The following is a 413,930-nucleotide window of genomic DNA, read 5'->3' as shown; positions in this document are numbered from 1 at the left end:
CCGACCGTGCCCAAGGGCACCGAACGCCTGCGCTTCACCCCGTCGCCCAACCACGACGACGCCATGATGGACGACCTCGTCCGCGCCATGGACAAGCTCTGGACCCGCTGCAACGTGGCGCGACGCCCGGTCGCCGCCTGACGGGCATGGGCGAGAGGCCGGCACGCCTGCCGCTCGAGGCCTACCCGGCCCACCGCGCCTTTGTCGGTCAGCCGCAACGCTACGACGTCGCCGGCGCCTCGCAGTTCGCCTTGCTGTTCCTGCTGGGACTGCGCGAGCACCATCGCCTGCTCGACTTCGGCTGCGGCTCGCTGCGTCTCGGTCGCCTCGCCATCCCCTATCTGCAGCCTGACCGATACTTCGGAATCGAGCCCGAGCCGGGTCTGGTCGAGGCGGGCTTCGCTCACGAGCTCGGCGAGGACGCCCGGGCGCTGAAGCGGCCGCGTTTCGACGCCAACCGCGACTGGCGGCTCGACGTGTTCGGCGAGCAGTTCGACTTCATCGTGGCCCAGTCGATCTTCTCGCACACCGGGGAGCAGCCAGCGGCGCGGGCGCTGGCCGCCTTCGCCGGGAGCCTGGCGCCGGGCGGGCTGATCGTCTCGAACTGGCTGCTGGGCCCGGAATCGGCGGGACCGCCGGCGGCGACCACCGACTGGGTCTATCCCGGCTTCGTGGAGTTCACCCCCGCCCGGGTCGCGGCGCTCGCCGTGCAGGCCGGGCTCCAGATCCGCGCCTGTCCGTGGCCGCATCCGGCACTCCACTGGTTCGTGATGGCCCGCAAGGAGTCCGACCTGCCGTCGCGCAGCCAGATGGCCGCGCTGCAGGTCGGCATGCCGCGATGGGATTGATTCGCGGGCCGGGAGACGGCGACGAGATCATCGTCGAGTTCACCCGCACCGGCGCGTGGCTCAAGTGCGCGGCCGTTCACGTGGCGACGGGCCTCGAGGTGTCGGCGGTGGGGCCGGCCGCGGAGCCGCGCGCGCTGGAACGCGTGGCGATCGCGAAGCTGAAACGGGCGCTTCTGTCGCGGTGACCCACAAGATGTTGTGGCCGAAGGTGGCGCGGCGTAAATGAACGGGCCGCAACGCCGGGGATTCCAGTGACCGCCTTCACCCACGACGCCTTCTTCTCGAAATCGCTCGCCGAGGCCGATCCGGACGTCTTCGGCGGCATCCAGGGCGAACTGACGCGCCAGCAGGAGCAGATCGAACTGATCGCCTCCGAGAACATCGTCTCGAAGGCGGTGCTGGAGGCGCAAGGGTCCGTCCTGACCAACAAATACGCCGAGGGCTATCCCGGCCGCCGCTACTACGGCGGCTGCGAATACGTCGACGTCACCGAGAACCTGGCCCGGGAGCGGGCGAAGCAGCTGTTCGGCTGCGCCTTCGCCAACGTCCAGCCGCACTCCGGCGCCCAGGCCAACCAGGCGGTGTTCATGAGCCTGCTTCAGCCCGGGGACACCTTCCTCGGCATGGACCTGGCCTGTGGCGGCCACCTGACCCACGGCTCGCCGGCCAACCAGTCCGGCAAATGGTTCCGCCCCGTCACCTACAAGGTCCGCGAGGACGACCATCTGATCGACTACGACCACGTGGCGCAGATGGCCGAGCAGGAGAAGCCGAAGCTGATCCTCGCCGGCGCCTCGGCCTACAGCCGGCACATCGACTTCGCCCGCTTCCGCGAGATCGCCGACAGCGTCGGGGCGTATCTGATGGTCGACATGGCCCACTACGCCGGCCTCGTGGCCGGCGGCGTCTATCCCGACCCGCTGCCCCACGCCCACGTCGTCACCACCACGACCCACAAGACCCTGCGCGGCCCGCGCGGCGGCATGGTGCTGTCGAACGACGTCGAGCTGGGCAAGAAGATCAACTCCGCCGTGTTCCCCGGCCTGCAGGGCGGGCCGCTGGAGCATGTCATCGCCGCCAAGGCCGTAGCCTTCGGCGAGGCGCTGAAGCCCGAATTCAGGGCCTATGCGCAGCAGGTGGTCGACAACGCCCGGGCGCTAGCCGCGGTGCTGGTCGAGCGCGGCGCGGCGATCGTCTCGGGCGGCACCGACAGTCATCTGATGCTGGTCGATCTGCGGCCCAAGGGCGTCACGGGCAAGGCCACCGAGGCGGCGTTGGAGCACGCCCTGATGACCTGCAACAAGAACGGTGTGCCCTTCGACACCGCCCCCTTCACCGTCACCTCGGGCGTCCGACTGGGCACGCCGGCCGGCACCACGCGCGGCTTCGGCGTCGCCGAGTTCCAGCAGGTCGGCCACTGGATCGCCGACGTGATCGACTCGATGAAGGGCGGCGACGAGGCCGACGCGGCCGTGTCGCAACGGGTGGCGGATGAGGTGCGGGCGCTAACCGCTCGCTTCCCGATCTACGGATGAGCCGCCGATGAAGTGCCCCTTCTGCGGAAACCCGGACACCCAGGTGAAGGACAGCCGCCCGTCCGACGACGGCGCCGCCATCCGTCGCCGGCGGTCCTGTCCGCAGTGCAGCGGGCGCTTCACCACCTTCGAGCGGGTGCAACTGCGCGAGCTGGTGATCCTCAAGCGCAACGGCCGCCGCACGCCCTTCGACCGGGACAAGCTGGAGCGGTCGCTCGGCATCGCGTTGCGCAAACGGCCGGTCCAGCCGGAACAGATCGAACAACTGGTCAGCCGCATCGTCCGCCAGCTGGAGAGCCTGGGCGAGACCGAGATCCCGTCCTCGACCGTCGGTGACTTCATCATGAAGGCGCTGAAGTCGGTCGATGAGGTCGCCTATGTCCGGTACGCCTCGGTCTACAAGGACTTCCGCCACACCGGCGACTTCGCCCGCTTCCTCGGCGCCGAAGGTCTCAACGAGGGGGGCCTGGACGACGAGTCCGGCCGGCGCTGATGCGCCCGTCCGTCACCCTGAAGCTGGCGACCTCCCTCGACGGGCGGATCGCCACGGCGACGGGCGAGTCGAAGTGGATCACGGGGGAGGCCGCTCGGCTGGAAGGTCATCGCCTGCGCGCCGCGCATGACGCCATTCTGGTCGGCGTCGAGACGGTGCTGGCGGACGATCCCGAGCTGACTGCCCGCCTGCCGGGTCGTCCCGTCGATCAGCCCCTGCGCGTCGTGCTGGACAGCCGGCTACGGACGCCGCCGACGGCGATGGTCGCCCGGGGGGACGCCTTGATCCTCACCGCGATGGAGCCTGCCGCGATCGGCGCAGCCAGGGTCGAGAGGATCGACGCGCCGGACGGCCGGCCGTCGCCGGCGGCGGCGCTTCGGGCGATCCAGCGGGCCGGCGCGCATTTGGTGCTGATCGAGGGGGGCGGCCAGGTGGCGGCCTCCTTCCTGCGCGCCGGACTTGTCGACCGGCTGGAGTGGTTCCGGGCCCCCATTCTGTTGGGCGGGGAGGGGCGGCCGTGCGTCGCGGCGCTGGCGCTTGCAAAGCTGGCCGACGCCCCCAAGTTCCGGCGTCTGTCGGCCGAACCGCTGGGCGACGACCTGTGGGAACGCTACGAGCGCATCTGAATGTTCACCGGCATCGTCACCGATATCGGCCGCGTCCGGAAGGTCGAACAGACCGCCCGCGACCGACGCTACGAGATCGAAACCGGGTGGGACACCGCCGGCATCGACCTCGGGGCTTCGATCAGCCACGCCGGTTGCTGCCTGACGGTGACGGAGAAGGGGCCGGGTTGGTTCGCCGTGGAGGTCTCGGCCGAGACGCTGTCGAAGACCACTCTCGGCGACTGGAAGGCGGGCGACCGGGTCAATCTCGAGCGCGCGGCGAAACTGGGCGACGAGCTGGGCGGCCACATCGTCTCGGGCCACATCGACGGCCTCGGCAAGGTGATCTCGGTGACGCCGCAGGGCGGTTCGCACCGGATCGACGTCGAGGCGCCTGAGCCGCTGCACCGCTTCATCGCACCCAAGGGGTCGATCACCGTCGACGGGGTCTCCCTGACCGTGAATGCGGTGGAAGGCCGGACGTTCGGCGTCAACATCATCCCGCACACCTGGGAGGCCACCACCCTCGGGCGGCTGAAAGCTGGCGACGCGGTCAACCTCGAGATCGACATGCTGGCGCGATACCTCGCGCGGTGGCAGGAGACGGCGTGATGCAATTGGCCGCGAACATGAACGACAGCCCGATCAGCCCCATCGAGGACATCCTCGAGGACGCCCGCAACGGCAAGCCCTACATCCTCGTCGACGCCGAGGACCGTGAGAACGAGGGCGATGTCATCATCCCGGCCCAGTTCGCCACGCCGGACCAGATCAACTTCATGGCCCGCCACGCCCGCGGCCTGATCTGCCTCGCCATCACCGCCGACCGCGCCCGTCAGCTGCGGCTGCCGCCGATGTCGGCCGAGAACCGCGAGAGTATGGGCACGGCCTTCACCGTCTCGATCGAGGCGAAGGAAGGGGTCACCACCGGCATCTCCGCCGCCGACCGCGCCCGCACCGTGCAGGTCGCCGCCGACCCGACCCGGGGCGCCGACGACATCGTCTCGCCGGGCCATGTCTTCCCGCTGGTGGCCCGCGACGGCGGGGTGCTGGTCCGCACCGGCCACACCGAGGCGGCGGTCGATATCAGCCGCATGGCCGGCCTGACCCCGGCCGGGGTGATCTGCGAGATCATGAATGAAGACGGCACCATGGCCCGGATGCCGGACCTCGTCGCCTTCGCCCAGCTGCACGGGCTGAAGATCGGCACCATCGCCGACCTTATCGCCTACCGCCGCCGCACCGAGCGCCTGGTCGAACGGGTCATGGACACGCCGTTCGAGAGCGTCCACGGCGGCCCCTTCCGCCTGATGCTGTACCGCAACGCCATCGAGGGCGTGGAGCATGTCGCCCTCGTTCACGGCAAGATCGAACCGGGCAAGCCGACCCTCGTGCGCATGCATCAGGTCGACTTCGCCGCCGACCTGCTGGGTCACGTCGAGGCGCGGCAGGACTATGTGCCCCGCGCCCTGAAGGCGATCAGCGCCCACGCCGGTCCCGGCGTCACCGTCTTCCTGCGGGACCCGGAACTGCACGGCCTCGCCGAAAGGCTCGCGGGCGTGGCGAAACCCGCCGCCGTCGACCGGGCCCTGCGCAACTACGGCGTCGGGGCGCAGATCCTGCTCGACCTTGGCGTCCGCGACATGATCGTGATGAGCTCGACCCGACCCAATCCGGCTGCGCTGGAGGGCTATGGCCTGCGCATCGTCGGCTGGCGCGACATGGACGGGGAGGATCAGGCGTGAGCGACTCCCTCCGCGTGCTGGTCGTCGAGGCCCGCTTCTACGACGACCTCGCCGACGCCCTCCTGGAGGGAGCGACGGACGCCCTGCGCGCCCAAGGGGTGCAGTACGACGTGGTCTCGGTGCCGGGCGCGCTCGAGGTTCCGCCCGCGATCGCGCTCGCCGAGGAGGCCGGGCGCTATCCCACGGCGCCCCGCTACGACGGCTATGTCGCTCTCGGCTGCGTAATCCGGGGCGAGACCTACCATTTCGAGATCGTCTCGGATCAGTCGGCCGCCGGCCTGATGCAGCTCGGCCTGAAGGGCCTCGCGATCGGCAACGGCATCCTGACCACCGAGGACGAGGACCAGGCCTGGGCGCGGGCGCGCCGCAGCGAGGGCGACAAGGGCGGCGGGGCCGCGCGCGCCTGCCTCGACCTCATTGCGCTGCGCAAGCGGCTGCGGGTAGGACTGGCCTCGTGACCGAACCCAACAGCCTCCAGTCCGTCCTCGAGCAACTCGCCGAGGCGGAGAAGTCCCGCGCCGAGCCTGAGCTCACCTCCCGTCAGCGCCGCGCGCGCACCGTGGCGCGCCTCGCCGCCGTCCAGGCGCTCTACCAGATGGAGCTGGCCGGTGAGGGGGTGGAGACGGTGATCAGCGAGTTCGCCAACCACCGCTTCGACGCCGACATCGAAGGCCAGCCGCTGGCCGAGGCCGATGAGTCCTGGTTCGGCGACGTGGTGCGCGGCGTGGTCGCCCTGCAGCGCGAGATCGACGCCTCGATCAAGGCGCGGCTGGCGTCCAACTGGCGGTTGGAGAGGCTCGACTCGACCCTGCGCGCGCTTCTGCGGGCCGGGGCCTGGGAGCTGCGTCAGCGCCAGGAGGTCCCGAAGGAGATCGTCATCGACGAGTACGTCGAACTGGCCAAGGCCTTCTTCGATGACGCCGAGGCGAGGTTCGTCAATGCCGCGCTGGACGGCGTCGCCCGGGACGTGCGCGGCCAGGCCGGGTAGCCCGGATGTCGGCCCTCGACGTCGCCGGCGAGTTCGAGACCATCCGGCGCCTGCTCGCCCCGCTGGCCCATCCGGAGTGGGGCCGGGGCCTGGTCGACGACGTCGCTGTGCTGCCGGCGCGCCCGGGATACGACCTCGTCCTGACCAAGGACGCCATCGTCGAGGGCGTGCACTTCCTTCCCGCCGACCCGCTGGACACGGTCGCCCGGAAACTGCTGCGCGTGAACCTGTCGGATCTGGCGAGCAAGGGCGCGGAGCCATTCGGCTATCTGCTCGCCTGCTGCTGGTCGGAACGTTGCGGCTGGCCCGAGCGGATGAGCTTCGTCGACGGTCTGCGGGCCGACCAGAAGGCCTACGGGGTCTGGCTGCTTGGGGGCGACACCGTCGTCACCCCGGGACCGGCCAGCTTTTCGCTCACCGCCCTCGGCTGGTCGCCCAAGGGGCGGACGGTCTCCCGCGCCGGCGCCCAGCCGGGCGATCCTGTTTTCGTCACCGGATCGATCGGCGACGGCTGGCTTGGACTGCAGGCCCTCCAGGACCGGATATCGTTGGACCCGGAGCGGCTCGGCGCCCTTGCCGACCACTTCCGGACGCCGGTCCCGCCAGTGGGGTTCGCCCCCGTTGTGCGCGACCTCGCAACGGCGGCGCTGGATGTTTCCGACGGGCTGATCGCTGATCTCGGGCATCTTGCGGCGGCGAGCGGCGTCGGGATCGAAATCGACCTCGAACGCGTCCCTCTTTCGGCGGCCGGCGCGGCCTGGTTCGAAGGACGGGTCGACCCCCAGGCGGCGCTGGAACAACTGGTCACGGGCGGCGACGACTACGAGATCGCCTTCACCGTCGCCGCCCGCGACGAGGCGGCTCTACGGCGCGAGGCGGAGCGGCGCCATGTTCGCGTGACGCGACTCGGGCGGGCGGTCGCGGGCGCGGGGGTGACCGCGCGCTTCGCCGGCAAGGCGGTCAGCTTCGTCCGAACCGGCTTCACCCACGGCTGACAACGAAATCTCAACGGGCCGGTCGCAGCATCGGATCATGCGCCGCCGAGACCTCATCGCCGCCCCCGTGGCGCTCGCCGCCGGTCCCGTCGCGGCCGGCGACACCGACCGGCCAGCCGGGGCAAGTCTGAACATGTCGGGCGTCGGGCTGCCGGTGATCGCCGGTGGACGCCTGCGCAACTACGTCTTCGTTTCCCTGCGCCTGCACCTCGGCGGATCGGCCACCCCGGAATCGATGAGGCTGAAGGAGCCGTTCCTGCGCGACGCCCTGGTGCGCGCCGGCCATCGCACGCCCTTCCTGGTGGCCGACGACTGGACGCGTCTCGACGCGGCAGCCCTCTCGTCCAGCCTGATGCGGTCCGCGGCCAGGCTCGCCGGGCCCGGCGCCGTCGTGCGCGTCGAAGTCGTCAGCCAGGCTCCGCGGCGTCGGACCGGGGTCCGCGCCGGCTGATCGTTGTTCACCAAGCCTGTTGCGTCACACCGACGCATTTGGCACGTTTCCGCCGCAATTCCCCAAGGACGCAAGCTGCGTCCGCCGCGCACGGGGGGACCGGAAGGCGGAGAGAGGCGAAAACGCCCCCCGCGCCAAGGGTCCGGGCGCCTCAAAAGACAGGGTTTGGAAACACCATGAGTATGTATCTGTGGCTGGTCATAGCCGCAGGCGGACTGGGGGTGCTTTACGGAGCCGTCCAGACCGCCGCCTTGATGAAGGCGTCCACCGGCAACGACCGGATGCGCGAGATCGCCGCCGCCATCCAGGAAGGCGCCTCGGCCTACCTCCGTCGTCAGTACACCACCATCGGCATCGTCGGCGTGGTCATCCTGATCGCCGCCTGGCTGCTGATCGGGCCGTGGGCCGCCGTCGGCTTCCTGATCGGGGCCGTGCTGTCGGGAGCCGCCGGCTTCGCGGGCATGCTGATTTCGGTTCGCGCCAACGTCCGCACCGCCCAGGCCGCCTCGGAAAGCCTGTCGAAAGGTCTGGATCTGGCGTTCCGCTCCGGAGCCATCACCGGAATGTTCGTGGCGGGCGGCGCCTTGCTCGGCGTGGCCGGCTACTTCGCCTTCCTCACCTTGGGGGCGGGCTTCGAACCGACCAGCCGCGAGGTCATCGACGGCCTTGTCGCCCTGGGCTTCGGCGCCTCGCTGATCTCCATCTTCGCCCGTCTGGGCGGCGGCATCTTCACCAAGGGGGCCGACGTGGGCGGCGACATGGTGGGCAAGGTCGAGGCCGGCATTCCCGAGGACGATCCCCGCAACGCCGCGACCATCGCCGACAATGTCGGCGACAACGTCGGCGACTGCGCCGGCATGGCGGCGGACCTGTTCGAGACCTACGCGGTCACCACGGTGGCCACCATGGTGCTGGCGGCGATCTTCTTCCGGGGACAGCCCTACGTCGAAGCGATGATGCTGCTGCCGCTGCTGATCTGCGCGGTCTGCATCGTCACCTCGATCATCGGCTCGTTCTTCGTCCGCCTGGGCAAGTCGCAGAACATCATGGGCGCCCTCTACCAGGGCCTGATCGTGACCGGCGTGCTGTCGATCGCCGCCATCTTCGGCCTGTTCCAGTTCCTGCGCGGCGAGGACATCCTCGGCCCGGTCGTGACCTCGGGCGGTCTGACCATCGAGCCGATGAGCCTGTTCTGGTCCGGCATGGTCGGCCTGGCGGTCACCGCCGCCATCGTGGTGATCACCGAATACTACACCGGCACAAACTATCGTCCGGTGAAGTCCGTGGCCAACGCCTCGGTTTCCGGTCACGGCACCAACGTCATCCAGGGCCTTGCGATGTCGCTGGAGTCCACGGCGCTGCCGGCGCTGACCATCATCATCGGCATCGTGGCGACATATCAGCTGGCCGGCCTCTTCGGCATCGCCATCGCCACCACCACCATGCTGGGCGTGGCGGGGATGATCGTGGCGCTGGACGCCTTCGGCCCGGTCACCGACAACGCCGGCGGCATCGCCGAAATGGCCGGCCTGCCGCCGGACGTGCGCACGTCCACAGATGCGCTGGACGCGGTTGGCAACACGACTAAGGCGGTCACCAAGGGTTACGCCATCGGCTCTGCCGGTCTCGGAGCCCTCGTGCTTTTCGCCGCCTATACGGAGGACCTGAAGCATTTCGCGGCCGAGGCGGCGCCGGGCAGCTTCTTCGACGGTCTCGGCGCGGTCGCCTTCGATCTCGCCAACCCGTACGTCGTGGTCGGACTGCTGTTCGGGGGGCTGCTGCCCTTCCTGTTCGGCGGTCTGTCGATGACCGCCGTCGGACGCGCGGCCGAGTCGGTCGTCGCCGAGGTTCGTCGCCAGTTCCGCGAGAACCCGGGGATCATGACCGGCGAGGTCAAGCCGGAATACGGCAAGGCCGTCGATATCCTCACCTCGGCGGCGATCCGCGAAATGATCGTGCCGTCGCTCCTGCCGGTGCTGTCGCCGATCGTGCTGTTCGTGGTGGTGCTGATGATCCAGCCGGACAAGGCGAACGCCTTCGCCGCGCTCGGCGCCATGCTGATGGGCGTCATCGTCACAGGACTGTTCGTGGCCATCTCGATGACCTCGGGCGGCGGCGCCTGGGACAACGCCAAGAAGGTGATCGAGGAAGGCTTCACCGACCGCAACGGCGTCGTCCACGGCAAGGGGTCCGAAGCCCACAAGGCTGCGGTGACCGGCGACACGGTCGGCGATCCCTACAAGGACACCTCCGGTCCGGCGGTGAACCCGATGATCAAGATCACCAACATCGTCGCGCTTCTGCTGCTGGCGGTGCTGGCGAGCGGCAAGATCGTCTGAGTGCGGGCCGCCGGCGCCTTCGGGCGGCGGCGGCCACCTCGACCGGACAGAAAACAAGCGCCCCGGAGAGCGATCTCCGGGGCGTCGTTGTCTTCAGGGGGACCGGACCGTCAGTCCGGACGGCGTTGCCCGGGGATGTCCTCTTCGGTACGCGGAAGCTGACCGCGGGCGACGTTGCCCAGCAGCTGCTCGAGGATGGTCAGCTGGCGACCGCGGGTGGGGGTCTCGCGGTCGTTCATGGCGATACGCTGACCGTCCTCCAGACCGAGGGTCCGCACGGCGGCGACCTGTCCAGCGTCGTTGAAGGTAATCTCGGTGATCGTCCGCTGCGTCACCTGCGGGCGGTTGTAGGTGTATTTCTCGGTCACCTGGCTCATGTAGTACCAGATGCTGTCGCTCTCGAAGGTCGAGGTGGTCGAGGGCGTCCCCAGCTTGGTCAGGACGGTTTCGCGTGTGTCAGTCCCGGCGACGATGTCGGCCGGCTTGGCGTCCACCGCCTGGAAGCCGTTCTGGCCGATGACCGGGGCGCACGCCGCCGTCAGGGCCGCGGCCGCGAGGGCGGCGATGAGGAGCTTGGAACGGGGCATGAGAGACGCCTGCGAGAGAACAAGGTCTTTGACCTAACCGGACCGGAGCCTTAGTTCAACGGCGCGGCGGAAAAGGGGCCGCGTATCATGCTGCAGAACCTGTTCCGAACCCGCCGCGGCCGGCTTGGCGAGAGCCTGTACGATCATGCGGTGCGTCAGGCCCGTCGGCCGGACTTCTACACGCGGCTCGGTGTCGCCGACCGCATCGACGCGCGCTTCGAACTCTACACCCTGCACGTCCTGCTGCTGACCATGCGGCTGCGCGACGAAGGCGAGCGGGGAGCTGAAGCGGGGCAGGAGTTGTTCGACACCTATGTGTCCGCCCTCGACCACGCGCTGCGCGAGCTCGGCGTCGGCGACATTTCGGTGGGCAAGAAGATGCGCAAGCTTGGCGAGGCGCTCTACGGCCGGATGAGGGCCTGGGAAGCGGCGCTGCGGGCCGAGGACGCGACGGCGTTGTCGGATTCGCTGGCGCGCAACGTCTATGAGGACGCGGCGGCGACGAATGCGCCGCTCCTGGCCGGGTACGCGCTGGCCAGTCAGCGCGCCCTCGCCGGCCAGGACTTCGACGCGGTTCTGGCCGCGCCCTGCTGGGCGGAGCTGGAGGCATGACCGTGGCCGACCTTCCCTACAGCGAGCCGGTGCGCTTGCATCAGGTCGGGGCCGGGATGTCCCGCACCCTGATCCCCGACGCCGCCGCCCGGGCCCGTATCGCCAGGGCGCTGGACCTCGCGTCGCTCGACTTTCTCGAGGTCGAGATGAAGCTGGCGCCGAGCCCCGGCGGCTGGGCGTTGACCGGCCGGATCCGGGCCCGACTGGCGCAGACTTGCGGGGTCACGCTCGAGCCCCTGCCGCTGGAAATCGACGACGCCTTTTCGGTTTCGCTCGCCGAGGCCAGCGATCCGGATGCAGACGAAATCATCATCACGCTCGATGACGAATCGCCCGACCTGATCGAGGAGGGCCGAATCGACTTGGGCCAGTACGCCGTCGAGCAGCTGGCGCTCAGACTCGACCCGTTCCCGCGCAAACCCGGCGCCGAGTTCATCCAGCCTCCGGAGCCTGCCGAAATTTCGCCCTTCGCCGTGCTCAGGAAACTGCGGCCCGGCGACGAAGGTTGACGCAGGGTCCGCCCGGTTGCATCCCCCCGACGCGACGCTATCGTCGCGCCTGACCAGCGCCCCGCGTGGCGGCGCGACGGAGTCGAAACGGCTTGCCTTCCCCTGTACTGATATCGCTCGACGCCATGGGCGGGGATCACGGCCCGCCCGTCGTGGTGGGCGGCGTCCGCGATTATCGCAAGCGCGATGGCGGAGAAGGCGTCCGTTTCCTGCTGCATGGCGACGAGACGGCGCTGCGCGTGGAGCTGACGAAGGCGGGCCTCGGCGACGACGTCTGCCAGATCCGCCACACCGACAAGGTCGTGGCCATGACCGAGAAACCGGCCGCCGCGATGCGTCGCGGCAAGGGCTCCAGCCTGTGGAATGCGATCGAGGCGGTGAAGACCGGCGAAGCCGCGGCCGTTGTCTCCGCCGGCAATACCGGCGCCCTGATGGCGATCTCCAAGCTGATCCTGCGCATGTCGGCGCACGGACTGGAGCGCCCGGCGATCGTGGCCAGCTGGCCGACGTTGCGTGGCGTCACGGCGGTGCTGGACGTCGGCGCCAATATCGAAAGCGATGCCGAGCAACTGGTCGAGTTCGCCATCATGGGCGAGGCCTTCCACCAGGCGGTGCACGGCGTCGAAAGGCCGACGATCGGCCTGCTCAACGTCGGCTCCGAGGACATGAAGGGCCACGAGGAGGTCCGTGAGGCCGCCCGCATCCTGCGCGAGGGCGGCTTCGGGCTGGACTATCGCGGATTCGTCGAAGGCACCGATATCGCCAAGGGCACTGTCGATGTGGTGGTCACCGACGGCTTCACCGGCAACATCGCCCTGAAGACGGCGGAGGGCGTGGCCCGTTTCATCTCCGCCCTGCTGAAGGAAGCGCTGACCTCGGGTCCGCTGGCCAAGGCTGGAGCGCTGTTGGCTCTGCCGGCCCTGCGGCGGATGCAGCAGCGCATCGATCCCAGCGCGATCAACGGCGGCCCGTTGCTCGGCCTGAACGGAATCGTCGTGAAGAGCCACGGCGGCGCCGACGCGCGCGGCTTCGGCAACGCCATCCGCATCGCGGTGGAGCTGGCGCGAAGCGACTATCTGGCGAAGGTGGGACACAGTCTGAACCGCCTCACCGCCGTGCTCGAACAGCCGTCGGCCTCTCCGCCGGATCCGGCCAAGGAGACTTCCCAGTGAGCGTCATCCGCAGCGTCGTCACCGGCGTCGGCTCCTACCTGCCGGAACAGGTGGTCACCAACGCCGACCTGGCGAAGATCGTCGACACCTCGGACGAATGGATCGTCGAGCGCACCGGAATCCGTCAGCGGCACAAGGCCCGCGAGGACGAACCGACCAGCGATCTCGCCGTGGCCGCGGCCCGCCGGGCGCTGGCCGACGCCGGCCGGTCGCCGGAGGATGTCGACCTGATCGTGGTGGCCACCACCACGCCCGACATGACGTTTCCGGCCACAGCCTCGATCGTGCAGCGCAAGCTCGGCGTGCCGGTCTGTCCCGCCTTCGACGTCCAGGCGGTGTGCTCGGGCTTCGTCTACGCTCTCAGCGTCGCAGACGGCTTCGTGGCGCGGGGCATCTCGAAATGCGCCCTGGTCATCGGCGCCGAGGAGATGACGCGGCTGATGGACTGGTCGGACCGGTCCACCTGCGTGCTGTTCGGAGATGGGGCCGGGGCCGTGCTGCTCGAGCCGCGACAGGGGGAGGGGACCAAGGCCGACCAGGGCCTGCTCGGCTTCGCCCTCCGGTGCGACGGGAACAAGACCGATCTGCTCTATGTCGACGGCGGCCCGGCGACGACCGGTTCGGTAGGCCACCTGCGCATGGCCGGCAACCAGGTCTTCCGTCACGCCGTGGTCAATATCGCCGAGGCCATCACGGCGGCGTGCGCCGCCTCGGGCATCGAGATCGCCGACGTCGACTGGTTCGTGCCCCACCAGGCCAACCAGCGCATCATCCGCGGCGTGGGCGAACGGCTCGGGCTGGACGAGAACAAGGTCGTCTCGACCGTGGCCGAGCACGCCAACACCTCGGCGGCCTCCATCCCGCTGGCCCTCGACGCCGCCATCCAGGACGGCCGCATCAAGCGCGGCGACATGGTGCTGATCGAGGCCATGGGCGGCGGACTGACCTGGGGGGCGTGCGCGTTTCGCCTGTAGGACGCAATTCGCCTTTCCATTTCGCGACGTCTGGCCTTTTATGGCCGCCGTCGAGCATGAGGGGAGACAAGCTTTGGCGCAGACCCTGACCCGCGCGGACCTGTGCGAAGCCGTCCACGAGGAAGTCGGCCTGTCCCGGCAGGAATGTTCGCTGCTGGTCGAGCGCACGCTCGAACTGATCGTCGAATCCCTCGAGCGCGGCGAGACGGTGAAGCTGTCCGGCTTTGGCGTCTTCCAGGTCCGCGAGAAGCGGGCCCGGATGGGACGCAACCCGAAGACCGGCGAACCGGCCGCCATTCACCCGCGCCGGGTGATCAGCTTCCGGGCTTCGCAGATCATGAAGGGCCGGGTGCACGACGCCATCGTGCCGGCCTGACCGTGGCCAAGAGCCCCAACGCCTTCCGGACCATCTCCGAGGCCGCCGACGAGGTCGGCGCCCCGCAGCATGTGCTGCGCTTCTGGGAGACCAAATTCAGTTTCATCGCCCCGCTCAAGCGGGCCGGCGGACGGCGCTTCTACCGGCCGCAGGACATCGTGCTGCTGAAGGCCGTGCGGCGGCTGCTGCACGACGACGGCCTGACCATCAAGGGCGTCCAGCGGCTGCACCGCGAACAGGGCCTGAAGCGGATCGCGGGCTACGGCGATCCGGAGGGACAGGTGACGTTCGAGCCGGACGGCGAGGCGGCCGCAGGCCGGTCCGCGGGCGATTCCACGGTTCGCCTGCGGCAGGTGCTGGCCGAACTCGACGGCGCGCGGGCGCGGCTGGAGGCGGTGCTGACGCGAAGCGGCTGACGACCGTTTTTTGGGGTTTGCGCTCCGGCCGGGGCCGTCTATAGGGAGCGCCTCTCGGAGCGTGGCGCAGCCTGGTAGCGCACTTGACTGGGGGTCAAGGGGTCGCAGGTTCGAATCCTGTCGCTCCGACCATTCCTCCCTTGGACCCCGCCTACTTCCCTCCCGACTCGGCCCAGCGGAACAGCGGGTAGAGGGGCACGCCCCAGCCGATGCCGGCGACGGCGAAGACGATCAGATCGATCAGCTGGCCCGGCGGCAGCAGGCCGCGCAGGGCGATGGCGCCCCAGATCCAGAAGACGAGGAAGGCCAGCACCCCGAGCATGGCCACGAAGCGGCGGGCGCGGGGGCCCATCAGCGCTTGCTCCGGAACAGGAAGAAGGCGCCGAGGGCGAGGACCGAGGCGGCCATGGACCAGAGCAGCCAGTTCCACTGGTCCATGGTCGAGACGGCGAAGACGCGCACGGCGAGGAACCAGCCGGCGACGGCCCCGACGCCCGAGACCAGCGAGGTGGCGAACAGGCCGCGACGGCCGGTGAGGGCGTCGGCCAGCCAGGCGAGGACAAAGGCGCCGAGGGCGGCGATGACGATGTCGGCGTACTGCAACCCGGCTCTCCTGACTTGCGGCGAACGGACGCCGAAAAGCGACTCGATCTCGCCGTCGTCGGCGGGCATACCGCTCGGGCCGGGGCGCGACCAGTGGCGCGGCGGCACTGTAGCGAGCGGATCAGCGAGCGTCGAATGAAGCGTTTGTTCGGGGGCGACGAAAGCCGGGCCACGGCGATCTGGCTGTGGGCGGTGGCGGCGCTCGTGTTCGCCATGGTCGTGGTCGGCGGAGTCACGCGGCTGACCGGCTCGGGACTGTCGATCACGGAATGGAAGCCGATCATGGGCGCCCTGCCGCCGATGAACGCGGCCGACTGGGCCGAGGCCTTCGAGAAGTACAAGGCCATTCCGCAGTACGAGCAGGTCAACGCCGGCATGACGCTGGGCGAGTTCAAGGGCATCTTCTGGTGGGAGTGGGCGCACCGCTTCCTCGGCCGGCTGATCGGGCTCGCCTTCGCCCTGCCGTTCGCCATCCTGCTGCTGATGCGGCGCATCCCGCGACGGCTGATCGGGCGCTGCGTCGCCTTGCTGGCGCTGGGCGGGCTGCAGGGGCTGATCGGCTGGTGGATGGTGTCGAGCGGCCTGAGCGAGCGCGTCGACGTGGCGCCGGAGCGCCTGACCGTGCACCTGGGCCTCGCCCTGCTGATCTTCGGCGGCCTGATCTGGACGGGGCTGGAGGCGTGGAACGGCGAGGAGACGTCGCGGTCGCCTTCGGGCTGGAGCTGGGGCGCCGGCCTGCTGCTGGCGGCGGTGTTCGCCCAGTGCCTGCTGGGCGGGCTGGTGGGCGGCGCCAAGGCGGGTTTCGTCTACACCGACTGGCCGCTGATGAACGGGGCTTTCTTCCCGCCGGCGGAGTGGGGGGCGGGGGCGCTGGCCTTCCTGCACGACCAGGCGTTGGTGCAGTTCAACCACCGGATCGGGGCCTACGTCCTGCTGCTCGCCGGGACGGCGTACGCGGTGCAGGCGTGGCGCTGGCGGCTGGCCGAGGGGCTGGGCGCCTCGGCCTTCATCTTGGCCGCGGCCCTGTGGCTGCAGGCGATCCTTGGCGTCGTCACCCTGATGCACGCCGTGCCGCTCTGGCTGGGGGCGCTGCACCAGGCCGGCGCCGCCCTGGTGCTGGCGGCGGCGACCGTGAACCTGTGGCTGGTCCGCCGGTCGCAGCCGCGGCTCTTCATCTCCGGACCGAGGTCCAGGGGCCTCTGATCGCCAGGGTGATCCCCGGGTACATGATGTTGACGAACAGCACCTCGCCGTCCGGCGAGAACACGGCGCCGGCGAACTCCGAGTTGCCGGCGAAGACGTTGCGGCCGATTGCATAGACCTCGCCCTCGGGGGTCACGCCCTTGAGGTGGTTGCGGGTGTCGGTGGAGTAGTTGTCCTCGCAGACGACGAGGTGGCCCCACGGGGCGATGGTGATGTTGTCGCCCATGTTGAGGGTCTTCTCGTCGGCGCTTTCGAGGAACAGCTGCAGCCGGCCGGGGCGGCGGGCCTCGCCTCTCTGCCCTTCGACGGGGGAGGGGACGTAGCGCAGGATCTGCCCGCGCCGCAGCGGACCGCCCGAGGTGGCGGTCATGTAGAGCTCGCCGTCGCCCCAGAAGACGCCTTCGCCGCGGGCGACGAGGGCGGCGCCGTCGGCGTGGCCGCGCATGCGCAGGTCGGCGTTCGGGGATTCGACGTCCTCGAGATCGATCCAGACCACCTCGCGCCAGTCTCCAACGGCCCATTCGCGAGCCTCCTGGTTGCGGGTGTCGGCGCCCGGCTGGCCCTTGAAGGCCATGGCCTGCAGTCGGCCGCCGTCGGCCAGCCTGCCGGGGGTGGCGGGCAGGAAGCGGTAGAACAGCCCGTCGTTCTTGTCCTCGGTGAGGTAGGCGACGCCGGTCCGGGGGTCGATGCAGACGGCCTCGTGATCGAAGCGGCCCATGGCCGTCAGGGGCACGGGATCGACGAGGCCGGAGGCGCGGGCGGGGACCTCGAAGATGAAGCCGTGGGGCCGGGTCACGTCGCTGTCGGCCGGGGTCTGTTCGGTCTCCTCGCAGGTGAGCCAGCTGCCCCAGGGCGTGTGGCCACCGGAGCAGTTGGTCGAGGTGCCGGCCAGCGACAGATGCTGGCTGACGGTGCGCCGGGCCTCGAGATCGTAGACCAGGGTGGTCGTTCCGCCGGGAAGGGGACGGCCGTCCTTGTAGGTGTCGTAGGCCCTCGCCGGATCGAGCAGCCCGATTCGCTCCTGGTGGAAGCCGCCGGGGCCGAGATTGCGGTGCAGGGCGCTGGAGCCCTTGAGTTCGTGGTTGCGGACCAGGGCGACCTTGCCGCCGCCGAGATCGAAACAGCCCATGCCGTCCGGCTGACCGGGGACGAACAGGCCGTCGTCCATGGTGTCGCCGCTCTGGGAGACGACCTGGTAGGTGAAGCCCTCTGGCAGGTCGAGCAGCCGGTTCGGATCGCGGACCAGCGGGCCGTAGCCGTGGACCTGGTTGACGTAGGTCTCCTCGCCCGCAGCCTGGGCGGCCGCGTGGCGCGCCAGGCCCGAGAAGGCGAGGGCGGCGGGAGCCGTGGCGAGCAGGCGGCGGCGGTCGAACAGCATGGGAGACTCCAGAACTCGGGCGCGGTTATGGACCGGCCGACGCGGGCGGGTCATCAGGGATTTGTGACGGCGGGCGCGTCTGTTCGCCGCTTCCGGGGGAAGCGGTGAGGGTGGGAAGGGAGCGGGGCGCCGGGCCTCGCCCGGTCTGTGAGATGATTACCGTTTCGACGAGACTGACGCCCCGCGCGGTCGTTGGATCGCGCGCTCTCCGGTTGGCGGCCCTGATATTCGAGCCTGGCCGGATCTCCGCCGAAGACATTGCTGCCTTCGACGCGGGGCGGACATGACGGCGCTCTTGAGACGCCGACAGCAGCCCGCATTCCATTGGCGCGCGGCGAGCAAGGGACGCCATCCACTCGACGTCCACGAGGACCCCGGGACTGCCCTTCGCCCCGGCTTCATCGCTCGACCACAGCCCGCCGTCGTCGAGGTCGTGGATCCGACGCCCTCCCCATCGACGGGATGGGAGGAGCGTAGGGGCGGTTCTTCCCATGGCGGGGAAATGACGCTGCCTGCCGTGGTTTGTTCAATGAAAGCAGCGGGCGATGTGCGTGCGATAGGGGATTTAAACATTAACTCCCGGCGCCCGGGAGCGGCTGAGAGGGTTGGTTCATCACGAAGGACACGAAAGATCCACAAAGGACACGAAGGGGCCGGCGGCCACTGCGGCGCCCGCAGGGCGACGCCTTCCAATCCTGATTGCGGGCCTGCGGCCCGCGGGCGGTGGGGACAGGCGTGCTCTCTTCGTGTCCTTCGTGCCCCCTTGGTGTCCTTGGTGTCCTTGGTGATGAACCAGCGATGGCGGCCGCGCTCCGCGAGACATGGGGTATTTTAATACCGCACACAAAATATCGGGAAAATACAACATACTATCGCTTGGAAGCCGCGACGGGCGCCATTGACCGGCGCTCGTCCATCCTCTATCAGCGCGCCTTCCGCTCGTCCCGGCTTCGGGAGGGGCAGCCCGTTTCGTCCCCGAGGAACCCTCGCAATGCTGAAGAGCACCACGGCTTCGCTGAAGCCGGCCGAGGTCGAGAAGAAGTGGATCCACATCGACGCCGAAGGCGTCGTCGTGGGCCGTCTCGCGACCTTCATCGCCAACCGTCTGCGCGGCAAGCACCGCCCGGACTACACCCCGCACGTCGACTGCGGCGACTACGTCGTCGTCACCAACGTGGACAAGGTGGTGTTCACCGGCGCCAAGAACACCGACAAGGTCTACTATCGCCACACCGGTCACCCGGGCGGCGTCAAGTCGACCACGCCCGAGAAGGTGCTGGGCGGCCGCTTCCCCGAGCGCGTGCTCGAGAAGGCCGTCGAGCGCATGCTGCCCAAGGAAAGCCCGCTGGCCCGCAAGCAGATGACGCACCTGCGCCTGTTCGCCGGCGCGACGCACACCCACGAAGCCCAGTCGCCGGAAACCATCGACTTCAAGTCGATGTCGGCCAAGAACACCCGGAGCGTCTGAGCATGACCGACGTCGCCAACACCGAAACCGCCACCGGCTTCGACGCCCTGAAGGGCATGGGCACGGCCGCCGAGGAGGCTCCCGTCCACGTCCAGAAGCTGGACGCCCAGGGCCGCGCCTACTCGACCGGCAAGCGCAAGAACGCCATCGCCCGTGTGTGGGTGAAGCCGGGCACCGGCAAGTTCACCATCAACGGCAAGGACCAGGAGCAGTATTTCGCTCGTCCCGTGCTGCGCATGATGATCGCCCAGCCGCTGGTCGTCACCGGCCGCGAGACCCAGTTCGACGTGGTCTGCACGGTCGAGGGCTCGGGCCTGTCGGGCCAGGCCGGCGCCATCCGCCACGGCCTGTCGCACGCCCTGACGCACTACGAGCCGGAGCTGCGCAAGGTCCTGAAGCCCCACGGCTTCCTGACCCGTGACGCCCGCGTCGTTGAGCGCAAGAAGTACGGCCGCGCCAAGGCCCGCCGTTCGTTCCAGTTCTCGAAGCGCTAAGGCGTATCGCGAAAGCGGATATGGAGGGGCGCTTCGGGAGACCGGAGCGCCCTTCTTCTTTTCCGGGCTCCTTCTCCCCTTGCGGGAGAAGGTGTCAGGCGAAGCCTGACGGATGAGGGGTCGCGCCGACATGTCCGGTGCACGCCCCACATTCGCTGGATTCCGGGGGGTTCGTGCGACCCCTCATCCGACCCCGCTCCGCGGGGCCACCTTCTCCCGCAAGGGGAGAAGGGAAGGAGATGCGTTGATGCCACATTCCATCTTCATCGACGGCGAGGCCGGGACCACCGGGCTGGAGATCCGCGAGCGGCTCGAGCGCCGCTCCGACCTCGAACTAATCCTGCTCGGAGATCGCCGCCGGGACGTCGAGGCGCGGCGCGAGGCCTTGAACAGCGCCGACGCGGTGGTCCTGTGCCTGCCTGACGACGCGGCGCGTGAGGCGGTGGCGATGATCGACAGCCCGGCGGTGCGCGTGATCGACGCCTCGACGGCGTTCCGGGTCGATCCGGCGTGGACCTACGGCTTTCCGGAGATGGCGCCGGGGCAGCGGGAGAGGATCGCGACGGCGACGCGGGTGTCGAACCCGGGCTGCTATCCGACCGGCTTCATCGGGCTGGTCCGGCCGCTGGTCTCGGCGGGAATCATCCCGGCGGGGTGGCCGGTCACGGTCGATGCGGTGTCGGGTTACTCCGGCGGCGGCAAGACGATGATCGCCGAGTTCGAGAGCGGGGAGGGGGCGCCGCCGTATCGCGCCTATGGCCTGTCGCTGAAGCACAAGCACGTGCCGGAGATGACGCGGCACACGGGGCTGGAGCGGCCGGTGCTGTTCGCGCCGGCGGTGGGGGCGTACCGGCAGGGCATGCTGGTCGAGGTTCCGCTGCATCTCGCCGCTCTGCCGGCGTCGCCCTCGGTGGAGGTGGTCCACGGGGCGCTGGTCGAGGCCTATGCGGACGCGCGCTTCGTCGAGGTGGCCGCGCTGGAGGAGACCGAGGCGATGAGCGGGATCGATCCGGAAGGGCTGAACAGCACCAACCGGATGCGGCTCCACGTGTTCGGCGATCGCGACGGCGAACAGGCGCGGCTGGTCGCCCTGCTCGACAACCTCGGCAAGGGGGCGTCCGGGGCGGCGGTGCAGAACCTCAACCTGATGCTGGGCCTCGACGAGGGGGCGGGGCTGGCCTGAGCCCCGTCCCGCTTGCGATCCGCGGGGCGCATCCCGACGTATCCGCATCATGACGATCGATCGCCGCTCGATGCTGCTGACCGCCGGCGCCGCGGCCCTGACGGGGTGTGCCCCTGACAGGGCCGACGCGCAGACGGCGCGGTTCGCCAACTCGCCGTTCCGGCGGTTGAGCGACGCCCAGTGGCGGGCGCGTCTGCCGGACCTCAGCTACCGCGTGCTCCGCCACGAGGCGACCGAGCGGCCGGGAAGCAGTCCGCTGGACCGCGAACACCGGCGCGGAACCTTCGTCTGCCGCGGCTGCGAGCTGCCGCTGTTCCGCTCGGAATGGAAGTACGACTCCGGCACCGGCTGGCCCAGCTTCTTTCGGGTGATGGCCGCCAACGTCGGCACGAAGACCGATTTCGCGATCGGCTTCCCGCGTACAGAGTATCACTGCGCCCGCTGCCTCGGGCACCAGGGGCATGTGTTCGACGACGGGCCGGCGCCGACCGACAAGCGCTACTGCAACAACGGCGCGGCCCTGGTCTTCAGGCCGGCGGCCTGAGGGCGGCGCGGGCCGACTGCAGGGTGAGCCCGGTCCAGATGCCCGCCATGATCAGCATCAGGCCGTAATCGCCCGTCGGCGCGATCAGCGGCAGAACCGCCGACAGGATGATGGCCAGCGGGAAGACCATGGCCATGATCACCGTGACGGGGGCGTGGCGGTCAATCAGCGGCTTCGGCTTGCGCTTGCGGCTGTGCATCCACAGACCGTTCAGCAGCATGAATCCGAGGGCGCTGAACAGCGAGGCGCCGAGGTAGATCGGCGCCTGCTCCGGCCGGGCGCTGACGATGGCGCTGGCGGTGACCAGGGTCAGGGCGAGGACGCTGGTGACCGCCAGCAGGACGTTGACGTTGCGGTTCAAGACTTGACCTTCACATAGGAGCCGGGCGCGGGCTCGATGGGCTTGAGTGGACCCTTGGACGGATTCCGCGCCGGAACCCAGTCGCCCGAGCGGGCGTGGAGCCAGTCGGCCCAGTGGTTCCACCAGCTGCCGGGGTGCTGTTCGGCGCCGGCCAGCCAGGCGTCGAGGGTCTCCGGCAGCTGTGGATTGGTCCAGTGCTGGTACTTGTTGGCCGAGGGTGGATTGACCACCCCGGCGATGTGGCCCGAGCCGGCCAGCGTCAGGGTCACGTCGGCGTTGCGGAACGCCTTGGCCGAACGCCAGACCGACTTCATCGGCGCGATGTGGTCCTCGCGGCTGGCCTGGAAGTAGAGCGGGATCTTCACCTTCGACAGGTCCGCCCTGACGCCGCCGATCTCGAATTCGCCCTGGCTGAGGGCGTTGCGGCCGTACATGGAGCGCAGATAGTCCATGTGCAGCTTCTTCGGCATGCGGGTCTGGTCGGCGTTCCAGAACAGCAGGTCGAAGGCCGGCGGATCCTTGCCCATCAGGTAGTTGGAGACGAAGAACGACCAGATCAGGTCGTTGGCGCGGAGCGCATTGAAGGTGTCGGCCATGGCCGCGCCGGGCAGGACGCCGCCGGCGGCGTCCATCTGCTGCTCGATCTCCTTCAGCCAGTGGTCGTCGGTGAACAGCAGCAGGTCGCCGGCCTCGGCGAAGTCGTGCTGGGCGGCGAAGAAGGTGTTGGCGGCGACGCGGTCGTCGTTGTGTTCGGCCATGTGGGCGAGGGCGGCGCCCATGAGGGTGCCGCCGATGCAGTAGCCGACGGTGTTGATGCGCCCGGCCTGCGACTGCTCCAGCGCCTTCTCGATGGCGCGGTAGATGCCCTTCTGAAGGTAGTCGTCGAAGCCGTAGTTCGCCTTGTCGACGTCGGGATTGACCCACGAGCAGACGAAGACGGTGAAGCCCTGGGCCGACAGCCAGCGGATCATCGAGTTCTCGGGCTGCAGGTCGAGGATGTAGAACTTGTTGATCCACGGCGGGAAGATCAGCAGCGGGATGGCGCGCTGCCTGTCCGTGGCGGGATCGTACTGGATCAGTTCGAACAGCTCGTCGCGCCAGACCACCTGGCCGGGGGCGGTGGCGACGTTCCGGCCGACCTCGAAGCGGCCGTAGTCGGCCTGGCTGATGGCCAGCTTGCCCCGTCCGCGCTCGAGGTCGGCGGCGAAGTTCTGCATCCCCTTCACCAGCGATTCGCCGCTGGTCTCAGCCAGCGCCTTGAGGGCGGCCGGATTGGAGGCGAGGAAGTTGGCGGGGGAGAAGGCGTCGGTGAGGAGCTTGGTGAAGAACTCGGCGCGGCGCTTGGTGCGGGGGTCGACGTCCTCGACCGAGGCGACGAGGCCGTTCATCCACTCGGCCGTGGTCAGGTAGGAGCGGCGCATGACGTCGAACAGCGGGTTCTCGGTCCAGGCGGGATCCTTGAAGCGCTTGTCCTTCGACGTCTCCGGCGGCGCCTCCTCGCCGGCCGCGCGGCGGGCGGTGGAGGCCCACAGGTCCATATAGCGGCCGAACAGGTCGGCCTGGGCGGCGAACAGCTTGTCGGGCCGGGCGGCGAGGCTGGACATGACGCTGGTCATGGCCGGGCCGACGTTGAACGGGTCGGGCGACAGGGCCGCCGGGCGGTCGGCCTGGGCCAGGGCGGCTTCGGCGATGGCGGACTGGGCCGTCATGGCGGCCCGGGCCAGGTTCAGCGACAGGGTCTCGAGCATTTCGCGCTGGCCGGCGAAGGGGTCGGCGGGGACGGCCGGCGGCGGCCCGGGGGGCGGCGGCGGCTCGACCCGCGGAGGCTCGGGCGCGGACGCTGCCTCCGGGGCCGGAGCCGGGGCGGCCTTCTTCGCCCGCGGGCGCGGCGGCTTGGCCGAGGTCGGACGGCCGGGCTTGCGCGCCGGGCGCGGGGCGGCGTCTGGCGCGGGCGGCTCGGTCGGGCGTCGGGCCATGGGTGAAGCTCCGGGACACGTCAGGTTCGGACGCAAGGGTCGGCGCGCGCCCTTCCGCCGGTCCCGATCATGGCATATGACCGGCCGGGAAATGAACGCGTCGATCCGGAAATTCGCAGCCGTCGCGGTCGCCCTGGGCGGCGGCGCGGCGCTGGCCGGCTGCATCGGAGCCTTCGATCCCGCCGTGGACCCTGGCTCGCCGGCGGCGGCGCGGGTCGAGTCGCTGGTCGCGGCCAACCGCGAATACCCGCGCTGGGCGGACTTTCCGCGCCAGACCGAGCTCCCCCCCGCCCCGGCGGAGATCGCCGCCCGGGTGGACGCGCTGGAGGGCTCCTCGGGCGAACTGGCGGCGGCGGCGGCGCGCATCGACTGGCAGACCACGGGCGACGCCGCGGCCTACGCGGAAGCGGCGCGGGCGCGGGTCGGGGCCGTCGAGGTCGACCCGGTGACGGCGGAGACCGCGGCCGAGATCGAGGCGTTCGCCCGCCGGGCCCGCGAGCGCGGCCGGGCGCCGCCGCCGATCCCGCGCCGCTGATCCCATCCTTTCCATCGCCCGGACGACAGAATCCGGGGATCTTCCCCCTCAGGAGAACGCCCATGGCCGACACGGCCCCCTACGCTTCCACGCTCGCCGCCGACGCCGCCCGGGTCACCGAACTGGCCGCCATCGCCGCCTTCGCCCAGGTCGGCCGCGGCGACGAGAAGCACGCCGACCAGGTGGCGGTGGACGCCATGCGCACGGCGCTGAACGCGCTCGACATCGACGGCCGCATCGTCATCGGCGAGGGCGAGCGCGACGAGGCGCCGATGCTGTACATCGGCGAGAAGGTGGGCACGGGGCGGGGCCCGGCGATCGACATCGCGCTGGATCCGCTGGAAGGCACCACCCTGACCGCCAAGGCCATGGCCAATGCGCTGGCGGTGCTGGCCATGGCCCCCAAGGGCGGCCTGCTGCACGCGCCTGACACCTACATGGACAAGATCGCCTGCGGGCCGGGCTATGCGCCCGGCACGGTCGACCTGGACATGAGCCCGCAGGACAATGTCCGGTCGCTGGCCTCGGCCAAGGGCGTGCGTCCCGACCAGATCACCGTCTGCGTCATGGACCGGCCGCGCCACGCCGAACTGATCGCCGCCCTGCGCGAGGTCGGGGCCAAGGTGTTGCTGATCACCGACGGCGACGTGGCGGGGGTGATCCACACCGCCGAGCCGGAGACCGGCATCGACCTGTACCTCGGCTCGGGCGGGGCGCCGGAAGGCGTGCTGGCGGCGGCGGCGCTGAAGTGCGTCGGCGGCCACTTCCAGGGCCGGCTGATTTTCCGCAACGACGACGAGCGGGCCCGGGCGGAGAAGACCGGGGTCACCGACTTCGACCGCAAGTACGACCTGCACGAGCTGGTCTCGACCGACGCCGTCTTCGCCGCCACTGGCGTCACCAAGGGCGCCATGCTGGACGGCGTGGCCATGCGCGGCGGCTTCGTGAGCACGCATACGCTGGTGATGGACTCCTCCACCCGCACGGTTCGTCGCATCCGCATGACGCGCCCGGTCTGATGGCGGACGGGGGGACGCCGCCAGCGTTTCTGGGCGTCTCCCGCTCGCTGTCCGGCCGCGCGTGGCGACAGAGGCCCGCCGATGCGGGAGTGGTGCGCGCCCACATGCAGGCGCTGGGCCTGGACGAGCCGCTGGCGCGGGCGCTGGCGGCCCGGGGCGTGCGCGCCGACCAGGGCGCGGATTTCCTGGCGCCGACGCTGAAGGCCCTGTTCCCCGATCCGTCCAGCTTCATGGACATGGACGCCGCAGCCGGCGCCATCGTCGACGCGGTGCAGGCCGGGGCGTCGGTGCACGTCTTCGCCGACTACGACGTCGACGGCGCCTCGAGCGCGGCGCTGCTGGTGCGCTGGTTCCGGGCCATGGGGGCGGAGTTGCCCATCTATGTCCCCGACCGGCTGACCGAGGGATACGGACCCAGCGCGAAGGCCTTCGACACGCTGAAGGCGCGCGGGGCCGATCTGGTCATCACCGTCGACTGCGGGGCGGCCGCCAACGAGGCGGTGGCGCACGCCTGCGCCATCGGGCTGAAGGTGGTGGTGATCGACCACCACCTGATGCGCGAGCAGCCGCCCGAGTGCCTCGCCGTGGTCAATCCCAACCGGCCGGGCTGCAACTCGGGGCAGGGCAACCTGGCTGCGGCCGGGGTGGTGTTCGTGCTGCTGGCGGCGCTGAACCGCGAGGCGCGGGCCCGCGGCATGTTCGACGGGCGCGAGCAGCCGGACATCCGCCGCTGGCTGGATCTGGCGGCGATGGGGGCGATTTGCGACGTCACCGGCCTGACCGGCTTCAACCGGGCCCTCACCAGCCTGGGGCTGCGGGTCATGTCGGACTGGGCCAATCCCGGCCTGCGGGCCCTGCTGGCGGCGGCCGGGGCCGAGCCGGGGCCGGCCAAGTGCAACCACGCCGGCTTCATCCTCGGGCCGCGGATAAACGCCGGGGGGCGAATCGGCCGGTCCGATCTCGGGGCCAGGCTGCTGTCGACCGATGACCCGGAGGAGGCGCGGGCGCTGGCCGAGGAGCTGGATGCCCTGAACCTGGCCCGGCGCGAGGTCGAGCGGCAGGTCACCGATCAGGCGGTGCGGCGGGTCGAGGCCGCCGGCGCCCATGCGGACGGCAGCCCGGTGGTGGTGGTCGAGGGGAATGACTGGCATCCGGGCGTGGTCGGCATCGTGGCCGGGCGGCTGCGCGAGCGCTGGCGCAAGCCGGTGGTGGTGATCGGCGTCGACGCCGTCAACGGCGTCGGCAAGGGGTCGGGCCGCTCCCAGCCGGGCATGAACCTGGGCCGGGCGGTGCAGGCGGCGTGGGAGGCCGGCGTGCTGCTGGCCGGGGGCGGCCACGCCATGGCGGCCGGGCTGACGGTGAAGAGCGATTCGATCGCCCGCCTGCGCGATTTCCTCAATGAGCGGATGGCGGGCGAGCAGCCGGCGGCCGAGGCGCTGGACGCGGTGGAGGTCGACGCCCTCGTCGATCCGCGCGCGGCGACGCGCGCCCTGTTCGAGCAGTTCGAGCAGTTGGCCCCGTTCGGGCCGGCGAATCCTGAGCCGATGTTCGCGCTGGAGCACGTGTCGGTGCGCGAGGCGACAGCCATGAACGGCGGCCATGTGCGGTGCCGGCTGGCCGGACCCGACGGTTCGGCGGTCAAGGCCATCGCCTGGCGCTGCGCCGATCTCCCGGGCGGACAGGCCCTGCTGGCGGGCGGCGGCGGGCTGAGCGTGGCGGGCCGGCTCAAGGCCGACGACTGGAACGGCCGCCGCGGCGTCCAGCTGGAGATCGAGGACGTCGCCGACCCGCGTTTGGCCGGCTGAGCGCGCTGGCGAAGGGCCGCCGAACGGACGTCGCCGTTCGTTCAAAAAGTGCGCGGCCCCCGCTTGCACCCTTCGGAATCGGCGGCTATATCGCCGGCTCCCCGCGCAGCGGTCCCTTCGTCTATCGGTTAGGACGTCAGGTTTTCAACCTGAAAAGAGGGGTTCGATTCCCCTAGGGACTGCCACGCGGGGCTTTCTCCTCCATTGCAGACACATCCTCGCCGCCCGCCGCCATGGCCGTCGCGCCGCCGTACGGCTTTGCCGTTGCGTCGGTTGTGAGAAATCCTTAACACAACCCGGCCCGACCTGAATTTCGCTTTTCAGGTGTTCGCAGAACCGTGTTAAATAAGGCGCGGCCCGCACCGAGCGTGGGCAGGGGGAAAGTCGTGTCCGACTACGAGGATATGGAGACCATGACGGCGATCCGGATCGCCGGGCGGGTCAAGTGGTTCGATCCGGGCAAGGGTTACGGCTTCATCGTTCCCGACGACCCCGGCATGACCGATCTCAAGGACGTGCTGCTGCACATCTCGAGCCTGCGCGACAGCGGGCGCGAGTCCGCGGCCGAAGGGGCGACCATATCCTGCGATTGCGTGCGCCGCCCCAAGGGATGGCAGGTGGTGACGATCCACGAACTGGGCGAAGGCGACCCCGCCCTGGCGGCGCCGCGTCGGGCGGCCCCCGACGGCGTGCGGCCGGCGGTGTTCGCCGTCGCCGCCGGCGACGCGCCGCTGGAGCCGGCGGTGGTGAAATGGTTCAACCGCACAAAAGGCTACGGATTCGTGGTGCGCGACGGGCAGGCGGGCGATATCTTCGTGCACGTGGAGACGCTGCGTCGCTGCGGGCTGGACGACCTCCTGCCCGGCGAGGCGGTTTCGGTGCGGTTCGCCGAGGGCCCCAAGGGTCTGGTGGTCGCGGAAATCAGGCCGGGCGGCTGATCGGCCGCCCCAGTCAGGGCGGAGAGAGCATGTCGAATCGTCGCGGAATTCTGGCGGGCGTGGTCGGACTGGCGCTGGTGGCGGGCTGCGCGGGCGCGCCCCAGGACGCGAACGGCAATCCGCTGGAGCCCCTGACCGTGGTCACCGACACGGGCGAACACCGCTTCATGGTCGAGATCGCCGACGACAACGCCGAACGGGCCCGGGGCCTGATGGAGCGGCCGCCGCTGGCCGACGACCGCGGCATGCTGTTCCAGTTCCCCGACGTGGCCGAGCGCGGCTTCTGGATGCGCAACACGCCCAGCCCGCTGGACATCATCTACATCGACCCGCGCGGCCGCATCGTCTCGATCGCCCGCAACGCCACGCCGAATTCGGACGCCGTGATCCCCTCGAACGGTCCGGCCAGCGGCGTGCTGGAGATCCGCGGCGGCCGGGCGGCCGAGATCGGCGCCGAGCCGGGCGACGTGGTCCGGCACCCGTTCTTCGCCTCGGAATAGGCGCCGTGCGTTGCGGCGGCCGGCCCGGCGTGGCATGAGGCCGCCTCCCTGGATCGGGGCGTAGCGCAGCCTGGTAGCGCATCTGCTTTGGGAGCAGAGGGTCGCAGGTTCGAATCCTGCCGCCCCGACCATGGGTTATAGGTGGGCTCTTCATGCGAAAGGTGAAGAGTGTCCTCCGGGCGCGACGTTCGGCCGGCTCAAGGCCATGCCCGACCTAAGCACGTTTCCGAATGCCCGCTAAGGGTCGGGTGCGGACGCTCGAAGGCTCTATAGGCGTGGTCGCCACTGCTGTTGCAGGCGAGAGTGATAAGCCTGAAGCTGATCTTCGGTGGATGGCGGCAGCGGAGCGAAGCGTGTCAGGACACGAGCCAGTTATGGTGAGCGGCCAACACCAGGGCCGTCTTACTTTCTCCGCCATCTCCCACGGTGTTGACTCATCAGTGATCACCGCGGGTCAGATCGGACTCGCAGTCGCGTTTATCGTCTTGGTCGTCGTTTTGGTCGATCTGGTGTCCAGAGGCCGATTGCGCCGGACAAGCATGGCTGCCGCCTGCTTTCTCGCGTGCATCTCTCCGGTGATCGCGATCGGTGCAGCGTCATTTGGCACAGTGAACTCGTGGTTATTGCTCAATGACCAGCCAGTCACTTTCTCGGAGTTGTGGGCGATGCATCTTGCTTACGCAGTCCCACCCGCGAGCGTTTTCACGGGGCTCGGAGTGGTCCTTGTATTCATCCTACGTCTCGACGACGCCTGGCTTGCCAGGAAAAGTGCAAAGCCTCTCTGACGAAACGTCTGCGATGGGTCGGGAGCGGGCTTTCGCTCCGTCCGCAGTCAGGCGCGGGTTTCAGCCGGCCTCAGCCCGCCGCCGGCCTCACCAGCAGGGCGTCGACGGGCTGGAGCACGCCGTTGCGGACCACCGCCTCCTCGCCGGCGAGGCGGCCGCGGGCGCCGTCGCCGGCCACGACCACGATGGCGTCGCCCTCGCGGGTGAAGGTGAGCAGCCCGTCGGCCATGGTGCGCATGGCGACGCCGTCGCCGCCGGAACGGTCGATGGCGGCCATGATATCCTGCCGCGTCAGCGCCCCCGGGACCACGTGGGCCCGCACCAGGGCGGCGCCCTCGGTGCGGTGGTCGTCGGCCGTGAAGTCCGTCGCGCCCTCGACCTGGAAGGCCGCGTCCGCCGGCGCGAACACCGTGTAGGGGCCGACGCCGGCGAAGACATCGGCCAGGCCGGCGTTGTCGGCGATGTCGCCGAGCACGTCGTGGCCGTCGTCGCCGTCCAGCGCCGCGGCAAGGGTCCGGTCGGTGTCGATCGCCGCTGCGGACGACGCGTCATCGGCTTCCTTGGCCCCGCAGCCGGCGAGGACGAGGACGGACAGGGCCGCGAGCGCGGCGGTACGGGTGGGGCGCATCCGGGATCTCCTGGGATGGATCAGGCGAGCAACTGGATCGCAGCCATCACCAGCTGCGTGGTGGGGTCGACCTGGTACACGTAGCCGTCGCTGTAACGGTACAGGCTGTCAGGCGTGTCGGCGTAGCGCGACCGGTACTGGTAGGGCACGTTGTAGATGTCGTACCCGGCCGGCATGGGCTGGCCGACAGTCCACGGCTGACCGGTCAGCAGGGCGGCGACCTGGCCGATGGCTTGGGTCGTGGGGTCCACGCCGTAGAGCGCGCCGTCGGCGTAGCGGTACTGGTACCGGTCCTCCAGACCATAGTACCGGGTGTAGTAGTCCGGCGCCGGACGCCAGTCCGTGTACTGGCTCGGCCAGGGCTGTCCCACCGCCAGCGCGCCGCCGAGCGCTGGAAGCCAGCCCAGGAGGTCGCCGCGCGGGTTCAGGCGGTACATGTACCCTTCGTCGAAGCGATAGCGGTAGTCGTCGCCCCGGTCCCACAGCCAGTAGGAGCTGGCCCTGGCGATCTTGCGCTCCTGTCCCGGCGGCAGGCAGCCATTGTTCCGCTTCGCCAGCCCGGGCGGGCAGCCGGCGATGAGGCCACGGTCGAGATCGCGGACGATCGGAAAGAGCCGGTCGTCGTCCCGCTCGGGCCGACGATCGAGCCGCTGTGCTTCGTCGCGGCCCCGGTCGCGCACCGCGTCCAGGTCGCGTTCGAGCCGCCGCTCCACGTTCCGGGCCTCGTCGCGCCGGACCTCGCGCGCGCGGTCCAGACGGCGTTCGAGGTCGCGGGCCTCGTTCTGGCGGACGTTCCGGACGCGCTCGGCCTCGCGTTCGACCCGGCGCTCCATCTGCCGCTCCGCGTTGCGTTCGGGACCGCGACCACGGTCGCCGCCCCGGTTGCCGTTGTCGTTGTCCTGACGCCCGGCCGCCCGCTCCGGCCCGCGGCCGTTCTCGCCGCCACGTCCGGGGTTCTGGGCGTCCGCCGCTGGCGCGGCGAGCCCAAGGGCGAGCGTGGCGCCGAGGGTGATGCTGAGGGTTGCAAGGTGCTTCATGGCGGCCTCCATCGTGGGCATCGGAACGTGGACCGCCGAGCGACGGTTCCGGCGCCGGCACCCGCACGGAGTGGGAACAGCGGCGCGCCGCGACCGTTTCAGCTCCCGGCAGGGGGCTGTAACAAGGACGCTTTCCATGACCAGATTTCTGACCTGCACCGCCGCCGCGGCCGCGCTGATCGCGGCCGGGCCGGCGGCGGCCCAGATCGCCGGCGGCCTCGGCGGCCAGGTGACCGGCGGCGTCTCCGGCCGCATCGACCGTCCGGCCGTCGGCCCGGCGGCCGGCCACCTCGGCGACACCCTTCGCGGCGCCCGGGACCGGACCCGCGACACCGTCTCGAACAGCCGGCGGATGGCGCGGGACGCGGCGCCGGATGTCGACGCGCGCGCTGACACCAACGCCCGCGCCGGCCTGCGCGCCGACCGTGACGGCGCCGCTGTCGACGCCGCCCTGCAAACCGGCGTCACCGTTCGCAGCTCGGACGGGGCGAATCTGGGCGAGATCGTCGAAGTGACGCGCAACGAGGCCGGCCGCACGGTGCATTTCCTCGTCCGTTCGGCCGACGGGACCGTGCGCATGGTGCCCGCCGGCGCCGTCTCCCTGGACGGCGAGGCGGTGGTCACGACCTGGAGCGAAGGCCAGTTCCGTCAACACTCGGACCGGAACAACGGCGCGCGGCGCAGCGACGCCGACGACCGGCGCTGATCGCGGCGGCCGGGGCCGTGTCGAAGTCGCCGCGACCGCGGCCGCGCATCTATCTGGACTGCGACGGCGTGCTCGCGGACTTCGAGCGCGGGGCTGCGGAGGTCCTCGGCATGCCGCCGAGGGCCTTCGAGGCGCGCTTCGGCCTTCGCGCCTTCTGGGCGCGGCTCGGGTCGGCCGAGGATTTCTTCGGCCGGCTTGAGCTGTTGCCGGATGCCATGGATCTGTATGCGGCCGTGCGGCATCGGGAGCCGGTGATCCTGACCGGGCTGCCCCGCGGCGGCTGGGCCGAGGCGCAGAAGCGGCGCTGGGCGGGGCGGCATTTCCCGGGCGTCGAGGTGATCACCACCCGCGCGGCGCTGAAGCGCGAGCACTGCCATCCCGGCGACGCCCTGGTCGACGACACGGTGAAGTTCCGCCACCTCTGGGAGCAGGAAGGCGGGGTGTTTATCACCCACACCAGCGCCGCGGGGTCGATCGCGGAACTGCGCCGGCTGGGCTTTCTGGAACCGGCCGCGGAGGCGGAGCCGGCTTGATCGGCGCGGCCGGGCGTCCTAGAGCCGGACCACCGGCTGCGGCCGGACGAAGAGGTTCATCCATGCTCGCCCGCATCTACCGCCCCGCCAAGACCGCCATGCAGTCCGGCAAGGCCAAGTCCAGGGACTGGCGGCTGGAGTTCGAGCCGGCCTCGGCGCGGACCATCGACCCGCTGATGGGCTGGACCTCGTCGTCGGACATGAACGGCCAGGTGCGGCTGACCTTCGATTCGAAGGAGGAGGCGATCGCCTACGCCGAGCGCTACGGCATCCCGTTCCGCCTGCACGAGCCGCAGGAGCCGCCGGTGATCCTCAAGGCCTACGCCGATAACTTCGCCCCCTTCCGCAAGGTCCCGTGGACGCATTGAATTCTGGTGCGCCTACCGCGCTTCGCGCTACTTGAGGCGCAAGCGATGGCCTCCGGGCGCCCTTAGCTCAGCTGGATAGAGCACCCGCCTTCTAAGCGGACGGTCGCAGGTTCGAATCCTGCAGGGCGCGCCAAGGGGGCAGGAGGACGCGGGCCGGCTATGGCGCGTGCGCCGAATCCGCCTCCCGCGCCGCTTCGATCCCCGCCAGCGCGCCCTCAAGGGCGGCGAAGGTCAGGCGGTCGGCGCGGTCGTTGTCGGTGAAGTGGGGCAGGGCCATGCGGTAGAGGGCGCGGGCCACGTAGAGGGTCGATCCGCAGACGGCCTCGAACTCGACCCCCTCGGCGGAGGCGCTGAAGCCGCTTTCGTCGGTCATGCGGATGCGGCAAGGCCGATGCGGAGGATGGCCGGCGTAGCCGTAGAGGGCCTCGAAGCGGAGGCGGGTCAGGCCCGGCTCGGCGTTGAACAGGACCTCGGCGTGCGGGGCCCCGGCGGCGAGCTGCAGGGCGGCGCGGAGCAGTTCGTCGAGGCCGTCGCCGATGTCGCTACCGCCCATCTCGCCGAGCTGGTCGCCGAGGCGGACGGTCAGACCGTGCCAGCCGTGGCTCTCGAAGGTGAACTCGAACTCGGGCGCCGGGCCCTGCGGCGGCTCGGGCGCTGGGGCCGGCGGCGGCCGCGTGGGGCGGTCGGGGGCCGGCTTGCTTCCGATCGGGCCGACCAGCCGCGCCAGCCGTTCGCGCACCTGGGGCGGGCCGCCGAGCAGGGCCGGCAGCCATTGCGCAGCGCGCCGGCGGGCCAGCCGGTCGAGCGCGATCTGCAGCCCGTCCGCAGCCGGCCCGAGCTCGGTCCGCTGGCAGCGAACGCTCAGTCGGAGGTCGGCCGAATAGAAGCGATAGGCGACCTCGCAATAGGCGCCGCCCATCACGCCCTCGTAGCGCGTGAGGCGGAGCCCGAGCGAGCCGCCGTCGGAAGGCAGGAACACCTCGCCGGCCTCCTTGGCCGCCAGCTCGCGCAGGTCCTCGGCGAAGGCCGCGAGGGCGGACCTCTGGATTAGCGGCCCGCGCGTATGCATCAGGGTCTCGAAGTGGTCGCCGACGTAGACAACGGTATCGAGCCAACCCGCCGACCCCTGCGGACCCTCGATCCACAGGCTGAGGGCCCCGAGGACGAGGTCGGGCGGGCGCGGCGGCATCAGGTCGGGCCCGGTGGGGTCCGAATAGATCGGGTGCGGCTCGGTCATGCGCCCTCGGCGGCTGGGGAGTCGGGGCAGCCTAGCATTTGAACCGCAGGGGCGAACTGACGGAAACCGACGCCGCGGCGGCGCCGTTGAGCGGGGGTGAAGCTCGCCACCTTCAACATCAACGGGATCAACACGCGGCTGGCCAACCTGCTGGCGTGGCTGAAAACCACCCAGCCAGATGTGGTCTGCCTGCAGGAGCTGAAGGCCACGGACATCCAGTTCCCGGCGAAGGCGCTGCGCGAGGTCGGCTACGACGCCGTCTGGAAGGGCGAGCATCGCTGGAACGGCGTGGCCATCCTGTCACGGATCGGCGAACCGGTCCTGACCCGGCGCGAGCTTCCGGGCGATCCGGCCGATGCGCAGAGTCGCTACATCGAGGCGGCGGTCGGCGGCGTGCTGGTCGGCTGCCTGTACCTGCCCAACGGCAATCCGCAGCCGGGGCCGAAGTTCGACTACAAACTGGCGTGGATGGCGCGCCTGAACGCCCATGCGGCGACGCTGCTGGCGACCGGGGCGCCGGTGGTGCTGGCCGGCGATTACAACGTCGTGCCGACGGAGGCGGACATCTACAACAGCCGCTCATGGAAGAGGGACGCCCTGCTGCAGCCGGAGGGTCGGGCGGCGTTCGCGGAACTGCTGGAGCAGGGCTGGACGGACGGGATCCGCGAGCGCTTCCCGCACGACCCGCCGCCGTGGACCTTCTGGCAGTATTTCCGTCAGGCGTGGGAGCGCGACGCCGGCCTCAGGATCGACCACCTGCTGCTCAGCCCGGCGGCGGCGGCGCGGCTGACCGACGCCGGGGTCGACCGCGAGGTGCGCGGCGGGGAGAAGGCGAGCGATCACGCGCCGGTCTGGATCACCCTGGACTGAGGGCGGCGTTCCAGGCTGCGAGGCCTACCTCCAGGTCGGCGATCAGGTCGGCGGGATCCTCAAGGCCGACGTGGAGGCGGAGCAGTTCGCCGGCCAGCCGGGGCGGCCGCTCGCGGAGGGCCAGCTGGCCGGTCTCGTGGGTGATCAGGCTCTCGAAGCCGCCCCAGGAGTAGCCCAAGCCGAAGAGCTCGAGGGCCGACATCAGGGCGTGGGCGGCGGCCTCATCGCCGCCCTTCATGACCACCCCGAACAGCGATGCGGCGCCCCCGTAGTCGCGACGCCACAGCGCGTGGGCGGGCGCGCCGGGCAGGGCGGGGTAGAGAACCTCGGCCACCTCCGGCCGGCCGCGCAGCCACCCGGCGACCTGCAGGGCCGAGCGCGCCTGTTCGGCGTAGCGCAGCGGCAGGGTGCGCAGGCCGCGCAGGGCCAGCCAGGCGTCGTCGGGCGAGACCCGCCAGCCGAGGTCCTCGATCGTGCCGGCGATCTGCCGCCCGGCGGCGGCGTCGGCGACGGCGATGGAGCCCATCAGCAGGTCGGAGTGGCCGCCGGCGTATTTGGTCAGGGCCTGGACGCTGACGTCGACGCCATGGGCCAGCGGACGGAAGGCGAGACCGGCGGCCCAGGTGTTGTCCATCACCGTCATCACGCCGCGGGCGCGGCAGGCGGCGGCCAGGGCCGGGACGTCGGCCAGTTCGAAGGTCAGGGAGGCGGGCGATTCGATCAGCAGGACCCGGGTGCGGTCCGTCACGGCGGCGAGAATCCCGTCGATCGACGCCTCGGCCCGGTGGAAACGCGTCGACACGCCGCGCGGCGCGAGCCAGCGGTTCAGGAAACGGCGACTGGGGCCGTAGAGGGCGTCGGTGGCGAGGACCTCGTCGCCGGGCCGCAGCAGGGCCAGCAGCGGGACCGTCACTGCGGCGAGCCCGGACGGAACCAGCCAGGCGTCGACGGCGCCCTCGAGCCCGGCCACGGCGGCGCGCAGCTCCCGGGCGGCGGTCAGGTCCTCGATGCCGTAGACCGGGCCGGCGGTCTCGTCACGCATGGCGGCGGGGTCGTCGTTAAGGAGGGTCGAGGCGCGCTCGACCGGCGGGGAGACCGGGCGCCGGCCGGCGCCCCGGCGGGTGGCGCCGGCGATCAGGCGGGTCCGGTCGGATCGTGCGGTCATCACGCCTGCCCAAGGGTTGCGGTGAAGCCTCCAAAGGCCTCTAAACGGGCGGGGGCGCAAGAGCGGCGGCGAGGCGCGGGATGCGGATACGGACGGCAGGTTGGTGGAAGGCGACGAGCGCGGCGCTCGTCCTCGGGCTTTCGGTCGCCGCCTGCGGCCGTGGCGAGCCGGCCGAGGAGGTCGTGGAGCCGCAGCCGGTCCGCACTGACGCCGCCGCGCCCCAGTTCGACAGTCCGACGCTGGCGGCCGTGAAGCGGCGCGGCCGGCTGAACTGCGGGGTCCATGAGGGCCTGGTGGGCTTCGCCTACACCGACAACCGGGGCCAGTGGCGCGGCTTCGACGCCGACTTCTGCCGCGCCCTCGCCGCGGCGGTGCTGGGCAACCCGAACGCGGTCCGCTTCGTGCCCCTGACCACCAGCCAGCGCTTCGAGGCGCTGCGCAGCGGCCGTATCGACGTGCTGTGGCGCAGCACCTCCTGGACGCTGGCGCGCGAGGCGGAGGAGGGCGTGCGCTTCGCCGGGATCAACTACTACGACGGCCAGGGCTTCCTGGTGCGACGCGCCCTCGACCTGGCCAGCGCCGTCGAGCTGAACGGCGCGCGGATTTGCGTTCAGAGGGATTCGACCTCTGAGCTCAACGTGGCCGACTGGTTCCGGGCGCGGGGCATCGCCTATCGCCCGGTGGTGACCGCCAGCCAGGATGCGGCGCGAGAAGCCTATGCACGGGAGGACTGCGACGCCTTCAGCGCCGACGTCTCCGCCTTGGCGGCGGCCCGCACCCTGCTGGGCAATCCGGAACAGCACGCCATCCTGCCCGAGGTGATCTCCAAGGAGCCGCTGGGGCCGGCGGTGCGCGCAGGCGACGAGGCGTGGACCTCGATCGTGCGCTGGACCCTCAACGGACTGATCCTCGCCGAGGAGCTGGGCGTCACCCGGGAAAACGCCGGCCAGCTGGCCGAGGCATCGCGCGACCCGACGATGCGTCGCCTGCTGGGCGTCGAGGGCGACGTCGGGCCGATGATCGGCCTGTCGAAGGATTGGATTAAGAGAGCCATCGAAGCTGAGGGCAACTATGGGGAAATCTTCGCCCGAAACATCGGGGCGGATTCTTCTCTCGACCTGGCGCGCGGCCTCAACGCACAATGGAACGCGCGGCCCGGCGGGTTGATCTACGCCCTGCCCATCCGATAACCACGCCGCCACAGGGCCCGGGGGAGCTTCATGGAAACCACGAAACGCGGCGGGATTCCGCTCTACGTCTGGATGCTGGTCGGCTTTCTGGCCGGTCTGGGCGGCGGCCTCTTCGTCAATCTGAACGGCCTCGAGGTCGTGCCCTGGGTGATGGAGATCATCCAGGCCGTGGGCCAGATCTTCCTGCGCCTGCTGTTCATGCTGGTGCTGCCGCTGCTGTTCTCGGCCCTGGCCGTGGGCGTGGCCGAGATGGGCGACCTCAAGTCGCTGGGCCGGGTGGGGCTGAAGACCCTGCTGTTCACCATCCTGGTCTCGGCCATCGCCGTCGCGGTCGGATTGGTCATGGTCAACTGGTTCCAGCCGGGCGCGGGCGTTGATCCGGCGCTGGCGCGGCAACTGCTGGCCGACGGGGCCGAGGGCGCCTCGGCCATCGTCGGCAATGCGCCGCAGAGCATCGAGGCGGGCCAGTTCTTCCTCGACATGATCCCCTCGAACGTCGTCACCGCGGCCTCGGAGAACCAGATCCTGCCGGTGATGGTGTTCGCCCTGATCTTCGGCATCGGCATGGTCATGGCCAAGTCGCCCTCGACCGACCGGCTGCAGGAGACGCTGCAGGGGCTGTTCGAGGTGATGATGAAACTCATCAACCTCGTCATCAAACTGGCCCCGGTCGCCATCGCCGCCCTGATGTTCAACCTGGCGGCGGTGTTCGGCTGGGATCTGCTGGTCCGGCTGGGCGCCTACGCCGCGGTCGCGCTGGGGGCCATGGCGATCCACATGTTCGTGGTCTATCCGCTGCTGGTCTGGATCTTCGGCGGCATGAATCCGCTGCGCTTCGCCAGCGGCGTGCGCGAGCCCTTCGTGGTCGCCTTCTCGACCGCCTCGTCAAACGCCACCCTGCCGATCGCGCTGAAGGCGGCGGAAGAGAAGCTGAAGCTGCCGCGTCGCATCTCGCGCTTCGTGCTGACCGTGGGGGCGACGGCGAACCAGAACGGCACCGCCCTGTTCGAGGGCGTGACGGTGCTGTTCCTGGCGCAGTTCTTCGGCGTCGATCTGAGCCTGACGCAACAGCTGATCGTCATGCTGGTCTGCATCCTCGGCGGCATCGGCACGGCGGGGGTGCCGGCCGGATCGCTGCCGGTCATCGCCCTGATCCTGACCATGGTCGGCGTGCCCGCCGAAGGCATCGGCCTGGTGCTGGGCGTCGACCGCTTCCTCGACATGTGCCGGACCACGCTGAACGTCACCGGCGACCTGGTGGCGGCGACCGTGGTCTCGCGCGGCGAGAGCGACGAGATCGTGCCGCCGGATCTTCCGGAGCCGGTGGCGCCTCCGGCCGACTAGGCGCCGATCGCGACGGGGCCGCCGTCGGGCGCGCCCCATTCGGCCCAGCTGCCGTCATAGAGGCGGAACGACCGGCCCAGCGCGGCCAGGCCGAGGCCGAGGATGGCGGCGGTGACGCCCGAGCCGCAGGTGGTGATGACAGGCCGGTCGGGATCGATCCCGGCCGAGGCGAAGGCCGCGCGGAGCTCGCCGGGAGCCTTTAGCCGGCCGGCGGCGTCCACCACCTCAGGGAAGGGCAGGTTGCGCGCGCCGGGCATGTGGCCGCAGCGGAGCCCCGGACGCGGTTCGGTCGCCTCACCGCGGAAGCGGGCGGCCGGGCGGGCGTCGAGCACCTGTTCGCCGGCCTCGAGGGCGTGGCGCACGTCGTCCATCGAGGCGACCCTGTCGGCGTCGAACCCGGCGTGGAACACCGCCGGGCGCGGCTCGGGCGCCGGGCCGCTGTCGAGCGGAAGGCCGGCCTCGCGCCAGGCCGGGAGGCCGCCGTCCAGCACCTGCGCCCGGCGCGCGCCCATGACCTTCAGCATCCACCAGACCCGCGGCGCCGAGCGAAGGCCAAGCGTGTCGTAGACCACGATGTGGTCCGCCTCGGACAGCCCGAGGGCGCCCATGCGAGCGGCGAACGCTTCGGGCGAAGGCAGCATGTGCGGCAGATCGCCGGAGCTGTCCGAACTGGCCTCGAGGTCGAAGAAGACGGCGCCGGGCAGGCGCGCCGCCACGAAGTCCGGGCGTCCGTCGCGCCCGTCCAGATGCCAGCTGGCGTCGACGATCCGCAGATCCTGGGCCCCGAGGCGGGCGGCGAGGTCGTGGGTGGAGATCAGGGGGCTGGGGTCGGGCATGGGTGCACGGCTACGCCGGCGGTCAGCTCTTCGCCAGCGCCAGCTGGATCACGTCGGTGCGACCGAAGCGGAAGCCGGCCTCACAGTAGGCCAGGTAGAAGCGCCACAGGCGGCGGAAACGCTCGTCGAACCCGGCCATGCGGCTGATCTCCGGCCAGGCCGACTGGAAACGCTGGTCCCACAGCTTCAGCGTTTCGGCGTAGTCGCGGCCGAATCGCTCGACCGTCCCCCAGGCCAGCCCGGCCCGGTCGACCACCGGCTTCAGCGCCGCCTCGGACGGCAGCATGCCGCCGGGGAAGATATATTTCTGTATGAAGTCGGCCCGCTTGCGGTAGCCGCCGAAGTGGGCGTCGTCGATGGTGATGATCTGCAGGCCGGCCCTGCCGCCGGGAGCCAGCACCTCGTGGATCTTGCCGAAATAGGCGGGCCAGTACTCCTGGCCCACCGCCTCGAACATCTCGATCGAGGCGATCCGGTCGAACCGCCCCTCGACGTCGCGGTAGTCGACCAGTCGGATGTCGGCGCGATCGGACAGGCCCGCATTGAACATGCGCTGCCGGGCGAAGTCGTACTGCTGCCGCGAGATGGTGATGCCGGTGACCCGGGCTCCGACCTCCGTCGCCGCGAACTCGGCGAAGCCGCCCCAGCCGCAGCCGATCTCCAGCACCGAGTGGCCGGCCTGCAGGTCCATCATTCGGGCAAGGGAGGCGTACTTCTCGCGCTGCGCCGCCTCCAGCGCCATGCCGGCGCGGCTGAACCGCGCCGAGGAATAGGTCATCGTCGGGTCGAGCCAGGTCGCGTAGAAGGTGTTGCCGAGGTCGTAGTGGGCGTGGATGTTCTTGCGCGAGCCGGCGCGGCTGTTGCGGTTCATCCGGTGGGCCAGCCAGTTCAGCGCCCGGATCATCGCATTGCCCCGGAACAGGCGGCTGATGTGTTGCTGGTTGCGCACCAGCACCTCGAGAAGCGCGGCGAGATGCGGCGTCTCCCACTCCCGGGCCATGTAGCCTTCAGCGAAGCCGATGTCGCCGGCGGCCAGCACCCGCCGGGCGAAGCCGTAGTCGCGCACCTCCAGCACCGCGGACGGGCCCGGCGCGTCGCCTTCAAGCTGGTGGATCGCGCCGTTGGGGAGTCGGACGGTCAGACGGCCGACGCGCCAGTTGGCGGTGAGGAGGCGCAACAGGAGGGCGAACCCGCGCGGGGTGCGGGCCCCAGGCTCCAGACGGTCGGCGGTCACCGAGGTCATGGCGGCGATGTTGGGTAGCCGCGGGGCGGTCGTCAATCCCCGTTCCGCGAGAGTCCGGGCGGGCAGGCGCCGGCGGGCGCGGCGCGACGGGGATCCTGGCATCGGTCGGCTTACTCCACACAGCGAGGGCGTCGGCGGGATACGGCGCAGCTCGCCGGCCGGATGCCCTCGCCGAACGGGCGCGGCGCATGCCACCTTGCGTCGCCCGCCGGTCGGCGCCACCTGATCGCCGCAGAAGCGCGTCACAGGCTCTCGCCGCCGAGTTCAGAAGAAGGTCGTCCCGTGCCCCAGCCCAACGCCGTCATCGACATCACCGAAGGCCTGAAGCGGCCCGTCAGCATCGGCGGCGGCCAGCGCATCGTGTTCATCGCCGGGCCCTGCCAGCTCGAAAGCCGCCAGCATGCGCTGGAGATGGCCAACGCCCTGAAGGAGATCGGCGAGCGGCTGAACGTCGGCATCATCTACAAGACCAGCTTCGACAAGGCCAACCGCACCAGCGTCAACGCCGCGCGCGGCCTGGGCCTGGCGGGTTCGCTGCCGATCTTCGCCGAGATCCGCGAGACCGTCGGCCTGCCGGTGCTTACCGACGTGCACAACGAGGCCCAGTGCGCCGAGGCGGCGCAGGCGGTCGATGTTCTGCAGATCCCGGCCTTCCTGAGCCGCCAGACTGACCTGCTGCTGGCCGCCGCGGCCACCGGCAAGGCGATCAACATCAAAAAGGGCCAGTTCCTCGCCCCGTGGGACATGAAGCACGTCATCGCCAAGGTGGTCGGCGCCGGGAATCCCAACGTCATGGCGTGCGAGCGCGGAGCCAGCTTCGGCTACAACACCCTGGTGAGCGACATGCGGGCCCTGCCGATCCTGCGCGAGATCGGCTGCCCCGTGGTCTTCGACGCGACGCACAGCGTGCAGCAGCCGGGCGGGCAGGGGACCTCCTCGGGCGGCCAGCGCGAGTTCGTGCCGGTGCTGGCCCGCGCCGCCGTCGCGGTGGGCGTCGACGCCGTGTTCATGGAGACCCACCAGGATCCCGACCGCGCTCCGTCGGACGGGCCCAACATGGTGCCGCTGAACGAGTTCGAGGCGCTGGCCGCTGACCTGATCGCCTACGACGACCTGACCAAGGCGCGGATGGCGAAGGCGGCCTGAATCCGTTAGTCCCGGCAGGATGACGGTCCGGACCCTCGATCTCGGCGAACTGCAGGCCCTGCTGGAGCGCGTGCGCGGCCTGAAGGTCGCCTGCGTCGGCGACCTGATGCTGGACCGCTATGTCTATGGCGAGGTCAGCCGCATCTCGCCGGAGGCGCCCATCCCGGTGCTGCACACGCGGCGGACCACGGCCATGCCGGGCGGAGTGGGCAACGTCGCCCGCAACGTCGCGGCGCTGGGCGGCGTCGCCCGGCTGGGGGCGGTCGCGGGCACGGACGCCGCCGGCGACGAGCTGGCCGCCCTGATCGCGGCGGAGCCGGGCGTGGAAGATGTAGTCGAACGGCGCGACGGCGTGACCACCATCGTCAAGACCCGTTTCGTCGCCGCCGGTCAGCAATTGCTGCGCCTCGACGAGGAAGCGCCGGCGGTGATGGGCGAGGAAAGTGAGGCATTCACAGGTGTTTCCGTCATTCTCCTGTCGGATTACGCCAAGGGCGTGGTCAGCGATCTGCTGATCGGCGAGGCGCTGGCGGCGGCCGAGGCGAGCGGGGCGCCGGTGATCGTCGATCCCAAGGGGCGCGACTTCGCCCGCTACGGGCCCGTCGACCTGATCAAGCCCAACGCCAGCGAACTGGCGGCGGCCACGGGCCTGCCGGTGGACAGCGACGCCGAGGTCGAGGCGGCGCTGAAGGCCCTGCTGGCGGCGACGACGGCCAAGGCCATCGTCGTCACCCGGGCTGGCAAGGGCATGAGCCTGATGCGCCGCGGCGGACCGGTGAAGCATTTCCCGGGCCGGGCGCGCGAGGTGTTCGACGTCTCGGGCGCCGGCGACACCGGGCTGGCGGCGCTGGGGCTGGCGCTGGGGGCGGGCGCGTCGCTGGAGACGGCGGTGCAGTTCGCCATCCTCGCCTCGGGCGTGGTGGTCGGCAAGGCCGGCACGGCCGTGGTCACGCCCGCCGAGCTGATCGACGCGGAGATGAGCCAGCATGCCGCCGGGGCCCACGCCAAGGTCATGCCGCTGGAGGAGCTGGCCCATGTCGTCGAGGGCTGGAAACGGCAGGGGCTGAAGGTCGGCTTCACCAACGGCTGCTTCGACATCCTGCACCGCGGCCACGTGGCCTACCTTGCGCAGGCGCGCAGCTGGTGCGACCGGCTGGTCGTGGCGCTCAACACCGACGCATCCGTGCGCCGGCTGAAGGGCGAAGGGCGGCCGATCAACGACCTCGACAGCCGCGCCGTGGTCATCGGCGGGCTGCAGAGCGTTGACCGGGTGACCAGTTTCGATGATCCGACGCCCCTGGCCCTGATCGAGCGACTGCGACCCGACGTGCTGATCAAGGGGGCCGACTACACCCGCGAGGGAGTGGTCGGCGGCGACCTGGTGGAGAGCTGGGGCGGGGAGGTGAGGCTGGCCACTTTCGAGGACGGCTTCTCGACCACACGCACGATCGAGAGGATGAAGGACAGCTGATGGCGCGCCGGATGATCTTGGTGACCGGCGGGGCCGGCTTCATCGGCTCCAACATCGTGGCGCGGCTGTGCGCCGCCGACACGGCCGACGTGGTGGTCTGCGACCGGCTGGAGGACGCGGCCTCGGGCAAGTGGCGCAACCTGGCCAAGCACCCGATCGCCGACTTCTGGCAGCCGGAAGAGATGTTCGAGCGCCTGGAGCGGCACGCCGACCGAGTCGAGGCCGTGGTCCATATGGGCGCCATCTCATCGACCACCGAGCCGGACGCCGACCTGATCCTGCGCACCAATTTCAGCCTGTCGCGCGACCTGTGGGACTGGTGCGCGCTGCGCGACGCACGGATGGTCTACGCCTCGTCGGCGGCCACCTACGGCGACGGCGAACAGGGGTTCGAGGACGCTGATGATCTTGAGAGGCTGTCGCGCCTGAAGCCGCTAAACGCTTACGGCTATTCGAAATATCTGTTCGACCAGTATGCGGCGAAACAGGCCGACGAAGGGCATGCGCCGAGCCAGTGGGCGGGCCTGAAGTTCTTCAACGTCTACGGCCCGAACGAGTACCACAAGGGCGGCATGAAGTCGGTCGTGGCCCAGATCTGGCCCAAGGTGGCGGCGGACGAGGCGGTGACCCTGTTCCGCTCGCACAACCCGGCCTACGCCGACGGCGGGCAGATGCGCGACTTCGTCTTCGTCGAGGATGTGGTCGACATCGTCGACTGGCTGCTGGAGACGCCGGGCGTGTCGGGCGTATTCAACGCGGGCTCGGGACAGGCGCGGTCCTTCCTCGACCTGGCCAACGCCACCTTCGCCGCGGCCGGCAAGTCGCCGCGGGTCGAGTACGTCGACACGCCGCTGTCGATCCGCGACAAGTACCAGTACTTCACCGAGGCGCGCATGGAGCGGGTGCGGGCGGCCGGATACGCCGGCCAGTCGACGCCTCTGGAGGAGGGGGTCCGCCGCTATGTGCAGGACTTCCTGATGCAGGCGGATCCCTACCGGTGAGGCTCCCCCGGCTGACCCCGCGGCAGTGGATCGGCTGGTTCGGCTTCGCCATGGTGTTCCTGCTGACCGCCGCCACGGCGGTGTGGCGCGGCGACATCCTGAGGGCGGGACTGGACCCGCAGGTGCCGTTCCAGACCTACGCGCCGCCGCCCGCGCCCGACTACGGCGCGCCGGCGGCCTGGGTGCTGCGCGACGCCCGCGCGCCCGGCGCCGGAAACGCGGCCGTGTTCTTCGTCCATTCGACCACCTACGAAGGCGGCCGGCACTGGAACGGGCCGGTCGGCACGGCCAAGGGCGAACGCTGGCTGCGCGAGGTGGTGATCCCGAACTACGCGGGGCCGTTCGCGCGGGCCGGAGCCGTCAGCGCGCCCCGCTACCGGCAGGCCAGCCTCTACACGCGGCTGACCCTGCGCGAGGACGCCCGGGACGCCCGGGCCTTCGCCTATCAGGACATCGTCGCCGCCTTCGAGGCCTGGCTGGAGCGGCATCCCGAGGGGCCGATCGTCCTCGCCGGGGTGGAGCAGGGCGGGGAACTGGTCGAGCGGCTGGCTCGGGAACGGGTGGCGACCGATCCTTCGCTGCGCGAGCGCCTCGCGGCCGTCTATCTGATCGACGTCGTGGTCGCGGCGAGCGGACTGTCGCCGGCGCTTCCCGCCTGCGGACGGCGCGACCAGGCCGGTTGCGTCGTCGCCTTCTCCCCGGTCGGCGACGGCAACGACGGCGCGGCGCGGCGGCGCTTGCGGCGGGCGCTGGTCTGGGACGCGCGGGGCCGGCTGGTCGAGTTGGAGGACCGACGGCCGGTCTGCGTGAACCCGCTCACCGGCTCGACCGATACGTCGCCGGCGCCGGCGCGGGCGCATCGCGGCGCGACCAACGCCACCGGGCTGGAGTGGGGCGCTCATCCGGCCCTCATGACGCGCGAGGTGGCCGCGCAGTGCCGCGACGGCCTGCTGCGGCACACCGAGCCGGATCTGGAGTCGTTCCGCGAGACCGGCAGCTGGGCGGACCGCCGAAAATCACGGCCTTACAATCTCTTCTACGGCGACCTTGAAGCGGATGTGCAGACGCGACTGGCGGCCTGGCGCGCAACGGCCCCGGCCTAGTCCACGCCCGGCCGGTCGTTGCGCCAGTCGAACAGGGCTTCAAGCACCTTCACCGCCTCGCCGCGCGGCGAGGCCAGGTCCGGATCGCGGGCCAGCACCAGACGGGCGTCGTCGGCGGCGGCGAGCAGCAAATCCCGGTGCCGGATCGGATCGGCGAAACGGTAGGCGGGGAAACCGCTCTGTCTCAGCCCCAGCGGGTCGCCGCCGCCCCGCAGCCGGAAGTCCTCCTCGGCGATCTCGAAGCCGTTCTCGGTGCGGCGCAGGGTCTCCAGCCGCACCCGGGCCGTCTCGCCCAGCCCTTCGTCGCCGCCGCCGTAGAGCAGCAGGCAGGTGCTGGCGGCGGAGCCCCGGCCGACGCGGCCGCGCAACTGGTGCAACTGGGCCAGGCCGAAGCGGTCCGCGTGCTCGATGACCATGATCGAGGCGTTGGGCACGTCGACGCCGACCTCGACCACCGTGGTGGCGACCAGCAGCGGGGTGCGGCCGTCGGCGAAGTCGGCCATCACCGCCTCGCGCTCCGGGCCCGGCATCTGGCCGTGGGCGAGCCCGACCTCGACGCCCAATATGCGGCGCAGGTCAGCCGCCCGCGCCTCGGCGGCGGCGAGGTCGGAGGCTTCGCTTTCGGCCACCAGCGGGCAGATCCAGTAGGCCTGGGCGCCGCCGTCGAGCGCCGCCTTGAGCCGCTTCGCCACCTCGCCGATGCGCGTCAGCGGCAGGACGGCCGTGGTCACGGGGGTGCGGCCCGGCGGCTTCTCCGTCAGCCGCGAGACGTCCAGCTCGCCGTACTGGGTCAACTCCAGCGTTCGCGGGATCGGGGTGGCGGACATGGTCAGCAGGTGCACCCCGCCGGTCCGCGGGTCGCCCTTGGCCTGCAGCCGCTGGCGCTCATTGACCCCGAAGCGGTGCTGTTCGTCGATCACCGCGAGGCCGAGGCGGTCGAAGCGGACCGTGTCCTGGAACAGGGCGTGGGTGCCGATGGCGACCCTGGCCTCGCCCGAGGCCAGGGCGGCCAGCCGGGGCCGGCGTTCGGCCGGGGTGTCGCGGCCGGTGAGCAGGACCGTCGTCACGCCGGCGGCCTCGAGCATCGGCGCCAGCCGCTGGAAATGCTGGCGGGCGAGGATCTCGGTGGGCGCCATCAGGGCCGCCTGGAAGCCCGAGGCGGCGGCGTCGGCCAGCGCCAGCGCCGCGACCGCGGTCTTGCCCGAGCCGACATCGCCCTGCAGCAGCCGCCCCATCTGTTCGCCCGAGGCGAGGTCGCGCCGGATCTCGGCGATCGCCTGCGTCTGCGCGCCGGTGAGGGCGAAAGGCAGGGCGGCGAGCAGGCGCTCCGAGGCTTCGCCGGGCAGGATCACCGGCGCGGGCGTGATCTGGCGCGCGCGTCGCCGGCGGGCGAGGGCCAGCTGGTGGGCGAAAAGTTCGTCCCAGGCCAGCCGCTGCCGGGCCGGCGCGTCCGGTTCGAGGTCCGGCTCCCCGGCCGGGGCGTGCAACTGGCCCAGCGCCGCGCGCCAGCCGGGCCAACGCCGCTTCGCCAGCCACGCCGGGTCCTGCCACTCCGGCAGCTCGGGCGCGTGGGGCAGGGCGGCCTGCACCAGCTTGCGCACCTGGCGCGAGGACAGGCCCTGGGTGGCCGGATAGACCGCCTCCACGGCGGCGATGTCGCCGGCCTCCTCGGGCCGGAACACGTCCGGATGGATGATCTGCACCTCGTTGTTGAAGCGCTCGACCTTGCCCGACACGATGCGCTTCTGTCCTTTCGGCACCAGGCGTTCGATGTGCTGGGCCGAGCCCCCGAACCAGATCAGGTGGACGAAGCCGGTCTCGTCCGAGGCCCGCACCTTGATCGGCGCGCCGGGCTTGTGCGGCACGATCAGCCGGTCGACCAGCACCTCGAACTGGCCGGTCAGGCCCTCGACCGCGTCGGCGGCGGTCATCGGCCGCCGCACGACCACGCCGGAGGGGGCGAGGAACAGCAGGTCGCGCACCAGCGGGCCGGCCAGTTTCTGCACGAGCGGCAGCACGCGCGGCCCGACGCCCTTCAGCGTCTCGACCCCGGCGAACAGCGGAAAGAGAATCTGCGGCCGCATACCGCGCAGCATAGCTGGCGGCGGGGCGTCTGGAACGCTATCTGGACGGCCCTGTTAGAAGATGTGGACCGGGCAAGGATTCTTGTGGCCGATACGAACGCGCGTGCGAACGAGACCCGACAGGCCCGGCTGGGCCGCATCGCCTTCCGGGCGTGGCGGCGCGGCTTCCGCGAGGCCGACCTGGTGCTGGGGCCGTTCGCGGAGGAGGTCGGACCGACGCTGGATGACGCGGAGCTCGACGCCTTCGAGGCCCTGCTGATGCAGGACGACGATCACGCCCTCTACGCCTGGATCATCCAGACCGCCCCCACTCCGCCAGAGCACGACGGACCTGTAATGCAGAAGATCCGCGCCTTCATGGCCGAACACGTCGCCGCCGAAGTGGCGAAGGGGGTCGCCTGATGGACGGCGCCGTGCCGAAGCGCGCCGATCGCACCCTGGGCGGCGCGCCGGAGGGGCTGGACGCCCTGACCGTGGCCGAACGGCTGAAGGCCGCGGGCGGCGTCGGCCTGTTCGTGGCCCGCGACTTCGCCCGCATGGGCGAGTTCACCCAGGCGTTCCGGTTCTTCGCCGGCGACATGGAGGTGCTCGAGTTTCCGGCGTGGGACTGTCTGCCCTACGACCGGCTGAGCCCGACGTCCGGCGTGTCGGCCCAGCGCATGGCGGCCCTGACGGCGCTGGCGCGTCGCGAGGCGGGGGACAGCCGGCCGTTGCTGGTGGTCACGACGGTCAGCGCCGCGATGCAGCGGACGCCGCCGCGGGACGCGACCTGCGGAGCCGGGTTCGAGACCACGGTCGGTCTGGACCTCGATACCGCGGCGCTGGAGCGCTATTTCGCCGCCAACGGCTACGTGCGCGCCTCGACCGTGTCGGAGCGCGGCGAGTTCGCGGTGCGCGGCGGGGTGATCGACGTCTTCCCGCCGGGCTTCGAGGAGCCGGTGCGGCTGGACATGTTCGGCTCGGAGCTGGAGTCGATCCGCACCTTCGATCCCGACACCCAGCGTTCGACCGGCCAGATGACCAGCGTATCGCTGGCGCCGGTGTCCGAGGCCTTGCTGGATCCGGACAGCATCTCGCGGTTCCGCACCGGCTACCTGAACCTGTTCGGCGCGCCGGGCGAGGACCCGATGTACGCGGCGGTCAGCGAGGGCGCGCGGCGGCAGGGCATGGAGCACTGGCTGCCGCTGCTCTACGAGCGGCTGGAGACCCTGTTCGACTACCTGCCGGAGGACGGCCGCATCTTCCTCGACAACCAGGTGGAGGCGGCGCGGGCGGAGCGCTGGAGCCTGACCCAGGACGCCTGGGAGGCGCGGCGCGAGGCGGCGAAGGGCAAAGGCGGCACGGCGTACCGCGCCCTGCCGCCGGACCGGCTCTACCTCCCGGAGGCGGACTGGAACTCGGCCCTGGCCGGGCGCGACGTTCGCCGCTTCTCGCCCTTCCAGGGCGAGGGCGAGGACGCCGGCGGGCGGCTGGGGCGCACCTTCGCGGCCGAGCGCGCCCAGGACAGCGTCAACCTGTTCGAGGCGGTCGCCCGCCATGCCGAGGCGGTCAAGGCGGCCGGCAGGCGCGTGCTGTTCGCCTCGTGGACCGAGGGATCCTCGGAGCGGCTGGCCTCGATGCTGGCCGATCACGGGCTGGAGCACGTCGTGGCGGTGCGCGACTGGGCCGACGTGCAGGCGGCGCCGGAGGGGCTGTTCCTGCGCGGCGTGCTGCCGGTGGAGCACGGCTTCGAGACCGACGAGGTCGCCGTTATCTCCGAGACCGACATCCTCGGCGACCGGCTGGCGCGGCCGCGCAAGAAGCGGCGCGCCTCGAACTTCCTCGCCGAGGCCTCGGCCCTGACCACCGGCGACCTGGTGGTCCACCTCGACCACGGCATCGGCCGCTACGAAGGCCTGAAGACGCTGGAGATCCAGGAGGCGCCGCACGACTGCCTGGAGCTGCTCTACGCCGGCGAGTCCAAGCTGTATCTGCCGGTCGAGAACATCGACCTGCTGACCCGCTACGGGACCGACGCCGACGGGGTGCAGCTGGACCGGCTGGGCGGTGCCGGCTGGCAGGCGAGGAAGGCGAAGGCCAAGGAGCGGCTGCGCGCCATGGCCGAGGGGCTGATCGCGCTGGCCGCCAAGCGGGCGCTGCGCCGGACCGACGCGGTGGAGCCGCCGCACGGCCTGTTCGACGAGTTCTGCGCCCGCTTCCCCTACGAGGAGACCGAGGACCAGCTCAACGCCATCGCCGACGTGCTGGAGGACCTCGGCAAGGGCACGCCAATGGACCGGCTGATCTGCGGCGACGTCGGCTTCGGCAAGACCGAGGTGGCGCTGCGCGCCGCGTTCGTGGTGGCCATGAGCGGCCAGCAGGTCGCCGTGGTGTGCCCCACGACCCTGCTGGCGCGGCAGCACTTCAAGACCTTCAGCGAGCGCTTCTCCGGCTGGCCGGTCAAGGTCCGCCACCTGTCGCGCATGGTCACGGCGAAGGACGCGGCCGAGACCCGCGCCGGGCTGAAGGACGGCAGCTTCGAGATCGTCGTCGGCACCCATGCGGTGCTGAGCGAGCAGGTCGGCTTCAAGGACCTCGGCCTCGTCATCGTCGACGAGGAGCAGCACTTCGGGGTCAAGCACAAGGAGAAGCTGAAGACCCTGCGCGCCGACGTACACCTGCTGACCCTGACGGCGACGCCCATCCCCCGCACCCTGCAGATGGCGCTGTCGGGCATCCGCGAGATGTCGATCATCGCCACGCCTCCTGTGGATCGCCTGGCGGTGCGGACCTATGTCACGCCGTGGGACCCGGTGCTGGTGCGCGAGGCCCTGCTGCGCGAGAAGTATCGCGGCGGCCAGGCCTACTATGTCGCGCCGCGGCTGAAAGACCTGCCAGAGATAGAGCGCTTCCTGCGCGAACAGGTCCCCGAGGTGAAGTTCGTGGTCGGCCACGGCCAGATGTCGGCGACCCAGCTGGAAGACGTGATGAGCGCCTTCTACGACGGCCAGTACGACGTGCTGGTCTCGACGACGATCGTCGAAAGCGGTCTCGACATCCCGACCGCCAACACCCTGATCGTGCACCGCGCCGACATGTTCGGCCTGGCCCAGCTGTACCAGATCCGCGGCCGGGTCGGCCGGTCCAAGGCCCGCGCCTTTGCCTATCTGACCACGCCCAACGAGAAGCCGATGAGCCTGTCCGCCGAGCGGCGGCTGCAGGTGCTGCAGTCGCTGGACAACCTCGGCGCCGGCTTCCAGCTCGCCAGCCACGACCTCGATCAGCGCGGCGGCGGCAACCTGCTCGGCGACGAGCAGTCGGGCCACATCCGCGAGGTGGGCGTCGAGCTGTACCAGCAGATGCTCGAGGACGCCGTCGCCAGCCTCAAGGCGGAAGGCGATGGCGAGGAGATCGACCGCGGCTGGTCGCCGGCCATCAATGTTGGCGCCGCGGTCCTGATTCCAGAGGATTACGTCCCGGACCTGAATGTCCGTCTGAGCCTGTACCGCCGCCTGTCGGACGCCGAGAACAGCGAGAGCCGGGAAGCGCTGGCCGCCGAGCTGATCGATCGCTTCGGCCCGCTGCCGGACGAGGCGAAACAGCTGCTGCGCATCGTGGGCATCAAGGCCAACTGCAAGACGGCCTGCATCGAGCGCATCGACGTGGGCCCCAAGGGCGCCGTCCTGACCCTGCGCGGCAACGCCTTCCCCAACCCGGCCGGCCTGGTCGGGCTGATCCAGAAGAACCACGCCTTCTGGAAGATCCGCCCGGACCAGAAGATCGTGGTCAAGGGCGACTGGGACACGCCCGAGGACCGTCTGAAGGTGGCCGAGCGGATCACGGCCGACCTCGCGCGGGTTGCGGGGGCGGCCTGAGGCGCCTCCCCCGGCCCCTCAGTCGGACGGGGCCCGTTCGCTGACCCGGCCCAGATCAGTCTGCAGCCGCGCCGCGCGCTCGGTCGTCAACCCGAGCTGGCAGCTGTCGATGATCAGCGGCCCCATGGTTCCCGTCTCGCCCGACGCCCGCCAGGCGCACTCGGCGTCGCGGAAGGCGATCCAGGTTCGCTGGGCGTTTCGCAGGTCGCTCCGAGCTTCGGAGTCCAGTCGCCCGATCAGTTCGCGGTAAGCCTCGTTCAGCAGGGCGTCCTGCTGCGCGTGCTCCTCCGAGATGCACTCCCGGACCAGGGCCGTGACGCCGCCCGCGCCTTCCATGCAAGCGGCATAGGCAGGTGTGTTCGGCGCATCATCCTGCGCCCCGGCCGCGCTGGCCCATGAGGCGACCAGTACGGCGGACAAGATCGTGATCGCGAGTTTCATGAGCCCTCCAGCTGGCCAGCAGCCATGATTCGAACGGCGTTCCCCCTAGCAGCCCGGCGCGGCGCTCTCGAAGCGTTTCTCCCACCACGCCTGCCAGCGGGTGCGCAGCTCGGCGAGCGCCGCTTCTGACAGGCCGTAAGTGGTCAGGGTCAGCATGACGAAACCGCGTGGGTGTTTCTCCGACGGCGGCTGGTCGACGACGACCAGCAGGCCGTCGCCCCAGGCGTCGACGGTGACGCCGGTCTGGTGGCGGGCGGTGAACCAGACCTCGCCGGCGGCGTCCGCTTCCGGGCCGAGCGGACCGGCCCACGCTTCTCCGGCGGCGGGCGCGGCGTCGAGGCCGAGCAGGCCGCGACCCAGCCTGTCCTCGCGCGGCGGGCCGGAGAAGAACAGGGTGCGACGCCGCTTCAGGCCATGGCGGGCGAGGGCGAAGGCCAACTGCCAGGTGAAGGAGATCCAGCCCTCGATCATGCCGTCGAAGACGTCGGTCCAGCTGCCTGCCGGGGCGGAGCGCACAACACGCACCACGCTGGAGTCGCCGCGCGCCTCCACCTCATAGCGGTCGTTGACGCCCTCGAAGACGACGGTCCTCGTCGCCTCGTCGGCGCGGGCATGGGTGACGAAGATGAAGTCGATCTCGTCCTTCAGGCTGTCGGCCTCCCAGCCGAACCAGTCCCTGATCTTCGCCGGATCGCGCAGGGCGTCCCAGACCACGTCTGCCGGTGCGGGGACCGTGACCTCGACGAGGACATGGTCCTCCATGGGAGCGGGGGCGTCTGTCATGGCGATCATCAGTTCTTCACGGGCGTGGGCCGTTTGACGGCGGGATGGCCGGCGGCGATGAGGCGAAAACGCCGGCCCGACGGGGCCGCGTACCTGCGGGCGAGGGTCGCGACGGCTTCGGCCAGCTCATCGGAGAAGGCGTCGAAGTCCGCAGGTTCGGCGAAGCTCACGTCGGCTTCGACCGTGAGGGTGAGCAGGCGCGAGCCCTCGGCCGCGGCGACGTCGCGCATGCGGGCGACGTCGCGGACCATGGCCGAGGCGGCGGCGATCAGGTGACCGCTGGCGTGGCGGTCCTGGGCGTCGACGGCGTCGGGGTCGGGCGGCGCCTGGAGCAGCGCAGGATCCAGCACAAAGGCGCCGGCGGCGACAAACAGCTTCTCGGTGAAGCCTCGTTTGCGCCGTTCGCCGGCCGGCCGCACCAGTCCCGCCGTCTCGAGAGCCCGAAGATGATAGCCGATCTTCTGCCGCGGCATGCCGAGCCGTTCGGCCAGGCCGGCCGCCGATGCAGGCTCCGCCAGGGCGGCGAGAATGCGCCGGCGGATCGGGGCCAGCGCGAGATGCGCGGCGTCCTGGTCGTCGAGCAGGGCGGAAGGGCGGGGCGTCATGGCCCCACTTTTCATTAGACAGAAGAAATTGTCAAATCAGCGACGGCCGATGCCGGCGCGGGCACGCTCCAGCGCGGCCGCGGGCGACTCCTCGGGCCCGATCTCGCTCACGCCCACTTCGAACTCGACCACGAACGGCGGGTGCTCGGGTCCTGCATCGAAGGCCGTGCAGCCAATCACGGCAGCGATCCGGTCCGCGGCGATACGGGCGGCCGGGCCCCGCGTGGCCGGCAGGGCGAGGGCGAAGACGTCCGGGGCCAGGCGGGCGGCCGTGTCTTCCGTCCGGATCAGGCGCGAGACCATGGCGCCGACCTGGGGAAGCGCCCGGTCCAGCCAGCCGCCCTCCCGGGCGGCGGCGATCGCCTCGGTGGCGGCTATCCGCAGGACCGCCACAGACAGCGGCCGACGCCGAAGGCGGGCGCCGTCGACCACGCGGGCCAGATGGGCGGCGAACAGCTCGGGGGTGAACAGGCCCGTCGCCGGGTCCGTCAGACCGGAGGCGCGGGCGCCCTCGAGGGTGCGGCGGATCGCGACGTGCCGACGATGGGCCCGGGCGAGGGCGACGATGCGCCCGGCGGTTTCCTCTTCCGGCGTGTCGGCGGCCGCGACGTCGGCGAAGCCGCGGTTGTACAGCTCGGCCAGATTGATCTCGGCAGAGCCGCGCAGATAGAGCACCGCCGGCACGTGATAGAGGCGGGTGTTGCGCTTCATCCCCGAAGCGATGGAAAGGGCCGGGGCGTGGTCCTCGCCCCCCCACAGCACGGCGGCATCGAACGGCCGCTCGTGGAGGTAGTCGAAGGCGGTATAGGGCGTCGGCGCCGCGATGACGTCGCAGCCGAGGGCGGTCAGGGAGTTGGAGAGGGCGAGAAAGCGCCGGTCCGGCTTTCCGGCGGCGAGCACCCGCAGCGGGGAGGGGTCGGGCTCTGCCGCCGGCAGCGGCTCGCCGCGCGCGGCGAAGGTCGCCTCGCGCAGGCTGACCTCCTCCTCGGCGATGGCGGCGCGGACCAGATGTTCGAGTCGGAGAGCGGCCTGGGCCGCGTGCGGCGGCGCGGACATGGCGATCTCGACCCGTCCTGCCTCCCAACTGGCCGCTTCCGACCCGATTGCGAGCACCGGCAACCGGCGCGGCGACACCGTCTGGCGCATCGCCTCGACGCCCGCCTTCGCCTCGGCCAGCCGGCTGTCGAGGATGACCGCCTCGAGCGGCCAGTCGATCAGGACCTGCACCGCCCCGACCAACGACCGGGCCGTGACCGTTCGCCAGCCGAGGGCGTCGAGTCCCTGACACAGGGGGCCGACAAGGCCATCGTCCGGCGCGACGACCAGAATGCGCGGATCGGAAGCCAAGGTGGAGTTCTCCAGACGCCCCCAGCCCCGGAGCGGTCTTCAGGGGCGGGACCATAGCGAGGAGCGCCGTGGCGAGGCAACGGTTCACGCAGGTTTGTGCCGGGACGACGGGCTCCGCATGTTTCCTCCCGGGAGAATTGCGTTAAGGAGGGCGCCTGTCGGGACGGTTGGGGAACCGGGTGAACGCAACTTCCGAACGGGGCGCCGGGACGCAGATGACGACGCCCGGCCACTGGGGTCGGCTGGCGGCGAAGGCCTTCGCGCGAAGCTGGGGCCGCGACGTCATGCTCTACACGGGCGGCGTGTCCTTCTTCGCGCTGCTGGCTGTGTTCCCGGCCATCGCGATCCTCATCGGCTTCTACAAGGCGGTGCTCAGCATCGGTCAGGTCAGCGAGCAGGCCGCGGCGCTCGCGGACGTGATGCCCTACGCCGCCCGGGCCATCTTCCTTCAGGAGATCGAGCGCCTGGCCAACGCCTCGGCCAGCACGGTGTCGACGCAGAGCTTCCTCGCCCTGGTCATCGGCGGTTACGCCGCGCACCGGGGCTTCAAGGCGCTGCTCGCGGGCCTGAACCTGATCCACGACGAGACCGAGCCGCACGGCTTCTTCCGCTTCAACCTGCTGGCCTTCTTCGTGGCCCTGTTCGCCTTCGCCCTGTTCACCGTGGTGTCGGGGGCCGTGGTCACCTCGCGCCTGCTCGAACACACCGGACCGGGAGAGGGCGGCGGCGGTCTGCCGGCGAACGGACTGTGGCCGGCGCTCGGCCTCGCCGTCGGCCTGACCCTGCTCTACCGCTACGCCATGTCCCACCGCACTCCGGTGGCCTGGGGACCGTCGATCACCGGAGGGGTGATCGCGACGGTGTTCTCGACCATTTCGTCCTGGCTGTGCGCCATCTACGTCGAGCAGATCGCCCCGCTGGGCGCGACCTACGGCTCGGTCGGCGCCGTGGTGGTCCTGCTGATCTGGCTGTCCTGGAACGTCAACGCCATCTTCTACGGCGGCGCCTTCGCCACCGAGATGGAGATCGCCGCCCGCTCCAGACAGGCCCCGGAACTGCCCGAGACTCCCGAAGAGACCTCGTCGGAGCGGGTGGTCAGCCTGTCTGCGCGGCGGGCGTCTCGACCACGATAGTCAGCACACCGCCGCTCTCCTCCACCGAGACGACGCGGCCGCCGAGACCCGACATCAGGAAGGGCACGTCGATGCGCGCCATCGGATCGGTGGCGAGCAGGGTCGCCCGCGATCCCGGCGGTGCGCCGCGGAGCGCCTTCTGAAGCTTCAGGCTCGGCGTCGGGCAGCGATGGCCGCGGGCGTCGACGATCACGCGCCGATCCGGTCGAGCAGCAGGCCCAGCGCCGTCCGCACGCTCTCGAGTCGCACCGCCTCGCGGCCGATGTCGCCGAAGCGATGCTCGACATGCACCGCGCCCGCCGGTCCGATCGCCGCGAAATGCACCAGCCCGACGGGTTTGGCCTCCGAACCGCCGCCGGGTCCGGCGACCCCGGTGACGGCGACCGAGACGTCGGCCCCGGCGTTCCGCAGCGCGCCTTCGGCCATGGCCCGCGCCACGGCCTCCGACACCGCGCCGGACACCTCGATCAGCTCGGCCGGAACGTCCAGCATCTGCGTCTTGGCGGCGTTGCTGTAGGTCACGAAGCCGCGGTCCAGCACCGCCGAGGATCCCGGGACGGCGGTGATTGCGGCCGCGACCAACCCGCCGGTGCAGCTCTCCGCGCAGGCGATCGTCAGCCCCCGCGCCGCCCCTTCCTCGACCACGCGTCGCGCCAGCGCCTGGATATCGTAGGAGAACATCTGGTCCTTTCCGAACCGGGCGCGAGTCACGCTAGGGTCGCGTCGCGCCGGGTCGGCGGCATCATACGGGGCGGGCATGAGCGAGACCACCATCGACACGGCGTCCGCAGCGCCCGGCGACCGACTGACCCCGGCTCTTTTCGCGATCGCCATCTTCACCTCGGCCTCGCTGGTCTTCGTGGTCCAGCCGATGGTCACCAAGCTGATCCTGCCCATGCTGGGCGGTTCGCCCGCAGTGTGGAACACGGCCATGGTGTTCTTCCAGGCGGCGCTGCTGGCCGGCTATGGCTACGCCCACCTGCTGCAGCGGATCAGATCGATCAAGGCGCAAGTCGGGGTGCATCTGGGCCTGCTGGTGCTGGCCGCCCTGTTCCTGCCGCTGCAGGTCAACGAGATCCTTGGAGCCCCCGATCCGGCGGCCCCGATCCTGTGGCTGCTGTCGACGCTGGCCCTGTCGGTGGGCGCGCCCTTCGCGGTGCTGTCGGCCACCGCGCCGCTGCTGCAGGCCTGGTATGCGCGGGTCCGCGCCGCCCATGCCGACGGCCGGAATCCCTACGTCCTCTACGCCGCCTCCAACCTCGGCAGCTTCCTGGCCCTGCTGTCCTATCCGTCCCTGATCGAGCCGCTGGCGACCCTGTCCGGCCAGCGCTGGGGCTGGACCCTCGGCTATGCGGCTTTCGGCCTGATGGTCGTGGGGCTGGCGCTGGTCGTCTGGCGTCGCCGCATCGACCGAAGCGCGGAGCCGGCGCCGCTGGCCCGCTCCGCCCCGATGTCCTGGCGCGAGAAGGGAATCCTGATCCTGCTCGCGGCCGCCCCGTCCAGCCTGATGCTGGGCGTCACCGCCCACCTGTCGACCGACGTCGCCTCCGCTCCCTTCCTGTGGGTCATCCCTCTGGCCCTCTACCTGCTGACCTTCGTCATCGCCTTCCAGAACCGTCCGTGGATCCCGTTGCCGGTCACCCTGGCCGTGCAGGGCGCGGTCGGGGCCGTGGTGGTGCTGATCGTCGCCTTCCGCTCCGCCAACTGGGCCATGGCCTTCGGGATTCACCTCGTCGCCTTCTTCTTCGCCGCCCTGATGTGCCACCAGCTGCTGGCGGCGCGACGCCCGGCGCCGGACCGGCTGACCGAATTCTACCTGCTGCTTTCGGTCGGCGGGGTGGTCGGCGGCGCCTTCACGGCCCTGCTGGCCCCGGCGATCTTCAACATGGTCTGGGAGTACCCGCTGGTGCTGGTGCTCGTCGGCCTGGCGCGGCCCTGGGGGAAGGGACCGCTCACCCGGGCGCAGGTCGCCCTGCTGCTCACCGGTGCGGTGGTGGCGCTGTCGCCGGTGCTGCTGTCGCTGTGGCTGAACGCCAACGACGAGGCGCGCGGCGCCTTCTACCGCATCTTCCCGGCCGGCATGGGCCAACTGGCCATGATCATGCTGATCCCCGCGGCGATATGCGCCTTCCTGCTGCGCAACCGCGCGCTGGCCTTCACCGCCGTGCTGGTGATGATCACCCTGTCGGCCCAGTGGATCGCCCGCGGCTATGACTGGAGCTACTCCGAGCGGAGCTTCTTCGGCGTCATGCGGGTGGCCAACGCCCCGGATCCGCGGATGGGCGGCGACGTCCATGTGCTGATGCACGGCACTACCCTGCACGGGGCGCAGGCGCGCAACGACCTCAACGAGTGCGCGCCGACCCTCTACTACAACACCGCCACGCCGATCGGTCAGTCCGCCTTGATGGTGCAGCGGCGCGGCCCGGCGCGGATCGGCGTGGTCGGTCAAGGGTCCGGGGCCATGGCGGCCTACAAGCGTCCGGTGGACCGCCTGACCTTTTTCGAGATCGACCCCATGGTCGACCAGCTGTCGCGCGATCCGCAGTGGTTCAGCTACATCTCGGACTGCGCGGAGGGGCCGGTCGACACCGTTCTGGGCGACGCCCGCCTGACCCTCGCCGACCAGCCGGCCGGCAGCTACGACCTGCTGATCATCGACGCCTTCTCCTCGGACGCGGTGCCGACGCACCTGCTGACCGCGGAAGCCATCGCCGGCTACCTGCGGCTGCTGAAGCCCGAAGGCGTGGTGCTCCTGCACCTGTCGAACCGCAACCTCGAGATCACCCTGCCGGCGATCGCCGCCGGCCAGGCCCTGGGCGTGCCGACCCTGCACCAGATCTACTACGAGAGCGGCACGGCGGCCGAGATGGCCGAGGCCTCGACCGAGGCCGTCATCCTTGGACGCAGCGAGGCGGCCTTGGCCGATTTCCGCGCCGATCCCCGCTGGAAGGCGACGCGGGCCACCACGGTGCGGCCGTGGACCGACGACTACGTCAACCTGATCGGGGCCCTGTGGCGCAGCTGGTTCCCGCCGCCGGAGCGGCCGTTCTAGGCGTCGGGCAGTTCGACGGTCGCGATCGCCTGCGCCGCGAGGCCCTCGCCGCGGCCGGTGAATCCAAGCCCCTCGGTCGTGGTCGCCTTGACGCTGACGGCCTCGGGCGGGAGCCCCAGCAGTCCGGCCAGCCGCTCGCGCATCGCCTGCCGGTGCGGCTTCACCTTCGGTCGTTCGCAGATCAGGGTCACGTCGACGTTGACCAGCCGACCGCCGCGGGCGTGCAGCCGCTCGACGGCGTGGAGCAGGAAGCGGTCCGAGGACGCCCCCTTCCACTGCGGGTCGGTGGGCGGGAAGTGGTCGCCGATGTCGCCGTCGCCCATGGCGCCGAGAATGGCGTCGGTCAGGGCGTGGAGGCCGGCGTCGGCGTCGGAATGGCCGATCAGGGTCTGGTCGTGGGGGATCTCGATCCCGCACAGCCACACGGCGTCGCCCGGACCCCAGCGGTGGACGTCGAAGCCCGAGCCGGTGCGGGTCCGGCGGGGGATCAGGGCCTCGGCCATGGCGAAATCCTCGGGGAAGGTGAGCTTCATCAGGCGCGGATCGCCCTCGACGATCCGGACGCGGCCGCCGGCGCGCTGAACGACCGCCGCCTCGTCCGTCGCCGGCTCCCCCGCGGGCCAGCCGGCCCAGGCGTCGATCAGGGTCTCCAATCGGAAGGCCTGCGGGGTCTGGGCGCGCCACAGGCCGTCGCGATCCACCGCTCCGGCCACCAGCCCAGCGGACTCTCGCCGCAGGCTGTCGGCCACCGGCAGCGCCGGCAGGGCGCCGTCGGCCTCGTCCAAGGCCCGCACGCACCGGTCGATGACGGCGCCCGAAAGGAGCGGACGGGCGGCGTCGTGGACCAGCACCGGCCGGTCGCCGGGGCCGCCGAGGACGGCCAGTCCGTTGCGCACCGAGGCGGCGCGGCTCGCGCCTCCGGCCACGGTGCGCCAGCCGGACAGCCCCTCCAGCGCGGCGGCGGCTTCCGGTTCGGCGCCGGACGGGACCACCACCACGACCTCCGCGGCTCCCGCCCGGAGCAGCGCCTCGACCGACCAGCGGATCACCGGACGACCGGCCAGCAGGCGCCACTGCTTGGGGCCGCCGGCGCGCGATCCGGAACCGGCCGCGACCACGACGGCGGCGAAGACGGGGAGGGGGGATGACATCGTCGGCCTTCTAATCGCCGCGGTTGCGCTTGACGAGAGGGGCGTCCGGCAGGCGGTAAGGACGGATGAACCCAGGAATCCAGATCGGCGACGTGCAGGTGCCCGGCCGGGTGCTGACCGCCCCCATGACCGGCATCACCGACCTGCCGTTTCGCCGGCTCGCCAGCCGGCTGGGCGCAGCCTACGTCGCCACCGAGATGGTCGCCGCCGCCGAGCTCGCCCGCGCGCGGCCGGACGTGGTGCGTCGCGCCGCCGTCGGAGAGGGGCTGCCGCTGACGGTGATCCAGCTGGTCGGGGGCGATCCCGCCGCCATCGCCGAGGGCGCGCGCATGGCCGAGCGGGCCGGCGCCGACATCGTCGACCTGAATTTCGGCTGCCCCGCCAAGGAGGTCACCGGCGCCGCCTGCGGCTCGGCCCTCATGCGCACGCCGGACCTGGCCTGCCGGATCATGGAGGCGGCGGTGGGCGCCACCTCCCGGCCGGTGACAGTGAAGATGCGCCTCGGCTGGGACGACGCCAGCCGCAACGCGCCGGAGCTGGCGCAGCGGGCGGAGGAGATCGGCGTCCGGGCGGTGACGGTGCATGGCCGCACACGCCAGCAGTTCTACACCGGCAAGGCCGACTGGGCGGCGGTGGCCGAGGTCAAGGCGGCGGTGGGCGTGCCGGTGATCGTCAACGGCGACATCGCCACCGCCGAGGACGCGCGGACGGCGCTGGCGCAGTCGGGCGCGGACGCCCTGATGCTGGGTCGGGGAGTCTACGGCCGGCCCTGGCTGGCGGCCCATCTGGAGCGGGCGCTGGCGGACGGAACGGTGCTTCGGGAGCCGGACCGCGAGGAACGCCTCGCCATCGTGGTCGAGCACCTGCGCGCCTCGGTCGCCTTCTACGGTCTGCCGTTGGGGCTGAAGATGTTCCGCAAGCATCTCGGCTGGTACGTCGAGCAGGCGCCGTGGCCGGCAGATCCGGCCGCGCGACGGACGGCCAAGGCGCGACTGTGCCGGCTGGACACGGCGGGGGACGTCGAGGCCGCGCTCGCGGAGTTGTGGCGGCCGGTGACGTATTCCGGCAACTCTGCTGTTGATATCCGGCAACAGTTGGCAGAAGCTGACGCGGCATGACGGACACCCCCCCCGCCGACGCCGCGCAGGACCCCGCCGCCCGCGGCGCGGCGCGCTGGTTCGCCGGCTGGTCGGAGGATCGCCGTCGCCACATCTTCCTTGCCGCCTACGTCGTCGCATTCCTGGTCAGCGGGGCCGCGATCTGGTTGCTGGCCACCGCCCCGGGCGCCACGGGGGAGGGCGCCCGCGATCGGGCCAGCCAAGCCGTCCTTACGGTGCTGGCGCTCAACCTTCTGCTGATCGGGGCGTTGGCGATCGTCATCGGGCGACGGGTGCTGGTCCTGGTGCGGCGGCGGACTCATGCTGGGGCGCGACTGCACCTGCGCTTCGTCACCCTGTTCTCACTGGTGGCGCTGGTGCCCGCCGTCAGCATCGCCCTGGTCTTCGGCGTGCTGGTTAATCGGGGGGTCGACCAGTGGTTCAGCGAGAACGTGCGCGCCGCCGTCGACAACGGGGCCCGCATCGGCCGGGCCTACACGGCCGACGTCTCGGCGCAGATGGACGGGGACCTGGCGGTGATCGCCGAACAGCTGGAAGGCGTGCGTCCGCTGTTCGACAGCCGCATCCAGTTCTCGGACGCCCTGACCCAGGTCGGGGAGCTGTTCGGCTATCCGGCCATCTATATCCTCGGCGCGGAGGGGGAGGTGTTGGCCAGCGGCGAAGGTCCGGGCGCGCCCCCCTACATCGCCCCTCCGATCGCCGCCCTGGAGGAGGCCGCGGGCGGGGAGGAGCCCTCGGTCCAGCAGGTCACCCAGAATCCCGACGCCGTCAGGGGCCTGATGGCTTTTCCCGCTTACGGCGACGCCTACCTATACGTCGCGCGCCCGCTGCGGCCGGGTCTGATCGCCCAGCTGGCCGAAGCCGAGCAGTCGATCGTCGCCTATCGCGAGGCGATGGTGAGTCGCGAACGCATTCAGGCCGCCTTCGCGCTGAGCTACCTCGAAACGGCCCTTCTGGTGCTCGTCGGCGCCGTGTGGCTGGGCATGTCGGCGGCCAGCGCCATCTCGGCCCCGATCGGGCGACTGGTCGAGGCTGCCGATCGCGTGGCCGGCGGCGACCTGTCGGCGCGGGTGGACGACAGCGAGGGACCGGGCGAGATCCAGACCCTGTCGACGGCCTTCAACCGCATGACAGGCGATCTCGAGGCGCAGCAGGCGGCCCTGCGCGCGGCGAGTGAGGAAGCGCGGGCGCGTACGGTGTTCATCGAGACAGTGCTGTCGGGCGTTTCCGCCGGCGTGATCGGCGTCGACCGCCAGCGCCGGGTTTCGGCGATCAACGACAGCGCCGTCGACCTGCTGGGCATCGCTGATGCCGAGATCATCGGCCGGCCGCTGGGCGAGGTGTCGCCGGAACTCAGCGAGCTGGCGGGACGGGCCGAGGCGCATATCGAGGAGGAGATCGACGTCGCGCACGCCGGCGAGACGCGCCGGCTGCGGGTGCGCATCGAGGGCGGGCTGGGCGGCGAGATGGTGCTGACCTTCGACGACATCACCCGGCTGGTCACCGCCCAGCGGAACGCTGCGTGGCGGGACGTCGCCCGACGCATCGCCCACGAGATCAAGAACCCGCTGACGCCGATCCAGCTGTCGGCCGAGCGCTTGCGTCGCCGTTACCGCAAGCAGGTCGGCGAGGACGTCGAGGTGTTCGACCGCTGCACCGAGACCATCATCCGGCAGGTCGGCGATATCGGTCGGATGGTCGATGAATTCTCGTCCTTCGCCCGGATGCCGGCTCCGCGCTTCACCGCCGAGAATCCCGCCGAGCTGCTGCGCGAGGCGGTGTTCGCCCAGCGGGTGGCGGCCCCGTCGATCGGCGTCGAGCTGGTCGAACCCCTGCCGAAGGTCGTCCTGCACGCCGACGGCCGCATGGTGGGCCAGGCCCTGACCAATATCCTGAAGAACGCCGGCGAGGCGGTGGCGGCCCGCCGCGACGCCGCCCCGCGAAGCGACGACGAGACGCGGCCCGGCATCCTGGCCCGCCTGCACGTCGAGGAGGGTCTGGCGACCTTCATCGTCGAGGACGACGGTCCCGGACTGCCGGCGCGGGACCGCGAGCGACTGACCGAACCCTATGTGACCACGCGCGAGAAGGGCACGGGCCTCGGCCTCGCCATCGTCAAGCGCATCTGCGAAGAACACGGCGGCGAGCTCAGGCTGGCCGACGCCGAGACCCTGTCCGGCGCGCGCGTGTGTCTGATTTTCCCCCTGAAGGCGGCTGCTGCAGCCGGGAGCAAGGGCGCTTCGGCGTCTCCATCCCCGGCGCGTGCGGTGGCGGAATAGCGAGGCGCGTCATGCGATCCACGGGAGCCGACATTCTGGTCGTCGACGACGAGGCCGACATCCGCGAACTGGTCTCCGGCCTGCTCGAGGACGAAGGCCATGCGGTGCGGGTCGCCGCCAACTCCGACGAGGCGCTGGCGGCCATCCGGGCGCGCAAGCCGTCGCTGGCCCTGCTCGACATCTGGATGCAGGGCGGCGGCCTCGACGGGCTGGAGCTGCTGGACATGATCAAGGAGCTGGACCCGGACCTGCCCGTGGTCATGATCTCGGGCCACGGCAACATCGAGACGGCGGTCAGCGCCCTGCAGCGCGGGGCCTACGACTTCATTGAGAAGCCCTTCAAGTCCGACCGGTTGGTGGTGGTTGTTCAGCGGGCGCTTGAAGCGTCCCAGCTGAAGCGCGAGAATCGCCGGCTGCGCGCCCAGGTGGCGGCTCCGACCGGCCTGATCGGCAAGTCGGCGGCGGCCCAGACCCTGCGCAGCACCATCGCCAAGGTCGCGCCCGCCAACAGCCGCGTGCTGATCTCCGGCCCGCCGGGGTCGGGCAAGGAACTGGTCGCCCGCCAGATCCACGAGGCCAGCGCCCGCGCCCGCGGCGAGTTCGTGGCCATCGCCGCCGCCGGAATGACGCCGGAGCGTCTGGATGTCGAGCTGTTCGGCGAGGAGGGCATGGACGGCCGGCCGCGCAAGATCGGGGTGTTCGAACGGGCCCACGGCGGCACCCTCTATCTCGACGACGTCGGCGACATGCCGCGGGAGAGCCAGAGCCGGGTGCTCCGCGTGCTGGTCGAACAGCGCTTCCGCCGCGTCGGCGGCGAGCAGGACGTGCAGGTCGACGTGCGCGTCATCACCTCGACCTCGCGCGACCTCAAGGAAGAGATCTCGGCCGGCCGCTTCCGCGAGGACCTTTTCCACCGCCTGAACGTGGTGCCGATCCGGGTGCCGCCGCTGGCCGAGCGGCGCGAGGACATCGCCGAGCTGGTCGAATACTTCATCGAGAGCCTTGCCGCCTCGCAGGGCCTGCCGCGCCGCCGGCTGGGCGACGACGCCATCGCCGTGCTGCAGGTCCATCCGTGGCCGGGCAACGTCCGCCAGCTGCGCAACAACGTCGAGCGGCTGCTGATCCTCGCCACCGGGGACCCGGCGGAGCCGATCGGGGCCGAGGCCCTGCCGCAGGAGGCCACCAACGCCGGCTCGAGCGGCTCGCTGGGGGCCGAGCGCATCATCGCCCTGCCGCTGCGCGAGGCGCGCGAGGTGTTCGAACGCGAGTACCTGGCGGCCCAGATCATGCGCTTCGGGGGCAACATCAGCCGCACCGCCGCCTTCATCGGCATGGAACGCTCGGCCCTCCACCGCAAGCTCAAGTCGCTCGGCGTCTCGCCGGCCCGGGGCGGCGAGGACATCGAAGAGGGAGCTGCCGAGGCATGAGCCGGTTCGCCTACGTCAACGGAACCTATCGGCCGCTGCGCGACGCCGTCGTGCATGTCGAAGACCGCGGCTTCCAGTTCGCCGACGGGGTCTACGAGGTCTGGTCGGTGTTCGACGGCCGGCTGGCCGACTTCGAGGGTCACCTGACCCGCCTCTGGCGCAGCCTCGACGAACTGCGCATCGACCGGCCGATGAGCCCCGAGGCGCTGGCGCGGGTGCTGAAGGAGACGGTGCGCCGCAACCGGGTGCGCGAGGGGCTGGTCTACATCCAGATCACCCGCGGCACGGCCCGGCGCGACCATCCGTTCCCGGCCGAGGGCACCCCGCCGAGCGTGGTCGTCACCGCCCGCACCCTGCCGCTGGCCAAGGGGAACGCCGCCGCCGTCAAGGGCGTGGCGGTGATCACCCAGCCCGACATCCGCTGGGGCCGCTGCGACATCAAGACCGTCGGTCTGCTGCCCAATGTGCTGGCCAAGCAGGCGGCGAAGGAGCGCGGCGCCGCCGAGGCGTGGATGGTCGACGAGATGGGCCTGGTCACCGAGGGGTCGTCGACCAACGCTTGGATCGTCGACGAGCACGGCAAGCTGCGCACCCGCGACACCCAGTCCAACATCCTGCGCGGCATCACCCGCGCCGCCGTACTGGAGATGGCGGCGAAGGAGGGCATCGAGCTGGAGGAGCGGGCCTTCTCGGTCGACGAGGCCAGGCGGGCGAGGGAGGCCTTCTACACCTCGGCCAGCGGCTTCGTGATGCCGGCGGTCTCGATCGACGGGGTGAAGATCGGCGACGGGAAGCCGGGCCCTGTAGCGACCAGGCTGCGCACCCTGTACCTTGAACGGGCGCGGCGCGAGGCCATCTAGGCGTTGCGACGGACGCAGGCGCCGTTAAGGTGAGCCCCCGGGTCTCCCGCCCGCCAAGCAACAAGAACAGGACAAACCTGCCATGTCGCAAGACAAGCGTCAGAACCTCCAGGACACCTTCCTCAACTCGGTCCGCAAGACCAAGACGCCGCTGACCATCTTCCTCGTGAACGGGGTCAAGCTGCAGGGGATCGTCACCTGGTTCGACAACTTCTGTGTGCTGCTGCGTCGCGATGGCCAGTCGCAGCTCGTCTACAAGCACGCCATTTCGACCATCATGCCGTCGCAGCCCGTGCAGCTGTACGAGCCCGACGCCGAAGAAGACTGATTGACCTCGAAGCATATCGACCACGCCGTCCCGCTGATCCGGGCGGTCGTCATTCACCCCGACGGACGGAGCGACAGCCCGCGCCTCGCCGAGGAGCGGCTGGAGGAAGCCGTGGGTCTGGCCCGCGCGCTGGACCTCGACGTGCGCGCCGAGGAGATCGTGCGCGTGCGCAAGGTCGCGCCGGCCACCCTGTTCGGCTCCGGCAAGGTCGACGAGCTGGCCGCCCTGGTGCGGGCGGCCGAGGCCGAGGCCGTGGTCGTCGACGACCAGCTCACCCCGGTGCAGCAGCGCAATCTGGAGAAGGCCTGGGACGCCAAGGTCATCGACCGCACCGGCCTGATCCTCGAGATCTTCGGCCGCCGGGCGCGGACTAAGGAAGGCCGGCTGCAGGTCGAACTCGCCCGCCTCGACTACGAGCGCTCGCGGCTGGTGCGCACCTGGACCCACCTCGAGCGCCAGCGCGGCGGCACCGGCTCGACCGGCGGCCCCGGCGAGACCCAGATTGAACTCGACCGGCGCCTGATCGCCGACCGCATCGTCAAGCTGAAGGCCGAGCTGGAGGAGGTGCGCCGCACCCGCGGCCTGCATCGCAAGGCGCGCCAGAAGGTGCCGTTCCCGACTGTCGCCCTGGTCGGTTACACCAACGCCGGCAAGTCGACGCTGTTCAACCGGCTCACGGGCTCCGAGGTGTTCGCCAAGGACCTGCTGTTCGCCACCCTCGACACCACCCAGCGCACCATCCGCCTGCCGCAGGGCCGGCCGGCGATCGTCGCCGACACCGTCGGCTTCATCTCCGACCTGCCGCACGAGCTGGTCGAGAGCTTCCGGGCCACGCTGGAGGAGGTGGGCGAGGCCGACCTGATCCTGCACGTGCGCGACATCGCCAGCCCCGACAGCGACGCCCAGGCGAGGGACGTCGAGGCGGTGCTGGAGCAGATCCCCGCCGTCGAGGGCAGGACCCGGCGGGTGCTCGAGGTGTGGAACAAGATCGACCTGCTGGAAGGCGAGGCGCGCGAGGCGGTGCTCGGCCAGGCCGAACGGCTGCGGGTTCAGGGCAAGGCGGTCGCCGTCTCGGCCTGGACCGGGGAGGGGGTCGAGACGCTGCGCGAGACCATCGCCGCGCTGATCGATGACGATCCGGAAACGGAGCTGACGCTGGACCCCTCCCAGGGCGAGGCGCTGGCCTGGCTGTACGAGAACGGGCGCGTCACCGCGCGGGAGACGGACGAGGCGGGTCGGACGCATGTGAAGGTCCGGCTCCATCCGGCCGCGCTGGGACGCTTCGAGCGAATGTTCGGTCAGGGTTCGTCCCGGGTCAGGTAAGTCATGGTGATGTGGCTGACGGGCCTCGGCTCCCGGTTCGTATAGCGCAGCTCCGTCACCAGATAGCTGTTCTCACGGTAGAAGCTTGCGTCAGTGACGACGACGAAGCCGCTGGTGTCGCGGTGGCCCGGTGCGAAGGCGCTCCATCTCGATTGGCGGCGCTGCGGGATCGCGGTCCAGGCCAGTTGCGTCCAGCCTTGCCAGGTCGGATACAGGGTCTCGTAGTTGAGGTGGGTCCTCGTGCCTCCGGCGCGCAGCGCCGCGCTCATGCCGCGCTCCAGGGACTGCTGATCGTGCGGCCCGACAAGGGTCAGGCTGCAGACATTGCGCTTGACCCGGGCGGTGACCTCGTCAGGACCCTCGTCGATCCTGAGCACCATCTCCAGGTCGCCCTCGCGCCGGATGAAGGTCTCTCCTCCGGCGGCGCCGTCGCCGAACGGGGACGCGCCTGCCATGGGACGCCACTGCGTGACCATGGTCGGACGGAAGGCCCGCCCGTCGAGACGATTGGCGTCGAAACACAGGGCGCGGAAAATCTCGAAGGGATCCGGCCGCGGCGGCGCGCGGCCCACCACGACCACGTCCCCGATGGCGGTCGCGTCCTGCGGAGGCGGCGCAGGGTCCTGCGCGATCAGGAGGCCGATGAGCATGGACAGGGGCATGACGCTCGCTCCGGAGACCGGGCGGAGGCTCGCTCCGCGCACGGATCAGGTCAAGCGGGGACCCGCCCGGTGCGCTATGGGTCGAGGAGGGCGGCGAGATCGGCCGGCTCACGTCGCGGGAGACCGACGCCGCAGGGCGGGAGAGAAATCGCCGTCGCCGCCGTCTCCTCCCCGTCGCACAGCGATGGGGAGGGGGACCATCCGGAGCCGCAGGCGCAGGATGGGGGAGGGGTCAGCCGCTGCGCCGCTCCGCCGTCTTCGCCGCGTCCCACAGCGCATCCATCTCGGCCAGGTCGCTCTGCTCCGGCGTCCGCCCGTCCTTCGCCAGCGCCGCCTCGATGAAGGCGAAGCGGCGGACGAATTTGGCGTTGGTCCCGCGCAGGGCGTCCTCCGGCTCGACGCCCAGCTTGCGGGCCAGATTGGCCATGACGAACAGCAGGTCGCCCAGTTCGCCGCGCGCCTTGTCGAGGTCGCCGGCGGCGATCTCGGCCTTCAGCTCGGCGACCTCCTCGTCCAGCTTGTCGAACACCTCCGCGGTTGATGGCCAGTCGAAGCCGACGCGGGCGGCGCGTTTCGTCAGCTTGGCGGCGCGGGCGAGGGCGGGGAGGCCGACGGGGACGTCGTCCAGCACGCCGTGCTGCGCCTTCGCCTTGCGTTCGGCGGCCTTGATGTCCTCCCAGCGCGCCTTCTGGGCGGCCCCGTCAGCCTTGGCGGCCTCGTCGCCGAACACGTGCGGGTGGCGGCGTTCCAGCTTGTCGGCGATGGCCTCAGCCACGTCGTCGAAGGCGAACAGACCCTGCTCCTCAGCCATGCGGGCATGGAAAACGACCTGGAACAGGAGGTCTCCAAGTTCACCCTTCAGATCGTCCCAGTCGCCGCGTTCGATCGCATCGGCGACCTCGTAGGCCTCCTCCAGGGTGTAGGGGGCGATGGTCTGGAAGGTCTGCTCCACGTCCCACGGGCAGCCGCCGTCGGGGTCGCGAAGCCGCTCCATGATGCGGCGGAGGCGGTCGATCGGGGTCACGCCGCCTCTCCGTCGCGAGCCGCCAGCTGGGCGCGGATCTCGGCATGACGTTCGGGCGTCAGCGGGTAGATCCGCAGCACCAGGGCCGAGGCCAGCAGCAGCACGACCGGAGCGGCGATGAACAGCCACTGCAGGCCGAGGATCACGCCCGGCTCGTTGACCGCCCCGGGCGCGGCGTCGAAGCCGATCCACTCCAGCACGGCGAAGGCCCCGACGGAGACGGCGTAACCCAGCTTGGAGGTGGCGTTGAGGATCGAGAACAGCAGGCCGGTGCGGTCCGCCCCGACGTCGAGCCGGATGGCGTCGGAGGCGTCGGCCATCATGGCGCGCAGCAGCAGGTCGGCGGCCCCGAAGGCCAGGCCGGCCCCGAACATGGCGGCGACGGCGGCGGGGAAGTTGCCGGCGGGGACCAGCAGGGTGGCGGCGGCGAAGCTGACCGCGAAATAGACGCTGCCGACGGCCAGGGCGCGGTGCTTGCCGATGCGGGTGGCCAGCACGGCCCAGATCGGCGCGCCGACGAGGCCGGCGACGAAGTAGATCAGCAGCAGCAGCGAGGTCTGCTCTCGCTCGAAGCCGCGGGCCTGCTCGAAGAAGTAGAAGAACAGCACCCCGATCAGGCCGCGCGCGGCCCCGAGCATCAGATCCGACAGCAGCAGGCGGCGCAGGACCGGTTTGGCGATGAGCGCGAGGGTGGCGCCCAGACCCCCGTGCGGGGGTGGGGTGACGTTCTTCGGCTCAGGCGTGAAGGCGAAGGTGATCAGCAGGGCGATCGGCAGCAGCACGACGATGAAGCCGCCCTGCATCCGCACCGCCTCGACGTAGCTGTGGCCCATCGCCTGGGCGCCCACTGGAATCAGCAGCACCGCCAGCACGCCGATGATGTTGGCGACCTGCCAGAAGCCGTAGATGCGCGAGCGCTGGTCGTAGTCCGGCGACAGCACCGAGGCCCAGCTCATCTGGCTGAGCAGGCTGATGGAATAGCCGAGGTACATGATCACCAGCCACACGGCGAGGTGGGTGGGGCCCGCCCCGCGGCCGACGAAGAAGAGCATGGCCACCGACCCCATCAGGATCGGCGCGCCGATGGCCATCCACACCCGGTAGCGGCCCCATTTCGTCGACGTCCGGTCGATGACCATGCCGAGGAAGGGATCGACCACGATGTCTGCCAGGCGCACGATCAGGAAGATCAGGCTGACTGCCGCCAGCGGCACCCCGACGTGGCTGGCGTAGAACTCCGGCAGGGTGACGTAGACCGGCAGCCCCAGCGCCGCATACGGCAGACAGCTGGCGGCGAAGGCCGACAGCACGGCGTTGGAGCGGCGAACGACGGGTGCGGCGGGCGCAGGGGAGTCAGCGGTCATGGACGGGTCCGCGGAACGGCGCTGAGTCGGCCGCGGCGCCACCATGCCAGCTTTCGCCGTCGCTGCTCCATCCCCGCGCGAAGGCCCTTGCCTGAGCGGGCCGGGCGGAGGCACCCTGCGGACATGTGGACCGGCCGCCGCCTGCTGTCGCTGATCGGGGCCGCCCTCCTGCTGGCGGGGGCGTCGGCGGCGCATGCGGAGACGACCGGCGCCTGTGATGCTGGCGGGATCGAATGGGCCGCCCCGGCGATGGCCAACGCCATTTCGGTGCACTCGCTGGAGTGGAGGCCCTTCGGCCCGACCGAGTGGGGCTGGGAGACCTACGTCCCGTTGATCCAGCAGGAGCTGGGCACGGACTGCGCCCCGGGCTCTCCGGCCTTCGCCCGCGCGCTGGCGGCCTTCCAGACGCGCTACGGCCTGCCGGCGACCGGCTGGTTCGACCCCGCCACCTTCCAGGTGTTCCGGGGCGTCTGGCAGGAGCGTCGGCCCTTCATCATGGCCCGGGTGCGGGAGGAGCCGTGCCCGGAGCCCCCGCCGCTCAACCAGCTGGGCTATCTTGTCGCCGAGGAGGAGCACGCCGACCGGCTGACCCGGCTGCTGCGGCGCGACGTGCTGGACGCCTACCGCCGCATGGTCGCCGCCGCCCGCGCCGAGGTTCCGGAGATCGCTGCCGATCCCGAACTGCTGCAGATCTTCTCAGGTTTCCGCGATCCGGAGGCCGACGCCGCCCGCTGCACCCTGCAGGGCAACTGCGACGGTCTCCGCCGCGCCGTGTGCTCGCCGCACCGTACGGGCGCCGCGGTCGATCTCTATGTCGGGCACATCGCCGGGCTCGGCGTCGACGACACCTCTCCGGCCAGCCGTCTGCACATGGCGCGCGGGCCGGTCTATCGCTGGCTGGTCAGAAACGCGGGCCGCTTCGGCTTCACGCCCTACGTCTACGAGCCGTGGCACTGGGAGTGGACGGGCCTGACCGGCGACTATCACGTCGCCGCAACCGCCCCGTGATCCGCCGCCTGACGTCCGCCGAGATGGTTCTGGCGCGCGAGGCTTTCGGCGACGCGCTGGACTACGCCGCGATCCGCATCCTCGCCGCGCCGTGGCCTCTGACGCGCGCCTTCGTGCCGGGGCGCTGGTTCGGGCGGGACTGGATCGTCTGGCCGGCGCGAACCCTTCCGGGCGACATCGCCGCCGCGGCGCTCGGTATGCAGGCGACCCTCATCCATGAGCTCACCCACGTCTGGCAGTCGGCCAACGGGATCAACCTGTTGACCGGCAAGCTCAGGGCCGGCGACCGGCCCGAGGCCTACCGTTACCCGCTCGGCATGGACTGCGCCTGGGAGGGGCTGAACATCGAGCAGCAGGCCATGGTGGTCGAACACCGCTTCCGGCTTTCTCGCGGCCAGAAGGTTCCCGCGGACCGGGCCTTCTACGACCGGGTCTGCCCGATCAACCGGGCCTGAGGCCGGAACCGTCCCGCGCCCGACCGATTGTCCCTGCGGACCCCTTGCATTCGGCGAGCGGCATCCAAAATAGACACTGACGCTGTTACAATAGGCGTCCAGCATCGGAGCAGGACATGACCCGCGTACTCGTTCTCTATCACTCGACCTACGGCCACGTGGAGCGGATGGCGCAAGCCGTCGCCGACGGCGCGCGCTCGGTGGAGGGCGTCGAGGTCGACATCAAGCGGGTCCCCGAGCTGGTCCCCGAGGAACTGGCGCGCAAGAGCGGCTACAAGCTGGACCAGGCCGCGCCGATCGCGACCGTCGACCAGCTCGCGGACTACGACGGCATCATCGTGGGGGCCGGCACCCGCTACGGCACCGCGGCCTCGCAGATGCGCAACTTCCTCGACCAGACCGGCGGCCTGTGGGCGAAGGGGGCGCTGGTCGGCAAGGTCGGCTCGGCCTTCACCTCGACCGCGACCCAACACGGCGGGCAGGAGGTCACCCTGATCGGCCTGATCCAGACCCTGCTGCATCACGGCATGGTCGTCGCCGGACTGCCTTACGCCTGGGCCGGGCAGTCGCGGATGGACGAGATCACCGGCGGCAGCCCCTATGGCGCCACCACCATCACCGGCGGCGACGGCTCGCGCATGCCAAGCGAGAACGAGCTGGACGGCGCGCGCTGGCAGGGCCGCTGGGTGGCCGAACACGCGAAGAAGCTGAGGCCGTGACCCGCCAGCCGGCGATCTTCTTCGGCCACGGCTCGCCCATGAACGCCTTGGGCGGGCCCTTCGCCGATGGCTGGCGCGCCTTGGGCGCGGCCGTCGGCAAGCCGGAGGGTGTGGTCATGGTTTCGGCCCACTGGGAGACGGTCGGCCTCGCCGTCACGGCCCATGAGAAACCGGAGACCATCCATGATATCGGCGGCTTTCCAGCCGAACTGCATGCGATGCAGTACCCCGCGCCGGGTTCTCCGGAACTCGCCGCCCGCGTCGCCGCCCTGACCGGCGCGGCCCCCACGGAGCAGTGGGGCTTGGATCACGGGACCTGGTCGGTGCTGGTCCACGTCTGGCCCGAGGCGGACGTGCCGGTCGTCCAGCTGTCGCTGGACCGGCGTCTGACCCCGCCCCAGCATTTCGACCTCGCCCGGCGCCTGCGGCCGCTGCGGGAGGAGGGGGTGATCGTCGCCGGCTCGGGGGACTTTGTGCACAACCTCGGCGCCTGGAAACGGGACGGGGGCGAGCCCTACGGCTGGGCGACCGGCTTCAACGAAGCTGTGAAGTCTGCGCTGGTCCGAGGCGACGACGCCGCCCTCGTCGACTGGGTCGGATTGGCCGAGGACGCCCAGCTCAGCGTGCCCACCGACGAGCACTTCCTGCCGTTGCTCTACGTCGCCGCCCAGCGCGGGCCGGATGACGAGGTCGCCTTCTTCAACGACGTCATCGAGGGCGGCTCGATCTCGATGACCGGGGTCCGGATCGGCTGAGGCCGCTCAGGCGGCCTTGTCCATCTCCACCATTTGCTGGATGGCGACGTAGTCGGTCTTGCCCGTGCCGAGCACCGGCACCTCGCCGACGCGGACGATCTTCTTCGGCACCGCCAGCTCCGGCGCGCCGTGCTCGCGGGCCCATTCCGCCAGCCTCGCCACCTCGGCGTCGCTGCGGTCGGTGACCAGCACCAGCTTCTCGCCCTTGCGGCTGTCGGCGACGGCGACCACGGCGTGGCGCGCCTCGGGCCAGACGGCGCTGGCCAGCCCCTCGACCGCGGTCAGCGACACCATCTCGCCGCCGATCTTGGCGAAGCGCTTGGCGCGGCCGAGGATGCAGACATAGCCCTCCTCGTCGACCGAGACGATGTCGCCGGTGTCGTGCCACCCATCCTTGAGCTGTTCGATTTCATCGGGATCGTCGGGCGACAGATAGCCCTTCATCACATTGGGCCCACGCAGGTAGAGCCGGCCGCCCTCGTCGATGCCGTCGACGGGATCGAGCCGCCATTCCATGCCCGGCAGCATCTGGCCGACGGTGCCCGGGCGATTGCGGTCGGGATGGTTGACCGCCACCACCGGCGCGGCCTCGGTGGCGCCGTAGCCCTCCAGCAGCTTGAGGCCGTGGAAGCGGGTGTTGAACAGGTGGTGGGTCTCGTCGCGCACCCGCTCGGCGCCAGCGACCACGAATTCCAGCGTTGAGAAGTCGTCAGGCCCGGCCACCCGGGCGTACTGGTTCAGGAAGGTGTCGGTGGCGAACAGGATCGAGGCCTTCACCTGCGGCAGCAGTTCGACGATCTGCCTGGCGTGCAGCGGGGAAGGGTACTGGAACGCCTTCATCCCCTGCAGCAGGGGCAGCAGCACCCCGCCGGTCAGGCCGAAGCAGTGGAAGGTCGGCAGCGGGTTGAACATCACCCATTCGGGCTTGAGGTCGATGTGCTGGGCCACCTGCCGGCAGTTGGCGACCAGGTTCGACTGGCTGAGCACCACGCCCTTGGGCGCGCCGAAGCTGCCGGAGGTGAAGAGGATGACCCCCGGCGACGACGGCTCGGTCTTCACCCGGAAGCGCTTCGGCATCAGCCCCGCCATCAGACCGTAGAGCTTGTCCGGCAGGCCGATCGAGGCGCGCACGTCGTCCAGCCAGACGATCTCGGCCACGCCCCCGATCTGTTCCACCAGCTCTTCCAGCTTCGCCTGCTGGATGAAGCGTCGGGCCGTCAGGATCTTCTTCACGCCGGCCGCGGCGATCGCCGCCTTGATGTTCCGCTCGCCGGCCGTGAAATTGATCATCACCGGCACGCGGCCGTGGGCGTGCAGGCCATAGTAGGTGACCACCACCCCCATGCTGGACGGCAGCAGGATGCCGATGCGCTCGGTCGGCGCGGTCATGGCCGCGACCTTGCGTCCCAGCACGAAGGCGGCCCGGATCAAGCCCGTGTAGGTGAGGGGCTTGCGGTCCTGGTCCTCCAGGATCTCCTTGTCGCCATAGGTGTCGCGCGCGGCGATCAGGGCGTCGAAGATGGTCTCCTCGCCGGCCTTGGGGTCCAGGGGTACGCGCAAACCGTCATCCTCCGTGCCGGCGCGTTGGCCGCACCTGTGCTTGGGCGGGGCAAACTAGTGCGCGGGCGGTTCGTTGAAAAGATACGTTACCTTGCGTGAGGCGCCTCGCCGCCTTGCCTTGGCCGCGCGGAAGGACGACATAGCCGGTTCCCGCCCCCGGAGCGCGAGTTCGCCTTGGTCACCCTGATCGACGCCCTGAAGAAGTCCCCCGCCGAGCTGCGTCACCCGGAGAAGCAGAACCGGCCGGAGAGCGCGGTGCTCAAGAAGCCGGACTGGCTGCGCGTCAAGGCGCCGGGAACGGGCCAGTACAACGCCACCCGCGCCATCGTGAAGGAGAAGGGTCTCCACACGGTCTGCGAGGAGGCCGCCTGCCCGAACATCGGGGAGTGCTGGAGCCAGAAGCACGCCACCCTGATGATCATGGGCGACACCTGCACGCGGGCCTGCGCCTTCTGCAACGTCAAGACCGGCCTGCCCGACGCGCTCGATCCGGAGGAGCCGATCAAGGTCGGCCTGGCGGTGCAGCAGATGGGCCTCAACCACGTGGTCATCACCAGCGTGGACCGGGACGACCTGTCCGACGGCGGCGCCGCCCACTTCGCCGAGGTGGTCCGCCAGATCCGCCTGCAGGCCCCGAACACAACCGTCGAGATCCTGACGCCCGACTTCCTGCGCAAGGACGGCGCGGCCGAGGTGATGATCGACGCCCGTCCGGACGTCTTCAACCACAACCTCGAGACGGTCCCGCGGCTCTATCTGAAGATCCGGCCCGGCGCCCGATACTTCCACAGCCTGCGCCTGCTGCAGATGGTCAAGGAGCGCGACCCCAACCAGTTCACCAAGTCCGGCATCATGGTCGGCCTCGGCGAGACCAAGGAGGAGGTCATGCAGGTGATGGACGACATGCGCTCCGCCGGCGTCGACTTCATCACCATCGGCCAGTACCTGCAGCCGACCCGCAAGCACGCCGCCATCGAGCGCTTCGTGACGCCCGAGGAGTTCAAGTCCTACGAGGCGATCGCGCGCGCCAAGGGGTTCCTGATGGTGTCGGCCTCGCCACTGACCCGCAGTTCGCACCACGCCGGCGAGGACTTCGCCCGGCTGAAGGCGGCGCGGCTGGCGCAGAGCGGCCGCTGAACCCGCCTTGGCCGTCCACCGCGTCACGAAGATCCTGCCATACCAGCCCGACCAGCTCGCCGATCTGGTCGCGGACGTGCGCGCCTATCCGGAGTTTGTGCCCTGGGTCACTTCGATGCGCACGTGGAACCGGCGCGAGGAGCGGCCCGGCGTGTGCGTGGAGGACGCGGAGGCTGGCGTGGGTTTCTCGTTCCTGAAGGAGCGCTTCTCGACCTGGGTGCGGCATGACCGGAACCGGCCGCTGGTCGAGGTCGGTCTGCTACGTGGACCCTTCCACCACCTCAAGAACCGCTGGGAGTTCTTCCCGCACCCGGAAGGCACGCGGGTCGAGTTCTTCATCGACTTCGCCTTCAAGGCGCGGCTGCTGGATGTGATGCTACAGACCAATTTCGACCGCGCGGTGGGCAAGCTGATGCACTGTTTCGAAGCCCGAGCGGCGCACCTCTACGGTCTGAAGGCGTGAGCTTCGACTTCGACGCCGTGGTCGTGGGTGCCGGGGCCGTAGGGCTCGCCTGCGGACAAGCGCTTTCGCGCCGCGGCCTGTCGGTGCTGGTGCTGGAGAAGGAGCCGGCCATCGGCCAGGGCGTCTCCTCGCGCAACAGCGAGGTCATTCACGGCGGCCTCTACTATCCGACGGGCTCGCTGAAGGCGCGGTTCTGCGTCGAGGGCCGGCGAGCGCTCTACCCCTTTCTCGACAGCCGCAAGGTCGACCACCGCCGCTGCGGCAAGCTGGTCGTCGCGACGGAGGAAGCGGAGGTGGCCCGCCTTCAGGTTATCCTCGAACAGGCGAGGACGAACGACGTCGAAGGTCTGGAACTCCTGACCGATGTTCAGGTGCGAGCGCTGGAGCCGGCGCTCACGGCCCGTGCCGCTATCCTGTCCCCCGAGAGCGGTGTTTTCGATAGCCACGGCTACATGCTGGCCCTGCAGGGCGAGATCGAGGACGCCGGCGGTTCGGTCGTCGCGTCGACACCGTTCGAGCGGGCCGAGCCGCTGCGGGGCGGCGGCTTCCGCATCACGGCGGGCGGAGAGGGTGGCGCGGTCCTGACCGGCCGGCTGCTGGTCACCGCGCCGGGCCTGCAGGCGCAGGACGTCGCCGCCCGCGTTGACGGCTACCCGGACGACCGCATCCCGGCCGGCCATTTCGGCAAGGGAGTCTACTTCCGGCTGGCCGGCAAGGCGCCGTTCGAGCGTCTGGTCTATCCGCCGCCGATCCCCGGAGCGCTCGGCACCCACTATCGCAAGGACCTCGGCGGCCAGGCCGTGTTCGGGCCGGACCTCGAGTACGTCGACGCCGAGGACTATTCGGTCGATCCGTCGCGGGTGGCGGCGTTCGAGCGCACCATCCGCCGCTTCTGGCCGGCCCTGCCGGAGGGCGCGCTGACGCCCGACTACGCCGGCATCCGCCCCAAGCTGCACGGACCCGGCGAGCCGCAACCGGACTTTCAGCTGCGGGGCCGGGAGGATCATGGAATCGACGGGCTGGTCGCCCTGTTCGGCATCGAGAGCCCGGGCCTGACCAGCTCGCTGGCCATAGGCGAGGCGGTGGCCGAGATGCTGGCCAATGACTGAGCCGACCTTCCGCCGCGCGACCGCGGACGACGTCCCGGCGCTGCATGGGCTGGTGCACGGCGCCTATCGCGGCGAATCCGCCCGGCGCGGCTGGACGCATGAGGCCGACCTGCTGGACGGAAACCGGATCGATCTCCCGACCCTAAAGGCCATCGTCGCCGACCCGACGCAGGCGGTGCTGCTGGCGGAGCGCGACGGCCGCCTGCTCGGCTGCGTCCAGGTGACCGACAAGGGCCGGGGGCTGGCCTACCTGGGCATGCTGACCGTGGCTCCGGCCCTGCAGGGCGAGGGACTGGGGCGCTCCCTGATCTCCGCCGCCGAGGCCGAGGCCCGGGGCCGTTTTGGGGCCGGCAAGATGGAGATGACGGTCATCGTCCAGCGCACGGAGCTGATCGACTGGTACGTCCGGCGCGGATACCGTCCGACCGGCGAGACGCGGCCCTTCCCGGCCGCTGATCCGCGATTCGGCACGCCGCGGCGTAACGACCTCGCCTTCATGGTGCTGGAGCGGGCCCTGGCTTGACCGCGGCCCTGTCCGGCGGCACTCGCCGGGGATGGAGATCGTCACTGCCCGCCTGCGTCTGCGCTCCGCTCGCCCGGACGACCTGGCGGCCCTGCATACAGTGCTCTCCGACCCCCGAGCGACGCGCTGGTGGTCGACCCCGCCCCACGCTTCTCTCGACGAGACCGCCGCCTGGCTCGACAGCATGATCGCCAATGGCCCCGACCAGCCCGACTTCGTGATCGAGCGCGACGGGGTGGTGGTCGGCAAGGCCGGCTTCTGGAAACTGCCCGAGGTCGGCTACATCCTGCATCCCGACCACTGGGGACAGGGGCTGGCGAGCGAGGCTGTGGCCGCGTCGATCGATCACGTCTTCGCCAGCCGCGATCTCGATCAGCTGACCGCCGACGTCGATCCGGACAACCTCGCATCGATTCGCCTGCTGGAGCGGCTGGGCTTCATGGGCGTCGGGTCGGCGGCGCGGACCTGGAATATCGGTGGCGAGTGGAAGGACAGCCTGTACTACGGGCTTTCGCGGCAGGATTGGCGGGATCGTCGGCCGGCGGGTTGATACCCCGCGGCCGCCCTTGAAAAGCCGCCCGGCTTCATGCATAAGCCCGCGCTCGCGTGGCGGCTCTTCCGGGGGCCGCCGCTGTTGTTTTCGCGCCTTTGCCGGCGCCCGACCAGAAGATTGAGACGGACATGGCCGTTCCGAAGCGGAAAGTATCGCCCTCGCGTCGCAACATGCGCCGCGCCCACGACGCCCTGGGCACGAACGCCTACGTCGAGGACAAGGACACCGGCGAGCTGAAGCGCCCGCACCACATCGACCTGAAGACCGGCACCTATCGCGGCCGCCAGGTCCTGACGCCGAAGGAAGACTAGGCCTTTCCGGCGCCGGTCCGCGGGACCGGATGAAGCGTTCGACGGCGCGCGGTTCTCCGCGCGCCGTTTTCGTGCGTTGATGCGCCCCCCGACTCACCGGAGGCCTCCCCATGATCCGTCGTCTGCTGCTGTCGTCCGCTGTTCTCGCGCTCGCCGCCTGCGGGGCCGAGAACGCCGCCGCCCCGGAGGCCGCGCCCGAGCCGACGCCGCCGCCCGTGGCCAGCTCCACCACGCCGCAGCTGACCGCCGAGGGCTGGGGCCCGCTGCGCATCGGCATGACCCGCGCGGAAGTGGTCGCCGCCCTCGGGGAGGACGCAAATCCGGAGGCGGTCGGCGGGCCGGATCCCGCCAGCTGCGACGAGTTCCGCCCCGAGCGGGCGCCGGAGGCCATGCTGGTGATGATCGAGCGCGACCGGTTGACCCGCATCTCGCTGATCCGACCTTCGGATGTGACCACGGACCGCGGCTACGGCGTCGGCGACCCCGGCGACGGCATCGCGGCGGCCTACGGCGCCGGCGCTGTGCGCGAACCGCACAAGTACGAACCCGCGCCGGCCGGCTACATAACCGCATGGAGCCGCGGCGGCGGAACGGGCTATGTCGAGGATCCCGACGCCCGCGGCCTGGTCTTCGAGGTCGGCCAGGACGGGGCGGTCAAGGCCATCCGGGCCGGCGGGCCCTCCATCCAGTACGTCGAAGGCTGCGCCTGAACCTGCGTCCTGTTCCGAGTGTCCGAAAGCGTCCCACGAATCCGGCGGACACCCGGACGCTTCCCCCCCCCGCGCCGGCTTCCTTGCCCGACCCGGGCGCGGCGGCTAAACGCGAGCCATCTCTCGCTTCCCGCAGACAGAGCGCCCCATGACCGACATCGCTGAAATCGTCGCCCGCCAGATCCTCGATAGCCGGGGCAACCCCACGGTCGAGGTCGACGTGGTGCTGGACGACGGCAGCTTCGGCCGCGCCGCCGTGCCTTCGGGGGCCTCGACCGGCGCCCACGAGGCGGTGGAGCTGCGCGACGGGGACAAGGACCTGTGGGGCGGCAAGGGCGTCCAGAAGGCGGTCGACGCCGTGAACGGCGAGATCTTCGACGCCTTGTCCGGCATGGACGCCGAGGACCAGCGGCGCATCGACGAGGCGCTGATCTCACTGGACGGCACGCCGAACAAGGGCCGGCTGGGCGCCAACGCCATCCTCGGCGTCAGCCTCGCCTGCGCCAAGGCCAGCGCCATCAGCTCGAACCTGCCGCTTTACCGCTATCTGGGCGGGGTTTCGGCCCGGGTGCTGCCGACGCCGATGATGAACATCATCAACGGCGGCGCCCACGCCGACAATCCGATCGACATCCAGGAGTTCATGATCCTGCCGACCGGCGCCGAGAGCTTCTCCGAGGCCTTGCGCATGGGCGCCGAGATCTTCCACGCCCTGAGGAAGGCGCTCAAGGACGCCGGCCACAACACCAACGTCGGCGACGAGGGCGGTTTCGCCCCGAACCTGCAGTCGGCCGAGGCGGCGCTGGAGTTCATCACCCAGGCGGGTCAGTCGGCGGGCTACCTGGCCGGCGAGGACTTCCAGCTGGGCCTCGACGTCGCCTCGACCGAATTCTTCAAGGACGGCAAATACGTCTTGGCCGGGGAGGGCAAGACCTTCGATCAGGAGGCCATGGTCGGCTACCTCGCCGACCTTTGCGAGCGCTTCCCGATCGTCTCGATCGAGGACGGCTGCGCCGAGGACGACTTCGACGGCTGGAAGCTGCTGACCGAACGGCTCGGCGACCGCGTCCAGCTGGTCGGCGACGACCTGTTCGTGACCAATCCCGCCCGTCTGGCCGCCGGCATCGGCGAGGGCCTCGCCAACTCGATCCTCATCAAGGTCAACCAGATCGGCACGCTTTCCGAGACCCTCGATGCGGTCGATATCGCCCACCGCGCTGGCTACACGGCGGTGATGAGCCACCGTTCGGGCGAGACCGAGGACTCGACCATCGCCGACCTCGCCGTGGCCACCAACTGCGGGCAGATCAAGACCGGCTCGCTGGCCCGCTCGGACCGCACCGCCAAGTACAACCAGCTGCTCCGCATCGAGGAGATGCTGGGCGACCAGGGCGCCTACTACGGCGACGGCATGCTGCTGAAGTAGGCCACGGGAGCGGACGCAGATCCTGCGGCCAAGCTACGGTTCGTTAGGCATTTTCGGTCAGGACTCATTGATCACGAGTCCGCGCTCAGAAGGAGCGTCCGAGTGCCCGAGCGGATGAAGCCCTACGTCCCGTCCTGCGTCCTGTTGCTGCTGATCGCCTATCTCGGCGTGCAGGCCTTGACCGGCGAGCGCGGCCTGCTGGGCGGCGGCGAGCGCGAGGCCATGCTGCTGCGCCGCGAGGCCCAGCTGGCGCGAATCCTCGAGGAGCGGCGGGATCTGGAGGTGCGCGTCCGTTACCTGCGCACCGACAGTCTGTCGCGCGACCTGCTCGAGGAGCGGGCCCGGGCCGTGCTGGGCTTCGCCGACCCTCGTGACTATGTGATCCGCGTCTCCCATCCGGCCTCTGATCGGGCCCGCGCCGCCAATTCGTGAACTTTCGTTACAGCTTGACCGGGCCGCTTTGCGTTTCGGGAACGAAGGCTGCTAAAGCCCCTTTCCGTAACGACAGAGGCCCGTGCCGCGGGCCCAGCCGGGAGTGAAGACGGATGGCGAAAGCCCCCGCCGCCAAAGCTGATTCCAGCAAGGCCAGGAGTATCCCCAACACGCCGCAGGCCTCGAAGGAGGACCTGCTGCGCTACTATCGCGAGATGGTCCTCATCCGCCGCTTCGAGGAGCGTGCGGGCCAGCTCTACGGCATGGGGCTGATCGGCGGCTTCTGCCGCCTCTACATCGGCCAGGAGGCCGTCGCGGTGGGCGTTCAGGAGAGCATCAAGCAGGGTCACGACAAGATCATCACCGGCTACCGCGACCACGGCCACATGCTGGCCGCCGGCATGGATCCGAAGGAGGTCATGGCCGAGCTGACGGGGCGCATCGGCGGCTCGTCCAAGGGCAAGGGCGGCTCGATGCACATGTTCGACGTGCCCACCGGCTTCTACGGCGGCCACGGCATCGTCGGCGCCCAGGTGGCGCTGGGCACCGGCTTGGCCTTCGCCGGCAAGTATCGGGGGGATGACAGCGTCAGCTTCGTCTACTTCGGCGACGGCGCCGCCAACCAGGGGCAGGTCTACGAGAGCTTCAACATGGCGCAGCTGTGGAAGCTGCCGGCGATCTACATCATCGAGAACAACCAGTACGCCATGGGCACCTCGATCGAGCGCTCGTCGGCGACGACCGAGCTCTACCAGCGCGGCGCCAGCTTCGGCATTCCGGGCGAGCAGGTCGACGGCATGGACGTGCTGGCCGTGCGCGACGCCACGGCGCGGGCCGTAAAGCGGGCCCGCGAAGGCGGCGGACCCTACATCCTCGAGGTGAAGACCTACCGCTACCGCGGCCACTCGATGTCGGACCCGGCCAAGTACCGCACCAAGGAGGAGGTCGACGAGGTCAAGAAGACCCGCGACCCCATCGAGCACGTCAAGATGCTGCTCGAGCAGGCCAAGGCCACCGAGGACGAGCTGAAGGCCATCGACAACGAAATCAAGGCGATCGTCGCCGAAGCCGTGCAGTTCGCTCAAGAGAGCCCGGAGCCGGACCCGTCCGAGCTCTACACCGACGTCTACGTGGAGGCCTGATCCGTGACCGACATCCTGATGCCGGCGCTGTCTCCGACGATGGAAGAGGGCACCCTGACCAAGTGGCACATCAAGGCGGGCGACACCGTGTCGGCCGGCCAGGTGATCGCCGAGATCGAGACGGACAAGGCGACCATGGAGGTCGAGGCCGTCGACGAGGGCGAGGTGCTGGAGATCCTCGTGGCCGAAGGCTCCGAGAACGTGAAGGTCAACACGCCGATCGCGCGTCTTGCGGGCGATGAAGCCGCGGCCAGACCGTCTACAAGCACGTCGACCATATCGGCGACTTCCGAGGCTACACCCTCGACAACCGCCACTTCTGCGGCCCGGTCCGACGCTTCGGGCGATCCCGAAAAGAAGGACGACACGGCGAAGGGGCCGAAGGTCGAACTGAAGGATCCGGAGCTCCCGGCCGACGCCAAGCTGGTCAAGACGACGATCCGCGACGCGCTGCGCGACGCCATGGCCGAGGAGATGCGCCGCGACGAGGCGGTCTTCCTGATCGGCGAGGAAGTCGCCCAGTACCAGGGCGCCTACAAGGTCAGCCGCGAGCTGCTGCAGGAGTTCGGCCCCCAGCGGGTCGTCGACACGCCGATCACCGAGCACGGCTTCGCCGGCCTCGGCGTCGGCGCGGCCATGGCCGGGCTGAAGCCGATCGTCGAGTTCATGACCTTCAACTTCGCCATGCAGGCGATCGACCACATCATCAACTCGGCGGCCAAGACGCTGTACATGTCGGGCGGCCAGATCCGGGCGCCGATCGTGTTCCGCGGTCCCAACGGCGCGGCCAGCCGCGTGGCGGCGCAGCACAGCCAGGACTATTCGGCCTGGTACGCCCAGGTGCCGGGCCTGAAGGTCATCGCGCCCTATGACGCGGCCGACGCCAAGGGCCTGCTGAAGGCGGCCATCCGCGACCCCAACCCCGTCGTCTTCCTCGAGCACGAGATGATGTACGGGCTGGAGTTCGACGTGCCCGAGGTCGAGGACTGGGTGCTGCCGATCGGCAAGGCCAAGGTCCGCCGCGAGGGGACCGACGTCACCATCACCGCCCACAGCCGCATGGTCGGCTTCGCCCTGCAGGCCGCCGAGAAGCTGGCGGAGGAGGGGATCTCGTGCGAGGTGGTCGACCTGCGCACCCTGCGTCCGCTGGACCACGAGACCATCGTCGAAAGCGTGAAGAAGACCAGCCGCCTGGTCTCGGCCGAGGAAGGCTGGGGGCCGATGGGGGTCGGGGCCGAGGTGGTGGCGCGGGTGATCGAGCACGCCTTCGATTACCTGGACGCGCCCCCGCTGCGGGTCCACCAGGAAGACGTGCCGTTGCCCTACGCCGCCAATCTCGAAGCCCTGTCGCTGCCTGGCGCCGACAAGATCATCAAGGCCGTCAAGGCGGTGATGGCATGAGCGAACCTGACGCCCACCAGCTGAAGACGCCGGAGAGCGTCGCCGCCGATCCGGAGGCCATCGAGATCATCCGGATGTGGTGGTCGAAGAGCGAGCCGGTGATGTCCGTGAAGCCCGCCTTCAACGATCCGGCGAAGTTCGGCGAGCTGCTCGCCATCGCCGCGCGGCATATGGCGTACGGCTACGCCGTGCGGCACGGGCACGACGAGAAGCAGGCCTACAATCGAATTCTCCAGGGGCTGAGCGACGTCATCAAGGCGGACAACGTCCAGACGCTCGCCGAGCCGACCACGCCGTCGGGGAGCGTACAATGACCGACATCCTGATGCCCGCCCTGTCCCCGACCATGGAGGAGGGCGTCCTCGCCAAGTGGCACATCAAGGCTGGCGACACGGTCAAGGCGGGCGACGTCATCGCCGAGATCGAGACCGACAAGGCGACCATGGAGGTCGAGGCGGTCGACGAGGGCGAGGTGGCCGAGATCCTCGTTCCCGAGGGAACCGAGGCGGTGAAGGTCAACACGCCGATCGCCCGACTGAAGGGGGAGGACGGCGCGCCCGCGCCGGCGCCGAAGCCTGCCGAGGCCGCTCCGCAGAAGGCCGCCGCGCAGAAGGCCGAACCGGCCCCGGCCGGCCATGAGAGCGGCGAGGCTGTCGCGACGCCGCAAGGCGTGAAGCCCGCCTCGGCGAGCGCTTCCGCCAGGGCTGACGGCGGTCGCATCTTCGCTTCACCGCTGGCGCGCCGCCTGGCGGCCCAGGGAGGTCTGGATCTCACGTCGATCAAGGGCACCGGTCCGCGCGGCCGAATCGTGCGCCGCGACGTCGAGGCCGCCGGCAAGGGCGGCGCTGCGGCTCCCGCGGCCGGCCAGGCCGGCGCCGAGCCGCGCAAGGTCCAGTCTCTCGCCCAGATGGGCATCCCGGACGGCAGCTACGACCTCGTGCCGCTGGACGGCATGCGCAAGGCCATCGCCCGGCGCCTGACCGACAGCTTCCGCGACGTGCCGCACTTCCCGCTCGAAATCGACTGCGAGATCGACGGCCTGCTGGCCGCCCGCGCCAGGGTCAACGCCCTGCTGGAAAAGGACGGGATCAAGGTCTCGGTCAACGACTTCGTCCTGAAGGCCTCCGCCATGGCGCTGAAGGCGGTGCCGGAAGCGAACGCCAGCTATTCGCCCGAAGGCATCGCCATGCACCACCACGCCGACGTGGCCATGGCCGTGGCCATCGACGGCGGGCTGATCACCCCGATCATCCGCAAGGCGGAGACCAAGTCGCTGCGCGAGATCGCGATGGAGTCGAAGGACCTTGCGAAGCGGGCCCGCGACCGCAAGCTGAAGCCCGAGGAGTTCCAGGGCGGCACCTTCTCGGTCTCCAATCTCGGCATGTTCGGCATCAAGGCCTTCGCCTCGATCATCAACGAGCCGCAGGGCGCGATCATGAGCGTCGGGGCCGGCGAACAGCGTCCTGTCGTCGAGAACGGCCAGCTGGCGGTGGCGACGGTCATGACAGTCACCCTGACCTGCGATCATCGCGTGGTGGACGGAGCCGTCGGCGCCCGCTTCCTGCAGATGTTCAAGGCGATGATCGAGGACCCGGTGACCATGCTGGCCTGACGGCCGGGAGCGGGGCGGGGGCCCCGGGGGGAGGGGAAGGATGTCCGAGACGACAGCAGGCCCGGCGGGCCTGGAGCGACGAAGCTGCGTGGACTGCGGCGCGTCCCTGGTGGGGCCGTTCTGCCACGCCTGCGGTCACGACAGCCGCACCCGCGTGCTTCCGCTCAGCGACCTGCTCGGCAATGTCCTCGCGGAGAGCTTCAACCTCGAGGGCAAGACCTTCCTGACCGCCGACGCCATGCTGCGCCGGCCCGGCGACCTGCTGGTCGCCTTCCGCGAGGGCCGCAGCCTCTACACCACGCCGTTCAAGCTGTTCCTGATCGTCTCGGCGGCCTTCTTCGTCTTCCTCGTGTGGAGCGACGTCGCCATCTACCAGTTCCTGCCGGTGCGGACCGGCGCCACGCCCGTCACGGCCGAGCTGGTCCCGAACGGGGTGCGGCTGATCGGCGGCGAGTTGCGGGATGTCTTCCTCATGCCGCGCGCCGACGGCTCGGTGGCGCGCGAGAGAATTGCCGCGCTGGAGGCGGTGCGCCCGGCCGCGGACGCGGTCCAGGCCCGCGCCATCGCCGACTTCATCCAGTACCAGACCGCCTGGACCGGGCTGAACGCGACGCTCGAGACCTGGCTCCCGCGCCTGCTGTGGCTGCTGATCCCGATCTACGCCCTGATGCTGTGGCCGCTGTTCGGCCGCCGTCGGCTGCTGGTCGAGCACCTCGTTTTCGCCCTCTGGGCGCACTGCCTGATCTTCATCCTGCTGGTGCTGTTCGCCACCCTGAACTGGCTCGGTCTCCAGCTCAGCTTCTGGCTGCTGGCCATCCCCTACCTGGCCTATTTCACATTGGCGGCGCGCCGCTATTACGACCTCTCCACCCTGGGCTCGGTGTGGCGCGGGGCGGTCCACCTGGCCGCCTTCTTCCTGCTCGCCTGGCTGCCGGTGGCGCTCGGCGTGGCGTGGACGAGCGCCTGGGACCGGCTGCCGGAGTCGTTCTGGTCGGCCGCGACCAGCCAGGGGATGGACGACATCGACCGCTGGGTGCTGCCGCTTTCAGACGAGTGAACCCCGGCGGGCCTTGCCCGGGAGACGACCCCGGCCCCATGATGCGGGCAGGGAAGGGCGGAGGCGGGGCGATCGCGTGACGGCTGAAGGAGCGCAGCCCTGTCTGGCCTGCGGAGCGGTGCTGGGCGGCCGGTACTGTCACGCGTGCGGCCAGGATTCGCAGGCGCGGCCGCGGCCGCTGCGCGATTGGGCGGCGGAAGCCTTCTCGGAGGCCAACCTGGTGGACGGCCGCACCGCGCGGACGCTGATCGCGCTGGCGCTCCGGCCCGGCCGCCTGCTCGAGGCCTGTCGCGACGGCTCCGGCTCGCTGTACCAGACCCCGACGAAGTCGTTCGTCGTGGCGACGGCCCTGTTCCTGCTGGCCCTGAACTTCTCCGACGTGGCGCTCTACCAGTACGTGGCCCGCGTGACGGACCCGACCCGCCCCGTGACGGCCGTGGCCGACCCCGACGGCGCCACCGTCCATCTCGGCAACGTCACCCAGGCGGAGCTGTGGATGCAGCGGCGGGTGGAGCCCGCGATCGACACGGCGGTCACCGCCGCGGTGCAGGCCGCCGCGGACCGGGCCACGACCGAGCTCGACCGCCAGAACCTGCTCTACGAGAACCAGAACAACAGCGAGCAGGCGATCATCAGCGAGCGTCTCGCGGCCTGGCTCCCCAACGCCCTCTGGCTGCTGATGCCGGCCTACGCCCTGATGCTCGCGCCCTTCTTCGGGCGGCGGCTGTTCATGGAGCATCTGATCTTCGCCCTGTGGGCGCATGTCGCGGGCTTCAGCCTGCTGATCCTCCTGGCTCTCGCCAACAAGTTCGGCGCAGCGGCCCCCGCCTGGCCGCTGGTGTTTCCGTACCTCGCCTTCTTCACGCTGGCCGCCAGCCGGTACTACGGCGTCGGGCGGCTGCAGGCGCTGTGGCGGGGCGGCGTTCACCTTGCGCTCTACACGGGCCTGGCCCTGTTCCCGGCCGGACTGGCCGTGGCGATCTCGGCGATGGATTTCGAAGCCTTCATGGCCTTCGTCCGCGCCTGACATTTCGTTTCCCGATGAGCCGGGGAGGGTGCCTTTCGCGTTCCCTGCAGGCTAAGAGGCCGGGGACAAGGAGATATGCGCATGGCTCAGTTCGATCTGGTCGTCATCGGTTCCGGCCCCGGGGGCTATGTGGCCGCAATCCGCGCCTCGCAGCTGGGCCAGAAGGTCGCCATCATCGAGCGCGAGAACCTCGGCGGCATCTGCCTGAACTGGGGCTGCATCCCGACCAAGGCGCTGCTGAAATCGGGCGAGAAGTTCGAGAGTCTGTCGCACCTGAAGGACTACGGCCTCTCGGCGGAGAAGGTCGGCTTCGACTTCGACGCCATCATCCAGCGCTCGCGAGGCGTGGCCGCCCAGATGAACAAGGGCGTCGCCTTCCTGATGAAGAAGCACAAGATCGAGGTGATCGAGGGCTCGGCGAAGCTGGAGAAGGGCGCCGCGGCCCCGAAGGTGGTGGTGAAGCTGAACGCCGGCGGCGAGCGCACGGTCGAGGCGAAGGCGGTGATGCTGGCGGTCGGCGCGCGGGCGAGGGCGCTGCCGCAGATCGGTCTGGAGGCCGACGGCGAGCGGATCTGGGCCTATCGTGAAGCGCTGGCGCCGAAGCGGCTGCCGAAGTCCTTCGTGGTCATCGGATCGGGGGCCATCGGTCTGGAATTCGCCAGCTTCTATCGTGCCTTGGGGGCGGAAGTTACGGTCGTGGAAGCGGTCGAGCGGATCATGCCGGTCGAGGACGAGGAAGTCTCCAAGGCGGCGCAGAAGGCCTTCGAGAAGCGCGGCATCAAGTTCCGCACCGGCGCCAAGGTGACCAAGGTCTCGAAGACGGGGCAGGGGGTGCAGGTCGCCGTCGAGGTCGGCGGCAAGGCCGAGACCCTCGAGGCCGAGATCTGCATCTCCGCCGTCGGCATCACCGCCAACACCGACGGCATCGGGCTGGAAGCGCTCGGCGTCGAGATGGACCGCGGGCATATCAAGACCGGTCCGCACGGCGAGACCAATGTGAAGGGACTGTACGCCATCGGCGACTGCGCCGGCGCGCCCTGGCTGGCGCACAAGGCGTCGCACGAGGGCATTCACGCCGCCGAGCACATCGCCGGGTTCCGCAGCCCGAACATCCATTCGCCGATCGCCGGCTGCACCTACACCCAGCCGCAGGTGGCCTCGGTCGGCCTGACCGAGCAGGCGGCGAAGGCGGCCGGTCGCGAAGTCAAGGTGGGGCGCTTCCCGTTCCGCGTGAACGGCAAGGCGGTGGCGGCCGGCGAGATCGAGGGCTTCGTCAAGACCATCTTCGACAGCAAGACCGGCGCGCTCGTCGGCGCTCACATGATCGGGGCGGAAGTCACGGAAATGGTGCAGGGTTTCGTCACCGCGATCACCCTTGAGGCGACCGAGGAAGACATGCACGGCATTGTCTATCCGCACCCGACCATGAGCGAGGCCATGCACGAGGCGTCGCTCGACGCCTGGCAGCGCGTCCTGCACATCTGAACCGCCTCAGTCGGGGGCGGCGTCGGTCACCGGGCGGGCGCTCTGGGTGTATTCACGGGCCGAGGGAATGGAGCGCTCGCTGGCTTCGTAGCGGGTGCAGAGACCGCGGTAGTTCGGCCGGGCGCAAAGCTCCCAGACGCCGCGCTGGACCCGAATGGACCGGACCGGCCACTGCAGATCGAGGTCCGGACTGGGGCCGGTCAGGGTGCGGGCGGGCCCGCGGTACCCGATATCGCGGTAGATGATGGCCAACGGCTCGGCGGGCGACGGCGCCGCCGCTGTGATGAAGCCGGCGGCGGCGGCCAGCAAGGCCGTCAGGAGGAGGCGGTGCGGCGTCATGCGAAATCTCCCGCGACAGGCGTCCGGAGGCGCAGACGCACCATACTCCGGACCCATCCCGCTCGCCAGACCTGTGACACGCCTAAGACATATTATGCGAAATAAGCGATCGCCTTACCTGGTGCCGCCGCGGTCCTGGAGCCGCGCCGCGAGGCTCGACGTGTCCCAGCGGGAGCCGCCCAGGGCCTGGACCTCGGAATAGAACTGATCGACCAGCGCCGTCAGGGCCAGATGGCTGCCGTTGGCGCGGGCCTCCTCGAGCACCAGCCCGAGATCCTTGCGCATCCAGTCGACGGCGAAGCCGAAGTCGAACTCGCCGCGGGCCATGGTCTTCCAGCGATTGTCCATCTGCCAGGACTGCGCCGCGCCCTGGGAGATCGCATCGTAGACCGCGTCGGCGTCGAGGCCGGCCGACTGCGCGAAATGCACGGCCTCGGCGAGGCCCTGGACGACGCCGGCGATGCAGATCTGGTTGACCATCTTCGTCAGCTGGCCCGCGCCCGCGGGCCCCATGTACTTCACGGCCTTGGCGTAGGCGGCGAGCACCGGCTCGACGCGGGCCAGCGCGGCCGCGTCCCCGCCGGCCATGACGCTGAGCTTGCCGGCTTCGGCGCCGGCCTGGCCGCCCGAAACCGGCGCGTCGATGAACGCGACGCCGGATGTCTCCGCCCGGACCGCCATCTCCCGGGCCACACGCGCCGAGGTCGTGGTGTGGTCGACGATCACGGCCCCGCGCCCGAGGTGCGGAAGCGCCTCGAGGACGACCTGGCGAACATCGTCATCGTTTCCGACGCAGAGGACGAGCATCTCGGCGCCCCGGGCCGCTTCGGCCACGGTGGAGGCGAAGCGGCCGCCCGTGACCGCGGCCCAGGCCTGCGCCTTGGCCGATGAGCGGTTGAAGCCCGTCACCTCGTGTCCGGCGGCGACCAGATGGCGGGCCATCGGCCCGCCCATGACGCCCAGTCCCGCGAAACCGATCTTCATTCGCCCTCTCCCATGGCTCCGTAGCGACCTCGCCAGTAGGTCAGCGCGGGTCCCTCCCCGACCGCGAAGTCCTCGACGCGGCCGACGATGATCATGTGGTCGCCCATTCGGATGCGGTCGTGGGCGGCGCAGTCGAAGCGCGCCAGGGCGTCGGGGAGACAGGGGGCACCGTCGGCCTGACGTTCGAACTCGCCTTCGGACAGGAGTGCGACGCCGCGGGCGAAGCGCGCCGCGCGGGGGCGGTCCGCCGCCGAGAGGACATGGACAGCGAAGCGGTCGGCGGCGGCGAAGGCCGGCCAGCGCTCCGACCGCTCGTCCAGGCACCAGAGGATGAGTCGCGGCTTCAGGGAGACGGAGGTGAAGGAGTTGATGGTCAGACCGAGCGGCCCCTGGGCGCTGTCCGCCGTCACCACGCACACGCCGGTGGCGAAGGCCCCGAGCGCGCGGCGGTAGGCAGTGGTTTCGGCGGTCGGGTGGTCGGGCGGCGGTTCGAGGGTCACGGGTTCGACCTAGGCGGCCCGGACGCGGGGGGCAAGGCATGGATGGGAAACGTCGCCTTAACGCCTCGCCGTCCAGGATCGGGACAGTCCCGTCGGAGCCCCTCCCCCATGTCCATGAGCGATCGGCCGATCCTCATCAAGAAGGTCAAGAAGGTCGCGGGGCACGGCCATCACGGCGGCGCCTGGAAGGTGGCCTACGCCGACTTCGTGACCGCGATGATGGCCTTCTTCCTGCTGATGTGGCTGATCAACACGACGGATCCGGAGCAGAAGCGCGGCATCGCCGAGTACTTCGCCCCGGCGAGCGTTTCCGAATCGACGTCCGGCTCGGGCGGCATCCTGGGCGGGACCTCGCTGGGCGAGGACGGCTCCAAGGGCTCCGGCTCGATGTCGGTGATCACGCAACTGGCCCCGGAAGCCCCCGAGGACGCCCCGCCGGAGGCCGGACAGAGCTCGAACCTCGCCGCGGCGAGCGAGGCCGAGCTGCGCGAGGAGATCGCCCGGCGCGAGGCCGCGGACTTCGCCTCGGCGGCGGAATCGCTGCGTCAGGCGATGCAGTCGATGCCGGAGCTGGCCGAGCTGTCGAAACAGCTGATCATCGACCAGACGCCGGAGGGCCTGCGCATCCAGCTGGTCGACCAGGAAGGCCGATCGATGTTCGAGACCAACTCGGCCCGGCCGAACCCCCGCGCCCAGCTGCTTTTGCGCGCCATCTCGCGGGTGATCAACCAGCTGCCGAACCGCATCTCGATCACCGGCCACACCTCGGCGGCGCCCGGATCGAACCGGGCCAGCGGCCCGAACGACTGGCCCCTGTCCTCCAACCGCGCCAACGCCTCGCGCCTGATCCTTCAGGCGGCCGGTGTCGACCCCGACCGGGTCTACCAGGTCTCGGGCAAGGCGGGGTCGGACCCGCTGTATCCGGACGATCCGACGCTGGCCGGCAACCGCCGCATCGCCATCGTGCTGCTGCGCGAGGCGCCGGTGCTGCCCACGGACACCAGCCTGTGACCCGCCGCCCGGCCAGCGAGGGTCGGGCTTGCGCCGGGGCGCGGAGCGGTCCCACATACGCACATGTGCAAGGCGCCGGATTTCGGGCGGAATTGGATGGCGTGGTGAGCTCGTGACCCGCTTCGTTCCGCAACGCCAGCTGCGCTTCTACATGACCTCGGTCGCTCCCTGCCCCTACCTGCCGGGGCAGACCGAGCGGAAGGTGTTCGCCAACCTGCCCTTCTCGGACGGGGTGCACGTCAACGACGAGCTGACCCAGGCCGGGTTCCGGCGCAGCCAGAACATCGCCTACCGGCCGGCGTGCGAGAGCTGCGACGCCTGCGTTTCGGTCCGCATTCCCACCGGGCAGTTCGCCTTCTCCCGGTCGCAGCGACGGGTGCTGGCGAGGAACGGGGATCTGAGCCGCGATCTGGTCGAGGCGGAGGCGACGACCGAGCAGTTCGACCTGCTGCGGCGCTATCTGGCGGCGCGGCATCCCGGCGGCGGAATGACCGGCATGGGCTGGCTCGACTATGTGGCCATGGTCGAGGACACGGCGGTGCGGACCCACCTGATCGAATACCGGCTGCCCTCCCCCGACGGCGGTCCCGGGGACCTGGTGGGGGTGTGCCTGACCGACCTGCTCTCGGACGGGCTGTCGATGGTCTACAGCTTCTTCGATCCGGATCAGGAGGCGCGGAGCCCGGGGCGGTTCGCCATCCTCGACCACGTGCGGCAGGCGCAGGCGGTGGGGCTGCCATACGTCTACCTGGGCTACTGGGTGCGGGGCTCGGAGAAGATGGACTACAAGGCCGGCTTCCGGCCGCTGGAGCAGTTGACCCGGCTGGGCTGGCGGGCCCTGCCCTAGCCGGTCGCCGGGACCGAGGTCTCCTGCCCCGCCGACTGCGGTCCGACCCACGGGCCCGGGTCCCGCCCGCCGCCGAATTTCACCAGTGCGTCAATGCGCTTCCCGATCGGCGGGTGAGTGGCGAACAGGCCCTCCAGGCCGCGGCCGTCCGGCTGGTTGTCGAGGAACATCTGCTGCACCTCGTCCGGCCCCTTCAGTGAGGAGCGGCCCTCGATCTTGCGCAGGGCCGAGATCATCGCGTCGGGGTTCTTGGTCAGCTCTACGGAGCCGGCGTCGGCGACGAATTCGCGGGTGCGCGACAGCATCATGCGGATGACCACGGCGAGAGCGACGCCGACGGCGGCGAAGGCCAGGCCGATGAGGATCAGCGGCCCGGCGTTGGAGTTCTTCGAGCGGCCGCGCCCTCCCCCGGTATGGATGAGGGCGCGGAAGACCAGTTCGGCCAGCACGCTGATGATGCCGGCGAAGATGGAGGCGATGACCATGGTCCGCACGTCCCTGTTGATGACGTGGGTGAGCTCGTGGGCCAGCACCGCCTCGACCTCGTCGCGGCTCAGGGCGTTCACCAGGCCGCGGGTGACGGTGACGCTGTAGCGGCCCTCGTGCAGGCCGGTGGCGAAGGCGTTGAGGCTGTCACTCTCGATCATGCGCAGGGTCGGGGTGCGCAGGCCACGGGAGATGGCGAGGTTTTCCAGCAGGTTATAAAGCTCGGGTTCAGACCGTCTCTCAACCTTCCGGGCGCCGGTGATCGAGTCGATGATGGCCTGGTTGCCGAAGTAGGCGATGGCGAACCAGATCGCCGCCACGACGAGGGCGGTCGGCACGGTCCAGCCCAGCCAGGAGGCGGCCAAGGCCATGTCGTCGCCCAGCCCCCGCCCCGTGCCGGGCAGCAGGCCGAAGCCCATCATCACCAGCTGCGCGCCGTAGAGGATGAAGACCAGCAGCACCGGGAAGCCCGCCAGCAGCAGGATCGACCGGGTGTTGTTCGCCCAGATGTGGGTCTGGAGCCCGACGGCGCCCATGGGTCGATCAGGCCTGGAAATTCACCGTCGGCGGGGCGGCGGTCATGGCGGCGCGGTCGGCCTCGCCCACGTCGAAGAAGGGCTTGTCCGAGCCGAAGCCGACGAGCCCGGCGAACAGGACCACGGGGAACTGGCGGCGGGCGGCGTTGAACTCGGAGACGGCGTTGTTGAAGAACCGGCGGGCGGCGGCCAGCTTGTTCTCGATGTCCGACAGCTCGGTCTGCAACTGCTGGAAGTTGGTGTTGGCCTTGAGGTCCGGATAGGCCTCGGCGACGGCGAACAGACGGCCGAGCGCGCCGGTCAACATGTTCTCGGCCTGCACCCGCTCGTTGATGTTGTGCGCCCCGGCGGCGGCGGCCCGCGCCTGGGTGACGGCGTCGAGGGTGCCGCGCTCGTGGGTGGCGTAGCCCTTCACCGTCTCGACCAGATTGGGGATCAGGTCCTGGCGCTGCTTGAGCTGGACGTCGATGTCCGCGAACGACTGGTCGGCGCGCTGATCCAGCGCCACGAGGCGATTGTAGCCGCCGATGACGATGAAGGCGACGATCGCCCCGACGACAAGGCCGATGATGATGAAGGTCATGTCGGTCTCCAAAGCGGGGCGGCAGGCCCCTCGCCCCGACTATCGCCGCTCACGCTCACGCCGCGAAGTGAAATCGTGGTCACCTCCTGCGGGTCACCGGAACTTCCGCAGCCCGCGCGGGCCCTGGCGCCCGGCCTGGGCGCGCTTGCCGAGCCAGTCCTTCCAGTCCGGCCACTGGCGGCGACGGCCGCCGCCGTCGACCCATTCGGGACCGGACTCGGCGTTGAAGGTGGTGAGATCAGCGAGGCCGCCCTGCTTGAACGACTGGAGCTTGACGCCCTTGCCGCGCCCCATCTCGGGCAACTCGTCGACGCGGAAGACCAGCGCCTTGATGTTCTCGCCGATGGTGGCGACATGATCGCCGGCGACGCGCAGGGCGGCCAGCATCTCGCCGTTGAGCACCTGTTTGCCGCCGCGCTTCTGGGCGAGCAGGTCGTCCTCGGGAGCGACGAAGCCGTAGCCGGCCTTCGAGGCGACCAGCAGCTTCGCCCCCGGCTGGTGCGCCACCAGATTGACGACGCCCACTCCCTCGTCGAGGTCGATCATCAGCCGCACCGGCTCGCCGTGGCCGCGGCCGGAGGCCAGCTTGTCGGCGCCGATGGTGAAGATGCGGCCGTCCGAAGCCGCCAGCAGCAGCTTGTCGGTCGTGTACGCCGGGACGAGGAAGGCGAGACTGTCGCCCTCCTTGAACTTCAGCTCGGACGGGTCGTCGACCTTGCCCTTCTGGGCGCGGATCCAGCCGCGCTCGGAGAGGACGACGGTGATCGCCTCGCGCGGGATGAAGGCCTCGATGGGCGCGAAGGCGGAGGTGTCCACCGCCTCCGAGATGGTCGTACGGCGCGGCGAGATCATCGCCTTGCGCACGTCCTGCAGCCCTAGGGCGATGAGCTTCGACTGCTTCGCCGGCGAGGCGATCATCGCACGCAGGCCGGCAAGTTCCTCGGACAGTGCCTTGTATTCGTTCTCGATCGCCATCTCCTCGATGCGCGCCAGCTGGCGCAGCCGGGTGTCGAGGACATAGTCGGCCTGGAGTTCGGACAGGCCGAAGCGGGCGATCAGGACAGCCTTCGGCTGCTCCTCCTCGCGAACGATACGGATCACCTCATCGAGGTTGAGGAAGACGATGCGCAGGCCTTCCAGCAGGTGGAGGCGCTTCTCGATCTTCTGGATGCGCCAGTTCCCGCGCCGGACCAGCACTTCGCGGCGGTGATCGAGGAAGGCCTGCAGACAGGCCTTGAGGCCCATAACCCGCGGCGTGCCGGTCGCGTCCAGCACGTTCATGTTGATCGGAAAGCGGATCTCGAGGTCGGAGAGCTTGAACAGGCTCTCCATCAGCACCTCGGGCTCGACCGTGCGGGACTTCGGCTCGAGGATGAGGCGGATATCCTCGGCCGACTCGTCGCGCACGTCGGCGAGCAGCGGCGCCTTCTTGTTCTCGATCAGCTCGGCGAGATCGGCGATCAGCTTGGACTTCTGGACCTGGTACGGCACCTCGGTGACGACGATGCGCCAGACGCCGCGGCCGAGGTCCTCGGTCTCCCAGCGGGCGCGCAGGCGTACGCCGCCGCGGCCGGTCTCGTAGGCGTCGAGGATGGAGGCGTGGCCCTCGACGGCGACGCCGCCGGTCGGGAAGTCGGGCCCGGGGACGATCGCCGCCAGTTCTTCGGTCGTCGCTTCCGGCCTGTCGAGCAGCAGCTGGCAGGCCTCGATCAGCTCGCCGACGTTGTGCGGCGGGATCGAGGTGGCCATGCCGACGGCGATGCCGGAGGAGCCGTTGGCCAGCAGGTTGGGGAAACCGGCGGGCAGGACGACCGGCTCCTCGTCCTGGTCGTCGTAGGTGGGGCGGAAATCGACGGCGTCCTGGTCGATGCCGTCCATCAGCAGCATGGCGGCCGGCGTGAGCTTGCACTCGGTGTAGCGCATGGCCGCGGCGCTATCGCCGTCGATGTTGCCGAAATTGCCCTGACCGTCGACCAGCGGGTAGCGCTGCGAGAAGTCCTGGGCGAGGCGCACGAGGGCGTCGTAGATCGAGGCGTCGCCGTGCGGGTGGAAGCCACCCATCACCTCGCCGACGACCTTGGCGCACTTGCGCGCCGCCGCCTGCGGGTTCAGCCGCATCTCGTGCATGGCGTACATGATGCGCCGGTGCACCGGCTTGAAGCCGTCGCGCACATCCGGGAGGGCGCGGTTGGTGATGGTCGAGAGCGCATAGGCGAGATAGCGGCGCGACAGCGCCTCGCTCATGGGCTCGTCGATGATGCGACCGCCTTCCGGCGGCGGGGTATGAACGGTCATGGGAAACTGATTCGAGCCTGGAAGCCGTCAGTCTAGCGCAGGATCGCCGTCCATGCCGGAAAGCGCCTGTGGGCGATCAGCCGACCGCCTGCTCGATGCCCGCCAGAAGGCTCGCGGCCGTGATCGGCTTGGCGACGTGCAGGTCGGCGCCGGCGGCGCGGGCCTCCTCGCGATGCTCCGGCATGGCGTTGGCGCTGAGCATGACGATCGGGGTCGGGCTGACGCCGCGCCGCGTCTCGAGGTCGCGGATGGCGCGTGTGGCGGTCAGGCCGTCCATCGTCGGCATCTGCATGTCCATCAGCACGACGTCGTATGTCCCGGCTGTGAAGGCCTCCAACGCCCGATGACCGTCCTCGACGATGGTCAGTTCCGCTCCGGTCGAGGCCAGGATCAGCTGGACGACGCGCTGATTGGTCGGGTGGTCCTCCGCCAGGAGCACGCGCAGGGGCCTGTCGCGACGGGCGCCGACGGCCGGAGCCGCGTCGTTCGCGGCGCTGTCCGGGTCGGCCGCGGCGCGCGCCAGCGGCAGGCGGACCGTGAACCGGCTGCCGACGCCGGGGGTCGAATCGACGGCGATGTCGCCTCCCATCATCCCGGCCAGCGAACGGCAGATCGACAGTCCCAGCCCGGTGCCGCCGAAGCGGCGAGTGATGCTGGTGTCCGCCTGGGTGAAGCGACCGAACAGGCGTGCGCCGGTCTCGGCGTCGAAACCCACGCCGGTGTCCTGCACCTCGATCCGGACGAGCCCGGCGTCGTCCACCTCGATGCGGATGGAGATCGTGCCGGCGGCCGTGAACTTGATGGCGTTCGACATCAGGTTGTCGACGATCTGGCGGACGCGGGTGCTGTCGCCGATGAAACGACCCTGGGCGGCTGGATCGTGCGCGACGACGACGTCCAGGCCCTTGTCCATGGCGCGGGAGCGAGCGCCCTCGATGCACGGCGCGAGGGCCCGGACCAGGTCGAAGGGCCGGCTCTCGAGGGTCATATGGCCAGCCTCGATCTTGGACACGTCGAGGATGTCTGAAACGAGCCTTTCCAGCACGACGCCCGACTCGCGCACGAGACCGACCATCTCGGCCTGCTCCGGCTTCAGGGCGGTCCGCGACAGGGCGTCGACAATGCCGATGACGCCGTTAAGCGGGGTGCGGATTTCATGGCTCATGTTGGCCAGAAAGTCGGACTTCGCGCGGTTGGCGGCCTCGGCCGCAGCCCGGGCTTCGGCCATGGCGCGCTCGGCGGCGATGCGATCCGTCACGTCGCGGGCCACGCCGTAGATCAGGTCGCCGTAGCGCTGGGCGCGCCATTCAAGGGTGCGATACGACCCGTCCGCGTGGGCGTAGCGGTTGATGAAGCCAAGCACCGGATCGCCCCGCCTGCGGTTCTCGACCTCGTGGACGCTGAGACGCGTCGCGGCGACGTCTTCCGGGTGCAGCAGACGCAGGAGGGGCCGACCCTCCATGTCGGCGGGACGGTGTCCCAGCACCTTCTCCCAGGACCGGCTGGCCTTGACCACGTGTCCCTGCAGATCGCGGATGACCAGGAGATCGAGGGAGACGTCGAAGAAGGTGGCGAGGTGGGCGTCCCCGGCATCGCCGGGCGCCGAGACCGGCTCGTCCGCCACGAGAGAGGTTTCGACGAGGGACGCCAGACTCATATCGATTGCCTCGGCGAGGGACCCGTCATCGTGCGCCAGCGTACCAACCGCAGGTTAAGGCCGCTTGAAGCGGGCCGCTACAGCCGTCCCGCCTCGCGCAGGCGGTCGATCATCCACGTGCGCGCCGGCGGCAGGGGCCGGTCCAGCGGGTGGAAGACGAACTGTTCGAGGAAATGGCCGGTGAGGTCGAGCCCGGCGCCGACGTCGCCCTCGCCGAGACCGGCCTGGGCGCCCAGCAGGAAGGGGGGCAGCTTCAGCAGCTTGTCGGCGTAGGGCTCGCCCGCGACGCGGCTGACGGCGCGGCCCGTGCGCGGGCTGACCCAGACGAGGTCGTCGGTCGAGCCGGTGGCGGCGCAGCGGCTGAGGTCGAGGCCGAACCCGAGATCCTCCAGCAGGCCGGCCTCGAAGCGGACGAAGATGGCGGGCCAGACCTCGGGCACGGCGAAGGCCGACATCAGGGCCTCGAAGGCGAGGAAAGCGCCCGGGTGCGGCTCGCGCTCGGGCAGCGCGCCCTGGGCCACGGCGGCGGCGGCGGCCAGGCCGGTCAGGGCCAGCGGGTCGTCGAACAGGGCCGCCGGCCCCTCCCCCACCGGCTCGAGCCGGGCCGAGCCGAGGTGCTCGGAGGTGCGGGCGCGCAGGTCGGCGACGACCCGGGCCCCGGGCTGCAGGAAGGGCTTCATCCGCCGCGAGGCGCCGCCCGCGACATAGGCCGCCCGGCGGCCGTGGCTTTCGGTGAGCAGCTCCACCACGGCGCCGGTGTCGCCGTGGGCGCGGGCGGCGAGGACGTAGGCGTCGTCGGTGAAGTCCATGCCTACTGCGCGGCTGCGCGGATGCGGGCGGTCATGTCGCGCGCGAGGGCGTTGGGGATGGGGAAGGTCAGGGCGTAGAGGGCGACCCGCCAGCGGCCGTCGTCGCCGCGCACCAGCACGCCCGTGCCGCGGCTCGTTCCGTAGGACTCGCTGTCCAGGACCTCGTCGAACCAGACCACGCAGCGGCAGTCGAGCGGGGCCAAGGTCAGGGCCCGGGAGCGCGGCGTGTAGGTCCAGCCGCGGCCGCGGGCGAAGTAGGGCTCGGCGTAGGCGCGGAACTGGTCGATGGTCCAGCGCTCGGTCACGTCGGTGCCGATATAGACGGCGTCGGGGGCGAAGAGGTCGAAATAGACGGCGCTGTCGGCCGCGGCGGCGGCGGCGTGCAGGGCATCGAGGGTGACGGCGGCGGCCTCTTCCTCCGGCGTGTCGGCGGCCTCGCCGGGGGCGTCGACGACCGGGGCGGCTGCCTCGAAGGCCCGGATTTCGGCGGTCATGTCGCGCGCCAGGTCGTTCGGGATCGGATAGCTGAGGGCGTAGCGCAGCACGCGCCACCGCCCGCCGTCGCGGACCAGCAGGCCCTCCCCGCGCGCCGTGCCGTAGGTGGCGCTGTCCAGCACCTCGTCGAACCAGGCCACGCAGGCGCAGGGGTCGGGGGCCAAGGTCACGTGGCGCTCGCGGGCGACATAGGTCCAGCCCTCGTCGCGGGCGAAGACGGGCGCGGCGAAGTCGAGGAAGGCGTCGCGGTTCCAGCGCTCGGAGGTCTCGTTGCCGACCCAGACCAGACCCGGCGCGAGACGATCCGCCCAGGCCGTGACGTCGGCGCGGGCCGCGGCGGCATGGAGTTCGTCGAGCACGGCGGCGGCCTCGGCGACGGCGGGGTCCGGGGCCTGGACCGACAGGGCGAGGGCGAGCAGGGGCGCGAGCATGGACGGCAGCCTAGACCGGCCCCGGCCGTCGGCCTAGTCGCCGCTTTCCGGGACGGGAAAGGTGTCGGGCTTCAGCGCTCGCGCGAGGGCCAGCAGGTTGCGGGCGGCGATGCGGCCGGTGCGGTCGGACCACTCGTGGGCCTGGTCGGTGTCGGTGTAGTCCGGCCCGGGGCCGGGCCCGAGGTGCCAGTAGGTCCAGCTCTGGCCGGGAATGGTGAAGCCGATGTCGATCAGGGCCTGACAGATGCTGGCCACGATGTGATGGGCGCCGTCCTCGTTGCCCGTGATCACCACCCCGGCGACCTTGCCGTAGGCGACCGGGCGGCCGTCGTCGCGGGTCTCGGACAGCATGGCGTCCATCCGCTCCAGCGCGCGCATGCAGACGCTGGAGTGCTGGCCGAGCCAGGTCGGCGTGGCCATGACCAGGATGTCGGCGGCGAGGATGCGGGTGCGCACGGACGGCCAGTCGTCGCCCCCGCCCTCGTCGCTCTTCACGCCGGGCTTGATGTCGAGGTCGACGAGGCGAACCAGTTCGGTCTCAGCCCCGCCCTTCTCGAGTTCGGCCATGACCACCCGGGCGAGCGCCTCGGTGTTCGAGGTCTGCGGCGACGGCTTGAGCGTGCAGTTCAGGACCAGGGCCTTCATGGGGTCGTCTCCTCGGCTGGAGCCCGGCCAATGCGCGCGCCCGTCGGCGCGTTCCGGATCTTTATTTAACCGCACGGTTGACAACGCGACGGACCCGCTGCATTTAACCTGTCAGTTACATACGAAGCCGCCATGCAGACCGACCTTCTCTCCGCCCAATTCGCCGCCCTGGCCGACCCGACCCGTCGGGCCATCCTGGCGCGGCTGAGCGAGGGGGAAGCCAGCGTCAACGAACTGGCCGAGCCGTTCGACATCAGCCTGCCGGCGGTGTCGAAGCACCTGAAGGTGCTGGAGAAGGCCGGGCTGATCAGCCGCGGGCGGGAGGCGCAGTGGCGGCCGGCGCGGCTGGAGCCGATGGCGCTGAAGGGCATCGCCGAGTGGATGGAGCACTACCGCCGCTTCTGGGACGCCAGCTTCGACCGACTGGACGCGTACCTGAAGAAGATTCAGCAAGGAGACGACCGTGGCCCAAGAAACTGACGCCAACCCCTGCCACACCGACGGCGTGGCGCACGCCTTCGAACTAGAGCTGCGCCGGACTATCGACGCCTCGCCCGAGCGGATCTGGAAGGCGTGGATGACGCCTGAGCTGCTGGAGCAGTGGTTCGCGCCGAAGCCGTGGCGCATCTCGGACGTGCGGGTCGATCCGCGGCCGGGCGGGGTGTTCAACTTCATCATGCACGGACCGGACGGCGAGCGCTTTCCGAACCACGGCGTCTTTCTGGAGGCCGAGCCGCACCGGCGCTGGACCACGACCGACGCCTTCACTCCGGACTGGAAGCCCGCCGGCCAGCCGTTCATGGTCGCGACGGTCGAACTAACGCCGCTGGCCGACGGCCGCGCGGAGTACGTGGCCACGGCCCGGCACTGGAACGCCGAGACGATGAAGCAGCATGAGGCCATGGGCTTCCACGAGGGCTGGGGCCAGTGCGCCGACCAGCTGGAGCAGCTGCTGAAGAACAACTGATCCCCTTCCCCGACCGTCGACCGGAGCTGGCCACATGAGCCACGTCGAAGCCATCGCCACCCGTCCCTCCCTGCACCTGCAGCGCGTCTTCGACGCCCCTCGGGCGCTAGTGTGGAAGGCGTGGACGACGCCCGAGACCGTGGTGCTGTGGCTGGGTCCGGTCGAATGGCCGGCGGTGAGCGTGTCGCAGGACCTGCGCGTCGGCGGCGCCTGGCGGGCCTGCCTGCGTTCGCCGGAGACCGGACAGGACCTTTGGCAGGGCGGAGTCTATCGCGAGATCGTCCCCCCCGAGCGCCTGGTGTTCACCTTCAAGTGGGACGAGTCCCACGAGGACGGGCCGCCGGTCGACACCCTGGTCACGGTGGAGTTCGCCGAACTTCCCGACGGCCGCACCCGCATGGACTTCACCCACGAGGGCCTGAAGTCGGAGCAGAGCCTGGCCGGGCACCGGCACGGCTGGACCTCGACCTTCGAGCGCCTCGTCGCCTTTCTCGCCGACGACGGAGACAGATGATGAAGATCGTGACCAGCCTGAGCTTCCGCGGCCAGTGCCGCGAGGCCTTCGAGTTCTACGCCCGGGTTCTCGGCGGCAAGATCACCGCGGCCATGCCTTATTCCGACGCCCCGCCGGAGATGCCCGTGGGCGACACCTACCGCGACTGGCTGATGCATTGCTGGCTGGAGGTCGGCGACCAGGCGATCATGGGCGCCGACATGGACGTCGACTGGGCCCCGAACGTCGACAAGCCCAAGAACGGCTTCGACGTCACCCTGCACACCGAGGACCGGTCGGAGGCGCAGCGCTGGTTCGAGGCGCTGTCCGAGGGCGGCCAGGTGGTCATGGGCTTCCAGGAGACCTTCTGGTCGCCCGGCTACGGCAGCCTGATCGACCGCTTCGGCGTGCCGTGGATGGTCAACACCGTGCCGGCCGGCGAGTGGCGCGGGCCGAAGAGCTGACGATCCCGGGGGGGCGGCCGTGCCGCCCCTCCCCTGTCCTTCCCGAGGAGAGAACCCATGAAGGCCTCGCCCATGGTCTGGACCGGCCGCGTCCTGACCGTCCTGTTCGCCCTGTTCATGCTCGGCGCCTCGATCGCGCCGAAGCTGGCCGGCATGCCCGTCGCCGCCGAAACCCTGGAGGCGCTGGGCTGGTCGGCGGACTACGTCCTCGCGATCGGCCTGATCGAGCTGGGCTGCCTGCTGCTGTATCTCTTCCCGCGCACCAATGTGCTGGGTGCGGTGCTGATGACGGGTCTGCTGGGCGGCGCCATGGCCACCCAGGTGCGGGTCGGCAACCCCCTGCTCAGTCACCAGCTGTTCTCGCTCTACCTTGGCCTGTTCATGTGGGGCGGGCTCTGGCTGCGCGACCCCGCCGTGCGTGGGTTGTTCCCATGGCGGCGTCAGCCGGCGGCGTCCGCCTGACGGCCACCCGATTTGCGGAGAAGACCCATGAGACCGATCCTGCTGACCGCCGTCGCCGCCGCCGCCTTGGCGGCCGCCCTCCCGGTCTGGGCGCAGCCCGCCGCACCGCCGGCGGAAGCCGCCGTCCAGGCCGCCGCGCTGCGGACCGATTCCGCGACGGTCAATGGCGGCGAGGTGCGCTACTTCGTGCACGGCGACCTCGGCTCCGGAGCCACGCCCGTGCTGGTGCTGCACGGGGCCTTCATGTCGTCGGATGCGATGAAACCGCTGACCGACCTGATGCCGGGCCGGCCGCTGATCGTGCTCGACCAGCGCGGGCACGGGCGCACCGGCGACCTGCCGGGCCCTATCGCCTACGAGTCCCTCGCCGACGACGCCGCCGCGGTGCTGGCCGACGCCGGCGTCGGCAAGGCCGACGTGGTGGGCTATTCGATGGGGGCCGGTGCGGCGCTGCAGCTGGCGCTGCGGCATCCGGAGCGGGTCGACCACCTGGTGGTGATTTCGGTCAGCTTCAACGAGGCCGGCAACCTGCCGGGCTTCACCGAAATGATGGCGCAGATCACGCCGCAGATGTTCGCCGGCTCGGCCATGGAGCGCGAGTTCCGCCGGCTGGCGCCGGATCCGGAGGCCTTCGCCTCGGTCGTCGACAAGATCAAGGTTATGGACCACGGCCAGGACTGGCCGGCGGAGGACATTCGCGCCCTGCCCCATCCGACCCTCGTCATCGTCGGCGACCACGACATCGTTCGGCCCGAGCACGCCGTGGAGCTGTACCGGCTGCGCGGCGGCGGGGACGCGGCGCGGGCGTCGCAGCCCTTTCTGACCGAACCGCCGCCCGCGAGGCTGGCCATCCTGCCGGGCGCCTCGCACATCGGTGTGTTCGGCGAACCGCAGCGGCTGGCGGACGCCATCCTGCCGTTCCTCGACGACGCGGTTCCGCCGCCCCCGCCCGGATTCTTCTAAGGCCGACTGACAGGAGGCGCCGCCATGCGCACGATCCGAACCGCCACCTTTGTTTCGTTGGACCGGGTGATGCAGGCGCCCGGCGGGCCGGAGGAGGATCCGGCCGGCGGCTTCCGCTTCGGAGGCTGGGTGTTTCCGCACTGGGACGAGGACCTCGGCCGTCTGATGGACCGCGCCATGGGCCGGGACTACGACCTGCTGCTCGGTCGCCGGACCTATGAGATCTTCGCCGCCTACTGGCCGCACGAGAACGACGAGATCGCCCGGGTCTTCAACGCCGTGAACAAGTACGTCGTCGCCAGCCCGGGCACGCCGACGCCGTGGGCGAACAGTCACCTGCTGGAGGGCGAAGTCGTGGAGGCGGTCCGGGTGCTGAAACAGACCGAAGGTCGCGACCTGCTCATTCAGGGATCGAGTCAGGTGATCCACGCCCTGCTCGCGGCCGACCTGATTGACCAGATGACGCTGCTGACCTTCCCCGTGGTGCTGGGCGAGGGCAAGCGCCTGTTCGACGCCGGCTCGCGCCCGCGCGGCTGGACGCCGCTGGGGACCGAGGTCACAGGCAAGGGCGTGGTGGTGGGCGCATACCGTCTGGCCGGCGACGTGCCGACCGGTTCCTTCGCCGGTGACGGGGTCAGCGAAGCCCGCCAGGCGCGACGGAACGGATCGCGAGCCGAAGGCTAGCGCGCGACCGCGCTCGGGAACGGCCGGCCGAGAGCCTCGGCCATCCCCTGTTGGGACAGCAGCAGCACGGCCTCGCGCTGGTGAAAGTTGTTGGACAGGACGATGACCGTGACGTCCTCGTCCGGCTGGTAAGTCACCAGGTTGCGGAACCCGGACCAGCTGCCGGTGTGATAGATCTGGCGATCCAGAAAGTCGGGTCGCACCTGACGGCCCAGCGCCTTCTCGTAGAGACCGAAGCCCCACATGCGGCGAGGCTGGCCACGTTCGTCGGGCGTATCCGCGGGCGCATGGTCGGCGATCATCTGTCGATAGCTCTCGGGCGAGAGGAGGTGGCCGCCGTGCAGCGCGCGGCTCCACACCAGCAGGTCGTCGAGCGTCGAATAGAGCCCGCCGGCGGCGAAGATGATGCTGAGGTTGGCGTTGGGCTGCGGGCTGGGCGGCCCGCCCAGGTTGGCGTAGCCCATGACCACGTCCGAGAGGCCGTCGTCGTAGCCCGTGTCGGCCATGCCGAGCGGCTCGAAGAAGGCGGCGCGGAGGTAGTCGTGCAGCGGCTGGTCGCTAGCCCTTTCAACCACCACGCCCAGCAGATTGTAGCCGGCATTGCTGTAGCGGACCTTCGTCCCCGGTGGGAAGGACGGGCTATAGCGTGTTGAGTCTTCAGTAAGTTCCTCCGGCGTCGCGGGCGTCACCCGGCGCAGGCCCCAGCCGGGACGGGCCATCAGATCTGGGATGCCGGAGGTGTGGGCCAGCAGGTGGCGAAGCCGGACCGGCGCCCATGAGGCGGGGCAGTCATCGATCCAGCGGCACAGCGGATCGTCGATCGAGAGCACGCCCTCGTCGTGAAGCCGCAGGACGGCGGCGGCGGTGAACTGCTTGCTGACCGAGGCCAGGCGGAAGCGGGAGTCCAGCTCCAGCGGCGCCCCGGCCTCCCGGTCAGCCATGCCGTAGACCTGGCGGAACAGGACCTCGTCGCCGCGGGCGACCAGCACGCCGCCGGTGAAGCGGCCGGCGCCGCCCCAGCGATCCAGCTGCTCCTTGAGCTGCGGCAGGCCCTCGACCTCGACCAGCGGCGGGCGCGGCGGCAGGGTCGCCGCCGCGGCTTCGCCCTCGGGCGGAGGCCGGTTCAGCGTGGCCCACCCCGCGCCGCCGGCGACGATCACGGCCAGCACGGCCAGGAGACCGAAGGTCAGCCGGGGGTGGTTGCCGGCGCGGCGGGGCACGTGGAACAAGGGCTCAGACGTCGTAGTCGAGGCCGAACTGGGCGTAGAGGGCCCGCGAGTCCTGCCACTTCGGGTCGACCTTCACGGTCAGGAAGAGGTGCACCGGACGGTCGAGCAGCTCGGTCAGCTCCTCGCGCGCCTTCTGACCGATCCACTTCAGCGTCTGGCCGCCCTTGCCCAGCACGATGGGGCGCTGGCTGTCGCGCTCGACATAGATGGTCTGCTCGATGCGGGCCGAGCCGTCGGGGCGCTCCTCGAACGAGGTCGTCTCGACCGCCGCCGAATAGGGCAGCTCCTCGTGGACCCGCAGGTAGACCTTCTCGCGGGTGATCTCGGCGGCGAGCACGCGCATCGGCACATCGGCGGACTGATCCTCGGGATAGAGCCACGGCCCCGCCGGCATCATCCCGGCGAGCCGCCGGCCGAGGTCGTCGACCCCGTCGCCGGACAGGGCCGAGATCATGAAGACCTCGCTGTAAACGCCGGTCTCGAACAGCTGCTGCGACAGGGCCAGCAGGGTGTCCCGACGCATGCCGTCGATCTTGTTGAGGGCGAGGATGACCTTCTTGCCGGACTCCTTGAGCGCCGAGATGATGGTCTCGGTGTCCTCGGCCGAGCGGCGGTCGGCAGGGGTCCCCTCCTTGCCCTGGGCGGCGATGTGCGAGGCCGCGTCGACGAGGTGGACGACGGCGTCGGCCTCTTCGGCCCCGCCCCAGGCGGAGGCGACCATGGCGCGGTCCAGCCGGCGGCGCGGGCTGAAGATGCCGGGAGTGTCGACCAGCACGATCTGGGCGTCGCCGTACATAGCGATGCCGCGCACCGGGAAGCGGGTGGTCTGGACCTTCTGGGTGACGATCGAGACCTTGGTCCCCGTCAGTCGGTTGACCAGCGTCGACTTGCCCGCGTTGGGGGCGCCGATGATGGCGGCGAAGCCGGCCCGCTGGTTCTGGATATCGGTCAAATCACGCCTTCACGCTGGAGAAGGGCGGTCGCGGCCGCCTTCTCCGCCTCCTGACGCGAACGGCCCTTCGCGGTCAAGGGCTCGTATCCGGCCACGCTGGCCTCGACCGTGAAGGTCGGGGCGTGGTCGGAGCCGGTGCGGTCGACGATCCGGTAGGTCGGCAGCGGCCTGCCCTGGCCGAGGGCCCATTCCTGCAGCGCGGACTTGGGGTTGGCCAGCGACGGCTTCGCCGAGGCCGCGAACTCGGGGGCCCAGACCCGCTCGAACACCGCGCGGGCGGCATCCATGCCGCCGTCCAGCCAGACGGCGGCGAGGATGGCCTCCATGGCGTCGCCCAGCACGCCCCCGCGACGACGACCGCCCTGTTTCGCCTCGCCGGGCGACAGTCGCATGGCCGGACCGACGCCAAGGCGTTCGGCGACCCGGGCGCAGGCGGACTTGTCGACAAGGACATGCAGGCGGGAGGACATTTCGCCTTCGGCCGCCTCGGGGTAGTCGCGGAGAAGGCGGTCGGCGACCAGCAGGCCGAGCACGCGGTCGCCGAGGAACTCCAGCCGCTGGTTGTCGACGAAGGGCCGGCCGCGGGCGTCGCGGGCCGCGCCCTCGCCCACGCTGGGGTGGGTCAGGGCGCGCTCCAGCAGACCCGGGTCGCGAAAGTCGTGGCCCAGCCCGCGCACCAGCGCGGCGACGGCCTCGGCCCGTCGATCGGCCATCAGTCGAGGTCGGTGAAGAACCGGCTCGGGCGAACCTTCGAGAACCAGCTGATCGGGTTCCACAGCGAGGCGCCGGGCTGCCACGAAAACAGGATGATCTCCGCCTTGCCGATCAGGTTCTCGGCCGGAACGAGGCCGACGCCCATCGACTCGTCGACACGGCTGTCGACCGAGTTGTCGCGGTTGTCGCCCATCATGAAGTAATGGCCGGCCGGCACCTCGAAGACCGGGGTGTCGTCGAGATCGCGGCCGGGGCCGTAGTCCTGGATCCGGAAGGTCCGGCCGCCGGGCAGGGTCTCGTCGGCGGTGACGACCAGTTCGCCGTACATGTTGGTGACGTCCCGGCCGGTGACGATCACGTCGCGGACCGGTGCGCCGTTGATGTGCAGAACGTTGGCGATCATCTGGATGCGATCGCCCGGAAGGCCGACGACGCGCTTGATGTAGTCGGTTCGGTCGTCGCGCGGCAGCTTGAAGACGACGATGTCGCCGCGCGCCGGCTCGCTGGCGAAGATGCGGCCCTCGAACACGGGCGGGCTGAACGGGATCGAGTGCTTCGAATAGCCGTAGCTCCACTTGGAGACGACGATGTAGTCGCCCTCGTGGAGGTTGGGCTCCATCGAGGCGGAGGGAATGGTGAAGGGCTGGAACAGCAGGACGCGCAGGACCAGGGCGATCAGCAGGGCGAAGACGACGGTCTTGATGATCTCCCAGCTCTCGCTGCCGCCGCTCTTCTTCGCCTTGCGCTTCGCGCCCTTGCCGCTGCGGGCGTAGACCGGCGTCGATTCGACATCCTCGAACGGGGCGTCGCCGGAGTCGCTCCACACCGGCCGGCGCCCGGCCGCCGTCGCCGCGGGTTCGGCGTCGAGGTTCGCGTGGGATTGGGGTTCATCCGGAGCGGCGTCGGAGGCGGTCGCCTCGGCGGTCGGCGCCTCCGCCGGCTCCCGGACCGGCGCGGGTTCATGGATGCGCGCCTCGGGCTCGCCGGACGGCGCAGGGGCGTCGTGCGTCGCCGGCTCCGCATCGGCGGGCCCAGGCCGGGGATCGGCCGCCGGAGCGGCGCCGTGATCGTCCTCGTGCGGCTTGTGCTCGTCGCTCATATCAACCCTGTCCCCCAGCCGCTGACCGCGGTCTTTCAGCCGCGAAACGGGTATAGCCTGATTACGCCATCGGCAAGGCTTCGATCACCACGAAGGCGAGTGCGTACGGGTGCTCGTCGCTGAGGGTCAGGTGGATGTGCGGGCGGTGGCCGGGCGGCATCATCTGCTCCAGATGGGCCGCCGCATTGCCGGTCAGCGCCAGGGTCGGCTGTCCCGAAGGCAGGTTCACCACGCCCATGTCGCGCCAGTAGACGTCCGAACGCATGCCGGTGCCCAGCGCCTTGGCGCAGGCCTCCTTGGCCGAGAAGCGCTTGGCGTAGCTCCACGCCGGATCGGGCTTGCGTTCCGAGCGGACGCGCTCGAGCTCGGTGAAGCAGCGATGGCGGAAACGGTCGCCGAAGCGGTCCAGCGACCGCTGGATGCGGCGAATGTCGGTCAGGTCCGCGCCGACGCCGACGATCATGCGACTTCCGCCGCGGCCGCGTCCATGGCGGCGCGCATGCGGTGGATGGCCGGCGCCAGCCCGACGAACACCGCCTCGCCGATCAGGAAATGGCCGATGTTCAGCTCCCGCACCTCGGGGATGGCCATCATGTCGGCGGCGGTGGCGTAGTCGAGGCCGTGGCCGGCGTGCACCTCGAGGCCGAGGTCGGCGGCGCGGGCGGCGGCGGCCTGCAGGCGCTCGAACTCGACCAGACGGTCGTCGCCGGACAGGTGGCAGTAGCGCCCGGTGTGGAACTCGACCACCTGCGCGCCGACGCCGGAGGCGGCCGCGACCTGCTCCAGCGAGGGTTCAATGAACAGGGAGACGCGGACGCCGGCGTCGGACAGCGCCTTCACGACCGGCGCGATGCGGGGCTCGGCCCCGGCGACGGCGAGCCCGCCCTCGGTCGTGACCTCTTCGCGCCGCTCGGGCACCAGGCAGGCGGCGTGCGGGCGGTGGCGCAGGGCGATGGCCAGCATCTCGTCGGTGACCGCCATCTCGAGGTTGAGCGGTTTTCCGGCCTCCAGGCACAGGTCGCTGAGCGCGGCGATGTCCGGATCGGTGATGTGGCGGCGATCCTCGCGCAGGTGGGCGGTGATCCCGTCCGCGCCGGCGGCCAGCGCCTCGCGGGCGGCGCGGACGGGATCGGGATGGCCGCCCCCGCGGGCGTTCCTCACGGTGGCGACGTGGTCGATGTTGATTCCGAGGCGAACCCGATCGCGCATGGCGGTCCTTCCTATTTCGCCAGGCGGCGGCTGCCGGGGTCCTCGACCGGCAGCGCGGCCAGTTCCGGCGGCAGGGCGTCGGCGGGCCAGGCGGGAACGTCGAGGGTCGCCAGGGCCACGAGGGGGACGCCGACGTCGGCGCGGCCGCCCGAGCGGTCGACGACGCAGGCGGCCGCGACCACGTCCCCGCCCGCGTCGCGGATGGCCTGGATGCATTCACGGCTCGACAGGCCCGTGGTGACGATGTCCTCGACCATGACCACCTTCTGGCCCGGTTCGACGTGGAAGCCGCGGCGGAGGCGGAAGGCGCCGCCCTCGCGCTCGACGTACATCGACGGGACGCCCAGCCAGCGGGCGGTCTCGTAGCCGGGGATGATGCCGCCGACGGCCGGCGAGATGGCGACGTCCACGGGGCCGACAGCGGCCGTGATCTTCTCCGCCAGCGCCTTGCACAGGCGGGCGCAGCGGTGGGCGTGCATGAAGACGAGGTTCTTCTGCAGGAAGACCGGGCTGTGCAGGCCGGAAGAGAGCACGAAGTGGCCTTCGCGCAGGGCGCCGGCGGCGCGGAATTCGTCGAGGACGTCGTCCGAGGTCATGGGAGCGGTCATAGCGACCTCCCCTACCCCGTCACGCCCTCGCTTTGAAGCGCCGGTTGATGCGGATCCTCGGCGCTCTCGTGGCCGGGTCTCAGGCCGCGGGCGAGCAGCTCCGTCCAGATCCCCTCGGCGTCCTCGGCGAAACTGACCAGTTCGAGGTCGACCGGGGCGATCATGCCGAACTCGACCAGCTTCTCGAAGCCGACGACCGAACGCCAGTATGCCTCGTCGAACAGGACGATCGGCACGTTCCGCTTCTTGCCGGTCTGGCGCAGGGTGAGGATCTCGAACAGCTCGTCGAAGGTTCCGAAGCCGCCGGGGAAGACCACCAGGGCGTTGGCGCGCATGGCGAAATGCATCTTGCGCATGGCGAAGTAGTGGAAGCGGAAGGTCAGCTCCGGCGTCGACCAGGGGTTCGGCTCCTGCTCGTGCGGCAGGGTGATGTTGTAGCCGATCGAGGGCGCGCCGACGTCGTGCGCCCCGCGATTGGCCGCGCCCATGATCCCCGGGCCGCCGCCGGTGGCGATGACGTTGTCGCGCGGCTCGCCGGGGCGGGCGCGAAGGGCCCCGCCGCGCTCGGAGGCCAGGCGGCCGAAGGCGCGGGCCTCATTGTACCAGCGGGCGTGGACCGGATCGCCGTTTTCGCCGATGCGGGCGCTCCCGAAGACGACCAGGGTCGAGCGCACGCCCCAGTCGCGCAGCGCCTCCTCGGCCTTGCCGTACTCGAGCATGAAGCGCACGCCGCGCATCGAATCGCCGAGCAGGAAGTCCTGGTCGAGGGCGGCCAGCCGATAGGAGGGCGAGGCCATCTGGGCCGCGTTCAGCTCGGCGGCGTCGAACTCGTCTCTCACCCGCGGGCCCGCTCGACGGTGTCGACCGAGGGATTGGCGCGCAGGGCGGCCATGATGGTGGTGGCGTGGCGGGCGTCCTCGACCTCGACGTCGATGTCGACGTCGAAGAAGTCCTGCTGACGATGGGTCATGACCAGGTTGAGGATGTTGCCGCCGGCCTCGCCGATGATGGTGGCGACCTGCCCGAGCACCCCGGGCGCGTTCTTGATGGTGGCCCGCAGCCGGGCGGCGGCGACCGTTCCCTGTTCCGCCTGCGGCGTCCACTGCAGGTCCTGCCAGACCGAATCGTCGTCGGCGAAGTCGGCGAGGCGCTGGCAGTCGATGGTGTGCACCGTCAGGCCCACGTCGGGTTCGAGGATGCCGACGATGCGATCGCCGGGGACCGGCGAGCAGCAGTGGCCGAAGTGGACGCTGACGCCGGGCGTCAGGCCGCCGCCGCGCACGAACAACCGGGCCTGGTCGTCGCCGATGCGCTTGCGGTCAGGACCGGCCTTGAGGCGACCCTTGAGGCTCGGGAACAGGGTCTCACCGACCTTGGCGGCGGAAAGCCGCCCGCGGCCGATGGCCTCGAAGAGGTCGTCCTCGGACCCCGCCGCGAGGGTTTCCAGCGCCGGCTTGAGCGACACCTCGGCGAGGGCCTTGCCGGCTCTCGACAGGGTCTGGTCGAGCGTGGCGCGACCAAGCTTCTGGAACTCCTCGCGCTCGGAGCTGCGGATGTGACGACGGATGGCCGAGCGGGCGCGGCCGGTGATGGTCAGGGAGCGCCAGTCCGACGGGATCTCGCGCTTGGCCCCGCGGATGATCTCGACCACGTCGCCGTTCTGCAGCTGGGTGCGCATCGGCTTCAGTTCGCCATTGATCTTCACGCCCACCGCAGAGTCGCCCACCTCGGTGTGTACGGCGTAGGCGAAGTCCAGCGGCATGCCGCCGCGCGGCAGGGTGATCAGCGCGCCCTTGGGCGTGAACACGAACACCTGGTCGAGGTACATTTCGAGCTTGGCGTGTTCGACCCAGTCCTCCCCGCCCTCGCCGTGCTCGATGACCTGCACGAGGTGGCGCAGGTTCTGCAGCGGATCGCGCCCGCCCTGGGCGGCCATCGCCTCGCGGTCGAAGCCGTAGGAGTGGTTCTTGTAGGCCCAGTGCGCCGCCACCCCGTCCTCGGCCACCCGGTCCATGGCCTCGGTGCGGATCTGCATCTCGATGCGCAGCCCCGACGGGCCCACGACCGTGGTGTGCAGCGAGCGGTAGTTGTTCGACTTGGGCGTGGAGATGAAGTCCTTGAACCGCTCGGGCACCACGGGCCAGGCGCGGTGGATGACGCCGAGGGCGCGATAGCAGTCGTCCTCGGCCTCGACGATGACGCGGAAGCCGTAGATGTCGGACAGGGACGAGAAGCCCACCGACTTACGCTGCAGCTTGCGCCAGATCGAATAGGGCGTCTTCTCGCGGCCCAGGACCCGGGCCTTGACGCCCGCCTCCTCCAGCACCCGCTCGATCTCGCGGGACACCCCGCCGATGGCGCGGCCGTGCTCGAGCTTGAGCGCCTCCAGCCGGCGTTCGATGGCCGTGCGGGCCGTCGGGTTGAGGTGCTCGAAGGCGAGCTCCTCGAGCTCGGAGGCGATCGAGTGGATGCCGATCGAGCGGCCCAGCGGCGCATACACCTCCAGGGTCTCACGGGAGATTCGCTCGCGCTTCTCCGGCTTGACGTAGCGCAGGGTGCGCATGTTGTGCAGGCGATCCGCCAGCTTGACCAGCAGGACGCGCACGTCCTTCGAGATGGCGAGGATGAACTTGCGCAGGTTCTCGGCTTGGCGCGTGTGCTCGGCCTGCAGTTCCAGCCGCGACAGCTTGGTGACGCCCTCCACCAGGGAGGCGATCTCCTCGCCGAACATGCCGGCGATGTCGTCGCGCGTGGCCGAAGTGTCCTCGACCACGTCGTGCAGCAGGGCGGTGACGATGGTCGCCGTATCCAGCCGGTAGTCGGTCAGGATGCCGGCGACCTGGATCGGATGGGCGAAATACGGATCGCCCGAGGCCCGCAGCTGCGAGCCGTGCATCTTCATCGCATAGACGTAGGCGCGGTTGAGCAGGGCCTCGTCTGCGGTCGGGTCGTACGCCTTGACCGCCTCGACCAGTTCGAACTGGCGCAGCACCTTGCTGCGCGCGGCGTAGTCGGGGACGCCCGCCGCCGGCGCTTCGCCGGCCGGTTCGTTCAGATTGGCAGCTTTGGGGGTCGGCGCGGTCTGTCGCGCCGGCAGGATAGTGACACCGCTGGCGGGATCCGCCGTCAGTACCGCTCCTCCTGCCCGCCGTCGCGGTCGCTCTGCAGCGCGCGGATCAGCTCGGCCTCGGCCATGTTCATGTGCTGCGGCTCGGCCAGCAGGGCGACGGTCTCGGCCTCGTCCTCGGCCTCGGTGCGCTCGTCGACCCGCTGCAGGGTGGTGATGATGTTCTCCCGCAACTCGTCGGGACGCACGGCGTCCTCGGCCAGTTCGCGCAGGGCCACGACCGGGTTCTTGTCGTTGTCGCGGTCGAGGGTCAGCGGCGCGCCGTTGGCGATATTGCGGGCGCGGTGACCGGCCAGCAGGACCAGACCAAAGCGGTTCGGCACCTTCTCGATGCAGTCTTCGACAGTGACGCGAGCCATGAAAATCCTCGGGCGGCGGGGGAGAACCGCGGAAAATAGAGATACGGAGCTGATTGTGCAACGCCGCATGGGCGGGAATGAGGCGTCAGCGAAATCGTTGTTCCTGGGTCACGACGATCTCCAGGGTGACCCGGTCCCCCGGTTGAGGTCCCGCCTCCGTCATCTGCAGGCGGGCGTCCGCGAACGCGCGCCGGGCGTCGGAGTGCGAGATCCGTCCGCGGGGCGTTTCGGCGACCACCTCGCATCCTTCGAGGCGTCCGTTCGACACGACCGTGCAGCGGATGTGGACGCTGGCCCGGCCTGACCATCGCCCGCGCGGGGGAATCCCCCTCCATCGACTGCCTTCGACGAACCGCACCCGAGGGTCCCCGGGATCCCACTCTTGCGGGGCCGGCGCCGTCGGGTCCTGGGCGCCGAGCGCGGCCGCGAACAGTGTCACGACCAGTAAGTTCATGTCCCCTCCTTCATGGGCGACGCGTCCCGACCGACGGCAGCGTCGCGGGCAAGCGCGTGCGCCGTTCTGCCGCGCGGGTGCGTCCACTCCGGCGCGATCTCGGCCAGGGGCCCCATGACGAACACGCGGTCGGCGGCGCGCGGGTGCGGCAGGATCAGGCCGTCGAGGTCGCCGCTGAGCCGCCCGTAGGAGATCAGGTCGAGATCGAGCGTGCGGGGGGCGTTTGGGCGGCCGCGCTGCCGGCCGAAAGCCTCCTCGATGCGGCCCAGCGCCGCCATCAGCTCGTGCGGCCCCAGTTCGGTGCGGACGATGACGACGCCGTTGAGGAAGGGCGGATCGTCCGGATCGGGCCAGGCGGCCGAACGCCACCACGAGGAACGGGCGACGACATCCACACCTTCGCTGCGGAACCGGGCGAGCGCGGCCTCCAGCGCCTCCCGGCAGTCGGCCCACGCCCCCTTGTCATTGCAGCCCAGCGCGACGATGACAGCGGAGTCCAGATCGAGGCCGCCGTCTATTTCGACGGAGGGCCGGACGTCGTCGGATTTTCCGGAGCCCGTATTCATGACGCCCAATCCCGGTGAACGCACCGCCCTCTTCATCGACGGAGCCAACCTATATTCGGCGGCCCGCGCCCTGAACGCCGACCTCGACTTCCGCAAGCTGCTCGAGCTGTACCGCGGGGACGGCGTCCTGGTCCGCGCCTATTACTACACCGCCGTGGTCGAGGGCGAGGAGTTCTCGCCGCTGAAGCCGCTGGTCGACTGGCTGGACTACAACGGCTTCTCGGTCGTGACCAAGCCGGTGAAGCGGTTCACCGACGCCGAGGGACGGTCGCGGACCAAGGGCAATATGGACATTGAAATCGCCGTGGACATGCTGGAGCTGGCGCCACGGCTGGATCATGCGGTGCTGTTCTCCGGCGACGGCGACTTCCGCCGATTGGTGGAGGCGGTGCAGGCGAAGGGGGTGCGGGTGACCGTCGTCTCCACCCTGAAGAGCCAGCCGCCGCAGATCGCCGACGAGTTGCGTCGGCAGGCCGATGCGTTCGTCGAGCTGGCGGACCTGCTGCCGGACATCGGGCGGCCGCGGACGTCGGGCGGCGTCGGCCTGCCCCGGGATGACCGGTCGTGACCGCCGCTCCGCCGGAAGCGCCGCGCGACTGCCCCCTGTGCCCGCGGCTGGTCGAGTACCGGAAGGACAACGAGCGACGCACCCCCGGCTGGTTCAACGGCGCGGTGCCCTCGTTCGGCGATCCGCAGGCCGGGCTGCTGGTGGCGGGGCTGGCGCCGGGCCGGACCGGCGCGAACCGCACGGGCCGGCCGTTCACCGGCGATCACGCCGGCTGGCTGCTCTACGAGACCCTGCAGCGCACCGGCTTCGCGCGCGGCGGCTACGATCCGGACGGAAACGACGCGCTGGAGCTGGTCGACTGCATGATCACCAACGCGGTCCGCTGTGCGCCGCCCGGCAACAAGCCTCTGCCCGTCGAGGAGGCGACCTGCCGGCCGTTCCTGCAGGCCCGGCTGGCGGCCCTGCCCCGGCTGAAGGTGATCGTGACGTTGGGCGACGTTTCGCGGCGGAACGTTCTGCGGGCCTTGGGGCGGCCGGGCTCCGCCATGCCGGCTGGCCACGGAGCGGAGGGCCGGATCGGGCCCTACGTGTTGCTCAACAGCTACCACTGCTCCCGGCTGAACACGAACACCGGACGCCTGACCGCGGGCATGTTCGAGGCGATTTTCCAGCGCGCGCGCAGCCTCCTGGACGGTTGAGAACGGCGTTCGGTTTTCCTGCGGTGTGTCTCCCGCATCACGGGAATCGGCCTGCAACGGGTGTACCGTCCATCCTCAGGAACGACGCCCGGGGGCGGGCGTTGACCAGACAGCTTTGGAGGCTGTCATGCGTAGCAGAGGCGGGGTGTTCACGCCCCGGGAAAGAAGGGCTGCCCTGTGGGCGCTGGTCGGGGCGACCCTGATCGCGGCCGGCGGCATCGTGATCCAGCAACATACGCAACCGTCGCTGGGCGGCATGGACGCCTATGAGTCCGCGCCGCCCCCGGGGGTGCTGGAAGCGCAGCCGCTGCAGGGCTGAGCGGGGTCAGCCGCGCTCCTTGAGCAGGCGCGCCTTGTCGCGCTGCCAGTCGCGCTCGGCCGAGGCTTCGCGCTTGTCGTGGATCTTCTTGCCCTTGGCGAGGGCGATCTCGATCTTCGCCTTGCCCGCCTCGTTCAGGTAGAGCTTCACCGGCACGATGGTGCGGCCTTCGCGCTGGACCGCGCCGATCATGCGGTCGATCTGGCGGCGGTGGAGCAGCAGCTTCCGGTGCCGGCGGGGCTCGTGGTTAAACCGGTTGGCCTGCTTGTACGGCGGGATGTCGGCGTTGATCAGCACCAGCTCGCGGCCCTCGGGCGCGACGTAGGACTCGGCGATGTTGGCGCGCCCGTCGCGCAGCGCCTTGATCTCGGTGCCGAGCAGTTGGATGCCGGCCTCGGTGAAGTCCTCGAGGAAGTAGTCAAAGCGCGCGCGCCGGTTCTCGGCGATCACCTTCATCTTCGGCTTGTCCGACGCCATCAGCCGAGGCCCGCGTCGGCCATGGCCCGGTCGATGGCCGGCTTGACGGCGTCCGAGGTCGGGACCAGCGGCAGGCGGACCTCCTCCGTGCACAGGCCCAGCCGCGCGAGCGCGTATTTGGCCGGCGAAGGCGAGCTGTCGAGGAACAGGCCCTTGTGCAGGCCGATCAGCCGGTCCTGCCAGTCGCGGGCCACGGCGTAGTCGCCGGCGGCGGCGGCCTCGTGCAGGGCGACCATGGCCTCGGGGGCGACGTTGGAGGTGACCGAGATGACGCCGACGCCGCCCTGGGCGTGGTAGCCGAGGTAGCTGGGATCGTCCCCCGAGATCAGGTCGAACTGCTGGCCGACGATGTTGGCGCGCATCCAGCTGACGCGCGCCAGGTCGCCGGTGGCGTCCTTGATCCCGACGATGTTGGGATGGACGGCGAGTCGGGCGACCGTCTCGTTGGCCATGTCCACGCCAGTGCGGCCAGGCACGTTGTAGAGCAGGATCGGCAGCTGCACCGCCTCGGCGACAGCTTCGAAGTGGGCGGACAGGCCCGCCTGCGACGGCCGGTTGTAGTAGGGTGTGACCACCAGCGCCCCGTCGGCCCCGACGGTCTTGGCGTGGCGCACGAAATCGATCGCCTTGTCGGTGGCCGAGGCGCCCGCGCCGGCGATGACGCGCACCCGGCCGGCGGCGACCTCGACGCATAGTTCGACGACGCGGCGGTGCTCCTCCGGATGCAGGGTGGCGCTCTCGCCGGTCGTGCCCATGGGCACCAGGCCGTGAACCCCGGCCGCGATCTGGCGTTCGACCAGGGCGCGGAAGGCGGCCTCGTCCACCTTTCCGTCACGAAGTGGTGTGATCAGGGCGGTGATCACGCCCTTGAACAAGGGGGCGGTCATGGGAACGATGATCCTGGACGGAAGGTTGGGCGGCGGGCGCCGGACAGGCCGCAAAGGGTAGGTCGCCGACCGGCTGACCGCAACAGGACGCAATGGGGATCGCACACGGCATGATCGGAACCAGTCTCGCGGCCGCGCTGGCCCTCCTCGCGCCCGCGCCGGAAACCCTGATGCCGCCCCAGGTCCCCTACGCCTCGGTCGCCCAGGGGCCGGTCGGCGATCAGCCGCGGGTCCTGGGGGACCAGGACGCGGCGCTGTTCCGCGAGGGGCTGGCGCTGGCGCGGGCGCGCGACATTCCCGGCACGCGGGCGGTGATCGGCCGGATCGCCGATCCGGCGGCGCGCAAGCTGGTCGAATGGGCACTGCTCGACACCTCGGCGGACCGGATGTCGTGGTCGGAGCTGGCCGATGTCGACGCCCGCTTCGCCGGCTGGCCGCGCTCCGACAGCCGCCGCGCGGCGGTGGAGAAGGCGCTGGAGCGCGGCTACGCCGGGCCGGACGCGACGCTCGCCCTGTTCCAGCGGATTGAGCCGACCACGGTCGAGGGGGCCATCGCCCTGGCCGACGCGCTGGAGCACCGCGGTCGCGGCGACGAGGCGCGGCGGCTGATCCGCGACTGGTGGACGAGCCGCTCCTTCGACGACGCCAGCCAGGCCCGCATCCTCGCCCGCTGGGGCTCCGCCCTCACCCAGGTCGACCATGAGGCGCGCCTGAACCTGCTTCTGGCGGGCCCGCACGGGCCGGCGACCCGCGCCATGACCCAGCTGGTCTCGCCCGGTCGGCGGGCGGTGGCCGAGGCGGCCATGGCGCTGCGCACGGCCTACAGTCCCGATGCGATCGTCGCCAATCTGACGCCGGCGCAGGCGCGCGAGCCGGCGGTGGCGCTGGAGCGGGCCCGCATCCTGCGGGCGGCCAACCGGCAGTCAGAGGGCTTCGCCCTGCTTTCCGCCCTTCCCCCCGCCGGGACGTCCTCGACGGACGCGCAGAACACCCTGTGGTCGGAGCGGCGCAACTACTTCCTCGACGCGCTGGAGCGCCGCAACTGGCAGGCGGCCTACGACGCCATGGCCGGACACGGCTTCCTCTCGGGCGAACGCAAGGTCGACGCCGAATTCTTCGCCGGCTGGGTGGCGCTGGTGAAGCTGAACGATCCGGCCCGGGCGGCGGCGCATTTCGAAACGCTACGGCAGGCCTCGTCTACGCCGATCACCCAGGGACGGGCGCTGTACTGGCTCGGCCGGGCGGCCGAGGCGCAGGGCAATACGCCGGCGGCGGTGGCCCATTACCGGGCCGGCGCCGAGCACATCCAGAGCTTCTACGGTCAGCTGGCCGCCGAGAAGGCGGGGATGACGACGATCTCCCTGCCCGCCGATCCCGTTCCGTCGGCCGCCGACCGCGCCGCCTTCGAAGCGGACGAGCGGGTGCGCGCCCTGCGCATCCTCGGGGAAACCGGCGAGGCCAGCCTGTTCCGGGTGTTCGCCTACCAGCTGGACGACGACCTGCCGGGGCCGGCGCAGCTCGCCCTGCTGATGGATGCGGCGCGCGGCTATGGCGAGGGCTTCACGGCCATGATGGTCGGCCGCGCCGCCAGCCAGCGCGGGTTCCTGATGCCGGAGCGGCAGTATCCGGTCCGCATCCCGCCGGAGGTGGCCGGGGCGGCTCCCCTGCCCTTCACGCTCGCCATCACCCGCCAGGAGTCGAGCTTCGATCCGCGAGCGCGCTCCAGCGCCGATGCGCGTGGCATGATGCAGTTCCTGCCGTCGACCGCGGCCGGCGTGGCCCGCCGCCTCGGCATGCCCTGGTCCGCCGAGCGGCTGTGGGAGCCCGACTACAACATGACGCTGGGCAGCTACCACCTCGGCGAGCTGATGACCCGCTTCGGCGGATCGATGCTGCTGACCACAGTGGGCTACAACGCCGGCCCGGCGCGCCCGCCGCAGTGGATCGCGCGCTGCGGCGACCCGCGGGGCGGCCAGACCGATCCGGTCGACTTCATCGAATGCGCCCCGTTCACCGAGACGCGCAACTACATGATGCGGGTCATGGAGAACATGAGCATCTACAAGGCCCGGCTGGACGGCGGCTCGGCCCGGCTGACCCTGTCCGAGGACCTGCGCCGCGGCGCTGCCGAGGGGCCGCGACCCTATCCCGGATTTGAGGGCGAGCCGGACCTGCGGACGCCGCCGTCAGATCCTTCGGAATAGCGGACGCCGGACAGCAGCGGACCTTCCGGGGTTTCCATCCAGCGCCCTGAAAGACCGAAGACCCGGGCCAGCACCCCGGGGCCGAGCGCCTCCAGCGGCGGCCCCTCGGCGACCACGCGTCCGGCGTCCAGCACGACGACCCGGTCCGCGTGACGGGCGGCGAGGGTCAGGTCGTGAAGGCTGGCCAGCACCGCCTGCCCGGCGCGGGCGCGGCCCCGCAGCAGCTCCAGCACCATCAGCTGGGCGTCGGGATCAAGGCCGGCGATGGGCTCGTCGGCCATCAGGGCGGCGGCGTCGGCGGCCAGCGCCCGGGCGAGCAGCACCCGGGCCCGCTCGCCCCCCGACATCTCGGCCACGCCGCGGTCGACGAGATGGCCCGCCTCCACCTGCGCCAGCGCACCACGGGCGGCGGCGATGGCCTGCGATCCGGCGAGGAAGGGCGCGCCAAGGGCGGCGACCTCGAGCGCGGGCAGGTTCCAGGCGATGCGCCGCTCCTGCGGCAGGTAGGCGACGCGAGCGGCGCGCTCCCGCCCGGACAGGGCGTGGACGGCGTCCCCGCCCAGCCGCGCCTCGCCAGACGTCAGCGGCAGCAGGCCGGCGAGCGCCCGGATGGCGCTGGACTTGCCGGCGCCGTTGGGACCGACCAGCGCCACCAGCTCGCCCGGGGCGACGGCGACGTCCACCGCCTCCAGCACGGCCCGGCCGCCCAGCCGCGCGGTCGCGCCGGCGAGCTCGAGGGCGCTCATAGCCGCCACTCCCGCGCCGCGCGCCAGGCGATGAGGGCGAACAGGGGCGCGCCGACGAGGGCGGTGAAGACGCCGAGCTTGAGCTCCTGATCGGTCGGCACGATGCGCGCCAGCAGGTCGGCGACCACCAGCATCAGGCCGCCGGCGAGGGCCGAAGGCCGCAGAAGCCGACCGGGATCGCCCCGCACCGCGGCGCGGACGAGGTGCGGGGCCGCCAGGCCGACGAAGCCGATCACCCCGGCCACGGCGACGGCCGCGCCCGCCGCCAGGGAGGTCGCCAGCAGGGCCAGCACCCGGAGGCGCGCCATCGGCAGGCCCGAGGTGCGGGCCGTCTCCTCGCCGAGGCTGAGCATGCGCAGGCCGGGCGCGGCGAGTCGGGCGAGACCGGCGGCGAGAAGGGCGGCCGGCGCGACCCATGCAACGTCGATCCAGCTGCGGTTCTGCACCGAGCCGAGCAGCCAGCCCATCACCTCGGCGCTGGCGATCGGCGACGGCGACAGGTTGAAGATCAGGGCCGTGGCGGCCCCGGCGAAGCTGGACAGGGCGACGCCGAACAGGATCAGCGCCTCGGGCGAACGCACCCGCGCCGAGAACAGCACCAGCAGGCCGCCGGCCGCGCCGGCGCCGGCCAGGGCCGAAGCCTCCACCGCTCCGGGGACGGCGGCGAGCCCCAGCACGATGGCGACGGCGGCGGCGAAGGCGGCGCTGGCCGAGACGCCGAGCACGCCGGGATCCGCCAGGGGATTGCGCAGCAGCCCCTGCATGACGGCGCCCGCCAGGCCCAGTGCGCCGCCGACCAGCACGGCAGTGGCCGCACGGGGCGCCCGCACCTGCCATAGCACCAGGCCGGGCCCCGAGGACGGGTCGCGGAAGGCCTCGGCGAGCTGCGCGGCGGACAGCGGGCTTTCTCCCAGGAGCACGGCGAGCACGAGAGCGAAGAGGATGGCGATCGTCAGCGCCGCCGTGAGCGACGCCCGCGGGGCGGGCGTCACGGGCGGCGCTCCGCCAGCAGGGCGGCGGCGTCGGCGGCGAACCACGCCGGGCAGGTCAGGCTCGCCGCCGGCAGGCTGGCCGCGACCCGCCCGCGGGCCGACCGACGCACCACGGGATGCCGTCCCGGACCGCGCCAGTCGCCCCGGATCTGGTCGAAGAAGCCGAGCACGAAGCGGGCCGGCGGCTGCAGCGCGATGCGCTCGACGCTGACGGGGCCGAAGAACGGCGCCGGTGCGAGATTGGCGAAGCCGGCCGCGGCCAGGATGGCATCGACGAGAGTGCCGGAACCGGCGGTGAAGCCGCCGGCGGTGAGATACAGGGCCCCGGGGCGTGGCGCGCCGGGCGTCGCCGCCGCCGCGGCGAGGCGCGCGTCCATGCGGGCGATCAGCGCCTCGCCGCGCTCCGGCGCCGCGAGCGCCTCCGCGACGATGCGAATATTCCGGCGCACCCCTTTGAAGTCGCTGGCGTCCTCGATCACGGCGACGCGCGCGCCTGCATCCGAGAGCCGTCGCAGCAGCCGCGGCTCGCCGCCCCAGTAGCGGACCACCACGTCGGGTTCGAAAGCGACGGCGGCCTCAAGAGTCGGCCGGACGCGCCGCCGCCCCTCCGCGGCCGAGCGAAGCCAGGCGTCCGGATCGTCGGCGCGCGGCGACAACGCCAGGTCGGCGTCGGGGCGGAGCGCGAGCAGATACTGGTCCGCGCACTGGTCCAGCGCCATGGCGCGCAGCGGCCGGGCTTCGGCGGCGCTCGCCAGAAACAGCGCGGACAGGCCCGCCGCGACGGCCGCTGCGGGCCTCAAGGCCGCAGGAAGCCCGCGAGCAGCCCCTCCATCATCGCCGTGGTCAGCGCCTCGCGGTCGACCCAGTCGAAGTACGGCTTGCTGATCATCAGCGAGACGACGCCATGCCCGCCCGCCCACAGGGCCTGGGCGGCGGTGCGGGCGTCGACGCGGAGACGGCCGGCCGCCTCCAGCTCCTCGACCACCCGCTCGAACGACCGGAACAGTTCCGTGCCCAGTTCGCGCGCCGAAGATTGCGGCCCCTCCTGCAGTTCCGCCGGGCGGGTCATGTAGACGAGACGATAGGCGTTGGGATTGCCGAAACCGAACTCGACGTAGGCGCGCATCATCCGGCGCAGACGATCCTCGGCAGGCCCCGACTGCGCCATGGCGCGCTCGTTCCCGGCGCGCAGGGCCTCGAAGGCCTGGCGGGAGATCTCCTGCAGGATCGCGCCCTTGTCGGGAAAGTGCATGTAGAGGGCGGTGGAGGACAGGCCGACCTCGTCGGCGATCTTTCGGATCGTGGCCCCCTCGTAGCCGTGCTCCACGAAGATCCGCTCCGCCGCGGCGAGGATCTCCGCGCGGCGTTCATGGCCTTCGCCCTTCGGCTTGCGCTGCGAGCGGGCGCTGGCTGGGGCTTCGGTGGACACGGTGAACTCCCGGCGGCGTCTGTCCTGAATAGCGGCATTCGACCGTCCTCGCCAACCGGTTGCCGTGCGCGCCCGGCGGCGTTAACCATTGCGTGTGGGCAGGGCTGAGACCAGCGTGGCGGGCGAACCGCAGCGCGGTGAGGCGCGCTACGGACCGGCGTCGGAAGAGAGCGCCGGCCGCCGGGGCCTTGCGCCCTTCCAGTGGCTGATCCTGACGACGCTGGCGGGGTGCGGCGGGGCCGGGTTCTGGCTGCAGGCTGAGCGGACCGGCGCCGTGATCGTGGTCGCACTCGGAGCCGGCTTCCTGCTGGTCGCCGTCTGGCGGATCCTGCTGGTCATGCTCAGCGCCGCCCCGGCGCCACCGGCGCCGGACCCGACCGTCTGGCCGCGCTACACGGTGCTGGCGGCGCTGTATGACGAGGCCGAGGTGGTTCCGCTGCTCGTCTCGCGGCTGGCGCGGATCGACTATCCGGCCGACCGGCTGCAGGGCCTGCTGCTCCTCGAGGCCCACGACCACGACACCATCCGGGCCGCCCTCGCCGCGCCGCGCCCGCCGTGGCTGGAGCTGTTCATCATTCCGCCGGGCGCGCCGCAGACCAAGCCCCGCGCGCTGAACCACGCCCTGGAGCGGGCCACGGGCGAACTCCTGACCGTCTACGACGCCGAGGACGAGCCCGACCCGGGCCAGTTGCGGGCCGCGGCGGCGCGTTTCGCCGCCGACGACAGCGGCCGCCTCGCCTGTCTTCAGGCGCCGCTGCGCATCCGGCGTCTGGGGACCGACGGCGCCGATCCCTTCCTCGATCGCCAGTTCGCCGCCGAGTACGCCGCCCTGTTCGAAACCGCCCTCCCCGGCCTCGCGCGCCTCGGCCTTCCCTTCCCGCTCGGCGGCACCAGCAATCACTTCCGGACGGCGGCCCTGAAGGCGGTGGGCGGCTGGGACTCCTGGAATGTCACGGAGGATGCGGACCTCGGCTTCCGGCTGTGGAGCCGCGGCTGGCGGCTGGGGATGATCGATCGGCCGACCCGGGAGACGCCGCCCGGCCGTCTGGAGCACTGGCTGCCGCAGCGCGTGCGGTGGCAGAAGGGCTACATGCAGACGTGGGGCGTGCACACGCGGCGGCCGTGGCGGCTGGGCCTGCGCGGGGCGGCGGCGCTGCTCCTGACGGTCGGCGCCGGCCTGGCCTCGGCGGCGTTGCACGGTCCGTCGCTGGCCTGGATCGCCGCCGCGACCCTGGTGGCGGCAACGGCCGGTCTGTCGCCGGCCACGCCCTTCCTGTCGCTGAGCGTGCTCGTCATGGGGGCGGCGGCGGCCTGGCTGGCCTGCGCCATCGGCGCGCGCCGGGCCGGCGTGCCCTACGGGGTCAGGGACATGCTCGCCGCGCCGGCCTACTGGAGCCTGCTCAGCCTCGCCTTCGCCCACGCCGTGTGGCGGCTGGTGCGCGAGCCCTTCGCCTGGGACAAGACGCGGCACCGCCCCGACGCCCCCGCCCCGGCCGCGGCGGTTGACGGGGCGCTGGACGAGGCGGCCCCGCAGCGCCTATCAGCGGCCCATGTCGCCGCGCCTGAACCCGTCGCCTGAGACCCTCGTCACCCGCGGCTGGGCCGACTACGCCCTGCTGGACAGCGGCCACGGCCGCAAGCTGGAGCGCTACGGCCGCTTCACCGTGGTGCGGCCCGAGCCGCAGTGCTTCTGGAGCCCGCGCGACCCCGGGGCCTTCGACCGCGCCGATGCGGTGTTCGATCCGACCGACGAGGACGAGGCGGGCCGCTGGCGCTTCGCCGCCCGGCCGCTCGACACCTTTCCGCTGGCGTGGCGCGACGTCCGGTTCACCGGGCGGTTCACGCCCTTCCGGCACCTGGCTTTCTTTCCCGAGCAGGCGGCGAACTGGGAGTGGCTGGACGCGCGGGTGCGCACGCTCTCGCGCTCAGGCAGCCCGAAGGGCGTTAGCGCCCCGGAAGGCCGGCCCAGGGTGCTGAACCTGTTCGGCTACACAGGGGTGGCCAGCCTGGCCTGCGCCGCGGCGGGGGCGGAGGTCACCCACGTCGACGCGTCCAAGAAGTCGGTCGGCTATGCGCGGGAGAACGCCGACGTCTCGGGGATGGCGGACCGGCCGATCCGCTGGATCGTCGAGGACGCGCGCAAGTACGTGGCGCGCGAGGTGCGGCGGGGATCGAAGTACCACGGCATCATCCTCGACCCGCCCAAGTACGGACGCGGCCCGACGGGCGAGGTGTGGCGGCTGTTCGAGGACCTGCCGCTCCTGCTGAAGGACTGCGCCGCCCTGCTCGCGGACGACGCCTCCTTCCTGCTGCTAAACGCCTATGCGGCGCGGATTTCGGGCCTGTCGCTGGCCCACCTGATGGCGGAGGCGACGGCGGATCGCGGCGGAATCATCGACTGGGGTGAACTGGCGCTGGCCGAGGACCGGCCCGACGGGCGGGCCATCGGGCTGAGCTTCTTCGCGCGGTGGAGCGCCTGAGCATGGCCGCCCCGGAACAGGACAGGCTGATCACCTCGCTGACCAACGACACGGTCAAGGCCGTGCGGGCCCTGCACATGCGCAAGGAGCGCGAGGCCACGGGGCGGTTCCTGGCCGAGGGTCTGAAGTTCATCGGCGAGGCGCTGGACCAGGGCCGGGCGCCGAAGCTGCTGCTGGTCGGCGAGGAGGCGCGGCCGCATCCGCTGCTGGAGCGGGCGAAGGCGGAGACCCGGGCGGCGGGCGGCGAGGTGGTCGTCGTCACCCGCGCCATCCTCGAGAAGATCAGCCGGCGCGATAATCCGCAGACGGTGCTGGGCGTGTTCGACCAGGTCTACACGCCGCTGTCGGCCGTCGTTCCGGAGTCGGCCCCGTGCTGGGTGGCGCTGGAACAGGTGCGCGATCCGGGCAACCTCGGCACCATCGTCCGCACCGCCGACGCGGCCGGCTGCGGCGGGGTGATCCTCGTCGGCGACTGCGTCGATCCCTATTCGGTGGAGGCGGTGCGGGCGACGATGGGCTCGGTCTTCGCCGTGGCCATCGCGCGGGCGAGCCAGGCCGAGTTCCTCGCCTGGCGGCAGGGCTGGCCGGGCAGCGTCATCGGCACCCGGCTGGACGCGGTCCACGGCTACCGCGACGCGGCCATCCAGCGGCCGGCGCTGATCGTCATGGGCAATGAGCAGGCGGGGCTGACGGACGAGTTGGCGGCGGCCTGCGACGTCAACGTCAAGATCCCCATGCGCGGCCGGGCGGACAGCCTGAACCTGGCCATCGCCACCGGCATCATGGTCTATGCGGTGACGGACGAGGATTGAGCCTTAAGAGGCCCGGCGAGCCCCACCGCGGCCTGAATGGATCGGATCACCTCGTCCGGACTCCCGCTGGAGTAGAAGGTCTCCATCAGAACAGCGCCGCTCCGACACCGGATGCGAATGAGTCGCCCCCAACGGAGGGCCGGTCCCGCCTCCTCCACGGAGGTGATCTCCCGCACCGGAACGGCGACGTATCCCCTCTTCCAGATCAGGACGACGTCGCCTCGGTAGAAGGTCAGGACCTCGTCGGCCACGCGAGCGGCATACCCACGGCGCCACAGGACAAACCAGTCGAAGAACGTCGCCGGCAGCAGCCCCCCGATCAATCCCACAGTGATCACGGCGACCAGCACCGGCCCGAAGCCGTGCGCGTAACGCCCGCTGTAGGCGTCGAGGTCGATGAAACTCAGCAGCAACAAAACCGAGAGGGTGCTCGTGAGCAGCGCCCCGCCGAGGACGCGCACGCGCGAATATGGGATCGTCAGCTCGGACCGATCATGCACCTTCATCCGCTTGAGCCTTAGAAGCTCCGCCCGTCCACCCGCGTCGCGGTCCAGCTGAACGGCTCGATGTCGGTCAGGGTGCGGACGTTGACGGCGACCATCGGCCGGCCGTCGGGGCCTTCGCCGCGGGCGTGGGTCTGGACGCCGCAGGTCTGGCAGAAGCGATGACCGATCTTGTGGCTGCCGAAGCGGTATTCGGTCTCGGCTCCCTCGGCCGTCAGGCGGAAGGCGTCGGGCTGGACGAAGCCGAGCACGAAGCCCTTGCGATAGCAGTGCGAGCAGTTGCACTCGATGAGGCCGTCGAGGCTCATGTCGACCTCGTAGGCCACGGCGCCACAATGGCAGGAGCCGGTGTGGGTTTGAACGTCGGTCATCAGGCATCCTCCAGCATGACCACCCCGGGGGCGGACTTGAGCGCGCCGCGCAGGGCGCCGTCGAGACGGTAGCGGCCGGGCAGCTTCATCTCCACCTCGCGCCGGCCGTCGAGGGCCGCGACGAGCAGGATTTCACCGCCCTTGCCGTTGCTTGCCGACGCGCGTTCAAGTCGTGCGCGAAGCGCCTGGGCGTCGGCGGCGCGGGCGGAGACGTGCACGCGCAGGGCCAGCTGGGTGTCGTCCATCACGGCGTCGAGGCGGCTGGCGTCGTCGCCGAAGAAGCGCACCTCGCCGTCGGCGGCCTTGGCGCGGACGCGGACCATGACCGACGCCCCCGCCTCCAGCACCTCGCGGCACTTGCGCAGCTGTTCCGGCGGGAACAGGCATTCGAACTCGCCGGTCGGGTCGGAGAAGGTGACGAAGGCGAACTTCTCGCCGGTTTTCGCGCTGGCCCGCTCCTGGCGGCGGCGGACCACGCCGGCCATCATGAAGGCCTCGTGGCCGCTCTCGGCCAGCTGGGTCGCCTCGGCGACGAAGGTGACGCGCTTGCGCTTCAGGGCCGGGGCCATGTCCTCCAGCGGGTGGCCGGAGAGGTAGAAGCCGACCGCGGCCAGTTCCTGGTCCAGCTTCTCGGGGCCGACCCAGGGTTCGACCGGCTTCAGGCGCGGGCGGGCGGCGGCGGCCTGGTCACCGCCGAACAGGCTGACCTGGGCCGAGGCGCGCTCGGCGGCCACGCTCTGGCAATAGGCCATCAGGGTGTCGGCCTGTTCGACCAGCTGGCGGCGGTTGGAGTGGAAGCTGTCGAAGGCGCCGGCGCGGGCGAGGTTCTCCAGCGCGCGCTTGTTGACGTACTTGGGGTCGACCCGTTCGAGGAAGTCGAAGATGTCGGTGAAGCGGCCGCCGGTCTCGCGCACCTCGACGAGGTGCTTCATCGCCTCAAGGCCGACGTTGCGGATGGCCCCCAGGGCGTAGAGCACGCTGCCCTGCCCGTCCTCCCGGGCGACGTCGAAGTCGGCCGAGGAGCGGTTTACGTCCGGGGCCTTCACCGGCACCTCGAAGCGACGGCAATCCTGATAGAAAACAGCCAGCTTGTCGGTGTTGCTGAGATCGAGGCTCATGGACGCAGCCATGAACTCGACCGGGTGGTTGGCCTTCAGCCAGCCGGTCTGGAAGGAGATCAGGGCGTAGGCGGCGGCGTGCGACTTGTTGAAGCCGTAGCCGGCGAACTTGGCCACCAGGTCGAAGATGCCGCCCGACTGCTCCTCGGGGACTCCCTTCTCGGACGCGCCCTTGATGAAGCGGGCGCGCTGGAAGTCCATCTCCTCCTTCTTCTTCTTGCCCATCGCCCGGCGCAGCAGGTCGGCCTCGCCGAGGCTGTAGCCGGCCAGGATCTGGGCGATCTTCATCACCTGCTCCTGGTAGATGATGACGCCGTAGGTCTCGGTCAGCACCTCCTTGAGCGAGGGGTGCAGGTAGTCGACCTCGGCCCGGCCGAACTTGCGGTCGATGTAGGTGTCGATCATCTCCATCGGCCCCGGCCGGTAGAGGGAGATGAGGGCGGTGATCTCCTCGATGGAGCCGCAGCGCATCTTGCGCAGGGTGTCGCGCATGCCCTGGGATTCGAGCTGGAACACCCCGACGGTCTGGCCCGAGGCCATCAGCTCGTAGGTCTTCGGGTCGTCCAGCGGCAGCTGGTTCCACACCGGCGCGGCGCCGCGGCGCGACAGGTAGCCGTGGGCGCGGTCCAGCACGGTCAGGGTCTTGAGGCCGAGGAAGTCGAACTTTACCAGGCCGGCCGGCTCGACCCACTTCATGTTGAACTGAGTGGCCGGGATGTCCGAACGGGGGTCCTGGTAGAGCGGCACCAGCTCGGTCAGGGGGCGGTCGCCGATGACCACGCCGGCGGCGTGGGTCGAGGCGTTGCGGTACAGGCCCTCCAGCTCCAGCGCCGTGTCAAGGAGGGAGCGCACCGCCGCCTCGCTGTCGCGGGCCTCCTTCAGGCGAGGCTCCAGTTCGATGGCCTGGGCGAGGGTGACGGGGTTGGCCGGGTTGGCCGGCACCATCTTGGCGAGGCGGTCGACCTGGCCGAGCGGCATCTGCAGCACCCGGCCGACGTCGCGCAGCACGGCGCGGGCCTGCAGGGTGCCGAAGGTGATGATCTGGGCGACGCGGTCCTTGCCGTACTTGTCCTGGACGTAGGCGATGACCTCCTCGCGCCGCTCCTGGCAGAAGTCGATGTCGAAGTCCGGCATCGACACCCGCTCGGGGTTGAGGAAGCGCTCGAACAGCAGGCCGAAGCGCAGGGGATCGAGGTCGGTGATGGTCAGGGCCCAGGCGACCAGCGAACCGGCCCCGGAGCCGCGCCCCGGCCCGACCGGAATGCCGTGCGCCTTGGCCCATTTGATGAAGTCCGACACGATCAGGAAGTAGCCGGGGAAGCCCATCTGGACGATGATCCCGACCTCCCATTCGAGGCGCTTCCAGTACTCCTCTTCCGGCGCGGCGGGGGTCACCTCGCGCAGGCGCTGTTTCAGGCCCTCGCGCGCCTGGTGCTCCAGCTCGGCCGGCTCGTCGCGGCCGGCGCCGGTGTCGAAGCGCGGCAGGATCGGCGCCCGGGTGGTGACGAGGAAGGCGCAGCGGCGGGCGATGTCGATGGTGCTGTCGCAGGCCTCGGGCAGGTCGGCGAACAGCTCGCGCATGGCGGCGGCCGGCTTGAACCAGTGCTCGCCGGTGATGCGGCGGCGGTCTTCCTGGCCGGTGAAGGCGCCGTCGGCGATGCACAGCAGGGCGTCGTGGCTCTTGGCCTGGGCGGCCCTGGCGTAGTGGACGTCGTTGGTGGCGACCAGCGGGACGTCGTTCGCGTAGGCCCACTCGACCAGACCCCGCTCGGCCTGGGCCTCCTGCGGCAGGCCGTGGCGCTGCAGCTCGACATAGAGGCGGTCGCCGAAGGCCTCGCGCATGGCCGACAACGCGGTCGCGGCCTCGTCCGGCTTGCCCTGGACGAACAGGGGGTCGACGGGACCATCGGGACCGCCGGAGAGCAGGATCAGGCCCTCGGCGTGCTCAACCACCCGCCGCCAGTCGACGCCCGGCTCGTCCATCGGCCCGGCCTCGAGGAAGGCGGCCGACGACAGGGCGCAGAGGTTCAGCCAGCCGGCCTCGTTCTGGACGATCAGGACCACGGTCGGGCATTTGGCCCAGCGCTCCGCCGGGCGGCCGCCCACGCCGGTGACCGGCAGGGCGCAGGCGATGATCGGCTGGACGCCGGCGTCCTTCGCCGCCTGGCTGAACTCCAGCGCCCCGAACAGGTTGGCCCGGTCGGCCACGGCCACGGCGGGCATGCCGGCGTCGGCGGCCAGGCGCGGGACCTTGCCGGCCTTGATCGCGCCCTCCAGCAGCGAATAGGCCGAACGGACCCGGAGGTGGATGAAGCCCTGCGGCACACGCGTCTCCCACAGCCGGCTCACGCCCCGGCCTCCCCCACCCTATCGCCCGGCGACGATTCGCTGGACAGGCGGAAGGGCGGGTTCAGCCGGGGAAGACCGCGATCGGGCGTGGACAAGTTTTCATCCGGGTGAAAGTCTGCGCCCTGGCACGGTTTCGGGGCGCCAAACCTGCCAAACCTGCCAGCGCCCTCAGGCCGCCGGCAGCATCAGCGCCGCCTGCCACATCACCCAGACCACCCCGCCGCACGAGGCCAGCGACAGCAGATCCCTCATCCAACGCGCCATGTCGGTCCTCCCGGTTGCGTGTTCCTCGTATGTTCTATGTTCGCGTTGTGTTCCTGTCAAGCCGGCCGTGGAGGGCCGCGGAGGCTACGGGGCTTCGAACCCGAATATTTGGCGGAAGTCTTCGCCAAGGCGGGGCGCTGCGACCCGCGTCGCCTCTGGCCCCACCCTGCCCAATGCCGGCTGTCCGTCGGCGCTGAAGGCCCGGCATTCAGCGGCCGAGTAGTAGGGACTCGCGATCATCGCCTGATTGAAGGCGGCCGCGAAGGCGAACTCCCGGCGGGCGATGGCCGGATCGCGATCAGGCTCCAGAACCTGGATCGGGAATTCGCCGATCTCGCAGGATACGCCGATCACGCCGTAGGCAGGCGTATCCATCGCCGTCGCCGGCCAGGCGAGCAGCCTCTGGTCGCCGACCTCGAGCCGCTGCCCCGCGAGCGTCTCCGGCGCCTTCGGGTCCATGCAGCCCGCCACGAGGAGAGCGACCAACCCGGAGAACGCCGCCGCTCGCATCAGTAGGCGTGGCTCTCCGCCGGCCGCTCCTCAAGGTGGCCGTCCTTCAGGGCGAAGACCCGGTCCATGTGGCCGGCCAGCTCCATGTTGTGGGTGGCGATGAGGGCGGCGACGCCGGTGGATTTGACCAGGTCGTGCAGGGCTTCGAACACCGTCTGGCTGGTGGCCGGGTCGAGGTTGCCGGTGGGCTCGTCGGCGAGCAGCAGGCGCGGGCGGTTGGCCAGGGCGCGGGCCACGGCGACGCGCTGGCGCTCGCCGCCGGACAGCTGGGCCGGCTGGTGGGTCAGGCGGTCGGCGAGGCCGAGCTTCGTCAGCAGCTCCTCGGCGCGGGCGCGGGCCGCCTCGCGGCCGACGCCGGCGATGCGCAGCGGCAGGGCCACGTTGTCGCGGGCGTCGAACTCCGGCAGCAGGTGGTGGAACTGGTAGACGAAGCCGATGGCCCCGAGCCGCACGCGGGTGCGGGCGTTGTCGGGCAGATGGCCCATCTCATGGCCGTCGATGCGCACCTCGCCCGAGGTCGGATGCTCCAGCAGGCCGGCGGCGTGCAGCAGCGACGACTTGCCCGAGCCGGACGGGCCGATCAGGCCGACGACCTCGCCCGGCCGCACGTCGAGGTCGACGCCCCTGAGCACGGTCAGGCCGCCGCCGGCGGTGTCGTAGGTGCGGGTCAGGCCGCGGACCGAAAGGACGGGGGCCGAAGGGACGGGGGCCGAAAGGATGGGGGCGGTCTCACTCATAGCGGAGCGCCTCCACGGGATCGAGCCGGGCGGCCTGCCACGACGGGATCAGACCGGCCACGCAGCTCATAAAGAAGGACCAGACGGTGACCCAGAAGACGTCGAGCGGGTCGACCTCGGCCGGGATGGCGTCGAGCATGTAGACATCGGCGTTGAACAGCTGCACGCCCAGCAGACCCTCGAGGAAGTGCTGGATGGCCCCGATGTTGAGGCAGAACAGCAGGCCGAGCAGCAGGCCGGTCAGGGTGCCGAGCACGCCGATAGTCGCGCCGGCGATGAAGAAGATGCGCAGCATGGAGCCCTGGCTGGCCCCGACGGTGCGCAGGATGGCGATGTCGCGGGTCTTGTTCTTCACCAGCATGACGATGCCGGAGATGATGTTGAGCGCGGCGATGGCCACGACGAGGCCGAGGATGATGCTCATCGCCACCCGCTCGACCTTGAGCGCGCCCCAGAAGGCGGCGAGGCGGTCGCGCCAGTCGCTGACCAGGGCGGTGGGGCCGGCCGCGTCGCGCAGGGGCTGAAGCAGGTCGCCGACCCGGTCGGGCTCCTGCACCTTGATCTCGATGACGTCCCAGACGCCCTCCTTGGCGAAGAACAGCTGGGCCTGCTCCAGCGGCATGAAGACGAACAGCTGGTCGAAGTCGGCGGTGCCCGAGCTGAACACGCCGCCGACGCGGTAGGTCTTCTCCAGCCCGCCCAGATTGCCGAAGGCGCTGTCCGCGCCAGTGGGAGAAAAGAGGGTGATGGGGTCGCCCACGCGCAGGCCGAGGCCTTCGGCCAGGGCCTTGCCGATGATGACGTTGTCGCCGCCGTACGGCCCCTGCCCGAAGGTCTGTTTGGTGCGCTCGTCGAGGCTGGCGTAGACGAAGGACATGGAGTCGAGGTCGTCGGGGGCGACGCCGCGCACCATGGCCCCCGTGGTGCGGCCGGCGGCGCGCAGCAGGCTCTGGTTCTCGACCAGCGGCGTCACCGATACCACGCCGGGGACCGCGCGCAGGCGGGCGACGGCGGCGTCGCGCTCGGGCGAGGTCAGCACCTGCCCCTGCACATAGACGTGCCCGTTGAACGACAGCATGCGGCTGAGCAGCTCGCTGCGGAAGCCGGCCATGATGCTCATCACGGTGATCAGGGCCATCACCGCCAGGGCGATGGCGACGTAGGAGATGATCGCGATCAGGGCGATGCCGCCCTCCTTGCGCCGGGCGCGGAGGTAGCGGAACGCCAGCCCGAACTCCCAGGCGGCGAAGGGGCCGGCGGGTTTCACGGGCTTCATGGCCGCTGCGGTGTCCGTCATGCGGTCAGCCTCGCGATCGCCTCGTCCAGCGGCAGGGACAGCTTCTCGCCGGTGGCCCGGCGCTTGAGCTCGACGACGCCCTCGGCCAGCCCCTTGGGACCGATGGTCAGCTGCCACGGCACGCCGATCAGGTCGGCGGTGGCGAACTTGCCGCCGGGGCGTTCGTCGGTGTCGTCGTAGAGCACCTCCTTGCCGAGGCCCTCCAGCTTCGCGACCGCCTGCTCGCAGGCGGCCGAGACGGCGGCGTCGTTGGCGCGCAGGTTGATGACCACCACGTCGAACGGAGCCACGGCGTCCGGCCAGATGATGCCGCCCTCGTCGTGGCTGGCCTCGATGATGGCGCCGAGCAGGCGCGACACGCCGACGCCGTAGCTGCCCATGTGCACGGGGGCGTCCTTGCCATCGGGGCCCTGGACGTGGGCCTTCATCGGGGCCGAGTATTTGGTCCCGAAGTAGAAGATGTGGCCGACCTCGATGCCGCGGGCCGACAGGCGGTCGCCCTCGGCGGTCTCCGCCTCGAAGCGCCCGGCGTCGTGCATCTCCTCGGTGGCGGCGTAGAGCGCGGTTCGCTGATCAACGATTGACTGAAGGTCGTCCCAGTCCACGTCGCCGCCGGGCGCCGGCATCTCGACCAGCTTGCGGTCGCAGAACACGGCGCTCTCGCCGGTGTCGGCCAGAACGATGAACTCGTGGCTCAGGTCGCCGCCGATCGGGCCGGTGTCGGCGCGCATCGGCACCGCCTTCAGCCCCATGCGGGCGAAGGTGTTCAGATAGGCCACGAACATGCGGTTGTAGGCCCGGCGCGCCGAGGCCTCGTCGATGTCGAAGGAATAGGCGTCCTTCATCAGGAACTCGCGGCCGCGCATGACGCCGAAGCGCGGGCGGCGCTCGTCGCGGAACTTCCACTGGATGTGGAAGAGGTTCAGCGGCAGCGCCTTGTAGGACTTCACGTAGGCCCGGAAGATGTCGGTGATCATCTCCTCGTTGGTGGGGCCGTAGAGCAGCTCGCGCTCGTGCCGGTCGGTGATGCGCAGCATCTCGGGCCCGTAGGCGTCGTAGCGGCCGGACTCGCGCCACAGGTCGGCGAGCTGCAGGGTCGGCATGAGCAGCTCGACGCCCCCCGCCCTCACCTGCTCCTCGCGCACGATCTGCTCGATGCGGCGCAGCACGCGCAGGCCCAGCGGCAACCAGGCGTAGATGCCGGCGGCCTCCTGGCGGATCAGGCCGGCGCGCAGCATCAGCTGGTGCGAGACGATCTGGGCGTCGGCGGGCGCCTCTTTCAGCGTGGGCAGAAAATAGCGCGACAGGCGCATGGGGAGAATCCGGCGTGGGAGGCGTGGGAGGACCGGTTTAGCGGGTCGGGCGGGGCGAAAGCTAGGCCGGGGGAAGGGATTAGGGATTGGGGATTGGGGATCAGGGATTAGGGATCAAGCGCGTGGCGCGGAACCGGTGCACCGCCAGCAGTCCTGACTCAGCCCGGCCTTCCTGCTCCCTAATCCCTATCCCTAGTCCCTACGGATGCGGGCGGGCGATGCCGTAGCGCGCGGCCAGATACGGAATGATCGCCTCGTCCTGCAGGAAGCGGCGGCCGGTGGCGGCGCTGGTCTGCGCCCCGGGCCAGTCGAAGTCGCCGTCCAGCACCAGCAGCGGGCACGACTGATGGTCCTCGCCGACCTGCTCGATCACCGCCGGCCGCGGGCGGGGCCAGTCGAGACGGACGATCTCGAGCCGGTCCTTCAGCTGCGGATGGAAGGCCAGCACGCCCTCGATCACCGCGCCGGCGGGGCAGTACCACGGGCCGCCGTGGTCGTCGGTCCAGCCCGGATTGATCAGGAACAGGCGATCGGTCACGGCGGCGCTCCTCAGGCGGCGGGCGGGGCGAGGTCGGGGATGGGCATCCAGCCGAGCCAGACCAGCACCATGATCAGCGCCCAGAGGATGGCGGAGATCCACGTGGTGGTGAGGAATTTCTTCTTGAGGTTCGGCTGCACCGGGGCGCCCCACTGGGCGCCGTCGGTGGGCTGCTCCTGGTCGCGCTGGTTCATGCCCAGCGGCAGGACGGTGAACAGCACCACCCACCAGCAGACGAGATAGATGGCGACCATGGTGAAGAGGCCCACCGGCATGTCAGTGCGCCTCCTTCGGCGTTTCCATGAGCTCCACCAGCACCCCGCCCATGTCCTTCGGGTGCAGGAAGATGATCGGCGTGCCGTGGGCCCCGATGCGCGGTTCGCCCGTGCCGAGGATGGTCGCGCCTTTCGCCCGCAGGGCGTCGCGGGCGGCGAGGATGTCCTCGACCTCGAAGCAGACGTGGTGCTGGCCGCCCTTCGGGTTCTTCGCCAGGAAGCCGTGGATCGGGCTGTCCTCGCCCAGCGGCTCGATCAGTTCGATCTGGCTATTGGGCAGGTCGACGAAGCAGACGCGGACGCCCTGCGCCGGCAGATCAAAGGGCGCGTGCGCCTGCGTCGCGCCGAGCATGTCGCGATACATCGCGACGCTGGCCTCGATCGAGGGGGTGGCGACGCCGACGTGGTTCAGTCTTCCGATCATGGCGAGGACTTAGCGGTTCCGCACGCGCGGGAGAAGGCGCGCGATGACGCGCCCCTCCCCCGTCGCCGCCGCCGGGTCATTGCGTGAACGGATCGGTCGGCGTCGGACGGGTCGGCAGCGGCATGCGCGGCAGGGGCTCGTCCGAGTTGGCCGCGGCCAGCAGCAGGCCGGCCAGCACCACGGCGGCCTGGCGCAGATCCTCGGGCTTCAGGTGGTCGTAGCTGTCGATCGAGGTGTGGTGCAGGCGGCTGCCGTAATCCAGCGGGTCCTGGATGAACTGGAAGCCCGGGATGCCGACGGTCTGCATGTAGACGTGATCGGTGCCCCCGGCCGGGCGCAGCGACACGGTCGTGGCGCCGAGGCTGTGGAACGGCTCCAGCCACTCCTCGAACACGGCGGCGGCGGCGACGTTGCCCTCGGCGTTGACGCCGCGGATGCGGCCGGAGCCGTTGTCGATGTTGAAGTAGGCGACGAGGTCGTCATGGCCGTCGCGCGGCTGGACCGGCCAGCGGGCGCGCCAGGTCTGGCCGTTCGGCAGGGCGTCCAGCTCCGCATCGCCCAGCGGAGCCCGCGTGGCGAGGTGGCGGTCGACATAGGCCAGCGAGCCGTGCAGCCCCTGCTCCTCGCCGTTCCACAGGGCGAAGCGGATGGTGCGCTTCGGGCGCACGTTCAGGGCCTTGAGAATGCGCGCGGCCTCCATGACCACGGCGGTGCCGGCGGCGTTGTCCACGGCCCCGTCGGCGGCCACCCAGCTGTCGAAGTGGGCCCCGGCCATGACGTACTCGCCCGAGCGGCTGGTTCCGGGAATGTCGGCCAGCACGTTGTAGGCGTTGACGTCCTCGTCGTGGAAGCGGACCTCGCTGAGCAGCTCCAGCTTCGGCGCCGCGCCGGCGCGGGACAGGCGGGCCAGGCGGCGGTAGTCCTCGGCGGCCAGCTCCATGCCCGGCAGGCGCGGCGTGGCGCCGACGCGATGGGTGTAGCCGGCCCCATGCAGCAGGCCGCCGTCGCGATAGGACATGCGCACCCAGCCGAGCGCGCCCTCCGAGGCGAGGAACTCGTCCATGCGCAGGGCGAAGTTGTCCCGGCCGCCGTCGCGGCTCACCGTCACCGGCGCGTGGTTCGGCTGCACATAGGCGGTGCGGCCGGCCAGCTCCTCGTCGGTCCAGCGGCGGAACTGCGGCGTGGTCGGGTCCTCGGCGTCGGTCGGCTCGGAGATCATCACGATCTTGCCGGCCAGCTTGCCGCGGTGCTTGTCGAAGTCGGCCACGCGGCTCATCGGGGCCAGCACCACCTCGCCGCTGATCGTCCCGTCCGTGCCGGGCGTCCACGCCACCGGAATGGCGCGCAGCTCCAGCGGCCGGGGCTCGACCATGCGGGCGTCGGAGCGGACGATCGACCAGCCGCGGCCGAACTCGAAGCCCTCGGCGCGCACGTTCGACAGGCCCCACTCGCGGAACCGCTCCTGGGTCCAGCGCTCGGTCTCGCGCATCTGCGGCGAGTTGGTCATCCGCCCGCCGATGCGGTCGGTCAGGTGGGCGGCGGTGCGCATCACCTCGGAGTGGTTGAAGCCCTGGTCGAAGATGCCGTTGACGGCGACCAGGTCGGGCGCCTGGGCCATGGCGGGCGCGGCGGCGAGGACGGCGGCGACGGAGACGGCGGCGAACAGGCGCTTCATGTGGGACCCCCCGGGAATCGAGACCGGGGCATTTGACGCGAGCCGGACGGATGCGCAAACGGCGAATGTGACCGGAGGGAGATGCTGAAGACTCTTCCCGCGTCAGTCCTCGACGTGCGGCGGACAGACAGGCAGGGCGTCGTCCGAAGGGGAAAGGGCCCCGACCACCACCTGGAGCACCGGCTCGGGCCAACGCTCGAACGTCGCCATGGCGGCCGGGACCGTGCAGACGGAGGTGGCGTCAGGGCCGCGGGCCTGGCCGCCGACGTAACGGACGACGTAGCCGGCGTATTTCAGCCCCTGATCCTGGCCGTTCTCGACCTTCAGAAGCGAGCCGACGTCCTGCCGGGCGTGCAGGCCGAACCGCAGGGTTCCAGGCGCCGCGCCGTTCGGGCCCCCGCGCGAGCCGTCGGCCGGAGGCAGCACGTCGGCCAGCTGGATCCGATCCACGGCGATCAGGTCGTAGGTCCCGTCCGCGTTCCGGCGCAGCGTGGCGCGCTCGCCGATCGCGACGTTCAGCGTGCCCTGCACATAGCTGGAACGCCGTCCCTCGAATGTCTGGGGCGTGGCCGGATGGGGGACCTGAGGGCTGGCGGCGACGGCCGCGATGATCAGGGGCGCGAGCAGCATGGGAACTCCGGGGAGATCGGAGCCTGCACCTCTGGCCCCCGCCATGCAAGTCAGGGCGCGGGGGCTGGCGCAACGGGCCAGAGACGTTTCCCGAGGGATCGCCGCCTCCATGGCGGAACGCCCCGCGACACGTCAGGCCCGGAAGAGGCCGGCCGCGGGTCGTCCGCCCTCTTCCGGTCCGACTGATCCCTGACGACTTCACCCCGCGATGCGGAACCGAACGGTGAAGACGACCGGCGTCGGTTCACGAACCTCCGCGAGTTGATGCGCGGCCAGTCGGGCGTTGCCGGCCGCCTGGACGGCGGCGGCGCCGAACCCGAGGCCTCCGGGCGTTTCGCTGAGCACCGAACAGCTCGACAGGCGACCGTCGGGCTGAGCCATGCAGCGCACCTGCCCCGAGCCGGCATTGACGCCTGCATCCAGCGCCGCGGCGGGGTAGGCGGGCATCGGATGCCGGGCCCAGTCGGGATTGCGGATCGTCCGATCGGCCTCCGCGGCCGCAGCCTCCTGCGCGGTCGTCACGACCGGTTCCCGCTGGGCGGCGACGGCGATCGATGCGGAGGCCGCGGCCGCCGTGGCGAAGCCTGCCGCGATGAGGGCGGTCCGGCGAAGGCGGGGCTCCGCGGGCGGGGCGGGCTCGAGGATGGCTTTCAGGCGCAGCATGGCGAAGCTCCTTTTCGCACTGGTGAAGGTCAGGGCCGGGACCGGCGAGCTCGGGGTTTTCCGGATCGCCTCGACGAGCGCCCGGGCGTAGAGGCGCCGCGCGGTGTCCGAGGCACCCGACAGGGCGAGCGCATCGCAGGCTTCCTCCCGCGCCGCGGCCCGGCGGGCGCGGATCCATGGCAACAGCGGGTTGGCCGCGCACAGGATGAGAAGCGCTTCCTCGATCCACACCGTCCGGTGGTCCCCGCGCCGAAGGTGCGCCAGCTCATGGGCGCAGATCGCCTCGGCCGCGGGGCCGGCGACGGTTTCCGGCAGAAGCAGGAGGGGCCGGAAGAAGCCGGTCAACAAGGGGGTCGGGATTGCATCGCTGCAGCAGACGCTTGGCACGCGAGCGCCAAGGCGGCCCGCGGCCACGGAGATCTTTCGCACGACGTCCGGGCCGGCGTCGCGGGCGCCGGTGGCGAGGCGATGCAGCGCGATTGCGCGTCGGCCCAGGTCGGTGGCTCGCAGGAAGCTGAGCGCCGCAGCCAGGACGAGACCGCCCAGCACGGCTGTATCGGGGGAAAGGCCGGGCCCGGCGCCGGCCGCCGGAACGGCGTCCACGGAAAGCGCGGCCCCGCCCGCGAGCCCGGGGACGACCACGACGGGCGCGGGCAGCAGCAGACTGAGGGGCACCAGAAGCGCCGGGAGGACGGAGACGTAGAGCAGCGCGCCCCAAAGCCGCTCGCGGAGAGCGGGGTCGCCCAGCCGTCGCTCCCATCTCCCGAGGAGGGCCAGACCGGCCGCCGCCAGTCCGACGGACAGCCCGAGCGAGAGAAGGATCAGCTGGGCCCCGCTCATTTCGCCGCTCCATCCCCCTCAGGGATTTCGGCGAGCAGGGCCTCCAGCTCGGCGATGTCGTCGGCGTCGAGAATCTGGCTGCCCACGAAGGCGGCCGCCGGCAGACCCTTGTCCAGCTCGAGCAGGTCGGAGAGCCGCCGCATCAACCGGCCCAGCACCTGCACCTTGGGCTGCACGGCGGCGTAGACGACCACGCCATGTACCTGGCGGCGCGACAGCAGGCGCTTGGCCCGCATACGCTCCAGCACGGTACGGGTGGTGGACGGGGTCCAGTCGAACTCCGCGGCGATGCGCTCGTGCACCTCGCGCGCTGAAAGGTCTCCGTCGCGCCAGAAGCGCTTCAGAACCTCGAGCTCCGTATCGTTCGGATCGACTGCAGCCAACGACGCATCTCCTGCCTGTCGCTGACACGCTACAATTGTCGCGCCTTCACGTCAACTGTCCCATCAGGGCCGACGCAGGCGCGAAAAAGGGGCCGGCGAGCGAACTCGCCGACCCCTGATTTCAGCGCATCCCGAAGGATGGAGCGATCAGCTGCTGCTGGTCATCGAGGCGACTTCCGAGGCGAAGTCGGGGCCCTCGACCTTCTCGACGCCTTCGCCGAGGGCGAGGCGGACGAAGCCGGCGACGTGCAGGCCGGGCGCGCCCAGCTCCTTGCCGGCGTCGGCGACGAGCTGCTCGATGGTCTTGTCCGGGTCCATGACGAACGGCTGCTTGGTCAGCACCACGTCCTTCTGGAACTTGGCGATCTGGCCCGAGACGATCTTCTCGATCATGTTCTCCGGACGGCCTTCCTCCTTGGCCTTCTCGATCAGGACGGCGCGTTCCTTTTCCACCGCGGCCGGGTCGAGGTCGTCGGTGTTCAGGGCCAGCGGGGCGGTGGCCGCGACGTGCATGGCGATCTTGCGGCCCAGCTCGCGCAGGGCGGTCTTGTCGCCGCCGCCGTGCAGGGCGACCAGCACGCCGATGCGGCCGACGCCCGGCGAGACGGCGTTGTGGACGTAGCTGGCGACCACGCCCTCGTCGACCGCGAGGCGGGCGGCGCGGCGCAGCTGCATGTTCTCGCCGATGGTGGCGATCATCTGGGTCACTTCGTCCTGGACCGTCTTGCCGGCTTCCAGCTCGGCGCCGTGCAGGGCCTCGACGGTGTGGTGCTCGAGGCCGAGCTGGGCGAAGCGCTTGGCGGCGTTCTGGAACAGCTCGTTGCGGGCCACGAAGTCGGTCTCGGCGTTGAACTCGATCGCCGCGGCGACCTCGCCCTTGCCCTCTTCCTTCGAGGCGACGGCGACGAGGCCCTCGGCGGCGACGCGGTCGGCCTTCTTGGCGGCCTTGGACAGGCCCTTGGCGCGCAGCCAGTCGATGGCCGCGTCCATGTCGCCGTTGGTTTCCTGCAGCGCCTTCTTGCAGTCCATCATGCCGACGCCCGAACGCTCGCGAAGCTCCTTCACGAGGGCGGCAGTGATCTCGGCCATGTTCTTCTCCTTGGGGTATTTCGTATGCGGGAACGGCCGGGTGATTAGCCCGGCCGTGTGTCGTTTGAACGCACGGCCCTCATCCAGAAGGCCGTCGGGCGATCAGCCCGTGGCCTTCTCGGTCTCGACCGCGTCATTGGCCTCGGTGGTGGCCTCCTGGGCGGCCTCGTCGGCGACGGCCGGCTCGGCGGCCGCTTCCATCTCGGCGGCGACGCCTTCCGTGCCGGCCGGAGCGGCTTCGGCTTCAGCCTTGGGGGCTTCGGCCTCGCGCAGCATCGGCTCGACCGGGGCTTCCGAGGCGCCCAGATCGATGCCCGAGGCCGCGGCGCCCGAGGCCAGGCCGTCGAGGACGGCGTCGGCGATCAGGTCGCAGTAGGTCTGGATGGCGCGGGCGGCGTCGTCGTTGCCCGGGATCGGATAGGTGATACCGTCCGGATCGCAGTTGGTGTCGAGGATGGCGATGATCGGGATGTTCAGCTTGCGGGCTTCCTGGATCGCGATCGCTTCCTTGTTGGTGTCGATCACGAACATGATGTCGGGGATGCCGCCCATGTCCTTGATGCCGCCCAGCGAGGCTTCCAGCTTGTCGCGCTCGCGCTGCAGGCTGAGCAGCTCGCGCTTGACGCGGCCCTCGCCGCCCGACTCCAGCAGGGAGTCCAGCTCGCGCAGGCGGGCGATCGAGCCCGACACCGTCTTCCAGTTGGTCAGGGTGCCGCCGAGCCAGCGGTTGTTCATGTAGTACTGGGCGCAGCGCTTGGCGGCCTCGGCGACCGGATCGGCGGCCTGGCGCTTGGTGCCGACGAACAGCACGCGGCCGCCCTTGGCGGCGACGTCGCGCACGGCGACCAGCGCCTGGTGCATCAGCGGGATCGACTGCGACAGGTCGATGATGTGGATGTTCGAGCGGGCGCCGAAGATGTAGCGCTCCATCTTCGGGTTCCAGCGGTGGGTCTGGTGGCCGAAGTGCGCGCCGGCTTCCAGCAGGGTGCGCATGGAGAATTCAGGCAGAGCCATGATCGTCTTGTCCTTTTTCCGATAGACGTTGCGCGGACGGTTAAAGGACCGGATGGCCCCTCGGAACGGAGCCGCCGGGGATGTCTCCCCCGGAAGCGCCACGCCCGCGTGCGAAGTGCGCGGGGTCTCTAGGCGAGTTGCGGGCTGAAAGCAAGGTCGCCTTGCATGCGCGCCGGTTCGGTCGGATACAACCGGTATGAGGCAATCGGTACTGCTGCTCGCCGTCGCGTTGAGCGTTGGAGCGCCCGTTTCTGCTGTCGCGCAATCAGCGTCCGACGAACTTGATATTCGACACCAGCCATGGCCGCGCCGGGAAGCGTTCGCGGGTGTGACCACGTCCGGCGCGCGGTCGGGATCCTGGTCCGCCAATCGCTTCTATGTCGTCCACCTCGGGGCGTGGCCGAACACCACTCACTACTGGGTCGCTCGTCGGGCATCAGGCGAGAGCTTTGGCCCGACGGCCGGTCAGACGGACATCGCCTGGGCGGACTCGCGATCCTGCCCGGCGTTGGAGCGGGTGCTTCTTCAGTTGGAGAACCTGCCTGCGGCGTGGATCGACGTGCCCCGGCTGGGTCGGGAAGACGAACGGTGGAGCTGGACCCTGGACGGTGTTCATCACCGGCTTTGGACCACCGCCCGGGATGCACGGACCGGCCTTGCGATGTCCATGATCCTGGAGGGCAACGTCAACACACCCGTCGAGCGATGGTGGACAGAAGCCCTTCGTCGTCTGGAAGGCTGCTGGACGACTGCGCCTCCCTCTGAAAGCTGAGGCCTTCGACGACCCTGCTGATCGGGCTCCGCGCCGCAGCGCCGCCCGCCGGTCGCCAGAGACCTCGAACTCACCCGAGCCACAACTGGCCGGCCGCGGCGGCGACGGCGAGGATCAGGGGCGCGGCGAAACGGCCCTTCAGCGTCCAGGCGGCGACGAGGGCGAGGCCGCCGATGACCAGCAGCGGCCAGCCCGGCCCCTGCCCGGCCAGGCCCGCGGCGAGCTGGAATACGGTGGCGGCGATCACCCCGACCACGGCGCCGGCGATCCCGTCCAGCACGGCGTGCACGGCCGGAGCCTCGACCACCTGCTCCAGCCGGTCGTGCAGGATCATGGAGAAGGCGAAGGCGGGCAGGAAGACGCCGGCGGTGACCGCCAGCGCGCCAGGAAAGCCGCCGGCGGCGTAGCCGACGAAGGTCCCGAAGATGACCAGCGGCGCCGGCATGACATTGGCCAGCACCACGCCGTCGAGGAAGGTTGCGTCGCTTATCCAGCCGCGCGGGACCACGTCGGCGCGGACGAAGGGGATGGCGGTGTAGGCGCCGCCGAAGGTCAGCAGTCCCGCCTTCAGGCCGGTCAGGAACAGGGCGAGGGCCGAAGCGAGAACCGGCGCGGCGACGCCCACGTCGGCGGCCTGCGGCGCGGCCGGCCGCAGAAGCCACAGCACAGAGACGGTCGCGGCGGCGGCCAGCGCTGCAAGCGCCCCGCCCCGCCGCCGGGTCGCCGCGAGGCCGTGGATCACGGCCCCCGCCGGCAGCACGATCCAGAACGGGACGCCGGCCAGGGTCGCCGGCAGGGCCAGGGCCGCGACCAGCCACAGGCTGCGGGCGACGAGGATGTGGCGGCCGATGCGCTCGACGGCGCGGGCGATCAGACCGATCACCGCCGCCTGCGCTACCAGCAGCGCCGCGGCGAGGGCCCCCTGCCCTACGTCGAAGCGGAACCAGGCCCAGGCGGCGGCGAGCATGAGCAGGAAGCCCGGCAGCATGAAGCCCAGACCGGCGAGCAGGCCGCCGATCCGTCCGCGGGCCCGCACGCCCATGTGCACGCACAGCTCGTGCGCCTCTGGCCCCGGTAGGGCCTGCATCACCGCCAGCAGCCGGTTGAAGCGTTCCGACGACATCCAGCGGTCGCGCTCGACCAGCTCGTGGCGGACCATGGCGATCTGCGCCACCGGCCCGCCGAAGGCCAGCGCCCCGAAGCGCAGGAAGCGCAGGAACAGCGGCCACAGGCCGATCGGGGGCGGGCGCGGGTCGTCGTCGGCCATGCGCGTCATATGCCTGTCCGTGGGCCCGGCGTCACCGGTGGCGGGACGCGGCTCGTCAGGGTGACGTAACGGCGCTATATTGTCGGGCGGGAGGGCGAGACACATGGACCGGATCCGATCCGTTCTGGCGGGCGTCGTGGTGGCCACGGCCGCGGCGGCGGGAGCCGCCACCTCACAGCAACAGCCGCCATCGCCGGTCGCCGCCGTGCAGGTCGACCTGCCGCGCTCCCGCGCCGACGCCGCGGCGCTGGCGCAGGCCCGCCAGGATCCGCTGGCGGCGCGCATCCGGGGCGCCATGGCGCAGGATCCGCGCACGGCGGCCATGCTGCAGCTGGCGGCGGAGTCGCCGGTTCCGGTGCTGGCCGCGGCCGATCCCGCCTTGCTGCCCGGAGCCCGGCTGTTCACCGGCGACCGCCACTACATGATGAGCCTCGAGCGGGGCGCGCAGGTGATCGAGATCTATGGGAGCACCAAGGCCTTCCGCTCTCCGGTGGCGCAGACCCCGGCCCGGGGCGGACAGGCCGCAGCCCCGGCGCGGTTGGCGGTCGCCCGGGCCCTGGTGCGGTCGGCTGCGGCGGCGCGACGGGCGCAGGCGGCGGGCCTGACCAACCTGCGCACCGAGCAGACCGAGTACGGCCACGACGTCTCGTTCAGCCGCTTCGGGGCCGCCTACTGCGTCAGCTTCATCTGCGAGGGCCAGGGCGCGCCCGGCTGCGGCGAGGCCGAGGCCGTGGCCTTCGCCGCCGGCCTGGTGCTGATCGGGGGCGGGGCGTGAGGCGGGCGGCTTCGCTGGCGGTCCTGTTGCTGCTGACCGCCTGTTCGCCGACCGGTTGCGACGGAACCCCGCCCGCCCCGGACAAGGGCCCGCCGCCGGCCCCCGGCGACACGGTCGGTCCCGCCGAGCCGCCGGCCGAACCGCCGGCGCCGGAGACGCCGCCGGAACCCGAACCGGTCGACTGGCCTCACGACCCGCCCGGAGGCCTCGCCCCCGGCTCGGGCAGCGGCGCGACCGACCCGACGGTCTGGGCGGCCGGGATGCGCTTTCCGATGAAGGCCGGCCCCGCCTACGCCAACTCCCAGGTCTACGGCTACGGCGGCTTTGCGGCGCCCGGGCCCGGCGGCCAGTGCGACCCGCGCAACTACAGCTATCCGTGGCGCGACAATTTCTGCGAGACGCGCTCGTGGACCAACGGCCTCTGCCCCGCCGGGCGCGGCCACCAGGGGCAGGACATCCGCCCCGCCACCTGCGTCAAGAAGGTGCACGAGGTGGTCGCCGCCGAGAGCGGGCGGATCACCTCGATCGGCAGCTACACCGTCACCCTGCTGGGAGATTCCGGCCGCATCTACCGCTACCTGCACATGGACATGCCGGGGGTGCACGCCCTGTTCCCGGACGCGGCCTCGCGCACGGTGGCGCGCGGACAGACCCTCGGCAAGGTGTCGGCCGACTTCGGCGGCTCGGCCACCACCATCCACCTGCATTTCGAGATCAAGGCGCCGGTGGACACGGGGAGCGGGGCGACGGTGATGTTCGTGCCGACCTATCCCAGTCTGGTCGACAGCTACGGCAGGTTGCTGAACGGGGCCGCCTGACGGTCAGGTTCCGCGCGGCTTCGCCCGGCTGGTCGCCTCGGCGACGGCCGGGTCCTCCGGCCAGGGATGCCTCGGATAGCGGCCGCGCATCTCGGCGCGGACGTCCTTCCACGAGCCCGCCCAGAAGCGGGGCAGGTCCTTCGTCATCTGGATCGGTCGGCGCGCGGGCGACAGCAGGGCCAGGGTCAGGGGCACGCGACCGCCGCCGACGGTCGGGTGGCTGGTGACGCCGAACAGTTCCTGCACCCGGATGTCGACGCGCGGCCCGCCCTCGGCGGCGTAGTCGATGGCGGCCGAGCCGAGCGGCGTCTGCAGATGGGCGGGCGCCAGCTCGTCCAGGGCGCGCTGCCGGTCCCAGGGAACGAGGGCGCGCAGCCCCTGCTCAAGGGCGGCGTCGGGAATGCCGTCGAGCGACTGCGCCTCGGCGAGCAGCGGCCTGAGCCAGAGCTCGCGGGCTGCGAGCAGGCCCTCGTCGCCGACGTCGGGCCAGCCGTCGTCGAGCGTGCGAAGGAAGGCCAGACGGGCGCGCAGGGCGCCGGCCCGTTCGCCCCAGCGCAGGCTCTTCAGGCCGTCGCGCTCGACCTCGGCCTCGATCGCGGCGGTGATCGCGGCGCGGTCGGGGCGGCCCATCTCCTTCTCGTCGACGACGATGGCGCCGATCCGGCGGCGGCGCTTCAGGGTCATGCGGCCGGAGGGCTCGCGCGACAGGCGGTCCTCGACCTCGATGCGATGTTCGAGGTCCGCCGGATCGACCGGCGCGGCAAGCCGGATTCGGTCCCGCGCGTCGCCGCCGCCCAGCTCGGCCACCGCCAGCCAAGGCTCGCGCGCCAGCGGCTCGTGCGGGTCCATGAAGGCGCCGCGACCGGAGGCCAGCAGCACCTCGCCCGGCTTGCCGCGCGCCTTCGCCACCCGCTCCGGGAAGGCCTCGGCCAGCAGGGCGCCGGGATCCACCTCGCCGCCCTGCCCGCCTCCCGCGCTGCGCCCCCAGCGCTCGGCCAGCTTCGTCGCGTCCCGGGCGCGGGGCGAGCGGTCGCGGTCCAGCGCCCGCAGCCGCTCGCGCAGATCGGGATCGCTTCCGCCGAGACCGGGCTCCGCCAGGACGGCGGCGATGCGCGCGCCCAGAAGGGCGTCGCCCTTGTCCGAGGCCGCCGCCACCATGTGCGCCAGCCGGGGCGGCAGGGCGATGCGGGTCAGGCGGCGGCCGTGGTGGGTCAGCGCGCCCGCCCCGTCCAGCGCCTCCAGTCGGGCCAGCACCTTGCGCGCCTCGGCGAAGGCGCCGGCGGGCGGCGGGTCGAGGAGGGCGAGCCCGTCGGGCGAGCGCGCGCCCCAGCGGGCCAGGTCGAGGGCGAAGGCGGTCAGGTCGGCCTCGAGGATCTCCGGCCGCTGGTGCGGGACCAGGCCGCGCGTCTGCTCCGCATCCCACAGGCGGTAGCAGACGCCCGGCTCCGTACGGCCGGCGCGGCCGCGGCGCTGCTCGGCCGAGGAGCGGCTGACCCGCACCGTGGCCAGCCGGGTCAGGCCGCTGGCCGGCTCGAAGCGGGGCACGCGCGACAGGCCGCCGTCGATCACCACCCGCACGCCCTCGATGGTCAGGCTGGTCTCGGCCACGGAGGTGGCCAGCACCACCTTGCGGCGACCGGACGGCGCCGGTTCGACGGCCCGGTCCTGCTCGGCCTTGTCCAGCGCGCCGTAGAGGGGGGCGAGGTCGACGTCGCCCGGCAGGCGGTCGCCCAGCAGCCGCGCCGTGCGGTGGATCTCACCCTGTCCCGGGAAGAAGGCGAGGATGGAGCCGCCCTCCTCCGCCAGCGCCTGGCGGATCGCCCGGGCCATCGCCGCCTCGAACCGCTCGGCCGGATTGCGGCCGAGGTAGCGGGTCTCGACCGGGAACATCCGCCCCTCGGCCTCGATGACCGGCGCGGCGTCCAGAAGGCGCGAGACGCCGGCGATGTCGAGGGTGGCCGACATGACCAGCAGGCGCAGGTCGTCGCGGAGCAGCGACTGCGACTCCCGCGCCAGCGCGAGACCGAGATCGGCGTCGAGGCTGCGCTCGTGGAACTCGTCGAACAGCACGGCGCCGACGTCTTCCAGTCCGGGGTCGTCGAGAATCATCCGGGTGAAGACGCCCTCGGTGATCACCTCGATGCGGGTCTTCGGGCCGACGCGGGTCTGCAGGCGGGTGCGGTAGCCGACGGTCTCGCCGGTGCGTTCGCCGAGCGTCGCGGCCATGCGCTCGGCGGCGGCCCGGGCGGCCAGCCGCCGCGGCTCCAGCACCAGCACCTTGGCAACGCCCAGCCACGGCTGGTCCAGCAGCGCCAGCGGTACGACCGTGGTCTTTCCGGCCCCGGGCGGGGCGGCGAGGACGACCGCACGAGTCTCCGCGAGGGCGGATTTCAGCGGCTCGAGAACAGCGTGGATGGGCAGCATCGATCTGCGCTGTAGCCGCAACGCGCCGCTTCACGAAAGCGTCGTCGGAGGTTCACCCTTCGGAAACCGCGTTGCCAGCGCGGAAATGCGCCGCTAGCGTCCGCGCCGAAAAGCAGCATCAGGCTGTAAGTCGGAGGGGACATTCATGTGGCGCGTTAAGTCGCTCGACGCCATCCTGGCCACGGCCGAGAAGAAATCACTGCATCGCTCGCTGGGCCCGGTCCAGCTGACCCTGCTGGGCGTCGGCGCCATCATCGGCACCGGCATCTTCGTGCTGACCGCCGCGGCGGCGCAGAAGGCCGGGCCGGGGATGATGTGGTCGTTCGTGATCGCCGGCGCCGTCTGCGCCGTCGCCGCGCTCTGCTACTCGGAACTGGCCTCGATGGCCCCGGTGTCGGGCTCGGCCTACACCTACACCTACGCCGTCATGGGCGAGCTGCTGGCCTGGATGGTCGGCTGGGCGCTGATTCTCGAATACGCCGTGGCGGCCTCGGCCGTGTCGGTGGGCTGGTCCGGCTATGTGCTGGGCCTGATCGAGAACGCGCTCGGATTCGACTGGCCAGACCTGCTGCAGGCCGGGCCGGCGTGGAGCATGAACGGCTTCATTCCGACCCCGGACTTCTCGGTCGGCATCGTCAACGTCCCCGCCATCGTGGTGGCCCTGGCCGTGACCCTGCTGCTGATGATCGGCACGACGGAATCGGCCCGCGTCAACGCGGCGCTGGTGGCCATCAAGGTCGCCGCCCTGACCGCCTTCATCGTGCTGACCCTGCCGATCCTGAAGACCGGCAACTTCACCCCCTTCGCCCCGAACGGCCTGTTCGGCGAATCCTCGGGCATGGGCATCATCGGCGCCGCGGCGTCGATCTTCTTCGCCTACGTCGGCTTCGACGCGGTCTCCACCGCGGCGGAAGAGACCAAGAACCCGCAGCGCAACGTGCCCATCGGCCTGATCGGCTCGCTGGCCATCTGCACCGTTTTCTACCTGCTGGTCGCCGCCGGCGCGGTCGGAGCCATCGGCGCCCAGCCGGTGCTGGGCTCGGCCGGCGAGGCGGTCCAGCCCGGCTCGCCGGGCTTCATCGCCGCCTGCCAGCTGGCCGAGAACGCCAACCGTCTGGTCTGCTCGAACGAGGCCCTCGCCCACGTGCTGCGCGAGATCGACTACCCGGCCGTCGGCAACGCCCTCGGCACCGCCGCCATGCTGGCCCTGCCCTCGGTCATCCTGATGATGATCTACGGCCAGACCCGCATCTTCTTCGTGATGGCGCGCGACGGCCTGCTGCCGGAAGGCCTGGCCAAGGTCCACCCGAAGTGGAAGACGCCCTATGTGGTGACCATCTTCACCGGCATCGCCGTGGCCATCGCCGGGGCCCTGTTCCCCGTCGGCCAGCTGGCCGACATCTCGAACTCGGGCACGCTGTTCGCCTTCTTCATGGTGTCGATCGCGGTGCTGATGCTGCGGGTGAAGGATCCGAACCGCCGCCGTCCCTTCCGGACGCCGTTCGTCTGGATCATCGCCCCGCTGTCGGCCTTCGGCTGCGCCGCCCTGTTCTGGAACCTGCCGCACGACGCCAAGATGGTGCTGCCGATCTGGGGCGGCATCGGCCTGGTGATCTATCTGCTCTACGGCATCCGCAAGAGCCACGTCGGCCGCGGCCTCGTCGAGGTGCCGGAACTTGATCCGGACGCGCCGCACGGACCGGTGCCGCCGATGCCCGGCGCGCCGTCGCCGACGGATGATCGCCGCGACTGATCCGCGGTGAGACGAATGCGGAGGCCCGGGAGCGATCCCGGGCCTTTCGCTTTTCCGCGCCCTGCCCTACAGCCGGAGGCGGACCTGCGGATGTGGCGGAACTGGTAGACGCACTGGATTTAGGTTCCAGCGCCGCGAGGCGTGGAGGTTCGAGTCCTCTCATCCGCACCATTCTGCTTCGCCGTGGCAGCCCGCGCCGGACATCCCCGGGGCCCGAGGCGGCGAGGCGGGACGCCCCGTGAGCCTTGGAGAGGCGGCCTGCTCGCTAGCAGGCTTGTGTTGAGCGCTCCCGGCATGCCGCGCAGCAGGTTCTTGCTTTGTTCTCCGCGTCTGCTATCGTTCCGCCATGGCCGAGGCAGCGAAGGGACGTGGCGCGCGATCGAATGCGACGGGGCGCTACGAGCCGGAGACGCTCGAGGCCTTCGACGACGGCTGGACCGGCGAGGACGCCGAGGTCGCGCCCCTGCGCACGACCCTGACGCCTGAGCGGGCGCGGACGATCATCACGCGCAACAGCAGCCCGGACGTTGGCTTCGACCGCTCGATCAACCCGTACAGGGGGTGTGAACATGGCTGCATCTACTGCTATGCCCGTCCGGCCCATGCCTTCATGGGCCTATCCCCGGGCCTGGATTTCGAGAGCCGGCTGTTCTGGAAGCCCGGCGCCGCGGGTCTGCTGGAGCAGGAACTCGCTCGGCCCCGCTACGTCGGCCGCCACATCCACATAGGCGGCAACACCGACCCCTATCAGCCGGTCGAGCGCGAGCTGAAGGCGACGCGGTCGGTGCTGGAGGTGCTGCAGCGCTTCAACCACCCGCTCAGCATCATCACCAAGTCGGTGCTGATCGCCCGCGACGCCGACATTCTCGGGGCCATGGGCCGCGAGGGGCTGGCTTCGGCCCTGGTGTCGATCACCACCCTGGACCGCAAGCTGGCGCGAGCCATGGAGCCGCGCGCCTCGACGCCGGCGAAGCGACTGGAGGCGATCTCGCGTCTGGCCGACGCCGGCTGTCCGGTCGGGGTGGGCTTCGCCCCGGTGATCCCGGGGCTGAACGACCACGAGCTGGAGGCGGTGCTGGAGGCGGCGGCGAAGGCCGGGGCGACCTCGGCCATGTACGTGACCCTGCGCCTGCCGCTGGAGATCAAGGACCTTTTCCGCGAATGGCTGGAGGACGCCCGCCCGGACCGGGCGGCGCGGGTCATGTCGCTGGTGCGACAGACGCGCGGGGGCCGCGACTACGATCCCGAATGGTCGCACCGGATGAAGGGCGAGGGGCCGGTGGCCGAGCTGATCGGCACGCGCTTCCGGGCCGCCCTGAAGCGCTACGGCCTGGACGGGCCGCGCCCGGCGCTGGACACCAGCCGCTTCCGCGTCCCGGCGGACATGAAGAAGCAACTGGACCTGTTCGACGCGGCGTGAGGCCGTGGGAGGAGGATGCGATGCAGCAGGAAGGAACGGTTCGCCGGGCCCGACGCCTGCGCAAGGCGCCGACCAAGGTCGAGGCCATTCTGTGGCGTCACCTCCGTCAGCGACAGGTCGCCGGCCTGAGGTTCAGGCGCCAGGTTCCGATCGGTCCCTATGTGATGGACTTCGCCTGCTTCTCGCAGCGGCTGGTGGTCGAGGTCGATGGCGGCGTTCATGATCTGCGCACCTTCGATGACAGCCAGCGGGACGACTGGCTGGCGGGGCAAGGCTTCAGGGTGCTTCGGTTCACGAACGGCCAGGTCGAGAAGCGTCCGCACGAGGTCATCGCCGCCATCGCGGCACACACCCCTTCCCCCATCTCGGGGGAAGGTGTCAGGCGGAGCCTGACGGATGGGGGCTCTGTCCACATTCGGATTGGCGAGGGCGGCGCGCCAGCTGAGAGCCCCCATCCGAGCCGCTCCGCGGCCCACCTTCCCCCGAAAAGGGGAAGGAAGACGGTCGGTAGCGCCTAGGGAAGATACTCCGCCGGGAGCGGCGCGTCCGGGGTCTCGGCCTGCCAGTAGACCGACAGGATCCACCAGCGCGCGCCGTCGTGGAACAGCTGGATGCTGTTGATCCCCCGCGCGAAAGGCGCGGCGTCGGAGAGGTTGTGCAGGGTCTCGTAGGTCGACCAGACGTGCATGATGCGGCCGAAGCGTTCGCTGCGGCGGGCGATCTCGCGCTCATGGAAGCCCTCGCGGAGCAGGAAGGGCTCGCTGCGGGCGATGTACTCGTCCGGCGTGACCGAGCGGACCACGCCCCTGCCCTCCCGGTCCGCGCCGGACGGCATCAGCCGCGCGGTCGGATGGAACAGGCTGCGGAAGCGATCCCAGTCGCGCGCCTGGCCGGCGTCTCCGGAGATAACGTCGTACAGGGCCGCGACGACGGCCTCCGGCGAGGCTGCGTCGGCGGAAGCCGCTGCGGCGGCAGGGGCCTCCACGGTCGATGCGGGCGGCTGCTGCGCCGCGGCGGGAGCGGCGCAGGCCAGAACGAGGACGGCGGCGAGGATGGACGGGCGCATCGAGGCTGCTCCGGATCCCGTCAGGCCGCCCGCCGGCCGAACAGCGCGGACAGCTCGGTCAGCCGCGTCTTGTCCCGCCCCGTCGCGCGGCTGGCGGCGGCGGCCAGCGCCTCCGACACCCCCGAGGCGTCGCCGCCCTGCCCGGCGCGCCAGCTCTCGATGGCCGACTGCGCCCGGCTCGCAAGCTCGCCCTCGATCGCCCGGTTTCGCATCAGCTGATCCAGCCAGGCCTGGGCCACATCGGGGCTGTCCGCCCACACGATGCGCGTCTGGGTCTGCGGGTTGATCGTGTCGAGGCGGACGCTCTCGGCGGCGGCGATCTCGGCCGCCGACAGGTGCTCGCCCGGGACCAGCTTGAGCACGTCGAGCCCGCGGGCGATCTCGCTGGCGTAGATGCGGCCGTTGAACCAGTAGGCCGACCAGGCACCGCCGACCATCAGCCGCTCCGCGTCGAGCGGTCCTCGGTCGAAATACGCGATCTCCATCGGCCGGGCCGGATCGGTGAAGTCCATTACCGACACGCCGCCCTGGTACCAGGCCTGGACCATGAGGTCCCGCCCGGGCACGGGGATGAGGTTTCCGTTGTGAGCGACGCAGTTCTCCGAGGCCGCCTGCGAGGCCGGCAGCTTGAAGAAGCTCTGCCCCTTCAGCTGGCGGTCCTCGACGGTGGCGATCAGGTTGGCGCCCCAGGTCGCCGGGTCCTCGGCCCGGCAGCGGGCGCTGGTGCCGCCGCCCCACTCGTCGGTGAAGACGATGCGGTCGCCGGCATCGTTGAAGGTGGCCGAGTGCCAGTAGGCCATGTCGGCGTCGAACAGCTCGGAGATGCGGCTCGGCTGCTCCGGGTTCGAAATGTCCAGCAGGATGCCGTTGCCGCTGCAGGCCCCAGCCGCGAGGTTGAGCTCGGGATAGACGGTGATGTCGTGGCAGTGGTTGGTCTGGGCGGTGCGCTGGCTGGCGATCCCCGCCGCGCCGCCGCGCCACAGGCCGGCGATCGCCCCCGTCTCGCGGTCGGCGAAGATGCGGGGGCGGCTGACGATGGCGGCCTGTTCGGGCGCATCCAGCGGCACCTTGATGACGTCGATGGAATAGAGGGCGGTCTCCGGGTTCTCGCCGGGCTGGCCGTCGGAGCAGATGCCCAGCTCCTCGGACTTGCGCACGCCGGAGGTCGCCGAGTTGTAGAGGTAGAGGACGTTCGGATCGGTCGGGTGCGGGACCTGGGTGTGGGTGTGCGAGCCGCGGCAGGTCTGCACGGCGGCGATCTGGCGCGGCGCGTTCAGGTCGGAGATGTCGAAGATGCGGATGCCGCGAAAGCGGTCGGCGTTGACCTCGCCCTCGGCCTCGGCTGTGCCGCAGTCGAGCCGGGCCCTGTTCTGCTCGACCGACATGAACAGCAGGTCGCCGTGGACCGACACGTCGCCCTGCCCGCCCGGGCAGACGACCGACATGACCAGTTCGGGAGCCGCGCCCGCCTTCAGGTCGTAGGCGTTGAAGCCGTGGAAGCTGCCCACGAACAGGCGACCGTCGGATACGGCCATGTCGCTGTTGGCCAGGGCCAGCGGGCTGTAGCGCGGCCGGGCGGGCGGCTCGGCGGTCGCCGCGGCCGGCGTGGCCGCCTCCCCCTGCGGCCGGCGGGGCTGCGGCGCGAAGATGGCCTCGGGGTCGAAGAAGCCCGGCGCCGGCTCCAGCGAATGCTCGAGCTCCAGCCCCGAGGCGACCTGACCCGCGTCGCGCAGGCCGGGCGACAGGCTGCTGCGCGGATCGGCGGTCTGGGCGGCGGCGGCCGATGCCAGCAGGACGCCGGCGACGGAGGAAAGCAGAAGGCTGCGAACGATCATGGCCGGTCCTCGGCGGTGGGGTTCAGGTCGGAAAGCAGGGATTGCATGCGCAGGATTTCGGCCGACTGGTCGGCCACGACGGAGCTCAGGAAGTCGGACAGCAGCGGATCCTCGCCCGCGTCGGGCAGGGCCATGAGGGCGTCGACCATGTCGAGGGCCCCCTGGTGGTGATCGATCATGCCCTCCAGGAAAAGGCGGTCGAAGGCCGGTCCGCGGGCGGCGGCCAGCGCCTGCATCCGGGCCGGCGACAGCATGCCGGGCATCAGCGGCGTGTCGGACGGGGCGCCGTGTCCGGTGTGCCCGCCGTGGCCCGTGTGGGGGTCGGCGGCCGCTTCCGGCTGCTCGCGCGCCGCCAGCCAGTCGCGCATCTGCTCCATCTCGGCGGCCTGTCCGAGAGCGATGCGCTCGCCGAGCTGGCGGACGGTCGCATCGGCGCCATGCGCGCGCAGCAGCTCGACCATCGCCACGGCCTGGGCGTGATGCACCAGCATGTGCTGCATGAAGCGGACGTCCTCGGCGGTGAAGCCGGTGCGGCTCAGGCCGACCGACTCGCCGGCGGAGATCACACGCGGAGGCTGCCCCGGCGCGCCGGGCTGGAAGATCGGCGGCGTCTGCGGCGGCGCGGCCGCGCAGAGGACGGTCGCGATCAGGCCGAGGGTCAGGGACAAGGCGGCTTCCGGGCTTCGGCGCAGGCGGCGCAGACGGCCGCCAGACTAGGTCGCGAAACTTCCCGCCGCCAAGCTGAAAATCGCCCTAGCGGCGGAACACGCCCACCAGCTCGACGTGGGCCGACCACAGGAACTGGTCGATCGGCGTGACCCGCTCCAGCCCAAAGCCGGCGTCGATCAGCACCCGGGCGTCGCGGGCGAAGCTGCCCGGGCTGCAGGACACGTAGACGACGGTGGACGCCTTCGTCCCCGGCAGCTGGCGGCTCTGTTCCAGCGCCCCGGCCCGCGGCGGGTCCAGCACGATGGCGTCGCAGCCGCGCAGGTCGTAGGGCGCCAGCGGACGGCGGAACAGGTCGCGCGCCTGGGCCTCGATCGGCTTCAGCCCGCGCGCCGAGCCCACGCCGGCCTTCAGCGCCGCGATGGCCGGCGCCGCGCCGTCGGCCGCGAGCACCGGCGCGACCGTCGCCAGCGGGAAGGTGAAGGTGCCGGCGCCGCAGAACAGGTCGGCGATCTTCCTGGCCCCCTTCACCGCCGCCACGGCGCGCTCGACCATGGCCGCCTCCGCGGGGGGCGAGGCCTGCAGGAAGCCGCCGGCCGGCAGGGGCACGGTCGCCGGGCCGAAGGCCACGGTCGGCTGGCGGGCCATGACCAGGGTGTCGCCGGCCAGGCTCAGGCGGGCGAGATCGGCTTCGGCGGCGGCCGCGATGGCCCGCATCTGCGCGTCCCGCGACAGGCCGCCGGTGCGGCGTTCGACGCCGGTGACGTCGACGTCCAGCCCGGTCAGGGTGGCGGTGACGTGCAGGGTCGGGGCGGACTTCGGATGTTCGAGGAAGGGCGCGGCGACCCGGGCCAGGGCGGGAAAGGCGGCGACCAGCCGGGGATCGGCGATCGGGCATTCCGTCACCTCGACCAGCCGCCAGCTGCGCCGCGCCTTGAAGCCGAGGATGGCCCGGCCGTCCGCCCCGCGGCGCGCGTGCAGGGCCAGCCGGCGCCGGCTGGCCGGCGGGGTGGCGACCGTCGGTTCGATCTCCGCCTCGATCCCCTCGCGCGCCAGCGCCAGCCGGACCTGCTCGCGCTTCCATTCGAGGTAGGGCGTGGCGGCCCAGTGTTGCAGCGAGCAGCCGCCGCAGTCGCCGTAGTGGGGCGAGAGCGGCGCCACCCGCTCCGGGCTGGGCGTGACGATCTCCACCCCCTCCAGCCGTCCGTCGCGCACCTCGCCGCGCACCGTCTCGCCCGGGAGGGTCAGGGGCGCGAACACCGGGCCGGCCGGGGTGTCGGCGACGCCGTCGCCCTGGGCGCCCACGCGCGAGATGATCAGCGTCTCCGTCATCGGCCGCTCTTAGCCGCCGCCGTCGTCGCGCGAAACCTGAACGAAGATGAACGCATCGCTCAAAGGCCGTTCAGCTTGCGGGCCCTACAAGCGATGCAACAGACAGGGGGCCGGAACCGTTCGGCCATCGGATTAACCTTTTCGAGGACCAGGTCGATGAACATTTCCCGGACCCGCAAGGCCGTCTTCGGCGCCGCCGCCCTCGCGGCCGCGGGCCTGATGGCCGCCCCCGCAACGGCTTCGGCCCAGGCCTACGGCTATCAGGGCGACCGCTATTACGGCCAGGACCGCTACGGCTACGACCGGTACGACAGCTACGACTACTGCCGCAGCGACCGCAACCAGCGCCGCGCGGCGGGCGCCACCATCGGGGCCGGCGTGGGCGCCGTGGCCGGCTCCCAGCTGGCGGCCCGCGGCCGTCGCACCGAGGGTTCGATCCTCGGCGGCGTGCTCGGCGCGGTGATCGGCGGCAGCGTCGGCAACGACTCCGGCCGCGACTGCGACCGGTATTACGACCGCTCCGGCTACCGGGGCTACGACGACCGCGGCTACTACGGCTCCGACCGCTACGACGACCGGTATCGCGACGATCGCTATCGCTACGACGACCGCTACCGGTACGACAGCCGTTACAGCTCCGGCCGCTACGAGAGCCGCTACGGCTGCCGGTCGGTCCGCTACGAGACCCGCGACTGGAACGGCCGGATCGTGACCCGGTACGAGGACGTCTGCGACGGCTACTGACGAGATCGCGGCGCCGATTACTTTTCAGCCCCCCTGTCGATCGGCGACGTGACGGAGGCCCCCGGTGGAGAGATCCGCCGGGGGCTTTTCCATTGGGCAGGGCTTACGCAGTAGGCAGCAGGGGAAGCTGGCGGCGGCGGCAGGATGCGGCGGGGATCGCGTCCACAAGTCCTACTGTCCTACTGCCCACTGCCTCCCCGCCTACCGCCGCACCGCCCACAGCAGCCACTCCACATTCCCGTCCCCGCCGGCGATGGGGCTCTCCGCCGTCGCCTGCACGCGCCAGCCCTGCCCTTCCAGCCAGGCGGCGACACGGTCGAGCGCGGCCTGCCGGGCCTCCGGATCGCGAACGAGGCCGCCGCGGCCCACGTCGGCGCGGCGCTCCATCTCGAACTGCGGTTTCACGAGCGTGACGAGGTCCGCGCCCGGAGCGGCGAGCGCCAGCGCCGCCGGCAGGACCTTGGCGAGGCCGATGAAGCTGGCGTCGCAGACCAACAGCTGCGGCGGCTTCGGGATCAGGTCCGGCGTCAGGTCGCGGGCGTCGGTCTTCTCGAGGTTGATCACCCGCGGATCGGCGGCGATCCGCGGATGCAGCTGCCCCTGACCCACGTCGACGGCCCAGACCCCGGCGGCGCCGCGGCGCAGGCAGACCTCGGTGAAGCCGCCGGTGGAGGCGCCGATGTCGAGCACGACCCGCCCCTCGACCGGCACGGGCCACAGGTCCAGCGCATGATCCAGCTTCAGCGCCGCGCGGCCGACGAAGTCGTGGGCCGCCGCGAAGCCGATCTCGGCGTCCGCCGCCACCATCTGCGACGCCGCCTTCGCCGGCTGGCCGTCGACGGTCACCCCGCCGGCCTCGATGGCCGCCTTCGCCCGGGCCCGGCTTTCGGCCAGACCGCGAGCGACCAGCAACTGGTCGAGCCTCATCATTCCTCCCCCGCAGGGGGAGGGGGACCATGCGCAGCATGGTGGAGGGGGGGCGCCACCTTCATCGGCGCGAGGGTCGTCCCCCTCCACCGCTTCGCGGTCCCCCTCCCCCAATGGGGGAGGATTGTCATCGCCTCACAGCCCTTCCAGCCGGGCCAGCGCCGCCTGCAGCCTGGCCTTGCCGGCCTCGGCGGCGGCCAGCTTCTCGCGCTGCTCCTCGACCACCTCGGGGGCGGCGCGGGCGACGAAATTGGGGTTGCCCAGCTTCTTGCCGAAATGGCCGATGTCGCTGTCCAAGGCCGCGATCTCCTTCTCCAGCCGGGCGCGTTCGGCGGCGAGGTCGATGATCCCGGCCAGCGACAGGGCGGCGGTAGCCCCGCCCGAGACGAAGGTGACCGCGCCCTCCGGGGCGGCTTCGGCGCTCGTCAGCTCGGACACCCGGCCCAGGGTCCGGATCAGGTCGCGGTGGCGGCTCATCCGCTCCGCGGTCGCCGCGTCCGGCGCGACGAAGGCCAGCGGCGGCTTGGCCGAGGGCGGCACGTTCATCTCGGCGCGCAGCTGGCGGATATCGGTGACCAGATCGACCAGCCAGCCGATCTCTGTCTCGGCCGAGGCGTCGACGAAAGCGTCGGGCAGGTGCGGCCATGCGGCGCCGATCAGCAGATCCTCGTCGCGGGGCGCGCCGTCGCCGGCGGTCTGGGCCCACAGCTCCTCGGTGATGAACGGCATCACCGGGTGCATCAGCTTCAGGGTTTGGTCCAGCGTCCAGGCGGTCATGGCCCGGGTCTCGGCCTTGGCCAACTCGTCCGCGCCCTGGAACACCGGCTTGGCGAGTTCGAGGTACCAGTCGCAGAACACGTTCCAGACGAAGCGGTACAGCGCCGCGGCGGCGTCGTCGAAACGGCCGCCCTCGAGCGCTGTCGAGACCTGGCGCTCCGCCTTCGTCAGCTCGCCGAGGATCCAGCGGTTGATGGTCTGCTGCGCGCCGGCCGCATCGAAGCCCTCGACCCGGACCGCCTCGTTCATCTGGGCGAAGCGCGCGGCGTTCCACAGCTTGGTGCCGAAGTTGCGATAGCCTTCAATGCGTTGCTTGGACAACTTGATGTCGCGCGTGCCCGACAGGATGGCCATGGTGAAGCGCAGCGGGTCGGCGCCCAGCTCGTCGATGATGCCGAGCGGGTCGATGACGTTGCCCTTCGACTTCGACATCTTCTGGCCCTTCTCGTCGCGGACCAGGCCATTGATGATCACGCGCCGGAACGGAACTTCATCCATGAAGTGAAGTCCCATCATCATCATCCGGGCGACCCAGAAGAAGATGATGTCCGCGGCCGTCACCAGATCGGACGTCGGATAGAAGCGTTCGAGGTCCTCCGTCTTCTCCGGCCAGCCCATGGTCGAGAACGGCCACAGGGCCGAGCTGAACCAGGTGTCGAGCACGTCCTCGTCCTGGCGCAGCTCGCGGTCGCCGGCCTGCGCCCGGACCTCTTCCTCGGTCTCGCCGACGTAAATGTTCCCCGCGTCGTCGTACCAGGCGGGGATGCGGTGGCCCCACCACAGCTGGCGCGAGATGCACCATGGCTCGATGTTGCGAAGCCACTCGAAGTAGATCTTCTCGTAGCTCTTCGGCTCGAAGACGGTGTCGCCCTGCTCCACCGCCCGGATCGCCGGCTGGGCGAGGGTGTGGGCGTCGACGTACCACTGGTCGGTCAGCCACGGCTCGATGACCACGCCGGAGCGGTCGCCGTGCGGGACGACGTGGCGGGTCTTCTCGATCTCCTTCAGCCAGCCTTCGGCCTCGGCGCGGGCGACGATCGCCTTGCGCGCCTCGAAGCGGTCCATGCCGCAGTATTCCGCCGGCACGTCGGGCGTATCGGCGTTGGTGATCCGGGCGAAGGCGTCGAGCACATTCAGCGCCTCGAGCCCCGTGCGTTTTCCGACGCCGAAGTCGTTGAAATCATGAGCCGGAGTAATCTTCACCGCCCCCGAGCCCTTGGTGGGATCGGCGTAGTCGTCGGCCACGATGCGGATGCGACGGCCGGTGATCGGGTGGTCGATCTCCTTGCCAACGAGAGCGGCGTAGCGGGCGTCGTCCGGGTGCACCGCCACGCCGGTGTCGCCCAGCATGGTCTCGGGCCGCGTGGTCGCCACGACGATGTAGTCGCGCGTCTCCCATTCGATCGCGCTTCCGTCGTCGTCGAAGGCCACCGGGTGTTCGTAGGTCACGCCGTTGGCCAGCGGATAGGCGAAGTGCCAGTAGTGGCCGTCGACCTCGCGCTGTTCGACCTCGAGATCCGAGATGGCCGTCTGGAAGTGCGGGTCCCAGTTCACCAGCCGCTTGTCGCGGTAGATCAGCCCCTCGCGGAACAGCTGGACGAAGACCTTGCGGACGGCGGCGTTCAGCCCCTCGTCGAGGGTGAAGCGTTCGCGGCTCCAGTCGCAGGAGGCGCCCAGCCGACGCAGCTGACGCACGATGGTCCCGCCGCTCTCGACCTTCCATTCCCAGACCTTCTGCACGAAGGCCTCGCGGCCCATGTCGCGGCGGCCGACGTTGCCCTGCGCCGCCAGCTGGCGCTCGACCACCATCTGGGTGGCGATGCCGGCGTGGTCGGTGCCGGGCAGCCACAGCACCGCCTTGCCCTTCATCCGGTGATAGCGGGCGAGGATGTCCTGCAGGGTGTTGTTCAGCGCGTGGCCGATGTGCAGCGAGCCGGTCACGTTCGGCGGCGGAATAACGATCGAATAGGCCTCGGCCGCGGTGTCCTGACGCGGGGCGAACAGGCCGCTGGCTTCCCACTGCGCATAGAGGCGCGGTTCGGCGGCTTTCGGATCGAAGGTCTTGTCGAGCATGGGGAGGATCAATCGGACAAAGAGAAAGGGCGGCCCCGCCGGAGCCGCCCTGGGACGATCTAGAGAAGATCGGTGCGCAGGTGAAGGTCAGCCGGCCGAGCGGGCGATGCGTTCCACTTCCTTGCGTACCTCGCGCTCGACGATGCCGGGCAGATTGGCGTCCAGCCAGTCCTTCAGCATCGGGCGCAGCATCTCGGCGACCATGGCCTCGATGGTCGAACCGCTGGCGAAGCTGAGGTCTGGGCCCCGCGGCGCGCTGGCCGGCTCCGGCTTGCGCAGGGAGGACGCCAGGCCGGCGAAGGCCGAGGCGGCGCTGGCCGCGGCGCTGTCGCCGACCAGCGAATCATAGCCGCCGCCCGTCGACTCCCCACCCGGGGCGTCGAAAAAGGATTCCGTCGGCGCCGCCTCCGCCGCCGGGAAGGGCTCCGGCTCGGCCTCGGCGGGCGAGACGTCCAGATCGCCGATGGTTTCCCCGGCCGGCGCTTCGTAGGTGTCGGTCAGCTCGAGCACGTCCTCCTCGGAGGCGGCGGGCTCCTGCATCGACGGCGTCTCGTCCATCAGCGCGGGCGAGACGTCCTCGGGCTCCGCCTCAGGTTCCGGCTCAGGCTGCGCGGCGGGCGCCGGCGCAATCTCCGCGGGCGCGTCGTCTTCGGAGATGATCCGGCGGATCGACGCCAGGATTTCCTCCATCGTCGGTTCCTGGGCGGTCTGGTCGGTCATGGCGAATCCCCGGGAGCACGCATCCGCGCACGGACAAGTCGATCTGGCTGACGCGGAGGGGCGGCCCCTCCCCGCAGCCTGTCGTCGCATCTACGCCCCTTGGAATCAACGGGCGTTTTCGCCCGGCGGGCGAGCGGCGCCTCAGTCCTGCGGCGCGGTCTGGACGACCTCGGACTTCAGCTGGGCGTCGATCGGAGCGTCCGCCTGGTCCGCGGCCGGAGTCACCGGCGGGGCGGCGACCCGGTCGAGGGTCTCGAGCACCCCGTCCCACGGCAGGGCGCCGCGGTTGCGCACCCGCTGGTAGTTGGCGGCCGGATCGTAGCGCTCGAGGGTCGGGTCCAGATCCGGCCCTTCCAGCCGGCCCATGGCCGCGAGCAGGTTGGCCTGCGCCACATATTCGTTGCGCCGCGCGCTGGCGAGGGTGACCTCGGCGTTGCGCAGCTCCAGTTCCTGGTTGAGCACGTCCAGCGTGGTGCGCAGGCCGACCTGGGCCTCCTGGCGCACGCCCTCGGCGGCGACGCTGGCGGCCCGCACCGCCTCTTCGCCGGCCTGCAGCGAGGCCCGCGCCGAGATGGCCTGGGCGTAGGACGAACTGACGTCCTGCAGCGCCGTGCGACGCTCGCCCTCGACGTTGATCTGGGCGGCGTTGGCGCGCTCCAGCGCCGCGGCGACGCGCGACGCGTTCAGGCCGCCGGTGAACAGGGGAATGGACAGGGTGGCCCCGGCCGTCAGCCGCGTGTTGTCGGCGATTTCGCCGAAGCGGTCGAAATCGTTGCTGGAGCCGCCGTAGCTGGCCGTGGCCCGCACCGACGGCATGTACTCGGCCCGCGCCGCGGCCACGTTGGCCTCCGCTGCAGCTAGGTTGTAGGCCGCCGCGCGGATGGCGGGGTTGTCGACCAGGGCGACGTCGAGGGCGCTGTCAAAATCGGCCGGGACCCCCGGCAGCGCAGGCATCGGCGCGAGATCGCCCGGCGCCTGGCCGACCACGGCGGCGTAGACGGCGCGAGAGGTCGACAGCTGGGCCTGGGCGTTGGCCAGTTCGGCCTCCGATTGCGCCAGCCGGGCCTCGGACTGAGCCACGTCGGTGCGGGTGATCTCGCCGACCTCGAATCGCGCCGACGACTCCTCCAGCTGCCGCTGCAGCACGGACAGATTGGCCTGGCGGATGCGCAGGATCTCCATGTCGCGGATCACATCCGCATAGGCCTGGATCACCGAGGCGAGGACCGACTGTTCGATGCCGCGCAGGTTCTCGCGGCCGGCCAGGATGTCGGCCTCGGCGGCGGTGATGCCGTGGCCGATGCGTCCGCCGGACCACAGCGTCTGCGACAGGCCGATGCTGGCCGAGGCGCCGTCGCTGTCCGGATCGAAAGCCGTGTCGCTGTAGTCGCGGGCGTAATCGCCGCTGATCGTCACGTCGAGCGTCGGCCGCAGACCGGCGCGGGCCTGGACGATCGATTCATCCAGCGCCCGCTGGTTGGCCCGCTGGGCGAGCAGCGACGGGTTGGTGCGGTAGGCCAGGGCGATCGCTTCCTGGAGCGTCTCCGCCCAGGCGGGGGCGCCCATGCCGCCGATCATGGCGATGACGGCGACCGAGGCGAGCGCACGCGAACGTTTCAGCATATCGATTCCTGCCCGGCGCGAGGATGCGCGCCCCTTCGTATCCCATACGCCTGATGCGGGAGGCTTTGCGCTTCCGCCAGTTAAGTTTTTTTCACGCCGGGCCGAAGAAGCCGCCCTACAGGGCGAAGGTGGGTTCCGGAGCCAGTTCCACAAGCACCGGCGGCGCGGCGTCGAACAGTTCCCGCCGCGACACGCCCCGCTCTCCGCGGACGTAGAGCACGGCCTTGCCCGTCGGCCCCGCGCGCTCGACTACGGCCAGCCGGCCGCCGACCTTCAGCTTCGCGATCCACGCCTCGGGACGCGCCGGGACCGCCGCCTCCGACACGATGACGTCCCAGTCCTCCCCGGCGGGCTCCGCCAGCGGCGCGACGACGGTGGCGACGCCCTCATCGGCAAGACCGGCGCCGGCCACATCGAACACGGCCCCGTCGGCTTCCTGGGCGGTCGCCTGCAGGCCCATGCGCGCCAGAACGACGGCGGCGTAGGGTCCGGCTATGGCCAGCGCCCGCTCGCCGGGCTGGGCCGCCACGGCCATCAGCAGCTTGGAGAGATCGCGCGGCAGCATCAGCCGGCGGCCGGCCGCGACCTCCGGCTCGATCTCGGCGTAGGCGGCGAAGGCGCGGTCGGCCGGCAGCAGCCGCTCGCGCGGGGCCTCGAGCATCGCCGCCTGCAGGGCGCGGTCGGTGACGTCGTTCACCCGCACCTGGCTGTCGACCATGAGTTTGCGGGCCGCGGCGTAATCCATGGGAACTGTCCTGCTGAAATCTCGCGCGCTTATAGGTCTGCGCGTTGCGGCGGACAATCCGATCTGATAGCGAACGCGCCTCGCGATGGCGCGGCCGTTTCACGCGGCCCACGGCCTGATGGCGGAGTGGTTACGCAGCGGACTGCAAATCCGTGCACCCGAGTTCGATTCTCGGTCAGGCCTCCATCGCGAGATTCTCCCGCTTCAGACCTTCCACCCGCCCGGTCAGGAGACCGGGGCGGTGATCCAGCCGACGGCGCCGGCCACCCCGACCGCCGCCGTGACCACGGCGACCGCCAGCGCCATGCGCGCATTGCGATGAATGAAATCGAAGATTCCGCCGAACATGGCCTGCACTCCCCCCGGACGCCGGCCACGACGCCACAAGCGGAGCCGTTCATCAAGGTATACGAAGGGTTAATCGCGAACTGGTGATCGATTACGCCCGTCGGGCGAAATGGTGCAGGGCGATCGCCCCCGCCGTTCCCACATTGAGCGAATCGAAGCCGCCGGACATGCGGATGCCGACCGGCGTGCAGCGGGCGATCAGGTCCGCGGGCAGTCCCGGACCTTCGGCCCCGAGCACCACGGCGATTCGAGCCGCAGGCGGAACCGCGTCCAGGGTCAGCTCCGCCGACGGTGTCATCGCCAGCACCGCGAAGCCCGCCGCCTTCAGCGCCTCCACGGCCGCCGTCGCATCCAGTCCGACCACCATCGGGGTGCGCAACACCGCGCCGACGGAGACGCGGATGGCCTTGCGGTAGAAGGGGTCGCAGCACTGCCGGTCCAGCAGCACGGCGTCCGCACCGAAGGCGGCCGCGTTGCGGAAGATGCCGCCGATGTTGTCGTGATTGCCGATGCCGCACGCGAGCACGACCAGCGCCGTTCGAGGCAGGCCCGCGAGGACGTCGGGCAAGGCGGCGACGTCCGGCTTCCGGCCGAGCGCCAGTATGCCGCGGTGCAAGTGGAATCCCGCAATCCCGTCGAGCACCGCCTGCGGGGCCACGTAGACCGGCATGGCGGGCGGCGACAGGGCCAGCACGTCAGCCAGTCCGCCGAGCCGGTTCTCCGCCAGCAGGACGGCCGCCGGGCGACAGCGCGACGCCGCCGAGACCAGCTGGCGCAACACCACCTCGCCTTCGGCGATGAACTGACCTTCCCGGCCGGTGAGGTCGCGCTCGCGTATGTCGCGGAAGGCGGCTGTGCGCGGGTCGTCGGGAGCCTCGATGCGGATGATGTTCACGTTCGGATATTTCCCGTTGCGCGACGCTGACTCGCGCTGCTATAGCGCCCGCCTTCCCGAGCGAAACCTGTTCCGCGGTAGCTCAGTGGTAGAGCAGCCGACTGTTAATCGGCTGGTCGTAGGTTCGAATCCTACCCGCGGAGCCACTCGGTCCCCCCTCATCGTCCGCACCCGGGCGGCGCAAGCCGTCGACCTGGCGCGCGCGCGGCTCCCCCTGCCCCGGACAAGAAAAAAGCCCGACGCGAACGTCGGGCTGGAAAGTTCGGTGATGGTGGGTGTCCCCGAAGAAGGAAGACGATCCGTGGTTGGGCCGAATTGGTTAACAGCCCGTAAATCATGATCCGGAGTCGACGGGCAGCCAGGTCCACTGCCGCGCGGCGCCCGGCCCGGTCCAGCCCACCCGCCAGCCGCCGGCGATCCGCTCCACCTGCAGGTCGCCGGGCGCCTCGTCGCCCGGTCCGGGCCAGGCGAAGTCGCGGCCATTCACCTGGATCGTCTCTCCGGCGCCCGCGGGAGCCAGCAGGCTCCAGCGCCCGCCCGGCCCCGGCTGCACCCGCCTCGCCGCTCCGCCCGCCACGACGGTGACGGGCTGTTCCCCGGTCATCCGCCCAGAAACCAACGCCGACTGGCCGTCGCTGTCGACCGCCCCCAGCGCGGGCGCCGCATCCAGGCGGATCGCCGGCCGTCCCACCGCAAGCACCGCGACCGGCCCCCGGCCTCCATCGAGGATCAGCAGCCGGTCCGGCGATTCCGCCGCATCCTGGCCGACCTGGATTTCCGGCCGGAGCAGCAGCGCCGCCTCGGGGGCGGCGATGCGGATCTCGAAAGCCCCCGCGGCGTCCGCCGCCGCGGCGTAGGCCGCCCCGGCGGAGTTGCGCAGCACCACCCGCCCGCCCGGCTCGGCGCGGCCGGTCACCACCAGTCCCCCTTCGGCCCGGCGGATGGCCAGAATCGCAGGCGTGCGGGTCCAGCCGCCGTCTTCCGGGGGCGCGCCTTCAGTCGTCGGGCGGCCGGGAGGCCCCGAACACGCGACCGCTTCCAGAAGCAGCCCGCCCGCAAAGGCGATCTTCGCCAACCTGGCCCGTTTCATCCCGTCTCTCAGACCGCTAGGAGTGTCGCCCCGGATAGCGCGCGCGACCGCGTCCTGTCTCCCACACCCTAGCCGAGGCCCCATGCCGCCCGCCATCCAGCCGTTCGACGGAAAGTCCGTCTGCCTCTTCTGCGGCTCGTCCGACCGGTCGGACCCGATCTACACGGCCGCCGCGCGCCGGTTCGGCGAGCAGACCGCGCAAGCCGGCTGGCGGCTGGTGTACGGCGGCGGCGGGGTGGGGCTCATGGGGGCGTCGGCCCGGGCCGCTCATGAGGCGGGCGGCCGGGTGCTGGGCGTGATGCCCGGCTTCCTGCGCAGCCGCGAACGCCTCTACGACGAGGTCGAGACCCTGGTCGTGACCTCGATGCACGAGCGCAAGACCATCATGTACGACCAGTCTGACGCCTTCGTGGTCGCCCCCGGCGGCGTCGGCACGCTGGAAGAAGTCATCGAGGTGCTGTCGTGGAAGCGGCTGGACCTCCACGGGAAGCCGGTGATCTTCCTCAACATCAACGGCTTCTGGGATTCGCTTCTCGCTGTGCTCGAACATAGCATCGCCGAGGGCATGACGCCGGAGAGCTTCCGTCAGGCGTGGAGCGTGGTCGCCACCGTCGAGGAAGCCGTCGCCCTGATGCAACGGGCGGACGACATGCCTCACTTGAAACATGATCAGCGATAAGTAATCGTTGTTCAGTCGCATCGTCGCCCACCCGGGCGGCGGGCGGATTCGAGTTCGAAGCAACGTCCACAGCCGCCAAGGGCTCACGCCCGAGGCACGGAGACCTCCCCATGCGCGCCCTCATCGTCGCCGCGGCCCTGTTCGCCGCCGCCCCTGCTCTCGCCCAGTCGAACGTGTCGAGCGCCACGCTCGCCGACGCCTCCAAGGCTCCGGCCGGCCGCACCATCATCGACGGCGCCGCCTGGCGCTGCGAGGGCGCGACCTGCACCGCCACCGGCGGCGCCAGCCAGACCGCCGTGCGCGCCTGCCGCCGCGTCGTCGCGCGCTTCGGCCAGGTGTCCGCCTTCACCTACAAGGGGGTCGCCCTCACCGCCGAGGAAGTGGCCGCCTGCAACGCCTGATCGGCCGCGTCGCAACATAAGGGGCCGCTCCAGCCGGGGCGGCCCCTTTTTTTGCGCCCGAAGGTCCCGTCGCCTCAGGCCGATTCGCCCCTGAGCCGCCTCACGATCCGCTCGCGACCGATCATCGGGGCGACAGCGGCCATGTCGGGGCCATGCGACTGGCCGGTCAGGATCAGGCGCAGCGGCATGAACAGGGCCTTGCCCTTGGCCCCGGTGGCCTCCTTCACCGCCGCCGTCCAGGTCGGCCACAGGTTCTCGTCAACCGTCTCCGGCAACACCTTCAGCGCCGCCTCCGCGAACGCCGCATCCTCGATGACAGGCGCCACCGGCCCGCGCACGATCCGCGCCATGTCGACGACGTCGGCGAACTTCTGCAGATTCGGCCGCACCGCGTTCCAGAAAGCCTCGCCCAGATCGGCGTCGTATTTCTCAAGCCGCGGCTTCGCGACGGCGTAGTCCATGGCGTGCAGCGCCTGGGCGTTCAGCCGGTCAAGGTCGGCGGTGTCGTAGCGGGCCGGAGACCGCCCCATCTTCGAGAAGGCGAAGCTCTGCCCCAGCGCCTGCACCGACTCCGCCACCTCCAGCGGGTCGGAGGTGCCGATGCGGCCGAGATGGCTGGTGATGGCGATCGGTTCATAGCCCTGGTCGCGCATTTCGGAGATCGACAGCGATCCCAGCCGTTTCGACAGGGCCTGGCCGTCGGCGCCGACCAGCAGCGGCATGTGGGCGAAGGCCGGAACCGGCCCGCCCAGCGCCTCGAAAATCTCGATCTGGGCGCCGGTGTTGGTGACGTGGTCCTCGCCTCGGATCACGTGGGTGATGTCCATCTCGATGTCGTCGACGACGGACGGCAGGGTGTAGAGGAACAGGCCGTCCTCGCGGATCAGCACCGGATCCGACATCGAGGCCGTGTCGACCTCGGCGTGGCCGCGCGCCAGGTCTTCCCAGGCGACGCGTTTGCCGTCCAGCCTGAAGCGCCAGTGCGGCCGCCGCCCCTCCGCTTCGTAGGCCGCCTTTTCAGCGTCGGTCAGGTTCAGCGCCGCGCGGTCGTAGATCGGCGGCAGACCCCGCGACAGCTGCACCTTGCGGCGGCGGTCCAGCTCCTCGGCGGTTTCGTAGCAGGCGTACAGCCGACCCATGGCCTTGAGGCGCTCGGCCGCGGCCTCGTAGCGGTCGAACCGCTTGGACTGGTTGTGCCGCTCGTCCCAATCCAGCCCCAGCCAGCGCAGGTCCAGCTCGATGCCCTGCTCGAACTCGACGGTGGAGCGGGCCAGGTCGGTGTCGTCGATGCGCAGCACGAACTGTCCGCCCTGCCCCTTGGCGAACAGCCAGTTCACCAGCGCGGTGCGGACGTTGCCGACGTGCAGCTTCCCCGTCGGCGACGGGGCGAAACGAACCTTGACGGACATGCAGGGACCTTCAGACGCGAGGGCGCGACAGGTCGCGCCCCGGGACCGGCAAGTCAAGGCGCGGCTTGGGCTGGAGCGGTCGTCATGATAGATTGTCGGCCGTCATGAACGCTCCCGTGCAAATCCGGAAGGCCGACACGGTCGAGAGGCTTCGTCGGTTGGCGGCCCTTGAGGGGAAGTCGATCACCGAACTAGTCGATGAGATGGTGCGGGAGCGTGACGAGCGGCTGACCGCGGCCCGAGAAGCGGACATCGCGCGTCGTAGACGGGCGGTCGAGGAAATCGTCCGCGAGTTCAACAGCCTCCCGGTCGTCGGTCCGCTGCTTACAGATGACGACCTCTACGACGAAGATGGCCTGCCCAGATGATCGCCGTGGACGCTTCCGCGCTCCTGGCCATCCTGCTGGATGAGCCGGAGGGACCGCCGATGCGTGACCTGCTGCTTCGAGCGGATGAAGCGTTCTTGTCCCCGGTCGGCTATTGGGAGGCGGCGACCAAGCTCCGCAGCCACCACGGCGATGCAGGTGTGGTCCGCCTCGACCGCCTCCTGACGGAACTGCACATCACAATCTTTCCGGCCTCCGAGACCAGCGCGAGACTGGCCAGCGGCGCTGAGGCGCGATTCGGGAAGCGGACGCCTGCAAGGCTGAACCTTGGCGACTGTTTCGCCTATGCCTTGGCCAGGCAGGTGGATGCCCCCCCCTGCTCTTCAAGGGCGCCGACTTTCCCCTCACGGACGTCAGATCCGCCTTCCAGGCTTGATCAGTCGTCCCGGTGCACCCGCTCGCGGCGTTCGTGGCGTTCCTGGGCCTCGACCGACAGGGTGGCGGTCGGGCGGGCCTCGAGGCGGCCGAGGCTGATCGGCTCGCCGGTTTCCTCGCAGTAGCCGTAGGATCCGTCCTCGATGCGGCGCAGCGCCTCGTCGATCTTGGCGATCAGCTTGCGCTGGCGGTCCCGGGTGCGGAGCTCCAGGGCCCGGTCCGATTCCGAAGAGGCGCGGTCGACGAGGTCCGGATGGTTCTCGGTCTCGGCCTTGAGGTTGATCACCGTGCCCTTGGACTCGCGAAGGATGTCCTCCTTCCACTCCAGGAGCTTGGCCTTGAAATAGGCCAGCTGCCGCTCGTTCATGAACGGCTCGTCGTCGCTGGGACGGTAGGTGTTCGGTTCCACAACTGACGCCAATGCGTTCATCGCACTCACGCTCTCAATCACGCCCCCTCTGGCGCACGATGCGTATAGGCAGGTCGGGGAGTCGCGGCAACAACGCTCGCGCGAGCGTTACCGGCCGCGGGCGTCCGTTAACGTCGACCGTGACATTTCTTCATCACCCGCAGCGGCAGCCGCACGGATTTTTGAACGATTTCGCCGATTTATGCTGCGTTGCGGCGAAGATCGGCCTTGGCGAGCTCAACCGCAGCGCGCAGGTCGATCTGTTCGAGCAGACCGTTCAGGCCGGGATCGGCGTCCACCGGCCGCTCCTCGCGCAACGCCCGCGACAGCCGCTCGAGCGCGCCGTCGCCCGCCGCGCCCGAGAGCAGCGCCAGTTTCAGCTCATCCAGCCGGTCCAGCAGGCTGCCGCCCCGGCGGATCGCCCGCCGTCGCCGCTCGGTCGCGTCCTCGACGCCCTGCAGCGCCATCAAGGCCGAAACGCCCGCCACGCCCGCGAGCGGAGCGGCGGCCGCCGCCGCCCCCGTCGCCGCCGCAGGGGCCGCGCCGCCCAGCGAGAACCCGCCCGGCGCCTTGCCGGCGCGGGAGGGCTGGCTCGCGGAGGAGCCGGTGGGACCGGTGACCTTCATGCGCGGCGACTCCAGAACATGCCGGACCTTCGCGCCGTCCCGGTCACCGTTTGGTTAACACCCCGGCAAAACTTGCCCCCGGAGCCTGGCCTCCACGCCGCCCTTTTGCTGTTTTCCTTAGACTTTTTCTCTGGCACGAGGCTGGCATCGGAGCGTCCGTCAACAGTTCGCGGACGTCCGACCGATGCAGAAACTGCTCGCCTCCCTCCTGACCGCCGCCGCCCTGGCGGGATTCGCCGGCCCCGCGGCGGCCCAGTCGCGGATCAAGGACATCGCCGCCGTCGAGGGGGTGCGCTCCAACCAGCTGGTCGGCTACGGCCTGGTCGTGGGCCTGAACGGCACGGGCGACAGCCTGCGCAACTGTCCCTTCACCCGCCAGTCGCTCGAGGGCATGACCGAACGGCTGGGCGTCAATATCCGCGGGACCAACGCCAACTCCAAGAACATGGCGGCGATCATGGTGACGGCCGAGTTGCCGCCCTTCGCCACGCCGGGCTCGCGGATCGACGTCTCGGTCTCCTCCATGTGCGACGCCAAGAGCCTGCTGGGCGGCACCCTTCTGGTCACCAGCCTGCAGGGCGCCGACGGTCAGGTCTACGCCGTGGCCCAGGGCTCCATCCAGACCGGCGCCGTCTCCGCCTCCGGCGCCTCGGGTTCGTCGGTGACCCGCGGCGTGCCCACCGCCGGCCGCATCGCCTCGGGCGCCACGGTCGAGCGCGAGACCGGCTTCCAGCTGGCCAACATGAACGAGGTGCGCCTGACCCTGCGCAACCCGGACTTCACCACGGCCCAGCGCGTCGCCGCCGCCATCAACCAGGTCTATCCGGGCACGGCCCTGGCCGAGAACGGCACCGTCGTGGCCCTGCGCGCGCCCGGCCAGATGGGCATGGCCGGCTTCATCAGCCAGGTGGAGAACCTGCCGGTGTCGGTCGACGCGCCGGCCCGCGTGATCATCGACGAGGTCAACGGCGTCATCGTCATGGGCGAGGCCGTGCGGGTCTCCACCGTGGCCATCGCCCAGGGCAACCTGACCGTCTCGGTGCAGGAGAGCCCCTACGTCAGTCAGCCCGAGCCGTTCAGCCGCGGCGGCGAGACGGTCGTGGTGCCCGACTCCCAGGTGCAGGTCGAGGAGGAGCGCGGCGTCCAGATGCGCATGGTCGGCGGCGGGGCCTCCCTGTCGTCGCTCGTCAACGGCCTCAACGCCCTCGGCGTCAGCCCGCGCGACATGATCTCCATCCTGCAGGCCATCAAGGCCGCCGGCGCCCTGCAGGCCGACATCGAGGTGATGTGAGCATGATCGACGCCCTTTCCCCCGCGCCCCCGCCGGCCGCCCCGACCGCCCGGATGCGCGAGACCGCCGAGGCCTTCGAGGCCTCCTTCCTCGCCCAGATGCTCAAGCCGATGTTCGAGGGGCTGAAGACCGACGGCATGTTCGGCGGCGGCCAGGGCGAGGCGACCTGGCGCGGCTTCATGATCGAGGCGATGGCCAAGCAGACGGTGCAGGCCGGCGGCATCGGCCTCGCCGACCAGGTGGTCGCCCAGATGCTGAAGATGCAGGAGCAGTCGCAATGACCGGAGCCGCCCTCAACGCCACCGCCCGCCTGCGCCAGCTGATCGACCTGACCGAGCGGCTGACCGCGTCTCTGGCCGAGGAGGCCCAGGCTTTCGAGGCCCGTCGGCCGCAGGACGCCGCGGCCATCGTCGCCGGCACCGCCGAGCTGGCCAACGCCTACCGTCGCGAGTCGGCCCAGTTGAAGGCCAATCCGTCCATGGTCGCGGCCGCCCCGGCGGCGGAGCGCACCGCGCTGATCCGCGCCACTGAAGCCTTCGAGGCCATCCTGACGCGCCACGCCCTCGCCGTGGAAGCCGCCCGCACCGTCTCCGAGGGACTGGTTCGGACGATCGCGGCCGAGGTCGCCGGCCAGCGTGGCGCGCCGACCGCCTACGGCGCCACCGGTCGGGCCAACGCCGGCGACGGCCGCGCCGTCGCCTTCAACCGCACGGCCTGAGTTCGATCCGGCGATCCGCGCCGATCGCCTCGAGGAAATCCGCGTCGTGGCTGACCACGACCAGCGCGCCGTCCCAGGCCCGCAACGCCGCCTCCACCGCCGCCACCGAGTCGAGGTCGAGGTGGTTGCTCGGCTCGTCGAGGATCAGCAGCTGCGGCGGCCGCCTCCCGGTCATGACGCAGGCCAGCGCCGCGCGCAGCCGTTCGCCGCCCGACAGCGTTCCGACCATCCTCTGCGCCGCCGCGTTGCGGAACAGGAAGCGTGCGAGGGCGGCGTGGGCCTCGTTCGGCGTCGCCTCCGGGTTCAGCCGCCGGTAGCCGTCCATCAGGGTCTCGCCGGGCCGCAGCAGCGCCGCCTCCTGGTCCAGCAGGGCGGAGGCCGCGGGCCGCTCCACCCGCCCCTGCGTGGGGTGCAGCGCGCCGGCCATCAGCTTCAGCAGGGTCGACTTGCCCGCGCCGTTGGGCCCCACGAGCGCGACACGTTCAGGCCCGGTGAGCCGTAAGGAGAGCGGCCCGAGGATGCGCCGGCCTTGCGGCGTCGTCCACACCGCCTCCTCCACCGCCAGAACCGTCCGCCCGGCCGCCAGCCCCGTTGGCGGAAGGGGAATGTCCAGCGTCCGCGCCTGCTCGACCCGGTCGCGCGCCTCCGCCAGCTCCAGCGCGACGGCCTCGGCCCGGCGCTGCGCCAGCCGATCCTCGCGCGCCCCGGAGTTCTCCGCCCGCTCCTTCATCGCCCCCAGCAGGATCTTCGGCTCCGAGCGCTTCGTGGCGAAGGCTCGCCCGGCGCGATCTCGCCGCGCCTTGCGCTCGACGGCCCGCTGCGCCTCGCGTCCCGCCCGCTCGACCTCCCGCTCCGCCGTCTCCAGGCTCCGTTCAGCCGCCGCCCGCTCGGCCGCCTTGCGCTGGGCGTAGAGGTCGTAACCGCCGCCGTAGGTCGCCGCCCCGAGGCCCGACAGCTCGACGATGCGGTCCATACGGCGCAGCAGGGCCCGGTCGTGACTGGCGACCACCACCCCGCCGGGCCAGCGGCCCAGCACTTCGGCCACACGGGCGCGGCCGTCGCCGTCCATGTGGTTGGTCGGTTCGTCGAGCAGGAGCAAATCGGGCGGGTCCAGCAGCAACGCCGCCAGCCGCAGCCGTGTCTGTTCCCCGCCGCTGAGGGTGGCGACGTGGCGACCGGGCTGCAGCTCCTCGAGGCCGACATCGGCCAGCGCCGTCTGGATGCGTGTCTCCAGCGTCCAGTCGGCCTCCGCGAGGTCCTGTTCGCTCCCCTGCCCCGCCAGCACGCGCTCAATGGCGGCCAGCGGGCCGGCGACGCCGAGGGCCGCCGCGACCGTCTCGCCGGAGCCTGGCTCGCGCCGCTGCTCAAGCCACGCCACGGTCCCGGCGCGCGCGACCACGCCCTCGGCCGGATGGCCCGGACCGGCGATCAGGCGCAACAGGGTGGTCTTGCCGGTCCCGTTGCGGCCGACAAGACCGGTGCGCTCCCGCCCGAAGGCGAGGCTCAGATCAGCGAAGAGAGTGCGGCCGTCAGGCGTGCGGGCGGCGACGCGATCGAGCGTCGCGAGCGCGGATGCGCACGGGTTTCGGCCGGGGTTGGAGAGCGACATAGGCGAGCACGAGCAGCGGGGCGGAAAGGGCGACTGCGATTTCCAGCGTGCTGATCATGGTCGTCGGGCCTCCGGGCCGGTTCACTCGTACGATGTGAAGATGCGGGCCGCGTCCGCCGCCTGCAAGCCTTTTCGCCGGGAACGGACGATCACGAGATCGTGCCGCGTCGTCGCAGGCGTACGCCCGCGCTGGCCCAGGGCGGCGCGCGGCCCTACATCCGGGCCATGGAACCCCGCGTCACCTCCGAGGGCCTCGGCAGCCGCCGCGAGGCCCTGATCGAGCAGATCCGCGCCGAGACCGGCATCGACGAGCCGATGATCGCGCGCCTGGTCGACGCCTTCTATGGCAAGGTGCGCGCCGATCCCCTGCTCGGGCCGGTGTTCGACGCCCGCATCTCCGACTGGGAACCCCACCTCGCGCAGATGCGGCTGTTCTGGTCGTCGGTGGCCCTGATGAGCGGCGTCTATCATGGCCGCCCGATGCCGAAGCACCTGCCCCTGCCGGTCGACGCGACGCATTTCGACCGGTGGCTCGAACTGTTCGAACAGACGGCCCGCGAAGTCTGCCCGCCCGCGGCCGCCGATCACTTCATCGAACGCGCCCGCCGCATCGCCGAGAGCCTCGAACTCGGGATCGCCGGCGCCCACGGCGTGCTGCTGGGCAAGGGGGAGCGGTATGTGCGGCAGCCAGAGGCTCGCAGGTCTCCGGGCTGAGTGGGGTCAGCGATCCTCGCGCGTATGGAAGATGCGCGTGACCAGCACTGCATCCGGAACGATCCGGTAGCGGACCTCATATCCGCCCTGCCCAAACCGGACCACCAGGCGGCGGTACCCGGGCGGGCCTGGACGGCCAAGACGCGGGAACTTTCCGATGTCGCCGAGAGCGTCCTGCAAGACAGCCATCGCCCGATCGGCCACCTGCGGGCTCATCTCGACGAGGAAGGCGAAGAGGCGATCCCGATCCGCAAGCGTGCGCGGGGAAAGCCGAACCGGAAGCAAGGCTCAGCTCTTGTACCTGGCGCGAATCGACTCCTGCAGCCCCTGCATCCATTGGTCGGCCTCAAGGAACTCGCCGGTCTTCTCGTACTCGGCGGCCCGGCTGAAGTCCTCCGCCCAGTCGTCCTCAAGCGCAAGGTCAAGAACCTGCACTGCGAAAGATCGAACGTCCACTCCGGCCGCCTCTGCGGCCTGCCGCAAGCGGCGGGCCCGATCCTCATCGAGATGGATGTCGAAGCCGTCGGCCATTTCGAAAGATTACGCCGGGTCTCCTGATCGCGCAACGCGCCGGCTTCCCCTCCACGCGGCGACAAGGCTTTCGGTCCCTGCTGCCATCTTCTGTCAGCAGCGCATGCCGCCAGCCACAATGTTCCCGCATTGTTCTTGCTGAATCCGGCGAATTGCTCCCCATATAGCGACGTCGCGCCGGAGCCTGCTCCGGCTCCCCCGCGTTTCCGGATTCCATGACCGAAAAGCACAACTTCATCCGCGTGCGCGGCGCGCGCGAGCACAATCTCAAGGGCGTCGATCTCGACATCCCGCGCGAGAAGCTGGTGGTCATGACCGGCCTGTCGGGGTCGGGCAAATCCTCGCTCGCCTTCGACACCATCTACGCCGAGGGCCAGCGCCGCTACGTGGAGTCGCTGAGCGCCTACGCCCGCCAGTTCCTCGAACTTATGGGCAAGCCCGACGTCGACCTGATCGAAGGCCTGTCGCCGGCCATCTCCATCGAGCAGAAGACCACCTCGAAGAACCCGCGCTCGACGGTGGGCACGGTGACCGAGATCCACGACTACATGCGCCTGCTGTGGGCGCGCGTGGGCGTGCCCTATTCGCCGGCGACCGGCCTGCCGATCGAGAGCCAGACCATCAGCCAGATGGTCGACAAGCTGACCGCCCTCCCCGACGGCGAGCGCCTGCTGCTGCTCGCCCCCGTCGTGCGCGGCCGCAAGGGCGAGTACCGCAAGGAGATCGCCGAGTGGCAGCGCTCGGGCTTCCAGCGCCTGAAGATCGACGGCGAGTTCTACGCCATCGAGGATGCGCCGGCGCTCGACAAGAAGTTCAAGCACGACATCGACATCGTCGTGGACCGCATCGTCACCAAGCCGGGACTGGAAGGCCGTTACGCCGACAGCCTGCAGACCGCGCTGGGCCTCGCGGACGGCATCGCCACAGCCGAATGGGCCAGTGTCGCCGAGGGCGAGAGCCAGCCGCGACGGATCGTCTTCTCCGAGAAGTTCGCCTGCCCGGTCTCCGGCTTCACCATCAGCGAGATCGAGCCGCGGCTGTTCTCGTTCAACAATCCCTTCGGCGCCTGCCCGGTGTGCGACGGCCTCGGCGTCAAGCTGGCCTTCGACGCCGACCTGGTGGTGCCTGACCGCGACAAGAGCCTGCACAAGGGCGCGGTGGCCCCTTGGTCGCGCGGCCCCTCGCCGCTCTACACCCAGACACTGCAGTCGCTCAGCCGCCACTACGGTTTCTCCATGGACAAGCCGTGGCGCGACCTGCCGGAAGCGGCGCAGCAGGTGATCCTGCACGGCTCCTCCGGCGAGAAGGTGAAGTTCACCTACGACGACAACGCCCGCACCTACGAGACCACCAAGGCCTTCGAGGGCGTGCTGCCGAACCTCGAGCGGCGCTGGCGCGAGACCGATTCCGCCTGGGTGCGCGAGGAGCTGGGCCGCTTCCAGTCCGAGACTCCCTGCGAGGCCTGCGGCGGCAAGCGCCTCAAGCCCGAGGCCCTGGCGGTCAAGGTCGCCGGTCAGGACATCGCCGAGATCAGCTGGCTTTCCATCAAGGCGGCGCACGAGTGGTTCACCGCCCTGGACGGCCAACTCACCGACAAGCAGATGGAGATCGCGCGGCGGATCCTGAAGGAGATCAACGACCGTCTGCGCTTCCTCAACAACGTCGGCCTCGACTACCTCAACCTGTCGCGCAGCTCCGGCACTCTGTCGGGCGGCGAGAGCCAGCGGATCCGCCTGGCCAGCCAGATCGGCTCGGGCCTGACCGGCGTGCTCTATGTGCTCGACGAGCCGTCGATCGGCCTGCACCAGCGCGACAACACCCGTCTGCTCGACAGCCTGAAGGGCCTGCGCGACCTCGGAAATTCGGTGCTGGTGGTCGAGCACGACGAAGAGGCCATCCTGACGGCCGACTACGTCATCGACATGGGTCCAGCCGCCGGCGTGCACGGCGGCGAGGTCTGCGCCCAAGGCACGCCCGAAGAGGTGATGGCCAACCCGAACTCGCTGACCGGCAAGTACCTGACCGGCGAGCGCGAGATCGAGCTGCCGGCCGACGGGCGGCGCCCCGTCGACCGCAAGAAGATGCTGAAGATCAGCGGGGCCCGTGGCAACAACCTGAAGAACGTCACCGGCGAGATCCCCGGCGGCCTGTTCACCTGCGTCACCGGCGTGTCCGGCGGCGGCAAGTCGACCTTCACCATCGAGACCCTGTACAAGGCGGCCGCCCGCCGGCTGCACAACGCCTCCGACGCCCCCGCCCCCTTCGACCGCATCGAGGGGCTGGAGCTGTTCGACAAGGTGATCGACATCGACCAGAGCCCGATCGGCCGTACGCCGCGCTCCAACCCGGCCACCTACACCGGGGCCTTCGGCCCGATCCGCGACTGGTACGCCGGCCTGCCGGAGTCAAAGGCCCGCGGCTACGGGCCCGGCCGCTTCTCCTTCAACGTCAAGGGCGGCCGCTGCGAGGCCTGCCAGGGCGACGGCGTCATCAAGATCGAGATGCACTTCCTGCCCGACGTCTACGTCACCTGCGACGTCTGCAAGGGCAAGCGCTACAACCGCGAGACGCTGGAGATCGTCTTCAAGGGCAAGAGCATCTCGGACGTGCTCGACATGACCGTCGAGGAGGCCGCCAGCTTCTTCACGGCGGTGCCGTCGATCCGCGACAAGATGCTGACCCTGGAGCGGGTCGGCCTGGGCTACGTCAAGGTCGGGCAGCCCGCCACCACCCTGTCCGGCGGCGAGGCCCAGCGGGTCAAGCTGTCCAAGGAGCTGTCGCGCCGCGCCACCGGCCGCACCCTCTACATCCTCGACGAGCCGACCACGGGCCTGCATTTCGAGGACACCCGCAAGCTGCTGGAGGTGCTGCAGGAACTGGTCGACGCCGGCAACACCATCGTCGTCATCGAGCACAACCTCGACGTCATCAAGGTGGCCGACTGGCTGCTCGACTTCGGCCCCGAGGGCGGCGACGGCGGCGGCGAGATCGTGGCCGTGGGCACGCCCGAACAGGTGGCGCAGAACCCCGCCAGTTGGACCGGCAAATACCTCAAGGAGGTGCTGGACCGCCACGAGGTCCGGCGCAAGGCGCGGGTGGCCGCGCTGAAGAAGCGGGCCTGAGGGCCCGTCGTCAGGCCGCGCGGGGACCGTCGGCCGTGATGCTTCGGTAGGCCGCCGAGAACGGCGCATAGACCACGGCCACCTGCAGGGCCGAAACGATGGCGTTGGTCACGATCCACACGAGGATCATCGGCCAGGCCGTCTGCAGGATCTCGGCCAGGGCGGCGCCCTCGAGGTCCTGCAGCCCGGTCATGCCGCCGGTCAGGAACTGGAGCGGCGTGAGCACCAGGGAGCCAAGCAGACCGACCACCAGGCTCAGCACTCCGGCAAGGATCGCCATGCCCAGCAGCGGCCAGAAGCGGCCGCGGGTCAGACGGAAGGAGTCCAGAATCGCGATCCGGCGCTCGCCGACGGTGATCGGCACCGCGAGACACAGGCGCACTCCCAGCCAGATGAGGCCCCCCAGAGCCGCCAGCCCGAGCAGGACGGCGACCAGCCACAACCACGGCGCCTCAAGGGAGGCGGCCAGACCGCCGACGATGCCCACAAGGGTGAAGGTCACCCCGCCCAGGGCCATGAACATCAGCCCCAGGGCGACGGTCACGACGAGCACCCGCACCTCGTCCATGCCGAAGCGCAGGTAGCCGAAGCGGCTCTCCTCGGGCCGCAGCACGGCCCGGGACACCGCTGCATAGACCACGGCGCCGGCGGCGAGGCTGATCGGCAGCACCACGGCGAAGACGCTCATGTAGAGCTGAAAGATCGGCATGAAGTCCTCGGGCGACGGGGTCCCCGCGGCCTCCAGCGCCTCGGCGGCGTTGACGAGGCGGATCAGGCTGCCGCCGATCGCGGCCATCACCAGCGCCATCACCACCATGTAGAACAGGGACCACCAGACCAGCGTCATCGGCCGACGCCGCACCACCCGGAATCCCTCGAACACCGCATCGGTCGCCGAGAAAGCCATGTCTTGCCCCTTCTGAGTCCGCCGCGAGTCTAGAGAGGCTCCAGCCCGGTGTCAGCGGAAATCGGCTCCGCCGGGGCCGGTTCACGGGCGAGGACCTCGACCACCCGGGCGTAGGGCGCGGTCATCAGCACCTGGGAGAAGCCCTGCAGCCAGGCCATGGGCAGGAGCAGGATCAGCCCGGCGGCGATCAGCCAGCCGGGCTGCTCGCCGAGGCCCTCGAACCAGGCCTCCCACGCCTCCGGATTGTCCACGGCCAGCGCGCCCGCGCCCAGTCCGAACACCATCGCGACGAGCACGACCAGCGCGATCAAGGCCACCGCCATTCCGAAGGCGATGAGGACCATGAGCAGAAGCAGGCCGAACAGGCGCCACGTCTGGCCGCGCCCCAGCTTCCAGCCCTGCTCGAAGCCGAAGGTCCGGTAGCGCAGGCTGGCCGGGGCCATCAACGCCAGACGTCCCCAGAGCAGCAGGATACCAAACCCGACGACCGCCCCCATGCCGATGTAGCTGAGCGTCCGCCACGGCTCCGCCACCTGCCACAGGGCGAACCCCACGCCCACCGCCAGCATGGCCGCGACGACGAGGACGAGAATGGCCCCGACGCCGACCGCGAGCCCCACGACCGCCACGTGCAGTTCGTCCGCGCCGACGCGGAGAAACATCGCCGGGTCGCCGCGCCGCCGTCCGGACAGCACGGCCCGTCCGACCGCCGTGGTCACCAGCAGCACCGACAGCAGCTGGACGAGGTTGGCGAGCTGCGACCACACCTGGAACCGCCAGATCGAGCCGAGCTCCGCCTCCAGGGTCTTCGGATCGGCTCCGGCGGCGAAGGTCCCCGCCGCGCTCAGTTCGCCGAACATCGGCACGGCCGCGCCGAGCACGATCAGGACGGGCGCGAGCAGGACCAGCCCCCACGCCGTGGTCGCCAGCGGCCGGCCGAAGCCGGTCCGGAACGCCTCGCCGGCCGCGTCCGAGATCGAGAATGTCTTCATTGTCAGTCCCCCGGGGCCAACCTTAACCATTGAACGGCGGTTCGTCAGCCCTTTCGACGTACGGGCTGACGTCGCGGCCCGGGGCGGCTAGAAGCCCGCCATGAGCAACACCCCCTCCCCCGTCCATGTCATCGGCGGCGGCCTCGCCGGCTCCGAGGCGGCCTGGCAGATCGCCTCCGCCGGCGTGCCCGTCGTCCTGCACGAGATGCGCGGCGTGCCCGGCGTCAGGACCGATGCGCACCACACCGACGGCCTGGCCGAGCTGGTCTGCTCCAACTCCTTCCGCTCGGACGACTGGGAGTACAACGCCGTCGGCCTGCTGCACGCCGAGATGCGCGCGCTGGACTCGATCATCATGGCCTGCGGCGACGCCCACCAGGTGCCGGCCGGCGGGGCGCTGGCAGTGGACCGCGAGGGCTTCTCGCAGGCGGTCACCGCCAGGCTCACGGCCCACCCGCTGGTGACGGTCGTGCGCGAGGAGATCGCCGGCCTGCCGCCGGAAGAGTGGGACAACGTCATCGTCGCCACCGGCCCGCTGACCTCCCCCGCCCTGGCCGAGGCCATCCTGAAGACCACGGGCGAGGAGAGCCTCAGCTTCTTCGACGCCATCGCCCCCATCGTCCACGCCGACTCCATCGACTTCGACATCGCCTGGCGCCAGTCGCGCTACGACAAGGCCGGCCCGGGCGGCGACGCCGCCGCCTATGTCAACTGCCCGATGGACAAGGCCCGGTACGACGCCTTCATCGACGCCCTGCTGGCCGGCCCCAAGGCCGAGTTCAAGGAGTGGGAGGACGTCCCCTATTTCGACGGCTGCCTGCCCATCGAGGTGATGGCCGAGCGCGGCCGCGAGACGCTGCGCCACGGTCCGATGAAACCGGTCGGCCTGACCAATCCGCGTGACCCGACGGTCAAGGCCCACGCCATCGTCCAGCTGCGCCAGGACAATGCGCTGGGCACCCTGTTCAACATGGTCGGCTTCCAGACCAAGCTGAAATACGGAGCCCAGACCGAGATCTTCCGCATGATCCCGGGCCTGCAGCACGCCCAGTTCGCCCGCCTCGGCGGCTTGCACCGCAACACCTTCCTCAACTCGCCGAAGCTGCTCGACCGCCAGCTGCGCCTCAAGGCCCTGCCGCGCCTGCGCTTCGCCGGTCAGGTCACCGGCGTCGAAGGCTATGTCGAGAGCGCCGCCATGGGGCTGTTGACCGGCCGCCTCGCCGCCGCCCAGGCGCTGGGCCGGAGCCTCGCTCCGCCACCGCCCGAGACCGCCATCGGGGCGCTGGTCGAGCACATCACCGGCGGCCACCTCGAAGGCGCCAAGTTCCAGCCGATGAACATCAACTACGGCCTGCTTCCGCCGCTCGAGGCGCCGAAGGTGGACGCCGAGGGGCGGAAGATTCCGCCGAAGGACCGCGGCCGGGCCAAGAAGCGGCTGATGAGCGTGCGGGCGCTGGAGGCGCTGAAGACCTGGCGGGACTCGGTCTAGCCTGCCCCGGATGGAGCGGGCGAGGGACATGTTCTGGATCACCGGCGGCCTTATCCTGCTCGCGGCTCTGCCGGCGCTCCTGAACGTGCGGGCGGCGCCGCTTGAACTGCTGGCCAATCTCAGGCCCCAGATCGCCGTCCTGGTCCTCGCCTTCGGGGTCGCCGCCATCACCGTCGGTCGATACGGGACTGCGGGCCTCGCCGCCGGCGTCCTCGCCCTGCTCCTGCTGACGACGCCGGAACTCTTCTCGCGAGTCCCCCGACCCGTGGACCGGCCCGATCTGACCCTTGTCTGGGGCAACGTTTTCAAATCGGACGCGGCGACCGAGCGCCTCGCGCAGCTGGCGCGCCGTCGGGGGGCCGAGCTTGTCATCCTTGGCGAACCCCCGGCCCCGGAGACGACCCGCCGCCTGCTGGCGGACTATCCGTTTCATTACGGCGTCCACGATCCGGACCGCCACGGCGCCGCGATCTTCAGCAGGCGTCCCCTGACCGAGCGCGGCGGCCCCGACCTCCCGCCGGCAAGCTATCCGGTTTCGGTCGTGGAGGTGGACGGGCTGACGGTCGCCGCTCTCCATCCGCCGGTCGCGGTGAGCCGCCGCCGGCTCGCGGAGAGCGAGATGATGCTGGCGGGCGCGGCCGCCCAGCTGGACGGAGACGCGGGCGTCATCGTGGGGGACATGAACGCAACCCCCTGGTCGGCCCGTCTGCGCCAGCTCTCAAGGCGGCTGATCCGGATATCCCCTGCCCGCGCATCCACCTGGTTCTCGAGCCTGCCGGTTCTGGGCCTGCCGATCGACCACGTATTCGTCACGCCCGGTCTCGACGCTTCGGCGGAGATCGGTCCGGGCATCGGTTCCGATCACCTGCCGCTGATCGTATCCATCAAGCGGCCGGTCGTGTTCCGGGACAGCCTCCCACCCGCCGCCTGATCACCAGGCGGTCATCCGCCGCAGCGTTCCGTCCCGCATGACGTAGTGGTGAGCCAGGGCCGCGACGGCGTGCAGGCCGACCAGCCAGTAGCCGACGGTCCCCAGCGTCTCGTGGATCTCCTCGGTGCGTTCGGCCAGCCCGTCGTTCGGGCCGGTCAACGGCGGCAGGGACACGCCGAACAGGCGCACCGGGTCGCCCTCGGCGCTCAGCGTCAGCCAGCCCAGCAGGGGCATGGCGATCATGAAGGCGTAGAGCGCCAGGTGCAGCACGGCGGCGCCCCGGTCGGCGAGACTGCGGCCCGCACGATGTCCGCCGCCGAACCAGCGGGCGATGACCCGGACCCAGACGAGGCCGAACACGGTCAGGCCAAGGCTGAAATGCCAGGCCTTCAACGCCTCGCGGATCTCGCTGCCCCGGGGATAGCCCTCGCGCAGCAGGATGGTGGCGTAAACGGCGACCAGCAGCGCGAGCATGAGCCAGTGCAGGCCGATGGACAGGCGGCTGTACGCACGAGGCGATACGGACGCGGCGACGAAGCTCATGGGGCGGCTCCTGGATGACATGACCAAGCTTGCGCCGGCGGCCGGCCGACTTCGTTGATCCAGCGCAACCGCCCTAGCCGACGACCGTCCCGAACAGCCGCCCGATCGCCGCCGTCACCGCCATGGCCAGGGCGCCCCAGAACAGCACCCGAGCGGCCGAACGGACCAGGGGTGCGCCGCCCGCCTGCGCCCCCAGCAGGCCGAGTGCGACCAGTCCGAGGAGGGTCGCCGTCACGACCCAGGCCAGAACCGCGGCCTCCGGGGCGAGCGCGGCGATGAGCAGCGGCAAGGCCGCGCCGGCGGCGAAGGTCACGGCCGAGGTCAGGGCCGCCTGGATCGGCCGGGCGGTGGAAATCTCGGAAATGCCCAGTTCGTCCCGGGCGTGCGCCCCCAGGGCGTCCTTCTCCATCAACTGCAGGGCCACCTTGCGCGCCAGCTCCGGCTCAACGCCGCGCGCCGCGTAGATGCCCGCCAATTCCTCCACCTCGGCCTCCCGGTCGGTGGCCAGCTCCGCCGTCTCGCGCGCCAGATCGGCCCTCTCGGTGTCGGATTGGGAGCTGACCGAGACGTATTCGCCGGCCGCCATCGACATGGCCCCGGCCGCCAGCCCCGCCACCCCGGCGATCAGCACCGCGGCCCGCGACCCTTCCGCCGCCGCAACGCCGGCGACCAGGCTGGCGGTGGAGACCAGCCCGTCGTTGGCCCCCAGCACCGCCGCGCGCAGCCAGCCGATGCGCGCCACCCGATGCCATTCGGGGTGAGACTTCATGCGGGTCATGGGCGGCGCTCCGGAGGTTCCCGGAAAAGGAAGCCCGCTTCTCGCTCCCCGGCAAGCGAAGGATCGTCAGATCCGCCCCCTCGCCGTGGCCCACACCAGCCTGAGGCGCTTCAATGGCTCCGGTGCATCCGGATCCCGCAGGGCGGCATGGGCCACCGCCGGAAAGGCCGCCGCCGGCAGCGCCCTCAGCGCGGCGTTGGCCGCCGGGCGCAGGGCGGCCGCCTCTTCCGCCCGGCCCGTCAGCGTCAACCCGCGCACCCGCGCCGCCCCGGCCACGGCGGCCTCATGCCCCGGTCCCGCCAGCACCCGCGCCGCCGCCTGCGTCGGACCGACGAAAAGGGCCTCCAGATCGTGCGGCCGTCGGTGCGCGCGATCGACATGCGCCTCGATCAGGGCGTCGGCCCACGGCCGCTCCAGCCCGCGCCGCTCCACGGCCGCGGCCAGCGCCTCCAGCACCGGATGGCCCTTGCGCGGCGCGCCGGCGAACACCCCGTCCATCTGCTCGGCCCACCAGGTCAGCCGCATCTCGGCCAGCAGCGGCTGGCCGACCTTGGCCGGAATGGACGCCAGCTCGGCCTCGAAGGCGTAGAGCGCCATCAGGTCGGCGCGCACGGCCTCGTCGGCGACGAAGCGGCTGGACAGCCAGCGGTCAGGGTCGGCGGCGCGGACCTGGGCGTCGAGATCGGTCATCCGCGCCCCATAACGCGAAAGGCCGGGAAGGTCGCCCTCCCCGGCCGCTCGATCCGTCGTCCTTATGCGGTCAGCCAAACAGCGTCTGGTACATGGCCATGGAGGTCAGCATCGGCAGCGACAGCAGGAGGTTGGTGCGGCTCGCCAGCATGGCCAGCCGCGCCGCCTTCGCCTTCTTCTCGTCGTCGGCCGGGACGATGCCCAGGGCCCGCTTCTGGTTCGGCCAGATGATCCCCCACACGTTGAGGAACATGACGATGGCCAGCCAGACGCCGATGCCCATCAGGGCGAACTGCTGGTCGCCCTCGACCATGCCGCCGGCGAAGCCGAAGCTCAGCACCTCCATGGCGTAGGCGTGGCCGCGGGCGAACATCACCGCCAGACCGGCCAGCACCGTGGCCAGCGCCGACCAGCGGAACCAGAAAAGCGCCTCGGGCGCGATATGCTTGCCGATGGCCGGCTTCAGCTCGGCCGGGATGGCGGGCATGACCCGGATCTGGACGAAGTTGAAATAGTACAGCAGCCCGATCCACAGGATGCCGGCGAGGACGTGCAGCCAGCGGAACGCCGCCTGCCAGAAACCGAGGTCATAACCGCCCGGAGCCAGCTGGCCGAAGGCGTAGATCATCACCCCGGCCATCACCAGGCCGAGCAGGATGGTGGTGCGGAAGTTGGAAAGCAGTCTGGCGAACATGGCGGCCGCCCCTCCCCGGGCGTCGTGAATCAATGAAGCGCGACCTTACAGCCGCGCTTCACAGACAAACACCGAAAGAATGTGGGGGCTTTCGCCGCCCTACGGCTGCGAGGCCATGCCCAGCTTGACCGGCTTGACGTCGTCAGGTCCGCCCCGCTTCACGCCCCACAGCAGCAGCACCGGCGCGGCCACATAGACCGAGGAGTAGGTGCCGACCACGATGCCGAAGATCAGGGCGATGGCGAAGGGCTGCAGCGGACCGCCGCCCAGCACCGCCAGCACGCCGAGGGCAAACAGGGCGGTGACGCCGGTCATGATGGTCCGCGACAGGGTCTCGTTGATCGACAGATCGATCAGCTCGCCCAGCGGCATCTTCTTGTACTTGCGCAGGTTCTCGCGGATGCGGTCGTACACCACGACGGTGTCGTTCATCGAATAGCCGATCACGGTCAGGATCGAGGCGACCGCGGTCAGGCTGAACTCCATGCCCGTCAGGGCGAACAGGCCGAAGGTCAGGATGACGTCGTGGAACAGGCCGATCACGGCCCCGAGGCCGAACTGCCATTCGAAGCGGAACCAGATGTAGACCAGCATCAGCACGATGGCGACGAGCAGGGCCATGACGCCGTTCTGCAGCAGCTCGCCCGACACCGCGGCGCCGACCGCCTCGGTGCGGGTGAACTGCACCGCGCCGAGGTCCTCGGTCAGACCGGCCTTGACGCGGTTGATGGTCTCGCCGGCGGTGACGCCCTCAAGGTTGCCGAACTTGGCCATGGCGTGGAAGCGGCCGCTCGGGTCCGAGCCGGGAACGGAATAGCTCTGCACCTGGGCGTCGGGCACGCCCTGGTCGTTGAGGCTGGCGCGGATCTCGGCGAGATCGACCGGCTCGGGGGCCGTCGACATCTCGATCAGGTTGCCGCCGAGGAAGTCGACGCCGCAGGTCAGGCCGCCGCACTTGTTGTCGGCCGGCCAGATGGTGAAGAACACCGACGCCACCACCAGCAGCACGGACAGGGATCCGAACAGCTTGGCGTAGCGGACGAACCGGAAGTTCGTCTTGATCGGCAGCAGCTTGATGAGGGGCCAGAAGCGGGACATGGGCGACCTCACGACGCGATCGGAAGCTTCTTCGGCCGCGCGACGCGGAACCAGAAGGCGAGAAGGACCTGGGTGACCAGGACGGCGGTGAACACCGAGGTGACGACACCGATCGACAGCGTCCAGGCGAAGCCGCGCACCGGCCCGGCGCCGAACCAGAACATGATCAGCGCCGCCAGGATGGTGGTCAGGTTGGCGTCGACGATGGTCACCATGGCGCGGTTGAAGCCGGCGTCCATGGCGGCGATCGGCGAGCGCCCGGCGTTGGCCTCGTCGCGCATGCGCTCGAAGATCAGCACGTTGGCGTCGACGGCCATGGCCAGGGTCAGGATCAGGCCGGCGATGCCCGGCAGGGTCAGGGTGGCGCCGGTCAGCGACATGGCGGCGATGATCAGCAGGCCGTTCATCAGCAGGGCGACGACCGAGATGCCGCCGAAGAGCAGCCCGTAGGACAGCACCATGAACACCAGCACGCCGATGAAGGCGATCAGGGTGGCCAGCTGGCCGGCGCGCACGGCGTCGGCGCCCAGCGAGGCGGTGACGCTGCGGCGCTCCTCCACGGTCAGCGGGGCCGGCAGCGAACCGCCGTTCAGCAGGTTCACCAGCTCGGAAGCCGAGGCGATGGTGAAGCTGCCCTCGATGATGCCCTGGCCGCCGGTGATGGCCGAGTTGATGCGCGGCGCCGAGATGACCTTGCCGTCGAGGATGATCGCGAAGGGCTTGCCGATGTTGGCGGCGGTGGTCTCGCCGAAGCGGCGCGCGCCCTGGCCGTCGAAGCGGAAGCCGATGGCGGGGCGGTTGTTCTGGTCGGTGGTGACGCTGGCGTCGACGAGGTTCTCGCCCGAGACGATCACCCGGCGCTTGACCAGATAGGGGGTGCCGTCCTCGCCGAACAGCACCTCCGCGTCGGGCGGCACGGCGCCGGCCAGCGCCTCCTGCAGGGAGTTCTCGACGTCGACCATCTGGAAGGTCAGCTGGGCCGTCTGGCCGATGACCCGCTCCAGCTGGGTGGGATCGCTCTCGCCCGGCGCCTGGACCACGATCCGGTCGGCGCCCTGGCGGGTGATCGAGGGCTCGCGGGTGCCGAGGCTGTCGATACGGCGGCGCACCACCTCGATCGACTGCTCGACCGCCGTGGGGCCCATCTGCGACAGCGCCTGGTCGGTGTAGGCGTAGCGGACGCGGTTGTCGCCGACGCGGTTGACGGTCCGGTCGGAGACCAGGCCCACGCCGGTCGAGAGCAGCCGGCGCAGGGCGTCGACCGCCGCGTTGGTCTGGTCCGGGCTGGACACGGTGACCACCACGCCGTTGCCGTCGCGGGCGATGCCGGCCACGCCGATCTGCGCCTCGGACAGCACCTGACGGGCGTCCTCGCTGAGGTTCTGCAGGCGCTTCTCCCGCATCGCCTCCACGTCCACCTGCAGCAGCAGGTAGGAGCCGCCCTGCAGGTCGAGGCCGAGGTTCAGCGTCGGCTTGGGCAGCCAGCCCGGCAGGGCCTCGCGCTGCGCAGGGCTCAGCGCGTTGGCGTAGGAGAACAGCAGCCCGAGAACGAGCGTGACTGCGAGAAGGATGACCTTCCAGCGCGACAGATGGACCATGCGGGCTGTCCCGAACCTTTCAGGCGGCCGCTCAGGCCTTGGAGTCGTTGGCGGCGATCGCCGTGCGGTTGCGCACCTCGGTGACCATCGACTTGACCACGCGGACGTTCACGCCCTGGGCGATCTCGACCATGGCCTCCTCGTTCTCGACGCGGGTGACCTTGCCGATCATGCCGTTGGACATCACCACGGTGTCGCCGCGCTTGATCGCCTCGATCATCGCCCGGTGCTCCTTCATCCGCTTCTGCTGCGGGCGGATCATCAGGAAGTAGAACAGGACGAAGATCGCCACGAAGGGCAGGAAATTCACGATAATGGCCATCAGGCCGCCGTCGGCAGCAGTCATCGATACGTCCTTGATCGGGCCGGCCGGCTCGCGGCGGCGCCCCCGGAAAATGAGGCGCGGAACCTAGGGCGCGCCGCCGGACTTTGCAACGCGACGCGCCGCGCGCGTCGACGGCTGCGCTATCGCGGCAACACGCCCAGCGGGTCGACGGCGTTCGGCTCGTCGCCGCGCATGCGCCAGGTCTCGAAGTGCATCGAGGGCCGTCCGTCGCCGGCGCTGGTCCCGACCGTGCCGATGACCTGCCCGGCCGCGACGTCCTGGCCGTCCTGCACCGTCTCCGAGCCCAGATGGCCGTACACGGTGCGCCAGCCGTCGCGGTGGACGATCAGCACCGTCAGCCCCTGTCCCGCCAGGTCGTCGCCGACGTAGCCGACCCGCCCGGCCGCGGCGGCCCGCACCTCCGCCCCTTCCGGCGCGGCGATGTTGACGCCGTTGTTGCGCTCGCCCAGGCCAACCGGGCCGAAGCGGCGCACGATCTCGCCGCGCACCGGCCAGTCCAGGGCCACGGTCGAGGCCGCCGGCGGCGCCGTGGGCGCGGCGGTCGCGGCCGGCTCGCGCGACGGCGGCAACGGCGTCGGGGCGGCGGTGGGAAGCGGCGGAGGAGGCGGCGGCGGCGGCGGGACGCTCTCGGGCGTGCTCATCCCCTCCGGCGACGGCCCGGTGGCGTAGGGGTCGCCGCCGACGTCGACGGCCCCTTGGGGCAGGATCAGCCGTTGTCCCGGCGAGATGTCGGCCCGCGGCCCCAGCGCGTTGAGATCGATCAGCACCTGCACCGGCGTCTGGAAGCGTCGGCCGATGCCGGAAATGGTGTCGCCCGGCTGGATCACATAGCTGGCCCCGGCCACCGCGGCGACCGAACCGGCCGGCGGCGGCGGGGCGGCGAAGCCTTCGGACGCCGGGCCGGCGGCGGGGGTGCGGCCCGAAGCGGTCGAAGCCGGCGCATCCAGGGCCCCGCCCTCGATGTCTGCGACCGGAGCGGTGGACGGCGGCGGCGCGTCGGCGGCCGGATTGGTCGCCCCGCGGACGCCCTCGCCCGAGACCGCCGGGGCCGCCGGCGTGGTCGGATAGGCGGGTGCGCAGCTCACGGGCGGCGCGGCGCCGGCGTAGATCGGATAGCGCGGCGCGTCCGGATAACTCGAACAGGCCGCCAGCGTCATCAGCGCGCCCAGCGCCAGCGCCGCCCGTCGTCCCGCCGTCATCCAGTCCATTCGCCCGCTCCCGAATCCACGTCCCGCCTGCCGGACCATCCCTGGCCCGCGAACCGCGCCAAAGTTGGGCGGGAAGGTTAATGAGAAGGGATTGGGTATTAGGGACCAGGGATTAGGGAAAGGTGACCGGCCGGCTTCACGGCGGAGGCGAACGGCGCTGTCTGCCGCCCGCCTCGCAGGCTCCCCCTGATCCCTGATCCCTGATCCCTGATCCCTAACCCCTAATCCCTAATCCCTAATCCCTCCCCTACCCTTCCTTCGCCGTCCCCTCGACCAGCGGCACGAACCGCACCTCGGCCAGGCTCTCGCGGCGGAAGCTGCCGTCCTCCTGGCCGACGTAGCGGTGCAGCATCTGCACCGAGGTGCGGCCGACCGGCACGACCAGTACGCCGCCCGGCTTCAGCTGGTGCAGCAGCTCGGTCGGCTCCCCGGGCGCGGCCGCGGTGACCATGATCCGGTCGAACGGGGCCTGCTCGGGCCAGCCGAGACCGCCGTCGCCGTGGCGGGTGATGACGTTGTCGATGCCCAGCTGGCGCAGCCGCCCCTCGGCCTCGGTCAGCAGGCTGCGGTAGCGCTCGACAGAGTAGACGTAGCGCGCCAGCCGGCTCAGCACCGCCGCCTGGTAGCCCGAGCCGGTGCCGATCTCCAGCACCCGGTGGCGCGGCTGCACGTCCAACGCCTGGGTCATCAGGCCGACGATGTACGGCTGGCTGATGGTCTGGGCGCAATCGATCGGCAGCGGCTTGTCGTCCCACGCCTGGTCGAGGAATTTCTCGTGCACGAACACCGAGCGGTCGATCGATTCCATCGCCGCCAGCACGCGCGGGTCGGTCACCCCCTGCTGCCGCAGCCCGAGGATCAGCCGTCCGGCGCGGTCGTCGTTCAGCTTCATCGCGAAATCCTCCCCCACAGGGGGAGGGGGACCATGCGAAGCATGGTGGAGGGGGCCTGCAGAGACGCCGGCGCGAAGGGTCGCCCCCTCCACCGCGCTGAGCGCGGTCCCCCTCCCCCTCTCGCTTCGCTCGGGGGGAGGAATGTCCTGTCGGCGCCCGGTCCCCTCACGCCGCCGCCCTCGCCTTCGGCGGCGCGCCGCCCAGCATGCCCTTCAGGTCGTTGACGCTCGGCATGTGGGTCAGGTCGATGTGCAGCGGCGTCACAGAGATGCGGCCCTCGTCCATGGCCCGCAGGTCGGTGCCGTCGGCGTGCTCCTGCTTGGTCCCGCGGAAGCTCATCCAGTAGTAGTCCCGCCCGCGCAGGTCGGTGCGCTTGACCGCGTGCATCTCGCCGATGTCGCGGAAGCCCTGGCGGGTCACCTCGACCTCCTTGACCAGGGTCGGCGGCAGGGCCGGGAAGTTGAGGTTCATCACCACCCCTGCCTGCCACGGCTGCTCCAGCAGCCGCTCGATGATGCCCGGCGCGAAGGCCTCGGCGGTCTCCCAGTGGGCCCGCACCTCGTCGTGGAAGCGCTCGAGACTCTGGCTCAGGGCGATCGAGCGGATGCCGAAGGCCATGCCCTGCAGCGCCCCCGCCACCGTGCCGGAATAGGAGCAGTCCTCGCCGACGTTGTGGCCGCGGTTGACCCCGGACAGCACCAGGTCCGGCTTCTCCGGCATCAGGTCGTTGACCGCCAGCACCACGCAGTCGGTCGGCGTGCCGGTCACCGCGAAGCGCTTTTCGCCCAGCCGGTTGACGCGCAGCGGTTCGGTCAGGGTGATGCCCCGCCCCTTGCCCGACTGCTCCACCTGGGGCGCGCAGATCCACACGTCGTCCGACAGGGTGCGCGCGATCCGCTCGAGACACTCCAGCCCCTCGGCCTCGATCCCGTCGTCGTTGGTCAGCAGGATTCGCATGGCGGTCTGACTAGTCCGAAGACCGGCGAGGCGCGACCGAAAAATCCAGCCGGCGAGAGGCGGCGACGGGGCCGGCGCTGCTGGTTCATCACAAAGGACACGAAGGAGGCGCGAAGAACACGAAGGGAGCGAGGCTGTCTCCGCTGCCCGTGGGCCGCAGGCGCACAATCGATCCCAAGGCGTCGCCCTGCGGGCGCCGCAGAAGGAACCGGCCCCTTCGTGCCCTTTGTGGTCCTTTGTGTCCTTTGTGATGAACCAGCGACGCCAGCCGCACGCGCCGACCTGAGGACAGACCCTACCGCACCACCTCGACCCGGTCGGCGAGGATGACCACGTCCTTGCGGCAGGCGTTGGTGATGCTCGAGCCCTGCCAGTCGTGGGTCTGCGGCTGGTTGCGCGCGCTCCACGCCAGCGTCCGGCCGAAGAAGCGCACCTGGGAGCCCGAGATGTCGCCCGACGCCCGCTGCAGGTTCCGCGGCAGCGCCCCCGACACGCAAGCTCGCGACCCCGGATTGCGCAGGTCGCGCTGCTCGGCGAACAGCTGGAACTCCTCGCCGGTCACGCGCACCCAGCCCTCGAACCGGCTCGCCGAGGCGTCGAAGCCCGCCGGCGCCGGGCCGGCGTTCCCGACCATGGTCCCGCATCCCGCGAGGACCGCGGCCCCCGCCAAAGCCAGCAACATCCGCATGCGTATTCCTCCGCTCAGTCGGCGACGATCCGCTCGACGCCGCCCATGTAGGGGATCAGCGCCGCAGGCACGCGGATCGATCCATCGTCCTGCTGATAGTTCTCCAGGATCGCGACAAGCGTGCGACCGACCGCCAGCCCCGAGCCGTTCAGGGTGTGCACGAACTCGGTCTTCGCCCCGTAGGTGCCGGAACCGTAGGTGCCGCTTCCATAGGGACGACCTTGGTCGCGCTTGAACTTCGCGTTCATCCGGCGGGCCTGGAAGTCGCCGCAGTTCGAGCAGGAGCTGATCTCGCGATAGGTCCCCTGCGACGGCAGCCAGACCTCAAGGTCGTAGGTCTTCTTCGCCGAGAAGCCCATGTCGCCCTTGCACAGCAGCACCTTGCGATAGGGCAACTCCAGCCGCCGCAGGATGGCCTCGGCGCAGCCGACCATGCGTTCGTGCTCGGCCTCGGAATCCTCCGGCCGCGCGATCGAGACCAGCTCGACCTTGTGGAACTGGTGCTGCCGGATCAGCCCCCGCGTATCTCGCCCGGCCGACCCCGCCTCGGCCCGGAAGCAGGGCGTCAGGGCGGTATAGCGGATCGGCTCGGCCAGCTCGCTCTCCAGCAGGATTTGTTCACGGACGAGGTTGGTCAGGGAGACTTCGGCGGTGGGGATGAGGTAGTAGCGTTCAGAGAACTCCCCCGACTGGACACGTTGCATGATCTTCGGAAGGTGCCGGTCTTTGGCTTGCTGAGTCATCTCAGCCCGAGCAGCTTTCCATGCGTGTTCGAAAACGTCAGGATCGAGACTACCCTGCAGGTCCTTCACAAGCTCATTGAGGCGTTGCTCGTCTTCCTTAAAGGCGAGATCAGCGCTCGCATGAGTCTCTGCTTGGAGACGATCCCAGTCGAACGCCTCAGTCTTGAACAGATCCTCCTCGAACTTCGGCAACTGCCCGGTCCCGAACATCGCCTCGTCGCGCACCAGATACGGCGGATTGACCTCCAGATAGCCGTGCTCGCCGGTCTGCACGTCCAGCATGAACTGGCCGATCGCCCGCTCCAGCCGCGCCAGCCCGCCCTTCAGCACCGCGAAGCGCGCGCCCGACATGCGCGCCGCGGCCTCGAAGTCCAGCAGGCCCAGCGCCTCGCCGAGATCGGCGTGATCCTTGGCCGGCCCGCCTTCGCGGGGCGTCCCCCAGCGGCTCACCTCGACATTGGCGTCCTCGTCCGCGCCGTCCGGCACGTCGTCCGCCGCCAGGTTCTTCTGCGCCGCCAGCAGGTCGCGCAGCCTGCCGCCGACCTCCCGCTCCGTCTCCTCGGCGGCGGCGATTTCGCTCTTCAGGCTCTCGACCTCGGCTTTCAGCCGCTCGGCCTCGGCCATGTCCTTCTTCGCCATGGCCGCGCCGATGGCCTTGGACGCCGCATTGCGCTTCGCCAGCCCGTCCTGCCCCGCCGTCTGCGCCGCGCGCAGCTCGCGATCCAGCTCCAGCAGCTCGTCGACGATCGCCCGCGCGTCCTCCACCCCGCGCGACGACCACCCCGCGACGAAGGCGTCGGGATTGTCACGGATGGCGCGGATGTCGTGCATGGCAGGTCTCTCGGGAAGGAGCCGCTGTCCTAGCCCCGACGGCGGATTCCGCCAAGCGGGCGGGGGCTTTCCGCATCGACCGCCGGCGCCGCCCCCTCCACCGCCGTTCCGGCGGTCCCCCTCCCCACTACGTGGGGAGGTGACGCACGGCTCACCTCCCCATGAGCGCAGGCGAATGGGGAGGACCGATCGGCGCGTAGCGACGATCAGGAGGGGGGCGGCGCGGGCGCCCGGAGCAGAGCACCCTCACGCGCCCTACGTCCGTTTCCGACGCATCGCCGTGCTTTCCTGCCCCCGGTCTTTGACAACCTGCTCCCGCCGCGCCGCGCAGGCGCGCCGCTTCGGCCGGGTCAGATCGCGAAAAGTGCACGATGTGCACTCAATTTTTTACGGAGTGCACTTTTCCGCCGGCGGCTATCAGATCAGCCCAGCCATCGGCGAGCTGGGGCTGGCGTACATCCGCTTCGGCATCCGCCCGGCCAGATAGCCCTCCCGCCCGGCGATGACCGCGTGCTTCATCGCCCGCGCCATGCGGATCGGGTCCTTGGCCCCGGCGATGGCCGTGTTCATCAACACCGCGTCGCAGCCCAGCTCCATGGCCAGGGTGGCGTCCGACGGCGTGCCCACCCCGGCGTCGACCAGCACGGGCACTTTCGCCTGTTCGACGATCAGCCGGATGTTGACCCGGTTCTGGATGCCCAGGCCCGAGCCGATCGGCGCCGCCGCCGGCATGATCGCCGCCGCCCCCGCCTCCTCCAGCCGCTTCGCCATGACCACGTCGTCGGTGCAGTAGACCATGACGTCGAAGCCGTCCTTCACCAGCAGGTCCAGCGCCCGCAGGGTCTCGACCATGTCCGGATACAGGTGCGCCGTGTCCGACAGCACCTCCAGCTTGACCAGGTCCCAGCCGCCGGCCTCGCGCGCCAGCCGCAGGGTCCGCACCGCGTCCTCGCCGGTGAAGCAGCCGGCGGTGTTGGGCAGGAAGGTGAAGCGGTCCGGCTTCACGTAATCCACCAGCATCGGCTGCGACGGGTCGGACAGGTTCACCCGCCGCAGGGCCACGGTGACGATCTCGGCCCCCGCGGCCTCCGCCGCGTCGGCATTCTGCTGGTAGTCGGCGTACTTGCCGGTGCCGACGATCAGCCGGCTGGAGAAGGTCCGTCCGGCGACGGTCCACGAGTCGGGGGGCGTGCTCATGGGCCGCTGGATAGACCTTCTCTCCCGCCCGGTGAAGGCGGATCAGGGTGCGACGACCAGTCGCCCGGTCATCGCCGGATGCAGCCGGCAGATGTAGGGGATCGTCCCCGCCTTGCGTATCACCGTGCGACCGCTGGCCCGCGGCGCGAGGTCGACGTCGAACGCGCCGTCCCGCGCCGTGGCCGTGTGGCGGACCGGATCACGGTTGACCCAGACGATGGTGTCTCCGATCCGCAGTCCCTCCGGCGAGGGCCCGAAGCGCATCCGCTCCATCACGATGGTGTGGGTCCGCGCCGGCGTGGCGGCCGGCGGCGCCGGGGCGACGGCCAGGGCCGCCGCCCCGGCCAGCACACTCCGACGGGACAGCCCCGGCCTCATTGCGCGCCCAGTTGCTCGGCGTGGGCCTGGTGCGCCCGGAAGAGCTCCAGACCTGTCTCCAGCAGCGCCTTCAGCTCGGCGTTCTGCGCCGACGGGATCAGGGTCCCGCTGAGCGCCTCGTTCACGGTCCGGTGGAAGGCCACCTCGTTCTGGACGTAGGCGCGGTCGAACGCTTCCCCCTCGAGGCCGGCGAGGCGGGCGTGGGTCGCCGCCGCCTGCTCGGTCAGCGCCGCGCTCACCGGATTGGCCTCAGGCGTCACGTTCAGGCGCCCGACCAGCGCCAGCGCCTGTTCGTTCACCGCCGCATGGTCGCGCACCATGGTCTCGGCGAAGGCGCGCACCTCCGGATCGGTCGTCTTCGCCAATGCCTGCCGGCCGGCTTCCACGTCCAGCTGCCCGGCGGTGTAGGCGATGTGGGCGATCTGGGCGTCGGTGACCGGCGCCTCCTGGGCGGCCGCGGCCGGGCCCATGGCCAGCGCGCCGGCGAGAACGATAATTCTGAACATCGGAGATTCCTTCGAAACGGCGGCTGGAGATGCACCCGCCTGTCCCTTGGATGTCCGACCGCCGCCGGGGTTCCCGGCCGCTGACATTTCATTGCAGCGCTTGTAAGCGGTTACATCTCCTGCATGCTGGACCGGAAGAGAGCGGCGCCGGCCGCCGGGAGGAAACGTCCATGACCACGCCCCACCGCCGCCGCCTGCTTCAGGGCATGACCGGCATGGCGGCCCTCGCCGCCGCCGGCTGCGCCACGGCCCCCGCGGCCCGCGGCGCCGGACGTGACCGCCCCAACATCATCTTCATCATGACCGACGACCACGCCCAGTCGGCCATGTCCGCCTACGGCAACCGCATTCTCCGGACGCCGAACCTCGACCGGCTGGGCGCCGACGGCGTCCGCTTCGAGAACGCCTTCGTCACCAACTCCCTGTGCCTGCCCAGTCGCGCCACCTACCTGACCGGCCTCTACTCCCACGCCCACGGCATGGTCACCAACGGCGCCGAATCGAACTTCAACAACGAGCCGCTGCTCAACCACGACGCCACCTGGCCGGTGATGCTGCGCAAGGCCGGCTATCACACCGGCGTGGTCGGCAAGTGGCATGTCAACACCCCGCCGCGGGGCTATGACTATTCGGCGGTCCTTCCCGGCCAGGGCCAGTATTTCGACCCGCCGATGGACGTCAACGGCGTCCGCACCCGCGGCCGCGGCCACACCGACGACGTCATCGGCGAGACCGCCATGTCGTTCGTCCGCGACCGCCCCCGCGACCGTCCCTTCGCCCTGCTGTTCCAGTTCAAGGCCCCGCACCGCGGCTGGGAGCCGGCCGAGCGCTTCAGGACCGCCTTCGCCGACGTCGACATCCCCCCGCCGCCCACCTTCATGGAGGACATCGCCGACCGCCCCCGCGCCATTCGCGCCGCCGACCTGCTGATCGCCGACATGCCCGACTACCGGAGCCGGGGCGTCCGCGCCGACATGCCGGTCGAGGAGCGGGCCCGGCTCAACTACCAGCACTTCATCAAGGACTATTATCGCGTCCTGCTGGGCGTCGACGAGAACGTCGGCAGGATGCTCGACCTGCTCGACGCCGAGGGCCTGAGCGAGAACACCGTGGTGGTCTACACCACGGACAACGGCATGTTCCTCGGCGACCATGGCATGTTCGACAAGCGGCTGATGTACGAACAGTCGATCAAGGTGCCCTTCCTCGTCCGCCACCCCGCCTCGATCGCGTCGGGCCAGGTCAACACCGACCAGATGGTGCTCAACGTCGACGTGGCCCCGACCTTCCTCGACTACGCCGGTCTGGACCGCGACCCGCACATGCACGGCCGCAGCTGGAAGGACGTCGTCGCCGGCCAGGTCCCGGCCGACTGGCGCCAGGACTTCCTGTACCAGTACTTCGAATTCCCCGCCGCCCACTGCGTCCGCCCCCACCGCGGGGTGCGCGACCGCCGCTGGAAGCTGATCCACTGGGAGCTGGCGGACGAGTGGGAGCTGTACGATCTGCAGTCCGACCCGAACGAGCAGACCAACCTCGCCGGCCGTCCCGGATACGCCGCCGAGGAGGCCCGACTGAAGGAGCGGCTGGAGAAGCTGCGTCAGGAGGTCGGCGACGGCGACCTGCCCGGCTACGCTCCGGCCGATCCCGAGGACATGCGCTTCGGCGGCTACGGCCTGCCCAACGAGGAAGCTCCCACCTGCCGGCCCCTGCCGCCGGCCTAGGAGCCGGTCGCGATCCGTCCCGCCGCCGCCAGCCGGGCCAGCACGGCCGCCGTAATCCGCTCGCAGCGCGGGCCGAGGAAGGGGAAGGCGTCGGCCATGGCCGAAGCGAGGCGCGCGTCCAGCGCCTCGCGCAACAGCCGGCGCGCCCGATGCAGGCGGGTCTTCACCGTCTCCGGCCTGACGCCCAGGGTGGCGGCCGTCTCCTCGATGCTGCACTCCTCGATATCGCGCAGGATGAAGACCATCCGGAACGGTTCGGGCAGGTCGTCGACGGCATGCTCGATGATGCCGCGCATCTGGGCCCGCGCGGCGTCCGCCTCGGGGCTGGCGCTCCCGAACGCCCCGGGGAAGCGGACCACCTGGCCGGCTTCCATCTGGGCCGCCTCGACCGCCTCCAGCTCTACGGTCGGCCGCCGTCGCCGCAGGCGCCCCCGCGCCTCGTTGAGCACAATACGGGTCAGCCAGGTCATGTTTCCCGCTTCGGCCCGGAAGCCGCCGATGGCTGCGAAGGCCCGCACCCACGCTTCCTGCAGCACGTCTTCCGCCTCGGCGTCGTCGCGGACGACGCCGCGCGCCACCCGGAAGAGGCGCTGATTGCCGCGCTGCATGATGACGCAGAAGGCTTCGCCGTCGCCGGCCTGCGCCAGCCGGACCAGCCCCGCCTCGTCCATGGCGTCCAGCGCCTGTCGTTTCAGCCCGGCCATGCCTGTACCTCGTAGTGCATCATCAGTTGGATGCCGGCGGTTCGACAAGGTTCCCGTTCATCCAGCCAGCGCCGCCAGCACCTCCCGTCGCCGCTCCGGCTCCTCGAACACGCCGGTAAAGCGCCGGGTGACCAGCGAGGCCCCGTGCTTGCGCACCCCGCGCGACGCCATGCATTCGTGGGCGGCCTCGATCACCACAGCCACGCCGCGAGGCCTAAGGGTTTGCTCCAGCGCCTCCGCGACCTCGGCGGTCAGCCGCTCCTGGATTTGCAGTCGCCGCGCGAAAGCGTCGACCAGGCGGGCCAGCTTGGAAATGCCGACCACCCGCTCCGACGGCAGGTAGGCCACGTGCGCCACGCCGCGGATCACGGCCATGTGGTGCTCGCAAACCGACTCGATCGGGATGTCGCGCAGCAGCACCAGTTCGTCGTAGCCGGCGACCTCGCCGAACGTCCGCTCGAGGATCTCCGCCGGCTCCTGCGCATAGCCGGCGAACCATTCCTCATAGGCCCGCGCCACCCGCGCCGGCGTGTCGAGCAGCCCCTCCCGCCGCGGGTCGTCCCCGGCCCAGCCGATCAGCGTGCGGACCGCCGCCTCGGCCTCGGCGCGCGTCGGCCGCCGCCATGGAAGCTGCGCTGTCGCGTCGCATGCGGCGTGCGAGGCTGGCTCGAAGGCGAGGGCGGAGACGGAAGCGGCGGCCATGGGGACATCCTCGTGTGGGGGTTCGTCCCCATTCGATGTCGCCCGCGCCGCGAGGTTCCCGGCGCCCCGGGTCAGCCGCCGCCGACGAACTGGACCACCTCGATTCGGTCCCCCTCCGCGATCTCCGTCGCGGCATGCAGCGACTTCGGCACGATCTCCAGATTGCGCTCCACCGCCACCTTGCGCACGTCCAGCCCCAGCTCCTCGACCAGCGCCAGCACGGTGGCGGCGGACGTTTCCAGAGTTTCGCCGTTGACCTGGATGCGCAGCAAGATAGCCCCAATGATGTAATTCAGACAGAGACGCCGGGAGCGACTGACGGCCTCATAGCCCATTTGTCGGGACGCGCACATTCGGCGCGGAAGGTAGACTCCGCTTTCGACCCATTGCGGAAGTAGCGAGCGGTCAGCATGCTGGGGCATGGGCGATGTTCCTGCCAACTCGGATCACATCGCGGCGCGCTTCTTCGCTGCGCTGTTCGCGGTCGGTGCAGCCGTCATTCTCACGAGTATCGCTTGGGAGATTTGGACCGGGGTTAGTTACGCGAAGATTGGCGGACCTATCTCAAGAGCCAGTGATCCCCAAGGCTACTGGACCAACGTAGCCTTTCATGGTGCGGGCGTTCTTGTTTTTGTCTGGGCCGCCCGTCTCATGAGCCGATCCGTCCGGTCCGCTTCTCGCTCATAGAGAATGGTCGGCTTCCGACCCAAAGCGGACGTTCCCTGTGAGGAAATCAGACCCCCTCTGCCAGCCATTCTAAGCGAATGAACATGGGGCCTAGGCCGATGTCCAAAAGCTGATGGCCACCAGTGACCGTCTGGCCAGTTAGAACCAGATCGCCCTCAATCCGGTGATCGGCTTCCAGCACGGTTCCGTTGGGCAGGTGAGAGCCGCATTTGAGGTCGTAGATCATGTGTAGTTCGATGCCGCCGTCTGGACGGTCTTGATACGTCCCGCTCACCCGGCAACCGCCCTGATCAACTCCAACGACGCGCCCGTCCTTGAAGTGTGAGAGCATTGCCAGCCCCCACGCTTCGTCGTCCATGGGGTCTTGGTCCGATCCAGATTGGCGAACGCTGTAGAAACCGGGCCTGATGCTCATGGTCTTATTTCATCCCCTGTGGCCGACCACTCTCAGTCAAGCCAGCTAGCCTTCCGTTCGATCCCAACTCTTGGATGACGGGACAACGAACTTCGGTGCCCTCTCCACAGTCGACTACGGCCTGCTGCAGGACCCTCCTGAGCCGTGTCAAATCGCTGATCTTAGCATCGATGCTGGCGATCTGATCCTTGGCCATATCCCGCACCTCACAGCACGCTTGCGTCTCGGCCTCGCCCAAAGAGATCAAACGTCGGATGGTTTCGATGCCAAACCCCAACTCCCGAGACCTGCGAATGAACTTCAGACGCTCAGCGTGTTCAGGAGCGTAACTACGGTGTCCGCCCTCGGTTCGGTCAGGCACGGGCATGACGCCGATACGCTCATAGTAGCGCACGGTTTCGAGGTTCACCCCAGCTTCGCGGGCCAACCTTCCAATCGTCATCGTTTGACGCTTCACGCACTTGATCCCGTAGTGGCTACGGGTTGTAGCCTCTATCACACTGGACGGAGTTTCCCATGATGACCCACAAGCCTCCCCCTAATCCCGATGTTGTCGTCAGCACGTCGGCTGCTGTCGGAGGGTTTGCCTCGGTCTTCGCTTGGGCGGCTTGCTGCGTGTTGCCTCTCGCTCTCTCCCTTGCCGGAGTTTCCTTCGCAGGAGCCGCCGTAATCGCAGGAGCGCGAACATGGCTGACGGCCATTGCGGCGCTCGTGTTGGTGGTGGGCTGGCTCTTGCATTGGCGGCGGGTTCGGAAGTGCCGAACTGACGTGAGTTGCGCTCGACCGTCGCGGACGGCTTTTTGGCTGCTTGTTCTGGCTTCCGTGCTGGTTGGCCTCGCTCTGGTTTGGGGGCCTTTCATTGAGCCTTGGGCGATGAGCGTCTTGATGGCAGCGCGATGAGCGACGGCATCCTGCTACAATCCACCCTCACCTGCCCTGACTGCGGGCATGTGGCTACCGAAACCATGCCGACAGACGCTTGCATCTGGTTCTACGATTGCGCTGGCTGTGGGACCAAGTTGCGACCGCTGCCCGGCGATTGCTGTGTGTTCTGTTCTTACGCGGACACTCCATGCCCACCGATCCAGCAGGGCACCTCGTGCTGTGGCTAGTGACGCGGCCTGAGCATAAGGTCCGCTCCCCACCCCTCGCAGACATTCTGAAGGTCCGCTGTAGGGCCGCTGTCATTGACCTAACGAGCACTCGCCTCGCAAAGCCAGTGACGGCGTTGTCCATGACGCTACGTCAATCTCCATCGCGTCCGGCTTGCTTGCCGCGACGCCTCAGCTAAAAGGCCGGACCGATTCCGGTCGGACGCCAACTTCCGCGAGCGAATGCCCGACAGCCCCGTCCTCTACGTCCTCAACGGTCCCAACCTCAACCTGCTTGGGGTGCGCGAGCCGGAGGTCTATGGCCGCGAAACCCTCGCGGACGTGCAGGCGCGCTGCGAACGGGCCGCCGGCGACGCGACCGTTGTGTTCCGCCAGACCAACCACGAGGGTGAACTGATCGACCAGGTGCAGGAGGCGCGGGACAAGGCCGACGCCCTGGTGATCAACCCCGCCGGCTACGGCCACACCTCGGTGGCCCTGCTCGACGCGTTGAAAACGCTGACGATCCCGATCGTCGAGTGCCACCTTTCGAACCCGGCGGCGCGCGAGCGCTTCCGGCATCGCTCCTATGTGTCGGCGGTCGCCGCCGGCGTGGTTTCGGGCTTCGGCCCGGTGAGTTACGAACTGGCCGTCCAGGCCGCCCTCGGTCTGGCGCAGGAACGCAGCCGGTCCGCGGACCGTTCGATCTAGACAGGGACGAGAGGCTCCGATGTCCGACAAGACCCCCCGGCTGAAGAACGACGACAGCGGCATCGACGCCGCCCTGGTGCGTCAACTCGCCGATATCCTCAACGACACCGATCTGACCGAGATCGAGGTCGAGAAGGACGACCTGAAGATCAAGGTGAAGCGCGACGTCACCGTCGCAGCGGCGCCTGTGCATTATGCCGCCGCGCCCGCGCCTGTCGCCCACGCCGTCCCCGCGATGGCGGCTGCGCCTTCCGGCGCCGCCATGCCGTCGGATCCGGCGACCATCGTCGCCCGCGCCGGCGAGGAGGTGAAGTCGCCGATGGTCGGCACCGCCTATCTGCAGCCTTCTCCGGAAGCCCCGCCCTTCGTCCAGCCGGGCGACAAGGTGAAGAAGGGCCAGACCCTGCTCATCGTCGAGGCGATGAAGACCATGAACCCGATCCAGGCCCCCCGCGACGGCGTGGTGTCCGAGGTGCTGGTCGGCGACGCGCAGCCGGTCGAGTTCGGCGAACCGCTCGTCCTGCTCGAGGCGTAGGCCATGTTCACCAAGGTCCTCATCGCCAACCGCGGCGAGATCGCCCTGCGGATTCACCGGGCGTGCAAGGAAATGGGCATCTCCACCGTGGCGGTGCACTCCGAGGCTGACCGGGGCGCCATGTGGGTCCGCCTGGCTGACGAAAGCGTCTGTATCGGTCCGGCGCCGGCGGCCAAGAGCTACCTGAATATCCCGTCGATCATCGCCGCCGCTGAAATCACCGGCGCCCAGGCCATCCATCCGGGGTACGGCTTCCTGTCCGAGAACGCCCGCTTCGCCGAGATCGTCGAAGCCCACGGCATGACCTTCATCGGCCCCAAGCCCGAGCACATCCGGGTCATGGGCGACAAGATCACCGCCAAGCAGACGGTGAAGGACGCGGGCATCCCGGTGGTGCCCGGCTCCGACGGCGAGGTCGAGACGGTCGAGGCGGCGATCAAGGCGTCGAAGTCGATCGGCTTCCCCCTTATCGTCAAGGCGGCCGCCGGCGGCGGCGGACGCGGCATGAAGGTCGCCCTGACTCCGGACGACCTCGTGGAGGCGGTCCAGACCGCCCAGTCCGAGGCCCAGGCGGCCTTCGGCAACGGCGCGGTTTACATGGAGCGCTACCTGCAGAAGCCGCGCCACATCGAACTGCAGGTGATCGCCGACAGCCACGGCAACGTCGTCCACCTCGGCGAGCGCGACTGTTCTCTGCAGCGCCGCCACCAGAAGATCCTCGAGGAAGCGCCCTCCCCGGCGTTGTCTGCGGTCGAACGGGCCCAGATCGGCCGCACCGTCAACGAGGCGATCGGCAAGATCGGCTACCTTGGCGTCGGCACCATCGAGTTCCTGTGGGAAGACGGCGAGTTCTTCTTCATCGAGATGAACACCCGCCTGCAGGTCGAGCATCCGGTGACGGAGATGATCACCGGCGTCGACCTGGTGCGCGAACAGATTCGCATCGCCGCGGGCCTGCCGCTCAGCTTCCGGCAGGAGGACATTCACTTCGAAGGGCACGCCATCGAGGTCAGGATCAACGCCGAGAACGCGGAGACCTTCACGCCCTCGCCGGGCACGGTGAACGATTTCCACGCCCCGGGCGGCCTCGGTGTCCGGCTGGATAGCGCCATCTACGCCGGCTATTCGATCCCGCCCTATTACGACAGCCTGATCGGCAAGCTCATTGTCCACGGACGCGACCGCGAGGAATGCATCGCGCGCCTCAAGCGCAGCCTGAACGAGATGGTCGTCGGCGGCATCGACACCACGATTCCCCTGTTCCAGAAGCTGCTGCAGGAGCCCGACATTCTGTCCGGCGACTATGACATCCACTGGCTGGAGAATTGGGCGAAACGCCAGAAGGGCGCAGCCTGACGACGGTGGAGGATCCCGGCTTCAGCGCCAGCCTCCCCTTCGGCCGGTTCGGTCCGGACGAGTTGCTCCACTGCTACGCGACGGGCGTCTTCCCCATGGGCGAGGCGCGCGATGACCCGCGGGTCTTCCTGGTGGAGCCGGACATGCGCGGCCTCATCCCGCTTGAGGCGTTCCACATCCCGACGCGGCTACGCCGAACCGTGCGCGCGGGACGGTTCGACGTCCGCGTGAACACCGCCTTCGCCGCTGTGGTCGAAGCCTGCGCTTCGGCGGCGCCCGGGCGCGAGGACAGCTGGATCAACGATCCGATCCGCCGCCTCTACGGCGAGCTCAACGCCCGCGGCCATGCCCATTCCATAGAATGCTGGAAAGACGAGCGCCTGGTCGGCGGCCTCTACGGCGTGACCCTCGGCGGCGCCTTCTTCGGCGAGAGCATGTTCAGCCGCGAGCGGGACGCCTCAAAGGTGGCGCTGGTGCACCTGGTGGCGCGGCTCAAGCGCGGCGGATGGCGGCTGCTCGACGCCCAGTTCATGACCGAACACCTCGGGCAGTTCGGCGCCGTGGAGGTCCCCCAATCGGCCTATCTGCGCCAGCTCCGGACGGCGCGGACAGCCCGGGCCGACGCCGCCGCCCTGGCGCTCCCGATGACCGGCGCCGAGGCCGTGGCCTACGCCCTGCAGCCCACCACCCAGGCGTCGTAGATCGGGTGCTGGAGTCCGTTGACCCCGGGCGACGAGGCGAACATCCAGCCCCGGAAGATCTCCCGGGGCTCCGTCGCCTGCAGCAAGCCGCGGGGCTGAATCCGGAACTCCAGGTAGGCGACGGAGTCCGGGACCAGTTCTTCAGGGGTCGACACCTCGCAGGCGCGGGCGGTGACGATTAGGGAGTCGGCGAAGCGCACGGGGCGCCCGCCGACCTCGACCGCGAAACGCATGGTCTCGGCGGTGATCTTGTCGACGGCCTCGACAATGGCGACGCGGCGACGCTGACGGCGCGCCGCCTCGGCCGGCTCTTCGGCGGTCTGGACAGGCGCGGGGGCGGCTTCCGCCTCCTCAGCCCCTGCCTCCTCCTCGTCGGCGGCGGCGATCTCGTCGGCCTCCGGGACAACCACGACGGGCGGATTGGCCGGCGTGATCGGGATCGGCACGACCGGAGCCGGCGCGGCTTCAGGCGCGGGCTCGCGGGGGGGCACGACGACCGGCGGGGTCTGCGGCTGCGCCGGCTGGCTATTCAGTTCGGCGGTCGGATCCTGCACCGGGCGGGCGTCCTGCGGCAGGTCGCTGAGCGCAGAGGCGATCACACCGCCCGCAGCCAGCGCCGCAGCGGACGTGATCCCGACCAGCAGCGCCCGCCGGAATCTCATTCGGGCTTCCACGCCTCGTAGTCGCCAGTCGCCGCGGGGCGCACGCCCTCCGCGGCGAGCGAACCCTTGGGCCGCCAGGCCATCGGCGTTCCCGTGAGATTCGGGAGGTAGTCCTTCTCCCAGGCCTTCCGCGGAAGCGGACGCTCCGTCGGCGGCTCGTCGATCGTGTAATGCAGCCAGCCATGCCATTCCGGCGGCACCTTCGACCCGTCGGCGTAGCCGTTGTAGACGACCCAGCGGCGGCGACGCCCGTCATAGCTCGTGTTATCCCGGGAGAGATAATACCGGTTGCCGAACTCGTCGGTTCCAACGAGCTGGCCGCGCTTGGCGATGGTGAACAGGGTGCCGATGGTGGCGCCGTCCCACCAACCGAAAATCTTGCCTAGCACGTCGGGAAATCCACTCGGTTCGGATCGGCCGGAACGCCCGGCGTCAGCTGCGCTGATCATAGAAACCCGGAGCGCTTGCGTCCAGCGCGCCGGCGATGCCGAATCTCTCAACATCTTGGGGGTAAGCGGCAAGATCCACGCCACATTTATTGCAGGACCAGCCAAGTGACGGCTAGGCTCGCAGAACCGCCGCATCGAGACGCCGTCATGCGCCAGTCCACATCGCTCGCCGCCGTGTTCAGCGACCTTCCCCGGCCGCCGCGCGAGCTTGAGCGCGGCGCACAGGTGATTGCGGCGAGCGCCCCGGAAGCCTGGACGGACGCCCAGATCGAAGCCTGGCTCGACTGGGCCGCCGACGCCGGACTGCCGATGGACGGCGCCGACCCGCTCGCCGCCGCCGTGCATGCCTGGGTGAACGGCCTGGGCCGTCCGCCGACGGAGACGGCAGAGCTGGCCGCCGCCCTCCTGCTGGGCGTTGTCAGCCCCGCCCGGGCGCCCGCCATCGATCCCGCCCAGCCGCTGCAGCTGGATGATCCCGCCACGGCTCGGCTGCTGGCGGCGGAAGGCGCGCGCAGGCGTGCGCTCCGGCTCGCCGCCGGCGCCACGCGCGCCGCCGTCGCGGCGCTGGAGACAGTGTCCGAGGCGGTCGAGCGCTGCAGCGGCTCCCCCGCAGATTGCGCCGACCCGTCGCGCAATCCCGCCCTCGCCCGCGCCGCCCGCGCCGCCCGGGCGGCGGGCGTGGCGGACGTCGACATTCTCCGCGCCGCGGCCGGCGACCGCATCGAGGCGGCCGAGCTGCAGCTGGCCAAACCGTCGCCCCTGATCGCGATCGCCGACAGGGGCGTGGCGGCCTCGGGCGGGCCCGAAGCGCAGCTCGCCGCAGGCGCGACCCTGGACGGGGATCTGGTCGTGACCTTCGATCCCGGCTCCGCCGAGGCGCTCCTCGAGGCCAGCCGCGGGCCGGCGATCCTGCTGTCGACTCCCCGGCTCGCAGAGCTGCTCGGGGAGGCTTTTGAGCTCGGACTGCAGCGGCAGGTGGAGCTCTGGAGCGCCGCGCTCGCCCCCGAAGACGGCGCCTGGACGTTCGGGGTCGGCGGCCTCGCTGACCACCTGCTGGCTGCCGGCGCGGCCGACCCTGAAGCGGCCGCCGAAAGGCTCGCAGAACTGATCCGCAAGGCCGCGGGATCGGACGGCGAAGCCCTGAGCCTGTTCATCGACGATCCCGAGGCCGCCCTGCGGGTCGGCCTGTCCGGCCTCGGGGCGCTCGACGTCTTCCAGACCGCTGACGGGGAGACAGGGCGCCGACTCAGACCCTCGCTGGCGACGGCGATCGCGCGCGGCGGCGGCGATGTGGAGGCGGCGGAACGTCAGCTTCTGGGGCGACGCACACTCGTCGGCGCGCCCGGGCTCGACCATGCCGCGCTGCGGGGCGCCGGCTTCACAGACGTGGAGCTGGAAGCCGTCGAACAGGCGCTCGCCTGTGTCGATCGACTGGAGGACGCCTTCCATCCGGCCGTGCTGGACAGCGGCTTTGTGCGCGACGTGCTCGGTCTTGAGGTCGAGCCGGGCGAACAGGTCCTGCCGCGTCTCGGCTTCTCGCAGCAACAGATCGAGGCGGCCGGCGCGTGGGTGTTCGGACATGGCGATCTGCGCGACTGGCCGGCGGCGCCGTCGGCCCTGACGTCTGTCCTCGCGGATCCGGCCGGGTTCGAGCGCCGTCTGCGCCGCGCCCTGGAGCCGTTCAGCGCCGCGCCGGACGTGACGCCGATCCCCCTGCCGTGGGACGCCGGCGCGGGTCAGGCGGCGCGAGCCCTCGCCGACGCAGCGCGCGAAGGGCTGCGCGGCGTGCGGCTGATGCGCGGAACGGCGCCCGCCGGTCCGCTTTTCCAGCTTGCGGACGGGGCCGCGACGGAACGGGACCGGAGACCCGACCCGGAGCCGCGAATGGTGGAGCGCGTCATCGAAAAGGTGGTCGAACGCGAGCGCAGCCGCCGGAAGCTTCCGGACCGCCGCAAGGGATACATCCAGAAGGCGGCGGTAGGCGGACACAAGGTCTACGTCCACACCGGCGAATACGAGGACGGCGAGCTCGGCGAGATCTTCATCGACATGCACAAGGAAGGCGCCGCCTTCCGTTCGCTGATGAACAACTTCGCCATCGCGATCTCGATCGGCCTCCAGTACGGGGTGCCGCTGGAGGAGTTCGTCGACGCCTTCGTCTTCACGCGCTTCGAGCCGGCCGGGAAGGTGACCGGCAACGACTCGATCAGGTCGGCCACCTCCATTCTCGACTACATCTTCCGCGAACTGGGCGTGTCCTACCTGGGCCGGCATGAGCTGGCCAACGCCCATCCTGAAGCGGGGGACGGTCTGGGCGCCACCGACGCCGGCGGCCACGAACCGGAGACCGTTCCGGCGGCGCGGTTCATCTCGAAAGGCTTCGCGCGCGGCGCGGCTCCCGACAACCTTGTCGTCCTGCCGTTCGGCCAGAAGCGTGATGCGCCCCGGTCGAACGCCGGCGCCGGGCCGCCGGCGACCGCGTGCCCGGACTGCGGCGACCTGTCGCTTCGGCAGCAGGGCGGCGGCTGGATCTGCGAAACCTGCGGGGCCGCGCCGTCGATGCAGGGTTAAGTCAACGAATTGATGCGAAGCTTGCGCTGACTGGTCCCTGCCGACCTGGAGTCCGCCATGAAGCGCCTTTTGATCTCTCTCGCCGTCCTGATGGCCGCCGCGCCGGCGCAGGCGCAGAACGCCGGCCAGATCGCGCGGGTGCGCGGCGGGGCCAGCTGCAGCGGCTGCAATCTGTTCCAGGCCGAGCTGAGCGGTCTGCAGGCGCGAGGACTGAACCTCTCGCGCGCCCGCCTCCGCCAGGCCGATCTCAGTCTCGTGGTGATGAACCGGACCCGTTTCGACAACGCCGATCTTCGCGACGTCGAGGCCTACGGGGGCGTGTTCTCCGGGTCGAACTTCTCCGGGGCCAACCTGACCAACGCCAGTTTCGTCGGGACCTATCTGGATGGCGCCAACTTCAGTGGTGCGACGCTTTCCGGCGCCAACTTCGCCGGCGCGTCCCTGAGAGGTGCGCGTGGCCTCACCCAGTCGCGCCTGAACCAGGCCTGCGGAGACGAGGCCACCCAGCTGCCGTCGGGTCTGACCATTCCCCGCTGCTGATCCGCCACCGACCTTACAGCGAATTAAGTAGGGTCTGTCGGACGTTGGCGTCATGAAGGTCGCGTGACCCAGTTCGCCCGAATCCAAGTCCGTCGCCTCCTCGCCGCCAGCGCCGCCGCAGCGGCCATGGTGGTCGCCGCGCCGGCCGTGGCCGAGATCCAGCTGCAGTGGCAGGATCGCGACGTGGCGCGCATGGTTTCGCTGGGCGGCTCCTGCCACGCGTGCGAGCTCTCGGGACGCGACCTCGCCGGAGCCGCCTTCACCGGCGCGATGTTCACCGACGCCACCCTCGTGGGCGCCAATCTGCGCGGCGCCGAACTGGTCGGTTCGAACTTCGCGGGCAGCGATTTCAGCCGGGCGGATCTGACCGGCGCCGGCATGGTGGGCGCCAACTTCACGGGAGCGCGGTTCTCCCGCGCCGACATGACCGGCGTCATGGCGATGGGAGCGACCCTCGTCCGCGCCCGGCTGGACAGCGTCAATCTCAACGGGGCCGAGCTCAACGGCGCGAACCTGAACACCGCGGTGCTCAGCGGCGCGAGCCTCCGGGCGGCGGAACTGAATGCCAGCACGCTCGCCAACGTCGACGCCCGGCAGGCCGACTTCTCGAACGCCGAGATCAGCATGTCGAACCTGTCGAACGGGGACTTTCGAGGCGCCTCGTTCGTGAACGCCGAACTGAACGGCGCCCGACTGACCGGAGGCAATTTCGCCGGAGCCGACTTCCGCGGCGCCGAACTCAACCGCACGGACATCCGGGGAGCCAATCTGAGTCGCACCCGCGGCCTGACCCAGGAGAAGGTGGGGCAGGCCTGCGGAGACGGCTCGACCCTCCTGCCCGCCGGACTGAGCGCCCGGTCCTGCCGCGGCATCCTTCGCATCTCGCCGCCCCGCCCACCGACCCCTCCGGCGCCGCCGCGGGTGCGCAATCTGGTGGTCGCCGGCGGCCAGTAACGAGAAAAGGCCCCGGTCGACGACCGGGGCCTTCCTCGTTGCGGCGCTGATCGGCGCCATCACACCTTCAGCGGCAGGGCCGGCCTGATGTGCAGTTCCTTGAGCTGCTTCTCCTGGACCTGGGCCGGAGCGCCCATCAGCAGGTCCTGGCCCTGCTGGTTCAGCGGGAAGGCGATGACCTCGCGGATGGCGGTCTGGTTGGCCAGCAGCATGACGATGCGATCGATGCCGGGAGCCAGGCCGCCGTGGGGCGGTGCGCCGTAGCGGAAGGCGTTGAGCATGCCGCCGAACTGCTCCTCGACCACAGAGGCGTCGTAGCCGGCGATCTCGAAGGCCTTGAGCATGATCTCGGCCTTGTGGTTCCGGATCGCGCCCGAGCACAGCTCGTAGCCGTTGCAGACGATGTCGTACTGGTAGGCCAGCACGTCGAGCGGATCCTTCGTCGTCAGCGCCTCCATCTCGCCCTGCGGCATGGAGAAGGGGTTGTGCGAGAAGTCGACCTTCTTCTCCTCCTCGCTCCACTCGAACATCGGGAAGTCGACGATCCAGCAGAATTTGAACTCGTCATCCGAGATCAGGTTGAGGTCCTGGCCCAGCTTGGTGCGTGCGTTTCCGGCGAACTTGTGGAAGACCTTGGGATCTCCCGCGGCGAAGAAGGCGGCGTCGCCCTTGCCGAGGCCCAGGGACTTCATCAGGGCGTCGGTCGCCTCGGCGCCGAGGTTCTTGGCGATCGGGCCGCCCCATGCGCCCTGGTCCTCGGACCAGAAGATGTAGCCGAGGCCCGGCTGGCCCTCGCCCTGGGCCCAGGAGTTCATGCGGTCGCAGAAGGCGCGCGAGCCGCCGGTCGGCGCCGGGATCGCCCAGACGGCGTTCTTCGCGTCGGCCGCGAGGATCTTGTTGAACAGGCCGAAGCCGCCGTCGCGGAAATGATCGCTGACGTCCGACATCTCGATCGGGTTGCGCAGGTCCGGCTTGTCGGTGCCGAACATCGCGATGGCCTCGCGGTAGGGAATGCGGACGAAGGGATAGGGATCGACCTTCTTGCCGTCGGCGAACTCCTCGAACACGCCGTGCATGACGGGCTCGATGGCAGCAAAAACATCCTCTTGCGTGACGAAGCTCATCTCGACGTCGAGCTGGTAGAACTCCAGCGAACGGTCGGCGCGCAGGTCCTCGTCGCGGAAACAGGGCGCGATCTGGAAATAGCGGTCGAAGCCCGAGACCATGAGCAGTTGCTTGAACTGCTGCGGGGCCTGCGGGAGGGCGTAGAACTGGCCGGGATGCAGGCGCGACGGCACCAGGAAGTCGCGGGCGCCCTCGGGGCTCGAGGCGGTCAGGATGGGGGTCTGGTACTCAAGGAAGCCCTGCTCGACCATGCGGCGCCGGATCGAGGAGATCACCTTCGAGCGCAGCACGATGTTCCTGTGCAGGGTCTCGCGGCGCAGGTCGAGGTAGCGGTGCTTGAGGCGGATCTCCTCCGGATACTCCGGCTCCCCGAAGACCGGCAGCGGCAGCTCGGCGGCTTCGGACAGGACCTCGACGGCCTTCACCCGGACCTCGATCTCGCCGGTCGGCAGGTTCGGGTTCACCGTACCCGCCTCGCGCAGCACCACCTCGCCGTCAACCCGGATGACGCTCTCGGCGCGCAGGCGCTCGACCACGTCGAAGCCGGGGGTTTCGGGGTGCAGCACCAGCTGGGTCAGGCCGTAGTGGTCGCGCAGGTCGATGAACAGCAGGCCGCCGTGGTCGCGCTTGCGATGCACCCAGCCGGACAGACGCACGCTGGAGCCGGCGTCGGTCGAGCGGAGGGCGCCGCAGGTATGGGAGCGGTAGGCGTGCATGGCGTCTTCGTCTTGGATTCAGGGCCCGGACGGGCGCAATTCGGGAGCGCGGAAGGGCGCATCATCGCCCCGGAAAGTCAAGGCTGGCCGGGTCGCGCTGACCGAGCCCCCTCCCCCTGCGTTCCCCGAATCCACAGGTGCGTGCGCTTGTCCACGGCCGGGCGGGAACCCGCTCTTTCGCGACCGCGGCGTCTGCTATGGTGAAGACGCATGACCGCCCGCTCCGCCCCGCCCGACCAGATGCGCCTGCCGTTGCAGAGCGATCTGCCCGACGGCGCGACGGGCTTCGTCGTCTCGGACAGCAATCGCGTCGCCTTCGAGGCTGTGCAGGACTGGCCGAACCTGATCGGCGGGACCATGGCGATCTGCGGTCCTGAAGGCTCGGGCAAGAGCCGCCTGGGGCAGATCTGGGCCGAACGGGTGGGCGCGACGGCCGTGCACGGCGCCGAAGCGGCGCTGGTCGATCCGCTGGAGATCGAGGGACGGCCGGTGCTGCTGGACGACGCCATGCAGGCCGACGACGAAACCCTGTTCCACCTCATCAACCTCGCCCAGGCGCCGGGTGGGGCCCTGCTGCTGGTCGACCGGCCGCCGCCGTCGGCGTGGGAGGTGCGGCTGCCGGACCTGCGCTCGCGGCTGAACGCCGTCCGCACGGCGCCCGTCGAGGCGCCCGACGACGCCGTGCTGGCGGCCATGCTGGAGAGCCGGTTCGCCGAACGGGGCATCCGGCCGGCGAAGGACGTCATCCCCTATCTGCTGCGCCGCATCGACCGCTCTTCGGCGGCGGCGGCGGCGGTGGTCGAGCGGCTGGACGCCCTGCACCGACCGGTGACCCGGACGCTGGCCCGCGAGGCCCTCGAGGGCGGCGCGGAGAGCGGGGAGCTGTTTGAATGACGACGTCCCTTCTCCCTTTGCGGGAGAAGGTGGCCGAGCGGAGCGAGGTCGGATGAGGGGGCGCGCGGGAGGGGCCGGAGCAACCCCTCATCCGCCCCTCCGGGGCGCCTTCTCCCGCAAGGGGAGAAGGACGCTGACCTACAGCCCCAGCTTCGCCTTCAGGATCTCGTTGACCACGGCCGGGTTGGCCTTGCCGCCCGTCGCCTTCATGACCTGGCCGACGAACCAGCCGACCGCCTGGGGCTTTTCGGCGACGGCGGCGGCCTTGTCCGGGTTGGCGGCGATGATGTCGTCGACCGCCTTCTCGATGGCGCCGGTGTCGGTGACCTGTTTGAGGCCGTGCTTCTCCACGACCTGCGCCGGCGAGCCTTCGCCGTTCCAGACGTGGTCGAACACCTCCTTGGCGATCTTCGACGAGATGACGTTGGTCTCGATCAGTTCGACCAGTTCGGCGACATAGGCCGGCGGCAGCTTGCAGTCAGCGAAGTCGGACCCGTCAGCGGCGAGGCGCGCCGACAGTTCGTTGGTGACCCAGTTGGAGACCAGCTTGGCGTCCCGGCCCTTCGCCGCCGCCTCGAACCAGTCGGCCTTGGCCTGCTCCGAGATCAGCACCCCGGCGTCGTACTGCGACAGGCCGTACTGGCTCATGAAGCGGCGGCGCTTCTCGTCGGGCAGTTCCGGCAGCGAGGCCCTGATCTCGTCGATCCACGCCTGCTCCAGTTCGAGCGGCAGGAGATCAGGGTCGGGGAAGTAGCGATAGTCCATCGCCTCTTCCTTGGAGCGCATCGAGCGGGTCTCGCCGGCGGTCGGGTCGTAGAGACGGGTCTCCTGATCGACCGTGCCGCCGTCCTCGAGGATTTCGATCTGGCGCCGCGCCTCGTAGTTGATGGCCTGGTTGATGAAGCGGAACGAGTTGACGTTCTTGATCTCGCAGCGCGTGCCGAGATGGCTGAAGTCGCCGGTGTCCTTGAACTTCTCGTACTGGCCCGGGCGGCAGACCGAGACGTTGACGTCGGCCCGCAAGTTGCCCTTCTCCATGTCGCCGTCGCAGGTGCCGAGGTAGATCAGGATGGTGCGGATCTTCTTGACGTAGGCGACCGCCTCGTCCGGCGAACGGATGTCGGGCCGGGAGACGATCTCCATCAGGGCCGTGCCGGCGCGGTTGAGGTCGACGTAGGACTCGGTCGGCGACAGGTCATGGATCAGCTTGCCGGCGTCCTGCTCCAGATGCAGGCGCTCGATGCCGACGTTGAAGAAGGAGCCGTCCTCCGCCTCGACCTCGACCACGCCCTCGCCGACGATCGGATAGAACAGCTGGCTGATCTGATAGCCGGTCGGCAGATCGGGGTAGAAGTAGTTCTTTCGGTCGAACTGGCTGCGTCTGTTGATCTGCGCATTGAGGCCGAGGCCGGTGCGGACGGCCTGTTCGACGCAGAATTTGTTGAGCACCGGCAGCATGCCGGGGAAGCCGGCGTCGACCAGCGACACCTGCTCGTTGGGGCCGGCGCCGAAGCCGACGGCGGCGCCGGAGAACAGCTTGGCGCGCGAGGCCACCTGGGCGTGGATCTCCAGCCCCATGACGAGTTCCCAGGGGCCGGTGCGGCCCTGGATGGTGAAGGTCTTGTCGGTCATGCTCACCACCACTTCTCCGGCCGGGCGACGAATCCCGCCGCGTCTTCGAGCGCGCCGGCCACCTGGAACACCGTCGCCTCGTCCAGCGCCTTGCCGATGACCTGGAGGCCGAGCGGCAGGCCGGCCTTGTCGAGGCCGGCAGGGACCGAGATGCCGGGCAGGCCGGCGAGGTTGGCGGTGACCGTGAAGACGTCGTTCAGGTACATGGTCACCGGGTCGATCTGCCGGTCGCCGATGGCGAAGGCGGCCGACGGGGTCGAGGGCGTCAGGATGGCGTCGACGCGGTCCCAGACCTTGTCGAAGTCCTCGGCGATGCGGCGGCGAACCTTCAGCGCCCGGACATAATAGGCGTCATAGAACCCGGCCGAGAGGACGTAGGCCCCGATGGTCAGACGGCGCTGGACTTCCTTCCCGAAGCCCTCGGCGCGGCTGGTCTCGTAGAGGTCGGTCAGCGACTTCGCCTCCGCCGCGCGGTGGCCGAAGCGCATGCCGTCGTAACGGGCCAGGTTGGACGAGGCCTCGGCCGGGGCGATGATGTAGTAGGCCGGCAGGGCGTACTTCGTGTGCGGCAGGCTGATCTCGACGATCTCGGCGCCGGCCTCGCGCAGCCAGGCCTGGCCCTTCTCCCAAAGCTCCATCTGCTCGGCGGGCATGCCGTCGACGACATATTCGTTCGGGATGCCGATGCGCAGGCCCTTCACCGACTTGCCGAGCGACTGGCTCCAGTCCGGCGTCTCGACGTCGAGGCTGGTCGAGTCCTTCGGATCGAAGGAGCACATCGAGCGCAGCAGGATGGCCGCGTCCTCGACCGTCTTCGTGATCGGCCCGGCCTGGTCGAGCGAGGAGGCGAAGGCGACCATGCCGAAGCGGCTGGCGCGGCCGTAGGTCGGCTTGACGCCCACGGTGCCGGTGAAGGCCGCCGGCTGGCGGATCGAGCCGCCGGTGTCGGAGGCGGTGGCGGCCAGGCAGAGATCGCCGGCGACGGCCGAGGCCGAACCGCCGGAAGAACCGCCCGGGGTCAGGTCGGCGTTGGAGACGCCGGACTTCCACGGATTGACCACGGGCCCGAAGGCCGAGGTCTCGTTGGACGAGCCCATGGCGAACTCGTCCATGTTCAGCTTGCCGAGCATGACCGCGCCGTCGCGCCACAGGTTGGCGGTGACGGTGGACTCATAGGGCGGGACAAAGCCCTTGAGCATGTTGGAGCCGGCCGTGGTCTGGACCCCGTCGGTGCAGAACAGGTCCTTGACGCCGAGGGGCGCGCCCTCGAGCGGGCCGCCCTCCCCCTTCGCCAGCCGGGCGTCGGCGGCGCGGGCCATGTCCAGCGCCTTGTCGGCGGTGGGCAGGACGTAGGCGTTCAGCCGCGGGTTGGCGGTCTCGATGTTGGCGAGGAAGGCGCGGGTGATCTCCTCCGAGGAGAAGTCGCGGGCCTTGAGGCCGTCGACGGCGGCCTTGAGGGTCAGCTTCGTCAGGTCGGACATTCTATTCGACCACCTTCGGGACCACGAAGAAGCCGTCGGCCGACTTCGGAGCGTTGGAGAGGACGTCCGCGACCTTGTTCCCGTCGGTGACCACGTCGTCGCGCAGGCGCAGCGGCTGGTGGACGTTGGAGGTCATCGGCTCGACGCCCTCGACGTCGACCTCGTTGAGCTGCTCGATCCACGCCAGGATGCCGTTCAGCTCCTGGGCCAGCGGCTCCAGCCGCTCCTCGGGGGTCTTGATGCGGGCGAGGTGCGCCACCCGGCGCACGGTCGCGACGTCGACGGCCATGCGGCCCTCCAATGCGAAACCTGAGCCGGCGGGATTAGCCGCCCGGCCCCGGATTCACAAGGATTCAGACGCCGCGCGACGTCAGCGCGCGGGGGTGACGGTGATGGACGCCGGCGGGCTGCCGCCGGGGCCCGGGGTCCAGGCCACGATCATGCCTCGCCTGCGTGAGCCGATGCGTCCGGTCGCCGGGTCCATCAGGCTTTCCTCGACCTCGAGATCGACGCGGCCGGGTGTTTCGCTGCGCACGCGGTAATCGAGCACATCGCCGATGCGGAACACGCGCCAGCCCTCGGCCGGAGAGTGGAAGAAGGCGATGTGGGTGTAGAGGCCGTTCATCGCCGGGTCGCCGCCCGCGGTTCCGAACAGCTTCACCGTGGCGTCGCCCTGGCGGGTAAGCGGATCGAGGCGGGCGACGCCGGCGGACCATTGCAGCGCCGGTTCGGCGTTCGGCTCGACAGAGGCGGCGGGGCCGTCGGGGACCAGCGGCGCAACCGCCTGCGCAGGGAGCGGCCGGGTCTCGGCCGGCAGGGCGTGGCGGCGACTCTCGACGCCCGTGTCGCACGCGGCCAGCAGAATGAATGCGGCGAGGAACAGGAGCGGATGCTTCATCGGACCCCTCATCGTCGATCGACCGGGGCAGCTTGCACCTTGCCAGCGTCGCCCGCCAGTCCTAGGGCCCGCGGGTGACCGTCATGACCCTCGAAGAACTGGCCGCCTCGACCCCGCCCGGGACGCCGTGGCTGGGGCTGGATCTGGGCGAGAAGACCATCGGGGTCGCCGCATCGGACGCCACGCGGATGATCGCCAGTCCGCTGGAGCTGGTCCGCAAGACGAAATTCACCCAGGACGCCGAGCACGTCCTGAAGCTGATGGACGCGCGGCGCGCCAGCGGTCTGGTCATCGGCCTGCCGCTCAACATGGACGGATCAGAAGGGCCCCGGGCGCAGTCGTGCCGGGCCTTCGCCCGCAACCTGCAACGGCTGCGAGAGGTGCCGGTCGCCTTCCAGGACGAGCGGCTGTCGACCACCGCCGTTGAGCGCTTCCTGATCGACGAGCTGGACCTGACCCGCAAGCGCCGCGCCGGTGTGGTCGACCGCACGGCGGCCGCCTGGATCCTGCAGGGGGCGCTGGACCGCCTGCGCGACGCGGGCGTCCGGTGAACGGGCTGCTGGCCGGCATCGTGCCGGTGTTCGCCATGATCGCCCTGGGCTGGGGCCTGAAGCAGGTGCGCTTCCTCGCCGACGACGGCTGGCGCGCGGTCGAGCGGCTGACCTATTTCGTCTTCTACCCGGCCTTCCTCGTCCCGGCGGTGTGGGGCGCGGACTTCAGCGCCGGCACGGCCGGGCCGGTGGCGCTGAGCACCATCGGCGTGTCGTTGCTGGTCGTCGCGCTGACCATTCTCGCCAAGCCGGCCCTGCGCCTGCCCGACCCCTCGTTCACCAGCGTTTTCCAGGGTGTGGTGCGGTGGAACGGGTTCGTCTTCCTGCCGGTGGCGACGGCGGTGTTCGGCCCGGCCGGCCTGGGGACGGCGGCAGTGGCCTTCGGCGTGCTGGCCCCGGCGTTGAACGTGATGTGCGTGCTGGCGCTGGCGCGCTGGGGCGCCGGACAGGGCGGCGGCTGGCGGCTGGCCCTGCACTCCCTCGGCCGCAACCCGATCATCTGGGCCTGCGCCATCGGGGCGGTGTTGAATCTCGCCGGCCTTCCGACCCATCCGATGCTGGACGGCGTGTTTGAACTGATGGGGCCGGGGGCCATTGCGCTGGGACTGATCACGGCGGGAGCGGGGCTGAGCTTCCGCTATGCGGCGGCGCGGCCGGTCACCATCGCCACGGTCGCGGCGATCAAGCTGCTGGTCCTGCCGGTGGCGATGTTCTGGCTGTGCGGCTGGCTGGGCGGCGACCGGACGGCCCAGGGCGTGGCCCTGCTGGCCGGCGCGGCCCCGGGCGCGGCGGCAAGCTATGTGCTGGCGCGGCAGATGGGCGGCGACGCGCCGCTGGTCGCCGGGGTGGTGGCCTTCACCACGGTGGCGAGCGCCGCGACCATCCCGCTGCTGCTCGGCCTGTTCGGCTACATCTGAGGCGACGGCTTCCGTTCCGGCGCGGCTGGCCCTATAGCCGGGCTTCGATGAGCCAGTCCGACCTCGCCGAGATCATCCGGGAACGGCTGGCGCCGTTTCCCCGTGACCACTTCCTGTCCGCCGGCGACCTGAACGCCGCCACGGTCCCGCCGCTGCTGGACCTCGCCGACGCCTTCGTCGACTTCAACCGACAGGGGGCCAAGGCGCTGGACCTGATGCGCGGCCGGACGGTGGTGAATCTGTTCTTCGAGAACTCGACCCGCACCTCGGCCTCGTTCGAGATCGCGGCCCGGCGTCTCGGCGCGGATGTGACGGCGCTGTCGCCGCGCACGTCATCGGTGGCCAAGGGCGAGACCCTGATCGACACGGCGGCGACCCTGAACGCCATGAAACCGGACGTGCTGGTGGTGCGGCACGGGGCTTCGGGCGCGGCGGCCCTGCTGTCGCAGAAGGTCGGCTGCGCCGTGGTCAACGCGGGCGACGGGCGGCACGAGCATCCGACCCAGGCGCTGCTGGACCTGCTCAGTCTGCGCCGCGCCTTCGGCGACGTGGGCGGACTGACGGTGGCCATCTGCGGCGACATCGCCCACAGCCGCGTGGCGCGGTCGAACGTGGCCCTGCTGTCGATGATGGGCGCCCGCGTGCGGCTGATCGGGCCGCCGACGCTGGTGCCCGGCGACGCCGACCGCTGGGGCTGCGAGGTGTTCCACGACATGCGCAAGGGCCTGCGGGGCTGCGACGTGGTGATGATGCTGCGCCTGCAGCTGGAGCGGATGGAGGGGGCGCTGGTGCCCTCGACCCGCGAGTTCTTCCGCTTCTGGGGCCTCGATCGCGAGAAGCTGGCCTGGGCGAACCCGGGCGCGAAGGTGATGCATCCGGGGCCGATGAACCGGGGCGTCGAGATCGACTCCGACGTGGCCGACGATCTGTCGGTGTCGCTGATCCAGGACCAGGTCGAGATGGGCGTGGCGGCGCGGATGGCGGTGCTGGCCACCCTGTCGGTGCGCCGCGAGGAGGCATCGGCATGAGCGCGTCCGCTGCCAAGGCTCTGGCGATCCTGAACGCGCGCCTGCTCGACCCGGCGACGGACTACGACGGCGCCGGCGCCGTGCTGGTCGAGAACGGCCGCATCCTCGAGGTGGTCCATGGCGCGGGCGCCGCGGCGCCTAAGGGCGTGGAGGTCGTCGACGCCGGCGGCCTCTGCCTGTCGCCTGGCCTGATCGACATCCGGGTCAAGACCGGTGAACCGGGGGCCGAGCCGAAGGAGACGCTGAAGTCCGCGGCCCTGTCGGCGGCGGCGGGCGGAGTCACCACCATCGTGGTGCAGCCGGACACCGACCCGGCCATCGACGACCCGGCCATGGTCGACTTCATCCAGCGACGCGGCGCGGCGCTGGGGCTGGTCAATGTGCGCGTGGCCGGGGCGGCGACGCGGGCACTGGACGGCCAGCGGATGGCCGAGATCGGCCTGATGGACGAGGCCGGCGCCCTGTACTTCACCGACGGCGACAAGGTGATCGCCAACAGCCGCACCCTGCAGCGGGTGATGAGCTACGCCGCCGCCTTCAACGCCCTGATCGCCTGCCGGCCGGCGGATCCGTGGTTGAGCGAGGGGGCCGTGGCGACCTCGGGCGAGCTGGCGACCCGGCTGGGGCTGGCCTCGGCGCCGGCCATCGCCGAACGCATCCAGCTGGAACGCGACCTGGCGCTGGTCGAGCAGACCGGCGCGCGCTTCCTGGTCGACCAGATCTCCACCGAGGGCGCGCTGGAGACCCTGGCGCGGGCGCGGGCGAAGGGGCTGGAGGTCGCCGCCTCGGTGTCGGTCAACCACCTGTGCTTCAACGAGGTCGACATCGGCGACTACCGGACCTTCTACCGGCTGGATCCGCCGCTGCGCACCGAGAGCGACCGGCAGGCGCTGGTCGAGGCGGTGCGCGAAGGGCTGATCGACGTCATCACCTCGGCCCACGCCCCGGCCCCGGCCGAAGACAAGCGGCGGCCCTTCGCCGAGGCCGCGCCGGGCGCCGTCGGGCTGGAGACCCTGCTGCCGGCGGCGCTGACGCTGCATCACGCCGAAGGCCTGGACCTGCTGGACCTGCTGCGGCCGCTGACGGCGGGGCCCGCCGACCTGCTCGGCCTCGAGGCCGGACGGCTGGCGGCGGGCGCGCCGGCCGACCTCGTGCTGTTCGACCCGGGCGCGCCGGTGGTCATAGCCGCCGACGCGTTGCGCTCCAAGTCCAAGAACTCGCCCTTCGACGGCCGACGGCTGCAGGGCAAGGTGCGGCTGACGGTGGCCGGCGGGCGCGTCGTGCACGACGGCCGGTGACGCGTCCGGGCGGCGGACACGAGCTTCACCGAATCACACCATCTTCCGCCGGCTGGCGAAGCCGCGCGCCCGCATGATATACACGCGTCGGCTGTATGGGGGTTGAGGTGCAGGATCTGGTCGGGCCCGCTCTGGGAACGCTGGCGCTGGTGGCGGCCGGGGGATACCTCCTGGGCTCGATCCCGTTCGGCGTCATTCTGACCCGGGCCGCGACCGGCCAGGACGTCCGCGGCATCGGCTCGGGCAACATCGGCGCCACCAATGTGCTGCGCACGGGGCGCAAGGATCTGGCGCTGGCCACCCTGCTGCTCGACGCCGGCAAGGGCGCCGCGGCCCTGCTGGTCGCCCGGCAGCTGTTCGACAGCGAGGTCGCCGGGGCGATCGCCGGCGGGGCGGCCTTCCTCGGCCACCTGTTCCCCGTCTGGCTCGGCTTCAAGGGCGGCAAGGGGGTGGCGACCTTCTTCGGCCTGCTGATCGCGGCCGCCTGGCCGCTGGGCCTGCTGGCCGGCGCCACCTGGATCCTGATGGCGGCGCTGTTCCGCATCTCGTCGCTCTCCGCCCTCGTCGCCTCGGCGGCCGCGCCGCTCTACGCCCTGCTCCCGCTGGCCGCTCTCGGACTGCCGGCCCCGGCCCCCATCCTCTCGCTGGCCGCCTTCACCGCGGTGCTGATCTGGATTCGCCACAGCGAGAACATCGGCCGCCTGCTGAAGGGGACGGAGCCGCGCATCGGGGCGAAGAAGGGGTGACCCTCGAGGCGGCCGAGCGGTTCGCCCGGCTGCGGCTGGCCCGCACCGACCGCGTCGGTCCCGTCAGCTTCCGCCAGTTGCTGGACCGCTTCGGAACGGCCGCGCGGGCCCTCGACGCCTTGCCCGACCTCGTCCGCCGTGGCGGCGGTCATGGCTTCACCCTGCCGTCTCCCGGAGAGATAGACGCCGAGCTCGCCGCGGGCGAGCGGCTGAAAGCGCAGCTGATCGTGTTCGGCGACGCCGACTATCCCGTCCTGCTGGCGGCCATCGACCCGCCGCCGCCGCTGCTGTGGACCCTGGGCGATCCCGCGCTGATGGCGCGGCCGTCCATGGCGATCGTCGGGGCGCGCATCGCTTCGGCCGGCGGCCAGCGGATTGCGCGGGGACTGGCGCAACAGCTGGGAGAGGCGGGCCACATCGTGGTCTCGGGCATGGCGCGGGGAATCGACGGCGCGGCCCACGCCGGCGCGCTGCCGACCGGAACGGTGGCGGTGCTGGGCGGCGGGATCGACGACGTCTATCCGCCGGACAACGCCGACCTGTACCGGCAGATCGTCGAGCAGGGCTGCGTGGTCTCGGAGAGCCCCGTCGGGGCGCGGGCGCAGGCCAAGGACTTCCCCCGCCGCAATCGCATCATCTCGGGCCTGTCGCGCGGGGTGGTGGTGGTCGAGGCGGAACTGCGGTCGGGTTCGCTGATCACCGCCCGGCTGGCTGCGGAGCAGGGCCGCGACGTCTTCGCCGTGCCGGGCTCGCCGCTCGATCCGCGCTCGAAGGGACCGAACGAACTGCTGCGCCAGGGCGCAATCCTGTGCGAGGGGCTGGCCGACATCGAGCGCGAGTTCGAGCGGCCACGGGCCATCCGCGAGCCGGCCGGAGACACGCCATTCGCGGGCGCGCCCGACGAGATCGAGGCGGAACTGGTCGAGCGGGTGGCCGCCCTGCTCTCCCCCACCCCGACGCCGCGCGACGAGCTGGCCCGGGCCGCCGGCGCGCCGGTCGGGGCCGTGGCCGCGGCCCTGCTCGAGCTCAGCCTGGCCGGCCGGGCGACCCTGCTGCCGGGCGGTCTGGCCTCGCTGTGAGAGCCGTCGCGACAACGGCCGATTGACACGCGGGCCTGAGCCAACCACGTTCCCGCGCCTCTGAAAGGCCCCTCCCCGCATGAACCTCGTCGTCGTCGAGAGCCCCGCAAAGGCCAAGACCATCAACAAGTATCTGGGTCCGGACTTCACCGTCCTGGCCTCCTACGGACACGTCCGCGACCTGCCGTCGAAGGACGGCTCGGTCGCGCCCGACGACGACTTCGCCATGAGCTGGGAGGTCGACGCCAAGGCCTCCAAGCGGCTGTCCGAGATCGCCGAGGCGGCGAAGAAGTCGGACCGCGTCATCCTCGCCACCGACCCGGATCGCGAGGGCGAGGCGATCAGCTGGCACGTGCTGGAGGTGTTGCAGAAGAAGAAGGCGCTGAAGGACAAGCAGGTCCAGCGGGTCACCTTCAACGCCATCACCAAGGGGGCGGTGCTGGAGGCCATGGCGGCGCCGCGCGAACTCGACATGGAGCTGGTCGAGGCCTACCTGGCCCGCCGCGCGCTGGACTATCTGGTCGGCTTCACCCTCTCGCCGGTGCTGTGGCGCAAGCTGCCGGGCGCGCGCTCGGCCGGCCGGGTGCAGTCGGTGGCCCTGCGCATCGTGGTCGACCGCGAGCTCGAGATCGAGCGTTTCCGGCCGCAGGAGTACTGGTCGGTCGAGGCCGATCTGGCGGCCGACAGCCCGCCGTTCACGGCGCGACTGGTCAAGCACGCCGGCAAGCGGGTGCAGAGGCTCGACATCGTTTCCGAGGCGATGGCCAGCGCGGCGCGCGAGGCCATCAACGGCGGCGCCTTCACCATCCGCTCGATCGAGAAGAAGCCGGTCAAGCGTTCACCCGCCCCGCCCTTCACCACCTCCACCTTGCAGCAGGAGGCCAGCCGCAAGCTGGGCTTCACCGCCCAGCGCACCATGCAGGCGGCGCAGAAGCTGTACGAGGGCGTCGACGACCAGGGCGGCCTGATCACCTACATGCGAACCGACGGCGTGTCGGTGAGCCCGGAGGGGATCGCCCAAGCCCGCGACGTGATCGCCGAACGCTTCGGTCCCGCCTATGTCCCGGCGGAGCCGCGCTACTACAAGACCAAGGCCAAGAACGCCCAGGAGGCGCACGAGGCGATCCGGCCGACCAACATCGGCCGCACGCCCGACTCCCTGCGCCTGGAGCCGGATCTGCAGCGCCTCTACGAGCTGATCTGGAAGCGCATGGTCGCCAGCCAGATGGAGAGCGCGCGACTGGACCGGACCACGGTCGAGATCGACAGCGCCGACGGCCAGACCGGACTGCGCGCCACCGGACAGGTGGTGGCTTTCGACGGCTTCATCGCCGTGTACGAGGAGGGTCGGGACGACAGGCCGAAGTCCGACGACGACGAGGACGACGCCACCCGCCTGCCGGCGCTGAAGGAAGGCGCCGCGGCGAAGGTCGAGGCGATCCGCACCGAACAGCACTTCACCGAACCGCCGCCGCGCTTCTCGGAAGCGACCCTGGTGAAGAAGCTGGAGGAACTGGGCATCGGCCGGCCCTCGACCTACGCCTCGATCCTGACCACCCTGCGCGACCGCGGCTATGTCCGCATGGACAAGAACCGCTTCATCCCCGAGGACACCGGGCGGCTGGTGACGGCCTTCCTTGAGCAGTTCTTCGGAAAGTGGGTGGAGTACGACTTCACCGCCGACCTTGAGACCCGGCTCGACGAGGTTTCCGCCGGCGACCTCGACTGGAAGGTGCTGCTGCGCGATTTCTGGGGCCAGCTGAAGCCGGCCACGGACCAGGTCACCGCCCTTCAGGGGGTGATCGACAAGCTGGACGAGGCCATCGGGCCCTTCCTGTTCCCGCCCAAGGCGGACGGGTCGGACGCACGCGCCTGCCCGGTCTGCGGCACGGGGCGGCTGCACCTGAAGGCCAGCTTCAAGATGAAGTCGACCTTCATCGGCTGCTCGAACTACCCCGAGTGCAAATACACCCGCGGCTTCGGCGCGGGCGCCGGCGCCGAGGAAGCCGCCAGCGATCGCGAGCTGGGCGTCGACCCCGCCACCGGTCAGCCGGTGCTGCTGAAGATCGGCCGCTTCGGCCCCTACGTCGAAACCGCCGGCGACGCCGACAAGCCGAAGCGTTCGTCCCTGCCCAAGGGTTGGTCGGCGGCGTCGCTGGAGCTGGAACAGGCCCTGCGCCTGCTGCGCCTGCCGCGCGAGGTCGGGCTGCACCCGGAGGACGGCAAGCCGATCACCGCCGGCCTCGGCCGCTACGGCCCCTTCGTGCAGCATGCCGGGACCTACGCCAATGTCTCTGACATCGATGAGGTTTTCGACATCGGCCTGAACCGGGCGGTGGCCCTGCTGGCGGAGAAGCGGGCCGGACGGGCCGGGCGCGGCTCGGCGGTCGCGCCACTGAAGGAGCTGGGGGCGCACCCGGAGACCGGCGATCCGGTGCAGGTCATGGCGGGCCGCTTCGGCCCCTATGTGAAGTCCGGCAAGGTCAACGCCACCCTGCCGAAGGGCACGGCCCCCGAGGACATGACGCTGGAGGCCGCCCTGCCGCTGCTGGCCGCCAAGGCGGGCGCGCCGGCCAAGGGCAAGAAGACTTCGGCGAAAAAGGCCGCGCCCAAGGCGGCGGCGAAGAAGCCGGCCGCGAAGAAGGCGCCGGCGAAGAAGGCCAAGGCCTAGCGCTTCAGGAGATGGTCGCGCGCGGCGTTGAGGCGCGCGGCCAGTCCGTCCGTGCCGCCCTGGTCCGGATGGGCGCGGGCCATCAACCGCTTCCAGGCGGCGTTGATCTCGGCGTGCGAGGCGTCGGGGGCGACGCCCAGCAGGGACCGCGCCTCGGCGTCGGTCATGGACTCCGTCCGAGGGGCGACGGTGCGCTGTCGCGAAGCGATCAGGAACCAGAGACCGGCGCCGGCCAGCGCCGCCGTGGCGATCCAGGCCCCTCGCGACCCGGCCAGCACCGCGCCAGCCAGCAGCACCGCTCCCAGCAGAGTGGCGGCGACCCGCCAGTGACCGCGCCCCGGACGCTCGCCCTGCCGCCCCAGCCGGACGAGCGCCCACACGGCGATCGCCGCCAGCGCCAGCCAGACGAGGCTCACCCGCTCAGGCCGCCGCGTCGAGCGGCGCGTCCAGCTGGCCGCCGTCGAGGCCCAGCGCCAGCATCAGGCTGCGCAGCTCCTGGCGGGCGGCGACGTGCGCCAGCGACACGGCCACCGGCCGGACCTCGTTGGACAGGTCGGCGACGGTCAGGCCGAAGGGGAACAGTTCGCGATAGATGACCCGATCACGCAGGCCGGGGCCGATGCGGAAGCCGACGCGGCGGGCCAGCTTCTCCATCCGCTCCTCGAGGCGCTGGCGGTTGCGGGCGGCGGCGACGGCCATGCGGTTGACGACCACGATCCAGTCGATGGCGGCGTTCCGGCCCTGGGTGATGGCCCGGTGTTTGCGCGCCTCCCAGACGCTCTCGGAATAGATCGACGGCTTCTGCAGCTCGAGGGTGACGGGATCGACCTGGCCCAGCAGGTCGAAGTCGACGAAGCTGTCGTTCATCGGGGTGACGATCTGGTCGGCGAGACCGTGGGCGGCGCGGGACAGCACGGTGTCGCCTCCCGGGGTGTCGATGAGGATGAAGTCGGCGATGGCCCTCGCCTCGGCGAAGGCGACCTCGAAGCGCGCGAGCTGCTCCGCCTCGGCGGCCCGGGCCAGTTCCTTGCCGTCGCCCATGTCCGGCTCCACCGGCATCGGCAGGGTCTGCCCGTTGGCCGACGTCCACGCGGCCCGGTTGGCGAAGAAGCGGGACATCGAGCGCTGGCGCAGGTCCAGATCGATGATGGCCACCCGCTTGCCGGCGTGCAGCAGGCCGGTGACGATATGGATGGCGAGCGTCGACTTGCCCGCCCCGCCTTTCTCGTTGCCGACGACGATGACCACAGGGTCAGCCATGGAATTCGAATCCTGAAGCGACCGCCGACTCGAACCCGCGGTCATGGGGCGACAGGGTCGCCGCCGGCGGGAGCGGCGTCAACGCGGAGCGCCCGGCGAAGCTGTGAATTGGCGTCAGGCGGCGCGCCGGCACCACGGATCGTCGACGCCCGCGGCGGCGCAGAGGGCGGCGGCCCCGGCGGCGGGGGCCGGCGTCTTCAGACGGACCAGGCGGCGACCGCCGACCTCGACCGGCTCCAGAACCGGCGACAGCCCCTGCAGCGCCTCGGCGGCGGGACCGGCATGCAGGCGGCCCCACGCGGCCCGGGCGGCCGCCTCGGTCGAATAGGCGCCGAGCTGGACCAGGGGCCGATCCGCCTCGACCATGCGAAGCGCCGGTCGGAGCGGGACCCGCCGGGCGACGCCGTCCACGCGCTGCCGAACCTCGGTCACCACGCCGTCGACCACGGCCGGCGCAGCCGCAGCGGCCACGCGCGTGCTCGCCGTCTGGATCACGCCGTCGAGGCCGCCGTCGCGGGCGTCCCACAGGGCGTGCGGATCCAGGACCTCTACGCGCAGCGCCGGCCGAAGGCCGCGATCGGCGGCGGGGCGGGCCGTCGGTGCGTCCGCCGGCGTCGCCCGGGCCGACCCTTCCAGCGGGATGGCGGCCACGCGCTCGGCCATGTTCTCGAACCGTTTCGGGTCGCTCTCGACCGCGCCGCAGGCGGTCAGGCCCATGGCGAGGAGCAAGGCGAGCACTGGACGGAACGGGACACGCGGCGTCATAAGCCGGACCCTGGCACGCGGAGCTTTGCAACGCGGTTCACGATCACGCCTAACGCGAAGGGTTAATCCGTTCACCATGGCCGACCTCGAAACCCCCGCCCTGCCCGTGGCGCGCACCATCGCCGAACTGCGCGAGACGGTAAGCGGCTGGCGGCGGCAAGGGTTCAGCGTCGGCTTCGTTCCGACCATGGGCGCCTTGCACGACGGCCACCTGTCGCTGGTGCGGGCCGCGATCGAGCGGACCGACAAGGTGGTGGCGAGCGTGTTCGTCAACCCGACCCAGTTCGCCGCGCACGAGGATCTCGGGACCTATCCCCGCCAGGAAGCGCGCGACGCGGAGTTGCTGGCGGGGGCGGGCTGCGAGCTGATGTACGCGCCGGCGGTCGAGGAGATGTATCCCGCCGGCGCCACCACCCGGATCGACGTCGGCGGCCCGGCCGCGGGGCTGGAGGGGGCCTTCCGGCCGCAGATGTTCGGCGGCGTGGCCCTGGTGGTGGCCAAGCTGTTCAACCAGGTGCAGCCGGACGTCGCCGTGTTCGGCGAGAAGGACTGGCAACAGCTGATGGTGGTCCGGCGGCTGGTGCGCGATCTGGACATCCCGGTGGAGATCGTCGGCATGCCCACCGCCCGCGACGGCCACGGCCTCGCGCTGTCGAGCCGCAACGCCTACCTGTCGGCCGCCGAGCTGGAGACGGCGCGGCGGCTGAACGGGGTGCTGGCCGAGGCCGGCGCGCGGGCCGCGGCCGGGGAGGCCGTGCAGGCGGTCGAGGCGGACGCCGCCGACGCCCTGCTCGGCGCCGGCTTCGACGTCGTCGACTACGTCGCCATCCGCCGGGCGGAGGACCTGGCGCCGTTCGAACGCATCATCGACGGCCCGGCGCGCATCCTCGCCGCCGCGCGCGTCGGCCGCACCCGGCTGATCGACAACCTGGCGGTCTAGGCGATCGCGCCGACGCAGCCCTCCGGCCCGCCGACGGGCAGCGGCGCGTCGGTGAGACACAAGGTCCAGCCGTGGTGGGTGGCGAGGCCGATGCGGCGGCCGGCCCCGTCGCCGGCGTCGCCGCCGGCGCCGACGAGGACGCGCGGACCGGTCGGAAGCGCGGCGGGATCGATCTTGCCGACGGCCAGAGCCGTGGGCGCCGCGCCGCCGAACCCTTCGAAGACGCTGAGCGACGTCCACTGGCGACGGAGGCCGATCCACCACGGTTCGCCGGCGTTGATGGCGAGCACCGCCACCCCCTGCCCCTCGGCCGCCCACCTCAGCGCGGCCTGGGGATCCTCAGCCATGCGCATCTCGGCCGCCGCGCCGAAGCGCCGGCGGGCGGCGTCCCAGGCGCGGGTCGGCTCCAGCGGAGCCCAGACCTGCACCCGGATCGGGCCCTGGCGGGCGAGGCCATGGCCGACCACCTCGCGCCACAGCGCCTGCACCGTCGCGCGGTTCGCAGGACGGGCGCGGTCGGAGACGCGCCGCAGCACCGTCTGCTCGCGATCCGGACGCAGCTTGAGATGCGGCCCTGCCGGCGCGTCCTTGGCGCGGCCGACGCGGGCGGCGATGGTCAGCCGACGCTCGAACAGGGCGAGGATCTCGTCGTCCAGCTGGTCGATCTCGTGGCGCAGCGCCGCCAGCGCCATGTGCTCAGGGCTGATGTCGTCGGGCCGGCGGTCGGCGGGGGGCCAGACCTGTTGCAGGGCGGGATTCAGGGCGTGGGGCACGGAATGAGGCTTTCGGTTCGATAAGGTCCGGAGGGTTTGCGAGCCGCCGCTCCCCTGTGGAGCGGTCGCCGGCGAGGCCGCCGGGACGGAGCGCCCGACGCCTCAGCCGGCGTATCGAAAGCCGGAATACAGGTCCGCGCCCGCGGCGAAGCGCGGGGCGAAAGCCGCAGCGAGGGCGTGCGAACGGACCATGCGCTTCAGCATCCCGATCGGCCGCCGTCCGTCAAGCGCTGTCGCGGCTGAGGAGGACGAAGCGCGTCCGGTTGTCGGACGAATCCTGAACATCGTGGCGCAGGATCGACAGGTCGTAGACCTCGGCGGCCCGGGCGGGGGCCACGGCGGCGCGGGTCAGGTCGCCGGCTTCGGACACCGAACGGGCGGCGCCGGCCGTATCGAATGCCTCCACCGCGTCTATCCCGAGGCTCGACAGGACGCCGACACACTGGTCGAGGGCCGCCGGATGGCTCTCGGCGGTGCGGATGTCGGCGAGGCGCGCGCCGGGCGGCGCCATGAGCGCCAGCCTGATCGGCCGCCATACCTCCGAGACCACCTTCAGCCCGGACCGCTCGACGAGGGTCGCGGCCGGCTCGACCCGGCCGATGCTGGAGTTTTCCACCGGCAGGAGCGCGCAGCCCACCTCGCCCCGACGGAGGGCGGCCAGCGCCGCCTCGAAGGTTTCGTAGGGCGCCGGCTCGTCCCAGGGACGGAGATCGAGGCAGGCCTCATGGCTGAAGGCGCCGGGCGCGCCCTGGTAGGCGCAGCGGCCCGGCGGGGCGCCGCCCTCCGGACGACCGACGCCCGGCATGTCAGGCCGCCTCGGAACGGGCGCTGCGGCCGGCCTTGAGCCGCTCGGCCACGAGGAAGGCCAGCTCCAGCGCCTGGTCGGCGTTCAGCCGCGGATCGCAATGGGTGTGGTAGCGGCTGGACAGGTCGTCCTCGGTCAGCATCTGGGCCCCGCCGAGACACTCGGTCACGTTCTGGCCGGTCATCTCCAGATGCACGCCGCCGGGGTGCACGCCCTCGGCCTCGGCCACGTCGACGAAGGTCCGCACCTCGGTGAGGATGCGCTCGAACGGCCGCGTCTTGTAGCCGTTGCCGGCCTTGAGCGTGTTGCCGTGCATCGGGTCGATCGACCAGACCACCCGCCGGCCGGCCGCCTTCACCGCGCGCATCAGGCGCGGCAGACGCTCGCCGACCCTGTCCGCCCCGAAACGGCCGATCAGCGTCAGCCGGCCCGGGATGTTGTCAGGGTTGAGCACGTCGATCAGGGCCAGCAGATCGTCCGGCTCCATCGTCGGTCCGCACTTCACCCCGACCGGATTGCGGATGCCGCGCGCGAACTCGACGTGGGCGCCGTCCAGCTGACGCGTGCGCTCGCCGATCCAGACCATGTGGGCCGAGGTGTCGAACCACTCGCCGGTGGCGCCGTCGAGCCGCGTCAGGGCGCTTTCCAGATTGAGCAGCAGGGCCTCGTGGCTGGTGAAGACCTCGACCCGGCTCAGGTCGGGATGGGTCTCGGGCGTGACCCCGACCGCCTGCATGAAATCGAGCGCCTCGCCGATCTTGTCGGCCAGCTCGCGGTACCTGGCGCCGTACGCGTTCTCGGCGGCGAAGCCGAGGGTCCAGCGATGGATGTTGTGCAGGTCGGCGTAGCCGCCGCCGGCGAAGGCGCGCAGCAGGTTCAGCGTGGCGGCCGACTGGTTGTAGGCGCGCAGCAGCCGCTGCGGATCCGGAACCCGCTCCTCGGGGGTGAAGCCCATGCCGTTGATGATGTCGCCGCGATAGCTGGGCAGGGTCTCGTCGCCGATCGTCTCCAGCGAGGACGAACGCGGCTTGGCGAACTGGCCGGCGATGCGGCCGACCTTCACCACCGGCTTGCGCCCTGCGAAGGTCAGGACCACGGCCATCTGCAGGATCAGGCGGAAGGTGTCGCGGATGTTGTCGGTCGAGAACTCCTTGAAGCTCTCGGCGCAGTCGCCGCCCTGCAGCAGGAAGGCCTCGCCCGCCTCGACCTGGGCGAGCTTGCCGGTCAGACGACGCGCCTCGCCGGCGAACACCAGCGGCGGCATGGCGCGAAGCTCGTCCTCGACGCGCGCGAGGGCCTCCGTGTCCGGGTAGTCCGTCGGCATCTGCACGACGGGCTTGCTTCTCCAGCTGTCGGGGGTCCAGCGCATACTCATCGCGGCAAGATAGGCCGCCGCCCCTTCCTCGACAATGAACGGCTTGCCGCATGGCGTGGCCGTTCGAACGCCTACCCCGCGGCGACGCTGCCCGGCCGCTGCTTGTCCTTCAGGGTGACCAGTTCCTCGGCCATGGTGGGATGGACAGCGCAGGTGGCGTCCCACTGGGCCTTGGTCAGGCCGGCCTTCACCGCGATGGCGGCCAGCTGGATCATCTCCGGCGCTTCCGGACCGACGATATGGACGCCCACCACCTTCTCCGAGGTGGCGTCGACCACAAGCTTCATCAGCACCCGCTCGTCCGAGCCGGTGAAGGCGTACTTCATCGGTCGGAAACGGGTGACGTAGACATCGACCTCGCCGGGGCAGCTGTGCCGCGCCTCGCTCTCGGTCAGTCCCACCACGCCGACCGGCGGCTGGCTGAACACGGCCGTGGCCACGGCCTCGTAGTCGAAGGCCTGGGGGTTGTCGCGATAGACCGTCTCATGGAAGGCCGCGGCCTCCCGGATGGCCACGGGCGTCAGGTTCATCCGGTCGGTGACGTCGCCGATGGCCCAGATGTTGTCGGCCGTCGTCCTCGAGAAGCCGTCGACCTTGACGGCGCCCTGTTCGTTCAGCTCGACCCCGGCGGTCTCGAGGCCAAGATCTTTCACGTGCGGCACACGGCCGGTGGCGAACATGACCACATCGGTCTCCAGCGCCATGCCGTTCTCGAGGTGGTTGACGATGCCGGTGGCGGTCTTCTCCAGCGAGCTATGCTGGCAGCCGAGGATCACCTTGATCCCGCGCTTCTCGATCTCGCCGGCGAGGTGTGCGCGGACATCGTCGTCGAAGCCGCGCAGGATGTTGGGGCCGCGGTAGATCAGGGTGGTCTCGACGCCGAGGCCGGCGAAGATGCCGGCGAACTCCACGGCGATATAGCCGCCCCCGGCGATCAGGATGCGCTTCGGCAGTTCCGGCAGGTGGAAGGCCTCTTCCGAGGTGATGGCGTGTTCGATGCCGGGCAGGTTCTCCGGCTTCCACGGGCGGCCGCCGGTGGCGATGAGGATCTTCTCCGCCGTGATGGTCTGGTCCTTGCCGACGATCTCGACCGTGTGGGCGTCCCTGAGCACCGCCCGACCATGGATCAGGTCGACGCCCGCCTTGCCGAGGTTGGCGGCGTAGATGCCCGACAGCCGGGCGATCTCGACGTCCTTCGCCTCGAGGAAGGTCGGCCAGTCGAACTTCGCGTTGTCGAACGACCAGCCGTAGCCCTCGGCGATCTCCAGGGCATGGCTGACCTCGGAAGCCATGACCATGAACTTCTTGGGCACGCAGCCGCGGATGACGCAGGTGCCGCCGACCCGGAACTCCTCGGCGATGGCCACGCGCTTGCCGCCGAGGGCGGTCAGGCGGGCGGCGCGGACGCCGCCGGAGCCGGCGCCGATGACGAAGAGGTCGTAGTCGTAGTCGGTCACAGCTGCGTTCCATCGGTCACGGCGGTCGCGCCTCGCGGGCCCGCTATGTGGTTGCTGCGAACTCCCGCGTCCAGACCAAACCGTTGCCGGTTCACACGAGCGGGTGTAGCTGGATCAACCAAGGGTTTATGGAGAGGATCGATGATCGCGCTGCTTCTTGCGGGGGCCCTGCTCTCTGCGGCCGACCCCTACACCGCTTCGGTCCCTTTCGCCGCCGCCCCCAACCAAGACGCGGCGGCGGCCACCGCACCCCAGGACGCCCCGCTGAGACTTGAGGATGTGACCGTCACCGGCCGGCCTCTCGACAGCCTCATCCGCGACTTCGTCAGCGAGGTGGCGGAGCCGAACCCCCGTCGCGGGCTTGCGCGCTGGAGCGGCGACATCTGCGTGGGCGTCGCCAATCTGCGGGCGGAGGCCGCCCAGTACCTGGCCGACCGGGTCTCCACGGTGGCGGAGGACCTGGGACTGGATCCCGGCCAGCCCGGATGCACCCCGACCATCATGATCGTCGCGACTGGCGATGGCGGGGAACTGGCGAGGACACTCGTGGAGGAACGGCGGCGGGCGTTCCGTATGGGCGGCTCCGGCATGGACCGCGGTGGCGTCGCCCTGGCGGACTTCCGGGACGCCGATCGTCCGGTCCGGTGGTGGCAGGTGAGCATGCCCGTGGACTCGGAGACGGGGTTGCGGGCCACGCGTATTCCCGGGGAGTGTCGCGACGCCTGCCTGGACCCCGTGGACTATGCTCCGCAAATCAACGTCTTCGCCGCCTCGCGTCTGAGAACCCAGATCGTCGACAACATCTTCAGGACCATCGTGATCGTCGACGTCGACGACGTCGCCCAGCTCTCCATCCAGCAGCTGGCGGACTACATCGCGATGGTGACGCTGGCCCAGATCAATCCTGACGCCGACACGAGCGCCTATTCCTCGATCCTCAACGTGTTCGACGATCCGGAGTCCAGCCCTCACCTGACGGACTGGGATCTGGCCTATCTTGGCGGGCTGTACGCGGCGGAACGGAATCACCTCAACCGCAGGGCCAACCGGACCGAGGTCGCCGCCTCCATCCGTCGCGCCCACGAGCGCGTCCGGGAAGACGAGGACGCGGCCACCGACGACTAGCCGCCCCCGCCGCGCCGGCCTCAGGGCGTCAGCACCTCGATACCGTCGTCTGTCCCGACGATCGCTTCGTCCGCGAGGTCGAGGAACAGCCCATGCTCGACGACGCCGGTGATCAGCTTGAGGTCGTCGGCCAGACGGGCGGGGTCGTGGATGGCGCCGCAGGCCGCGTCGTAGATCAGGTTGCCCCCGTCGGTGCGGACAAGGCCGCGCTCCGCCTGCCGCACCCGGGCCGGCATGGCGATGTCGTGGTCGGCCAGCACGTCGGCGATGCGGTTGGCGGTGGTCTTGTGGCCGAAGGCGACCACCTCGATCGGCAGGGCGAAGCGGCCCAGGGTCTTCACCACCTTGGCGGCGTCGGCGATGACGATGCACCGCGCCGAGGCTTCCCACACCAGCTTCTCGCGCAGCAGGGCCGCGCCGCCGCCCTTGATCAGCGCAAGGCCGGGCCCGACTTCGTCGGCTCCGTCGACGGTCAGGTCGATGCGGGGCGTATCCTCCAGCGTGGACAGCGGCAGGCCGAGCTCTCGCGCCAGTTCGGCGGTGGCCTCCGAGGTCGGCACGCAGCGGAGGTCCGGCAGCTTGCGGGCCGCCAGCGCCTTGACGAACCAGGCGGCGGTCGAGCCGGTGCCGAGACCGACGATCATGCCGGCCGCCACGCGTTCCGCCGCCGCCTCTCCGGCGCGGCGCTTCTGGTCGTCGGCGCTCATCCGGCCTTCCCTTTCTGCCCGGCCTTCTTCGCCCGCATGGTCTCCATGAACCGCGCCGCCCAGCCGGCCTTGGCGGTCTGCTGACCGCGCGCCAGCGCCAGGTCGCCGGGCTCCACGTCCCGCGTGACCACCGAGCCGGATCCGACCATGGCCCCGGCGCCGATGCTCACGGGCGCCACCAGCGAGCTGTTGGAGCCGACAAAGGCGCCCTCGCCCACCGTCGTACGATGTTTGAAGAAGCCGTCGTAATTGCAGAAGATCGTGCCGGCGCCGATGTTGGCCTTCGCGCCCACCTCGCCGTCGCCGAGATAGGCGAGGTGGTTGGCCTTGGCCCCCTTGCCCATGGCCACGTTCTTGACCTCGACGAAGTTGCCGACCTTGGCGCCCTCGCCCAGATCGGCGCCCGGCCGCAGGCGCGCATACGGGCCGACCTCGGCCCCGCCGGCGACCCTGGCCCCTTCGATGTGGCTGAAGCTGCGGATGCGGGCGCCGGGCGCAATCCGCGCCCCGGGGCCGAAGACGACATAGGGCTCGACCGTCGTCCCCGCGCCGACCTCGGTGTCCCACGAGAAGTGCACGGTCTCCGGCGCCGGCATGGTGACGCCGGTGGCGAGGAAGTCCTCGCGGCGGACCTTCTGGAACAGCGCTTCGGCCTGGGCCAGTTCGGCCTGGGCGTTGACGCCCATGACCGCATCCTCTCCGGCGAAGACGGCGCGGGTCGGTTCGCCCCGGCGGCGGGCCAGCTCGACCACGTCGGTCAGGTAGTATTCGCCCTTGGCGTTGTCGTTGCGGACCTCGGCCAGAAGCTCGAACAGCAGGCCGACCGGCGCGGCCATGACGCCCGAGTTGCAGGCGCTGATCGCCAGAATCTCGGGCGAAGCCTCCTTCGCCTCGGTGATCGCCTCCAGGTCGTCCCCCTTCAGGATCAGCCGCCCGTAGGCCCCCGGATCGCGGGCCTCGAAGCCGATGACCCGAACGCCCTCGCTGGCGGCGAAGACCGGCTCGATGTCGGCGGCGCGCAGCAGCGGCACGTCGCCGTAGGTGATCACCACCTGGCCGCGGAAGTCAGCCAGTGCGCTTTCGGCGGCGCGGACGGCGTGGCCGGTGCCCAGCGGCGGGTCCTGCACCGCGATGCAGTCCTCGCCCAGCCGCCTGGCGACGTGGGCCCGGACCTCGGGCGAGTGCGCCCCGACCACCACGACCACCCGCTCGCAGCCCAGCGCCTCGGCGGCGTCGATGGCGTGGTCCAGCATGGCCCGGCCGCCGACCGGGTGGAGCACCTTGGGCAGCGGAGACTTCATCCGTGTGCCCTGCCCCGCGGCGAGGATGATGGCGGCCCTGGGTTCGGCTGTGCTGGTCATGAATCGGTCCGGCGGCTAGTCGTCCGGGGCGGTCTAGCCCATCGGGGCGGCCGGCGGGAGATGCGGATGACGGTGCGGGACCTCGACGGCTGGACCATCGCCTTCGATCTGGACGGCACGCTGGTCGATTCGGCGCCCGACCTGATCGGGACGCTCAACCATCTGCTGAACGCGCACGGCCACCCGCCTGTGCCGCTGTCGGCGGCGCGCCATCTGGTCGGGCACGGCGCGCGGGCCCTGCTCCGGCATGGGTTCGCCGAGGCCGGGGCGGTGTGGGACGAGGTCGCCGACCCGGGCCTGTTCGACCGCTTCATCGCCCACTACCTCGGGCGCATCGCCGACGACAGCCGTCCCTTCGAAGGGGTGGTGGAGACGCTCGACGCCCTGGCCGGGCGCGGCGCGGTCCTGTGCGTGGCCACCAACAAGCGCAGCGACCTGGCGGAGGCGCTGATCGAGGCGCTGGACCTGGGCCGACACTTCGCGGCGGTGGCCGGGGCGGACCGGGTGTCGGCGCGCAAGCCGGCCGCGGCCCACGTGGTCGAGGCGGTGCGCATGGCGGGCGGCGATCCGGCCCGGGCGGTGATGGTCGGCGACGCCTCCACCGACACCGGCAGCGCCCGCGCGGCCGGCGTGCCCTGCGTCGTCTGCGGCTTCGGCTACAACGACCTGCCGCTTCACCAGCTGGGCGGCGACGTCGTCATCGACAGTTTTCTCGACCTGATCGCGGCGGTCGAACGGCTGTCGGCTCGCACGCTCCTGCGCGAGCCGGCGATCTGACGCTTGCGCGTCCGCGGAGGTCGGGCTATGTCCGCGCCTCCCCGCCAGCGGGGCCCGTCAGGATGGATGCGTAGCTCAGCGGGAGAGCACCTCGTTCACACCGAGGGGGTCACAGGTTCAATCCCTGTCGCATCCACCATCTCCTTCCCCCCGTCCCCGCCGCCCAGCGTCAGCGCCGTCGCGGTCTCGTCGCGGGGGAACGCCGGAGACCGGCGATGAAGGTGGGATGATCGGGCAGCTCCTCGGGCAGTTCGACGCCGGCCGCCAGCCCTTCCGCCTCGCCCAGAAGCCCCTCGATCTCGCGGTCCGCGGCGCCCAGCTGGGTCAGGCTCCGGATGCGGGCCCGCAGCAGGCGCAGCGCGGCCAGCGGATGTCGCCCGGCCAGTCGCGAGGCCCACAACGGCGCGTCCTCGTGGGCGCCCCGCAGTTCGTCGCCGCGCGCCTCGACAAGGGCGGCGGCCTCACGAAGCGCCGGCCAGTCCATCAGGAAGGCCAGCGCCTTCATCACATCCGGATGAGCGGCGGCCAGGGCGAAGGCCCGATCCAGCGCGACGACGTCCTCGAAATCGGCCAGACGCGAGATCACCGTCCTCAGGAGGTCCGGCGAGAGGGTCTGTTCGAACAGGCCCCAGCGGACGGCGTCGGCTTCCGCGGCCTGCCCTTCGGCGTCGAGCACCGCGATCTCGGCCTCGAGCCACGCCGGGTCCGGCGGCGGCGAACCCGCGCCGCGAAGCCAGCCCGACCCCGCCTTCGCTGCGCGCCGGGCCGCGTCGAGCGCCACGCGAGCGTCCGCCGGCCGGCCGGCTGTCGCCAGACGTCGGGCGATCTCGACCTGCATCGCCGGCCGGCGTCGCTCTTCGTCGGGTATCGCGGCGATCCAGGCGTCGACATCGCCCGCGCGCTCGGCCAGCCGACGCGCGACGCCGGCGAGACGCCCGGTCGGCCGGGGCCGGCCATGGGTCAGATCGGCGAGCAGGCGGCGCGCCACGGCGGGGTCGAGGCCCTGCGCGGCGGCCCCGACCCAGGCGGCCCAGGGGTCCAGCCGGGTCGACAGGGCTTCGCTGAGCGCTTCGCCCGCGATGTCGGGTCCGGCCAGCGACGCAAGCGCGGCCAGGTCGACGGCCGCGGCCTCGAACATGGCCGGCAGCTCGCCTCTGGCGTCGCTGACGCGTCGGACCAGGCCCGGATAGAGGTCGAACCAGGCGATCAGCCGGTCCAGGCCCAGCCGCATGTCGAGGGGCGCCAGGCGCTCGAGGATGATTCTCCGCACCGCGACGAGGTCGCCCAGCAGCGCGGGGCGTTTGCGCCACGACACGCGACTGCGGCTCCCGGCGAGAGAGGTCAGGCGCTTGTCGATCTCGACCGCGAGGTCGGCCGCGCCGAGTTCGGCGGCCAGCTCCATCCGCAGGCGGCGCTTCAGGTTCGCGTCTCCGCCCGCCGCCTCCAGCAGCAGCGCGGCCAGCCGTTCGGCGCCCAGGGCCGCCAGATTCGCGGCCGAGACCGTCTTCTTTCCCGTCGCTGAGCGCCTCGCCATCCCTCCGTAGACCCCGGATGGCGGCGAGCCGCAATCCCGGGTCAGTCCCCGAGGGCGGCCAGTTGCGCGGGCGGGAGACGCACGATGACGTCGTCCACCTGAACGCCGCCGCGGTCGATGACGAGGTTCTGGTAGTTGCGCTGGCCGTCCTGGGTCTCGGCCTGCACGTCCTCGACCTCGGTCCGGAACTGGCGGCGCAGGTAGGTGGCCAGCTCGCCGGCGGTGACCAGGCGGTCGCCGTCGCCGTCCGCCTCTCCGGTCATACCCGCCCGCACGAAGTGGGACAGGTAGCCGCCGGCCTGGAACTTGTCGGCCACGGCGCTGGTCAGGTCCTCCTCGGAACTGAACACGCCCATGACTCCCGGCTGATCCACGACGTTGCGGGCGAAGCCGCCGGAGAAGCAGGCGTCGACCACCAGCAGGGACAGCCGGGTGTCGAGGGTGTCGAACAGCCGGGCCAGCTCGACATCGTCGATGTCGCCGTCGAACAGGGCGAGCGTTTCAGCCTTGCCGTCGGGCTCCAGGCCGCTGACCTCGGTCGGCTGCTGATCGCCGTGTCCGGAGAAGAAGAACAGGAAGACGTCGTCCGGACCGGCCTGTGCGGCGACCCGGCGGAAGCCCTCGCGGACGCCGTCCACGGTGGCCTCGGCGTTGGTCAGCACCACGCTCGCGTCGTTGAGGGAGCCGTCGCGACGAAGCTCCTCGGCCAGCTTGCGGGCGTCCTCGTCCGTAAAGGGAAGGTCGGTGGCGCGGCCGCCGTAGTCGGACACGCCGACCATGAGCGCGAACACCCGCGCTCCGCCGGCGACAGCGGCCTGGCGCGGCGGTTCGCGGCCGGCCTCGACGCTGAAGCGGTAGGTCCCCGTTTCGCCCGGGCGGTAGGAGGTGACCAGCACCTCGTATTCCCCGTCCTCCGGGAGCACCAGTTGCTGGCGACTGTCGGTTCCGTCCTCACCGTCGTCGTTGTCGAACTGCTCGCCCGACGGCGTCCGCAGCATGGTGTAGGCGTCGAAGGCGGACGAGGTCAGCTCCACCGACACCCGCTGCCCCCGGCGCCCGGTGAAGCGCCAGGTGTCGACGTACTCGCCGCTGTCGAGGGTCTCATCGCCGGCGGCGAGGCTGCCGGCGACCGTCTGGCCCACAGCGAGCGCGCCGCCGGAGGACGGCTGTCCCGAGGCGATTTCGGCCGGCGGCCGCACCCCCGGCGCGCCGGCGTCCGCCACGACCGCCAGCCGGTACGCGCCGCTCTCGCCCGGCTCGTAACTGGTCGCGCCGATCGTGTACTCGCCGTCCGCCGGCAGGGTGACGCGCAGACGGCTGTCGCGCGAGCCGGCGTCGGCGTCGTCGTCGTTGAAGTCGGAGAAGCCGCCGGGGCCCGAGATCGCGACATAGGGATCGAAGGCGGCCGAGGTGAGCCGGATGTCGAGTTGCTGGCCGCGGCGGCCGTGCAGCGTCCAAGTGTCGATGAACTCGCCGCTGTCCAGCCGGGCGTCGCCGCGCACGAGTTCGCCGGCGACCGTCTGCCCGATCGCCAACGCGGCGCCCGCGGGGGCCGGGGCGCGCGGCTCGTCGGCGCCGCTCCCGACCGCCGCCAGGGTGAGTCGGTAGGGGCCGGATTCGCCCGGCTCATAGCTGGTGGCGCCGATCTCGACCTCGCCGTCCGCCGGGGCGGTGAAGCGGATGCGGCTGTCGCGGGACCCGCGCGCGGAGGGATCGTCGTCGTTGTCCTCCTGCAGCCCGCCGGGCCCACGCACCAGCAGGTAGGGATCGAACGCCGTCGAGGTCAGGCTGACCTCATAGGTCTGGCCGCGCCGGACCGGAAAGGTCCAGCGGTCATTGTATTCGCCGGAGGACAGGGTGTCGTCGCCCCCACGCAGCTCCCCGCTCACCGTCTGACCGGGCCGGAGCTGGTCAGCGCCGCCCGGCCCCGCAGCCGCTCCCACCGCGGGCGTGTCGGACGAAGGACTGGCCACCTGGGCGACGGTCGGCGCGGCGATGAGCGTCAGCGCCGTGGTGGCGACGAGAAGCGTTCTGAACATGCTGTCCCCCTCAGTTCCGGCACAGCTTAGCCGACTCCTCCCGGTTGTCAGCCGCGCGAGCGCCGATATCAGGAACCGAAGGGCCCCGGTTCCGCCTTGTTCGACGGGCACAAGCCCCGCCCTTCGCCCGCCTCCCCGGCTGGCGCGCGCCGCGTCGGCGCCCTACGGACCTCTCCATGCCCTTCCCCGCCAGCCATCCCGCGCTCGACCGCGCCCTTTCCGATCGCGGCTACGCCGAGCCGACGCCTGTCCAGGCGGCCGTTCTGGAAACCGAGGCCGGTCGAGATCTGCTGGTCAGCGCCCAGACCGGCTCGGGCAAGACCGTGGCCTTCGGCCTCGCCCTGGCGCCGACCCTGCTGGGCGACGCGGAGCGATTCGAGGACAACGCCAGTCCGGTCGCCCTGGTGATCGCGCCGACCCGTGAGCTGGCGCTGCAGGTCTCGAAGGAGCTGGAGTGGCTCTACGCCAACACCGGCGCCCGGATCGCCACCTGCGTCGGCGGCATGGATCCGCGCGCCGAGCGGCGCGTGCTGGAGCGCGGCGCCGCCATCGTGGTCGGCACGCCGGGGCGGCTCAAGGATCACATCGAGCGGGACGCGCTCGACCTGTCGGAGCTCAAGGCCGTCGTGCTCGACGAGGCGGACGAGATGCTCGACATGGGCTTCTCGGAAGACCTGACCTTTATCCTCGACCAGGCGCCCCAGGAGCGGCGGACGCTGCTGTTCTCGGCCACCATCGCCCGGGACATCGCCGAGCTGGCCAAGACATACCAGCGCGACGCCCTGCGCATCGACACCACTTCAAAGAACGTCGCCCACGGCGACATCGAGTACCGCGCCGTCCGCGTCGCCCCGCACGAGGTCGAGCACGGTGTGGTCAATGTGCTGCGCTATTTCGAAAGTCCCGGGGCGCTGGTCTTCGCCAACACCCGCGAGCGGGTGAAACACCTGACCGCCTCGCTGCGCGAGCGCGGCTTCTCGGTCGTCGGTCTGTCGGGCGAACTGACCCAGTCGCTGCGGTCCGAGGCGCTGCAGGCGCTGCGCGACGGGCACGCGCGGGTGTGCGTGGCCACCGACGTGGCGGCCCGGGGGTTGGATCTGCCCGATCTGGGGCTGGTCATTCACGCCGAGATTCCGGTCAACAAGGCGACCCTGCTGCACCGCTCGGGCCGGACCGGCCGCGCCGGCCGGAAGGGCACGTCGGTGCTGATGGTCACCCACACCCGGCGCCGCAAGGTCGAGCTGATGCTGCAGTCGGCCGCGATCAAGGCGGAGTGGTCGGGCCCGCCGTCCGCGGACGAGATCCGGGCGAAGGACCAGGAGCGGATGCTGACCGACCCGGTGCTGATGGCGCCGGCCGACGAGGAGGCGCTGGAGCTGGGCCGGCAGCTGCTGGAGCGGACCTCGCCCGAGCACGTCGCCGCCGCCCTGATCCGCCTCTACCGCGAGAAGCTGCCGCCGCCCGAGGACGTGCAGGACGACGAGCGCATGGCCCGCGCCCAGGCCAGCGGCCGCAACGAGCGCGGCCAGAAGGACGGCCCGCTGACCGACTTCGCCCGCGGCGGCGAGATGAGCTGGTTCCGCGTCAACATCGGGCGCGAGAAGAACGCCGACCCGAAATGGCTGCTGCCCCTGATCTGCCGCCTCGGCCACGTCACCAAGCGGGACGTCGGCTCGATCAAGATCTTCGACCGCGAAACCAAGTTCGAGATCACCCGCGACGCCGAGGCCAAGTTCCGCGCCGCGCTGGCCCAGCCGAACGACGAGGGCGTGACCATCCAGGACGCCGTCGCGCCGGCGCCCGGCGAGAAGAGCCTGCGCAAGTGGGACAAGCCGTCCGGCGAACGGCCCGGGCGCGAGGACAAGCCCTTCCGCAAGCCGCGCGTCGACGGCGCCGGCCCGAAGAAGCCGTGGACGCCCCGACCGGAGGGCGAGGCCCCGGCCCGGCCCTGGGCTCCGCGCGCCGAGCGCGAGGCTCCGGCGGCCTCGGAGGCCGGCGAGGGCGGCGGTAAATGGGTCAAACGGACCAAGGACGGGCCGACCCCTCCAGGCAAGAAGCCCTGGGTGGACAAGGCAAAGGCGAAGAAGCCGTGGACGCCCCGCACCGAGGGGGGCGCCTCGGCCGGCGACCGGCCATGGACCGGCAAGCCGAAGCCGGGCTTCAAGGCGAAAGCGGGCGGCAAGCCGTTCAAGGGCAAGCCCCGAAGCTGATCAGGCCGCGGCGACGGGCGCCTTCAGCGCGGCGCGGAGTCCGGGCCTGGCGTCGCGGTAGTCGAGCTGTCCGCCGAGCTGGCCCACGAGGCTGCCGATCATCATCGAGCCGAAGCCCTCGCCGACCTTGTGGCCGCCCTTGCCGGCGTCCTCGACCACCAGCCGCAGGGTCGAACGATCCTCTTCGAGACAGACGCGGATCGGTCCGGGTCGGCCGTCGTAGGCGTATTTCTGCGCGTTGATGATCAGCTCGGTCAGGATCAGCCCCAGCGTCACGGCGCGGCCTGCCTCGACGCGGACCGGCGTCAGGTCCGAGTCCAGCTGGGCGCTCCAGTCGGCGCCCATCGAGGCGCCGAGATCGTCGATCAGTTCGGCGAAGTAGCGCTCCAGATCGACCGACGATCCGGACTCCGCCCGATACAGCCGGCTGTGCACCATCGACACCGCGCGCACCCGTCGGCGGGCCTCCAGCAGCTCCGTCTGCGCCCCGGGCTCCGCTTGGCGGGCTTGCAGGCCGAGGAAGGACGATACGAGCGTCAGGCTGTTCTGGACCCGGTGATTGACCTCGCGGATGAGGTACTCCTGCTGCTCGAGGCGCAGCTCCCGCTCGCTCAGCGACGCCGCCAGGGACCGGTTCAGATCGCGGAGCTGGGTTACAGCGGCGAAGTCCATGAGCGCGTCACGGAGGCGCATGGCCGATTCGATCTGCGACGCGCTCCAGCGACGCGAACGCCCGCTGACCGTCTGCGACCACGCCTCGAAGGAGGCCCTCGGGGTCAGTTGACCCGCGGGGCCGCTCTTCACCGCCGTGGTTGGATTGCCGGCCCAGCGCACGGTCTCGACGATCTCGGCCCGGAACCAGATCAGCGTCGTCGGTTGCTCGCCCTGCAGATGGACGCCGAGCAAACCGCTGGCCTCCGTCCGCCAGGCTTCGGCGTCGGGGAAGCGAGTGGCGAGGGCGTGGGTGGCGAGCGGGCGCAGGCCGGGTTGCTCCGCGACCCAGCCCGCCAGGCGGCGGACTGCGCCCTCTGGGGGCGTCACGCCGAGCTGAAAGACACCTCGCGCTCCGACCAGCGCCAGCCCGTCCGCGTCGACGAGCTCGAGCAGTTCGCGCCCGCGGTCGGCCAGCGCCGCCTCGAGCGGTTGGTCCGGCGACAAACGACCAATCAGCTCGTCCTCGAGCTGCCGTTGCCGCATCCGGTTCCGGTAGAGTTCCGCGTCGCCCTTGGCCTTGATCTGTCGGGCCATCGAGCGGGCGAGGTTGGTGGCCGCGGTTCTGAGCTCGAAGGGCAGCAGCTGGGGCCGTGAGCCATGACAGGCCACGAGCCCCCACAACTCGCCGTCGACGATGATCGACACCGACGCCGAAGCCCGGACGCCCATGTTGCGCAGATACTGCAGGTGGACCGGCGACACGCTCCGGAGGCCGCAGTCGCTGAGGTCGAGGGGGGCCTGCGCGGCCGGCTTCAGCGGCTGGGCCTCGTAATGGCTGTCGGGGATCACCCGCACCGGATTGCGCAGATAGAGGGCGCGCGCCTGCCGTGGAATGTCGGTGGCGGGGAAATGATGGTTCTGGAAGGATTCAAGCTCAGGCGAGCGCGACTCCGCCACCACCTGGCCGGCCTCGTCCTCAAGGAAGCGGTAGATCATCACCCGGTCGAAGCCGGTCAGGGCGCGGAAGGACTCGGCGGCCCGTTCGCAGACGGCCCCGACCGTGGCGGCGCGCTCCAGCGTCGCGCTGGCCGCATCGAGCCGGCTGATCAGTTCGACGCCGAGCTGGGCGCCGTGCGAGCTCTGCTCCACCTCCACGATCAGGCCGGCTTCGCCGGGGCGGACGATGACGTCGTAGTCGAGGCCATTGGCGCCGCGCCAGCGGCCTGCGAAGCCCTCGGCGCCCACGCTGGCGACCGCCTTCAGGCGCGAGGCGAGACGCTCTCCCAGCAGGTCCTCGGCCGACCGGCCGATCCACGAGTTCCGGCCCGTGACGGCCTCCATCCGTCCGGCTTCGCGCACGACGGCCAGATCGCCCCGGTCCAGCAGCAGGAGCAGGCCGTGAGGCTGGATCGCTTCGGGAATATGGATCGGCTCGCGATCACAGTCGGCGAGGTCGATGCGCGCGGCAGCGCGAGTGTCTGTCATGCGGCGGACTCGATCGGGCGGGGTGGAACCAGCAACGCGAAGGCCAGCTTGAACGCGTCGCGCCCGCCCTTGAGGACATCCGTCTGCCGCACTCGCCCCGACGCGCATGCGGATTCCATCGCAGTCACGAACGCGCGCCAATGGTCTCCGGTTGCATCTCCCCAAGGATCGAGAAAGCCGAGCCCCGTCAGCGGAACTCCGTCCTGCAGCAACCCGCGCCGTATCACGCGGCCGCCCAGCATCGATCCCTCGGCCACGTACAGCCAGCCCAGAGCCTCACCGAAGGTGGGCGCCGCGGACGCGACCTCGCCCGCCTCGTCCACCCCGCCGAGCCGCTCCAGATCCTCCCGCATCTCCCGCACGCGGGGTCGCACTTCGAATCCGCCGTCACGGAGTTCGTCGCGCCAAGGCTCCACGACGGCCTCGACGCGCCGGTGGAAGTCGAGGAAACAGGCCACCATGGCAGGGCGCGTGGCGGAATCGCGGAGCCGCAATTCGACGCGCGATTCCGCTTCGATCTCGCGATGTAGATCGCCGGTCGCGAGGCGAAGGGCGTGCAAAACGGGGGAGGACTTCACTGCGGAAACCTAGCATCCCGACCCGCGATGTCACCCTCCGGGGCTGGCATTGATCTGCGGGTGTAACCGTTTACGGTGCCCGAAGGCACAAGCGGCGGGCAGGAAACATGGCGGACGTCCGGCTGACCGGGGTGAGCAAACGGTTCGGGGCGACCGAGGTCCTGAAGGGGATCGACCTCGATATCGCCGACGGCGAGTTCGTGGTCTTCGTCGGCCCGTCGGGCTGCGGCAAGTCCACCCTCCTGCGCACGATCGCGGGACTGGAGGCGGCATCCGGCGGCGAGATCGCCATTGGCGGCCGGACTGTCAACGATCTGTCGCCCTCGGATCGCGGCGTGGCCATGGTGTTCCAGTCCTACGCCCTCTACCCGCACATGAGCGTGTACGAGAACATGGCCTTCGGGCTGAAGCTGGCGAAGGCGGACAAGGGCGAGATCGACCAGCGGGTGCGGAACGCTGCGGAAACGCTGAACATCTCCGACTATCTCGAGCGCAAGCCGAAAGCCCTGTCCGGCGGACAGCGGCAGCGGGTGGCGATCGGCCGCGCGATCGTGCGCGAGCCCGAGGTCTTCCTGTTCGACGAGCCCCTGTCGAACCTCGACGCCGCCCTGCGGGTGCGGATGCGGTACGAGTTCGCGGCGCTGCACGAGCGGCTGAAAACGACGATGATCTATGTGACCCACGACCAGGTCGAGGCGATGACGCTGGCCGACCGGATCGTGGTGCTGAACGGCGGCCGGATCGAGCAGGTCGGACGGCCGATGGATCTCTACGAGCGACCGCGCAACCTGTTCGTCGCCGAGTTCATCGGCAGTCCGAAGATGAACCTGATCCCCGGCGAGATCGTCGAGGCCGGCGCGCGGCAGGCGAAGGTCAGGACGGCGGCGGGAGACCTCGTGACGGCGGCGGTCGACGCGTCTGCAGCGAAGGCAGGCGACACGGTGACCGTCGGCGTCCGGCCCGAGCATCTGACCGGCGAAGCCGAAGGCGGGATCGCCAGCCGGGTGACCTTCGCCGAGACCCTCGGACACGCCACCTTCGCCTATGCGGACTACGCCGGCGCACCGCTGACGGTGCAGCTGGCCGGCGACCGGCGGCCCCGCCCGGGTGAGACGCTGCGCCTCGGCGTCCCCGCGGAACAGGCGCATCTGTTCGACGCGGCCGGCAATGCCTTCCCGCGGGCCTAGGGGCTTTTTGTTGCATCGCAGCACGGGCAGGCCGTAGATGGCGGGATGCCCTCCCCGGCCGAACTGACTGTCGATCTGTCGGCGCTCGCCGCCAACTTCCGCACGCTCGAAGCCATCGGCGGGGTTCCTGTGCATCCCGTGGTCAAGGCCGACAGCTACGGCCTCGGCGCGGCTCCCTGCGCCCGCCGGCTCATGGCCGAGGGGGCGCGGACCTTCTTCGTCGCCCGGACCAGCGAGGGTGAGACGCTGCGCCGGGCGCTCGGCGATGCGCCGGCGATCTATGTGCTGGACGGCTGCGTCGCGGGACGCGCGGGACGGCTGCGCGCGGCGGCGCTGCAGCCGGTGATCAACACGGCCGCGCAGCTTTCCGAGTGGCGGTACGCCGGCGGCGGTCCCTGCGGCCTGCAGATCGACACCGGCATGAACCGCCTCGGCTTCCGTCCCGAAGAGGCGCCGGAGCCATTCGAGGGTCTGGAGCTGGTGCTCAGCCACCTGGCCTGCGCCGACGACCCCGCCGAGCCGATGAACGCCCGCCAGCGCGACGCCTTCGCCGCGGCGGCGCAGCGCTATCCGGGGACGACGCGCTCGTTCGCCAACTCCGGCGGCGTTTTCCTCGGGCGGGACTACGCCTTCGACGCGCTCAGGCCCGGCATCTGCCTGTACGGCGGGGGGCCCGAAGGACGTCCCGACCCGCGCATCCGGCCGGTGGCGACCCTGACCGCCGAGGTGCTGCAGGTGCGCGACGTTCCGGCCGGCGAGACGGTCGGCTATTCGCGGACCTTCACCGCCGGGCGGCCGAGCCGCATCGCCACCTGCGCCGCCGGCTACGCCGACGGGGTGCTGCGCAGCTACAGCCCGGCAGGCCAGGCCTTCGTCGCCGGCGAACTGCGGCCGATCGTCGGACGGGTGTCGATGGACGCCTGCGCGGTGGATGTGACGGGGCTGGAGGTCGGGGTCGGCGACCGGGTCGAACTGTTCGGACCGAACCGGATGCTCGACGACGCGGCGACCGCGGCGGACACCATCGCCTACGAACTGCTCAGCGCCATCACGGCACGCGTGCCGCGCGTCTATCGCGACTAGCGGGCGTCCTTCACCACCTCGCCGCCCTTGACCACGACGGCGACCGCCTCCAGCGCCCGCACGTCGGCGAGCGGGTCGCCGGCCACGGCGATGAGGTCTCCGTAACGGCCCACGGCGACCGCGCCCACGTCGCGCTCCATCCCCAGGGCCTGGGCGGCGTTCCAGGTGGCGGCGCGGATCGCTTCAGCCGGGGTCATGCCGTACTCGACCATGACGGCGAACTGGCGGGCGTTGAGGCCGTGGGGATAGATGGCGGCGTCCGAGCCGAACACCATCCGGGCCCCCGCCTCGTGGGCGCGCCGGAAATTGTCGCGCTGGATCTGGGCGATCTCCCGGTCCTTGCGCAGGTTGTCCTCGGTGACGCCGAACTCCGTGCCGGTCTCCTGGGTGAAGTCGGTGTTGAAGATGTCCATCGACAGCCAGGTCCCGTGCTCCACGGCGAGGCGGACCCCCTCGGCGTCAATCATCGAGGCGTGCTCGATGGTGTCGATACCGGCCCGGATGGCCTCGCGGATACCGTCGGCGCCGTGGGCGTGGGCGGCGACGCGCAGGCCCCACATGTGCGCCTCGTCGGCGGCCGCCTTCAGCTCCTCGAAGCTGAGCTGCTGCTGTCCGGGTTCAGTGTTGCGCGAGAACACGCCGCCGGTGGCGCAGATCTTGATCGCCCGGGCGCCGTACTTGCGCACCTCGCGAACCACCCGGCGCATGGCCTCGGGCCCGTCGGCGACGAAGTCGCTGGTCCGCCGCATCGAATAGGGAAACCCGGTCTCGTCGCAGTGGCCTCCGGTGGCGCTGATCGAGGCGCCCGACGGGACGACGCGCGGCCCCTCGACGAAGCCGCCCTCGATGGCCTGCATCAGCGCCACGTCGGCGAAGGGGGGGCCGCCGAGATTGCGCACCGTGGTGAAGCCGGCGTCGAGGTTGGCGCGGGCGTGCGGCACCTGCAGGATCGGCCCGAAGTCGTCAGCGTAGTCCAGTTCGCGCCAGCCGGAGACGTAGGGCGTCGAGGCGAGATGGACGTGCATGTCGATCAGGCCGGGCAGCAGCGTCAGACCCGGAAGGTCGAGGCGTTCGGCGTCGGCGGCGAGCTCCGTGGGCAGGGTGGTTCCCACCGACACGATGCGGCCGTCGATGACGACCACCACGGGGTTGTCGATGTAGCGGCCGCGCTCGACGTCGACCATCCGGTCGGCGGTGATCACCAGCGTGTCTGCTGCCGCCGGGACCGCGAAGCCGCAGCTTACGACGAGGGCGGCGGCCGCGGCGGCCAGACGGTGCAGCATGGGAAATCTCCTGGACGCGGCCAAGCTGGCACGGCGCCCGCGCGCGGCGCAACGGTCTCGGCGGCGGTCAGGGTTGCTCGCGGGTTGGGCGGCACACGTCAGAATCGGTCGTAGACGAATGTCCACCCCCTGCCCCGCTCGCCCGGACTGCTGTAAGCCGCACCCATGGCTCGGGATGGTGCGATCTACGTCTGTCAGTCCTGCGGGGCGGTCCACGGCAAGTGGTCCGGTCAGTGCGGCGCGTGCGGGCAGTGGAACAGCATCGTCGAGGAGAGCCGCGCGGCGCCGCCGGGGGCCCTGAAACCGGCGGCGACCAGCCGGGCCCGCGGCGTGCAGTTCGAGACGCTGCAGTCGGACACGCCCGAGCCGCCGCGCATCGTCACCGGCGTGGGCGAGTTCGACCGCGTCTGCGGCGGCGGCGTCGTGCCGGGCTCCGCCATCCTGCTGGGCGGCGATCCCGGCGTCGGCAAGTCGACCCTGCTGCTGGAGGTGACGGCGAAGGCGGCGATGGCCGGCGCGTCGGTGGCCTACATCTCCGGGGAGGAGGCGGTCGAGCAGATCCGGGCGCGGGCGAAGCGGATGGGACTGGCCTCGGCCCCCGTGAACCTCGCCTCGGCCACGGCCCTGCGCGAGATCGTCGGGACGCTGAAGCGCGAGAAGTTCGACATCGTCATCATCGACTCGATCCAGACCCTGTGGAGCGACGCCCATGAGGCCGGACCCGGATCGGTCACCCAGGTGCGGGCCTGCGCCGGAGAACTGGTGCGGCTGGCCAAGGCGCAGGGCGTCGCCGTGGTGCTGGTGGGCCATGTGACCAAGGACGGTCAGATCGCTGGCCCGCGCGTGGTCGAACACATGGTCGACGCCGTGCTGAGCTTCGAGGGCGAGCGCGGCTATCCGTTCCGCATCCTGCGCGCCGGCAAGAACCGCTTCGGGGCGACCGACGAGATCGGCGTGTTCGAAATGGGCGACGCCGGCCTGCGCGAAGTCGCCAACCCCTCGGCCCTGTTCCTCGGCGACAGCACCGAGCGGGCTCCGGGGTCGGCGGTGTTCGCCGGCATCGAAGGCTCCCGGCCGGTGCTGGTCGAGGTGCAGGCGCTGGTCGCCCCCTCGGCCTACGGCACCCCGCGGCGGGCCGTGGTCGGATGGGACTCCGGCCGGCTGGCCATGGTGCTGGCCGTGCTGGAGGCGCGCTGCGGGCTCGGCTTCGGCGATCGCGACGTCTACCTGAACGTCGCCGGCGGCCTGCGCATCAACGAGCCGGCTGCGGATCTGGCGGCGGCGGCGGCGCTGATCAGCTCGGCCAACGACATGCCCCTGCCGCAGGGGTGCGTGGTGTTCGGCGAGATCAGCCTGTCGGGCGAGGTGCGCGCCGTGGGCCGGGCCGAGGCCCGGCTGCGCGAGGCGGCCAAGCTGGGCTTCGACCAGGCCCTGTCGCCGCCGCTGACGGCCAAGGACAAGGGCGTCCGCCTCACGGCGGTGTCCCGACTGGGCGAGGCGGTCGAACGAATCTCGGAAAGCCGTTACTAGTTCAGCCCCAGCCGCAGCCGAGCCCGCATGACCGGTTTCGACGCCATCGCCATTCTGGTCATCCTCGGCTCGGCCGCCGCCGGCTGGGTGCGCGGGGCGACGCGCGAGATCATCACCCTGCTCAGCTTCGTGCTGGCGGCTTTTGTCGCCCTCGTCGCCCTGCCGCTGACCGCGCCGGTCGGCCGCGGCCTGGTCGATCCCGACTGGGGCGGGACCATCCTCGCGGCCATCGTCTCCTTCTTGCTGATCTACTTCGGCATTCGCATCTTCGGCTCGATCCTGTCGCGTCGGGCGCAGGCGCATCCGCGGCTCGGCGGGGTCGACCGGTTCTTCGGCGTCTTCATCGGCGCCGCCCGCGCCCTGGTGCTGCTGGGAGCGATCCACCTGGTGGTGGTCGCCGCCCTCCCCGGCGAACGGACGCCGCGCTGGCTCAGCGAAGCGGCCGTCCGGCCGGCGACGGCGGGGGCGGCGCGGCTGATCCAGATCGTGCTCCCCGGCATCGGCCGCGGGGCCGACGCGCTCACGCCGGTGGTCGCTTCGTCCGTGAGCGAAGGGTTTTCCGGCGACGAAGCCTTGCCCCCGCCGCAAAGTGACAATACTTCGCGGACGCCCGCCGCCCGCTGATTTTCCTCGCGTCATCGGAGTCTTCGATGAGCCGCCTCGAGCACTGCATCGCCGAACCGGTCGTCCACCGGGAGCATTTCCGGGACGTCGACGACGACCGTCCGCGCCTCGAGTGCGGCGTCTGCGGCGTCTGGGGCGCCGAGCCCGACGCCGGCTCCGCCATCGTGGCCCTGGGCCTGCACGCCCTGCAGCATCGCGGGCAGGAAGCCTGCGGCATCGCCAGCGTGCACGAGGCGCGCTTCTACACCGAACGGCATATGGGCCTGGTCGGCGAGGCTTTCGGCGGGGCGGACCTGCCGCGGCGCATGCCGGGGTCGGCCGCCGTGGGCCACACCCGCTACTCCACCGCCGGCGGCAGCTTCCTGCGCAACATCCAGCCGATGTTCGCCGATCTGGACCAGGGCGGCATCGCCATCGCCCACAATGGCAACCTGACCAATTTCAAATACCTGCACAGCCAACTTGTGTCGGAAGGCGCGATCTTCCAGTCGACGTCGGACTCGGAGGTCATCCTTCACCTGATCGCCCGCAGCCGGAAGGCGAAGATCGTCGACCGCTTCATCGACGCCATCGGGCGCATCGAGGGCGGCTACGCCCTCGTCTGTCAGACCCGGTCCAAGATGATCGGCGCGCGCGACCCGCTCGGCATCCGGCCGCTGGTGCTCGGCCGGCTGGGCGACGCCTGGGTGCTGGCCTCGGAGACCTGCGCGCTGGACACCATCGGGGCCGAGTTCGTGCGGGATGTGGAGAACGGCGAGGTGGTGGTCATCGATCACGACGGCCTGCGCTCGGAGAAGCCCTTCCCCCAGAAGGCCGCCCGCCCCTGCCTGTTCGAGTATGTCTATTTCTCGCGCCCGGACAGCATTCTCGACGGCAAGTCGGTCTACGAGGTGCGCAAGCGTATGGGCCGCCAGCTGGCGCGCGAGCACGCGGTCGAGGCCGACGTGGTCGTGCCGGTGCCGGACTCCGGCGTGCCGGCAGCGCTGGGCTACGCCCAGGAGAGCGGCATCCCCTACGAGATGGGCATCATCCGCAGCCACTATCTGGGCCGCACCTTCATCCAGCCCAGCCAGGGCGCGCGGCAGAAGGGCGTTCGCATGAAGCACAGCCCGAACAAGGCGGTGCTGGCCGGCAAGCGGGTGGTGCTGATCGACGACTCGATCGTGCGCGGCACCACCTCCGTGAAGCTGGTGCGGGCCGTGCGCGCGGCCGGGGCCGCCGAGGTGCACCTGCGCTCGGCCTCGCCGCCGATCCTGTACCCCGACTTCTACGGCATCGACATGCCGGAGCGGGACCAGCTGATCGCCGCCAATCAGTCGCTGGAAGAGATGCGGGCCTACCTCGAGGTGGACTCGCTGGGCTTCCTCTCGGTCGACGGCCTGTACGGCGCGCTCGAGGCCGGGCCGCGCGATCCGGACAATCCGCAGTACACCGACCACTACTTCACCGGCGAATACCCGACCCGCCTGCTGGACCGGGAGATCGAGGAAGGCGGCCGGCAGGAGGCGAACCGGCAACTTTCGCTGCTGGTGAGCGCTTAAGCGCTCATGATCCAGCTCGGCTATTTCACCATCGACACCCAGGACATCGACAAGGCGCGCGCCTTCTACGGCGCCCTGTTCGGCTGGCGCTTCGACGAGGCCCAATCGCACACGGCCTACGCCCATGTGGCCGACAGCCAGCCGCCCTTCGGCTTCGTCAAGGTGGAGCGGCCGAAGAACAACGAACACCTGTACTTCCGCGTCGACGACGTCGACGCCCTGTGCGAGCGGGTCGTGGAGCTGGGCGGCAAGGCGGCGGTGCCGTCCGACAGCCGGTCCGGCCGAACCGCCGTGGTCGAGGACGACCAGGGCGTGAGCTTCAGCCTGTGGCGCCCCGCCCCCGGATTCTGATCCCTCGCGCCTTCCGGCCCGGCTCCGGCCGCGCTATCAGCGCGCCATGACCGACCTCCCCCTCAAGGACCGCATCGCCCTCGTCGTCGGGGCCTCGCGCGGCATCGGCTACGAGAGCGCCCTGGCGCTGGCGCAGGCGGGCGCGCACGTGATCGCCACCGGCCGCACCGAAGGCGGCCTCGAGGAGCTGGACGACGCCATCTTCGCCGCCACAGGCCGGCACGCCACCCTGATCCCGTTCGACCTGGTGGACGGCGGCGCCATCGACCGGCTGGGCGGCGCGATCTATGAGCGTTTCGGCCGCCTCGACATCTGGGTGCAGGCCGCCGCGACGCTGGGCGCCGAGGGCCTGTCGCCCGTGTCGCACGCCGACCCGCGCCAGTTCGCCAAGGTCGAGCGCACCAACTTCACCGCCGTCTACCGGTTGATCCGGTCGCTGGAGCCGCTGCTGCGGGCCTCCGACGCCGGCCGGGTGATCCACCTGACCACCAGCGTGGCGACCACGCCCCGGGCCTTCTGGGGGGTGTATGCGGCGACCAAGGCCGGGGCCGAGACCCTGATGCGTTGCTGGGCGGATGAACTGGAAAGCCTGAAGATCCGCGTCGCCGTGCTCGACCCGGGCCGGATGCGCACGCAGATGCGGGCCCAGGCCTATCCGGGCGAGGATCCGGAGCAGAATCCGCACCCGTCGGAGATCGGCCCGCTGATCGTCGAACTGGCACGTCCGGATCGCGAGCCGCCGCTGAAGGTCAGCTTCCGCGAGTGGAAGGACGGCCCGGGGGCGGCGGCGCTGGTCTAGCGCTTGGGTCCGCCCTTCTGCCCGGTGCGCACACGGCCCGACCGCGACACCTGGCGCGCCCCGCCGCGGGCCCCCTTCTGGACAGCGACGCTGCTGCCGGCCTTCTTCGAGGCCGAAGCCTTGAGGCCGCCGAGCGGCTTCACCTTGGGCTTGAAGCCGGCGCGGGTCTTCTGCTCCAGCGCCTTGCCGGGCAGCTTCGACACCGCTTCGGCCTTCTCGGCCTTCTGCACCCGCTTGGGCGCGGTCTTCGCGGCGCCCTTGAAGCGCTCCGGCCCCGACTTGGCGCCGCCCTCGGCGTAGGGGTTGGCCGAGCCGGACTTGACGGTCAGGCGGATCGGCGTGCCCGGCAGGTCGAAGCTCTCGCGGATCGAGTTGACCAGGTAGCGCTTGTAGTGATCGGGCATGGCCGAGGCGCGGCTGGAAAACAGCACGAAGGTCGGCGGCCGGGCCTTGGTCTGGGCGATGTACTTCGGCTTGATGCGCTTGCCGTCGACGGCCGGCGGCGGGTGTCGCTGCACCGCCAGCGCCAGCCAGTCGTTGAGGTCGCGCGTCTTCACCTTGACCGACCAGGTGTCCCAGGCCTGCAGGATGGCCGGCATCAGGCGCTCGACGCCGCGGCCGGAATGGGCCGACAGGGCGACGAACGGGGAGCCCTTGAGCTGGGGCAGCTTGTCGTCGGCGAGACGCTTGAGCTCGGCGAGACGGGCCTGCGGTTCGTCCTCGAGATCCCACTTGGAGGCGACGTAGACCAGCGCCCGGCCCTCGCGCTCGACCAGGTCGGCGAGCTGCAGGTCCTGGATGTCGAAGGCGTTGTCCTTGTCCATGACCAGCACCACCACCTCGGCGAAGGTGATGGCGCGGATGGTGTCGGCGACCGACAGCTTCTCCAGCTTCTCCTGCACCCGCGCCTTGCGGCGCATGCCGGCGGTGTCGACGAAGCGGACGGCGCGGCCCTCGTAGTCCCAGTCGACCGAGATCGAATCCCGGGTGATGCCGGCTTCGGGGCCGGTCAGCAGGCGGTCCTCGCCCAGCAGGCGGTTGATCAGGGTCGACTTGCCGGCGTTGGGGCGGCCGATCACGGCGATGCGGATCGGCTTGTCGGCCTCCTCCGCGTCGCTCTCGGCGAGCACCATGTCCGAGGTGGCCGCGAGAATGGCCTGGTAGAGGTCGGCCATGCCCTCGCCGTGCTCGGCTGAGAGGGCGACCGGCTCGCCGAAGCCGAGGCCGTGCGCCTCGCCCACCCCGCCGCCGCTCTCGCGGCTCTCCGACTTGTTGGCCAGCAGGATGACCGGCTTGTCGACCTTGCGCAGACGGTCGGCGAAGATGCGGTCCAGCGAGGTGACGCCCTCGCGCGCGTCCATCATGAACAGGATCAGCTCGGCGTCGTCGATGGCCGCCTCGGTCTGCTCGCGCATACGGGCTTCAAGGCTTTCGTCGGTGACGTCCTCGTAGCCAGCGGTGTCGATCAGGGTGAGGTCCATGTCGCCGATGTTCCCGTCCGCGTAGCGACGGTCGCGGGTCACGCCCGGGCGATCGTCGACGAGTGCCAGGCGCTTGCCGACGAGGCGGTTGAACAGGGTCGACTTGCCCACATTGGGGCGGCCGACGATGGCGACCTTCAGAGCCATGCCGGCCTTCTAACGCGTCTGGAGGGATTCCGTCAGCGGATGCTGACCAGAACGCCCCGATCGGTGAGCACATAAAGCGCGCCGTTGTAGGCGGCCGGGGCGATGAAGGCCGGGCCGCCGAGGCGCACCGAGGCGGTCTGGGCGCCCGTCTTGGGGTCGAAGGCCACCAGTTCGCCGTCGGAGTTGACCAGCAGCAGCCGGTTCGAGGCCAGCAGCGGTCCCGACCACTCGGGGGTCACGGTGCGGTCGAAGAAGCCGAGGAAGCCGCCTTCCTTACGCGTCCGTCCCTCGTTGAGGTCGCGGGTCCAGTAGACCTGGCCCGTCTCGCGATTGACCACGGTCAGCTCGCCGCTCTTGGACACCACGTAGACCACGTCCCCGACCGGCAGCGGCGCGTTGACGCCGGACACGGGCAGCTGCCATTTCGGCTGGCCCGACCGCACGTCGAGGGCGGCCATCTGGCCCGAGTGGCTGACGGCGTAGACCACGCCACGGCTGATCACCGGACGGCCGGCGATGTCGCGAATCTCGGAGAGGGCGCTGGTGCGGGTGGTGCGCGCGAGGACCTGGGTCCACAGCGACTGGCCGGTCGAGGCCCGCAGGGCGATCAACTCGCCCGAGGAGAAGGGCGCGATCACCGTGTCGCCGGTCACCGCCGGGCTGGAGGCGCGCATGATGCGGGCCGGTTCGGGGATGCCGCGGTAGGACCAGTCCTGCTGCCCGGTGTTCACGTCGAAGGCGAACATCTGGTTCTCGACATCCACCACGAAGAGGCGCGAGCCGGCCACCGTCGGCGCGCCGTGGATCGGCACGTCCACCGGCGTCGTCCACAGCACCGCCCCCGTCGCCTGGTCGAGCGCGGTCACCGTGCGGTAGCCGGAGGCGACGAAGACCTTGCCGCCGCCGATGGCCACGCCGCCGCCGAAACCGCCGCCGCTGGAGCCGCCGCCGAAGCCGAACAGTCCGCGCGAAGCCTCGGCCTCATCCGGCTTGATGTCCGTACGCCAGGCGACGTTCCCGCTGCCGGCGTCGACGGCCGTTACCGTGGACTCGCCGTCCAGCACGAACACCCGTCCATTGTCGGCGACCACCGGGGCCATGACCTGGTGGTCCCGCGACGAGCCGGTTCCGATGTCGCGACGCCAGGCGACCGTCAGGTCGGCGCCGGCGATGACGTGCTCGACGGCGTTGTCGGCGCCGCCGCCGGGCTGGGTCCACGCCGTCGCCGCCTGGGGACCGGGCAGGAAGAAATCGCGGCCGGCCAGAGCCGCGGAGGGCGCGAGCTGCTGTTCGAACTCAAGCACCGAGATGCGCTGGCCCTCGGTGGCCGTGGCCGACGGCTGGTCCTGTCCTCCGAGGCCGAACGGCAGGACGCGCCGCACCGTGCCGCACGAGGCGACGGTGACGGCGAGGCCGCACAGCAGGGCGACTTTGAGCACACGGTTCATGGCGGACGTCCTGGGAACGGGGATCACGGGCGGTCGGCGGCCGCGGGGGCGGCCGGCTGGGGGCTTCCGGCCGGGCGGTCCGCGGGAGCGGCGGTCGCGTCCGGAACCGGAATGGAAGCCTGCGCCCGGGTGATGGCGGCGATGTTGGCGGCCCCGCCGGCGTCGATGCCCGAGATGGCCAGATCGGCCACCTGACCGACCATCGGCGGCGTGTCGAGGCTGTTCTTCAGCACCACCAGCGCCTCGCGGGCCTCGTCGGCCTTGCCATGCTGCAGACGGGCGAGTGCCAGATCGAGGGCGGCGAACGAACGGTACGGACGATCGTCGCCGGTCAACGGCTCGAGCCGGGCCTCGATGTCCGCGAGGGACGCCGAGTCCATCGCGATCCGGGCCGCCTTAAGCGCAGCGGCGTCAGCGATCAGCGGATCGCGCGAAGCCTTGGCCGCGGCGTCGAGGTGGGCGAGCGCGTCGTCGGCGCGGTTGGCGTCGAGCGCGATGCCGGCGCGCTGCATCAGGGCCATGGCCTTGTAGGCTCCGTTGCCCTCGTCGGCCGCCTGCTTGAAGGCGGCGTCGGCGCCGGTGGGATTGTTCGCTTCAAGCGATTCGATGCCGCGCTCGTAGGCGACCGAGGCCTTGTCGGCCTTCGAGGTCTCCCAGCTCTGCCAGCCCCACCAGCCCAGGGCGGCCAGAAGGGCGACCAGAAGCACGCCGCCGACGACGGGCAGCCAGGTGCGGGCCAGCCGCTTGTAGCGGTCGGAGCGGAGCTCCTCCTCGACCTGCTCGAAGACATCAACCACGGAAACGTCGCCCCTCGAAAACGGACATCAGGCCGCTGAAAACTCAAACCGGCCGGACCCTAGAGGCTCGGCTTGTCCGCCGCAACGCGCCGCTTAGGAGGCGGCCGGCTTTTTCGAGAAGTAGGTCTCGACTTCGGCAGGAAAACGGCGCTCGCGGACGTCATGGGCGTAGTCGGCGACCGCTCGGTCGATCTCGCCCTTCAAGTCGGCGTAGCGACGCACGAATTTCGGGGTCCAGTCGAACAGGCCCAGCATGTCCGAGACGACGAGGATCTGGCCGTCGCACGCCGCCGAGGCGCCGATGCCGATGGTCGGCTTGTCGATCGCCGCGGTGATGTCGCGGGCCAGCCCCTCGGCCACCCCCTCGACCACCACGGCGAAGGCTCCGGCGTCGGCGGTGGCCTCGGCCTCCGACATCACCCGCAGGCGCTCCTCGTCGGTACGCCCCTTGGCCTTGAAGGCGCCGTCGGTCAGCACGGCCTGCGGCCGCAGGCCGACGTGTCCCATCACGGGAATGCCGCGCTGGACCAGATAGGCGATCGTCTCCGCCACCGTCGGACCGCTCTCCAGCTTCACGCCCTGGGCCCCGGTTTCCTTCATCACCCGGGCGCAGTTCTCGTAGGCCTGTTCCTTGCCGCCCTCATAGGAGCCGAAGGGCATGTCGATGACCACCATGGCCCGCTTCGAGCCGCGCATCACCGCCTGGCCGTGCAGGATCATCATCTCCAGGGTGACGCCGACGGTGTTGGGCAGGCCGTGCACCACCATGCCGACGCTGTCGCCGACCAGCAGCACGTCGCAGTGAGGATCGAGGATCGCGGCCGTGGGCGCGTCGTAGGCGGTCAGACAGACGAGCGGTTCGCCACCCTTGCGGGCCCGGATGTCCGGCGCGGCGAGGCGGCGGACGGTTTCCTGCTTCTGACTGGACATCGGGTCGGCTCCAGGTCGGGGGAGCTCCTAGATAGGCCCCCCGCCGGCGGCCGTCACCTCACACTTCCTGGGACAGGCGCACCACGCCGGCGGCGGCGACGGCGATCAGGGCGCCGGCCATGATCCAGAACATCTGCATCCCGCTCATCGAGCCGAGCTCGAGGCTGCCGAGGCCGAACTGGTCGAGACCCGACTGGATCGCCGTCTGGGCGTTGAACGAAACCGAGCGGACCCCCTGCCCCAGCGCCTCGCCGGCGACCACGCCGTCGTCGGAGCCGATGTTGACAGTCAGGGTTTCGCGGACGGCGACCACGCCGCCGATGATTCCCGCAACGCCAAGGGCGAGGCCGCGCACGGCCGAACCCTTCTGCAGCCGTCGCTCCACCTGGGCGGTGAACAGGGCGGCGTCCGGCAAGGCCGGCGCGCGCGCGAAGAGGCGCTCGATGTCGGGGTCGAATTCGTCAGCCGACATGCTGAGTCCTCCCCAGGGGCTGTGCGGGTTCCGGCTGGAGCCGCGCACGGAGTTTATCCAGACCACGTTTGACATGAGACTTCACCGTGCCGAGTGGCAAATTGAGGGCCGTGGCGATCTCGGGATGGGCCATGCCCGCGCCGTGACAAAGAGAGACGCACAGCCGCTCGGCCTCGCTGAGGCTCTTGAGGGCCTCGTCCAGATCGACCCGTCCCGCGTGATCGGTCGGCGGCGCGACATCTTCGCTTTCGATTTCCGCGACATACCGCGCTTCCTTCGCCACCCGCTTGATGTAGAGGCGGGCGGCGATGCGCTTGACCCAGGCGGCGAAGGTGCCCTCGCCGCGGAACTCGGCGCACCGCTCGAACGCCTGGATGAAGGCGTCCTGGGCGATGTCGTCGGCCAGCGCCGGCTGGGCGCCCATCCGCCGCAGCAGGCCGCGCACCGCCGAGCCGTGGCGGCGAACGAGCTCTCCGAACTCGCGCCGCCCGCCCGCCGCCGCGAGGGCGGCGAGCTCGACGTCGTGCCGGTCGACCAGAGGCTGGGTCATGGTTCTTCCCCCTGTCCCGTCCGACCTCAGTCCTTGTTCTTGTTGAAGAAGCTCAGGACGATGAAGGCCAGACCGATGGTGACCGGGATGGCGGCGATGCCCAGCAGGCCGTCGCCGACGTTCGGGCCCCACTCGCTGCCGCCCGAGCTGAGATCATTGATCAGGCCGAAGGCGCCGATGCCGATGCCGACCGCCAGCCAGATGACACCGCGGCGAATGTCGCGGCTGCGCGAGGGCAGATTGCGCGACACGTCCTGGGTCAGGGCGTCGATGACCTCGGGCGGCAGCGTCTGACCCTTGTCCATTGCGTGGCGCAGGGTCGCCTGCATCTCGCGCTTTTCGCGGCTCTTCAGCCAGCTCGGGCCGACGACGATGGCGGTGATGGTTCCGAAGACCGCGAAGATCGCGAAGACCGGAATGAAATCTTCCATTGGGGTATCCCCTCTTCCTCATTCGGCAGGAGCGTGACGCTCCGGCCTTCTGACGACAAGAGGCGGCTGGATGCGCCGACGGATGCGCCGGACGGGGTGAAACTTTCGTAAGGCCGGTGAAACCGGTTACAACGCGGAACCCGGAGGACTCTCATGCTGGATCGACGCGCCGTGCTCGCCGGACTGACCGCCACGCCCCTCGCCGCCTGCGCGACGGCCCGCGGGGGCGACGGCGGACGCGAGCTGACCCTGATCACCTTCAACATCTGGCACAACCAGGGCGACTGGCCGGCCCGCCTGCCGCTGCTGGTCGCGGCCCTGCGGGCGGCGGACGCCGACGTGATCGGCCTGCAGGAGGTGCTGGAGGACGCCGCCGTCGGCCTGCCCAACCAGGCGGAGACGCTGGCGGCGGCGCTGGGCGGCTACGAGGTGCGTTTCGTCTCGACCGATCCGGAGGGGGCGCCCCGGCGCTATGGCAACGCCATCCTCAGCCGGCTGCCGGTGCTGGAGCACGACTCGCGCAAGCTGGAGCCGCTGGACGATTACCGCACGGCGATCCGGGCGCGGGTGGACCTGCGCGGCCGCCCCGTCGACGTCGTCAACACCCACCTCGCCTGGCAGCCGGACCAGGCGGCCACGCGGGCGCGACAGATCGCCGACCTGATGGACTGGCTGCCGGACGACGGCACGCCGCTGGCGGTGATGGGCGACTTCAACGCCGAGCAGACGGACGCCGGGCTGGCGGCGCTGACCGGCGACCGGTTCTTCAGCGCCCTGCCCGACGGAGCCGCCCGCACGACGCTGAACCCGGCCAAGGGGCACCAGTCGCGGGTGATCGATCACATCTTCGCCGAGACGGCGCATTTCACACGGGCAACTGCGCAGGTGATCGGCGATGCTTCCTTGGCCGGCGTGCACCCGTCCGACCACTTCGGGGTGGCCGCGACCCTCAGACTGCATTGAGGCGGCGCAACTCCTGCGGTTCCCGGCGCGTTCGCCGGGCACGTCGCCTGCAATAGCCGGAGCCCGTGATGGTCCAGATCACCTACCGCATCGCCGAACACGACGGAGGCTGGGCCTACCGGCTGGGCGACACCTGGTCGGAGACCTACCCGGATCACGACTCCGCTCGCGCGGCCGCTGTGGCCGCCGCCCGCGAGCAGAAGGTTCCGGACGAGGACGCCTTCATCGAGTACGCCGACGCCTCCGGCGAGTGGGTGGTCGAGCGCGCCGACGGCCGCGATCGGCCGGATCCCGTCGTCGAAGGCTGAACGGCCACGGTTGCATCCGGCGGCCGAAGACGGCCGTATGGGGGAGGTCCGACAGGAGATCCGCCATGCGCCCGTTCCGGAGCCCCCTCGCCGCCTCCCTTCTCGCCTTTGCGCTCGCCCTGCCCGCCAACTCACTGGCCCAGGACGTCCGCTACTACAATGTGCCGGCCGGCGGCCGGGCCCATGACGTGGCCGTCACCGCCGACGGCGAGGAGGTCTGGTGGACCGTCCAGCGCGGCGGCGCCCACGGCATCCTCGATCCGGACACGGGCGAGACCACGATCGTGCCGCTGGGCGAGGGCTCGGCGCCGCACGGGGTGATCGTCGGACCGGACGGGAACGCCTGGATCACCGACGGCGGCCAGAACGCCATCGTGCGCGTCGACCGGGAGACGCGCGAGGTGAAGGTCTGGCCGCTGCCCGAAGAGACGGGTCCCATCAACATGAACACCGCCGCCTTCGACCGGCGCGGCCGCATCTGGTTCACCGGCCAGACCGGCTTCTACGGGCGGCTGGATCCGGCGACGGACGATATGCAGGTGTGGTCGGCCCCGCGCGGCCGGGGCCCGTACGGCATCACCGCGACGCCCTCGGGCGACATCTGGTACGCCTCGCTGGCCGGCAGCCACATCGCCAGGGTCGATCTCGACACCGGAGAGGCGACCATCGTCGAGCCGCCGACGCCGAACCAGGGGGCGCGGCGCATCTGGTCGGACAGCCGGGGGCGGCTGTGGGTCAGCGAGTGGAACAGCGGCAACGTCAGCGTCCACGACCCGGCCGAGGGCAGCTGGCGCACCTGGAAGCTGCCGGGCGAGGCGCCGAAGACCTACTCCGTCTACGTGGATGAGCGCGACAAGGTGTGGCTGACCGATTTCGCCGCCAACGCCATCGTGCTGTTCGACCCCGAGACCGAGACCTTCCGCAGCTTTCCGAGCGACCGCGAAGGGGCGAACGTTCGGCAGATGCTGGGTCGGCCGGGCGAGGTGTGGGGCGCCGAGTCGGGGACCGACCGGCTGGTGGTGATCCGCTACGGCGAGTGACGTGGCGATCCTGCTGATCATGCTGGCGGCCCTGGCGGTTCCGCCGCAGGCTCGCGATCCCGGGGAGCGGGCCTTCCAGCGCTGCGCCGGCTGCCACTCGCTTCGGCCTGACGATTCGCAGTCGGTCGCCCCGAGCCTGCACGGCGTGTTCGGCCGGCGCGCGGGAACGGCGGAGGGTTTCGCCTACTCCCCGGCCCTGCGCGAGGCGGGCCGTCGGGGCCTGACCTGGGACGCGGCGACGCTCGCGCAGTTTCTCGAGGATCCCGAGGCCGCCGTTCCGGGCACGGCCATGCCCTATCAGGGCGGCCCGGCAAGCGAACGGGCGGCGGTGATCGACTTCCTGCGCCGCCGCGCGCCATAGGGCGAGCAACGCCTTGTGAACGGCCGGGGGTAGGCTTGGCCGGCCGCCGCCGCTAGTGCTGCCATGTCGTCAATGGAACCGGTTACAATGCGCCATACGCCCTTCGTCCCGACCCGTCGTCTGCTGCTGGCCGGAGGCGCGCTAACGGCCGGGCTGATGCTGGCGCCGCGGATGGCGGCGGCGCAGGCGCGGGACAACCTAGCGCGTGTCGACGACCTGATCGCCCGCATGACCATCGAGGAGAAGGCCGGACAGCTGAACCTGCAGAACGATCCGTTCCGCTGGCGGCCGGAAGGGGTGAACCCCGGCGACACGCTCGATTCGAACCAGGAGCAAACCGCGGCCGACATCCGGGCCGGCCGGATCGGCGCCCTGTTCAACGGCGTGGGGGCGAAAACCACGCGCTTCGTGCAGGATCTGGCGGTGCGGGAGAGCCGGCTGGGCATTCCACTGCTGTTCGCCGCCGACGTCGTCCACGGGCTGAAGACGACCTTCCCGGTGCCGCTGGGCGAGGCCGCCAGCTGGGATCTCGACCTGGCCGAGCGCACCGCCAGGGCGGCCGCGGTCGAGGGCGGCGCGGCGGGGGTGCATCAGACCTACGCCCCGATGGTCGACATCGGCCGGGACCAGCGCTGGGGCCGGGTGGTCGAGGGCGCCGGCGAGGACGTGCTGCTGGGCAACCTGTTCGCAGCCGCCCGCACCCGGGGCTTCCAGGGGGACGACCTGAAGCACTGGTCGTCCTTGCTCGCCACCGCCAAGCATTTCGCCGCCTACGGCGCGGCCGAGGCGGGCCTGGACTACAACTCCACCGACATGAGCGAGCTGGAGCTGCGCTCGGTCTACCTGCCGCCGTTCAAGGCCGCGATCGACGCCGGGGCGCTGTCGATCATGAGCGCCTTCAACGACCTGAACGGCGTGCCGACCAGCGGCAACAAATGGCTGCTCACCGACCTGCTGCACGGCGAGTGGGGCTTCGCCGGCTTCGTGGTCTCGGACTACACCTCGGAGCAGGAACTGATCGCGCACGGCTTCGCCGCCGACGGTCGTGACGCGGCGCGCATCGCCCTGATGGCGGGCGTCGACATGTCGATGAAGAGCGGCCTCTACATGGAGCACATCCCGGGGCTGGTGCAGTCGGGCGACGTGCCGGTGGAGCGGGTCGATGAGGCGGTGCGCCGGGTGCTGATGACCAAGGCGGCCCTGGGGCTGTTCGAAAATCCCTACCGCGGTTCGGACGTGCGGCTGGAGGCGCGGGTCACCGGCAGCCGCGAGCACCTCGCCCTCGCCCGCGAGGCCGGGCGCAAGTCGATCGTCATGGTCAAGAATGACGGCGGCCTGCTGCCGCTGCCGAAGACCGGCAAGCGCTACGCCCTGATCGGCCCGTTTGGCGACGACCGTGTCGACCTGTTCGGACCGTGGTCGATCTTCAAGGATCCGGACCTCGCCGTATCGCTTGAGCAGGGCCTTCGCGCCGCCTTGGGCGACGGCTCCAGCCTGACGGTGGTGAAGGGCTCGAACGTCGAGACGCCGCTGGAGGGCGGCATCGAGGCGGCGGTGATCGCAGCGTCGCAGGCCGACGTCGTGCTGCTGGCCGTGGGCGAAAGCCAGAACATGTCGGCCGAAGCCCAGTCACGCGTCGACATCGGCATTCCCGAGCCCCAGCTGGCCCTGGCCGAGGCCGTGGCCGCGACCGGCAAGCCGGTGGTGGTCCTGCTGCGCAACGGGCGGGCCATGGAGCTGTCGGGCGCGGTGAAGGACGCGCGCGCCATCCTGGTCACCTGGTTCCTCGGCTCGGAGACCGGCAACGCGGTGGCCGACGTCCTGTTCGGCGACCACGCCCCGACTGGCCGCCTGCCGGTCAGCTTCCCGCACTTCTCGGGCCAGTCGCCCTTCTACTACGCGCACAAGAATACGGGGCGGCCGGCCGCCTCACGCGACGAGGGCTTCAAGGCGCAGTTCCGCGAGACCGGCAACGACGCCCTCTATCCCTTCGGCCACGGCCTGACCTATTCGCCCGTGCAGTACTCGCCGGTGCGGCTGTCGTCGTCGACCATGCCGTGGAACGGCGAGCTGACCGCCAGCGTCACCCTGACCAATGTCGGCGAGCGGCCGGCCGAGGAAGTGGTGCAACTGTACATCCGGGACCGGGCGGCCACGATCACCCAGCCCGTGCGCCTGCTGAAGGGCTTCCGGCGGGCCGTCGTGCCGGCGGGCGGTTCGGTCGAGGTCTCGCTGCCGCTGAAGTTCGACGATCTGCTGTTCCTGGGCGCCGATCTGCGGCCGACGGTCGAGCCGGGCGAGTTCGATGTCTGGCTGGCGCCCAGCGCCGAGGCCGGCGAGCCCGTCCGCTTCACCCTGACGCGCTGATCAGGCGAACACGGCCGCATAGACCTCCGGCTTGAAGCCGACTGTCGTGCGGCCGTCGACCTCCAGCACCGGGCGCTTGATCATCGACGGCTGGGCCAGCATCAGCTCGATGGCCTTGCCGGCGTCGAGGTCGGCCTTCGCTTCGGGCGGCAGGCCGCGGAAGGTCGTGCCGGCCCGGTTCAGCACCGTCTCCCAGCCGTGGGCGGCGACCCAGTCGGCGAGCGTCGCCGGGTCGATGCCGAGCTTCTTGTAGTCATGGAAGCCGTAGGCGACGCCGTGCTGGTCCAGCCACACGCGCGCCTTCTTCACCGTGTCGCAGTTGGGGATGCCGTAAAGGGTCGGGAGCATGGGTCGCCTCACCATGTGATCAGCCCTCGTCTGCCCCTCCGTCGCTGATCGGGCAAGTCGTCCGACGCGGTGTACGGAACGGATCGCGCCCCTCGCCACTTGAGGGGTCGACGACCGACAACAGGAGGCTCCCATGATCAGGTTCGCCTGCACCGCCGCCACGCTCACCTTCGCGCTCGCGGCGTGCGGATCGCCCGAAAGCCCGCAGGAACCGGCCGACGCGCCGGCCACGACGCCCGCCACGGGCGCCCCTGCCGCCGCCGGGGCGGCCATGCGCGCCGTCGCCGTGCTGCGGACTGCGGCCGGCGAGGCGGCGGGCACGGCGACCGCCACCTCGACGGACGGCCAGACCATGCTGACGCTCAACGTCGAGGGCCTGGCGCCGGGGCAGCACGGTGTCCATGTCCACATGACCGGACGGTGTGATCCGCCGGCGTTCGAGAGCGCCGGCGGGCACTGGAACCCGTCCGGCGCGCAGCACGGGCTGGAGAACCCGCAGGGTCAGCACGCGGGCGACATGCCCAACCTGACCGTCGGCGCGGATGGACAAGGCACGCTGGAATACCGTCTGGAGGGCGCGTTCGACGGGTTGCTGGACGCGGACGGCTCCGCCTTCGTGGTCCACGCCTCGGCGGACGACCAGCGCACCGACCCTTCCGGCGACAGCGGCGACCGGATCGCCTGCGGCGTGTTCGAACGAGGCTGACGACGCCGGCTACCGACGCCGGATGTGAACCCGAGCCAGACCGGCGCGGAGTCGCCTCAACGGGCGCGGGCCCAGAACAGAGACCCCGCGCACGGGCACGAGGAAGGTGAGGAGAAAGGCGACGATCGCCAGGGCGACGGCATAGGTCTCGTTGAGCATGACGGCCTCCAACCCGGCTAGAATGGCGGAGCTCCGGAAGCCGGCCTTGACCGGGATCAATCCGCCGGCCGGGCCGGTGCGCCTTGCGCCTGATCAAGGCGCGCTACCGCGGCGGCGGACAAAATTCGGGCGACAGGAGGCCTCGCATGTCGCACCACATCCGCCGGCTACTGGCCGTTGCCGACGCCTCGCCCGAGGGCGAGCGTCTCGCCCGGACCGCCGCCGCCCTCGCCCGGCGTCTGGATGCGGGGCTGGTGGCCCTGTGGGTCCTTCGTCGTCCCTCCCCCTCCCCGGCCGAGACCTTCGCGCGGGGGGCCGGCCCCATGCACGAGGTCTTCGAGCACCAGGCCGCCGCCGAGGCCGGGCTGAGCACGGAGGCGCGGCTGGCCTTCGTCCGCGCCGTCGGCGCAGCCGGCGTGCCCGTGGATTTCCGGCCGACGTGGGATGACGGCGCAGCGTCCCTCCCGCCGACCCGGGCCGGCGACCTGTTCGTGGTCGGCCATCCGAAGCTGCATGACCAGCCGGACGCCCTGACGGCGGAGCGGCTCCTGATCGCCTCGGGGCGGCCGGTCCTGATCCTTCCGTCCGACGCGGAGTCGTCTGTGCACGGGCCTGTCCTGATCTGCTGGAACGGCAGTCCGGCCGCGCGGCGCGCCGTCGAGGACGCCCTGCCCCTCATCCGCACGGCCGGATCGGCGACGATTCTGGTGGTCGACGACGCGGCCTCGCTCGAAGGTGTCGAGGACCTCACGACGAGCCTGCGGGAGCGCGGCGTCAAGGCTGCGGTGCAGTGGACGACCTCAGGGTCGGCCACGGTCGCCGAGACCATCGCCGCCGTCGCCGGGGATCTCGACGCCGGCCTGATCGTCCTCGGCGGCTACAGTCGCTCGCCGACCCTCGAGCGCATCTTCGGCGGCGTCACCCGCTCGTTCCTCGCCGGCGCGCCCCGGCCGCTCCTGCTCTCCCACGTCCCCGCGCACCTCGCCCGGGCACAAGCCCCTGCCGGTGAAGCGGCCGGGTGACTGTCCGCGGCGTCCGCCGATGGGGCCCGGCCTCACCGCGGCCGGACGCGGCCGCCGTCGGAGACCGCCTGGCCGGGATAGACGACCACGCGCTGTCCGGCCTCGAGACCGGACCGGACCTCGGTCAGCTCGCCATCGCTCTGACCGATCCCGACGGGCGTGAGCCGCGCGCGTCCGCCTTCCACCCGGAACACGGCCCAGCGTCCGCCATCGCGGAACAGACTGCCGACGGGGACGCGGAGCACGGAGTCCGCGCTCCACACCGTCACCCCCGCCTCGACCCGATAGGCGTGACCTACCGCGCGCCACGCCGCCGGCGGGTCGTCCGGATCGATGATCACATTGACCCGCTGCTCCTCCACCCCCAGGGCGGAGACCTTCAGGAAGCCGGCCGGCTCGATCGCGCGCACCCGGCCCCGAAGAGGCGGACCTCCCCAGGAGTCGATGATGACCGGCGCGCCGACGCTTACTCGTGCGGCGTCGGAGGACAGCAAGTCGGCGACGATCTCGATGTCGCCCGGATCGCCGATCTCCATCAGCGGCGCCCCTTGTGTGACGACGGCTTCGCTCTCCTGCAGCACCCGCAGGACCCGGCCCGAGGCGGGGGCCCGGATCGACACCGTGCGCGTCGAGGCGCTCCCCGCGGAGGGGTCGACGAGACGGACGCGGGCGGCCTCGAGGTTGGCCTGGCGCACGCTCACCCCGGCGCGGGCGTGGTCGAGGGCGGCGGCGGCGGTGCGCAGCTCCAGCCGGGCGCGATCGAGGGCGCTCTGCGAGGCGACGGCGCTGGCGAACAGGGTCTCGGCGCGCTGCGCCTCCGTGCGCGCCCAGGCCAGCTGGCTCTCCGCCTGTTCGAGTTCGGCCCGGGCCAGCGCGAGGGCCGCCTCCGCGGCGCGCACCGCGGCCTGGCTTTCGCCACGCGAGCGGTCGTCCAGGAACACCGCCGACGCCGGCTGGATCACCGCAACCACGGCTCCCGCCTCCACCCGTTCCCCCGCCCGGTTGCCGACGCGCAGCAGCCGCCCCGCGACCGGCGCGGAGACCAGGTAGACGTCGCGGACGCGCGTGCGCGCCTCATCCCGGATCGTCACGGCGAGCGGCCCCCGGGTGACCTCGGCGACGTCCACCGGGCCGAAAGGCGAGCGCGAGCAGGCCCGCCAGTCCAAGGCCGACCAGCGTCCAGAACACCGTCCGGAAGGAAAGCTTCGGCGTACCGAGCTTCGTCATCTCATTCCCCCGTCTTCAACGCGCTGGCGAGATCCAGCCGGTCGATCTGCAACCGCACCAGCAGCCCGGCGGCGACCGTGATCGCCAGCACCATCGCTCCGGCCAGGCCGAAGGTGGCCGGCGAGACGGCGAACGGCAGGCGGAACAGGTCGGAGCTCATCGCGTGGGCCAGGTACCAGGCCAGGGCCGCGCCCGCCGCGGCGCCGAGCGGCAGGGCGACGAGCGTCAGCACCACCACCTCGCCCAGCAGGATGTAGGAGACGTCGGCGCGCGAGAAGCCGAGAACCCGCAGCGAGGCCAGCTCCCGGCTCCGTTCGGCGAAGGAGATCCGGATCGTGTTGTAGACCACCCCGGCGGCGATCAGGCTGGCGAAGCCGACGTAGGTGAAGATGGCGACGCCGAGGTTCTCGTCGATCAGTTCCGCCAGCCGCCGCACCGCCTCGTCCTGCAGGCCGACGCCGACCACCGTCGGCGCGGCCTTGAGCCTGGCGTAGAGGTCGTCGGTCCGCTCGGAGTCGACCCCCAGCCAGGCGCCCGAGATCAGCGGCCCCTCGCCCAGCGCGCGGTTCAGATCCTCCAGCTGCATCCGGGCCCCGGAGCCGACGTAGCTGTCGACCACCGCGGTCACCGGCAGATTCAGCAACGGCCGGCGTCCTTCGGTGACCTGCGCCTCGACCCGGTCGCCCGGCTCGACTCCGAGCTTTGCCGCGAGGTCGCTCGACAGCACCAGCCCGCCGGGCGGCGGGTCGACCGGCCGGTCATCGCGGTCGACGAGCCGTGACAGGGTTCCGTCAAGCGGGGCGCCCGTGATCGCCGTGCGCTCCTCGTGCGGCCCGTGGCGCAGCCGCACGGCGACGGTGCGGAACGGCTCGGCCTCCAGCACGCCGGGCTCGCGGGCGAGGCTGAACAGGGCGGATCGGGAGCGGGGCTCGACCAGGGTCACCGAGACGTCGTGCGGGTTGGAGACGTCGAAGCTGGACCCGATCATCACCTCGATGGCGTCGAGCATCGACAGACTGCCGATCAGCAGCGCCCCCGAGGCCGCCACCCCCGCCACCGTCAGGGCCGCCCGACCGGGCCAGCGGATGATCTGGCGGAGGATCATGCGGGTCTGCTGGTCGAGCACCTTCATACGGGTGATGCGCCCGCCGGCGGCCCGGGAGAAGTCGGGCGGCGTGGCCGGCGTCATCGACTCGGCGGGTCGCAGGGCGGCTGCGCGCCGCACCGCCAGGGCGGCGCCGCCCAGGGTGGTCGCGGCGGCGACGGCGATGACGACCACATAGTCGGCCGGATTCGCCTCGAACAGCAGGTAGGGGAATCGGTAGTACTCCCGGTACATCTCGGCCATGGACCGCCCGAACCAGGTCCCGGCGGCGCCGCCGATGAGCACCCCGACCGCGGCCACGACGCAGACCAGCTTGAGATAGTGGGCGACCACGTCCCGGTCGCGGTAGCCGAACGCCTTGAGCAGGCCGATTCCGGAGCGCTGCACGGCGATCAGTCGGGTGATCACCACATTGACCAGGAAGGCGGCCACCAGCAGGAACACCGGCGGCAACACCCGCCCCATGGTGGTCAGCTGGTCGATCTCGCTCGACACGAAGGCGTCCGAGATCTGCTCCTTGCGGCCGTAGGCGCCGGGCGCGCCGTAGGGCGCCAGCAGGCGATCGAGGTCCGCGATCACGGCGGGCTCGGAAGCGTCGCGGGAGAGCCGCACCACCGCCTCGTTGAAAGCCTGGTCCTGGTCGACCGCCTCCGCGAGCGCGCTGCGGCGCATCCACAGCACCCCGTACAACCGGTCGTCCGGGACGAACTGGCCCGGGCCGATGGCGTAGACGTGTTCCGGGGACAGCGCGGTTCCGACGACGAGATTTCGACGTCCGCCGCGCAAGGTGACCGGCAGAACCCGGCCGATCTCAAGCCGATGCGCATCCGCGAAGGCCTGCAGCGCCACCGCCTCGTCGCTGCGGCCGGAGACCGGCAGACGGCCGCGGACCAGATGAAGCCGGTTGAGGGTCGCCTCCCCCTCGTCCGGAATGGACAGAACCTCGCCCGTCGATGGCGCGACGGTCCCGGGCGGCTCGAACAGCGCCGGAACGCGGATTCGCACCGCGGCGGTCTGGACGCCGTCGACGGCGCGGATGTCCGGCAGCAGATGTTCCGGAGCCCGGACCACCGGCGCCCAGACGTCGGCGAAGCGGTTGCGGTCGTAGTAGGCGTCGCGGGTCGCCTGCAGCGAGCTGAGCATGCCGGCGGCGAGCAGATGCACGGCCACGCCGCCGGCGATGACGAAGGCGATGGTCAGCGCCTGTCCCTTCATGCGCCAAAGGTCGCGAACCAGCATGCGGTCCAGCGCCCCCATCCATGCCGGCCAGGGGATCACCAGGATATCTCCCGCGGTTGCTTCTTCGCGCGGTTCACCCGGACCTCGCGCACCCGCCCGTCGGCGAACAGCACGACGCGATCGGCGATGTCGGCGATGCCGGCGTTGTGGGTGATCAGCAGCGTCGTCGCGCCAAGGTCGTCGTTGACGGTCTTCAGCGCCTCCAGCACCCGGACGCCCGTGGCGGAATCAAGGGCGCCGGTCGGTTCGTCGCACAGCAGCACCGACGGCTGCTTGGCCACGGCGCGCGCGATCGCCACCCGCTGCTGCTCGCCGCCGGACAGCTGCGTCGGGAAGTGGTCGAGGCGATCCTCCAGCCCGACCATGGCGAGCGCCGCCTCGGGCGCCAGCGGAGCCTCGGCGATCTCGGTGACCAGGGCCACGTTCTCGCGGGCGGTCAGGCTCGGCATCAGGTTGTAGAACTGGAACACGAAACCGACGTGGCGGCGGCGATACTCGGTGAGCTGGCGCTGGTTGGCGCGGGAGATGTCCTGGCCGCGGAACAGCACCTCGCCGCCGGTCGGCGTGTCGAGTCCGCCGAGGATGTTGAGAAAGGTCGACTTGCCGCTGCCGGAAGCGCCCAGCACGACCACCATCTCACCTTCCGGGAGGTCGAGATCGACTCCCCGAAGGGCGTGCACCGCCGCCTGACCCTCGCCGTAGACCTTGGTGACGCCGCGGGCGCGGAAGCAGAGTTCCGCCGCCCCCGGGGCCGTCCCATTTTTCACAACGTCCGCGGCCGGCCCGCCCGGCCGGGAGGGCCTTCTGGCCAGAGACATGCGCCGATCTCCCTTGATCGCGCGCAGGTTGCCAGAGCCCCGCCCGGCGGCCCCTGATCTGGATCAAGGGCGACGCCGCGGGCTCAGATCTCGTCGACCGCCGCCCGCAGGTGCTCGCCGACCTTGCCGGCGTGCTCGAGCAGCGCCGGATTGTCGATGGCCCGCATCGAGGCGGCGGGATCGATGGCGAAGACCTCGACGCCGCCGTCCGTCTGCTGGAGCACGACGTTGCAGGGCAGCATGGCGCCGACGTGCGGCTCCAGCTTCAGGGCCTCGTGGGCCATGATCGGATTGCAGGCCCCGAGGATGTGGTAGGGACGGAAGTCCTGGCCGATCTTCGTCTTCAGCGTCCCCTGCACATCGATTTCGGTCAGCACGCCGAAGCCGTGTTTCTGCAGGGCGGCGCGGGTCCGTTCGAGAACCGCGTCGAATTCGCCGGGGATGGTGCGGGCGTGGAAATAGCTCATCAGGTCGCTCCCTTGGGCTTGCCGCCGTAGATGTCGCACAGCAGGCCGATGACGCGCGCGGCCGCGGAATCCGCGATGGCGTAGTAGATGGTCTGGGCCTCGCGGCGCGGGGCGATGACCCCCTCCTCCCGCAACCGCGCGAGGTGCTGCGAACAGGCCGACTGGGAAAGCCCCGCGAAGGACGCCAGTTCCCCGACGGCGCATTCCCCCTCGCTCAGACGGCACATCAGCATGAGGCGCTGTTCGTTGCCGAACAGGCGCATCAGGCGGGCCGCCGGGGCGGCGCTCGCCTCCAGCTCCGCCAGGGCGGCGGGCGTCGGGGCGGGAATGGCGTCGGTCATGCAGGGTCTCCGGCAGGCTCCGGCGACTTAAGGGGCCGGCCGTCATCCTTCAACGCGACATAGATCGCCGGGATCACCAGCACCGTCAGAAGGGTCGACGACATCAGGCCGAACAGCAGCGAGATGGCTAGGCCCTGGAAGATGGGGTCGAACAGGATCACCGCCGCGCCGATCATCGCCGCCAGCGCCGTGAGCAGGATCGGCTTGAAGCGGATCGCCCCGGCCTCGAGCAGCACCTCGCGCAGCGACCGGCCCGGCGTCCGGGCATGGCGGATGAAGTCGACCAGCAGGATCGAGTTTCGCACGATGATCCCCGCCAGGGCGATGAAGCCGATCATCGAGGTGGCGGTGAAGGGCGCCCCGAACAGCATGTGGCCGATGACAATGCCGATCAGGGTCAGGGGGATGGGGGTCAGGATGACCAGCGGGATGCGGAAGTCCTTGAACTGCGCCACCACCAGCACGTAGATCCCCAGCAGGGCGACCCCGAAGGCCGCGCCCATGTCGCGGAAGGTCACCCAGGTGATCTCCCACTCGCCGTCCCACAACACGGTGGGAACGGTCTCGTCGTCCGGCTGGCCGTTGAGGCGGATTTGCGGTCGCGGCAGGTTCTTCCAGTCGTGGTCCCTGATGGCCGCGTCGATGGCGAGGATGCCGTAGATCGGCGCCTCGAACTGGCCGGCCAGCTCGGCGGTGACCATCTCGGCGGGGCGGCCGTCGCGGCGATAGACGGGCCAGCTGGCCAGCTCCTCGCGCGCCTCGACCACCTCGCCCAGCTCGACCAGCCGACGGCCGCCGTCGAGGGTGGTCATGGCCACCGGCATGACCGCCATGCGCTCGTCCCAGGTGCGGGCGGACTGCGGCAGCCGCACCGCGATCTCGACGGGCGTGCGCTCGTCTTCCCGCACCGCGTAGCCCAGCGTCCGGCCGCCCATGACGGCGGCGATCGAGTCGTGCACCTCACGCTCGGAAAGGCCGAAGCGCTCGATCTTCTCGCGGTCGGGGATCAGCCGCAGCACGGGGCGGCGGACGCCGTAGCTGTTGTCGACGTCCACCACCGAGTCCTGCGCCCGGAACAGGGTCTCCAGCTCGGCGGCGACGGCGCGGCGGGTGGCGGCGTCGGGGCCATAGACCTCGGCCAGCAAGGTGGCCAGGACCGGCGGTCCGGGCGGCGCCTCGACCACCTTGATCGAGGCTCCGGGCGGCAGCGGCAGATCCTGCAGCCGTTCGCGCAGCTCCAGCGCCACGGCGTGGCTGTTGCGCCGCCGCTCCCCCTTGTGCGCCAGCATCACCGCCAGATCGCCCTGCTCGGGCCGGTCACGGAGGAAGTAGTGGCGCACCAGGCCGTTGAAGTTGAAAGGGGTCGCCGTGCCTGCGTAGCTCTCCATGGAGACCACCTCGGGCAGGCCCTGGGCCACGGCCGCAGCCCCCGCCAGCGTGCGCTCCGTGGTTTCGAGGCTGGTCCCTTCGGGCATGTCGAGCACCACCTGCAGCTCGGACTTGTTGTCGAAGGGCAGAAGCTTCACCGGCACGGCGCGCAGGCCGAACATCGACATGGCCAGCAGGGTGGCCACGCCGACAGCGATCAGGAAGGTCCAGGCGCTGCGGCGGGTGCGGATCACGGGCTCCGCGACCCGGAGGTAGAGGCGACCGAGCGCGCCTTCGCCGTGCTCCCCGTGACCGCCCGCCAGCGCCCGGCGCGCCAGTCGGATCATCAGCCAGGGGGCGATGACCACGGCCACAAAGAACGAGAAGACCATGGCCGCCGAGGCGTTGACCGGGATCGGCGCCATGTAGGGCCCCATCAGGCCCGAGACGAACAGCATCGGCAGCAGGGCCGCCACCACGGTCAGGGTCGCGACGATGGTCGGATTGCCCACCTCGGCCACGGCCTCGACCGTCGCCTGCGCCCGCGTCCGGCCGTCGTTCATGGCCCAGTGGCGGGCGATGTTCTCGATCATGACGATGGCGTCGTCGACGAGGATGCCGATCGAGAAGATCAGGGCGAAGAGGCTGACCCGGTTGATGGTGTAGCCCATCAGGTTGGAGGCGAAGAGGGTCAGCAGGATGGTCGTCGGGATGACGAGCGCCGTGACCGCCGCCTCGCGCCAGCCGATGGCGAAGCCGATCAGGACGACGATCGACACCGTCGCCAGGCCGAGGTGCATCAGCAGTTCGTTGGCCTTCTCGTTGGCGGTTTCGCCATAGTCGCGGGTGACCACCACCTCCAGCCCGTCGGGGATCAGCGTGCCCTTCAGCGCCTCAACCCGTTCGAGGACGGCATGCGAGACGACGACGGCGTTGGCCCCCTGCCGCTTGGCGACGGCGAGGCTCACGGCCGGCGTGCGGCTCCAGCCCTCTCCGGTACGGGCGTAGTGGGCGGCGCGGGCCTGGTCCTCGCGCGGGGCCAGCGTCACCGTGGCGACGTCGCGCAGGTAGGCCGGTTCGCCGGTGACCGAGGTCACCGTCAGCAGGGCGGCGTCGTCGGAGGTGGCGAGGCGTTCGCCCGAGCGCACGGCCACCGCGTGTCCGGCGTCCCGGAAGGACCCGGCCGGGAAGCTCCGATTGGCCTGCTCGACCGCCTCCAGCAGCGAAGACAGCGGCACGCCGCGGGCGGCCATTCGCGCGGGGTCGGGCTCCACCCGGATCTCGGAGGGTCGGCCGCCGACGAGGAAGGTCAGGCCGACGTCCTCGACCTTGCCGACCTCGGTGCGCAGCCGGGCGGCGATGTCGTAGAGGGCCTGGTCGCTCCAGCGGCCGGCGGCCCCGGCGCGGGGCGTCAGGGTCAGCACCACGGCCGGCACGTCGTTGATGCCGCGGGTGACGATGTGGGGTTCGGAGACTCCCACGGGGATGGCGTCGTAGTTGGCGCGCACCTTCTCGTGCACGCGCACGGCCGCGTCGTCGGGATCGGAGCCGACCTCGAAGCGGGCGGTGACCATCACCCGGTCGTCCTCGACCTGGGTGTAGACGTGCTCCACCCCGTCGATGCTGCGCACGATGGCTTCCAGCGGCTTGGCCGCCAGCTCGGTCGCGTCGGAGGCGTTGAGGCCGGGCGCCGCCACCATGATGTCGACCATGGGCACGCTGATCTGCGGTTCTTCCTCGCGTGGGATGGACAGCAGCGCCATCAGACCCACGGCGATCGCCGCCAGCAGCATCAGCGGCGTGAGCGGCGAGTTGAGTGTGGCCCGCGTCAGCCGGCCCGAGAGACCGAGGTTCATCGCGTCCGCTCCGGGGCGAGGACCACATCGCCGGCCTTGAGCCCCGACATCACCTCGACGCGGTCCTCGCCGACCGGCGAGCCGAGCTGCACCGGGGCCTCGCTGACCCGACCGGCGCGATCGACTGTGCGGACGAAGTCGACACCGTAGCGCGTGGAGACGAAGCGGCGCGGCACGACCAGCGCCTGCCGCTGTCCGACCGGCGCCTGGACCATCACCCGCTGACCCACGCGGTCGCTGCGCAGCCCGTCCACCGCGACGTCGGCGACGATGCGCCCCGCCTCGGCGGCCGGATAGACCTGCGCCACGGCCCCCGTGGACGGCAGACCCTCGCCGGTGATCGAGACGACCTGTCCCATCCGCAGGTTGCGGCCCTCGGCCTCCGGCAGCTCGATCCTCAGGACCAGCGGCCCGGCCGTGACGGTGGCCACCGACTGTCCGGCGGAGACGAACGAGCCGGCGGGCACGTCGGCGCTCAGGATTCGGCCGGAAGCGGGCGCGAGAATCCGGCCCTGGGCGCCGACGGCCGCGCTGGCGGACCGCTGGGCGCGAGCCGCGCGAACCTGGGCGTCCGCGGCGCGCGAGGCGGCCCTCGCCTGGTCGAGCCGGGCCTGGGCGTAGAAGCCGCGGTCAAAAAGGGTCTGCACCCGCGACAGATCGGCCCGGGCGCGTTCCGCCTCGGCCTCCGCCGCGGCGATCTGCGCCCCGAGCGCGGCCGTCTCCAGGCCGATGCGTTCGTCGACCACCAGCCCGAGCACCTGACCCTCGCGGACGACGTCGCCTTCGCGAACGGAGAGCTGGACAAGCGTGCCGGAGATGCGCGCCCGCGCCTCGCCCAGGTCGCGCGAGGCCACCACCGCGGACACCGGCTTGAGGGCGTCGATTCGCGCCTCGGCGGCGACGACGCGTTCGCCGGTCGCGGGCGCGGTCGCCACGCGCTCAGGCTCTCCGCCGCAGGCCGAAACCGCGGCGGCGAGGAGGACGGAGGCGAGAAGCGCGGGGGCCGGAGGTCTCTTCATGGAGCGGTCCATTAATTAGCTTGCACTAATATTAGCGCATGCTAATTCTTTCGCAAGCGGGCGACTGACTCTCCTCCGCCGGGTCCGTCCCGCCTTGACCGTGATCAAGGCGAGACCGTCCCCCCGGACGCAGGTTGACGCAGAAACTCGTGCTGAAGGAGCTGTGCACATGGATCGGCCGACGATCGTCATCCTGGGCGCCGGACTCGGCGGCGCCATCGCCGCCTTCGACCTGCGACACACCCTGGGCGACCGCGCGCGCATCGTGGTCGTCTCGAAGGGCGACACCTTCCACTTCACCCCGTCCAACCCTTGGGTGGCGGTCCACTGGCGTCAACGCGACGCCATCGAGGTCGATCTTCCGACCGTGATGAAGCGCCGGGGCGTCGAGTTCATCGGCGTCGGCGCGACCGGGATCCGGCCGCACGAGAAGGGCGTCGATCTCGCCGACGGACGGGCGCTGCACTACGACTATCTGGTCATCGCCACCGGCCCGGAACTGGCTTTCGACGAGGTGCCCGGCCTCGGGCCGGACGGCCACACCGTCTCGATCTGCCATGTCGACCACGCGGTCGAGGCGGCGAAGTCCTTCGACGCCTTCGTGCAGAATCCCGGCCCCATCGTGGTCGGGGCGGTCCAGGGCGCGTCGTGCTTCGGGCCCGCCTACGAGTTCGCCATGATCCTCGACACCGAGCTGCGCCGCCGCAAGCTGCGGGACAAGGTGCCCATGACCTTCGTCACCTCCGAGCCCTACATCGGCCACCTCGGCCTCGACGGCGTTGGAGACACCAAGGGCCTGCTCGAAAGCGAAATGCGCCAGCGCCACATCAAGTGGATCACCAATGCGAGGGTGAAGGGCGTCGACGCCGGGATGATGCACGTCGAGGAGGTCGGCGAGGACGGCGCGGTCAAGGCGACCCACGACCTGCCCTTCGCCTGGTCGATGATGCTGCCGGCGTTCCGGGGCATCGAGGCGGTGCGCGGGATCGAGGGCCTCACCAACCCGCGCGGCTTCATCATCGTCGACAAGCACCAGCGCAATCCGACCTGGCCGGACATCTTCGCCCTGGGCGTCTGCATCGCCATCCCGCCGACCGGGCCGACCCCCGTGCCCGTGGGGGTGCCCAAGACCGGCTTCATGATCGAGAGCATGGTTTCGGCCATCTCGGCCAACCTGAAACAGATCCTCGACGGCGAGCAGCCGACTTTCGAGGCCAGCTGGAACGCCATCTGCCTGGCCGACTTCGGCGACGGCGGCGTGGCCTTCATGGCCCAGCCGCAGATTCCGCCGCGCAACATCAACTGGTCGGCCAGCGGCCGTTGGGTGCACACGGCAAAGGTCGCCTTCGAGGGCTACTTCCTGCACAAGGTCCGCACGGGCCAGGCCGAGCCGCTCTACGAGAAGCTCGCCCTCGATCTGATCGGCGCCCACAAGGTGCGCCGCACGCCCGTCTCCACTGCAAAGGAATCCAGATGATGAGCCTCGACCGCGCCGTCATGATGTTCGCCGGCCTCATGATCTTGGTCAGCGTCGCCCTGACCTACTGGGTGCACCCGGCCTGGATGTGGTTCACGGTCTTCATCGGAGTGAACCTGTTCCAGGCGTCGATCACCGGCTTCTGCCCGATCGCGCGGCTGTTCCGCCGACTCGGCGTCGTGCCCGGTCCGGCGTTTCGCTGACCGGCCAGGCCGTCAGTCCGCGACGCCGGCCTCGGCCCGCGCCACGGACCGGACCACCTGCGGAAAGCTGGCGGGATTGACGCTGATCGTGTCGATCCCCGCCCGCACCAGCGCCGCGGTCACCTCCGGATAGTTGGCGGGCGCCTCGCCGCAGATGCTGGCGGCGCAGTCGTTGCGTCGAGCGCCCGTCACGGCCTGGTTCAACATCTCCATCACGCCGGGATCTCGCTCGTCGAAGTCGAAGGCGACCTCCGCCGAGTCCCGGTCCACACCGAGCACCAGCTGGGTCAGATCGTTCGATCCGATCGAGACGCCGTCGAACAGCTGGGCGAAGGCGTCGATCTGGATGACGTTGTTGGGGATCTCGCACATCACGTAGATCTGCAGTCCGCCATCGCCCCGCCCCAGACCGTGGTCGGCCAGCGACTCCAGCACCCGCCGCGCCTCCTCCACCCGGCGGCAGAACGGCACCATGATGTGCAGGTTGGTCAGACCCATGGTCTCCCGCGCCCGCACCAGCGCCTCGCACTCCAGGGCGAAACCGTCGGCGTAGCGGGGATGGGTGTAGCGGGACGCGCCCCGGAAGCCGAGCATCGGGTTCTCCTCGACCGGCTCGAACGGGGCTCCGCCCAGAAGCGCCGCGTATTCATTGGTCTTGAAATCCGACAGCCGCACGATCACCGGCCGCGGATGGAAGGCCGCGGCGATCGACCCGACGCCTTCCGACAGCCGGCGCACGAACCAGCTGTGCGGCGTCTCGTCGGCCTGGAGTCGGCGGGCGATGGCCCGTCGCTCGCGATCAGAGATGCGTTCCGGATGCGCCGCCGCCATCGGATGCACGCCGATCATCTGTCCGATCACGAACTCCATCCGGGCCAGTCCCACACCGCCGGCGGGCAGCGCGGCGGCGACGAAGGCGGCGTCCCGCTGCGCCAGATTGAGCATGACCCCCGTCCGGGTGCGCGGCAGGCTCGCGAGCTCCAGCCGCTCGACGGTGAACGGCAGGCGCCCTTCGTACACCGCGCCTTTCTCGCCCTCCGCGCAGCTCACGGTCACGTCGCGCCCCGGCGTCAACCGGCCGGTGGCCTCCCCCGCCCCCACCACGGCCGGGATGCCGAGCTCCCGCGCTACGATGGCGGCGTGGCAGGTCCGGCCGCCCTGGTCGGTGACGATCGCGGCGGCGTTGCGCATGGCCGGGAGCCAGTCGGGGCTGGTGGTGCGGGCGACCAGCACCTCGCCCGGCCTGAAGGTCTCGAGGTCCGCCGCCGTCGCGATGACCCGAACCGCGCCGGAGGCGACGCCCTGCCCCACCGCCCGGCCGGTGACCAGCGCGGCCTCGGGAACGGACGTCAGCCGGCGGGTCTCGACGACGCCCGGCGTCCGCCGGCTGGCGACCGTCTCCGGCCGCGCCTGCAGGATGTAGAGGCGGCCGTCGCCGCCGTCCCGGGCCCACTCGATGTCCATCGGCGTCCAGCGCCCGGCCTTGCGGGAATAGTGGTCCTCGATGGCCAGGGCCGCTCCGGCGAGCGCCAGCACCTCGTCGTCCGACAGGCTGAAGCGCTCACGGTCGCGCTTCGCCACAACGCGCTCGACCAGCCGCCCGGCGTCGGTGCGACGGGCCGGGCGGACCAGGCGGATCTGCTTTCCGCCGAGCGTGCGCCTGAGCACCGCGCGGAAGCCGGCCCGGAAGGTGGGCTTGTGGACATAGAACTCGTCCGGCGACACCCGTCCCTGCACGATGGCTTCGCCCAACCCCCAAGTCGCTGATGAACACCACGTCCGGAAAGCCCGTTTCGGTGTCGAGGGTGAAGGCGACCCCGCTGGCGCCGTGGTCGGCGTCGACCATCCGCATCACCGCCACGGACAGGGCCACCTTCAGGTGGTCGAAGCCGTTCCGGGCCCGGTAGACGATGGCGCGATCGGTGAACAGCGAGGCGAAGCAACGACGACAGGCCTCGACCAGGTCGGCCTCGCCGCGGATGTGAAGGTAGCTGTCGTGCTGGCCGGCGAAGCTGGCGCCGGGAAGGTCCTCGGCCGTGGCCGAGCTGCGCACGGCGACCCGGGGGAGGCCCCGGGAGCCCTCCGTCATCGCCCGGTAGGCGGCGGCGATCGCCTGCCTCAGGGCCGCGCCGCCGGTGGCGCGATAGACGATGCCCCGGGCCTTCTGTCCGCAAGCGGCGACCTGGGCGACGTCCTGGACGTCGAGCTTGGCGAACAGGGCGGAGAGCTCGGACCAGGCGCCGGCGGCCTCGAGGGCGTCGCGATAGGCGCGGGCGGTCAGGGCGAAGCCGTCCGGCGTGGATACCGGCCCGTCACGCAGCAGCCTGCGCAGTTCTCCGAGCGATGCGGTCTTGCCGCCGACCCGCGGCAGGTCGTCAAGTCCGACCTCGTCGAGCGTCGCGACCCAGTCGGCCGACGGCCGCGCGCTCGTGTCGTGAGCCGGAGGGTTCATCCCGCGCGCGCCGCGGCGAGGCAGGCGACGACCTCGTCGTCGTCGACCTGGCGGAAGTCGGCGTAGGCCTCGCCGACCGACGCGAAATCATCCGAATCCCGCAGGCAAACCACCTCGTCCATCTCGGATCTCAGGGCGTGGAGCAGGGGCCGCGGGGCCGTGGGGACGGCGAGGACGATGCGGCGGGCGCCCTGGGCCCGCAGGCCGGCCGCCGCGGCCCTCGCCGTCGCCCCCGTGGCCAGGCCGTCATCGACGAGCACGACGGTGTGGCCGGCGGGATCAAGCGGACGCCGATCCCCGAGATAGACCCGCCGCCGCCGCTCGATCTCGGCCAGGGCGGCGGCGCGCTCGCGTTCCAGATAGTCCGGCGTGGCGCCGCTCAGGCGAACGATCTCCTCGTTGATGATGGTGCGCGGCCGCGCGCCGGCGATCACCGCCGCCAGCGCCAGTTCGGGATTGCCGGGAGCGCCGATCTTCCGCGCCAGCACCAGGTCGAGGGGAGCGTCGAGCGCGCGGGCGACCTCCAGCCCGACCGGGACGCCGCCGCGCGGGATGGCGTAGACCAGCACGTCGCTCTCGTTCCGTTCGGCCAGCGCCTCCCCGAGGCGGCGGCCCGCCTCGGCGCGATCTCTGAAGTCGGGAGGAGGTCTCAAGGGCGGTCTCCGCAGCGAAGGCCGGTCGCGCCCGAAGCGCGGAACTGGGTCAGTGGGTGACGAGCAGGGGAATGCCGGCGGTGTCGAGGAGCGACCGGCTGACCCCGCCGAGGATGGTCTCGCGAAGCCGGGAGCGGCCGTACAGGCCCATGACAATCAGGTCGGCGCCCGCCCTTTCGGCCTCGGCCCTGAGAGCGTCCGCCGCGCCGGCGTCGGACTCCCGCACCACGACGAGGTCGACGGCGCGGCCGTGGTCCTCGAAATAGCGTTGCAGAAGGCTATCCGGCTCCTCGGCCTCGGCGGGCCGGACGAGGACCACGCGCACCGCCTCGGCGATCATGAGGAACGGCCAGGCGTCGCGCAGCGCGCGAGCCGCCTCCCGGCTGCCGTTCCAGGCGACGAGAACGCGTCGCCCGGGAAGCGTCCCTCTCGAACGATCCGGCAGCAGCAGGGCCGGCCCTCCGCTGTCGAGCACAAGGTCGGCGGCGGTCGTTCCGGTCTGCCCGATGGTCGGGAGTCGTCCCGTCGGAAGGACGGTGAGATCGGTCCGGCGCATCAACTGGAGGGTCCCGGCGGGGCTCTCTCCCGAAAGGGTCAGCCAATCCGACCGACAGCCGGCCTGATCGGCTGCCGCCTCGAACGCCATGCGCGCGTCCTCGGCCTGGGCGTCGCTGCGCCGCTCGTAGGCGGCGAGGGCTTCCAGCGACAACGCCGGCGGGATCGAGGGCGTCAGGCCCCAGTCGAGCGGCTGATCCCAGGCGGACACCGGCGGCGCCGGACGCGGAAAGGCGCCCGTCAGCCGCGCTCCGAAGCGGGCCGCGAGCCCGGCGGCGACGCGGGCGCGGTTCTCGGCCCACCGACTTCCGTCGACCAGGGTGAGGATGATTCTGTAAGTCACCGGCGTTCCTCCTTCTTTTGGCTGTCCGCCTGCATCCGTGCGCGCTTCCTCGCCCGGAAGCGCGGTCGCTCGGCGGCCGGCTCCAGCGCGGCGACCGGATCGCTGGCGGGGAAGGACGCGGCCAGCGCCGCATCCAGAGAGCACTCCCCGGGCTCGCCCGGGCAGACCTGTCGACGGGCCATGGTCTCCTCCAGATTGAGGGATTTCACCCGCCGGCGGGCGAGTTCGCCTTGATCCGCATCAAGGAGACCCCACGGCGCGGTGGCAGTTTCCACGGAATGCGGACGATGACATTGCGCGTTTCCGGCGGTCGCCTCGTGCCCGAAGTCCGTCCCGACCCCGCCCCCGCGGCCGGGCAGGTGCGACTCCGGGTGAGCGCCTGCGGCGTCTGCCGCACCGACCTGCACGTGCTGGACGGCGACCTCCCCGCCCGGCGTCCGGCGATCGTCCCGGGGCACGAGATCGTCGGCGTGGTCGAAGCGATCGGCGCCGACGTGACGGAGGTGCGGGTCGGCGATCGCCTCGGCGCCGCCTGGCTGGCGTGGACCTGCGGGCAGTGCCGCTATTGCCGGGAGGGGCGCGAGAACCTGTGCGACCGGGCGGAGTTCCACGGCTGGACGCGCGACGGCGGCTACGCCGATCAGGTCATCGTCGAGGCACGCTACGGCTTTCCCCTGCCCCCGCGGCTGACGGACACGGAATGCGCGCCCCTGCTCTGCGCCGGCCTGATCGGGTTCCGCGCCTGGCGGGCCGCCTGCGCCGACCGGCGGGTGGACGCTCTCGGGCTCTACGGCTTCGGGGCCGCCGCACATCTGCTGGCCCAGCTGGCCATCTGGCGCGGCCAGCGGGTCTTCGCCTTCGTCCGCCCGGGCGACGACGCGGCCGCCGCGCTCGCCCGCGACCTGGGCTGCGTCTGGGCCGGCCCGTCCGACGCTCCGCCCCCTGAGCCCCTCGATGCGGCGATCCTGTTCGCCCCGGTCGGCGAGCTTGTCCCGCTCGCGCTCGCGGCGGTGCGCAAGGGCGGCGCCGTGATCTGCGGCGGGATCCACATGAGCGACATTCCGGCCATGCCGTATGAGCGACTCTGGGGAGAGCGCGTGCTGGCTTCGGTCGCCAACCTCACGCGCCAGGACGCCCTCGAATACCTGCCGGTGGCGCTTGAGGCGGGCGTGCGCCCGCATACGGTGGAGTATCCGCTCGAGCGGGCGAACGAGGCCCTGGCCGATCTGCGTCACGGCCGCTTCACCGGCGCGGCGGTGCTTGTCCCCTAGGCGCCGGGAAAGACGGAGCGATCCGCCGGCTGGGGCCTAGTCGCCGCTGTCCAGCGCGAAGGTGATCTTGGCGTTGATCCGGTAGCGGGCGATGCGGCCACTCTCGACCGTGGCCTGGAGGTTCTCGAGATAGATCGACCGCACGTGGCGCAATGTTTCCGAGGCTTCCGCCACGGCCTTCTGCGCCGCGTCCTCCCAGCTGTCATCCGACTCGGCGAGGACTTCGATCACTTTGAGCATGGTCATGGCGGGCTCCTGTCGTGGATCGGCGTTGGCCGAGCGGAATGACTCTGGACCAGCCGCACGGGGACGCCTGGGGCGGTCGGCGCGGGTGATCGTCACCATGGGCATGCCGGCCCTGATCTACCGCACGGGCTTCATCGGCTATTCGCTGGCCTCGCTGAAGCGCGGCGTGCTTGGGCTTGTCGGCTTCCGGCCCGTTCGGGACATGGTCATCGGCGGGGTGGAATCCCGCCGCGACCATGAGCAGGTGCTCGCCAGGGTCGGCCAGATGGGCGCGCGCGGGATCTGAAGGAGTCGATCAGGGGCGGTACGCCTCGTCTGCGGGCGATGAGGCCGGCGACGGGCCCAGGGCGGCGATCGCCGCCTCGATGCGCTGCAACTGGGCCTCGCTGAGCTGGAGGCGGTCGTGCAGCCGCATGATCTCGAGTTCCGCGCGCAGGTTGACGCGGTAGTCGTGCTCGGCCGCGCGTCGATCCCGCGCCGCCTGCCGGTTCTGGCTCATCAGGATGACCGGCGCCTGCACCGCCGCAAGGGTCGAGAGCACGAGGTTGAGGAAGATGAAGGGATAGGGATCGAATGCCCACCGGGCGAGCAGCAGGTTCGCGGCGATCCAGATCGCCATGGCCAGACCGAAACCGCCCAGGAAGCTCCAGGAGCCGCCGACCTGCGCCACCCGGTCGGCCAGTCGCTCCCAGAAGGTCCGGTCCTCGACCAGCGCGGGCCCGTGGCCGGTCGGCGTCTCGGCCGCCATCAGGTCGACCACGCTGCGCTGCACCGGAGTCAGTCCGGCGTAACCGACGCCGAGCAGGCCCTGCGCAAGCTGCTCGCGAACGCCGTCCGGGGTCATCGGGTCCCCCGAGGGAGGGGACGCACGTCGGGGGCGGGCGGCGCCACGGCGGCAGGGGCGGAAAGGGTCACGGATTCATCTCCTTGGCGGCGTCCCATCTTCCTCGACCGCCGCCCGGACTCCTTGACCCCGATCAAGGCCCGCGCCGGGGAGCTCACTCCGGCTTCATGGACCCCGTTCTCACGAAGCGCTCATGCCACGCCATGGCTTCCTGCAGCAGCATCGGAGACTGCTGGCCATAGGAGTCCCGCCGGGCCCGCGCATAGTAGTCCTGCAGCGCGGGGCGGTAGTCCGGGTGGGCGCAGTTGGCGACGATGAGTTCCGCGCGCTGCTTGGGCGACAGGCCGCGCAGGTCGGCGAGCCCCTGTTCGGTGACGATGACCTGCACGTCCTGCGGGATGTGGTCGACGTGCGGCGCGTGCGGCACGATGGTCGAGATCCGCCCGCCCTTGGCGGTCGACGCCGCCATGAAGATCGAGACATAGGCGTTGCGGGCGAAATCGCCGGACCCGCCGATGCCGTTCTGGATGCGCGAGCCCATGATGTGGGTCGAGTTCACATTGCCGAAGATGTCGGCGTCGATCATGCCGTTCATGGCGATGCAGCCGAGCCGCCGGATCAGTTCGGGGTGGTTGCTGATCTCCTGCGGCCTCAGGATGATCCGGTCGTGGAACGCGTCCATCCGCGCGTTGAGGTCATGGGCGGCCTCCGGGCTCAGCGAGAAGGCGGTGGCCGAGGCGGCCAGCAGGCGGCCGGATTCGAGCAGTCCCAGCATCCCGTCCTGGATCACCTCGGTATAGGCGGTCATCCGCTCGAACGGCCCGTCCTGCAGACCGCCCAGCACGGCGTTGGCGGTGTTGCCCACCCCCGACTGCAGCGGCAGCAGCGCGGCCGGCAGCCGCCCCCTGGCCACCTCGTGCCGGAAGAACTCCAGCAGGTGGCCGGCGATGGCGAGGTCGTCCGCCCCGGCCGGGGTGAACGGCGCATTGCGGTCGGGCGCGTCGGTCTCGACCACGGCGACCACCTTGTCCGGGTCGCAGCGGAACCACGGCTCCCCGATGCGGTCGTCGGCGCGGGTCAGCGGGATCGGGCGGCGGTCCGGCGGCAGCGCGGTGCCGTAGTAGATGTCGTGCATCCCGGCCAGCGCCGGGTTCTGCCAGCTGTTGACCTCGAGGATCACCTGTGAGGCGCGGTCCAGCCAGGTCTTGTTGTTGCCGACCGAGGACGACGGGATCAGCGAGCCGTCCTCCCGCACCCCGGCGACCTCGACGACCGCGGTGTCGAGCGGCCCGAGAAAGCCCTGCCAGGCGGCCGGCGCCACCTGGCTCAGGTGCATGTCGAAATACTCCATCTCCCCGCGATTGATCTTCTCGCGGGCGACCGGGTCGGAGTTGTAGGGCAGCCGGAACTCGATCCCGTCGGCCCGGGCCAGCGCGCCGTCCAGCTCCGGCCCGGTCGAGGCGCCGGTCCACACCCGCACCCGGAAGCGTTCACCGCGAGCGCGCGCCTCGTCCATCCGCGCCGCCAGCGCCAGCGGCACCGCCTTGGGGTAGCCCGAACCGGTGAAGCCGCTGAGCCCCACCGTCGACCCCGGCCGGATCCGTTCCGCCGCCGCCCCGGCGCTCATCACCTTGCGCCGCAGGGGCTCCGACAGGATTCGGTTCATTCTGCTCACTCCGGTTGTCTGGCTTCAACGCCCTGACCGCCGGATCGGGGCCGGGCATTGATGCGGATCAAGACACGCAGGCGATCCGCGTCACCGGTCCCGCGAGCTTCCAGCGAGGCTCGCCGGGATCGCGCGGCCCGGGCGATCGTCGCGCCACGGCGACAGACGGCGGCGGAGGCTACGGCTTCCGCCGGGCGGCGTGGGCGAGGCGGATGTCGCGCGACAGCCGGATCCACAGCAGGATGAAGCCGGTGACCACGATGCTCAGGGTCAGGATCGTGGTCACGATGATCAGCGGATGGTTGAAGTCCTCGCCGTGCTTCCAGTCCATCACGTGCAGCCGCCAGAAGAAGTCGTAGAAGCGCCAGACGGCCGACCGGCGCGTCACCACCTCGCCGGTCTCCGGCGACAGGTAGAAGGCCGTCTGTTCGCGGTCCGAGAACTCCACGCGCCAGATCGGACCCGTGCGGCCGGTCTCGGCCGGCGCCTCGGACAGGTGGACAGCCGAAACGGGGCGGCCCTCGCCCGTATAGGCCTGCGCCGCGAGCCGGGCGGCCTCCGCCGGTGTGAGGGCGGGAAACGGGCGGCCGGTGTCGGCGGCCAGCGCGACCGGTTCGCCCCTCACAGGCGTGAGCACCCAGGCGGGGCCTCTCGGGGTGGACTTCAGCTCGGCTCGCGCGACACCGCCCGCCATCGTCCCCGCCGCGTCCGGCAGGGCCCGCAGCAGGACGGCAGGAAGCGCCGCGGGCGCGGCCTCGCGGACGTGATGTTCGCTGCGCACCGTCTCGATCGGGATGGCGGTCATCACCAGCCCCCCGGCCACCCAGAACAGGACCTGCACGCCGACCACGAGGGCGATCCACTTGTGGAGCTGGGTCGAGAGGCGGAGCATGGGCATGTACGGCCTCAGGCGGAGGATCAGGCCGAGCCTACAGCGCGGCTCGCCGCTCATTCAACGGAATCGGACGGATGGCGCCCCGCCGCCAAGGTTCCCGGCCTGCCGTGCGCGACACGGCCCCGGGGCGGCGCTCCCCCTCACTCCCACTCGATGGTGCCGGGGGGCTTGGAGGTGACGTCGTAGACCACGCGGTTGACCCCGCGCACTTCGTTGATGATCCGCGTCGCCGTCCTGCCCAGCACCTCCCACGGGAAGGGGAAGAAGTCGGCGGTCATGCCGTCGGTCGAGGTCACGGCGCGCAGGGCCAGCACCTTCTCGTAGGTCCGGGCGTCGCCCATCACCCCCACCGTCTTGACCGGCAGCAGCACGGCGAAGGCCTGCCAGATCTGGTCGTACAGGCCGGCATTCCTGATTTCTTCCAGATAGATGGCGTCCGCTTCCTGAAGCGTCGCGACAGCTTCCGGCGTGATCTCGCCGGGGATGCGGATGGCCAGGCCCGGTCCCGGGAAGGGGTGGCGGCCCACGAAGGCGTCGGTCAGCCCCAGCTCGCGGCCCAGCGCCCGCACCTCGTCCTTGAACAGCTCGCGCAGCGGCTCGACCAGCTTCAGCTTCATGAAGTCGGGCAGGCCGCCGACGTTGTGGTGGCTCTTGATCACCGCCGACGGGCCGCCGGTGGCCGAGACGCTCTCGATCACGTCGGGATAGAGGGTGCCCTGGGCGAGGAACTCCGCCCCCTCGATCTTCGCCGCCTCCCGGTCGAACACCTCGACGAACAGCCGGCCGATGGTCTTGCGCTTGGTCTCGGGATCGCTGACCCCCGCCAGAGCTCCGAGAAATTCCCCCGACGCATCAACATGCACCAGCGGAACATTGTAGTGCTCCCGGAACAGGGTGGTGACCTGAGCCGCCTCGTCCTTGCGCAACAGGCCGGTGTCCACGAAGACGCAGGTCAGCTGGTCGCCGATCGCCTCGTGGATCAGCACCGCCGCCACCGAGCTGTCGACCCCGCCCGACAGGCCGCAGATCACCTTCGCCGACCCGACCTGCTCGCGGATCTGGGCGATCTTCTCGTCCCGATAGGCGGCCATGGTCCAGTCGCCCTTCAGCCCGGCGACGCCGAACAGGAAGTTGCGGTAGATCTCGGCCCCGCGCGGGGTGTGGTGCACCTCGGGGTGGAACTGCACGGCGTAGATGCGGCGCGCCTCGTCGGCGATGGCCGCGAACGGGGCGCCGGCGGAGGTGGCGACGACCCTGAAGCCTTCAGGGATGGCCACGACCCGGTCGCCGTGGCTCATCCACACCGGCTCGCGGTGGTCGACCGCCCCGATGCCGGCGAACAGCGGCGTCTCCTCGGTCAGCACGATCTCGGCCCGGCCGAATTCGCGGTGATGCCCGCCCTCGACCTTGCCGCCCAGCACGTCGCACAGCAGCTGCTGGCCGTAGCAGATGGCCAGCATCGGCAGGCCGAGGTCGAACAGCTTGCGGCCGATGCGCGGGCTGTCCGGCTCCAGCACGCTGGCCGGCCCGCCCGACAGGATGATGGCCTGCGGCTTCATCTCGTCGACCACCGCCTCCGCCTTGTCGAACGGATGGATCTCGCAATAGACGCTCGCCTCGCGCAGCCGCCGGGCGATCAGCTGGGTGACCTGGCTGCCGAAGTCGACGATCAGGACCTTCTCGTGGGCGCCGGAGTCTTTGGGGGGCGTGCTCATGGCAAGGTCGGTTCCAGGTGGGGGGCGAATTGGGCCGGGTCTTGGCCGCCCGGGACGGCGAGTTCAAGGGCGGCGGGGCCGCAGGCGGCCAGAACGGCGGCCAGCCGGTCCAGCGCATCGGCCAGGTTCTCGTCGACAAGGTGCAGCGTCGAGGTCCAGTCCTCGAGCGCCCTGAGTTCGGCGCGACCGTCCGAGACGCCGCGCAGCGCCACCAGCGGCACGCCGAAGGTCCGGGCCGCGCGGACCAGGGCCCAGGTCTCCATATCGACCATGTCGGCGTCGATGGCGTCGTAGGCGGCGCCCGAGACGACATTCGCTCCCGTGGACAGCCGGGCGGTCGGCAGGTCCGGAACCGGGCACGGCAGGGGCAGGACGGCGGGTTCGTCCAGCAAGGGCGTCACGCCTTTCGGGAAGCCAAGCGGGCTGGCGTCCATGTCGCGATAGCTGACCGAGGCGGCCTGGTAGACCGCGGCGTGCTCCAGCTGTCTCGAGCCGCACGACCCGAGCGAGACGATCACATCCGGCAGGCTGTCGACGCCCTCGAGCCGGCTCAACACCCGCGACAGGACGATCGCCGCTTCGACCGGGCCGACGCCGGTCATCAGGGGCTCTATGCGGGCGCGCAGATGGCGGCCGTACTCGGCCGGAGCGGCCATCACCGGAAGGACGGCGACGGCGCCGTATCGCTCCAGCCTCATTCCGTCCGCTCGAAGAGGGCGGCGAAGAAGCCGTCGGTGTGGGCGGCGGCGGGAGACAGGCGCAGGCGATGGCCGTCCGCCAGCGCGGTCAGCCGCTCGCGGGCGGCGTCGGTCAGGCACGGGCTCGCGAGGGCGTCGGCGACCGGGACCGGCCGGAACGACGGATGGGCCGCCTCGAAGGCGGCCGTGGAGGCCTCGTTCTCGCGGCTGAGCATGGAGCAGGTGACGTAGACCAGCCGCCCGCCCGGCTTCACCAGCAGGGCCGCCTGCTGGAGGATGCGCACCTGCAGGGCGTGCAGGCGCTCGACCTCCTCGGGCGTCAGCCGCCAGGCGTCCTCGGGCCGCCGTCGCCAGGTGCCGGAGCCGCTGCATGGCGCGTCGACGAAGACCAGGTCGGCCTGGCCGTTCAGGTCCTCGGCCCCGCCGCCGTTCTGGCCCAGCAGGCGCAGTTCGGCCTCGACCCCGGCGCGCGCCAGCCGCGGCCTGATGTTGTCGAGCCGCTTCTGCGCCACGTCGCAGGCGACCAGCCGCCCCTCCCCGGCCATGGCCTGGGCCAGCGCCAGGGTCTTGCCGCCGCCGCCGGCGCAGTAATCGACCACGGTCAGGCCCGGCGCCGCGCCCGCCAGCCAGGAGACGATCTGGCTGCCCTCGTCCTGGATCTCGAAGCAACCCGCCCTGAAACCCTCCAGCGCCTGGATGTTCGGCGGCGGCTCGGACGGCAGGCGCAGGCCGAAGGCCGAGAACGGCGTCCGCTCCGGGGTCAGCCCGGCCTCGCGCAGCTCGGCCTCCACCTCTTCCACGCCAGCGACGGCGCCGTTGACGCGCAGGTCGATCGGCGCGCGCGGGGCCATCAGCGCGCGCGCCTCCTCGCCCCAGCGCTCGCCGAAGGTCGCCTTGAAGTCCTCGACCGCCAGTTCCGGCAGACCGGAGGCGACCCAGCCCGGCAGCTCGCCCTCGCCTGCGGCCGTCAGGCGCGAGCGCTCCTGCTTCGACAGCGGCCGCGGACCGTAGCCCTCCCCGGAATGCAGCGCCTCGATGTCCTCGAGCGGCAGGCCGTCGATCAGGCTCAGTGAGGCGATGACCAGCGCCCGGCCGTCCTCGCGCCCGCCCATGGCCCACGACAGCCGGCCGCGGGCGCGCAGCACCTTGTAGGCGCGGTCGGCCACGGCCCGCCGGTCCTTGGAGCCGGCGTAGCGGTTCTGCTGGCCCCACGCCTTGAGGACGGCCTCGGCCGGCTGGCGGCCCTGGGCGATCGAGTCCAGGACGGAGGCGGCGGCGGCGAGGCGGGCGGCTGGGGTCAAGTCAGGGCTTTCAGGCGAACAGGGCGGCGATGACCATGACGAGCCCGGCGGCGGCGACCAGCCAGACCAGCGAGCGAAGCCAGGGCACGCCAAGGGCGTAGAGCGGCAGGTAGACCAGCCGCGCGGCGAAGTAGAGGCCGGAGCCCCACAGCGTCAGTAGGCCGGTCTTGCCGGCCACCTCGGCCATGATCACCGCGGCGGCGAACAGCGGCAGGGTCTCGAACAGGTTGGCCTGGGCCCGCATCAGCCGGCCAGCCAGCCGGCCCGGCGGAGGCGTCGCCTCGTCGCGCGGCCCGGCGTTCCACTTCGCCCCCAGCTCGGCGGTGCGCGCCATGCCCGCCGCCCCGATCTGCACCAGGGCGAGGATCAGGGTCAGGGCGAGGAAGGTGAATTCCGGCGTCAGTTCCATCACTTGCCCTCCCCTTCTCAACCTTGCCGGTAGTTCGGCGCCTCGCGGGTGATCATCACATCGTGGACGTGGCTCTCGCGCAGGCCCGCTCCGGTGATGCGCACGAACCGGGCCCGCTGCTGGAACTCGGCGATGGTCGGCGCGCCGACGTAGCCCATGGCGGCGCGCAGCCCCCCGACCATCTGGTGCAGCACCGGCGAGATCGGCCCCTTGTACGGCGTCTGGCCCTCGATGCCCTCGGGCACCAGCTTCTGGGTCTCGACCTCCTTCTGGAAGTAGCGATCCGCCGAGCCGGCCCCCATGGCCCCGACCGAGCCCATGCCGCGGTACGACTTGTAGGAGCGGCCCTGGTACAGGAACACCTCGCCCGGGGCTTCGTCGGTGCCGGCGAACATCGAGCCCATCATGGCCACGCTGGCCCCGGCGGCGATGGCCTTGGCCAGGTCGCCGGAATACTTGATGCCGCCGTCGGCGATCACCGGCGTGCCGCTGTCCCGGGCGGCGCGGGCCGACTCCATGATGGCGGTCAGCTGCGGCACCCCGACCCCGGCGACGATGCGGGTCGTGCAGATCGAGCCGGGTCCGATGCCGACCTTCACCGCGTCCGCCCCGGCGTCGATCAGGGCGCGGGCGGCGTCGTAGGTGGCGACGTTGCCGGCGATCACCTGGATGCGGTTCGATTCCCGCTTCACCCGCTCCACGGCGCGGGCGACCTGCACCGAGTGGCCGTGGGCGGTGTCGATCACCACCACGTCGACCCCGGCCTCGGCCAGCGCCATCGACCGCTCGAAACCGCTGTCGCCGACCGTCGAGGCGGCCCCGACCAGCAGACGGCCCTGTTCGTCCTTGGCGGCGTTGGGGAAGGCCTGGGCCTTCTGGATGTCCTTCATGGTGATCAGGCCGACGGCCCGGTAGGCCTCGTCGACCACGATGACCCGCTCGATCTTGCGGGTGCGCAGCAGCTCCTGCGCCTCCATGCGGCCGGCGCCCTCGCGCACCGTGATCAGGTCGCCCGTGGTCATCAGGGCCGCGGCCTTGATGGTCGGGTCGTTCTCGAAGCGCATGTCGCGGTTGGTCAGCATGCCGACCAGCCGGCCGGTCGCCGGATCGACCACCGGGAAGCCGGTGATCTTCTTGCGCGCCACGATCTCGCGCACCTCGCCGAGCGTGGTGTCAGGCGAGACGGTGACGGGATTGACCACCATGCCGCTCTCGTAGCGCTTCACCTGGCGCACCTGCTCGGCCTGTTCCTCGACCGTCAGGTTCCGGTGCAGCACCCCCAGACCGCCGGCCTGCGCCATGGCGATGGCCAGTCGCGCCTCGGTCACCGTGTCCATGGCGGACGACAGCAGCGGGATGTTCAGTCGGATGTCGCGGGTCAGCTTCGTCGAGACGTCCGCGTCGGCGGGCATGATCTCGGACGGGCCGGGTTCGAGCAAAACATCGTCGAAGGTGAGCCCTTCGCGAATCTCCATGAGGAGCCTCCGTTTTGCGGGCCGCGTATAACCGTGTCCCGGCTGGAACCGCAAGGCCTCGCCGCGCCTATCGTTCCGATAAGAACAATTGCCTTGCTCCGGGCGGCCGTCGCCCCACATCTGGAGGGACATGGTCCAGCTGCTGATCAGCACCGCCCGCCAGCTCGCGCTCAAGATCGCGAGCTATGGCGTGATGCACCTGGTGGTCGCCATCCTGGTGGCCTTCGCCATCACGCGCGACTGGCGGCTGGCGCTGGCGGTGGGTCTGGTGGAGCCCTTCTTCCAGACCATCGCCTACTCGATCCATGACCGCGTCTGGCACCGCATCGAGCGCCGCCGCATGCTGTCTGGCCTCGAAGAGGCCTCGGAGGCCTTCACCGCCCGCCTGGAGGTGATGTCGGCGGAGGAGCAATCGCGCGCGCACGGCCATGCCGGCCACAGCCACGCCCTGCCCCGCTCGTTCAAGCAGGTGGCGTTCAAGACCGTGACCTACGGCGTCATGCACTTCGCCGTCGCGGTTCTGGTGGCCTTCGCCCTCACCCGCGACATCGGCGTCGCCCTGGCCATCGGCATCATCGAGCCGCTGGTGCAGACGGTCTTCTTCACCGTGCACGACCGCGTCTGGAGCCGGATCGAGACGCGGCGCGAACGGCGGCGCAGCGCGCTCGCCAAGGCCTGAGGCCTACTTCTTCCCCGTCGCCACCAGATAGACCTCCGACGAGCCCTTGCGGCTGGCCTTCGGCTTGATCGGACGCACGTCCTCGAACTCGGCCCGCAGCCGCGCCAGCACCTCGCCGGCGTCGCTGCCCTGGAAGCTCTTGGTCACGAAGGCTCCGCCCGGCTTCAGGTGGCGGATGGCGAAGTCGGCGGCGATCTCGATCAGGGCGATGATCTTCAGGTGATCGGTCTGGCGGTGGCCGACGGTGTTGTGGGCCATGTCCGACAGCACCAGGTCGGGCGGCCCGCCCAGCGCCTCGAGCAGCTGCTGGTCCACGCCCGGATCGGTGAAGTCGGCCTGGATCAGCGTCGCCCCCGGGATCGGCTCGATCATCAGCAGATCGACCCCGACCACCGCCGCCGCGCCGCGATCCAGCGCCACCTGCACCCAGCCGCCGGGCGCGGCGCCCAGGTCCACCACCCGCGACCCGCGCTTGATCAGCCGCAGGCGGTCGTCGATCTCCATCAGCTTGAAGGCGGCGCGGCTGCGCCAGCCCTCGGCCCGGGCCCGCTCCGACCACTCGTCGGCCAGTTGCCGCTTGATCCATTGCTGGCTCGACATCGACTTCTTCTCGGCCGTGCGGATCTTCTGGCCCATGCCGCGCCCGGCCGCCGTGCCGCCCGAAGGCGGACGCACCATGCGGCGGCGTTCGACCGGCTTATCGTCTTCGCTCATGCATCCCACATAGCCCCGACCGGGTTTGCGGGCTATGACCCCCGCGAAACGAAAGGAGCCGACATGGCCGAGACCCTGACCTTCACCCTCGACACCGGCGACGGCGAGCCGCGCGACGTCGTCATCAAGCTGCGTTCCGACCTGGCTCCCAACCACGTCAAGCAGATCACCGATCTGGCCTCGGAAGGCTTCTACGACGGCGTGGTCTTCCACCGCGTCATCCCCGGCTTCATGGCCCAGGGCGGCGATCCGACGGGCACCGGGACCTCGGGCTCGTCGAAGCCGAACCTGAAGCAGGAGTTCTCGTCGGAGCCGCACGTGCGCGGCGTCTGCTCGATGGCCCGCACCTCCGACCCGAACAGCGCCAACAGCCAGTTCTTCATCTGCTTCGACGACGCCACCTTCCTCGACCGCCAGTACACGGTCTGGGGCCAGGTCGTCGAAGGCATGGAGCATGTCGACGCCCTGCCGAAGGGCGAGCCGCCCCGCAATCCCGGCAAGATCGTCAAGGCCACGGTGGGCTGAGACCGTGTTCTCCAGCGCGGTTCGCGATCGCCTCATCGCGCGCTATCGCGAGCCGCACCGCCGCTATCACACCCTCGCGCACCTCACCGACTGCCTCGCCCAGGCCGCGGCGTCGACGGACCTGACCACCGCCCAGCGCGACCTGCTGGAGACGGCGTTGTGGTTCCATGACGCGGTCTACGATCCGGCGCGGACCGACAACGAGGCGGAGAGCGCCCGCCTCGCGCGCGAGGAGCTGTCGAACGACGGGGCCACGGAGGATCATGTCGCCGAGGTCGAGCGCCTGGTCGCCCTCACCGCCGGCCACGCCGCCGACGCCGACGACGTGCTCGGCGCGCGGATGGTGTCGATCGACCTGTCGATCCTCGGCGCGGCCCCGGCCGCGTACGACTCATACGTCCGCGGCGTGCGGCAGGAATACGCTCACGTTCCGGAAGAGGCCTGGCGGGCCGGCCGCGCGGCCGTCCTGCAGCGCTTTCTCGACAGCCCGCGGCTCTACCCCGACCCGGCCTGGGCGGCGCGATTCGAGGCCCGGGCCCGCGCCAACATCACGCGTGAACTCGAGGGCCTGCGGGGCTAGCCCTCGATCTCGACCACCTCGACCCGGGTCCCGTTCAGGACCAGGGCGATCTCGCCGCGCTTCAGCTTCAGGGCGTCCTCGCCGAACAGCTGACGGCGCCAGCCCTTGAGCGCATCGACGTCGGCCGTGTCGCTGAGCGCGATCTTCTCGAGGTCAGCCACGTTGGCGATCAGTTTGGTCGCCACCCCCGCGTTGTCGCTCTTGGTCTTGAGCAGAACCTTGAGCAGCTCCACCACCGACGGCGGCGCCGGCTGGTTGTGGGACGGCCGCTCCAGCTTCGGCGAATGCGCCTCCGGGTCGGCCAGCACCCGCTTCAGCTCCTCGGTCAGCTCGAGACCCAGCCGCGAGGCGCCGAACCCCTTGGGCACCGACCGCAGCCGGTTGAACGCTTCGGGATCGGTCGGCGCCTGGGCGGCGATCTCGTCGATGGCGTCGTCCTTGAGAATGCGGCCGCGCGGCTGGTCGCGCTCCTGGGCCGCCCGCTCGCGCCACACCGCCGTGGCCTTGAACGCCGCGAGGTACTTCGCCGAATACTTCTTCGGCTTCAGACGCTTCCACGCCTTTTCCGGATCGGTGTCGTAGAGGGCGGGATCCGTCAGGTCCGCCATCTCGGCCATCACCCAGTCCAGCCGCCCGTCCTTCTGCAGCCGGTCGCGCAGCTTGGGATACAGCGCCGCGAGGTGGGTCACGTCGCCCATGGCGTAGGTCAGCTGGGCGTCGCTCAGCGGCCGGCGCGCCCAGTCGGTGAAGCGGCTGCCCTTGTCGACCTCCTGGCGCAGCATCTGCCGGACCAGCGATTCGTAGGACACCTGGTCGCCGAAGCCGGCCGCCATCGCCGCCACCTGGGTGTCGAACATCGGCCTGGGCATGGCGCCGAGCTTGGCGAAGATCTCCACATCCTGCCGCGCGGCGTGGAAGACCTTGAGAATCGATTCGTCGCGCAACAGCTCGAGGAAGGGCTCCAGATCGAGGTCCTCGGCCAGCGGATCGATGTTGGCGGCGTCGGTCGCCGACGCGGCCTGGATCAGGCACAGCTTGGGCCAGTAGGTCGTCTCCCGCATGAACTCGGTGTCGACCGTGATGAAGGGAGCTGTGGCCAGGCGGGCGCAGAACTCGCGCAGCGCCCCGGTGGTGGTGATTGGCGTCATTCGGGTGCTATAGCCCCGCGCGACGGCGGTGTGGCAAGAGCCGCCGACGCATTTCCGCCTCCAGAATCAGGCCCGTGACCGATGAGCGACACCCCCGACAGCCTGCGCAACGGCCTGACCTACGCTGACGCGGGCGTGGATATCGACGCCGGCGAGATGCTGGTCGACGCCATCAAGCCGCTGGCGAAGTCGACCCGCCGGCCCGGCGCGGAGGCCGCGCTGGGCGGCTTCGGCGCGCTGTTCGACCTCAAGGCGGCCGGCTTCGAGGATCCGCTGATCGTCGCCACCACCGACGGCGTCGGCACCAAGCTGAAGATCGCCATCGAGACCGGCCGGCATGACGGCGTCGGCGTCGACCTCGTGGCCATGTGCGTCAACGACCTGCTCGCCCAGGGCGCCGAGCCGCTGCTGTTCCTCGACTACTACGCCACCGGCAAGCTGGACGTGGACGCGGCGAAGCGGGTCGTCGCCGGCATCGCCGAGGGCTGCCGCCAGGCCGGCTGCGCCTTGGTCGGCGGCGAGACGGCCGAAATGCCGGGCATGTACGGCGGCGGCGACTACGACCTCGCCGGGTTCTCGCTGGGCGCGGTCGAGCGCGGCCACGCCCTGCCCTACCTCGACCGCCAGCAGGCCGGCGATCTGATCATCGGCCTCGGCTCCTCGGGCCCGCACTCGAACGGCTACTCGCTGATCCGCAAGGTGGTCGAGAAGTCCGGTCTGTCCTGGGCCGACGACGCGCCCTTCGCCAGGGACCGCACCCTGGCCCAGGCGCTGATGGAGCCGACCCGCATCTATGTGAAACCGGTGCTGCCGCTGATGAAGGCGGGGCTGGTCAAGGGCGCCGCCCACATCACCGGCGGAGGCTTGGTCGAGAACCCGCCGCGCTGCATCGCCGAAGGGCTGCAGGCCAGCTTCGACTGGGACGCCTGGCCCCTGCCCCACGTGTTCCAGTGGCTCGGCGAAACCGGCGGAATCTCCGATCACGAGCTGCGCCGGACCTTCAACTGCGGCGTCGGCTTCATTCTGATCGTCAGCCCGGAGAACGCCGAGCCGGTGCTGGCGGCCCTGCTCAACGCCGGCGAGGTCGCCTTCGTCTGCGGCCAGCTGACAGCGGCCTGAAGTGGATCACTCCCCGTCCAGCGCGCTCCAGCTGACGCGCATAAGGGTCGCCCGGCCTTCGTTCTGGTGCAGCGCGACTGTGACGCCGCCGCGACTCCACGTCGGCCGTTCGGCCGGCATGTCGACCTCGCGGCGGTAGCCGGCCGCCTCCAGCGGCCCGGCCACGCCGGCGCGCACCGCCTCCAGTCCGCCGTGGCGGGCCTGCAGGACGCAGAGACGGGTCAGGTCGCCGTCCTCCGCCGTGCCGCTCTCGGTCAGGCGCAGCAGCCAGGCCTCGTCGCCGGTGGCGAAGCGGCGCGTGCCCGCATCCCTGCCGGTCTCCACGAAGCCGAGAAAGTCGATCGCTCCCCCCTCTCCCCCTTCGCCGACGACGTAGGGCAGGCACAGGTCCTCGAGAACGCTCCGGGCGAAATCTTCGGTCGACTGGGGCGCGGCGAGGAGCGAGGCCGCGAGGATCGGGACGAGCATGAAACCTCCAGACGCCCACCTTTTCCTGCTCCACGAGCGGACGCAACCCGCCGCCCCCGTTGACCCCTGCCGAGCCCCCCGGCAAGGTCGCCGCCCCGCCACCGAAGGACTCACCGGATGCGCACGCTGCCGCTCGCCCTCGCCGGACTGCTGCTCGCCGGCGCGACCGCCGCCCAGGCCCAGACGCCCACCACCGAACACCCCCTGCTGCACCAGCTCGCGGGCGAGGTCCGGCCGGAGCGGATGCGCGCGGACATCCAGACCATGGTCGACTTCGGCACGCGCCATACGTTGTCGGAGACCCGTTCCGAGACCCGCGGCATCGGCGCCGCCCGCCGCTGGGTCCAGCGCGAGTTCGAGGCTGTCTCCCGCGACTGCGGCGGCTGCCTGACCGTGGTCACGCCGTCCGACACCGTCACCGGCCGGCGCGTCCCGACCCCGACCGAGGTCGTCGACGTGGTCGCCATCCAGCGTGGGACCGGCGACCCGAACCGGGTGATCATCATCTCCGGCCACCTCGATTCGCGCGTCACGGACGTGATGAACTTCACCGACGACGCGCCGGGCGCCAACGACGACGCCTCGGGCGTCGCGGCGGTGCTGGAGGCGGCGCGCATCCTGTCGAAACACCGCTTCGACGCGACCCTCGTCTTCGCCGCCCTGTCGGGCGAGGAGCAGGGCCTGCTGGGCGGCAAGATCCTGGCCGACTATGCGCAGGCGCAGGGCTGGCGGGTCGAGGCCAACCTCAACAACGACATCGTCGGCAACTCCGAGGGCCAGTCCGGGGTTCGCGACACCACCCGTGTGCGCGTCTTCTCCGAGGGCACCAAGACCGTCGAAACCGAGGCCCAGGAGGAGCGCCGGCGCTACAATGGCGGCGAGGTCGACTCCTCGTCGCGCAATCTCGCCCGCTTCATCGACGGCATGGCCGATCGCTATCTGACCAACTTCGACGTCGAGATGATCTACCGCACCGACCGCTACGGCCGCGGCGGCGACCAGGTCGAGATGCTCCGCGCCGGCTTCCCGGCGGTGCGCATCTCCGAGGGGGCCGAGAACTACGACCGCCAGCACCAGGACCTGCGGGTCGAGGACGGCGTCCACTACGGCGACACCATCGACGGCGTCGACTTCGACTATCTCTCCCAGGTGGCCCGGCTGAACATCGTCTCCATGGCCGCTCTCGCCAACGCCCCGGCGACGCCGCTCGGCGTCGCCATCGAGGGCGCGGTCAAGCCCGACACCACCCTCCGCTGGCAGGCCGTTCCCGGCGCCGCCGGCTACCGTGTCTGGTGGCGCCCGACCACGGCCGCCCAGTGGACCCACAGCCGCTGGGCCGGGGACGCCACGGAGATCACCCTGCCCGGCGTGGTCATCGACGACTACTTCTTCGGCGTCTCGGCGGTGTCGGAGGACGGCTACGAAAGCCCCGTCGTCTTCCCCGGGCCGGCGGGCGCCTTCGTGTCCGTCGGCGACCCGGCCGCGCCCGCCAGCTGATGCCGGACGCCGCAAACCGCCGCACGCGCGTGGCGGTGCTGATCTCGGGGACCGGCTCCAACATGGCCGCTCTCGTCGAGGCCGCCCGCGCGCCTGACAGCCCCTTCGAGGTGGTGCTGGTGCTGTCGAACCGCCCGGAAGCCGGCGGGCTGGCGAGCGCCGCGGCGGCCGGGGTCGCCACGGCCGTGGTCGACCACCGCCCCTTCGGCAAGGATCGCGAGGCGCACGAACGGGCCGTCGACGCCGCCCTGCGCCGGCACGAGGTCGAGGTGGTGGCGCTGGCCGGCTACATGCGCCTGCTCACGCCCTGGCTGGTCGGCCGCTGGGCCGGGCGGATGCTCAACATCCACCCCAGCCTGCTGCCGAAGTATCCCGGCCTCGACACCCATGCCCGGGCGCTCGCCGCCGGCGACGTCGAGGCGGGCTGCACCGTGCATGTGGTGACCGAGGGCGTCGACGAGGGCCCGGTGCTCGCGCAGGCCGCCGTGCCCGTGCGGCCCGGCGACACCGCCGAAAGCCTCGCCGCTCGGGTGCTGGCCGCGGAGCACGCGCTCTATCCCCGCGCCCTCGCCGACTTCTGCCGGGCGTTGTCCTGAAATGCGAAACGGCCCCGGCGATCGCTCGCCGGGGCCGCTTTCGTTCCGGGCCGCAGCCTTACTTGTCGGGCCGGGTGGCCGCGCCGGCGACCGCGCCGATGGCGGCGCCCGCGACGGTCGAGCCGGTATCGCCGCCGATGGCCTGACCGGCGACCGCGCCGGCTACGGCGCCGGTCGCGGCCCGCTGTTCCATGGTCGAGCCGCAGGCGGCGAGAAGCGACAGCGCGGCGGTCGCGGCGGAGAGCTTGAGCAGGGTCTTCATCGAAATTCCTCCGGGGAGATGAGGGTCCGGCAGATAACGTCGCGCTAGCCGGCCCGTTCCGCCCGCGCCTCCGCCCTGCGCACCGCGACGGTCAGGACGACCACCACCCCCGCCGCGAACCACAGCGCCAGCACCCCCCAGCGCAGGAAGCTGACCGCGCCCAGCGCCCCGCCCGCGGCGAGGCCCGCCCACAGCAGCAGGAAGGGAACCCAGTCCCACCTCGGCCCGCCGCACAGGGCGGTGGCGATCCGCTGTCCCATCCGCGCCAGCGTGCCCGTCATGTAGGTCAGGCCGACTCCGACGTCGCCCTGGCGCTGGAACACGGCGTTCTCCACGCCCATGGCCAGCACCACCGCGACCATGCCGGCGGCGGTCCAGCCCGCGGTGCACAGTCCCGCCGCCGTCAGCAGCAGCGCGGCCTCGACCGCCAGCACCGGCGATCGTCGCCCCTCTCCGGCCCGTCGCGCCACGAGGGCGCCGGCGACCACCCCCAGCACGAACAGGCCGATGATGCCCGCCGCGGTCGCCGCCTGGTCCCACCGGCCCAGCGCCGCGCCGACGCCGAAGCGGGTCAGGTTGCCGCTCATGAAGGAGACGAAGAAGCCCCCCAGGGTCATGAAGCCGACGGCGTCGACGAACCCCGCCAGCGCCGACAGGCTTGCCGCCAGCAGAACGCCCCTTCGTCCGTATTCGCGCATCCGACTCGCCTTTTCAGACAGCCTGACACGACAACGGCCGGATCGTCACCGACCCGGCCGCGTCAATGTTCCGGCGATCTGAGGCCGATCAGCCGACGATCTGGTCGTCCGTGAAGAACTGCTCGATCTCGATCTTGGCGTTCTCGAGCGAGTCCGAACCGTGCACGGAGTTCTCGCCGATCGACAGGGCGAACGACTTGCGGATGGTGCCTTCGGCGGCCTGCTCCGGGTTGGTCGCGCCCATGACTTCCCGGTACCTGGCCACGGCGTTGTCGCCTTCCAGCACCTGCACGACCACCGGCTCGGCGGTCATCTGGGCCACCAGCTCGCCGTAGAACGGACGCTCGGCGTGGACGGCGTAAAACTTCTTCGCCTGCTCTTCCGACAGCTTGACGCGGCGCTGGGCCACGATGCGCAGGCCGGCGTCCTCGATCACGGCGTTGATCTTGCCGGTCAGGTTGCGACGGGTCGCGTCCGGCTTGATGATCGAGAAGGTGCGTTCGGTCATGGGAGTGACTTCTGTTTGGGAGATTGAAGGTCGCGGGCTTATAGACGCGCCCTCCCCGCATTCCAAGGCGTCGCCTCAGCAGGCGATGGCCTGTACGTGGCCGGCGGCGGCGTAGTCGAGAATCCGCCTGTCGCGGGTCACGATGGGGGCCTCCAGTTCGCGGGCGGTGGCGATCAGGAGCCGGTCGGCCGGGTCGCCGTGCAGAGGCTCCGGCAGCATGGCCGCGTCCAGCGCCGCCCGCGCGCCGAGCGGCAGCACCGTCGCTTCGAACCGGTCCACGAACATCTGGAACCAGTCGCCGGCGCTCGGCTCGAACCGGACCCGGCGGCGCGGGCCGAGGCGGGACAGAGTCCCGATCTCCCACGCGGACACGGCCGAGACGACAAGGTCTCCGGGGCGGGCGGCTTCCAGCACCCGGCCGATCTCCGGGCCACGCACCAGTCCCTCCGTCAGGAAAACGATCGCGCACGTGTCGAGGAGGACCCGTCCGGCCATCAGCGGTGCAGCACGCCCTGTTCGGCGTCGAGCCGCTCGGTCATGACCGGCGAGGTCCAGTCGAAACCGGCCGGAGCCTCGACCATGCCCTTCATGCTCCCGACCAGACTGGCGGCGTTGTAGTCCTCGACCGGGTCCGGCCGGAGGACCACCGCGGTCGCCTTGCCGCGCTTGGTGACGGTGACCTTGCGGATCGCGCGCCGCTGCAGCTGATCGAACAGCTCCAGGCACTTGGCCTTGAACTCGGTGGCCGTTATGACGACCTCTCCCGTCACATGGTCATGTGTCATGACTGGTCATATTGAAATGACCAGTTCGAAAGTCAACGCCCGCGTATGCTCCAGATATCCAACCTGACCTTCAACGCCTGGGGCCGCCAGTTCCTCGACGACGCCTCGGTCAGCCTGCCGCCGGGCGCCAAGGTCGGCCTCGTCGGCCGCAACGGCATCGGCAAGTCGACCCTGTTCAAGATCATCCTCGGCGAACTGGCCGCCAACGGCGACGAGGTCTCCCTGCCCAAGACCGCCCGCATCGGCTCGGTCGACCAGGAGCACCCGGCCACCCCGGTCAGCGTGCTGGACACCATCCTCGAGGCCGACGTCGAGCGCCACGACCTGCTCACCCGGCTGGAGACCGCCGAGCCCGAGGAGATGGGCGAGATCTGGGGCCGGCTGATCGAGATCGACGCCGACAGCGCCCCCTCGCGCGCCGCCGAGATTCTCGCCGGCCTCGGCTTCAGCCCTGACGACATGCACCGGCCGATGTCCCATTTTTCCGGCGGCTGGCGCATGCGCGTCGCCCTGGCCGCAGCCCTGTTCGCCCAGCCCGACATGCTGCTGCTCGACGAGCCGACCAACTACCTCGACCTCGAAGGCGCCCTCTGGCTCGAGGCGCGGCTGAAGAAATACCCGGCCACGGCCCTGATCATCTCGCACGATCGCGAGATGCTGAACGAGGTCTGCACCCACATCCTCCACCTCGCGAACCGCAAGCTGGAGCTCTACACCGGCAACTACGACGCCTTCGAGAAGATGCGCGCCGAGAAGCTGCGCCTGCTCTCCGCCACCCGGGCCAAGCAGGAGGCCGAGCGGGCCCATCTGCAGGCCTTCGTCGACCGCTTCAAGGCCAAGGCCTCCAAGGCCGCCCAGGCCCAGTCGCGGGTCAAGAAGCTGCAGAAGATGCAGACCGTCGAGCTGCCGCCCGAGGAGCGCGTCGCCCCCTTCACCCTGCCCTCGCCGCCGCGACCCCTGCCGCCGCCGCTGATCCGGCTGGAGAAGGCCTCGGTCGGCTACGAGCCGGGCAAGCCGATCCTGCGCAATCTCAACCTGCGCATGGACCTCGACGACCGCATCGGCCTGCTCGGCGTCAACGGCGCGGGCAAGTCGACCTTCGCCAAACTGATCGCCAAGGCCCTGACCATCGACGCCGGCGAGTTCCATCGCGACGGCAAGATGCGGGTCGGCTGGTTCCACCAGCACCAGATCGAGGCCATGGACCCGACCGACACCCCGCTGGAGATCATCCGCCGGGCCATGCCGGACGCCTCGGAGTCCAGCCGGCGCAGCCGCCTGGCCCAGTTCGGCCTGCCGTTCGAGAAGCAGGAGACCAAGGTCGCCGCCCTCTCCGGCGGCGAGCGCGCCCGCCTGCTGCTCAACCTCGTGGCCATGGACGCGCCGCACGTCCTGATCCTCGACGAGCCGACCAACCACCTCGACATCGACAGCCGCCGCGCCCTGCTCGACGCGCTCAACGAATACACCGGCGCCGTCATCCTCATCACCCACGACCGCTCGCTGATGGAGCTGGTCGCCGACCGCCTGTGGCTGGCCGCCGACGGCACGGTGAAGCCCTTCGAGGGCGACATGGACGACTATGCGAAATTCGTCCTCGACCGGGCGAAGCAGGCCGGCATGAAACCGTCCCAGGTCAGGAACGAGCCCGAGCCGGCCCCGGCCAAGGCGGACACGCCCGCCCCTCAGGCAGCGAGCGCCCGCGGCGCGAGCCATAGGGGCCAGAAAAAAGGCCCCTCCCCGTCCACCCTGCGCCACGCCGCGAAGAAGGCCGAGGAGCGCATGGCGGCGCTGACCGCCGACCTCGCCCGCCTCGACGACGACCTCGCCAACGCGGCCGTCAACGACCCGAAGAAGCTCGAGGGCCTGACCCGCGCCCGCGCCCGCGCCCAGGCCGACCTCGACGCCGCCGAACAGGCATGGATGGAGGCGGAGGAAGCTCTGGCCGAAGCGACGGCCTGACCCGTCTCCTCCCCGTCGCGCAGCGGTGGGGAGGGGGACCATCCGAAGCCCGCAGGGCGCAGGATGGTGGAGGGGTGAAGACCACACTCCGCCTTCGCCTTCCGCGCAGGCTTCAGGCGGAGCTGGTTCATCACGAAGGACACAAAGGGGGCACGAAGAACGCGAAGGGAGCGAGTGCGCGGCTCGCCTTCGCGGGCCGCAGGTCCGCATTCGTTGATTGCGGGCCGTTGGCCCGCCGGCGCCGGTCCAGACCGGGTTCCTTCGTGTCCTTTGTGATTCCTTCGTGTCCTTCGTGATGAACCCGCCACGCCGGCCGCACTCGCCGGCCCCGCGGCCCATCCTCACCCTTCTTCCCGCCTCTCGCCCGCGCCATACTCCGACTCGCATGCCCATCCGCCGCCTCCCCCCCGAAACCGTCAACCGCATCGCCGCCGGCGAGGTGGTCGAGCGGCCGGCCAGCGCGGTCAAGGAGCTGGTCGAGAACGCGCTGGACGCCGGCGCCCGCCGGGTGGAGGTCCAGGCCGACGGCGGCGGCCTGACCCGGCTGCTCATCGCCGACGACGGCTGCGGCATGGCCCCGGACCAGCTGGCCTTGGCGGTCGAGCGCCACGCCACCTCCAAGCTCGAGCCCGACGACGCCGGCGACGTCGACCTGCTGCGCATCTTCACCCTCGGCTTCCGCGGCGAGGCCCTGCCCTCGATCGGCTCGGTCGCCCGGCTGACCATCACCTCCCGCCCCCGCGAGGGCGGCGACGCCCACAGCATCACCGTCGAGGGCGGCGACCACCGCCCCGTCGCCCCCGCCGCCTTCCCCGGCCCGCACGGCGCCCGGGTCGAGGTGCGCGACCTGTTCTACGCCACCCCCGCCCGGCTCAAATTCATGAAGTCCGAGCGGGCCGAGGCCATGGCCATCTCCGAGGAGATCAAACGCCAGGCCATGGCCCACGAGGGCGTCGCCTTCAGCCTCGACCTCGACGGCCGCAACGTCCTGCGCCTGCCCGCCGAACACCCCGGCGACGAGGGCCGGCTCAAGCGCCTCGCCGCCCTGCTCGGCCGCGACTTCGAGGCCAACGCCCTGCTCATCGACCAGGCCCGCGACGGCGTCCGCCTGTCGGGCTACGCCGGCCTGCCGACCTATTCGCGCGGCAACGCCGCCCACCAGTACCTGTTCGTCAACGGCCGCCCGGTGAAGGACCGCCTGCTGCAGGGCGCCCTGCGCGGGGCCTACGCCGACTTCCTCGCCCGCGACCGCCACCCGGCCGCCGTCCTCTTCCTCGAGCTCGATCCGCTCTACGTCGACGTCAACGTCCACCCGGCCAAGGCCGAGGTGCGCTTCCGCGATCCCCAGCTGGTGCGCGGCCTGATCGTCGGGGCATTGCGGCACGCCCTCGCCGCCGCGGGCCACCGCGCCTCCACAACGGTCGCCGCAGACGCGCTGGCCGGGTTCACGGCGCATGAGGGTGTGGCCCCTCAGGGTTTAGGGCATAGGGCTTGGGGCTTAGGGCAAGGCGCAGCGAACGCCCAAGGCTACAGCAGGTGGGACGCTTGGACCCAACCCGCCACCGCGACCGCCCAGATAATCCCCGGCCTCAATGACCGCAGCGCGCGCGTCGAACCCGCCCCGGACGCCCCCTACGCCCTAAGCCCTAAGCCCTACGACCCGGACGCCGCCGCGCCAGCGGCGGCGGACATAGACCTCCCCCTCGGCGCCGCCCGCGCCCAGCTGCACGGCACCTACATCGTCGCCCAGACCCGCGACGGCCTCGTGGTGGTCGACCAGCACGCCGCCCACGAGCGCCTCGTCTACGAGCGGATGAAGGCCCAGATGGCCGAGGGCGCCGTGACCCGCCAGGCCCTGCTGGCCCCCGAGGTGGTCGAGCTCGACCCCGCCGAGGCCGAACGCGTCGCCGCCCGCGCCGAGGAGCTGGCCGAGCTCGGCCTCGTCGTCGAACCCTTCGGCGCCGGCGCCGTCCTCGTCCGCGAGACCCCGGCCCTGCTCGGCTCGACCGACGTCCAGGGCCTGATCCGCGACATCGCCGACGACCTCGCCGAACACGGCGCCGCCCTCTCCCTCAAGGAGCGCCTGGCCGAGGTCTGCGGCACCATGGCCTGCCACGGTTCGGTGCGAGCCGGGCGGGTGTTGTCCGCGCCGGAGATGAACGCCCTGCTCAGGCAGATGGAGGCGACGCCGCACTCAGGGCAATGCAACCACGGGCGGCCGACGTACGTGGAGCTGAAGCTGGCGGATCTGGAGCGGTTGTTCGGGCGGCGCTAGACGATTTGTAGAGGCCGTCGCCGATCACCCTGCCTGACATGGATCACGTGCCGGTGCGGACCATGCCAGGCAGTATTGTAAGAACAAGCCTAACTAAGGGGGATGAGATGCAATCCGACGATCTTATCTACAGCAACCTGATGAAAATCATTTCTCCTCTGCTCGTGAAGGGCAAGGGTGAATCAGTCACATTCTTAAACTGGTTTTTAGAGAACATATACCGTCTCGACTCGGTGGCTGCAGATGACGCGATCTGCGACTCGCAGAACGACAAAGGCATCGATGCCATTTACGTCGACAACAACAACGAGGAAATTCATTTCTTTCAGTGCAAAGTACGACAAAAGGCTAACGGCACTGTCGGTGATGTTAATCCTAAAACATTTGTTGCTTCAGTCGGACAGTTCGACAGCAAGGAAAAGATTGACGCTATACTGGCAGGCAACGCCAATCAGGGCCTTAAAAATCTTCTATCGCGTTTGGAGATATCCGACCTTGTTGGGAAAGGTTACAGGCCCGTCGCCGTCTATGTCACAAACGAAAAGCACGACGATGATTCCATCTCATACGAGAAGGTTGAGACGCGGCTCATTATTTATGATCGCGATCGGATCGCGGAGAACTTTATCGATGCCGATCAGGGCGTAGGAGTTCAGGGCACGTTTGAGTTTGACCTTAGCTACGTCGACCCTCTGACCATGGTGATTGGGTCTGCAACGGACGGAGCTGAAGTGTTCGTCTTTCCCGCCCGCGCCCTAGAATTGGTGGCGCTCGGCGGAATTGCGGACACAAGCCTGTTCACCAAGAATGTGCGTTACAGCTTGGGCAACACGCCGGTGAACAAGTCCATAAAGAAGTCAATCGAGCGGAAGCCGGATCATAAGCACTTCCCATTGTTTCATAATGGCGTGATCCTTCTTTGCGAGTCCGCTACAGTTGCCGATGGCAAGCTTAAGATATCGAACTATTCGGTTGTGAATGGAGCTCAAAGCATCACGACCTTTCACGGTTCAAAGTCGAAGCTAACTGACGACCTGAGAATATTGGTAAGAGTTATTGCTCTCAAAGATGATGAGCTCGCTAGAAAGATTACTGAGTACAGCAATAACCAGAATGCCATTAAGCCAAGAGATTTACGTTCTGGCCACACCCTTATGACACGACTCCAAGAGGAGATGTCGAAGTTCTCCGACACATATTTCTTCGAGATAAAGAGAGGCGAAGTCGCTCCTAAGGACCGCATCGTCATCTCGAATGAAGAGTCCGGTCGGGCTCTATTGGCGATAGATCTGCTGGAGCCATGGTCATGCCATCAGGTATACAAGATATTCGACGATAAGTACGCCGAGATATTCGGCAGGAAAGAAGTCGATGCTGCTCGGGTTATTCATGTCATCCGACTGATGCGTCTTATCGAGAAGAAGATCGATGGCATTGAGGTGAAGCCATTAGCTCACTACGCCCTAACTCGATATTTTCTCGCTTCCGTGTTGTCCCGGATTTTGCGGCTCAGCGAGAGCTCCCACGCTGCCATGAGGAACCCATCATCGCTCACCGGTCCGGAGGCCGATGCGTTCTACAAGAAGTGCGAGGCCATCGTTGGAAGCCTTGTCATAGACCTCAACTACGAAGTTAAAGCGAAGGGACCAACCTTCGACTACAAGGCGGAGCTCAAGAGCCCGAAGCAGGTCGAGGAGCTAACGGACCTCCTTCTGAAGTCGTACGAAAAGGATGTCGCTCGTGGAAAGGCAGAGAGCTTCTCCTAGGTGCCGCCCTCCATCCTCTTCGTCTGCCTCGGCAACATCTGTCGCTCGCCCCTCGCCGAGGGCGCCCTGCGGGCCGAGGCGGCGCGCCGTGACCTCGACCTCCACATCGACTCCGCCGGCACGGGGAACTGGCGCGCTGGCGCACCCCACCCCTTGCCAATCCCCCTATATTAGCTAATATCCCCATCATGTCCGCCCCCGATCCCACTGCCCCGGTCTCCGCCACCGAGTTCCAGACCCGCGCCGGGCTCTATATCGAGCGGTCGGCCAAGGCCCCGGTGTTCATCACCAAACACCGCCGCGTGGCGCGCGTACTGATCGACATCGCGGAGTACGAGCGGCTCAAGGCCCGTGACACGCGCGAGGCGCATCGCACCGAGGCCCTGCCCGACGCCTGGGCCGAGGCCCTGTCGGAGGCGGACTACGGCCCCGCCGACCCGGCGCTCGAAGCCCTGACCGACTGACCGCGTGGACCGGCCCGCGCCGCAGGTCGGGCTGGTGATCCGCTATGACTTCCTGTGGTCGCACGAGCGCGCCCGGGGCTACGCCGCCGGGGCCAAGGAACGCCCCTGCGTGGTCGTCGCCGCCGTCACGCGCGGCCCGGCCGGCGAGACCCATGTCCTGCTCGCCCCGATCACCCATGCCGCGCCCCGCCCCGGCGCCGCGGCCCTCGCCATCCCGCCACGCGTCGCCCGCCACCTCGGGCTGGACGACGAACGCGGCTACATCGTCGCTGACGAGGCCAACACCGTCTCGTGGAACGATCCGGGCATCGTCCCGGCCATGCCCGGAGAGCGCTGGGCCTACGGCCGCCTGCCCAAGGGCCTGTACGAAGCGCTCCGCTCGGCCATGCTGGACCTCGTCCGGCAGGGCCGCCTCACGCCCGCTGACCGAGAAGCCTGACCCGCCCCATGCCCTCCATCCTCTTCGTCTGCCTCGGCAACATCTGTCGCTCGCCCCTCGCCGAGGGCGCGCTGCGGGCCGAGGCGGCGCGGCTGAAGCTCGACCTCCACATCGACTCCGCCGGCACGGGGAACTGGCACGCCGGCGAGCCGCCGGACGCGCGGGCGATCGCCGTGGCGGCCCGGTACGGCGTCGACATCTCGGGCCTGCGGGCGCGGCAGGTGCGGCGCGCCGACTTCCGCCGCTTCACCCATGTGATCGCCCTCGACCACGACAACCTCGCCGACCTGCGCCGCCTCGCCCCGGCCGACGCGCTCGCCGACCTCAGCCTGCTGCTCGACCACGTCCCCGGCCGCGAGGGCCAGGCCGTGGCCGACCCGTGGTTCGGCGACGCCGCCGGCTTCGACGCCACCTGGGCCGAGGTCACCGCGGCGGCGCGGGCGCTGGCGGCCTCCCTCTCCCGTTGGGAGAGGGCTTGAGGCTCGCAGAGCGAAGCGATGCGCCAGCCGAAAGGGTGAGGGTCGCCTGTCGCCGTCGGCGTCAGCCGCCGCAGCGGCCCCGTGGCGACTTCGCCGCCGGTCCCGGCCGACCCTCATCCGGCGCTGCGCGCCACCTTCTCCCACAGGGAGAAGGAAAACATTCCGCCCCCTACGACCGCTTCTGACGCACCCCGCCCCCATACTCCCCGTCCATGACCACGCCCTATCGCATCCGCGACGCCGAGGTCTGGGCCCGGGCGCGCGACGACTATCTGGCCGGCATGGACGCCGAGAGCGTCTGCCGCCGCCACGACCTCGGCCTGTCGGCCTTCCGCCGCCGGGCCCGCAAGTTCGGCTGGCGACGCCTCGACCAGCCGGACGCCGCCGCCGGGGTCATGGCCCTGGCCATCTATCGGGATGTCGACGCCGACGAGCAGATCGACGTCGCCTACCGACGCTTCATCCAGGCTCTGGACGAGGGCCGGGCGCTGGAGGCCGTCCGCTGGCGGCGGCTGTGGCGCCAGCTGTGCGAGGACCGCGCCGCCGTCGGCGCCGAGATCGTCAAGCGGGGCACGACCGAGCAGATCTGCGCCCACTTCCTCGACCCGTACAGGGCGCGGGACGGCGAGGACGAGCGCCTGGGCGAGGCCCTGCGCCGCATTCCGCCGGCCCCGCCCGAAAATGTGCACGATGTGCACCCGAATTTTTCCGGAGTGCACATTTCGCCCCCGCCCGCCTCAGCCCCGGCCGGTGATCCGCCGCCAGATGCGCTTGCGGGCCTCGAACACCGACACGCCCAGGGCCGCGGCGGCGATCCAGAACAGCGCCTCGCTCGAGACGGCGGCGACCACGGCGAGGATCAGCCGCGTCTCGCGCCCGACGCCGAGGCCCAGGCCGACGAACAGGCTGATCCAGCCGCACACGGCGACCACGGCGACCAGCCCGGCGAGGGTCCACAGGAACCTGCGGCTCCGGCGCATGCCAGTCCCGGCGGGGGTTTCGGTCTCGACGGTCATCGGGCTCTCCCTCGAAAATCGCTGTCGGACTTGAAAGTCCACGCCTCCGCGCGAGTCTTTCATCGCGTCGGCAAGATCACCCGCCGACCATGAGGGGGACGGGCTTGAACAGGGACGCGGCCTTCGAGGCGCTGGCGGCCGAGCACGGCCCGATGCTGCGCCGCATCGCCGGCAGCTACGAGGCCGACCCCGAGCGGCGCCGCGAGCTGGAGCAGGAGATCCTGCTGGCGGTGTGGAAGGCCCTGCCCCGCTTCCGCGGCGAGGCGCCGGTGAAGGCCTTCCTCGCCCGCGTCGCCCACAACCGCGCCGTCACCCACGTGGCCCGCGAGGCCGCCGCGCCGCGCCGCGCCCCGCTGGACGAGGCCCTGCCCTCCGCCGACCCGTCGCCGCACGACCGGCTGGAGGCCGACGACCTGCGCGAACGCCTCGCCGCCGCCGTGCGCGCCCTGCCCCTGTCGCTGCGTCAGCCGGCCAGCCTGACGCTGGAGGGCTTCAGCCCGGCCGAGATCGCCGGGATGTTGGGCCTCAACGCCAACGCCGTCTCCATCCGCCTGACCCGCGCCCGCGCCGAGCTGCGCGCGCTGATGAACCCGGAGGCCTCGCGATGACCCGCCCCCCGCAGACCGGCGACGACTGGGACGCTCTCGCCGAGGTGTGGACCGCGCCGCAGCCCGGGCCGGCCGTCGATCCCGGCCTCGCCCGCGCGGTCCGCCGCCGCGCCCGGCTCGGCCGCCTCAACTTCCTGGCCGAGGCCCTGGGCTCGATCGCGGCCGGCCTGATCGGCGTCTGGGCCGCGCTGCGCAACGGCGAGCCGGGCGTGGCCGTCGCCGTCGTCCTGTTCGCCGGCTTCGCCCTGGCCATGACCCTGTGGGCCCGCCGGGGCCTGCCGCCCGAGGCCGCCGACACCCCCGCCGCGGCCCTGCGGGCCGCCGCCGGCCAGGCCCGCTCCGGCCTGCGCTGGGCCCGCGCCGGCCAGGCGGTCGGCGTCGCCGCCCTGCTGTTCGTGGCGGCGGTTGCCATCAGCCAGGGGGTCGCCGTCGACGACCCGGTGATCGTCTTCGCCCTCGTCTTCGTCCTCGCCGCCGTCGCCCTGCAGGAACGCCACGCCCGCCGCTGCCGCGTCCGCCTGCGGCGGCACGAGACGGCCCTGTCCGAACTGGAGGTGTAGCCTACAGCCGCAGCGCCTCGACCACGCCCGTGGCCCGGCCGCCGGAGACCACGGCCCCGCCGGCCAAGGCGTAGACCACCCCGTCCACCGCCGCCGCCGCCAGCCCGTGCCGCGGCGTCGGCATGTCCGGCCCGGCCGTCCAGCGGTCCGCGGACGGGTCGTAGATCCAGGTCTCGGGGAACACCCCGCCGCCGCCCCCCGCACCCGCCCCTTGCGCGAACCACTCGCCGCCGAAGGCGACCAGCCGCCCCCCCGCCGCCGCCATGGCCAGGCCGCCGCCGACCTGCTGACCCGTGGCCGGCGAGGCCGGGATCGGCGCCAGGGTGTCCCACCGGTCGGCGACCGGGTCGTAGCGGTCCAGCCGTCCCGTGCCGCCGCCGTTCACCGTGCGCCCGCCGGCGATCCACAGGGCCCCGTCCAGCACCGCCCCGGCGGCGCTGTTACGGGCCATCGGACAGGGCGCCGCCGTCTCCCAGCGGCCCGCGGCGGGGTCGAAGATCCGGTGCGTCGCCACGTCGACCTGGTCGTTCCACTGGCCGTTGGCGGTCCCCGGCGACCGGCCCGTGGCCAGGTGGATGCGCCCGCCCAGTTCGGCCCCGACGGTCTCGGCCAGCGGCTCCGGCAGCCGCCCCGCCTCGACCCAGCGCCCGCCGTCCAGGGCCCAGACCTCGGTCATCGAGGTCCACTCGCCGGCGTCGGAGCGGCCGTAGCCGCCCAGGGCGAACACCCGGCCCGCCGCGTCGGCCACGATCATCGGATGGTGCCTTGGGGCCGGCAGCCGCGGGCCCTCGCTCCAGCGGTCGGCGGCCGGGTCATAGACGCCGGTGCGGTCCTCGATCTCCGTCACGCCCCCGGCCCGGCGCAAGCCGCCGGCGACGACGATCCGCCCGCCCGAGACGGCGCAGTAGACCTCCTGCATGGCCCACGGCAGCGTCGAGCGGGCCGACCAGCTGGCGGCCGGCGTCTGCGCGCAGGCGGCGAACGGAACCGCCGCCGAGGCTCCGGCGGCGGCGAGGAAGGCGCGGCGATCGAGCTGGGTCATGCCCTCAGCCTGCCCCGGAACCGCCGCCTGCGCCAGACCGCTTCAGGCCGGCGCCGCCGCCCTCAGGAACAGCACCCGCGCCGCCCCGTAGTCGCGCGCGTCCAGCCGCTCGTAGCCCGGCGTCTCGATCTCCGGCTCGTCCGAGCCGCGTTCGAACACCACGATCGCGCCCGGCTTCAGCCAGGTCCCCTCCAGCAGCCGCGCCAGGGTCTGCTCGCCCAGTCCCTTGCCGTAGGGCGGATCGAGGAAGGCCAGGTCGAAGGCCTCGCCGGCCGAGCCCGGGCGCACGCCCAGATCGGTCGCGCTGCGCCGGTGCACCCGCGTCCGCCCCATCAGGCCCCAGGCGTCGGCGTTCTCGCGGATCGCCCCGCGCGCCGCGTCGTCGGTCTCGACGAACAGGGCGAAGGCCGCGCCCCGGCTGATCGCCTCGAAGCCCAGCGCCCCCGAGCCGGCGTACAGGTCCAGCACGCGCGCCCCGTCCAGCGGCTCGGCCCACGACGCATGCTCCAGCACGTTGAACACGGCCTGCCGCGCCCGGTCCGAGGTCGGGCGGGTGCCCTGCCCCTCCGGCGCGACGATGCTCCGCCCCTTCAGGCTTCCGGCGACGATTCTCATGACCTGCCTCTGGACCGGAACCGGGGACGAATGCAACGCTCGGTTCATGCAGCGCTTGGTTTCGCCCGCTTTCGTCGCCGCGCACGCCGCCGCCGCCCGCTCCAGCCTGACCGCGACCATGGGCGGAGAGCAGCCGTGGCGGCAGTTGGCGCGCTTCCTCCTCTTCGGAACCCTGCTGCTGGCGATCACCTTCCTGATCCTGGGGGTCGGCTTCGCGGCCTTCCCCGGACTGGCGGATCGGATTCCGGAAGGAACCCTTCCAGACGGACCATTGAGGCTCGCCGAAGAAGGAACCTTCGCCCTCGTGCTCGGCCTCCTGCTCGCCGGTCCGGCTGTCGCCATCGCGGGGGCGGCCGCCCTGGCCTGGCGTCAGCCGCTCTCAGCCTTCCTTTGGCCGCGCCGGCGCTTCGACGTGACGCAGTTCGGCGTCGGCGTTCTGGTGATGGCCGGCGTCGGCGTCATCACCGTGCCGCTCCATCTGCTGATGGGCAGCGAGTGGAACCCTCCGATCCTCGACCCGCACTACGCCGGGCCGACGCGGCTGACCTATGTGCTGGCGATCACCGCCGGTCTGCTTGCCGCGGCGGCTGCGGAAGAGGTCGTGTTTCGCGGCGTGCTGTTGCGGCTGACCGGTCTGATCACCCGGGCGCCGATCGCCCTGTGCGTCGTGAACGGCCTGCTGTTCTCGGCCATCCATCTCGATCCCGATCCGGTCGCTTTCGTCGCCCGGGCCGTCTCGGGCGGCGTCTGGACCTGGGCGGCGTTGAGACTCGGCGGGCTCGAGTTCGCCATCGGGGCGCACCTTGCCAGCAACCTGTTCATCGGCCTGTTCTGGGCCCCGCTGTCGGAAGCCGCCCTCAGCCAGGACTCGGCGTGGATCGACCTCGCCCCGGAGGGCCTCGTCGCCCTGATCACGATCGTCTTCATCGAACGCCTGGCCAATCGCGCCGGAAGCGCGAGGCCCGATCTGTCACCGCGGCCCGCGCCCTGATCCGCCCGGCCTGGCAGGGGGTCTGCCGGGGCCGGACCGCGCCGCCCCGCCCTTGCCGCCTGGCCGGGCGCCGTAGCCGGCCTTGCCGCCGCCGCCGCCCTTGCGCGGGCCGCCGGCGCCGCGCGGCGTGTCGATGAACTGGTCCTCGCGCGGCTTGAAGGCCCGCTTGGGCCGCTCGGCCCGCTCGCCTGCCGCCGCCTCCGGCCGCGCCCGTGGCTTGAAGCCCTTCTTCGGGTGCTCGAACTTCGGCCTGGCCTTGGCCCAGCCCTCCCCCTTCGGCGCCCGGCGACCGGTGTCGCCGCCTTCAGAGGCCGCGGCCTCGGCGGCGCGCACCCGGCTCGGCTTGCGCGACGGGTCGGACATGGCCGAGCCCGAGCGGCCCTTGACGATCGGCGCCGAGGTGCGGCGTCCCGGGATCGGCGCCGGCGTCTCCACCGTGTTGCCGGTCGGCAGGTTCTCCGGGCGGATGTACTGGCCCAGCATCTCGCGGATCACCCGCGGCCCGACCTCCTCCACCATTCCCACCGGCAGCGTGCCCAGCTGGAACGGGCCGTAGGCGAGGCGGATCAGCCGGTTCACGGTCAGGCCGAGGTGCTCCAGCACCTTCCGGACCTCGCGGTTCTTGCCCTCGGTGATCGAGACGCTGATCCACAGGTTGGCCGACGCCTTCTCGCCCTCCGCGGTCGGCTTCGCCTTGTCCAGCGTCGCCTCGACCGGGCCGTAGCGCACGCCGTCGACGGTCACCCCGTCCTTCAGCGTGTCCAGCTGCGCCTGGGTCACCCGGCCGCGCGCTCGGGCCCGGTACTGGCGCACCAGCTCGGTCGCCGGCAGCTCCAGCGCCCGGCTCAGCTCGCCGTCGTTGGTCAGGAGCAGCAGCCCCTCGGTGTTTAGGTCCAGCCGCCCGACCGAGATCACCCGCGGCAGGCTGCTGGGCAGGGCGTCGAACACCGTCGGCCGGCCCTGCGGGTCGCCGTGCGAGGTCACCAGGCCGGACGGCTTGTGATAGCGCCACACCCGCGTCGCCTGGGCCGCGCCGATCGCCTTGCCGTCGACCGTGATGACGTCGTCGCGCGTGACCAGCGTCGCCGGCGTGTCGAGGATCTTGCCGTTGACCGCCACCTTGCCCAGGCCGATCAGCCGCTCGACCTCGCGCCGCGAGGCTATGCCGGCCCGGGCCATCGCCTTGGCTATGCGCTCGGTGCGCTTCGGCTCGGCCGGGACGGCGGCGGGTTTCCCGCCGGGCTTGCCGCCCTTCGGCGGGCCTTTCGCGCCGTCCTTGGCGAAGGGTTTGCGGGGCCCGGGCTTGCGGTCGTCTTGACGCGGGCGGGGCTTCTTGTCGTTGTCGTTCGGATGGCGGACCATGATGAGCGGTTCATGCGCATGGCGCTGGACCAAGCGCAAGCGGCGGCGAACGAGGGCGAGACGCCCGTCGGCTGCGTGATCGTCGACGAGAGCGACGGAACCGTCGTCGCCACGGGCCGCAACCACCCCATCGGTGCCCACGATCCGACGGCCCACGCCGAGATCGCCGCCCTGCGCGCCGCCGCGGCGAAGCTGGGCAACTACCGGCTCACCGGCCTGACCCTCTATGTGACGCTGGAGCCCTGCGCCATGTGCGCGGGGGCGATCAGCCACGCCCGCATCGGACGCGTGGTCTGGGGCGCCGACGACGCCAAGGGCGGGGCGGTCGCGCACGGGCCCCGCTTCTTCGAACAGCCGACCTGCCACTGGCGCCCGGCGGCGGAGGGGGGCGTCCTGGCGCCCGAGGCAGCGACCTTGCTGCGCGACTTCTTCCGCGCCCGGCGCAAAGGAACGGCCCCCGCCACGGCGCGTTGATCGGCCGGTTCCAACGGCAAGGCTTGTTTCATGCGCGCGTTCCTCGTCTGCGTCCTTGGCCTTGGCGTCCTGACCGGATGCGGTCCGACACCCGACGAGGCGCCGACCGACGGCGACGCCGTGCGCGAACGCGCCGAACAGGCGCAGACGGCGCGACGCCGCACCGGCGCGGAGATCCAGAGCCGGGTGATGAATCGCGTCATCCGCACCGTCTATCTCTGCAACAACAGCGAGCGCCTGTCGGTCGACTTCGACAATCCGCGACAGATGGCGACCGTGCGCGACTCCAGCGGCAAGGCGGTCGACCTGTACCAGGAGCGCGCCGCCGACGGCATCTGGTACCGGGCCTCGGGCTACGAACTCCGCGGCGTCGGCGCGATGGCCACCTGGACCGCCGATGGGCGGGAGCCTACGGAATGCCGCGCCGTGGACTGAGACGTCTGGCGAGGAATATTCCCCCCCCTCTTGCACAACGCTGTTCGGCGCCCACCTCTCCGCGTGGTCTTTGGCATCGTGAACCCGCGACATCCGGATTTCCGATGATCTGGCGCGTCCCCCTACCCTCGGTTTACGCCTTGCACCTCAGTCTCCGCTGCTTGTGCGCTGAGGGTTGGCAGGGTTGGCAGGTTTGGCGCCCCGAATTCGTGCCACGCCCCCTCTTTTTACCCGGATCAAACTAGATGTAACTGACCAGCCGCGCCTCGAGCCGCGCGCGCACCTCAGGCCAGTCCTCGTCGAGAATGGCGAACTGGGCCGTATCCCGGATCCGACCGGTCCAGGTGATCTTGTGCTTGCGCAGCACCCCCTCGTCCCGGGCGCCCAGCTTGCGGATCGCCGCCTGGCTGCCGGGATTGATCGCGTCGGTGATGATCTCGACCCGCACCGCTCCGGCGTCGAAAGCGTGGCCCAGCAGAAGCCGCTTGCACGCCGGGTTCACCGGCCCGCCGCGCGCCTCCGGCCGGTAGAAGGTCGAGCCGATCTCGCACCGGCGATAGTCGGGCTTTATCTCGTACAGGCTGGTCGTGCCGACGACCCGCCCGCTCGCCTTCTCCCGCACCGCCCACGGTATTCGGCTCACGCTCGCCATCGCCGCCATCGCCGACGCCCACCAGCCGTCGAAATGCGGACCCCAGGCGGCACCGACCATGATCTCCCAGGCCTCCGGGTCGCAATCCAGCGCCGCGCGCACCTCCTCGCGCAGGGCTTCCGAGAAGGGCTCCAGCCGCACGAAGCGGTCCTCCAGCACCGCCGCGCTCAGCGCCATCCGGGTCATGCCGCCCCCTCCGCGCGCAGGAAGCCGCCGACCGTCTTCCGGTCGACGCCCTTCTGGACGAAGGCCTCGCCGATCCCCCGCGCCAGCACGAGGGTCAGCCGGCCTCCCTCGGCCTTCTTGTCGCCCGCCATCCGCTTCAGCAGGGCGTCGGCGTCGAACGAACCGACCTGGTCGAGCGAGGTGGGCAACCCCGCAGCGGCGACCGCCCCGACGACCCGCTCGGCGTCGCCGGTCGGACAGAAACCCTCCGCGGCCGAGTACCGGAAGGCCAACACGCATCCGAGAGCCACCGCCTCGCCGTGGGTCAGCCGGGTCTCGTCGAAGTCCAGTTCGGCCTCCAGGGCGTGGCCGAAGGTGTGGCCGAGGTTGAGCAGGGCGCGCCGCCCGGCCTCCTTCTCGTCCTCGCCGACGATGGCGCTCTTGATCTGCACCGACCGCACCACCGCGCGCTCCAGCGCCGCAGGGTCTCCCGACGCCCCGGCGGCGCCCTCCCCGGCCAGCCAGTCGAAGAAGGCTGCGTCGCAGATCAGCCCGTGCTTCAGCACCTCCGCCCAGCCGGAGCGCACCTGCCGTTCGGGCAGGGTCGACAGCAGGTCGATGTCGGCGACCACCAGCCGCGGCTGGTGGAAGGCCCCGACGAGGTTCTTGCCCCGCGGCGTGTCGATCGCCGTCTTGCCCCCGACGGAGGAGTCGACCTGCGCCAGCAGGGTGGTGGGGACCTGGACGAAGTCGATGCCGCGCATGTAGAGCGCCGCCGCGAGCCCGGCGAGGTCCCCGACCACGCCGCCGCCGAGCGCGATCACCAGATCGGTTCGGTCGAGGCCGAAGGCGGCCAGCCGGTCGAGCACCCGCTCCAGTTCGGCGAAAGACTTCGAGCCCTCCCCCGGCGGAACCGTCAGCAGCCGCGCCCGCAGGCCCGCCGCCTCCAGCGCCGACAGCGCCGAGGGCCCGTGGAGCGCCGCCACGGTCTCGTCGGTGACCACCGCCGCCCGTCCGCGCGCCAGCGGCGCGATCCGGCTGCCGAGCGAGGCCAGCAGGCCACGACCGACGATCACCTCATACGGCTGGAAGCCCGCGCCGGAGACAGGGATTGGGATGCTCACGGGCGGCTCTCCAGGACTCCATGCGCCTCGAGCGCCCGCATGATGGCTTCCACCGCCTCGGCGTGTGCGCCGCCGGTGACGTCGACCACCAGGTCGGCCCCTGCGTAGACGGGGTAACGCGCCTCCGCCAGCTGGCCCAGCGCCTCCAGCGGATCCCGTCCGCGCAGCAGCGGCCGGGTGTCCCGTCGCTGCACCCGCTGGGCGACGATCGACAGGTCGGCCCGCATCCAGACGGTCACCGCCCGCGCCTTCATAAGCGCCCGGGTTTCCGGGTTCAGCATGGCCCCGCCGCCGGTGGCGACCACCTTGCGCGGCCCTTCCAGCAGCCGGCGCATCACCCGCGCCTCGCCGGCCCGGAACTCGCTCTCCCCGTAGCGCGCGAAGATATCGGACACCGTCATGGCCGCAGCGGCCTCGATCTCGACGTCGCCGTCCGCGAACGGAAGGCCCAGCCGCCGCGCCAGCCGGCGTCCGACCGTCGTTTTGCCCACCCCCATCAGCCCGACCAGGGCTATGGTGCGCTCCTGGACGGGAATCGGTTCGAGGTCGTTCGCAGGCATGGCTCCGCCACCCTCTACACGAAGCCGCGCGTCGGCAAAGCGCGCCGCGTGATGAGCACGCCCCAGATCGAGGCCTTTCTCGAGATGATGGCGGTCGAACGCGCCGCCTCGCCGCACACCCTCGCCGCCTACGGCCGTGACCTGGCGGATGCGGAGGCGGGCGTAGTCGGCGGCCTGATGTCGGCGGATGAACAAGCCGTCGAGGCCTGGTACGCCGGCCTCGGCGCGCGCGGACTGTCGCCTGCCACCCAGGCCCGCCGACGGGCCGCCGTCCGCCAGTTCTATCGCTTCGCCCTCGGCGAGGGCTGGCGGGCCGACGACCCGTCCCGCCGGCTCGACGCCCCGAAGCAGGGCCGCGCCCTGCCGAAATCCCTGTCGCGCGACGAGATCGAGCGCCTGCTCGTCGCTGCGGCCGCCCGCGACGGCGCCGCTGGCCTGCGGCTTGTCGCCCTCGTCGAGCTCGCCTACGCCTCGGGCCTGAGAGTGTCCGAACTGCTGGCCCTCAAGGTCGAGGCGGTGCGACGGGACCCGGCCTATCTGATCGTGCGTGGCAAGGGCGGCAAGGAGCGGCTGGCCCCGCTGAACGCCTCGGCGCGCGAGGCGACGAGGGCCTGGCTCACCGCCCGCGACGCCACGCGCAAGCCCGAGACGCCGGACGGCCCCTGGCTGTTCCCCTCTCCCGCCGGCCGCAACCATCTGACGCCGCGCCGCTTCGCCCAGTTGCTCGACCAGGCGGCGATCGACGCCGGGATCGATCCCGCCCGCGTCAGCCCGCACGTGCTGCGCCACGCCTTCGCCACCCACCTGCTGGAGGGCGGCGCGGACCTGCGCGTCGTGCAGACCCTGCTGGGTCATGCCGACATCGGCACCACCCAAATCTACACCCATGTGGCGGTCGACCGGCTGACGCAGACGGTGCGCGACAAGCATCCGCTCGCCCGCGACGGCTGAACCGCCGCTTGCCCCCCGGCGTTGACCTGACTAGGTTCCGCCGCCTTCCGATGCGCCGCCGCGGCGCGACCTGACCGGACGCCTTGATGGCCACGCACTACCTCGATTTCGAAAAGCCGATCGCCGAGCTGGAAGCCAAGATCGAGGAGCTGTCGCTGCTCTCCTCGTCCGCAGGCTCGTTCGACGCCGAGATCGAGGGCCTTCGCAAGAAGGCGGAGCAGCTGCGGAAGAAGACCTACGCCAGCCTCGATCCATGGATGAAGACCCAAGTCGCGCGCCATCCGCAGCGGCCGCACTTCGTCGACTACGTCGAAGGCCTGTTCACCGACTTCGTCGAGCTGAAGGGGGACCGGCAGTTTGGCGACGACCAGGCCATCCTCGGCGGTCTCGCCCGCTTCCGCGGCCGGCCGATGGTGGTCATGGGCCACGAGAAGGGCCACGACACCCAGACACGACTGACCCACAATTTCGGGATGGCGCGGCCCGAGGGCTATCGCAAGGCGGTCCGGCTGATGGACATGGCCGAGCAGTACGGCCTCCCGGTGCTCAGCTTCGTCGACACCGCCGGCGCCTATCCCGGCCTCGGCGCCGAGGAGCGCGGCCAGGCCGAGGCCATCGCCCGCTCCACCGAGCGCTGCCTGACTCTCGGCGTGCCCTCAATCGCCACCATCACCGGCGAGGGCGGCTCGGGCGGGGCCATCGCCATCGCCGCCGCCGGTCGCGTGCTGATGCTGGAGCACTCGATCTATTCGGTCATCTCTCCCGAAGGCGCCGCCGGCATCCTCTGGCGCGACGGCGCCAGGGCTAGGGACGCGGCCATGGCCATGAAGATCACCGCCCCGGATCTGGTCGAGCTCGGCATCGTCGACCGGATCATCCCCGAGCCGGTCGGCGGCGCCCACGCCGATCGCGCGGCGGCCGTGGTGCAGGTGGGCGACGTGCTCGCCGAGGAGCTGGAAGCTATGTCGCGCCTGTCGGCGGACGAGATTCGCAAGGCCCGCGCCGAGCGCTTCTACGCCATCGGCCGCGCCGCCTGAGGCGGCGCCGGCTCAGGCCGGCTGGATCAGACCCCGCGCCCCGCGCGTCTGCTTGCGCCATAGCGCCGCGTACTCACCGCCCTGCCGCGCCACCAGCTCGTGGTGGGCGCCACGCTCAACGATGCGTCCCGCCTTCAGCACCAGGATCTGATCGGCGTCGGCGATGGTCGACAGCCGGTGGGCCACGACCAGGGTCGTGCGGCCCGCCCGCGCCTTGCGCAGGGTCTTCTGGATCGCCGCCTCGGTCCGGCTGTCGAGCGCGCTGGTCGCCTCGTCGAGGATCAGGATGCACGGGTCGGCCAGCAGGGCGCGGGCGATGCCGACGCGCTGGCGCTCCCCGCCCGACAACTTCAGGCCGCGCTCGCCGACGACGGTGTCCAGCCCCTGAGGCAGATCGCCTATGAAGCCGGCGAGCTCCGCCGCCTCGGCGGCGGCCCAGATCGCCGCCTCGCCCGCCTCGGGCCGGGCGAACCCGATGTTGGCCCGCAAGGTGTCGTTGAACAGGGCCACGTCCTGCGGCACCAGCGCCACCGCCGCCCGCAAGGATTCCTGGGTCACCGAGCGCACGTCCTGACCATCGATCAGCACCCGCCCCTCCTGAGGATCGAGCAGGCGCAGCGCCAGCTTGACGATGGTCGACTTGCCCGACCCCGACGGACCGACCAGAGCCGTGGTCGTGCCGGCGGCCGCGACGAAGCTGACGTCCTCCAGCCCGCTGGCGCGCGCGTCGTGGCGGAAGCCGACGTCCTCGAACGCAAGCGCCGCGCCCTGCATGCCGCCCGCGCGGACCAGCGGCCCCGCGCCGGGCGCGTCCGCCACCTGCGGGGTCTGCCGCGTCACCTTGAGCATCTCCTCCATGTCGATGAAGGACTGGCGGATTTCCCGGTAGGCGAAGCCGAGGATGTTCAGCGGTGCGTAGAGCGAGATCATGATCAGCACCGCCGCCGTCACGTCGCCGGGTCCCATCCGGCCCGCCGCCGCCTCGAAGCCGGCCATCACCGCCATGACGCCGAGCCCGACGTTCATGATCGTGGCCTGGACGACGTTCAGCAGGGCCAGCGAGCTGTTCGCCTTCAGGGCCGCGCGCGTGTAGTCGCCCAAGGCTGCATCGTAAGCGCGCGCCGCCCGCCCCTCGGCGCCGAACGACTTCACCGTCTCGTAGTTGAGCAGGGCGTCGACCGAGACCCCGGCGGCCTGGGTGTCGGCCGTGTTCATCTCGCGCCGGTGTTCGATCCGCCAGTTCGACAGGGCGAAGGTCGAGACGGCGTAGATCGCCACCACAGTGACCGCCAGCGCGCCGAAGCGCCAGTCGTACTTCCCGGCCAGCACCCCCGCCGCCAGCACCAGTTCGACACCGGTCGGCACGAGGTTGAAGGCGAGGATTCGCAGGAGGAAGTCCACCGCCCGGGAGCCCCGGTCCATGGTCCGCGAGAGAGCGCCCGACCGCTTGGTCTGGTGGAAATCCAGCGACAGGCCGAGTGCGTGGGCGAAGGTCTCGGCCGCCGCCCTGCGTTGCGCCGCCGCCCGCACCGGCGCGAAGACCACGTCGGAGGCGTTGGGCGCCACCGCCGCCAGAAGCCGGACAAAGGCCCAGCCCCCCGCAAAGGCGGCGAACCCGAGGGCGAAGGCCACGCCCGCCCCCTGCCCTACCGCCAGATGATTGACGGCCGCGCCCAGGACCAGGGGCGCAAGCACGTTGAGGGCCTTGCCCCCCAGGGTCATGGTCACGGCGGCGGCGAGACGCGGGCCAAGCTGCGGGGCTCCCGAACGGGCGACCAGCCGCGCGAGGTCGATCAGCGCCTGCAGGGTTGGCGGCCCCGCGCTCCGTTCGACGGCTCCCGCCGCCGCCGCCTTCGCCATCGGGTCGGACTTGCGTCCCGACCGCTCACCTCGCATCGCCATCGACCGCATATGGACCGCGCGCACGGCGGCGCAATGGCGAAGGCTTCAGCGGCGTCCGCCCTGCTTCGCGTACTCGAGCCGGGCGATGGTCCGGTTGTGCACCTCGTCGGGCCCGTCTGCGATGCGCAGGGTGCGCACCATGGCGTACATCTCCGCCAGCGGCGTGTCGGCCGAAACACCGGCGCCGCCGAAGGCCTGGATGGCGTCGTCGATGACCTGAAGGGCCATACGGGGGGCCGCGACCTTGATCTGGGCGATCTCGGACTTGGCGTTCTTCGCGCCGACCTCGTCCATCATCCACGCCGCCTTCAGCACCAGCAGGCGGCACATCTCGATATTGGTGCGGGCTTCACCGACGCGCTGTTCCCACACCGAATGCTCGGCGATGGTCTTGCGGAAGGCCGTGCGCGACAGCAGCCGCTCGACCATCAACTCCAGCGCCCGCTCGGCGGCGCCGATAGTGCGCATGCAGTGGTGGATCCGCCCCGGCCCCAGCCGGCCCTGGGCGATCTCGAAGCCCCGCCCCTCGCCGGCGATCAGGTTCTCCGCCGGCACCCGGACGTTCTCCAGCACCACTTCGGCATGCCCCACCGGGCGCTCGTCATAGCCGAACACCGACAGCATCCGCTCGACCCGGAAACCGGGCGTGTCGACGGGTACGACGATCATCGACTGCTGTGTGTGCACCGAGGCGTCGGGGTCGGTCTTGCCCATCACGATGCTCACCGCGACGTTGGGGTGACCCATGTTGGTGGACCACCACTTGCGGCCATTGACCACATAGTGGTCGCCGTCGCGTTCGATGCGGGTGCGGATGTTGGTGGCGTCGGACGAGGCCACCTCCGGCTCGGTCATCAGGAAGGCCGAGCGGATCTCGCCGGCCATCAGCGGCTCCAGCCAGCGGCGCTTCTGCAACTCGTCGCCGTAGAGGTGCAGCACCTCCATGTTTCCGGTGTCCGGCGCGTTGCAGTTGAACACCTCGGCCGACCACAGCGCCCGGCCCATGATCTCGGCCAGCGGCGCGTACTCGAGGTTGGTCAGACCGGCGCCGTGCTCGCCGGGCAGGAACATGTTCCACAGGCCGGCCGCGCGGGCCTCACCCTTCATCTCCTCCATGACCGGCGGCTGGCGGGTGTGATCCTCGCGCACCTGGGCCCAGTACTCGGCCGAGCGCGGCAGCACGCGCTCGTCCATGAAGCGGCGCAGGCGGTCCTGCCATTCAAGGGCGCGGTCGCTGTGACGGAAATCCATGGTGCGGTCCTGTGCGGAAAGAGAAACGGCGCGGCATCCTGGGACGCCGCGCCGTTGTGATCCTTGCCTCAGCTCAAGCTCAGCGCTTCAGCAGCGGGGCCAGCTTCTGGGCGATCATCATGTCGCCGGCGATCTTCAGCTTACCCTGCATGAAGGCCATCATGGGGTCCAGCCGGCCTTCCGACAGGGCCATGAAGTCGTCCCACGAGATCGACACCGTGGCGTCTGCGGGCTTGTCCTCGTTGGTCACGGTGTTCGGGACCGAGGCCCCGTCGATGAAGATCTTGCCGGTATCGCCCAGATCGATTTTCACGGTCTTGCCCAGACCGGAATTGTCGCCGACGGCGCCGCGGATGTGTTCGGTGACGGAGGCCAGGTCGGCCATGGCGTCTCTCCCTGAAGACGATGAAGGCTTCGACCTAGACCGCGTAAGGACCGCTGCCAAGATCACGCGGGGTCAAGTTCGCGCGGCGCGGGGCCGCCCCGTCCACCGTCAGTAGAAGGCGGTGTCCCGCTCCAGCCGCGGCGGAGGGCCGTAGGACGGCACCGGCCGCCACACGCCCCTGTTCTCGCGATGGGAACGGACCTCGGCCCGTTCCATCTCAAGGCGCGCCATGCGCTCGCGGCGGGCGCGGCGTTCCGCATGATAGTCCGGGGTCGGCGCGTCGAACCCGTAGGGGTTCTCCGGCCCCGGCCGCTCGTCCAGCGCCGGCTGCCGGGCGGTCGGCCTGAGTTCGACCATCCGGGGCTCGCCGCTGGCCTCGCGACGCAAGCGCGGCGGCTCGGGCAGCGGCGGCAGGGGCTCCAGCCAGGCCTCGGCGTAGAACTCACCGAAGGAGTCATCCGGCTCCGGTCGGCGCAGGCTTACGTGCCTGTAGCCGTCCACCAGCTCGCCGACATCCATGCGCGATCCGGGATCGACCGCCGGAGCCGGTGGTTGGACGACCTCGATCCGCAATCCCTCGCCAGCGGCAGGGGCGCCGCCTCCACCCGGGAGGCGCGCGACGCCCGCAGCCCCGAGTCCGAGAACGGCGACCGCCGCCAGCGGACCGGCGACGAGGAGCTTCAACCGCGAGCGGGACAGGGACAGAGGGGACGGGCCGGGTTCGGGGGACATCGCGTGGTTCCTCGGACTACGGCATCAGAAGCCGCGAACCCCGTTTTGGTTCGACCGTAGCCATGTCCCGCCGTTCCCCCAGCCGACGCCGCGCGGCGGCGGCGACGCGGGCTCGGCGCAATGACGGGGAGGGTCTGGCGGAGACGGAGGGCGCCGACCCCTGCCGCAGGGCGTGCCTTTGGCGGGCGGCCGGCCCTTCCGCCCTAAAATGCGCCCTAAGCGGCGTCGGCCTCTTCACCAAGCAGGGCCAGCAGAGAGGACCTGGGGATAACCGTACTGCGGCCGATTTTCACCCGCTTCAGCCGGCCGTTCTTCATCAGCTCGTAGATGGTCGTCTTACCGAGGCCCGTCGCCTGGGCGGCCTCCGCCGGCGTGTAGGCGAGCTTGAAGCCGTTATCGTTCGCCGCGGCCATGGCCTCCCCCTCCTTCTGCTTGGGGCTGGAGGGCGGCGAGGGCTTTCTCTACCATGCCGATAGCGCCGATCACGGCGGGAAGCGGAGCCTCGCCATTGCGATGGCGCTCCACCTGCTGAAGCCGGTCGAGGGCGTGGCGAAGCGCAAAGGCCGCGTCGGACTCCAGCATCTCATCTCCTGCCGGGGTGGCGGGGGTGGGGTGGGTGCGAAGGGCGAAGGCTATCGCGGCCTTCACGGTGTCCGCCGGACGGGCGGCTTTCGGGTCGTAGTCCGCGCTCAGGTAGAAATCCTGCATGAGACGGTCGGCATCCCCCTCTCCGGGGGAGGGGCGGGACAGGAACGGCATCAGCGCCTCTGCGAGCGCGCCGGCCCCGAGCGAGTGGTTGCCATCGACCCGGCGGATTTCGTTCGCCAGATCGTCGGCGGTGAACGGAGCATCCCCCTCTCCCCGTGCAGCGTGCGTTCCGGCGGGAGCCATGTAGGGGTGGCAGGTGCACCATTCGGACGGATGCCCGGCGTTCACCGGCCGCTTGCAGATGTTGCACAACATCCGCTCCGGCTCCCCCTCTCCCCGTGCAGGGGAGGCGGAAAGGGCGTGTCTGCCAGATATGCTCTGTCCGGCCCCATCCTGAAAGCGATAGGGCGGCATCGGCAGTTCGCGAGGGCTGTCAGCGGGCGTTGTCGGCGTGGTCATGCTGCGCTCCTGCGGCTCATCGTGTAGGCATGGTCGAGGGCGTGGCGCATCGAGCCGTGGAAGGTCACGAGCGGGTGCATCGCCCACGAGCCGAGAGGTCGAAGCGAGCGCGGTTCCAGCTTCACATCGGGGGCGACCACGAGAACGCGCTTGCCGTGGCCGAGCGCCATGCCGACCTCGATCAGCGCGCCCTTGAGCGGGAAGTCGTCAGGTTCGACGTAGAGGATCAGAAAGTCGGCCTTCTCGACCTCGTAGGCGATGCGCCGCCACAGATCGACCAGGCAGGCGGACGCGCCCTCTCCGGCCTCGTCGATCCATGTCGAGGTGATGTTGACGCCGCCGTCCCGCAGCTTGCGCCACATGGCGGATCGCTCAGGGACGCTCGCGCGGCTGGCGACGTAGAACGAGGGGGTGTCAGCGGGCATTGCTTTCGCTCCCGGTAAGGATGGCGCGGCGCTTGAGGCGGGACGGGCGGACGTGAATCGGAGATTCGGACGACGGGTCCGCATCGAACGTCACCATCGGCCAGCCCTCGCAGTCGCCGCGATAGGTGCAGCGGAGCGTGTGTCCATTGCCTATGTCGTAGGCGAGCGGGTCGCCAACCTCGTAGGGCGTGCGCGCTTCATCCCTCTGGCGGAGGGCAGAGAGGAGGGTGCGGAGGTCGCCCGTATCGACCGCAACGCTGGCCTCGGTGGCGTCGTCCAAGCAGTCGCGCACCCGCCCAACTACCGCTTTCAGGTCGTCATCCATTGGTCTGCTCCTGGAATAGATCGGGCTGGTCAAGCATCGCCCGGCGCTCGGCATTGGCGGCCCAGGCTTCCAGAACCGGGGCAAATCTCCGATGCGGCTCGCTATCGGATGCGGCCCATGCCTGAGCGGCGAACCGATGGGCCGCGGCGATGAAGAGGCGGTCGGAGGTCATGCGGCGGCCCTCCGGCTCGGAACGTCGCGGGCGATCGAGAGCAGCAGGTCGCGGAACTCCGGCGGCGTCGCCTTGGCCTCCTTCGACTGCATCTGTGAGATGCCCCGAGCTGCCAGCTCTGACCGCGGCCGGTCGGCGCTGATCCAGACTTCCGGGACCGGCCCCGGTCCCCAGCGCAGATCGGGCGGGATCAAGCCGAAGGCGTAGAGCCAAGTCCATTTCCGGGCGCGGTGGCCGTACTGGCGCTGCGCGACCTGAGCGGTCCAGCCCCCGCAGGGGGTGCGGATCCAGCCAGAGGCCAGCGGGCGCGGAATGCCGTGTGCTGACCACGCGAACGTAAGCGCCGGGTGCTCGAGGACGCCGCCCCAAGTTCGCACTGCGTCGAGGGCCGCGGCGAAGCAGCCCCCGTCATCACCAACCTTGTGGCCGTAGCGAGCCTCGTTGACCGGCGCGAGTTGGCACCAGCGGTCGCACGGCGGATGCGCCACAACGGGGTGTGGGCCGGCATAGCGTCGAGCGTCGCGCACCACGTCCCACGGGTCGACCTCGGGTAGGCCATAGTAGCAGCCGCCAGTCTCGACATAGAGCGCCGCGATCATCCGACCGCCCTCCCTTCCCCACCGGGGGCGTCGTCGTTGGCCTTGGCTTCCCGTTGAGCCCGCTTCGTCAGCTTCACCTTCCCGTCGAAGCCTCGGGAGACAGAGCCGAAGGCCCTGGATTTGATAGAGCCGCCGCCGCGCTTCTCACGCCGGGCGCGCTGGCCGGTCTCGCCGCCCTGTCGCTTGGCCTTGGCGATCGCCGGTGCATCCCGGCCGGCCGTCTTCGCCGCGGCGCAGGGCTTCCGCCAGAGCTCGCGGTTCGACAGGTCGTTGGAGCCGCCTAGGGCGAGCGGGATCCTGTGTTCGTCAATCACGCCCTCGCCGAGCGGCTGCAGCTTCTCCCGGCAGGGGCAGGCGCAGCGGCCACCCTGGTCGACCATCAGCTGGCCGAATTCGGCGCGGGTCAGGGGGCGGCGCTTCTGGATCATGCCGCTGACCTCTGGACGCCGAAGCTGTGCCGTGCAGTCTTCGCGAGATGACCCGGGCGGATTGGATTTGTGCTGGACTGTGCGGGGCCTGGCTTGTTGCCCTCGCGCGGATTGCGGGCGTTTCTTGGCCGGCCCCAGCTGATCTTCCCGCGTGGCTTCAGGCCGCCGGTTCGTTCGTCGCTGTCGCCGTAACGGCCTTCCAGTGGTGGGAGGCTCGCCGCGAAGCCAAGAAGGAGAAGCTGGCTCGGCAGATGGCCGGTTGGGCGGTCTTCTACAACATCCATGCGGCGATGGCGGGTCAGGCCCAACGCCTGGCGGACATCGCCGAACGCAGGGAGCCGGCGCTGATCGCCCGCTACGCGAGGGCGATGCTCGACGCTGGCTTTACCCTTATGGAGCAACAAGCACAGGCCGTGCAGACTGGCGATCTGCCGGTGCGGGGGGTCGAGGCAGTCATGGCTGCTCACTCGGCGATCTTCGGCCTGCGAACGGCGCTTGAAGAAATGGCCGATACCGCGGGTCGCAAGGATGCGAACGACCGGATTTTGAGTCACCTCCACTACTTCTCGTTGGCGCTTGGAAGCCTGAAACAGGCGACAGACATGCTCCGGCACGAGATCGAGAATGGCTGAGGCACCGCCCGCCATCACCGATCCCCCGGGAAGCCGTCGTCATCCCCGGCCGGAGCCTCAGCCCCCTGCCCTTCGCTGGCCCCGACTTCCTCGGCGTCGAAGGTCGGGATGTCGTCGTCGCCGAGGGGGCTGGCGTGTTCGGCCGGCTCGCTGTTCACAGCCGTGAACCCCTCGGCCGGGTGATCGTCCGCCGGCGCAGCCAGCCGGGCCGCCAGATCAGGGCCGCGGCGCGGGGTGACGTCGCGGACGCTCTCCATCCGTTCGAACTCGTCAGGATCGACGATGCCGGAGAAGCCGAAGGCGTAGCGCGCGCATTGGATCAGCGCCTTGTGGCGGAGCATCCGCGCCGGCCACTGCTTCCAGACATCGGTGGCGCGCTTGCATTCCGACAGGTACTCGGTGACGCAGACCGGCATCGAGCGGTCCTTGCGATGGATTTTGCAGGTCACCGCGAAGAGCTCGCCGTCGACGATCATGTCGTCGAACTCGATGCCGTCCAGCTCCGGCCGCTCGTTGATGATCCGGGCCCATCCGTCGATCGACACGATGGGCTGGATGCCACCGCCCTTGGCCGGGAAGGCGTAGATCTCCTTCGTCAGCGGGTTCAGGCGGTACTCTTTCGCCACCAGCAGGAAGGCGGCGAACTCCTCGCGGGAGACCTGGCCCTTGCAGACGGTGGCCCGAACGGTCGCCTCGAAGGCGGCCGGCTCCATGCCGTACCGGGTGGACATGTCGACCAGAACGGACCGCGGTTGGCGCTCCAGGTTCACGACGGCGGTTTGCTCGGTCATTTGTCTTTCCTTCGGCGCGGACGCCGGTTGTTGGCTTGGGTTGTCGGGGTCGCCCATCGGCAGTTCGCCGGCTCGTAGTCGCCGTCGTTGTCGATCCGGTCGATGGAGTGTTCGGGGCTTGGCTTCGGGCCCATGTCCGCGAGGAACGCCGCGAAGCTGTCCCAGCGAGGACAGACCTTGATGCCGCGCCCGCCGTACTCGGGGTACTTCGGGTTCGTGGGCGACAGGCACCTTGCCCGCAGCCCCTTCCATGATCGATGCTCGGGACTGCCGGTGAGGCCATGCGAGCGGCGCCGCGCGCCGATGCCAGCGTCGCGACGGCAGCCGCAGGACATGATGCGACCAGACCGAATGTGGTCTGCCCGGGCGTGCGTGGTGGCGCCGCACTCACACCGGCAGCGCCAGACGTGGCGTCCCCGGCTGTCCCGGCCGGCGAAAGCCTCGACGGTGAGGCCGACGTACTGGTGGCCCGACAGATCGATAAACCGATAGTCGCTCGGCTTGGGCGCCGGAGACCAGGCAAGGGCTGTCATGCTGCCCGCCCCCTCTCAGCCGCGTTGTCGTTCGCCTCCGCCGCCGCGACCTCGAGCGCCATGTCGATGCGCTTAGCGGCCCACGGGGGAAGCTGGAGGTATTCGGCATCGGTTCTGCCGCCGCCCGGGCCAGGCCACTCGCCGGTGGCGACGCAGCGGGCGAAGGTGTCGATCGACCGGCGCAGCTGCATCCGCCCGCGCTCCAGATCTTCGCCGGTCAGGACGGTGACGCGGACGCAGTGGGGCGGGCTCTTCTCGACCCAGACGAAGGCGAACTCCTCCATCTGGCGGCCGAGGACGGCCTCCGAAGCCATGCCGACCAGCGCGGCCTGCATGTGGTAGCCGTAGCTGGCCAGCGACCGTTCGAGGGCCTCGTCCGACACGCTGTCGGCAGTCTTCAGGTCGGCGTAGAGCCCGGAGCCGGTCGGGATGTTGTCTGGTCGGCTCTTCAGCCAGGCACCGGACGGGTCGCGCCAGATCAGCGAGCGCTCGACGGCGCCGTCGAGGATCCCGGCCTTCACCAGCGGATGGGCGCCGAGCGACCGGGCCATGCCGGTGATGTTCTCCAGCTCGCCATCGGTAATGATGGTCTTGCCGGCCTTGATCTGCTCGGCGCGCCATTCCTGAGCGGCCCTCGTCCGCCAGTCCTTCCACTCCGACGGCCGGACAACGAACTCCGCATCGAAGCCCTTCCGGCCCAGGTACAGGAGGTGGTGCGCGGCCCGGCCGATGGAGAAGTGTGGCCGCTCCTCGGGCTCCGGCGGATGCGGGTTGTAGGGGCTGGCGTACCAGTAGTGGGCCGGAGACTGGCTCCAGATGGTCCGGAGGCCAGACGACGAGATCGACGGCGCCGCGCAGCAGTCGCCGTGGTACTGCGCCATCGACAGGTCGTAGACGCCGGGCGCGGCGATCTTCTCGCCGTCGGCCAGCTTGGCGGGGTTCGTGAGGGTCACGCCGCGCCCCCGAAGTCTGGAATGGCGAAGTCGTCGTTCGCCGCCTCGAGGACGCAGCCCTCGGCCATGACCCGCTCGTGATGCTCGATGCGGAAGGCCGCGGCCTCACCCGACAGCCGCATCGACTTGGCCCGGCGGTAGGCCATGCGCGTGGCTTCGGCGGCGGTCCACGCGGCGTGGCGCTCGGCATGCTCCCGGCCGTCGCGGTCCACCCAGCGAAGGCGGGCCGTGTGCTTGATCAGTTCCTGGGCGAGCATTTCAGGGCTCCCGGTTCGGAAGGCGGGTGAGGACCGCCAGACCGCCGGCAATCCAGACGGCAGCGACGATCAGGTGGATGAGGGCTTCGGCGAGGGGCGGCATCAGGCGCGCTCCTCGGGGGAGTGCTGTTCTGTGGTGCGGAGGGCGCGGAGGATCGCGATGCACAGGGCGAGCGCGGGGGTGGAGGCGTAGGCCTCCTCAAAGTCGCAGCCGTCCGGCGTATCGACGCGCGCGAACGCGTCCCTATGGCCCCGGGCCAGCTTTCCACCTGTCGCGCAGCACCACCCCGGTAGCACCCTCTCCGCCAGAGCCAGAGCGGCGTCTAGGGACTGAGAAAGGCGCGGCGGGTCGCGGTGAATGTCTGTGCCGTGCAAGCTGTCCAGCCGTGGCGAGCCGTCACTGTTCAGGCCCATGAAATCTTCGGGGGCGATCCACCCCCCTGCCCTGTTCCGCGCGTGGCGTGGCTCAACGCGGTGCCAGCCAAAGCGACGCGCCAGCAGGCCGTCGAGTTCACGGCTACCCGCCTCAGCCTTCTCCAGCCGTTCGATCAGCTCACGCATCACGCGGCCCTCGCCTTCGCGATGCGGGTCATCAGCCGCTCGGTCAGCTGCTCGGCCGCCGCGATCAGCGCCCTCGCCTCTTCGTGCGTCATGACCGGGAAGGCCGTCTCGACCTGCTCCCAGATGCCTTCGCCGTAGAAGGCGATGCGGTAGCCGACACCGGCGCCCGGATCGCAGTAGCCGAGGTAGGTCGGGTTGGTCTGGGCGACCAGCGAGGCGCGAACCTGAGGGTGGAGTTCCATCACGCAGCCTTCGCCATGGCGGCCGGCGGCGTCGGCGTTCCCGCCTCGCGCATGGCGCAATCTGCGTCATTCGCAGCGTCGGAGACGTGCCCCCAGCTCCGCCGGGTGACGATCTGGCAGACCGTGTTGTCGGCTATTCCGTAGTCGGCGGCGATGCTGCGGTAGGGCTCGCCCTCCGCCGCGCGTCGGCGGATATCCCGCACGTCCGCCTCGGTGACCTTAGCGGCGGAGCACTTCTCGCCCCGCTTTGCGGCCGCCATCTTAGCCAAGGTCTCCGGGCTGAAGGACCGGCCCCGACGGGATGCCGACATCTTGGCCCTGGTCTCAGGTGAATGAAGCCGACCCTTGGGCGACCCTGCCACCATGTCGACGTTGAAGAGGGAGCCCTCTGCCTTCAGGCGGTCCAGCCAACGCTGCTCGACGGCGAGCAGGTCGCCCGTCTCGCACAGCTCCAGCACCTCGAAGGCGAAGGCGTCCTCGCCCAAGCGAGCCCATGCCTCCTGAAGCCGGGGGTTGCGGTGATTGCCCTCGCGCAGGCGGTAGCGGTGCTGCGCCCAGCGCGCGACAATGTGGGTCGAGCCGCCGACATAGGCGCCCTCCCCGCACCGGATCACGTATGCGCCCTTCATGCTGCGGCCCTCGCTGCTTGAGCGGGCGGACGCGGGCGATTGCCGTCGGCCTCCCGGATGACGTCGATCAGGGTGTTGAGTTCGTCCCGGTACGCATCAGCCAGGCTCGGCTCGATGGTCGCGCTGGCGGCCTTGATCAGCAGCCGTTGGGCCTCGGCGAAGGCGGCGCGGATATCCATGCGCTCCCGGTTGTGGGTGCGGACGACATACGGGCCTTCCGCGAAATACAGCGGCCGCCGGTCGGGCTGAGCCGGGATGCCGAGGCGCTCGACGATGCCGTCGACCTCGCCCTTGATCAGACGCAGGCCGGTGCGCTCGCCGGGGGTGGAGGAGCAGGCGAAGACCATCACCGGACCTCCCCGGTGGCGGACTGGATGGCGGCTCTGGCTTCCCTGACACGTCGCGAGACATGCTCGGACGGCCTGTCGGTCGAGCGATTGGCCGACGCCAGCAGCTCGGTCGTGTGTTTCAGCGCCTCGACGGTCTCCGCCAGCCGCAGCGACAGCCAGCGGATGCGCTCCTTCGCGGCGGTCTGATAGACGATCAGGTCGAGGTCCGAGCGGTCGGCCATGAACACGGCATTCGCTAGAGCGAAGTCGGTCAGGTCGGGGCGCGAGCGCGGCTGCCCCTGATACTGGCGAGCGAACTCGGCCCACGCGGCGTCATCGTCGCAATGTCCGGCCGGTCGGACAGCCGTATGCGCTTCCCTGCCCATCAGGCCGCCGCCTTCATGCCAGCGCCAGCCCGCTCGACCCGGCGAGCCTGAGCGGCTTCCACCAGATCGACCCGGCGACGGTCGCGGCGGTCGATCACCGCCAGCCGGTCGGCGGCGACCTCCTGCAGATCGAGGGCCGAGCCGTCGGTGTCCCGGCGCTCATAGACGACCTTCGAGGCCGCGCATTCGAGGGTGAAGACCTGCGAGCGGGTCAGGCCGGTCAGATCGAGCGGGGCTTCCGCGACCAGACGGGCGGCCCGGTCCAGAGGCGCTTCGCCCCGGCGTTCCGCGAACAGGTGGTTGGTGGTGGTGAGCGACATCGGCGTCTCCCGTTGATGGGGAGACTGTGCATTCCTGCACGCTGCGTGTCAATGCACAAATGCACGGTTTCGCAGAATGACACTCCGCGCCCCTCGGCTATGGTGCTCGTGGGAGGATGCAGGATGAGGGGATTGCTGGCTGTAGCGGCTGTGTGCGCCGCGCTCGGAGGCTGCGCCGGCACTGGCCGGCTGTTCTCTTATGGCGTCACTCAGTTGGCTGACGCCCGCGTCCGCTTGGGCGAGGCCGAGTTTCAAATTTACGTCCACCCGTCCGATCCGACACTCTTGATCCAGCGCTCGCTGAACCAAACCGGCGGCGGCATGGGAACCATCCCAGAGTTTGAAGCGGCGGCCGGTAGCTTCCTGGCCCCGGTCGGGTGCTCGCCCCTCGCGACGCAACTCATAGCCGCGGGGAGCTATGAAACGACCTACCGGTGCCCGCCAGGTGTCGATCTGATCGCCCTTGTCGCGGCGCAACGAACAGACCTGCGCGAAGGCGCCCCCCTGAGGAGATGAACATGAAAAGGACCATCATCGGCCTCGGCGCCCTGGGCCTGATGGCGGGGTGCGCCACGCCTCCGGCCTACATTCCGTTCGACAATACGGCGACGGTCCAGCTCTCGAAGGATGAGGTGTGGAGCAACCTCGTCGAGTACTTCGCGACCAGCAACATCTCGATCAAGACCATCGAGAAGGACAGCGGGATCATCTATGCCGAGCGGATGCTCGCCGGGCCGCAGGAGATCAGCTCCGTCGCCTCGTGCGGATCCGCCTTCCTCGCTCCAGCGATTGCAGCGACGGCGGACCTCAACGTCTTCGTGCGGGAGCAGGCGGGCTCGACCCGTATCACGGTCACGACGCAGTTCCGCGAGACGCGCTCGAACGCCTTGGCTCAGGGCCAGCTCTCGGTGTCCCGCTGCAACAGCCTGGGCGTGCTTGAGAACGCGATCCTGAAAGCTGCAGCGGGCAGCTAGTCGTTCGACGGCTTCTTCAGCGGCCGTCGCATGTAGGCGTAATGCGCCGTGCCGGCCATGGCGCCGTTGACCAGTTCCCAGCCCTTTCGAGCGAGTTCGTTCACCCCCGAGTTGAAGGCGTTGATCCCGAGGTAGGCCGCTGCGTAGTACTCGTATTCGTGGCTGTAGCCCTCGTTATCGAAGGGCTGTGGCGCTGCGCTCTTCTTCCCGCCGAACATCGCATCCCCCTTACAAGAACCGCTTGATCGCCTGCAGCAGCAGGCCGGTGACCTGAACTTCGATCTCAGCGCCGTCGCCGTCGTCCAGCAACAGCGGCTCGCTCCAGCGCGGGTTGGTCGACCGCGGCCACAGCCGCACGCCTTCAGGCGAGATCTCGACCTCTTTGAGCGTGATCTCCCGGAGGGAGCCGCCGGCCCGAGTACGCGTCACCTCTACCACCATGCCGGTGTTGAGATTGATCCCCGCCTCAGTGACATCGACGATGTGAGCCAGGTCGCCGGGCATGATGCCCTTGGCGTTCATTGAATCGCCCCGCACCTCCCGCAGCCATTGGCGAGCATGCGGGTAGCGCCGGTCGGCCACGGCGGTGAAGAAGATCGGTTCGTCTTGGGCCGTCTCGTCGAGCGCGAGCCAAGCGCCGGCCTGAATGGGGCCGACGATCGGTAGCTCCTGCATGATCGGCGAAGACGGCGCGGCAACGGCAAGCCCGGCCGGCAGATCGAGCCCCGCCGCCTCGGCGATCTTCCGCAGCGTGGCCGGCTTCGGCGTGAACTTGAACTCCGGATCGTTCAGCGGGCGCGTGATCGTCGTCGGCGCAACGCCCGCCTTCTTGGCCAAGGCGTGCGGCTTCAGCCCCGACACCTGCAGGGCGTGGTTGAGGAAAGCGCGTGCTTCGTCGGCGACTTCTGCCATGGCGCGATTGTGCACATGCGCATGATGCAGTGAGCGTGCATTTCCGCATTGACAGATCGTGCATTCCTGCACACTCTCTGCGCCATGCAAGCACCGGCCCCCGAAGTCATCGAGATCGAGCAGCGCGCCAAGGATGCGAAGCTCACCATGGCGTCGATCCTCGCTGAGGTCGGCGTGGCGCAATCCACCTGGTGGAGGTGGCGAGAAGGCGGCGTGGAGCCGCGCCTCGGCACCCTGCGGAAGGTGTCTCATGCGCTCGACCGCCGGATCGCGGAACTGAGCGCCGCCAACGACGCCGAACCGAACAGCGAGGCCGCCTGAATGGCCGCCTCCATCTCATCGCTGAGCGCCCGGCTGCTCGCGATGGCGCCCGCCGCGGGCACCTCCCCTTCGTCAGCCCGCGGCGGGCAACCCCCGATCACAGGAGCCCCCGATGCGCATGCTCTCGCATGACGTCCTGACCGAAGCCGGCCGGGTCTATGACCTGATCGAGCGGGCCCGGCAGCACATCGGCGCCGGCGACGAGGCGAAGCTTCGGGCGCTGGTCTCCGAAGCGGCCGCCATCGTCGCCGAGCAGAAGCCCCTCCTCCGCGGCGTCCGCTCCGCCCAAGCGCAAGCCGCAAAGCATCTGGACCGGGCGCAGTGGACCCCAGGCTGCCGCCTCCCCCTCCGGGAGCGTCCCGAACCACATCTGCACGCCGCCAACGACGAACACCCCGCCACCTCCGAACAACCCGCCTGACCTGTACGGCCGCCGACAGACGGCGGTCATCCGGAAAGCACCACGAGACATCCAGTGAACAAGAAGCTCAGCCCCCGCGAACATGCCCGTCTGGCCCGGGAACTGATCGAAGCCTGCGGCGGGCTGGAAGAGGCGGCCAGCGCCTGTCGGGTGAAGAAGTCCGCCCTGTCCGGTTACCAGACCGCCCACGACCCCTCGACCATGCCGGCGGACATCATCGACGCGCTCGAGGAGTACGCCCAACAGGGCCCGATCTACTCCGGCGCCATCGCCGAGCGCCGCATGTTCCCGGTCCCGGCCGGCAACCTGGCCGATCTGGCCTGCGAACTGTCGGAACAGACCCTCGAGGCCCAGGCCCTGATCCGCCGGGCCCTGTCGGACGGCCAGCTCACCCCGCGCGAGATCGACGCCATCGCCGCCGCTGAGCGGGACGCAGAAGCCGCGCTCGACCGTCTGAAGGCCGCGCGCCGGGCGATCGACGCCGCCAGCCCTTCCCCGCTGAGGGCTGCGTGATGTGCGATTTCAAGCCGGGCGATGAGGTGGTGCTCTTCCAATACATGGAGGACGGTGGCGATCCGGGCCTTCCTCCCATCGGCCACATCGGGACCATCACCGCGATAGGCCGTTCGATGGACGGGCCTGAGATCGGCCTCCAGCTCCACAACTGGGACCTTGGCCCGACGGGCGGGATGAACGTCCTGATGTTCCGCAAGATCCACCCACGCGGCCTGAGCGGCTGGGTCGAGGATCTCGCGGCGAAACGCACTGACTTCGAAGAACCGAAGCGGACTCCGGCGCGCGCGCCGGAGTCCGCCTGACCGAACGGGACTGACCGCCCCGTCGAGCGGTCGCGAAGGAGGGCCAGATGGCCAAGGAACCGAAGAACCCGCCGCCCGCCGATGACGAGTATCCCGCCGAACAGGGGACCATCGGGAGCATCCCCAACGAGCCGACGAACGGCTTCCCGTCGCACGACGAGGTCCGGATGGCCGTCAACGAGATGGTGGCCTTCAACGAGCGGCGCCGGAAGCTCAATGCCGAAATCAGCGCCTTCCGGAAGGGCCTGAAGCAGAAGGGCGTCACCCTCGGCGTGCTGGACGAGCAGGTCCGGCTGCTCGAATGGACCCCGGAAGAGGTCAAGAAGTTCTACGCCGAGCGCGACTGGTACGCGGAGGCGCAGCGCCACCCCATCGGCGCCCAGCTGGAGCTCTACGGCACCGACGCCACGCCGGATCCTGTCCGGGAGCAGCTGAAGTGGCGCAACATCGGCTTCAAGGACGGCGTCGCCGGCCGCGGCTGGGCGAACGAGGCTCCGAAGGAGTGCCCGACCGACTGCATCCAGTCCTATGGCGAGGGTCACGAGGAGGGCCAGGCCACGGTCCGGCGCGCGTTCGCCACCCGCATGGAGAAGGCAAAGGCGACGGCCGCAGCCGCCGGCGAGCCCGACGATGACCAGCTCGACATCGAGGACGTCGCCAACGACGCCGCCCCGGTCGACCAGCCGGAAGCCGCGTGATGGAGGGGCTGGCCTTTACGATCCCGGGCGACCCTCGCGGTAAGGGCCGGCCCCGCGCCACCACCATCGGCGGCCATGCGCGCATGTTCACCGACGCCAAGACGGCGACCTACGAGAACCTGGTCAAGCTGGCGGCGGTCCACGCCCTCGCCGGCCGGCCACCGCTCGACGAGCCGCTGAGCGTGCGGGTCGCGGTCCGCATGGTCCCGGCAGCCTCGCACAGCGCCAAGAAGCGGGCCGCCATGCTCGACGGGGCCATCGCCCCGACGAAGCTCCCCGACCTCGACAACGTCGTGAAGGCCGTCCTCGACGGCTGCAACAAGGTCGCCTTCCGGGACGACGCGCTGATCGTCCGCCTCTCCGCAGCCAAGCGCTACGCCGAGACGCCCGGGGTCGACGTGATCATCGAACCGATCAGGAGGGCGTCATGACGGCGCACGGGAACAACAAGCCTTGGCCGGAGAAGCAGGTCGAGAAGCTGAAGAAGCTCTGGGCCGAGGGGAAGTCTGGCACCGAGATCGCCGACATCCTCGGCGGCGGCCTGACCAGAGCGGCCGTGATCGGGAAGGCGAACCGGCTGGGTCTCGCGCAGCGAAGCGCGCCTGAGAACTTCATCACCTACCTGCCGAATGCCCGGCGGGTGGGCGCGCCTGAGGTCCGGTCCTCCAGGCAGGCTGGCGCCATCAACGCTCGGAAGGGTCGCCCCCCGAAGCCCGCTCCGCACCTGAAGCCGGCCGACGTCTTCGGCTCCGGCTACGTCCCGTCGATCACCCCGGCGGAGGCGCAGAAGCGCTCGGAGGCTTCGGCCGCCGCTGGCCGCAAGCTGGTCTCGGCCTTCGCGGCTCCGGCGAACGACGACGCGATCCTGCTGATCAACCGCCGCGCCTTCCAGTGCTCCTGGCCCGTCGGGGATCCGGTCCGGCCGGCTGACCAACTCTGCTGCGGCCAGCCGGTCCCTGAGGACGCGAACCGGGCCGTGCCGACCTACTGCCCCGCGCACGCCGCCCGCGCCGTCTCCCGGTCCGTCCTGAAGGGCGCGCCGGACCCGAAGGCCTACGAGCGGAGCCTCCGGAGGTTCGCCAATGTGTGACTTCCAGCCGGGTGATGAAGTGGTGGCGGTGGACGATGACGGCGGAGATCTGGGCCGATCTTATAACCTCTGGCTCTCGCTGTTCCTCCCCACAGCGGATGGAGCGGACTTCGACGAAGGGACCCGCTTCATAGTGCGGGCAATCGCCCCGCATCCTCATATCGAAGGCCTGTTCGGCGTTGATGTGGATGGCACCGGGTTCTACCCGCACTTCATCTTCCGCAAGGTCCAGCGCCGCAACATCCAAGACTGGCTGAAGCAGGAAACCTCCTACGACGAGGAACTGCACGCGCCCGCCCCGGCCAAGACGAGGGAGCGGACCAATGCCTGACGCCGCCATACAGGCGATCCGGGAGGAGCGCTCGGCCTCGCTCGAGCTCCGCCTCGCCGCCCAGAAAGCCGACCTGATCCGTATCGAGACGGCCAAGATCGAAGGCTCCCTCCGGGCGATCCGAGACGTCGCCGGGATGAACGGCGCCCAAGCGGCCGCCCAGGCTGCGCTCCAGCGCGTCAGCCGGGCTCACATGAACGACAACGACGGATGGGTGGCATGAGCGGCCTGACGCACCAGCAAAGCGCCTGCCTGCGCTTCATCGAGCGGTACATCGAGGAGAACGGCGGAGCCTCGCCGAGCTACTCCGAGATCGAAGCCGCGCTCGAACTGTCCAGCAAGAGCCGCGTGTTCGCCCTGATGCAGGGCCTCGAAGAGCGCGGGCATATCCGGCGGCTCAAGGGACAGGCTCGCTCCATCGAGATCGTGAGCTCGCCGTTGGCCGGTTTTCCGGCGCGTCTGGCCGCCCTCTCGGATGCTTCGTTCGCCCAGGCCCTCGACATCGTCGCCGCCGAAGTCGCCCGCCGTGCGGAGGCCGCCGCGTGAGCCGTCAGGAGTCCCTCATCATCGGCCGCATCGACCGCCGCCGGGAGCGCGCCGACGCCCGTGAAGAGCGCACCGCCCGCCAGAAGGCCCTGCAGGCCCGCGCCGACAGCCTGATCCTCTCGGAGATCGGCACCCTGCCGGCAAACGACCACGCCGACTTCTCGGAGTGCCTCGCCGCGTCGATCCGGGCCAACCTGGTCCGCTTGCACGGCGAGCCCTCGGCCGCCTCCATCCTCTCCCGCGAAGCCTACGAGGCCGGGAAGAACATCCTGCCGAGGAAGGTCATGCTGGCCGAGGCCGCGCGGCTCTTCGCGAAGCCGGCGAACGACGGGGGCGACGATGTCTGACCCCTACCGGCCAATCTTGTCGATCTGTCGAGCCAAGTCATCGCGGACCGCGCGGGCGTGGTCCCGACGCGGCTGCGGGTTCCACGCCAGCTCCCGAAAGCGTTCGGACTGTTCCAGCCGCCGGATCATGGCAGAGACCGCTACAATTTCGCTCGGCAGAGGTGGCGCCGAGGGCAGCAAGGCCTCCAATGCACGGCGCACGTCAGAAGCAAGGTGGCACCACTCCTCCCAAGCGAAAGAGACGTCCTCACCGGCATCGAAGCGGTCGGAGATCCGCTGCCCCACCGCGTCCAGGTCGTTCACCAGCGCGCGAACGGAGCGGCGAAAGTCGCTCAGGCGCTTCTCGTCCGCCCGGACGGCCCGCTGGTGTTCGACTAATGCAATTCCGAGCGCGACGCAGAGGGCGATTGTCCCGACCAGAGTGGAAACGAAATCGAACCATTCCGAGCGGGTGAAGGTCGAGAATTCCAAGAGCATCCAGCGCATTGCCTCGTCGGGGATCATCCGCCCGAGGATCAGCGTTTTCTGCCTTAAGCGCGAGGGCCAGCTGTGAACCGCGCCGACATCATCGACATGGAGCTCCACTACGCCCGGATGATGCGCCGGGAGGCGAACGCCAGGGCCAAGCGCTACCCGGCCGCGGCGGAGCAGCTGCGCCGGTTCGCCGACGCGGCCGTGGCGCGCGTGGAAGCGATCAAGTGCGGCCCCCTCTTCGACACGGAGAAGGGCTGATGTTCGACGGCGACCCGCGGGACATGGAAGAGGCCCCATCCGTCCCGATGAACCTGGAGGCCGAACTCGGCCTGCTGGGGGCGCTTCTGTTCGCGCCTGAGGCCCTGCGCACGGTCGCGGATAGGGTGACGGCCGATGACTTCGCTGAGCCCTTCCACGGGCGGCTCTACGCCCTGATCGCGTCTGGCGAGCCCTGCGACCCTTCGGTCCTGCACGGCCGACTGACGAGCGACCCGGCGTATTCCAGCTTCGGGGGGCAGCCGGCCCTCTACGACCTCATCGAGAAGGCTCCGAACCCGAAGCTGGCGCCGGAGCTCGCCCTGCAGGTCGCGGACGCCGCGGTTCGCCGCCGTCTCATCGTCCTCGGCCAAGAGGCGATCCAGCGCGCCCGTTCCCCAGACGGCACCGGTTATGACGCGGTCGCCCAGACGCGCGCGGCCCTTGAAGAAGCCGAGCGAGGCTCCGCCCCTTGAGGACACCCTCTTCCAGAACGCCCACGAAGCCGCCCTGGCCCGCATGGACCGTCTCGAAGTCGAGGTCGCCACTGGGAAGCCCAAGGGCGTGCAGACCGGCCTCTCCTGCTTTGACAAGCGCCTCGGCGGCCTTCTGCCGGGGAGCGTGATCGTGCTCGCCGGCCGGCCCGGCATGGGTAAGACGGCCCTGCTGGGGAACGTGCTCTACGGCGCCGCCTTGCTGAACCCGAACAAGCTGTTCGCCGGCTTCTCGCTGGAGATGGACACGGACCAGCTGAACGACCGGGCCCTGTCCCGCCTGACCGCCGACGACGACGCTCCGGTCAGCTTCTCCGACATCGCCAAGGTCCAGCCCCTCACCAGCTTCGACCTGCAGGCCCTGCACCGGGCCAAGGTCCGGATCCCGCGCAATCTCTGGCTCCGGGACCGGGCCGGCGTCTCCGTCGAGGACGTGAGCCGCGCCGTCTGGGCGATGAAGCGTCGCGGCGACTTGGCCGCCATCGGCATCGACTACCTGCAGCTCATGCGCCGCCCTGCCCTCGCGGGCCGGAATGAGGCCAGCGCCATCGCGGAGATGACCGGCGCCCTGAAGACCCTCGCTCGGGAGGCCAAGATCGCGATCATCCTGCTCAGCCAGCTCAACCGTTCCGTCGAGAGCCGCGACGACAAGCGGCCGCAGCTGTCTGACCTGCGGGAGTCTGGATCGATCGAACAGGACGCCGACGCGGTCCTCTTCCCCTTCCGCGAGGTCTACTACCTCCAGAAGTCCGAGCCGAAGCCTGACCCGGTCGGGATCAGCGGAGCCCACTTCGAGTGGGAGATGCGCTGCGCCGAGCTGCGCACGGCCATGGACGTCATCATCGCCAAGAACCGCCATGGCTCCGAGGGTTCCGAGCCCCAGGAGTACCGGGCCGAGATCGACCTCATCACCAACACGGAGCGCCGCTGATGCCTTTCCAGGCCCTTCCCATCGCCCTACGCGACAACACCGGGGACCCTCTCAGCAAGCTCGCGTGGATCTTCATCGTCCATCACGCCCGCATCGACGACGCCCCCAACGGAATGGCCTACTCGGCGTTCGAAACCAGAGAGCTCGCGTCCTTCTGCCAAGCGTCGGAAGCGGAGGTCGTCGAGGCTGTCGATCGGCTGGTCAGGTTGGGGCTGGTCGAGCGTGTTTACTGGAAAGGATGGGGGCCGGAGGCGGGCGGTGCCGACGAAGCGTTTGCTGACGTCAGCCTGCCGATAAGCCAGATCGACGACGCTGCCCGTCGACGGATCAAGGGGTCGCCGGATCAGCTCGATTGGCTGCTGGCGAAGCAGGCCTATTCCTGCGTCACCTGCGGCTCGCAGGACGATCATGGAAAGTGGCACCTCGACCACATCCTGCCTCGCTCGGTGGGCGGCGCGGACATCGAACGCAACTGTCAGGTCATCTGCGCTACCTGCAACAGCCGAAAGGGCGCGCGCGTCCACTGGGTCGACTTCATCGGAGGGCGGGCCCGTGGCTAGGATCCGCTCAGTTCACCCCAGCCTGTTCACCGACGAGTCCTGGGTCTCCTGCAGCCCGCTCGCGCGCATCCTCTACATCGGCCTCTGGACCGACGCCGACGATCAAGGGCTTTTCGAGTGGAAGCCGCTGCAACTGAAGATGCGCCTCCTGCCCGGAGATGGCGCAGACGCGACCGCGTTGCTCGATGAGCTCGCCGGGGTTGACCTGGTGCAGGCCTATGAAGTCGACGGAAAGCGTTTCGGTGCGATCAAAGATTTCCGCAAGTTCCAGCGCCCCCAAAAGCCGAACGCTATTCACCCGCTCACTGAAAAGATTGGGGAATATGTCGGGCTGTCCACGAGCGAGCCCAGACCGCTCGCAGAGCAGTCGCGTACCGGTACAGGAAAAGCCGCGCAGATGGAGGATGGAGGAGGAGAGGATAAATCCCCCCCTCCCCCCCAAGGGGGGCGCCGGAAGCCGAAGGTCTCGATCCCCGATGGCTTCCCGACGGACGAACTGATCGATGCGATGCAAGCCGAAGCACGTGAGGTTGGAGCCAACTTCGACGTTCGGCGGTTCGCGACCTACTTCCGGGACCAGTGCATCGCGAAGGATCACCGCTACGCCGATTGGCCCGCCGCCTGGCGGAAGTGGTGCCGGGGAGACATCGCCAAGGCCCCGAAGACCGCCGCCGCAGCGCTGGCCGGCCGTCCGGCCCCGGCTGCCGACAACCGCTGGCGCCGCTGGCTCCGGGAGTTCAAGCGCAACGGCTACTGGCCGTCGGACGATGCCGGTCCCCGGCCGGGCCGCCCCGGATGCCGAGCGCCGGCCGCGATCCTGGCCGAGTTCGGGATCACCCCTCCGGCCGCCAACGACCCCAAGCCTGACCTGTTCGCCAGAGGAGATGCGGCGTGAGCGAGGAGATGCCCGACAACGTCCGGCCGCTGGGAGTGAAATTCCGAGAGCGTGCTCCGGATGATCGCGTGCTGGTCGAGCCATACGAGGTGCCCGGCGCCCCAACCTGCAACCACCTGTTCGCCACCTACACCGTGAGCGAGGCGGACGCCGATGTGACGTGCGGCCGGTGCAAGGGCAAGGTCAACCCGATGTGGGTGCTGGTCCAGCTCGCCCGCGAGGACCGGCGGATGCACGCCACGCAGCAGGCGGCGAAGCGGGCCAGCGAGCGACGGGCCGAGCGGTCCCGGACGAAGTGCGACCACTGCGGCCGCATGACCCGCATTCGGGGGCTGTGATGACCGACCTCCACGAAATCCAGCGCCAGATCGTCGCTCGCATCACCTCGGCCCCGACCGGCTCGGCCTTGAAGTTCGCCCTGATGGACGCGGCGGATGCGGTGAGCCGCGCGATTGAGGCGGAGAAGCGGGCGCCCGGGCCCGACGTTGAAGGAGCGGCGGCATGAACGCGGTCTTCTCCCCCTGCGGCCTCTACCGCTACCGGCTGGAGCGCGACCTCGGCCGGGCCGGGCCGACGGTTGCCATGATCGGCGTGAATCCGTCGATCGCCAACGACGACCGGAACGACCAGACCATCCGCAAGGACATCGGCTTCGGTGAGCGCCACGGCTGGGGCCGGCTGATCAAGGGCAACCTGTTCGCCCTGGTCTCAACGGACATCAAGGGCCTGCGCCGGCTGGAGACCGGCCGTGATCCCGTGAACGATGACCACCTGCGGCAGATCATGGCCGACGCTGACATCGTCGTCGCCTGTTGGGGACCGCCGGCCAAGGTCCCGTCTCATCTGCGTGGGCGCTGGCGGACTGTCGCGGCGATCAGCGATGCCGTGGGGCGCCCGCTGCACTGCCTCGGCATCACCAAGGACGGCCATCCGCGCCACACCCTCACGACCGGCTATGCTGTCCCCCTCACCCTCTGGGAGCGCCCCCGATGAGCAAAACCGACCGCGCCAAGAAGCGCCAGCAGAAGCGGGCCCGGTACGCCAAGCCGTCGCTACCCCGTGTAGTCGGGGCGAACGACAACATCGCCACGGCGAACGACAACTGGTCGCCGATCTCCATCCGCGGCGTCCAGCTCACTGACGGCCAGGCCCTGCGGCTGGCGAACGCGGAAGCGAAGCTAGCCTCGGACGACCTGGCCACCCGCCGCTGGGGCCATCACATGCTGGAGACGCTTGACCGGGAGATCGACGCCACCCTGCGAGCTCGCGAGGCCGAGGCGAACCTTGAGGAGCTGCGTGGGCTGGAGGCGCTCCGGGGCCTCGACATCGGCGTCTCCCGCCAGCCGGGCACCGCCGGCGCCCCCCGGGCCAGCCGTGATGGGCTGGAAACCCTGCTCACCGCCGGCTCCATCACCAGCACCCACCACGCGGCCGGCCTCCGCTACCGCGCCGACTACGAGCTCCTCGACCCGGAGAAGGGCCTGACCCCTCCCCCGATCGACCAGAGCCGGAAGATCGTTCGGGGCGGCGACGGGTTCGCGGAGAAGCGGGCGGAGCGGGAGCTGTTCGTCCGAGACCTTGAGGCCATGATCCAGGAGGAGGATCCGTCCTTCCGCGGTGCCCTCGGCCGGAGCGACGTCGAGCGGCAGGGCCGGGCGGTCTGGGCCCTGCGGGAGATCGCGGGGAAGGGGTCGAACCTGCTTAGTTTGTCGAGCAGCGGATCAGTGCGGGCGCGCACATCGGAGGCCTTGATGGTTGCGCTGGACTGTGCAGCTATCGCCTACGGATTGGAGTAGGCATGGCCAAACAGAAGCAACCGGCACCCCCTCGCGTGAGCGTCAGCGCCGCCCGATTCCATGAGCACCTCGCTGAGCAGGTTGGATACTTGGAAGCTTCGTGTTCTGGCTTCGACGAGGGACGAACAGCGGAGTTCAAGCGGATTGCCGCGGCGGTTCGTACTGTGGTGCACGACACCGGCTCTTCCACCTCGCTACTGACGCACCTCGGTGAGAAGGGCATTCAGTTTGTGAGCTCAGGGTTCCCCTACGACGATGGAAACCTCATGAGCCACCACGGCCTCATCGGGATCGTTGGGGGATCCGGCAGGAACGGCTACGTGGCGCTCTGCCAGACGCCGGGCGGCGGCCCTCTCGCCCCCCGTGAGCTGGCATTTGATGCTTGGTGGAATGAGCCGGTCATAAAAGACGGCTCAAACAGGATGTTGCGCCGGCGTGACCTCGTATTGATCGCTGCGAACCAAGACGGTGGAGCGCACGTCGATGGCACGATCGACGAGACCTACGATGACCTGGCACGCCGAAACTCGCTGGGCTGGATGTTCAGCGATGGCCAGACCGAGACGCCGCTAGAGCAAGCGGAGGCTTACTCGATTCGCCAGATTGGGTGGGAAGTCTTAGAGACGCTGCGCCGGCGAGAGGCGCGGCTGATCGCCAATGAGAAGTGTCAGTGCGGAAGCGGTAGAAAGCATCGGTACTGTTGCGGGAAGCCAGCCGCCGCTTGACACCGGACAGGTAATCACAGACACCAGCCATAGGTGCACTCGCGCCCGAACGGCCCCAGACCTTGCGTCCGGGGCCTTTTTGATGGCCTCAGAGGGTCCGGGCGAGCAGACACCACAGCTCAGCTCGAGCTTCAGACGCCGAACATGTCATCGAGCAGCGAGACGACCCAACCACCGTTCCTGTGGTCAAAAGCTTGAGCAGGATCGAGCAGCGGCAAGCGGGGCAGGCGAAGCGGATCATGGCGGTCTCCTTAAGGGGGCCACCAGGCTACCGCCCGGCCGGATCGATACGCATACCCCCGCCGCCCATGTGCGGAGCTACGGCGAAGGCTGGCGCTGGCGGGTTGAAAAGCAAAGGGCGGCCCGTTGCCGGAACCGCCCCCTGGTTAGGTCGTCAGGATCATCAGAAGCAGCGCCACTCGCGAGAGGATTGCTGCGACGTCAGCCTTGACCGTCACCTTGATCGAGAAAACTTGCGGCATTGGCCGGGTTCCCTCGGGTCTTCGGCGCCTCCGACCCGGTGGGGTTGGAAGGACAGGCCACCTCGGAGTGTTTGACCGCTCCCCGTCGGATTTCGGTTCGGCTGCCTCGGGCGTTCTAGAATAGCCTCCGGCGCGTGTCAGACCCGACACGTGAGGCGGTAGGGCCTCCGGCCCTCAGACTCCGCTTGGCCCTCCGGGCTGCATCGTCCTTCGCTCAGCGCGCGGCACGCTCTCGTCGTCACCGGGTGCCCGCCACGTCTGAAGTGGCGGATCGGCTCGGAACTATTGAACCGTGCCACAATCGTTAACGGGAGTCGAGAAACGCGACATGCCCGCTCTCTCCAACCCCAAGCACGAGCGCTTCGCCCAGGCCCTGGCCAAGGGTGAAACCGCCGACGCTGCCTATGTCCTCGCGGGCTACGAGGAGAACCGCGGGAACGCGGCTCGCCTGAAAGCAAATGAAAGCGTCGAGCGCCGGGTCGCCGAGATCCTCGAGAAGGCCGCCACCCGCGCCGAGATCACCGTCGCCAGCATCTCCGAACGCCTGCTGAAGATCGCCGAGAAGTGCGAGCGGACGGCCGAGGCCAACAAGCTGGGCGTCGCCCGTCAGACCCTCATGGACGTGGCCAAGCTGAACGGCCTGATCGTCGACAAGCGGGAGCACACCGGGCGGAACGGCGGGCCCATCGAGTACGCCAACCTGACAGAGGAAGAGATCGATGCTCGCATCGCCGCGCTTGAAGCCGGCGACGGCGAACCTGAGCCTGCCAGCGAAGCGTGAGTACCTCGCCCTCCTCGAACAGCGGGCGCGGCTGAAGCGGGAGAAGGCGGAGCGGGAGCGCATCGAAGCCGAGGCCGGCGGCTGGAAGGCTGAGATCGCGAAGTGCGCGGCCGATCCGCTCTACTGGTTCGATCGCCACGTCTGGACCTATGACCCTCGCCTCGTCGGAAAGCCGGGCGGCGCCTACGTCCCGTTCAAGCTCTGGCCGAAGCAGCGGGAGTTCATCACCTGGCTGAAGGCGCGGGTGGACGGAAACGAGGAGGGCCTCTGCGAGAAGTCGCGGGACACCGGCGTCACCTACCTATGCGCCGGCTTCGCCCTGTGGGCTTGGCTCTTCGTCCCCGGGTTCAAGACGACCTTCGGCTCCCGCAAGGTCGACTACGTCGACAAGAAGGACAATCCGGACAGCATCTTCGCGAAGCTGCGGATCATGCTCCGGCGCCTGCCGCCCCAGATGCTCCCTGAGGGCTTCGTCTGGACGCAGCACGACAACTACATGCGGATCTCGAACCCGGCGACCGGGGCGGTGATCTCCGGCGAAGGCGGCGAGGACATGGGCCGGGGCGGCCGTTCCTCGCTCTACGTGGTCGACGAGGCGGCCTTCGTCCCCAACGCCGAGACGGTCGAGAAGGCGCTGTCCGGCAACACCGACGTCGTGATCTGGGTCTCCTCCGTCAACGGGATGGGGAACCTGTTCGCGAGGAAGCGGCACTCGATCCTGAAGCCGCGCCAGATCTTCCGCCTGCACTGGCGCGACGACCCGCGGAAGACGCAGGAGTGGGCGGACGCCAAGCAGGCGAGCTTCTCCGACCCGACGACCTGGGCCTCGGAGTACGACATCGACTACTCGGCCTCGGTCGAGGGCATCTGCATCCCGGCCATCTGGGTGGAGAGCGCGAAGCGGCTCGCGGCGCTGGAGCCGCGGCTCTCGCCGTCGAACCAGGGCGTCACCGGCCTCGACGTCGGCGCGGGCAAGTCCAAGTCGGTGGCGGTCACCCGGCGCGGGCCCGTCGTGGCCAAGCCGCAGTCTCGCGGGGACCCTGACACGACGGAGACGGCGCACTGGGGTCTCGCGATCGCCAAGGCGGACGGGGCGGCCTTCCTGAACTTCGACGCCCCCGGAGTTGGCGCCGGCGTCGCCTCGACCCTGAAGCACAATCAGGTGGCGGGCCTGACGGTCTCGGCCGTGAACACCGGGCTTCCGCCGACAGAGCGCCGCTGGCCTGACGGACGGACCTCCGAGGAGATGTTCGGCAACTCCAAGGCCGAGGTCTGGTGGCTCTGCCGCACCGCGCTCCAGCGCACGCATGAGCACGTCGCCTTCATTGAAGGCCGTCCCGGCGGCGTCGAGCATTCGGTCAGCGACCTGCTGGCCCTGCCCTCCGGCGACAAGGACAGCGACACCCTCTGCCTCCAGCTCTCGCTGGTGAAGTGGGAGAAGAACGAGAAGGGCAAGATCGTGATCGAGCAGAAGAAAGCCCTCGCCCGTCGCGGCATCGCCTCCCCTGACTACGCCGACGCGCTGATGCTGACCTTCGTGGACACGAAGCCGGCCTACTCGCTGGACAACGTCTGATGTTCCTCGGCGTCCGCGACCGCCTCGTGAACCTCGTCACCTCCATGGGGACGGCGAAGGACAAGTCCTCGGCCGCGGCCTGGTACGTCAACGAACTCGACCCGGCGCAGGCCCTCGCGGCCTATCGCGGCGACTGGATTGCCCGGAAGGTGATCGACATCCCCGCCTTCGACATGGTCCGGGAGCGGCGGAACTGGCAGGCCGGCCCGGACGAGATCGAGAAGCTCGAGGCCGAAGAGGCCAGGCTCCAGCTCTGGCCGAAGCTGGCTCGCGCGATCAAGCTGGCCCGGCTCTACGGCGGCTCGGCCCTGATCCTCGGCACCGGCGACACGGACCCGTCGCAGCCGCTCCGGCCGGAGAGCGTGAGCGAGGGCAGGCTGGAGTTCATCCACGTCGCCAGCCGCTACGAGATCGCCGCCGGCCAGCTTGAGCGCGACCCAGCCTCCCCGCGCTGGGGCGAGCCGGTCAGCTACACCATGGGCGGCACGCTCACGCTGCACCCGTCTCGGGTCATCCCGTTCATCGGAGCCGACGTTCCGGACCTGACCGTCGGCCAAGGCTGGGGCGAGTCTGTCCTGCAGGCGATCGACGACGCGGTGAAGAACGCGGGCCTCGCCGCCGGCGGGATCGCCCAGCTCCTGCAGGAAGCCAAGGTCGACGTCTTCAAGATCCCGGATTTCATGGCGAACGTCGGGGACGAGGCGTACCGGACGAAGGTGCTGGAGCGGATCGCGCTGGCCAACCAGGCGAAGTCGATCTCGAACGCGCTCGTCATGGACGCGGCCGAGGAGTGGAACCAGAAGCAGATCAGCTTCACCCAGCTGCCCGAGGTGCTGCGGCTCTACCTGCAAATCGCCGCCGGCGCCGCGGACATCCCGGCCACCCGGCTCCTGGGCCAGTCCCCGGATGGTCTGAACGCCACCGGGGAGAGCGACCTCCGGAACTATTACGACCGGCTCGCCGCCGAGCAGGAGGTCTACGTCAGGCCGCGGCTGGAACGCGTCGACGAGGTCCTGATCCGCTCAGCGCTGGGCGCCCGCCCGCCTGAGGTGCACTTCGCCTTCGCCCCGCTGTGGCAGATCAGCGAGAAGGAGAAGGCCGACATCTTCAAGACGAAGGCCGACGGGGCTCGGGCCATCGCGGGCACCGGCGGCATGTCGCCGCCCCTGATGCCGCTGGAGGCGCTGTCCGACGGTCTGGTCAACGCCATGATCGAAGACGGCCACCTGCCCGGGCTGGAGGCGGCCATCGAGGAGTACGGCAAGCTCTCGGAGCAGGACGGCGAGGATAAGGACGCCCAGGCCGCCCTCACCCCGCCGGCAGAGGAACTCGCCGCCAACGACGCCGCGCCCCGGACCCTCTACGTCCAGCGCAAGCTCCTGAACGCCGCCGAATTCATCGAGTGGGCCAAGGCGCAGGGCTTCGCGACCACCACCCCGGCCGAGGACCTGCACGTCACCGTCGCCTTCAGCCGCGCGCCGGTCGACTGGATGAAGGCGGGCGAGGCCTGGACCGGCGACAGGGACGGCAAGCTGACCGTGAACCCCGGCGGCGCCCGGCTGGTCGAGAAGCTCGGCGACAAGGGCGCGGTCGTCCTGCTGTTCAACTCGTCCGAGCTGTCTTGGCGGCATGAGGCGATCCGCCGGGACGCCGGGGCCTCGTGGGACTTCCCCGAGTACCAGCCACACGTCACCATCACCTACGCCGGCGGCGACATCGACCTGAGCAAGGTTGAGCCGTACCGCGGCAAGCTCGTGTTCGGCCCGGAGATCTTCGAGGAGATCGACGAGGACTGGACCGGCAAGCTCCGCGAAGCCTGAACCCGAGGACATCGCCATGCAGTTCACGGACGCCGCGCCGATCGCAGGCGTGCGCCTGACCCGGGACGGATACGCCGTCGCCGAGGTCCGCGCCGCCCGCACCGGCATCCAGCAGTACGCCGGGCGCGAGGTGGGCCGGCCGGATCTGGCTGTCGTCAACGTCTACCGGCCGCCGGAGAGCGTCTTCGCGGCCGACAGCCTCGCCAGCTATGGCTTCAAGCCGGTGACCATCAACCACCCGGCCGAGGCCGTGACGGCTGACAGCTGGAAGAAGCTGGCCGTCGGCATCGTCGGCGGCGACGTCGTCCGGGACGGCGGTTTCGTGAAGGTCCCGCTGGCTCTCATGGACGCCGCGGCGATCAAGGCCGTGCAGGACGGCACCCGCGAGATCAGCATGGGCTACGTCTGCGACCTCGCCTTCGAGGACGGGGTGACGCCGGAAGGCGAGTCCTATCAGGCGGTCCAGCGGGACATCCGGATCAACCATCTGGCGCTCGTGCCGAAAGGCCGCGCCGGCCCCCATTGCCGTGTCGGAGACCAGGGCGCTCCCGAGACCGGCCAAGACCCTGCGCCCCTTCACCATGGAGACCGTCACATGACGCTCAAGACCATCACCGTGGACGGCCTCCCGGTCGAAACCACGGACGCGGGCATCGCGGCTATCGAGAAGCTGCGCGGCCTGCTCTCCACCGCGGACGCCGCTCTGGCGACCGCCAAGACCACCCACGACGCCGCTCTCGCCGCCAAGGACGCCGAGCTGGCGAAGAAGGACGCGGAGATCGCGGACCTGAAGGCCAAGGTCATTGACGGCGCCGCCCTCGACGCTCTGGTCGCCGAACGCGCCAGCATCGTCGCCAAGGCCAGGGCGCTGGACGCCAAGGTCGTGGTCGACGGCAAGACCAACGCCGAGATCAAGCGCGCCGTCCTGGGCGACGGGGCCAAGGACAAGTCGGACGCCTACGTCGACGCCGCCTTCGACCTGAAGACGGCCGACCTGAAGCCGGCCGATCCGCTGCGCTCGACCATCGCCGACGCGAACACGTCGGTCGCCCCCGTCGCCTCCATCCGGGACGCCGCGCGTCTCGCCAGCCTGAACTAAGGGAGCCCAGACAATGGCTGTTCTTCAGGACACCTACGCCGAGAACCTGGCCGCGGGCTACGCGGGCATGATCGCCAACGGCGAAACCTCCAACCGCATCTCGCGCACCTGCGAGGATGCCGCCGGCATCGGCTTCGGGGTCCCGGTCTACCGGGGCTCGGGCGATCACGGCTGCACCGCCACCGTGGGCACCGCCGACACCTTCCTGGGCTGGACCATCGCCCACGAGGCGCTCGGCCTGCTCGCCGGCCAGACGGCGGACAAGTACCAGCAGTACGACGACGTCGCGATCCTGACCCAGGGCGTGATCTGGGTCACCGCCACCGGCGCGAACGCGGACGGCGCTGCCGTCACGGTCGGCACCGGCGCGGGCGCGGCGGACGCCATCGGCGACACCGCTGCCGACGCCACCCACATCGGGACCAACGGCTGGGTCTTCGACGACACCACCTCCGCGACGGGCCTCGCCCGCATCGCCAAGCGCTAAGGGGCACCGGACATGATCATCAATCTCGCTGACGCGACCGGTGGCCTGTTCACCGACGTCGGGTCCTTCCTCGCGGCTGACGCCAGCCAGCGCGAGCTCGCCTTCCAGCGCTGGGCTGCATACGACGCCGCCCTCGCCGCCACCTTCGGCGACAAGGCCAACGAGTTCTTCGTGGACGCCCAGGTCGGCCGCGCCTTCCTGACCCCGCAGCTCTACCGGATCGAGACGCAGGTCTACCTGCGCCGCTATCCGAACGCCGACCTGACCGGGCTCATCCCGATCAACACGGACGGCGACATGTGGGACGTCGGGACCGTGTTCTACAGCATGGACGAGGCCGGCAAGGCCGAGTTCCTGAGCGGCAAGGGCTTCGATATGCCCTACGCCTCCACGCTGATGAACCAGTCGAGCCGCGGCTTCTACCTGGCCGGCATCGGGTACGAGTGGTCGACGCAGGAGCTGCAGCGCGCCGCGAAGCTCGGCCGCTCGCTGTCCGCCGACAAGGCTGCCGCGGCCCGCAAGGCGGCGCAGTTCTTCAAGCGGTCGGTTGCCATGACGGGCCGCGCGCCCGGCACCGCGGCTTCGGAGAAGGGCTGGACCGGCCTGATCAACGACGCCAACGTCCCCGCCGCGAACGTGGCGGCCGACGGCACCGGCTCGGCCACGACCTGGGCGACCAAGACGCCGGACCAGATCAGCCGCGACATCTGGGCCGCCGTGAACGCGGTCGAGACCCAGACCGGGGAAACCCACACGGCGACGACCGTGGGCCTGCCGACGCAGAAGCTCCGCTACATCGAGCAGACCCGCATGTCGGACACCGGCACGACGATCCTCGCCTACATCCGGGGCAACCGGGACGGCGGCGAGAACATCAACTTCGTGCCGATCCGTGAACTCGCGGGCGCCGGCGCGTCGGACACCGATCGCATGATCGCCTACGACGCCTCGCCGGAGGTCGCCCAGTTCCACCTGCCGGGCGATCACGAGTTCCTGCCGCCGTTCCAGAAGTCGTCCATGACCTACGAGGTCGGCGGCATCATGAACGTCGGCGGGACCGAGGTCCGCCTGCCGAAGGCCATGACCTACCGCGACGGCATCTGAGGAACCCGGCCCCTGCCTCATGGCGGGGGCCGAACCTCATTCAGGGAACAGAACCGATGAAGTTCACGAACCACACCTCGGGCCCCAAGGGCCTGAACACCGTCAACGGCCTCGTCTACGTCGAGCCGGGCAAGACGGTCGACGTCGAGATCAGTGAGGCCGAGGCCAAGTCGGCCAAGCGCACCGGCTGGTTCAGCCGACCGAAGGCGGTCGACGACGATGACGACGGCCCCAAGGAGCTCGGCGACATGACCGTCAACGAGCTGAAGGCGGTGGCTGAGGCGGAAGAGATCGACCTCGGCGACGCCACCAAGAAGGCCGACATCGTCGCGGCCATCGAACTGGCCCGCGAAGCGAAGGCCGCCTGACCATGGCCGGCTACGGCGACGACAGCGGCTTCGCGGCATGGCTGGCCGACAACGGTCACGCCCTGCCCGACGGATCGCTGTCGTCCGCCGTGCTGCGCCAACGCGGGAGCGCCTATGTCGACGGCGTCTATGGCTCCCGCTTCCTCGGGGTTCCGACCGATGGCGTCGCCCAGGAGCGCGCATGGCCGCGCACCGGCGCCACCGCCTACGGCTCGGAGATCGCCTCCGACACCATTCCCACCGCCGTCGTGCAGGCCAGCTATGCGGCTGCGCTGTATGAGGCGGAGAACCCAGGGGGTCTGTCCGCCGCCACCTCCGGCGCTGCGGCCGTGAAGCGCGAGAAGGTCGGTCCGCTCGAGGTTGAGTATGCGACTTCCTCCGGCGACGTGCTCGCCGACGCCACCATTCGTCTCGCCGTGGTGGAAGGCCTGCTCTCGCCGCTGTTCCGGCGGCCCGAGACCGCCATCTTCGCCGTCTGATGACCGGCTTCGACTACACCCGCGCCGCGGCCACCGCCGAGCGCCTGATCCAGAAGTTTGGCCAGACCGGCAAGCTCCGGGTCGAGACGCCCGGCTCTGGCCCATCCTACGACCCGGGCGAGCCGACGATCACCGACCACGACGCCGTCATGGCCGTGCTGGAGTTCGAGAAGAGCGACGTCGACGGCACCCGGATCCTTGCCACGGACAAGCGCATCCTCGTCGCGGCCAAGGGCCTTCCGGTCGAGCCCTCCACGGAGCATCAGTTGCTGGACGCCGCCGGTCAGGCCTACAGTGTCATCGCCGTCGACCCGCTTTCCCCGGCCGGCGTGCCCGTCTTCTACTGGGTGCAGGCTCGTCGATGACCGACCGCAAGGAAGCGCTGGTGCTGGCCACGGCGTCGCTGCAGGACATCATCTCGCAGGGCAAGGCGATCACCGGCAGCGCGATGCGCGGGGCTCCTGAGGCCGATCAGGAAGCGATCCGGGCTGCGGCCCACGCCCATCTGGACGCCTATCTCGACCACATGGCCGCCGCGGGCGTGCACACCAGGGCGATCATCGAGGACTGACCTCGGACAAGTTCGGGCCTGACCCGAAGGACTGCCGTTCGCCTCAGAGCGGCTTCACACCCATGGGAGACCATCATGACCCGACTGCTGTCGGTGTTCAGCCTGATCGGCTGCGCCATCATCTACGCCTGCTCGGCCGTCGCTTCGGCCACCACCTCCATCTTCTCGGCCGCCGGCTCGGCGCTGCGGGAGATGTACGACATCGCCTTCCCCGCGACGCTCGACGTCGTCGCCCCGGAGCCTTCCGCCCAGCGGCTGACGCAGGTCCAGCGTGCGCAGGTGATCTCGTTCCAGGCCCGTCGCGAACAGCGCCACTTCGCCCGCCATCAGCTCGCGAGTTCCGGCGCCGTCGGAGCGGGGCTGATCGCGGCCTAGTCGCCGTATCCGCATGAAGAATGAAAGCGGCCCGGCCTCATCCGCCGGGCCGTTCTGTTCGGAGGGCTGACATGGCCAGAACCGGGGCGTTCCAGCAGGTCTTCAACGACCTGCAGGATCGCTATGGCCGGTTGGTCGCCGACGCCTTCCTCCGGGCCGTCGAGGACATCCGGTCCGCCGTCCAGCTTCAGCGGCTCGTCGCCCGCATCGAGGCGCGTGACATCGAAGGCGCGCTGGAGACGCTGGACATCGATCCGGCCGCCTACGACGAGATGCTCGACCGGATCCGGGACGCGCATGCCGAGGGCGGCAGGAAGGCGGCCGAGGCTCTTCCCCGCCGGCTTCCCGACGGAACCGCGCTGACGGTCCGCTTCGACGGCCGGAACCCGGAGGCGGAGGCTTGGCTCCGCGACCACTCGGCCAGGCTGGTGACCCGCATCACCGAGGATCAGCGCGCTGCGGTCCGCATGTCCCTGCTGGCCAGCATGGAGACCGGCCGGAACCCGCGCTCGGCCGCGCTGGACATCGTCGGCCGGGTGAACCGGGCGACGGGGCGACGCGAGGGCGGCATCCTCGGCCTGACACAGGCGCAGGAGGGATATGCCCGCAACGCCCGGGACGAACTGGCCTCCGGCGACCCTGCCCTGATGCGCCAGTACCTGACCCGCGGCCGCCGGGATAAGCGCTTCGACCGGTCGGTGACCAAGGCCATCCGCGAGGAGAAGCCGGTCCCGGCCGAGATCGCCGCCAAGGCCATCACCGCCTACGAGCGCCGCCTTCTCCAGCTCCGGGGCGAGATGATCGGCCGGACCGAAGCCCTGACCTCGCTGAACCGGGCCGCCTACGAGGCCATCCGGCAGGCAGTCGCGTCGGGCAAGATCGCGGAGTCGGCCGTCCGCCGGGTCTGGCGCTCGGCCGGGGACCTGAGGGTCCGCCACACTCATCGGGGCCTGAACGGCGACAGCGTGAAGCTGGCCGAGGCCTTCGTCAGCCCCTCCGGCGCCCGGATGCTCTTCCCCGGCGACACGAGCCTCGGAGCCCCGGCCTCGGAGACCATCGGCTGCCGGTGTGTCTGCGAGACCCGGATCGACTTCCTCGCCAACCTCCGCTGATCAGGAGCCAGAACGTGCACCACCAATCCCTCGCCGCGATCATCGCGAACGACCTGAACAGCCTCGCGCATCGCATCGAGGCCCTCCCCGCCCATCCCAACTACACCGCCGCGCTCAATGCGGTTCAGGAGGCCGAAGCCGCAGTCAAGTCGGCCGCAGTCGACCTGCATCAGTCGGAGATGCGGGAGCGGTTCGCCCGCGCCGACGCCTAGCCACTATGGCCCAAGGCTCCTTCTCCGCCCAGATCAGCGCCTTCGTGGCGAAGACGAAGGAGCGGAGGGAGGCGGTCCACAAGGAGAGCGCCCAGCGCGTCGTTGAGGTGATGCAGACCCCTCGGGGCCTCGGCGGCAATCTCCGGGTCAACACCGGCTTTCTAAGGGCTTCGCTCATCGGGACCACCTCTGTCGCCCTGCCGGCGACGCGAGAGAAGCCCGACGGCCCCGCGGCCTTCAGCTACGACGCTGGCCAGATCAGCCTGGTGATCGCCGGGGCCGAGATCACCCAGCCGCTGACCTTCGTCTACACGGCCAACTATGCCCGCCCGCGCGAGTACGGCGCCCGGGGCCAGCCCGGTGACCGATGGGTCGCTCTGGCGGCGCAGCGCTGGCCTCAGATCGTCTCGTCTGTCTGCGACGAGGTGAAAGCCCGCACCGGAGGCTGAGCATGGCGACAGCGGCTGAAGTGGCCAAGGCCCTGCTCGCCCGGGCGGACAGCCTCACCTACGGCTCGCCGGTGATGAAGAAGGCCATGCCGGACGTCGCCTTCACGCCCGAGACAGGCAAGCCGTACTTCCGGGTCGACCACTTCCCGAACGCACCGTTCTGGTCGGGCCTGAAGACCGGACGGATCGATCAGGGCCTGCTGCAGGTCACCGTCGTCTGGCCCAAGGGCAAGGGCATCGTGCAGGCCAGCGCCGCGGTCGACGCGGTCAAGGCCCACTTCCCGAAGGCACTCGTCCTCATCGAAGGCTCGGCCCGGGTGAAGGTCGGCGAGCCTTGGCACGCCAGCCCCCTGCAGGGCGACGCCTGGACCGAGACGCCGGTCACCATTCCCTGGACTGCCTCCTAAGGCGCCAGGCCGCCCTCTCCTGCCGCGTGGGCTGCGGAACCAACATCACAGGAGGCCGCAATGGCCATTGGTACTTCCGAAGGGTCGTCGGTCTTCATCGGCCCGGTCACCGCCGCGACTGATCAGGCGACTCTCGAGGGTCTGACCTACGTCGAGATCGGCAGCGTCGAGAGCATCGGCGAGTTCGGTCCGCAGGCCCAGGACGTGACCTTCACGCCGCTGAAGGGCCCGAGCGTCCAGCACCTGAAGGGCGCCGTGGATAACGGCATGCTGCCGATCGTGTGCGCTCGCGACCCGCTTGACGCCGGCCAGATCGCCCTCGCGGCCGCCGCGGCCACCAAGTACGAGTACGCGATCAAGATCGTGCTGGCCGACGAGGCCGACGCCAACGACACCCCGACCACCTTCTACGGTCGCGGTCCGATCTTCAGCGCCCGCAACAACGTCGGCGGCGCCAACGACGTGACCAAGCGCACCTTTAACGCGGGCCTGAACGTCTTCTTCGAAGAGCCGTCCGAAGCCGTCGCCTGATCCCCGCCTTCAACTTCAACGTCGGGGTCGCGCCCCGGCGTCCTTTTCCAAGGACAGAACCCATGGACCTCGCTTCTCTCGACACGGCCGACGTCGCCAACGAAGGCGTCGCGATGCCGGTGCACGGCCCCGATGGCCAGCCGGTGCTTCAGGAGGACGGGGCTGCCGTCACGATCACGCTCCTCGGCGACGACAGCGACGAGCTGGTCAAGTTCGACCGCCAGTTGGTCAACCGCAGCCTCCGTGGCGGGCAGCCGATCACGGCCGAACTGGCGGAGGCCAAGGAGATCAGCCGCCTCGCCCGGGCCACGGTCGGCTGGAGCGGCATCGTCCTCGACGGCGAAGTCCTGAAGTTCTCGGAGGAGAACGCCAAGAAGCTCTACAAGCGTCTGCGCTGGCTCCGGCAGCAGGTCCGCGTCTTCGTCGCTGACCGGGCAAATTTCATGAAGGCCTCGCCGGAGAGCTGATCGCCTTCGCCGAGGCCGTCGCTGCGGGCGCTGCCGGCGCCCGGCTGCCGCCCTTCCCCGAGGCCCTCCGGCACGTCTGGGACGACTTCGCCGCTCTAAGGCCGACCCGGCTCGTCGGCCTCGCGACGCAGCAGATCACCTGGGCCGAGATCAACGCCTACGCCGAGGCGGTGCCGGGCGGCCTGCCCTACTGGCAGAAGAGCCTGATCCGGCGGCTGGACGACGCCTACGAGGCCGCCATGCCGGGCCGGCTGTCGAGCAAGCCGAAGCCCACCAACGTCGCGGAAATCCGGGCCAGCCTGCGGGCGGCGATCAAGGCCCGCGAAGCCAAAGCTGCCGCTGAGGCCCTGAAGGAGAGCACGTCATGACCGACCTCGCCTCCCTCGGGATCCGCGTCGAAAGCCAGGAGGTCGCCCAGGCCGACGGCCATCTGGACAACCTGACCGCTTCGGCCACCCGGGCTGAGACGGCGACGGAGCGGCTCGCTGCGGCCGCTCGGGGTCAGGGCGCTGCCCAGATGGTCGCCAACACCGCCATCCGGCAGCAGGCGGCCACTCTCGCGGCCGTCCGGGGCGGCATGGGGCTCACGGCTGCCGAAGGGCTGAACCTGTCCCGCCAGTTCACCGACATCGGCGTCACCGCCGCCATGGGGATGAACCCGCTCCTGATCGCGATCCAGCAGGGGCCGCAGGTGCTGGACACCTTCCAGATGGCGGCGGCTCGCACCGGAACGACCGTCACGGCAGCGATGAACGCCGCGGCGGCGGCCACCTGGCGGGCGATGGCTCCGTTCCTCCCCCTCATAGCCGCGGTCGGGGCGGCCACGGCGGTGATCGGAGGCACTCTCGCGCTCGCCACGCGCCAGCTCAACAAGGACTTCGGCGACCTGACCGAAGGAATGGGCCTGACGGAGAAGCAGTTGGAGAAAGTCCAGAACCGGGGCGTCACCATGGGTGACGTGGTCGGTGGCTCGCTGAGCTATCTGCGCGACATCATCTGGGACAAGGTCGGGCCCTCGGTGACGAAGCTCGGGGAGTGGTTCAGCGAAACCATGGACCGGGTGACGTCCTTCGTCTGGCAGGGCATCCGGAACATCGCGGCCGGGTTCGGCGCGGCGCGGGGCGGCATCATCGCTTCGTGGGGCATGCTGCCCGAGGCGCTCGGCGACATCGCCATCTCGGCGGCCAATCAAGTGATCCGGGCCGTGGTGGACATGGTCAACCGGGGGCGGACGCTGCTGAACGCCTTCATCCTGGCGTCCAACGCGGTCAGTCCGGGCGCTGACCTGCCGCTGATCCGCGCCATCGAGGCTCCCGCATTCGCCAACCGCTTCGCCGGAGCCGGACGCGCGGCCGGCGGGGCGTTCGCCCGCGGGGCGGCGCAGGGGGCGCAGGACGGGCTCGCATGGCTGGACCGGCAACGTGCGGCGCTCGCCGGCAGCATCACCAACGCGGCGCGGAACCGTATCCGCGGGGAAGCCGGAGACGCCGACGCGGAACGGCGCAGCGGGGGCGCGGGCCGAGACGGGGTTCGCGAGACCGCCCAGGTCGTTGAGCGCCTTCAGCAGCTTGAGCGGGTGAACCTGCAGCCCTTGCAGGGCATGTTCGTCGACATCTACGACACGCTCGAGCAGACCGCCGACGAGCTGCGCCTGATCGACGACCTGACCCGGGACATGGCGAGCGGGCTCTCCTCGGCCTTCGGGGAGACCGGCCGGGCGCTGGGCGACCTGCTCACCACCATGACCGGCTATGAAGAGCGCCTGGCCAGCATCGCGCTCGCCGAACGCGAGCACCGCCTCTCCGCGATGCAGGCCGACAGAGAGCGGGCCCAGGCGCAAATCCAGTCCTACGGCGACATGGCGGCGGCGGCGCGTGGGTTCTTCCGCGAGGGGTCTGACGGCTACCGGGTCATGTTGGCCATCGAGCAGGTCTATCGGGCGCAGCAACTGGCCGGGATGCTCCAGTCGATCCTCTTCGGCCGGCAGGAAGCCGCCTCGTCGGTCGCCAACTCCATGGCCAAGGGCGCTGCCTCTACGGCAGCTGGGGCGGCCAAGATGTTCGAGGCGCTCGGGCCATGGGCCTTTCCGGCCGTGGCGGCCATGCTCGGCCTGCTGGCAGGCTTGGGCCTCAAGGGCGGCGGGAGCGGAACGCCCGGCCTGCCTTCGGCCGCGAACGACAACTCCAGCGCGGAGGCCTCAACCGCGGCGGTCCGCGCCTTCAGCGCGCGGGACGCCCAGTCCAGAGATGCAGCGGCCTCCGCTATCGCCGCGAGGGTCGATGTGCGTGTGTCGGCCGACAAGGACGGCATGCACGCCTATGTGGTCGACACCGCCACCGAGGTCGCCACACCCATCGCTGCGAACACGGCAATGATGGGCTACGCAGCCGTCCGCGAGGAGCGCCGCCAGGCCGTCCGCCGGGCCCGTCAGAGCTTCGTCCGCTGATGGCGATCATCCTGCCGACGACGGACGTGCCGGTGTCGATCATCTGGCGCTTGGTCAGCCGTCGCCGCGATCTGGAGCCGACCTTCGGCGGTCCGACCAGCCGGGTTCGGCGTCTCGGTTCCAAGTGGGCCGCCGACGTGGAGCTGCCGCCGCTCTACTACGACGCCGCCATGGCCTGGGTGGCGGCCCTGACCAGCGCTGAGGCCGACACGGTCATCCTGCCGATCCCGCAGCCGGAGTTTGATGTTGGAGCGCCGGGCTCCCCGCTGGTCAACGGCGCCGGCCAACTCGGCTCGTTCCTGGCGCTGGATGGCTTCACGCCGGAGTACGTCGCCCGCGCCGGCCAGTGGTTCAACCTCGTGGGCCCCACGGGCCAGAAGTACCTATACCAGGTGGCAACCGACACCGTCGCATCCGGCGGCGCTGCCGCGGCCCTGCCGATCAACCCGATGATCCGCCGCTCGCCAGCCGACAACTCGGCCGCCAACTTCGCCGAGCCGGTGATCGAGGGCTTCCTCTCCGGCCGGGCGACCGAATGGACCGTCGACCGCGGGATGTTCGTCGGCCTGTCCTTTACCGTGACCGAGCGAGAGTAGCCGATGGCCCTCGACGCCTCTCTCGACGCCGCGCTGAAAGGTGCGGCGCCGCTGGTGTGCCTGCTGCTCAAGATGGAGCTTCCGGGGCACACGATCCTGCTGGTGGATGGGGCGGGCGAAGTCGTCCACGGCGGCGAGACCTACACCGGCGAGGACGAGGTCTACGGCGTCCTCGATGCGGTGGAGGAGATGACGGAGCAGGTCGGGACCGAAGCGCCGACGGTGCGCTTCACCTTCCTGCCGGCATCGCTGCCAGCGCTGGCCGACATCACGAACCCGGCCAGTCAGGGCTCGCCGATCTACAGCTGGTTCGCCGCGGTCGACCAGGCGTCGGGGCTGGTGATCGGCGAGCCGGAGCTCCTCTTCGCCGGCGAGCTGGACACCGCCGAGGTCGAGGCCAGCGAAACCGCCACGGTGATCAGCTTCGACGCCGTCTCCGCATGGGAGCGGCTGTTCGAGGCCAACGAGGGCCACCGGCTCAACCATCAGTTCTGGCAGTCGGTCTATCCCGGGGCGCTGGGGATGCAGTTCGTCACCGAGATCCAGCGCGATCTCCCGTGGGGCTATGACGCGCCCCGGCCGCGGGTGGTGAGCGACACGACCGGCGGCGGTGGCGGGGGCGGTTACGGCGGCTCGCCCATCGGCGGCGGCGGCGGCGGCTTCAACGACATCGTTCGGGGCCTGTTCTGATGAGCCCGATGATCCGCCGGGTCGAGGCGGTGCAGGCCACGATCGACCGCTTTCGCGACAAGCCCCTGAAGCTCGGGACGGACGACTGTGTCCGCATGGCGGCTTTCGCGCTGAGGAAGCAGGGAGTGCGGGCCTCGCTCCTGAAGGCGGGAAGCTACTCGTCGGAGGCGGGCGCCCGGCGGGTGATGAAGCGCCTCGGCTACGAAACCCTGGCCGAAGCGGTGGATGCGCTGGGCCTGCCGCGCATCGCGCCGGCGATGGCCCTGCCGGGCGACATCCTGACCCTGCCGGCTGCGGATGGCTCCGATCTGGCGCTGGCGGTCGCCGTGGGGAACGGGCGGGTCCTCGGCTTCTGGGAGGCGGCTGGCGTCTGCACCGTGTTCCAGCCGCTCCGCTACGACGCTGCGTGGAGGTCGATCTAGATGCCCTTCGTCGCCGCTGCGGCCGGGGCCGCGATCAGCTGGGTCGGGGGTGCTGCAGCCGCTGTGGGCGGGGCCCTCACGGGCGCTCTGACCGCAGCTGGCCTCTCGGCCGGAACCGCAGCGGCTCTCACCAGCGCGGCCGGGACGCTGGCTCTCAACGCCAGCCTCGCCCTTGCGGCAGGCGCGCTGTTCCAGCCCCGCGTCGGCGCTGGCGGCTCCCCGACTGCTTTCAAGGCGGACCCTGCGGCTCCGATCTCCGGCGTCATGGGCCGCTTCGGCGTCGGCGGCCGGCAGCTTCACGGCAACGTCTGGGGCAAGGGCAACCTCTACCTGTCGTTTGCCACGACAATGAGCCTCGGGCCTATCGAGGGCATCGCCCAGTTCAAGGCGAACGACACCGTCGTGACCTTCCCCGGCCCTGATGGACTGGCCGCGAGCGTCGAGCCCTACAAGGACAAGATGTGGATGACGTATCGGCTGGGGCTCCCCACCGATACGGCCCTGCAGCCGCCCTCCGGCGTCCCCGACGGCTCGCCCTCCATGAGCGAGTGGACGACCAGCCACACCACGCCGGGCCTCGCCGCCAGCTTCTGGACCCTGAAGAACAACTCCAAGCGGGCCAGCTACGAGAGCGGCGTGCCTCGGCCGCTCTGGACCCTGCTCGGGATGCTGGTCTGGGATCCTCGGCTGGACAGCACCTACCCGGGCGGCTCGGGCCCGCAGCGACGGGACGACTGGACGACCTGGGCCTACTCCGAGAACCCGCACCTGCATGCGCTGGCGTGGGTGCGGGGTCATTTCAAGCTCGAGACTGACGGCTCGATCGACCGGACGAAGCGGCTCGCGGGGGTCGGGGCCCCGGACGCCGCGATCGACATCGCCTCCTTCGTCGAAGGCGCGAACGTCGCGGACGCTAACGGCTGGAAGATCAGCGGCGAATGGACGACGTCGGACGACAAGTGGCAGGTGCTGGCCGCCATGCTGCAGGCCGGAGGGGCCGTTCCGCTCAACCGCGGCGCCATGATCGGCTGCATGACGGAGGCTCCTCGGGCGTCGATCCTGACCCTGACGCAGGAGGACATCGTCGGGCCGGTTCGGATCGGGGTCATGGCCTCGCGTCGGGACCGGCCGAACACCATCGTTCCCCGCTATCGGTCGGAGCCGCACAAGTGGGAGGAGGTGCCGGCCGGGGCGGTCTCGGCTGAGACCTACGTCACAGAGGACCGGGGCGAACCCCGCACCCGCGAGGTCAGCTATCGCTACGTCGGCGGAGGAAATGCCGCCGCCAAACAGGCGGCCGAACTCGCGGCCTACGACCTGGCGAACGCCCGCGAGACGCTGCGGCCCTCGATCCCGGCGAAGCCCTACATGCTCGGCCTCCGGGCAGGAGACGCCTTCACCGTCGAGGCTCCGGAAACGGGCATGAACGGCCAGAAGGTCGTGCTGATGCGCCGGCCGTTCGATTCGGCCTCGGCCGTCGTTACGCTGGAGTGCCGGTCGGAGACGGACGCGAAGCACGCATGGGCGCTGGGGCAGAGCGCCAGCCCGCCGGCGAGCCCATCGCTCACCGCGGTCGATCCTACTCCGCCGGCTCCCGAGGCGACCGAATGGAGCGCGGTCGCGGGGACCGTCACCGGCTCTGACGGCTCGGAGGTCCCTGCGATCGTGGTCACGGGGGGCATGCCGGATGGCGTGGCCGACCAGATCGTCATTGAGTACCGGGCTTCTGGCGCGACGGACTGGATCGAGGAAGTCGTCTCGACGCCCGAACTGGCGAAGAAGATCATCTCAGGCGTCACGGCCGGGGACTGGGAGGTCGCCCTCTCGTACCGCCGGGGCAACCGGACATCAGACCGACTTGTCCTCGATCCTGTGGCGGTGACCGGCTATAGCCTTCCCCTCGACCAGGAGCAGCTCGGGGACGCGCTCGAGACCGCGGATGTAGTCCGCACGGCCCCCGGAACCGGCGGCGCCCTGGCAGGCGATCTGGCGGTGCTCGATGAGGCTGATACCGCGCAGATTGCGCCGAACGCCGTCACGAACTCGGCTGTGGCTGACACCTCGGCGTCTCTCACTCTCGGCGGCACGTCGTTCACGACCATTCAGACGGTCACCTACACGTCGACGGGCGGCCGGCTGAAGGTGCGCGGCAACTTCTTCATGACCGTGCACCACCCGTCCGCGGGGGGCATTTCGGCGCGGGTGAGGATCGAGCAGTCGCTGCCCTTTGGCGGAAACCTGATCGACCTGACCTATGACGCCATCGGCGGCGACTACATTCAGGGCTGGCAGACGCCGGAGGCGACGGTGACGCTGGCGGCCGGGACGTACACGTTCAACCTGATCGTCAGCCTGAGCAACAACGACGCGGCCATCCAGACCGTGCAGGGCCGAACCCTGAGCGTCGAGGAGATGAAGCGGTGACCGACCGGGCCCTCGTGATCGATCCGGTGTCGGGAGCGATCCTGCGAAAGGTCGTCGCCCCTCCAGAGATGCTGGCGCTCAACGCCCGGGATGGAGAAGCACTCTTCGTCATCACCGGTGACGACGGAATGCATATCGACGACGGGCACATCGTCGTCTCCGAGGAGGGCGCGCTCGTCCTCGCCGAGACCGCTCCGGCCGGCGTCACCGCCCCCGCCTACGACCTGCAGTACGTCGCTCGCTAGGGCGGCCAGATCAGCGAGACAGCCATGATCACACCCGCCAGGGTCGACCTCGTCGCTCAGCGATGGACGCCGTTCGTCGACGTCACCGTGTTCGAGGACTTCGACTTCTCGGCCGCGACCTTCGCCATGCACATACGGGTCCTCCCCGATGCGGCAGGCGACCCGCCGGTCTCGCTGGCGAATGCCGCCTCCAACGCTCAAGGGATCAGCGTCAGCGTCGCGACCGTGGAGGGCCAGACGCTCAGCAGCGTCCAAATCCGCATCAACGAGACGACCATCGAGGGCCTGCTCCTGAACGCCGCCGGCGCCGGCAAGGACGTCACCCTTTACTACGACCTGCACATCACCGGAGGCGGTCTGGAGAAGACCCGGATGATGGAGGGCAAGTTCATCATCAAGCCCGGAGTGACCCAGAATGGCTGATCGCGTTCTCAGGCTGGTGAACAACCAGGTGCGGGTCGCCGTCGCCGGCGGGCCGCTGGTCGCCGCGCTTGCCGGGCAAGCCGCCGCAGCGGCAGCCCAGGCCTACGTCGATGAAGCCGAAGCGGCCGCTGCGGCCGCGCAGCAGAATTACGAGGATGCGCTCGCCATCCAAGCCCTCGGCGATGACGCCGCGGCGATCGCGGCCCGTGCGGCCAAGGCGCAGAACCTCAACGATCTGGCGGACAAGGAAGCGGCGACCAATAACCTGCTGTTCCTGCAATCGGGAACGGGAGCGGGAAGCCGGAGCGTTCGCGACAAGCTGCGCGACACGAAAGACCTCGGAGATTTTACCGGACTACAGGCGAGCATCGACGGCCTGACTGCGGGCGGCGCGGTCCTTAACCTGCCGGTTGGAACGCAGACTGGCACCGGAACCCTGACGCTCAAGAAGGCCGTGAACCTCGCCGGCAAGGGCACGGCCCACCACGCCTTCTACAACGCCGGGACGGAGCGCGGGACTGTCATCGAGCGCGCGGCTCCGGCGGCTGGTTACGCCGTCGAGATGGAAAGCGCGCTCAACGGCTACGGCGGGTTCGGGCTGCGGGACCTGTCGATCTACCACTCGGGTGCCAACACGGCTCGGGCCGTTCTGCGCGTCGCGGGCATTCAGCGCCCCCAGCTCACCAACGTGGAGGTCGCCACTCTCGACAACGCGGTTGCTGACTACGGCGTCCTGCTGGAGCCTGCCGCCAACGGCAACCTGACCCTCTACGGTCGCTTCGACAGCCTCTATATCGCCAAGGACAACGGATCAAAGCCAAACATCGGCCTCGGCATCTACGAGGACAGCAACGCCAACGTCTTCTGCGGCGGCTCCATTCAAGGGATCGTGTGCGCCCTCGAAATGGGCGGGACGACCCTCTCGCCGATCAACAACGCATTCGTCGGCGTGGCCTTTGAGGGCGTCTATTCGGCCTCTGTGGAGCACGAGTTTGTCGCTGACGGCGCTGGCGTTCTCGGGACGCCGGGCGGCGCCTGCTACGTCGCGAAGCTCATCAAGATCAACCGAGCGCTCGGCCTCGGGTTCTACAGCTGCTATTTTGAGCTGGGCGGCGCGCCAGCCACCTATGACGACGGCGTCAACGGCGAACACCCGCTTTACCCGGCCATCAGCCTTGAAGGCCCCAACGTCAAAAACGTCACCATCGACGCGGTGCAGACCTGCTACGTCTACGACAAGGGTGCTGTTGGAAGTCACATCACCTACGGCTCGACGGGCAAGGTCTACGACACGCGCGAAGCTCCAATGCTGTTCCTTCGCAAGAACAGCGCCCAGACCGTCACGTCATATACGAACGTTGCGATCCTCTACAACACGCAAGTTGTCTACCGGGCCGACGCCATATCTTACGACGACACAACTGGCATCGGAACTGTGCACCAGTCCGGCGTGTACCGCTTTGACGCAGCCCTTGCGCTAGACGGGTTCGATGCCGCTGGAGAGACGTTTGCCTACATGCGACTGGCGACAAGCGCGGGGGTCAACATGAAGGGCCGCAACGCTCTTGTCGACGGCTCGACCGGAGGCGGCATTCCCGTCGTGTTCGAGCTGAGCGGCGCGGTCTATCTGGACGCAGGCGACACCTTCACGCTCCAGATTTTCCAGAGCACCGGGGTCGACCAGGATGTGACGACCGACGCGGAATACAACCGCCTCCTCGTCCAGAAAATCTCCTGATATTGCGGGCCGGCTGCGAGCCGGATAAATCCGTCGGAATGTACCGGCCCGCACCGCACGTCGCGATCTTTTCCGCCCTGCTCGCGAGCCTTGCGCTCATTGTCGCCTATCAGTGGTCGGATGCAACGTTCGACTGGCGGGGGTATGAGCACATCTACAACAACGGTGGGGCGTGGCTCTACACGCAGGGGCGCGACCGGGGTTTTGTCTGGCTGATCGAGGTCGCCAACCGGGTATTCGGCCAGAATGGATACGAGGGCTTCCGGCTGGCGATGCTCGCCGCGTTCGTGGGGTTCGCCGTCTGGCTGTCATTCCTGATCCCGGCGCAGCCACGTCTGGGGCCACTTCATGCGATTGCGGTCGCGACCACCATCGTCGCGATCCTTTCCGTCAAGGCCGGGGTTCAAATCCGCGAAGGTCTGGCGTTCGCCATGGTCGTGGTCGCGCTGTCCAACTACTATTTGGGCCGGCCGTGGTGGATAGCAGGCCTCATACTGGTAGGGGCGGCTTTCGTTCACGGTGGGCTGGTTCCGTATCTGCTCCTGTTCGTGGTTTCGCTGCTACTGCCGGGTTTTCTCAACCTCTTCATGCCGCGCTGGCGGCTAATGATCTCTCCAGCCGGGTTCCGGCGCGCTCTGCTGTTCATAGCGGTGCCCTTCGCGATTGGCGCGGGCCTGTATCTCCAGACTGTCGATCTGGCCTACCTGATTTCAGACTTTGGCGTTGACGTGAGCGCCGACGCGCAAACGGGCTGGCCGAAAGTCCTCTACTGGCTGGTGATGGGTGTAATGGTCTGGATGCTCCGGCAGCAGGTCATCGACATCGAGCCGGTCCACACCACCATTTCATCGGTGATGTTCACCCATCTGCTGATGTCTGTTTTCATTCCGGCCCTCTACATGCTCGGGCTGGTTCTGGTGCTGACGGGCCAACTCCCGGCCCTCACCTCTGGCGTTATGCGACTGCTGTTCACCGGCTTTCAGGTCGGGCTTTTGCTCGTGTTCTTCGGAGCCCGCGCTGACCTGAAAACCCTCGTGCTGTCCCTGTGGACCCTCGGTGACGGCGTTCGCGCCTACATGGGCGCGCTCACTCCGTACTGATCTGTTCGGCCGCCGAAGCGGTTGACTGCCGCATCCCGAGGCAGGTTCCGCCGATAATCACGGCGCACCAAGCCGCCACGAAAGCGACGACATACCACAGGGGCGCTTCGTTCCTGTCCATTGTCGTGGCCTACACGACAGAACGCAGCCGGGGAAGGTGCAGCGAACACCTCCCCCGGCCCCGAGCCAGTGACGGCCCGCATCACGCGTGACGGGCCAACCTCTACCGGAAATCCGCCGACCACCCCAGCTCTAGGAGCCGCCATGTCCGCAGGCGACCCGATCACCCCGCTCGCCTCGTGGCAGGGGATAGCCAGCCTGTTGGGCGCCCTGGGGCTGGGGGCCGTGCTGAAGGCGATAGTCGAGCGGCCTTCCCGCCGGAACGCGGACGCCGTGGCCGCCAAGGATCACGCCACCGGAGAGGCCGCGGTCATCACGGCCACGGCCTCGGCGTTTACCGAGGTGACGAGCGGGCTCCGGGAGGAGATCGAGCGGCTTCAGGCGGACGTTGCGCGGATCACGGCGGCCCTCGCCCATGCTCATCAGCGGGTTGAGGCGGCGGAAGCCGAGGCGGCCAGGCTGACCGCCGAGCTGGAACGGACCCGCCATGAACGGGATGAGGCCCGCGAGGACGCGCGGAAGGCGCTGGAGAAGGTCGAGATGCTCAACGGCCAGATCAGGCAGCAGCAGCAGGTCATGGCGTCCATGACCCGGACGGAGGGCAGGGCATGAACCTCGACCGCCTTGCCACCTTCATCGGGGAGATCGCCCGACCCTCGACCCTGCACCTCGCGGGCTGGTCTTCCGCAGTGGCGACCGTGACAATCCCGTTTCGCACGGCCTCGTTGAGCGAGGGCGCGGTTTACATCGGCGCCGCATGGGCCGGAACCGCGGCCCTCTACACCGCGAAGGCGTGGGAGCAGTCGCGGACCCGCAAGGCTGAAGTCGCGGCCGAGGCGGACGTCGAAATCGCGCGCTCCGGCGTCGATCGCCGCCAGCCCCAGCCGGTTGAGGTGGTGAACCGCCCCGACGAGCCGGTCCCTACCCGAGCCGCTGAATAGCCCAGACCACCAGCCCGATCGCCATGATGACGAGCGTGATGGTGAAGCGGTCGGTCCGGCGCATCCCCTGACTATAGCACGGAGGCCCGCGATGTCGCGCAAGGCCCTATTCGACGCCGTCCGGCCGTTCGCGCCCGGCGGCAAGCTGATGCCGCTCCACGTCGAAGCGATCGACGAACTGGCGGACATGTTCGCCCTGCCCCGAGAGGGTGAGGCGATGAAGGTCAGCAGGGCGGGGATCGACCTGATCCACTCGTTCGAAGGCTTCCGCTCGGAGGCCTACGTCGACCCTGGCACCGGCGGCCTGCCGATCACCATTGGCTTCGGCTCCACCACGGACGAGGAGGGCCGTCCGATCAAGCTCGGCACGGTCTGGAGCCGCGAGCGTGCAGCCGCCCGGTTCCAAATGGATCTGGACCGCTTCGCCGCCGGGGTTCTGGACGCGCTGGACGGGTCGCCCACGACGCAGGGCCAGTTCGATGCGATGGTCAGCCTCGCCTACAACGTCGGCCTCGCGAACTTCCGCGGCTCGACCCTGCTGAAGATGCACAAGGCGGGAGACTACGCCGGGGCGCGCCAGCAGTTCGGCCGCTGGAACCGGGCGGGGGGGCGCGTCATGGCCGGCCTCACTCGCCGCCGGGCCGCCGAAGCCGCGCTCTACGCGTCGTGACCGGCCACCGCCTCACCTTCCTCAGCCTAGCCGCCATGGTCCCGGTCGTCCTCTGCGTCGCCGCGGTCGCCGGGGTGTGCTGGGCGCTCAACCTGTGGAACCCGCGATGATCGTCCTCGCCCTCAAGGCCCTCGCCTTCCTCCGCCGCGTCCCGAAGATGCTCTCGCCGCAGGGCTGGGCCGTGGTCGGCATCCTCGCCGCCTTCCTGCTCTTCGGCGCCTACTGCGCTCACCGGGCCTCTGAGGGCGAGCGAGACCGTCAGGCCGCCAGAGAAGCCCGGTTGGAGCGCAAGGCCGCCCCTGCCCGCGAGAAGGCCGCCGACGAGCGCCTGAACGACACCCTAACCATCCGTGACCGGCAAAAGGAGAGAGACCATGCCGCGCAAGAGCTTCCTGACGGCCTGCCTGATGATCGCGAGCTGCGCCGTCGCTGTCGCCAGCTGCGAGACGCCGGGCGCGACCTTCCCGCCTGCCGCGGACCTGGCGGTCCAGCCGAAGCCGGTGCCGCCGGATGACGTCCTGACCTCCCGGATCGCCGGGGAGCAGTACGACAACGCGGTCGAAGCCTGGGGCGAGGAAGGCTGGGCCACCGTCGGCCGGCTCTGCCGGTTCTTCGACGAGATGGGGATGCGCGGGCTTCGCTGCCCGGCGCCGACGCCTCGACCGCGCGAGCCGGGCTAGTTCCCACCTGACCCCATATCCATGACGCCCGAGAGGCGTTCGAGGCCCGCTGCCCTACGGGGTGGCGGGCCTTTCTGCTGTCTGGCATACTGCCGGCGCGCGCGGTGCGGGGCATTGCCCCTGATCCGCAGGCTCTTCGCGGAGCCACAGGAACACCGTAGGGGTTCCGACAGACGCCCTCGGTTCACGCCGGGGGCGTTCTGCTGTCACAGGCCCGCCGCGAGTATCTTCTCGACCAGCGGATCGCGCTTCGACGCCGCGACCTCTCGCAGGAAGCACACGTCCGCCTCGGCCCGGTCGCTCCGTACGATCGGCTGGACCGCCCGCTTGCTGGTGATGCGATAGTGCGGGCCGCCGGTCCCGCTGCGAGCCTCGCGCGGGGCGTCGATGAACATCAGCACGACGCCGTGCTCTTCGCGGATGATCTGCGGACGGGCCATCGGAACGACTCAGCGCCGAACCGGATTGGCCGTTCCATGGAAGCGCCAGATCCCCGGCTGAAGGTGGCGGAACACCGGATCAGATGCCCGACCTGCGCCCGAGTCATCGACATGCGGCGCCTGGACCAGGTGATCGCGCACGAGAGGGTCTGCCCCATCAGCGGCGCTGCGCCGCCTGTGCGCGAAGCTCGACCGCGTCCCTCACCTCGCCGGACATCCTAAGCGGCACGGCCGTGCCGGTGAGGCTGGAGCTAGCCCAGAAGGCGACATGGCCGGGACAACGGCGATCGACCTCCCATCGCACCCAAGACTTGCACCGGGTCGATCGCCCCCAAAGGACATAGGCGTCGCCGAGCAGCCGGCGCAGGGCGGAGAGGTCGACGTGGGTCCGGGCGCCGCAGGTCGGACAGACGGCGAGCACGAGCCACCGTCGGGCGTGCATCTCAGCGAGGGTCAGGGCTGTCAGGGGGTGCGGCGGCGAGTTGATGGTGTCGGGGTCGCGAGCGCCCATGCTTCAATGCGTGGTCGCCCCTGCCCTGAGCCCCGCCCGCGCTATCTGGATGCCGGCCGCGAGCCGCTCGATCGCTTCAGGGTCCGCGTGCCGAAGCTCACGCAGGATCGCGCCAATCCCCGCCCGGCCCTCGGCGGTGTCGGCGTGCAGGGTTTCCTTCACGAGGCGCACCATGAGCGCCGCGCGGTCCTCGTCCGTCTGCGGGATAGCTGTCTCAACTGCGGTGCTCACGCGCCCTCCGATACTCTACTGATGGGGATGACCTGGCCGCGGCGGCCGGTGCAGAAATCGGCCCAGGAGGCCATGAGGGCGCGGCGCTTCTCCAGCGCGGTCGACCTGCGATAGGCCCGCTCGGCCTTGTCGCCGATCTGGTGCGACAGGGCCTCCTCGATGGTCTCGCGGGCATAGGTGGTGCAGTCGCCGGCCCAGTCCCGGAAGGATGACCGGAAGCCGTGCACGGTCGGGCCGTCGAAGCCGTTGGTCCGCAGGACCTTCGACAGGCTCATGTCGCTGAGTTGCCCGTTCCAGCCGGCGAATATGATGCCGCGGCGGGCCTCAGCGGGGATGAGTTCCAGCACCTCCAGCGCCGGCGCCGACAGCGGCTCCCGGTGCTCCCGGCCGCCCTTCATCCGCTCGGCCGGGATGATCCAGACATCGCCCCTGATCTCATCCCAGGTGGCGCCGCGGACCTCGCCGGACCGCTTGGCTGTCAGGATCAGGAACCGCAACGCCATCGAGGAGATGCTCGTCCGCGTGGCCAAGAGCTTCATCAGCTCCGGGACGTCGGCGTAGGGCATGGCCTCAAAGTGATCCTTGTTGCGCTCGGCCTTCGGGAGCAGGGCCGACAGGTGGCCCTTCCAGCGGGCCGGGTTCTCCCCTGCCCTCAGGCCCCGGACCTTGGCCGCGTCGAGCACCCGCTCGATCCGCGAGCGCACGCGGGTCGCTGTCTCGGCCTTGGTCGACCAGATCGGCTTCAGCGCCTCCAGCACCATCTCGGTGTCGACGGCCGCGACGTCAGCCTTCCAGATCGCCGGCGCATGCTGCTGGAGCGAAGCCTCCCACTGGCCGCGCTGCTTCGGTGAGCGCCAGCTCGGCTCCAGCGTATCCATCAGGTCCGCGGCCACGGCGGAGAACAGGCGCGAGACCGGCGGGATGGCGTCCGCCTTACGCTTCTCGATGGGGTCCAGCCCGTCGCGGATCAAAGACCGCGCCGCCTCGGCCGCCGCCCGCGCTTCGGCCAGGCTGACGTCCTCGAGCGAGCCGAGGCCCATCTCCCGGCGCTTGCCCCGCAGGTGGAAGATCAGCACCCAGCGCCGGGCGCAGGTCTGGTCGATCCGCACGTACAGACCTTGGCCGTCGGCATGGAGCCCCGGCTCACGCAGGGCGGCGACGCCCCGGCTGGTCAGTCTGTTGATCGCTCGCGCCACCTACGGCCTCCGTGAACGGAAGTAGAACATAGGGGAACGTCAGGATCGGTCGCCACCCTAAGCCCGCCCTAAGTTCCGCCCTAAGATCGGACGTCGGCTTGCGGCGAACCGCTGCGAACTCTGACGCACGGAAACGCCCGCTGGCAGGGCTCTGGCTGGATTGTCTGTGGACTGTGGCGAACCCCTGCGGAGGGGCATCTGGCGGAGACGGAGGGATTCGAACCCTCGGTACCCCTTACAGGGTACGACGATTTAGCAAACCGTTGCCTTCAGCCACTCGGCCACGTCTCCGGCAGGCGGCGTGCTTAGCGGAGCGCGCGGGCCGGCGCAACGGGTTCGGGCGGTCCGGGCGTTAACGCGACAGTGAGGCGGGATATGCAGGCTGGGGACGAACCTCCTGCGGGATCGCATGACCGACGCCGCCAGCCGCCTCACCGTCGCCGACGCGCCGCCCGCCGGGGCGGACGCCGCGCGCCTGCGCGCATGGGTGGCGAGCGCTGCGGCCGCCGACGACGACGCGTCGCGCCGCGGCCCGTTCCGCCCGGAGGTCTGGCTGAACGCCCGGCAACGCCACGCGTCACGGCTCGCGGCCCACTATTTTCGCGCCTTCGACGTCCTCGCCGTCGTCGCCGTCACCCTGCTGGTCGCCTGGGCGTCCTCGTCCGGTCCGCTGGCGCATGTCGAGATCTGGCAGGTCGCGCCCTTCGCCGCCGGGACGACCGCGACCCTTGGGTTGATGCGCTCCACAGGCCGCTACCGGTTCGCGCGAGGCCAGCGGACCGCCGTACACCTGGCCTCGGTGGCGGCGATCGTGGCCTCCGGCGCGGCCGTCGCGATGGCCGTCGCGGCCGTGCTCAACGCTTCGCAAGCCCAGTGGACCGCCTATCTGGTGTGGGCCGGACTGGTCCTGATCACCCTCAACGCCCTGCACACCGGCTGGAGCGACCTGGTCGGCCGCTGGCGCGCCAGCGGAGCCCTGACGCCCAATATCGTGCTGGTCGGCGCCACCCGGCGGGCCGAGGCCCTGATCCGCGAGGCTCTGCAGCGTCGGGACCTCAACGTCCTCGGGATCTTCGACGACCGCCTGGCCCGTGCGCCGAAGGCCGTGGCCGGCGTGCCGGTGCTCGGGACGGCGGAGGATCTGCTCGCTCACCGGATGACGCCTTACGTCGACCGCGTCGTGCTGGCCATCGACCCGCGCGCCGAGGCCCGGGTGCGCGACCTGACCGCGCGCCTGCGGGTCTTGCCCAATGAAGTCACCCTTCTGGTGGAGCCCGACGGGCCGGCGGAGACCGCGTCCGCCCTCGACAGGCTCGCGGCGGCCCCGCTCGCCGACGTTCAGGGTCCGGTGGACGCGGATCGCCGCGCCTTCAACAAGCGGCTGCAGGATCTCGTCCTCGGCCTGATCGCCCTCGTGCTGCTGGCCCCGCTGATGGGCCTGATCGCCGTCGCCATCCGGCTCGACAGCCCGGGTCCTGTCCTGTTCCGCCAGCGCCGCCACGGCTTCAACCAGGAAGAGATCGTGGTCTGGAAGTTCCGCTCGATGCGGCACGAAGCCGCCGACGCGACGGCGAGCCGGCAGGTCACCCACGACGACGAGCGCGTGACCCGGATCGGCCGGTTCATCCGCGCCACCAGCCTCGATGAACTGCCCCAGTTGATCAACGTGATCCGGGGCGAGATGTCCCTCGTCGGGCCCCGTCCGCACGCGATCGGCATGAAGACCGGCCACATCGAATCCGCGCGGCTGGTGGCGGAATACGCCCACCGTCATCGGATCAAGCCGGGCATGACCGGCTGGGCTGCGGTCAACGGCTCGCGCGGCCCGCTCCATACCGCCCAGGACGTGCGTCGCCGGGTGCAACTCGACATCGATTACGTCGAACGCCAGAGCCTGTGGATGGATCTGTGGATCATGGCCGTCACCGTGCCTGTCCTTCTCGGCGACCGCGCGGCCGTCCGGTGACCCGGAGCGGCTGATGTTCTGGAAGGGCGTCTGGGGCTACCTGCCCGCCAACATCGTCCAGGGCGTGGTCGGTTTCCTGACCATCGTGCTGTTCACGCGCCTGCTCGAGCCCGCGGAGTTCGGACTCTACGCCCTCGCCTTCTCGGTGGTGACCCTCGCCCATGTGGCCGTGTTCAGCTGGCTGGAGGCGGCCATGGCTCGCTTCTGGGCCGCTGAAGCGCCCGGAGACGGGCTGAGGGGCCACTTTGCCAGCCTCTACCGGGTCGCCTTCGCCCTGTCCGCCGGCTTCCTCGCCGTGGCCGCCCTGGCGCTGTGGCTGTGGCCCGGCGACCCGTTGTTCCGCGTCGCCCTCGCCGCCGGCCTGGCCGGTGTGCCCGCCCGCTGCCTGGTGAAGCTGGGGCAGGAGCGCTATCGGGCGGCCGGCGAGGTGGGCAAGGCGGCGAACCTGGACATGGCCACGACCGCGGGCGGCCTCGTCATCGGCGTCGGCTTCGCCCTCGCCGGGGCCGGCGGCGCCGCGCCCCTGCTCGGCCTCGGACTGGCGCCCCTGCTCGCCCTGCCCTTCGTCCTCCCGGGCGAGCTGCGCGAAGCGCGCGGCGGACGGGTGGAGCCCGAACGCATCCGCAGCTACGCCACCTACGGCTATCCCATCGCCGCCTCGCTGGCGCTGACGGTCGTGCTGGCCTCGACCGACCGGTTCCTGCTGGCCGCCTTCATGGACGAGGCGGCGGTGGGCGCCTATCACGCCGGCTACTCGATCGCCAACCGGACCCTCGACGTGCTGTTCCTCTGGCTCGGCTCGGCCGGCCAGCCCGCCCTGGTGATGGCGCTGGAGCGCGGCGGCGCCGAGCGCCTGAGGGTTGCGGCGCGCGAGCAGCTGTCGACCTTCCTCCTCATCGGTCTGCCCGCCGCCGCCGGCGTGGCGCTGGTTTCACGGCCTCTGGCCGAGGTGCTGATCGGCGAGGAGCTGCGCGTCGCCGCCGCCTCGATCACGCCGTGGATCGCCCTGTCGGCCCTGCTCTACGGCCTCACAGCCTACTACTTCGGCCAGGCCTTCACCCTGGGGCGGCGGACGAAGCGGCTGCTGGCGGCCATGGCCTTGCCCGCCGCCGCCAACGTCGTCCTCAACCTGGTCCTGGTTCCGCGATACGGCCTGATGGGCGCGGCCTGGGCCACCGCCGCCAGCTTTGCGCTGGGACTGGCGGCGACCCTGCTGATGGGACGCCGGGTGCTGGCCCTGCCGGTCGCCTGGGACAGCCTCGTCCGCTGCGGGATCGCAACCGCGGTCATGGCGGCGCTGGTTTCGTTGCTGCCGCCGATCGGCGGACTGGCCGAGCTGGCGCTCGACGCCACAACCGGGGGGATCGTCTACGCTCTCGCGGCCCTGACCCTCAACGCGGCCGGCGTCCGCGACGTCGCGGGGCGCCTGCTGGTCCGCCTGCGCGCCGCGAGGTCAGCCGCATGAGCCGCGCCGCGATCCAGGAGAACGCCGCCTGGGCCGACGCCCGGCCGTCCGTGTCGGTGCTCATTCCGTTCCTGCGGGACGACCCCACCGATCTTCTGGGCCGGCTGGACGCTGAAGCAGACGCCCTCGGCGGCGGCGTCGAGCTGATCGTCCTCGACGACGGCACCGCCGATACGAGCCTGACCTCCCGCCTCGAGGAGCGGATCAGGGCCATGGCCCTTCCGGCGCGCCTGATCACCCTGTCGACCAACGAGGGCCGGGCGCGCGGACGCAATCGCCTTGCATCGGCGGCCCGTGGGGGGAATCTGCTCTTCCTCGACAGCGACATGCGTCCCGACCGGCCCGAGTTCCTCCGGACGTGGGCAGACCTCGTGGCGCGCGACACGCCTGCCGTGGCCTTCGGCGGCTTCTCCCTGTTGCAGGCCCCGGATGAACCACGCTTCGCCGTGCACCGGGCGCTCGCGGCGAAGTCGGAATGCGTCGGCGCGGTCGAGCGCTCAAAGCAGCCGGAGAAGTACGTTTACACCTCCAATCTGCTGGTCCGTCGCGACGTCTTCGAGGCGGAGGCGTTCGACGCGGGCTTCACCGGCTGGGGCTGGGAGGACGTCGAGTGGGCCATGCGGGTTTCGCGGCGATTTCCGGTCGTCCACGTCGACAATCCCGCGACCCACCTGGGCCTCGACACCGTCGAGGCGTTGGCCGGCAAGTACGAGCAGTCCGCACCGAATTTCGGCCGCATGGCCTCACGTCATCCGGAGCTCGTCTCGGCCTATCCCAGCTATCGGGCGGCGCGCCTGCTCAAGCGCGTCCCCGCCCTGCCAAGCCTTCGCAGATTGCTGCGCGAAGCCGCCCGCAGCGGCTGGCTGCCGGTCGGCGCACGCGCCTTCTCCCTGCGGCTCTATCGCGCCGCCCTCTATGCGGACGCAGTGTAATGGCCGACGTCGCGATCATCGTTCCGACCCTGAGACGGCCGGCCGGTCTCGAGCGTGCGATCCGGTCCATCTTCGCCCAGGAACGGGTCGCGGACCGCGTGTCGGCTATCGTCGTCGTAGACAACGACCCGACCGGTTCGGCGGCCGCTACAGTGGCGCGGCTCGGCGAGGACTCCCCCTGGCCGCTGGTCTATCGCCATGCGCCGACGCCGGGAGTGGCGACCGCCCGCAACGCCGGGCTCGCCAGCACCGACGCCCCGCTGATCGCCTTCCTCGACGACGATGAGGTCGCCTCCCCTCGCTGGCTGGCGGCCCTGATCGAGGCCCGCGAGACCACGGACGCCGACGTGGTGTTCGGCCCCATCGCTGGCCGCGCCCCGGAAGCCGCGCCGTGGCTGCGGCCATATCTCGAACGCTTCTTCGGCCGCGCGGGCCCGCCGGCTACAGGATTGATCGCGCAGCCGTTCGGTTGCGGCAACTCACTGATGCTGCGCCGCACGGCGCTGCCGGGCGAAGCGCCGTTCGGCGCCGCCTCGGACCACGTCGGCGGCGAGGACGACGTACTTTTCGCGGCGCTCAGGACCCGCGGCGGCCGCTTCGGCTGGGCCGCAGACGCGTGGGTTGAGGAGTTCGCGCCTCCCCACCGCGCCACCTTGCGCTACACCCTCACCCGGGCGTTCGCCTACGGTCAGGGGCCGAGTCAGGCCGCCGCAGCCGAGCGGGACTGGCCGGCCGTGCTCCGCTGGATGGTCATCGGCGCGGGTCAGGCGGTGGTCTGGGGGGTCATGGCCGCCGGCCTGACCCTGGCGGCGAGCCCGCGTCGGGCGGATCTGTACGACCGCACTGCACGCGGAATCGGCAAGCTGTTCTGGATGAAGGGGCTGGAACCCCGATTCTATGGTGCGCGCGAACTCGCCCGGCTGGACCGCTCCGGCTGATCAGCCGGTCAACCGCCTCAGGAAACCCGGAGGCTGGTAGGTCGAGCGATTGATGACCACCCCTGCAATCTTGCCGCCGACCGCCTCGATCTCGTCGCGCAGGCTCAGCGGCTCCCCGGCGGCGGCGCCGCCCGCGGCGACCACCAGAACGGTCGCGTCCACGAGCGGGGCCAACGTGATGGCGGTGTCGCTTCTGTCGGCGGCGGGCGCATCGATCACGACCGTGTCGGCATGTCGACGCAGGGCGTCCCAGTACCGGGCGTCGCCGATGACCTCCGCCCGCTGGCCCGAGCGCAGGCATTCGCCGGCGAAGCGCGTCGCCCAAAGGCGGCCGCCGAGGAAGGGCCGTGCGGTGACCAGTCGGGCGGGATGGACCGGCTTGCCCTCCCGATCCTTCACGCGTGGCGTGATGGCGAAGAAGATCGAGCCGTCCGGGGTGGCCACAGCCGCCTTGCCCATGCGGCCGAAGCGCTCGGGCTGGGCCGCGATCGCCTCCATCTGCCCCTGCTGCGACAGGTCGGCGTCGATCAGCCAGACCGGCTTGCGGGCGCGGACGGCGGCAAGGCGGGCGTACTCCCGCGCCACGGTCGAGACGCCTTCGCCGGTCGTGGCGGCGGCGACCTGGATCACCCGGCCGCGGTGGCGGGGCGCCGGGCCCAGCGCCGCCCAGAGAGCGGCCATCTCGGATGTCAGATCGACCATCGAATCGCTACGCGCCACTCATTCTCCCGGACGGTAGCACGGCCCGATCAACGGGCCTTCACCGGCGCCACGGCCAGCACCGGTAGGTCCAGGGTTCGGCCAGTCGAGGCCGGCGTGACGTAACCCCGCCGCGTAAACACCCGCAGCAACCCGACGCACAGCGCGGTGAAGGCGGCGAACAGGAAGACCACCGCCAGCAGCGGCGCCTTCAGACTGCTGCCCCGGGTCGGAGCCTGGGCGCGTTCGATGACCGTCACATTGTCCGCGCCCGCCGCCACCAGGGCCCGCTCGGCGCGCGACTGGCTTTCGCGCTGCTGGAAGTCGCGGATCGCCGCAGTGAGGGTCTCGCGGTTGCCTGCGAGGGTGGCGTGGGTTGACTCCAGCCGGGTAAGCTCGGCCAGCCGGGTGCGAAGGGTCGACAGCTGGCTTTCCAGCACCCGCAACCGCGCCGCCAGGGCGTCACGATCGGCTGCGGCATTGATCCGTACAGTCTCGATCTCGGTGAAGATGGCGCTCGGCCCGGTGCGAACCTCCTTGGCGCCGACCGCCGTTCCGGTGGCGACGAACGCCTGGAGCTGCGCGATCTGCTCATCGATGTCGCGCACGGGTTGGGCGTCTTCCGTGTAGCGCGCCAGCAGGTTCTCGCGCTGGGTGCGCAGTTGCAGGATCTGGTCCTGGGCGGAGATGTTCAGGTCCTGCTGCAGCACCACTTCCGCCGGCTGCTGCCCCAGTTGGGCCTCCAGGGTCGCCAGCCGCTGGCTGGCCTGGTTGAGCTGCGCCCGCACCGAGAGGGTTTCCGCCGACACCGTCTGGAAGTTGGCGGCCAGCGTGGCCTTGGCGGTGGCGAAGTCGCCGATGTCGTTGGAGCGAAGAAAGGCGGCGTAGGCCGTGTCGGCGGCGGCCAGTTCATCCTCGAACGCAGCACGTTGCGCCGCGTAGGGTGCCGGGTCGGCGCGATCACGGAACACCTCCCGGCGCCGGACCAGGTACTGGTCGATCAGGGCGTTCAGGATTTGCGCGGCGCGCTGCGGATCGCCCGAGCGGTAGGAGGCGGAAATGATGGCGCTGCCGGGGGTCGTCCCGACGCCCAGATTGTTGTCCAGGACCTTGAGGGCCGCCGTCTCCCGCTCAGCCGCGGTCCCGCCGGCGCCTTCTCCGAGGACGGTTTCGGGGCCCAGGGCGCGGACGGTGCGACGCTTGACCTCGAGGCTGCCCAGAATCGCGGCCTCCGACTGCGCCACAGCGTCCGCTTCCGGGGCCTGTCCGATCCGCTCCGCCTGCCCCGCCACCCGCGGCTGGTAGACATATTCCTGTCCGACACCGGCGTAGACGCTGGCCGAAGCGGTGTAGGACTTCTTGAGCGTCAGAACCGCGGCCGTCCCGACAGCGAAGATCGCCAGGAAGATCACGACCATCAGCAGCAGTTCGCGAAACAGCAGACCGACGACGTCTGCGAAGCCGTAGCGCGGGCGGACTGTATTGTAGGCCGTCGTGCGCATGCGGGCGGACTGATTCCATCAAACGGGACTGACCAGAGCAGCCTTCGCCCACCGGCGTTAACCATGGGTTACCCATGGCGCCGCACCCTGCCATCTCGTCTTGTCGCCGGAGCCGTTCCGCCATGTCCTTCGACCGCCGCACCCTGCTCCTCGGCCTCATCGGGACCAGCGCCGCAGTCACCGCCGGCTGCGCCGGCGGGTATGGCGGCGACTACGAGGGACGGTTGCCGCTCCCAGCCAGCGCGACTGGCGCCCCGGGCGGCCGGGTGCAGGCCGCGGGGCGAAGCGCCTTTCCCGAGATCGGCTTCGCCGACTGGACCGACGCCGAGCCGGAGTACGTTCTCTATCCCGGAGACGAGATCGAGGTCGCCACCCCGACCGCCCCGGAGCAGACCAAGACCCTGCGGGTCGGTCCTGACGGCCGCATCTCATTGCCGCTGGCGGGCCAGATCATGGCCGCCGACCGAACAATCGCGGAGCTGGAAGCCGACGCCTCGGAGGCGTTCGCACCCTATCTGCGTCGCCCTCATGTCGAGGCCACCCTCAAGGCCGCCGGGCCGATCCGGGTCTGGGTCGGCGGCGAGGTGCGCACGCCGGGAATGATCGAGATGACGGGCGATCTGGACGCCTACCAGGCCATCATCCAGGCCGGAGACTTCCTGCCCTCCGCCCGTCCGCAGGAGGTGGCCCTGATCCGCCGCGGCCCCGGCGGGGTGCGCATGATGCGGGCTGTGGATCTGCGCCCCCGGCGCGGAGAGGTGGTCGCCCTTCGGCGTGGCGACATCATCTACGTCCCCCGCTCGACGCTCGGCGAAGTCGCCAACTTCGTCACCCAGTTCCGCAACGCCCTTCCCATCGGCTTCAGCTACGCCATCGGGGGGCAGTACCAGTCGTTCTGAGCGACCGGTCGGATGCGTCGGCTGTTCAGGCGGCCAGCGTCACCACGCCGGCGTCGATCCAGCGGCGGGCCGCCTTCTGGGCCTCGCTGATCTCCTCGCGATCCATCTCCTGGCTCATCTCGCGCCGATAGACGCGCGCCTCGATCGAGCCCTTCATGGCCGCGAGGTTGAAGATCATGTGGGCCGAGACCCGGTCCATCGGGCAACCGCCCTGGCCGGTCGAATACATCATGCCCAGACGGAACAGGTCGTCGCCGCTCATCCCGGGCGTCGGCAGGGGCAGCCCCTGCTCCTCGCTGGTCGTCGGCGCGGTTTCTTGCGCGATCATCACCGTGTCTCCCGAACCGGAGCCGTTCTGGCTCCGCCCTCTGACACGAATGAAATGCCCCGCGGATTGAAGTTAAAGTTAACAGCGACCCCGGAAGCGGCCGATTTCAGCTCCGGGCGAACAAATACTCGGCCGGCGTCAATACCTCTGAAATCAATGGGTAATCTTCGATTCACACCGACTAACAAGGAGTCAGCGGAAGCTTGCCGCCGGGTTACCGCGCCCGCTGCCCGAACAGCAGCTTGCGGGCCTGCTCCGCCTCCTTCCCCGCCGCACCGAGGTTTCGCCGCCACGCATCCCCCACGGCCCGACCCGCGACCACCGCCGGCCGGTCCCCGAGACGGGCGTGCCAGGCCTTGAGGTTGGGAAAGTCGGCCAGATCCTGTCCCTGCAGGGGCGGCAGGATCCACGGCCAGATCGCCATATCGGCGATCGAGTACTCTCCCGCCACGTACTCGCGGTCCGCCAGCCGTCGGTCGAGAACCCCGTACAGCCGATTGGTCTCGTCCGTGTAGCGGCGCACCCCGTAGGCGAGGTGTCGCTGGTCCGCAGTCAGCGCCGGGGCGTACTGGCGGAAATGGTGCGTCTGGCCGGCCATGGGGCCGAGCCCGCCGACCTGCCAGAACAGCCACTGGTCGACCTCGGCCTTGCCACGCGGCTCCTGCGGATAGAAGCGGCCGGACTTGACCGCGAGATACTGCAGGATCGCTCCGGACTCGAAGATCGACAGCGGACGCCCGTCCGAACCGTCCGGATCGACGATGGCGGGCATCCGGCCGTTCGGGCTGATCGCCTGGAAGTCAGGCGAGAACTGGTCGCCCGCCCCGATATTGACCGCCTTCACCTCATACGGCAGGCCCATCTCCTCGAGAGCTATGGAAATCTTCCAGCCATTCGGCGTCGGCCAGTACCAGAGTTCGATTGGGCGGCTCATGAGGTCTCCTCGATCTGATCCGGACATGGGCGGCGCAGGGGACACCTGCAACCTGACGCTGGCGTTCAGGCCCGGTTCATTCGCCGGGGTGGACGGTTCATGCTTAACGAGCGGAGCCGCTTCGAGGCGCCCCGCCCGATCGGAGACCGACCATGAACAGCTTCACGAAGGCCGCCATCGTCGCCCTGGCGCTGGCGACCACCGCCGCGCCGCTGGCTGCCGAGGCCCAGGATCGGGGCGACCGCCGCGAGTATCGTCAGGATCGTCGCGAGGACCGCCGGGAGTACCGCCAGGATCGCCGCGAGGACCGTCGCGACTTCCGGCGTGAACGTCGCGACGACCGCCGCGACTGGCGACAGGGGGAGTACGACAGCCGGCGCGACTACCGCCGCGACCGCCGGGAAGATCGTCGGGACTTCCGCGAGGAACGTCGTGACGACCGCCGGGACTTCCGCCGCGAACGTCGCGACGACCGGCGTGACTATCAGCGGGACCGTCGCTGGGATCGAAACGATCGCGACTGGTGGCGCGGCCGCAGCGATTTTCGGGACTATGCCGGCCGCCGCAGCGGCTACTGGTACGCCCCCAGCTACGGCTACTATCGCGTCGAACCCCGCTACTACGGCTATCGCTGGCAGCGCGGCCACTACCTGCCCTCCGCCTATCGCCACTACTATGTGCGTGATCCGTACGTTTACGGCCTCCGGCCGGCGCCGCGCGGCTATCGGTACGTCCACGCCGGCGACGATATCGTGCTGATGGCCATCGCCACCGGCCTCATCGCCAGCGTGTTGTACGACGTCTTCTGATCGGCCTCGCCTGCCCTGCGTCTGCGCCCCGCGATCCTGCTTCGCGGGGCGTTTTCATGCGCCTCGATCACAGGCTCGCGTTCAGTCACGGTTCAGAATGAAACAGCGACGCTCCGGACAGCCGTCTGACAGGGGCGTGCGGAGAGACATACGAGAATGAAACGCTCACTTATGGTCGCAGCAGCCCTGGCGTCTTTCGCCGTTCCGGCTGCGGCGCCGCTGACCGTCCTGGCCCAGGACGCCGAAGCCGGGGGCGGCCGCCGCGGCGCGGCGCTGCAGAACGGCGGCGAGGAACGTCGACAGCGGCAGGCGGAAGATCGTCCCGCCCGTGCCGAGCGGCCGCGCCAGCCGCGGGCGGAAACGCCCCCTCCCCCGCGGCCCGAGCGCCCCGCCGAACGGCGCGAGGACCGGCAGGAGCGTCGGGAGGATCGGCGGGAGAACCGTCAGGAACGTCGCGAAGAGCGCCGCGAGGAACGGCGCGCGGACCGACCGGAGCTGCGTCAGGACCGACGGGAGGACCGTCAGGAGCGCCGGGAGGATCGGCGGGCTGACCGGCCCGACCTGCGTCAGGATCGACGCGAAGACCGCCGGGACAACCGGCAGGAGCGCCGCGAAGACCGCCGCGAATGGCGTCAGGACCGTCGTGAGGATCGGCGCGAGTGGCGTCAGGATCGGCGCGAGCAACGGCAGGAACGGCGTGAGGATCGCCGCGAGTACCGCGAATTCCGCAACCGCTTCAACGCCGACCACTGGCGGCGGGACTGGAACCGTCGGCACGCTCGCGACTGGTGGCGGCACGACCGGCGCTGGCGCGGCTTCTCCGGGGTCCGGATCGGCTTCTATTTCGCACCGGGCTACGGCTACTACAGCGTGCCGCGCAGCTACTGGAACCAGCGCTGGCATGTCGGCCAGTACCTGCCGTCGATCTTCTGGCGGTATCAGCTGAACGACTGGCGCACCTATGGCCTCGGCTATCCGCCGCCCGGCGCCCGGTGGGTTCTCGTCGACAACCACATCTATCTGATCGACGAGTTCGACGGGTACGTCATCGACGTGGTCTACGACGCCTGGGCCTGGTAGGGCCGTCCGTCCACGGAGCAAGCGCCGGCCGGTCCCCGCGACCGGCCGGCGTCTTCGCGTCCGGAGCAAGGTTGCAGCCGCTCGCCCGCCGGGCCAGAAGCGAAGCATGAGCGACGCGGCCATCAGCGACGACACCTCCGGCGCGGAGGTCCCCTCCTCCCGCGCGCCGCAGCTTCACCTCTCCGAAGAGCTGATGGCTTCGCCTGCCCGGTTCTTCAATCGCGAGATCTCGTGGCTGGCCTTCAACGGCCGTGTGCTGGAGGAGGCCGCCAACCCGGCCCACCCGCTGCTCGAGCGGCTGCGTTTCCTGTCCATCTCGGCCAACAATCTGGACGAGTTCTTCATGACCCGGGTCGCCGGCCTCAAGGGCCAGGTCCGGGAGCGTGTGCGAGTGGTGTCGGCCGACGGGCTGACGCCGCAGGAGACCCTGGACCGGGTGAACCGCGCCGCCGGCGGTCTGATGGCGGAGCAGCAGCGACGCTGGCGCCGACTGCGCAAGGAGCTGGCGTCCGCCGGCATCGATGTCGTCGATGTAGGCCGCATCACCCGCACCGAACGCGAGCGGCTGGAGCCGGAGTTTCTCAGCCAGCTGTTCGCTGTGCTCACGCCGATGGCGATCGATCCGGCGCACCCCTTTCCCTTCCTGCCCAACCTCGGCTTCTCGCTGGCCCTGAAGGTCAAGCGCCGCAGCGACGGTCGGGTTCTCTACGCCCTGGTGCCGGTGCCCACCCAGGTGAAGCGCTTCTGGCCGTTGGCGACAGACGGGCGCTCCACGCCGGGCCGCAGGCGCTTCGTCACCCTCGAAAGCCTGCTCACCCTTTTCATCGACCACCTGTTCCCCGGTTGCGACGTGCTGGAGCGCGGCGTGTTCCGGCTGATCCGGGACTCCGATATCGAGATCGAGGAGGAGGCCGAGGATCTGGTGATGGAGTTCGAGGAGGCGCTGAAGCAGCGTCGCCTGGGCTCGGTCGTGCGCATCAAGATCGAGGCCTCGATGCCCGACGATCTGCGCTCCTTCATCACCGGCCAGCTGGAGGCGGCGCCCGAGGACATCGTCGTCGTCGACGGCATGCTCGGCCTCGCCCAGCTCGCCGAGCTGATTCCGGGCGGGCATCCGGATCTCAAGTTTCCGGGCTACGAGCCGCGCTACCCGGAACGCGTCCGCGACCACGGCGGCGACATCTTCGCCGCTGTCCGCGAGAAGGACATGCTGATCCACCACCCGTTCGAGAGCTTCGACGTGGTGGTGCAGTTCCTGCGGCAGGCGGCCCGCGATCCGCACGTCATCGCCATCAAGCAGACCCTCTATCGCACGTCGAAGGACAGCCCGATCGTCGCCGCCCTGATCGAGGCGGCCGAGAACGGCAAGAACGTCACCGCTCTCGTGGAGTTGAAGGCGCGCTTTGACGAAGAGGCCAACCTGCGCTGGGCCCGGGCCATGGAACGGGCCGGGGTGCACGTCGTGTTCGGCTTCGTCGAGTACAAGACCCACGCCAAGCTAAGCGTGGTGGTGCGGCGCGAGGGGGAGTCGTTGCGCACCTACTGCCACTTCGGCACGGGCAACTATCACCCGATCACCGCCCGCATCTACACGGACCTGAGTCTGTTCAGCTGCGACCCGACGCTCGCCCGCGACGCCACGCGGGTGTTCAACTATATCACCGGCTACGCCCAGCCGGACGAGCTCGAGGCGCTGGTCGTCTCTCCGCTCAACATGAAACGCACCCTGATCGACCTGATCGGGCGCGAGATGGCCGCGGCGGCGCAGGGCAAGCCGGCCGCCATCTGGGCCAAGGTCAACGCGCTGGTCGATCCCGAGGTCATCGACGCCCTCTACCGGGCCAGTCAGTGGGGCGTCCGCATCGAACTGGTGGTGCGCGGCATCTGCTGCCTCCGACCGGGCGTGGAGGGACTGAGCGAGAACATCCGGGTGAAGTCGATCGTCGGCCGCTTTCTCGAGCACAGCCGGGTCGTCGCGTTCGCCCACGGCCGCGACCTGCCTCACGACCGGGCGCTGGTGTTCATCGCCTCGGCCGACTGGATGCCCCGGAACCTCGACCGCCGGGTCGAACTGATGACGCCTGTGCGCAACGCCACCGTCCACGACCAGGTGCTGGACCAGATCATGGTCGCCAACCTGAAGGATGACGCCCAGAGCTGGCTGCTGGAGCCGGACGGCGCCTACCGCCGGGTGGTTCCGCTCGATCCGGAGCGGCCGTTCTCCGCGCACCGCTACTTCATGACCAATCCAAGCCTCTCCGGCCGGGGTCGCAAGGTGAAGACACTGCCTGCGCAACTCCGCTACGACCGGCCAGAGCGGAAGAAGCGCTGATGCCTGACGTTCCCGGCTCTGCGCCCGGCGCGCCGCGCGACGTGGCCGCCATCGACATCGGCTCGAACTCGATCCGTCTCGTGCTCTACCGGCTGGAAGGGCGCGCCATCTGGACGGTCTTCAACGAGAAGGTGCTGGCCGGACTCGGTCGTGACCTCACGCGCACCGGCCGCCTGGCGGTGGACGGGGTCGAGCAGGCGCTCATCGCCCTGAAGCGGTTCGCGGCCGTGCTGGAAGGCGTGCAGCCCTCCCACGCCTTCGTCGCGGCGACGGCCGCGGTCCGTGAGGCTGAGGACGGGGCCGACTTCTGCGCCCGCGTGGCGGCGGAGACAGGCCTCCAGGTGCAGGTGCTGTCGGGCGAGGAAGAAGCCCGCCGCGCCGCCCTCGGGGTGCTGGCCGGGATTCCGGATGCTGCGGGGATCGTCGGCGACCTCGGCGGCTCCAGTCTCGAGCTCGTGCCGATCAGCGAGGGCAATGTCGGGCGCGGCGTCACCCTGCCGCTTGGCCCGTTCTCGCTGGGCGACACCCTGAGCCTCGAAGTCCGCCGCAGCGAGATCGCCTCACGCCTCGGCCCCGCGAGCGACTTCCGCGCGGACACCCTCTACGCCGTCGGCGGCGCCTGGCGCACGCTCGCCCAGGCGCATATGAGCCTGACGGGCTACCCGCTCCACATCCTGCACCAGTACCAGATGGGCGCCGCCGAAGCCCGCGAGACCGCCCGTCTGATCGCGCGGCAATCGCGGGAATCGCTCGAGAAGTGGCCGGGGCTGACGAAGAAGCGGGCAGAGACCCTGCCGCACGCCTCGCTCGTGCTGGAAGGTCTGATCGATCGGCTCGGTCTGAAGCGTATCGTGCTCTCCGCCTGGGGCGTGCGTGAGGGGCTGCTGTACGACGCGCTGGACCCGGAGACGGCGGCTGCCGACCCTCTGCTCGCCGGCTGCACGGCACTGGGCGCCCGGCAGGGCGTGTCGCCGGCCCTGCCCGGCGTGCTGAACGCCTGGATCGCCCCGATGCTTGAAGCCCTCCCCGTCTCGTTTTCGCCAGGGCGAGACGCCGTGCTGACCGACGCCGCCTGCCGGCTGGCCGACATCGGGGCGCGCCTCCATCCGGACCACAGGATAGAACTGGCCTTCGACCAGGTGCTGCGGGCGCCGGTGCCCGGTCAGACCCATGCCGAGCGGGCCTGGCTGGCGATGGCGATCAACGCCCGTTACGGCGGGCCGGGGGCGACGCCCTCGCCCGAGCTTGTCCGCCGCCTGCTGACAGACGAGCAGCGCCGGTCGGCCCGCGCCGTCGGTCTCGCCATTCGCATGGCCTGCGATCTCTCCGGTCGCTCGCCCCAGCTGCTCGCCAACGCCAATGCCGACGTGCGCGGAGGACGACTGATCCTCTCGGCCGCAGATGGCTACGCCGACGTCCTGTTGGGCGAACAGACCCGAAAGCGCGGGAAGGCCGCGGCCGAGGCGCTGGGCCTGAAGCTGGAGATCGATGGCCGGACGGCGACCTAATCGCCCATCCACCAGCGGAGGCGCACGGCCCTGGGCGCCGCGTCGCCGACCTTGAGCGAGCCGGTCATCACCACCCCCTCATCGCCAAGATTGCGCCGGGACGTGGCCAGCGCGCCCTGGTCCATGCGGCCGTCGAAGATCACCCGCCCCAGTTCGGCGGCGCGCCCCTCGAACCGCACCTGCACGTCGTCCACGGCGTAGACGGTGGGCAGCACCCGCACCGAGACGCTGCGCGCCTCGCCGAGTTCGGTCTGCACCATGGGGCTGGTCACGTCGTCGAACACCAGCATGACCGGCGCGAAGGTCGGGCTGCGCTCGCCCCCTTCCCACGTCCCGAACTCGGCCGACTGCCCGACGAACAGGTGCTCGAACGACCACTGGCCGAAGCGCGTTTCGTCCATCGGCATGTAGTAGCCGGAGATGTCGCCGGCGGCGTTGTAGGCGAACGACTCGGCCGGCGTCGCCGGAGCGGAGGCGCGGTCGGTCCCGCCGTCGCACGCGGCGAGCCCCAGCAGCAGGACGGCGAGACAGGCGAGACGGCGCATGGGGAATCTCCGGCGGACGACGGACGATACCCAACACGTCGGGGCGCCCGTGTCACGCCCCGGCTCAGGGGAGGTGGGCGAACACCCGGAGCCAGTGAGCCGCCTGTCCGGCGTCGATCAGCTCGAACAGCGGGATGGCGAGGAGGAAAACGAGACCGTCGCGGATCGTCAGCAGAAACAGCGACGGCCGGACCGTCAGCTGATCCTCGTCGCGCCACAGCGAAAACCGGGGCCAGAACCGCGGCGTGCGCGCCTTGTAGCTCCGGTAGGTTTCACCGAACTCCCGCTCCAGGAAAGCTTCCTCCCGGCGCACCGTCAGGGAGAACACCAGCAGGGCGACGATGACGAACAGCAGGGCGATGGTCACGCTGCCGCTCTGGGCCCCGATCCCGAACGCGCCGACGAAGCTGAACAGGTAAAGCGGATTGCGGGTGATCGAATACGGGCCGCGGTCGACGATCTCGGCCTTCTTGCGCCCGCCGATATAGAGCGAACACCACGCCCGGCCGACGATCGAGATGATCATGGCGACGAAGCCGGCCAGTTCGACCCGTTCGTGCCATGCGCCGTCGACGCCGCCGATGGACTGACTGACCAGAGACAATCCGACCAGGCCGATCAGCCCCGCGAGCACCGCGGCCTTCCGGATCTTCTGGACGGTTCCGAGGTCGAGAGCGGACGGCGTCAGAGTGGTCATGCGCAGGTCTCCGCACGCACCGTGACGGCAGGGCGGTGACCTTTTCAAGGCCTGTGTTCGCGACCGAAAGGCGTTAGCGGTCCAGCGCCCTGTCCAGCGCCCGGAAGGAGTCGATGGCCAGTCGCGTCGAGCTCGTGAAAACCCCGGGATCGATCCGCTCGAAGTCGTCGGACGGCCGGTGGTAGTCGGGGTGGTAGTTTACGCCCAGGTACAGGAAGGGCAGCCCGGCGCGGTGGAAGGCGGCATGGTCGGAAGCCTCGACCCAGTTGTCCTCGCCGGTGTCCTGCGGCGTGTCCTTTCCGAAGGCCAGGGCCACCGCCCCCTGGGCCGGCAGCGCCTCGAGGATCGGCCGGAACTGCGGGTGCTGGTAGGTGCCCGTGACCCACAGCTTGCCGTCGGTCTCGGCGCGGGCGGTCATGTCGAAGTTCAGGTTCATGGCGATGGAGCTGAGCGGGAAAGGCGGCGCCTCGACGAAATGCCGGGCGCCCAGCAGGCCGCGCTCCTCGCCGTCAAGCGCCACGAACAGGACGCTATGCTCCGGCGCCTCGCGCTTCAGCTCGGCCGCCAGCGCGAGCATCGTCGCCACCCCCGAGGCGTTGTCGTCGGCGCCGTTGTAGATCTGGCCGCCATGCGCGCCGACGTGATCGTAGTGAGCGGTGACCACGATGTAGCGATCGGCCGCGCGCGTCCCCCGCACCAGCCCGAGCACGTTGACGCCGTTCCAGGTCTTCGCCCCCTCGCGGCTGCGGCCGGTCATCTCCCAAGGCTGCAGCCGTCCCATCATCGGGGCCTCGACGCCCAGCGCCTCCATCCGGCCGACGATATAGGCGCGCGCCGCCTCGCCCCCCGCCGATCCGGTGTCGCGACCCTGCATCTCGTCCGAAGCCAGCACGCGGACATCTTCAAGCAGCTGGGCCTGGAAGGCCGGCGGCTGCGGCGTCGCCGGCGGCATGACGGCCGGAGCGGCGCATCCGGCCAGCAGAAGGGCTGCGGCGACGGACGACAGCGTCAGGCGACGATACGAAAACATGGCGACTCCTCGGGACCGGCCGGGGACGCTAGCGGGCGACGGCCGCCAGGTCAGATTAACTCTCTGTCATGGCTCCGTCCCTCCGCGCCGGGTGTTAGAAGCAGGGCGCGAATCCGGAGCGATGCATGTCCGACAAGCCTGTCGACCAGTTGAGCGAAAGCGAGGCCCGCGCCGAGCTGGACCGCCTGACCGCGGCCCTCCGCCACCACGACGCGCTCTACTACCGCCACGACGCGCCGGAGATCTCGGACGCCGCGTACGACGCGCTCAAGCGCCGGGCGCTGGAGATCGAGGACCGCTTCCCCGACCTGACCACCGCCGAGTCGCCGTCACAGGCGGTCGGCGCCGCTGTCGCCGCCCAGTTCGCGCCGGTGCGGCACGGCGTGCCCATGCTGTCGCTCGACAACGCCTTCGCGCCGGAGGAGGTGACCGACTTCGTCGCCCGCATCCGCCGCTTTCTGAAGCTGGCGGGCGACGAGCCTGTGGCCTTCGTGGCCGAGCCCAAGATCGACGGCCTGTCCGCCAGCCTGCGCTACGAGAACGGGGTGCTGGTCACCGGGGCCACCCGCGGCGACGGGCGCACCGGCGAGGACGTGACCGCCAACCTGCGGACCCTCGACGACATTCCCGACCGCCTCGCCGGCTCCGGCTGGCCGTCGGTGGTGGAGGTGCGCGGCGAGGTCTACGCTCCCAACGACGCCTTCGACGCTTTCAACGCCGCCGCCGAGGCGGCGGGAGCCCGCACCTACGCCAACCCGCGCAACTTCGCCGCCGGCTCCCTGCGCCAGAAGGACCCCGCCATCACCGCGACGCGCCCCCTGCGCTTTTTCGCCTATGCGTGGGGCGAGACCTCGCAACCGATCGCCGGGACGCAATGGGAGGCGCTGCAGATCCTTCGCGCCTGGGGTTTCCCGGTCAACGACCGTTCCGAGCGGGTCGAGGAGGCTGCCGGCCTGATGGCGATCTACGACCGCCTGCAGACCGACCGCGCCCGGCTCGGCTACGATATCGACGGCGTCGTCTACAAGGTCGACCGACTGGACTGGCAGTCCCGCCTCGGCTTCGTCGCCCGCACGCCGCGCTGGGCCGTGGCGCACAAATTCCCTGCCCAGCAGGCCCAGACGGTGCTCGAAGGCATCGACATCCAGGTCGGCCGCACCGGCTCGCACACACCAGTCGCCCGCCTCCGTCCGGTCACCGTCGGCGGCGTGGTCGTCCGCAACGCCACCCTGCACAACGCCGACGAGATCGCCCGGCTCGACGTTCGCCTTGGAGACACGGTGACCCTGCAGCGCGCCGGCGACGTCATCCCGCAGATCCTCGGCGTGGTGGACCCGGACCGCCCTGACCGCGGCGAGCCCTACGACTTCCCGCACATCTGCGCCTGTCCGCTGAAGACCCCTCTGGTCAAGGAGACCACTGCCGCGGGGGTGGAGTCTGTCGTGCGGCGCTGCACCGGCGAACTGGCCTGTCCCTTCCAGCGCATCGAGCACCTCAAGCACTTCGCCAGCCGCCGCGCCTTCGACATCGAGGGCCTCGGCGAGAAGCAGTTGATCGCTTTCCACGAGCGCGGCTGGATCCGCGAGCCTGCCGACATCTTCCGCCTCGCCCGCGACGAGGCCCGACTGGCCGAGCTGCGCGCCGAGGAGGGCTACGGCGAAACCAGCGTGCGCAATCTGGTGGCCGGCATCGACGCCCGCCGGACGATCGCCCTCGACCGCTTCATCTACGGCCTCGGCGTGCGCGACATCGGCGAGCAGACCTCGCTCGTCCTCGCCCGCGCCTTCGAGACCTGGCCGGCCTTCGAGGCCGCCTGCGTCGCCGCCGCCTCGGGTGTGCCGTCCGAGGCGTGGACGCGACTGGCCGAGGCTCACGCTATCTCGCCTCGCGTGCTCCACGCTCTCGCCGCCGCCCGCCCGCCGACGACCGACCCCTGGCCCGAGGCCCCGCTGGACCAGAAGATCGCCCTCGCCTTTCCCGGTCTCGCGGCCCCGGCGCGGCGGTCGCTCGCCGGGCTCGCCGCGGACTGGGGCGGCCTCGTCGAGCTGGCGCGGATCGCGCGCGAGGAGGGTCCGTCGGACGCCCTCGGCCAGATCGCAGGGGTGGCCGGCGTCGGCCCTGTCGCCGCCCGGGCGCTGGCCCTGTTCTTCCGCGAGCCGCACAACCGCGCCATGGTCGACGCCCTCGTCGCCGAGCTGGATCGCATCGAGGACGCCGAGCGACCGAAGACCGACACCGCCGTCGCCGGCAAGACCGTGGTCTTCACCGGCGCGCTCGAGCGCTTCACTCGCGACGAGGCCAAGGCGCGCGCCGAGAGTCTCGGCGCCAAGGTCTCCGGCTCGGTCTCGAAAAAGACCGACTACCTCGTCGCCGGCCCCGGCGCAGGCTCCAAGCTCGCCGACGCGCAGAAGCACGGCGTGAAGGTCCTCACCGAGGACGAATGGCTGGCGCTGATCGGCGGCTAGCGGTTCAGCGCCGCCCGCGCCGCCTCGGCGTAGCGATGTCCCGATGCTGCGCCCTTGGGAAACACGGCCTCGATGCGGGCGAGGTCCTCGGGCGTCAGCACAATCTCCGTCGCGGCGACGTTCTCCTCCAGCGTGCGGATGCGCCGCGTGCCGGGGATCGGCACGAGGTGCGGCCCTTGCGCCAGCACCCAGGCCAGGGCCAGCTGGGCGGCGGTCACGCCCCTGTCGGCGGCGATGCCCTTCACCGCCTCCACAAGGTCGAGGTTCCTCTGGAAGTTTTCGCCCTGGAAGCGCGGATTGGAGCGGCGGAAGTCGTCGGGGGCGAGATCGTCGACCGAGCGGATTTCGCCGGACAGGAAGCCGCGGCCGAGCGGGCTGTAGGGCACGAAGCCGATGCCCAGTTCCTCGCAGAGGCCGAGCAGTCCGTCCTCGGGCTCGCGGCTCCACAGCGAATATTCGGTCTGCAGGGCGGTGATCGGATGAGTGGCGTGGCCGCGACGGAGGGTTTCGGGCGCGGCCTCGGACAGGCCGAGGAAGCGGACCTTGCCCTCGGCGACCAGCTCGGCCATGGCGCCGACGGTGTCCTCGATCGGCGTGTTCGGGTCGACGCGGTGCAGATAGTAGAGGTCGACGTGGTCGACCCCGAGCCGCGTGAGGCTGCCCTCGATGGCGCGGCGGACGTTTGCGGGCGAACCGTCGACGGCCAGGGCCGTACGGTCGGCGTTGTAGCCGATGCCGAATTTGGTGGCGATGAAAGCCTTGTCGCGGCGACCGGCCAGGGCCTTGCCGACCTGGATCTCGTTGGTGTGCGGGCCGTACATCTCGGCGGTGTCGAAGAAGGTGACGCCGAGGTCGAGGGCGCGGTGGATCACCGCCGTCGCCTGCGCCTCGTCCGAGGCCTGTCCGTAGAAGGCCGCCATGCCCATGCAGCCGAGGCCGATGGCCGAAACCTCAGGACCCGAACGGCCCAGCTTGCGCGTCTTCATGAGCGCATCTCCTGAATGTGTGGGAGCCGGCGGCGCGTCCGCCGGCGCACGGGAGATGGGCGCCGTTCGGCCTTAATTCAAGGGCGCGCAGGCCCGCTCCAGCCACGCCCTGGCCTCGCCGTCCAGCAGCGGCCCCACCTTCGCCAGCGTCTCGGCGTGGTAGGCGTCGACGTAGGCCCGCTCATCGGCCGTCAACAGCCCGGCGTCGATCAGCCTGCGGTCCAGCGGCGCGAAGGTCAGCTGCTCGAAGCCGTGCATCGGCCGCTCGCCGCCCGGGATGGGCTCGGGCGGGGTGACCACCTGGAGGGTCTCGATGCGGATGCCCCAGTGGCCCTCGCGGTAGTAGCCGGGCTCGTTGGACAGGATCATGCCGGTCAGCAGCGGCTGGGTGTTGACCATCTTGGCGATCCGCTGCGGCCCCTCGTGCACGCCCAGATAGCTGCCCACGCCGTGGCCGGTGCCGTGATCGTAGTCGAAGCCCTGCATCCACAGCGGCAGCCGCGCCAGGGCGTCGAGCTGATGGCCGGTCGTGCCGGCGGGGAAGCGCACCGTCGCCATGGCGATATGCCCCTTCAACACCAGGGTGAACATGCGCCGCTGGTCGGCCGAGGGCTCGCCCACGGCCATGGTCCGGGTCACATCGGTGGTGCCGTCCAGATACTGGCCGCCGCCGTCGACCAGCAGCAGGCTGCCCTTCTCGATGCGGCGGATCTTCGCCCCCACCGGCTTGTAGTGCGGCAGGGCGCCGTTCGGCCCCGCCCCGGCGATGGTATCGAAGGACAGGTCCTTCAGCGCGCCGGTCTGTTCGCGGAAGCGCTCCAGCGTCTCGGCGATCTCGCGCTCGTCCGGCAGGGTGTCCTGCGCGATCGTGTCGACCCAGTGCAGGAAGCGGCTCAGCGCCGCCCCATCGCGAACGTGCGCCTGCCGGCTACCCTCGATCTCGACCGGGTTCTTCGTCGCGCGCGGCAGGGTGCAGGGGTCCATGCCCCGCACCACGTCGGCCCCGGCCGCCGTCAGCCGGTCGAAATACCAGGCCGACGACTGGGCCGGATCGACCAGCACCTTGCGGCCCTTCAGCGACTCCAGCGCGCCGTCCAGCGCCTCCGGCGCCTCCAGCTGCACCGCGTCGCCCAGCCAGCCGGGCAGTTCGTTGGTGACCTTGCGCGGATCGAGGAACAGTCGCGCCGACCCGTCCGCCTCGACCACCGCCTGTCCCAGCGGCAGGGGCGTCCGGATGACGTCGCCGCCCCGGATGTTGAACAGCCAGGCGACGGACGCGGGCGCCGTCAGGACAGCGGCGTCCGCTCCCTTCTCGCGGATGGCTGCGCCGATGCGCGCCCGCTTCGAGGCGTTGGACTCGCCTGTGTAGCGGTCGTCGTGAGGGACGGCTGGTGCGGCCGGCTGGGCGGGGCGCGCCTCGCCCCAGGCGAGGTCCAGGGGATTGGCGTCGAGGGGCCGCAGCGTCGCCCCCGCCTTCTCCGCCGCCTGCTTCAGCGAGGCCAGGGCGTCGGGGCTGTGCAGCCGCGGATCGTAGCCGATGACCGACCCGGCCGGGACGGCCTCCAGCCAGCGGGCGAGGCCGTTGTCCTCCAACGCATGGATTTCGAACTGCGCGGGGTCGACCTGCGCCCTGACCTGCACCGTGTATCGGCCGTCCGCGAAGATCGCCGCCCGATCCTTCAGCACCACGCCGGCGCCGGCTGAGCCGGTGAAGCCGCTGATCCAGGCCAGTCGCTCATTGGCGTCCGGCAGATACTCGTTCTGGTGCTCGTCCTCGTGCGGAACCAGCAGGCCGTCGAGGCCCTGCTCGGCCATCTTCGCCCGCAGGAGGGGCAGGTGCTTCGCCGCAAAGGTCGGGTCGGTGGTTTCGTCGAAGGATTGGCGCATGGGCGAGCCATAGCACCGTGCCCACGAAAAAGGGGAGAGGCGACCGCCCCTCCCCTCCACTTCGTCAGACCTCGTAGCGGTCAGCCACCATCCGGTCGAGGGTCCGGACCCCCCACCCGACCGCACCGTCAGGGACGGTGGGGTTCTTGCTGTCCTTGACCCAGGCGGTCGGCGCGATGTCGATGTGGGCCCACGGCACGCCGTTGGTGAAGCGCTGCAGGAACAGGGCGGCGGTGATCGATCCGCCGGCGCGACCGTTGCCGGTGTTCTTCACGTCCGCGATCGGGCTGTCGATGTGACGCTCGTAAGCCGCCGGAATCGGCATCCGCCAGACATTCTCGCCGACCTTCGGCGCCGCCTCGACGATGGCGCCCGCCACCTCGTCCGAATTCGAAAAGACGCCGGCGTACTCCAGACCCAGCGACACGATCATGGCGCCGGTCAGGGTCGCCAGGTCGATCATGAACTTCGGCTTGAAGCGTTCCTGGGTGTACCAGAGGCAGTCGGCCAGCACGAGGCGACCCTCGGCGTCGGTGTTCAGCACCTCGACCGACTGACCCGACAGCGACATGACCACGTCGCCCGGACGCTGCGCCTTGCCGTCGGGCATGTTCTCCACCAGGCCCAGCACGCCGACGGCGTTCACCTTCGCCTTGCGACCCGCCAGTGCGTGCATGAGGCCGGCCACGGCGGCGGCGCCCCCCATGTCCCACTTCATCTCCTCCATGCCGTCGGCCGGCTTGATCGAGATGCCGCCCGTGTCGAAGCAGACACCCTTGCCGACGAAGGCGATCGGCGCGTCGCCGGCCTTTCCGCCGTTCCACTTCATGATCGCGACCTGGCTCTCGCGCTCGCTGCCTTGACCCACGGCCAACAGGGTGCGGAAGCCCAGCTTCTCCAGCTCGGGTTCGCCGAGGATCTCGACCTCGAGGCCCAGCGTCTCCAGCGCCTTGACCCGCCGGGCGAACTCGGCCGGGTACAGGACGTTGGCCGGCTCGCTGACCAGATCGCGCGAGAATTCGACCGCCGCGGCCACGGCCGCGAAGGCGTCGTAGGCGGCGCGGGCGGCGTCCACATCGGCCGCAACGACCCGGATCGTCTCGATCGACGGCGTCTTCTCCGGCTTCAGCGTCGTCCGGTACTTGAGGAACCGATAGCCGGCGAGACGCGCGGCGAAGGCGGCCCGCGCGGCCTGGTCCGCGCTGAGGTGCGCGGCGTCGATGGTCAGGACCTTGGCGCCGGACATCTTGACCGCCTGGTAGGCGGCCCCGGCGGCGGCCTCGAGCGCGAGATCGTCGAACTTCTCAGCCTCGCCTGCCCCGGTGAGAACCACAGTCTGCGCGTCCACGCCCGCGGGAGCCGCGACAATCAGGGTGCTGTTGGAGCCGCCGGTGAACCGGCTGGCGTTCATCGCCCGCGTCAACGCGCCCGAGCCCGCCTGGTCGAGCTGGCCGCCCGCGCCGCACAGCTTGCGACCTTCATTGACCAGCACCGCCAGGACCTCGGCGGCGCCCGCGGACGCAACAAACTCGATATTCATCTACAGCTCCCGCCGGGATGTACGCCCCGGTCTTGCGCGATTGGGCAATGGGCGCGCGGTTTCACCGGCGCGACTGGCTGTGTATTAGATGCGCTCCCGCACCGCCACCCGCAACCGGGCGATTTCCTGCCGCGCATGACGCTGATTCAAGGCTATCTTTTTCGCCAGATCGCACGACCCGTCGTCGGCGCGTGCGCGGCGCTGGCCGGAATCGGCATCCTGAGCCAGAGCCTCGATCAGCTCGAAATCATCGTCGAACGCGGCCAGAGCGTCTGGGTCATGGTCAAGCTGACGCTTCTGGCAGTGCCGCAGCTGCTGGCCGTGATCATCCCCATCGGCCTGTTCGTCGGCGCCCTCATCGCCCTGACGCGCCTTCAGCGGGAGCAGGAGCTGACCGCGATCTTCGCTTCCGGGGTCACTCGCTGGTCAGCCATCAAGCCGGCGGTGATCCTTGCCGCCATCGCCGCGGTTCTGACCCTGGCGATCACCACCGTCCTGCAGCCATGGGCCCAGCGCCAGGCGCGGGCCGAGGCCTTCGCCGTCCGCACCGACCTCGCGGCCTTGCTGGTCGAGGAGGGTCGCTTCGTGCAGGGGCCGGAGGGGCTGGCCGTCTATGTCCAGCAGATCGAGCAGAACGGTCTCCTGAAGAACATCTTCATATACCAGACGGACGGCGACAGGGTGACCACCTGGGACGCGGCCGAGGCCCGCTTCTCCCGCATCGACGGCGAGCCGATCCTGACCCTGATCGACGGCTCGTGGCAGCGCTATTCCAGCCGGGGCGTGCTCGAGCACCTGTCTTTTGGCCGCCAGGACGTGCCGCTCGGGGCCTACGCCGAGGTCACCGAGGATGTCCGCTACAAGCCGTCGGATCTCTACCTGCCCCAGCTGTTCAATCCCTCGCCGCGCGATCTCGCCCGGGTCGGGACGGGCGGAGAACTCGCAGCCGAGGGTCATTCCCGCCTGTCGGCTCCGCTGTACGCCCTGATGGCCATGGCCATGGCCCTGGCCGCGATCCTCGGCGGTGCCTTCAGCCGGACTGGCTACGGGTTCCGGATCGCCCGGGCCGCCGCCGCCTTTCTCGTGGTGCGCATCGTCGGCTATGGCGTGGTCGCCGCCAGCGCGTGGAACGGCTGGTTGAACGTTCTCCAGTATCTACTTCCGATTGCTGCAACGGCGATCGCCCTGCGCCTGCTGTTCCGCGCCCTGAAGCCGCGAAAGGGGCGCAGCTGGGCCCCCTACGAGCGGCTTAAAGCGAGGTTCGCGTGAGCAACCGCACCTCCCTGCCCGTCCCGTGGCTGCGACTCGGCCGGATCGAGCGGTACGTGCTCGTCCAGCAGGGGCGTTCTCTCGCGATCGCCCTGGGCGTCATCGCCGCCCTGATCATGCTGATCGACTTCGTCGAGATCTCCCGCGGCGTCGGCTCCGATGTCGACTTGCCGGCCGCACGAATTCTCGGCCTCATGCTGCTCAAGTCCCCACAGGTCGTCATCCAGTTGCTGCCGTTTGTCTTCCTGTTCGGCACGCTGGCGGCCTTCGTCGGCCTCAATCGGCGCAGCGAATTGATCGCCATGCGCGCCGCAGGCATCTCGGCCTGGCGGTTCGTCCTGCCCGCGGCCGGAGCGGCCTTCATGGTCGGCGTCCTGACGGTGACCGCCCTGGGTCCCGCAGCCTCCGCGGCCGACGGGCTGTTCCAGCGGGAACGGGCGCGACTTTCGGGCGCCGCCGGAGGCCTGGATGCGCCCCAGGCGGTCTGGATTCGGGAAGGCGACGACACCCGCCAGATGATCATTCGCGCCGAACAACAGGATCGCGCCAGCGCGCGGCTGCTCGACGTCAGCTTCTTCATCTACAGCAACGACGCGGCCGGCTCGCGCACCTTTTCGGAGCGTATCGACGCCGCGTCGGCGTCGCTCAGCGCGGGCCGCTGGCGGCTGGTGGACGCGGTCGGCGCACAGATCGGCCAGCGCGCCGTCCGCTACGCGACCCTGGACCTGCCTTCCAGTCTTGCCGAGGACGAAGCTTTCGAGCGCTTCGCCCGGCCCCAGTCCACGTCCTTCTGGGCGCTGCCGGCGCAGATCGGACGGGTCGAGAACGCCGGCTTCTCCACAACAGCGTATCGGCTCCGGCTGCAGCAGCTTCTCGCGACCCCGCTGATGTTCGCGGCCATGTCCATGCTCGCCGCGGCGTTCTCCCTCCGCCTGATGCGCCTGGGCGACCTTGCCCGAATGAGCGTCGCGGCGGTCCTGCTCGGCTTCGGCTTCTTCTTCGTCAACCAGGCGGCCTCGGCCTTCGGATCGGCCGAGGTCATTCCCGCGTGGCTCGCGGCCTGGTTGCCGCCCCTTCTGACGGCGCTCGCCGCCTTCACCTTGCTGTTTTATACCGAGGACGGCTAAGCGAGCCTCTCATCCGTCCGCCTTCCCGAGTCCAACGCATGCAGCGCGCCTGTCCCGTATCCCGCACGGCAGCCCTGCGCCTCAGCCTCCTCGCCGGGGCGGCGGCGGCGGCGCTGACGATCACGTCCGGGGCGGCGGCGGCGCAGGATGTTCCCCCGCCGCCGCCCGCCGACGGCCTCGGCCCGAACGCGGTCTATCTCGAAGCCGACACCGCCACCCGAAACGGCGACGTGATCACCGCGGCCGGGGGCGAGCAGCGTGTTCTCGCCCGGTTTCGCAACAGCACCCTGCGGGCAGGTCGGCTGGCTTACGACACGAATCTGGGGCTCGCCACGGCGGACGATCGGGTCGAGTTCACCGACCCCGAAGGAAATGTCGTCTTCGCCAGTCACCTCGAACTCGACTCCGACCTGAGGGCCGGAGTCGCCGTCGACTTCGCGACCCGCTTCCGCAACGGCGCGAGTCTGATGGCGGCGACCGCCGTCCGTCGCAGCGAGAACGTCAACGAGCTGAACTACGCCCTCTTCACCCCCTGCCCCATCTGCGACGACGAGGGGCGGCCGAAGCAGCCGAGCATCGCCATCCAGGCCGAGAAGGTCGTGCAGGACGAGGAACTGCGGGCGGTCCTGTATCGCAACGCGGTGTTCCGGGTCGGCGGCGTGCCCGTCTTCTATCTGCCGGTCTTCGCCCACCCGGATCCGACCGTGGAGCGGGCCTCCGGCTTCCTCGTGCCGACCCCGAGCTATGACGAAGGGCGGGGACTGAGTCTGGAGGTCCCCTATCTGCAGGTGGTGTCGCCTTCGGAAGACTGGCTGATCAGCCCGCAGCTTAACACCGAGGTCGCGCCGCTGTTGAACCTGCAATGGCGACGCCGGTTCGGCGACGGGACAATCGTCATGCGGGGCGGCTACACCTACGAGCGCAACTTCGGGGATTTCGATCTCGACGGGGACGGCGATGCCGAGAGCAATGTCCGCTTCGGCGACCGGACAAGCCGCAGCTACCTTCTCGGCTACGGGCGCTTCGATCCCGCGGGACCGTGGCGCTGGGGCTTCACCGCCGAACAGACCTCCGACAAGACGCTCTTTGACCGGTATGACGTCCGGGATCCCTATCAGGACAACGGTCTCTATTACGGCGACCAGCGTCGCCTGATCAGCCAGGCCTATGTCGAGCGGCAGACTCAACGGTCTTATCTGTCGATCGCCGCATTCCACATCCAGAGCCTGCGTCTCGACCCGCGCTTCGCGGCGACGGACTTCCGCGACGCCCGAGGTTTCAAGGTCTTCGAGGACGAGGGAACCCTGCCGCTCGTCGCACCGCTGGTCGAGGCCCGCTGGGAGCCCGACGGCCCCGTGTTCGGCGGGCGCCTTCGCCTGAGAGGCTCGGCCGCATCGCTGTATCGGGACGAGTTCGTCGGCAGTCCGGTGCTTCGTCCGGAGGCCATTCCTCCGGGGAATCCCCCGGGTTTGCCGGGCGTCGACAGCCGCCGTGTCTCCGGACAAGCGGAATGGCGGCGCGCTCTCGTCTCCCCGCTCGGGGTGCGGTGGGAGCCGTTCGTGGATGTGCGGGCCGATCTCTATTCCATAGGCGACCTGCCCCCGATGCTGGGGCTCGAGACCGAAGCTTTCAGCCGCGGCCGCGCGACCGCCGGACTGGACGTTTCCTATCCGCTGATCCGCCGCATGGGTCATGACGCCGACCTCATCCTGGAGCCGATGGCCCAGTTCTCGGTCTCGACCGATCCTGATCTCGATCCCCGCATCCCCAATGAAGACAGCCAGACGCTCGAGCTCGACGAGAGCTCATTGTTCCGGATCGACCGCTTCCCGGGCCATGACCTGCTCGAGGGTGGGCTGAGGTTCACCGCCGGCGCGCGGGCTACCCTGCGCTGGGGCCAGGGGCGACAGGCGAGCCTGTTCGTCGGTCGCAGTCTCCGCGACGCTGATGAGCCCGCCTTCCTCACCGCCGCCGTCGACGATCCGGCGCGGCTCTATGACCCCACCGGACTGGCGGACGGGGCGTCCGACTGGGTCGTCCAGGGGGCCTTCTCAGCCTCGGAAGGCGTGAGGGGCTGGGCGCACGCCACGATCGACTCCTCAGGCGACGTACGCCGCGCAGAGGCGGCGATCGACGGGCGCTGGGGGCGGCGCAACCTCGCGTCGGTCAGCTACATCGTCGATCGGTCCAATCCCGTCGCCGGACCGGAGAACCGGAATTACGAGTTTGTGCAGCTGACAGGACAACAGTTCGTCTACGGCAACTGGGGCGTGGCGGCGTCCGGCATCGCCGATCTTGAACGCGACATCGTGATCCGGTCGGAAGTGGGCCTGCTCTTCGACGACGATTGCTTTCGATTTGAACTGGGCTGGCGCCGCGACAACACCCGCGTGCGGCCGAGCGGGCCGTCGGAGGGGCTCTACATCCGCCTAAACCTCGCCACTTTCGGCGGTACAGGGTAAGGACAGGGCGAAGGGCGCCCGGCGTCGCGCGACTCGGGGCGCGCGGTTGACCGCGGAGCCGGGAACAACCGGCGGGCGCCGCTTGAGGAATCGGGACTAGCATGCGTTTTCAGCGTTACTTGACGGGCGTGGCCATCGCCGCCCTCCTGGCCGGATCGGCTGTGGCGCAAACGGCGCCGGGCCAACAGCCGGCGGCCGCAGGCGCGCTGAACCCGGCGGCCCCGTCAGCGACCCCGCAGTCGCCGCCCGCCGCCCCGACCTTCCAGCTGGCCGACGGCATCCTGGCCACCGTCAACGACAGCGTCATCACCGGCTACGACCTGCGTCAGCGCATGCTGCTGCTGATCGCCATGACCCAGGTGCAGCCGACCCCCGAGAACCTGCCCGCCATCCAGCAACAGGCTCTCAACGCCCTTGTCGACGAGCGTCTGCAGAACCAGGAGCTCGCCCAGTTCGAGGAAGAGGGCCTGCGGATCACCGACGAAGAGGTCGATCGCGAGATCGCGGCCATGGCGGAAGAGGTGGGCGCCACACCCCAGGCCTACCTCGACTTCCTCGCCCAGGGCGGCATCCGTCCCCAGACCTTCCGGGAGCAGCTGCGCACCCAGATCGGCTGGTCCCAACTGGTCCGCGGCCGCTTCCAGAGCCGCGCCCGGCCGAGCCCCGCCGCTGTCGACGCGGCCCTGCGCCAGATCGCCGAGGCGGCGACCAAGAAGCAGTATCTGATCGGCGAGATCTACATCGAGGCCAGCCGCGTCGGCGGTCAGCAGGCCGCCCTGAACGGCGCCAACCAGCTGGTGCAGCAGATGGTCCAGGGCGCGCCCTTCCAGGCCGTGGCGCAGCAGTTCTCGGCCGCCCCCTCGGCCGCCCGCGGCGGCGATGCCGGCTGGATCGTCGAAGGCTCCGTCCCCCCTCCCCTGCAGCAGGCTCTCGACCAGCTTGAGGCGGGACAGCTGTCGCGACCGATCCCCGTGGAAGGGGGAGTTTACATTATTTATCTGCGGGACAAGCGCGAGGGGGCGGCGACGAACCTGGTGCAGCTGAAGCAGGTGATGATCGAGCTGCCGGAGGGCGCGGACGAGGCCGCGGCGCGCCAGCGGCTGGAGGCGATCCGCCCGCAGCTGACCTGCGACAACATCCTGGCCCGGGCCAGCTCGGAGCAGGGCCTGCTCGGCGCCGACCTCGGCGAGTCCGACATCCAGAACCTCGCGCCGCAGTTCCAGCAGGTCGCCCGCGAGGCCGCGGTCGGCTCGGTCAGCGCCCCGGTGCGCACCCCGCTGGGCCTGCACCTGCTGGCCGTCTGCGATCGCCGGGCCGGCGGCCCCGAGGCCCCCGACCGCCGTCGCGTCGAGAACCAGCTGTTCGGCCAGAACCTGGCCACCCTGGGGCGGCGTTACATGCGCGATCTGCGCGAGGACGCCCTGATCGAGATGAAGTGATGGCCGGCCCCGGCCCCGTCGCGCCGTTGGCCCTGAGTCTGGGCGAGCCGGCGGGCGTCGGGCCCGAGATCGTCGCCGCCGCCCGGGACGCCCTGAAGGCCTCGGGCCCCGCCTTCGCCGTCGTCGGCGACGCCGCCCTGCTGCGCCGCCAGGGCGGGCCTGTCCAGGCCGTCGCCGACCTGTCCGAAGCCGCCGCCGTCTTCCCGCGCGCCCTGCCGGTGCTGGACCGCCCCCTGCCTGCGCCGGTCACGCCCGGCCGGCCCGACCCGGCCAACGCGGCCGCCGTCGCCGACTGGATCGAGGAGGCCGTGAGCCTCGCGGTCTCCGGCGCCGCCTCCGGGGTGGTCACCGCCCCGATCGCCAAGGCCCCGCTGTACGCCGCCGGCTTCCGCTTCCCCGGCCACACCGAATTCCTGGCTGAACTGACCGCCGACGTTCCCTTCGCCGGAACCCGCGGGCCGGTGATGATGCTGACGGCGAAGGATCTGCGCGCCGCGCTGGTCACCATCCACGAGCCGCTGTCGGCCGTGCCGGCGCGGGTCAAGGCCGACCGGGTGGAACACGTCGCCCGCGTCGTCCACGAGGCCCTGCGCCGCGACTTCGGGATCGCTGCCCCCCGTCTGGCGCTGGCCGCGCTCAATCCCCACGCCGGCGAGGGCGGCGCCATGGGGCGCGAGGAGATCGAGGTTCTGGGCCCGGCCGCCGCCGCCCTGCGCGCCGGGGGCGTGGACATCACCGACCCGCTGCCGGCCGACACCATGTTCCACGACGAGGCCCGAAGGGCCTATGACGCGGCGATCTGCCTGTACCACGACCAGGCGCTGATCCCGGTCAAGACGCTGGACTTCTGGGGCGGCGTCAACGTCACCCTCGGCCTGCCGGTGGTGCGCACCTCGCCCGACCACGGCACGGGCTTCGACATCGCCGGCAAGGGCATGGCGCGGGCCGACAGCCTGATCGCGGCGGTGAAGCTGGCGGGGGAAATGGCGGCGGCGCGGGCGGCGGCGCCGAGCGCCTGATCCTCCCCCGCAGGGGGGCCACCCGAAGGGTGGTGGAGGGGGCGACCCTCACAAATCCTCCCCCGCAGGGGGAGGGGGACCGCCGGAACGGCGGTGGAGGGGGCGGCGAGCCGTCCGCTGGTGAAGGGCCTCGGCCGCGATCCGCGCCCTCAGCCCCTGCAGAACCCCGTCGAGGTTCTCCAGCACCTCCCGCGCCGGAATGCGGAAGGTGGAGATGCCGCGGCTCTCCAGCCAGACGGCGCGGCGGCGATCGCGGACGAGGCGCTCTGGGTCCTCGTGGCAGACGCCGTCGATCTCCACAGCCAGGCGGCACGCATGGCAATACAAGTCGAGAATCCACGGCCCTCCGGATGCTGTCGGCGAAAGTGGACGCCCAGCCGGTTTCGTCGCACCGCCTGCCAGAGAACGACCTCCGGGAGGGACATTCGGCGGCGCAAGGCGCGGGCGCGGTGGAGGGTGAGGGGCCGGGCTTCCATGAGGAGCAGGGTGCGAGGTGCAGCGGCGGGACGCAATCAATTGCAATCCTCGGTGGTCATTCGCCCCCTCCACCACCCTTCGGGTGGTCCCCCTCCCCCGTTGGGGGAGGATTGGTGAGGGTCGCCCCGTCCACCGCGGTCCCCCTCCCCCTGCGGGGGAGGAATGGGTATGACGGCCCGGTGACCGACCTCCCCTCCCTGCGTGAACAGCTGGACGCCCACGGCCTCTCGGCGAAGAAGAGCTTCGGGCAGCATTTCCTGCTCGACCTGAATGTGACGCGGAAGATCGTGCGGCTGGCGGGGCCGTTCGAGGGGCGGAGCGTGGTCGAGGTGGGGCCGGGGCCCGGGGGGCTGACGCGGGCGCTGCTGGAGAGCGACGCGGGCAAGGTGGTGCTGGTCGAGAAGGATCCGCGCTTCCTCCCCCTGCTGGGCGAGCTGGACGACGGGACCGGGCGGCTGCAGATCGTCGAGGGCGACGCGCTGAAGGTGCGCGAGGCCGAACTGGTCGACGGGCCGGCGCACCTGGTCTCCAACCTGCCCTACAACGTCGGCACGGCCCTGCTGATCAAGTGGCTGACCGGGCCGTGGACGCCGCACGCCCTGACCCTGATGTTCCAGAAAGAGGTGGCCGAACGCGTCGTGGCCGCGCCGGGCGACGAGGCCTACGGGCGGCTGGCGGTGATCAGCCAGGCGGTCTGCGACGCCCGCATCGTGCTGCACCTGCCCGCCGCCGCCTTCACCCCGCCGCCCAAGGTGGCCTCGGCCGTGGTGCATCTGGTCCCGCGCCCCGACCGCCCCGAGCGCGACACGCTCAAGCGGCTGGAGCGGGTCACGGCGGCGGCCTTCGGCCAGCGCCGCAAGATGCTGCGCTCGAGCCTGAAGCCGCTGGGCGGCGCGGCCCTGTGCGAAGCCGCCGGGATCGATCCGGAGGCGCGGGCCGAGACGGTGGACCTGGCCGGCTTCCTGCGGCTGGCGGCGGCGCTGCCGACCGTGTGAGGTCGACGCCGTCGAGGCCTGTCCCGCTCAGGCCGCTGATCGGCCCCCTTCGTACCAGCCCTTCGACCGGTTCACGATCCAGACCACCGACAGCATCACGGGAACCTCGATCAGCACCCCCACGACGGTGGCGAGCGCGGCGCCGGTTTGGACGCCGAACAGGCTGATCGCCGCCGCCACCGCCAGTTCGAAGAAGTTGCTGGCGCCGATCAGGGCGGAGGGACCCGCGACGTTGTGAGCCTCCCCCGCCGCGCGGTTGAGCAGGTAGGCGAGGCCGGAGTTGAAATAGACCTGGATCAGGATGGGCACGGCGAGCAGGCCGATCACCAGCGGCTGGGCGATGATCTGTTCGCCCTGGAAGGCGAACAGCAGGACCAGGGTCGCCAGCAGGGCCGCGATAGACACCGGTCCAAACCCTTTCAGCGCCCGCTCCAGCGCGCCGTCGGAGGCCCGCAGCAGGGCGAGGCGCGCGGCCTGGGCGAGGATCACCGGGACGATGATGTAGAGGGCGACGGACAGCAGCAGGGTCTGCCAGGGCACCACCACGGCCGCCAGCCCCAGCAGCAGTCCAACGATCGGCGCGAAGGCGATGATCATGATCGCGTCGTTGAGGGCCACCTGGCTGAGGGTGAAGTGCGGTTCGCCCCTGGTCAGATGGCTCCAGACGAACACCATGGCTGTGCAGGGCGCCGCCGCGAGGATGATGAGGCCCGCGATGTAGCTTTCGATCTGGTCGGCGGGCAGCAGGGGCCGGAACAGCAGGCCGACGAACAGCCAGGCCAGCAGGGCCATGGAGAACGGCTTGACCGCCCAGTTCACGAACAGGGTCACGCCGATGCCGCGCCAGTGGCTCCGGACCTGGCCCAGGGCGGAGAAGTCCACGCGCATCAGCATCGGTATGATCATCGCCCAGACGAGCACGGCGACGGGGATGTTGACCTCGGCGACCTCGGCCGATGCGAGGACGGCGAAGGCCTCGGGAAACAGCCAGCCCAGACCCACGCCCGCGCCGATGCAGAGGATGACCCAGAGGGTGAGGTAGCGTTCGAACAGGTTCACTGGACGGATTCCGCGGCCCAGGCCCGGAAGGGGCCCTCGCCGACATTGTTGAGGATCGCCCCGGCGAGGATCGACCGGGCCGAATTGCCCGTACAGAGGAAGAGGGCGTTGCGGGTCATGCCGGTTCAGCAGCAGGCGGCGGCGGGTTGCGCGGGCGTCGAACAGCACGAGGCCGCCGGCGCGGCGGCGGCGACCCGTTCGCCCGCACCCGGCTCGTCCTCGCCATAGGCGGTCGCTTCGCCGAAGGTGAAGAAGGTCTCCCAGCGCAGGCCGGACGGGTCATTCACCCAGGCCTTGTCGGAGCGGGCGTAGCAGCACGTGGCCGCCTGCTGGTCCCGGGTGGTCTCGCCGGCCGCCTTGAGGCGCCCAGCCAGCTCCTGGAGTTCCTCGGACGTGTCGACCTGGATGCCGAGGTGATCCACACTGGCGGTCCGCGCCCGGTCGGAAATGGCGAAGTTGACCCGCGGATCGTCGAGCATCCACCTGGCGTAATCGTCCTTCACGACGCCGGGAGCGGCCCCGAAGAGGGTCGAGTAGAAGCCGATCGAGGTCGCGAGGTCGTCGACCGCGACGTGGACATGCAGGCGTTTCATTGACGGGTTCCTTCCGTGGGGTTGCAGCAGACGACCCGGTTCGCCGCGTCGGCGAGCGGGACGCAGACTTCCGACCGGCCCTGGCAGCAGTCCTCCATCAGGAAGATGAGCAGCTCGCTCATGCCGTCGTAGTCGGCGAAGTAGATGATGGACCGCCCCTCGCGGCGGCTGCGGACGAGGCCCGCGTTGGAGAGGATCGTCAGCTGCGCCGACAGGGTGTTCGGCGGGACCGCCAGCGTCCGGGCGATCTCGCCGGCGGCGACGCCCTCCTGGCCCGCGCGGACGAGGAGCCTGAACACCGCGAGGCGGTTCTCCTGGGCGAGAGCGGACAGGCGGCTGATGGCTGACTGCGTTTCCATACTTCCGCGAATATGGAATCATTCGCCCGCTGTCAACAAGAAGGGCCGCCCCCTTTCGGAAGCGGCCCCGCATTGTTCAGCCTTGACGGCTTCGGTTCAGGCGCAAACCCCCGCCGGAGGGGAGGTCGCGTCCGACGGCCGGGCCGCGCGCGGCTGGAAACAATGAGACATTCGACCACCTCCTTTCGCTGTTGAAACAGGAGCTTGGAGATAGGAGACGCGGGGGGCGGCGCAAGGGGGCGGGTTAGGGGAACCTCCGCCCTTCTCCTCAGACCACCTCGTTCAGCAGGGCGTCGCGGTAGTGCGCCACCCAGAGGTTGCGACGGCGCTTCGAGCGTTCGGCGTGATAGATGTGGGCCAGCTCGGCGTAGGAGCGGTCGAAGTCGTCGTTGACGAAGACGTAGTCGAACATGTCGCAGTGTGCGATCTCGCCCTTCGCGTTCTGGATGCGGCGCTCGATGACCTCGTCGTCGTCCTGCGAGCGTGTGACGAGGCGGCGGCGCAGCTCCTCGAGGCTGGGCGGCAGGATGAAGACGCGGACGGCGTCGTCAGGGCATTTTTCGGCGATGTCGCGGGCGCCCTGCCAGTCGATGTCGAACAGCACGTCGCGGCCTTCGGCCAGGGCGCGGTCGATGGGGGCGCGGGGGCTGCCATAGCGGTTGCCGTGCACGTCGGCCCACTCGAGGAAGGCGTCCTCGTCGATGAGGCGCTGGAACTCCTCGTGGGAGACGAAGTGGTAGTCGCGGTCGGCGACCTCGCCCGGACGGATCGGCCGGGTGGTCATGGAGATGGACAGCTCCAGCCCCGCGTGATCGGCCATCAGCCGGCGGCACAGGCTGGTCTTGCCCGCGCCGGACGGGCTGGCGACGATCAGGAGGACGCCGCGGCGCGGCGTGCGTTCATTCGACATTCTGGACCTGTTCCCGCAGCTGCTCGATCACGGCCTTGAGATCGAGGCCGATTCCGGTGAGCGCGGTGGTAGCCGATTTCGAGCAGAGGGTGTTCGCCTCCCTCATGAATTCCTGCATCAGGAAGTCGAGTTTCCGCCCGGCGGGGGGCTGGCGCAACAGTTGGCGGGCGGAGGCGACGTGGGCGACGAGGCGGTCGAGCTCCTCGCGCACGTCGGCCTTGGCGGCGAGGGCGGCGGCCTCGAGGAAGACGCGCTCGTCGAGGCCCGGGGCGTCGGGGGCGAGCTCGGCCATTCGCCGGGCGAAGCGGTCGCGGACGGCCTCGACCTGGGCGGCGGCTTCGGCCTCGGCGCGGGCGACGAGGGCCTCGATGCGCTCGATGAAGGCCTCGATCACCGGCCGCAGCTGGGCCCCCTCGCGGCGGCGGGACGCCTGCAGGGCGTCGAGCGCCTGGTCGATGGAGGCCGCCATGGCGGCCTCGACGGCGGCGCGGGCCTCGGCGTCGTCGGCGTCCTCGGGGGCCTCGAGCACGCCGCGCAGGGCCAGCAGGCCGTCGGCGGTGGGCGGGGCGGCGCCGTCGGCGGCCAGCCGGCGGGCGAGGTCGGCGTAGCGGGCCAGCACCGGCTCGTTGACGCGGACGGCGGCGGCGGACTCGGCGCGTTTCGCCTGCACGCCGACGGTGACCTGGCCGCGGGCGAAGCGGCCCTGGGCGGCGGCTTTCGCCAGACGCTCCAGATTGTCGAAGCCGGGCGGGCCCCGGAAGCGCAGCTCCAGCCCGCGGCCGTTGACCGAGCGGGCCTCGACCGACCAGCTCCAGTCGCCGTGGACGTCGTCGGCGCGACCGAACCCGGTCATGCCGGAAAGGGGCTCCGTCATTGCGCCGGCGCCTGTTGCGGGATGGTGACGACCTTCGCCCCGGGCGGGACGTTCACGGCGGGCGGGGCCGCGGCGTCAGGGTCGGCGTTGGGCACGCCCGGCACGGTCCCGGGGACAGCGGGGGCCGGGGCGCCGGGGGGCAGGCCGGCCTTGCGCCGCTCGATCTCGCGCCAGCGGGCCACGTTCTGCAGGTGCTCCTCGAAGCTGCGGGCGAAGACGTGGCCGCCCGTGCCGTCGGCGACGAAGAACAGCTCGTCGGAGCGTGGCGGGTTGAGCACGGCGGCGATGGCGGCCTCGCCGGGGTTGGCGATCGGCGTCGGGGGCAGGCCGTCGATCTGGTAGGTGTTCCACTCGGTCGGGCGCTCCAGCTCGGAGCGGCGGATGCCGCGGCCCAGCGGCCGGCCCCGGGTGATGCCGTAGACGATGGTCGGGTCGCTCTCCAGCCGCATGCCCATGCGCAGGCGGTTGGTGAAGACGGCGGCGACGCGCGGCCGCTCGGCGGCGACGCCGGTCTCCTTCTCGACGATGGAGGCGAGGATCACCGCCTCCTCGGGCGAGGTGACGATGCTGTTGGGGCCGCGCTGCGCCCAGAGGCGGGCGAGGTTGCGGTCGTGCGCCACCTGCATGCGCTCGAGCACCGACTCGCGGCTCTCGCCGCGGGTGATCTCATAGGTCTCGGGCCACAGGGTCCCCTCCTCGGGGACCTCGGCGATCTCCCCGGTCAGGATCGGCTCGGCCATCAGGATGTCGACGGCCTGGGCCGAGGACCAACCCTCGGGCAGGGTCACGAAGTGGCGCACCACCCGGCCGTCGACCAGCAGCTTCACCACCCCGCTGAGCGAGGTCCGCGACGGCACCTCGTACTCGCCCGCCCGCAGCCTGCGGTCGGCCCCGGTCAGGGTCACGGCGGCCTTGAACATGTCGGTCGAGCGGATCACCCCGGCGGCGCGCAGCTGGGCGGCGATGGCGTTGACCCCGGCCCCGCTGGGCAGGGTGACGATGGTCGCCTCCCCCTCGCGGGCCGCCGGGCCCGGGGCGTAGAAGACGCTCCACGCCGCGGCCAGGGCGGCGATCAGGAAAAGGCTGAAGGTGGCGGTGGCGGCGAGGATGGCCGCCTTGCGCCCGCCGGCGGCGCTCCCCCCGAAGCGGCGCAGCACGTCAGGCGACCTTGCGGAAGATGACGCTGGCGTTGGTGCCGCCGAAGCCGAAGGAGTTGGACATGGCCACGTCGATCTCCATCGGCTCGGCCTTGCCCGAGACCATCTTCAGCGCCGTCTCGTGCTCCGGACTGTCGAGGTTGATGGTCGGCGGGGCCAGCTGGTCGCGGATGGCCAGAACGCAGAAGATCGCCTCCACCGCCCCGGCGGCGCCCAGCAGGTGGCCGATCATCGACTTGGTCGAGGACAGCGCCACGTTCGGCGCGTGGTCGCCCATCAGCCGTTCGACCGCCTTCGCCTCGATCCAGTCGGCCATGGTCGAGGTGCCATGGGCGTTGACGTAGTCGATGTCCGACACGTCGATGCCGGCCCGCTTGATGGCCATCTGCATGGCGCGGTAGCCGCCCTCCCCGTCCTCGGACGGGGCGGTGATGTGGTAGGCGTCGCCGCTCATGCCGTAGCCGATCACCTCGGCGTAGATCTTCGCCCCGCGCGCCCTGGCGTGCTCGTACTCCTCCAGCACCATGATCCCGGCGCCCTCGCCCATGACGAAGCCGGCGTGGTCCTTGTCGTAGGGCCGGCTGGCCTTCTCGGGCGCGTCGTTGAAGTCGGTGCACAGGGCGCGGCAGGCGAGGAAGCCGGCGATGCCGATGGGCACGATCGAGCTCTCGGCCCCGCCGGCCACCATGACCTCGGCGTCGCCGAGCGCGATCATCCGGGCCGCGTCGCCGATGGCGTGGGCGCCGGTGGCGCAGGCGGTGACGACGGAGTGGTTCGGCCCCTTGAGCCCGTGGCGGATCGAGATCTGGCCCGAGGCCAGGTTGATCAGGGCCGAGGGGATGAAGAAGGGGCTGACCCGGCGCGGGCCCTTCTCCTGCAGCTCCAGCGCCGTGGCGGCGATGGGGCCGAGGCCGCCGATGCCGGAGCCGACCATGACCCCGGTGCGCTCCTTCTCCTCGTCCGTCTCGGGCTTCCAGCCGGCGTCGGCCAGGGCCTCGTCGGCGGCGGCGATGGCGTAGACGATGAAGTCGTCGACCCGCTTGCGGTCCTTGGCCGACATGACCTTTTCCGGGTCGAAGGCGCCCGGCGTCTCGGGCGTGCCGCCGCCGCGGCCGTCGACCTGGGGCACCTCGCCGGCGATGGTGCAGGCGTAGCCCTCGGTGTCGAAACAGGTGATCGGCTTGATCCCCGACCGGCCCTCCACGATCCCCTTCCAGCTGTGCTCAACGCCCCAGCCCAGCGGGGTCAGCAGTCCAAGGCCGGTGACGACGACGCGACGCATGCGGCGATCCTTTGCGGTGAATCCGCCGGGGAGAATAGGGAAGCGGGGGGCGGAGGGCTAGGCGGGGGTGTGGGGGAGGTGCCGAGCACCGCGTTGCTTCTGACGTGACCCCCGTTTCTCATCCAGCCATAACAAGAGTCCGTAGTTGATCTGAGCTGGGGTTGTTGGGGTTGGCAAGAGGCCGGTCTGCGCAGCCATCAACCAGCGCAGCAGGCCGGCCGATCTTTCCGGTCAAGCGCCTCGGCATAGGCCTTTGGCGTCAGCCAGCCGAGCTTGGAGTGCGGCCGGGCTTCGTTGTAGTCGCGCCGCCAGGATTCCAGCACGATGCGGGCGTGTGGCAGCGACCGGAACAGAGTTTCGTTCAGCAGCTCGTCCCGTAGACGGCCGTTGAAGCTCTCGTTGAAGCCGTTCTGCTGGGGCTTGCCCGGCGCGATGTAGTGCCAGCCGACGTTGGCCTC

Annotated in this window: 451 protein-coding genes, 9 tRNA genes and 6 pseudogenes; 242 read left to right on the top strand and 224 right to left on the bottom strand. The window is 70.5% G+C overall.

Annotated features, from left to right (window positions below; translation table 11 throughout):
- The 13 genes and pseudogenes from BM333_RS16095 to BM333_RS06310 form a co-directional block, all read left to right on the top strand.
- Positions 1-141, top strand: a pseudogene (locus BM333_RS16095) (5-aminolevulinate synthase); the annotation flags it as partial.
- Positions 142-146: 5 nt separating this feature from the next.
- A complete protein-coding gene (locus tag BM333_RS06365; RefSeq protein ID WP_092308498.1) occupies positions 147-848 on the top strand; it encodes a class I SAM-dependent methyltransferase in 702 nt (233 codons plus the stop codon).
- Positions 839-1,033, top strand: a complete 195-nt coding sequence (locus BM333_RS06360) for a DUF6898 family protein (protein ID WP_092308495.1) — start codon at positions 839-841, stop codon at positions 1,031-1,033. Before BM333_RS06365 ends, BM333_RS06360 begins: the two co-directional genes overlap by 10 nt.
- A gap of 66 nt (positions 1,034-1,099) precedes the next feature.
- Entirely contained in the window at positions 1,100-2,383 is a 1,284-nt protein-coding gene (gene glyA / locus BM333_RS06355) for a serine hydroxymethyltransferase (protein WP_092308492.1), read from the top strand.
- A gap of 7 nt (positions 2,384-2,390) precedes the next feature.
- On the top strand, positions 2,391-2,876 hold the full coding sequence (gene nrdR, locus BM333_RS06350; protein WP_092308490.1) for a transcriptional regulator NrdR: 486 nt from the start codon (positions 2,391-2,393) through the stop codon (positions 2,874-2,876).
- Complete coding sequence (locus BM333_RS06345) at positions 2,876-3,502, top strand: RibD family protein (RefSeq protein WP_092308487.1); 627 nt, start codon at positions 2,876-2,878, stop codon at positions 3,500-3,502. Before nrdR ends, BM333_RS06345 begins: the two co-directional genes overlap by 1 nt.
- The gene (locus BM333_RS06340) at positions 3,503-4,093 is read left to right on the top strand and encodes a riboflavin synthase (protein ID WP_092308485.1); all 591 of its coding nucleotides are present in this window, start codon (positions 3,503-3,505) and stop codon (positions 4,091-4,093) included. It abuts the gene before it with no gap.
- Entirely contained in the window at positions 4,093-5,226 is a 1,134-nt protein-coding gene (gene ribB / locus BM333_RS06335; RefSeq protein ID WP_177221812.1) for a 3,4-dihydroxy-2-butanone-4-phosphate synthase, read from the top strand. The genes BM333_RS06340 and ribB overlap by 1 nt, the downstream gene beginning before the upstream one ends.
- Entirely contained in the window at positions 5,223-5,684 is a 462-nt protein-coding gene (gene ribH / locus BM333_RS06330; protein ID WP_092308483.1) for a 6,7-dimethyl-8-ribityllumazine synthase, read from the top strand. Before ribB ends, ribH begins: the two co-directional genes overlap by 4 nt.
- Entirely contained in the window at positions 5,681-6,214 is a 534-nt protein-coding gene (gene nusB / locus BM333_RS06325; RefSeq protein WP_092308482.1) for a transcription antitermination factor NusB, read from the top strand. The genes ribH and nusB overlap by 4 nt, the downstream gene beginning before the upstream one ends.
- 5 nt (positions 6,215-6,219) lie before the next feature.
- Positions 6,220-7,209: a thiamine-phosphate kinase gene (thiL, locus tag BM333_RS06320; RefSeq protein ID WP_092308474.1), complete on the top strand. Its 990-nt coding sequence runs from the start codon at positions 6,220-6,222 to the stop codon at positions 7,207-7,209.
- Positions 7,210-7,246: 37 nt separating this feature from the next.
- Positions 7,247-7,660: a hypothetical protein gene (locus BM333_RS06315; RefSeq protein WP_092308473.1), complete on the top strand. Its 414-nt coding sequence runs from the start codon at positions 7,247-7,249 to the stop codon at positions 7,658-7,660.
- Between the two features lie 176 nt (positions 7,661-7,836).
- Complete coding sequence (locus BM333_RS06310) at positions 7,837-9,999, top strand: sodium-translocating pyrophosphatase (protein WP_092308472.1); 2,163 nt, start codon at positions 7,837-7,839, stop codon at positions 9,997-9,999.
- 110 nt (positions 10,000-10,109) lie between these two features.
- On the opposite strand, the gene BM333_RS06305 is transcribed toward BM333_RS06310, so the two are convergent.
- A complete protein-coding gene (locus BM333_RS06305; RefSeq protein WP_092308466.1) occupies positions 10,110-10,586 on the bottom strand; it encodes an outer membrane protein assembly factor BamE in 477 nt (158 codons plus the stop codon).
- An 87-nt stretch (positions 10,587-10,673) separates the two neighbouring features.
- Here BM333_RS06305 and BM333_RS06300 point away from each other — a divergent pair, with 87 nt between their 5' ends.
- The 7 genes from BM333_RS06300 (at position 10,674) to BM333_RS06270 (ending at position 14,777) form a co-directional block, all read left to right on the top strand.
- Entirely contained in the window at positions 10,674-11,198 is a 525-nt protein-coding gene (locus tag BM333_RS06300; RefSeq protein ID WP_092308464.1) for a ubiquinol-cytochrome C chaperone family protein, read from the top strand.
- The gene (locus tag BM333_RS06295) at positions 11,195-11,707 is read left to right on the top strand and encodes a YceD family protein (protein WP_092308462.1); all 513 of its coding nucleotides are present in this window, start codon (positions 11,195-11,197) and stop codon (positions 11,705-11,707) included. The genes BM333_RS06300 and BM333_RS06295 overlap by 4 nt, the downstream gene beginning before the upstream one ends.
- Positions 11,708-11,799: 92 nt before the next feature.
- On the top strand, positions 11,800-12,879 hold the full coding sequence (gene plsX, locus BM333_RS06290) for a phosphate acyltransferase PlsX (RefSeq protein WP_092308460.1): 1,080 nt from the start codon (positions 11,800-11,802) through the stop codon (positions 12,877-12,879).
- Positions 12,876-13,853: a beta-ketoacyl-ACP synthase III gene (locus tag BM333_RS06285; RefSeq protein WP_092308458.1), complete on the top strand. Its 978-nt coding sequence runs from the start codon at positions 12,876-12,878 to the stop codon at positions 13,851-13,853. Before plsX ends, BM333_RS06285 begins: the two co-directional genes overlap by 4 nt.
- Before the next feature lie 73 nt (positions 13,854-13,926).
- The gene (locus BM333_RS06280) at positions 13,927-14,229 is read left to right on the top strand and encodes an integration host factor subunit alpha (RefSeq protein WP_245777166.1); all 303 of its coding nucleotides are present in this window, start codon (positions 13,927-13,929) and stop codon (positions 14,227-14,229) included.
- Between the two features lie 2 nt (positions 14,230-14,231).
- Positions 14,232-14,645, top strand: coding sequence for a MerR family transcriptional regulator (locus BM333_RS06275; protein ID WP_092308454.1), 414 nt, complete (start codon positions 14,232-14,234; stop codon positions 14,643-14,645).
- A 55-nt stretch (positions 14,646-14,700) separates the two neighbouring features.
- Positions 14,701-14,777: transfer RNA gene (locus BM333_RS06270), tRNA-Pro, on the top strand.
- Positions 14,778-14,796: 19 nt separating this feature from the next.
- On the opposite strand, the gene BM333_RS06265 is transcribed toward BM333_RS06270, so the two are convergent.
- Both BM333_RS06265 and BM333_RS06260 read right to left on the bottom strand, forming a co-directional pair.
- Positions 14,797-14,997: a DUF2842 domain-containing protein gene (locus BM333_RS06265; protein ID WP_092308451.1), complete on the bottom strand. Its 201-nt coding sequence runs from the start codon at positions 14,995-14,997 to the stop codon at positions 14,797-14,799.
- Entirely contained in the window at positions 14,997-15,248 is a 252-nt protein-coding gene (locus BM333_RS06260) for a transglycosylase (RefSeq protein WP_092308449.1), read from the bottom strand. Before BM333_RS06260 ends, BM333_RS06265 begins: the two co-directional genes overlap by 1 nt.
- A 135-nt stretch (positions 15,249-15,383) precedes the next feature.
- Between BM333_RS06260 and BM333_RS06255 the strand changes: the two genes are divergently transcribed.
- Positions 15,384-16,451 (top strand): COX15/CtaA family protein, encoded by a 1,068-nt coding sequence (locus BM333_RS06255; protein WP_092308447.1) that lies wholly within the window; start codon positions 15,384-15,386, stop codon positions 16,449-16,451.
- On the opposite strand, the gene BM333_RS06250 is transcribed toward BM333_RS06255, so the two are convergent.
- Positions 16,420-17,829 (bottom strand): alkaline phosphatase PhoX, encoded by a 1,410-nt coding sequence (locus BM333_RS06250; protein ID WP_092308445.1) that lies wholly within the window; start codon positions 17,827-17,829, stop codon positions 16,420-16,422. The genes BM333_RS06255 and BM333_RS06250 overlap by 32 nt on opposite strands.
- Before the next feature lie 994 nt (positions 17,830-18,823).
- Here BM333_RS06250 and rplM point away from each other — a divergent pair.
- The 4 genes from rplM to msrB all read left to right on the top strand — a co-directional run bounded on the left by rplM (position 18,824) and on the right by msrB (position 21,518).
- On the top strand, positions 18,824-19,297 hold the full coding sequence (rplM, locus tag BM333_RS06245; RefSeq protein ID WP_177221817.1) for a 50S ribosomal protein L13: 474 nt from the start codon (positions 18,824-18,826) through the stop codon (positions 19,295-19,297).
- Between the two features lie 2 nt (positions 19,298-19,299).
- On the top strand, positions 19,300-19,791 hold the full coding sequence (rpsI, locus tag BM333_RS06240; RefSeq protein WP_092308441.1) for a 30S ribosomal protein S9: 492 nt from the start codon (positions 19,300-19,302) through the stop codon (positions 19,789-19,791).
- Positions 19,792-20,038: 247 nt separating this feature from the next.
- Entirely contained in the window at positions 20,039-20,974 is a 936-nt protein-coding gene (argC, locus tag BM333_RS06235; protein WP_092308439.1) for an N-acetyl-gamma-glutamyl-phosphate reductase, read from the top strand.
- A gap of 49 nt (positions 20,975-21,023) precedes the next feature.
- Positions 21,024-21,518 carry a peptide-methionine (R)-S-oxide reductase MsrB gene (gene msrB / locus BM333_RS06230; protein ID WP_092308437.1) on the top strand — a complete coding sequence of 165 codons (495 nt, stop codon included), beginning with the start codon at positions 21,024-21,026 and terminating at the stop codon, positions 21,516-21,518.
- On the opposite strand, the gene BM333_RS06225 is transcribed toward msrB, so the two are convergent.
- Together BM333_RS06225 and phaC are read right to left on the bottom strand one after the other, a co-directional pair.
- Positions 21,502-21,879, bottom strand: a complete 378-nt coding sequence (locus tag BM333_RS06225) for a hypothetical protein (RefSeq protein ID WP_092308435.1) — start codon at positions 21,877-21,879, stop codon at positions 21,502-21,504. The genes msrB and BM333_RS06225 overlap by 17 nt on opposite strands.
- Positions 21,876-23,855, bottom strand: coding sequence for a class I poly(R)-hydroxyalkanoic acid synthase (phaC, locus tag BM333_RS06220; RefSeq protein ID WP_092308433.1), 1,980 nt, complete (start codon positions 23,853-23,855; stop codon positions 21,876-21,878). The genes BM333_RS06225 and phaC overlap by 4 nt, the downstream gene beginning before the upstream one ends.
- A 91-nt stretch (positions 23,856-23,946) precedes the next feature.
- On the opposite strand from phaC, the gene BM333_RS06215 reads away from it, so the two are divergent.
- The 7 genes from BM333_RS06215 to BM333_RS06185 all read left to right on the top strand — a co-directional run bounded on the left by BM333_RS06215 (position 23,947) and on the right by BM333_RS06185 (position 28,783).
- Complete coding sequence (locus BM333_RS06215) at positions 23,947-24,390, top strand: hypothetical protein (protein ID WP_092308595.1); 444 nt, start codon at positions 23,947-23,949, stop codon at positions 24,388-24,390.
- 62 nt (positions 24,391-24,452) lie between these two features.
- A complete protein-coding gene (gene glpX / locus BM333_RS06210; RefSeq protein WP_092308431.1) occupies positions 24,453-25,409 on the top strand; it encodes a class II fructose-bisphosphatase in 957 nt (318 codons plus the stop codon).
- A complete protein-coding gene (recJ, locus tag BM333_RS06205) occupies positions 25,409-27,214 on the top strand; it encodes a single-stranded-DNA-specific exonuclease RecJ (RefSeq protein ID WP_092308430.1) in 1,806 nt (601 codons plus the stop codon). The genes glpX and recJ overlap by 1 nt, the downstream gene beginning before the upstream one ends.
- A gap of 110 nt (positions 27,215-27,324) precedes the next feature.
- A tRNA-Glu gene (locus BM333_RS06200) sits at positions 27,325-27,399 on the top strand.
- A gap of 219 nt (positions 27,400-27,618) precedes the next feature.
- The gene (locus BM333_RS06195; protein WP_092308593.1) at positions 27,619-28,152 is read left to right on the top strand and encodes a cold-shock protein; all 534 of its coding nucleotides are present in this window, start codon (positions 27,619-27,621) and stop codon (positions 28,150-28,152) included.
- 29 nt (positions 28,153-28,181) lie between these two features.
- Positions 28,182-28,652 carry a DUF192 domain-containing protein gene (locus BM333_RS06190; protein WP_092308429.1) on the top strand — a complete coding sequence of 157 codons (471 nt, stop codon included), beginning with the start codon at positions 28,182-28,184 and terminating at the stop codon, positions 28,650-28,652.
- A 54-nt stretch (positions 28,653-28,706) separates the two neighbouring features.
- Positions 28,707-28,783, top strand: a tRNA-Pro gene (locus tag BM333_RS06185).
- A gap of 724 nt (positions 28,784-29,507) precedes the next feature.
- Here the strand turns inward: BM333_RS06185 and BM333_RS06180 are convergent.
- Complete coding sequence (locus BM333_RS06180) at positions 29,508-30,065, bottom strand: fasciclin domain-containing protein (protein ID WP_092308427.1); 558 nt, start codon at positions 30,063-30,065, stop codon at positions 29,508-29,510.
- 20 nt (positions 30,066-30,085) lie between these two features.
- Positions 30,086-31,102, bottom strand: a complete 1,017-nt coding sequence (locus BM333_RS06175) for a hypothetical protein (protein WP_143105782.1) — start codon at positions 31,100-31,102, stop codon at positions 30,086-30,088.
- A 136-nt stretch (positions 31,103-31,238) separates the two neighbouring features.
- On the opposite strand from BM333_RS06175, the gene BM333_RS06170 reads away from it, so the two are divergent.
- From BM333_RS06170 to BM333_RS06155, 4 genes are all read left to right on the top strand, one after another.
- Positions 31,239-31,808, top strand: a complete 570-nt coding sequence (locus tag BM333_RS06170; RefSeq protein WP_092308423.1) for a hypothetical protein — start codon at positions 31,239-31,241, stop codon at positions 31,806-31,808.
- 17 nt (positions 31,809-31,825) lie between these two features.
- Positions 31,826-32,341, top strand: coding sequence for an HAD family hydrolase (locus BM333_RS06165; RefSeq protein ID WP_092308421.1), 516 nt, complete (start codon positions 31,826-31,828; stop codon positions 32,339-32,341).
- Between the two features lie 62 nt (positions 32,342-32,403).
- Entirely contained in the window at positions 32,404-32,709 is a 306-nt protein-coding gene (locus BM333_RS06160; RefSeq protein ID WP_092308419.1) for an ETC complex I subunit, read from the top strand.
- Between the two features lie 56 nt (positions 32,710-32,765).
- Positions 32,766-32,842, top strand: a tRNA-Arg gene (locus tag BM333_RS06155).
- 24 nt (positions 32,843-32,866) lie between these two features.
- Here BM333_RS06155 and BM333_RS06150 read toward each other — a convergent pair.
- The gene (locus BM333_RS06150) at positions 32,867-33,946 is read right to left on the bottom strand and encodes a hypothetical protein (RefSeq protein ID WP_092308417.1); all 1,080 of its coding nucleotides are present in this window, start codon (positions 33,944-33,946) and stop codon (positions 32,867-32,869) included.
- Positions 33,947-34,042: 96 nt separating this feature from the next.
- On the opposite strand from BM333_RS06150, the gene BM333_RS06145 reads away from it, so the two are divergent.
- The gene (locus tag BM333_RS06145; RefSeq protein WP_092308414.1) at positions 34,043-34,816 is read left to right on the top strand and encodes an exodeoxyribonuclease III; all 774 of its coding nucleotides are present in this window, start codon (positions 34,043-34,045) and stop codon (positions 34,814-34,816) included.
- On the opposite strand, the gene metC is transcribed toward BM333_RS06145, so the two are convergent.
- Positions 34,803-35,981 carry a cystathionine beta-lyase gene (gene metC / locus BM333_RS06140; protein ID WP_092308412.1) on the bottom strand — a complete coding sequence of 393 codons (1,179 nt, stop codon included), beginning with the start codon at positions 35,979-35,981 and terminating at the stop codon, positions 34,803-34,805. The two genes, BM333_RS06145 and metC, sit on opposite strands and share 14 nt — an antisense overlap.
- An 80-nt stretch (positions 35,982-36,061) precedes the next feature.
- On the opposite strand from metC, the gene BM333_RS06135 reads away from it, so the two are divergent.
- Both BM333_RS06135 and BM333_RS06130 read left to right on the top strand, forming a co-directional pair.
- Positions 36,062-37,171: an amino acid ABC transporter substrate-binding protein gene (locus BM333_RS06135; protein ID WP_092308409.1), complete on the top strand. Its 1,110-nt coding sequence runs from the start codon at positions 36,062-36,064 to the stop codon at positions 37,169-37,171.
- A 30-nt stretch (positions 37,172-37,201) separates the two neighbouring features.
- The gene (locus BM333_RS06130) at positions 37,202-38,515 is read left to right on the top strand and encodes a dicarboxylate/amino acid:cation symporter (RefSeq protein WP_092308407.1); all 1,314 of its coding nucleotides are present in this window, start codon (positions 37,202-37,204) and stop codon (positions 38,513-38,515) included.
- On the opposite strand, the gene sseA is transcribed toward BM333_RS06130, so the two are convergent.
- Together sseA and BM333_RS06120 are read right to left on the bottom strand one after the other, a co-directional pair.
- Positions 38,512-39,351 (bottom strand): 3-mercaptopyruvate sulfurtransferase, encoded by an 840-nt coding sequence (sseA, locus tag BM333_RS06125; protein WP_092308405.1) that lies wholly within the window; start codon positions 39,349-39,351, stop codon positions 38,512-38,514. The genes BM333_RS06130 and sseA overlap by 4 nt on opposite strands.
- A gap of 22 nt (positions 39,352-39,373) precedes the next feature.
- Positions 39,374-40,594 (bottom strand): class I SAM-dependent methyltransferase, encoded by a 1,221-nt coding sequence (locus BM333_RS06120; protein ID WP_092308580.1) that lies wholly within the window; start codon positions 40,592-40,594, stop codon positions 39,374-39,376.
- Between the two features lie 282 nt (positions 40,595-40,876).
- Between BM333_RS06120 and kdsA the strand changes: the two genes are divergently transcribed.
- Genes kdsA through BM333_RS06100 form a run of 4 tightly spaced genes read left to right on the top strand, consistent with a single transcriptional unit; the run spans position 40,877 to position 45,315 of the window.
- Positions 40,877-41,740 carry a 3-deoxy-8-phosphooctulonate synthase gene (kdsA, locus tag BM333_RS06115; protein WP_425425118.1) on the top strand — a complete coding sequence of 288 codons (864 nt, stop codon included), beginning with the start codon at positions 40,877-40,879 and terminating at the stop codon, positions 41,738-41,740.
- A 19-nt stretch (positions 41,741-41,759) separates the two neighbouring features.
- A complete protein-coding gene (gene rfaE2, locus BM333_RS06110; RefSeq protein ID WP_092308401.1) occupies positions 41,760-43,211 on the top strand; it encodes a D-glycero-beta-D-manno-heptose 1-phosphate adenylyltransferase in 1,452 nt (483 codons plus the stop codon).
- Entirely contained in the window at positions 43,211-44,212 is a 1,002-nt protein-coding gene (gene rfaD / locus BM333_RS06105; protein ID WP_218151423.1) for an ADP-glyceromanno-heptose 6-epimerase, read from the top strand. Before rfaE2 ends, rfaD begins: the two co-directional genes overlap by 1 nt.
- A gap of 50 nt (positions 44,213-44,262) precedes the next feature.
- On the top strand, positions 44,263-45,315 hold the full coding sequence (locus tag BM333_RS06100; RefSeq protein ID WP_092308574.1) for a DUF3089 domain-containing protein: 1,053 nt from the start codon (positions 44,263-44,265) through the stop codon (positions 45,313-45,315).
- On the opposite strand, the gene recG is transcribed toward BM333_RS06100, so the two are convergent.
- Positions 45,312-47,399, bottom strand: coding sequence for an ATP-dependent DNA helicase RecG (gene recG, locus BM333_RS06095; RefSeq protein WP_092308571.1), 2,088 nt, complete (start codon positions 47,397-47,399; stop codon positions 45,312-45,314). The genes BM333_RS06100 and recG overlap by 4 nt on opposite strands.
- An 84-nt stretch (positions 47,400-47,483) precedes the next feature.
- Between recG and BM333_RS06090 the strand changes: the two genes are divergently transcribed.
- Together BM333_RS06090 and mfd are read left to right on the top strand one after the other, a co-directional pair.
- The gene (locus tag BM333_RS06090; RefSeq protein WP_092308399.1) at positions 47,484-47,801 is read left to right on the top strand and encodes an FAD assembly factor SdhE; all 318 of its coding nucleotides are present in this window, start codon (positions 47,484-47,486) and stop codon (positions 47,799-47,801) included.
- Positions 47,801-51,253 carry a transcription-repair coupling factor gene (gene mfd, locus BM333_RS06085; protein WP_092308397.1) on the top strand — a complete coding sequence of 1,151 codons (3,453 nt, stop codon included), beginning with the start codon at positions 47,801-47,803 and terminating at the stop codon, positions 51,251-51,253. Before BM333_RS06090 ends, mfd begins: the two co-directional genes overlap by 1 nt.
- A gap of 18 nt (positions 51,254-51,271) precedes the next feature.
- Here the strand turns inward: mfd and BM333_RS06080 are convergent, their stop codons facing one another.
- Genes BM333_RS06080 through BM333_RS06065 form a run of 4 tightly spaced genes read right to left on the bottom strand, consistent with a single transcriptional unit; the run spans position 51,272 to position 54,429 of the window.
- The gene (locus BM333_RS06080) at positions 51,272-51,694 is read right to left on the bottom strand and encodes a lysozyme inhibitor LprI family protein (RefSeq protein WP_092308395.1); all 423 of its coding nucleotides are present in this window, start codon (positions 51,692-51,694) and stop codon (positions 51,272-51,274) included.
- 45 nt (positions 51,695-51,739) lie between these two features.
- The gene (locus BM333_RS06075) at positions 51,740-52,486 is read right to left on the bottom strand and encodes an SRPBCC family protein (protein ID WP_092308393.1); all 747 of its coding nucleotides are present in this window, start codon (positions 52,484-52,486) and stop codon (positions 51,740-51,742) included.
- Positions 52,486-53,082 carry an ArsR/SmtB family transcription factor gene (locus tag BM333_RS06070; protein WP_092308391.1) on the bottom strand — a complete coding sequence of 199 codons (597 nt, stop codon included), beginning with the start codon at positions 53,080-53,082 and terminating at the stop codon, positions 52,486-52,488. Before BM333_RS06070 ends, BM333_RS06075 begins: the two co-directional genes overlap by 1 nt.
- A gap of 36 nt (positions 53,083-53,118) precedes the next feature.
- Positions 53,119-54,429 (bottom strand): diguanylate cyclase domain-containing protein, encoded by a 1,311-nt coding sequence (locus tag BM333_RS06065; protein WP_092308388.1) that lies wholly within the window; start codon positions 54,427-54,429, stop codon positions 53,119-53,121.
- Between the two features lie 284 nt (positions 54,430-54,713).
- Between BM333_RS06065 and BM333_RS06060 the strand changes: the two genes are divergently transcribed.
- The gene (locus BM333_RS06060; protein WP_425425121.1) at positions 54,714-55,562 is read left to right on the top strand and encodes a YihY/virulence factor BrkB family protein; all 849 of its coding nucleotides are present in this window, start codon (positions 54,714-54,716) and stop codon (positions 55,560-55,562) included.
- Here the strand turns inward: BM333_RS06060 and BM333_RS06055 are convergent.
- Together BM333_RS06055 and BM333_RS06050 are read right to left on the bottom strand one after the other, a co-directional pair.
- A complete protein-coding gene (locus BM333_RS06055) occupies positions 55,525-55,755 on the bottom strand; it encodes a sulfurtransferase TusA family protein (RefSeq protein ID WP_092308383.1) in 231 nt (76 codons plus the stop codon). The genes BM333_RS06060 and BM333_RS06055 overlap by 38 nt on opposite strands.
- Positions 55,752-56,243, bottom strand: coding sequence for a CinA family protein (locus BM333_RS06050; protein WP_092308381.1), 492 nt, complete (start codon positions 56,241-56,243; stop codon positions 55,752-55,754). Before BM333_RS06050 ends, BM333_RS06055 begins: the two co-directional genes overlap by 4 nt.
- A gap of 76 nt (positions 56,244-56,319) precedes the next feature.
- Here BM333_RS06050 and BM333_RS06045 point away from each other — a divergent pair, with 76 nt between their 5' ends.
- On the top strand, positions 56,320-58,617 hold the full coding sequence (locus tag BM333_RS06045; protein WP_092308379.1) for a fused MFS/spermidine synthase: 2,298 nt from the start codon (positions 56,320-56,322) through the stop codon (positions 58,615-58,617).
- On the opposite strand, the gene BM333_RS06040 is transcribed toward BM333_RS06045, so the two are convergent.
- Positions 58,614-59,768 carry a bifunctional 2-C-methyl-D-erythritol 4-phosphate cytidylyltransferase/2-C-methyl-D-erythritol 2,4-cyclodiphosphate synthase gene (locus BM333_RS06040; protein ID WP_092308377.1) on the bottom strand — a complete coding sequence of 385 codons (1,155 nt, stop codon included), beginning with the start codon at positions 59,766-59,768 and terminating at the stop codon, positions 58,614-58,616. The two genes, BM333_RS06045 and BM333_RS06040, sit on opposite strands and share 4 nt — an antisense overlap.
- Before the next feature lie 65 nt (positions 59,769-59,833).
- On the opposite strand from BM333_RS06040, the gene dusB reads away from it, so the two are divergent.
- From dusB to hflX, 6 genes are all read left to right on the top strand, one after another.
- On the top strand, positions 59,834-60,886 hold the full coding sequence (dusB, locus tag BM333_RS06035) for a tRNA dihydrouridine synthase DusB (RefSeq protein ID WP_092308375.1): 1,053 nt from the start codon (positions 59,834-59,836) through the stop codon (positions 60,884-60,886).
- Positions 60,883-63,165 carry a sensor histidine kinase NtrY-like gene (locus BM333_RS06030; RefSeq protein ID WP_092308372.1) on the top strand — a complete coding sequence of 761 codons (2,283 nt, stop codon included), beginning with the start codon at positions 60,883-60,885 and terminating at the stop codon, positions 63,163-63,165. Before dusB ends, BM333_RS06030 begins: the two co-directional genes overlap by 4 nt.
- Before the next feature lie 11 nt (positions 63,166-63,176).
- A complete protein-coding gene (ntrX, locus tag BM333_RS06025) occupies positions 63,177-64,592 on the top strand; it encodes a nitrogen assimilation response regulator NtrX (protein WP_092308370.1) in 1,416 nt (471 codons plus the stop codon).
- Positions 64,589-65,452: a D-amino-acid transaminase gene (locus BM333_RS06020; RefSeq protein WP_092308368.1), complete on the top strand. Its 864-nt coding sequence runs from the start codon at positions 64,589-64,591 to the stop codon at positions 65,450-65,452. Before ntrX ends, BM333_RS06020 begins: the two co-directional genes overlap by 4 nt.
- A gap of 82 nt (positions 65,453-65,534) precedes the next feature.
- Positions 65,535-65,780 carry an RNA chaperone Hfq gene (hfq, locus tag BM333_RS06015; protein ID WP_092308366.1) on the top strand — a complete coding sequence of 82 codons (246 nt, stop codon included), beginning with the start codon at positions 65,535-65,537 and terminating at the stop codon, positions 65,778-65,780.
- On the top strand, positions 65,781-67,103 hold the full coding sequence (gene hflX / locus BM333_RS06010; protein ID WP_092308364.1) for a GTPase HflX: 1,323 nt from the start codon (positions 65,781-65,783) through the stop codon (positions 67,101-67,103).
- Here the strand turns inward: hflX and BM333_RS06005 are convergent.
- From BM333_RS06005 to BM333_RS05995, 3 genes are all read right to left on the bottom strand, one after another.
- On the bottom strand, positions 67,079-67,765 hold the full coding sequence (locus BM333_RS06005; RefSeq protein WP_092308362.1) for a hypothetical protein: 687 nt from the start codon (positions 67,763-67,765) through the stop codon (positions 67,079-67,081). The genes hflX and BM333_RS06005 overlap by 25 nt on opposite strands.
- 232 nt (positions 67,766-67,997) lie before the next feature.
- Complete coding sequence (mazG, locus tag BM333_RS06000; RefSeq protein WP_092308360.1) at positions 67,998-68,789, bottom strand: nucleoside triphosphate pyrophosphohydrolase; 792 nt, start codon at positions 68,787-68,789, stop codon at positions 67,998-68,000.
- Positions 68,786-70,153, bottom strand: a complete 1,368-nt coding sequence (locus tag BM333_RS05995; RefSeq protein ID WP_092308358.1) for an MFS transporter — start codon at positions 70,151-70,153, stop codon at positions 68,786-68,788. The genes mazG and BM333_RS05995 overlap by 4 nt, the downstream gene beginning before the upstream one ends.
- A gap of 123 nt (positions 70,154-70,276) precedes the next feature.
- Here BM333_RS05995 and BM333_RS05990 point away from each other — a divergent pair, with 123 nt between their 5' ends.
- The 4 genes from BM333_RS05990 (at position 70,277) to ygiD (ending at position 73,090) form a co-directional block, all read left to right on the top strand.
- The gene (locus BM333_RS05990) at positions 70,277-71,161 is read left to right on the top strand and encodes a M15 family metallopeptidase (RefSeq protein WP_092308356.1); all 885 of its coding nucleotides are present in this window, start codon (positions 70,277-70,279) and stop codon (positions 71,159-71,161) included.
- Positions 71,158-71,616, top strand: coding sequence for a hypothetical protein (locus BM333_RS05985; RefSeq protein WP_245777163.1), 459 nt, complete (start codon positions 71,158-71,160; stop codon positions 71,614-71,616). Before BM333_RS05990 ends, BM333_RS05985 begins: the two co-directional genes overlap by 4 nt.
- A gap of 116 nt (positions 71,617-71,732) precedes the next feature.
- Positions 71,733-72,335, top strand: a complete 603-nt coding sequence (wrbA, locus tag BM333_RS05980) for an NAD(P)H:quinone oxidoreductase (protein ID WP_092308354.1) — start codon at positions 71,733-71,735, stop codon at positions 72,333-72,335.
- Positions 72,332-73,090, top strand: coding sequence for a 4,5-DOPA-extradiol-dioxygenase (gene ygiD, locus BM333_RS05975; protein WP_177221811.1), 759 nt, complete (start codon positions 72,332-72,334; stop codon positions 73,088-73,090). Before wrbA ends, ygiD begins: the two co-directional genes overlap by 4 nt.
- Positions 73,091-73,096: 6 nt before the next feature.
- Here ygiD and BM333_RS05970 read toward each other — a convergent pair whose 3' ends face one another.
- The gene (locus BM333_RS05970; protein ID WP_092308352.1) at positions 73,097-74,650 is read right to left on the bottom strand and encodes an AMP-binding protein; all 1,554 of its coding nucleotides are present in this window, start codon (positions 74,648-74,650) and stop codon (positions 73,097-73,099) included.
- A 174-nt stretch (positions 74,651-74,824) separates the two neighbouring features.
- Between BM333_RS05970 and lipA the strand changes: the two genes are divergently transcribed.
- The 16 genes from lipA to lpdA all read left to right on the top strand — a co-directional run bounded on the left by lipA (position 74,825) and on the right by lpdA (position 89,038).
- The gene (gene lipA, locus BM333_RS05965) at positions 74,825-75,787 is read left to right on the top strand and encodes a lipoyl synthase (protein ID WP_092308349.1); all 963 of its coding nucleotides are present in this window, start codon (positions 74,825-74,827) and stop codon (positions 75,785-75,787) included.
- A gap of 7 nt (positions 75,788-75,794) precedes the next feature.
- A complete protein-coding gene (locus BM333_RS05960; protein ID WP_092308347.1) occupies positions 75,795-76,250 on the top strand; it encodes a type II toxin-antitoxin system RatA family toxin in 456 nt (151 codons plus the stop codon).
- Positions 76,247-77,359 carry an NAD(P)/FAD-dependent oxidoreductase gene (locus BM333_RS05955; RefSeq protein ID WP_092308344.1) on the top strand — a complete coding sequence of 371 codons (1,113 nt, stop codon included), beginning with the start codon at positions 76,247-76,249 and terminating at the stop codon, positions 77,357-77,359. The genes BM333_RS05960 and BM333_RS05955 overlap by 4 nt, the downstream gene beginning before the upstream one ends.
- The gene (locus BM333_RS05950; protein WP_092308342.1) at positions 77,352-77,882 is read left to right on the top strand and encodes a GNAT family N-acetyltransferase; all 531 of its coding nucleotides are present in this window, start codon (positions 77,352-77,354) and stop codon (positions 77,880-77,882) included. Before BM333_RS05955 ends, BM333_RS05950 begins: the two co-directional genes overlap by 8 nt.
- 31 nt (positions 77,883-77,913) lie before the next feature.
- Entirely contained in the window at positions 77,914-78,432 is a 519-nt protein-coding gene (locus BM333_RS05945) for a GNAT family N-acetyltransferase (protein ID WP_092308339.1), read from the top strand.
- Positions 78,433-78,563: 131 nt separating this feature from the next.
- Complete coding sequence (rpmF, locus tag BM333_RS05940; protein ID WP_056449735.1) at positions 78,564-78,746, top strand: 50S ribosomal protein L32; 183 nt, start codon at positions 78,564-78,566, stop codon at positions 78,744-78,746.
- Between the two features lie 110 nt (positions 78,747-78,856).
- Positions 78,857-79,456: a hypothetical protein gene (locus BM333_RS05935; protein WP_092308337.1), complete on the top strand. Its 600-nt coding sequence runs from the start codon at positions 78,857-78,859 to the stop codon at positions 79,454-79,456.
- 148 nt (positions 79,457-79,604) lie between these two features.
- Positions 79,605-80,882, top strand: a complete 1,278-nt coding sequence (gene eno, locus BM333_RS05930; protein WP_092308335.1) for a phosphopyruvate hydratase — start codon at positions 79,605-79,607, stop codon at positions 80,880-80,882.
- 114 nt (positions 80,883-80,996) lie between these two features.
- Positions 80,997-81,314, top strand: a complete 318-nt coding sequence (locus BM333_RS05925) for an FtsB family cell division protein (RefSeq protein WP_092308333.1) — start codon at positions 80,997-80,999, stop codon at positions 81,312-81,314.
- 113 nt (positions 81,315-81,427) lie between these two features.
- A complete protein-coding gene (gene pdhA / locus BM333_RS05920) occupies positions 81,428-82,456 on the top strand; it encodes a pyruvate dehydrogenase (acetyl-transferring) E1 component subunit alpha (protein ID WP_092308331.1) in 1,029 nt (342 codons plus the stop codon).
- 3 nt (positions 82,457-82,459) lie between these two features.
- A complete protein-coding gene (locus BM333_RS05915; protein WP_092308329.1) occupies positions 82,460-83,857 on the top strand; it encodes a pyruvate dehydrogenase complex E1 component subunit beta in 1,398 nt (465 codons plus the stop codon).
- Positions 83,854-84,171 carry a DUF5076 domain-containing protein gene (locus BM333_RS05910; protein WP_092308327.1) on the top strand — a complete coding sequence of 106 codons (318 nt, stop codon included), beginning with the start codon at positions 83,854-83,856 and terminating at the stop codon, positions 84,169-84,171. Before BM333_RS05915 ends, BM333_RS05910 begins: the two co-directional genes overlap by 4 nt.
- Positions 84,168-85,469, top strand: a complete 1,302-nt coding sequence (locus tag BM333_RS05905) for a pyruvate dehydrogenase complex dihydrolipoamide acetyltransferase (protein ID WP_092308325.1) — start codon at positions 84,168-84,170, stop codon at positions 85,467-85,469. Before BM333_RS05910 ends, BM333_RS05905 begins: the two co-directional genes overlap by 4 nt.
- 40 nt (positions 85,470-85,509) lie before the next feature.
- Positions 85,510-86,526: a DUF3667 domain-containing protein gene (locus tag BM333_RS05900; RefSeq protein WP_092308323.1), complete on the top strand. Its 1,017-nt coding sequence runs from the start codon at positions 85,510-85,512 to the stop codon at positions 86,524-86,526.
- A gap of 76 nt (positions 86,527-86,602) precedes the next feature.
- Positions 86,603-87,553, top strand: coding sequence for a DUF3667 domain-containing protein (locus BM333_RS05895; protein ID WP_177221810.1), 951 nt, complete (start codon positions 86,603-86,605; stop codon positions 87,551-87,553).
- 81 nt (positions 87,554-87,634) lie between these two features.
- Positions 87,635-89,038: a dihydrolipoyl dehydrogenase gene (gene lpdA, locus BM333_RS05890; protein ID WP_092308319.1), complete on the top strand. Its 1,404-nt coding sequence runs from the start codon at positions 87,635-87,637 to the stop codon at positions 89,036-89,038.
- A 6-nt stretch (positions 89,039-89,044) separates the two neighbouring features.
- Here lpdA and BM333_RS05885 read toward each other — a convergent pair whose 3' ends face one another.
- The 3 genes from BM333_RS05885 to BM333_RS05875 all read right to left on the bottom strand — a co-directional run bounded on the left by BM333_RS05885 (position 89,045) and on the right by BM333_RS05875 (position 90,861).
- Positions 89,045-89,377, bottom strand: coding sequence for a beta/gamma crystallin-related protein (locus BM333_RS05885; RefSeq protein ID WP_177221809.1), 333 nt, complete (start codon positions 89,375-89,377; stop codon positions 89,045-89,047).
- Positions 89,378-89,491: 114 nt separating this feature from the next.
- The gene (locus BM333_RS05880) at positions 89,492-90,361 is read right to left on the bottom strand and encodes an NAD(P)-dependent oxidoreductase (protein WP_092308314.1); all 870 of its coding nucleotides are present in this window, start codon (positions 90,359-90,361) and stop codon (positions 89,492-89,494) included.
- Positions 90,358-90,861 carry a flavin reductase family protein gene (locus BM333_RS05875; protein WP_092308312.1) on the bottom strand — a complete coding sequence of 168 codons (504 nt, stop codon included), beginning with the start codon at positions 90,859-90,861 and terminating at the stop codon, positions 90,358-90,360. The genes BM333_RS05880 and BM333_RS05875 overlap by 4 nt, the downstream gene beginning before the upstream one ends.
- A gap of 108 nt (positions 90,862-90,969) precedes the next feature.
- Between BM333_RS05875 and BM333_RS05870 the strand changes: the two genes are divergently transcribed.
- Together BM333_RS05870 and BM333_RS05865 are read left to right on the top strand one after the other, a co-directional pair.
- The gene (locus tag BM333_RS05870) at positions 90,970-91,872 is read left to right on the top strand and encodes a flagellar motor protein MotB (protein ID WP_092308309.1); all 903 of its coding nucleotides are present in this window, start codon (positions 90,970-90,972) and stop codon (positions 91,870-91,872) included.
- A 112-nt stretch (positions 91,873-91,984) separates the two neighbouring features.
- Positions 91,985-92,765 (top strand): annotated as a pseudogene (locus BM333_RS05865) (arginyltransferase); the annotation flags it as partial.
- On the opposite strand, the gene BM333_RS05860 reads toward BM333_RS05865, so the two are convergent.
- The 7 genes from BM333_RS05860 to BM333_RS05830 all read right to left on the bottom strand — a co-directional run bounded on the left by BM333_RS05860 (position 92,716) and on the right by BM333_RS05830 (position 100,656).
- Positions 92,716-93,741 carry a M48 family metallopeptidase gene (locus tag BM333_RS05860; RefSeq protein WP_092308304.1) on the bottom strand — a complete coding sequence of 342 codons (1,026 nt, stop codon included), beginning with the start codon at positions 93,739-93,741 and terminating at the stop codon, positions 92,716-92,718. The pseudogene BM333_RS05865 and the gene BM333_RS05860 sit on opposite strands and share 50 nt — an antisense overlap.
- Before the next feature lie 7 nt (positions 93,742-93,748).
- Positions 93,749-94,324 carry a LemA family protein gene (locus BM333_RS05855; RefSeq protein WP_092308302.1) on the bottom strand — a complete coding sequence of 192 codons (576 nt, stop codon included), beginning with the start codon at positions 94,322-94,324 and terminating at the stop codon, positions 93,749-93,751.
- Between the two features lie 93 nt (positions 94,325-94,417).
- Complete coding sequence (parC, locus tag BM333_RS05850; RefSeq protein WP_092308300.1) at positions 94,418-96,619, bottom strand: DNA topoisomerase IV subunit A; 2,202 nt, start codon at positions 96,617-96,619, stop codon at positions 94,418-94,420.
- A gap of 76 nt (positions 96,620-96,695) precedes the next feature.
- On the bottom strand, positions 96,696-98,276 hold the full coding sequence (locus BM333_RS05845) for an ATP-binding protein (RefSeq protein WP_092308298.1): 1,581 nt from the start codon (positions 98,274-98,276) through the stop codon (positions 96,696-96,698).
- 77 nt (positions 98,277-98,353) lie between these two features.
- On the bottom strand, positions 98,354-99,085 hold the full coding sequence (recO, locus tag BM333_RS05840) for a DNA repair protein RecO (RefSeq protein WP_092308296.1): 732 nt from the start codon (positions 99,083-99,085) through the stop codon (positions 98,354-98,356).
- Between the two features lie 2 nt (positions 99,086-99,087).
- Entirely contained in the window at positions 99,088-100,011 is a 924-nt protein-coding gene (locus BM333_RS05835) for a nuclear transport factor 2 family protein (protein ID WP_092308294.1), read from the bottom strand.
- A gap of 33 nt (positions 100,012-100,044) precedes the next feature.
- Positions 100,045-100,656: a flavodoxin family protein gene (locus tag BM333_RS05830; protein ID WP_092308292.1), complete on the bottom strand. Its 612-nt coding sequence runs from the start codon at positions 100,654-100,656 to the stop codon at positions 100,045-100,047.
- 132 nt (positions 100,657-100,788) lie between these two features.
- On the opposite strand from BM333_RS05830, the gene BM333_RS05825 reads away from it, so the two are divergent.
- Genes BM333_RS05825 through BM333_RS05795 form a run of 7 tightly spaced genes read left to right on the top strand, consistent with a single transcriptional unit; the run spans position 100,789 to position 104,689 of the window.
- Positions 100,789-101,136 (top strand): ArsR/SmtB family transcription factor, encoded by a 348-nt coding sequence (locus tag BM333_RS05825; protein ID WP_092308290.1) that lies wholly within the window; start codon positions 100,789-100,791, stop codon positions 101,134-101,136.
- On the top strand, positions 101,120-101,623 hold the full coding sequence (locus BM333_RS05820; protein ID WP_092308287.1) for an SRPBCC family protein: 504 nt from the start codon (positions 101,120-101,122) through the stop codon (positions 101,621-101,623). Before BM333_RS05825 ends, BM333_RS05820 begins: the two co-directional genes overlap by 17 nt.
- A 34-nt stretch (positions 101,624-101,657) precedes the next feature.
- Positions 101,658-102,137, top strand: coding sequence for an SRPBCC family protein (locus BM333_RS05815; protein WP_092308285.1), 480 nt, complete (start codon positions 101,658-101,660; stop codon positions 102,135-102,137).
- Positions 102,137-102,580: a VOC family protein gene (locus tag BM333_RS05810; protein WP_092308283.1), complete on the top strand. Its 444-nt coding sequence runs from the start codon at positions 102,137-102,139 to the stop codon at positions 102,578-102,580. Before BM333_RS05815 ends, BM333_RS05810 begins: the two co-directional genes overlap by 1 nt.
- Positions 102,581-102,637: 57 nt before the next feature.
- On the top strand, positions 102,638-103,042 hold the full coding sequence (locus BM333_RS05805) for a DoxX family protein (protein WP_092308281.1): 405 nt from the start codon (positions 102,638-102,640) through the stop codon (positions 103,040-103,042).
- A gap of 27 nt (positions 103,043-103,069) precedes the next feature.
- Positions 103,070-104,005 (top strand): alpha/beta fold hydrolase, encoded by a 936-nt coding sequence (locus tag BM333_RS05800; protein WP_092308279.1) that lies wholly within the window; start codon positions 103,070-103,072, stop codon positions 104,003-104,005.
- Between the two features lie 24 nt (positions 104,006-104,029).
- Positions 104,030-104,689, top strand: coding sequence for a dihydrofolate reductase family protein (locus BM333_RS05795; RefSeq protein ID WP_092308277.1), 660 nt, complete (start codon positions 104,030-104,032; stop codon positions 104,687-104,689).
- Here BM333_RS05795 and BM333_RS05790 read toward each other — a convergent pair.
- The 12 genes from BM333_RS05790 to folK all read right to left on the bottom strand — a co-directional run bounded on the left by BM333_RS05790 (position 104,686) and on the right by folK (position 115,006).
- Positions 104,686-105,909 carry a serine hydrolase domain-containing protein gene (locus BM333_RS05790; RefSeq protein WP_245777170.1) on the bottom strand — a complete coding sequence of 408 codons (1,224 nt, stop codon included), beginning with the start codon at positions 105,907-105,909 and terminating at the stop codon, positions 104,686-104,688. The two genes, BM333_RS05795 and BM333_RS05790, sit on opposite strands and share 4 nt — an antisense overlap.
- Before the next feature lie 13 nt (positions 105,910-105,922).
- Positions 105,923-106,870 carry a GTPase Era gene (gene era / locus BM333_RS05785; protein ID WP_092308273.1) on the bottom strand — a complete coding sequence of 316 codons (948 nt, stop codon included), beginning with the start codon at positions 106,868-106,870 and terminating at the stop codon, positions 105,923-105,925.
- Positions 106,867-107,583 (bottom strand): ribonuclease III, encoded by a 717-nt coding sequence (gene rnc, locus BM333_RS05780; RefSeq protein WP_092308271.1) that lies wholly within the window; start codon positions 107,581-107,583, stop codon positions 106,867-106,869. The genes era and rnc overlap by 4 nt, the downstream gene beginning before the upstream one ends.
- Complete coding sequence (gene lepB / locus BM333_RS05775) at positions 107,583-108,551, bottom strand: signal peptidase I (RefSeq protein ID WP_425425120.1); 969 nt, start codon at positions 108,549-108,551, stop codon at positions 107,583-107,585. The genes rnc and lepB overlap by 1 nt, the downstream gene beginning before the upstream one ends.
- Before the next feature lie 193 nt (positions 108,552-108,744).
- Positions 108,745-109,146: a holo-ACP synthase gene (gene acpS / locus BM333_RS05770; protein ID WP_092308267.1), complete on the bottom strand. Its 402-nt coding sequence runs from the start codon at positions 109,144-109,146 to the stop codon at positions 108,745-108,747.
- Positions 109,143-109,892: a pyridoxine 5'-phosphate synthase gene (locus BM333_RS05765; protein ID WP_092308265.1), complete on the bottom strand. Its 750-nt coding sequence runs from the start codon at positions 109,890-109,892 to the stop codon at positions 109,143-109,145. The genes acpS and BM333_RS05765 overlap by 4 nt, the downstream gene beginning before the upstream one ends.
- Positions 109,893-109,903: 11 nt before the next feature.
- Complete coding sequence (gene pyrE / locus BM333_RS05760) at positions 109,904-110,488, bottom strand: orotate phosphoribosyltransferase (protein WP_092308564.1); 585 nt, start codon at positions 110,486-110,488, stop codon at positions 109,904-109,906.
- A 23-nt stretch (positions 110,489-110,511) separates the two neighbouring features.
- A complete protein-coding gene (locus BM333_RS05755; RefSeq protein ID WP_092308562.1) occupies positions 110,512-111,297 on the bottom strand; it encodes an LOG family protein in 786 nt (261 codons plus the stop codon).
- Between the two features lie 38 nt (positions 111,298-111,335).
- A complete protein-coding gene (locus BM333_RS05750; RefSeq protein WP_281246037.1) occupies positions 111,336-113,492 on the bottom strand; it encodes a RelA/SpoT family protein in 2,157 nt (718 codons plus the stop codon).
- 134 nt (positions 113,493-113,626) lie between these two features.
- Positions 113,627-113,986 (bottom strand): DNA-directed RNA polymerase subunit omega, encoded by a 360-nt coding sequence (gene rpoZ, locus BM333_RS05745; protein WP_092308558.1) that lies wholly within the window; start codon positions 113,984-113,986, stop codon positions 113,627-113,629.
- Positions 113,987-114,071: 85 nt separating this feature from the next.
- Positions 114,072-114,440: a hypothetical protein gene (locus BM333_RS05740; protein WP_092308263.1), complete on the bottom strand. Its 369-nt coding sequence runs from the start codon at positions 114,438-114,440 to the stop codon at positions 114,072-114,074.
- Entirely contained in the window at positions 114,437-115,006 is a 570-nt protein-coding gene (gene folK / locus BM333_RS05735; RefSeq protein ID WP_092308261.1) for a 2-amino-4-hydroxy-6-hydroxymethyldihydropteridine diphosphokinase, read from the bottom strand. The genes BM333_RS05740 and folK overlap by 4 nt, the downstream gene beginning before the upstream one ends.
- On the opposite strand from folK, the gene BM333_RS05730 reads away from it, so the two are divergent.
- From BM333_RS05730 to BM333_RS05720, 3 genes are all read left to right on the top strand, one after another.
- Complete coding sequence (locus BM333_RS05730) at positions 115,005-115,574, top strand: LabA-like NYN domain-containing protein (protein WP_092308259.1); 570 nt, start codon at positions 115,005-115,007, stop codon at positions 115,572-115,574. The genes folK and BM333_RS05730 overlap by 2 nt on opposite strands.
- Positions 115,571-116,212 (top strand): uracil-DNA glycosylase, encoded by a 642-nt coding sequence (locus BM333_RS05725; RefSeq protein ID WP_092308257.1) that lies wholly within the window; start codon positions 115,571-115,573, stop codon positions 116,210-116,212. The genes BM333_RS05730 and BM333_RS05725 overlap by 4 nt, the downstream gene beginning before the upstream one ends.
- Positions 116,213-116,339: 127 nt before the next feature.
- Entirely contained in the window at positions 116,340-116,531 is a 192-nt protein-coding gene (locus tag BM333_RS05720) for a hypothetical protein (protein WP_092308255.1), read from the top strand.
- 6 nt (positions 116,532-116,537) lie between these two features.
- On the opposite strand, the gene smpB is transcribed toward BM333_RS05720, so the two are convergent.
- Together smpB and dapA are read right to left on the bottom strand one after the other, a co-directional pair.
- Positions 116,538-117,008, bottom strand: coding sequence for an SsrA-binding protein SmpB (gene smpB / locus BM333_RS05715; protein WP_092308253.1), 471 nt, complete (start codon positions 117,006-117,008; stop codon positions 116,538-116,540).
- Complete coding sequence (gene dapA, locus BM333_RS05710; protein ID WP_092308251.1) at positions 117,008-117,895, bottom strand: 4-hydroxy-tetrahydrodipicolinate synthase; 888 nt, start codon at positions 117,893-117,895, stop codon at positions 117,008-117,010. The genes smpB and dapA overlap by 1 nt, the downstream gene beginning before the upstream one ends.
- Positions 117,896-118,005: 110 nt before the next feature.
- Here dapA and BM333_RS05705 point away from each other — a divergent pair, with 110 nt between their 5' ends.
- Positions 118,006-120,099 carry a transglycosylase SLT domain-containing protein gene (locus BM333_RS05705; RefSeq protein WP_245777161.1) on the top strand — a complete coding sequence of 698 codons (2,094 nt, stop codon included), beginning with the start codon at positions 118,006-118,008 and terminating at the stop codon, positions 120,097-120,099.
- Here BM333_RS05705 and BM333_RS05700 read toward each other — a convergent pair.
- The 4 genes from BM333_RS05700 to BM333_RS05685 are packed head-to-tail and all read right to left on the bottom strand — an operon-like array spanning position 120,039 to position 123,266.
- Positions 120,039-120,845, bottom strand: coding sequence for an ABC transporter ATP-binding protein (locus BM333_RS05700; RefSeq protein WP_092308247.1), 807 nt, complete (start codon positions 120,843-120,845; stop codon positions 120,039-120,041). The two genes, BM333_RS05705 and BM333_RS05700, sit on opposite strands and share 61 nt — an antisense overlap.
- Positions 120,842-121,837, bottom strand: coding sequence for a FecCD family ABC transporter permease (locus BM333_RS05695; RefSeq protein ID WP_245777160.1), 996 nt, complete (start codon positions 121,835-121,837; stop codon positions 120,842-120,844). Before BM333_RS05695 ends, BM333_RS05700 begins: the two co-directional genes overlap by 4 nt.
- Positions 121,834-122,637 carry an ABC transporter substrate-binding protein gene (locus BM333_RS05690; protein ID WP_245777159.1) on the bottom strand — a complete coding sequence of 268 codons (804 nt, stop codon included), beginning with the start codon at positions 122,635-122,637 and terminating at the stop codon, positions 121,834-121,836. The genes BM333_RS05695 and BM333_RS05690 overlap by 4 nt, the downstream gene beginning before the upstream one ends.
- Positions 122,634-123,266, bottom strand: coding sequence for a TetR/AcrR family transcriptional regulator (locus tag BM333_RS05685; protein WP_092308243.1), 633 nt, complete (start codon positions 123,264-123,266; stop codon positions 122,634-122,636). The genes BM333_RS05690 and BM333_RS05685 overlap by 4 nt, the downstream gene beginning before the upstream one ends.
- Before the next feature lie 115 nt (positions 123,267-123,381).
- Here BM333_RS05685 and BM333_RS05680 point away from each other — a divergent pair, with 115 nt between their 5' ends.
- Genes BM333_RS05680 through BM333_RS05670 form a run of 3 tightly spaced genes read left to right on the top strand, consistent with a single transcriptional unit; the run spans position 123,382 to position 126,558 of the window.
- The gene (locus tag BM333_RS05680) at positions 123,382-124,845 is read left to right on the top strand and encodes a glycosyltransferase family 2 protein (protein ID WP_245777158.1); all 1,464 of its coding nucleotides are present in this window, start codon (positions 123,382-123,384) and stop codon (positions 124,843-124,845) included.
- Complete coding sequence (locus BM333_RS05675; RefSeq protein ID WP_092308240.1) at positions 124,817-125,746, top strand: RsmD family RNA methyltransferase; 930 nt, start codon at positions 124,817-124,819, stop codon at positions 125,744-125,746. The genes BM333_RS05680 and BM333_RS05675 overlap by 29 nt, the downstream gene beginning before the upstream one ends.
- A gap of 2 nt (positions 125,747-125,748) precedes the next feature.
- Positions 125,749-126,558 (top strand): TrmH family RNA methyltransferase, encoded by an 810-nt coding sequence (locus BM333_RS05670; protein ID WP_092308238.1) that lies wholly within the window; start codon positions 125,749-125,751, stop codon positions 126,556-126,558.
- On the opposite strand, the gene BM333_RS05665 is transcribed toward BM333_RS05670, so the two are convergent.
- From BM333_RS05665 to rpsB, 16 genes are all read right to left on the bottom strand, one after another.
- A complete protein-coding gene (locus BM333_RS05665; protein ID WP_092308236.1) occupies positions 126,534-127,064 on the bottom strand; it encodes a hypothetical protein in 531 nt (176 codons plus the stop codon). The two genes, BM333_RS05670 and BM333_RS05665, sit on opposite strands and share 25 nt — an antisense overlap.
- Before the next feature lie 11 nt (positions 127,065-127,075).
- Positions 127,076-127,432, bottom strand: a complete 357-nt coding sequence (locus BM333_RS05660; RefSeq protein ID WP_092308233.1) for a GFA family protein — start codon at positions 127,430-127,432, stop codon at positions 127,076-127,078.
- On the bottom strand, positions 127,432-130,890 hold the full coding sequence (dnaE, locus tag BM333_RS05655) for a DNA polymerase III subunit alpha (RefSeq protein WP_092308546.1): 3,459 nt from the start codon (positions 130,888-130,890) through the stop codon (positions 127,432-127,434). The genes BM333_RS05660 and dnaE overlap by 1 nt, the downstream gene beginning before the upstream one ends.
- A gap of 357 nt (positions 130,891-131,247) precedes the next feature.
- Positions 131,248-131,622 carry a hypothetical protein gene (locus tag BM333_RS05650; protein WP_143105780.1) on the bottom strand — a complete coding sequence of 125 codons (375 nt, stop codon included), beginning with the start codon at positions 131,620-131,622 and terminating at the stop codon, positions 131,248-131,250.
- Between the two features lie 50 nt (positions 131,623-131,672).
- Entirely contained in the window at positions 131,673-132,410 is a 738-nt protein-coding gene (locus BM333_RS05645) for an ABC transporter ATP-binding protein (RefSeq protein ID WP_092308229.1), read from the bottom strand.
- Entirely contained in the window at positions 132,403-133,707 is a 1,305-nt protein-coding gene (locus BM333_RS05640) for a lipoprotein-releasing ABC transporter permease subunit (RefSeq protein ID WP_092308227.1), read from the bottom strand. Before BM333_RS05640 ends, BM333_RS05645 begins: the two co-directional genes overlap by 8 nt.
- On the bottom strand, positions 133,704-135,020 hold the full coding sequence (gene proS / locus BM333_RS05635) for a proline--tRNA ligase (RefSeq protein ID WP_092308225.1): 1,317 nt from the start codon (positions 135,018-135,020) through the stop codon (positions 133,704-133,706). The genes BM333_RS05640 and proS overlap by 4 nt, the downstream gene beginning before the upstream one ends.
- A 199-nt stretch (positions 135,021-135,219) precedes the next feature.
- Complete coding sequence (locus BM333_RS05630) at positions 135,220-135,558, bottom strand: DUF3088 domain-containing protein (protein ID WP_092308223.1); 339 nt, start codon at positions 135,556-135,558, stop codon at positions 135,220-135,222.
- Between the two features lie 11 nt (positions 135,559-135,569).
- On the bottom strand, positions 135,570-135,833 hold the full coding sequence (locus BM333_RS05625) for a DUF1467 family protein (RefSeq protein WP_092308221.1): 264 nt from the start codon (positions 135,831-135,833) through the stop codon (positions 135,570-135,572).
- Between the two features lies 1 nt (position 135,834).
- Positions 135,835-136,257 (bottom strand): methylmalonyl-CoA epimerase, encoded by a 423-nt coding sequence (gene mce, locus BM333_RS05620; protein WP_092308219.1) that lies wholly within the window; start codon positions 136,255-136,257, stop codon positions 135,835-135,837.
- A gap of 76 nt (positions 136,258-136,333) precedes the next feature.
- A complete protein-coding gene (locus BM333_RS05615; RefSeq protein WP_092308217.1) occupies positions 136,334-137,932 on the bottom strand; it encodes a M20/M25/M40 family metallo-hydrolase in 1,599 nt (532 codons plus the stop codon).
- A 102-nt stretch (positions 137,933-138,034) separates the two neighbouring features.
- Complete coding sequence (locus tag BM333_RS05610; RefSeq protein WP_092308215.1) at positions 138,035-138,562, bottom strand: hypothetical protein; 528 nt, start codon at positions 138,560-138,562, stop codon at positions 138,035-138,037.
- A 198-nt stretch (positions 138,563-138,760) separates the two neighbouring features.
- The gene (locus tag BM333_RS05605) at positions 138,761-140,065 is read right to left on the bottom strand and encodes a M56 family metallopeptidase (protein WP_092308213.1); all 1,305 of its coding nucleotides are present in this window, start codon (positions 140,063-140,065) and stop codon (positions 138,761-138,763) included.
- Positions 140,062-140,448, bottom strand: a complete 387-nt coding sequence (locus BM333_RS05600) for a BlaI/MecI/CopY family transcriptional regulator (RefSeq protein WP_092308211.1) — start codon at positions 140,446-140,448, stop codon at positions 140,062-140,064. The genes BM333_RS05605 and BM333_RS05600 overlap by 4 nt, the downstream gene beginning before the upstream one ends.
- 147 nt (positions 140,449-140,595) lie before the next feature.
- The gene (tsf, locus tag BM333_RS05595) at positions 140,596-141,537 is read right to left on the bottom strand and encodes a translation elongation factor Ts (protein WP_092308210.1); all 942 of its coding nucleotides are present in this window, start codon (positions 141,535-141,537) and stop codon (positions 140,596-140,598) included.
- 102 nt (positions 141,538-141,639) lie between these two features.
- Positions 141,640-142,551 (bottom strand): 30S ribosomal protein S2, encoded by a 912-nt coding sequence (gene rpsB / locus BM333_RS05590; protein ID WP_092308208.1) that lies wholly within the window; start codon positions 142,549-142,551, stop codon positions 141,640-141,642.
- 196 nt (positions 142,552-142,747) lie between these two features.
- On the opposite strand from rpsB, the gene BM333_RS15630 reads away from it, so the two are divergent.
- Positions 142,748-143,323 carry a hypothetical protein gene (locus BM333_RS15630; RefSeq protein WP_143105779.1) on the top strand — a complete coding sequence of 192 codons (576 nt, stop codon included), beginning with the start codon at positions 142,748-142,750 and terminating at the stop codon, positions 143,321-143,323.
- A gap of 70 nt (positions 143,324-143,393) precedes the next feature.
- Here BM333_RS15630 and chrA read toward each other — a convergent pair whose 3' ends face one another.
- Positions 143,394-144,599 (bottom strand): chromate efflux transporter, encoded by a 1,206-nt coding sequence (gene chrA / locus BM333_RS05585; protein ID WP_177221808.1) that lies wholly within the window; start codon positions 144,597-144,599, stop codon positions 143,394-143,396.
- A gap of 94 nt (positions 144,600-144,693) precedes the next feature.
- Here chrA and BM333_RS05580 point away from each other — a divergent pair, with 94 nt between their 5' ends.
- Positions 144,694-145,365, top strand: a complete 672-nt coding sequence (locus BM333_RS05580; protein WP_092308206.1) for a hypothetical protein — start codon at positions 144,694-144,696, stop codon at positions 145,363-145,365.
- A complete protein-coding gene (locus BM333_RS05575; RefSeq protein ID WP_245777157.1) occupies positions 145,362-146,183 on the top strand; it encodes a M23 family metallopeptidase in 822 nt (273 codons plus the stop codon). The genes BM333_RS05580 and BM333_RS05575 overlap by 4 nt, the downstream gene beginning before the upstream one ends.
- Before the next feature lie 3 nt (positions 146,184-146,186).
- On the opposite strand, the gene hrpB is transcribed toward BM333_RS05575, so the two are convergent.
- A complete protein-coding gene (hrpB, locus tag BM333_RS05570; RefSeq protein ID WP_092308204.1) occupies positions 146,187-148,607 on the bottom strand; it encodes an ATP-dependent helicase HrpB in 2,421 nt (806 codons plus the stop codon).
- 145 nt (positions 148,608-148,752) lie between these two features.
- On the opposite strand from hrpB, the gene BM333_RS05565 reads away from it, so the two are divergent.
- The 4 genes from BM333_RS05565 to BM333_RS05550 all read left to right on the top strand — a co-directional run bounded on the left by BM333_RS05565 (position 148,753) and on the right by BM333_RS05550 (position 152,298).
- Complete coding sequence (locus BM333_RS05565) at positions 148,753-150,360, top strand: amino acid permease (protein WP_092308202.1); 1,608 nt, start codon at positions 148,753-148,755, stop codon at positions 150,358-150,360.
- An 86-nt stretch (positions 150,361-150,446) separates the two neighbouring features.
- Positions 150,447-150,531, top strand: a tRNA-Leu gene (locus BM333_RS05560).
- Positions 150,532-150,706: 175 nt separating this feature from the next.
- A complete protein-coding gene (locus BM333_RS05555) occupies positions 150,707-151,780 on the top strand; it encodes a PA0069 family radical SAM protein (protein WP_092308200.1) in 1,074 nt (357 codons plus the stop codon).
- 20 nt (positions 151,781-151,800) lie between these two features.
- Positions 151,801-152,298, top strand: a complete 498-nt coding sequence (locus tag BM333_RS05550) for an endonuclease domain-containing protein (protein ID WP_092308198.1) — start codon at positions 151,801-151,803, stop codon at positions 152,296-152,298.
- Here BM333_RS05550 and BM333_RS05545 read toward each other — a convergent pair.
- The 4 genes from BM333_RS05545 to BM333_RS05530 form a co-directional block, all read right to left on the bottom strand.
- Positions 152,295-152,846 carry a hypothetical protein gene (locus BM333_RS05545; RefSeq protein ID WP_092308196.1) on the bottom strand — a complete coding sequence of 184 codons (552 nt, stop codon included), beginning with the start codon at positions 152,844-152,846 and terminating at the stop codon, positions 152,295-152,297. The two genes, BM333_RS05550 and BM333_RS05545, sit on opposite strands and share 4 nt — an antisense overlap.
- 20 nt (positions 152,847-152,866) lie before the next feature.
- Complete coding sequence (locus BM333_RS05540; protein ID WP_092308194.1) at positions 152,867-154,681, bottom strand: LVIVD repeat-containing protein; 1,815 nt, start codon at positions 154,679-154,681, stop codon at positions 152,867-152,869.
- Entirely contained in the window at positions 154,678-155,349 is a 672-nt protein-coding gene (locus BM333_RS05535) for a DUF305 domain-containing protein (protein WP_092308192.1), read from the bottom strand. The genes BM333_RS05540 and BM333_RS05535 overlap by 4 nt, the downstream gene beginning before the upstream one ends.
- An 85-nt stretch (positions 155,350-155,434) precedes the next feature.
- Positions 155,435-156,679, bottom strand: coding sequence for a class I SAM-dependent RNA methyltransferase (locus BM333_RS05530; RefSeq protein WP_092308190.1), 1,245 nt, complete (start codon positions 156,677-156,679; stop codon positions 155,435-155,437).
- A 156-nt stretch (positions 156,680-156,835) separates the two neighbouring features.
- On the opposite strand from BM333_RS05530, the gene BM333_RS05525 reads away from it, so the two are divergent.
- Positions 156,836-157,423: a glycine zipper family protein gene (locus tag BM333_RS05525; protein ID WP_092308188.1), complete on the top strand. Its 588-nt coding sequence runs from the start codon at positions 156,836-156,838 to the stop codon at positions 157,421-157,423.
- 201 nt (positions 157,424-157,624) lie between these two features.
- Here BM333_RS05525 and BM333_RS05520 read toward each other — a convergent pair whose 3' ends face one another.
- The 5 genes from BM333_RS05520 to BM333_RS05500 form a co-directional block, all read right to left on the bottom strand.
- Entirely contained in the window at positions 157,625-158,350 is a 726-nt protein-coding gene (locus BM333_RS05520) for a TlyA family RNA methyltransferase (RefSeq protein WP_092308541.1), read from the bottom strand.
- Positions 158,351-158,485: 135 nt separating this feature from the next.
- Positions 158,486-161,200, bottom strand: coding sequence for a valine--tRNA ligase (locus BM333_RS05515; protein WP_092308186.1), 2,715 nt, complete (start codon positions 161,198-161,200; stop codon positions 158,486-158,488).
- A gap of 87 nt (positions 161,201-161,287) precedes the next feature.
- A complete protein-coding gene (locus tag BM333_RS05510; protein WP_092308185.1) occupies positions 161,288-161,920 on the bottom strand; it encodes a DUF2497 domain-containing protein in 633 nt (210 codons plus the stop codon).
- A gap of 141 nt (positions 161,921-162,061) precedes the next feature.
- Positions 162,062-163,543, bottom strand: a complete 1,482-nt coding sequence (locus BM333_RS05505; protein ID WP_092308183.1) for a TolC family outer membrane protein — start codon at positions 163,541-163,543, stop codon at positions 162,062-162,064.
- Positions 163,544-163,658: 115 nt separating this feature from the next.
- Positions 163,659-164,288: a protein-L-isoaspartate O-methyltransferase family protein gene (locus BM333_RS05500; RefSeq protein WP_092308181.1), complete on the bottom strand. Its 630-nt coding sequence runs from the start codon at positions 164,286-164,288 to the stop codon at positions 163,659-163,661.
- 112 nt (positions 164,289-164,400) lie between these two features.
- Here BM333_RS05500 and BM333_RS05495 point away from each other — a divergent pair.
- Positions 164,401-164,474 (top strand) — tRNA-Cys (locus BM333_RS05495).
- 39 nt (positions 164,475-164,513) lie between these two features.
- Here BM333_RS05495 and BM333_RS16235 read toward each other — a convergent pair.
- Both BM333_RS16235 and BM333_RS05490 read right to left on the bottom strand, forming a co-directional pair.
- On the bottom strand, positions 164,514-164,636 hold the full coding sequence (locus BM333_RS16235) for a hypothetical protein (RefSeq protein WP_281246036.1): 123 nt from the start codon (positions 164,634-164,636) through the stop codon (positions 164,514-164,516).
- 91 nt (positions 164,637-164,727) lie between these two features.
- Entirely contained in the window at positions 164,728-165,531 is an 804-nt protein-coding gene (locus BM333_RS05490) for a TrmH family RNA methyltransferase (protein ID WP_092308179.1), read from the bottom strand.
- 71 nt (positions 165,532-165,602) lie between these two features.
- Here BM333_RS05490 and BM333_RS05485 point away from each other — a divergent pair.
- Positions 165,603-165,677, top strand: a tRNA-Asn gene (locus tag BM333_RS05485).
- A 188-nt stretch (positions 165,678-165,865) separates the two neighbouring features.
- On the opposite strand, the gene BM333_RS05480 is transcribed toward BM333_RS05485, so the two are convergent.
- Entirely contained in the window at positions 165,866-166,621 is a 756-nt protein-coding gene (locus BM333_RS05480) for an Ig-like domain-containing protein (protein ID WP_092308177.1), read from the bottom strand.
- A gap of 82 nt (positions 166,622-166,703) precedes the next feature.
- Here BM333_RS05480 and BM333_RS05475 point away from each other — a divergent pair, with 82 nt between their 5' ends.
- On the top strand, positions 166,704-167,300 hold the full coding sequence (locus BM333_RS05475; RefSeq protein ID WP_092308175.1) for an LOG family protein: 597 nt from the start codon (positions 166,704-166,706) through the stop codon (positions 167,298-167,300).
- Between the two features lie 110 nt (positions 167,301-167,410).
- Complete coding sequence (locus tag BM333_RS05470) at positions 167,411-167,701, top strand: DUF8200 family protein (RefSeq protein WP_092308174.1); 291 nt, start codon at positions 167,411-167,413, stop codon at positions 167,699-167,701.
- A gap of 74 nt (positions 167,702-167,775) precedes the next feature.
- Here the strand turns inward: BM333_RS05470 and gltX are convergent, their stop codons facing one another.
- On the bottom strand, positions 167,776-169,110 hold the full coding sequence (gene gltX / locus BM333_RS05465) for a glutamate--tRNA ligase (protein WP_092308172.1): 1,335 nt from the start codon (positions 169,108-169,110) through the stop codon (positions 167,776-167,778).
- Between the two features lie 104 nt (positions 169,111-169,214).
- Between gltX and BM333_RS05460 the strand changes: the two genes are divergently transcribed.
- Positions 169,215-169,478, top strand: a complete 264-nt coding sequence (locus BM333_RS05460) for a type II toxin-antitoxin system VapB family antitoxin (RefSeq protein ID WP_092308170.1) — start codon at positions 169,215-169,217, stop codon at positions 169,476-169,478.
- A pseudogene (locus tag BM333_RS16340) lies at positions 169,475-169,747 on the top strand (PIN domain-containing protein); the annotation flags it as partial. The gene BM333_RS05460 and the pseudogene BM333_RS16340, both read left to right, overlap by 4 nt.
- 125 nt (positions 169,748-169,872) lie before the next feature.
- Here the strand turns inward: BM333_RS16340 and dksA are convergent.
- Entirely contained in the window at positions 169,873-170,301 is a 429-nt protein-coding gene (dksA, locus tag BM333_RS05450) for an RNA polymerase-binding protein DksA (RefSeq protein ID WP_092308168.1), read from the bottom strand.
- Positions 170,302-170,480: 179 nt separating this feature from the next.
- Positions 170,481-170,906, bottom strand: a complete 426-nt coding sequence (locus BM333_RS05445) for a flagellar assembly protein FliX (RefSeq protein WP_092308166.1) — start codon at positions 170,904-170,906, stop codon at positions 170,481-170,483.
- A 184-nt stretch (positions 170,907-171,090) separates the two neighbouring features.
- Here BM333_RS05445 and BM333_RS05440 point away from each other — a divergent pair, with 184 nt between their 5' ends.
- From BM333_RS05440 to BM333_RS05430, 3 genes are read left to right on the top strand one after another with little or no spacing between them, the layout of a single operon-like run.
- Entirely contained in the window at positions 171,091-172,197 is a 1,107-nt protein-coding gene (locus BM333_RS05440) for a flagellar basal body P-ring protein FlgI (protein ID WP_092308164.1), read from the top strand.
- A gap of 2 nt (positions 172,198-172,199) precedes the next feature.
- Entirely contained in the window at positions 172,200-172,478 is a 279-nt protein-coding gene (locus BM333_RS05435; protein WP_092308162.1) for a rod-binding protein, read from the top strand.
- Complete coding sequence (locus BM333_RS05430; protein ID WP_092308160.1) at positions 172,475-172,915, top strand: flagellar basal-body protein FlbY; 441 nt, start codon at positions 172,475-172,477, stop codon at positions 172,913-172,915. The genes BM333_RS05435 and BM333_RS05430 overlap by 4 nt, the downstream gene beginning before the upstream one ends.
- Here the strand turns inward: BM333_RS05430 and BM333_RS05425 are convergent.
- A complete protein-coding gene (locus BM333_RS05425) occupies positions 172,899-174,524 on the bottom strand; it encodes an ABC-F family ATP-binding cassette domain-containing protein (RefSeq protein WP_092308158.1) in 1,626 nt (541 codons plus the stop codon). The two genes, BM333_RS05430 and BM333_RS05425, sit on opposite strands and share 17 nt — an antisense overlap.
- 159 nt (positions 174,525-174,683) lie before the next feature.
- Here BM333_RS05425 and BM333_RS05420 point away from each other — a divergent pair, with 159 nt between their 5' ends.
- On the top strand, positions 174,684-175,238 hold the full coding sequence (locus tag BM333_RS05420; protein WP_245777156.1) for a group III truncated hemoglobin: 555 nt from the start codon (positions 174,684-174,686) through the stop codon (positions 175,236-175,238).
- Positions 175,239-175,244: 6 nt separating this feature from the next.
- On the opposite strand, the gene BM333_RS05415 is transcribed toward BM333_RS05420, so the two are convergent.
- Together BM333_RS05415 and BM333_RS05410 are read right to left on the bottom strand one after the other, a co-directional pair.
- Complete coding sequence (locus tag BM333_RS05415; RefSeq protein WP_092308154.1) at positions 175,245-175,523, bottom strand: type II toxin-antitoxin system RelE/ParE family toxin; 279 nt, start codon at positions 175,521-175,523, stop codon at positions 175,245-175,247.
- Between the two features lie 3 nt (positions 175,524-175,526).
- Positions 175,527-175,769 (bottom strand): hypothetical protein, encoded by a 243-nt coding sequence (locus tag BM333_RS05410; protein ID WP_092308152.1) that lies wholly within the window; start codon positions 175,767-175,769, stop codon positions 175,527-175,529.
- 215 nt (positions 175,770-175,984) lie between these two features.
- Between BM333_RS05410 and uvrA the strand changes: the two genes are divergently transcribed.
- Complete coding sequence (gene uvrA / locus BM333_RS05405) at positions 175,985-178,891, top strand: excinuclease ABC subunit UvrA (protein WP_092308150.1); 2,907 nt, start codon at positions 175,985-175,987, stop codon at positions 178,889-178,891.
- A gap of 10 nt (positions 178,892-178,901) precedes the next feature.
- Here uvrA and BM333_RS05400 read toward each other — a convergent pair whose 3' ends face one another.
- Together BM333_RS05400 and BM333_RS05395 are read right to left on the bottom strand one after the other, a co-directional pair.
- Entirely contained in the window at positions 178,902-179,798 is an 897-nt protein-coding gene (locus tag BM333_RS05400) for a hypothetical protein (RefSeq protein WP_092308148.1), read from the bottom strand.
- A gap of 29 nt (positions 179,799-179,827) precedes the next feature.
- Positions 179,828-180,790 (bottom strand): hypothetical protein, encoded by a 963-nt coding sequence (locus BM333_RS05395; RefSeq protein WP_092308146.1) that lies wholly within the window; start codon positions 180,788-180,790, stop codon positions 179,828-179,830.
- Between the two features lie 100 nt (positions 180,791-180,890).
- Here BM333_RS05395 and trmFO point away from each other — a divergent pair, with 100 nt between their 5' ends.
- Both trmFO and BM333_RS05385 read left to right on the top strand, forming a co-directional pair.
- Positions 180,891-182,279, top strand: a complete 1,389-nt coding sequence (gene trmFO / locus BM333_RS05390; protein WP_092308144.1) for a methylenetetrahydrofolate--tRNA-(uracil(54)-C(5))-methyltransferase (FADH(2)-oxidizing) TrmFO — start codon at positions 180,891-180,893, stop codon at positions 182,277-182,279.
- Between the two features lie 28 nt (positions 182,280-182,307).
- Positions 182,308-183,210 (top strand): endonuclease/exonuclease/phosphatase family protein, encoded by a 903-nt coding sequence (locus BM333_RS05385; RefSeq protein WP_092308142.1) that lies wholly within the window; start codon positions 182,308-182,310, stop codon positions 183,208-183,210.
- Here BM333_RS05385 and BM333_RS05380 read toward each other — a convergent pair whose 3' ends face one another.
- The 15 genes from BM333_RS05380 to BM333_RS05310 form a co-directional block, all read right to left on the bottom strand.
- Positions 183,211-183,753, bottom strand: coding sequence for a cytochrome b (locus BM333_RS05380; RefSeq protein ID WP_092308140.1), 543 nt, complete (start codon positions 183,751-183,753; stop codon positions 183,211-183,213).
- Positions 183,754-183,826: 73 nt separating this feature from the next.
- A complete protein-coding gene (locus BM333_RS05375; RefSeq protein ID WP_092308138.1) occupies positions 183,827-184,531 on the bottom strand; it encodes a VIT1/CCC1 transporter family protein in 705 nt (234 codons plus the stop codon).
- Between the two features lie 66 nt (positions 184,532-184,597).
- Positions 184,598-185,221: a squalene/phytoene synthase family protein gene (locus BM333_RS05370; protein ID WP_092308136.1), complete on the bottom strand. Its 624-nt coding sequence runs from the start codon at positions 185,219-185,221 to the stop codon at positions 184,598-184,600.
- A gap of 70 nt (positions 185,222-185,291) precedes the next feature.
- The gene (locus BM333_RS05365; protein WP_092308134.1) at positions 185,292-185,915 is read right to left on the bottom strand and encodes a hypothetical protein; all 624 of its coding nucleotides are present in this window, start codon (positions 185,913-185,915) and stop codon (positions 185,292-185,294) included.
- 99 nt (positions 185,916-186,014) lie between these two features.
- Complete coding sequence (gene secF, locus BM333_RS05360; RefSeq protein ID WP_092308132.1) at positions 186,015-187,013, bottom strand: protein translocase subunit SecF; 999 nt, start codon at positions 187,011-187,013, stop codon at positions 186,015-186,017.
- 8 nt (positions 187,014-187,021) lie between these two features.
- The gene (gene secD, locus BM333_RS05355; protein ID WP_092308130.1) at positions 187,022-188,611 is read right to left on the bottom strand and encodes a protein translocase subunit SecD; all 1,590 of its coding nucleotides are present in this window, start codon (positions 188,609-188,611) and stop codon (positions 187,022-187,024) included.
- A 31-nt stretch (positions 188,612-188,642) separates the two neighbouring features.
- Positions 188,643-188,957, bottom strand: a complete 315-nt coding sequence (gene yajC, locus BM333_RS05350; RefSeq protein ID WP_092308128.1) for a preprotein translocase subunit YajC — start codon at positions 188,955-188,957, stop codon at positions 188,643-188,645.
- Positions 188,958-189,076: 119 nt separating this feature from the next.
- The gene (locus BM333_RS05345) at positions 189,077-190,165 is read right to left on the bottom strand and encodes a M23 family metallopeptidase (protein WP_245777155.1); all 1,089 of its coding nucleotides are present in this window, start codon (positions 190,163-190,165) and stop codon (positions 189,077-189,079) included.
- Positions 190,166-190,412: 247 nt separating this feature from the next.
- Complete coding sequence (locus tag BM333_RS05340; protein ID WP_092308126.1) at positions 190,413-191,057, bottom strand: protein-L-isoaspartate(D-aspartate) O-methyltransferase; 645 nt, start codon at positions 191,055-191,057, stop codon at positions 190,413-190,415.
- Positions 191,058-191,223: 166 nt separating this feature from the next.
- A complete protein-coding gene (gene surE, locus BM333_RS05335) occupies positions 191,224-192,015 on the bottom strand; it encodes a 5'/3'-nucleotidase SurE (protein ID WP_092308124.1) in 792 nt (263 codons plus the stop codon).
- Between the two features lie 295 nt (positions 192,016-192,310).
- Positions 192,311-192,649, bottom strand: coding sequence for a hypothetical protein (locus BM333_RS05330; RefSeq protein WP_177221807.1), 339 nt, complete (start codon positions 192,647-192,649; stop codon positions 192,311-192,313).
- Positions 192,650-192,717: 68 nt separating this feature from the next.
- Complete coding sequence (gene serS / locus BM333_RS05325) at positions 192,718-194,277, bottom strand: serine--tRNA ligase (protein ID WP_092308120.1); 1,560 nt, start codon at positions 194,275-194,277, stop codon at positions 192,718-192,720.
- A gap of 417 nt (positions 194,278-194,694) precedes the next feature.
- A complete protein-coding gene (locus tag BM333_RS05320) occupies positions 194,695-195,474 on the bottom strand; it encodes a thiazole synthase (protein WP_092308118.1) in 780 nt (259 codons plus the stop codon).
- A 42-nt stretch (positions 195,475-195,516) separates the two neighbouring features.
- On the bottom strand, positions 195,517-195,852 hold the full coding sequence (locus BM333_RS05315) for a cupredoxin domain-containing protein (protein ID WP_092308116.1): 336 nt from the start codon (positions 195,850-195,852) through the stop codon (positions 195,517-195,519).
- Positions 195,849-196,358 carry a DUF4142 domain-containing protein gene (locus BM333_RS05310; protein WP_092308114.1) on the bottom strand — a complete coding sequence of 170 codons (510 nt, stop codon included), beginning with the start codon at positions 196,356-196,358 and terminating at the stop codon, positions 195,849-195,851. Before BM333_RS05310 ends, BM333_RS05315 begins: the two co-directional genes overlap by 4 nt.
- A gap of 170 nt (positions 196,359-196,528) precedes the next feature.
- Between BM333_RS05310 and BM333_RS05305 the strand changes: the two genes are divergently transcribed.
- Positions 196,529-198,082, top strand: a complete 1,554-nt coding sequence (locus BM333_RS05305; RefSeq protein WP_177221806.1) for a sulfatase family protein — start codon at positions 196,529-196,531, stop codon at positions 198,080-198,082.
- Here the strand turns inward: BM333_RS05305 and BM333_RS05300 are convergent.
- The 5 genes from BM333_RS05300 to BM333_RS05280 all read right to left on the bottom strand — a co-directional run bounded on the left by BM333_RS05300 (position 198,079) and on the right by BM333_RS05280 (position 201,032).
- On the bottom strand, positions 198,079-198,786 hold the full coding sequence (locus BM333_RS05300) for an RNA polymerase sigma factor (protein ID WP_092308110.1): 708 nt from the start codon (positions 198,784-198,786) through the stop codon (positions 198,079-198,081). The genes BM333_RS05305 and BM333_RS05300 overlap by 4 nt on opposite strands.
- 57 nt (positions 198,787-198,843) lie before the next feature.
- The gene (gene folE / locus BM333_RS05295; RefSeq protein WP_092308108.1) at positions 198,844-199,488 is read right to left on the bottom strand and encodes a GTP cyclohydrolase I FolE; all 645 of its coding nucleotides are present in this window, start codon (positions 199,486-199,488) and stop codon (positions 198,844-198,846) included.
- A 71-nt stretch (positions 199,489-199,559) separates the two neighbouring features.
- On the bottom strand, positions 199,560-199,757 hold the full coding sequence (gene thiS, locus BM333_RS05290) for a sulfur carrier protein ThiS (protein ID WP_092308534.1): 198 nt from the start codon (positions 199,755-199,757) through the stop codon (positions 199,560-199,562).
- 464 nt (positions 199,758-200,221) lie between these two features.
- The gene (locus BM333_RS05285; RefSeq protein ID WP_143105777.1) at positions 200,222-200,533 is read right to left on the bottom strand and encodes a hypothetical protein; all 312 of its coding nucleotides are present in this window, start codon (positions 200,531-200,533) and stop codon (positions 200,222-200,224) included.
- A 61-nt stretch (positions 200,534-200,594) separates the two neighbouring features.
- Complete coding sequence (locus BM333_RS05280) at positions 200,595-201,032, bottom strand: MerR family transcriptional regulator (protein ID WP_092308104.1); 438 nt, start codon at positions 201,030-201,032, stop codon at positions 200,595-200,597.
- Positions 201,033-201,486: 454 nt separating this feature from the next.
- On the opposite strand from BM333_RS05280, the gene BM333_RS16230 reads away from it, so the two are divergent.
- The 5 genes from BM333_RS16230 (at position 201,487) to aat (ending at position 204,984) form a co-directional block, all read left to right on the top strand.
- On the top strand, positions 201,487-201,702 hold the full coding sequence (locus tag BM333_RS16230; RefSeq protein WP_081703509.1) for a GDCCVxC domain-containing (seleno)protein: 216 nt from the start codon (positions 201,487-201,489) through the stop codon (positions 201,700-201,702).
- Between the two features lie 222 nt (positions 201,703-201,924).
- Complete coding sequence (gene aroQ, locus BM333_RS05265) at positions 201,925-202,392, top strand: type II 3-dehydroquinate dehydratase (RefSeq protein ID WP_092308099.1); 468 nt, start codon at positions 201,925-201,927, stop codon at positions 202,390-202,392.
- A gap of 19 nt (positions 202,393-202,411) precedes the next feature.
- Positions 202,412-202,927 (top strand): acetyl-CoA carboxylase biotin carboxyl carrier protein, encoded by a 516-nt coding sequence (gene accB / locus BM333_RS05260; RefSeq protein ID WP_092308097.1) that lies wholly within the window; start codon positions 202,412-202,414, stop codon positions 202,925-202,927.
- 3 nt (positions 202,928-202,930) lie between these two features.
- Positions 202,931-204,283 carry an acetyl-CoA carboxylase biotin carboxylase subunit gene (gene accC / locus BM333_RS05255; RefSeq protein WP_092308093.1) on the top strand — a complete coding sequence of 451 codons (1,353 nt, stop codon included), beginning with the start codon at positions 202,931-202,933 and terminating at the stop codon, positions 204,281-204,283.
- A 5-nt stretch (positions 204,284-204,288) separates the two neighbouring features.
- Positions 204,289-204,984, top strand: a complete 696-nt coding sequence (gene aat, locus BM333_RS05250; protein WP_092308531.1) for a leucyl/phenylalanyl-tRNA--protein transferase — start codon at positions 204,289-204,291, stop codon at positions 204,982-204,984.
- Here the strand turns inward: aat and BM333_RS05245 are convergent.
- Positions 204,951-205,646 carry a DUF2155 domain-containing protein gene (locus tag BM333_RS05245; protein ID WP_092308091.1) on the bottom strand — a complete coding sequence of 232 codons (696 nt, stop codon included), beginning with the start codon at positions 205,644-205,646 and terminating at the stop codon, positions 204,951-204,953. The genes aat and BM333_RS05245 overlap by 34 nt on opposite strands.
- Positions 205,643-206,035: an NADH:ubiquinone oxidoreductase subunit NDUFA12 gene (locus BM333_RS05240; protein ID WP_245777154.1), complete on the bottom strand. Its 393-nt coding sequence runs from the start codon at positions 206,033-206,035 to the stop codon at positions 205,643-205,645. Before BM333_RS05240 ends, BM333_RS05245 begins: the two co-directional genes overlap by 4 nt.
- A 207-nt stretch (positions 206,036-206,242) precedes the next feature.
- Here BM333_RS05240 and BM333_RS05235 point away from each other — a divergent pair, with 207 nt between their 5' ends.
- From BM333_RS05235 to BM333_RS05225, 3 genes are all read left to right on the top strand, one after another.
- Positions 206,243-208,666 (top strand): TSCPD domain-containing protein, encoded by a 2,424-nt coding sequence (locus tag BM333_RS05235; protein ID WP_092308087.1) that lies wholly within the window; start codon positions 206,243-206,245, stop codon positions 208,664-208,666.
- 57 nt (positions 208,667-208,723) lie between these two features.
- Positions 208,724-209,206, top strand: coding sequence for a pentapeptide repeat-containing protein (locus BM333_RS05230; RefSeq protein WP_092308085.1), 483 nt, complete (start codon positions 208,724-208,726; stop codon positions 209,204-209,206).
- 63 nt (positions 209,207-209,269) lie between these two features.
- Complete coding sequence (locus BM333_RS05225; RefSeq protein ID WP_245777153.1) at positions 209,270-210,160, top strand: pentapeptide repeat-containing protein; 891 nt, start codon at positions 209,270-209,272, stop codon at positions 210,158-210,160.
- A gap of 59 nt (positions 210,161-210,219) precedes the next feature.
- On the opposite strand, the gene aspS is transcribed toward BM333_RS05225, so the two are convergent.
- Entirely contained in the window at positions 210,220-212,001 is a 1,782-nt protein-coding gene (gene aspS / locus BM333_RS05220; protein WP_092308083.1) for an aspartate--tRNA ligase, read from the bottom strand.
- Positions 212,002-212,211: 210 nt separating this feature from the next.
- Between aspS and BM333_RS05215 the strand changes: the two genes are divergently transcribed.
- Positions 212,212-212,895: a P-loop NTPase family protein gene (locus BM333_RS05215; RefSeq protein ID WP_092308081.1), complete on the top strand. Its 684-nt coding sequence runs from the start codon at positions 212,212-212,214 to the stop codon at positions 212,893-212,895.
- A 138-nt stretch (positions 212,896-213,033) separates the two neighbouring features.
- Here BM333_RS05215 and gatB read toward each other — a convergent pair whose 3' ends face one another.
- The 4 genes from gatB to BM333_RS05195 form a co-directional block, all read right to left on the bottom strand.
- Positions 213,034-214,527: an Asp-tRNA(Asn)/Glu-tRNA(Gln) amidotransferase subunit GatB gene (gene gatB, locus BM333_RS05210; protein ID WP_092308079.1), complete on the bottom strand. Its 1,494-nt coding sequence runs from the start codon at positions 214,525-214,527 to the stop codon at positions 213,034-213,036.
- A 2-nt stretch (positions 214,528-214,529) separates the two neighbouring features.
- A complete protein-coding gene (gatA, locus tag BM333_RS05205; RefSeq protein WP_092308077.1) occupies positions 214,530-216,008 on the bottom strand; it encodes an Asp-tRNA(Asn)/Glu-tRNA(Gln) amidotransferase subunit GatA in 1,479 nt (492 codons plus the stop codon).
- A gap of 1 nt (position 216,009) precedes the next feature.
- Complete coding sequence (gatC, locus tag BM333_RS05200; protein ID WP_092308075.1) at positions 216,010-216,297, bottom strand: Asp-tRNA(Asn)/Glu-tRNA(Gln) amidotransferase subunit GatC; 288 nt, start codon at positions 216,295-216,297, stop codon at positions 216,010-216,012.
- 81 nt (positions 216,298-216,378) lie between these two features.
- On the bottom strand, positions 216,379-216,906 hold the full coding sequence (locus tag BM333_RS05195) for a hypothetical protein (protein WP_092308073.1): 528 nt from the start codon (positions 216,904-216,906) through the stop codon (positions 216,379-216,381).
- 74 nt (positions 216,907-216,980) lie between these two features.
- Between BM333_RS05195 and ruvX the strand changes: the two genes are divergently transcribed.
- From ruvX to topA, 7 genes are all read left to right on the top strand, one after another.
- Positions 216,981-217,457 (top strand): Holliday junction resolvase RuvX, encoded by a 477-nt coding sequence (ruvX, locus tag BM333_RS05190; RefSeq protein WP_092308071.1) that lies wholly within the window; start codon positions 216,981-216,983, stop codon positions 217,455-217,457.
- Complete coding sequence (locus BM333_RS05185) at positions 217,454-218,374, top strand: AEC family transporter (RefSeq protein WP_092308069.1); 921 nt, start codon at positions 217,454-217,456, stop codon at positions 218,372-218,374. The genes ruvX and BM333_RS05185 overlap by 4 nt, the downstream gene beginning before the upstream one ends.
- A gap of 47 nt (positions 218,375-218,421) precedes the next feature.
- Complete coding sequence (locus BM333_RS05180) at positions 218,422-219,402, top strand: aspartate carbamoyltransferase catalytic subunit (RefSeq protein WP_092308067.1); 981 nt, start codon at positions 218,422-218,424, stop codon at positions 219,400-219,402.
- A complete protein-coding gene (pyrC, locus tag BM333_RS05175) occupies positions 219,399-220,700 on the top strand; it encodes a dihydroorotase (protein ID WP_092308065.1) in 1,302 nt (433 codons plus the stop codon). The genes BM333_RS05180 and pyrC overlap by 4 nt, the downstream gene beginning before the upstream one ends.
- Before the next feature lie 107 nt (positions 220,701-220,807).
- Positions 220,808-221,446: a glycerol-3-phosphate 1-O-acyltransferase PlsY gene (gene plsY, locus BM333_RS05170; RefSeq protein ID WP_245777152.1), complete on the top strand. Its 639-nt coding sequence runs from the start codon at positions 220,808-220,810 to the stop codon at positions 221,444-221,446.
- The gene (gene dprA, locus BM333_RS05165; protein WP_092308061.1) at positions 221,443-222,525 is read left to right on the top strand and encodes a DNA-processing protein DprA; all 1,083 of its coding nucleotides are present in this window, start codon (positions 221,443-221,445) and stop codon (positions 222,523-222,525) included. Before plsY ends, dprA begins: the two co-directional genes overlap by 4 nt.
- A 79-nt stretch (positions 222,526-222,604) precedes the next feature.
- Positions 222,605-225,196 (top strand): type I DNA topoisomerase, encoded by a 2,592-nt coding sequence (gene topA / locus BM333_RS05160; RefSeq protein WP_092308059.1) that lies wholly within the window; start codon positions 222,605-222,607, stop codon positions 225,194-225,196.
- Here the strand turns inward: topA and BM333_RS05155 are convergent.
- From BM333_RS05155 to BM333_RS05145, 3 genes are all read right to left on the bottom strand, one after another.
- A complete protein-coding gene (locus BM333_RS05155; protein ID WP_092308057.1) occupies positions 225,193-225,612 on the bottom strand; it encodes a J domain-containing protein in 420 nt (139 codons plus the stop codon). The two genes, topA and BM333_RS05155, sit on opposite strands and share 4 nt — an antisense overlap.
- 4 nt (positions 225,613-225,616) lie before the next feature.
- Positions 225,617-226,456: a division plane positioning ATPase MipZ gene (locus BM333_RS05150; protein WP_092308055.1), complete on the bottom strand. Its 840-nt coding sequence runs from the start codon at positions 226,454-226,456 to the stop codon at positions 225,617-225,619.
- Positions 226,457-226,570: 114 nt separating this feature from the next.
- Positions 226,571-227,221, bottom strand: a complete 651-nt coding sequence (locus BM333_RS05145) for a hypothetical protein (protein WP_092308053.1) — start codon at positions 227,219-227,221, stop codon at positions 226,571-226,573.
- 76 nt (positions 227,222-227,297) lie between these two features.
- Between BM333_RS05145 and panC the strand changes: the two genes are divergently transcribed.
- Complete coding sequence (gene panC / locus BM333_RS05140; protein WP_092308051.1) at positions 227,298-228,161, top strand: pantoate--beta-alanine ligase; 864 nt, start codon at positions 227,298-227,300, stop codon at positions 228,159-228,161.
- On the opposite strand, the gene BM333_RS05135 is transcribed toward panC, so the two are convergent.
- The 4 genes from BM333_RS05135 to gor all read right to left on the bottom strand — a co-directional run bounded on the left by BM333_RS05135 (position 228,158) and on the right by gor (position 232,571).
- The gene (locus BM333_RS05135; RefSeq protein ID WP_245777151.1) at positions 228,158-228,934 is read right to left on the bottom strand and encodes a chorismate mutase; all 777 of its coding nucleotides are present in this window, start codon (positions 228,932-228,934) and stop codon (positions 228,158-228,160) included. The genes panC and BM333_RS05135 overlap by 4 nt on opposite strands.
- Positions 228,935-229,157: 223 nt before the next feature.
- Positions 229,158-229,739 carry a prephenate dehydratase domain-containing protein gene (locus BM333_RS05130; protein WP_092308049.1) on the bottom strand — a complete coding sequence of 194 codons (582 nt, stop codon included), beginning with the start codon at positions 229,737-229,739 and terminating at the stop codon, positions 229,158-229,160.
- 1 nt (position 229,740) lies between these two features.
- The gene (locus tag BM333_RS05125; RefSeq protein ID WP_092308047.1) at positions 229,741-231,114 is read right to left on the bottom strand and encodes a class II 3-deoxy-7-phosphoheptulonate synthase; all 1,374 of its coding nucleotides are present in this window, start codon (positions 231,112-231,114) and stop codon (positions 229,741-229,743) included.
- Between the two features lie 71 nt (positions 231,115-231,185).
- Entirely contained in the window at positions 231,186-232,571 is a 1,386-nt protein-coding gene (gene gor, locus BM333_RS05120) for a glutathione-disulfide reductase (RefSeq protein ID WP_092308045.1), read from the bottom strand.
- 141 nt (positions 232,572-232,712) lie between these two features.
- On the opposite strand from gor, the gene BM333_RS05115 reads away from it, so the two are divergent.
- Positions 232,713-233,696 carry a hypothetical protein gene (locus BM333_RS05115; protein WP_092308043.1) on the top strand — a complete coding sequence of 328 codons (984 nt, stop codon included), beginning with the start codon at positions 232,713-232,715 and terminating at the stop codon, positions 233,694-233,696.
- A 20-nt stretch (positions 233,697-233,716) separates the two neighbouring features.
- On the opposite strand, the gene rpiA is transcribed toward BM333_RS05115, so the two are convergent.
- Complete coding sequence (gene rpiA, locus BM333_RS05110; protein ID WP_092308041.1) at positions 233,717-234,403, bottom strand: ribose-5-phosphate isomerase RpiA; 687 nt, start codon at positions 234,401-234,403, stop codon at positions 233,717-233,719.
- A complete protein-coding gene (gene glmU, locus BM333_RS05105; protein ID WP_092308039.1) occupies positions 234,400-235,764 on the bottom strand; it encodes a bifunctional UDP-N-acetylglucosamine diphosphorylase/glucosamine-1-phosphate N-acetyltransferase GlmU in 1,365 nt (454 codons plus the stop codon). The genes rpiA and glmU overlap by 4 nt, the downstream gene beginning before the upstream one ends.
- Before the next feature lie 66 nt (positions 235,765-235,830).
- On the opposite strand from glmU, the gene BM333_RS05100 reads away from it, so the two are divergent.
- Together BM333_RS05100 and BM333_RS05095 are read left to right on the top strand one after the other, a co-directional pair.
- Entirely contained in the window at positions 235,831-236,541 is a 711-nt protein-coding gene (locus BM333_RS05100; RefSeq protein WP_092308037.1) for an HAD hydrolase-like protein, read from the top strand.
- Positions 236,542-236,605: 64 nt separating this feature from the next.
- Positions 236,606-236,680 (top strand) — tRNA-Val (locus BM333_RS05095).
- Positions 236,681-236,710: 30 nt separating this feature from the next.
- Here BM333_RS05095 and BM333_RS05090 read toward each other — a convergent pair.
- Together BM333_RS05090 and BM333_RS05085 are read right to left on the bottom strand one after the other, a co-directional pair.
- Positions 236,711-238,075, bottom strand: coding sequence for a DUF6880 family protein (locus tag BM333_RS05090; protein WP_177221805.1), 1,365 nt, complete (start codon positions 238,073-238,075; stop codon positions 236,711-236,713).
- Positions 238,076-238,116: 41 nt separating this feature from the next.
- A complete protein-coding gene (locus tag BM333_RS05085; protein ID WP_092308035.1) occupies positions 238,117-240,114 on the bottom strand; it encodes a pre-peptidase C-terminal domain-containing protein in 1,998 nt (665 codons plus the stop codon).
- A gap of 176 nt (positions 240,115-240,290) precedes the next feature.
- Between BM333_RS05085 and BM333_RS05080 the strand changes: the two genes are divergently transcribed.
- On the top strand, positions 240,291-242,324 hold the full coding sequence (locus BM333_RS05080) for a DEAD/DEAH box helicase (RefSeq protein WP_092308033.1): 2,034 nt from the start codon (positions 240,291-240,293) through the stop codon (positions 242,322-242,324).
- Here BM333_RS05080 and BM333_RS05075 read toward each other — a convergent pair whose 3' ends face one another.
- A complete protein-coding gene (locus BM333_RS05075; RefSeq protein ID WP_092308031.1) occupies positions 242,325-244,463 on the bottom strand; it encodes a histidine kinase dimerization/phosphoacceptor domain -containing protein in 2,139 nt (712 codons plus the stop codon). It lies immediately after the preceding gene.
- The gene (locus BM333_RS05070; RefSeq protein WP_092308029.1) at positions 244,460-245,041 is read right to left on the bottom strand and encodes a biliverdin-producing heme oxygenase; all 582 of its coding nucleotides are present in this window, start codon (positions 245,039-245,041) and stop codon (positions 244,460-244,462) included. Before BM333_RS05070 ends, BM333_RS05075 begins: the two co-directional genes overlap by 4 nt.
- Positions 245,042-245,148: 107 nt before the next feature.
- Here BM333_RS05070 and BM333_RS05065 point away from each other — a divergent pair, with 107 nt between their 5' ends.
- Positions 245,149-246,228 carry an ABC transporter ATP-binding protein gene (locus tag BM333_RS05065; protein ID WP_092308027.1) on the top strand — a complete coding sequence of 360 codons (1,080 nt, stop codon included), beginning with the start codon at positions 245,149-245,151 and terminating at the stop codon, positions 246,226-246,228.
- Between the two features lie 45 nt (positions 246,229-246,273).
- On the top strand, positions 246,274-247,311 hold the full coding sequence (gene alr, locus BM333_RS05060) for an alanine racemase (protein ID WP_092308025.1): 1,038 nt from the start codon (positions 246,274-246,276) through the stop codon (positions 247,309-247,311).
- On the opposite strand, the gene BM333_RS05055 is transcribed toward alr, so the two are convergent.
- Positions 247,308-248,594 (bottom strand): Xaa-Pro dipeptidase, encoded by a 1,287-nt coding sequence (locus tag BM333_RS05055; RefSeq protein ID WP_092308023.1) that lies wholly within the window; start codon positions 248,592-248,594, stop codon positions 247,308-247,310. The genes alr and BM333_RS05055 overlap by 4 nt on opposite strands.
- A 165-nt stretch (positions 248,595-248,759) precedes the next feature.
- Here BM333_RS05055 and radA point away from each other — a divergent pair, with 165 nt between their 5' ends.
- Genes radA through BM333_RS05030 form a run of 5 tightly spaced genes read left to right on the top strand, consistent with a single transcriptional unit; the run spans position 248,760 to position 253,439 of the window.
- Entirely contained in the window at positions 248,760-250,124 is a 1,365-nt protein-coding gene (radA, locus tag BM333_RS05050; RefSeq protein WP_092308021.1) for a DNA repair protein RadA, read from the top strand.
- A 27-nt stretch (positions 250,125-250,151) separates the two neighbouring features.
- Positions 250,152-250,748 carry a CvpA family protein gene (locus tag BM333_RS05045; protein ID WP_092308019.1) on the top strand — a complete coding sequence of 199 codons (597 nt, stop codon included), beginning with the start codon at positions 250,152-250,154 and terminating at the stop codon, positions 250,746-250,748.
- Positions 250,749-250,774: 26 nt separating this feature from the next.
- On the top strand, positions 250,775-252,289 hold the full coding sequence (gene purF / locus BM333_RS05040) for an amidophosphoribosyltransferase (RefSeq protein WP_092308016.1): 1,515 nt from the start codon (positions 250,775-250,777) through the stop codon (positions 252,287-252,289).
- 6 nt (positions 252,290-252,295) lie between these two features.
- The gene (locus BM333_RS05035) at positions 252,296-252,640 is read left to right on the top strand and encodes a VOC family protein (protein WP_092308015.1); all 345 of its coding nucleotides are present in this window, start codon (positions 252,296-252,298) and stop codon (positions 252,638-252,640) included.
- A gap of 46 nt (positions 252,641-252,686) precedes the next feature.
- Positions 252,687-253,439, top strand: coding sequence for an SDR family NAD(P)-dependent oxidoreductase (locus BM333_RS05030; protein WP_092308013.1), 753 nt, complete (start codon positions 252,687-252,689; stop codon positions 253,437-253,439).
- Here the strand turns inward: BM333_RS05030 and der are convergent.
- The 7 genes from der to BM333_RS04995 all read right to left on the bottom strand — a co-directional run bounded on the left by der (position 253,436) and on the right by BM333_RS04995 (position 259,695).
- Entirely contained in the window at positions 253,436-255,067 is a 1,632-nt protein-coding gene (gene der / locus BM333_RS05025) for a ribosome biogenesis GTPase Der (protein WP_092308011.1), read from the bottom strand. The genes BM333_RS05030 and der overlap by 4 nt on opposite strands.
- Positions 255,068-255,099: 32 nt before the next feature.
- Positions 255,100-256,515 carry a PQQ-like beta-propeller repeat protein gene (locus tag BM333_RS05020; RefSeq protein ID WP_092308009.1) on the bottom strand — a complete coding sequence of 472 codons (1,416 nt, stop codon included), beginning with the start codon at positions 256,513-256,515 and terminating at the stop codon, positions 255,100-255,102.
- 23 nt (positions 256,516-256,538) lie between these two features.
- Positions 256,539-257,312: a tetratricopeptide repeat protein gene (locus BM333_RS05015; protein WP_092308007.1), complete on the bottom strand. Its 774-nt coding sequence runs from the start codon at positions 257,310-257,312 to the stop codon at positions 256,539-256,541.
- Between the two features lie 93 nt (positions 257,313-257,405).
- Positions 257,406-258,242, bottom strand: a complete 837-nt coding sequence (gene panB, locus BM333_RS05010; protein ID WP_092308005.1) for a 3-methyl-2-oxobutanoate hydroxymethyltransferase — start codon at positions 258,240-258,242, stop codon at positions 257,406-257,408.
- Positions 258,243-258,300: 58 nt separating this feature from the next.
- Positions 258,301-258,714, bottom strand: coding sequence for a hypothetical protein (locus tag BM333_RS05005; RefSeq protein WP_092308003.1), 414 nt, complete (start codon positions 258,712-258,714; stop codon positions 258,301-258,303).
- A complete protein-coding gene (locus BM333_RS05000) occupies positions 258,704-259,264 on the bottom strand; it encodes an RNA polymerase sigma factor (RefSeq protein ID WP_092308001.1) in 561 nt (186 codons plus the stop codon). The genes BM333_RS05005 and BM333_RS05000 overlap by 11 nt, the downstream gene beginning before the upstream one ends.
- A gap of 26 nt (positions 259,265-259,290) precedes the next feature.
- Positions 259,291-259,695 (bottom strand): DUF6249 domain-containing protein, encoded by a 405-nt coding sequence (locus BM333_RS04995; RefSeq protein WP_092307999.1) that lies wholly within the window; start codon positions 259,693-259,695, stop codon positions 259,291-259,293.
- A 153-nt stretch (positions 259,696-259,848) separates the two neighbouring features.
- Between BM333_RS04995 and BM333_RS04990 the strand changes: the two genes are divergently transcribed.
- From BM333_RS04990 to BM333_RS04970, 5 genes are all read left to right on the top strand, one after another.
- Positions 259,849-260,658: an endonuclease/exonuclease/phosphatase family protein gene (locus BM333_RS04990; RefSeq protein WP_092307997.1), complete on the top strand. Its 810-nt coding sequence runs from the start codon at positions 259,849-259,851 to the stop codon at positions 260,656-260,658.
- A 68-nt stretch (positions 260,659-260,726) separates the two neighbouring features.
- Positions 260,727-260,966, top strand: a complete 240-nt coding sequence (locus BM333_RS04985) for a hypothetical protein (protein WP_092307995.1) — start codon at positions 260,727-260,729, stop codon at positions 260,964-260,966.
- Between the two features lie 65 nt (positions 260,967-261,031).
- On the top strand, positions 261,032-262,006 hold the full coding sequence (locus BM333_RS04980) for a Vgb family protein (protein WP_092307993.1): 975 nt from the start codon (positions 261,032-261,034) through the stop codon (positions 262,004-262,006).
- Position 262,007: 1 nt separating this feature from the next.
- Positions 262,008-262,367, top strand: a complete 360-nt coding sequence (locus BM333_RS04975; RefSeq protein ID WP_092307991.1) for a c-type cytochrome — start codon at positions 262,008-262,010, stop codon at positions 262,365-262,367.
- 87 nt (positions 262,368-262,454) lie between these two features.
- On the top strand, positions 262,455-264,734 hold the full coding sequence (locus BM333_RS04970; protein WP_092307989.1) for a glycoside hydrolase family 3 N-terminal domain-containing protein: 2,280 nt from the start codon (positions 262,455-262,457) through the stop codon (positions 264,732-264,734).
- Here the strand turns inward: BM333_RS04970 and BM333_RS04965 are convergent, their stop codons facing one another.
- The gene (locus BM333_RS04965; protein WP_092307988.1) at positions 264,735-265,082 is read right to left on the bottom strand and encodes an arsenate reductase; all 348 of its coding nucleotides are present in this window, start codon (positions 265,080-265,082) and stop codon (positions 264,735-264,737) included.
- A 133-nt stretch (positions 265,083-265,215) separates the two neighbouring features.
- Between BM333_RS04965 and BM333_RS04960 the strand changes: the two genes are divergently transcribed.
- A complete protein-coding gene (locus BM333_RS04960) occupies positions 265,216-265,788 on the top strand; it encodes a superoxide dismutase family protein (protein ID WP_092307986.1) in 573 nt (190 codons plus the stop codon).
- A 9-nt stretch (positions 265,789-265,797) separates the two neighbouring features.
- On the opposite strand, the gene BM333_RS15905 is transcribed toward BM333_RS04960, so the two are convergent.
- Positions 265,798-265,947 carry a hypothetical protein gene (locus tag BM333_RS15905; protein ID WP_177221804.1) on the bottom strand — a complete coding sequence of 50 codons (150 nt, stop codon included), beginning with the start codon at positions 265,945-265,947 and terminating at the stop codon, positions 265,798-265,800.
- Positions 265,948-266,093: 146 nt separating this feature from the next.
- Here BM333_RS15905 and BM333_RS04950 point away from each other — a divergent pair, with 146 nt between their 5' ends.
- Positions 266,094-266,969, top strand: coding sequence for a universal stress protein (locus tag BM333_RS04950; RefSeq protein ID WP_092307982.1), 876 nt, complete (start codon positions 266,094-266,096; stop codon positions 266,967-266,969).
- A gap of 32 nt (positions 266,970-267,001) precedes the next feature.
- On the opposite strand, the gene BM333_RS04945 is transcribed toward BM333_RS04950, so the two are convergent.
- From BM333_RS04945 to BM333_RS04915, 7 genes are all read right to left on the bottom strand, one after another.
- Complete coding sequence (locus tag BM333_RS04945) at positions 267,002-268,135, bottom strand: efflux RND transporter periplasmic adaptor subunit (protein WP_092307980.1); 1,134 nt, start codon at positions 268,133-268,135, stop codon at positions 267,002-267,004.
- Between the two features lie 62 nt (positions 268,136-268,197).
- Complete coding sequence (locus BM333_RS04940) at positions 268,198-270,579, bottom strand: ABC transporter permease (protein WP_143105776.1); 2,382 nt, start codon at positions 270,577-270,579, stop codon at positions 268,198-268,200.
- Entirely contained in the window at positions 270,576-271,307 is a 732-nt protein-coding gene (locus BM333_RS04935) for an ABC transporter ATP-binding protein (RefSeq protein WP_245777150.1), read from the bottom strand. Before BM333_RS04935 ends, BM333_RS04940 begins: the two co-directional genes overlap by 4 nt.
- A 134-nt stretch (positions 271,308-271,441) precedes the next feature.
- Positions 271,442-271,825, bottom strand: a complete 384-nt coding sequence (locus BM333_RS04930; RefSeq protein WP_092307974.1) for a DUF302 domain-containing protein — start codon at positions 271,823-271,825, stop codon at positions 271,442-271,444.
- Complete coding sequence (locus tag BM333_RS04925; protein WP_092307972.1) at positions 271,825-272,166, bottom strand: ArsR/SmtB family transcription factor; 342 nt, start codon at positions 272,164-272,166, stop codon at positions 271,825-271,827. The genes BM333_RS04930 and BM333_RS04925 overlap by 1 nt, the downstream gene beginning before the upstream one ends.
- Positions 272,163-275,390 (bottom strand): efflux RND transporter permease subunit, encoded by a 3,228-nt coding sequence (locus BM333_RS04920; RefSeq protein WP_092307970.1) that lies wholly within the window; start codon positions 275,388-275,390, stop codon positions 272,163-272,165. Before BM333_RS04920 ends, BM333_RS04925 begins: the two co-directional genes overlap by 4 nt.
- The gene (locus BM333_RS04915) at positions 275,387-276,409 is read right to left on the bottom strand and encodes an efflux RND transporter periplasmic adaptor subunit (RefSeq protein ID WP_092308522.1); all 1,023 of its coding nucleotides are present in this window, start codon (positions 276,407-276,409) and stop codon (positions 275,387-275,389) included. Before BM333_RS04915 ends, BM333_RS04920 begins: the two co-directional genes overlap by 4 nt.
- Before the next feature lie 169 nt (positions 276,410-276,578).
- Between BM333_RS04915 and BM333_RS04910 the strand changes: the two genes are divergently transcribed.
- The gene (locus BM333_RS04910) at positions 276,579-277,886 is read left to right on the top strand and encodes an NAD(P)/FAD-dependent oxidoreductase (protein ID WP_092307968.1); all 1,308 of its coding nucleotides are present in this window, start codon (positions 276,579-276,581) and stop codon (positions 277,884-277,886) included.
- Positions 277,886-278,089 (top strand): YgaP family membrane protein, encoded by a 204-nt coding sequence (locus BM333_RS04905; protein WP_092307966.1) that lies wholly within the window; start codon positions 277,886-277,888, stop codon positions 278,087-278,089. Before BM333_RS04910 ends, BM333_RS04905 begins: the two co-directional genes overlap by 1 nt.
- Positions 278,090-278,101: 12 nt before the next feature.
- Here BM333_RS04905 and ppsA read toward each other — a convergent pair whose 3' ends face one another.
- From ppsA to BM333_RS04885, 5 genes and pseudogenes are all read right to left on the bottom strand, one after another.
- Positions 278,102-279,826 (bottom strand): phosphoenolpyruvate synthase, encoded by a 1,725-nt coding sequence (gene ppsA / locus BM333_RS04900; RefSeq protein ID WP_281246035.1) that lies wholly within the window; start codon positions 279,824-279,826, stop codon positions 278,102-278,104.
- A gap of 91 nt (positions 279,827-279,917) precedes the next feature.
- A pseudogene (locus BM333_RS16225) lies at positions 279,918-280,541 on the bottom strand (PEP/pyruvate-binding domain-containing protein); the annotation flags it as partial.
- Complete coding sequence (locus BM333_RS04895) at positions 280,538-281,194, bottom strand: phosphoribosyltransferase (RefSeq protein WP_092307964.1); 657 nt, start codon at positions 281,192-281,194, stop codon at positions 280,538-280,540. The gene BM333_RS04895 and the pseudogene BM333_RS16225, both read right to left, overlap by 4 nt.
- Positions 281,195-281,243: 49 nt before the next feature.
- Complete coding sequence (locus BM333_RS04890; RefSeq protein ID WP_092307962.1) at positions 281,244-282,092, bottom strand: universal stress protein; 849 nt, start codon at positions 282,090-282,092, stop codon at positions 281,244-281,246.
- A complete protein-coding gene (locus tag BM333_RS04885; protein WP_143105775.1) occupies positions 282,089-282,274 on the bottom strand; it encodes a hypothetical protein in 186 nt (61 codons plus the stop codon). Before BM333_RS04885 ends, BM333_RS04890 begins: the two co-directional genes overlap by 4 nt.
- Before the next feature lie 105 nt (positions 282,275-282,379).
- On the opposite strand from BM333_RS04885, the gene BM333_RS04880 reads away from it, so the two are divergent.
- Positions 282,380-283,363: a zinc-binding alcohol dehydrogenase family protein gene (locus BM333_RS04880; RefSeq protein ID WP_218151421.1), complete on the top strand. Its 984-nt coding sequence runs from the start codon at positions 282,380-282,382 to the stop codon at positions 283,361-283,363.
- A gap of 36 nt (positions 283,364-283,399) precedes the next feature.
- Here BM333_RS04880 and BM333_RS04875 read toward each other — a convergent pair whose 3' ends face one another.
- Complete coding sequence (locus BM333_RS04875; RefSeq protein ID WP_092307954.1) at positions 283,400-283,609, bottom strand: dodecin family protein; 210 nt, start codon at positions 283,607-283,609, stop codon at positions 283,400-283,402.
- An 85-nt stretch (positions 283,610-283,694) separates the two neighbouring features.
- Here BM333_RS04875 and BM333_RS15625 point away from each other — a divergent pair, with 85 nt between their 5' ends.
- Positions 283,695-283,895, top strand: a complete 201-nt coding sequence (locus BM333_RS15625; protein WP_245777149.1) for a hypothetical protein — start codon at positions 283,695-283,697, stop codon at positions 283,893-283,895.
- A gap of 9 nt (positions 283,896-283,904) precedes the next feature.
- On the opposite strand, the gene BM333_RS04865 is transcribed toward BM333_RS15625, so the two are convergent.
- From BM333_RS04865 to guaB, 8 genes are all read right to left on the bottom strand, one after another.
- Positions 283,905-284,453: a DUF1003 domain-containing protein gene (locus BM333_RS04865; RefSeq protein ID WP_092307950.1), complete on the bottom strand. Its 549-nt coding sequence runs from the start codon at positions 284,451-284,453 to the stop codon at positions 283,905-283,907.
- Between the two features lie 154 nt (positions 284,454-284,607).
- Positions 284,608-286,119 carry a succinyl-CoA:acetate CoA-transferase ScpC gene (scpC, locus tag BM333_RS04860; RefSeq protein WP_092307948.1) on the bottom strand — a complete coding sequence of 504 codons (1,512 nt, stop codon included), beginning with the start codon at positions 286,117-286,119 and terminating at the stop codon, positions 284,608-284,610.
- A 178-nt stretch (positions 286,120-286,297) separates the two neighbouring features.
- Positions 286,298-287,017 carry a PepSY domain-containing protein gene (locus BM333_RS04855; protein ID WP_092307946.1) on the bottom strand — a complete coding sequence of 240 codons (720 nt, stop codon included), beginning with the start codon at positions 287,015-287,017 and terminating at the stop codon, positions 286,298-286,300.
- 137 nt (positions 287,018-287,154) lie between these two features.
- A complete protein-coding gene (gene guaA, locus BM333_RS04850; protein ID WP_092307943.1) occupies positions 287,155-288,729 on the bottom strand; it encodes a glutamine-hydrolyzing GMP synthase in 1,575 nt (524 codons plus the stop codon).
- Positions 288,726-289,427: a 5'-methylthioadenosine/S-adenosylhomocysteine nucleosidase gene (locus BM333_RS04845; RefSeq protein WP_092307941.1), complete on the bottom strand. Its 702-nt coding sequence runs from the start codon at positions 289,425-289,427 to the stop codon at positions 288,726-288,728. The genes guaA and BM333_RS04845 overlap by 4 nt, the downstream gene beginning before the upstream one ends.
- Positions 289,424-290,728 (bottom strand): RsmB/NOP family class I SAM-dependent RNA methyltransferase, encoded by a 1,305-nt coding sequence (locus BM333_RS04840; RefSeq protein WP_092307939.1) that lies wholly within the window; start codon positions 290,726-290,728, stop codon positions 289,424-289,426. The genes BM333_RS04845 and BM333_RS04840 overlap by 4 nt, the downstream gene beginning before the upstream one ends.
- Positions 290,729-290,738: 10 nt before the next feature.
- Positions 290,739-291,137 (bottom strand): MAPEG family protein, encoded by a 399-nt coding sequence (locus BM333_RS04835; RefSeq protein ID WP_218151419.1) that lies wholly within the window; start codon positions 291,135-291,137, stop codon positions 290,739-290,741.
- Positions 291,138-291,154: 17 nt separating this feature from the next.
- Entirely contained in the window at positions 291,155-292,612 is a 1,458-nt protein-coding gene (guaB, locus tag BM333_RS04830; protein ID WP_092307937.1) for an IMP dehydrogenase, read from the bottom strand.
- A gap of 130 nt (positions 292,613-292,742) precedes the next feature.
- On the opposite strand from guaB, the gene BM333_RS04825 reads away from it, so the two are divergent.
- A complete protein-coding gene (locus BM333_RS04825) occupies positions 292,743-293,291 on the top strand; it encodes a DUF2061 domain-containing protein (RefSeq protein WP_092307935.1) in 549 nt (182 codons plus the stop codon).
- Positions 293,292-293,294: 3 nt separating this feature from the next.
- Here the strand turns inward: BM333_RS04825 and BM333_RS04820 are convergent, their stop codons facing one another.
- The gene (locus BM333_RS04820; RefSeq protein WP_092307933.1) at positions 293,295-294,005 is read right to left on the bottom strand and encodes an RlmE family RNA methyltransferase; all 711 of its coding nucleotides are present in this window, start codon (positions 294,003-294,005) and stop codon (positions 293,295-293,297) included.
- Positions 294,006-294,068: 63 nt separating this feature from the next.
- On the opposite strand from BM333_RS04820, the gene BM333_RS04815 reads away from it, so the two are divergent.
- Positions 294,069-294,530, top strand: a complete 462-nt coding sequence (locus BM333_RS04815; RefSeq protein ID WP_092307931.1) for a peptidylprolyl isomerase — start codon at positions 294,069-294,071, stop codon at positions 294,528-294,530.
- A gap of 4 nt (positions 294,531-294,534) precedes the next feature.
- Positions 294,535-295,110, top strand: a complete 576-nt coding sequence (locus BM333_RS15900) for an HD domain-containing protein (RefSeq protein ID WP_092307929.1) — start codon at positions 294,535-294,537, stop codon at positions 295,108-295,110.
- On the opposite strand, the gene rnd is transcribed toward BM333_RS15900, so the two are convergent.
- Positions 295,107-296,258, bottom strand: a complete 1,152-nt coding sequence (rnd, locus tag BM333_RS04805; protein ID WP_092307927.1) for a ribonuclease D — start codon at positions 296,256-296,258, stop codon at positions 295,107-295,109. The genes BM333_RS15900 and rnd overlap by 4 nt on opposite strands.
- A gap of 81 nt (positions 296,259-296,339) precedes the next feature.
- Between rnd and purM the strand changes: the two genes are divergently transcribed.
- Positions 296,340-297,377 carry a phosphoribosylformylglycinamidine cyclo-ligase gene (purM, locus tag BM333_RS04800; protein ID WP_092307925.1) on the top strand — a complete coding sequence of 346 codons (1,038 nt, stop codon included), beginning with the start codon at positions 296,340-296,342 and terminating at the stop codon, positions 297,375-297,377.
- A 6-nt stretch (positions 297,378-297,383) separates the two neighbouring features.
- On the opposite strand, the gene BM333_RS04795 is transcribed toward purM, so the two are convergent.
- On the bottom strand, positions 297,384-297,845 hold the full coding sequence (locus BM333_RS04795) for a hypothetical protein (RefSeq protein ID WP_092307922.1): 462 nt from the start codon (positions 297,843-297,845) through the stop codon (positions 297,384-297,386).
- Between the two features lie 117 nt (positions 297,846-297,962).
- On the opposite strand from BM333_RS04795, the gene BM333_RS04790 reads away from it, so the two are divergent.
- A complete protein-coding gene (locus BM333_RS04790; protein ID WP_092307920.1) occupies positions 297,963-299,342 on the top strand; it encodes a M28 family metallopeptidase in 1,380 nt (459 codons plus the stop codon).
- Entirely contained in the window at positions 299,342-299,938 is a 597-nt protein-coding gene (gene purN, locus BM333_RS04785) for a phosphoribosylglycinamide formyltransferase (protein WP_092307918.1), read from the top strand. The genes BM333_RS04790 and purN overlap by 1 nt, the downstream gene beginning before the upstream one ends.
- A gap of 58 nt (positions 299,939-299,996) precedes the next feature.
- Here the strand turns inward: purN and BM333_RS04780 are convergent, their stop codons facing one another.
- From BM333_RS04780 to BM333_RS04760, 5 genes are all read right to left on the bottom strand, one after another.
- Complete coding sequence (locus BM333_RS04780; RefSeq protein ID WP_092307916.1) at positions 299,997-300,200, bottom strand: YMGG-like glycine zipper-containing protein; 204 nt, start codon at positions 300,198-300,200, stop codon at positions 299,997-299,999.
- 44 nt (positions 300,201-300,244) lie between these two features.
- Positions 300,245-300,898: a YoaK family protein gene (locus tag BM333_RS04775; RefSeq protein ID WP_092307914.1), complete on the bottom strand. Its 654-nt coding sequence runs from the start codon at positions 300,896-300,898 to the stop codon at positions 300,245-300,247.
- Positions 300,899-300,986: 88 nt separating this feature from the next.
- The gene (gene ndk, locus BM333_RS04770) at positions 300,987-301,406 is read right to left on the bottom strand and encodes a nucleoside-diphosphate kinase (RefSeq protein ID WP_092307912.1); all 420 of its coding nucleotides are present in this window, start codon (positions 301,404-301,406) and stop codon (positions 300,987-300,989) included.
- 75 nt (positions 301,407-301,481) lie between these two features.
- Positions 301,482-301,901, bottom strand: coding sequence for a type II toxin-antitoxin system VapC family toxin (locus tag BM333_RS04765; RefSeq protein ID WP_092307909.1), 420 nt, complete (start codon positions 301,899-301,901; stop codon positions 301,482-301,484).
- Complete coding sequence (locus BM333_RS04760; protein ID WP_092307906.1) at positions 301,901-302,191, bottom strand: type II toxin-antitoxin system Phd/YefM family antitoxin; 291 nt, start codon at positions 302,189-302,191, stop codon at positions 301,901-301,903. Before BM333_RS04760 ends, BM333_RS04765 begins: the two co-directional genes overlap by 1 nt.
- 45 nt (positions 302,192-302,236) lie before the next feature.
- Between BM333_RS04760 and BM333_RS04755 the strand changes: the two genes are divergently transcribed.
- From BM333_RS04755 to BM333_RS04710, 10 genes and pseudogenes are all read left to right on the top strand, one after another.
- Positions 302,237-304,153 carry an ABC-F family ATP-binding cassette domain-containing protein gene (locus tag BM333_RS04755; protein WP_092307904.1) on the top strand — a complete coding sequence of 639 codons (1,917 nt, stop codon included), beginning with the start codon at positions 302,237-302,239 and terminating at the stop codon, positions 304,151-304,153.
- 385 nt (positions 304,154-304,538) lie between these two features.
- A complete protein-coding gene (mutL, locus tag BM333_RS04750) occupies positions 304,539-306,428 on the top strand; it encodes a DNA mismatch repair endonuclease MutL (RefSeq protein ID WP_092307901.1) in 1,890 nt (629 codons plus the stop codon).
- Between the two features lie 107 nt (positions 306,429-306,535).
- On the top strand, positions 306,536-308,194 hold the full coding sequence (locus BM333_RS04745) for an AIPR family protein (RefSeq protein ID WP_177221803.1): 1,659 nt from the start codon (positions 306,536-306,538) through the stop codon (positions 308,192-308,194).
- Positions 308,195-308,341: pseudogene (locus BM333_RS04740) on the top strand (arsenate reductase/protein-tyrosine-phosphatase family protein); the annotation flags it as partial.
- Positions 308,342-308,382: 41 nt separating this feature from the next.
- Entirely contained in the window at positions 308,383-308,658 is a 276-nt protein-coding gene (locus tag BM333_RS04735) for a type II toxin-antitoxin system prevent-host-death family antitoxin (protein ID WP_092307896.1), read from the top strand.
- Between the two features lie 4 nt (positions 308,659-308,662).
- The gene (locus BM333_RS04730) at positions 308,663-309,097 is read left to right on the top strand and encodes a hypothetical protein (RefSeq protein WP_092307894.1); all 435 of its coding nucleotides are present in this window, start codon (positions 308,663-308,665) and stop codon (positions 309,095-309,097) included.
- 8 nt (positions 309,098-309,105) lie between these two features.
- Entirely contained in the window at positions 309,106-309,576 is a 471-nt protein-coding gene (locus BM333_RS04725) for a low molecular weight protein-tyrosine-phosphatase (protein ID WP_092307892.1), read from the top strand.
- Positions 309,577-309,788: 212 nt separating this feature from the next.
- Positions 309,789-310,685: a hypothetical protein gene (locus BM333_RS04720; RefSeq protein ID WP_092307890.1), complete on the top strand. Its 897-nt coding sequence runs from the start codon at positions 309,789-309,791 to the stop codon at positions 310,683-310,685.
- A gap of 11 nt (positions 310,686-310,696) precedes the next feature.
- Complete coding sequence (locus BM333_RS04715; protein WP_218151418.1) at positions 310,697-311,200, top strand: RNA polymerase sigma factor; 504 nt, start codon at positions 310,697-310,699, stop codon at positions 311,198-311,200.
- Entirely contained in the window at positions 311,197-311,760 is a 564-nt protein-coding gene (locus tag BM333_RS04710) for a hypothetical protein (RefSeq protein WP_092307886.1), read from the top strand. The genes BM333_RS04715 and BM333_RS04710 overlap by 4 nt, the downstream gene beginning before the upstream one ends.
- A gap of 1 nt (position 311,761) precedes the next feature.
- Here BM333_RS04710 and BM333_RS04705 read toward each other — a convergent pair whose 3' ends face one another.
- The gene (locus BM333_RS04705) at positions 311,762-312,802 is read right to left on the bottom strand and encodes a Kelch repeat-containing protein (protein WP_092307884.1); all 1,041 of its coding nucleotides are present in this window, start codon (positions 312,800-312,802) and stop codon (positions 311,762-311,764) included.
- 42 nt (positions 312,803-312,844) lie between these two features.
- Complete coding sequence (rsmD, locus tag BM333_RS04700; RefSeq protein ID WP_092307882.1) at positions 312,845-313,417, bottom strand: 16S rRNA (guanine(966)-N(2))-methyltransferase RsmD; 573 nt, start codon at positions 313,415-313,417, stop codon at positions 312,845-312,847.
- Between the two features lie 46 nt (positions 313,418-313,463).
- Between rsmD and BM333_RS04695 the strand changes: the two genes are divergently transcribed.
- Positions 313,464-314,408 (top strand): CPBP family intramembrane glutamic endopeptidase, encoded by a 945-nt coding sequence (locus BM333_RS04695; RefSeq protein WP_177221802.1) that lies wholly within the window; start codon positions 313,464-313,466, stop codon positions 314,406-314,408.
- Here BM333_RS04695 and BM333_RS04690 read toward each other — a convergent pair.
- On the bottom strand, positions 314,388-315,770 hold the full coding sequence (locus tag BM333_RS04690; protein ID WP_092307878.1) for a pseudouridine synthase: 1,383 nt from the start codon (positions 315,768-315,770) through the stop codon (positions 314,388-314,390). The genes BM333_RS04695 and BM333_RS04690 overlap by 21 nt on opposite strands.
- On the opposite strand from BM333_RS04690, the gene tadA reads away from it, so the two are divergent.
- A complete protein-coding gene (gene tadA / locus BM333_RS04685; RefSeq protein ID WP_245777148.1) occupies positions 315,759-316,244 on the top strand; it encodes a tRNA adenosine(34) deaminase TadA in 486 nt (161 codons plus the stop codon). The two genes, BM333_RS04690 and tadA, sit on opposite strands and share 12 nt — an antisense overlap.
- 30 nt (positions 316,245-316,274) lie before the next feature.
- On the top strand, positions 316,275-316,679 hold the full coding sequence (locus BM333_RS04680) for an MliC family protein (protein ID WP_092307874.1): 405 nt from the start codon (positions 316,275-316,277) through the stop codon (positions 316,677-316,679).
- A gap of 241 nt (positions 316,680-316,920) precedes the next feature.
- Here the strand turns inward: BM333_RS04680 and BM333_RS04675 are convergent, their stop codons facing one another.
- From BM333_RS04675 to BM333_RS04665, 3 genes are read right to left on the bottom strand one after another with little or no spacing between them, the layout of a single operon-like run.
- Entirely contained in the window at positions 316,921-317,508 is a 588-nt protein-coding gene (locus BM333_RS04675; RefSeq protein ID WP_092308518.1) for a GNAT family N-acetyltransferase, read from the bottom strand.
- A gap of 5 nt (positions 317,509-317,513) precedes the next feature.
- A complete protein-coding gene (aroB, locus tag BM333_RS04670; protein ID WP_092307872.1) occupies positions 317,514-318,620 on the bottom strand; it encodes a 3-dehydroquinate synthase in 1,107 nt (368 codons plus the stop codon).
- Complete coding sequence (locus BM333_RS04665) at positions 318,617-319,180, bottom strand: shikimate kinase (protein WP_092307870.1); 564 nt, start codon at positions 319,178-319,180, stop codon at positions 318,617-318,619. Before BM333_RS04665 ends, aroB begins: the two co-directional genes overlap by 4 nt.
- A 51-nt stretch (positions 319,181-319,231) precedes the next feature.
- Between BM333_RS04665 and BM333_RS04660 the strand changes: the two genes are divergently transcribed.
- Both BM333_RS04660 and BM333_RS04655 read left to right on the top strand, forming a co-directional pair.
- Complete coding sequence (locus BM333_RS04660) at positions 319,232-320,131, top strand: tyrosine recombinase (RefSeq protein ID WP_092307868.1); 900 nt, start codon at positions 319,232-319,234, stop codon at positions 320,129-320,131.
- Between the two features lie 86 nt (positions 320,132-320,217).
- Positions 320,218-321,168 (top strand): acetyl-CoA carboxylase carboxyltransferase subunit alpha, encoded by a 951-nt coding sequence (locus tag BM333_RS04655; RefSeq protein WP_092307866.1) that lies wholly within the window; start codon positions 320,218-320,220, stop codon positions 321,166-321,168.
- 12 nt (positions 321,169-321,180) lie between these two features.
- On the opposite strand, the gene BM333_RS04650 is transcribed toward BM333_RS04655, so the two are convergent.
- The 11 genes from BM333_RS04650 to BM333_RS04600 all read right to left on the bottom strand — a co-directional run bounded on the left by BM333_RS04650 (position 321,181) and on the right by BM333_RS04600 (position 328,494).
- Positions 321,181-323,064, bottom strand: a complete 1,884-nt coding sequence (locus tag BM333_RS04650) for an ABCB family ABC transporter ATP-binding protein/permease (RefSeq protein WP_092308516.1) — start codon at positions 323,062-323,064, stop codon at positions 321,181-321,183.
- A 51-nt stretch (positions 323,065-323,115) separates the two neighbouring features.
- Positions 323,116-324,321 carry an acyl-CoA dehydrogenase family protein gene (locus tag BM333_RS04645; protein ID WP_092307864.1) on the bottom strand — a complete coding sequence of 402 codons (1,206 nt, stop codon included), beginning with the start codon at positions 324,319-324,321 and terminating at the stop codon, positions 323,116-323,118.
- A gap of 79 nt (positions 324,322-324,400) precedes the next feature.
- Positions 324,401-324,706: an SCP2 sterol-binding domain-containing protein gene (locus tag BM333_RS04640; RefSeq protein ID WP_092307862.1), complete on the bottom strand. Its 306-nt coding sequence runs from the start codon at positions 324,704-324,706 to the stop codon at positions 324,401-324,403.
- A gap of 108 nt (positions 324,707-324,814) precedes the next feature.
- Positions 324,815-325,438, bottom strand: coding sequence for a hypothetical protein (locus BM333_RS04635; protein WP_143105773.1), 624 nt, complete (start codon positions 325,436-325,438; stop codon positions 324,815-324,817).
- Between the two features lie 215 nt (positions 325,439-325,653).
- Positions 325,654-325,851, bottom strand: coding sequence for a helix-turn-helix domain-containing protein (locus tag BM333_RS04630; protein WP_092307858.1), 198 nt, complete (start codon positions 325,849-325,851; stop codon positions 325,654-325,656).
- The gene (locus tag BM333_RS04625) at positions 325,832-326,545 is read right to left on the bottom strand and encodes a hypothetical protein (RefSeq protein WP_143105772.1); all 714 of its coding nucleotides are present in this window, start codon (positions 326,543-326,545) and stop codon (positions 325,832-325,834) included. The genes BM333_RS04630 and BM333_RS04625 overlap by 20 nt, the downstream gene beginning before the upstream one ends.
- Complete coding sequence (locus BM333_RS04620; protein ID WP_143105771.1) at positions 326,542-326,970, bottom strand: hypothetical protein; 429 nt, start codon at positions 326,968-326,970, stop codon at positions 326,542-326,544. Before BM333_RS04620 ends, BM333_RS04625 begins: the two co-directional genes overlap by 4 nt.
- A complete protein-coding gene (locus tag BM333_RS04615) occupies positions 326,960-327,295 on the bottom strand; it encodes a hypothetical protein (protein ID WP_092307852.1) in 336 nt (111 codons plus the stop codon). Before BM333_RS04615 ends, BM333_RS04620 begins: the two co-directional genes overlap by 11 nt.
- Positions 327,288-327,467, bottom strand: a complete 180-nt coding sequence (locus tag BM333_RS04610; protein WP_092307851.1) for a hypothetical protein — start codon at positions 327,465-327,467, stop codon at positions 327,288-327,290. Before BM333_RS04610 ends, BM333_RS04615 begins: the two co-directional genes overlap by 8 nt.
- A complete protein-coding gene (locus BM333_RS04605) occupies positions 327,464-328,066 on the bottom strand; it encodes a hypothetical protein (protein ID WP_092307848.1) in 603 nt (200 codons plus the stop codon). The genes BM333_RS04610 and BM333_RS04605 overlap by 4 nt, the downstream gene beginning before the upstream one ends.
- Positions 328,063-328,494 carry a hypothetical protein gene (locus BM333_RS04600; protein WP_092307846.1) on the bottom strand — a complete coding sequence of 144 codons (432 nt, stop codon included), beginning with the start codon at positions 328,492-328,494 and terminating at the stop codon, positions 328,063-328,065. Before BM333_RS04600 ends, BM333_RS04605 begins: the two co-directional genes overlap by 4 nt.
- A 47-nt stretch (positions 328,495-328,541) precedes the next feature.
- Here BM333_RS04600 and BM333_RS04595 point away from each other — a divergent pair, with 47 nt between their 5' ends.
- Positions 328,542-329,126, top strand: a complete 585-nt coding sequence (locus tag BM333_RS04595) for a hypothetical protein (RefSeq protein WP_143105770.1) — start codon at positions 328,542-328,544, stop codon at positions 329,124-329,126.
- Positions 329,127-329,140: 14 nt separating this feature from the next.
- Here BM333_RS04595 and bet read toward each other — a convergent pair whose 3' ends face one another.
- The 10 genes from bet to BM333_RS04550 all read right to left on the bottom strand — a co-directional run bounded on the left by bet (position 329,141) and on the right by BM333_RS04550 (position 334,127).
- Positions 329,141-329,917, bottom strand: coding sequence for a phage recombination protein Bet (gene bet, locus BM333_RS04590; RefSeq protein ID WP_218151417.1), 777 nt, complete (start codon positions 329,915-329,917; stop codon positions 329,141-329,143).
- Entirely contained in the window at positions 329,914-330,450 is a 537-nt protein-coding gene (locus BM333_RS15620) for a hypothetical protein (protein WP_143105769.1), read from the bottom strand. Before BM333_RS15620 ends, bet begins: the two co-directional genes overlap by 4 nt.
- Positions 330,447-331,403, bottom strand: coding sequence for a PD-(D/E)XK nuclease-like domain-containing protein (locus BM333_RS04585; RefSeq protein ID WP_092307841.1), 957 nt, complete (start codon positions 331,401-331,403; stop codon positions 330,447-330,449). Before BM333_RS04585 ends, BM333_RS15620 begins: the two co-directional genes overlap by 4 nt.
- Positions 331,400-331,660: a hypothetical protein gene (locus BM333_RS04580; protein ID WP_092307839.1), complete on the bottom strand. Its 261-nt coding sequence runs from the start codon at positions 331,658-331,660 to the stop codon at positions 331,400-331,402. Before BM333_RS04580 ends, BM333_RS04585 begins: the two co-directional genes overlap by 4 nt.
- Before the next feature lie 102 nt (positions 331,661-331,762).
- Positions 331,763-332,221, bottom strand: a complete 459-nt coding sequence (locus BM333_RS04575; protein ID WP_092307837.1) for a hypothetical protein — start codon at positions 332,219-332,221, stop codon at positions 331,763-331,765.
- A complete protein-coding gene (locus BM333_RS04570) occupies positions 332,221-332,463 on the bottom strand; it encodes a hypothetical protein (RefSeq protein ID WP_092307835.1) in 243 nt (80 codons plus the stop codon). Before BM333_RS04570 ends, BM333_RS04575 begins: the two co-directional genes overlap by 1 nt.
- On the bottom strand, positions 332,463-333,092 hold the full coding sequence (locus BM333_RS04565; RefSeq protein ID WP_092307832.1) for an NUMOD3 domain-containing DNA-binding protein: 630 nt from the start codon (positions 333,090-333,092) through the stop codon (positions 332,463-332,465). The genes BM333_RS04570 and BM333_RS04565 overlap by 1 nt, the downstream gene beginning before the upstream one ends.
- On the bottom strand, positions 333,089-333,439 hold the full coding sequence (locus tag BM333_RS04560; RefSeq protein ID WP_092307830.1) for a hypothetical protein: 351 nt from the start codon (positions 333,437-333,439) through the stop codon (positions 333,089-333,091). Before BM333_RS04560 ends, BM333_RS04565 begins: the two co-directional genes overlap by 4 nt.
- Positions 333,439-333,807, bottom strand: coding sequence for a hypothetical protein (locus tag BM333_RS04555; RefSeq protein ID WP_092307828.1), 369 nt, complete (start codon positions 333,805-333,807; stop codon positions 333,439-333,441). Before BM333_RS04555 ends, BM333_RS04560 begins: the two co-directional genes overlap by 1 nt.
- Complete coding sequence (locus BM333_RS04550; RefSeq protein WP_092307826.1) at positions 333,807-334,127, bottom strand: hypothetical protein; 321 nt, start codon at positions 334,125-334,127, stop codon at positions 333,807-333,809. The genes BM333_RS04555 and BM333_RS04550 overlap by 1 nt, the downstream gene beginning before the upstream one ends.
- Before the next feature lie 123 nt (positions 334,128-334,250).
- On the opposite strand from BM333_RS04550, the gene BM333_RS04545 reads away from it, so the two are divergent.
- Both BM333_RS04545 and BM333_RS04540 read left to right on the top strand, forming a co-directional pair.
- Positions 334,251-334,643, top strand: a complete 393-nt coding sequence (locus tag BM333_RS04545; protein ID WP_092307823.1) for a hypothetical protein — start codon at positions 334,251-334,253, stop codon at positions 334,641-334,643.
- Between the two features lie 2 nt (positions 334,644-334,645).
- Entirely contained in the window at positions 334,646-335,101 is a 456-nt protein-coding gene (locus tag BM333_RS04540; RefSeq protein WP_092307821.1) for a putative periplasmic lipoprotein, read from the top strand.
- On the opposite strand, the gene BM333_RS04535 is transcribed toward BM333_RS04540, so the two are convergent.
- Positions 335,098-335,319 (bottom strand): hypothetical protein, encoded by a 222-nt coding sequence (locus BM333_RS04535; RefSeq protein WP_092307819.1) that lies wholly within the window; start codon positions 335,317-335,319, stop codon positions 335,098-335,100. The two genes, BM333_RS04540 and BM333_RS04535, sit on opposite strands and share 4 nt — an antisense overlap.
- A gap of 10 nt (positions 335,320-335,329) precedes the next feature.
- Positions 335,330-336,013 (bottom strand): LexA family protein, encoded by a 684-nt coding sequence (locus tag BM333_RS04530; RefSeq protein ID WP_143105768.1) that lies wholly within the window; start codon positions 336,011-336,013, stop codon positions 335,330-335,332.
- Positions 336,014-336,097: 84 nt separating this feature from the next.
- On the opposite strand from BM333_RS04530, the gene BM333_RS04525 reads away from it, so the two are divergent.
- From BM333_RS04525 to BM333_RS04475, 11 genes are all read left to right on the top strand, one after another.
- On the top strand, positions 336,098-336,334 hold the full coding sequence (locus tag BM333_RS04525; RefSeq protein WP_092307814.1) for a helix-turn-helix domain-containing protein: 237 nt from the start codon (positions 336,098-336,100) through the stop codon (positions 336,332-336,334).
- A 112-nt stretch (positions 336,335-336,446) separates the two neighbouring features.
- Entirely contained in the window at positions 336,447-336,755 is a 309-nt protein-coding gene (locus tag BM333_RS04520; RefSeq protein WP_092307812.1) for a hypothetical protein, read from the top strand.
- 54 nt (positions 336,756-336,809) lie between these two features.
- Positions 336,810-337,268 (top strand): hypothetical protein, encoded by a 459-nt coding sequence (locus tag BM333_RS04515; protein WP_092307809.1) that lies wholly within the window; start codon positions 336,810-336,812, stop codon positions 337,266-337,268.
- On the top strand, positions 337,268-337,573 hold the full coding sequence (locus BM333_RS04510) for a hypothetical protein (protein WP_092307807.1): 306 nt from the start codon (positions 337,268-337,270) through the stop codon (positions 337,571-337,573). The genes BM333_RS04515 and BM333_RS04510 overlap by 1 nt, the downstream gene beginning before the upstream one ends.
- Positions 337,574-337,620: 47 nt before the next feature.
- Entirely contained in the window at positions 337,621-338,271 is a 651-nt protein-coding gene (locus BM333_RS04505) for a hypothetical protein (protein ID WP_092307805.1), read from the top strand.
- Entirely contained in the window at positions 338,271-338,702 is a 432-nt protein-coding gene (locus BM333_RS04500; protein WP_092307803.1) for a RusA family crossover junction endodeoxyribonuclease, read from the top strand. The genes BM333_RS04505 and BM333_RS04500 overlap by 1 nt, the downstream gene beginning before the upstream one ends.
- A complete protein-coding gene (locus BM333_RS04495) occupies positions 338,699-339,361 on the top strand; it encodes a GcrA family cell cycle regulator (protein WP_092307801.1) in 663 nt (220 codons plus the stop codon). Before BM333_RS04500 ends, BM333_RS04495 begins: the two co-directional genes overlap by 4 nt.
- The gene (locus BM333_RS04490) at positions 339,354-339,692 is read left to right on the top strand and encodes a hypothetical protein (protein ID WP_092307799.1); all 339 of its coding nucleotides are present in this window, start codon (positions 339,354-339,356) and stop codon (positions 339,690-339,692) included. Before BM333_RS04495 ends, BM333_RS04490 begins: the two co-directional genes overlap by 8 nt.
- The gene (locus BM333_RS04485; RefSeq protein WP_092307797.1) at positions 339,685-339,915 is read left to right on the top strand and encodes a hypothetical protein; all 231 of its coding nucleotides are present in this window, start codon (positions 339,685-339,687) and stop codon (positions 339,913-339,915) included. The genes BM333_RS04490 and BM333_RS04485 overlap by 8 nt, the downstream gene beginning before the upstream one ends.
- Positions 339,912-340,238, top strand: coding sequence for a LexA family protein (locus BM333_RS04480; RefSeq protein WP_177221801.1), 327 nt, complete (start codon positions 339,912-339,914; stop codon positions 340,236-340,238). The genes BM333_RS04485 and BM333_RS04480 overlap by 4 nt, the downstream gene beginning before the upstream one ends.
- Positions 340,235-340,585, top strand: a complete 351-nt coding sequence (locus BM333_RS04475; RefSeq protein ID WP_092307793.1) for a hypothetical protein — start codon at positions 340,235-340,237, stop codon at positions 340,583-340,585. The genes BM333_RS04480 and BM333_RS04475 overlap by 4 nt, the downstream gene beginning before the upstream one ends.
- 3 nt (positions 340,586-340,588) lie before the next feature.
- On the opposite strand, the gene BM333_RS04470 is transcribed toward BM333_RS04475, so the two are convergent.
- Positions 340,589-341,089 carry a hypothetical protein gene (locus BM333_RS04470; protein WP_092307791.1) on the bottom strand — a complete coding sequence of 167 codons (501 nt, stop codon included), beginning with the start codon at positions 341,087-341,089 and terminating at the stop codon, positions 340,589-340,591.
- Between the two features lie 45 nt (positions 341,090-341,134).
- On the opposite strand from BM333_RS04470, the gene BM333_RS04465 reads away from it, so the two are divergent.
- From BM333_RS04465 to BM333_RS15885, 41 genes are all read left to right on the top strand, one after another.
- On the top strand, positions 341,135-341,317 hold the full coding sequence (locus tag BM333_RS04465) for a hypothetical protein (RefSeq protein WP_092307789.1): 183 nt from the start codon (positions 341,135-341,137) through the stop codon (positions 341,315-341,317).
- The gene (locus BM333_RS04460; RefSeq protein WP_092307787.1) at positions 341,317-341,790 is read left to right on the top strand and encodes a DnaB-like helicase N-terminal domain-containing protein; all 474 of its coding nucleotides are present in this window, start codon (positions 341,317-341,319) and stop codon (positions 341,788-341,790) included. The genes BM333_RS04465 and BM333_RS04460 overlap by 1 nt, the downstream gene beginning before the upstream one ends.
- Positions 341,759-342,739 (top strand): replicative DNA helicase, encoded by a 981-nt coding sequence (locus BM333_RS04455; RefSeq protein WP_177221800.1) that lies wholly within the window; start codon positions 341,759-341,761, stop codon positions 342,737-342,739. Before BM333_RS04460 ends, BM333_RS04455 begins: the two co-directional genes overlap by 32 nt.
- Positions 342,739-343,299: an HNH endonuclease gene (locus BM333_RS04450; RefSeq protein ID WP_092307783.1), complete on the top strand. Its 561-nt coding sequence runs from the start codon at positions 342,739-342,741 to the stop codon at positions 343,297-343,299. The genes BM333_RS04455 and BM333_RS04450 overlap by 1 nt, the downstream gene beginning before the upstream one ends.
- A complete protein-coding gene (locus BM333_RS15615; RefSeq protein ID WP_143105767.1) occupies positions 343,292-344,194 on the top strand; it encodes a hypothetical protein in 903 nt (300 codons plus the stop codon). The genes BM333_RS04450 and BM333_RS15615 overlap by 8 nt, the downstream gene beginning before the upstream one ends.
- Positions 344,191-344,532 (top strand): hypothetical protein, encoded by a 342-nt coding sequence (locus tag BM333_RS04435; RefSeq protein WP_092307777.1) that lies wholly within the window; start codon positions 344,191-344,193, stop codon positions 344,530-344,532. Before BM333_RS15615 ends, BM333_RS04435 begins: the two co-directional genes overlap by 4 nt.
- Entirely contained in the window at positions 344,532-344,699 is a 168-nt protein-coding gene (locus tag BM333_RS15895) for a hypothetical protein (protein ID WP_177221799.1), read from the top strand. Before BM333_RS04435 ends, BM333_RS15895 begins: the two co-directional genes overlap by 1 nt.
- On the top strand, positions 344,696-345,187 hold the full coding sequence (locus BM333_RS04430) for a DUF1643 domain-containing protein (protein WP_092307775.1): 492 nt from the start codon (positions 344,696-344,698) through the stop codon (positions 345,185-345,187). The genes BM333_RS15895 and BM333_RS04430 overlap by 4 nt, the downstream gene beginning before the upstream one ends.
- Positions 345,184-345,990, top strand: a complete 807-nt coding sequence (locus BM333_RS04425) for a hypothetical protein (RefSeq protein WP_092307773.1) — start codon at positions 345,184-345,186, stop codon at positions 345,988-345,990. The genes BM333_RS04430 and BM333_RS04425 overlap by 4 nt, the downstream gene beginning before the upstream one ends.
- A 2-nt stretch (positions 345,991-345,992) precedes the next feature.
- Complete coding sequence (locus tag BM333_RS04420) at positions 345,993-346,715, top strand: YecA family protein (protein WP_092307771.1); 723 nt, start codon at positions 345,993-345,995, stop codon at positions 346,713-346,715.
- A gap of 810 nt (positions 346,716-347,525) precedes the next feature.
- Entirely contained in the window at positions 347,526-347,978 is a 453-nt protein-coding gene (locus BM333_RS04415) for a terminase small subunit (protein ID WP_092307769.1), read from the top strand.
- Positions 347,917-349,554 carry a terminase large subunit gene (locus BM333_RS04410; protein WP_092307767.1) on the top strand — a complete coding sequence of 546 codons (1,638 nt, stop codon included), beginning with the start codon at positions 347,917-347,919 and terminating at the stop codon, positions 349,552-349,554. Before BM333_RS04415 ends, BM333_RS04410 begins: the two co-directional genes overlap by 62 nt.
- Positions 349,554-351,374, top strand: a complete 1,821-nt coding sequence (locus tag BM333_RS04405) for a phage portal protein (RefSeq protein WP_092307765.1) — start codon at positions 349,554-349,556, stop codon at positions 351,372-351,374. Before BM333_RS04410 ends, BM333_RS04405 begins: the two co-directional genes overlap by 1 nt.
- A gap of 16 nt (positions 351,375-351,390) precedes the next feature.
- Positions 351,391-352,473 carry a DUF2213 domain-containing protein gene (locus BM333_RS04400; protein WP_092307763.1) on the top strand — a complete coding sequence of 361 codons (1,083 nt, stop codon included), beginning with the start codon at positions 351,391-351,393 and terminating at the stop codon, positions 352,471-352,473.
- Between the two features lie 13 nt (positions 352,474-352,486).
- On the top strand, positions 352,487-352,960 hold the full coding sequence (locus BM333_RS04395) for a structural cement protein Gp24 (RefSeq protein ID WP_092307761.1): 474 nt from the start codon (positions 352,487-352,489) through the stop codon (positions 352,958-352,960).
- Positions 352,961-352,972: 12 nt separating this feature from the next.
- On the top strand, positions 352,973-354,064 hold the full coding sequence (locus BM333_RS04390; protein ID WP_092307759.1) for a DUF2184 domain-containing protein: 1,092 nt from the start codon (positions 352,973-352,975) through the stop codon (positions 354,062-354,064).
- A 56-nt stretch (positions 354,065-354,120) separates the two neighbouring features.
- Positions 354,121-354,432: a hypothetical protein gene (locus tag BM333_RS04385; protein WP_092307757.1), complete on the top strand. Its 312-nt coding sequence runs from the start codon at positions 354,121-354,123 to the stop codon at positions 354,430-354,432.
- A 2-nt stretch (positions 354,433-354,434) separates the two neighbouring features.
- A complete protein-coding gene (locus BM333_RS04380; protein ID WP_092307755.1) occupies positions 354,435-354,911 on the top strand; it encodes a DnaT-like ssDNA-binding protein in 477 nt (158 codons plus the stop codon).
- Positions 354,911-355,276 (top strand): hypothetical protein, encoded by a 366-nt coding sequence (locus BM333_RS04375; RefSeq protein WP_092307753.1) that lies wholly within the window; start codon positions 354,911-354,913, stop codon positions 355,274-355,276. Before BM333_RS04380 ends, BM333_RS04375 begins: the two co-directional genes overlap by 1 nt.
- Complete coding sequence (locus BM333_RS04370) at positions 355,273-355,482, top strand: hypothetical protein (RefSeq protein WP_092307751.1); 210 nt, start codon at positions 355,273-355,275, stop codon at positions 355,480-355,482. Before BM333_RS04375 ends, BM333_RS04370 begins: the two co-directional genes overlap by 4 nt.
- 75 nt (positions 355,483-355,557) lie before the next feature.
- Positions 355,558-355,857: a hypothetical protein gene (locus BM333_RS04365; protein ID WP_092307749.1), complete on the top strand. Its 300-nt coding sequence runs from the start codon at positions 355,558-355,560 to the stop codon at positions 355,855-355,857.
- Between the two features lie 71 nt (positions 355,858-355,928).
- The gene (locus tag BM333_RS04360; RefSeq protein WP_092307747.1) at positions 355,929-356,969 is read left to right on the top strand and encodes a phage minor head protein; all 1,041 of its coding nucleotides are present in this window, start codon (positions 355,929-355,931) and stop codon (positions 356,967-356,969) included.
- A 14-nt stretch (positions 356,970-356,983) separates the two neighbouring features.
- A complete protein-coding gene (locus BM333_RS04355; protein ID WP_092307745.1) occupies positions 356,984-357,181 on the top strand; it encodes a hypothetical protein in 198 nt (65 codons plus the stop codon).
- A 5-nt stretch (positions 357,182-357,186) separates the two neighbouring features.
- Positions 357,187-357,630 (top strand): hypothetical protein, encoded by a 444-nt coding sequence (locus BM333_RS04350; RefSeq protein ID WP_092307743.1) that lies wholly within the window; start codon positions 357,187-357,189, stop codon positions 357,628-357,630.
- Between the two features lie 2 nt (positions 357,631-357,632).
- Positions 357,633-358,037 carry a phage tail terminator-like protein gene (locus BM333_RS04345; RefSeq protein ID WP_177221798.1) on the top strand — a complete coding sequence of 135 codons (405 nt, stop codon included), beginning with the start codon at positions 357,633-357,635 and terminating at the stop codon, positions 358,035-358,037.
- Between the two features lie 60 nt (positions 358,038-358,097).
- Positions 358,098-358,568 carry a hypothetical protein gene (locus BM333_RS04340; RefSeq protein ID WP_092307739.1) on the top strand — a complete coding sequence of 157 codons (471 nt, stop codon included), beginning with the start codon at positions 358,098-358,100 and terminating at the stop codon, positions 358,566-358,568.
- Positions 358,569-358,630: 62 nt separating this feature from the next.
- A complete protein-coding gene (locus tag BM333_RS04335; RefSeq protein ID WP_092307736.1) occupies positions 358,631-359,035 on the top strand; it encodes a hypothetical protein in 405 nt (134 codons plus the stop codon).
- Positions 359,032-359,403, top strand: coding sequence for a phage tail assembly chaperone (locus tag BM333_RS16335; RefSeq protein ID WP_425425119.1), 372 nt, complete (start codon positions 359,032-359,034; stop codon positions 359,401-359,403). The genes BM333_RS04335 and BM333_RS16335 overlap by 4 nt, the downstream gene beginning before the upstream one ends.
- Positions 359,400-361,481 (top strand): phage tail length tape measure family protein, encoded by a 2,082-nt coding sequence (locus BM333_RS04325; RefSeq protein ID WP_092307732.1) that lies wholly within the window; start codon positions 359,400-359,402, stop codon positions 361,479-361,481. The genes BM333_RS16335 and BM333_RS04325 overlap by 4 nt, the downstream gene beginning before the upstream one ends.
- Positions 361,481-362,077, top strand: a complete 597-nt coding sequence (locus tag BM333_RS04320) for a hypothetical protein (protein ID WP_092307730.1) — start codon at positions 361,481-361,483, stop codon at positions 362,075-362,077. The genes BM333_RS04325 and BM333_RS04320 overlap by 1 nt, the downstream gene beginning before the upstream one ends.
- Positions 362,078-362,080: 3 nt before the next feature.
- Positions 362,081-362,767, top strand: coding sequence for a hypothetical protein (locus BM333_RS04315; protein WP_092307728.1), 687 nt, complete (start codon positions 362,081-362,083; stop codon positions 362,765-362,767).
- Positions 362,767-363,189 carry a DUF6950 family protein gene (locus BM333_RS04310; RefSeq protein ID WP_177221797.1) on the top strand — a complete coding sequence of 141 codons (423 nt, stop codon included), beginning with the start codon at positions 362,767-362,769 and terminating at the stop codon, positions 363,187-363,189. Before BM333_RS04315 ends, BM333_RS04310 begins: the two co-directional genes overlap by 1 nt.
- Positions 363,190-365,613 carry a hypothetical protein gene (locus BM333_RS04305; RefSeq protein WP_143105766.1) on the top strand — a complete coding sequence of 808 codons (2,424 nt, stop codon included), beginning with the start codon at positions 363,190-363,192 and terminating at the stop codon, positions 365,611-365,613.
- Positions 365,610-365,858 (top strand): hypothetical protein, encoded by a 249-nt coding sequence (locus tag BM333_RS04300; protein ID WP_092307724.1) that lies wholly within the window; start codon positions 365,610-365,612, stop codon positions 365,856-365,858. Before BM333_RS04305 ends, BM333_RS04300 begins: the two co-directional genes overlap by 4 nt.
- A 24-nt stretch (positions 365,859-365,882) precedes the next feature.
- Positions 365,883-366,281 carry a hypothetical protein gene (locus BM333_RS04295; RefSeq protein ID WP_092307722.1) on the top strand — a complete coding sequence of 133 codons (399 nt, stop codon included), beginning with the start codon at positions 365,883-365,885 and terminating at the stop codon, positions 366,279-366,281.
- Positions 366,274-368,019 (top strand): hypothetical protein, encoded by a 1,746-nt coding sequence (locus tag BM333_RS15890; protein WP_092307720.1) that lies wholly within the window; start codon positions 366,274-366,276, stop codon positions 368,017-368,019. Before BM333_RS04295 ends, BM333_RS15890 begins: the two co-directional genes overlap by 8 nt.
- Before the next feature lie 38 nt (positions 368,020-368,057).
- Positions 368,058-369,119 (top strand): EpsG family protein, encoded by a 1,062-nt coding sequence (locus BM333_RS04285; RefSeq protein ID WP_092307718.1) that lies wholly within the window; start codon positions 368,058-368,060, stop codon positions 369,117-369,119.
- 264 nt (positions 369,120-369,383) lie between these two features.
- Positions 369,384-369,851, top strand: a complete 468-nt coding sequence (locus BM333_RS04280; RefSeq protein ID WP_092307716.1) for a hypothetical protein — start codon at positions 369,384-369,386, stop codon at positions 369,849-369,851.
- A complete protein-coding gene (locus BM333_RS04275) occupies positions 369,848-370,180 on the top strand; it encodes a hypothetical protein (RefSeq protein ID WP_092307714.1) in 333 nt (110 codons plus the stop codon). The genes BM333_RS04280 and BM333_RS04275 overlap by 4 nt, the downstream gene beginning before the upstream one ends.
- Before the next feature lie 91 nt (positions 370,181-370,271).
- Positions 370,272-370,850 carry a lysozyme gene (locus tag BM333_RS04270; RefSeq protein WP_218151416.1) on the top strand — a complete coding sequence of 193 codons (579 nt, stop codon included), beginning with the start codon at positions 370,272-370,274 and terminating at the stop codon, positions 370,848-370,850.
- 374 nt (positions 370,851-371,224) lie between these two features.
- The gene (locus BM333_RS15885; protein ID WP_177221796.1) at positions 371,225-371,530 is read left to right on the top strand and encodes a hypothetical protein; all 306 of its coding nucleotides are present in this window, start codon (positions 371,225-371,227) and stop codon (positions 371,528-371,530) included.
- Between the two features lie 206 nt (positions 371,531-371,736).
- On the opposite strand, the gene BM333_RS04255 is transcribed toward BM333_RS15885, so the two are convergent.
- The 5 genes from BM333_RS04255 to BM333_RS04235 form a co-directional block, all read right to left on the bottom strand.
- Positions 371,737-371,970, bottom strand: a complete 234-nt coding sequence (locus BM333_RS04255) for a hypothetical protein (RefSeq protein ID WP_092307710.1) — start codon at positions 371,968-371,970, stop codon at positions 371,737-371,739.
- A gap of 157 nt (positions 371,971-372,127) precedes the next feature.
- Positions 372,128-372,481, bottom strand: a complete 354-nt coding sequence (locus BM333_RS04250) for a hypothetical protein (RefSeq protein WP_092307708.1) — start codon at positions 372,479-372,481, stop codon at positions 372,128-372,130.
- Between the two features lie 3 nt (positions 372,482-372,484).
- Positions 372,485-372,712 carry a hypothetical protein gene (locus BM333_RS04245; RefSeq protein WP_092307706.1) on the bottom strand — a complete coding sequence of 76 codons (228 nt, stop codon included), beginning with the start codon at positions 372,710-372,712 and terminating at the stop codon, positions 372,485-372,487.
- Complete coding sequence (locus tag BM333_RS04240; RefSeq protein WP_092307704.1) at positions 372,709-373,908, bottom strand: tyrosine-type recombinase/integrase; 1,200 nt, start codon at positions 373,906-373,908, stop codon at positions 372,709-372,711. The genes BM333_RS04245 and BM333_RS04240 overlap by 4 nt, the downstream gene beginning before the upstream one ends.
- A gap of 199 nt (positions 373,909-374,107) precedes the next feature.
- A tRNA-Ser gene (locus BM333_RS04235) sits at positions 374,108-374,199 on the bottom strand.
- A gap of 118 nt (positions 374,200-374,317) precedes the next feature.
- Here BM333_RS04235 and BM333_RS04230 point away from each other — a divergent pair.
- From BM333_RS04230 to BM333_RS04215, 4 genes are read left to right on the top strand one after another with little or no spacing between them, the layout of a single operon-like run.
- Positions 374,318-375,874, top strand: coding sequence for an exopolysaccharide biosynthesis polyprenyl glycosylphosphotransferase (locus BM333_RS04230; protein ID WP_092307702.1), 1,557 nt, complete (start codon positions 374,318-374,320; stop codon positions 375,872-375,874).
- A gap of 13 nt (positions 375,875-375,887) precedes the next feature.
- Positions 375,888-377,339, top strand: coding sequence for an oligosaccharide flippase family protein (locus tag BM333_RS04225; protein WP_092307700.1), 1,452 nt, complete (start codon positions 375,888-375,890; stop codon positions 377,337-377,339).
- Positions 377,336-378,271, top strand: a complete 936-nt coding sequence (locus BM333_RS04220) for a glycosyltransferase family 2 protein (protein WP_092307698.1) — start codon at positions 377,336-377,338, stop codon at positions 378,269-378,271. The genes BM333_RS04225 and BM333_RS04220 overlap by 4 nt, the downstream gene beginning before the upstream one ends.
- Entirely contained in the window at positions 378,271-379,209 is a 939-nt protein-coding gene (locus BM333_RS04215; protein ID WP_092307696.1) for a glycosyltransferase family 2 protein, read from the top strand. The genes BM333_RS04220 and BM333_RS04215 overlap by 1 nt, the downstream gene beginning before the upstream one ends.
- On the opposite strand, the gene BM333_RS04210 is transcribed toward BM333_RS04215, so the two are convergent.
- Both BM333_RS04210 and BM333_RS04205 read right to left on the bottom strand, forming a co-directional pair.
- On the bottom strand, positions 379,210-379,929 hold the full coding sequence (locus BM333_RS04210) for a P-loop NTPase family protein (RefSeq protein ID WP_245777147.1): 720 nt from the start codon (positions 379,927-379,929) through the stop codon (positions 379,210-379,212). It lies immediately after the preceding gene.
- A 29-nt stretch (positions 379,930-379,958) separates the two neighbouring features.
- The gene (locus BM333_RS04205) at positions 379,959-381,410 is read right to left on the bottom strand and encodes a GumC family protein (RefSeq protein ID WP_092307692.1); all 1,452 of its coding nucleotides are present in this window, start codon (positions 381,408-381,410) and stop codon (positions 379,959-379,961) included.
- 122 nt (positions 381,411-381,532) lie between these two features.
- Here BM333_RS04205 and BM333_RS04200 point away from each other — a divergent pair, with 122 nt between their 5' ends.
- Positions 381,533-382,309 (top strand): polysaccharide biosynthesis/export family protein, encoded by a 777-nt coding sequence (locus tag BM333_RS04200; RefSeq protein ID WP_092307690.1) that lies wholly within the window; start codon positions 381,533-381,535, stop codon positions 382,307-382,309.
- A gap of 25 nt (positions 382,310-382,334) precedes the next feature.
- On the opposite strand, the gene BM333_RS04195 is transcribed toward BM333_RS04200, so the two are convergent.
- Complete coding sequence (locus BM333_RS04195) at positions 382,335-382,637, bottom strand: SEL1-like repeat protein (RefSeq protein ID WP_092307688.1); 303 nt, start codon at positions 382,635-382,637, stop codon at positions 382,335-382,337.
- 214 nt (positions 382,638-382,851) lie between these two features.
- Positions 382,852-383,571: a glutathione S-transferase N-terminal domain-containing protein gene (locus tag BM333_RS04190; RefSeq protein WP_092307686.1), complete on the bottom strand. Its 720-nt coding sequence runs from the start codon at positions 383,569-383,571 to the stop codon at positions 382,852-382,854.
- Between the two features lie 152 nt (positions 383,572-383,723).
- Between BM333_RS04190 and BM333_RS04185 the strand changes: the two genes are divergently transcribed.
- The 4 genes from BM333_RS04185 to BM333_RS04170 all read left to right on the top strand — a co-directional run bounded on the left by BM333_RS04185 (position 383,724) and on the right by BM333_RS04170 (position 389,300).
- The gene (locus tag BM333_RS04185; protein WP_092307684.1) at positions 383,724-384,380 is read left to right on the top strand and encodes an RcnB family protein; all 657 of its coding nucleotides are present in this window, start codon (positions 383,724-383,726) and stop codon (positions 384,378-384,380) included.
- A gap of 156 nt (positions 384,381-384,536) precedes the next feature.
- The gene (locus BM333_RS16055; protein WP_245777146.1) at positions 384,537-385,460 is read left to right on the top strand and encodes an RcnB family protein; all 924 of its coding nucleotides are present in this window, start codon (positions 384,537-384,539) and stop codon (positions 385,458-385,460) included.
- A gap of 106 nt (positions 385,461-385,566) precedes the next feature.
- Entirely contained in the window at positions 385,567-387,792 is a 2,226-nt protein-coding gene (locus BM333_RS04175) for an RNA degradosome polyphosphate kinase (protein WP_092307680.1), read from the top strand.
- Positions 387,792-389,300: a Ppx/GppA phosphatase family protein gene (locus BM333_RS04170; protein ID WP_092307678.1), complete on the top strand. Its 1,509-nt coding sequence runs from the start codon at positions 387,792-387,794 to the stop codon at positions 389,298-389,300. Before BM333_RS04175 ends, BM333_RS04170 begins: the two co-directional genes overlap by 1 nt.
- Here BM333_RS04170 and BM333_RS04165 read toward each other — a convergent pair.
- The 3 genes from BM333_RS04165 to BM333_RS04155 all read right to left on the bottom strand — a co-directional run bounded on the left by BM333_RS04165 (position 389,297) and on the right by BM333_RS04155 (position 391,572).
- Positions 389,297-389,845 carry a hypothetical protein gene (locus BM333_RS04165; RefSeq protein WP_092307676.1) on the bottom strand — a complete coding sequence of 183 codons (549 nt, stop codon included), beginning with the start codon at positions 389,843-389,845 and terminating at the stop codon, positions 389,297-389,299. The two genes, BM333_RS04170 and BM333_RS04165, sit on opposite strands and share 4 nt — an antisense overlap.
- A gap of 64 nt (positions 389,846-389,909) precedes the next feature.
- On the bottom strand, positions 389,910-390,542 hold the full coding sequence (locus BM333_RS04160; protein ID WP_092307674.1) for a methyltransferase family protein: 633 nt from the start codon (positions 390,540-390,542) through the stop codon (positions 389,910-389,912).
- Positions 390,543-390,615: 73 nt separating this feature from the next.
- Positions 390,616-391,572: a M28 family peptidase gene (locus tag BM333_RS04155; RefSeq protein ID WP_092307672.1), complete on the bottom strand. Its 957-nt coding sequence runs from the start codon at positions 391,570-391,572 to the stop codon at positions 390,616-390,618.
- 125 nt (positions 391,573-391,697) lie between these two features.
- On the opposite strand from BM333_RS04155, the gene ligA reads away from it, so the two are divergent.
- Entirely contained in the window at positions 391,698-394,037 is a 2,340-nt protein-coding gene (gene ligA, locus BM333_RS04150) for an NAD-dependent DNA ligase LigA (RefSeq protein ID WP_092307670.1), read from the top strand.
- On the opposite strand, the gene BM333_RS04145 is transcribed toward ligA, so the two are convergent.
- The 3 genes from BM333_RS04145 to BM333_RS04135 all read right to left on the bottom strand — a co-directional run bounded on the left by BM333_RS04145 (position 394,034) and on the right by BM333_RS04135 (position 398,450).
- Positions 394,034-395,023, bottom strand: a complete 990-nt coding sequence (locus BM333_RS04145; protein ID WP_092307668.1) for an aldo/keto reductase — start codon at positions 395,021-395,023, stop codon at positions 394,034-394,036. The genes ligA and BM333_RS04145 overlap by 4 nt on opposite strands.
- Before the next feature lie 72 nt (positions 395,024-395,095).
- Complete coding sequence (locus tag BM333_RS04140) at positions 395,096-396,910, bottom strand: aminopeptidase P family protein (RefSeq protein ID WP_092307666.1); 1,815 nt, start codon at positions 396,908-396,910, stop codon at positions 395,096-395,098.
- 64 nt (positions 396,911-396,974) lie between these two features.
- Positions 396,975-398,450, bottom strand: a complete 1,476-nt coding sequence (locus tag BM333_RS04135) for a leucyl aminopeptidase (protein WP_092307664.1) — start codon at positions 398,448-398,450, stop codon at positions 396,975-396,977.
- Between the two features lie 135 nt (positions 398,451-398,585).
- On the opposite strand from BM333_RS04135, the gene BM333_RS04130 reads away from it, so the two are divergent.
- The 5 genes from BM333_RS04130 to pdxA all read left to right on the top strand — a co-directional run bounded on the left by BM333_RS04130 (position 398,586) and on the right by pdxA (position 405,766).
- On the top strand, positions 398,586-399,719 hold the full coding sequence (locus tag BM333_RS04130) for an LptF/LptG family permease (protein WP_092307662.1): 1,134 nt from the start codon (positions 398,586-398,588) through the stop codon (positions 399,717-399,719).
- Positions 399,716-400,846, top strand: coding sequence for an LptF/LptG family permease (locus BM333_RS04125; RefSeq protein ID WP_245777145.1), 1,131 nt, complete (start codon positions 399,716-399,718; stop codon positions 400,844-400,846). The genes BM333_RS04130 and BM333_RS04125 overlap by 4 nt, the downstream gene beginning before the upstream one ends.
- Before the next feature lie 38 nt (positions 400,847-400,884).
- Positions 400,885-403,308, top strand: coding sequence for an LPS-assembly protein LptD (locus tag BM333_RS04120; RefSeq protein WP_092307660.1), 2,424 nt, complete (start codon positions 400,885-400,887; stop codon positions 403,306-403,308).
- A gap of 101 nt (positions 403,309-403,409) precedes the next feature.
- The gene (locus BM333_RS04115) at positions 403,410-404,747 is read left to right on the top strand and encodes a peptidylprolyl isomerase (protein ID WP_177221795.1); all 1,338 of its coding nucleotides are present in this window, start codon (positions 403,410-403,412) and stop codon (positions 404,745-404,747) included.
- Entirely contained in the window at positions 404,747-405,766 is a 1,020-nt protein-coding gene (pdxA, locus tag BM333_RS04110) for a 4-hydroxythreonine-4-phosphate dehydrogenase PdxA (RefSeq protein ID WP_092307658.1), read from the top strand. Before BM333_RS04115 ends, pdxA begins: the two co-directional genes overlap by 1 nt.
- Positions 405,767-405,814: 48 nt before the next feature.
- Here pdxA and BM333_RS04105 read toward each other — a convergent pair.
- Positions 405,815-406,191: pseudogene (locus tag BM333_RS04105) on the bottom strand (endonuclease domain-containing protein).
- Between the two features lie 231 nt (positions 406,192-406,422).
- Here BM333_RS04105 and rsmA point away from each other — a divergent pair.
- Positions 406,423-407,238 (top strand): 16S rRNA (adenine(1518)-N(6)/adenine(1519)-N(6))-dimethyltransferase RsmA, encoded by an 816-nt coding sequence (rsmA, locus tag BM333_RS04100; RefSeq protein WP_092307656.1) that lies wholly within the window; start codon positions 406,423-406,425, stop codon positions 407,236-407,238.
- A 27-nt stretch (positions 407,239-407,265) separates the two neighbouring features.
- Here the strand turns inward: rsmA and arsB are convergent, their stop codons facing one another.
- The 9 genes from arsB to BM333_RS04060 form a co-directional block, all read right to left on the bottom strand.
- Positions 407,266-408,297, bottom strand: a complete 1,032-nt coding sequence (arsB, locus tag BM333_RS04095) for an ACR3 family arsenite efflux transporter (protein ID WP_092307654.1) — start codon at positions 408,295-408,297, stop codon at positions 407,266-407,268.
- Complete coding sequence (locus BM333_RS15600; protein WP_425425117.1) at positions 408,294-408,416, bottom strand: low molecular weight phosphatase family protein; 123 nt, start codon at positions 408,414-408,416, stop codon at positions 408,294-408,296. The genes arsB and BM333_RS15600 overlap by 4 nt, the downstream gene beginning before the upstream one ends.
- Before the next feature lie 6 nt (positions 408,417-408,422).
- Positions 408,423-408,890, bottom strand: coding sequence for an ArsI/CadI family heavy metal resistance metalloenzyme (locus tag BM333_RS04090; protein ID WP_092307652.1), 468 nt, complete (start codon positions 408,888-408,890; stop codon positions 408,423-408,425).
- Positions 408,887-409,249: an ArsR/SmtB family transcription factor gene (locus BM333_RS04085; RefSeq protein ID WP_092307650.1), complete on the bottom strand. Its 363-nt coding sequence runs from the start codon at positions 409,247-409,249 to the stop codon at positions 408,887-408,889. The genes BM333_RS04090 and BM333_RS04085 overlap by 4 nt, the downstream gene beginning before the upstream one ends.
- Positions 409,250-409,517: 268 nt before the next feature.
- Entirely contained in the window at positions 409,518-410,159 is a 642-nt protein-coding gene (gene gmk, locus BM333_RS04080) for a guanylate kinase (protein ID WP_092307648.1), read from the bottom strand.
- Complete coding sequence (locus BM333_RS04075; protein ID WP_245777144.1) at positions 410,149-411,033, bottom strand: YicC/YloC family endoribonuclease; 885 nt, start codon at positions 411,031-411,033, stop codon at positions 410,149-410,151. The genes gmk and BM333_RS04075 overlap by 11 nt, the downstream gene beginning before the upstream one ends.
- Entirely contained in the window at positions 411,030-412,190 is a 1,161-nt protein-coding gene (gene mltG / locus BM333_RS04070; protein ID WP_092307644.1) for an endolytic transglycosylase MltG, read from the bottom strand. Before mltG ends, BM333_RS04075 begins: the two co-directional genes overlap by 4 nt.
- 1 nt (position 412,191) lies before the next feature.
- Positions 412,192-413,472 carry a beta-ketoacyl-ACP synthase II gene (fabF, locus tag BM333_RS04065; protein WP_092307642.1) on the bottom strand — a complete coding sequence of 427 codons (1,281 nt, stop codon included), beginning with the start codon at positions 413,470-413,472 and terminating at the stop codon, positions 412,192-412,194.
- Between the two features lie 197 nt (positions 413,473-413,669).
- On the bottom strand, positions 413,670-413,930 hold a 261-nt coding region (locus BM333_RS04060; RefSeq protein ID WP_245777143.1), incomplete at its 5' end, for an integrase core domain-containing protein.

The organism is Brevundimonas viscosa, assembly GCF_900116065.1.
Classification (GTDB): Bacteria; Pseudomonadota; Alphaproteobacteria; order Caulobacterales; family Caulobacteraceae; genus Brevundimonas; species Brevundimonas viscosa.
The sequence above is the reverse complement of the archived record's forward strand: the minus strand, read 5'-3'. Positions and strand labels throughout refer to the sequence as shown.

Coding starts and splice junctions, on each gene's coding strand:
- BM333_RS05305 (WP_177221806.1), top strand. CDS start 196,529: ATGACCACGCCCCACCGCCGCCGCCTGCTTCAGGGCATGACCGGCATG.
- BM333_RS04835 (WP_218151419.1), bottom strand. CDS start 291,137: ATGGAACTGACGCCGGAATTCACCTTCCTCGCCCTGACCCTGATCCTC.
- BM333_RS04145 (WP_092307668.1), bottom strand. CDS start 395,023: ATGAAGACGCGCAAGCTGGGCCGTTCGGGTCCTGAGGTTTCGGCCATC.
- BM333_RS04255 (WP_092307710.1), bottom strand. CDS start 371,970: ATGGCCCGTCCGCAGATCATCCGCGAAGAGCACGGCGTCGTGCTGATG.
- BM333_RS04820 (WP_092307933.1), bottom strand. CDS start 294,005: ATGAGCGAAGACGATAAGCCGGTCGAACGCCGCCGCATGGTGCGTCCG.
- BM333_RS04380 (WP_092307755.1), top strand. CDS start 354,435: ATGGCCGGCTACGGCGACGACAGCGGCTTCGCGGCATGGCTGGCCGAC.
- BM333_RS05230 (WP_092308085.1), top strand. CDS start 208,724: ATGAAGCGCCTTTTGATCTCTCTCGCCGTCCTGATGGCCGCCGCGCCG.
- BM333_RS04985 (WP_092307995.1), top strand. CDS start 260,727: ATGGTCCAGATCACCTACCGCATCGCCGAACACGACGGAGGCTGGGCC.
- proS (WP_092308225.1), bottom strand. CDS start 135,020: ATGCGCCTGTCGCGCTATTTTCTGCCCACGCTGAAAGAGGCGCCCGCC.
- BM333_RS04885 (WP_143105775.1), bottom strand. CDS start 282,274: ATGGCCCGTCGACAGGTCTGCCCGGGCGAGCCCGGGGAGTGCTCTCTG.
- BM333_RS06020 (WP_092308368.1), top strand. CDS start 64,589: ATGAGCCGGTTCGCCTACGTCAACGGAACCTATCGGCCGCTGCGCGAC.
- glpX (WP_092308431.1), top strand. CDS start 24,453: ATGGCCGACACGGCCCCCTACGCTTCCACGCTCGCCGCCGACGCCGCC.
- BM333_RS04725 (WP_092307892.1), top strand. CDS start 309,106: ATGCCCTCCATCCTCTTCGTCTGCCTCGGCAACATCTGTCGCTCGCCC.
- uvrA (WP_092308150.1), top strand. CDS start 175,985: ATGACCGAAAAGCACAACTTCATCCGCGTGCGCGGCGCGCGCGAGCAC.
- BM333_RS04230 (WP_092307702.1), top strand. CDS start 374,318: ATGACCGACGCCGCCAGCCGCCTCACCGTCGCCGACGCGCCGCCCGCC.
- BM333_RS06150 (WP_092308417.1), bottom strand. CDS start 33,946: ATGACCGAGCCGCACCCGATCTATTCGGACCCCACCGGGCCCGACCTG.
- BM333_RS04090 (WP_092307652.1), bottom strand. CDS start 408,890: ATGAAACGCCTGCATGTCCACGTCGCGGTCGACGACCTCGCGACCTCG.
- BM333_RS04625 (WP_143105772.1), bottom strand. CDS start 326,545: ATGACCACGCCGACAACGCCCGCTGACAGCCCTCGCGAACTGCCGATG.
- rnc (WP_092308271.1), bottom strand. CDS start 107,583: ATGGCCGATCGACGGGCCGAGGCCGTCGCCGCGCTGGTGCGCGGGCTG.
- parC (WP_092308300.1), bottom strand. CDS start 96,619: ATGACCGTTCATACCCCGCCGCCGGAAGGCGGTCGCATCATCGACGAG.
- BM333_RS05180 (WP_092308067.1), top strand. CDS start 218,422: ATGAGCCAGTCCGACCTCGCCGAGATCATCCGGGAACGGCTGGCGCCG.
- BM333_RS06305 (WP_092308466.1), bottom strand. CDS start 10,586: ATGCCCCGTTCCAAGCTCCTCATCGCCGCCCTCGCGGCCGCGGCCCTG.
- BM333_RS04485 (WP_092307797.1), top strand. CDS start 339,685: ATGCCTGACGCCGCCATACAGGCGATCCGGGAGGAGCGCTCGGCCTCG.
- secD (WP_092308130.1), bottom strand. CDS start 188,611: ATGGTCCATCTGTCGCGCTGGAAGGTCATCCTTCTCGCAGTCACGCTC.
- BM333_RS04665 (WP_092307870.1), bottom strand. CDS start 319,180: ATGCCTGCGAACGACCTCGAACCGATTCCCGTCCAGGAGCGCACCATA.
- BM333_RS04130 (WP_092307662.1), top strand. CDS start 398,586: ATGACGCTGATTCAAGGCTATCTTTTTCGCCAGATCGCACGACCCGTC.
- BM333_RS05670 (WP_092308238.1), top strand. CDS start 125,749: ATGGCCGCCCCGGAACAGGACAGGCTGATCACCTCGCTGACCAACGAC.
- accC (WP_092308093.1), top strand. CDS start 202,931: ATGTTCACCAAGGTCCTCATCGCCAACCGCGGCGAGATCGCCCTGCGG.
- BM333_RS05675 (WP_092308240.1), top strand. CDS start 124,817: ATGTCGCCGCGCCTGAACCCGTCGCCTGAGACCCTCGTCACCCGCGGC.
- BM333_RS05765 (WP_092308265.1), bottom strand. CDS start 109,892: ATGCGCGATCGGGTTCGCCTCGGAATCAACATCGACCACGTCGCCACC.
- BM333_RS04280 (WP_092307716.1), top strand. CDS start 369,384: ATGTCCGCAGGCGACCCGATCACCCCGCTCGCCTCGTGGCAGGGGATA.
- BM333_RS06005 (WP_092308362.1), bottom strand. CDS start 67,765: ATGCCCCTGTCCATGCTCATCGGCCTCCTGATCGCGCAGGACCCTGCG.
- BM333_RS06365 (WP_092308498.1), top strand. CDS start 147: ATGGGCGAGAGGCCGGCACGCCTGCCGCTCGAGGCCTACCCGGCCCAC.
- BM333_RS04075 (WP_245777144.1), bottom strand. CDS start 411,033: ATGACGGAGCCCCTTTCCGGCATGACCGGGTTCGGTCGCGCCGACGAC.
- BM333_RS04305 (WP_143105766.1), top strand. CDS start 363,190: ATGCCCTTCGTCGCCGCTGCGGCCGGGGCCGCGATCAGCTGGGTCGGG.
- BM333_RS05910 (WP_092308327.1), top strand. CDS start 83,854: ATGAGCGAACCTGACGCCCACCAGCTGAAGACGCCGGAGAGCGTCGCC.
- BM333_RS04320 (WP_092307730.1), top strand. CDS start 361,481: ATGGCGATCATCCTGCCGACGACGGACGTGCCGGTGTCGATCATCTGG.
- BM333_RS04735 (WP_092307896.1), top strand. CDS start 308,383: ATGTCCGCCCCCGATCCCACTGCCCCGGTCTCCGCCACCGAGTTCCAG.
- BM333_RS05530 (WP_092308190.1), bottom strand. CDS start 156,679: ATGACGGAGACGCTGATCATCTCGCGCGTGGGCGCCCAGGGCGACGGC.
- recJ (WP_092308430.1), top strand. CDS start 25,409: ATGGCGGACGGGGGGACGCCGCCAGCGTTTCTGGGCGTCTCCCGCTCG.
- BM333_RS04220 (WP_092307698.1), top strand. CDS start 377,336: ATGAGCCGCGCCGCGATCCAGGAGAACGCCGCCTGGGCCGACGCCCGG.
- BM333_RS05150 (WP_092308055.1), bottom strand. CDS start 226,456: ATGGCTGACCCTGTGGTCATCGTCGTCGGCAACGAGAAAGGCGGGGCG.
- BM333_RS05480 (WP_092308177.1), bottom strand. CDS start 166,621: ATGAAACGGGCCAGGTTGGCGAAGATCGCCTTTGCGGGCGGGCTGCTT.
- BM333_RS04980 (WP_092307993.1), top strand. CDS start 261,032: ATGCGCCCGTTCCGGAGCCCCCTCGCCGCCTCCCTTCTCGCCTTTGCG.
- BM333_RS04185 (WP_092307684.1), top strand. CDS start 383,724: ATGAACAGCTTCACGAAGGCCGCCATCGTCGCCCTGGCGCTGGCGACC.
- accB (WP_092308097.1), top strand. CDS start 202,412: ATGTCCGACAAGACCCCCCGGCTGAAGAACGACGACAGCGGCATCGAC.
- BM333_RS04790 (WP_092307920.1), top strand. CDS start 297,963: ATGCGCACGCTGCCGCTCGCCCTCGCCGGACTGCTGCTCGCCGGCGCG.
- BM333_RS04310 (WP_177221797.1), top strand. CDS start 362,767: ATGAGCCCGATGATCCGCCGGGTCGAGGCGGTGCAGGCCACGATCGAC.
- metC (WP_092308412.1), bottom strand. CDS start 35,981: ATGACCGCACGATCCGACCGGACCCGCCTGATCGCCGGCGCCACCCGC.
- BM333_RS05515 (WP_092308186.1), bottom strand. CDS start 161,200: ATGCTCGACAAGACCTTCGATCCGAAAGCCGCCGAACCGCGCCTCTAT.
- BM333_RS05395 (WP_092308146.1), bottom strand. CDS start 180,790: ATGAAGACATTCTCGATCTCGGACGCGGCCGGCGAGGCGTTCCGGACC.
- BM333_RS05755 (WP_092308562.1), bottom strand. CDS start 111,297: ATGGCCTCGCCCTCCTATCGGCTGGCCGCCCTCGACCAGGACTTCCTG.
- BM333_RS04520 (WP_092307812.1), top strand. CDS start 336,447: ATGCGCATGCTCTCGCATGACGTCCTGACCGAAGCCGGCCGGGTCTAT.
- BM333_RS04745 (WP_177221803.1), top strand. CDS start 306,536: ATGCAATCCGACGATCTTATCTACAGCAACCTGATGAAAATCATTTCT.
- BM333_RS04775 (WP_092307914.1), bottom strand. CDS start 300,898: ATGCGCGAATACGGACGAAGGGGCGTTCTGCTGGCGGCAAGCCTGTCG.
- BM333_RS05740 (WP_092308263.1), bottom strand. CDS start 114,440: ATGAACTTACTGGTCGTGACACTGTTCGCGGCCGCGCTCGGCGCCCAG.
- BM333_RS05555 (WP_092308200.1), top strand. CDS start 150,707: ATGGCCGAGGCAGCGAAGGGACGTGGCGCGCGATCGAATGCGACGGGG.
- fabF (WP_092307642.1), bottom strand. CDS start 413,472: ATGCGTCGCGTCGTCGTCACCGGCCTTGGACTGCTGACCCCGCTGGGC.
- BM333_RS04910 (WP_092307968.1), top strand. CDS start 276,579: ATGGATCGGCCGACGATCGTCATCCTGGGCGCCGGACTCGGCGGCGCC.
- BM333_RS04575 (WP_092307837.1), bottom strand. CDS start 332,221: ATGCGTGAGCTGATCGAACGGCTGGAGAAGGCTGAGGCGGGTAGCCGT.
- BM333_RS05085 (WP_092308035.1), bottom strand. CDS start 240,114: ATGTTCAGAACGCTTCTCGTCGCCACCACGGCGCTGACGCTCATCGCC.
- BM333_RS04420 (WP_092307771.1), top strand. CDS start 345,993: ATGGCCAAACAGAAGCAACCGGCACCCCCTCGCGTGAGCGTCAGCGCC.
- BM333_RS04655 (WP_092307866.1), top strand. CDS start 320,218: ATGGCCACGCACTACCTCGATTTCGAAAAGCCGATCGCCGAGCTGGAA.
- panB (WP_092308005.1), bottom strand. CDS start 258,242: ATGTCCAGTCAGAAGCAGGAAACCGTCCGCCGCCTCGCCGCGCCGGAC.
- BM333_RS05375 (WP_092308138.1), bottom strand. CDS start 184,531: ATGACCCGCATGAAGTCTCACCCCGAATGGCATCGGGTGGCGCGCATC.
- mfd (WP_092308397.1), top strand. CDS start 47,801: ATGGACGGCGCCGTGCCGAAGCGCGCCGATCGCACCCTGGGCGGCGCG.
- BM333_RS05385 (WP_092308142.1), top strand. CDS start 182,308: ATGTTCTGGATCACCGGCGGCCTTATCCTGCTCGCGGCTCTGCCGGCG.
- BM333_RS05370 (WP_092308136.1), bottom strand. CDS start 185,221: ATGACCGATCTCGACGCCCAGGTCCGCGCCGCCGACCCTGACCGCTGG.
- purN (WP_092307918.1), top strand. CDS start 299,342: ATGCCGGACGCCGCAAACCGCCGCACGCGCGTGGCGGTGCTGATCTCG.
- BM333_RS05660 (WP_092308233.1), bottom strand. CDS start 127,432: ATGACCGACGTTCAAACCCACACCGGCTCCTGCCATTGTGGCGCCGTG.
- BM333_RS05945 (WP_092308339.1), top strand. CDS start 77,914: ATGGAGATCGTCACTGCCCGCCTGCGTCTGCGCTCCGCTCGCCCGGAC.
- msrB (WP_092308437.1), top strand. CDS start 21,024: ATGACGATCGATCGCCGCTCGATGCTGCTGACCGCCGGCGCCGCGGCC.
- BM333_RS05500 (WP_092308181.1), bottom strand. CDS start 164,288: ATGGATTACGCCGCGGCCCGCAAACTCATGGTCGACAGCCAGGTGCGG.
- BM333_RS05460 (WP_092308170.1), top strand. CDS start 169,215: ATGAACGCTCCCGTGCAAATCCGGAAGGCCGACACGGTCGAGAGGCTT.
- BM333_RS05650 (WP_143105780.1), bottom strand. CDS start 131,622: ATGGACCCGAAGGCGCCGGAGACGCTCGCGGGGCAGCGGCTCGAGGTC.
- glmU (WP_092308039.1), bottom strand. CDS start 235,764: ATGACCAGCACAGCCGAACCCAGGGCCGCCATCATCCTCGCCGCGGGG.
- BM333_RS04385 (WP_092307757.1), top strand. CDS start 354,121: ATGAAGTTCACGAACCACACCTCGGGCCCCAAGGGCCTGAACACCGTC.
- BM333_RS04460 (WP_092307787.1), top strand. CDS start 341,317: ATGTTCGACGGCGACCCGCGGGACATGGAAGAGGCCCCATCCGTCCCG.
- BM333_RS04555 (WP_092307828.1), bottom strand. CDS start 333,807: ATGGGCAGGGAAGCGCATACGGCTGTCCGACCGGCCGGACATTGCGAC.
- BM333_RS04595 (WP_143105770.1), top strand. CDS start 328,542: ATGACCCGGGCGGATTGGATTTGTGCTGGACTGTGCGGGGCCTGGCTT.
- chrA (WP_177221808.1), bottom strand. CDS start 144,599: ATGACGCGCATGGCCGACGACGACCCGCGCCCGCCCCCGATCGGCCTG.
- folK (WP_092308261.1), bottom strand. CDS start 115,006: ATGAATACGGGCTCCGGAAAATCCGACGACGTCCGGCCCTCCGTCGAA.
- BM333_RS04295 (WP_092307722.1), top strand. CDS start 365,883: ATGATCACACCCGCCAGGGTCGACCTCGTCGCTCAGCGATGGACGCCG.
- BM333_RS16230 (WP_081703509.1), top strand. CDS start 201,487: ATGAGCGACGGCATCCTGCTACAATCCACCCTCACCTGCCCTGACTGC.
- BM333_RS15905 (WP_177221804.1), bottom strand. CDS start 265,947: ATGCTCAACGAGACCTATGCCGTCGCCCTGGCGATCGTCGCCTTTCTC.
- BM333_RS04540 (WP_092307821.1), top strand. CDS start 334,646: ATGAAAAGGACCATCATCGGCCTCGGCGCCCTGGGCCTGATGGCGGGG.
- BM333_RS05855 (WP_092308302.1), bottom strand. CDS start 94,324: ATGACCTTCATCATCATCGGCCTTGTCGTCGGGGCGATCGTCGCCTTC.
- BM333_RS04615 (WP_092307852.1), bottom strand. CDS start 327,295: ATGGATGACGACCTGAAAGCGGTAGTTGGGCGGGTGCGCGACTGCTTG.
- BM333_RS05520 (WP_092308541.1), bottom strand. CDS start 158,350: ATGAGGCTCGACCAGTTGCTGGTCGCTCGCGGTCTGGCCGAAAGCCGG.
- rpoZ (WP_092308558.1), bottom strand. CDS start 113,986: ATGGCTCGCGTCACTGTCGAAGACTGCATCGAGAAGGTGCCGAACCGC.
- BM333_RS04405 (WP_092307765.1), top strand. CDS start 349,554: ATGTTCCTCGGCGTCCGCGACCGCCTCGTGAACCTCGTCACCTCCATG.
- BM333_RS05870 (WP_092308309.1), top strand. CDS start 90,970: ATGTCCATGAGCGATCGGCCGATCCTCATCAAGAAGGTCAAGAAGGTC.
- BM333_RS04480 (WP_177221801.1), top strand. CDS start 339,912: ATGAGCGGCCTGACGCACCAGCAAAGCGCCTGCCTGCGCTTCATCGAG.
- BM333_RS05950 (WP_092308342.1), top strand. CDS start 77,352: ATGACTGAGCCGACCTTCCGCCGCGCGACCGCGGACGACGTCCCGGCG.
- recG (WP_092308571.1), bottom strand. CDS start 47,399: ATGCGGCCGCAGATTCTCTTTCCGCTGTTCGCCGGGGTCGAGACGCTG.
- BM333_RS04660 (WP_092307868.1), top strand. CDS start 319,232: ATGAGCACGCCCCAGATCGAGGCCTTTCTCGAGATGATGGCGGTCGAA.
- BM333_RS04925 (WP_092307972.1), bottom strand. CDS start 272,166: ATGACCGACGCCATTCCCGCCCCGACGCCCGCCGCCCTGGCGGAGCTG.
- argC (WP_092308439.1), top strand. CDS start 20,039: ATGCCACATTCCATCTTCATCGACGGCGAGGCCGGGACCACCGGGCTG.
- BM333_RS04965 (WP_092307988.1), bottom strand. CDS start 265,082: ATGCTCCCGACCCTTTACGGCATCCCCAACTGCGACACGGTGAAGAAG.
- BM333_RS04545 (WP_092307823.1), top strand. CDS start 334,251: ATGAGGGGATTGCTGGCTGTAGCGGCTGTGTGCGCCGCGCTCGGAGGC.
- BM333_RS04470 (WP_092307791.1), bottom strand. CDS start 341,089: ATGATCCCCGACGAGGCAATGCGCTGGATGCTCTTGGAATTCTCGACC.
- BM333_RS04530 (WP_143105768.1), bottom strand. CDS start 336,013: ATGGCAGAAGTCGCCGACGAAGCACGCGCTTTCCTCAACCACGCCCTG.
- BM333_RS04285 (WP_092307718.1), top strand. CDS start 368,058: ATGTACCGGCCCGCACCGCACGTCGCGATCTTTTCCGCCCTGCTCGCG.
- ligA (WP_092307670.1), top strand. CDS start 391,698: ATGTCCGACAAGCCTGTCGACCAGTTGAGCGAAAGCGAGGCCCGCGCC.
- BM333_RS15620 (WP_143105769.1), bottom strand. CDS start 330,450: ATGACAGCCCTTGCCTGGTCTCCGGCGCCCAAGCCGAGCGACTATCGG.
- gmk (WP_092307648.1), bottom strand. CDS start 410,159: ATGTCGAATGAACGCACGCCGCGCCGCGGCGTCCTCCTGATCGTCGCC.
- rpiA (WP_092308041.1), bottom strand. CDS start 234,403: ATGAGCGCCGACGACCAGAAGCGCCGCGCCGGAGAGGCGGCGGCGGAA.
- BM333_RS05435 (WP_092308162.1), top strand. CDS start 172,200: ATGATCGACGCCCTTTCCCCCGCGCCCCCGCCGGCCGCCCCGACCGCC.
- BM333_RS05100 (WP_092308037.1), top strand. CDS start 235,831: ATGACGGTGCGGGACCTCGACGGCTGGACCATCGCCTTCGATCTGGAC.
- BM333_RS06215 (WP_092308595.1), top strand. CDS start 23,947: ATGAACGCGTCGATCCGGAAATTCGCAGCCGTCGCGGTCGCCCTGGGC.
- BM333_RS04250 (WP_092307708.1), bottom strand. CDS start 372,481: ATGGGCGCTCGCGACCCCGACACCATCAACTCGCCGCCGCACCCCCTG.
- BM333_RS06175 (WP_143105782.1), bottom strand. CDS start 31,102: ATGAAGCACCTTGCAACCCTCAGCATCACCCTCGGCGCCACGCTCGCC.
- scpC (WP_092307948.1), bottom strand. CDS start 286,119: ATGAACCGAATCCTGTCGGAGCCCCTGCGGCGCAAGGTGATGAGCGCC.
- trmFO (WP_092308144.1), top strand. CDS start 180,891: ATGAGCAACACCCCCTCCCCCGTCCATGTCATCGGCGGCGGCCTCGCC.
- BM333_RS16055 (WP_245777146.1), top strand. CDS start 384,537: ATGAAACGCTCACTTATGGTCGCAGCAGCCCTGGCGTCTTTCGCCGTT.
- BM333_RS05090 (WP_177221805.1), bottom strand. CDS start 238,075: ATGGCGAGGCGCTCAGCGACGGGAAAGAAGACGGTCTCGGCCGCGAAT.
- rfaD (WP_218151423.1), top strand. CDS start 43,211: ATGGCGCGCCGGATGATCTTGGTGACCGGCGGGGCCGGCTTCATCGGC.
- BM333_RS05810 (WP_092308283.1), top strand. CDS start 102,137: ATGAAGATCGTGACCAGCCTGAGCTTCCGCGGCCAGTGCCGCGAGGCC.
- lpdA (WP_092308319.1), top strand. CDS start 87,635: ATGGCTCAGTTCGATCTGGTCGTCATCGGTTCCGGCCCCGGGGGCTAT.
- BM333_RS04395 (WP_092307761.1), top strand. CDS start 352,487: ATGGCTGTTCTTCAGGACACCTACGCCGAGAACCTGGCCGCGGGCTAC.
- serS (WP_092308120.1), bottom strand. CDS start 194,277: ATGCACGACATCCGCGCCATCCGTGACAATCCCGACGCCTTCGTCGCG.
- BM333_RS05000 (WP_092308001.1), bottom strand. CDS start 259,264: ATGACCCAGCCTCTGGTCGACCGGCACGACGTCGAGCTCGCCGCCCTC.
- hrpB (WP_092308204.1), bottom strand. CDS start 148,607: ATGCTGCCCATCCACGCTGTTCTCGAGCCGCTGAAATCCGCCCTCGCG.
- BM333_RS05805 (WP_092308281.1), top strand. CDS start 102,638: ATGAAGGCCTCGCCCATGGTCTGGACCGGCCGCGTCCTGACCGTCCTG.
- BM333_RS04930 (WP_092307974.1), bottom strand. CDS start 271,825: ATGAGCTATTTCCACGCCCGCACCATCCCCGGCGAATTCGACGCGGTT.
- BM333_RS04430 (WP_092307775.1), top strand. CDS start 344,696: ATGAACGCGGTCTTCTCCCCCTGCGGCCTCTACCGCTACCGGCTGGAG.
- BM333_RS05510 (WP_092308185.1), bottom strand. CDS start 161,920: ATGACCGACCAGACCGCCCAGGAACCGACGATGGAGGAAATCCTGGCG.
- BM333_RS05330 (WP_177221807.1), bottom strand. CDS start 192,649: ATGGTCGGGAACGCCGGCCCGGCGCCGGCGGGCTTCGACGCCTCGGCG.
- nrdR (WP_092308490.1), top strand. CDS start 2,391: ATGAAGTGCCCCTTCTGCGGAAACCCGGACACCCAGGTGAAGGACAGC.
- BM333_RS05565 (WP_092308202.1), top strand. CDS start 148,753: ATGTGGCGCGTTAAGTCGCTCGACGCCATCCTGGCCACGGCCGAGAAG.
- BM333_RS06045 (WP_092308379.1), top strand. CDS start 56,320: ATGAGCGAGACCACCATCGACACGGCGTCCGCAGCGCCCGGCGACCGA.
- BM333_RS06135 (WP_092308409.1), top strand. CDS start 36,062: ATGCGGATACGGACGGCAGGTTGGTGGAAGGCGACGAGCGCGGCGCTC.
- BM333_RS04845 (WP_092307941.1), bottom strand. CDS start 289,427: ATGAGGCTGGAGCGATACGGCGCCGTCGCCGTCCTTCCGGTGATGGCC.
- aroQ (WP_092308099.1), top strand. CDS start 201,925: ATGCCCGACAGCCCCGTCCTCTACGTCCTCAACGGTCCCAACCTCAAC.
- BM333_RS05445 (WP_092308166.1), bottom strand. CDS start 170,906: ATGAAGGTCACCGGTCCCACCGGCTCCTCCGCGAGCCAGCCCTCCCGC.
- purF (WP_092308016.1), top strand. CDS start 250,775: ATGAGCCGCCTCGAGCACTGCATCGCCGAACCGGTCGTCCACCGGGAG.
- BM333_RS06060 (WP_425425121.1), top strand. CDS start 54,714: ATGCTCTACACGGGCGGCGTGTCCTTCTTCGCGCTGCTGGCTGTGTTC.
- BM333_RS05995 (WP_092308358.1), bottom strand. CDS start 70,153: ATGACCGCTGACTCCCCTGCGCCCGCCGCACCCGTCGTTCGCCGCTCC.
- BM333_RS04765 (WP_092307909.1), bottom strand. CDS start 301,901: ATGGCCGGACGGGTCCTCCTCGACACGTGCGCGATCGTTTTCCTGACG.
- BM333_RS05705 (WP_245777161.1), top strand. CDS start 118,006: ATGATCGGAACCAGTCTCGCGGCCGCGCTGGCCCTCCTCGCGCCCGCG.
- BM333_RS04510 (WP_092307807.1), top strand. CDS start 337,268: ATGTGCGATTTCAAGCCGGGCGATGAGGTGGTGCTCTTCCAATACATG.
- alr (WP_092308025.1), top strand. CDS start 246,274: ATGCCCTCCCCGGCCGAACTGACTGTCGATCTGTCGGCGCTCGCCGCC.
- BM333_RS05605 (WP_092308213.1), bottom strand. CDS start 140,065: ATGAGCGGGGCCCAGCTGATCCTTCTCTCGCTCGGGCTGTCCGTCGGA.
- BM333_RS05245 (WP_092308091.1), bottom strand. CDS start 205,646: ATGAGATTCCGGCGGGCGCTGCTGGTCGGGATCACGTCCGCTGCGGCG.
- BM333_RS04705 (WP_092307884.1), bottom strand. CDS start 312,802: ATGACCCAGCTCGATCGCCGCGCCTTCCTCGCCGCCGCCGGAGCCTCG.
- BM333_RS04170 (WP_092307678.1), top strand. CDS start 387,792: ATGCCTGACGTTCCCGGCTCTGCGCCCGGCGCGCCGCGCGACGTGGCC.
- BM333_RS04760 (WP_092307906.1), bottom strand. CDS start 302,191: ATGACACATGACCATGTGACGGGAGAGGTCGTCATAACGGCCACCGAG.
- BM333_RS04755 (WP_092307904.1), top strand. CDS start 302,237: ATGCTCCAGATATCCAACCTGACCTTCAACGCCTGGGGCCGCCAGTTC.
- BM333_RS05795 (WP_092308277.1), top strand. CDS start 104,030: ATGCGCACGATCCGAACCGCCACCTTTGTTTCGTTGGACCGGGTGATG.
- BM333_RS05005 (WP_092308003.1), bottom strand. CDS start 258,714: ATGTCGGCTGACGAATTCGACCCCGACATCGAGCGCCTCTTCGCGCGC.
- BM333_RS05030 (WP_092308013.1), top strand. CDS start 252,687: ATGACCGACCTCCCCCTCAAGGACCGCATCGCCCTCGTCGTCGGGGCC.
- BM333_RS04450 (WP_092307783.1), top strand. CDS start 342,739: ATGCCTTTCCAGGCCCTTCCCATCGCCCTACGCGACAACACCGGGGAC.
- yajC (WP_092308128.1), bottom strand. CDS start 188,957: ATGACTGCTGCCGACGGCGGCCTGATGGCCATTATCGTGAATTTCCTG.
- BM333_RS06080 (WP_092308395.1), bottom strand. CDS start 51,694: ATGAAACTCGCGATCACGATCTTGTCCGCCGTACTGGTCGCCTCATGG.
- rnd (WP_092307927.1), bottom strand. CDS start 296,258: ATGACGCCAATCACCACCACCGGGGCGCTGCGCGAGTTCTGCGCCCGC.
- radA (WP_092308021.1), top strand. CDS start 248,760: ATGGCTCGGGATGGTGCGATCTACGTCTGTCAGTCCTGCGGGGCGGTC.
- BM333_RS05285 (WP_143105777.1), bottom strand. CDS start 200,533: ATGGACGACGAAGCGTGGGGGCTGGCAATGCTCTCACACTTCAAGGAC.
- BM333_RS06160 (WP_092308419.1), top strand. CDS start 32,404: ATGCTCGCCCGCATCTACCGCCCCGCCAAGACCGCCATGCAGTCCGGC.
- BM333_RS05125 (WP_092308047.1), bottom strand. CDS start 231,114: ATGAGTATGCGCTGGACCCCCGACAGCTGGAGAAGCAAGCCCGTCGTG.
- BM333_RS05075 (WP_092308031.1), bottom strand. CDS start 244,463: ATGACAGACACTCGCGCTGCCGCGCGCATCGACCTCGCCGACTGTGAT.
- BM333_RS04490 (WP_092307799.1), top strand. CDS start 339,354: ATGTGTGACTTCCAGCCGGGTGATGAAGTGGTGGCGGTGGACGATGAC.
- BM333_RS04565 (WP_092307832.1), bottom strand. CDS start 333,092: ATGAAGGGCGCATACGTGATCCGGTGCGGGGAGGGCGCCTATGTCGGC.
- BM333_RS06250 (WP_092308445.1), bottom strand. CDS start 17,829: ATGCTGTTCGACCGCCGCCGCCTGCTCGCCACGGCTCCCGCCGCCCTC.
- BM333_RS05145 (WP_092308053.1), bottom strand. CDS start 227,221: ATGACGCCGCGTGTCCCGTTCCGTCCAGTGCTCGCCTTGCTCCTCGCC.
- BM333_RS05825 (WP_092308290.1), top strand. CDS start 100,789: ATGCAGACCGACCTTCTCTCCGCCCAATTCGCCGCCCTGGCCGACCCG.
- BM333_RS05400 (WP_092308148.1), bottom strand. CDS start 179,798: ATGGCTTTCTCGGCGACCGATGCGGTGTTCGAGGGATTCCGGGTGGTG.
- BM333_RS04360 (WP_092307747.1), top strand. CDS start 355,929: ATGGCCAGAACCGGGGCGTTCCAGCAGGTCTTCAACGACCTGCAGGAT.
- ndk (WP_092307912.1), bottom strand. CDS start 301,406: ATGACCGAACGCACCTTCTCGATCATCAAGCCGGACGCGACCCGTCGC.
- gltX (WP_092308172.1), bottom strand. CDS start 169,110: ATGTCCGTCAAGGTTCGTTTCGCCCCGTCGCCGACGGGGAAGCTGCAC.
- secF (WP_092308132.1), bottom strand. CDS start 187,013: ATGTCCCGCTTCTGGCCCCTCATCAAGCTGCTGCCGATCAAGACGAAC.
- BM333_RS05880 (WP_092308314.1), bottom strand. CDS start 90,361: ATGAAGATCGGTTTCGCGGGACTGGGCGTCATGGGCGGGCCGATGGCC.
- BM333_RS05235 (WP_092308087.1), top strand. CDS start 206,243: ATGCGCCAGTCCACATCGCTCGCCGCCGTGTTCAGCGACCTTCCCCGG.
- BM333_RS06295 (WP_092308462.1), top strand. CDS start 11,195: ATGACCGTGGCCGACCTTCCCTACAGCGAGCCGGTGCGCTTGCATCAG.
- BM333_RS06070 (WP_092308391.1), bottom strand. CDS start 53,082: ATGACGCCCCGCCCTTCCGCCCTGCTCGACGACCAGGACGCCGCGCAT.
- gatB (WP_092308079.1), bottom strand. CDS start 214,527: ATGACCGACAAGACCTTCACCATCCAGGGCCGCACCGGCCCCTGGGAA.
- BM333_RS05935 (WP_092308337.1), top strand. CDS start 78,857: ATGATCCGTCGTCTGCTGCTGTCGTCCGCTGTTCTCGCGCTCGCCGCC.
- surE (WP_092308124.1), bottom strand. CDS start 192,015: ATGCGAATCCTGCTGACCAACGACGACGGGATCGAGGCCGAGGGGCTG.
- mce (WP_092308219.1), bottom strand. CDS start 136,257: ATGATCGGAAGACTGAACCACGTCGGCGTCGCCACCCCCTCGATCGAG.
- BM333_RS06310 (WP_092308472.1), top strand. CDS start 7,837: ATGAGTATGTATCTGTGGCTGGTCATAGCCGCAGGCGGACTGGGGGTG.
- BM333_RS06265 (WP_092308451.1), bottom strand. CDS start 14,997: ATGGGCCCCCGCGCCCGCCGCTTCGTGGCCATGCTCGGGGTGCTGGCC.
- BM333_RS05045 (WP_092308019.1), top strand. CDS start 250,152: ATGACCGGTTTCGACGCCATCGCCATTCTGGTCATCCTCGGCTCGGCC.
- BM333_RS04270 (WP_218151416.1), top strand. CDS start 370,272: ATGTCGCGCAAGGCCCTATTCGACGCCGTCCGGCCGTTCGCGCCCGGC.
- BM333_RS05280 (WP_092308104.1), bottom strand. CDS start 201,032: ATGACGATTGGAAGGTTGGCCCGCGAAGCTGGGGTGAACCTCGAAACC.
- BM333_RS06180 (WP_092308427.1), bottom strand. CDS start 30,065: ATGCGCCCCACCCGTACCGCCGCGCTCGCGGCCCTGTCCGTCCTCGTC.
- BM333_RS04570 (WP_092307835.1), bottom strand. CDS start 332,463: ATGGAACTCCACCCTCAGGTTCGCGCCTCGCTGGTCGCCCAGACCAAC.
- hfq (WP_092308366.1), top strand. CDS start 65,535: ATGTCGCAAGACAAGCGTCAGAACCTCCAGGACACCTTCCTCAACTCG.
- BM333_RS06130 (WP_092308407.1), top strand. CDS start 37,202: ATGGAAACCACGAAACGCGGCGGGATTCCGCTCTACGTCTGGATGCTG.
- BM333_RS05310 (WP_092308114.1), bottom strand. CDS start 196,358: ATGTTCAGAATTATCGTTCTCGCCGGCGCGCTGGCCATGGGCCCGGCC.
- BM333_RS04855 (WP_092307946.1), bottom strand. CDS start 287,017: ATGCCCATGCTCCGCCTCTCGACCCAGCTCCACAAGTGGATCGCCCTC.
- BM333_RS04650 (WP_092308516.1), bottom strand. CDS start 323,064: ATGCGAGGTGAGCGGTCGGGACGCAAGTCCGACCCGATGGCGAAGGCG.
- BM333_RS04535 (WP_092307819.1), bottom strand. CDS start 335,319: ATGTTCGGCGGGAAGAAGAGCGCAGCGCCACAGCCCTTCGATAACGAG.
- BM333_RS05610 (WP_092308215.1), bottom strand. CDS start 138,562: ATGCTGCTCGCGCCCCTGATCATCGCGGCCGTCGCCGCCAGCCCTCAG.
- BM333_RS04645 (WP_092307864.1), bottom strand. CDS start 324,321: ATGGATTTCCGTCACAGCGACCGCGCCCTTGAATGGCAGGACCGCCTG.
- BM333_RS15630 (WP_143105779.1), top strand. CDS start 142,748: ATGAGGCAATCGGTACTGCTGCTCGCCGTCGCGTTGAGCGTTGGAGCG.
- BM333_RS04600 (WP_092307846.1), bottom strand. CDS start 328,494: ATGATCCAGAAGCGCCGCCCCCTGACCCGCGCCGAATTCGGCCAGCTG.
- BM333_RS04865 (WP_092307950.1), bottom strand. CDS start 284,453: ATGACCCCGGACGGCGTTCGCGAGCAGCTTGCGCAGGGCCTGCTCGGC.
- BM333_RS04875 (WP_092307954.1), bottom strand. CDS start 283,609: ATGACCATGCTCAAAGTGATCGAAGTCCTCGCCGAGTCGGATGACAGC.
- BM333_RS04610 (WP_092307851.1), bottom strand. CDS start 327,467: ATGACCTCCGACCGCCTCTTCATCGCCGCGGCCCATCGGTTCGCCGCT.
- BM333_RS05430 (WP_092308160.1), top strand. CDS start 172,475: ATGACCGGAGCCGCCCTCAACGCCACCGCCCGCCTGCGCCAGCTGATC.
- BM333_RS05320 (WP_092308118.1), bottom strand. CDS start 195,474: ATGAGCACGCCCCCCGACTCGTGGACCGTCGCCGGACGGACCTTCTCC.
- BM333_RS04950 (WP_092307982.1), top strand. CDS start 266,094: ATGTCGCACCACATCCGCCGGCTACTGGCCGTTGCCGACGCCTCGCCC.
- BM333_RS04970 (WP_092307989.1), top strand. CDS start 262,455: ATGCGCCATACGCCCTTCGTCCCGACCCGTCGTCTGCTGCTGGCCGGA.
- smpB (WP_092308253.1), bottom strand. CDS start 117,008: ATGGCGTCGGACAAGCCGAAGATGAAGGTGATCGCCGAGAACCGGCGC.
- BM333_RS05340 (WP_092308126.1), bottom strand. CDS start 191,057: ATGAAGCTGAACGACGACCGCGCCGGACGGCTGATCCTCGGGCTGCGG.
- bet (WP_218151417.1), bottom strand. CDS start 329,917: ATGACCGAGCAAACCGCCGTCGTGAACCTGGAGCGCCAACCGCGGTCC.
- BM333_RS05055 (WP_092308023.1), bottom strand. CDS start 248,594: ATGCTGCACCGTCTGGCCGCCGCGGCCGCCGCCCTCGTCGTAAGCTGC.
- guaA (WP_092307943.1), bottom strand. CDS start 288,729: ATGAGCACGCCCCCCAAAGACTCCGGCGCCCACGAGAAGGTCCTGATC.
- phaC (WP_092308433.1), bottom strand. CDS start 23,855: ATGGCCCGACGCCCGACCGAGCCGCCCGCGCCAGACGCCGCCCCGCGC.
- tsf (WP_092308210.1), bottom strand. CDS start 141,537: ATGGCCGAGATCACTGCCGCCCTCGTGAAGGAGCTTCGCGAGCGTTCG.
- BM333_RS06360 (WP_092308495.1), top strand. CDS start 839: ATGGGATTGATTCGCGGGCCGGGAGACGGCGACGAGATCATCGTCGAG.
- BM333_RS05425 (WP_092308158.1), bottom strand. CDS start 174,524: ATGTCGCTCTCCAACCCCGGCCGAAACCCGTGCGCATCCGCGCTCGCG.
- BM333_RS05130 (WP_092308049.1), bottom strand. CDS start 229,739: ATGCCGGGCGTCGGTCGTCCGGAGGGCGGCGCCCCGCCGGGCCGCTGC.
- BM333_RS06100 (WP_092308574.1), top strand. CDS start 44,263: ATGGTGTTCCTGCTGACCGCCGCCACGGCGGTGTGGCGCGGCGACATC.
- BM333_RS06075 (WP_092308393.1), bottom strand. CDS start 52,486: ATGATCGCCATGACAGACGCCCCCGCTCCCATGGAGGACCATGTCCTC.
- BM333_RS05035 (WP_092308015.1), top strand. CDS start 252,296: ATGATCCAGCTCGGCTATTTCACCATCGACACCCAGGACATCGACAAG.
- BM333_RS04680 (WP_092307874.1), top strand. CDS start 316,275: ATGCGCGCGTTCCTCGTCTGCGTCCTTGGCCTTGGCGTCCTGACCGGA.
- BM333_RS04160 (WP_092307674.1), bottom strand. CDS start 390,542: ATGACCACTCTGACGCCGTCCGCTCTCGACCTCGGAACCGTCCAGAAG.
- BM333_RS05860 (WP_092308304.1), bottom strand. CDS start 93,741: ATGGGCGCCGTCGGGCTCCAGACCCACATCTGGGCGAACAACACCCGG.
- BM333_RS04365 (WP_092307749.1), top strand. CDS start 355,558: ATGACCCGACTGCTGTCGGTGTTCAGCCTGATCGGCTGCGCCATCATC.
- BM333_RS05550 (WP_092308198.1), top strand. CDS start 151,801: ATGCAGCAGGAAGGAACGGTTCGCCGGGCCCGACGCCTGCGCAAGGCG.
- BM333_RS04175 (WP_092307680.1), top strand. CDS start 385,567: ATGAGCGACGCGGCCATCAGCGACGACACCTCCGGCGCGGAGGTCCCC.
- BM333_RS15600 (WP_425425117.1), bottom strand. CDS start 408,416: ATGACCCGCAACGCCCTCTTCCTCTGTACGGGCAATTCGGCCCGGTCG.
- BM333_RS04825 (WP_092307935.1), top strand. CDS start 292,743: ATGGTCCAGCTGCTGATCAGCACCGCCCGCCAGCTCGCGCTCAAGATC.
- BM333_RS04995 (WP_092307999.1), bottom strand. CDS start 259,695: ATGGAAGATTTCATTCCGGTCTTCGCGATCTTCGCGGTCTTCGGAACC.
- BM333_RS04115 (WP_177221795.1), top strand. CDS start 403,410: ATGCGTTTTCAGCGTTACTTGACGGGCGTGGCCATCGCCGCCCTCCTG.
- BM333_RS04195 (WP_092307688.1), bottom strand. CDS start 382,637: ATGATCGCGCAAGAAACCGCGCCGACGACCAGCGAGGAGCAGGGGCTG.
- BM333_RS05645 (WP_092308229.1), bottom strand. CDS start 132,410: ATGAGTGAGACCGCCCCCATCCTTTCGGCCCCCGTCCCTTCGGCCCCC.
- BM333_RS06340 (WP_092308485.1), top strand. CDS start 3,503: ATGTTCACCGGCATCGTCACCGATATCGGCCGCGTCCGGAAGGTCGAA.
- BM333_RS05440 (WP_092308164.1), top strand. CDS start 171,091: ATGCAGAAACTGCTCGCCTCCCTCCTGACCGCCGCCGCCCTGGCGGGA.
- BM333_RS06190 (WP_092308429.1), top strand. CDS start 28,182: ATGTCGAATCGTCGCGGAATTCTGGCGGGCGTGGTCGGACTGGCGCTG.
- BM333_RS05615 (WP_092308217.1), bottom strand. CDS start 137,932: ATGAAGCGCCTGTTCGCCGCCGTCTCCGTCGCCGCCGTCCTCGCCGCC.
- BM333_RS04345 (WP_177221798.1), top strand. CDS start 357,633: ATGGCGACAGCGGCTGAAGTGGCCAAGGCCCTGCTCGCCCGGGCGGAC.
- BM333_RS04500 (WP_092307803.1), top strand. CDS start 338,271: ATGGAGGGGCTGGCCTTTACGATCCCGGGCGACCCTCGCGGTAAGGGC.
- ntrX (WP_092308370.1), top strand. CDS start 63,177: ATGCGATCCACGGGAGCCGACATTCTGGTCGTCGACGACGAGGCCGAC.
- BM333_RS16235 (WP_281246036.1), bottom strand. CDS start 164,636: ATGTTCGGCGGAATCTTCGATTTCATTCATCGCAATGCGCGCATGGCG.
- BM333_RS04560 (WP_092307830.1), bottom strand. CDS start 333,439: ATGGTCTTCGCCTGCTCCTCCACCCCCGGCGAGCGCACCGGCCTGCGT.
- BM333_RS05925 (WP_092308333.1), top strand. CDS start 80,997: ATGAAGCCCTACGTCCCGTCCTGCGTCCTGTTGCTGCTGATCGCCTAT.
- BM333_RS04720 (WP_092307890.1), top strand. CDS start 309,789: ATGACCACGCCCTATCGCATCCGCGACGCCGAGGTCTGGGCCCGGGCG.
- BM333_RS06050 (WP_092308381.1), bottom strand. CDS start 56,243: ATGTTCTCCTACGATATCCAGGCGCTGGCGCGACGCGTGGTCGAGGAA.
- rpsB (WP_092308208.1), bottom strand. CDS start 142,551: ATGGCTCTGCCTGAATTCTCCATGCGCACCCTGCTGGAAGCCGGCGCG.
- mutL (WP_092307901.1), top strand. CDS start 304,539: ATGCCCATCCGCCGCCTCCCCCCCGAAACCGTCAACCGCATCGCCGCC.
- BM333_RS04620 (WP_143105771.1), bottom strand. CDS start 326,970: ATGCCCGCTGACACCCCCTCGTTCTACGTCGCCAGCCGCGCGAGCGTC.
- BM333_RS04215 (WP_092307696.1), top strand. CDS start 378,271: ATGGCCGACGTCGCGATCATCGTTCCGACCCTGAGACGGCCGGCCGGT.
- tadA (WP_245777148.1), top strand. CDS start 315,759: ATGGCGGACCATGATGAGCGGTTCATGCGCATGGCGCTGGACCAAGCG.
- BM333_RS06195 (WP_092308593.1), top strand. CDS start 27,619: ATGGAGACCATGACGGCGATCCGGATCGCCGGGCGGGTCAAGTGGTTC.
- topA (WP_092308059.1), top strand. CDS start 222,605: ATGAACCTCGTCGTCGTCGAGAGCCCCGCAAAGGCCAAGACCATCAAC.
- BM333_RS04580 (WP_092307839.1), bottom strand. CDS start 331,660: ATGCTCGCCCAGGAACTGATCAAGCACACGGCCCGCCTTCGCTGGGTG.
- pyrE (WP_092308564.1), bottom strand. CDS start 110,488: ATGACCTCGGACGACGTCCTCGACGAATTCCGCGCCGCCGGCGCCCTG.
- recO (WP_092308296.1), bottom strand. CDS start 99,085: ATGGACTTCACCGACGACGCCTACGTCCTCGCCGCCCGCGCCCACGGC.
- BM333_RS04390 (WP_092307759.1), top strand. CDS start 352,973: ATGATCATCAATCTCGCTGACGCGACCGGTGGCCTGTTCACCGACGTC.
- BM333_RS04085 (WP_092307650.1), bottom strand. CDS start 409,249: ATGGAAACGCAGTCAGCCATCAGCCGCCTGTCCGCTCTCGCCCAGGAG.
- BM333_RS04400 (WP_092307763.1), top strand. CDS start 351,391: ATGCAGTTCACGGACGCCGCGCCGATCGCAGGCGTGCGCCTGACCCGG.
- BM333_RS04960 (WP_092307986.1), top strand. CDS start 265,216: ATGATCAGGTTCGCCTGCACCGCCGCCACGCTCACCTTCGCGCTCGCG.
- BM333_RS05020 (WP_092308009.1), bottom strand. CDS start 256,515: ATGAACCGTGTGCTCAAAGTCGCCCTGCTGTGCGGCCTCGCCGTCACC.
- BM333_RS05065 (WP_092308027.1), top strand. CDS start 245,149: ATGGCGGACGTCCGGCTGACCGGGGTGAGCAAACGGTTCGGGGCGACC.
- gatC (WP_092308075.1), bottom strand. CDS start 216,297: ATGGCCGTCGACGTCGCGACCGTGCGCCGGGTGGCGCACCTCGCCCGC.
- BM333_RS05905 (WP_092308325.1), top strand. CDS start 84,168: ATGACCGACATCCTGATGCCCGCCCTGTCCCCGACCATGGAGGAGGGC.
- BM333_RS04695 (WP_177221802.1), top strand. CDS start 313,464: ATGCAGCGCTTGGTTTCGCCCGCTTTCGTCGCCGCGCACGCCGCCGCC.
- gatA (WP_092308077.1), bottom strand. CDS start 216,008: ATGTCCGACCTGACGAAGCTGACCCTCAAGGCCGCCGTCGACGGCCTC.
- BM333_RS05990 (WP_092308356.1), top strand. CDS start 70,277: ATGTGGACCGGCCGCCGCCTGCTGTCGCTGATCGGGGCCGCCCTCCTG.
- BM333_RS06040 (WP_092308377.1), bottom strand. CDS start 59,768: ATGTCATCCCCCCTCCCCGTCTTCGCCGCCGTCGTGGTCGCGGCCGGT.
- BM333_RS04675 (WP_092308518.1), bottom strand. CDS start 317,508: ATGGCGCTGAGCGCGGCGGTGCTGGAGGACCGCTTCGTGCGGCTGGAG.
- BM333_RS04635 (WP_143105773.1), bottom strand. CDS start 325,438: ATGTCCCCCGAACCCGGCCCGTCCCCTCTGTCCCTGTCCCGCTCGCGG.
- sseA (WP_092308405.1), bottom strand. CDS start 39,351: ATGCCCGACCCCAGCCCCCTGATCTCCACCCACGACCTCGCCGCCCGC.
- folE (WP_092308108.1), bottom strand. CDS start 199,488: ATGGCCGCCGCTTCCGTCTCCGCCCTCGCCTTCGAGCCAGCCTCGCAC.
- BM333_RS04690 (WP_092307878.1), bottom strand. CDS start 315,770: ATGGTCCGCCATCCGAACGACAACGACAAGAAGCCCCGCCCGCGTCAA.
- BM333_RS04335 (WP_092307736.1), top strand. CDS start 358,631: ATGGACCTCGCTTCTCTCGACACGGCCGACGTCGCCAACGAAGGCGTC.
- BM333_RS04350 (WP_092307743.1), top strand. CDS start 357,187: ATGGCCCAAGGCTCCTTCTCCGCCCAGATCAGCGCCTTCGTGGCGAAG.
- BM333_RS05720 (WP_092308255.1), top strand. CDS start 116,340: ATGCGTAGCAGAGGCGGGGTGTTCACGCCCCGGGAAAGAAGGGCTGCC.
- BM333_RS05885 (WP_177221809.1), bottom strand. CDS start 89,377: ATGACGCCGCACCGCCTCCTCCTGACGGCCTTGCTGGCCGCCGCCGCC.
- BM333_RS06030 (WP_092308372.1), top strand. CDS start 60,883: ATGACGGACACCCCCCCCGCCGACGCCGCGCAGGACCCCGCCGCCCGC.
- BM333_RS04425 (WP_092307773.1), top strand. CDS start 345,184: ATGAGCAAAACCGACCGCGCCAAGAAGCGCCAGCAGAAGCGGGCCCGG.
- BM333_RS05380 (WP_092308140.1), bottom strand. CDS start 183,753: ATGAGCTTCGTCGCCGCGTCCGTATCGCCTCGTGCGTACAGCCGCCTG.
- BM333_RS05730 (WP_092308259.1), top strand. CDS start 115,005: ATGACGCCCAATCCCGGTGAACGCACCGCCCTCTTCATCGACGGAGCC.
- aspS (WP_092308083.1), bottom strand. CDS start 212,001: ATGCACGCCTACCGCTCCCATACCTGCGGCGCCCTCCGCTCGACCGAC.
- pyrC (WP_092308065.1), top strand. CDS start 219,399: ATGAGCGCGTCCGCTGCCAAGGCTCTGGCGATCCTGAACGCGCGCCTG.
- BM333_RS15895 (WP_177221799.1), top strand. CDS start 344,532: ATGACCGACCTCCACGAAATCCAGCGCCAGATCGTCGCTCGCATCACC.
- ribB (WP_177221812.1), top strand. CDS start 4,093: ATGCAATTGGCCGCGAACATGAACGACAGCCCGATCAGCCCCATCGAG.
- acpS (WP_092308267.1), bottom strand. CDS start 109,146: ATGATCGTCGGCGTCGGCGCGGACCTGACCGACATTCGCCGCATCCAG.
- BM333_RS05080 (WP_092308033.1), top strand. CDS start 240,291: ATGCCCTTCCCCGCCAGCCATCCCGCGCTCGACCGCGCCCTTTCCGAT.
- dapA (WP_092308251.1), bottom strand. CDS start 117,895: ATGACCGCCCCCTTGTTCAAGGGCGTGATCACCGCCCTGATCACACCA.
- BM333_RS06345 (WP_092308487.1), top strand. CDS start 2,876: ATGCGCCCGTCCGTCACCCTGAAGCTGGCGACCTCCCTCGACGGGCGG.
- BM333_RS04550 (WP_092307826.1), bottom strand. CDS start 334,127: ATGTCGCTCACCACCACCAACCACCTGTTCGCGGAACGCCGGGGCGAA.
- BM333_RS04325 (WP_092307732.1), top strand. CDS start 359,400: ATGACCGACCTCGCCTCCCTCGGGATCCGCGTCGAAAGCCAGGAGGTC.
- BM333_RS05545 (WP_092308196.1), bottom strand. CDS start 152,846: ATGCGCCCGTCCATCCTCGCCGCCGTCCTCGTTCTGGCCTGCGCCGCT.
- wrbA (WP_092308354.1), top strand. CDS start 71,733: ATGACCCGCGTACTCGTTCTCTATCACTCGACCTACGGCCACGTGGAG.
- guaB (WP_092307937.1), bottom strand. CDS start 292,612: ATGGAGATTCGCGAAGGGCTCACCTTCGACGATGTTTTGCTCGAACCC.
- BM333_RS06170 (WP_092308423.1), top strand. CDS start 31,239: ATGACCAGATTTCTGACCTGCACCGCCGCCGCGGCCGCGCTGATCGCG.
- BM333_RS05505 (WP_092308183.1), bottom strand. CDS start 163,543: ATGCTGAAACGTTCGCGTGCGCTCGCCTCGGTCGCCGTCATCGCCATG.
- BM333_RS04155 (WP_092307672.1), bottom strand. CDS start 391,572: ATGTTTTCGTATCGTCGCCTGACGCTGTCGTCCGTCGCCGCAGCCCTT.
- BM333_RS04815 (WP_092307931.1), top strand. CDS start 294,069: ATGGCCGAGACCCTGACCTTCACCCTCGACACCGGCGACGGCGAGCCG.
- pdxA (WP_092307658.1), top strand. CDS start 404,747: ATGGCCGGCCCCGGCCCCGTCGCGCCGTTGGCCCTGAGTCTGGGCGAG.
- BM333_RS04375 (WP_092307753.1), top strand. CDS start 354,911: ATGACCGGCTTCGACTACACCCGCGCCGCGGCCACCGCCGAGCGCCTG.
- BM333_RS05365 (WP_092308134.1), bottom strand. CDS start 185,915: ATGTTCGCCAGACTGCTTTCCAACTTCCGCACCACCATCCTGCTCGGC.
- BM333_RS04120 (WP_092307660.1), top strand. CDS start 400,885: ATGCAGCGCGCCTGTCCCGTATCCCGCACGGCAGCCCTGCGCCTCAGC.
- dusB (WP_092308375.1), top strand. CDS start 59,834: ATGAACCCAGGAATCCAGATCGGCGACGTGCAGGTGCCCGGCCGGGTG.
- BM333_RS04315 (WP_092307728.1), top strand. CDS start 362,081: ATGGCCCTCGACGCCTCTCTCGACGCCGCGCTGAAAGGTGCGGCGCCG.
- BM333_RS06120 (WP_092308580.1), bottom strand. CDS start 40,594: ATGACCTCGGTGACCGCCGACCGTCTGGAGCCTGGGGCCCGCACCCCG.
- BM333_RS05580 (WP_092308206.1), top strand. CDS start 144,694: ATGGACCGGATCCGATCCGTTCTGGCGGGCGTCGTGGTGGCCACGGCC.
- BM333_RS04205 (WP_092307692.1), bottom strand. CDS start 381,410: ATGCGCACGACGGCCTACAATACAGTCCGCCCGCGCTACGGCTTCGCA.
- BM333_RS15885 (WP_177221796.1), top strand. CDS start 371,225: ATGCCGCGCAAGAGCTTCCTGACGGCCTGCCTGATGATCGCGAGCTGC.
- BM333_RS05115 (WP_092308043.1), top strand. CDS start 232,713: ATGATCGCGCTGCTTCTTGCGGGGGCCCTGCTCTCTGCGGCCGACCCC.
- BM333_RS04505 (WP_092307805.1), top strand. CDS start 337,621: ATGGCCAAGGAACCGAAGAACCCGCCGCCCGCCGATGACGAGTATCCC.
- BM333_RS05835 (WP_092308294.1), bottom strand. CDS start 100,011: ATGCTCGCGCCCCTGCTCGCCCTCGCCCTGTCGGTCCAGGCCCCGGAC.
- rsmD (WP_092307882.1), bottom strand. CDS start 313,417: ATGAGAATCGTCGCCGGAAGCCTGAAGGGGCGGAGCATCGTCGCGCCG.
- BM333_RS05470 (WP_092308174.1), top strand. CDS start 167,411: ATGCGCGCCCTCATCGTCGCCGCGGCCCTGTTCGCCGCCGCCCCTGCT.
- thiL (WP_092308474.1), top strand. CDS start 6,220: ATGTCGGCCCTCGACGTCGCCGGCGAGTTCGAGACCATCCGGCGCCTG.
- BM333_RS05475 (WP_092308175.1), top strand. CDS start 166,704: ATGCCGCCCGCCATCCAGCCGTTCGACGGAAAGTCCGTCTGCCTCTTC.
- BM333_RS05345 (WP_245777155.1), bottom strand. CDS start 190,165: ATGGACTGGATGACGGCGGGACGACGGGCGGCGCTGGCGCTGGGCGCG.
- BM333_RS04140 (WP_092307666.1), bottom strand. CDS start 396,910: ATGCGCCAATCCTTCGACGAAACCACCGACCCGACCTTTGCGGCGAAG.
- BM333_RS04990 (WP_092307997.1), top strand. CDS start 259,849: ATGCTGGATCGACGCGCCGTGCTCGCCGGACTGACCGCCACGCCCCTC.
- BM333_RS04710 (WP_092307886.1), top strand. CDS start 311,197: ATGACCCGCCCCCCGCAGACCGGCGACGACTGGGACGCTCTCGCCGAG.
- BM333_RS05300 (WP_092308110.1), bottom strand. CDS start 198,786: ATGGCCGGGCTGAAACGACAGGCGCTGGACGCCATGGACGAGGCGGGG.
- BM333_RS05665 (WP_092308236.1), bottom strand. CDS start 127,064: ATGAAGGTGCATGATCGGTCCGAGCTGACGATCCCATATTCGCGCGTG.
- BM333_RS06255 (WP_092308447.1), top strand. CDS start 15,384: ATGAAGCGTTTGTTCGGGGGCGACGAAAGCCGGGCCACGGCGATCTGG.
- BM333_RS04795 (WP_092307922.1), bottom strand. CDS start 297,845: ATGCTCGTCCCGATCCTCGCGGCCTCGCTCCTCGCCGCGCCCCAGTCG.
- BM333_RS04905 (WP_092307966.1), top strand. CDS start 277,886: ATGAGCCTCGACCGCGCCGTCATGATGTTCGCCGGCCTCATGATCTTG.
- purM (WP_092307925.1), top strand. CDS start 296,340: ATGAGCGACACCCCCGACAGCCTGCGCAACGGCCTGACCTACGCTGAC.
- BM333_RS04225 (WP_092307700.1), top strand. CDS start 375,888: ATGTTCTGGAAGGGCGTCTGGGGCTACCTGCCCGCCAACATCGTCCAG.
- BM333_RS04525 (WP_092307814.1), top strand. CDS start 336,098: ATGCAAGCACCGGCCCCCGAAGTCATCGAGATCGAGCAGCGCGCCAAG.
- BM333_RS05640 (WP_092308227.1), bottom strand. CDS start 133,707: ATGACGGACACCGCAGCGGCCATGAAGCCCGTGAAACCCGCCGGCCCC.
- BM333_RS04780 (WP_092307916.1), bottom strand. CDS start 300,200: ATGAAGACCCTGCTCAAGCTCTCCGCCGCGACCGCCGCGCTGTCGCTT.
- BM333_RS04915 (WP_092308522.1), bottom strand. CDS start 276,409: ATGAAGAGACCTCCGGCCCCCGCGCTTCTCGCCTCCGTCCTCCTCGCC.
- panC (WP_092308051.1), top strand. CDS start 227,298: ATGGCCGACCTCGAAACCCCCGCCCTGCCCGTGGCGCGCACCATCGCC.
- BM333_RS04370 (WP_092307751.1), top strand. CDS start 355,273: ATGACCGACCGCAAGGAAGCGCTGGTGCTGGCCACGGCGTCGCTGCAG.
- rpmF (WP_056449735.1), top strand. CDS start 78,564: ATGGCCGTTCCGAAGCGGAAAGTATCGCCCTCGCGTCGCAACATGCGC.
- BM333_RS06315 (WP_092308473.1), top strand. CDS start 7,247: ATGCGCCGCCGAGACCTCATCGCCGCCCCCGTGGCGCTCGCCGCCGGT.
- BM333_RS05215 (WP_092308081.1), top strand. CDS start 212,212: ATGACCGCCCGCTCCGCCCCGCCCGACCAGATGCGCCTGCCGTTGCAG.
- BM333_RS05815 (WP_092308285.1), top strand. CDS start 101,658: ATGAGCCACGTCGAAGCCATCGCCACCCGTCCCTCCCTGCACCTGCAG.
- BM333_RS04275 (WP_092307714.1), top strand. CDS start 369,848: ATGAACCTCGACCGCCTTGCCACCTTCATCGGGGAGATCGCCCGACCC.
- BM333_RS04135 (WP_092307664.1), bottom strand. CDS start 398,450: ATGAATATCGAGTTTGTTGCGTCCGCGGGCGCCGCCGAGGTCCTGGCG.
- BM333_RS05845 (WP_092308298.1), bottom strand. CDS start 98,276: ATGAGTCTGGCGTCCCTCGTCGAAACCTCTCTCGTGGCGGACGAGCCG.
- dksA (WP_092308168.1), bottom strand. CDS start 170,301: ATGAACGCATTGGCGTCAGTTGTGGAACCGAACACCTACCGTCCCAGC.
- BM333_RS05830 (WP_092308292.1), bottom strand. CDS start 100,656: ATGAAGGCCCTGGTCCTGAACTGCACGCTCAAGCCGTCGCCGCAGACC.
- rfaE2 (WP_092308401.1), top strand. CDS start 41,760: ATGACGGTCCGGACCCTCGATCTCGGCGAACTGCAGGCCCTGCTGGAG.
- BM333_RS05700 (WP_092308247.1), bottom strand. CDS start 120,845: ATGAGCGCCCTCGAGCTCGCCGGCGCGACCGCGCGGCTGGGCGGCCGG.
- BM333_RS04630 (WP_092307858.1), bottom strand. CDS start 325,851: ATGGCCGCGGCGAACGATAACGGCTTCAAGCTCGCCTACACGCCGGCG.
- BM333_RS04415 (WP_092307769.1), top strand. CDS start 347,526: ATGCCCGCTCTCTCCAACCCCAAGCACGAGCGCTTCGCCCAGGCCCTG.
- BM333_RS04880 (WP_218151421.1), top strand. CDS start 282,380: ATGACATTGCGCGTTTCCGGCGGTCGCCTCGTGCCCGAAGTCCGTCCC.
- BM333_RS05800 (WP_092308279.1), top strand. CDS start 103,070: ATGAGACCGATCCTGCTGACCGCCGTCGCCGCCGCCGCCTTGGCGGCC.
- BM333_RS04410 (WP_092307767.1), top strand. CDS start 347,917: ATGCTCGCATCGCCGCGCTTGAAGCCGGCGACGGCGAACCTGAGCCTG.
- BM333_RS04640 (WP_092307862.1), bottom strand. CDS start 324,706: ATGGCCGACCTGGCCTCCGTCACCGAACACATCCGCGGCGCCGTCGGC.
- der (WP_092308011.1), bottom strand. CDS start 255,067: ATGGCTCTGAAGGTCGCCATCGTCGGCCGCCCCAATGTGGGCAAGTCG.
- BM333_RS04200 (WP_092307690.1), top strand. CDS start 381,533: ATGTCCTTCGACCGCCGCACCCTGCTCCTCGGCCTCATCGGGACCAGC.
- BM333_RS05540 (WP_092308194.1), bottom strand. CDS start 154,681: ATGATCGTTCGCAGCCTTCTGCTTTCCTCCGTCGCCGGCGTCCTGCTG.
- BM333_RS04605 (WP_092307848.1), bottom strand. CDS start 328,066: ATGATCGCGGCGCTCTATGTCGAGACTGGCGGCTGCTACTATGGCCTA.
- BM333_RS04190 (WP_092307686.1), bottom strand. CDS start 383,571: ATGAGCCGCCCAATCGAACTCTGGTACTGGCCGACGCCGAATGGCTGG.
- BM333_RS04165 (WP_092307676.1), bottom strand. CDS start 389,845: ATGCGCCGTCTCGCCTGTCTCGCCGTCCTGCTGCTGGGGCTCGCCGCG.
- BM333_RS05625 (WP_092308221.1), bottom strand. CDS start 135,833: ATGCCGGTGGGCCTCTTCACCATGGTCGCCATCTATCTCGTCTGCTGG.
- BM333_RS04495 (WP_092307801.1), top strand. CDS start 338,699: ATGACGGCGCACGGGAACAACAAGCCTTGGCCGGAGAAGCAGGTCGAG.
- BM333_RS06300 (WP_092308464.1), top strand. CDS start 10,674: ATGCTGCAGAACCTGTTCCGAACCCGCCGCGGCCGGCTTGGCGAGAGC.
- BM333_RS15890 (WP_092307720.1), top strand. CDS start 366,274: ATGGCTGATCGCGTTCTCAGGCTGGTGAACAACCAGGTGCGGGTCGCC.
- BM333_RS04340 (WP_092307739.1), top strand. CDS start 358,098: ATGGCCATTGGTACTTCCGAAGGGTCGTCGGTCTTCATCGGCCCGGTC.
- BM333_RS05525 (WP_092308188.1), top strand. CDS start 156,836: ATGAACATTTCCCGGACCCGCAAGGCCGTCTTCGGCGCCGCCGCCCTC.
- eno (WP_092308335.1), top strand. CDS start 79,605: ATGACCGACATCGCTGAAATCGTCGCCCGCCAGATCCTCGATAGCCGG.
- BM333_RS05315 (WP_092308116.1), bottom strand. CDS start 195,852: ATGAGGCCGGGGCTGTCCCGTCGGAGTGTGCTGGCCGGGGCGGCGGCC.
- rpsI (WP_092308441.1), top strand. CDS start 19,300: ATGACCGACGTCGCCAACACCGAAACCGCCACCGGCTTCGACGCCCTG.
- BM333_RS05900 (WP_092308323.1), top strand. CDS start 85,510: ATGTCCGAGACGACAGCAGGCCCGGCGGGCCTGGAGCGACGAAGCTGC.
- pdhA (WP_092308331.1), top strand. CDS start 81,428: ATGGCGAAAGCCCCCGCCGCCAAAGCTGATTCCAGCAAGGCCAGGAGT.
- BM333_RS05410 (WP_092308152.1), bottom strand. CDS start 175,769: ATGGCCGACGGCTTCGACATCCATCTCGATGAGGATCGGGCCCGCCGC.
- BM333_RS04920 (WP_092307970.1), bottom strand. CDS start 275,390: ATGAACCTCGGTCTCTCGGGCCGGCTGACGCGGGCCACACTCAACTCG.
- BM333_RS05195 (WP_092308073.1), bottom strand. CDS start 216,906: ATGAAGCATCCGCTCCTGTTCCTCGCCGCATTCATTCTGCTGGCCGCG.